405 protein-coding genes, 6 tRNA genes, 1 other RNA gene, 9 pseudogenes and 2 riboswitches (1 of these 423 cut by a window edge) are annotated in these 454733 nt (G+C 71.3%); of the genes and pseudogenes, 216 read left to right on the top strand and 205 right to left on the bottom strand.

The genetic code is table 11. From position 1 onward, the window contains the following. The first annotated feature begins 74 nt into the window (after positions 1 to 74). The 13 genes from mreC to obgE all read left to right on the top strand — a co-directional run bounded on the left by mreC (position 75) and on the right by obgE (position 19541). Positions 75 to 1094, top strand: coding sequence for a rod shape-determining protein MreC (gene mreC, locus ACTMTU_RS09340; RefSeq protein WP_441262999.1), 1020 nt, complete (start codon positions 75 to 77; stop codon positions 1092 to 1094). 13 nt (positions 1095 to 1107) lie between these two features. Next, the gene (mreD, locus tag ACTMTU_RS09335) at positions 1108 to 1779 is read left to right on the top strand and encodes a rod shape-determining protein MreD (RefSeq protein WP_441262998.1); all 672 of its coding nucleotides are present in this window, start codon (positions 1108 to 1110) and stop codon (positions 1777 to 1779) included. Positions 1780 to 1795: 16 nt separating this feature from the next. After that, complete coding sequence (mrdA, locus tag ACTMTU_RS09330; RefSeq protein ID WP_441262997.1) at positions 1796 to 3964, top strand: penicillin-binding protein 2; 2169 nt, start codon at positions 1796 to 1798, stop codon at positions 3962 to 3964. Positions 3965 to 3967: 3 nt separating this feature from the next. After that, the gene (rodA, locus tag ACTMTU_RS09325) at positions 3968 to 5170 is read left to right on the top strand and encodes a rod shape-determining protein RodA (protein WP_441262996.1); all 1203 of its coding nucleotides are present in this window, start codon (positions 3968 to 3970) and stop codon (positions 5168 to 5170) included. Positions 5171 to 6403: 1233 nt separating this feature from the next. Continuing rightward, positions 6404 to 7921 (top strand): CYTH and CHAD domain-containing protein, encoded by a 1518-nt coding sequence (locus ACTMTU_RS09320; protein WP_441262995.1) that lies wholly within the window; start codon positions 6404 to 6406, stop codon positions 7919 to 7921. A gap of 51 nt (positions 7922 to 7972) precedes the next feature. Beyond that, the gene (locus ACTMTU_RS09315) at positions 7973 to 9898 is read left to right on the top strand and encodes a TIGR03960 family B12-binding radical SAM protein (protein WP_441262994.1); all 1926 of its coding nucleotides are present in this window, start codon (positions 7973 to 7975) and stop codon (positions 9896 to 9898) included. Positions 9899 to 10053: 155 nt separating this feature from the next. Continuing rightward, positions 10054 to 10221 (top strand): hypothetical protein, encoded by a 168-nt coding sequence (locus ACTMTU_RS09310; protein ID WP_441262993.1) that lies wholly within the window; start codon positions 10054 to 10056, stop codon positions 10219 to 10221. Positions 10222 to 10242: 21 nt separating this feature from the next. Further along, on the top strand, positions 10243 to 11415 hold the full coding sequence (locus ACTMTU_RS09305) for a hypothetical protein (protein ID WP_441263170.1): 1173 nt from the start codon (positions 10243 to 10245) through the stop codon (positions 11413 to 11415). A 123-nt stretch (positions 11416 to 11538) separates the two neighbouring features. Beyond that, a complete protein-coding gene (locus ACTMTU_RS09300; protein WP_441262992.1) occupies positions 11539 to 12306 on the top strand; it encodes a TIGR03936 family radical SAM-associated protein in 768 nt (255 codons plus the stop codon). Between the two features lie 233 nt (positions 12307 to 12539). After that, on the top strand, positions 12540 to 16964 hold the full coding sequence (locus ACTMTU_RS09295; protein WP_441262991.1) for an Rne/Rng family ribonuclease: 4425 nt from the start codon (positions 12540 to 12542) through the stop codon (positions 16962 to 16964). 432 nt (positions 16965 to 17396) lie between these two features. Beyond that, the gene (gene rplU / locus ACTMTU_RS09290; protein WP_005317674.1) at positions 17397 to 17717 is read left to right on the top strand and encodes a 50S ribosomal protein L21; all 321 of its coding nucleotides are present in this window, start codon (positions 17397 to 17399) and stop codon (positions 17715 to 17717) included. A gap of 14 nt (positions 17718 to 17731) precedes the next feature. Then, entirely contained in the window at positions 17732 to 17986 is a 255-nt protein-coding gene (rpmA, locus tag ACTMTU_RS09285; RefSeq protein WP_005317677.1) for a 50S ribosomal protein L27, read from the top strand. A 118-nt stretch (positions 17987 to 18104) separates the two neighbouring features. Beyond that, positions 18105 to 19541 (top strand): GTPase ObgE, encoded by a 1437-nt coding sequence (gene obgE / locus ACTMTU_RS09280; protein WP_441262990.1) that lies wholly within the window; start codon positions 18105 to 18107, stop codon positions 19539 to 19541. Between the two features lie 295 nt (positions 19542 to 19836). Here obgE and ACTMTU_RS09275 read toward each other — a convergent pair whose 3' ends face one another. Continuing rightward, the gene (locus ACTMTU_RS09275; protein ID WP_441262989.1) at positions 19837 to 20157 is read right to left on the bottom strand and encodes a hypothetical protein; all 321 of its coding nucleotides are present in this window, start codon (positions 20155 to 20157) and stop codon (positions 19837 to 19839) included. Positions 20158 to 20960: 803 nt separating this feature from the next. Between ACTMTU_RS09275 and ACTMTU_RS09270 the strand changes: the two genes are divergently transcribed. Further along, positions 20961 to 22589: a glycosyltransferase family 2 protein gene (locus tag ACTMTU_RS09270; RefSeq protein WP_441262988.1), complete on the top strand. Its 1629-nt coding sequence runs from the start codon at positions 20961 to 20963 to the stop codon at positions 22587 to 22589. A gap of 70 nt (positions 22590 to 22659) precedes the next feature. Here the strand turns inward: ACTMTU_RS09270 and ACTMTU_RS09265 are convergent, their stop codons facing one another. Next, positions 22660 to 23826, bottom strand: coding sequence for a glycosyltransferase family 4 protein (locus ACTMTU_RS09265; RefSeq protein WP_441262987.1), 1167 nt, complete (start codon positions 23824 to 23826; stop codon positions 22660 to 22662). Further along, positions 23826 to 26678, bottom strand: a complete 2853-nt coding sequence (locus ACTMTU_RS09260; RefSeq protein ID WP_441262986.1) for a bifunctional glycosyltransferase/CDP-glycerol:glycerophosphate glycerophosphotransferase — start codon at positions 26676 to 26678, stop codon at positions 23826 to 23828. The genes ACTMTU_RS09265 and ACTMTU_RS09260 overlap by 1 nt, the downstream gene beginning before the upstream one ends. A gap of 409 nt (positions 26679 to 27087) precedes the next feature. On the opposite strand from ACTMTU_RS09260, the gene galE reads away from it, so the two are divergent. The 9 genes from galE to ACTMTU_RS09215 all read left to right on the top strand — a co-directional run bounded on the left by galE (position 27088) and on the right by ACTMTU_RS09215 (position 39529). Further along, entirely contained in the window at positions 27088 to 28068 is a 981-nt protein-coding gene (gene galE, locus ACTMTU_RS09255) for a UDP-glucose 4-epimerase GalE (protein WP_441262985.1), read from the top strand. Between the two features lie 229 nt (positions 28069 to 28297). Continuing rightward, positions 28298 to 30322: a glycosyltransferase family 4 protein gene (locus tag ACTMTU_RS09250; RefSeq protein ID WP_441262984.1), complete on the top strand. Its 2025-nt coding sequence runs from the start codon at positions 28298 to 28300 to the stop codon at positions 30320 to 30322. Positions 30323 to 30549: 227 nt separating this feature from the next. Then, the gene (locus ACTMTU_RS09245) at positions 30550 to 32043 is read left to right on the top strand and encodes an SDR family NAD(P)-dependent oxidoreductase (RefSeq protein ID WP_441262983.1); all 1494 of its coding nucleotides are present in this window, start codon (positions 30550 to 30552) and stop codon (positions 32041 to 32043) included. Between the two features lie 131 nt (positions 32044 to 32174). Then, positions 32175 to 34244: a hypothetical protein gene (locus ACTMTU_RS09240; protein ID WP_441262982.1), complete on the top strand. Its 2070-nt coding sequence runs from the start codon at positions 32175 to 32177 to the stop codon at positions 34242 to 34244. Positions 34245 to 34399: 155 nt separating this feature from the next. Further along, the gene (locus tag ACTMTU_RS09235; protein WP_441262981.1) at positions 34400 to 35653 is read left to right on the top strand and encodes a glycosyltransferase family 2 protein; all 1254 of its coding nucleotides are present in this window, start codon (positions 34400 to 34402) and stop codon (positions 35651 to 35653) included. Positions 35654 to 35713: 60 nt separating this feature from the next. Continuing rightward, positions 35714 to 36781, top strand: a complete 1068-nt coding sequence (locus ACTMTU_RS09230) for a glucose-1-phosphate thymidylyltransferase (protein WP_441262980.1) — start codon at positions 35714 to 35716, stop codon at positions 36779 to 36781. Next, the gene (gene rfbB / locus ACTMTU_RS09225) at positions 36778 to 37764 is read left to right on the top strand and encodes a dTDP-glucose 4,6-dehydratase (RefSeq protein WP_441262979.1); all 987 of its coding nucleotides are present in this window, start codon (positions 36778 to 36780) and stop codon (positions 37762 to 37764) included. Before ACTMTU_RS09230 ends, rfbB begins: the two co-directional genes overlap by 4 nt. Further along, positions 37761 to 38657, top strand: coding sequence for a dTDP-4-dehydrorhamnose reductase (gene rfbD / locus ACTMTU_RS09220; protein WP_441262978.1), 897 nt, complete (start codon positions 37761 to 37763; stop codon positions 38655 to 38657). The genes rfbB and rfbD overlap by 4 nt, the downstream gene beginning before the upstream one ends. A 77-nt stretch (positions 38658 to 38734) precedes the next feature. Then, positions 38735 to 39529: a class I SAM-dependent methyltransferase gene (locus tag ACTMTU_RS09215; protein ID WP_441262977.1), complete on the top strand. Its 795-nt coding sequence runs from the start codon at positions 38735 to 38737 to the stop codon at positions 39527 to 39529. A gap of 66 nt (positions 39530 to 39595) precedes the next feature. On the opposite strand, the gene rfbC is transcribed toward ACTMTU_RS09215, so the two are convergent. Then, positions 39596 to 40195 carry a dTDP-4-dehydrorhamnose 3,5-epimerase gene (gene rfbC / locus ACTMTU_RS09210; protein ID WP_441262976.1) on the bottom strand — a complete coding sequence of 200 codons (600 nt, stop codon included), beginning with the start codon at positions 40193 to 40195 and terminating at the stop codon, positions 39596 to 39598. Positions 40196 to 40259: 64 nt separating this feature from the next. Beyond that, complete coding sequence (locus tag ACTMTU_RS09205; protein WP_441262975.1) at positions 40260 to 42419, bottom strand: glycosyltransferase family 2 protein; 2160 nt, start codon at positions 42417 to 42419, stop codon at positions 40260 to 40262. Between the two features lie 408 nt (positions 42420 to 42827). On the opposite strand from ACTMTU_RS09205, the gene proB reads away from it, so the two are divergent. The 5 genes from proB (at position 42828) to ACTMTU_RS09180 (ending at position 48136) form a co-directional block, all read left to right on the top strand. Continuing rightward, positions 42828 to 43934 carry a glutamate 5-kinase gene (gene proB, locus ACTMTU_RS09200; protein ID WP_441262974.1) on the top strand — a complete coding sequence of 369 codons (1107 nt, stop codon included), beginning with the start codon at positions 42828 to 42830 and terminating at the stop codon, positions 43932 to 43934. 131 nt (positions 43935 to 44065) lie between these two features. Further along, positions 44066 to 44665 carry a hypothetical protein gene (locus ACTMTU_RS09195; RefSeq protein WP_441262973.1) on the top strand — a complete coding sequence of 200 codons (600 nt, stop codon included), beginning with the start codon at positions 44066 to 44068 and terminating at the stop codon, positions 44663 to 44665. 177 nt (positions 44666 to 44842) lie between these two features. Next, positions 44843 to 46135, top strand: a complete 1293-nt coding sequence (locus ACTMTU_RS09190) for a glutamate-5-semialdehyde dehydrogenase (RefSeq protein WP_441262972.1) — start codon at positions 44843 to 44845, stop codon at positions 46133 to 46135. A gap of 91 nt (positions 46136 to 46226) precedes the next feature. Then, positions 46227 to 46856 carry an SCO2584 family spore wall biosynthesis protein gene (locus ACTMTU_RS09185; protein WP_441262971.1) on the top strand — a complete coding sequence of 210 codons (630 nt, stop codon included), beginning with the start codon at positions 46227 to 46229 and terminating at the stop codon, positions 46854 to 46856. 203 nt (positions 46857 to 47059) lie between these two features. Continuing rightward, complete coding sequence (locus tag ACTMTU_RS09180) at positions 47060 to 48136, top strand: SCO2583 family membrane protein (RefSeq protein WP_441262970.1); 1077 nt, start codon at positions 47060 to 47062, stop codon at positions 48134 to 48136. On the opposite strand, the gene ACTMTU_RS09175 is transcribed toward ACTMTU_RS09180, so the two are convergent. Further along, a complete protein-coding gene (locus ACTMTU_RS09175; protein WP_441262969.1) occupies positions 48121 to 49245 on the bottom strand; it encodes a M48 family metallopeptidase in 1125 nt (374 codons plus the stop codon). The genes ACTMTU_RS09180 and ACTMTU_RS09175 overlap by 16 nt on opposite strands. Positions 49246 to 49417: 172 nt before the next feature. Here ACTMTU_RS09175 and ACTMTU_RS09170 point away from each other — a divergent pair, with 172 nt between their 5' ends. The 9 genes from ACTMTU_RS09170 (at position 49418) to ACTMTU_RS09130 (ending at position 54421) form a co-directional block, all read left to right on the top strand. Then, positions 49418 to 49630 carry a hypothetical protein gene (locus tag ACTMTU_RS09170; protein ID WP_005317744.1) on the top strand — a complete coding sequence of 71 codons (213 nt, stop codon included), beginning with the start codon at positions 49418 to 49420 and terminating at the stop codon, positions 49628 to 49630. Positions 49631 to 49668: 38 nt separating this feature from the next. After that, positions 49669 to 50304, top strand: a complete 636-nt coding sequence (gene nadD / locus ACTMTU_RS09165; RefSeq protein ID WP_441262968.1) for a nicotinate-nucleotide adenylyltransferase — start codon at positions 49669 to 49671, stop codon at positions 50302 to 50304. A 19-nt stretch (positions 50305 to 50323) separates the two neighbouring features. Continuing rightward, positions 50324 to 52171 (top strand): LCP family protein, encoded by a 1848-nt coding sequence (locus tag ACTMTU_RS09160; protein WP_441262967.1) that lies wholly within the window; start codon positions 50324 to 50326, stop codon positions 52169 to 52171. 95 nt (positions 52172 to 52266) lie between these two features. Beyond that, positions 52267 to 52701: a ribosome silencing factor gene (gene rsfS, locus ACTMTU_RS09155; protein ID WP_189467936.1), complete on the top strand. Its 435-nt coding sequence runs from the start codon at positions 52267 to 52269 to the stop codon at positions 52699 to 52701. Then, positions 52698 to 53381, top strand: a complete 684-nt coding sequence (locus ACTMTU_RS09150; protein ID WP_441263169.1) for a histidine phosphatase family protein — start codon at positions 52698 to 52700, stop codon at positions 53379 to 53381. Before rsfS ends, ACTMTU_RS09150 begins: the two co-directional genes overlap by 4 nt. A 115-nt stretch (positions 53382 to 53496) precedes the next feature. Further along, positions 53497 to 53569, top strand: a tRNA-Ala gene (locus ACTMTU_RS09145). Positions 53570 to 53742: 173 nt separating this feature from the next. Then, positions 53743 to 53916 (top strand): hypothetical protein, encoded by a 174-nt coding sequence (locus ACTMTU_RS09140; protein WP_441262966.1) that lies wholly within the window; start codon positions 53743 to 53745, stop codon positions 53914 to 53916. A 3-nt stretch (positions 53917 to 53919) separates the two neighbouring features. Beyond that, complete coding sequence (locus ACTMTU_RS09135; RefSeq protein ID WP_005317760.1) at positions 53920 to 54153, top strand: hypothetical protein; 234 nt, start codon at positions 53920 to 53922, stop codon at positions 54151 to 54153. Positions 54154 to 54348: 195 nt separating this feature from the next. Beyond that, positions 54349 to 54421, top strand: a tRNA-Ala gene (locus ACTMTU_RS09130). A gap of 64 nt (positions 54422 to 54485) precedes the next feature. On the opposite strand, the gene ACTMTU_RS09125 is transcribed toward ACTMTU_RS09130, so the two are convergent. Next, positions 54486 to 56081 carry a ferredoxin gene (locus ACTMTU_RS09125; RefSeq protein WP_441262965.1) on the bottom strand — a complete coding sequence of 532 codons (1596 nt, stop codon included), beginning with the start codon at positions 56079 to 56081 and terminating at the stop codon, positions 54486 to 54488. Then, the gene (locus tag ACTMTU_RS09120; protein ID WP_441262964.1) at positions 56078 to 57676 is read right to left on the bottom strand and encodes a hypothetical protein; all 1599 of its coding nucleotides are present in this window, start codon (positions 57674 to 57676) and stop codon (positions 56078 to 56080) included. The genes ACTMTU_RS09125 and ACTMTU_RS09120 overlap by 4 nt, the downstream gene beginning before the upstream one ends. 430 nt (positions 57677 to 58106) lie before the next feature. Between ACTMTU_RS09120 and leuS the strand changes: the two genes are divergently transcribed. From leuS to ACTMTU_RS09095, 5 genes and pseudogenes are all read left to right on the top strand, one after another. Beyond that, on the top strand, positions 58107 to 60959 hold the full coding sequence (leuS, locus tag ACTMTU_RS09115; RefSeq protein ID WP_441262963.1) for a leucine--tRNA ligase: 2853 nt from the start codon (positions 58107 to 58109) through the stop codon (positions 60957 to 60959). Positions 60960 to 61125: 166 nt separating this feature from the next. Beyond that, a complete protein-coding gene (locus tag ACTMTU_RS09110) occupies positions 61126 to 61887 on the top strand; it encodes a hypothetical protein (protein WP_441262962.1) in 762 nt (253 codons plus the stop codon). Between the two features lie 90 nt (positions 61888 to 61977). Then, entirely contained in the window at positions 61978 to 62823 is an 846-nt protein-coding gene (locus ACTMTU_RS09105; RefSeq protein ID WP_441262961.1) for a DegV family protein, read from the top strand. Between the two features lie 1107 nt (positions 62824 to 63930). Then, a complete protein-coding gene (locus tag ACTMTU_RS09100; protein WP_441262960.1) occupies positions 63931 to 64677 on the top strand; it encodes a helix-hairpin-helix domain-containing protein in 747 nt (248 codons plus the stop codon). A 404-nt stretch (positions 64678 to 65081) separates the two neighbouring features. Then, positions 65082 to 67316: pseudogene (locus ACTMTU_RS09095) on the top strand (ComEC/Rec2 family competence protein); the annotation flags it as partial. A gap of 38 nt (positions 67317 to 67354) precedes the next feature. Here the strand turns inward: ACTMTU_RS09095 and ACTMTU_RS09090 are convergent. Further along, positions 67355 to 67615 (bottom strand): GntR family transcriptional regulator, encoded by a 261-nt coding sequence (locus ACTMTU_RS09090; protein WP_441262959.1) that lies wholly within the window; start codon positions 67613 to 67615, stop codon positions 67355 to 67357. Between the two features lie 156 nt (positions 67616 to 67771). On the opposite strand from ACTMTU_RS09090, the gene ACTMTU_RS09085 reads away from it, so the two are divergent. Beyond that, complete coding sequence (locus ACTMTU_RS09085) at positions 67772 to 68107, top strand: hypothetical protein (protein ID WP_441262958.1); 336 nt, start codon at positions 67772 to 67774, stop codon at positions 68105 to 68107. 1186 nt (positions 68108 to 69293) lie between these two features. On the opposite strand, the gene ACTMTU_RS09080 is transcribed toward ACTMTU_RS09085, so the two are convergent. From ACTMTU_RS09080 to ACTMTU_RS09070, 3 genes are all read right to left on the bottom strand, one after another. Then, entirely contained in the window at positions 69294 to 69791 is a 498-nt protein-coding gene (locus tag ACTMTU_RS09080) for a phage terminase small subunit P27 family (RefSeq protein ID WP_441262957.1), read from the bottom strand. Positions 69792 to 69933: 142 nt separating this feature from the next. Beyond that, positions 69934 to 70380, bottom strand: coding sequence for a hypothetical protein (locus ACTMTU_RS09075; protein WP_441262956.1), 447 nt, complete (start codon positions 70378 to 70380; stop codon positions 69934 to 69936). Positions 70381 to 70757: 377 nt separating this feature from the next. Then, a complete protein-coding gene (locus tag ACTMTU_RS09070) occupies positions 70758 to 71600 on the bottom strand; it encodes a phage major capsid protein (protein ID WP_441262955.1) in 843 nt (280 codons plus the stop codon). A gap of 238 nt (positions 71601 to 71838) precedes the next feature. On the opposite strand from ACTMTU_RS09070, the gene ACTMTU_RS09065 reads away from it, so the two are divergent. Then, the gene (locus tag ACTMTU_RS09065) at positions 71839 to 72054 is read left to right on the top strand and encodes a hypothetical protein (protein ID WP_441262954.1); all 216 of its coding nucleotides are present in this window, start codon (positions 71839 to 71841) and stop codon (positions 72052 to 72054) included. Between the two features lie 663 nt (positions 72055 to 72717). Here ACTMTU_RS09065 and ACTMTU_RS09060 read toward each other — a convergent pair. The 4 genes from ACTMTU_RS09060 to ACTMTU_RS09045 form a co-directional block, all read right to left on the bottom strand. Further along, the gene (locus tag ACTMTU_RS09060) at positions 72718 to 73005 is read right to left on the bottom strand and encodes a hypothetical protein (RefSeq protein WP_441262953.1); all 288 of its coding nucleotides are present in this window, start codon (positions 73003 to 73005) and stop codon (positions 72718 to 72720) included. A gap of 1178 nt (positions 73006 to 74183) precedes the next feature. Continuing rightward, positions 74184 to 74537 carry a hypothetical protein gene (locus ACTMTU_RS09055; RefSeq protein ID WP_441262952.1) on the bottom strand — a complete coding sequence of 118 codons (354 nt, stop codon included), beginning with the start codon at positions 74535 to 74537 and terminating at the stop codon, positions 74184 to 74186. 136 nt (positions 74538 to 74673) lie between these two features. Next, positions 74674 to 76296, bottom strand: a complete 1623-nt coding sequence (locus ACTMTU_RS09050; RefSeq protein WP_441262951.1) for a recombinase family protein — start codon at positions 76294 to 76296, stop codon at positions 74674 to 74676. A gap of 429 nt (positions 76297 to 76725) precedes the next feature. Next, complete coding sequence (locus ACTMTU_RS09045) at positions 76726 to 77181, bottom strand: pyridoxamine 5'-phosphate oxidase family protein (protein WP_441262950.1); 456 nt, start codon at positions 77179 to 77181, stop codon at positions 76726 to 76728. A gap of 121 nt (positions 77182 to 77302) precedes the next feature. On the opposite strand from ACTMTU_RS09045, the gene ACTMTU_RS09040 reads away from it, so the two are divergent. The 3 genes from ACTMTU_RS09040 to holA all read left to right on the top strand — a co-directional run bounded on the left by ACTMTU_RS09040 (position 77303) and on the right by holA (position 79532). Then, positions 77303 to 78166, top strand: a complete 864-nt coding sequence (locus tag ACTMTU_RS09040) for an arylamine N-acetyltransferase family protein (protein ID WP_441262949.1) — start codon at positions 77303 to 77305, stop codon at positions 78164 to 78166. 91 nt (positions 78167 to 78257) lie between these two features. Next, positions 78258 to 78503 carry a hypothetical protein gene (locus ACTMTU_RS09035; protein WP_189467956.1) on the top strand — a complete coding sequence of 82 codons (246 nt, stop codon included), beginning with the start codon at positions 78258 to 78260 and terminating at the stop codon, positions 78501 to 78503. A 45-nt stretch (positions 78504 to 78548) separates the two neighbouring features. Continuing rightward, a complete protein-coding gene (holA, locus tag ACTMTU_RS09030) occupies positions 78549 to 79532 on the top strand; it encodes a DNA polymerase III subunit delta (protein ID WP_441262948.1) in 984 nt (327 codons plus the stop codon). A gap of 312 nt (positions 79533 to 79844) precedes the next feature. On the opposite strand, the gene rpsT is transcribed toward holA, so the two are convergent. Continuing rightward, the gene (gene rpsT / locus ACTMTU_RS09025) at positions 79845 to 80111 is read right to left on the bottom strand and encodes a 30S ribosomal protein S20 (protein WP_441262947.1); all 267 of its coding nucleotides are present in this window, start codon (positions 80109 to 80111) and stop codon (positions 79845 to 79847) included. A 253-nt stretch (positions 80112 to 80364) separates the two neighbouring features. Between rpsT and lepA the strand changes: the two genes are divergently transcribed. The 4 genes from lepA to hemW all read left to right on the top strand — a co-directional run bounded on the left by lepA (position 80365) and on the right by hemW (position 87923). Beyond that, entirely contained in the window at positions 80365 to 82227 is a 1863-nt protein-coding gene (gene lepA, locus ACTMTU_RS09020) for a translation elongation factor 4 (RefSeq protein ID WP_441262946.1), read from the top strand. A 269-nt stretch (positions 82228 to 82496) separates the two neighbouring features. Then, positions 82497 to 84386: an AMP-dependent synthetase/ligase gene (locus tag ACTMTU_RS09015; protein ID WP_441262945.1), complete on the top strand. Its 1890-nt coding sequence runs from the start codon at positions 82497 to 82499 to the stop codon at positions 84384 to 84386. 202 nt (positions 84387 to 84588) lie between these two features. Beyond that, complete coding sequence (locus tag ACTMTU_RS09010; RefSeq protein ID WP_441263168.1) at positions 84589 to 86676, top strand: SpoIIE family protein phosphatase; 2088 nt, start codon at positions 84589 to 84591, stop codon at positions 86674 to 86676. A 14-nt stretch (positions 86677 to 86690) separates the two neighbouring features. After that, positions 86691 to 87923 (top strand): radical SAM family heme chaperone HemW, encoded by a 1233-nt coding sequence (hemW, locus tag ACTMTU_RS09005; RefSeq protein WP_441262944.1) that lies wholly within the window; start codon positions 86691 to 86693, stop codon positions 87921 to 87923. A 100-nt stretch (positions 87924 to 88023) separates the two neighbouring features. On the opposite strand, the gene ACTMTU_RS09000 is transcribed toward hemW, so the two are convergent. Then, a complete protein-coding gene (locus ACTMTU_RS09000; RefSeq protein ID WP_441262943.1) occupies positions 88024 to 88836 on the bottom strand; it encodes a DUF3097 domain-containing protein in 813 nt (270 codons plus the stop codon). Between the two features lie 26 nt (positions 88837 to 88862). Next, on the bottom strand, positions 88863 to 89585 hold the full coding sequence (locus tag ACTMTU_RS08995; protein WP_441262942.1) for an MBL fold metallo-hydrolase: 723 nt from the start codon (positions 89583 to 89585) through the stop codon (positions 88863 to 88865). 186 nt (positions 89586 to 89771) lie between these two features. Here ACTMTU_RS08995 and hrcA point away from each other — a divergent pair, with 186 nt between their 5' ends. The 4 genes from hrcA to ACTMTU_RS08975 all read left to right on the top strand — a co-directional run bounded on the left by hrcA (position 89772) and on the right by ACTMTU_RS08975 (position 94190). Continuing rightward, the gene (gene hrcA, locus ACTMTU_RS08990; protein WP_307706371.1) at positions 89772 to 90797 is read left to right on the top strand and encodes a heat-inducible transcriptional repressor HrcA; all 1026 of its coding nucleotides are present in this window, start codon (positions 89772 to 89774) and stop codon (positions 90795 to 90797) included. Then, a complete protein-coding gene (dnaJ, locus tag ACTMTU_RS08985; RefSeq protein WP_441262941.1) occupies positions 90798 to 91934 on the top strand; it encodes a molecular chaperone DnaJ in 1137 nt (378 codons plus the stop codon). Positions 91935 to 92370: 436 nt separating this feature from the next. Then, on the top strand, positions 92371 to 93447 hold the full coding sequence (locus ACTMTU_RS08980) for a nitronate monooxygenase (protein WP_441262940.1): 1077 nt from the start codon (positions 92371 to 92373) through the stop codon (positions 93445 to 93447). Continuing rightward, entirely contained in the window at positions 93447 to 94190 is a 744-nt protein-coding gene (locus ACTMTU_RS08975; RefSeq protein ID WP_441262939.1) for a 16S rRNA (uracil(1498)-N(3))-methyltransferase, read from the top strand. Before ACTMTU_RS08980 ends, ACTMTU_RS08975 begins: the two co-directional genes overlap by 1 nt. Before the next feature lie 258 nt (positions 94191 to 94448). On the opposite strand, the gene ACTMTU_RS08970 is transcribed toward ACTMTU_RS08975, so the two are convergent. Beyond that, on the bottom strand, positions 94449 to 94841 hold the full coding sequence (locus ACTMTU_RS08970) for a hypothetical protein (RefSeq protein ID WP_441262938.1): 393 nt from the start codon (positions 94839 to 94841) through the stop codon (positions 94449 to 94451). Between the two features lie 74 nt (positions 94842 to 94915). Between ACTMTU_RS08970 and ACTMTU_RS08965 the strand changes: the two genes are divergently transcribed. The 4 genes from ACTMTU_RS08965 (at position 94916) to ACTMTU_RS08950 (ending at position 100109) form a co-directional block, all read left to right on the top strand. After that, a complete protein-coding gene (locus tag ACTMTU_RS08965) occupies positions 94916 to 95443 on the top strand; it encodes a hypothetical protein (protein WP_441262937.1) in 528 nt (175 codons plus the stop codon). A gap of 46 nt (positions 95444 to 95489) precedes the next feature. Next, positions 95490 to 98693, top strand: coding sequence for a S41 family peptidase (locus ACTMTU_RS08960; RefSeq protein WP_441262936.1), 3204 nt, complete (start codon positions 95490 to 95492; stop codon positions 98691 to 98693). Between the two features lie 131 nt (positions 98694 to 98824). Beyond that, positions 98825 to 99184 carry a histidine triad nucleotide-binding protein gene (locus ACTMTU_RS08955; protein WP_364600223.1) on the top strand — a complete coding sequence of 120 codons (360 nt, stop codon included), beginning with the start codon at positions 98825 to 98827 and terminating at the stop codon, positions 99182 to 99184. A 16-nt stretch (positions 99185 to 99200) separates the two neighbouring features. After that, a complete protein-coding gene (locus ACTMTU_RS08950; RefSeq protein ID WP_441262935.1) occupies positions 99201 to 100109 on the top strand; it encodes a ribonuclease Z in 909 nt (302 codons plus the stop codon). A gap of 57 nt (positions 100110 to 100166) precedes the next feature. Here ACTMTU_RS08950 and ACTMTU_RS08945 read toward each other — a convergent pair whose 3' ends face one another. Next, on the bottom strand, positions 100167 to 101465 hold the full coding sequence (locus ACTMTU_RS08945; RefSeq protein WP_441262934.1) for a YncE family protein: 1299 nt from the start codon (positions 101463 to 101465) through the stop codon (positions 100167 to 100169). 154 nt (positions 101466 to 101619) lie between these two features. On the opposite strand from ACTMTU_RS08945, the gene ACTMTU_RS08940 reads away from it, so the two are divergent. Then, positions 101620 to 102285 (top strand): TetR/AcrR family transcriptional regulator, encoded by a 666-nt coding sequence (locus ACTMTU_RS08940; protein WP_441262933.1) that lies wholly within the window; start codon positions 101620 to 101622, stop codon positions 102283 to 102285. A 102-nt stretch (positions 102286 to 102387) separates the two neighbouring features. Here the strand turns inward: ACTMTU_RS08940 and ACTMTU_RS08935 are convergent, their stop codons facing one another. Further along, positions 102388 to 103686: a glucarate dehydratase family protein gene (locus ACTMTU_RS08935; protein WP_441262932.1), complete on the bottom strand. Its 1299-nt coding sequence runs from the start codon at positions 103684 to 103686 to the stop codon at positions 102388 to 102390. A gap of 205 nt (positions 103687 to 103891) precedes the next feature. Here ACTMTU_RS08935 and ACTMTU_RS08930 point away from each other — a divergent pair, with 205 nt between their 5' ends. From ACTMTU_RS08930 to ACTMTU_RS08910, 5 genes are all read left to right on the top strand, one after another. Then, positions 103892 to 105025, top strand: coding sequence for a carbohydrate kinase family protein (locus ACTMTU_RS08930; RefSeq protein ID WP_441262931.1), 1134 nt, complete (start codon positions 103892 to 103894; stop codon positions 105023 to 105025). Between the two features lie 167 nt (positions 105026 to 105192). Next, positions 105193 to 106209 (top strand): PhoH family protein, encoded by a 1017-nt coding sequence (locus ACTMTU_RS08925; RefSeq protein ID WP_441262930.1) that lies wholly within the window; start codon positions 105193 to 105195, stop codon positions 106207 to 106209. 12 nt (positions 106210 to 106221) lie between these two features. Beyond that, entirely contained in the window at positions 106222 to 106719 is a 498-nt protein-coding gene (gene ybeY, locus ACTMTU_RS08920; RefSeq protein ID WP_360038459.1) for an rRNA maturation RNase YbeY, read from the top strand. Further along, complete coding sequence (locus tag ACTMTU_RS08915; RefSeq protein ID WP_441262929.1) at positions 106716 to 108020, top strand: hemolysin family protein; 1305 nt, start codon at positions 106716 to 106718, stop codon at positions 108018 to 108020. Before ybeY ends, ACTMTU_RS08915 begins: the two co-directional genes overlap by 4 nt. Next, the gene (locus ACTMTU_RS08910; protein WP_159692165.1) at positions 108017 to 108373 is read left to right on the top strand and encodes an MmcQ/YjbR family DNA-binding protein; all 357 of its coding nucleotides are present in this window, start codon (positions 108017 to 108019) and stop codon (positions 108371 to 108373) included. Before ACTMTU_RS08915 ends, ACTMTU_RS08910 begins: the two co-directional genes overlap by 4 nt. 190 nt (positions 108374 to 108563) lie before the next feature. Here ACTMTU_RS08910 and ACTMTU_RS08905 read toward each other — a convergent pair whose 3' ends face one another. Beyond that, the gene (locus ACTMTU_RS08905; RefSeq protein ID WP_441262928.1) at positions 108564 to 109967 is read right to left on the bottom strand and encodes an MFS transporter; all 1404 of its coding nucleotides are present in this window, start codon (positions 109965 to 109967) and stop codon (positions 108564 to 108566) included. Positions 109968 to 110057: 90 nt separating this feature from the next. Between ACTMTU_RS08905 and ACTMTU_RS08900 the strand changes: the two genes are divergently transcribed. From ACTMTU_RS08900 to era, 3 genes are all read left to right on the top strand, one after another. Beyond that, entirely contained in the window at positions 110058 to 110951 is an 894-nt protein-coding gene (locus ACTMTU_RS08900; protein WP_441262927.1) for a helix-turn-helix transcriptional regulator, read from the top strand. Positions 110952 to 111010: 59 nt separating this feature from the next. Next, positions 111011 to 111364: a cytidine deaminase gene (locus ACTMTU_RS08895; RefSeq protein WP_441262926.1), complete on the top strand. Its 354-nt coding sequence runs from the start codon at positions 111011 to 111013 to the stop codon at positions 111362 to 111364. 116 nt (positions 111365 to 111480) lie between these two features. After that, positions 111481 to 112422 carry a GTPase Era gene (gene era / locus ACTMTU_RS08890; protein ID WP_441262925.1) on the top strand — a complete coding sequence of 314 codons (942 nt, stop codon included), beginning with the start codon at positions 111481 to 111483 and terminating at the stop codon, positions 112420 to 112422. A gap of 45 nt (positions 112423 to 112467) precedes the next feature. Here the strand turns inward: era and ACTMTU_RS08885 are convergent, their stop codons facing one another. Both ACTMTU_RS08885 and ACTMTU_RS08880 read right to left on the bottom strand, forming a co-directional pair. Then, on the bottom strand, positions 112468 to 112734 hold the full coding sequence (locus ACTMTU_RS08885; RefSeq protein WP_005317886.1) for a protealysin inhibitor emfourin: 267 nt from the start codon (positions 112732 to 112734) through the stop codon (positions 112468 to 112470). A gap of 69 nt (positions 112735 to 112803) precedes the next feature. Next, complete coding sequence (locus tag ACTMTU_RS08880; RefSeq protein WP_441262924.1) at positions 112804 to 113859, bottom strand: M4 family metallopeptidase; 1056 nt, start codon at positions 113857 to 113859, stop codon at positions 112804 to 112806. A gap of 293 nt (positions 113860 to 114152) precedes the next feature. Between ACTMTU_RS08880 and leuA the strand changes: the two genes are divergently transcribed. From leuA to ACTMTU_RS08840, 8 genes are all read left to right on the top strand, one after another. Further along, complete coding sequence (gene leuA / locus ACTMTU_RS08875; protein WP_441262923.1) at positions 114153 to 115919, top strand: 2-isopropylmalate synthase; 1767 nt, start codon at positions 114153 to 114155, stop codon at positions 115917 to 115919. Positions 115920 to 116139: 220 nt separating this feature from the next. After that, positions 116140 to 116817 carry a TerB family tellurite resistance protein gene (locus ACTMTU_RS08870; protein ID WP_441263167.1) on the top strand — a complete coding sequence of 226 codons (678 nt, stop codon included), beginning with the start codon at positions 116140 to 116142 and terminating at the stop codon, positions 116815 to 116817. 298 nt (positions 116818 to 117115) lie between these two features. Then, on the top strand, positions 117116 to 119194 hold the full coding sequence (locus ACTMTU_RS08865) for an MMPL family transporter (RefSeq protein ID WP_441263166.1): 2079 nt from the start codon (positions 117116 to 117118) through the stop codon (positions 119192 to 119194). 109 nt (positions 119195 to 119303) lie between these two features. After that, entirely contained in the window at positions 119304 to 120509 is a 1206-nt protein-coding gene (locus tag ACTMTU_RS08860) for a sensor histidine kinase (protein ID WP_441262922.1), read from the top strand. Continuing rightward, positions 120506 to 121189 carry a response regulator transcription factor gene (locus ACTMTU_RS08855; protein ID WP_441262921.1) on the top strand — a complete coding sequence of 228 codons (684 nt, stop codon included), beginning with the start codon at positions 120506 to 120508 and terminating at the stop codon, positions 121187 to 121189. The genes ACTMTU_RS08860 and ACTMTU_RS08855 overlap by 4 nt, the downstream gene beginning before the upstream one ends. Before the next feature lie 184 nt (positions 121190 to 121373). Further along, positions 121374 to 122201, top strand: a complete 828-nt coding sequence (locus tag ACTMTU_RS08850; protein ID WP_441262920.1) for a S1 family peptidase — start codon at positions 121374 to 121376, stop codon at positions 122199 to 122201. A gap of 236 nt (positions 122202 to 122437) precedes the next feature. Next, positions 122438 to 122662, top strand: a complete 225-nt coding sequence (locus ACTMTU_RS08845; protein ID WP_441262919.1) for a hypothetical protein — start codon at positions 122438 to 122440, stop codon at positions 122660 to 122662. After that, the gene (locus tag ACTMTU_RS08840; protein ID WP_441262918.1) at positions 122659 to 122844 is read left to right on the top strand and encodes a hypothetical protein; all 186 of its coding nucleotides are present in this window, start codon (positions 122659 to 122661) and stop codon (positions 122842 to 122844) included. Before ACTMTU_RS08845 ends, ACTMTU_RS08840 begins: the two co-directional genes overlap by 4 nt. 69 nt (positions 122845 to 122913) lie before the next feature. Here the strand turns inward: ACTMTU_RS08840 and ACTMTU_RS08835 are convergent, their stop codons facing one another. After that, on the bottom strand, positions 122914 to 124281 hold the full coding sequence (locus ACTMTU_RS08835) for an FAD-dependent oxidoreductase (RefSeq protein ID WP_441262917.1): 1368 nt from the start codon (positions 124279 to 124281) through the stop codon (positions 122914 to 122916). Between the two features lie 786 nt (positions 124282 to 125067). On the opposite strand from ACTMTU_RS08835, the gene ACTMTU_RS08830 reads away from it, so the two are divergent. Continuing rightward, entirely contained in the window at positions 125068 to 125283 is a 216-nt protein-coding gene (locus ACTMTU_RS08830) for a hypothetical protein (protein ID WP_159692189.1), read from the top strand. A gap of 99 nt (positions 125284 to 125382) precedes the next feature. Here ACTMTU_RS08830 and ACTMTU_RS08825 read toward each other — a convergent pair whose 3' ends face one another. Next, positions 125383 to 125895, bottom strand: a complete 513-nt coding sequence (locus ACTMTU_RS08825) for a DinB family protein (protein ID WP_441262916.1) — start codon at positions 125893 to 125895, stop codon at positions 125383 to 125385. A gap of 127 nt (positions 125896 to 126022) precedes the next feature. On the opposite strand from ACTMTU_RS08825, the gene recO reads away from it, so the two are divergent. The 4 genes from recO (at position 126023) to ACTMTU_RS08805 (ending at position 128641) form a co-directional block, all read left to right on the top strand. Continuing rightward, positions 126023 to 126769: a DNA repair protein RecO gene (gene recO / locus ACTMTU_RS08820; RefSeq protein WP_159692193.1), complete on the top strand. Its 747-nt coding sequence runs from the start codon at positions 126023 to 126025 to the stop codon at positions 126767 to 126769. Between the two features lie 14 nt (positions 126770 to 126783). Beyond that, complete coding sequence (locus ACTMTU_RS08815) at positions 126784 to 127629, top strand: isoprenyl transferase (RefSeq protein WP_441262915.1); 846 nt, start codon at positions 126784 to 126786, stop codon at positions 127627 to 127629. A gap of 140 nt (positions 127630 to 127769) precedes the next feature. Then, a complete protein-coding gene (locus ACTMTU_RS08810; protein ID WP_441262914.1) occupies positions 127770 to 128309 on the top strand; it encodes a YcxB family protein in 540 nt (179 codons plus the stop codon). Then, entirely contained in the window at positions 128306 to 128641 is a 336-nt protein-coding gene (locus tag ACTMTU_RS08805) for a hypothetical protein (protein ID WP_441262913.1), read from the top strand. The genes ACTMTU_RS08810 and ACTMTU_RS08805 overlap by 4 nt, the downstream gene beginning before the upstream one ends. Before the next feature lie 64 nt (positions 128642 to 128705). Here ACTMTU_RS08805 and ACTMTU_RS08800 read toward each other — a convergent pair whose 3' ends face one another. The 4 genes from ACTMTU_RS08800 to ACTMTU_RS08785 all read right to left on the bottom strand — a co-directional run bounded on the left by ACTMTU_RS08800 (position 128706) and on the right by ACTMTU_RS08785 (position 131932). After that, a complete protein-coding gene (locus tag ACTMTU_RS08800; RefSeq protein ID WP_159692197.1) occupies positions 128706 to 129137 on the bottom strand; it encodes a Fur family transcriptional regulator in 432 nt (143 codons plus the stop codon). A gap of 82 nt (positions 129138 to 129219) precedes the next feature. Further along, positions 129220 to 130128: a metal ABC transporter permease gene (locus tag ACTMTU_RS08795; protein WP_441262912.1), complete on the bottom strand. Its 909-nt coding sequence runs from the start codon at positions 130126 to 130128 to the stop codon at positions 129220 to 129222. Then, positions 130125 to 130889 carry a metal ABC transporter ATP-binding protein gene (locus ACTMTU_RS08790; protein ID WP_441262911.1) on the bottom strand — a complete coding sequence of 255 codons (765 nt, stop codon included), beginning with the start codon at positions 130887 to 130889 and terminating at the stop codon, positions 130125 to 130127. Before ACTMTU_RS08790 ends, ACTMTU_RS08795 begins: the two co-directional genes overlap by 4 nt. Positions 130890 to 130918: 29 nt before the next feature. Then, entirely contained in the window at positions 130919 to 131932 is a 1014-nt protein-coding gene (locus ACTMTU_RS08785) for a metal ABC transporter substrate-binding protein (RefSeq protein WP_441262910.1), read from the bottom strand. A gap of 144 nt (positions 131933 to 132076) precedes the next feature. Here ACTMTU_RS08785 and ACTMTU_RS08780 point away from each other — a divergent pair, with 144 nt between their 5' ends. The 3 genes from ACTMTU_RS08780 (at position 132077) to ACTMTU_RS08770 (ending at position 134177) form a co-directional block, all read left to right on the top strand. Next, positions 132077 to 133459 (top strand): glycine--tRNA ligase, encoded by a 1383-nt coding sequence (locus ACTMTU_RS08780; RefSeq protein ID WP_441262909.1) that lies wholly within the window; start codon positions 132077 to 132079, stop codon positions 133457 to 133459. A 109-nt stretch (positions 133460 to 133568) separates the two neighbouring features. Continuing rightward, positions 133569 to 133781, top strand: coding sequence for a hypothetical protein (locus tag ACTMTU_RS08775; RefSeq protein ID WP_441262908.1), 213 nt, complete (start codon positions 133569 to 133571; stop codon positions 133779 to 133781). A gap of 177 nt (positions 133782 to 133958) precedes the next feature. Then, positions 133959 to 134177 carry a DUF6243 family protein gene (locus ACTMTU_RS08770; protein WP_441262907.1) on the top strand — a complete coding sequence of 73 codons (219 nt, stop codon included), beginning with the start codon at positions 133959 to 133961 and terminating at the stop codon, positions 134175 to 134177. Between the two features lie 77 nt (positions 134178 to 134254). Here ACTMTU_RS08770 and ACTMTU_RS08765 read toward each other — a convergent pair whose 3' ends face one another. Next, positions 134255 to 135727 carry an MFS transporter gene (locus ACTMTU_RS08765; RefSeq protein WP_441262906.1) on the bottom strand — a complete coding sequence of 491 codons (1473 nt, stop codon included), beginning with the start codon at positions 135725 to 135727 and terminating at the stop codon, positions 134255 to 134257. A gap of 53 nt (positions 135728 to 135780) precedes the next feature. Here ACTMTU_RS08765 and dusB point away from each other — a divergent pair, with 53 nt between their 5' ends. From dusB to ACTMTU_RS08750, 3 genes are all read left to right on the top strand, one after another. Next, positions 135781 to 136932, top strand: a complete 1152-nt coding sequence (gene dusB / locus ACTMTU_RS08760) for a tRNA dihydrouridine synthase DusB (RefSeq protein WP_441262905.1) — start codon at positions 135781 to 135783, stop codon at positions 136930 to 136932. Between the two features lie 394 nt (positions 136933 to 137326). Further along, positions 137327 to 140038: a pyruvate, phosphate dikinase gene (gene ppdK, locus ACTMTU_RS08755; RefSeq protein WP_441262904.1), complete on the top strand. Its 2712-nt coding sequence runs from the start codon at positions 137327 to 137329 to the stop codon at positions 140036 to 140038. A 578-nt stretch (positions 140039 to 140616) separates the two neighbouring features. Beyond that, positions 140617 to 141642, top strand: coding sequence for an ArsR/SmtB family transcription factor (locus ACTMTU_RS08750; protein ID WP_441262903.1), 1026 nt, complete (start codon positions 140617 to 140619; stop codon positions 141640 to 141642). Here ACTMTU_RS08750 and ACTMTU_RS08745 read toward each other — a convergent pair. Beyond that, a complete protein-coding gene (locus tag ACTMTU_RS08745; protein WP_441262902.1) occupies positions 141608 to 142765 on the bottom strand; it encodes an alkaline phosphatase PhoX in 1158 nt (385 codons plus the stop codon). The two genes, ACTMTU_RS08750 and ACTMTU_RS08745, sit on opposite strands and share 35 nt — an antisense overlap. Positions 142766 to 143036: 271 nt before the next feature. Between ACTMTU_RS08745 and ACTMTU_RS08740 the strand changes: the two genes are divergently transcribed. Next, a complete protein-coding gene (locus tag ACTMTU_RS08740) occupies positions 143037 to 143459 on the top strand; it encodes a VOC family protein (protein WP_441262901.1) in 423 nt (140 codons plus the stop codon). Between the two features lie 105 nt (positions 143460 to 143564). Here ACTMTU_RS08740 and nirD read toward each other — a convergent pair whose 3' ends face one another. From nirD to ACTMTU_RS08725, 3 genes are read right to left on the bottom strand one after another with little or no spacing between them, the layout of a single operon-like run. Beyond that, positions 143565 to 143924, bottom strand: a complete 360-nt coding sequence (nirD, locus tag ACTMTU_RS08735) for a nitrite reductase small subunit NirD (RefSeq protein ID WP_360038525.1) — start codon at positions 143922 to 143924, stop codon at positions 143565 to 143567. Further along, positions 143921 to 146536, bottom strand: a complete 2616-nt coding sequence (gene nirB, locus ACTMTU_RS08730) for a nitrite reductase large subunit NirB (protein ID WP_441263165.1) — start codon at positions 146534 to 146536, stop codon at positions 143921 to 143923. Before nirB ends, nirD begins: the two co-directional genes overlap by 4 nt. Next, positions 146523 to 147719, bottom strand: a complete 1197-nt coding sequence (locus tag ACTMTU_RS08725; protein ID WP_441262900.1) for an NAD(P)/FAD-dependent oxidoreductase — start codon at positions 147717 to 147719, stop codon at positions 146523 to 146525. The genes nirB and ACTMTU_RS08725 overlap by 14 nt, the downstream gene beginning before the upstream one ends. Positions 147720 to 148186: 467 nt before the next feature. On the opposite strand from ACTMTU_RS08725, the gene ACTMTU_RS08720 reads away from it, so the two are divergent. Further along, positions 148187 to 148972, top strand: coding sequence for a sulfite exporter TauE/SafE family protein (locus ACTMTU_RS08720; RefSeq protein WP_441262899.1), 786 nt, complete (start codon positions 148187 to 148189; stop codon positions 148970 to 148972). A 6-nt stretch (positions 148973 to 148978) separates the two neighbouring features. On the opposite strand, the gene ACTMTU_RS08715 is transcribed toward ACTMTU_RS08720, so the two are convergent. The 4 genes from ACTMTU_RS08715 to ACTMTU_RS08700 form a co-directional block, all read right to left on the bottom strand. Beyond that, entirely contained in the window at positions 148979 to 149449 is a 471-nt protein-coding gene (locus ACTMTU_RS08715) for a hypothetical protein (RefSeq protein WP_441262898.1), read from the bottom strand. 2 nt (positions 149450 to 149451) lie between these two features. Next, on the bottom strand, positions 149452 to 149949 hold the full coding sequence (locus ACTMTU_RS08710) for a MarR family winged helix-turn-helix transcriptional regulator (RefSeq protein ID WP_441262897.1): 498 nt from the start codon (positions 149947 to 149949) through the stop codon (positions 149452 to 149454). 34 nt (positions 149950 to 149983) lie between these two features. After that, a complete protein-coding gene (locus tag ACTMTU_RS08705; RefSeq protein WP_441262896.1) occupies positions 149984 to 150640 on the bottom strand; it encodes a class F sortase in 657 nt (218 codons plus the stop codon). A gap of 206 nt (positions 150641 to 150846) precedes the next feature. Beyond that, entirely contained in the window at positions 150847 to 151350 is a 504-nt protein-coding gene (locus ACTMTU_RS08700) for a hypothetical protein (protein WP_441262895.1), read from the bottom strand. 306 nt (positions 151351 to 151656) lie between these two features. On the opposite strand from ACTMTU_RS08700, the gene ACTMTU_RS08695 reads away from it, so the two are divergent. The 5 genes from ACTMTU_RS08695 (at position 151657) to ACTMTU_RS08675 (ending at position 156766) form a co-directional block, all read left to right on the top strand. Next, on the top strand, positions 151657 to 152271 hold the full coding sequence (locus ACTMTU_RS08695) for an NADPH-dependent FMN reductase (protein ID WP_441262894.1): 615 nt from the start codon (positions 151657 to 151659) through the stop codon (positions 152269 to 152271). Positions 152272 to 152280: 9 nt separating this feature from the next. Next, positions 152281 to 154014, top strand: coding sequence for an ABC transporter ATP-binding protein (locus ACTMTU_RS08690; RefSeq protein ID WP_441262893.1), 1734 nt, complete (start codon positions 152281 to 152283; stop codon positions 154012 to 154014). Beyond that, positions 154011 to 155876: an ABC transporter ATP-binding protein gene (locus tag ACTMTU_RS08685; RefSeq protein WP_441262892.1), complete on the top strand. Its 1866-nt coding sequence runs from the start codon at positions 154011 to 154013 to the stop codon at positions 155874 to 155876. Before ACTMTU_RS08690 ends, ACTMTU_RS08685 begins: the two co-directional genes overlap by 4 nt. A gap of 150 nt (positions 155877 to 156026) precedes the next feature. Continuing rightward, positions 156027 to 156329 (top strand): divalent-cation tolerance protein CutA, encoded by a 303-nt coding sequence (gene cutA, locus ACTMTU_RS08680; RefSeq protein ID WP_441263164.1) that lies wholly within the window; start codon positions 156027 to 156029, stop codon positions 156327 to 156329. Further along, positions 156326 to 156766 (top strand): gamma-glutamylcyclotransferase family protein, encoded by a 441-nt coding sequence (locus ACTMTU_RS08675; protein WP_441262891.1) that lies wholly within the window; start codon positions 156326 to 156328, stop codon positions 156764 to 156766. The genes cutA and ACTMTU_RS08675 overlap by 4 nt, the downstream gene beginning before the upstream one ends. Here ACTMTU_RS08675 and ACTMTU_RS08670 read toward each other — a convergent pair. From ACTMTU_RS08670 to ACTMTU_RS08660, 3 genes are all read right to left on the bottom strand, one after another. Further along, positions 156753 to 158879, bottom strand: a complete 2127-nt coding sequence (locus ACTMTU_RS08670) for a molybdopterin oxidoreductase family protein (RefSeq protein ID WP_441262890.1) — start codon at positions 158877 to 158879, stop codon at positions 156753 to 156755. The two genes, ACTMTU_RS08675 and ACTMTU_RS08670, sit on opposite strands and share 14 nt — an antisense overlap. Before the next feature lie 255 nt (positions 158880 to 159134). Beyond that, on the bottom strand, positions 159135 to 159716 hold the full coding sequence (locus ACTMTU_RS08665; protein ID WP_441262889.1) for a TIGR03086 family metal-binding protein: 582 nt from the start codon (positions 159714 to 159716) through the stop codon (positions 159135 to 159137). A 65-nt stretch (positions 159717 to 159781) separates the two neighbouring features. Beyond that, positions 159782 to 160441 (bottom strand): SanA/YdcF family protein, encoded by a 660-nt coding sequence (locus tag ACTMTU_RS08660; RefSeq protein WP_441263163.1) that lies wholly within the window; start codon positions 160439 to 160441, stop codon positions 159782 to 159784. An 83-nt stretch (positions 160442 to 160524) separates the two neighbouring features. Between ACTMTU_RS08660 and ACTMTU_RS08655 the strand changes: the two genes are divergently transcribed. The 5 genes from ACTMTU_RS08655 to dnaG all read left to right on the top strand — a co-directional run bounded on the left by ACTMTU_RS08655 (position 160525) and on the right by dnaG (position 167220). Further along, on the top strand, positions 160525 to 161226 hold the full coding sequence (locus ACTMTU_RS08655; protein WP_441262888.1) for a hypothetical protein: 702 nt from the start codon (positions 160525 to 160527) through the stop codon (positions 161224 to 161226). Positions 161227 to 161695: 469 nt separating this feature from the next. Further along, on the top strand, positions 161696 to 162448 hold the full coding sequence (locus tag ACTMTU_RS08650) for a sirohydrochlorin chelatase (RefSeq protein ID WP_441262887.1): 753 nt from the start codon (positions 161696 to 161698) through the stop codon (positions 162446 to 162448). A 56-nt stretch (positions 162449 to 162504) separates the two neighbouring features. Further along, positions 162505 to 163848 carry a deoxyguanosinetriphosphate triphosphohydrolase gene (locus ACTMTU_RS08645; protein ID WP_441262886.1) on the top strand — a complete coding sequence of 448 codons (1344 nt, stop codon included), beginning with the start codon at positions 162505 to 162507 and terminating at the stop codon, positions 163846 to 163848. 155 nt (positions 163849 to 164003) lie between these two features. Then, positions 164004 to 165275 carry an NAD(P)/FAD-dependent oxidoreductase gene (locus ACTMTU_RS08640; RefSeq protein ID WP_441262885.1) on the top strand — a complete coding sequence of 424 codons (1272 nt, stop codon included), beginning with the start codon at positions 164004 to 164006 and terminating at the stop codon, positions 165273 to 165275. A 34-nt stretch (positions 165276 to 165309) separates the two neighbouring features. Further along, positions 165310 to 167220, top strand: a complete 1911-nt coding sequence (gene dnaG / locus ACTMTU_RS08635; RefSeq protein WP_441262884.1) for a DNA primase — start codon at positions 165310 to 165312, stop codon at positions 167218 to 167220. Positions 167221 to 167267: 47 nt separating this feature from the next. Here the strand turns inward: dnaG and ACTMTU_RS08630 are convergent, their stop codons facing one another. After that, entirely contained in the window at positions 167268 to 168251 is a 984-nt protein-coding gene (locus tag ACTMTU_RS08630; RefSeq protein ID WP_441262883.1) for a nucleotidyl transferase AbiEii/AbiGii toxin family protein, read from the bottom strand. Beyond that, on the bottom strand, positions 168248 to 168862 hold the full coding sequence (locus tag ACTMTU_RS08625) for a hypothetical protein (RefSeq protein ID WP_441262882.1): 615 nt from the start codon (positions 168860 to 168862) through the stop codon (positions 168248 to 168250). The genes ACTMTU_RS08630 and ACTMTU_RS08625 overlap by 4 nt, the downstream gene beginning before the upstream one ends. Positions 168863 to 169049: 187 nt before the next feature. Here ACTMTU_RS08625 and ACTMTU_RS08620 point away from each other — a divergent pair, with 187 nt between their 5' ends. Beyond that, a complete protein-coding gene (locus ACTMTU_RS08620) occupies positions 169050 to 170150 on the top strand; it encodes an RNA polymerase sigma factor (RefSeq protein ID WP_441262881.1) in 1101 nt (366 codons plus the stop codon). Positions 170151 to 170234: 84 nt separating this feature from the next. Here ACTMTU_RS08620 and ACTMTU_RS08615 read toward each other — a convergent pair whose 3' ends face one another. The 4 genes from ACTMTU_RS08615 to ACTMTU_RS08600 form a co-directional block, all read right to left on the bottom strand. Next, positions 170235 to 172157, bottom strand: a complete 1923-nt coding sequence (locus tag ACTMTU_RS08615; RefSeq protein WP_441262880.1) for an ABC transporter ATP-binding protein — start codon at positions 172155 to 172157, stop codon at positions 170235 to 170237. Beyond that, positions 172154 to 173887, bottom strand: a complete 1734-nt coding sequence (locus tag ACTMTU_RS08610) for an ABC transporter ATP-binding protein (protein ID WP_441262879.1) — start codon at positions 173885 to 173887, stop codon at positions 172154 to 172156. Before ACTMTU_RS08610 ends, ACTMTU_RS08615 begins: the two co-directional genes overlap by 4 nt. Before the next feature lie 116 nt (positions 173888 to 174003). Continuing rightward, entirely contained in the window at positions 174004 to 175449 is a 1446-nt protein-coding gene (locus tag ACTMTU_RS08605) for an FGGY family carbohydrate kinase (protein WP_441262878.1), read from the bottom strand. Between the two features lie 67 nt (positions 175450 to 175516). Continuing rightward, positions 175517 to 175816, bottom strand: coding sequence for a YtxH domain-containing protein (locus ACTMTU_RS08600; RefSeq protein WP_364591292.1), 300 nt, complete (start codon positions 175814 to 175816; stop codon positions 175517 to 175519). A 173-nt stretch (positions 175817 to 175989) separates the two neighbouring features. Between ACTMTU_RS08600 and ACTMTU_RS08595 the strand changes: the two genes are divergently transcribed. The 3 genes from ACTMTU_RS08595 (at position 175990) to ACTMTU_RS08585 (ending at position 176425) form a co-directional block, all read left to right on the top strand. Continuing rightward, positions 175990 to 176062 (top strand) — tRNA-Asn (locus tag ACTMTU_RS08595). Positions 176063 to 176067: 5 nt separating this feature from the next. Next, positions 176068 to 176140: transfer RNA gene (locus ACTMTU_RS08590), tRNA-Asn, on the top strand. Positions 176141 to 176351: 211 nt separating this feature from the next. Continuing rightward, positions 176352 to 176425: transfer RNA gene (locus ACTMTU_RS08585), tRNA-Ile, on the top strand. A gap of 73 nt (positions 176426 to 176498) precedes the next feature. Here the strand turns inward: ACTMTU_RS08585 and ACTMTU_RS08580 are convergent. Both ACTMTU_RS08580 and ACTMTU_RS08575 read right to left on the bottom strand, forming a co-directional pair. Then, on the bottom strand, positions 176499 to 177173 hold the full coding sequence (locus ACTMTU_RS08580; RefSeq protein WP_441262877.1) for a histone deacetylase: 675 nt from the start codon (positions 177171 to 177173) through the stop codon (positions 176499 to 176501). 96 nt (positions 177174 to 177269) lie between these two features. Continuing rightward, complete coding sequence (locus ACTMTU_RS08575; RefSeq protein WP_441262876.1) at positions 177270 to 177686, bottom strand: VOC family protein; 417 nt, start codon at positions 177684 to 177686, stop codon at positions 177270 to 177272. Positions 177687 to 178604: 918 nt separating this feature from the next. Here ACTMTU_RS08575 and ACTMTU_RS08570 point away from each other — a divergent pair. Beyond that, positions 178605 to 180140 (top strand): ricin-type beta-trefoil lectin domain protein, encoded by a 1536-nt coding sequence (locus ACTMTU_RS08570; protein ID WP_441262875.1) that lies wholly within the window; start codon positions 178605 to 178607, stop codon positions 180138 to 180140. Here ACTMTU_RS08570 and ACTMTU_RS08565 read toward each other — a convergent pair. Next, the gene (locus ACTMTU_RS08565) at positions 180133 to 180921 is read right to left on the bottom strand and encodes a VOC family protein (RefSeq protein ID WP_441262874.1); all 789 of its coding nucleotides are present in this window, start codon (positions 180919 to 180921) and stop codon (positions 180133 to 180135) included. The genes ACTMTU_RS08570 and ACTMTU_RS08565 overlap by 8 nt on opposite strands. A 260-nt stretch (positions 180922 to 181181) precedes the next feature. On the opposite strand from ACTMTU_RS08565, the gene ACTMTU_RS08560 reads away from it, so the two are divergent. Then, positions 181182 to 184871, top strand: a complete 3690-nt coding sequence (locus ACTMTU_RS08560; RefSeq protein ID WP_441262873.1) for a S8 family serine peptidase — start codon at positions 181182 to 181184, stop codon at positions 184869 to 184871. A 51-nt stretch (positions 184872 to 184922) separates the two neighbouring features. Here the strand turns inward: ACTMTU_RS08560 and ACTMTU_RS08555 are convergent, their stop codons facing one another. The 5 genes from ACTMTU_RS08555 to ACTMTU_RS08535 all read right to left on the bottom strand — a co-directional run bounded on the left by ACTMTU_RS08555 (position 184923) and on the right by ACTMTU_RS08535 (position 191481). Further along, positions 184923 to 186269, bottom strand: coding sequence for a carboxyl transferase domain-containing protein (locus ACTMTU_RS08555; RefSeq protein WP_441262872.1), 1347 nt, complete (start codon positions 186267 to 186269; stop codon positions 184923 to 184925). Continuing rightward, complete coding sequence (locus ACTMTU_RS08550) at positions 186262 to 187707, bottom strand: acyl-CoA synthetase (RefSeq protein ID WP_441262871.1); 1446 nt, start codon at positions 187705 to 187707, stop codon at positions 186262 to 186264. Before ACTMTU_RS08550 ends, ACTMTU_RS08555 begins: the two co-directional genes overlap by 8 nt. Positions 187708 to 188175: 468 nt before the next feature. After that, positions 188176 to 189630, bottom strand: coding sequence for a GAF domain-containing protein (locus ACTMTU_RS08545; RefSeq protein ID WP_441263162.1), 1455 nt, complete (start codon positions 189628 to 189630; stop codon positions 188176 to 188178). A gap of 141 nt (positions 189631 to 189771) precedes the next feature. Then, the gene (locus tag ACTMTU_RS08540; protein WP_441262870.1) at positions 189772 to 190815 is read right to left on the bottom strand and encodes a rod shape-determining protein; all 1044 of its coding nucleotides are present in this window, start codon (positions 190813 to 190815) and stop codon (positions 189772 to 189774) included. A gap of 105 nt (positions 190816 to 190920) precedes the next feature. Next, positions 190921 to 191481, bottom strand: coding sequence for a hypothetical protein (locus tag ACTMTU_RS08535; protein WP_441262869.1), 561 nt, complete (start codon positions 191479 to 191481; stop codon positions 190921 to 190923). Between the two features lie 131 nt (positions 191482 to 191612). Here ACTMTU_RS08535 and ACTMTU_RS08530 point away from each other — a divergent pair, with 131 nt between their 5' ends. Continuing rightward, positions 191613 to 192356: an SCO2400 family protein gene (locus tag ACTMTU_RS08530; protein WP_441262868.1), complete on the top strand. Its 744-nt coding sequence runs from the start codon at positions 191613 to 191615 to the stop codon at positions 192354 to 192356. A gap of 77 nt (positions 192357 to 192433) precedes the next feature. On the opposite strand, the gene ACTMTU_RS08525 is transcribed toward ACTMTU_RS08530, so the two are convergent. Next, the gene (locus ACTMTU_RS08525; RefSeq protein WP_159692287.1) at positions 192434 to 192889 is read right to left on the bottom strand and encodes a MarR family winged helix-turn-helix transcriptional regulator; all 456 of its coding nucleotides are present in this window, start codon (positions 192887 to 192889) and stop codon (positions 192434 to 192436) included. 90 nt (positions 192890 to 192979) lie between these two features. Between ACTMTU_RS08525 and ACTMTU_RS08520 the strand changes: the two genes are divergently transcribed. Then, complete coding sequence (locus tag ACTMTU_RS08520; RefSeq protein WP_307706289.1) at positions 192980 to 193999, top strand: NADP-dependent oxidoreductase; 1020 nt, start codon at positions 192980 to 192982, stop codon at positions 193997 to 193999. 75 nt (positions 194000 to 194074) lie between these two features. Further along, the gene (locus ACTMTU_RS08515; protein ID WP_441262867.1) at positions 194075 to 194497 is read left to right on the top strand and encodes an organic hydroperoxide resistance protein; all 423 of its coding nucleotides are present in this window, start codon (positions 194075 to 194077) and stop codon (positions 194495 to 194497) included. Between the two features lie 68 nt (positions 194498 to 194565). Here ACTMTU_RS08515 and ACTMTU_RS08510 read toward each other — a convergent pair whose 3' ends face one another. Further along, complete coding sequence (locus ACTMTU_RS08510; protein WP_441262866.1) at positions 194566 to 197115, bottom strand: M14 family zinc carboxypeptidase; 2550 nt, start codon at positions 197113 to 197115, stop codon at positions 194566 to 194568. A gap of 105 nt (positions 197116 to 197220) precedes the next feature. On the opposite strand from ACTMTU_RS08510, the gene ACTMTU_RS08505 reads away from it, so the two are divergent. Next, the gene (locus tag ACTMTU_RS08505) at positions 197221 to 198015 is read left to right on the top strand and encodes an EI24 domain-containing protein (RefSeq protein WP_441262865.1); all 795 of its coding nucleotides are present in this window, start codon (positions 197221 to 197223) and stop codon (positions 198013 to 198015) included. On the opposite strand, the gene ACTMTU_RS08500 is transcribed toward ACTMTU_RS08505, so the two are convergent. From ACTMTU_RS08500 to ACTMTU_RS08490, 3 genes are read right to left on the bottom strand one after another with little or no spacing between them, the layout of a single operon-like run. Beyond that, complete coding sequence (locus tag ACTMTU_RS08500) at positions 198012 to 198779, bottom strand: carbon-nitrogen hydrolase family protein (RefSeq protein WP_441262864.1); 768 nt, start codon at positions 198777 to 198779, stop codon at positions 198012 to 198014. The two genes, ACTMTU_RS08505 and ACTMTU_RS08500, sit on opposite strands and share 4 nt — an antisense overlap. A 7-nt stretch (positions 198780 to 198786) precedes the next feature. After that, the gene (locus ACTMTU_RS08495) at positions 198787 to 200040 is read right to left on the bottom strand and encodes a pyroglutamyl peptidase (RefSeq protein ID WP_441262863.1); all 1254 of its coding nucleotides are present in this window, start codon (positions 200038 to 200040) and stop codon (positions 198787 to 198789) included. A gap of 60 nt (positions 200041 to 200100) precedes the next feature. Continuing rightward, on the bottom strand, positions 200101 to 201033 hold the full coding sequence (locus ACTMTU_RS08490) for a GDSL-type esterase/lipase family protein (protein WP_441263161.1): 933 nt from the start codon (positions 201031 to 201033) through the stop codon (positions 200101 to 200103). A 264-nt stretch (positions 201034 to 201297) separates the two neighbouring features. Between ACTMTU_RS08490 and ACTMTU_RS08485 the strand changes: the two genes are divergently transcribed. Continuing rightward, a complete protein-coding gene (locus ACTMTU_RS08485) occupies positions 201298 to 201792 on the top strand; it encodes a DUF3145 domain-containing protein (RefSeq protein WP_441262862.1) in 495 nt (164 codons plus the stop codon). 269 nt (positions 201793 to 202061) lie between these two features. Here ACTMTU_RS08485 and ACTMTU_RS08480 read toward each other — a convergent pair whose 3' ends face one another. Continuing rightward, complete coding sequence (locus ACTMTU_RS08480; protein ID WP_441262861.1) at positions 202062 to 202244, bottom strand: transposase family protein; 183 nt, start codon at positions 202242 to 202244, stop codon at positions 202062 to 202064. Between the two features lie 159 nt (positions 202245 to 202403). On the opposite strand from ACTMTU_RS08480, the gene ACTMTU_RS08475 reads away from it, so the two are divergent. Then, positions 202404 to 203417 (top strand): hypothetical protein, encoded by a 1014-nt coding sequence (locus ACTMTU_RS08475; RefSeq protein ID WP_441262860.1) that lies wholly within the window; start codon positions 202404 to 202406, stop codon positions 203415 to 203417. Between the two features lie 238 nt (positions 203418 to 203655). Here the strand turns inward: ACTMTU_RS08475 and ACTMTU_RS08470 are convergent, their stop codons facing one another. The 5 genes from ACTMTU_RS08470 to ACTMTU_RS08450 all read right to left on the bottom strand — a co-directional run bounded on the left by ACTMTU_RS08470 (position 203656) and on the right by ACTMTU_RS08450 (position 208548). After that, complete coding sequence (locus ACTMTU_RS08470; protein ID WP_441262859.1) at positions 203656 to 204918, bottom strand: beta-ketoacyl-[acyl-carrier-protein] synthase family protein; 1263 nt, start codon at positions 204916 to 204918, stop codon at positions 203656 to 203658. A gap of 79 nt (positions 204919 to 204997) precedes the next feature. Next, positions 204998 to 205246 (bottom strand): acyl carrier protein, encoded by a 249-nt coding sequence (locus tag ACTMTU_RS08465; protein WP_005318091.1) that lies wholly within the window; start codon positions 205244 to 205246, stop codon positions 204998 to 205000. A gap of 65 nt (positions 205247 to 205311) precedes the next feature. Next, the gene (locus ACTMTU_RS08460) at positions 205312 to 206343 is read right to left on the bottom strand and encodes a ketoacyl-ACP synthase III (protein ID WP_307706283.1); all 1032 of its coding nucleotides are present in this window, start codon (positions 206341 to 206343) and stop codon (positions 205312 to 205314) included. A 16-nt stretch (positions 206344 to 206359) separates the two neighbouring features. Next, complete coding sequence (locus ACTMTU_RS08455; protein WP_441263160.1) at positions 206360 to 207274, bottom strand: ACP S-malonyltransferase; 915 nt, start codon at positions 207272 to 207274, stop codon at positions 206360 to 206362. Between the two features lie 89 nt (positions 207275 to 207363). Next, positions 207364 to 208548 carry a PucR family transcriptional regulator gene (locus ACTMTU_RS08450; RefSeq protein WP_005318100.1) on the bottom strand — a complete coding sequence of 395 codons (1185 nt, stop codon included), beginning with the start codon at positions 208546 to 208548 and terminating at the stop codon, positions 207364 to 207366. 93 nt (positions 208549 to 208641) lie between these two features. Between ACTMTU_RS08450 and ACTMTU_RS08445 the strand changes: the two genes are divergently transcribed. Continuing rightward, positions 208642 to 209298, top strand: a complete 657-nt coding sequence (locus ACTMTU_RS08445; RefSeq protein WP_441262858.1) for a pirin family protein — start codon at positions 208642 to 208644, stop codon at positions 209296 to 209298. A gap of 16 nt (positions 209299 to 209314) precedes the next feature. On the opposite strand, the gene ACTMTU_RS08440 is transcribed toward ACTMTU_RS08445, so the two are convergent. Next, positions 209315 to 209695, bottom strand: coding sequence for a hypothetical protein (locus tag ACTMTU_RS08440; protein WP_441262857.1), 381 nt, complete (start codon positions 209693 to 209695; stop codon positions 209315 to 209317). A gap of 37 nt (positions 209696 to 209732) precedes the next feature. Between ACTMTU_RS08440 and ACTMTU_RS08435 the strand changes: the two genes are divergently transcribed. The 3 genes from ACTMTU_RS08435 (at position 209733) to ACTMTU_RS08425 (ending at position 212714) form a co-directional block, all read left to right on the top strand. Further along, a complete protein-coding gene (locus ACTMTU_RS08435) occupies positions 209733 to 210536 on the top strand; it encodes a hypothetical protein (protein WP_441262856.1) in 804 nt (267 codons plus the stop codon). 158 nt (positions 210537 to 210694) lie between these two features. After that, positions 210695 to 212050 carry a polymorphic toxin-type HINT domain-containing protein gene (locus tag ACTMTU_RS08430; protein ID WP_441262855.1) on the top strand — a complete coding sequence of 452 codons (1356 nt, stop codon included), beginning with the start codon at positions 210695 to 210697 and terminating at the stop codon, positions 212048 to 212050. A gap of 13 nt (positions 212051 to 212063) precedes the next feature. Then, positions 212064 to 212714, top strand: coding sequence for a hypothetical protein (locus tag ACTMTU_RS08425; RefSeq protein ID WP_441262854.1), 651 nt, complete (start codon positions 212064 to 212066; stop codon positions 212712 to 212714). Between the two features lie 197 nt (positions 212715 to 212911). Here ACTMTU_RS08425 and ACTMTU_RS08420 read toward each other — a convergent pair whose 3' ends face one another. Further along, positions 212912 to 213706 carry an NAD(P)H-dependent oxidoreductase gene (locus ACTMTU_RS08420; protein ID WP_441262853.1) on the bottom strand — a complete coding sequence of 265 codons (795 nt, stop codon included), beginning with the start codon at positions 213704 to 213706 and terminating at the stop codon, positions 212912 to 212914. A 98-nt stretch (positions 213707 to 213804) separates the two neighbouring features. On the opposite strand from ACTMTU_RS08420, the gene ACTMTU_RS08415 reads away from it, so the two are divergent. After that, the gene (locus ACTMTU_RS08415) at positions 213805 to 214692 is read left to right on the top strand and encodes a helix-turn-helix domain-containing protein (RefSeq protein WP_441262852.1); all 888 of its coding nucleotides are present in this window, start codon (positions 213805 to 213807) and stop codon (positions 214690 to 214692) included. On the opposite strand, the gene ACTMTU_RS08410 is transcribed toward ACTMTU_RS08415, so the two are convergent. Further along, positions 214677 to 215882: a hypothetical protein gene (locus ACTMTU_RS08410; protein WP_441262851.1), complete on the bottom strand. Its 1206-nt coding sequence runs from the start codon at positions 215880 to 215882 to the stop codon at positions 214677 to 214679. The genes ACTMTU_RS08415 and ACTMTU_RS08410 overlap by 16 nt on opposite strands. Before the next feature lie 96 nt (positions 215883 to 215978). Between ACTMTU_RS08410 and ACTMTU_RS08405 the strand changes: the two genes are divergently transcribed. The 3 genes from ACTMTU_RS08405 to ACTMTU_RS08395 all read left to right on the top strand — a co-directional run bounded on the left by ACTMTU_RS08405 (position 215979) and on the right by ACTMTU_RS08395 (position 219321). After that, positions 215979 to 218111 carry a hypothetical protein gene (locus ACTMTU_RS08405; RefSeq protein ID WP_441262850.1) on the top strand — a complete coding sequence of 711 codons (2133 nt, stop codon included), beginning with the start codon at positions 215979 to 215981 and terminating at the stop codon, positions 218109 to 218111. 273 nt (positions 218112 to 218384) lie between these two features. Continuing rightward, positions 218385 to 219125: a hyaluronoglucosaminidase gene (locus ACTMTU_RS08400; RefSeq protein ID WP_441262849.1), complete on the top strand. Its 741-nt coding sequence runs from the start codon at positions 218385 to 218387 to the stop codon at positions 219123 to 219125. Positions 219126 to 219156: 31 nt separating this feature from the next. Further along, entirely contained in the window at positions 219157 to 219321 is a 165-nt protein-coding gene (locus ACTMTU_RS08395; protein ID WP_441262848.1) for a hypothetical protein, read from the top strand. Positions 219322 to 219391: 70 nt separating this feature from the next. On the opposite strand, the gene ACTMTU_RS08390 is transcribed toward ACTMTU_RS08395, so the two are convergent. Then, a complete protein-coding gene (locus ACTMTU_RS08390) occupies positions 219392 to 220579 on the bottom strand; it encodes an Ig-like domain-containing protein (protein WP_441262847.1) in 1188 nt (395 codons plus the stop codon). Positions 220580 to 220769: 190 nt separating this feature from the next. Between ACTMTU_RS08390 and ACTMTU_RS08385 the strand changes: the two genes are divergently transcribed. The 5 genes from ACTMTU_RS08385 to ACTMTU_RS08365 are packed head-to-tail and all read left to right on the top strand — an operon-like array spanning position 220770 to position 226445. After that, the gene (locus ACTMTU_RS08385; protein ID WP_441262846.1) at positions 220770 to 221945 is read left to right on the top strand and encodes a lipid II:glycine glycyltransferase FemX; all 1176 of its coding nucleotides are present in this window, start codon (positions 220770 to 220772) and stop codon (positions 221943 to 221945) included. Then, positions 221942 to 223684 (top strand): murein biosynthesis integral membrane protein MurJ, encoded by a 1743-nt coding sequence (gene murJ / locus ACTMTU_RS08380; protein WP_441262845.1) that lies wholly within the window; start codon positions 221942 to 221944, stop codon positions 223682 to 223684. The genes ACTMTU_RS08385 and murJ overlap by 4 nt, the downstream gene beginning before the upstream one ends. Positions 223685 to 223705: 21 nt before the next feature. Continuing rightward, on the top strand, positions 223706 to 224386 hold the full coding sequence (locus tag ACTMTU_RS08375) for a response regulator transcription factor (protein WP_159692327.1): 681 nt from the start codon (positions 223706 to 223708) through the stop codon (positions 224384 to 224386). Continuing rightward, positions 224383 to 225864, top strand: coding sequence for an ATP-binding protein (locus tag ACTMTU_RS08370; protein ID WP_441262844.1), 1482 nt, complete (start codon positions 224383 to 224385; stop codon positions 225862 to 225864). Before ACTMTU_RS08375 ends, ACTMTU_RS08370 begins: the two co-directional genes overlap by 4 nt. After that, positions 225861 to 226445: a hypothetical protein gene (locus tag ACTMTU_RS08365; protein WP_441262843.1), complete on the top strand. Its 585-nt coding sequence runs from the start codon at positions 225861 to 225863 to the stop codon at positions 226443 to 226445. Before ACTMTU_RS08370 ends, ACTMTU_RS08365 begins: the two co-directional genes overlap by 4 nt. Before the next feature lie 29 nt (positions 226446 to 226474). Here ACTMTU_RS08365 and ACTMTU_RS08360 read toward each other — a convergent pair whose 3' ends face one another. Both ACTMTU_RS08360 and ACTMTU_RS08355 read right to left on the bottom strand, forming a co-directional pair. Next, positions 226475 to 227290, bottom strand: coding sequence for a serine hydrolase domain-containing protein (locus tag ACTMTU_RS08360; RefSeq protein WP_441262842.1), 816 nt, complete (start codon positions 227288 to 227290; stop codon positions 226475 to 226477). Between the two features lie 20 nt (positions 227291 to 227310). Continuing rightward, positions 227311 to 227775 (bottom strand): GNAT family N-acetyltransferase, encoded by a 465-nt coding sequence (locus tag ACTMTU_RS08355; protein ID WP_441262841.1) that lies wholly within the window; start codon positions 227773 to 227775, stop codon positions 227311 to 227313. A gap of 86 nt (positions 227776 to 227861) precedes the next feature. Here ACTMTU_RS08355 and ACTMTU_RS08350 point away from each other — a divergent pair, with 86 nt between their 5' ends. Beyond that, the gene (locus ACTMTU_RS08350) at positions 227862 to 228317 is read left to right on the top strand and encodes a MerR family transcriptional regulator (RefSeq protein WP_441262840.1); all 456 of its coding nucleotides are present in this window, start codon (positions 227862 to 227864) and stop codon (positions 228315 to 228317) included. Between the two features lie 4 nt (positions 228318 to 228321). After that, on the top strand, positions 228322 to 229335 hold the full coding sequence (locus ACTMTU_RS08345) for an aldo/keto reductase (protein WP_441262839.1): 1014 nt from the start codon (positions 228322 to 228324) through the stop codon (positions 229333 to 229335). A gap of 273 nt (positions 229336 to 229608) precedes the next feature. Here the strand turns inward: ACTMTU_RS08345 and ACTMTU_RS08340 are convergent, their stop codons facing one another. After that, positions 229609 to 230067, bottom strand: coding sequence for a carboxymuconolactone decarboxylase family protein (locus ACTMTU_RS08340; RefSeq protein WP_441262838.1), 459 nt, complete (start codon positions 230065 to 230067; stop codon positions 229609 to 229611). Positions 230068 to 230153: 86 nt separating this feature from the next. Between ACTMTU_RS08340 and ACTMTU_RS08335 the strand changes: the two genes are divergently transcribed. Continuing rightward, a complete protein-coding gene (locus tag ACTMTU_RS08335; protein ID WP_441262837.1) occupies positions 230154 to 231029 on the top strand; it encodes a sigma-70 family RNA polymerase sigma factor in 876 nt (291 codons plus the stop codon). 105 nt (positions 231030 to 231134) lie between these two features. On the opposite strand, the gene ACTMTU_RS08330 is transcribed toward ACTMTU_RS08335, so the two are convergent. From ACTMTU_RS08330 to ACTMTU_RS08300, 7 genes are all read right to left on the bottom strand, one after another. Continuing rightward, positions 231135 to 232331 (bottom strand): acyltransferase family protein, encoded by a 1197-nt coding sequence (locus tag ACTMTU_RS08330; protein ID WP_441262836.1) that lies wholly within the window; start codon positions 232329 to 232331, stop codon positions 231135 to 231137. Continuing rightward, positions 232328 to 233458: an alpha/beta hydrolase gene (locus ACTMTU_RS08325; protein ID WP_441262835.1), complete on the bottom strand. Its 1131-nt coding sequence runs from the start codon at positions 233456 to 233458 to the stop codon at positions 232328 to 232330. Before ACTMTU_RS08325 ends, ACTMTU_RS08330 begins: the two co-directional genes overlap by 4 nt. Positions 233459 to 233607: 149 nt before the next feature. Then, positions 233608 to 234291, bottom strand: coding sequence for a response regulator (locus tag ACTMTU_RS08320; protein WP_441262834.1), 684 nt, complete (start codon positions 234289 to 234291; stop codon positions 233608 to 233610). Then, a complete protein-coding gene (locus ACTMTU_RS08315; protein ID WP_441262833.1) occupies positions 234288 to 235670 on the bottom strand; it encodes a sensor histidine kinase in 1383 nt (460 codons plus the stop codon). Before ACTMTU_RS08315 ends, ACTMTU_RS08320 begins: the two co-directional genes overlap by 4 nt. A gap of 95 nt (positions 235671 to 235765) precedes the next feature. Then, positions 235766 to 236626 carry a DUF4429 domain-containing protein gene (locus ACTMTU_RS08310; protein WP_441262832.1) on the bottom strand — a complete coding sequence of 287 codons (861 nt, stop codon included), beginning with the start codon at positions 236624 to 236626 and terminating at the stop codon, positions 235766 to 235768. Positions 236627 to 236710: 84 nt separating this feature from the next. Further along, positions 236711 to 237913 (bottom strand): alpha/beta hydrolase, encoded by a 1203-nt coding sequence (locus tag ACTMTU_RS08305; protein ID WP_441262831.1) that lies wholly within the window; start codon positions 237911 to 237913, stop codon positions 236711 to 236713. 172 nt (positions 237914 to 238085) lie between these two features. Beyond that, positions 238086 to 238751, bottom strand: a complete 666-nt coding sequence (locus ACTMTU_RS08300; RefSeq protein WP_441262830.1) for a TetR/AcrR family transcriptional regulator — start codon at positions 238749 to 238751, stop codon at positions 238086 to 238088. A gap of 116 nt (positions 238752 to 238867) precedes the next feature. On the opposite strand from ACTMTU_RS08300, the gene ACTMTU_RS08295 reads away from it, so the two are divergent. Together ACTMTU_RS08295 and ACTMTU_RS08290 are read left to right on the top strand one after the other, a co-directional pair. Further along, complete coding sequence (locus ACTMTU_RS08295; RefSeq protein ID WP_441262829.1) at positions 238868 to 240478, top strand: MFS transporter; 1611 nt, start codon at positions 238868 to 238870, stop codon at positions 240476 to 240478. Between the two features lie 149 nt (positions 240479 to 240627). Continuing rightward, the gene (locus ACTMTU_RS08290; protein WP_189468186.1) at positions 240628 to 241005 is read left to right on the top strand and encodes a peptidase inhibitor family I36 protein; all 378 of its coding nucleotides are present in this window, start codon (positions 240628 to 240630) and stop codon (positions 241003 to 241005) included. Here the strand turns inward: ACTMTU_RS08290 and ACTMTU_RS08285 are convergent. Both ACTMTU_RS08285 and aceE read right to left on the bottom strand, forming a co-directional pair. Beyond that, on the bottom strand, positions 240986 to 241759 hold the full coding sequence (locus ACTMTU_RS08285; protein ID WP_441262828.1) for an ion channel: 774 nt from the start codon (positions 241757 to 241759) through the stop codon (positions 240986 to 240988). The two genes, ACTMTU_RS08290 and ACTMTU_RS08285, sit on opposite strands and share 20 nt — an antisense overlap. 70 nt (positions 241760 to 241829) lie before the next feature. Then, entirely contained in the window at positions 241830 to 244571 is a 2742-nt protein-coding gene (gene aceE / locus ACTMTU_RS08280) for a pyruvate dehydrogenase (acetyl-transferring), homodimeric type (RefSeq protein ID WP_441262827.1), read from the bottom strand. 440 nt (positions 244572 to 245011) lie between these two features. Here aceE and ACTMTU_RS08275 point away from each other — a divergent pair, with 440 nt between their 5' ends. From ACTMTU_RS08275 to ACTMTU_RS08250, 6 genes are all read left to right on the top strand, one after another. After that, positions 245012 to 245452 (top strand): DUF3052 domain-containing protein, encoded by a 441-nt coding sequence (locus tag ACTMTU_RS08275; RefSeq protein WP_037774769.1) that lies wholly within the window; start codon positions 245012 to 245014, stop codon positions 245450 to 245452. Between the two features lie 111 nt (positions 245453 to 245563). Continuing rightward, positions 245564 to 246022 carry a peroxiredoxin gene (locus ACTMTU_RS08270; RefSeq protein ID WP_441262826.1) on the top strand — a complete coding sequence of 153 codons (459 nt, stop codon included), beginning with the start codon at positions 245564 to 245566 and terminating at the stop codon, positions 246020 to 246022. Between the two features lie 169 nt (positions 246023 to 246191). Beyond that, positions 246192 to 246767 carry a TerD family protein gene (locus ACTMTU_RS08265; protein WP_159692361.1) on the top strand — a complete coding sequence of 192 codons (576 nt, stop codon included), beginning with the start codon at positions 246192 to 246194 and terminating at the stop codon, positions 246765 to 246767. A gap of 108 nt (positions 246768 to 246875) precedes the next feature. Next, complete coding sequence (locus ACTMTU_RS08260) at positions 246876 to 247451, top strand: TerD family protein (RefSeq protein ID WP_005318154.1); 576 nt, start codon at positions 246876 to 246878, stop codon at positions 247449 to 247451. A gap of 71 nt (positions 247452 to 247522) precedes the next feature. Beyond that, entirely contained in the window at positions 247523 to 248668 is a 1146-nt protein-coding gene (locus ACTMTU_RS08255) for a DUF475 domain-containing protein (RefSeq protein ID WP_441262825.1), read from the top strand. Positions 248669 to 248777: 109 nt separating this feature from the next. Then, positions 248778 to 249521 carry a TerD family protein gene (locus ACTMTU_RS08250; protein WP_441262824.1) on the top strand — a complete coding sequence of 248 codons (744 nt, stop codon included), beginning with the start codon at positions 248778 to 248780 and terminating at the stop codon, positions 249519 to 249521. 468 nt (positions 249522 to 249989) lie between these two features. Here the strand turns inward: ACTMTU_RS08250 and ACTMTU_RS08245 are convergent, their stop codons facing one another. Further along, on the bottom strand, positions 249990 to 250763 hold the full coding sequence (locus ACTMTU_RS08245) for a TerD family protein (protein WP_441262823.1): 774 nt from the start codon (positions 250761 to 250763) through the stop codon (positions 249990 to 249992). Between the two features lie 212 nt (positions 250764 to 250975). Between ACTMTU_RS08245 and ACTMTU_RS08240 the strand changes: the two genes are divergently transcribed. The 3 genes from ACTMTU_RS08240 to ACTMTU_RS08230 all read left to right on the top strand — a co-directional run bounded on the left by ACTMTU_RS08240 (position 250976) and on the right by ACTMTU_RS08230 (position 255647). Next, complete coding sequence (locus ACTMTU_RS08240; protein ID WP_441262822.1) at positions 250976 to 252139, top strand: HpcH/HpaI aldolase/citrate lyase family protein; 1164 nt, start codon at positions 250976 to 250978, stop codon at positions 252137 to 252139. A gap of 17 nt (positions 252140 to 252156) precedes the next feature. Then, positions 252157 to 254715: a phosphoribosyltransferase gene (locus ACTMTU_RS08235; RefSeq protein WP_441262821.1), complete on the top strand. Its 2559-nt coding sequence runs from the start codon at positions 252157 to 252159 to the stop codon at positions 254713 to 254715. A gap of 89 nt (positions 254716 to 254804) precedes the next feature. Further along, positions 254805 to 255647 (top strand): HAD family hydrolase, encoded by an 843-nt coding sequence (locus ACTMTU_RS08230; protein WP_441263159.1) that lies wholly within the window; start codon positions 254805 to 254807, stop codon positions 255645 to 255647. A gap of 105 nt (positions 255648 to 255752) precedes the next feature. Here ACTMTU_RS08230 and ACTMTU_RS08225 read toward each other — a convergent pair whose 3' ends face one another. Continuing rightward, positions 255753 to 256388: a DedA family protein gene (locus tag ACTMTU_RS08225; RefSeq protein WP_441262820.1), complete on the bottom strand. Its 636-nt coding sequence runs from the start codon at positions 256386 to 256388 to the stop codon at positions 255753 to 255755. Between the two features lie 110 nt (positions 256389 to 256498). Between ACTMTU_RS08225 and ACTMTU_RS08220 the strand changes: the two genes are divergently transcribed. Beyond that, the gene (locus ACTMTU_RS08220) at positions 256499 to 257641 is read left to right on the top strand and encodes a histidine kinase (protein WP_441262819.1); all 1143 of its coding nucleotides are present in this window, start codon (positions 256499 to 256501) and stop codon (positions 257639 to 257641) included. After that, a complete protein-coding gene (locus ACTMTU_RS08215; protein ID WP_441262818.1) occupies positions 257632 to 258276 on the top strand; it encodes a response regulator transcription factor in 645 nt (214 codons plus the stop codon). The genes ACTMTU_RS08220 and ACTMTU_RS08215 overlap by 10 nt, the downstream gene beginning before the upstream one ends. Positions 258277 to 258428: 152 nt before the next feature. Here ACTMTU_RS08215 and ACTMTU_RS08210 read toward each other — a convergent pair whose 3' ends face one another. From ACTMTU_RS08210 to ACTMTU_RS08195, 4 genes are all read right to left on the bottom strand, one after another. After that, on the bottom strand, positions 258429 to 258647 hold the full coding sequence (locus ACTMTU_RS08210; RefSeq protein ID WP_100106980.1) for an FmdB family zinc ribbon protein: 219 nt from the start codon (positions 258645 to 258647) through the stop codon (positions 258429 to 258431). Between the two features lie 10 nt (positions 258648 to 258657). Beyond that, positions 258658 to 259323 carry a DUF4383 domain-containing protein gene (locus tag ACTMTU_RS08205; RefSeq protein WP_441262817.1) on the bottom strand — a complete coding sequence of 222 codons (666 nt, stop codon included), beginning with the start codon at positions 259321 to 259323 and terminating at the stop codon, positions 258658 to 258660. Positions 259324 to 259695: 372 nt separating this feature from the next. Further along, positions 259696 to 261096, bottom strand: coding sequence for a hypothetical protein (locus ACTMTU_RS08200; RefSeq protein ID WP_441262816.1), 1401 nt, complete (start codon positions 261094 to 261096; stop codon positions 259696 to 259698). An 83-nt stretch (positions 261097 to 261179) separates the two neighbouring features. Continuing rightward, entirely contained in the window at positions 261180 to 261968 is a 789-nt protein-coding gene (locus tag ACTMTU_RS08195) for a DUF4097 family beta strand repeat-containing protein (protein WP_441262815.1), read from the bottom strand. A gap of 237 nt (positions 261969 to 262205) precedes the next feature. On the opposite strand from ACTMTU_RS08195, the gene ACTMTU_RS08190 reads away from it, so the two are divergent. Continuing rightward, positions 262206 to 262280 (top strand) — tRNA-Val (locus ACTMTU_RS08190). A gap of 134 nt (positions 262281 to 262414) precedes the next feature. On the opposite strand, the gene ACTMTU_RS08185 is transcribed toward ACTMTU_RS08190, so the two are convergent. The 11 genes from ACTMTU_RS08185 to ACTMTU_RS08135 all read right to left on the bottom strand — a co-directional run bounded on the left by ACTMTU_RS08185 (position 262415) and on the right by ACTMTU_RS08135 (position 269530). Beyond that, on the bottom strand, positions 262415 to 263533 hold the full coding sequence (locus ACTMTU_RS08185) for a tyrosine-type recombinase/integrase (RefSeq protein WP_441262814.1): 1119 nt from the start codon (positions 263531 to 263533) through the stop codon (positions 262415 to 262417). After that, positions 263533 to 263742, bottom strand: a complete 210-nt coding sequence (locus ACTMTU_RS08180; protein ID WP_441262813.1) for a helix-turn-helix domain-containing protein — start codon at positions 263740 to 263742, stop codon at positions 263533 to 263535. Before ACTMTU_RS08180 ends, ACTMTU_RS08185 begins: the two co-directional genes overlap by 1 nt. Beyond that, entirely contained in the window at positions 263739 to 265100 is a 1362-nt protein-coding gene (gene repSA, locus ACTMTU_RS08175; RefSeq protein WP_441262812.1) for a replication initiator protein RepSA, read from the bottom strand. Before repSA ends, ACTMTU_RS08180 begins: the two co-directional genes overlap by 4 nt. Beyond that, positions 265097 to 265291 carry a hypothetical protein gene (locus tag ACTMTU_RS08170; protein WP_441262811.1) on the bottom strand — a complete coding sequence of 65 codons (195 nt, stop codon included), beginning with the start codon at positions 265289 to 265291 and terminating at the stop codon, positions 265097 to 265099. The genes repSA and ACTMTU_RS08170 overlap by 4 nt, the downstream gene beginning before the upstream one ends. 91 nt (positions 265292 to 265382) lie before the next feature. Beyond that, positions 265383 to 265706, bottom strand: coding sequence for a SpdD-like protein (locus ACTMTU_RS08165; protein ID WP_441262810.1), 324 nt, complete (start codon positions 265704 to 265706; stop codon positions 265383 to 265385). A 17-nt stretch (positions 265707 to 265723) separates the two neighbouring features. Continuing rightward, positions 265724 to 265918: a hypothetical protein gene (locus ACTMTU_RS08160; RefSeq protein ID WP_356621020.1), complete on the bottom strand. Its 195-nt coding sequence runs from the start codon at positions 265916 to 265918 to the stop codon at positions 265724 to 265726. A gap of 14 nt (positions 265919 to 265932) precedes the next feature. Beyond that, the gene (locus ACTMTU_RS08155; protein WP_441262809.1) at positions 265933 to 266124 is read right to left on the bottom strand and encodes a mobile element transfer protein; all 192 of its coding nucleotides are present in this window, start codon (positions 266122 to 266124) and stop codon (positions 265933 to 265935) included. An 18-nt stretch (positions 266125 to 266142) separates the two neighbouring features. Next, on the bottom strand, positions 266143 to 266808 hold the full coding sequence (locus ACTMTU_RS08150; protein WP_441262808.1) for a DUF2637 domain-containing protein: 666 nt from the start codon (positions 266806 to 266808) through the stop codon (positions 266143 to 266145). Positions 266809 to 266895: 87 nt separating this feature from the next. Next, positions 266896 to 268254 (bottom strand): FtsK/SpoIIIE domain-containing protein, encoded by a 1359-nt coding sequence (locus ACTMTU_RS08145; RefSeq protein WP_441262807.1) that lies wholly within the window; start codon positions 268252 to 268254, stop codon positions 266896 to 266898. Between the two features lie 2 nt (positions 268255 to 268256). Next, positions 268257 to 268613, bottom strand: coding sequence for an SCO3933 family regulatory protein (locus tag ACTMTU_RS08140; protein ID WP_364596558.1), 357 nt, complete (start codon positions 268611 to 268613; stop codon positions 268257 to 268259). A 137-nt stretch (positions 268614 to 268750) separates the two neighbouring features. Further along, entirely contained in the window at positions 268751 to 269530 is a 780-nt protein-coding gene (locus ACTMTU_RS08135) for a GntR family transcriptional regulator (RefSeq protein WP_441263158.1), read from the bottom strand. Between the two features lie 18 nt (positions 269531 to 269548). Between ACTMTU_RS08135 and ACTMTU_RS08130 the strand changes: the two genes are divergently transcribed. Beyond that, positions 269549 to 270016, top strand: coding sequence for an NUDIX hydrolase (locus ACTMTU_RS08130; protein WP_441262806.1), 468 nt, complete (start codon positions 269549 to 269551; stop codon positions 270014 to 270016). Between the two features lie 10 nt (positions 270017 to 270026). Here the strand turns inward: ACTMTU_RS08130 and ACTMTU_RS08125 are convergent, their stop codons facing one another. From ACTMTU_RS08125 to ACTMTU_RS08095, 7 genes and pseudogenes are all read right to left on the bottom strand, one after another. After that, entirely contained in the window at positions 270027 to 270869 is an 843-nt protein-coding gene (locus ACTMTU_RS08125; RefSeq protein WP_441262805.1) for a nuclease-related domain-containing protein, read from the bottom strand. Between the two features lie 446 nt (positions 270870 to 271315). Continuing rightward, positions 271316 to 272491 carry a hypothetical protein gene (locus tag ACTMTU_RS08120; protein ID WP_441262804.1) on the bottom strand — a complete coding sequence of 392 codons (1176 nt, stop codon included), beginning with the start codon at positions 272489 to 272491 and terminating at the stop codon, positions 271316 to 271318. Further along, positions 272488 to 275124, bottom strand: a complete 2637-nt coding sequence (locus tag ACTMTU_RS08115; RefSeq protein WP_441262803.1) for an ATP-binding protein — start codon at positions 275122 to 275124, stop codon at positions 272488 to 272490. Before ACTMTU_RS08115 ends, ACTMTU_RS08120 begins: the two co-directional genes overlap by 4 nt. A 593-nt stretch (positions 275125 to 275717) precedes the next feature. Then, positions 275718 to 275867, bottom strand: a pseudogene (locus tag ACTMTU_RS08110) (site-specific integrase); the annotation flags it as partial. Next, positions 275867 to 276055, bottom strand: a complete 189-nt coding sequence (locus ACTMTU_RS08105; protein ID WP_189882858.1) for a helix-turn-helix domain-containing protein — start codon at positions 276053 to 276055, stop codon at positions 275867 to 275869. The gene ACTMTU_RS08105 and the pseudogene ACTMTU_RS08110, both read right to left, overlap by 1 nt. Next, a pseudogene (locus ACTMTU_RS08100) lies at positions 276052 to 276804 on the bottom strand (replication initiator); the annotation flags it as partial. The gene ACTMTU_RS08105 and the pseudogene ACTMTU_RS08100, both read right to left, overlap by 4 nt. Before the next feature lie 91 nt (positions 276805 to 276895). After that, complete coding sequence (locus tag ACTMTU_RS08095) at positions 276896 to 277438, bottom strand: DUF4262 domain-containing protein (protein WP_441262802.1); 543 nt, start codon at positions 277436 to 277438, stop codon at positions 276896 to 276898. 85 nt (positions 277439 to 277523) lie between these two features. Between ACTMTU_RS08095 and ACTMTU_RS08090 the strand changes: the two genes are divergently transcribed. Next, positions 277524 to 277772, top strand: a complete 249-nt coding sequence (locus ACTMTU_RS08090) for a hypothetical protein (protein WP_441262801.1) — start codon at positions 277524 to 277526, stop codon at positions 277770 to 277772. Between the two features lie 275 nt (positions 277773 to 278047). Continuing rightward, positions 278048 to 278485: a CPCC family cysteine-rich protein gene (locus ACTMTU_RS08085; RefSeq protein WP_441262800.1), complete on the top strand. Its 438-nt coding sequence runs from the start codon at positions 278048 to 278050 to the stop codon at positions 278483 to 278485. A gap of 593 nt (positions 278486 to 279078) precedes the next feature. Here the strand turns inward: ACTMTU_RS08085 and ACTMTU_RS08080 are convergent. Both ACTMTU_RS08080 and ACTMTU_RS08075 read right to left on the bottom strand, forming a co-directional pair. Beyond that, a complete protein-coding gene (locus ACTMTU_RS08080; RefSeq protein WP_441262799.1) occupies positions 279079 to 279414 on the bottom strand; it encodes a hypothetical protein in 336 nt (111 codons plus the stop codon). Positions 279415 to 279955: 541 nt separating this feature from the next. Beyond that, positions 279956 to 280252 (bottom strand): hypothetical protein, encoded by a 297-nt coding sequence (locus tag ACTMTU_RS08075; RefSeq protein ID WP_441262798.1) that lies wholly within the window; start codon positions 280250 to 280252, stop codon positions 279956 to 279958. A 119-nt stretch (positions 280253 to 280371) separates the two neighbouring features. On the opposite strand from ACTMTU_RS08075, the gene ACTMTU_RS08070 reads away from it, so the two are divergent. Next, on the top strand, positions 280372 to 280578 hold the full coding sequence (locus ACTMTU_RS08070) for an Imm32 family immunity protein (RefSeq protein WP_441262797.1): 207 nt from the start codon (positions 280372 to 280374) through the stop codon (positions 280576 to 280578). A gap of 765 nt (positions 280579 to 281343) precedes the next feature. Here the strand turns inward: ACTMTU_RS08070 and ACTMTU_RS08065 are convergent. After that, positions 281344 to 281940, bottom strand: a complete 597-nt coding sequence (locus tag ACTMTU_RS08065; RefSeq protein WP_441262796.1) for a hypothetical protein — start codon at positions 281938 to 281940, stop codon at positions 281344 to 281346. Positions 281941 to 281984: 44 nt separating this feature from the next. Then, complete coding sequence (locus tag ACTMTU_RS08060; RefSeq protein WP_441262795.1) at positions 281985 to 282557, bottom strand: dihydrofolate reductase family protein; 573 nt, start codon at positions 282555 to 282557, stop codon at positions 281985 to 281987. Between the two features lie 643 nt (positions 282558 to 283200). Between ACTMTU_RS08060 and ACTMTU_RS08055 the strand changes: the two genes are divergently transcribed. The 3 genes from ACTMTU_RS08055 (at position 283201) to ACTMTU_RS08045 (ending at position 286654) form a co-directional block, all read left to right on the top strand. After that, complete coding sequence (locus ACTMTU_RS08055; protein WP_441263157.1) at positions 283201 to 284613, top strand: phosphatase PAP2 family protein; 1413 nt, start codon at positions 283201 to 283203, stop codon at positions 284611 to 284613. Between the two features lie 246 nt (positions 284614 to 284859). Next, the gene (locus ACTMTU_RS08050) at positions 284860 to 285381 is read left to right on the top strand and encodes an ester cyclase (protein WP_441262794.1); all 522 of its coding nucleotides are present in this window, start codon (positions 284860 to 284862) and stop codon (positions 285379 to 285381) included. Between the two features lie 424 nt (positions 285382 to 285805). Next, positions 285806 to 286654 (top strand): SAM-dependent methyltransferase, encoded by an 849-nt coding sequence (locus ACTMTU_RS08045; RefSeq protein WP_441262793.1) that lies wholly within the window; start codon positions 285806 to 285808, stop codon positions 286652 to 286654. 293 nt (positions 286655 to 286947) lie between these two features. Here ACTMTU_RS08045 and ACTMTU_RS08040 read toward each other — a convergent pair whose 3' ends face one another. Genes ACTMTU_RS08040 through ACTMTU_RS08030 form a run of 3 tightly spaced genes read right to left on the bottom strand, consistent with a single transcriptional unit; the run spans position 286948 to position 288156 of the window. Continuing rightward, on the bottom strand, positions 286948 to 287598 hold the full coding sequence (locus tag ACTMTU_RS08040) for a maltokinase N-terminal cap-like domain-containing protein (RefSeq protein ID WP_441262792.1): 651 nt from the start codon (positions 287596 to 287598) through the stop codon (positions 286948 to 286950). Between the two features lie 52 nt (positions 287599 to 287650). After that, positions 287651 to 287950, bottom strand: a complete 300-nt coding sequence (locus ACTMTU_RS08035) for a hypothetical protein (protein ID WP_441262791.1) — start codon at positions 287948 to 287950, stop codon at positions 287651 to 287653. Between the two features lie 8 nt (positions 287951 to 287958). Next, positions 287959 to 288156 (bottom strand): hypothetical protein, encoded by a 198-nt coding sequence (locus ACTMTU_RS08030; RefSeq protein ID WP_441262790.1) that lies wholly within the window; start codon positions 288154 to 288156, stop codon positions 287959 to 287961. 68 nt (positions 288157 to 288224) lie between these two features. On the opposite strand from ACTMTU_RS08030, the gene ACTMTU_RS08025 reads away from it, so the two are divergent. The 3 genes from ACTMTU_RS08025 to ACTMTU_RS08015 all read left to right on the top strand — a co-directional run bounded on the left by ACTMTU_RS08025 (position 288225) and on the right by ACTMTU_RS08015 (position 290804). After that, on the top strand, positions 288225 to 288800 hold the full coding sequence (locus ACTMTU_RS08025; RefSeq protein WP_441262789.1) for a flavoprotein: 576 nt from the start codon (positions 288225 to 288227) through the stop codon (positions 288798 to 288800). A 202-nt stretch (positions 288801 to 289002) separates the two neighbouring features. Then, positions 289003 to 289800 carry a transglutaminase domain-containing protein gene (locus tag ACTMTU_RS08020; protein ID WP_441262788.1) on the top strand — a complete coding sequence of 266 codons (798 nt, stop codon included), beginning with the start codon at positions 289003 to 289005 and terminating at the stop codon, positions 289798 to 289800. A 194-nt stretch (positions 289801 to 289994) separates the two neighbouring features. After that, the gene (locus tag ACTMTU_RS08015; RefSeq protein ID WP_441262787.1) at positions 289995 to 290804 is read left to right on the top strand and encodes a maleylpyruvate isomerase family mycothiol-dependent enzyme; all 810 of its coding nucleotides are present in this window, start codon (positions 289995 to 289997) and stop codon (positions 290802 to 290804) included. 43 nt (positions 290805 to 290847) lie between these two features. On the opposite strand, the gene ACTMTU_RS08010 is transcribed toward ACTMTU_RS08015, so the two are convergent. Beyond that, positions 290848 to 291189: a hypothetical protein gene (locus tag ACTMTU_RS08010; protein WP_441262786.1), complete on the bottom strand. Its 342-nt coding sequence runs from the start codon at positions 291187 to 291189 to the stop codon at positions 290848 to 290850. Positions 291190 to 291337: 148 nt separating this feature from the next. Next, positions 291338 to 292117, bottom strand: coding sequence for a VOC family protein (locus tag ACTMTU_RS08005; RefSeq protein ID WP_441262785.1), 780 nt, complete (start codon positions 292115 to 292117; stop codon positions 291338 to 291340). A gap of 288 nt (positions 292118 to 292405) precedes the next feature. On the opposite strand from ACTMTU_RS08005, the gene ACTMTU_RS08000 reads away from it, so the two are divergent. Then, positions 292406 to 293143 (top strand): class I SAM-dependent methyltransferase, encoded by a 738-nt coding sequence (locus ACTMTU_RS08000; RefSeq protein WP_441262784.1) that lies wholly within the window; start codon positions 292406 to 292408, stop codon positions 293141 to 293143. 105 nt (positions 293144 to 293248) lie between these two features. Here ACTMTU_RS08000 and ACTMTU_RS07995 read toward each other — a convergent pair whose 3' ends face one another. The 3 genes from ACTMTU_RS07995 to ACTMTU_RS07985 all read right to left on the bottom strand — a co-directional run bounded on the left by ACTMTU_RS07995 (position 293249) and on the right by ACTMTU_RS07985 (position 295492). Then, positions 293249 to 294070 carry an SAM-dependent methyltransferase gene (locus tag ACTMTU_RS07995; RefSeq protein WP_441262783.1) on the bottom strand — a complete coding sequence of 274 codons (822 nt, stop codon included), beginning with the start codon at positions 294068 to 294070 and terminating at the stop codon, positions 293249 to 293251. Positions 294071 to 294298: 228 nt separating this feature from the next. After that, positions 294299 to 294709, bottom strand: a complete 411-nt coding sequence (locus tag ACTMTU_RS07990; protein ID WP_441263156.1) for a four-helix bundle copper-binding protein — start codon at positions 294707 to 294709, stop codon at positions 294299 to 294301. 147 nt (positions 294710 to 294856) lie between these two features. Further along, positions 294857 to 295492: an NADPH-dependent F420 reductase gene (locus ACTMTU_RS07985; protein ID WP_441262782.1), complete on the bottom strand. Its 636-nt coding sequence runs from the start codon at positions 295490 to 295492 to the stop codon at positions 294857 to 294859. 245 nt (positions 295493 to 295737) lie between these two features. On the opposite strand from ACTMTU_RS07985, the gene ACTMTU_RS07980 reads away from it, so the two are divergent. Then, a complete protein-coding gene (locus ACTMTU_RS07980; RefSeq protein ID WP_441262781.1) occupies positions 295738 to 296172 on the top strand; it encodes a VOC family protein in 435 nt (144 codons plus the stop codon). 34 nt (positions 296173 to 296206) lie between these two features. On the opposite strand, the gene ACTMTU_RS07975 is transcribed toward ACTMTU_RS07980, so the two are convergent. Then, on the bottom strand, positions 296207 to 297433 hold the full coding sequence (locus ACTMTU_RS07975) for an HNH endonuclease (protein ID WP_441262780.1): 1227 nt from the start codon (positions 297431 to 297433) through the stop codon (positions 296207 to 296209). A 226-nt stretch (positions 297434 to 297659) separates the two neighbouring features. Between ACTMTU_RS07975 and ACTMTU_RS07970 the strand changes: the two genes are divergently transcribed. Next, positions 297660 to 298397, top strand: coding sequence for a hypothetical protein (locus tag ACTMTU_RS07970; RefSeq protein WP_441262779.1), 738 nt, complete (start codon positions 297660 to 297662; stop codon positions 298395 to 298397). A gap of 53 nt (positions 298398 to 298450) precedes the next feature. On the opposite strand, the gene cobN is transcribed toward ACTMTU_RS07970, so the two are convergent. After that, complete coding sequence (cobN, locus tag ACTMTU_RS07965; protein WP_441262778.1) at positions 298451 to 302083, bottom strand: cobaltochelatase subunit CobN; 3633 nt, start codon at positions 302081 to 302083, stop codon at positions 298451 to 298453. 54 nt (positions 302084 to 302137) lie between these two features. Continuing rightward, a riboswitch (cobalamin riboswitch) is annotated at positions 302138 to 302230 on the bottom strand. A 124-nt stretch (positions 302231 to 302354) separates the two neighbouring features. Between cobN and cobG the strand changes: the two genes are divergently transcribed. From cobG to ACTMTU_RS07950, 3 genes are all read left to right on the top strand, one after another. Beyond that, complete coding sequence (gene cobG / locus ACTMTU_RS07960) at positions 302355 to 303734, top strand: precorrin-3B synthase (protein WP_441262777.1); 1380 nt, start codon at positions 302355 to 302357, stop codon at positions 303732 to 303734. Then, the gene (locus ACTMTU_RS07955; RefSeq protein WP_441262776.1) at positions 303731 to 304372 is read left to right on the top strand and encodes a precorrin-8X methylmutase; all 642 of its coding nucleotides are present in this window, start codon (positions 303731 to 303733) and stop codon (positions 304370 to 304372) included. Before cobG ends, ACTMTU_RS07955 begins: the two co-directional genes overlap by 4 nt. A gap of 71 nt (positions 304373 to 304443) precedes the next feature. Next, positions 304444 to 305916, top strand: coding sequence for a precorrin-2 C(20)-methyltransferase (locus ACTMTU_RS07950; protein ID WP_441263155.1), 1473 nt, complete (start codon positions 304444 to 304446; stop codon positions 305914 to 305916). Here the strand turns inward: ACTMTU_RS07950 and ACTMTU_RS07945 are convergent. Beyond that, entirely contained in the window at positions 305904 to 306644 is a 741-nt protein-coding gene (locus ACTMTU_RS07945; protein ID WP_441262775.1) for a cobalt-precorrin-6A reductase, read from the bottom strand. The two genes, ACTMTU_RS07950 and ACTMTU_RS07945, sit on opposite strands and share 13 nt — an antisense overlap. Positions 306645 to 306656: 12 nt before the next feature. Between ACTMTU_RS07945 and ACTMTU_RS07940 the strand changes: the two genes are divergently transcribed. After that, the gene (locus ACTMTU_RS07940; protein ID WP_441262774.1) at positions 306657 to 307766 is read left to right on the top strand and encodes a cobalt-precorrin-5B (C(1))-methyltransferase; all 1110 of its coding nucleotides are present in this window, start codon (positions 306657 to 306659) and stop codon (positions 307764 to 307766) included. 487 nt (positions 307767 to 308253) lie between these two features. On the opposite strand, the gene cobM is transcribed toward ACTMTU_RS07940, so the two are convergent. Then, positions 308254 to 309003: a precorrin-4 C(11)-methyltransferase gene (gene cobM, locus ACTMTU_RS07935; protein ID WP_364596653.1), complete on the bottom strand. Its 750-nt coding sequence runs from the start codon at positions 309001 to 309003 to the stop codon at positions 308254 to 308256. Next, a complete protein-coding gene (gene cbiE / locus ACTMTU_RS07930; protein WP_441262773.1) occupies positions 309000 to 310238 on the bottom strand; it encodes a precorrin-6y C5,15-methyltransferase (decarboxylating) subunit CbiE in 1239 nt (412 codons plus the stop codon). Before cbiE ends, cobM begins: the two co-directional genes overlap by 4 nt. Before the next feature lie 148 nt (positions 310239 to 310386). Between cbiE and ACTMTU_RS07925 the strand changes: the two genes are divergently transcribed. After that, the gene (locus tag ACTMTU_RS07925) at positions 310387 to 310644 is read left to right on the top strand and encodes a DUF2277 domain-containing protein (RefSeq protein ID WP_441262772.1); all 258 of its coding nucleotides are present in this window, start codon (positions 310387 to 310389) and stop codon (positions 310642 to 310644) included. On the opposite strand, the gene ACTMTU_RS07920 is transcribed toward ACTMTU_RS07925, so the two are convergent. From ACTMTU_RS07920 to ACTMTU_RS07905, 4 genes are all read right to left on the bottom strand, one after another. Then, positions 310610 to 311260: a DedA family protein gene (locus ACTMTU_RS07920; RefSeq protein WP_307706211.1), complete on the bottom strand. Its 651-nt coding sequence runs from the start codon at positions 311258 to 311260 to the stop codon at positions 310610 to 310612. The two genes, ACTMTU_RS07925 and ACTMTU_RS07920, sit on opposite strands and share 35 nt — an antisense overlap. Before the next feature lie 293 nt (positions 311261 to 311553). Then, the gene (locus ACTMTU_RS07915; RefSeq protein ID WP_441263154.1) at positions 311554 to 312006 is read right to left on the bottom strand and encodes a DoxX family protein; all 453 of its coding nucleotides are present in this window, start codon (positions 312004 to 312006) and stop codon (positions 311554 to 311556) included. A gap of 319 nt (positions 312007 to 312325) precedes the next feature. Then, positions 312326 to 314020 carry an alkaline phosphatase D family protein gene (locus ACTMTU_RS07910; RefSeq protein ID WP_441262771.1) on the bottom strand — a complete coding sequence of 565 codons (1695 nt, stop codon included), beginning with the start codon at positions 314018 to 314020 and terminating at the stop codon, positions 312326 to 312328. A gap of 106 nt (positions 314021 to 314126) precedes the next feature. Further along, positions 314127 to 314789, bottom strand: coding sequence for an HNH endonuclease family protein (locus tag ACTMTU_RS07905; RefSeq protein ID WP_441262770.1), 663 nt, complete (start codon positions 314787 to 314789; stop codon positions 314127 to 314129). Positions 314790 to 314955: 166 nt separating this feature from the next. On the opposite strand from ACTMTU_RS07905, the gene ACTMTU_RS07900 reads away from it, so the two are divergent. After that, positions 314956 to 315717 carry an ABC transporter permease gene (locus tag ACTMTU_RS07900; RefSeq protein WP_441262769.1) on the top strand — a complete coding sequence of 254 codons (762 nt, stop codon included), beginning with the start codon at positions 314956 to 314958 and terminating at the stop codon, positions 315715 to 315717. A gap of 315 nt (positions 315718 to 316032) precedes the next feature. Then, complete coding sequence (locus ACTMTU_RS07895; RefSeq protein ID WP_441262768.1) at positions 316033 to 316617, top strand: TMEM165/GDT1 family protein; 585 nt, start codon at positions 316033 to 316035, stop codon at positions 316615 to 316617. 8 nt (positions 316618 to 316625) lie between these two features. Here the strand turns inward: ACTMTU_RS07895 and ACTMTU_RS07890 are convergent, their stop codons facing one another. Further along, complete coding sequence (locus tag ACTMTU_RS07890; RefSeq protein ID WP_441262767.1) at positions 316626 to 317279, bottom strand: HAD-IA family hydrolase; 654 nt, start codon at positions 317277 to 317279, stop codon at positions 316626 to 316628. Positions 317280 to 317398: 119 nt separating this feature from the next. Next, positions 317399 to 318700: a peptidoglycan-binding domain-containing protein gene (locus ACTMTU_RS07885; protein ID WP_441262766.1), complete on the bottom strand. Its 1302-nt coding sequence runs from the start codon at positions 318698 to 318700 to the stop codon at positions 317399 to 317401. Between the two features lie 155 nt (positions 318701 to 318855). Between ACTMTU_RS07885 and ACTMTU_RS07880 the strand changes: the two genes are divergently transcribed. Then, positions 318856 to 320922, top strand: a complete 2067-nt coding sequence (locus tag ACTMTU_RS07880) for a DHA2 family efflux MFS transporter permease subunit (RefSeq protein WP_441262765.1) — start codon at positions 318856 to 318858, stop codon at positions 320920 to 320922. 110 nt (positions 320923 to 321032) lie between these two features. Here the strand turns inward: ACTMTU_RS07880 and ACTMTU_RS07875 are convergent, their stop codons facing one another. Next, positions 321033 to 321512, bottom strand: a complete 480-nt coding sequence (locus tag ACTMTU_RS07875; protein WP_441262764.1) for a GNAT family N-acetyltransferase — start codon at positions 321510 to 321512, stop codon at positions 321033 to 321035. A gap of 117 nt (positions 321513 to 321629) precedes the next feature. Between ACTMTU_RS07875 and ACTMTU_RS07870 the strand changes: the two genes are divergently transcribed. Continuing rightward, a complete protein-coding gene (locus tag ACTMTU_RS07870; RefSeq protein WP_441262763.1) occupies positions 321630 to 322271 on the top strand; it encodes a hypothetical protein in 642 nt (213 codons plus the stop codon). Beyond that, complete coding sequence (locus ACTMTU_RS07865) at positions 322271 to 322813, top strand: hypothetical protein (protein WP_441262762.1); 543 nt, start codon at positions 322271 to 322273, stop codon at positions 322811 to 322813. Before ACTMTU_RS07870 ends, ACTMTU_RS07865 begins: the two co-directional genes overlap by 1 nt. A gap of 39 nt (positions 322814 to 322852) precedes the next feature. On the opposite strand, the gene ACTMTU_RS07860 is transcribed toward ACTMTU_RS07865, so the two are convergent. From ACTMTU_RS07860 to ACTMTU_RS07850, 3 genes are all read right to left on the bottom strand, one after another. Then, positions 322853 to 323191, bottom strand: a complete 339-nt coding sequence (locus ACTMTU_RS07860) for an antibiotic biosynthesis monooxygenase family protein (protein WP_441262761.1) — start codon at positions 323189 to 323191, stop codon at positions 322853 to 322855. A 453-nt stretch (positions 323192 to 323644) separates the two neighbouring features. Continuing rightward, the gene (locus ACTMTU_RS07855) at positions 323645 to 324316 is read right to left on the bottom strand and encodes an O-methyltransferase (protein ID WP_441262760.1); all 672 of its coding nucleotides are present in this window, start codon (positions 324314 to 324316) and stop codon (positions 323645 to 323647) included. 16 nt (positions 324317 to 324332) lie between these two features. Further along, positions 324333 to 325448 (bottom strand): DUF2330 domain-containing protein, encoded by a 1116-nt coding sequence (locus ACTMTU_RS07850; protein ID WP_441262759.1) that lies wholly within the window; start codon positions 325446 to 325448, stop codon positions 324333 to 324335. Between the two features lie 305 nt (positions 325449 to 325753). Here ACTMTU_RS07850 and ACTMTU_RS07845 point away from each other — a divergent pair, with 305 nt between their 5' ends. Beyond that, positions 325754 to 327778: a bifunctional glycosyltransferase 87/phosphatase PAP2 family protein gene (locus ACTMTU_RS07845; protein WP_441262758.1), complete on the top strand. Its 2025-nt coding sequence runs from the start codon at positions 325754 to 325756 to the stop codon at positions 327776 to 327778. Between the two features lie 52 nt (positions 327779 to 327830). Here the strand turns inward: ACTMTU_RS07845 and ACTMTU_RS07840 are convergent, their stop codons facing one another. Then, entirely contained in the window at positions 327831 to 328250 is a 420-nt protein-coding gene (locus tag ACTMTU_RS07840; protein ID WP_441262757.1) for an ATP-binding protein, read from the bottom strand. A 100-nt stretch (positions 328251 to 328350) separates the two neighbouring features. Between ACTMTU_RS07840 and ACTMTU_RS07835 the strand changes: the two genes are divergently transcribed. The 3 genes from ACTMTU_RS07835 to bla are packed head-to-tail and all read left to right on the top strand — an operon-like array spanning position 328351 to position 330306. Then, a complete protein-coding gene (locus ACTMTU_RS07835) occupies positions 328351 to 329184 on the top strand; it encodes a helix-turn-helix domain-containing protein (RefSeq protein ID WP_441263153.1) in 834 nt (277 codons plus the stop codon). Continuing rightward, positions 329159 to 329356: a DUF397 domain-containing protein gene (locus ACTMTU_RS07830; protein WP_441262756.1), complete on the top strand. Its 198-nt coding sequence runs from the start codon at positions 329159 to 329161 to the stop codon at positions 329354 to 329356. The genes ACTMTU_RS07835 and ACTMTU_RS07830 overlap by 26 nt, the downstream gene beginning before the upstream one ends. After that, complete coding sequence (gene bla / locus ACTMTU_RS07825) at positions 329353 to 330306, top strand: class A beta-lactamase (protein ID WP_441262755.1); 954 nt, start codon at positions 329353 to 329355, stop codon at positions 330304 to 330306. Before ACTMTU_RS07830 ends, bla begins: the two co-directional genes overlap by 4 nt. An 82-nt stretch (positions 330307 to 330388) precedes the next feature. Here bla and ACTMTU_RS07820 read toward each other — a convergent pair whose 3' ends face one another. After that, positions 330389 to 333613 (bottom strand): FG-GAP-like repeat-containing protein, encoded by a 3225-nt coding sequence (locus tag ACTMTU_RS07820; RefSeq protein WP_441262754.1) that lies wholly within the window; start codon positions 333611 to 333613, stop codon positions 330389 to 330391. A gap of 304 nt (positions 333614 to 333917) precedes the next feature. Here ACTMTU_RS07820 and ACTMTU_RS07815 point away from each other — a divergent pair, with 304 nt between their 5' ends. Continuing rightward, a complete protein-coding gene (locus ACTMTU_RS07815; protein ID WP_441262753.1) occupies positions 333918 to 334496 on the top strand; it encodes a dihydrofolate reductase family protein in 579 nt (192 codons plus the stop codon). Positions 334497 to 334535: 39 nt separating this feature from the next. Here ACTMTU_RS07815 and ACTMTU_RS07810 read toward each other — a convergent pair whose 3' ends face one another. Continuing rightward, positions 334536 to 335810, bottom strand: coding sequence for a cytochrome P450 (locus ACTMTU_RS07810; protein WP_441262752.1), 1275 nt, complete (start codon positions 335808 to 335810; stop codon positions 334536 to 334538). Between the two features lie 338 nt (positions 335811 to 336148). Here ACTMTU_RS07810 and ACTMTU_RS07805 point away from each other — a divergent pair, with 338 nt between their 5' ends. Beyond that, complete coding sequence (locus ACTMTU_RS07805; RefSeq protein WP_441262751.1) at positions 336149 to 337318, top strand: steroid 3-ketoacyl-CoA thiolase; 1170 nt, start codon at positions 336149 to 336151, stop codon at positions 337316 to 337318. A 116-nt stretch (positions 337319 to 337434) separates the two neighbouring features. Here ACTMTU_RS07805 and ACTMTU_RS07800 read toward each other — a convergent pair whose 3' ends face one another. The 6 genes from ACTMTU_RS07800 to ACTMTU_RS07775 all read right to left on the bottom strand — a co-directional run bounded on the left by ACTMTU_RS07800 (position 337435) and on the right by ACTMTU_RS07775 (position 344921). Continuing rightward, positions 337435 to 338283: an ECF transporter S component gene (locus ACTMTU_RS07800; protein ID WP_441263152.1), complete on the bottom strand. Its 849-nt coding sequence runs from the start codon at positions 338281 to 338283 to the stop codon at positions 337435 to 337437. A gap of 17 nt (positions 338284 to 338300) precedes the next feature. Then, complete coding sequence (locus ACTMTU_RS07795) at positions 338301 to 340103, bottom strand: ABC transporter ATP-binding protein (RefSeq protein WP_441262750.1); 1803 nt, start codon at positions 340101 to 340103, stop codon at positions 338301 to 338303. Next, positions 340100 to 341224, bottom strand: coding sequence for an energy-coupling factor transporter transmembrane protein EcfT (locus ACTMTU_RS07790; RefSeq protein WP_441263151.1), 1125 nt, complete (start codon positions 341222 to 341224; stop codon positions 340100 to 340102). Before ACTMTU_RS07790 ends, ACTMTU_RS07795 begins: the two co-directional genes overlap by 4 nt. Positions 341225 to 341631: 407 nt before the next feature. After that, positions 341632 to 342294: an SCO2322 family protein gene (locus ACTMTU_RS07785; RefSeq protein WP_441262749.1), complete on the bottom strand. Its 663-nt coding sequence runs from the start codon at positions 342292 to 342294 to the stop codon at positions 341632 to 341634. Continuing rightward, positions 342294 to 343529: a prenyltransferase/squalene oxidase repeat-containing protein gene (locus ACTMTU_RS07780; RefSeq protein WP_441262748.1), complete on the bottom strand. Its 1236-nt coding sequence runs from the start codon at positions 343527 to 343529 to the stop codon at positions 342294 to 342296. The genes ACTMTU_RS07785 and ACTMTU_RS07780 overlap by 1 nt, the downstream gene beginning before the upstream one ends. Before the next feature lie 143 nt (positions 343530 to 343672). Then, positions 343673 to 343745: riboswitch (cobalamin riboswitch) on the bottom strand. A gap of 114 nt (positions 343746 to 343859) precedes the next feature. Next, positions 343860 to 344921: an MBL fold metallo-hydrolase gene (locus ACTMTU_RS07775; RefSeq protein ID WP_441262747.1), complete on the bottom strand. Its 1062-nt coding sequence runs from the start codon at positions 344919 to 344921 to the stop codon at positions 343860 to 343862. An 80-nt stretch (positions 344922 to 345001) separates the two neighbouring features. Between ACTMTU_RS07775 and ACTMTU_RS07770 the strand changes: the two genes are divergently transcribed. Both ACTMTU_RS07770 and ACTMTU_RS07765 read left to right on the top strand, forming a co-directional pair. Further along, complete coding sequence (locus ACTMTU_RS07770) at positions 345002 to 346462, top strand: aldehyde dehydrogenase (RefSeq protein ID WP_441262746.1); 1461 nt, start codon at positions 345002 to 345004, stop codon at positions 346460 to 346462. After that, positions 346462 to 346695, top strand: a complete 234-nt coding sequence (locus tag ACTMTU_RS07765) for a ferredoxin (RefSeq protein WP_005318281.1) — start codon at positions 346462 to 346464, stop codon at positions 346693 to 346695. The genes ACTMTU_RS07770 and ACTMTU_RS07765 overlap by 1 nt, the downstream gene beginning before the upstream one ends. Positions 346696 to 346722: 27 nt before the next feature. Here ACTMTU_RS07765 and ACTMTU_RS07760 read toward each other — a convergent pair whose 3' ends face one another. Continuing rightward, positions 346723 to 347379, bottom strand: a complete 657-nt coding sequence (locus tag ACTMTU_RS07760) for a TetR family transcriptional regulator (RefSeq protein ID WP_441262745.1) — start codon at positions 347377 to 347379, stop codon at positions 346723 to 346725. A 177-nt stretch (positions 347380 to 347556) separates the two neighbouring features. On the opposite strand from ACTMTU_RS07760, the gene ACTMTU_RS07755 reads away from it, so the two are divergent. Genes ACTMTU_RS07755 through ACTMTU_RS07745 form a run of 3 tightly spaced genes read left to right on the top strand, consistent with a single transcriptional unit; the run spans position 347557 to position 350746 of the window. Further along, on the top strand, positions 347557 to 348882 hold the full coding sequence (locus tag ACTMTU_RS07755; RefSeq protein WP_441262744.1) for a glycosyltransferase family 4 protein: 1326 nt from the start codon (positions 347557 to 347559) through the stop codon (positions 348880 to 348882). Positions 348883 to 348935: 53 nt separating this feature from the next. Continuing rightward, the gene (locus ACTMTU_RS07750) at positions 348936 to 349670 is read left to right on the top strand and encodes a class I SAM-dependent methyltransferase (RefSeq protein WP_307706178.1); all 735 of its coding nucleotides are present in this window, start codon (positions 348936 to 348938) and stop codon (positions 349668 to 349670) included. Further along, positions 349667 to 350746, top strand: coding sequence for a prenyltransferase (locus ACTMTU_RS07745; RefSeq protein WP_441262743.1), 1080 nt, complete (start codon positions 349667 to 349669; stop codon positions 350744 to 350746). Before ACTMTU_RS07750 ends, ACTMTU_RS07745 begins: the two co-directional genes overlap by 4 nt. Positions 350747 to 351000: 254 nt before the next feature. On the opposite strand, the gene ACTMTU_RS07740 is transcribed toward ACTMTU_RS07745, so the two are convergent. Beyond that, positions 351001 to 351291, bottom strand: coding sequence for a hypothetical protein (locus tag ACTMTU_RS07740; protein ID WP_441262742.1), 291 nt, complete (start codon positions 351289 to 351291; stop codon positions 351001 to 351003). A gap of 27 nt (positions 351292 to 351318) precedes the next feature. On the opposite strand from ACTMTU_RS07740, the gene ACTMTU_RS07735 reads away from it, so the two are divergent. Further along, positions 351319 to 351783 (top strand): hypothetical protein, encoded by a 465-nt coding sequence (locus tag ACTMTU_RS07735; protein WP_441262741.1) that lies wholly within the window; start codon positions 351319 to 351321, stop codon positions 351781 to 351783. Between the two features lie 8 nt (positions 351784 to 351791). Here the strand turns inward: ACTMTU_RS07735 and ACTMTU_RS07730 are convergent, their stop codons facing one another. The 4 genes from ACTMTU_RS07730 to ACTMTU_RS07715 all read right to left on the bottom strand — a co-directional run bounded on the left by ACTMTU_RS07730 (position 351792) and on the right by ACTMTU_RS07715 (position 355598). Next, positions 351792 to 352802 (bottom strand): LLM class F420-dependent oxidoreductase, encoded by a 1011-nt coding sequence (locus ACTMTU_RS07730; protein WP_441262740.1) that lies wholly within the window; start codon positions 352800 to 352802, stop codon positions 351792 to 351794. A 105-nt stretch (positions 352803 to 352907) separates the two neighbouring features. Beyond that, positions 352908 to 353738, bottom strand: coding sequence for a hypothetical protein (locus ACTMTU_RS07725; protein WP_441262739.1), 831 nt, complete (start codon positions 353736 to 353738; stop codon positions 352908 to 352910). 151 nt (positions 353739 to 353889) lie between these two features. Next, on the bottom strand, positions 353890 to 354840 hold the full coding sequence (locus ACTMTU_RS07720; RefSeq protein ID WP_441262738.1) for an N-acetylmuramoyl-L-alanine amidase: 951 nt from the start codon (positions 354838 to 354840) through the stop codon (positions 353890 to 353892). A gap of 104 nt (positions 354841 to 354944) precedes the next feature. Further along, positions 354945 to 355598: a class I SAM-dependent methyltransferase gene (locus ACTMTU_RS07715; RefSeq protein WP_441262737.1), complete on the bottom strand. Its 654-nt coding sequence runs from the start codon at positions 355596 to 355598 to the stop codon at positions 354945 to 354947. A gap of 154 nt (positions 355599 to 355752) precedes the next feature. On the opposite strand from ACTMTU_RS07715, the pseudogene ACTMTU_RS07710 reads away from it, so the two are divergent. The 3 genes and pseudogenes from ACTMTU_RS07710 to ACTMTU_RS07700 all read left to right on the top strand — a co-directional run. After that, positions 355753 to 356030: pseudogene (locus ACTMTU_RS07710) on the top strand (helix-turn-helix domain-containing protein); the annotation flags it as partial. A 165-nt stretch (positions 356031 to 356195) separates the two neighbouring features. Then, complete coding sequence (locus ACTMTU_RS07705) at positions 356196 to 356732, top strand: VOC family protein (protein WP_441262736.1); 537 nt, start codon at positions 356196 to 356198, stop codon at positions 356730 to 356732. Next, entirely contained in the window at positions 356725 to 357528 is an 804-nt protein-coding gene (locus tag ACTMTU_RS07700) for a MerR family transcriptional regulator (protein ID WP_441262735.1), read from the top strand. The genes ACTMTU_RS07705 and ACTMTU_RS07700 overlap by 8 nt, the downstream gene beginning before the upstream one ends. Before the next feature lie 115 nt (positions 357529 to 357643). Here the strand turns inward: ACTMTU_RS07700 and ACTMTU_RS07695 are convergent, their stop codons facing one another. Beyond that, positions 357644 to 358096 (bottom strand): DUF6069 family protein, encoded by a 453-nt coding sequence (locus tag ACTMTU_RS07695; RefSeq protein WP_441262734.1) that lies wholly within the window; start codon positions 358094 to 358096, stop codon positions 357644 to 357646. A 307-nt stretch (positions 358097 to 358403) separates the two neighbouring features. Here ACTMTU_RS07695 and ACTMTU_RS07690 point away from each other — a divergent pair, with 307 nt between their 5' ends. After that, positions 358404 to 359849 (top strand): MFS transporter, encoded by a 1446-nt coding sequence (locus tag ACTMTU_RS07690; RefSeq protein WP_441262733.1) that lies wholly within the window; start codon positions 358404 to 358406, stop codon positions 359847 to 359849. 28 nt (positions 359850 to 359877) lie between these two features. Here ACTMTU_RS07690 and ACTMTU_RS07685 read toward each other — a convergent pair whose 3' ends face one another. Then, positions 359878 to 360510, bottom strand: a complete 633-nt coding sequence (locus tag ACTMTU_RS07685; RefSeq protein WP_441263150.1) for a response regulator — start codon at positions 360508 to 360510, stop codon at positions 359878 to 359880. Between the two features lie 13 nt (positions 360511 to 360523). Continuing rightward, positions 360524 to 361660 carry a sensor histidine kinase gene (locus tag ACTMTU_RS07680; RefSeq protein WP_441262732.1) on the bottom strand — a complete coding sequence of 379 codons (1137 nt, stop codon included), beginning with the start codon at positions 361658 to 361660 and terminating at the stop codon, positions 360524 to 360526. Between the two features lie 270 nt (positions 361661 to 361930). Between ACTMTU_RS07680 and ACTMTU_RS07675 the strand changes: the two genes are divergently transcribed. From ACTMTU_RS07675 to ACTMTU_RS07665, 3 genes are read left to right on the top strand one after another with little or no spacing between them, the layout of a single operon-like run. Further along, positions 361931 to 362785, top strand: coding sequence for a MaoC/PaaZ C-terminal domain-containing protein (locus ACTMTU_RS07675; protein ID WP_441262731.1), 855 nt, complete (start codon positions 361931 to 361933; stop codon positions 362783 to 362785). A gap of 13 nt (positions 362786 to 362798) precedes the next feature. Beyond that, positions 362799 to 363875, top strand: coding sequence for a Zn-dependent alcohol dehydrogenase (locus ACTMTU_RS07670; RefSeq protein WP_441262730.1), 1077 nt, complete (start codon positions 362799 to 362801; stop codon positions 363873 to 363875). 12 nt (positions 363876 to 363887) lie between these two features. Beyond that, complete coding sequence (locus ACTMTU_RS07665; RefSeq protein ID WP_441262729.1) at positions 363888 to 364835, top strand: 3-oxoacyl-ACP reductase; 948 nt, start codon at positions 363888 to 363890, stop codon at positions 364833 to 364835. Positions 364836 to 365459: 624 nt separating this feature from the next. On the opposite strand, the gene ACTMTU_RS07660 is transcribed toward ACTMTU_RS07665, so the two are convergent. After that, a complete protein-coding gene (locus ACTMTU_RS07660; RefSeq protein WP_441262728.1) occupies positions 365460 to 366707 on the bottom strand; it encodes a hypothetical protein in 1248 nt (415 codons plus the stop codon). Between the two features lie 184 nt (positions 366708 to 366891). Between ACTMTU_RS07660 and ACTMTU_RS07655 the strand changes: the two genes are divergently transcribed. Genes ACTMTU_RS07655 through ACTMTU_RS07640 form a run of 4 tightly spaced genes read left to right on the top strand, consistent with a single transcriptional unit; the run spans position 366892 to position 370822 of the window. After that, positions 366892 to 367929 carry an ABC transporter substrate-binding protein gene (locus ACTMTU_RS07655; protein ID WP_441262727.1) on the top strand — a complete coding sequence of 346 codons (1038 nt, stop codon included), beginning with the start codon at positions 366892 to 366894 and terminating at the stop codon, positions 367927 to 367929. Positions 367930 to 367971: 42 nt separating this feature from the next. Beyond that, the gene (locus ACTMTU_RS07650; protein ID WP_441262726.1) at positions 367972 to 368811 is read left to right on the top strand and encodes a Nif3-like dinuclear metal center hexameric protein; all 840 of its coding nucleotides are present in this window, start codon (positions 367972 to 367974) and stop codon (positions 368809 to 368811) included. Then, positions 368808 to 369551, top strand: a complete 744-nt coding sequence (locus tag ACTMTU_RS07645; protein ID WP_159695239.1) for a zinc ribbon domain-containing protein — start codon at positions 368808 to 368810, stop codon at positions 369549 to 369551. The genes ACTMTU_RS07650 and ACTMTU_RS07645 overlap by 4 nt, the downstream gene beginning before the upstream one ends. Beyond that, positions 369551 to 370822, top strand: coding sequence for a bifunctional RNase H/acid phosphatase (locus tag ACTMTU_RS07640; protein ID WP_441262725.1), 1272 nt, complete (start codon positions 369551 to 369553; stop codon positions 370820 to 370822). Before ACTMTU_RS07645 ends, ACTMTU_RS07640 begins: the two co-directional genes overlap by 1 nt. A gap of 470 nt (positions 370823 to 371292) precedes the next feature. Here ACTMTU_RS07640 and ACTMTU_RS07635 read toward each other — a convergent pair whose 3' ends face one another. From ACTMTU_RS07635 to yaaA, 4 genes are all read right to left on the bottom strand, one after another. Then, a complete protein-coding gene (locus ACTMTU_RS07635) occupies positions 371293 to 371571 on the bottom strand; it encodes a hypothetical protein (RefSeq protein WP_441262724.1) in 279 nt (92 codons plus the stop codon). A gap of 10 nt (positions 371572 to 371581) precedes the next feature. Further along, entirely contained in the window at positions 371582 to 373336 is a 1755-nt protein-coding gene (locus ACTMTU_RS07630) for a S8 family serine peptidase (protein WP_441262723.1), read from the bottom strand. 285 nt (positions 373337 to 373621) lie between these two features. After that, complete coding sequence (gene eda / locus ACTMTU_RS07625; RefSeq protein ID WP_441262722.1) at positions 373622 to 374236, bottom strand: bifunctional 4-hydroxy-2-oxoglutarate aldolase/2-dehydro-3-deoxy-phosphogluconate aldolase; 615 nt, start codon at positions 374234 to 374236, stop codon at positions 373622 to 373624. A 60-nt stretch (positions 374237 to 374296) separates the two neighbouring features. Beyond that, positions 374297 to 375103, bottom strand: a complete 807-nt coding sequence (yaaA, locus tag ACTMTU_RS07620) for a peroxide stress protein YaaA (protein ID WP_441262721.1) — start codon at positions 375101 to 375103, stop codon at positions 374297 to 374299. A 113-nt stretch (positions 375104 to 375216) separates the two neighbouring features. Between yaaA and ACTMTU_RS07615 the strand changes: the two genes are divergently transcribed. After that, positions 375217 to 376656, top strand: coding sequence for an RNB domain-containing ribonuclease (locus tag ACTMTU_RS07615; protein WP_441262720.1), 1440 nt, complete (start codon positions 375217 to 375219; stop codon positions 376654 to 376656). Here the strand turns inward: ACTMTU_RS07615 and ACTMTU_RS07610 are convergent. After that, a complete protein-coding gene (locus ACTMTU_RS07610) occupies positions 376643 to 377473 on the bottom strand; it encodes a hypothetical protein (RefSeq protein ID WP_441262719.1) in 831 nt (276 codons plus the stop codon). The genes ACTMTU_RS07615 and ACTMTU_RS07610 overlap by 14 nt on opposite strands. Further along, the gene (locus ACTMTU_RS07605; protein ID WP_441262718.1) at positions 377470 to 378252 is read right to left on the bottom strand and encodes a MerR family transcriptional regulator; all 783 of its coding nucleotides are present in this window, start codon (positions 378250 to 378252) and stop codon (positions 377470 to 377472) included. Before ACTMTU_RS07605 ends, ACTMTU_RS07610 begins: the two co-directional genes overlap by 4 nt. Before the next feature lie 134 nt (positions 378253 to 378386). On the opposite strand from ACTMTU_RS07605, the gene ACTMTU_RS07600 reads away from it, so the two are divergent. Further along, the gene (locus tag ACTMTU_RS07600) at positions 378387 to 378962 is read left to right on the top strand and encodes a Uma2 family endonuclease (protein ID WP_441262717.1); all 576 of its coding nucleotides are present in this window, start codon (positions 378387 to 378389) and stop codon (positions 378960 to 378962) included. 30 nt (positions 378963 to 378992) lie between these two features. Further along, positions 378993 to 379395: RNase P RNA component class A (gene rnpB, locus ACTMTU_RS07595), an RNA gene on the top strand. 61 nt (positions 379396 to 379456) lie between these two features. Here rnpB and ACTMTU_RS07590 read toward each other — a convergent pair. The 4 genes from ACTMTU_RS07590 to ACTMTU_RS07575 all read right to left on the bottom strand — a co-directional run bounded on the left by ACTMTU_RS07590 (position 379457) and on the right by ACTMTU_RS07575 (position 381784). Continuing rightward, positions 379457 to 379873 (bottom strand): hypothetical protein, encoded by a 417-nt coding sequence (locus ACTMTU_RS07590; protein WP_441262716.1) that lies wholly within the window; start codon positions 379871 to 379873, stop codon positions 379457 to 379459. 127 nt (positions 379874 to 380000) lie between these two features. Next, a complete protein-coding gene (locus ACTMTU_RS07585; protein WP_441262715.1) occupies positions 380001 to 380468 on the bottom strand; it encodes a DUF6083 domain-containing protein in 468 nt (155 codons plus the stop codon). A gap of 101 nt (positions 380469 to 380569) precedes the next feature. Further along, a complete protein-coding gene (locus tag ACTMTU_RS07580; RefSeq protein ID WP_441262714.1) occupies positions 380570 to 380893 on the bottom strand; it encodes a MazG-like family protein in 324 nt (107 codons plus the stop codon). Positions 380894 to 380980: 87 nt separating this feature from the next. Continuing rightward, entirely contained in the window at positions 380981 to 381784 is an 804-nt protein-coding gene (locus tag ACTMTU_RS07575) for an SDR family oxidoreductase (protein ID WP_441262713.1), read from the bottom strand. A gap of 133 nt (positions 381785 to 381917) precedes the next feature. On the opposite strand from ACTMTU_RS07575, the gene ACTMTU_RS07570 reads away from it, so the two are divergent. Then, positions 381918 to 383546: an alkaline phosphatase D family protein gene (locus tag ACTMTU_RS07570; protein WP_441262712.1), complete on the top strand. Its 1629-nt coding sequence runs from the start codon at positions 381918 to 381920 to the stop codon at positions 383544 to 383546. A 114-nt stretch (positions 383547 to 383660) separates the two neighbouring features. On the opposite strand, the gene ACTMTU_RS07565 is transcribed toward ACTMTU_RS07570, so the two are convergent. Then, positions 383661 to 384659 carry a Gfo/Idh/MocA family protein gene (locus ACTMTU_RS07565; protein ID WP_441262711.1) on the bottom strand — a complete coding sequence of 333 codons (999 nt, stop codon included), beginning with the start codon at positions 384657 to 384659 and terminating at the stop codon, positions 383661 to 383663. A gap of 91 nt (positions 384660 to 384750) precedes the next feature. Between ACTMTU_RS07565 and ACTMTU_RS07560 the strand changes: the two genes are divergently transcribed. The 4 genes from ACTMTU_RS07560 (at position 384751) to ACTMTU_RS07545 (ending at position 389024) form a co-directional block, all read left to right on the top strand. Continuing rightward, positions 384751 to 386139 carry a Bcr/CflA family multidrug efflux MFS transporter gene (locus ACTMTU_RS07560; RefSeq protein ID WP_441262710.1) on the top strand — a complete coding sequence of 463 codons (1389 nt, stop codon included), beginning with the start codon at positions 384751 to 384753 and terminating at the stop codon, positions 386137 to 386139. Positions 386140 to 386474: 335 nt separating this feature from the next. Then, positions 386475 to 387485, top strand: a complete 1011-nt coding sequence (locus ACTMTU_RS07555) for a small ribosomal subunit Rsm22 family protein (RefSeq protein WP_441262709.1) — start codon at positions 386475 to 386477, stop codon at positions 387483 to 387485. Positions 387486 to 387524: 39 nt separating this feature from the next. Further along, entirely contained in the window at positions 387525 to 388142 is a 618-nt protein-coding gene (locus tag ACTMTU_RS07550) for a TetR/AcrR family transcriptional regulator (RefSeq protein ID WP_441262708.1), read from the top strand. Positions 388143 to 388265: 123 nt separating this feature from the next. Continuing rightward, the gene (locus ACTMTU_RS07545) at positions 388266 to 389024 is read left to right on the top strand and encodes a bifunctional DNA primase/polymerase (protein ID WP_441262707.1); all 759 of its coding nucleotides are present in this window, start codon (positions 388266 to 388268) and stop codon (positions 389022 to 389024) included. Positions 389025 to 389320: 296 nt separating this feature from the next. Here the strand turns inward: ACTMTU_RS07545 and ACTMTU_RS07540 are convergent, their stop codons facing one another. Then, positions 389321 to 390316 (bottom strand): hypothetical protein, encoded by a 996-nt coding sequence (locus tag ACTMTU_RS07540; protein ID WP_441262706.1) that lies wholly within the window; start codon positions 390314 to 390316, stop codon positions 389321 to 389323. A gap of 202 nt (positions 390317 to 390518) precedes the next feature. Between ACTMTU_RS07540 and ACTMTU_RS07535 the strand changes: the two are divergent. Continuing rightward, positions 390519 to 391190, top strand: a pseudogene (locus ACTMTU_RS07535) (PhzF family phenazine biosynthesis protein); the annotation flags it as partial. Positions 391191 to 391332: 142 nt separating this feature from the next. Here ACTMTU_RS07535 and ACTMTU_RS07530 read toward each other — a convergent pair. Further along, positions 391333 to 391995 carry a heme oxygenase (biliverdin-producing) gene (locus ACTMTU_RS07530; protein WP_441262705.1) on the bottom strand — a complete coding sequence of 221 codons (663 nt, stop codon included), beginning with the start codon at positions 391993 to 391995 and terminating at the stop codon, positions 391333 to 391335. Between the two features lie 133 nt (positions 391996 to 392128). Next, positions 392129 to 392986 (bottom strand): type I methionyl aminopeptidase, encoded by an 858-nt coding sequence (gene map / locus ACTMTU_RS07525; RefSeq protein WP_441262704.1) that lies wholly within the window; start codon positions 392984 to 392986, stop codon positions 392129 to 392131. A gap of 58 nt (positions 392987 to 393044) precedes the next feature. Here map and ACTMTU_RS07520 point away from each other — a divergent pair, with 58 nt between their 5' ends. Then, positions 393045 to 393272, top strand: coding sequence for a hypothetical protein (locus ACTMTU_RS07520; RefSeq protein WP_189473966.1), 228 nt, complete (start codon positions 393045 to 393047; stop codon positions 393270 to 393272). Positions 393273 to 393546: 274 nt separating this feature from the next. Here the strand turns inward: ACTMTU_RS07520 and ACTMTU_RS07515 are convergent, their stop codons facing one another. Together ACTMTU_RS07515 and ACTMTU_RS07510 are read right to left on the bottom strand one after the other, a co-directional pair. Continuing rightward, a complete protein-coding gene (locus ACTMTU_RS07515; protein WP_441262703.1) occupies positions 393547 to 394836 on the bottom strand; it encodes an MFS transporter in 1290 nt (429 codons plus the stop codon). A gap of 54 nt (positions 394837 to 394890) precedes the next feature. Beyond that, positions 394891 to 395511, bottom strand: a complete 621-nt coding sequence (locus tag ACTMTU_RS07510; protein ID WP_441262702.1) for a hypothetical protein — start codon at positions 395509 to 395511, stop codon at positions 394891 to 394893. Positions 395512 to 395605: 94 nt separating this feature from the next. On the opposite strand from ACTMTU_RS07510, the gene npdG reads away from it, so the two are divergent. Both npdG and ACTMTU_RS07500 read left to right on the top strand, forming a co-directional pair. Further along, on the top strand, positions 395606 to 396325 hold the full coding sequence (gene npdG / locus ACTMTU_RS07505) for an NADPH-dependent F420 reductase (protein ID WP_441262701.1): 720 nt from the start codon (positions 395606 to 395608) through the stop codon (positions 396323 to 396325). Positions 396326 to 396450: 125 nt separating this feature from the next. Further along, the gene (locus ACTMTU_RS07500; protein ID WP_441262700.1) at positions 396451 to 396639 is read left to right on the top strand and encodes a hypothetical protein; all 189 of its coding nucleotides are present in this window, start codon (positions 396451 to 396453) and stop codon (positions 396637 to 396639) included. A 4-nt stretch (positions 396640 to 396643) separates the two neighbouring features. Here the strand turns inward: ACTMTU_RS07500 and ACTMTU_RS07495 are convergent, their stop codons facing one another. Beyond that, entirely contained in the window at positions 396644 to 397444 is an 801-nt protein-coding gene (locus ACTMTU_RS07495) for a site-2 protease family protein (protein ID WP_441262699.1), read from the bottom strand. 596 nt (positions 397445 to 398040) lie between these two features. Here ACTMTU_RS07495 and ACTMTU_RS07490 point away from each other — a divergent pair. Continuing rightward, positions 398041 to 401340, top strand: coding sequence for a BTAD domain-containing putative transcriptional regulator (locus tag ACTMTU_RS07490; RefSeq protein WP_441262698.1), 3300 nt, complete (start codon positions 398041 to 398043; stop codon positions 401338 to 401340). A gap of 3 nt (positions 401341 to 401343) precedes the next feature. Here the strand turns inward: ACTMTU_RS07490 and ACTMTU_RS07485 are convergent, their stop codons facing one another. The 4 genes from ACTMTU_RS07485 to ACTMTU_RS07470 all read right to left on the bottom strand — a co-directional run bounded on the left by ACTMTU_RS07485 (position 401344) and on the right by ACTMTU_RS07470 (position 404253). Further along, positions 401344 to 402168 carry an ABC transporter permease gene (locus ACTMTU_RS07485; RefSeq protein WP_441262697.1) on the bottom strand — a complete coding sequence of 275 codons (825 nt, stop codon included), beginning with the start codon at positions 402166 to 402168 and terminating at the stop codon, positions 401344 to 401346. Continuing rightward, the gene (locus tag ACTMTU_RS07480) at positions 402165 to 403166 is read right to left on the bottom strand and encodes an ATP-binding cassette domain-containing protein (RefSeq protein WP_441262696.1); all 1002 of its coding nucleotides are present in this window, start codon (positions 403164 to 403166) and stop codon (positions 402165 to 402167) included. The genes ACTMTU_RS07485 and ACTMTU_RS07480 overlap by 4 nt, the downstream gene beginning before the upstream one ends. 98 nt (positions 403167 to 403264) lie before the next feature. Next, the gene (locus ACTMTU_RS07475; RefSeq protein WP_441262695.1) at positions 403265 to 403906 is read right to left on the bottom strand and encodes a hypothetical protein; all 642 of its coding nucleotides are present in this window, start codon (positions 403904 to 403906) and stop codon (positions 403265 to 403267) included. Next, entirely contained in the window at positions 403903 to 404253 is a 351-nt protein-coding gene (locus tag ACTMTU_RS07470) for a hypothetical protein (RefSeq protein ID WP_441262694.1), read from the bottom strand. Before ACTMTU_RS07470 ends, ACTMTU_RS07475 begins: the two co-directional genes overlap by 4 nt. Before the next feature lie 67 nt (positions 404254 to 404320). Here ACTMTU_RS07470 and ACTMTU_RS07465 point away from each other — a divergent pair, with 67 nt between their 5' ends. After that, positions 404321 to 407632 (top strand): CHAT domain-containing protein, encoded by a 3312-nt coding sequence (locus ACTMTU_RS07465; protein ID WP_441262693.1) that lies wholly within the window; start codon positions 404321 to 404323, stop codon positions 407630 to 407632. A gap of 61 nt (positions 407633 to 407693) precedes the next feature. On the opposite strand, the gene ACTMTU_RS07460 is transcribed toward ACTMTU_RS07465, so the two are convergent. Continuing rightward, complete coding sequence (locus ACTMTU_RS07460; RefSeq protein WP_441262692.1) at positions 407694 to 408056, bottom strand: cupin domain-containing protein; 363 nt, start codon at positions 408054 to 408056, stop codon at positions 407694 to 407696. Positions 408057 to 408190: 134 nt separating this feature from the next. Further along, complete coding sequence (gene panB, locus ACTMTU_RS07455; RefSeq protein WP_364597908.1) at positions 408191 to 409051, bottom strand: 3-methyl-2-oxobutanoate hydroxymethyltransferase; 861 nt, start codon at positions 409049 to 409051, stop codon at positions 408191 to 408193. Between the two features lie 346 nt (positions 409052 to 409397). Between panB and ACTMTU_RS07450 the strand changes: the two genes are divergently transcribed. Together ACTMTU_RS07450 and ACTMTU_RS07445 are read left to right on the top strand one after the other, a co-directional pair. Continuing rightward, positions 409398 to 410429: an endonuclease/exonuclease/phosphatase family protein gene (locus tag ACTMTU_RS07450; RefSeq protein ID WP_441262691.1), complete on the top strand. Its 1032-nt coding sequence runs from the start codon at positions 409398 to 409400 to the stop codon at positions 410427 to 410429. A 174-nt stretch (positions 410430 to 410603) separates the two neighbouring features. Then, the gene (locus ACTMTU_RS07445; RefSeq protein ID WP_441262690.1) at positions 410604 to 411833 is read left to right on the top strand and encodes an MFS transporter; all 1230 of its coding nucleotides are present in this window, start codon (positions 410604 to 410606) and stop codon (positions 411831 to 411833) included. On the opposite strand, the gene ACTMTU_RS07440 is transcribed toward ACTMTU_RS07445, so the two are convergent. The 8 genes from ACTMTU_RS07440 to ACTMTU_RS07405 form a co-directional block, all read right to left on the bottom strand. Further along, on the bottom strand, positions 411802 to 413559 hold the full coding sequence (locus ACTMTU_RS07440; RefSeq protein ID WP_441262689.1) for an NAD+ synthase: 1758 nt from the start codon (positions 413557 to 413559) through the stop codon (positions 411802 to 411804). The genes ACTMTU_RS07445 and ACTMTU_RS07440 overlap by 32 nt on opposite strands. Before the next feature lie 117 nt (positions 413560 to 413676). After that, positions 413677 to 414132, bottom strand: a complete 456-nt coding sequence (locus tag ACTMTU_RS07435) for a CBS domain-containing protein (protein WP_441262688.1) — start codon at positions 414130 to 414132, stop codon at positions 413677 to 413679. Between the two features lie 186 nt (positions 414133 to 414318). After that, positions 414319 to 414978, bottom strand: a complete 660-nt coding sequence (locus tag ACTMTU_RS07430) for a DUF305 domain-containing protein (RefSeq protein WP_441262687.1) — start codon at positions 414976 to 414978, stop codon at positions 414319 to 414321. Positions 414979 to 414983: 5 nt separating this feature from the next. Then, positions 414984 to 415631, bottom strand: coding sequence for a DUF3105 domain-containing protein (locus ACTMTU_RS07425; protein ID WP_441262686.1), 648 nt, complete (start codon positions 415629 to 415631; stop codon positions 414984 to 414986). A 71-nt stretch (positions 415632 to 415702) separates the two neighbouring features. Continuing rightward, positions 415703 to 416137: a hypothetical protein gene (locus ACTMTU_RS07420; RefSeq protein WP_441262685.1), complete on the bottom strand. Its 435-nt coding sequence runs from the start codon at positions 416135 to 416137 to the stop codon at positions 415703 to 415705. 138 nt (positions 416138 to 416275) lie between these two features. Continuing rightward, positions 416276 to 418390: an MMPL family transporter gene (locus ACTMTU_RS07415; protein WP_441262684.1), complete on the bottom strand. Its 2115-nt coding sequence runs from the start codon at positions 418388 to 418390 to the stop codon at positions 416276 to 416278. 169 nt (positions 418391 to 418559) lie between these two features. Further along, positions 418560 to 418814, bottom strand: coding sequence for a hypothetical protein (locus tag ACTMTU_RS07410; RefSeq protein ID WP_441262683.1), 255 nt, complete (start codon positions 418812 to 418814; stop codon positions 418560 to 418562). Beyond that, positions 418811 to 419203, bottom strand: a complete 393-nt coding sequence (locus ACTMTU_RS07405) for an ArsR/SmtB family transcription factor (RefSeq protein WP_441262682.1) — start codon at positions 419201 to 419203, stop codon at positions 418811 to 418813. Before ACTMTU_RS07405 ends, ACTMTU_RS07410 begins: the two co-directional genes overlap by 4 nt. A 224-nt stretch (positions 419204 to 419427) precedes the next feature. Here ACTMTU_RS07405 and ACTMTU_RS07400 point away from each other — a divergent pair, with 224 nt between their 5' ends. Then, positions 419428 to 420789: a glutamine synthetase family protein gene (locus ACTMTU_RS07400; protein WP_159692659.1), complete on the top strand. Its 1362-nt coding sequence runs from the start codon at positions 419428 to 419430 to the stop codon at positions 420787 to 420789. 75 nt (positions 420790 to 420864) lie between these two features. Here the strand turns inward: ACTMTU_RS07400 and ACTMTU_RS07395 are convergent. Continuing rightward, positions 420865 to 421356 (bottom strand): annotated as a pseudogene (locus ACTMTU_RS07395) (site-specific integrase); the annotation flags it as partial. Here ACTMTU_RS07395 and ACTMTU_RS07390 point away from each other — a divergent pair. Then, a pseudogene (locus ACTMTU_RS07390) lies at positions 421355 to 421558 on the top strand (transposase); the annotation flags it as partial. The pseudogenes ACTMTU_RS07395 and ACTMTU_RS07390 sit on opposite strands and share 2 nt — an antisense overlap. Here ACTMTU_RS07390 and ACTMTU_RS07385 read toward each other — a convergent pair. Then, on the bottom strand, positions 421555 to 422454 hold the full coding sequence (locus ACTMTU_RS07385; protein WP_441262681.1) for an aminoglycoside phosphotransferase family protein: 900 nt from the start codon (positions 422452 to 422454) through the stop codon (positions 421555 to 421557). The pseudogene ACTMTU_RS07390 and the gene ACTMTU_RS07385 overlap by 4 nt on opposite strands. A 210-nt stretch (positions 422455 to 422664) precedes the next feature. Here ACTMTU_RS07385 and ACTMTU_RS07380 point away from each other — a divergent pair, with 210 nt between their 5' ends. From ACTMTU_RS07380 to ACTMTU_RS07355, 6 genes and pseudogenes are all read left to right on the top strand, one after another. After that, on the top strand, positions 422665 to 422889 hold the full coding sequence (locus ACTMTU_RS07380; protein ID WP_441262680.1) for a cold-shock protein: 225 nt from the start codon (positions 422665 to 422667) through the stop codon (positions 422887 to 422889). 182 nt (positions 422890 to 423071) lie between these two features. Next, positions 423072 to 423896, top strand: a pseudogene (locus tag ACTMTU_RS07375) (IS5 family transposase). Between the two features lie 1215 nt (positions 423897 to 425111). After that, positions 425112 to 425198 (top strand): annotated as a pseudogene (locus tag ACTMTU_RS07370) (glutamine synthetase); the annotation flags it as partial. Between the two features lie 237 nt (positions 425199 to 425435). Then, positions 425436 to 425990 carry a hypothetical protein gene (locus ACTMTU_RS07365; protein ID WP_441262679.1) on the top strand — a complete coding sequence of 185 codons (555 nt, stop codon included), beginning with the start codon at positions 425436 to 425438 and terminating at the stop codon, positions 425988 to 425990. A gap of 42 nt (positions 425991 to 426032) precedes the next feature. Then, a complete protein-coding gene (locus ACTMTU_RS07360) occupies positions 426033 to 426533 on the top strand; it encodes a hypothetical protein (protein ID WP_441262678.1) in 501 nt (166 codons plus the stop codon). 106 nt (positions 426534 to 426639) lie between these two features. Further along, the gene (locus ACTMTU_RS07355) at positions 426640 to 426846 is read left to right on the top strand and encodes an antitoxin (protein WP_356619203.1); all 207 of its coding nucleotides are present in this window, start codon (positions 426640 to 426642) and stop codon (positions 426844 to 426846) included. Between the two features lie 68 nt (positions 426847 to 426914). Here the strand turns inward: ACTMTU_RS07355 and ACTMTU_RS07350 are convergent, their stop codons facing one another. From ACTMTU_RS07350 to ACTMTU_RS07340, 3 genes are all read right to left on the bottom strand, one after another. Next, entirely contained in the window at positions 426915 to 427583 is a 669-nt protein-coding gene (locus ACTMTU_RS07350; protein WP_441262677.1) for a class I SAM-dependent DNA methyltransferase, read from the bottom strand. Next, positions 427580 to 427711 carry a hypothetical protein gene (locus ACTMTU_RS07345; RefSeq protein WP_441262676.1) on the bottom strand — a complete coding sequence of 44 codons (132 nt, stop codon included), beginning with the start codon at positions 427709 to 427711 and terminating at the stop codon, positions 427580 to 427582. The genes ACTMTU_RS07350 and ACTMTU_RS07345 overlap by 4 nt, the downstream gene beginning before the upstream one ends. A gap of 119 nt (positions 427712 to 427830) precedes the next feature. Continuing rightward, positions 427831 to 428262, bottom strand: coding sequence for a VOC family protein (locus tag ACTMTU_RS07340; RefSeq protein ID WP_441262675.1), 432 nt, complete (start codon positions 428260 to 428262; stop codon positions 427831 to 427833). 408 nt (positions 428263 to 428670) lie between these two features. Between ACTMTU_RS07340 and ACTMTU_RS07335 the strand changes: the two genes are divergently transcribed. Beyond that, positions 428671 to 431658 (top strand): bifunctional [glutamine synthetase] adenylyltransferase/[glutamine synthetase]-adenylyl-L-tyrosine phosphorylase, encoded by a 2988-nt coding sequence (locus tag ACTMTU_RS07335; protein WP_441262674.1) that lies wholly within the window; start codon positions 428671 to 428673, stop codon positions 431656 to 431658. Between the two features lie 332 nt (positions 431659 to 431990). Here the strand turns inward: ACTMTU_RS07335 and ACTMTU_RS07330 are convergent, their stop codons facing one another. The 7 genes from ACTMTU_RS07330 to ACTMTU_RS07300 form a co-directional block, all read right to left on the bottom strand. Next, positions 431991 to 432884 carry a phosphatase PAP2 family protein gene (locus tag ACTMTU_RS07330; protein WP_441262673.1) on the bottom strand — a complete coding sequence of 298 codons (894 nt, stop codon included), beginning with the start codon at positions 432882 to 432884 and terminating at the stop codon, positions 431991 to 431993. Positions 432885 to 432958: 74 nt separating this feature from the next. Then, a complete protein-coding gene (locus ACTMTU_RS07325; RefSeq protein ID WP_441262672.1) occupies positions 432959 to 434014 on the bottom strand; it encodes a LacI family DNA-binding transcriptional regulator in 1056 nt (351 codons plus the stop codon). A gap of 78 nt (positions 434015 to 434092) precedes the next feature. Further along, a complete protein-coding gene (locus tag ACTMTU_RS07320; RefSeq protein ID WP_441262671.1) occupies positions 434093 to 434668 on the bottom strand; it encodes a GNAT family N-acetyltransferase in 576 nt (191 codons plus the stop codon). Positions 434669 to 434692: 24 nt separating this feature from the next. Next, positions 434693 to 435433, bottom strand: a complete 741-nt coding sequence (locus tag ACTMTU_RS07315; RefSeq protein WP_441262670.1) for a TetR/AcrR family transcriptional regulator — start codon at positions 435431 to 435433, stop codon at positions 434693 to 434695. Positions 435434 to 435618: 185 nt separating this feature from the next. Continuing rightward, on the bottom strand, positions 435619 to 437619 hold the full coding sequence (locus ACTMTU_RS07310; RefSeq protein ID WP_441262669.1) for a hypothetical protein: 2001 nt from the start codon (positions 437617 to 437619) through the stop codon (positions 435619 to 435621). A gap of 59 nt (positions 437620 to 437678) precedes the next feature. Then, on the bottom strand, positions 437679 to 438479 hold the full coding sequence (locus ACTMTU_RS07305) for a tyrosine-protein phosphatase (RefSeq protein WP_441262668.1): 801 nt from the start codon (positions 438477 to 438479) through the stop codon (positions 437679 to 437681). Beyond that, positions 438476 to 441643, bottom strand: coding sequence for an alpha-N-acetylglucosaminidase (locus tag ACTMTU_RS07300; protein WP_441262667.1), 3168 nt, complete (start codon positions 441641 to 441643; stop codon positions 438476 to 438478). The genes ACTMTU_RS07305 and ACTMTU_RS07300 overlap by 4 nt, the downstream gene beginning before the upstream one ends. A gap of 102 nt (positions 441644 to 441745) precedes the next feature. Here ACTMTU_RS07300 and ACTMTU_RS07295 point away from each other — a divergent pair, with 102 nt between their 5' ends. Next, a complete protein-coding gene (locus ACTMTU_RS07295) occupies positions 441746 to 442309 on the top strand; it encodes a hypothetical protein (RefSeq protein WP_441262666.1) in 564 nt (187 codons plus the stop codon). Between the two features lie 171 nt (positions 442310 to 442480). Here the strand turns inward: ACTMTU_RS07295 and ACTMTU_RS07290 are convergent, their stop codons facing one another. The 4 genes from ACTMTU_RS07290 to ACTMTU_RS07275 form a co-directional block, all read right to left on the bottom strand. Beyond that, on the bottom strand, positions 442481 to 444073 hold the full coding sequence (locus tag ACTMTU_RS07290) for a DUF1996 domain-containing protein (RefSeq protein ID WP_441262665.1): 1593 nt from the start codon (positions 444071 to 444073) through the stop codon (positions 442481 to 442483). A gap of 164 nt (positions 444074 to 444237) precedes the next feature. Further along, a complete protein-coding gene (locus tag ACTMTU_RS07285; RefSeq protein ID WP_441262664.1) occupies positions 444238 to 444900 on the bottom strand; it encodes a LuxR C-terminal-related transcriptional regulator in 663 nt (220 codons plus the stop codon). Then, positions 444885 to 446153, bottom strand: a complete 1269-nt coding sequence (locus ACTMTU_RS07280) for a sensor histidine kinase (protein WP_441262663.1) — start codon at positions 446151 to 446153, stop codon at positions 444885 to 444887. Before ACTMTU_RS07280 ends, ACTMTU_RS07285 begins: the two co-directional genes overlap by 16 nt. Before the next feature lie 798 nt (positions 446154 to 446951). Beyond that, on the bottom strand, positions 446952 to 447935 hold the full coding sequence (locus ACTMTU_RS07275) for an NAD-dependent epimerase/dehydratase family protein (protein ID WP_441262662.1): 984 nt from the start codon (positions 447933 to 447935) through the stop codon (positions 446952 to 446954). Between the two features lie 118 nt (positions 447936 to 448053). Between ACTMTU_RS07275 and ACTMTU_RS07270 the strand changes: the two genes are divergently transcribed. Both ACTMTU_RS07270 and ACTMTU_RS07265 read left to right on the top strand, forming a co-directional pair. Next, complete coding sequence (locus tag ACTMTU_RS07270; RefSeq protein ID WP_441262661.1) at positions 448054 to 448638, top strand: hypothetical protein; 585 nt, start codon at positions 448054 to 448056, stop codon at positions 448636 to 448638. Between the two features lie 58 nt (positions 448639 to 448696). Then, positions 448697 to 450127, top strand: coding sequence for a PepSY-associated TM helix domain-containing protein (locus ACTMTU_RS07265; RefSeq protein ID WP_441262660.1), 1431 nt, complete (start codon positions 448697 to 448699; stop codon positions 450125 to 450127). Here the strand turns inward: ACTMTU_RS07265 and ACTMTU_RS07260 are convergent. Both ACTMTU_RS07260 and glnII read right to left on the bottom strand, forming a co-directional pair. After that, the gene (locus tag ACTMTU_RS07260; RefSeq protein ID WP_441262659.1) at positions 450124 to 450660 is read right to left on the bottom strand and encodes a winged helix-turn-helix domain-containing protein; all 537 of its coding nucleotides are present in this window, start codon (positions 450658 to 450660) and stop codon (positions 450124 to 450126) included. The two genes, ACTMTU_RS07265 and ACTMTU_RS07260, sit on opposite strands and share 4 nt — an antisense overlap. Positions 450661 to 451036: 376 nt before the next feature. Beyond that, the gene (gene glnII, locus ACTMTU_RS07255; protein WP_441262658.1) at positions 451037 to 452056 is read right to left on the bottom strand and encodes a glutamine synthetase; all 1020 of its coding nucleotides are present in this window, start codon (positions 452054 to 452056) and stop codon (positions 451037 to 451039) included. Between the two features lie 498 nt (positions 452057 to 452554). Here glnII and ACTMTU_RS07250 point away from each other — a divergent pair, with 498 nt between their 5' ends. Further along, a complete protein-coding gene (locus ACTMTU_RS07250) occupies positions 452555 to 453475 on the top strand; it encodes a Gfo/Idh/MocA family protein (protein WP_441262657.1) in 921 nt (306 codons plus the stop codon). Positions 453476 to 453672: 197 nt separating this feature from the next. On the opposite strand, the gene ACTMTU_RS07245 is transcribed toward ACTMTU_RS07250, so the two are convergent. Continuing rightward, positions 453673 to 454368, bottom strand: a complete 696-nt coding sequence (locus ACTMTU_RS07245; RefSeq protein WP_441262656.1) for a hypothetical protein — start codon at positions 454366 to 454368, stop codon at positions 453673 to 453675. 245 nt (positions 454369 to 454613) lie between these two features. After that, positions 454614 to 454733, bottom strand: partial view of an arsenate reductase family protein gene (locus tag ACTMTU_RS07240; protein ID WP_441262655.1) — the end only. It continues 243 nt past the right edge of the window; the window shows 120 of its 363 coding nt (coding positions 244-363); its start codon lies off the right edge, out of view; the stop codon is at positions 454614 to 454616.

Raw genomic sequence — 454733 nt, 5'->3', positions numbered from 1 at the left:
CGCCCCTGACACGGGGGAAGGATCGTTGCTCTACCGACACGACCATTCCTACGAGGAAGGCACGGCCGCCGCACGTGAGGGACACAAAGGAGAGCCGGCTGCTCCTGGCATTGCTGATCGCCATCGCGTTCGCTCTGATCACGGTGGACATCCGCGGCGGTGAGGAGTCACCGGTCGACGGTGCACGGCAGGCCGCGGCGTCGGTCTTCGGGCCCGTGGAGAACGGCGTCGCGGCCGCCGTCGATCCCATCGGCAACGCGATCGGAGCGGTCCGGGAGTCCGGTGACCGTCACGACCGCATCAGGCAGCTCCAGTTGGAGAACGCCGAGCTGAAGCAGCGGCTCGGCAGCGACGAGCGCAACAACAGCCGGCTCCGCCAGCTCGACGGCATGATCCGAACGGCTGCCGCCGGCCAGTACGGCATCAAGGGCGCCGAGGTCATCGCCATAGGAGCGGCCCAGGGCTTCTCCTGGACGGTGACCATCGACATCGGCTCCGAGGACGGCATCACGCGCGACATGACCGTCATCAACAGCGAGGGACTCGTCGGCCGGGTCACGACCGTCGGCCCGCGCACCTCGACCGTGCTGCTCGCCAGCGACCCGGACTTCACCGTCGGCACCCGGATGGAGAAGACCGACGAGCTCGGCTTCGCCACCGGACAGGGCGACCGGCCGCTGCTGGTCCAGCTCCTCAACGGCAAGTCCAAGGTGAAGAAGGGCGACCGGCTGGTCACCTTCGGCTCCCAGGGCAGCAAGCCGTTCGTGCCCGGCGTGCCGGTCGGCGAGATCATCCGGGTGGACCCCGCCCGGGGCGACCTCACCCGCAACGTCTACGTGCGCCCCTATGTCGGCTTCAGCAGGCTCGACATCGTCGGCGTCGTCGTCCAGGCGCCGCGGACCGATCCCCGCGACACCGTGCTGCCCCCGAAGCCCGCCGGCCCCAGGCCGACGCCGACCGTCACGGTCACCGTCACTCCCGGCGCGACCCCGCCGGAGGGCGAGGCGCCGGTCCAGGACGACGGCCAGGTCCAGGGCGACGGGCCCGACCCCGGCGCATCCGGTGACGCCACAGGCCAGAACGACGACCAGTAGGAGCTGATCCGTCATGCGTGTCAACCGGATGCTGCTCTCCACGACGCTGGTCGTGGTCGCCCTCGTCATCCAGGTCTCCGTCCTCGCGCGGCTCCAGCTGCCCGGAGCGGTGCCCGACCTCGTACTGCTCGTCGTCCTCGGACTCGCCATGGTCTACGGCCACATGGCCGGGGCGTTCATCGGCTTCGGCGCCGGCCTGCTCGCGGACCTCGCCCCGCCCGCCGACCACGCGGCCGGCCGCTACGCGCTCGTCCTCTGCGTCATCGGCTACCTCGCCGGACTGGTCCGCCCGGAGAACGGCAAACCACTGCGGTCCGCCAGCGGGCCGATGGCCGTCGTCGTCGCGGCGGCGATCGGTTCGACGCTGCTGTACGCCCTCGTCGGCGCCCTCGTCGGCGACACCGCCGCCCGCCATGTCGGCCTGGGCAGCCTGCTGTTCACCGCCGCGGTGTACGACCTGCTCCTCGCGCCGTTCACCGTGCCGCTGATCATGTGGCTCGCCAGACGCAGCGAGAACGATCCGCTCGCCGAGAGCCAGAGCGCCGGCGGCGCCGACGTGGCCGCGGGCTGGCTCGCCTCCGGCACCGGACTGCGCATCGGCGACCAGCGCGGCGGACTGCGGCTCAAGGCGGCGAAGACCCGGGCCGCACGGGCCGGACGCATCAAGGGAGTCAAGCGACTGTGATCGAGGGGGCAGCAGCGTGAGCAACATTCCGGAGACCGGCCGGACCCCCCGGGTCCAGATCCGTCTCGTCATCATCCAGGTACTCGTCTTCTCCCTTCTCCTCACCCTCGGCGGCCGGCTCTGGTACCTCCAGATCCGCAACGGCGACGAATACGCCGACGAGGCCAGCGGCAACCACGTCCAGCGGGTCGTCACACCCGCCGTGCGCGGCTCGATCCTCGACGCCCGCGGTGTACCGCTCGCCGACAACGAGACCCGGCTCGTGGTCTCCGCGTCCCGCACCGATCTGCTGAAGATGAAGGACGACGGCGAGGCCGTCCTCACCCGGCTCGCCGGCGTCCTCGGCATGAAGCCGAAGGAGGTCATGGACAAGGTCCGCCTCTGCGACTCCAAGACACCGCAGCCCTGCTGGAACGGCTCCCCGTACCAGCCGATCCCGGTCACCGACGAAGCCACCACCCAGCAGGCGCTGCAGATCCGCGAACGCTCCGAGGACTTCCCCGGCATCACCGCCGAGCCCACCGCCGTACGCCGCTACACGGCCCCCGCCAAGGCCCGGACCGCGCAGGTGCTCGGCTATCTGTCGCCCGTCACCGACGAGGAGATCCAGAAGGCCAAGGACAGCGACTCGCCCTACCTGCGCTCCGACCAGGTCGGCCGATCCGGCCTCGAGCGCACCTACGACAAGGAACTGCGCGGCAAGGCCGGCGTCACGTCGTACGAGGTCGACAAGCTCGGCCGGGTCATGGGCGAGGCCGAGGCGGACCCGGGCGTGCCCGGCTCCCACCTCGTCACCAGCATCGACGCCCGCGTCCAGGCCGTCGCCGAGTACGAACTACACCAGGCTATGAAGACCGTCCGGGGAGAGACCGACAAGATCACCGGCCGCCCGTACGAGGCCGACGCGGGCGCCGTCGTGGTCATGGAGGCCAAGACCGGACGGGTCGTCGCCATGGCCTCCCAGCCCGACTACGACCCCAACGCCTGGGTCGGCGGCATCTCCGCCAAGGACTACGCCAAGCTCACCGGCAAGAACTCGAACTACCCGCTGCTCAACCGGGCCACCCAGGGCCAGGCACCCGCCGGCTCCGTCTTCAAGGTGGTCTCGGCGAGCGCGGCCGTGCGGGCCGGCTACGCCTTCGACGACCTCTACAACTGCAGCAGCTCCTACAGCATGGGCAACCGCAGCTTCGCCAACTTCGAGTCCCAGGGACACGGTCCCATCACCCTCGGAGACGCCCTCAAGTACTCCTGCAACACCGTCTTCTACCGGCTCGGCCACCAGGAATGGCAGCGCGACGGCGGCCTCAAGCCCAAGAAGGGCGCCCACGACTGGTTCTACCGGACCGCCCATGACTTCGGATTCGGGTCCGAGACCGGCATCGACCTCCCGAACGAGGTCAAGGGCCGCATCCCCGACCGCCACTGGAAGCAGGCCTTCTGGGCGGCCAACAAGGACTCCTGGTGCAAGCAGGGCAAGAAGGGCGGCTCCTACGTCGAGCAGATCGCCTATGAGAGCTGCCTCGAAGGCAACCAGCTGAAGGCCTTCGACAGCATCAACTTCGCCATCGGCCAGGGCGACGTACTCATCACCCCCGTCCAGTTGGCCACCGCCTACGCCGCCATCAGCAACGGCGGGACCCTCTACAACCCCACCGTCGGCAAGGCCGTCATCAGCCCCGACGGCAAGAAGATCGAAGAGATCAAGCCCAAGTCCCACGGCAAGCTGCCGGTGAACGCCGAAACCATCAAGGACCTCGACAAGGGCCTGCGCTCCGTCGTCGAGCCCGGCGGCACCGCCGCCTGGAGGTTCGGCGGCTGGCCCCAGGACAAGATCCCGATGAGGGCCAAGACCGGCACCGCGCAGGTCTACGGCAAGCAGACCACCTCGTGGTTCGCCACCTACACCGACGACTACACGATCGTCATGACGATCTCCCAGGGTGGTACGGGCTCCGGCGCTTCCGGTCCCGCCGTACGCAACATCTACGACGCGATGTACGGCCTGGACAAGGAAGGCAACCAGGACCTCAAGCGGGCCCTGCTGCCCAAGCCGCAGCAGACCCTGCCCAAGATCTCCCCGGACGGCTCGATCGACGCCCCCGAGGTCAAGCCCTACGTTCCTCCGAAGCCGCAGGACGCCCAACCAGTGCTCGCGGGAACACCCGCATCGCGGAGGGACTGAGACATGACAGGCGCAGGCGGCTTCTCCGTCCCGGGATACGGCCCGGAGCGCGGCGGGGTCTGGACCAGGCTCACCGCCCGTGACTCCGTGGTGCGCAGGCTCGACTGGCCGATGCTGCTCTCCGCGATCACGCTCTCGCTGGTCGGCGCGCTCCTCGTGTGGTCCGCCACGCGTGGGCGCACCGAACTCAACCAGGGCGACCCGTACTACTTCCTCGTCCGGCACCTGCTCAACACCGGCATCGGCTTCGTACTGATGGTCGGCACCATCTGGCTCGGCCACCGCACCCTGCGCGGCGCCGTCCCGTTCCTCTACGGGCTCTCCGTCGTGCTCGTGCTGCTCGTCCTCACCCCACTGGGCGCCACCATCAACGGCGCGCACGCCTGGATCCAGCTCGGCGGCGGCTTCTCCCTCCAGCCCTCCGAGTTCGTGAAGATCACGATCATCCTCGGGATGGCGATGATGCTCGCGGCCCGCGTCGACGCCGGGGACCAGGTGCACCCCGACCACCGCACCGTCGCCAAGTCGCTCGGACTCGCAGTCCTGCCGATGATCATCGTCATGCTGATGCCCGACCTAGGCTCGGTCATGGTCATGGTCGTCATCGTCCTCGGCGTGCTGCTCGCCTCCGGCGCGTCCAACCGCTGGGTCTTCGGCCTCATCGGCGCCGGAGCGGCAGGCGCGATCGCCGTCACGGCGCTCGGACTGCTCGACGAATACCAGATCAACCGCTTCGCCGCCTTCGCCAACCCCGAGCTCGACCCGGCCGGCGTCGGCTACAACACCAACCAGGCGCGCATCGCGATCGGTTCCGGCGGGCTGTACGGCGAAGGACTCTTCAACGGCCACCAGACCAGCGGCCAGTTCGTGCCCGAACAGCAGACCGACTTCATCTTCACCGTCGCCGGCGAGGAACTCGGCTTCCTCGGCGCCGGACTGATCCTCGTGCTGCTCGGCATCGTGCTGTGGCGCGCCTGCCGGATCGCCCGCGAGACGACCGAGCTCTACGGGACGATCGTGGCCGCCGGGATAATCGCCTGGTTCGCCTTCCAGTCCTTCGAGAACATCGGCATGGCGATGGGCATCATGCCGGTCGCCGGCCTGCCGCTGCCGTTCGTGTCGTACGGAGGCACGTCGATGTTCGCGGTGTGGATCGCGATCGGGCTGCTGCAGTCGATCAGGGTGCAACGCCCCATAAGCGCGTAGCCCTTGAGCGGGCGGCACACCCGACCCGGGGGCGCGGCGCCCCCGGGTCCCTGCGGGCCGTCCGGGGCCGGCTCGGTGCGGCCGGGCCAAGCTTTGTCAGGGTGCGCCCCGGCCCGGCGGGGGTGGCCGGTACGGGGCCGTGTCGCCCCTGCGGGGCGTCGCCGTCGGCCGGGTGGGTGGTGCGTTCGGGCGTGGCCCGACTTCGTTGCGCGTCGTCCTGCGGGAGGGCCTGGTCTCGTTGCGTTGCCCCTTGCGGGGCGGGGCGTTCGGGTGGTGGGTGCCGCCCTTGCGGGTGTGGCCCGGCTTCGTTGCGCGTCGCCCTGCGGGGCGTGGCCCCGGTGCGGTGCGTTGCCCCGTGCGGGGCGTGGCTGCGCGGGTGGGTGGTGCGGGTGTCGGGGCCTCCGGAGGGGAGTGTCCGGAATGGCTGTCCTCACCGCGCTTCGCGCTAGTTGCGACGCTTTACTTCCGGACACCCCCCTCCTCCGACCCCGCCCCCCTCACGTCCGGTGCCGCCCGTACCGGCCGGTGGTCGCTCCATGCGGGATGGTGGTCAGGCCTCTGGGCGGGGCGGCTCGGTGCGGGGGCTGCGGTCCCGCCTCGGGCGGCAGCTCCGGTCGGGTCGGGCGGCGAGTGGTTCGGGCCCCTGGGCCGGGCCGGTGTCCGGTCCGTCGGTGGGCGGCCGGGCGGCGGCAGCTCGGGTCGGGTCGGGCTTCGAGTGGTGCGGGCCCCGGGCCGGGCCGGTGCCCGGTGCGTCGGCGGGCGGCAGGGGCCGTAGCGCGGCGCGAAGCTGCCGCTCGGGGGTGTGGGGGGCGGCAGCCCAACAAAACCTTTTCCCCCTCCCTGGCAGAGGACTGGGGCGCCAGCCCCCACGGGGTCCGGGGCTTGCCCCGGTTTCGGGGAAGGGGCGGGGTGGGGAAAGGCTCCCGCGCAGCGGTATGGACGCCGCATGGGCTGTTCGAGGGCGCCGGGGCGGCAGACCCACACAAGCCCCCTCGGGGGAGGGGCGCCGGGGCGTCAGGCCCATGGGGTCCGGGGCTGGCCCCCGGTTCGGGAAGGGGCCGGGGGGGAGGGGCCGCGCAGCGGCGGCGGCCCGCGCACGGGTGCGGGGCATCAGATCCCCTCCGGGGGAGGGGCGGCCCCGGTCCGGGGCAGGGGGTCCGGGGGTCGAGCCCCGGGTCGCGGAAAGGCGCGTGGGCCTGCCCGACCGGCGGTCGCGCGACTAGATTCGATGGCATGGCGGACACCAAGCGCGAGATCGAGCGGAAGTACGAAGCCACCCCCGACACCCTGTTGCCCGACCTGACGGAAGTGGCCCGTGTGGCCGGCGTCGTGGGGAAGGGCGTGGCCGAGCTGGATGCCGTCTACTACGACACCGCCGATCTGAGGCTGGCCGCCTCGTTCGTCACCCTGCGGCGCAGAACCGGAGGCGCCGACGCGGGGTGGCATCTCAAGCTGCCCGTCGCGCCCGGAGTACGGGACGAGATCGCCGCGCCCCTCTCCGGCGGGGTGCCCGACGAGCTGGCCGGCCTCGTGCGGGCGTACGCGCGGGGCGGGGAGCTCGTCCCCGTGGTGCGGCTGCTGTCCTCGCGGGACGTACAGCACCTCGTGGACGCCGACGGCGCCCTCCTCGCCGAGCTCAGCCGCGACGCCGTCGTCGCGGAGCGGCTCCACGGGGGCGAGGGGACGGCTCAGTGGGACGAGATCGAGGTGGAGCTCGCCGACGGCGGAGACCCCGCGTTCCTGGACGCCGTGGACAAGAAGCTCAGGAAAGCCGGCGTCCGTACGGCCGTCGCGCCGTCCAAGCTGGCCAGGGCGCTGACGGAGACCGGGGCGGGTCCGGCAGAGCGTCAGGGGCGGGGAAAAGCACGGACGGCGGGCGATCACGTTCTCGCCTATCTGGAGAAGGAGGTCGCCGCGGTCGTCGCCCACGACCCCGGGGTGCGCCGCGACCTGCCGGACGCCGTGCATCAGATGCGGGTCGCCACCCGGCGGCTGCGCAGCGCCCTGAGGAGCTACCGGAAAGTCGTCGACCGCGATGTCACAGGGCCCCTGATCGACGAGCTCAAGTGGCTCGCCGGGGAGCTGGGCGTCGCCCGTGACCAGGAGGTGCTCGCGGAGCGGCTGGCCGAGCGGGTCGACGACGTGCCCGTGACGCTGCTCCTCGGCCCGGTGGACGCACGGCTGGCCGCGTGGGCCGTGGCCGGCGCCGCCGACGCGCGGAAGACGGTGACCGCCGCGCTCGACAGCGACCGCTATCTCGCCCTGCTCGACGCGCTGGACGCGCTGTGCGCCCGCCCGCCGCTGCTGAAGGCGGCCGCGGGAGCGCCGGAGGACGTACTCCCCAAGGCCGTACTGAAGGAGTACGACCGGCTGGCCGCCCGTATGGACAGGGCCCTGTCGCTGCCGGAGGGGGAGGAGCGGGACCACGCCATGCACGACGCACGCAAGGCGGCCAAACGCGCGCGGTACGCGGCCGAGGTCGCGAGGCCCGCGCTCGGGAAGCCCGCGAAGCGGTTCGGGAAGCGCATGAAGGCCGTGCAGACCGTGCTCGGCGACCACCAGGACAGCGTCGTCGCGCGGGAGGCGCTGCGCGAGCTCGCGGTCCGGGCGCACGCGGCAGGGGAGACAGCCTTCGTCTGGGGACTGCTGTACGGCCGGGAGGAGGCCCGCGCCGAGGCGCGGGAGGCCGAGCTGCCCGGGGTGTGGGAGGAGGCGTCGGCCCCCCGGATCCGGGCGGCGCTCGGCCGCTGAGCGTGCGGGTACGCTTGAGAGTCGCCCCCTTGCCAGCCCACGAAGGTTTCCATGTCTGCCGAGTCGGTCTTCCCACAGCTCGAAGCGCTGCTCCCGCATGTGCAGAAGCCCATCCAGTACGTCGGCGGTGAGCTGAACTCCACCGTCAAGCCCTGGGAGTCCTGCGACGTCCGCTGGGCGCTCATGTACCCGGACGCCTACGAGGTCGGTCTGCCCAACCAGGGCGTCATGATCCTCTACGAGGTGCTGAACGAGCGCGAGGGCGTGCTGGCCGAGCGCACGTACAGCGTCTGGCCGGACCTCGAGGAGCTGATGCGTGAGCACAAGGTCCCGCAGTTCACGGTGGACAGTCACCGGCCCGTCGGCGCGTTCGACGTCTTCGGGCTGAGCTTCTCCACGGAGCTCGGTTACACCAACATGCTCACGGCCCTGGACCTCGCGGGCATCCCGCTGGAGTCCAAGGACCGCACGGTCGACCACCCGATCGTGCTGGCCGGCGGGCACGCGGCGTTCAACCCCGAGCCGATCGCGGACTTCATCGACTGCGCGGTCATCGGCGACGGCGAGCAGGCCGTCCTCGACATGACGGAGATCATCCGCGCCTGGAAGGCCGAGGGCCGCCCGGGCGGGCGCGAGGAGGTCCTGTTCCGTCTCGCGAAGACCGGCAACGTGTACGTGCCGCGCTTCTACGACGTCGAGTACCTGCCGGACGCCCGCATCGGCCGTGTGGTCCCCAACAGGTCGGGTGTGCCGTGGCGGGTGTCCAAGCACACCGTCATGGACCTCGACGAGTGGCCCTACCCGAAGCAGCCGCTGGTCCCGCTCGCCGAGACCGTCCACGAGCGGATGTCCGTCGAGATCTTCCGCGGCTGCACCCGCGGCTGCCGCTTCTGCCAGGCCGGCATGATCACGCGCCCCGTGCGGGAGCGAAGCATCACCGGCATCGGCGACATGGTCGAGAAGGGTCTCAAGGCGACCGGCTTCGAAGAGGTCGGCCTGCTGTCGCTGTCCTCCGCGGACCACAGCGAGATCGGCGACATCGCCAAGGGCCTCGCGGACCGGTACGAAGAGGACAAGATCGGCCTCTCGCTGCCGTCGACCCGCGTCGACGCGTTCAACGTCGACCTCGCCAACGAGCTGACCAGGAACGGCCGCAGGTCCGGTCTGACCTTCGCCCCCGAGGGCGGCTCCGAGCGCATGCGCAAGGTCATCAACAAGATGGTCTCGGAGGAGGACCTGATCCGTACGGTCTCCACCGCGTACGGCAACGGCTGGCGTCAGGTGAAGCTGTACTTCATGTGCGGTCTGCCGACGGAGACCGACGAGGACGTGCTCCAGATCGGCGACATGGCGGTCAAGGTCATCGCCGAGGGCCGCAAGGTCTCCGGGCAGAACGACATCCGCTGCACGGTGTCCATCGGCGGATTCGTGCCCAAGCCGCACACGCCGTTCCAGTGGGCGCCGCAGCTGAGCGCGGAGGAGACCGACGCGCGTCTGGAGAAGCTCCGCGACAAGATCCGCGGCGACAAGAAGTACGGCCGCTCGATCGGCTTCCGCTACCACGACGGCAAGCCCGGCATCGTCGAGGGCCTGCTCTCGCGCGGTGACCGCCGTGTCGGCGCGGTCATCCGCGCCGTGTACGAGGACGGCGGCCGCTTCGACGGCTGGCGCGAGCACTTCTCGTACGACCGCTGGATGGCGTGCGCCGAGAAGACGCTGCCCGACTTCGGCGTCGACGTCGACTGGTACACCACCCGTGAGCGCACGTACGAGGAGGTCCTGCCCTGGGACCACCTCGACTCCGGTCTCGACAAGGACTGGCTCTGGGAGGACTGGCAGGACGCCCTCGACGAGACCGAGGTCGAGGACTGCCGCTGGACGCCGTGCTTCGACTGCGGAGTGTGCCCGCAGATGGACACGCACATCCAGATCGGTCCGACGGGCAAGAAGCTGCTCCCGCTGACCGTCGTCAAGTAACACAGCTCGGGGGACGGCCCGGCCGCGGGGAAACCCGTGGCCGGGCCTTCTTCCTTTTCACGACAGTGGGGCGATGCCGCAGCTCATCGCCCCGCGGGTGCGGGTCCACGCCTCGCTGCTCCCTGCGGCCCCGACGGCAGGGGCACGCCACCGCGATGCTGGGCGGGTCCCTGGCCCGGGAACGGCGGCTCGGACTCGATGCCGGGCTGCTCACCTGCGCCCACGACAACGTCGGTTCGCGCGAGGTCATCGATGCGAACGGCGGCCTGTTCGAGGACCGGCGGGGGGAAAAGCGCAGGTACTGGATCCGAACGGGCCCGTGATGCGTCATCTCTGACATGGACTTGGAAAAGCCGCCGCACACCACCGCGCCGCCGCGCCACGGCGCCCACCAGGCGCCGAAGGACTACGAGCCGGGCGACGGCTGCCTCGCCCAGGTCGTGCGGATACCGGTGCGTGTCGTCGTGGTGCTCGTCGTCGTCCCGGTGCGCATGGTGTGGGACGTCCTCGTGCTCTGCGGCCGGGCCGTCGAGCGGGTGCTGCTGAGGCCGCTCGGGCGGGCGCTGTCCTGGATCTTCGAGAAGGTGATCACCCCCGTGGCGCGCGCCCTGGGGTGGGTGGCCACCGTCATCCTCAAGGCGTTGTTCTACTGGCCGTGGGTGGCGCTGTGGCGGTACGTGGTCGTGCCGGTGGTGACGTACGGGCTGGTGGTGCCCGTGGTGTGGGTGTACCGCCAGCTGCTGACCCCGCTCGGCCACGGCATCGCCTGGCTCGTGGAGCACCTGCTCCTCGCCCCGGCGCGGTGGATGAACCGCACGCTCCTCACCCCGCTCGGCCGCGGGATCGCGGCCGTGGTGACCTGGCTCGGCAAGGCGTTGTTCTACTGGCCGTGGGTGGCGCTGTGGCGGTACGTGGTCGTGCCGGTGGTGACGTACGGGCTGGTGGTGCCCGTGGTGTGGGTGTACCGGCAGCTGCTGACCCCGCTCGGCCACGGCATCGCCTGGCTCCTGCGCGCCCTCGGCCGGGGCTTCGCATGGCTGGTGCGGACGCTGCTCGTCCTCCCCGTTGTGTGGCTGTACCGGTACGTCCTCGCCCCCGTCGGCCGTGAGATCGCGGCGGCGGTCGCCGTGGCCTGGCGGATCGCCGGCTACGTCTCGCGTGCGGTCGGCCGCGCACTGAAGTGGCTCGCGTGGAACCTCGTCGGCCGCCCTGCGAGCTGGTTCTACCGCGGCGTGTGCACGCCCGTCGGACACTTCGTGCGCGATGCCGTGTGGCGCCCGGCAGCAAGGGCCGCCGTGCATGCGGGCCGTGCGACCGGGGCGGCGCTCGCGTCGGCGCGCGAAACCGTACGTCAGGCACGGCGCGACGCCTGGCGTGCTTTGATCGGCACCCCCCGCGAGCCGCGGTCCGTGGTGGGTACGGCGGGTCAGGCGCGTAACCTGGGTGGCAGACAACAAACACAGACTGTTCCCGGCGTGGCGGCCGAACCCGAGATCTCCCTGCACAAGCAGGGGTGAACCGGTCGGCCCCCGGGGAGCACCCCGCACCTTGAGGGCGGCGCGCCACCCGCGCCCGCTCCACACCGAGGAGAAGAACCACTGGGCAAGCGACAGCCCGAAGGCCCGCCGCCCGCACCTGCGGTGCAGCGCATCCGACTGCGCTACACCAAGCGCGGCCGCCTCCGGTTCACCAGCCACCGTGACTTCCAGCGTGCGTTCGAGCGGGCACTGCGGCGTGCCGAGGTGCCCATGGCGTACTCGGCCGGCTTCACCCCGCACCCGAAGGTGTCGTACGCCAATGCCGCACCCACCGGCACGGGCAGCGAGGCCGAGTTCCTGGAGATCGCCCTCACCGACCACCGCGACCCGGACAAGCTGCGCGAGCTGCTGGACGAGTCGCTGCCGGACGGGCTGGACATCATCGACGCCGTCGAGGCCCGCACCTCGGGCCTCGCGGACCGGCTCACCGCCTCCGTGTGGGAGCTGCGCCTGGACGGAGTCGAGCCCCGGGACGCGGAAAGCGCCGTGGCCGCCTTCCTCGCCGCAGAGACCGTCGAGGTCCGGCGGAAGACGAAGAGCGGCATGCGCACCTTCGACGCCCGAGGCGCCGTCGCGGCACTCGAGGCGTCCGATAGGACCGGGGACACGCCCTGTGCGATACTGCGCCTGGTTGTTCGGCACGTGACACCTGCCGTGCGACCCGACGACGTCCTGTCCGGTCTCCGAGCTGTGGCCGACCTGGCGCCGCCGGTCCCCGCAGCGGTGACCAGGCTGGCGCAGGGGCTCTTCGACGAGGAGTCCGGCACGGTGACCGACCCGCTCGCGCCCGACCGCGAGGCAGCTCCGGCCGCTCCACCCATGGCCGCCGGGACCGCCTCTGCGACGGCGCCGGAAGGTCCCGCCGCGTAAGGACGGTCGTCGTAGCGCGGCTCTTGCACTCGGGAGCCACCTGGGTCGGGCCGCGCGCTGACACACAAGACTTTCGCCAGGCCGTACGTACATCGCGTACGGAACCGGCGAGCCAGACATCAGCTCCCGTGCGGCGCCCGCGCCCCGGACGGCGGCACCGCGCACATCACGCGGGCCGCGGCCGGACCGGATACAGGCGCGGCGCCCGGGAGCGTGACGGGAGAACCGCCCGCATGCTCGAGTCGAACGAAACCGGCACCGCCGGAAACAACGAGAACGAAGACAACAACAGCCCCAGCGACACGCTGCCGCCGCGCCGCAGGCGCCGCGCCGCGTCGCGTCCCGCGGGAGCCCCGAAGACGGGGGAGTCCGCCGCCGCACAGGCGCAGGCCGCCGAGGCCGTCGTCCCGGCCGTGGCCGCAGTGGGCGCCGTGGTGGAGGCATCCGGCGAAGCCGGTGAAGAGACGCCCGCCGACGCCGGTGCCGCAGAGGCCGCACAGGTCGCCAAGGCCGTGACCGACGAACCGCGGGCGCGCCGCCGTGCCACCCGCAAGGCGACGGCCCCGGCCGGTTCGCCGCAGACCGCGGAGCCCGCGGAGGCCGAGGCCGCCGCGAGTGGCGAGGCCGAGGAAGCCGCGCCGCGAGCCCGTCGCCGTGCCACCCGTAAGGCCACCGCGCCCGCCGGCGCCCCGCAGGCCGCAGAGGTCACCGAGCCGGAGACGGCCGTCGCCGGCGGGTCCGCCGAGGACGCCGCCGCCACGCGGCCCGCGCGCCGCCGTGCCACGCGCAAGGCGACCGCGCCCGCCGGTTCGCCGCAGGCCGCCGAGGCCGTGGAGCCCGAGGTCACCGTGGAAGCCGCGGAGCCGGTCGCCGACGAGGCCCCCGCGCCGCGCCGCACCCGCCGCCGCGCCTCCGCTCCGGCCGGTGCGCCGGCCGCCGTCGAAGCGGCACCGACCGCCGAGGCCGGCAGCGCCGCGCAGGCGGCTCCGGCGGAGGCGGCCGAGCAGACCGCGCAGGAGACCACGGAGCCCGCGCCGCGAGCCCGTCGCCGTGCCACCCGTAAGGCCACCGCGCCCGCCGGCGCCCCGCAGGCCGCCGAGCCGCTGACCGTCGGGACCGCGCAGCCGGAGCCCGCCGCAGAGGAGGCGCCGGCCGCCGAGGCGGAGTCCGTCGCTCCCCGGCGCACCCGCCGCCGTGCCTCCGCGCCCGCCGGCGCGCCGAAGGCCGTCGAGGCGCCGGCCGAGTCCGCCGTCCCGGTCACCGAGGCCGAGGAGGAGGAGACCACCGTGGCCGAGGAGCAGGAGGCCGCGGTCGAGGCCGCCGAGGAAGCGCCCGCCCCCCGGCGTACCCGCCGCCGCGCGTCCGCGCCCGCCGGCGCGCCGAGGACCGGGACCGTGGAAGAGGGCGAGCCGGCCGAGGAAGAGGCGGCCGCGCCGCGCAGCCGTCGCCGTGCCACCCGTAAGGCGACCGCCCCCGCGGGCGCGCCGCAGGCCGCCGGCGAGGAGATCACGGAGGCCGGCGAGAGCCTGCCCGAGAGCGCCGTCTCCCAGATCGCCGCCGGTGAGGCGGAGGTCGCGGCAGCCGAGAAGGCCGCCACCCGTGGCCGCTCGCGCCGCCGCGCGGTGTCGCCGCAGTTCACCTCGCAGCCTGCCGCCACGGCGGAGCAGGCCGCCGAGGAAGAGCCCGCTCGGGGCCGCCGTGCCCAGCGGCCGGCAGTACCGACCTTCCGGGCCCCGGTCTTCACCGAGCCGATGTTCCAGACCCCGGAGACCGCCGCAGCCGCGGCCGCCGCCGCGGCGACCGGCCCCGAGCCGGAAGAGGAAGAGGAGACCGCGGTGACGCCCGCGGCGGAGACGGCGGCCGCCGAGCCGGCCGGCCGCCGTCGCCGCCGCCGTCGTGGCGAGCCCGCGGAGCCCGCGGAGGCGCCCGTCGCCGAGCCCGTCGCCGCCGAGGCCGTACCGGCCGAGGACGAGGCGGAGCCCGAGGAGGCGGAAGCGGCCGAGGCCGAGGCCGAGGAGCAGGACGAGTACGAGGACCGCCCGTCGCGCCGCCGCCGTCGTGGTGGCCGCCGCCGTCGCCGTGGCGAGGCCCCCGACGCGGACGAGTCCGCGGAGGAGCGGGCCGAGGACGCGGACGCCGAGGCGGAGGAAGCCCAGGAAGAGGGCGACGAGGAGGACGAGACCGACACGGAGACTCCTTCCGCCGCCGGCACGAGCAGCAGCCGTCGCCGCCGCCGTCGTCGCCGTCGCAGCGGTGACGGTGCCGCGGAGGCCGAAGCGGTCACCGACGACCCGGAGCGCACGGTCGTCAAGGTCCGCGAGCCCCGCAAGAAGGAGGAGCCGAGCGACGAGGTCCAGTCCATCAAGGGCTCGACGCGTCTCGAGGCGAAGAAGCAGCGCCGCCGTGAGGGCCGTGAGCAGGGCCGTCGCCGGGTGCCGATCATCACCGAGGCGGAGTTCCTGGCCCGCCGCGAGGCCGTCGAGCGGGTGATGGTCGTCCGCCAGAGCGGCGAGCGCACCCAGATCGGCGTCCTCGAGGACAACGTGCTCGTCGAGCACTACGTCAACAAGGAGCAGGCCACCAGCTACGTCGGCAACGTCTACCTGGGCAAGGTCCAGAACGTGCTGCCGTCCATGGAGGCCGCCTTCGTCGACATCGGCAAGGGCCGCAACGCGGTCCTGTACGCCGGCGAGGTGAACTTCGAGTCCCTCGGCATGTCGGGCGGCCCCCGCCGTATCGAGGCCGCCCTCAAGTCCGGCCAGTCGGTCCTCGTCCAGGTGACCAAGGACCCGATCGGCCACAAGGGCGCCCGGCTCACCAGCCAGGTGTCCCTGCCGGGCCGTTACCTGGTCTACGTGCCCGAGGGCTCGATGACCGGCATCAGCCGCAAGCTGCCCGACACCGAGCGCGCGCGTCTGAAGACGATCCTCAAGAAGATCGTCCCCGAGGACGCGGGCGTGATTGTGCGCACCGCCGCCGAGGGCGCGAGCGAGGACGAGCTGCGCCGTGACGTCGAGCGTCTCCAGGCGCAGTGGGAGGACATCCAGAAGAAGGCGAAGAGCGGCAACGCGCCGACGCTGCTCTACGGCGAGCCGGACATGACCGTCCGGGTCGTCCGCGACATCTTCAACGAGGACTTCTCCAAGGTCGTCGTCAGCGGCGACGAGGCATGGGACACCATCCACGGCTACGTCTCGCACGTGGCGCCGGACCTGGTCGACCGGCTGCAGCGCTGGACCAGCGAGACCGACGTCTTCGCCGTCCACCGGATCGACGAGCAGCTCATGAAGGCGCTGGACCGCAAGGTCTGGCTGCCGAGCGGCGGCTCGCTGGTGATCGACAAGACCGAGGCCATGATCGTGGTCGACGTCAACACCGGGAAGTTCACCGGTCAGGGCGGCAACCTCGAGGAGACCGTCACCAGGAACAACCTGGAGGCGGCCGAGGAGATCGTGCGCCAGCTGCGGCTGCGCGACCTGGGCGGCATCGTCGTCGTCGACTTCATCGACATGGTGCTCGAGTCCAACCGCGACCTGGTCATGCGGCGGCTCCTGGAGTGCCTGGGCCGTGACAGGACCAAGCACCAGGTGGCCGAGGTGACGTCGCTGGGCCTGGTCCAGATGACCCGTAAGCGGGTCGGCCAGGGCCTGCTGGAGTCGTTCTCCGAGACCTGCGTCCACTGCAACGGCCGCGGCGTGATCGTGCACATGGAGCAGCCGACGTCCGTGGGCGGCGGCGGTGGCGGGAAGCGCTCGAAGAAGCGCGGCCGTGGTGCCGCGCAGGAGATCGAGGGCCGTCCGGAAGCGGTCGAGACCGAGGCCGAGCTCGAGACGGAGGCGGAGGTCGCCGCCGAGACCGCGGCACCCGTGGCGCTCGCGGAGCCCGAGTTCGTACCGGACGAGGAGCTGTACAGCAGCGCGGCGGAGGCCGAAGCGGCGGCGACGCGCGGCCGTGGCCGTCGTCGTGCGACCCGCAAGGTGTCGGCCCCGGCCGGCGCGCCGAGGGCGGCCGAGCCTGTCGCGGAGCCCGTGTCCGAGCCGGAGACCCCGGCGGCGCCCGCCGCCGCGGAGCCCGCGCAGGCCGTGGCGCCGGTGGAGGAGGCGGCTCCCGCGGGCCGTACCCGGCGCCGTGCCACGCGGAAGGCGTCCGCTCCGGCGGGCCCGCCCGTGACGTCGGAGCCGACCGTGGTGGAGACGACCGTTCCGGTCGCACCGGCTCCGGCCGAGCCGGAGGCGGTCCAGGCCGCTCCCGCCCCGGTCGTGGAAGAGGCGCCGTCCGCGGCTCCGCCGCGTGCCCGCCGCCGGGTGACCCGCAAGGTCACGGCTCCCGCGGGTTCGCCGTCGGGCGCCGAGGAGGCCGCGGTCGTCGTGGTCGCCGCGGAGCCCAAGGCGGCCGAGCCGGAGACGGTGGCCGAGACGGCGGCTGCCGAGCCCGAGCCGGCTCAGCCGGACGAGACCGGAGCCGAGGCGCCGGCGGCCAAGAAGGCGGCCCGCAAGACCGCCAAGAAGGCCACGGCGAAGAAGGCGGCGGCCAAGAAGACCACCACCGCCAAGAAGACGGCTGCGAAGAAGACGACGGCGAAGAAGGCCTCGAAGAAGACCGTCGCCGCCGAGCAGACGCCGGCTCCTGGCGTCTCGTCGGACACGACGGAGGCGTAGCCGGTCGCACGGCACCCGCGGTACGGCGGTGGGCCCTCTCCCGCGCGGAGGGGGCCCACCGCCGTCCGTGCGGCGTACGCCGCACGGACCGCGCAGGGTCCGGGAACGCCCCCTGGCACGCGGCACGGCCCGGCCGGTGCGTCGTCGGCGCGGGCTCCGCACACCCGCGTCGGGCGGCGGGACCGCAGGGACCTCGGGAGCCAGGTGGGGAGCTGCCGTTGGGCCCGGGAGTCGGAGGCGGGGGCCGGTTTGACCCTCCGAGCGGCGGCCCGTAACCTTGACCCTCGGCGTGTTTCCTTACACGTCCACTCCTGAGCACCTCCCTCCCGGCCCGCCGGGAGAGGCCGCTCGTCCATTCCGGACCGTCATGGGCCCCAGGCCCGTGCGAGCGGCTGGCATCAGGAGTTTCGTTCGAGCGAGAGAGAGATCCGCGTGTACGCCATCGTGCGCAGCGGTGGTCGCCAGCACAAGGTTGCTGTCGGCGACATCGTTGAGGTTGACAAGATTTCCACTGCCAATGTTGGCGACACGGTCGAGCTCTCGACCCTGCTCGTTGTCGACGGCGACGCCGTGACCAGCGACCCGTGGGTGCTGGCCGGTATCAAGGTCACGGCCGAGGTCGTGGACCACCACAAGGGCGCGAAGATCGACATCCTTCGCTACAAGAACAAGACCGGCTACCGCCGCCGCCAGGGTCACCGTCAGCAGTACACGGCGATCAAGGTCACCGGCATCCCCACGGCTGCGAAGTAAGGGACTGAGGAGAGATGGCACACAAGAAGGGCGCATCGTCCACCCGGAACGGTCGCGACTCCAATGCCCAGCGGCTCGGCGTGAAGCGCTTCGGCGGTCAGGTCGTGCTCGCCGGTGAGATCCTGGTCCGCCAGCGCGGCACCCACTTCCACCCCGGCGCCGGCGTCGGCCGCGGCGGCGACGACACGCTGTTCGCGCTGCAGCCGGGCGCGGTGGAGTTCGGTACCCACCGTGGCCGCAAGGTCGTGAACATCGTTCCGGTCGCCTGACCGGAATCCTTCGCGAGGGGCGGACCTCACTTCCCGTACGGGAAGCGGGTCCGCCTTTCGTGTGTTGAGAGACAGACATTACGTACGTACGTCACACGTCATTACTGGAGGCACATCCATGACCACCTTCGTGGACCGCGTCGAGCTGCACGTCGCCGCGGGTAACGGAGGCCACGGCTGCGCCTCCGTACACCGGGAGAAGTTCAAGCCCCTCGGCGGACCGGACGGCGGCAACGGCGGCCGTGGCGGGGACGTGATCCTGGTCGTCGACCAGTCCGTCACCACGCTGCTCGACTACCACCACAGCCCGCACCGCAAGGCCACCAACGGCAAGCCCGGTGAGGGCGGCAACCGTTCCGGCAAGGACGGCCAGGACCTGGTCCTGCCGGTCCCCGACGGCACCGTCGTCCTCGACAAGGAGGGCAACGTCCTCGCCGACCTGGTGGGCCAGGGCACGACCTTCGTGGCCGCCGAGGGCGGCCGGGGCGGCCTCGGCAACGCCGCTCTCGCGTCCGCGCGCCGCAAGGCGCCCGGCTTCGCGCTGCTGGGTGTCCCCGGTCAGACCGGGGACATCGTCCTGGAGCTCAAGACGGTCGCCGACGTCGCGCTCGTGGGCTACCCGAGCGCCGGAAAGTCGTCGCTGATCTCCGTGCTCAGCGCCGCCAAGCCGAAGATCGCGGACTACCCCTTCACCACCCTCGTGCCGAACCTGGGTGTCGTGACCGCGGGTTCGACCGTGTACACCGTCGCGGACGTCCCCGGACTGATCCCCGGCGCCAGCCAGGGCCGTGGCCTGGGCCTGGAGTTCCTGCGCCACGTCGAGCGCTGCTCGGTGCTCGTGCACGTCCTGGACACGGCGACGCTGGAGTCCGACCGTGACCCGGTCTCCGACCTCGACGTCATCGAGGAGGAGCTGCGGCAGTACGGCGGCCTCGACGACCGGCCGCGGATCGTCGTCCTCAACAAGGTCGACATCCCGGACGGCCAGGACCTCGCCGACATGATCCGCCCGGACCTCGAGGCGCGCGGCTACCGCGTGTTCGAGGTGTCGGCGGTGGCGCACAAGGGCCTCAAGGAGCTGTCCTTCGCGCTGGCCGAGATCATCGCGGAGGCGCGGGCCGCCAAGCCCGTGGAGGAGGCGACCCGGATCGTGATCCGCCCGAAGGCGGTCGACGACGCGGGCTTCACCGTCCGGCAGGAGGAGGACGGTCTCTTCCGGGTCCGCGGCGAGAAGCCGGAACGCTGGGTGCGCCAGACCGACTTCAACAACGACGAGGCCGTCGGCTACCTGGCCGACCGCCTCAACCGCCTCGGTGTCGAGGACCAGTTGATGAAGGCGGGTGCCCGCGCCGGTGACGGCGTGGCCATCGGCCCCGAGGACAACGCGGTCGTCTTCGACTGGGAGCCGACGATGATGGCGGGCGCGGAGATGCTCGGCCGCCGCGGCGAGGACCACCGCCTCGAGGCGCCCCGTCCCGCCGCGCAGCGGCGGCGGGACCGTGAGGCCGAGCGGGACGAGGCGCAGAAGGAGTTCGAGGGCTTCGACCCCTTCTAGGACGTGCCCCGCGTGTCACCCCGAACCGGCCCTGGAGCGGCGCTCCGGTGACGCACCACGGCGATCGGACCGGCGACGGCCCGGAGGATGCCGTGGTGCGGCTCGGCAGCGAACCGCGCGTACATCCGGGCCGGTTCGGCGGGCGTCCGGGTTCTCTCTCCCGTATCGGAAGCGGCTGCGCGAGAGCCCCGGCCCGCCGGAAGCGGCCGCAGGCGGTGGCATCGCCGGCGGCAGGTGGCCGGACGCCACCCTGTGTCACTGCTCCAAGGCATCAGCGTCGTGCAGGACGTGGTGGTCAGAACGCATCGAGGGCGTTCCCTTCGTGACTCGTGGCCGCCTTTCGGCGGCGCCTGACGAGCGTGAACACGCCCACGGTGAGAGCCAGGGCCACGGCGGCCGCGGCTCCGAGCAGTACGAGGCGGCCCCTGTCCTCCTGGTACCACTCGGCTTCGAGCACCTTGCCGTCGGAGCCGATGACCTCCAGCCGGACCGGCCGCGAGTTGTTCTCGGGCTCGGGGTCGTTCGCCGGCTCGGTGATCGAGACCCGGCCCTCCGCCCCTGGGACCCATTTGTCGATGCGGACGCGGAGCAGGATGGGGTCGTACTGACGCAGCAAGGAGCGTAGACCTGCGGGTGCTGGACGCGATCATCATCGTCGGCGGCGATCGGTCTGAATCCGAGCGCGCGCCCCGAGCCCCGCTGAAATGTGTCGCGGTAGTCCTCTGTGTGCCACCACGGGCGGTCGAGCGGTGCGAACCAGTAGCTGTACATGCCGTCCACCTCGCAGCAATCGCTGATCAGAGCACGGAACGAAGCATCGGTCTCGTACGAGCGTCCCGCCTCGGCAGTACCCTCCAACTCGCAGTAGGCATTGCGCCGATCGGAGTCGTAGAAACAGTTCGAAAACGTGGTGGGCAAGGTAAGGCGTTCCCAGCTCGATTGGACGCTGATTTTCATGAGGACACCGCTCACCGCCGACTTCCGGGTGTTGATGAAGGCCGGAGTGATGGGTGGCGGACGTCCCTTGTCGGACTTCGGCACCTCGATCCGGTCACGTGGGTAGAGACCGTCCAGCTCCGGAACGTCGTCGTTGGCCGTCGCCGTCGGGGCCAGGCCGAGGATCATCATCAAGACGGCGGCTATCAGCACAGCAGCTCTGCGTGGCATTCCCGCGTTCCCTTTTCCCCCGCACCTCTTTGCCGGGTGCGCTTGCTGAAGGTGTGACGTGCAGGAACGCCCGACAGTTGTACGCGGGCCAACGCATCCCTCCGTTGCTTCGACGCGGCCGGCGCCGCGTCCGCCGTGCAGGGTCGGGGGCTTCGCCGGTTCCGGGTGATGGCCGGCAAATTGTCCTGAAGCCGTTGCCACACAGGGGTCCGGGCGGTAAAGGGCCTCGGTCCGTTCCCGTAAAATCGTCGGGTGACCACTGGACACGGCGATCCCGACCGCATTGATCCCCCCTCCGCCGCGGAGGGGGTCTGTGTTGTGGTCATCGCGTACAACGACGCGGACCTTGTCGGTGAGGCGATCGGCTCGGCGCTCGGTCAGGGCCCCGAGGTCAGCGAAGTCATCGCCGTCAATGACAGGTCCGACGACGGGACCGCCCGTGTGCTCGATGAACTCGCCCGTCGCCACCCGCGGTTGCGAGTGATCCACCGCACGGAGAACAGCGGCGGATGCGGCACCCCTCGCAACGACGGGCTGGCCGCCGCAACTGCCCCGTACGTGATGTTCCTGGACAGCGACGACGTACTGCCCGAGGGAGCTGTCGGCGCGCTGCTGGCGGCTGCCGGGCGTCACCAGGCGCCGGTCGCGGTCGGCAACTGTGTCAGGCGTGAGCTGCCCCTGGGGCTGGACGTGACCTGGCAGCCGGGGCTGTACGAGGAGGCCGGTCCGGTCGAGTCCCCGGAGGACCGTCCGGAACTGCTCCACGACACCCTCTGCGTCAACAAGCTGTACTCCCGCGCCTTCCTCCAGGAGCACGGGATCCGCTTTCCGGACGGCCGCTTCGTCTACGAGGACTTCGTCTTCACCGCGCGTGTGATGGCGGCCAGGCCCCGAATCGCCGTGATACCCGACACGGTCTACGTCTGGCACGTACGCCGCAACGCCGCCCAGGTGTCGATCTCCCTCGACCGCGACGCGGTGAGCAACTGGCAGGCGCGGATCGAGGCCCACCGCACGGCCGTGGAGACGTTCCGCAAGGCCGATGCCAAGTCCCTCGCGGCGGCCTGCCGGGTGAAGTTCCTCGACTACGACCTGCGGATGTACGTACGGGAGCTGCGCCGCCGGGGCAACGAGTACCGCACGGCCTGGTGGGACGCCACCCGCGAGTATCTGGCCGGTTTCGACGCAGGCGAGATCGCCGCCGCGCAGGCGCCGGCGCGCTGGATCGCCCGTGTGGTCCAGGCTGCCGAAGCCCCACGTGACGTGGAGCGACTCGGGCAGCTGGCCAGTGACCCGGCGCGTCTGCTGCCCCCCTACGCCGTGGCCGGGGGCGTGCCGGTGTGGGCGGAGGACCTGCCGTCGGCCGAGCTGGACGGCGTGGCGACGCTGCCTGTGGCCGAGCTGCCGGTCCTGGCGGAGGCCCGCATGGTGCGCAGTTCGACCCGCGATCTGTTGATCACGGTGCACGACATGTACGGGCGGCTGAGTGCCGCCCGGCCGCACTCCGCCGAGATCGAGTTCCTCCTCCGAGGCGCCGAGCAGCCCGCGCTCACCCGTGACGCCGAGCTGCGCGAGGAGGACGGGGCCTGGTCGGTCCGCGCCGTCATAGGTCCCGATTCCCTGTCGCGCTCGGTCCCCCGGCAGGGCAGGAGAGGGATACAGAGCTGGGACATCCGGCTCCGGGTGCACCTCGCCGACGGTTCATCCCTCGTGACCTCGCTGAGGTCGCTCGACCGTATGCAGCGCAGGGTGGTGCCCAGTATTCGGCACGGCGTGCTGCTGTTGCAGTCGCATGCCAATGCGAGCGGATCGCTCGCCTTCCGGATGGCGCTGGGTATGCACGGTGCCCTTGTGGTCGCCCGGGCCAGGTCGCGTGGTTAGACCCTGCTGACGAACGAGGAGGGGCCACCGGCCGTGCCGGTGGCCCCTCCCACGTTTGTGCTGCCGACCCCTACCGCTGAAGGAAGGCGAAGAGGTCTTCCCAGCGGCTCACGATCTCGGTGGTGGAGTAGCGCTGGATCTCCCGCCTGGCCCGCTCACCCATCCGGTCACGCAGTTCCTTGTCGGTGATCAGCATGTCGAGCCTGCGGGCGAACTCGGCGGTGTTGCCGGGGGGCGCGAGGAAACCGTCCTCTCCGTCCGAGATGATCTCTCGCACGCCCGGCGCGACATCGAAGGCCACACAGGGCACGGCCGTTGCCATGGCCTCCATGAGCGCGAGAGGGAAGCCTTCGCCGCGGGAGGACAGCGCGAACAGGGAGCTCTCCCGCAGGGCACCGGGGACGTCGCTGGTGCGCCCCATCCACTCGACGGAGGTACTCAGCCCCAGCTGCGCGCTCTGCTTCTTCAGCGCTGCCTCTTCCTCGCCGGAACCGTAGATCCGCAGAGTCCAGTCCGGATGCAGCGGCGCGACCTCGGCCCAGGCGTCGAGCAGCAGGTCGACGCCCTTCTCCTCGTGCAGACGGCCGATGCTGACCACGGTCTTCGCACTGCGGTCCGAAGGGACCTCGGGGAAGAAGGGCAGCGGATTGGGCATGGATCCGATGTTGTCGAACTGCTGGCGGATCCAGAGATCGGCATCCTCACGGGTGAGCGTGAGCATCCGGTCGACGTCCTTGTACAGCCGCTTGACGCGCTGGAACCGGGACGACCTGCGGCACGTCTCGTACGACTCGTGGCTCATGCCGATCACGGTCAGACCGGCGGTGTCGGCGAGAGCGACCCATTCCATGGCCCAGACCTGGGTGACGATGACGACGGCTCCGGGCCGGGCGGCCCGGAACATCGAGGTGAGCTTGGCCGCCTGGGTGCGCATCGCGGAGTCGCGAAGGTGGCGGCGCCGGCGCTCGACGAGATTCAGCCTGCCCTTGAGGCCGCGCACGGACCTGACCGTGGGCGGGTGCTCGTCGTACAGCGTCGTCGTGAGGTAAGGCAGGTCGGACCCCAGATCGGCCCGGCGGCCGTCGGGCGCGGGGGTCACGCCGACGACATGCACGTTGTGGCCGCGCTCGCTGAAGAGACGGGCGATCTGGTGGGACCAGCTGGTGATGCCGCCCAGTTCGTCGACGCTGTTCGACACCAGGAAGATGTCACGCGGTTCCGTGGTGTGGTTGGTCATCAACGGCTCCAGTCGGCGAAGAACTGATCGACGATGCTCTGCGCGGCAGTACCCAGGTCGTACTCACCGAACTCCGCGACGAACCGGCGGCGGGCCTCGGCGTACTTGGGCTTCTGCTCGTCCAAGGAGCGGACGGCGTCGTGGAACTCCTCCTCGGTACGGAAGACGGGGCCCGGCGCGTGTTCGAGCAGGTCGAAGTAAGTACCTCGTCCCTCGTGCACGTAGGCGTCGTAGTCGTACGTGAAGAAGAGCATCGGCCGGTCGAGCACCGCGTAGTCGAACATCACAGAGGAGTAGTCCGTGACCAGCGCGTCGGCGAGCTCCATCAGCGGAGTCACGTCGTGGTGGGCGGACACGTCGATGACCTTGCCGCGCACCGTGGGCGGCAGCACTACATGGTTGAGGTAGTGCGCGCGCACGAGCAGTACATAGCGGTCGCCGAACTCCTCCGCGAAACGGTCCACGTCGAACGGCAGCTCGAAGCGGCTGTGCCGACCACGGCCCGCCGTGCGGAAAGTGGGCGCGTACAGCAGGACCGTCTTGTCGGCGGCAATGCCCAGCTGCTCCGCCAGCGGGCCACGCGAGCGGCTGCCGGCCGCGGCCTCGGCGTCGCGTGCCCGCACGAGGACGTCGTTACGGGGATATCCGACCCGCAGCAGCGTCTTCTCCTGAAGCCGGAACGCCTTGGCCAGAGTGCGGACGTCGTGCTCCGACCGCACGAGGAAGTGGTCGAAACGGTTGAGCGTCTGCTGCTGGGCCTCCTGCTCCCGACGCGGCAGCGCCTTCTGCGCGGGCTGGTCGAAGCCCATCTTCTTCAGCGCGGAGCCGTGCCAGGTCTGGATGTACGTCGTCTCGGGCCGCTTGGCGAGCTTGAGCGGGTAGCTCTGGTTGTCCACCCAGAACTCCGCCCGCGCCAGGGCCTTGAGGTATGGAAGCGACCAGCGCCGCACCAGGGTGGCGTCCTTGGGGAAGTCCTTCGGGCTGCCGGAGTAGGACCAGATCGCCTCGAAGTCCAGTCCTTGCCGGACCATCTCCTCGTAGATGGCGCGCGGGCTGTCGCTGTACTGCTTGCCCAGGTGGCTCTCGAAGACGACGGTGCGCTTCTTGACCGGCAGGCGGCTGTACACCTCGTGGTAGATCCGCAGCTTGTTCTGGTCGGACGTGAGGTCCTTGTGTAGCTGCTTCGCCTTGCGGTAGCCGGCCTTCGCCAGCTTGCCCGGCTTGCCCCGCACACCGCGGCGGATCAGCTCCTCGATCCGCTCGCTGTCGTGCCGCTCGGAGACGAGCCGGAACGCCAGGTGCCCCTTCGCCGTCGCATGCGCCTCGATGTGGTCGGCGACCAGTCGGGTCAGGCGGGGGCGGACCGGCAGTTGCCCACCGGTCAGGTCGGTGTCCCCGACAGTGAGCCGGGTGGTCGTGCGGGCCCCGTCCACGTTCAGGATCAGCCGCACGTCCCACACCGTGTCGATGATGCCGAGCGGCCTGAGCCGGGAGCTGATGTCGGCCTCCGCCTCCCAGCCGATCGTCTCGCCCTCGTGGCGCACCGCCCGTACGGGGAAGGAGAACGACTTCAGGCTGCGGCGCCTGGCCCTGAACTCCAGCTCGCCCTTGAGCGCAGCGTCAGGCCCGATCATTCCCAGCGGATTGGTGATCCGGCCCGCCATGTTGACCGTGCCGTCGGCCTCGGAGAAGGCGGTGAGGATGTTGCGGAGGTAGAGCTGGTTGATCGACTTCTGGTGGTAGCCCAGGTCCGTGACGTCCAGCACGCTGCGGGAGAACTCGTCTTCGAGGTGCTCGGCGCACCAGTAGATGCGGCCGTCCAGCTCCTTGAGCGGCGAGGAGACCTTGTCACGGTGGATCAGGGTGTCGACCGCCGGCAGCAGGTTCTGCCAGTCGTCCTGCTGCAGCAGGTGAGCGCATATCGCCTGGATCGGCAGGACCTTCCCGTAGGCCTCGTGGTTGAGGCTTGCGAGGTACTCCCGTGAGAGCTCGGCGAACTCCGCCCGGTACGACTCGTTGCGGAAGGGCAGGTCGCGCAGGTGCAGAACGAGGTCGTGCTTCAGGAACTTGACGTCCTTGGCGAGCTTGATCTCGTCCAGCCCGTGCTGCTCCAGCAGGGCGTCGATGCGCCGGTGGACCTCCAGCCGGTGGGAGTAATTGGTCATCTCGTGGCGGCGGTTGGTCACGGACTTGACCGCGGCCTGCTCGTGGACGTGCCAGAAGTAGACCTGGTTGGGGATCAGGGTGATGCGCTTCGCGGCGAGGTAGGCCTCGGCGATGAACATCAGGTCCTCGTAGAACATCCCCTTGGGGAAGCGGAGCTCGTTGTCGATGAGGAAGTCGCGGCGGTAGCACTTGTTCGTGGAGAGGGTGTCCCAGACGAACAGGTCCGGCAGCTCGGTGACCGAATTGAGCGTGCGGGTGGTCGAGTAGAGCCAGGCGTACCAGGCGTCGCGCTTCTTGTTGCGGCTGTCCTTGTGGAGACGCACGCAGAGCCCGGAGACCATGTCGGCCTGCGTCTCGTCGGCGGCCGAGACCATGTTGCGGCAGGCGTTGACCTCGAGGACGTCGTCACTGTCGAGGAACATGACGTATCGGCCACGGGCATGCCCGATACCGACATTGCGGGGTTCGCCGCCCGCGCCGCTGTTCTCGGGCAGCTGGTACGCCCGGATCCTGTCGGGGTGGGCGGCCGCCAGCTCTTGTGCGACCTCGAAGGTGCGGTCACTGCTGAAATCGTCGACGATCACGACTTCGACGCTCTGCAGGGTCTGGTCCAACACCGACCGAACGGCCGTCGGGAGACGCTCAGCGTCGTTGTAGGCGATGACGACCACGGAGACGTCAGGCACTGGCACCTCGATCCACTTGTCTTCCTTTAGGCACACCAAAGCTACCTCGTGTTCATGGCCGGTCCTGCCGTGGACCCCGGGGCCGCGGTGCTCGTCGTTCCACGATCGTTACGCGTGGGCGGGGCACGTGAGGACCGCCCGGAGGCGCCGGTGGCGATCGCCATGAGACGTGACCGGCTGGGCAAAACAACACATTGTGTCAGAGTCTTCACCGTCCGCCCTTCCGTGTTCAACCGGAGCGGGGCGTGATCTGAGGCATAGCCGCCGGACGGGCGCCGAGCCGCTTGCGAGAAGGACGACCGGTCGACCAGGCGAAATCGCGGTGGAGCAGTCGTCACCCGGGAGGTCGGCGCCGGCGGTGCCGCCCTGGCCTGCCGAGGCAGCTCGTGCCGTCTCCTAGACTGGCTGAATGACGTGGATGATCACAGGCGGTGCCGGCTACATCGGTTCTCACGTGGTGAAGGCCCTCACCGAGGGCGGGGAGCGCGTGGTCGTCCTCGACGACCTCAGCACCGGTGACCCGGCGAGGCTTCCGGCCGGTGTGCCGCTGGAGCGCGGTTCCGTACTGGACCGGCAGCTGGTCGACCGTCTCCTGCGGGAGCACGCGGTCGAGGGAATCGTCCACGTGGCGGCGAAGAAGCAGGTCGGGGAATCCGTCGAGCGTCCGCTCTTCTATTACCGCGAGAACGTCACGGGGCTCCAGACCCTGCTGGAGGCAGCCGCGGACGCGGGCGTCCGCCGCTTCCTCTTCTCCTCTTCCGCCGCCGTCTACGGGATGCCCGACGTCGACCTGGTGACGGAGCAGACGGAATGCGCTCCGATGAGTCCCTACGGTGAGACCAAGCTCGCCGGCGAGTGGCTGGTGCGCGGCGCGGGCCGGGCGCACGGCATGGCCACCGCCTCGCTCCGCTACTTCAACGTGGCCGGTGCCGCTTCTGCCGAGCTCGGTGACCCCGGCATCTTCAACCTCGTGCCCATGGTCTTCGAGCGACTGGACCAGGGCCGGTCGCCGCTGATCTTCGGGGACGACTACCCGACCCCGGACGGCACCTGCGTACGGGACTACATCCACGTCGAGGACATCGCCTCCGCGCATGTGGCCGCCGCACGCCGGCTGGTCGAGGACCCCTCCGCCGAACTGGTGCTGAACATCGGACGGGGCGAGGGTGTGTCCGTCGCCGAGATGGTGGACCTCATCCGCGAGGTCAGCGGCCGCACGGACACGGAGGCCGAGATCGCGGCCCGTCGCCCCGGAGACCCGGCCAGGGTGGTGGCCTCCGCCGAACTCATCCGCAAGGAGCTGGGCTGGAGCGCCCGGTACGACGTCCGGCAGATGGTCGAGTCGGCGTGGCAGGGCTGGCGCCTGCGGCACCCCGGCCAGGAGCGCTGAGCCCCCGGGGAACCTCCCGCGTCCCGCCGAGATCTCTCGGGCCCGGGCCGACGACCGCCTCGCGCGGCCGTCGGCCCGGGCCTCTTTCGTTCCGGAGACCGGCTGCCCTGCTCGCACGCCACCGCCCATGAGGTGACGGGTCGTCACCCGAGTGGGGGCAATTGTGGCTCGACGCCGTCATCCGGACATACCGTGGGCCGTCCCGGAGCGGGACCTGAACGGAGCGACGGTGAAGATCTCCTTCCTCATTCACACCATCTACGGCATCGGCGGGACCATCCGTACGACGCTGAACCTGGCCGAGGAGCTGGCCGGCCGGCACGAGGTCGAGATCGTTTCCGTGTTCCGGCACCGGGACCCGCCGGCGTTCCCGATCGACCCCCGGATCACCGTCGTTCCCATGGTCGACATCCGGCCGGCGAATCCCTTCAACGACCGGCGGGACCCGCTGTTCGCCGAACCGTCCCGTGCCTTCCCCCGCTCCGAGGCCCGGTACAAGGAGTACAACCGGCTCATCGACGACCGGGTCCAGGCCCACTACGCCGTCTCCGACGCGGACGTCGTCATCGGCACCCGGCCCGGGCTGGTGGCCTATGTCGCCCAGTTCGCGCCCGCCTCCGCGGTCCGTATCGGCCAGGAGCACATGACGCACAACCACCACAAGGCGGCGCTGCGCGAGGAGATGTACGAGCATCTCGACGCGATCGACGCCTTCGTCACGGTCTCCGAGGGAGACGCGAAGGCGTGGCGCGACAAGATGCCGCTGCGCAGCACGCGGGTGCTGTCCATCCCGAACAGCGTTCCCGAGCCCTCCGTCCGCCCCTCCGACGGCACGGGCCGGACGGTCGTGGCGGCCGGCCGGCTGGGGGCGGAGAAGCAGTTCGACGTACTGATCGACGCGTTCGCCCAGGTCGTCGCCGTACGGCCCGGCTGGACCCTGCGCATCTACGGGTCCGGCGACCAGCGGGACGCGCTGCTGGCGAGGATCCACAAGCTCGGCCTCTACAACGAGGTCCATCTGATGGGCCCCTGCTCGCCGATCGAGTCGGAGTGGGTCAAGGGGGCCGTCGCCGCTTCCGCGTCCCGGCACGAGTCGTTCGGCATGACCCTGGTGGAGGCGATGCGCTGCGGTGTGCCGGTGGTGAGTGCCGACTGCGACTACGGTCCGCGCGAGATCATCGAGGACGGTGTCGACGGGCTGCTCGTCCCGGTCGGCGACGCCGGTGCCATGGCCCGGGCGCTGCTGCGGCTCGTCGACGACGAGGATCTGCGCCGCGGCATGGCGGCCGCCGCGGTGCGCAACGCGCGCCGCTTCGACCCCGGGGCGGTGGCCGAGCGGTACGAGACCCTGTTCGAGGAGCTCGCCGCCGAGGTGGCGCAGCGCGCCCGTGTCCCCGCCACCGCGCCGCTCGCCGACTGCACCGTCGCCCCGGACGGTTCGCTTCATGTGCGTCCGGTGGCGCCCCTGCCGGCGGGCTGCGACAGCGGCGCCCGGCTGGTGTGCGTGCGTACAGGGTCGCGTGCCCAGGTGCGGACCTTCGACCTGGACGAGAAGGGGTCGGTGACGGTCCCGGCCGACGAGGTCTTCCCGGAGGGGGTGTGGGACGTCTTCCTCGAGCCGGCGGCCGGACCGGGGCAGCGGCTGGCGGCCCGCGTCGTCGACCAGCGCGGTGCCCTCGACGCGGCCGAGCGCGTGACGCCCGGCGAAGGGGTGCGCCATCTCCTTCCGTACGCGGACACGGCCAAGGGTGGCGTGCTCGCGCTGAGGGCCTGGCACCGGCCGGTCCACGCAGAGGCGGGGGACGTCCGGATCGACGGTGCCCGGGTGACCATCGAGGGCAGCATGCTCGGCACCGCCGTGGTCTCCCGGGCACCCGTGCTCGTATTGCGCCGCCGGGGAGGAGGGGCGGACGAGATCCAATTCCGCGGCAAAAAGGTCGGCAAGGACGGATTTCGGTTCCGTTTTTCCTCATCCGTACCGGCTGCCTCACAGGTCAGCGGAAACGATGTGTGGGACTTTTTCATTCGCTGTGACCCGGCTGTGAAGCCGGTGAGGATCGGCCGGCTGCTCGATGATCTGGTGATGAAGCAGCGGGTTTTCGTATACCCGGACACGGTGTTGGGGAAGCGCAGGCAGACGGGCCTGCCGCGGGCGGTGGCACGGCGTGTGCTGGGACGGCAACGAAAGAAGATCCGCGTGCACGTCTATTACACGCTGTCGAACGACCTCGCGCTCAATGTGGCGGATATGTAAGTGCCGCTTCTCCCGCTCTGTGATACTTCACTCCATCCGAACGTGTGGCGTCAGTCACCTGATCCAGAGGCACCGTTCGGTGTCGCATGCCCGCAACGCCAGGGTGAACAGCAGGTTTATTCGAATGTGCGCAAGGTGTCAGCCGTCTTGCGGGACGGTGAGCACGAATGTCAGCATCGGCCTTGTCCCCCGCCCCCGCAAGATTGGTCCCCTTGTCCGTGCACCACATGGCCAGATCCCGAACCACAGCTGTCCTGCTCGCCGGGGGTACCGGTCAGCGGGTGGGGCTCGCGATTCCCAAGCAGCTGGTGAAGATCGCGGGTAAGGCGGTCATAGAACACACGCTGGCGATTTTCGAGCAGGCCGACTCCGTCGATGACGTCGTCGTGATGATGGCACCCGGTTATGTCGCGGAAGTGGAGAAGATCGTCGCGAAGGCCGGGCTGACCAAGGTCACCAAGGTCCTCGAGGGCGGCGCGACCCGCAGCGAGACCACCGAGCGCGCCATCGCCGCCCTCGGTGAGGACCTCGCGGAGGGGGAGGACCTCAACGTCCTCTTCCACGACGCGGTCCGCCCGCTGCTCTCCGAGCGGGTCATCAAGGACTGTGTCGACGCGCTGGACCGCTACCAGGCCGTCGACGTGGCGATCCCCTCCGCGGACACGATCATCGTGACCCGGACGCACGGCGAGGACGGCGAGTTCATCACCGACGTCCCGGACCGCTCCCGGCTGCGCCGCGGGCAGACCCCGCAGGCGTTCAAGCTGTCGACGATCCGCAAGGCGTACGAGATCGCGGCCGGTGACCCCAACTTCCAGGCGACGGACGACTGCACGGTCGTGCTGAGGTATCTGCCGGACGTGCCCATCTACGTCGTCGCGGGCGACGAGTACAACATGAAGGTCACTCAGCCGGTCGACGTGTTCATCGCCGACAAGCTCTTCCAGCTCGCCTCGACCGCCCTCCCCGCCCCCGCCGACGAACGGGCCTACCGCGAGCAGCTCACCGGCAGGACGGTCGTCGTCTTCGGCGGCTCGTACGGCATCGGCGCCGACATCGCCTCGCTCGCCGAGTCCTACGGCGCCAAGGTGTACGCCCTGGGCCGCTCCACCACCGGCACGCACGTCGAGAACCCCGAACACGTCGACGAAGCCCTCTCCAAGGCGTACGCCGAGAGCGGCCGCATCGACTACGTGATCAACACCGCGGGCGTGCTGCGCATCGGCAAGCTGGCGGAGACGGACAACGCGGCCATCCAGGAAGCGCTGAACGTGAACTACCTGGCGCCGGTCCATATCGCCCGCGCCTCGCACAAGTATCTCGCCGAGACCCGGGGCCAGTTGCTGCTCTACACCTCCAGCAGCTACACCCGCGGCCGTGCCGAGTACAGCCTGTACTCGTCCACCAAGGCCGCCATGGTGAACCTCACCCAGGCCCTGTCGGACGAGTGGGCCGCCGACGGTATCCGGGTGAACTGCGTGAACCCCGAGCGCACCGCGACCCCGATGCGCACCAAGGCGTTCGGCGTCGAGCCTGCCGGGTCGCTGCTGTCGTCGGAGGCCGTCGCCCGTACCTCGCTCGACGTGCTGCTGTCCGAGCTGACCGGACACGTCATCGACGTGCGCCAGCAGGACCCGACCCGTGACGCCTCCGAGGCGACCGGGTTCGAGCAGGCCCTGGCGTCCGTCCTGGACCGCCATGAGGACGAGGAACACAGCTGATTGCTCACGCGCTGGGGCCTCTGCGGTCGCCGCAGGGGCCCTAGTCTGTTGAGCGGGGCTCAACGTCCTTCGCAGAAAACCGTCGGCACCACCTTGGAGCAGGTTTTTCCGTGATTACCAAAGCCATTCGCATGGCACGCGTGGGCAGCGGATCGGAGCTGGCAGCCGCGCTCCTGCTGATGCTGGGATTCCCCTGCGTCATGCTCGCGGCGATAATCCCCAGCATCTGGTTCTTCGCAGCGGCCGCCGCCGTGACGTACGCGGCGGACCAGTTCCTGCACCAGCGGTCGAGCTACCTGATCAACCGGCTCGCCAAGGTCCGGGCCGGTCTGTCGATCCGGTTCCTGGTGCGCCAACTGCTCCTCGTGCTGCTGCTGGCCCGGATGGGGTTCGCGGAGCAGCCCGTCTTCTATGTGACGGTCGCCTGCCTTCTCGGTTTCTACGGTCTCCAGGCGCCGCACGGCGCGATGGTCACGCTGATCCGGCTGCGCCGCAAACTGCCCGTGGTCACGCGCAACGTCGATCTCAGCCGGGTGCGCATCCCGGACGCCCCGCCGCGCCCGCTGCTGGATCGCTCGGCGGAGAAGATGCTGCACCTCGACATCTTCTCGTTCATCGGCGTGCTGCTCGCCGTCGGGACCGACCGCACCGTCTTCGCGTACGCCGGACTCGGGCTCACGCTCGTCCTCGCGGTCGTGTACCTGGCGCTGCTCGTCCCGCACCTGCGGCCGGGCCGCCTCGTGCCGCCGCCGGACAAGGTACTGGCCGGCGTGGACGCCTGGCTGCGCGACTACAAGCCGACGGTGATGCTCTACTTCTCCGGCTCAAGGGAGTCGGCGTACCAGGTCAACATGTGGCTCGACACGATGGCCAAGATCGACGGCCGGCCCCTGATCGTCCTGCGCGAGCGCAACATCGTGCCGCAGCTCGGCGCCACGTCCGTCCCGGTGATCTGCGTGCCCGGCGGCGTGCACCTGATGAACCTCGACCTGTCGACGGTCCGCGTCGCGCTGTACGCCGCCAACGTCGGCAAGAACATCCACATGCTGCGCGTACCGACCATGAAGCACGTCTTCATCGGCCACGGCGACAGCGACAAGCTCGCCAGCGTCAACCCGTACAGCAAGGTCTACGACGAGGTGTGGACCGCCGGCCGGGCCGGCCGCGACCGGTACGCCCTCGCCGACGTCGGTGTGCGCAGCGAGGACATCGTCGAGGTGGGCCGCCCCCAGCTCGCCCCCATCCGGGGATGGACGGGCGGGCCGCAGAAGCCGATCCCGACGGTTCTGTACGCCCCCACCTGGGAGGGCTGGGACGACAACCCCGGAAACACCTCCCTGTTGCTGGCCGGCGAGAACATCGTGGAGCGGCTGCTGAACGCGGAGCAGCCCATCCGGCTCATCTACAAGCCGCATCCGTTCACCGGCACCCGCAGCGCGGAGGCCAAGGCCGTCGACGCGCGGATCAGGGCGCTGGTCGAGGCCGCGGCCGCAGCCCGGGCGATCGACCCGCGGTGGACGGCGGAGGCGGCGGCGGACACCGAGGACCAGGCCGCCGCGCGCGTCGAGCTGGAACGCATCGAAGCACGTCTCGCGGAACTGTCGGGCGTCTCCAAGGCCGGCGGGGACGAGGCGGAGGAGGCTCGCGACTCGGTGGCCGACCCGGCGCGCGAGGCCGAGATCATGAAGCTCAAGGACGAGTGGAACGCGGCGTACTGGCGGTCCTTCGGCTGGTGGGAGCACCGCGTCATCGCCGGTCCCGAGCCGCGCCTGTACGACTGCTTCAACGAGTCGGACTGCATGGTCTCCGACATCTCCAGCGTGGTCTCCGATTACATCGCGAGCGGCAAGCCGTACGCGGTCACCGACTCGGCGGGCCTGGGAGAGGCGGAGTTCCGGCGGCAGAACACCGCGGTGCGCGCGGCCGTGATCCTCTCCAACAGCGCCACGGAGCTCGACGAGCTGCTCGCGGCCGTCGCCGACGCTGCGGCGGACACCCGTGCCGAGGCCCGGCGGGAGCTCAAGGAGTATCTGCTCGGCCCCGACGAGCCGACGTCCCTGCAGCAGTTCGACGCGGCGGTGCAGGCACTGGCCGCCAAGGCGGAGGCACGCAATCTGGCGCTGCAACAGCGCCTGGCGGGACCCGAGCAGGCGCCGGGGCTCGACGACTCGCCCGTGGGCGACACAGCCGTGGGCGGCTGACGCGACACATCCGCAGCGGCCCGGTGGCGTCCTCGACGGATGCCACCGGGCCGCTGTCGTTCTCATGGCCGGTGAGTGCGCAGGCGCGAATATGCACATTTGACCGGAGGGTCGTTCACCGCAACCTTTGCCCGGTTCGGGTTGTCTGTATGTCCATGAATGACAGTCTCGTGCCCGACGTCACGGTTGTCGTCGGCGCCTATGAAGCCATGCCGTACCTGATCCGCTGTCTGGAGTCGGTGGAGTCGCAGACCATGGGCGCCGACCGCATCGAGATCGTCGCGGTCGACGACGGTTCGACGGACGGCACGGGCGAGTACCTGGAGGAGTTCGCCGCTCGCAGCAAGGTGCGCACCACGCTGGTCCGGCAGGCCAACTCCGGCGGGCCGAGCGGCCCGCGCAACGTCGGTCTCTCCCTGGCGCGGGGCCGCTATGTCTTCTTCCTCGACGCCGACGACTTCCTCGGCGACGAGGCGCTGGAGCGGATGGTCGCCATGGCGGACCGTGCCGGGACGGACGTGGTGCTCGGCAGGATGGCCGGCCGGGGCCGCGGCGTTCCCGGCTCGATGTTCCACGAGACCGTCGAGCGCGCCGATGTGTACTCGTCACGCATCATCTACGCGCTCAGCGCGCAGAAGCTGTTCCGGCGGGAGATGCTGTGCCGCCTCGGCCTCACGTTCGACGAGAGCCTTCCGACGGGTGAGGACTCGCTGTTCACCATGGAGGCGTATCTCGCCGGCAACGGCGTCTCCGTGGTGGCCGACTACGACTGCTACTACCTGGTCGGCCGCGAGGACGGCAAGCACGCCACCCGGCGCGGTACCTACGGCGACCGCTTCGAGGCGCTGACCGGTCTGACCCGGGTGATCGCCCGCCTGGAGCCGCCGGGGCCGCGCCGCGATGTGCTGATGGTCAGGCCGTTCACCGTGGGGCTGCTCCAGCAGTTCGGTCCCGGTTTCCTGCGGCAGCCGGAGTCCGAGCAGCGCGACAAGCTGCGGCTGGCGGCCGCCATGACCGGGTACTGGAACGAAGGCGTCGCGAGCCGCGTGAGAGTGGGGGAGCGGCTGGTGCTGGAGTGCGTCGCAAGGGGCCGGCTCGACCTGCTGAAGGACATGGTGGAGTTCACCGCCGCCAAGTCGGTCCCCGAGGTGGTCCGTGAGCCCCGTACGGGACGCCGGGCCCGTGTGTATCTCGCCCATCCGCACTTCCGGGACCCCGCGGCGGGCCTGCCCGACCGGCTGTACGCCGTCAGCGTCCCCGACTGGGCCGGCAGCTGCCGGGTCCTGCCGCCGGAGGCGCAGGCCCTCACCGTCCGGCGGGTGGTGCGCGGGGTGCGCAGACGGGTCCGGCGGCTCGTCCGCACCGCCCGGAATCGGAACACAGGGTCTGTGCAGGGGAACCGTGGGTAAAGTCGAAAGAGCTGAGCGGTATCCGCTCGTGGAACATCACTCGACTCGAGGACATGAATCGTGAAGGCACTCGTTCTCTCCGGAGGGGCGGGCACCCGCCTGCGTCCCATCACGCACACCTCGGCCAAACAACTGGTTCCCGTCGCGAACAAACCGGTGCTCTTCTACGGCCTCGAGGCGATCGCGGAAGCGGGGATCACCGAGGTGGGTGTGATCGTCGGCGACACCGCCGACGAGATCAGGGAAGCCGTCGGGGACGGGTCCCGATTCGGTGTGAAAATCACATACATTCCGCAGGAGAAGCCGCTCGGCCTGGCGCACGCCGTCGCCATTTCGCGGGATTTCCTCGGCGAGGACGACTTCGTGATGTACCTCGGTGACAACTTCATCGTCGGCGGCATCACCGGCCTCGTCGACGAATTCCGTACGGAACGCCCGGACGCGCAGATCCTGCTGACCAAGGTGCCCGACCCGACGTCCTTCGGCGTCGCCGAACTCGACGGGGACGGCCGGGTCGTGGGCCTGGAGGAGAAGCCGAAGGAGCCCAAGAGCGACCTCGCCCTCGTCGGCGTCTACCTCTTCACCCCCGCCGTGCACGAGGCCGTGCGGTCCATCGAGCCTTCCTGGCGAGGCGAGTTGGAGATCACCCACGCCATCCAGTGGCTGATCGACCAGCGCCGCGACGTGCGCTCGACGACCATCGCCGGCTACTGGAAGGACACCGGCAACGTCACCGACATGCTCGAGGTCAACCGCTCCGTGCTGGAGACCGTGGAGCCGAGCAACGACGGCGAGGTCGACCCGAGCAGCGAGATCATCGGCCGGGTCCGGATCGAGAAGGGGGCACGGATCACCAACAGCCGCATCGTGGGCCCCGCGATCATCGGCGGTGACACGGTGATCAGCGACTCGTACGTCGGCCCCTTCACCTCGGTCTCGGAAGGGTGCCTGATCCAGGACAGCGAGATCGAGTACTCCATCGTCCTGCGCGGCGCCTCCATCACCGGTGTGCGGCGTGTGGAGGCCTCACTGATCGGCCGGGACGTCGAGGTCACGCCTTCTCCCCGTAACCCGTCCTCCCACCGACTCGTGCTCGGCGACCACAGCAAGGTACAGATCTCCTCATGAAAACGAAGATCCTGGTGACCGGTGGCGCCGGTTTCATCGGTTCCCACTACGTCCGCACACTGCTCGGCCCCGACGGGCCGGGCGACGTGGCGGTCACCGTGCTCGACAAGCTCACCTACGCGGGCAACCCGGCCAACCTCGACGAGGTCCGCGGCCACCCCGGCTTCGCCTTCGTGCAGGGTGACATCTGCGACGCCGAACTCGTCGGCAAACTCATGGCGGAGCACGACCAGGTGGTCCACTTCGCCGCCGAGTCGCACGTGGACCGCTCCATCGACGGCGGTGCGGAGTTCGTGCGCACCAACGTGCTCGGTACCCACACGCTGGTCGACGCCGCCCACCGGGCCGGCGTCGACCGGTTCGTCCACATCTCCACGGACGAGGTCTACGGTTCGATCGACGAGGGCTCCTGGCCGGAGACGCACCCGCTCGAGCCCAACTCGCCGTACTCGTCGGCCAAGGCGTCCAGCGACCTGATCGCGCTGTCGTACCACCGCACCCACGGTCTGGACGTCCGGGTGACCCGCTGCTCCAACAACTACGGGCATCACCACTTCCCCGAGAAGGTCATTCCGCTGTTCATCACCAACCTGCTGGACGGCGGGAAGGTCCCGCTCTACGGCGACGGCGGCAACGTCCGGGACTGGCTGCACATCGACGACCACGTCCAGGGCATCGAACTCGTCCGCACCAAGGGCCGCTCCGGCGAGGTCTACAACATCGGAGGCGGCACCGAACTGTCCAACAAGGAGCTCACCGGCCTGCTGCTGGAGGCCTGCGGCGCCGACTGGGACACCAGCGTCGAGTACGTCACCGACCGCAAGGGCCACGACCGCCGCTACTCGGTCGACTGCACCAAGATCCGCGCGGAACTCGGCTACGAGCCGCGCAAGGACTTCGCCACCGGGCTCGCGGAGACCGTCCAGTGGTACCGCGACAACCGCGCCTGGTGGGAGCCCCTGAAGGAGCGTGCGGCGCTGTGAGCTGGCTGGTCACCGGCGCCGGCGGCATGCTCGGCCGGGACGTCGTCGCCCGGCTGGCCGCGGAGGGCGTCCCCGCCGTCGCCGTCACCCGCGCGGACCTGGACATCACCGACCCCGACGCCGTGCGCTCCTGCCTGGCGGCCCACTGCCCCGCCGTCGTGGTGAACTGCGCCGCGTGGACGGACGTCGACGGCGCGGAGGAGCGGGAGGCCGCCGCCCTGGCCGTCAACGGCACCGGCGCGAGGAACGTGGCGGAGGCCTGCAAGGAGAGCGGCGCCGTCCTGCTGCACATCTCCACCGACTACGTCTTCGCGGGTGACGCCACCGTGCCCTACGCCGAGGGCGCCCCCACCGCGCCGCGCAGCGCCTACGGGCGCACCAAGCTGGCGGGGGAGCGGGCGGTGCTCGAGCTGCTGCCGGAGACCGGTCATGTGGTCCGTACGGCCTGGCTCTACGGCGCGGGCGGCCCCAACTTCGTCCGCACCATGATCCGGCTGGAGGCGGCCAGGGACACCCTCGACGTCGTCGACGACCAGCGCGGCCAGCCCACGTGGAGCGCCGACCTCGCCGGTCTGCTCGTGCGACTCGGGCAGGCGGCGGCGGCCGGGACCGTCCCCGCGGGCGTCCACCACGGCACCAGCCGGGGCGAGACCACCTGGTACGGCTTCACCAGGGAGATCTTCCGGCTGCTGGGCGCGGACCCGGACCGGGTACGGCCGACGGACAGCGCCGCCTTCGCGCGTCCGGCGCCCCGTCCCTCGTACAGCGTCCTCGGGCACGAAGGCTGGCGGGGAACCGGCATCGAACCTGTTCGCGACTGGCGCGGGGCGCTCGCAGAAGCGTTCCCCGCACTGGTGGACGCAGAGCGCGGAACGGGTGCTACTGGCCGGTAGACATTTACGTCCGGGCCGCGTACACGCTAACTTCGCTGGGAATCAATCAATTTGATTCCCAGCGAAGGGTTCGATCGGTGGATCGCCACGGTTTTCTGCGCCAACTGCACCGCACGTACAAACCCCGCAACTATCTCGAAATCGGGGTCAACGACGGACGTAGTCTGGCACTCTCCCGGGTCCCTTCCGTCGCGATCGACCCCGCGTTCCGTGTCGTGACGAGCATCAGTTGCGATGTCCACCTCGTCAGGGCCACCAGTGACGACTTCTTCGCGCGCAAGGACCCGTTGGTGCATCTGCGCAACGGCCGCAATCCCTTCCGCGCCCTGGCCCGCAAGGACCCGCTGAATGTGCTCGGCGGAGAGCCGAAACTCGAGCTTTCGTTCATCGACGGAATGCACCTCTTCGAGTACGCGCTCCGCGACTTCATGAACGTCGAGCGGCATTCTCGCTGGTCCAGCGTGATCGTGCTCGACGACATGCTCCCGAGGAACGTCGACGAGGCCGCGCGCGACCGGCACACCAAGTTCTGGGCCGGCGACGTCTACAAGGTCGCCCAGGTCCTGCGGAAGTACCGCCCCGACCTGGTCGTCGTCGAGGTCGACACCGCGCCCACCGGAGTCGTGGCGATCTTCGGGGCCGACCCGGAGAGCACCGTCCTCAAGAACGCGTACGACAAGATCATCGAAGAGTACGTCGTGCCCGACCCGCAGGACGTCCCCGAAGAGATCCTCGTCCGCAAGAACGCCGTCCAGCCGGAGGCGCTGCTCGGTGCCGACTTCTGGCCGTCCCTGATCAAGGCACGCACGCTGCGGCGGCCGCGCTCGGCCTTCGCGCCGGTGCGCAGGAGCATCGAGAGGCTCACGGGCTGAGCCCCGTTCCCCCTCACGCCCCGGGTCCGCCGGACCCGGGGCGCTCGCCTGCGTGCCCTGTGCGGCTCAGCCGCGGGCGGCCAGCTCGTCGTAGTAGGCGCGGCACTCCTCGTACCGTGGCAGCAGGCCCTGGCGCTCCGCCTCGGCCAGCGACGGTGCCGCGGCGTCCTTGTCGGAGAGCACCGGGGTGATGTCCCGCGGCCAGTCGATGCCCAGACCGGGGTCGAGGGGGTCGATGCCGTGCTCACGTTCGGGTGCGTAGCCCTCGGAGCAGAGGTAGACGACCGTGGCGTCGTCCGTCAGGGCCATGAACGCGTGCCCCAGGCCCTCCGAAAGATAGACGCTGCGGTGGTCGACGTCGTCGAGACGGACCGCCTCCCACTGCCCGAACGTCGGTGAGCCGACCCGGATGTCGACCACGACGTCCAGGACGGCGCCCCGCACGCACTTGACGTACTTCGCCTGGCTCGGCGGAACGTCGGCGAAGTGGACGCCGCGGAGCGTGCCGCGGCTGGAGACCGAGCAGTTGGCCTGGGCGAGCCGCAGACCGTGGCCGGCGGCCTTCGTGAAGTCGCCTTCCTTGAACCACTCGTGGAAGCTCCCGCGGCTGTCCGGGAAGATCTTCGGCTCGTGCACCCAGGCGCCGGTGATGGAGAGCTGCCGCATGTGATCCTGTCCTCGTTCCGGTGTTGCGGTCAGGTGGCCGATGCCGGGCCCGCGGGTCGGCCGGTCATCCCAGCAGCCGGGCCGCGATCCGGCGCACCTTCTTGCGCCCGGAGGACGGCAGCCGTCGCACGACGGGGCCGGCCACGGTGCGTACCGCCTCTCGCAATGCCGACCGGCGGCGCTGCACCGTCAGCTTCCGCAGCAGGGCGGGGTCCGGTGCGGGGAGACTGCCGTCCAGCCGGAGACGGCCGGCGGCATCGACGTCCACCGTACACAGCGCCAGCGCACGGCCCTTCTCGCCGTCGAGCCGCACCCCGAGCTGCCAGGTGCCCTCCGGCGCCCCCTCGATCCGGCGGGGCACCGGCAGATGGGCGCGACCGTGCACCGGGCGCAGTGTGGACGGGAACGCGTGGACGACCGCGGCGTCCGGTGCCTCAGAGGTCTCCCGCTCCTCCGTTCCCGTCTCCGCCGCCTCGGCGGTGACAGGGGCGGGCGTGGCCGGCGGCTTGCTCAGCACGAGCTGCACCGCCGAGTGAGCGGTCGAGGCCGTCGTGACCAGGTCGAGCCGCAGCTGCGGCGAACGCCCCGGCATGCAGAGCACGGGGCGGCCCTCCAGATAGGGGACCAGCTTCTTGCCGCGACGGGAGACATCGAGGGTGAGGTTGCCGTGCGGGTTGGTGAAGTACGGGATCACGGGGCGGGCGGGCGAGGACAGCAGTGCCGGGACGCACTGGTCGTCGACATGCTCCGCACGCTCGGCGCCCAGCCGCGTCTTGCGCACGAGACCGAGGCCGCGCACGCTCACCCAGGCGTCCCAGAAGCCCCGGGGCAGGTTGCCCCGGCCCTTGCGGCTGCCCTGGGGCGCCAGCACGCCGGTGCCCCGGAGCACGACCTCGCAGGTCCGGCCCGCTTTGTCGGGCCCGTCGACGGGCTCCGTGGTCTCGTCGTCCTCGTCGTCGAGCATCTCGACGCGGGTCTCCAGCGTGGTCGGGCACAGCCACTCCACCGCCTTCTCGCGGTCACGCAGCGACAGCTCGGCCTGGAAGCCGGCGAGATCGTCGGTGATGTCGAGGAGCGCGCCCTCGGGGAGGAACCCGGAGGTGATGTCGGGGTGCACATAGAGCCGGTCGTCACGGCTCAGAAGCTTCAGCGGCAGACGCTGCTCGCCGTGGACCAGCCGTCCGGCCATGGTCACGGTGATCCGGCCGTCGGTCTCCCACCGCACGTTCTCCAGCCGGGCGGAGCCCTTGACGGACGCACCGAGCCGGGCGAGCCGCACCAGCCCCTCCGCGTTGTTCTCGCGCAGCAGGGTGGAGCGCATCCGCAGCATCGGACCGAGGCCGTCGTGCACGGAGTCGTCCATGTACTCCAGTGCGAGCGGCCGTACCGCGTCGACCATCTCCCGCAGGTAGGCGTCGTCGTATTTGAGCACGGCCGGCTCGCTGAGGCGGCCCAGCATCTCCACCCGGTAGAAGCGGCGCAGCACCCGGTCCCGCAGCGGACCCGGCTCGGTGTTGGCGACGACGACGTCGAGGACCTCACGGAGGTTGCCGTAGTAGCCCTCGGGGACGAGCTTCGCCGACCCGGCGTTCTTGCCGTCGTCCCGCTTCGAGTAGTGGTAGCAGGTGTACGTGCCGAGGATCGAGACGACCTTGGCGGGGAAGTACGCCCGCATCATGTACAGCTGGTCCTCGAGGCGGCGCTTGCCCTCGGGGTAGGCGATGCCGTGCTCGCGCAGGAACGCGGTGCGGAACATCTTGTGCGGGGTGAGGCTGTCGAACAGCGGCGCGTCGCGCAGCGTGCACTTCTCGCGGTTCGTACGGAAGACGCCGTGCGGCACGCCGCGGAAGTTGCTGGCCACCTTGCCGATGACGATGTCGGAGCCGTTCCTGTGCCCCATGTCGTAGAGGCGGCGCAGCGCGTCCGTGCCCAGGTGGTCGTCCTGGTCGAGGAACTGGACGTATTCACCTCGCGCTTCGGCGACCCCGACGTTCCTCGGCTTGCCCGGCCAGCCGGAATTCGGAATGTGGATCACCCGGAAGTGGGGATGCTCGGCCGCCAGCTTGTCGAGCCGCTCCGGCGTGTCGTCGGTGGAGCCGTCGTCGACGAACAGGACCTCGAACTCCTCGGTCGACAGGGTCTGGCGGACCAGGGAATCGATGCACGGGTCGATGTACTTCCCCGGGTTGTACACCGGGATGACGACACTCACTTTGACCGACACAGCTGCGCCCCGTCTGTTGTGGGAACCGGAGTCGAAGGTGGCGGGCCGGAGACAGGCATGCGCCGGAACGGCGCGGGCCACCGCCCACCGGCCACCCTAGCGGTTGGCCGGATCGAACAACCATCGGCGCGGTCAACTCGCTCCGCCCGCCGGGCCGCTGCGGCGTGGCACCGCGCGACGCGGGTGAAGGGGACAGGTGCCCGCCGGCCGGATGCTGCTGTCCAGCGAGCGGAATGCCCGCGCACCCGACAGGGGCGCTGGCATACATTCGGCCTTGTGACAGAGGCGAGGCACGGCGTTAGCGGACAGAGCCCGGAACAGCGGACGGCAGGGCATGGGGCAGGGGTCCCCGCGGGGCAGCCACCGGCCTCCGCCGCACCGGCGGACACGGGCCGGGCGAGGGCGCATGTGACCGCCGCCCGCCGGGTCGTCGTCAAGGTCGGCTCCTCCTCCCTCACCACCGCCGCCGGCGGGCTCGACGCGGACCGGGTGGACGCCCTGGTGGACGTGCTCGCCAAGGTCCGCAGCGGCGGCGAGAAGGAGATAGTGCTCGTCTCCTCCGGCGCCATCGCCGCGGGTCTCGCGCCGCTCGGGCTCACCCGCCGGCCCAAGGACCTGGCCCGCCAGCAGGCCGCCGCGAGCGTCGGCCAGGGCCTGCTCGTCGCCCGCTACACCGCGTCCTTCGCCCGCTACGGCGTCCGCGTCGGCCAGGTACTCCTGACCAGCGACGACACCAGCCGCCGCGCCCACTACCGCAACGCCTACCGGACCCTGGACCAGCTCCTCGCCATGGGCGCGGTCCCGGTCGTCAACGAGAACGACACCGTCGCCACCGACGAGATCCGCTTCGGCGACAACGACCGGCTCGCCGCGCTCGTCGCCCACCTCGTACGGGCGGACCTGCTGGTCCTGCTCTCCGACGTCGACGGCCTGTACGACGGGGACCCGGCCCGTCCCGACACCAGCCGCATCGAGGAGGTGCACGGCCCCGAGGACATCGCCCACGTGCAGATCGGCAGCGCGGGCAAGGCGGGCGTCGGCACCGGCGGCATGGTCACGAAGGTCGAGGCGTCCCGGATCGCGGCGGCCGCCGGCGTGCCGGTGGTCCTCACCTCCGCGAGCCGCGCCGCCGACGCACTCGCGGGCCGTGACACCGGGACGTACTTCCACGCCACCGGACGCCGCTCCGCCGACCGGTTGCTGTGGTTGGCGCACGCCTCCACGCCGCAGGGCTCCCTCACCCTCGACGACGGTGCCGTACGGGCCGTCGTCGACAACAGGAAGTCGCTGCTGCCCGCCGGGATCGCCGCCGTGGACGGCGAGTTCAGCGCCGGGGACCCGGTGGAGCTGCGCGACGCCGCCGGCCGGCCGGTCGCACGGGGGCTGGTCAACTTCGACGCCAAGGAGATCCCCCGGATGGCCGGGCGCTCCACCAGGGAACTGGGGAAGGAGCTCGGTCCGGAGTACGAGCGGGAAGTCGTACACAGGGACGATCTGGTCGTCCTTCAGACGTGAAAAGGCGGAAAGTCCCGCCGTCTGGCAGAGACCTTTACCAAAACCGCCCCACGCCCCGCCGTGGGCTGGTCAACTTTGTTGCGGGGGAACGCGGGGTTCGGCACGACGACGCAGCAACAGGGAGGCCGCCGGTGAGACGAGCGCGCCCAGAGGATGCGCCCCGAGGGAACGGGAAGCTGCCGGGCGTCCGCCGGTCGGTCGGCGAGGAGCGGGCGCTGACCAGCGTCGGAGCGGGCGCGGACTTCGGCGACGGGCACGGTGACGCGCGCGGCGAAGCGCGGACCGACAAAGACGCCCGGAGGGACCGGCTGAAGATCCAGGACCAGGGGACCGGAACCGGCACCGTGGAGGCGGGAACACGGCCGGGTGCCGCCGACGAGGAGCGTGTGCTGTCCCGCCTGTGGCACATCACGCTCAGCGTCTCCGGCCGGGAGGCGCCGCTCAAGGAGGTCCGCCGCGGCCTCGAACAGCTGGCCCACGACCACCCCTTCCTGCTCACCAGCCGGTACGCCAACGACCACGCGGAGATCCGCTACTGGGAGGAGGCGCGCGACCTGCACGACGCGGCCGCGGTCGCCCTGCGGCTCTGGGGCGAGCACCGTTCCACGGCCAACCTGCCGCCGTGGGAGATCGTCGGCCTCGAGGTCATCGACCGGCAGACCTATCACCAGCGCGTCGCGGAGGGCTACGGTCCGCCGCCGGCCGCGCGGGTGGGCGTGCATCCCTTCTGAAGGCAGTGCGGGTGGGGGTGCGCCCCTCCGTGGGGCGCAGGGCGCGTGCGGGTGGGAGTGCGTCCCTCCTGGGGAAGGGCGGCGCGTGAGGCGGCCGAGGCACGCGGCGCGAGGCGGTCCGTCTCGGACTGCGGGATACGGGAGGGCCGCCCACGGGCGGCGCATTACGCTTCCTGTATGACGTCGCTCTCTTCGGTTTCGCCCTACGACAACATGTCCCCGGTCGCCCAGGTGGCCTACCGGGCCCGCGCAGCGGCCGCCGACCTCGCACCCCTGCCGCGATCGGCCAAGGACGACGCGCTGCTGGCGATGGCCGACGCCCTGGAGGTCCGTACGAGCGAGATCGTCGAGGCCAACGCCGAGGACGTCGCCCGCGCCCGTGAGGCGGGGACCAGCGAGACGGTCATCGACCGGCTCACGCTCACTCCCGAGCGTGTCCGTGCCATCGCCGCAGACGTGCGTGACGTGGCCGCTCTTCCCGACCCCGTCGGCGAGGTGGTGCGCGGCTCGACCCTGCCCAACGGCATCGACCTGCGCCAGGTGCGGGTGCCGCTCGGCGTCGTCGGCATCATCTACGAGGCCCGGCCGAACGTCACCGTGGACGCCGCCGCGCTGTGCCTGAAGTCGGGCAACGCGGTGCTGCTGCGCGGCTCGTCCTCCGCGTACTCCTCCAACACCGCCCTGGTGCGGGTGCTGCGGGACGCGGTCGGCGGTTCCGGTCTGCCGGCCGACGCCGTACAGCTCGTGCCCGGCGAGAGCCGGGACTCCGTACGCGAACTGATGCGGGCACGCGGCATGGTCGACGTGCTGATCCCCCGGGGCGGCGCCTCGCTGATCCGCACGGTCGTCGAAGAGTCCATCGTCCCCGTCATCGAGACGGGCACCGGGAACTGCCACGTGTACGTGGACGCCGAGACCGACATCGACATGGCCGTCGAGATCCTGATCAACTCCAAGGCGCAGCGGCCGAGCGTCTGCAACGCCGCGGAGACCCTCCTCGTCCACAAGGACATCGCGGCCGCCTTCCTGCCGCGCGCCCTGGACGCGCTCGCGGACGCGGGGGTGACCGTGCACGGCGACGAACGCGTCATCGAGTACGCGGACGCCACCAAGGCCACGATCGTGCCCGCGACGACGGAGGACTGGGAGACGGAGTACCTCTCCTACGACATCGCCGCCGCCGTCGTCGAGTCGCTGGAGTCGGCCGTCGCCCACATCCGTCTCTGGTCGTCCGGTCACACCGAGGCGATCGTCACCACCTCGCAGGCCGCGGCGCGGCGATTCACCCAGTTGGTGGACTCCACGACGGTCGCGGTGAACGCGTCCACCCGTTTCACCGACGGTGGTCAGTTCGGATTCGGCGCCGAGATCGGCATCTCGACGCAGAAGCTGCACGCGCGCGGTCCGATGGGGCTGCCCGAGCTGACCTCGACGAAGTACATCGTGACGGGCGACGGCCACACACGATGACCGTCAGCGGGGTGGTCCGTCGGATCACCCGGGCGGGGAGAGTTTGCGCTCTCCCTGCCCAAACCGGGCCCCCCGGTCTACTCTGAGAGACGTGCCGGACGACGTGGGGGGCAAGCCGTTTCAGGACGGCGAGGACCCTGAGGACTCTGTCGACCGCGGGGGCGCGGACGAGGACTTCGCCACCGTGGTGTTCGACGAGGACTTCGTACGGGCCGCCAAGATCCACGAACCGACCGCGGTGGAGCGGCTGCTGGCAGCCGCGGAGGCACGCGCAGAGGCGGACGGCGCCCGGTCCGGCCATCGAGGACACTCTCCCGACGACGACCTCTACGGCGGCACTCACGCACCCGGCCACCGGCGCCGCGGTCACGACCACGACGACGAGGACGACGAGGACACCGGCCCCGACGGTGACTGGGCCGGCCCCTACGGGCGTCACGGCGGTGCTCTGCGTCCCTATCGCGGCACCGCGCGCTGGCACCGGCCCGTGGCCTGGCTGCTGGCCCTGCTGATGGGCATCGGGATGGTCGCCCTCGCCTTCACCGCCGTGTACCGCGGAGCCTCGAACGGCAACCGGCAGGATCCGGTGCCGCAGCCCGTGCGGACGGGCGTGGACGCGCCCCCGACGGGAGCCACGGTCAGCGGGCGTGGCAACGGTCCCGTCGCGACGCCGCTCGAACGCTCCGGCCCGCGGGTCTCCACCGTGCCACCGGCCCACTGAGGTCCTCGCACTCCCTGAGGTCCTCGCGCTCCGTGAGGCACGCGCGTTTGCTGAGGCCCGCGCGCTCCCTGAGGCTCTCGAGCCGGCCGGGGAAACGCCGCGGATACTCCCCGGGCACACCGTGCGCAACTTGGTGAGAATGCGTCAGAACTTGGGGTGTACCAGGGCGTTTACCGCGTGCCCGCCAGACCTACCCTGAAAGTATGGCTGGGCGTGGAGACCCGCCCGAGGGGACTCCCGAGGGGCTCCCCGGCGGTGGAGATGACGAGTACGGATCGGTCGTCTTCGACGAATCGTTCATCCGTGCTGCCCGCGTCCAGGAATTCTCCGCGGTGGAGCGGATGGGCGGGGACGCTCCGGCCGTGCGCAGCCTCCCCACGTGGAACGCCGGACGGGTCCCAGGCCAGATCCTGCTGCTGGTCCTCCTCGTCGTCATCGCCTTCGGCACCGCGATCTACCTGGGTGTCCGGCACCCCTACCAGCCTCCCCAGGCCCGGGAGGCCGAGCCGTTGCGCGTCACCGTCGTCCCACTGGCCCCGCAGGGCCCGGTGCCGGGCGGCTCGCCCGCCGAGCTCTTCGCGAGCAGCCAGGCCGATCAGTTCCGCACCGGAGCCGCGGGCATCACCATGCCGCCCATGCGCCGGACCGAGCACTTCTCGGAGACGCAGGTGATGACCGCGCTGGCGACCGCCAAGGACTACCTGGTGACGTCGTCGCTCGACCCCGACGTGCTCACCGGTGACGCCGTCCAGCCCGTGCGTACCCTGCTCCACCCGGACCAGATGGCGCAGTTCGACCGGAGCGTCGCCTCACCGGCCGCCGACGGCCGGCACGCCACCACCGGCTGGCTGGTCCGCTTCGACCCCGCGAAGGTCGCGCTGGCAGATCCGGACGTGCGGGTGCGGGGCACGCTCACCGTCACGGAGGCGGGGAGCGGCGCCCTGGAGATCGTCTCCGACCACACCTTCGTCTACGCGCTGCGCCGGGCGGCCGTCAGCGGTCCGGGCATGGACGAGGCCTCGCTCTTCACGGTCCGCCGCGAGCTCCACTTCCGCTTCGACCGGGACGACCTCGCGCACCGTCGCCTGGAGGTGCGGGTCAGCAACCTCCAGGCCGGGCCGCAGGCCTGCTCGTCCGACGTGTCGGGAGCGCTGCATCCGCTGCTGTCCGGACAGCGGGCGGATTCCGACGGCCCGGCCGGCACCGACCCGTACGCGACGGGCCGGGCCACCGTGGCGCTCTGCGGGTCCCTCGCCCCGGAGGCTCAGCCGTCGCCCTGAGCGCTGCCGCCGCCCGCCGGACCGGTGCCGTTGCTGTCGCCGGCCGGACCGGTGCCGTTGCTGCCGCCGGCCGTCTCGCCGGCCGTGCCGCCGTTGCCCATGAACTTGTCCCGCAGCTTGCCGCCGAGGTCGCCCGCCCCGCCCGCTATGTCGCCGACCAGCTTCATCAGCGGGTCCTTGCTGGTGCGCACCGTGTCGGCGTAGTGCGAGGCGGACTCGCGGAAGGAGTCGGTGACCGAGGCGTCCTTGTCCTCGGTGCGGCGGGGGTAGTGGCCGTCCATGATCCGCTGGTAGTCGCGGCTCTCCGCCCACTTCTTCAGCTCGGCGGCGCGCACCGTGGTGAACGGGTGCGACCGGGGGAGCACATTGAGGATCTTGAGGACCGAGTCGCGCAGGTCGCCCGCGGACTCGTACTCCTCCGCCTGCTGCAGGAACGCGTCCACGTTCATCTCGTGCAGATGATTACCGCCGGCGATCTTCATCAGGCCGCGCATCGACGCCTGGAGGTCCTGGCCCACGAGCAGGCCCGCGCGGTCGGCCGACAGCTCCGACTTACGGAACCACTCGCGCAGCGCCGTGACTATCGCCATGATCGCCACATTGCCGAGCGGGATCCAGGCGACCTTCAGGGCCAGGCCGGTGAGGAAGAGGAGGACCGTGCGGTAGACGGAGTGCCCGGAGAGGGCGTGGCCGACCTCGTGGCCGACGACCGCCCGCATCTCCTCCTCGTCGAGCAGCTCCACGAGCCCGGTGGTCAGGACGATGATGGGCTCGTCCAGGCCGATGCACATGGCGTTGGGACGCGGGTCCTGCGTCACGTACATCGCGGGGACCTTCTTCAGGTCCAGGATGTAGCAGGCGTCGCGCAGCATGTCGTTGAGATGCGCGAACTGGGCGTCGCTCACCCGCACCGAGTCGGAGAGGAAGAGCAGCCTCAGACTGCGCTCGGGAAGGAGCGCGCTGAGCGCCTTGAAAACGGTGTCGAAGCCGCTGAGCTTGCGCAGCGCGACGAGCGCCGAGCGGTCCGCGGGGTGTTCGTACGCCCGTGAGGAGATCTCCGGGAAGCGCTTGCGCTGCCTGCTCGGTACCTGCTCGTGGCTGTTGGTCATGGTGCCCCCTGTTGGTGCGAGTCCTCGCTCGTCCCCCTGACGGACCTCAGCCTAGGGGCTGGGGCCGCGGCACGGCGGGGCCTGTGGACAACTCCCGGGAACCCCTGTGACGGCGTCTGCGGTGGGCACAACGACTGAGTCGGCGTGAGCGTGCCCGGGAGGCCCGCATACGATGTCCGCGAAGTCTCCGACTCCCACTCCCGATCGATTGGTCCTGTTGAAGATGAGCCTCACCGGCACCGCCGCCAACCTGGTCACGCTCGCCGAGGGCGCCGAGCACGGCGGCAACCACGAAAGCCTCAGCCCGTACGTGACCGGCATCGGCGCCTTCGTAGCCCTGATGCTGCTGCTGTGGATCACCACCCGCTTCAACCGCGACCGCTGATCCCTGGCCGGCGGCCGGTGCCAGTAGGCTCTGCACGCATGGGAGAGCAGATAGTGGCCGCGGGCTCCGGCGCCGGCTCCGGTCCGGGCAGACGCCGACTCGGCGTGATGGGCGGGACGTTCGACCCGATCCACCATGGACACCTGGTGGCCGCCAGCGAGGTGGCCGCCCTCTTCCACCTCGACGAGGTGGTGTTCGTGCCGACCGGGCAGCCGTGGCAGAAGAGCCACAAGAACGTGTCGCCGGCCGAGGACCGCTATCTGATGACGGTCATCGCCACGGCGTCCAACCCGCAGTTCTCGGTGAGCCGTATCGACATCGACCGCGGCGGCCCGACGTACACCATCGACACGCTGCGGGACCTGCGCTCCCTCAACGAGGACTCGGACCTGTTCTTCATCACGGGTGCCGACGCGCTCTCCCAGATCCTCGGCTGGCGGAACGCCGAGGAACTCTTCTCGCTCGCCCACTTCATCGGAGTGACCCGGCCGGGCCATGATCTGACCGACGACGGCCTGCCCGAGGGCGGAGTCTCCCTGGTGGAGGTTCCGGCGCTGGCCATCTCGTCGACCGACTGCAGGGAGAGAGTCGCCCAGGGGGACCCGGTCTGGTACCTGGTGCCGGACGGTGTGGTGCGCTACATCGACAAGCGCCAGTTGTACCGCGGCGAATGAGCCGCGGAGAGGGGCACCGTTGAACGACCAGCAGAATCCTTACGACCCGTACCACCAGCCGCAGATCATCGGCTACGACGAGTACGGACAGCCGGTCTATCAGCAGCCCCAGCAGTACGACCCCTACGCACAGCAGCAGGGCGGCCACTCTGGGCAGCAGGACGGGCAGAACCGCCCGGGCCCCGGGGCCTACGGTTCCACGCAGGACTACGGCTCGGCGCAGGGCTACGCCCCCGAGCAGGGATACGGCGGCGCAGGCGGCGGCTACGGCGGCACCGGCCAGGACTACGGCCGGCCCGGGACGTCCCAGGGCTACGGATACGACCCGTACGCCCCGCAGGCGCCGGCGGGGCAGGACCAGGGCTACGACCCTTACGCGTCCGGCCAGGACGGTTACCGCTACGACACCGGCACCCAGCCCGCCGTCGACACCACGGCGCAGTGGTTCCCGCAGCAGCAGACTCCACAGCAGCAGCAGGTCCCACGGCAGCAGGTCCCACAGCAGCAGGCCCCTCAGCATCAGGAGCAGCAGCGTCCCGCTCCCGTGGCCCGGGAATCGGCCGGGGTGCCGGAGCAGCGCCGTCCGGCGGACGGGGCGGAGCGTCCGTACCAGACCGAGCAGTTCTCGTTCATCGAGGAGCCCGACGAGGACTCCGAAGACGTCATCGACTGGCTGAAGTTCACCGAGAGCCGCTCGGAGCGGCGCGAGGAGGCCAAACGCCGGGGCCGCAACCGCGTCGTCGCGCTCCTGGTCACGCTGGCCCTCGTGCTCGTCGGCGGCGTCGGCTACCTCTGGTACGCGGGCAAGCTCCCCGGCCTGTCCGGCTCCGGCACGAAGAGCGAGGCGGCCGCCGGCCCGCAGAAGCGCGACGTCATCGTGGTGCACCTGCACAACACCAAGAAGAAGGGCACGTCCACCGCCCTCCTCGTCGACAACGCCACCACCGGTCAGGGCACCACCGTCCTGCTTCCCGACAACCTCTCCGTGGCGAACGACGACGGCACGGCCACCACCCTCGGCAAGTCCGTCGAGGACGACGGGGCCGCCGGTACCCGTGAGGCGATCGGCACCCTGCTGGGCGCCAAGGTCTCCGGCACCTGGCGCCTCGACACCCCGTACCTGGAGAACCTCGTCGAGCTGGTCGGCACGATCGACCTGACGACCGACACCGAGGTCCCCGGGGCGGCGAAGGGCGACGAGCCGCTGGTGAAGAAGGGCGAGAACCAGACACTCAACGGGCGGGCGGCCGTGGCGTACGCCACCCACGTGGGCCCCGGGGAGGCCGAGGAGAAGCAGCTGCTGCGCTTCGGCCAGGTCATGCAGGCGGTGCTCAAGAAGCTCCCGGACGACCCGAAGTCGGCCACGGTCATCGTGGAGACGCTGGCGCAGATCCTCGACCCGTCCCTCAACGAGCGGGACCTCGGGACGTCCCTCGCCAAGCTCGCCGAGCACGCGAAGGGCGGCGACTACAAGACCGCGCTGCTCCCCGTCCAGGAGGACGGCACGCTCAGCGACGAGGCCGCGAGCAGCGTCGTCAAGGACGTCCTCGGCGGCTCGGTCAGCGCTCCGGAGCCGGGCGACACCCTCCGTGTGGGGATCAAGAACGGCAGCGGGAAGGCCGATGCCACGGAGCAGGCCCGGGTCATCCTCATCAACGGCGGCTACAACGTCATCGACGGAGGCAAGGCGGACACGGTCGACGCGTCGCAGGTCACCTACGGCGACGACGCGCAGAAGGCGAAGGCGGAAGAGGTCGCCAAGACGCTCGGTCTGCCGGCCGGTGCGGTGAAGAAGGGCAAGACCGCCACCAACGCCGACGTCTCGGTCGTCCTCGGCCCCGATTTCTCGACCGAGGAGCCGGAGTGACAGGGGCGACGCGGGGGGCCTGAACATCGCTGCGTGGGGTGTCGGCGGTCCGTGAGACCCTTGAAGGGTTCCTGACCGCCGACGAAAGCCTGCCTGTGACCGCCACGGATCGCTCCATCGAGCTCGTCAACGCCGCCGCCCAGGCGGCGGCCGACCGGCTCGCGCACGACATCATCGCGTACGACGTCAGCGATGTGCTCTCCATCACCGATGCCTTCCTCCTCGCCTCCGCGCCCAACGACCGCCAGGTCAAGTCGATCGTCGACGAGATCGAGGAGCGGCTGAACAAGCAGCTCGGCGCCAAGCCGGTGCGCCGCGAGGGCGACCGCGACGCCCGCTGGATCCTGCTCGACTACGTCGACATCGTGGTGCACGTCCAGCACACCGAGGAGCGGGTCTTCTACGCCCTCGAGCGGCTCTGGAAGGACTGCCCCGAGCTCACGCTCCCGGAGGACGCCAGGAAGACTCGCGGCAAGGCCAAGGAGCACGCCGAGCTCACCGGCGGTGACACGGAAGGGGAGCAGCGCTGAACGGCAACAGCAGCAGCGGCGGCGGCGCCGGGAGCACCCGGCGGGCGCGCGGCCGGCGCATCGTCCTGTGGCGTCACGGCCAGACCGCGTGGAACCTGGAGCGCCGTTTCCAGGGCTCCACTGACATCGAGCTGACCGAGGCCGGCGTCGCCCAGGCGCGCCGTGCCGCCCGGCTGCTCGCGTCGCTGAACCCCGACGCGATCGTCGCCTCCGACCTGAAGCGGGCCGCGGCGACGGCGGGCGAGCTGGCCGGTGTCACCGGCATCGACATCTCCTACGACGCCGCCCTGCGCGAGACGTACGCGGGCGCCTGGCAGGGTCTGACCCACGAGGAGATCATCGAGCGCTACGGCGACCAGTACGCGGCCTGGAAGCGCGGCGAGCCCGTCCGGCGCGGCGGCGGGGAACTGGAGACCGAGGTGGCCGACCGGGCCGCTCCGGTGGTGCTCCACCACGCGGAGAAGCTCCCCGACGACGGCACGCTCGTCGTCGTCAGTCACGGCGGCACGATCCGCACGACCATCGGCCGGCTGCTCGGTCTCGAGTCCCAGCATTGGGAGAGCCTCGGCGGGCTCACGAACTGCTGCTGGTCGGTGCTGGGCGAAGGCGCGCGGGGCTGGCGCCTGCTCGAGCACAACGCCGGCACCCTGCCGGAGCCCGTCCTCGGCGACGACACCTGAGCGGGCCGGGTCCGGCGCGCACCGCCCGGCGGCGGTCCCGGACCCGGATTTCACTTTCCGGCAGGTCGCAGGCTAAAGTTCTTCTTGTTCGCAGCGCGGAGCGCGAAGAACACGCGGGGCTATAGCTCAGTTGGTAGAGCGCCTGCATGGCATGCAGGAGGTCAGGAGTTCAATTCTCCTTAGCTCCACAATCGGATCCCGTCCCCTTCCAGGGGGCGGGATTCTTCGTTCTTGTCCGGTCATGACCGCCTCCCCGCGGTGCGTGGCCGATCTCGTACGCGAACGCCGCTGACCACCGTGCGCGGCCGTGGCAGAATCGGACGGCCGGAGGGGACACCGGCGGTACGGGAGGGAGCGCACGATGTCCGCCAGCGGCGAGGAAGCCGGGGAGGCTGCCGATGACCTGCTTGCCACGGCGGAGGCCGGTGCTCGCCTCAGCTGTCCTTCCTGTGGTTCTGTCCATGTCGCCCAGGTCCTCGGGGACAACGGCGGCGTTTCCTTCGTGTGCACGGCCTGCGGCCACAGCTGGAGCTGAGTGATGGGTGCCCACAGGCGTAAATGCGACTGGTGCGGCAGCGGTACGCCGATCGTCAGGGACATGGATCCGGTCAATCCCGAGTTCCAGTACTGGTGCGAGGAGTGCGCGCGGGCGCTGATCATAAAAGGCGACCCGATCGAGACCTACCGCGAGCTCGAAGGTGAACCGATCTACGGTCGGCTCCTGGACGAGCACTGCACCCTCAAGCGTTTCTATTCGTTCGCGACGGCCTGACAGCCTCGGCGCCCGACAGCCCCAACGCCTGACAGGATGTCGGATCCGCCCCCTTTGTCGCTCCGCTCGTGAACGGGGCGAACCAGGGCATCACGGGCGGGGCCGGAAACGATTTGGAGATGCGGCGACGGGGGCGTTAATGTTCTCTACGTCGCCGCCGCGGGGGAAACCCGGGAGCGGGGCGGCACACAGCAAGGGGCTATAGCTCAGTTGGTAGAGCGCCTGCATGGCATGCAGGAGGTCAGGAGTTCAATTCTCCTTAGCTCCACAAGAGACAGTGAAGCGGGCCACCCGGATCGGGTGGCCCGCTTCACTGTTGTGCGTCGCTGTCGTCAACTGCGGCCGGTGCCCAGGGCCTTGCGGTTGCTGCTGGGGAGCGCCGGACGCGCGGGCGGCGGAGTCGGGCCCGAGGAAGGCACCTGCTCGATCCGCATGGCGAGGGCGGGGCAGCGGCGCACGGCCCGCTGAGCGCGGCCCCGCATGTGCATGGGGACCATCGCGTCGGCCACCGACGGGTATCCGTCGGGGTTGAGCCGGATCAGCTCCGGGATGATGTCGGCGCACAGTCCGTGGCCCTGACAGAGTGTCCAGTCGACGAAGATCTTCTCACCGCTGGGGATCGACTCCTCGGCCTCCTCGTAGCCCGGCAGGGGCAGGGGCAGCACACCCGTGGTGTCGCGCCCGCAGCCGCCGTGCAGGACGTGCGCCGCCAGGTCGTCCGTGAAGGCGGACAGCGTCGAGGCGAAGAACCGTGCCGAACCGTCGGGGTGCTTGCAGGCGCCGCGGCCCTTGACGGCCTGGGTGACCTCCCGCAGCGCCTCCAGCGCCGCCGGGCCACCGCCGTTCATCACATCGGCCAGACCGCCGGCAGCTGCGGGCAGCCCGAGCTTGCAGGGGCCGCACTGGCCGGCGGTCTCCGCGGCCAGCCAGTTGGCCACCCGCAGGGCCTCGCCCAGCGGGCAGGTCTCCGGACCGATCGGCAGGATCGCGCCCGCTCCGAGGGCGCCGCCCACGGACGCCAGCGACTCCTTGGACACGACGGCCTCGTGGACAGCGGCAGCGTCGATCCAGTTCCCGTGGTAGCCGCCCGTCAGCACGCCCTGAGGCTGCGGCGGGGCGCCCGCCAGCTGGAGCACGTACCGCAGAGGCACACCTGTCGGCACCTCGACGACCATCGGCCGGGCCACCGCTCCGGAGATCGTGAGCATGACCGTGCCCGGTTCGGAGTCGAGGCCGGTGTGGCTGTAGCGGCGGGCGCCGATCCGCGCGGCGACGGCGAGCTGCGCGAACGTCTCCGCGTTGGACAGCAGCGTGGGAGCGCCGCCGACGCCCGTCTCCGCGGCGCGCACGCGCCGGCCCGGCGGCAGAGCGGGGCCGCCGTTGACGGCCCGGATGACGGAGGACGCCTCACCGGAGACCATGCGCTCCGGGGTACGCACCACGCGGGCGCGCAGGGCCTGGCCGCGACGGTCGGAGAGGCCGCGTTCGGCGAGCGCGGCCCGCATGGAGATCTCGGTCGAGTTGCGGGTGACGGCGACGACGAGGGTCCGGGCGCCGAGCGCCTCCGCGGCGAGCAGCGCGCCGTCGAGGATGAGATGCGGCGCGCGGTTGAGCAGCACCGTGTCCTTGCGGCAGGCGGGCTCGCCCTCGCTGCCGTTGACGACGACCACCGGCCGTATGCCGCGCCGGATGGCGGACTTGGCGACGGCCCGCAGCTTCTTGCCGAAGGGGAAGCCCGCGCCGCCGCGACCGGTGAGGGATATGTCCTCCGCCAGCTGCGCGAGGCGCTCGCCGCTCACGGGCTCGAGCGGCCCGTGCACCTTCAGATGCATGGGCAGGTCGAGGCGGTCGACGAGGTCGAAACCCTGCGTCAGCTGGGGAAGGCCGACGACGCGGACCTCCGGGACGTCGGGGAGGGGCGCGTTCACGGTCGTTCTCCTGCTGGTGCGTGCCAGGGCTCTCCGGCCGGGGGCGGGAAGAGGGGGCCGGGCAGTGGCGCCGTCTCGTCGTACGCAGGGACGTTTCCGTTGTCGTACGCGGACCGGTCGCCGTACGGGGCTGCGGGTGCGGGATCGGTCAGGGGTGTGTCGTAGGAGGCCGGCGGCGGGTAGCCGCCGGTGGTGTCGTACGCGGCGGACGGCGCGTAGCCGCCCGCGGCGTTCTCGGCGGAGAAGCCGCCGGTGTCGTACGAGGGGACGCTGCCCGTGTCGTACGAGGTGGGCGCTTCGAAGGGGGCGGCAGCGACGTACGGCGTCGGCGGCGTGTCGTACGAGGGCGCGGCGTCGAAGAGCGGCGGGGGAGGGGTGTCGTAGAGGGGCTGGGCCGGGTCGGGCCGCACCGACTGCGCCGGGGGAGGCGGCGAGGGCGTCGGCCAGCTGCCCGTCCGCGGGCCCGTCTCCGACACCACGGGTATCTCCTCCGTCATCGGTACCCGCTCGGCGAGCGGGGCCGACGGCTCGCCCGCGAGCGAGACCGCGCGATAGGCGGCGGACATGCCGGTGCGGCGGCCGCCGGTGGGCCCGCCGCTGTCCGGCACGAACGCCGGCTCCTCCTCGTAAGGGCGTGGGGCCTCGTACAGCTGCGGCGACGGGGCGGCGAGCCTCGGAGGCTGGGCGCGCGCCTGGCCGAGGGGCGGCTGGAAGTCCTGTTCGTACGGGCGCTGCGACGGCACGCCGTTCATTGCGCCGGTCATGCGGTCCACGCGGTCCATGCGGTCCATGCCTGCGGGTACGGTCGGGCGGCCCGTCCCGTTCATCCCGCTCACGCCCGGAAGCGGCGCCGTGGTGAGATCACGCTGGGCCTGCTCGTCCGCGGCGGCCGGCCCGCCGGCTCCGGTCAGAGACATGATCTTGGCGGCGATCCGGCGCTGGACCGGCTGCGGCATCATGCGCACGGAGACCGCCGCGGCGACTCCCAGGAGGGCCAGGCAGTACATGGTCACGACCCACGTCGCGGCCGGCCGGCCGGCGTAGAGGCCGTGGACCAGGGCGAAGCACCAGGCCGGGTACGCCAGCATGTGCAGCGGCCGCCAGCGGCCGGCGACCTTGATGTTGCCGGCCAGCGCACTGCGGAGGGCGCCGGTCGTACCGGCCACCACCATCAGGAACCCGGCCAGCGAACCGAAGCCGATGAGCGCCTCCGTGCCGGTGACGCCCAGACCGAACGGGATCATCGCGCCGAGCAGCGACACATGTCCCAGCGACACCTTCACCGTGGCGTGCAGCAGCAGGAACCCGAGCGAGGCGATGGCGGTCGCCCGGTGGATGCCCTGCGCGAGCAGCCGGTGGCGGGGCGAGAGCAGTAGACGGTCGGTGGCGATGAGGCCCCAGGCGACGGAGGCGGTCAAGGACACCAGGGAGAGGACCCCGGTGGTGAAGTCGAGCGCGGCGCGGAAACTGTCGCTTCCTCCGACGGCGAGCAGGGGTAGGAGCACCAACGCGGCCGCGGAGATGCCGCCTTGCACCTGGCGGCTGAGTCCGCGGCCCGGACCGGGCGACAAACGCATCTTGAGACGAGGGTTCATGGGGCGACTCCGAATGGTGCGGGAAAGCTGTCCCGTTGACGCACTCTAGGTCGACCCATACCAACCAGTACGAGGTTTCAAGGTTTATCGAGGTGAAGTGAGCACAACTGACTCGGGGGTTGCCCTGGATAGGGTCGATACGCGGAGTAACCCGGACGCCTTGATCGCCGGAGTCGGCCGGAACCCGCCGTTCACTGCTCCCGGGGGCCCGGAACGGACACTCATGCGGGCGGTTCCCCTGCTGCGGTACCCTGACGCCATGCGTGCCGTACGCCTTCTGCTTAGCGAGCCGCGCTGATCAGTCCCGACGGATGAGAAATCCGGTCGGAATCGGCGCGGCGTCCCCTCCTGTGCGAGGGGATTTTTCATTTCCCCTGGTACGTGAATCGGCTGGCAGTCGGCAGAGACGATCGATGGAGCTTCAAGGATCATGAGCGAGATGAACTCGGCTGCGGAGACAGCAGCCCCGCATCGTTATACGGCTGCCATGGCGGCCGACATCGAGGCACGCTGGCAGGACTTCTGGGACGCGGAGGGCACCTATCAGGCGCCCAACCCGAGCGGGGACCTGGCGGGCGACCCCGCACAGGTGGCCAGGCCCAAGAAGTTCGTCATGGACATGTTCCCGTACCCGTCGGGTGCCGGGCTGCACGTCGGCCACCCCCTGGGGTACATCGCCACCGACGTCTACGCCCGCCACCAGCGCATGACCGGGCACAACGTCCTGCACACGCTGGGCTTCGACGCCTTCGGCCTGCCGGCGGAGCAGTACGCCGTGCAGACCGGCACGCACCCGCGCGTGTCGACCGAGGCGAACATGGAGAACATGAAGGCGCAGCTGCGCCGGCTGGGCCTGGGTCACGACAACCGCCGATCCTTCGCGACGATCGACCCGGACTACTACAAGTGGACCCAGTGGATCTTCGTCCAGATCTTCAACTCCTGGTACGACGAGAAGGCCGACAAGGCCCGCCCGATCGACGAGCTGGTGGCCCAGTTCGAGAGCGGCGCCCGTGAGGTGCCCGGAGGCCGGGCATGGAGCGAGCTGAGCTCCCTGGAGCGCGCCGATGTCCTGGGCGGCTACCGCCTGGCCTACGCCTCCGACGCGCCGGTCAACTGGTGCCCCGGCCTGGGCACCGTGCTGGCCAACGAGGAGGTCACCGCCGACGGCCGCTCCGAGCGCGGGAACTTCCCCGTCTTCAAGGCCAAGCTGCGCCAGTGGAACATGCGCATCACCGCCTACGCCGACCGGCTGCTGAACGACCTGGACGCGCTGGACTGGCCCGAGGCCATCAAGCTGCAGCAGCGCAACTGGATCGGCCGCTCCGAGGGCGCCCGCGTCGACTTCGCCGTCGACGGCCACGACGCTGCGCGGATCACCGTCTTCACCACCCGCCCCGACACCCTGTTCGGCGCCACCTACATGGTCCTGGCCCCCGAGCACGGCCTGATCGACTCCATCGTCCCGGCCGAGTGGCCGGAGGGCGTCAAGGAAGAGTGGACCGGCGGCGCCGCGACCCCTGCCGAGGCCGTCGCCGCGTACCGCAAGCAGGCCCAGACCAAGAGCGACGTCGAGCGCCAGACCGAGCACAAGGACAAGACCGGTGTGTTCACCGGCTCGTACGCCGTGAACCCGGTCACCGAAGAGCGGATCCCCGTCTTCGTCGCCGACTACGTCCTGATGGGCTACGGAACCGGCGCCATCATGGCCGTCCCCGGACAGGACGAGCGCGACTGGGAGTTCGCCGAGGCCTTCGGGCTGCCCATCGTCCGCACGGTGCAGCCGCCGGAGGGCTGGGAGGGCGAGGCGTTCACCGGAGCGGGCCCCGCCATCAACTCCGCCAACGACGAGATCTCCCTGAACGGCCTGGACGTCGCGGAGGCCAAGGCGAAGATCACGGCCTGGCTGACCGACAAGGGCATCGGCGAGGGCACGGTCAACTTCCGGCTGCGTGACTGGCTGTTCAGCCGGCAGCGCTACTGGGGCGAACCCTTCCCGATCGTCTACGACGAGGACGGCGTCGCGCACGCGCTGCCCGAGTCGATGCTGCCCCTGGAACTGCCGGAGGTCGACGACTACTCGCCGCGCACCTTCGACCCCGACGACGCGGACACCCAGCCCGAGACGCCGCTGTCCCGCAACGAGGACTGGGTCGACGTCGAGCTGGACCTGGGCGACGGACCCAAGCGCTACCGCCGCGAGACCAACACCATGCCCAACTGGGCGGGTTCGTGCTGGTACGAGCTGCGCTACCTGGACCCGCACAACAGTGAGCAGCTGGTCGCGCCCGACATCGAGCAGTACTGGATGGGGCCCCGCGAGGGACAGCCGCACGGCGGTGTCGACCTGTACGTCGGCGGCGCGGAGCACGCCGTGCTGCACCTGCTGTACGCGCGCTTCTGGTCCAAGGTGCTCTTCGACCTGGGGCACGTCTCCTCGGTCGAGCCGTTCCACAAGCTGTACAACCAGGGCATGATCCAGGCGTACGTCTACCGTGACGAGCGCGGCTTCCCGGTGACGGCCACCGAGGTCGAGGAGCGCGACGGGAAGTTCTTCCACGAGGGCCGGCCGGTCAAGCGCGAGCTGGGCAAGATGGGCAAGTCCCTGAAGAACGCCGTCACTCCGGACGAGATCTGCGCCGAGTACGGTGCCGACACGCTGCGCCTGTACGAAATGGCGATGGGCCCCCTGGACGTCTCCCGGCCGTGGGACACCCGCGCCGTCGTCGGACAGTACCGGCTGCTGCAGCGGCTGTGGCGCAACGTCGTCGACGAGGCGACCGGCGAGGTCACCGTCGTCGAGGGCGAGCCGGACGAGGCGACGCTGCGCGCCCTGCACAAGGCCGTCGACGGAGTCTCCCAGGACATGTCGGCGATGCGTTTCAACACCGCCATCGCCAAGATCACCGAGCTGAACAACCACCTGACGAAGACGGGCGGCCCGGTGTCGCGCTCGGTGGCGGAGCGCCTGGTGCTGCTGATCGCGCCGCTGGCACCGCACATCGCGGAGGAGCTGTGGCGCAGGCTGGGCCACACCGACTCGGTCGTCCACCAGGACTTCCCGGTCGCCGACCCGGCGTACGTCGTGGACGAGACGGTGACCTGCGTCGTGCAGATCAAGGGCAAGGTCAAGGCCCGCCTGGAGGTCTCCCCGTCCATCACGGACGAGGAGCTGGAGGCACTGGCCCTGGGCGACGCGGCGGTCGTCGGCGCCCTGGGCGGCGCAGGAATCCGCAAGGTGATCGTGCGGGCGCCGAAGCTGGTCAACATCGTGCCCGCGTGACGAGGGGCGGGTTCGTGCCCGCGTAACAGGGGCGGATCGCCCCTGGGCGACAGGTGACGGGCCGCCGGGGGTTTCCCCTACGGGCAGGTTGGGGGTTCCGAAGGAACCTACGGCCTGCCCGTTCCGTTTACCGTGGAAGGACCACAACCGACGCCGGAGGGCGCACATGGAAGCCGCGATCATGATCCTGGCGCTGCTCTTCTTCGCCTTCGTGGCACTTGGGGTGTACGTGGGTGTCAAAGCCGTGAAGGCCGCCAAGCGCGGTGTCGAGCGCACCGTCACCCAGGCACGGCGCACGGTCGAGGACACCGCGCTGCGCGCCAAGAGCTACGGGCAGACCGGCGTGACCGGCGAGCTGGCGCAGCTGCGGCTGAAGCTCCGCACCTCGATGAGGGCGACACAGGAGGCGCTGAACGCCGGCGCGGCCGAGGACGCCTCCCTGTCCGAGTCGCTGGCCCTCTTCCGGCGGCTCAGCGCACACGGTCACGAACTGGACGAGGAGCTCAGGCGTCTCGAGCGCGAGCCCGACCGTGCCACGGTCGCCGCACTGATGCCGGGCCTGCGCGAGCGTACGGAGCGGATCACCCACTCCGCCGACTCGCTGCGCTGGGCGGCGCGTGACCGCGCCCAGAAGTTCGCCGAGGACGATCTCGACGCGCTGAGCTCGCAGATCGACATGGAGGCGGGCGCGCTGCGGCACTGGTCCGCGACCGACGTCGGCGGGACCGCCGAGCCCGCGGCATGGCCGGAGGCGCCGGAGTCCGGACGTCCGGCGTCGGCACGGCCGGAGCCGGGGGCCCGCACACGGTCCGAGCGGTCCGAGCCGGAGGACGAGACGCCCGGCCGGCCACAGGCGATCACCGCGCCGGACCCGCGGCAGACCACCTACCCGTGGCAGAAGACCGCCCGCCCGGAAACCACGAACTGACGCCTGCCGCAGCGGCCCGACCACCCCTGCACACGGCGTGTGGACAGGTCGGGCTGCCGTACGGCGCCGCCTGCGGGTAACCTCCCGCTCATGTCCCGCCATGTCGCGATCGTCACCGATTCAACGGCCTACCTGCCGCCACCGGCGATGGAACGGCACGGCATCACGGCGGTGCCGCTGACCGTCGTGCTCGGCGACCAGGTGCTGGAAGAGGGCACCGAGATCTCGGCCCGCTCGCTCGCCACCGCCCTGCAGAAACGCCGTTCGGTCACGACGTCCCGGCCCAGCCCCGAAACGTTCGCGCAGGCCTACCGCGAGGCCGCGGCCGCCGGAGCGACGGGAATCGTCTCGTTGCACCTCTCCTCCGAACTGTCCGGCACCCACGACGCGGCGGTACTGGCAGCCAAGGACGCACCGGTTCCGGTCAGGGTCGTCGACACCGGGATGATCGCCATGGCGCTCGGATTCTGCGCCCTCGCGGCGGCGGAGGCGTCGGAGGCGGGGGGTTCGCTGGACGAAGTGGTGGCCGCGGCGGAGAAGCGGGCGGCGGACACCGCCGCGTATTTCTATGTCGACACACTCGACTACCTGCGCCGCGGTGGGCGGATCGGGGCGGCGCAGGCGCTGCTCGGCTCGGCGCTCGCCGTGAAACCGCTGCTCCAGCTGGTCGACGGCCGTATCGACATGCTGGAGCGGGTGCGGACGGCGTCGCGGGCGATCGCACGGCTTGAGGAAATCGCCGCCGAGCGGGCCGGAACGGCGCCGGTCGACATCGCGGTGCACCACTTGGCGGCGCCGGAGCGGGCCGCCACACTCGCGGACCGGCTGCGGAACCGGGTGCCGGGCCTGGCCGACCTGCATGTGAGCGAGGTCGGGGCGGTGATCGGGGCGCACACCGGGCCGGGACTGCTGGGCGTGGTGATCTCGCCGCGCTGAGGGGGCGGTGGTGGCGCACGCGGGGTAGTGGGGCGGTGTGGCCCCGGCGCAGGGGGCGGGTCGGTCGCCGCGCTGGGGGTTGGTCGCATGCTGGAAGATTGGGCACCGCTCCGGGGCGGTCGGTCGGTGTGCCGAGGGTCGGTCGCCGGTCCGGGGCCGTGGATTGACGTGTCGGGTGGTGGGTTCGATCACTCGTGAGGGTGGTCGAGTTATCCACAACGGGCAGCTTTTCCCCTGGAATTGGGTGTCGTCGGCGGGTTCGGACGAATGTGCCTACCGTCCTGTGACATGGCTCTTCGATCACGTTCCGCAACCAGTGGCCCGGGTCGCGGCCCGGCCTCCGACCGCCGCGCACGCTCCCATGGTCATGGCCACGGTCGCGGCCTCGGCAGACCGCCTGTCCTGACCGGGCACGGGTTCCGGTCAGCGCCTGCCCTGACCGGGCACGGTTTCCGACTAGAGGTGGCGCAGGCCGGCAGCGGAGGTGTGCCTGCTGGTGCTGATGCCGGTGCTGGTGCTGGTGCTGGGGGCGCCGGGGGCTTGGGGCCGTGGGGCCTACGGCCTTCTCGTCTGCGGGGCGGACGCGCTCCGACCGAAGAGGCCGCCGCCCTGCGGCAGCGCGCGGACGCCTTGTTCACGGCCACTGCCGTGCCCCGCGGCGCGGCCGCCGTGCTTCCGGGAGTTCCGCGCGGCAGTTTGCTCACGCGGCTGGCACCGCGCCCGCCCCGGCGTCGGGTGACGCACCTCGCGTCGCACTCGCCGCCGCATCTGCCGACGCCCGTGTCCTCGGGTCCGGTAACGCGTCAGCCCTCCCGACCGGTGCCGGGGAGACGGCGGGTCGGCGCGGGGACGGGCCCCGGACGCGGCGGCCACGGTGGGCGGGTGCGGTCGACAGGGCGGGCCGGGCAACCGGAGCCGGCCGCCTGGACGACGGCGCCGCGGGCCGGCGGCTACGGAGGGGCCGAGGCCGGAAGAGCGGCCCCGACCGGAGCCGCCCCGCCCGGAACCGACGGCGGCGCACCCGTCCCGGACATCCGGAGGGGCGACGCACGGGTGACGGGCGCCGGCGCGGACGTACCCGTTACCCGCGCCGACCGGGAAGCCTCTGTGACACGTACCGGCAGGCACGCGGCCGGGGCAGGTCCGTCCCGTTTCGGGCTCGCGATCCGGGACCGGCTGCCGGCCTGGGTGCAGGTGCGATGTGGGCTCGAGCCGAAGACCCTCGCGGCGCTCGCCGTGGTCCTGGTGGCGGCGGCCGTGTTCGCGGCGCAGCACTTCTGGGTGGGCCGGCCGCAGGCGGTACGGGCGCCGGAGCTCGTCCAGCAGGGCTCGGCCCAGCCGCAGTCCGGGGCCGGGTCCGCCGCAGGACCGGCGGACGAGCCGTCACCTTCGCCGGGCCTGCCGCCTGTCGACCCGCAGCAGGCGGCCCCGATCGTTGTCGACGTGAGCGGCAAGGTGCGGCGGCCCGGAGTGCTCGAACTGCCTGCGGGATCACGGGTGGCCGACGCGCTCGAGGCGGCAGGAGGCGTGAAGCCGGGCACCGATCTGACCGGGCTCAACCGGGCTCGGGTGCTGAGCGACGGCGAACAGGTCGTCGTGGGCGCACCCGCGCCGCCCGCCACGGGCAGTCCCGGTGCGGGCCCTGCCGCGGGAGCCGCCGCAGGCCCGATCAGCCTCAACTCGGCGACAACGGAACAGCTGGAGACGCTGCCGGGAGTGGGCCCCGTGCTCGCGCAGCACATCATCGACCACCGGATGCAGAACGGCGGCTTCAGGTCGGTCGACGAGCTGCGTGACGTCAACGGGATCGGCGACCGCCGGTTCGAGGACCTGCGGAACCTGGTGCGGCCATGACCGCCGTCCCGGTCCACGCCGACACGGGCCATCGGCCGGGCGCGTCCGGTTCTCCTCCGGAAGGACCGACCGATCTGCGGCTCGTCCCACCCGCGCTGGCGGCCTGGGCGGCGTCGGCTCTCGCGCTGGGGGCTCCGGGTCGGTGGACGGCGGTCGGCGTGGCCGCCTGCCTCACCGCCGCGGCACTGCTGCCGTTGTGGGCTGCGGTGTCACGGCGGAGGGGCCGCGGGGACTCGGCGTGTGGGGCGGCGCCACTGCCCAGAGGCCAGCAGGACACGACCTGGTTCCCGGTGTCCCCACGCGGGGGCAACCCGGAGCCGGCAGGGGGTGCCGTGCCACGGCGCGGGGCCGACGACACGGCAGGGGTCGCGGTGCCACCACACGGGCGCGGCGACACGGTCGCGCTGCCACCGTACGGTCGGGGCGACACGGCAGGGGGCGCTGCGTCGTGGCGCGGGGGCCGCCCGGACTCGGCGCCGGGTCCCGGCGGCAGGACGGCCGCACCAGCCCCTTCGGCCCGTTCGCCGCGGTGGCGGAGGGGCGGCACCGCCCTCGCCGGTGTGTTGCTGTGCGCGGCGGCGGGCGCGGCCTCCGCCGGGCTGCACGGCGCGGACCTCCGCCGTGGGCCGCTGCCCGGCCTGGCCGACCGGCAGGCGCGGGTCATGATCGAGTTGACCGTCACCTCCGATCCGCGTCCCACCCGTTCCAAGGCCGCCGGCGACCCTGCGGCCCCGGCGGCGCTGCTGCTGAACGCCGAGGCGACGCGGGTGACCGTGCCCGGCGGAGCCGTCACCGAGACCCGTACCCCTGTCCTGGTGATCGCGTCCCCCGGCGAAGCGCACACCGCCTGGCAGCGTCTCCTGCCCTCCACCCGGCTGAGGGTGAGCGGACGATTGGTGAAGCCGCTCCGCGATGACGATCCGTTCGCGGCCGTGTTACGGGCAGACGGCGGCCCTCCGCCGGTCATGCGCCCGCCGACCGGCCTGCAGCGCACAGCGGGTGGTCTGCGCGCCGGACTGCGCGAGGCCACGGACGGCTTGGCGCCTGACGCTCGTGCCCTGCTGCCGGGGTTGGTGGTCGGAGACACCTCCCGCATCCCCGCCGACCTCCACGACGCCTTCGAAGCGACGGACCTGACCCACTTGTTGGCCGTGTCCGGCAGCAATCTCACCATCGTGCTGATCCTGCTGATCGGTCCACCGGGTACGGCCCTGCTGGCCGAGCGGCGGGGCCTGGCACCCCGGCTGGGTATCACTCTGCGCGGCACGGCGCTGCTCGGAGGTGCGCTCACGCTCGCGTTCGTGGTCGTGTGCCGGCCGGAGCCGAGTGTGCTGCGGGCAGCGGCCTGCGGACTCGTCACCCTGCTCGCCATCGGGACCGGCAGGCGCAGGTCCCTCGTACCGGCACTGGCCGCCGCCGCTCTGCTGCTCGTGCTCTACGACCCCTGGCTGGCGCGGAGTTACGGCTTCCTGCTCTCCGTCCTCGCCACCGCCGCCCTCCTCACCATCGGCCCGCGCTGGAGCGAGGCGCTCCAACGGCGGCGGGTACCGGCCCGGCTCGCTGAGGCGCTCGCCGCGACGGCGGCGGCGCAGGCGGTGTGCGCACCGGTCGTGGCCGTGTTCGCGGCCAGAGTCAGCCTGGTCGCGATTCCCTGCAACCTCGTCGCCGAGCTCGCCGTCGCTCCCGCGACGATCCTGGGATTCGCCGCACTGGCCACTGCACCCGTGGCCGTACCGGTCGCCGAGCTGCTGGCGTGTGTGGCCGGCTGGCCGGCGGGCTGGATTGCGTCCGTGGCCCGCTCGGGAGCGGCTCTGCCCGGTGCCCAGACCGACTGGCCGGGCGGCTGGCGCGGCGGCCTGCTGCTCGCTGGGCTGACCGTGGTGCTGATCCTCGTGGCCCGCCGGCTGACACGACACCCCTGGGCGGTGGCGCTGTGCGCGCTCCTGCTCGTGCTCGCAGTGGTCCGCCCGGCCCCGCTGAGCGCGAAACTGACCGGCTGGCCCCCGCCAGGCTGGGCGTTGGTGATGTGCGACGTGGGGCAGGGGGATGCCATGGTGCTCGCGGCCGGTGACGGCGCCGCGGTGGTCGTGGACGCGGGACCCGACCCCGGTCTCACCGACCGCTGCCTGAGCGAGCTCGGCGTCACAGAGGTGCCGCTGGTGCTGGTGACCCATTTTCACGCCGACCACGTGGCCGGTCTCGAGGGAGTGCTCCGCGGCAGGACGGTGGGCGCGGTCCAGACGACGGCGTTCGAAGAACCGCGCCGGCAAGCGACGTTCGTCCGGCGTACGGCAGCGGCGGCCGGGGTGCCGGTGATCCACGCGATACCGGGGGAGCGGCGCAGGGCGGGGCGGCTCAGCTGGCAGGTCCTGTGGCCCGTCCTGTCCCGCGGCGCGGCACCGGAAGGCCCGAACGACGCCAGTGTGGCGCTGCTCGTCCGGGCCGCGGGCGGGCTTTCCATGCTGCTCCTCGGCGACCTCGAACCGCCGTCCCAGCAACGGTTGATACGGGCGCACCCGGCGCTTCCGGCTGTCGATGTACTCAAGGTCGCCCACCACGGCTCCGCGTATCAGGAGCCTGCTCTGCTGGCGGGAGCCCGGCCACGCCTGGCGCTCATCTCGTGCGGGAGGGACAACCCGAAGACTCGTGACTTCCAGTTCTAGCACGTCGTGCCTGGTCAGCGCAGGGGTTCGCCCCGCTCAGCCACGAAGGTCCCGCGCTGAGGCACGGTGAACAGCAGCCCTTCATCGACCAGCAAGGCAATGGACCGGCGAACCGTGGAGCGTGCCAGCCCGTATTGCTGCACTAGCTGAGTCTCAGAAGCAATCGCGCGCCCTGGTGCCCAGTCTCCGCGAGCAATGCGGGCCCGAAGGATCTCAGCGAGTTGCCGGTAAGGCGTCAGCGGTGCGCCGTGGTCAATCTCAGCGTCAGCGTCCATAGGGCCAGCCTGTGCGTTCACCCTCGACGCTGCACTTTGAGATACGTACAGACACGTAGCGATACAAGGCGATACGTTTGGAGCGACACACAGAAACGCCCCCAGGAACGCCGGGCATGGCATCCCTGGGGGCTTACCGACTGTATTGGAGTCGGCATGAACGAGCGTATCGGCATGGAGCCCCTGAGGCGGCTTCCGTGGAACAGCCCCGAAGACAAGCCCGCGTACGTGGCGCTGGGTGATGGCGTGATCAACCAGGTCGCTGACAGCGTCGAGACGGACACCCTTCGGGCAGCGCGTGCAGACGCCGGTTGCGCGCTGGCGCTGGCAGGCCAACCGGAAGCTTCACAAGCCGAGTTGCGCGCTGGTCTTCGCGCCCTGGCGAACGTGACCCTGGCTGCCGTGGCCGTGGCTGAGCTTCGCGGCGAACGGCTCGACGCACCGGCGGCAGTTGCCTTGAACGAAGCCCTGCGCGAAGCGTTCCGGCGATGAACGGCGAGCGTCCGTTGCTCACGATGCGGGTAAGTCGTGACAGCGGAAGAACCTTCGGGCCCCTGGTGGTCATCACAGCGAAGAAGGCGGCTGCCCCGCTGATGTCCTCGGTATGGCCACCTTGTGAATGTGCACGCTGTCTTCCGCGCTTCCCGATGCAGCGCTGATCTGACACGCCATCAGGAAACGCAAAGAGCCCCCTACCCCCGGCCAATTCGGCTGAGGATAGGGGGCTTGCTGCTGGGCACTTACGAAAACTGGTAGGTGGTGGCGAGACCGGGCCAGCGAGCATAAGGCAAGAGTCAGGTGGTGGTCAGGGATAGGTACCTACGTCCGGTCCGGTCGGACACGCCATAATGCGCTGCCAGATGAGCGCCGGTCACTGGCCGACCATGCTTGGCTTCTAGTACGGCAATGGCCGCGCGAATGTCCTCAGCGGTAGGTGGCGTGGTCACTGTGTCCGGCGCGCTGCCCTCGAAGTCAGACCACAAGTCATCTGTCGGCCAACTGTCCGTGCCCTTCTGCGGGGCTATCGTTGCCTGGCTGGCCTCAGGCTTCACAGGGACACCCGGCAAGGGCTCAGAGCGCCGCTCAGGGGCTTCCGTCCGGTGCATTCGCCAAACGGTCAGCGGGAATACCGCGTGCAATCCAGCGGACACCCAGGTTCCTACGGCGGACAGTGATTCGGCCGTAAGGACACCAGCCACATTCGCGGCCACGGCAACGGACACGCTTAGCGCAATGTCTCGACCTGACCGGACAGCCCAGACCATGAACAGATCAATGGCCACAGGGACAGCCGGCGCGACGGACTCAGGAACACCATGGGCCAGCGCAAGATCCCGCTGGGTGGCAAAGCTGATAACCATGGCCGCAGCAAGAGCGGCGTAGCGGACAAGCCCAGTAATTGAAATGCGCTTCATTCGGTATCAGCCCAATCGGTCACGCGCTGGTCATGGTCAGGAACCTGGTAATCGGCATCAGGCGAACGGCGGACATAGGTCCGGCGAGAACGGGCAGCGAGAAAGGCTGTGCGGTCAGCGGGTGCAATCTCCCATAGCGGACGGGCTAGCTCTTCTTCGCTGAGCGTCTTGTAATCCGGGGGCATGGTCACTCTCAGGGCATAGGAAAGCCCCGGCTACTAAGTAGCAACCGGGGCCTGGGTATTCAGCAGGTGCGCGTTGCGCTAGTCCCAAACTTCATCGTCGCTGGCATCAGGCTGCGGGGCAGTGATCGCAGTGCGGGCAGAAGGACTCAGCCCTAGCTCACGGATATAGCGGGCAAGCTGAGACCGGTACTGACCGGCAATCGTCGCCGCGCCGTTCTTCACAGTTCCGCGCTCAGCCGTGACCATGAGTCCGCGCTCCGATAGATCACGCTCGCACTGGTCGATACGCGCGACACAGACACAAAGATCCTTCACGGTCGAATGGTCCACTTCACCGATACCCGCCGAGACTTCGAGAATCGGAACGATGCGCCGCCATTCCTCGGAAGCAACTTCGCGGCAACGGGCATTCTCAGCTTCAACGCTCGCAGAAGTCGACGGCTGGAAGACTGCCGACCAATCAGGCTCGACCAGGACAGCGCGCGGAACAACGACGCCTTCTCGAATGACCTTCTTACTGGGATTACCTTCGCGGATCAGTTGCAATGTGGGCTTCGGGCGGTATCTGTCAGCCATGGTGGCGACTCCTCAAGTGATGAATGGAATTGCAGAAGGGTGTATGGGCTTCCAAGAACGCTCACAGCCCCGGCCCTAGGGTTTTCCCTCCCTGTCGACGGATCTCAGGAGGGGGAGGGGGTCACTCCCCAGGGGGTAGGGGTCAGCGAGTGTTGCCGTGGCTGTCAGTTCCGCGCTCACGCTGCCAGCGCTCGTATTCGATATCGGCGCGGCTACGTGTCTTGCGCTTAGGGTCGGCAAAACCGCCCTGTTGTGTCGCTGTGTACTTGCTGTGACAGCTCTTGCATAGAGCACGAAGGCGCGAAGCATCATCAATGTTCTTTGCGTCCATTGCCCAAAGCTCACGGCGCGACTTCGGATGATGGTCAGCAACCTTGGCTATCGCTGGACACAGCGCGCATGAATGAGCAGTGCGAAGAACCCGCGCACGCGTTAGCTTCCAGTGCTTTGTGTCGTAGTTGAAGTCAGCCAATTCATCGTAGGTAATTAGGCGGATCTGATAGCAGGTCAGACAATGGAAGCCCGGCTTATGCCGCTCAGCGCTGCAACCTGGTGTGCGGCATGTGGTGTGGTACAGGGTTACAGCCATGGGGGGCACCTTTCAGGGCAGGGGGCCCCGGGGGCATCTCAGCCGGCCCGGGGCCTTATGCGCTGAGGGGGAGGGGCTAGAAATTGGCGTTGAACCAGCGAGGGGAGAACCAGCGCCCCGACATGCGCCCGTCGTCCAATCGCTGTTTGTACGTGCGCACGCCAGCGCAAGGGGCGCAGACCAGCCGTGTATACGCCGGGGCCTGAGCAATGTAGGCAGAAGACCCACATTCAGCGCACAGAGCGTCTGCGCCTTGCTCGCTGAATAGTCGCTGTGTGGCTTCCCATTGTTCCGTCATGATGTCTCCATTCGGGGACGACAAAAGCCCCGGTCCCCGCACAGGCAGGGACCGGGGCTAGTCAGTGGCGCGCTAGAACTTAGGCAGCAGCGTTGGTGATACGGACGTGAGCCGCAGCAACCGGCATAGCGAAACCGATACGCATGGTGCCGCGAACACCAACACGGTCGGACGAGAAGTAAGCCGAATGGTCAACATCAAGGCGGGTGTCCTCACGCTCAACAACAAGGAAATCGTCCTTGCTGATGCCGTAAACAATGTCCGCCGGAATGTAAGGCGACACGACCACGGGACGGCCGAGGATTGTACGCCGACCCTCAAGGGATAGGTCCGGGTTAAGAAGACCACGGTTAGAACCGCTGGCATCCTTGAGCTTCGCAATCTCAAGGGCAGTTGCAGCGCCGGTAACCCAGTGAGTAATGCGACCCCCGGCAGCCTCGCTGAGCGAAACAGCCTCTTCGAACGGGTCAAGGTTGGTGTATGCCACAGGAGCACTGACAGCGGAGATACCGGTCAGCGAAGCGAAACCAGAAGGGTTCGGGGAAGCGAGTGCATTGAACAGCGCATTGTCGACGCTATTCGCGATCATCCGGGCAATGGAACGGCCGATCTGGTCAGCCGCAGATGGGTTGGAGTCGTCGGCAAGCTCACGAGAAACGATGGTGAGACCACCGAACTTCGCCGGGGTAACCACCAGCTCATTGAAGGTAGCGTCAGACGGGGTAATCTCCGCGCCCTCAGCAACAGCGCCAACGGTCACGTCAGACGCGAGAATCGGAACGTGGTAGCTGTGCGCGTTGGTGACGACTCGGGTACCCGTCAGATACGCGACGGAAAGAGCCTCAACCGGCTTAGTGACAAGCTGCCCGTACTCCGGGGGTAGAACAGACTGAGTACCGGCATTGGTGGTGAGCATAGACATGCGTGAAAATCCCTTGTTTGAGCGAATGCGCGGCGATTGCCTACGCCATAGCGGCCCGCTGTACCTGACAGCGTGGAAAAGCGGGCACCAGGCCCAAACGTGGGATCACTGACAGCGCCTGGCTTACATCAGTGATTCCTAGAAGCACCTACGAAAATTGGTAAGTGGTGGGTGTGGGATTAGCTATCAGCGCTGATGGCTAATCCCTTGCGAGCTAGCGACGCGGGAACTTGAGCGCTTGGAGCATCGTCGGCCCTGTATCGGTGGGTGCGGACTGGCGATAACCCCCGCCTACGTCGCCCCACGGGGCGGGGCCATTCCGCAGACCAGGGCGCTTCGTGAGAAGAGCCTCAACGGCAGCGTCAACCGTCTCCGTATCAACTTCGCCGTCTGGGGAGAGAAGATCAGCGACCGCAACCCCGCCTATGTCGAGAAGGTCAGAACCAACGGCTAGCTTGCCCCCGGCGTACTTCTCAATTTCCTTGCGCTGCATGTCAGATATGCGTTTCTCGGCAGCTTCTAGCTTTGCCTCTGCGTCTCGCAGCTTCGTACGGTATTTAGCTGCCTCACGGTTAGCCGAATTCCCTTCGGATGTCTCCGCCGGCTCAGAAGTCCCGGAAATTGAGTCAGAGGGTGCGGGCGTGTTCTCTGGCGTGTCGCTGGCGGGCGTAGCCTCAGACATTGACTCCGCCCCCCTCGCTGTAGATAAACGTAATGATGTGGGTAGCGGGGCAATTCGTCGCGTACGCAACTACCTCAGCGGCCGTCATATGGTCGCCGTAAAGGGCGTACATGTCGCCTTCATCAAGGAAGAGGACTTGTGCCAGCGCGGGTACGGGAAGCGGAGTTTCCGGCGCACTATGTGCGATAGCTGCAACAATCTGCGCTGAGGCAAATTGGCTGTCAGCAAGTTCCGTGAGAATGCAAGTCATAACGTGTCCTTTGCGCATTTCCCCGCCGCTCAACCAGGTGGAAAGGACAGAACACCGGGAGCGACGGGGAAGACTGAGTGATGAACTAGCCCCGGCCACTCTGTAAGAGGTGACCGGGGCCCTATTTCATGAAAGGTGGGGCCGTGGTTAGACCCCCATACCGCTGATGACCAGTCAGCGGAGTATTAGCGGCGCAGCGCCTCACGGATGCGCGCGTTTAGTTCACGGTCGCTCTGACCAGGCCGATAGGCGACGCCGTATGCAGTTCGGTTCTCAACCCGAATATCTAGGCTCTTGAGCGTGCGTGAATAGGTACCGAAGCGGACGCCGTTCTTGCCATTTGCGTTCAGCCAGCGCTGTACGTCGTAGTACAGATCATGGGTCTTGATCGAGCTTCCGCGCTCAGCGTGAATCAACGCCTCAAGGGCAGAGCAAATGTCGGGAACGTGCGGCAGATCCTCTTCATGAATCATGCGGCACCAGCCCCCTTCGCGTAGGCGCGCACTAGCCGATCACGGGTTGCCCGCTTAGCGCTGACCGACTGACGGCCGTAGCGGCTTCCCAGTCCCTTGTCCTGAGCGTCCATAAAAGCGTGTGCAGCCCTTGCGCTGGCTTCTCTGGCCTCAGCCTCAGCGGCACGACGTTCGGGGCTCACAGCGGCGTATGCGGCCTTCTTGAGCGGGGCTATGGCGTCGGCCAGTCCTTCGCGACCAACTCGCCGGTGGGCGTTGTCCATGAGCTTGTGACAGCTTCGGCACAGCGCAACGTAATTGCGGGAGTCCTCAGACCAAACCCGGTAAGTCCGACCGACACCGTGCCGCTCGTTCGGGTCGTTCCAGAGGTACGCCCATTGGCTAGCCGTCAAGAGACACCAGGCGCACGCGTGGTACTTCGCTGGCAGCTTCAACGCATCTAGCCGACGATGCATGGCGTAGTAATCAGATTCGGCAGACATGTGGGTCTTCTTTCGTTGGGGTGCGAAACGACTAAAGGCCCGATCCAGGGACTCAACACGACCAGGCACCCCTGCCAGTCATGCGAGTCAACCCGGATCGGGCCTCTAGTGATGTGCGGCTTAACCCCCGCACGGGCGTTCAATGTGGGACCTACAAAAGGGTGCGGTCCGATGGCGAAGGCGTAAAACTTGCCCTCACTAAGTATCTAGTGAGTGGATTGCCTGGGGCGGATGCCTAGGGAGTCGATTGCCTGGCCGGCTGTGTAGAAGTGCAGAAGTGATGGTCAGTCTCGTAATCGACTAGGAAGCTCTTATCGGTTATGAGATTGGGGTATGTTTCTACACTTCTACATTCTTGCTGGTCAGAGTGGGTTTTCTGATGGGGTGTCAGAAATGCTTCTACACTCCCTGCCCGCTGATAGCTCAAATGGCGGCGAGGCCAGGCGCAAGGAGCGCGATACCAGCAGGCGCTACCGCACGACTGGAAACACGCCTCGGTTCCCTGTCCGCCTGCCTGAGCGCTTCGCGACCCTGCCTCGCTGCCCCGTCGCCGGCGAAGCCCTGAGCGGCCCTGTGAGCGCCTGTCAGCGTCGCCCTGACCCTGGGGTGCCACCGGACCCCTGAAAGCCCCTCAGAGGCAGCAGAAAGCCCCCGCCGGTGTGTCCAAGCAGGGGCTCAACACCTCAGCGGTAGCGACTAGTTCGCCAGTGTGCCCGGCCAGCCCATCAGGGCCTTCTGTAGGGCCTCAAGACGGGCGACGCGCTGCCTGGTGAGCTGTGAGGCATCCCCGGCCTTCTGGGAGGCGTACAGGGCTTCGAGTTTGCGGCTCACGCGGCTGAACTCAAGCTCTGTGAACCAGGCGTGTTCGTCGGCTTCGCTCACGGCCAGCGAGGCAGCCCGGGTGGCGTGGCGGGCAAGGCCCTCTGCGCTGTCACCCTCGAAGCTGTCCAGCGATGCCCAGGCGGCTACGCGGGCGATTTGCGTTTCGAAGGTGCCGAGAAGTCCGGCGATTGCTTCCAGGTTACCGTTTTTCGCTGCTGCAATATCCATGCCGCTGAGAATAGGGCCGGAATTCCAATGTGTCCAATTTTGGTAGGTGGTCCACAATTTTTCGTAGGTGGTGCCACGGCAGCAAAACGCCCCCGGCATCCCATCAGGGAGCCAGGGGCGTTCTGTAACCGGCGAGTTATGCCATGGCTGTAATTTCGCTCGCTGCCTCCATGAAGAACGGATGCCGGACGTCGAAGCTGACCCGTCGCTCATCCAACTTGCGCCAGCCGCCACGCGTAGAGCGCTTCACGCTCAGGTAGGCCCCGGCTTCCTGCAACAGCTTTCGCTTGCCTGCTGTGTCGGCTTCTGTCCACAAGTCGTAGTAGGTCTTTCCGGTTCCGATTTCCTCGGTACGGGGCTCCACGCGCTCACGCGTTTCGAGTTCGGCCAGTCGCGCATCAAGTGAGTCCGCGCGCTTCTGCCATGCCGCCTTTGCGTGGTCCGATTTCTGCCGCCCTTGCTGTGCCTGGTGGTCTTCGAACTCAGCGAGCGTGGCGTCGATTTCGGGTTGTGGGTCATAGCCGGGAATGGTGCGAGTGTGCGTTACTTCGAGCGCTCCCACCATCCGCAGAAACTCGCGCTCTGCATACTCGTCGGCCCATTCGCGCTTAATGGTCGACGGGGCTTCACACCTGTGGCCCCTGATGTTCGCGCCGCACTTGTAGGTGTGGGTCCTGTTGGTGCTCTTGCTGGTGGGGGATGGCTGGTGAAGGTACATGCGCTGTCCGCACCCTTCACAGTGAATGACCCGAAGCAAGAGCGCCACGGTGTCTACACGGTCCGGCTTCTGGTTATCGACGGAACGCTCAGCGAGAACAGCGCCGATTGCGTCGAATTCCTCGCGGGTGAGAATCGGCTCAGCCGTGGCCATGACCGGCGCACCCTCGCTGTCCCGGACAGGATTGTTCGCCTGCGTCTTCCAGCCCAATAGGCGCTCAGAAGTTAGGAGTTCCTTAATCGCGCCATGTCGCCACGAGAAGCGTCCACGCACGACAGTCTCGCCGGCCCTGCCACCGGTCTTCCCGCCGGTTTCTCGCCCCTTCTTTAGGCTCCAATAGTCCCGGGATGACGGAATCCCGTCGGCGTTAAGGTCCCGTGCGATTGCAGCGAGGCTCTTCCCGGGCACGCCCTTACCGGGGTCACCCTTGAGTTCCCGGATGATGCGCTCTAGGACTGCCACGGCTTCCGGGTCCTGAACCAGGGTCCAGCCGCCACCTTCCAGCGGGGCAGGCATGTAGCCATAGGGTGGACGAGAACCACGCCAGCGAAGAGGCATGACCCGCATTGCCGCCTGAGCGCTGGTGACGCGTTCCCGGATGGCCTGAGCTTCCATTTGTGCCGCGAAGGCGAACAGCGTGACCAGAAGCTGTGTCATGGGGTTTAGCGGATTACGGAAGTCAAGGTCTAGACGTCCGCCCGGCCCTTCGGCGAAGACGATCATTTTCCGGTGTTCGCGTGCCCACTTCGCCAATTCGTGCATGTCTTCCATGGACCGAACGGCACGGTCGAAACGCCAGAAAACCAGCGCGTCAAAGTCATCCGGGCGACGAAGCCAGGCACCCAATTCCGGGCGCTCAAATGGCGTGGTTTTGCTGGCGCTTACTCCCAGGTCGACGGCTTCCCGGTCGCCCAGGTCGATTCCCAGCGAAGCGGCGGCAGCCTGGTTGGCGGCTCGCTGGCGTTCGGGACTGGTGGTCTCGTCGGTCAGGACGCTGAGGCGGAGCGCGGACACACCCCTGAGCGCGTTGGCGGTGTTCATGGAAACGTGTGAGCGAGTCGATTGCCCACCCGTGCTGACCTGCTGTTTTGTCGCCACGGTGTCTGACTCCCAGAACTACTAGTTGGGGAGTCTTCGGAAACAAGTACGGACACCCCGCGCCCCGCACGGTCGCGGCGTTGCGGTCACGGGGTGCGCTGGTGATGCGCACGGACCAGGACGGTGCGATCGCGGTGACGGGTGCCGGCGCGGACCTGAGGGCGGTGGCACGGGGCGCCGGATGAACCTGTCGGCCGAGCGCCTGCGGGCCGGCCTGCCGGGACGGCCCGTGGGCCGAGCGCCTGCCGGGACGGCCTGTAGGCGAGTGCCCGTCGGGCCCAGTCCGTCGGGCGAGGGCCGGCCCCACAGGCCAGGCCCGTCAGTCCCGTCGTCGGTCCGTCAGTCCGTCAGCCCGGCCGCCGGCACGACCCGTCAATCCAGCCAGCGTCCGTCGCTCATGATCAGCCGGTCCTTCAGTTCGTTCACCTCGCGCCATGCCTTCACCACACGGGGGGTGATCCGCAGATACACCCAGGAGGGCCGGTCCCGCGGGTCCCAGAGCAGCTTCGCGGCGAAGGCGTCGGCCGACCCGGTCGCCAGTTCCGAGCCCTCCATGACCTCGGCGGTCCCCTCGATGTGCACGACGTCGCGGGTGTGGCCGAGGGTCACGACGACCTCGCCCCGAGGCGCCAGGTTGCGGGCGGTGGGGTTGGTGCGCCGGGTGCACATCAGCAGGGTGGCGCCGTCCCATGCGAACGAGAGGGGCATCAGGCACGGCTGCCCGCCCGGGGACGCCGTCGCGACCCACGAGTCCTTGTCGTCCGCCAGCCGGGCGAGGGTGTCCCGCCGGCGTTCCTCCCGGCTGCGTGCCTGCTCCTGGGTCGTCATGGCGGCAAGCTATGCGGTGTCCGGGCCGCGCCGCGTCGGACTGCGGGAGGAGCCGTCTCCGCCTTCCGGACCAGGACCAGCGGCCCTGGCGGCGCGGCGGAGCGCGCAGCAGACTGCGTTCATGGACACGTTCCCGCCCACCCCGCCCGCCGCGACCCCGCCCGACCTCTCGTCACGGGACACCGACTCACGGGACACCGACTCGCGACACACCGACGCCTACCTCGCTCGCATCGGATGCGCACGGCCGGAGCGGGCCGACGCCGCAGCGCTGCGGGAACTCCAGCTGCGGCACTTGCTGTCCGTACCGTTCGAGAATCTGTCGATCCATCTCGGTGAGCCTCTCGTCCTGGCGGACGGCCCGCTCCTCGACAAGGTCGTCGGCGCTCGCCGCGGCGGTTTCTGCTACGAACTCAACGGCGCGTTCGCCGTGCTGCTGCGCAGCCTCGGCTTCGGCGTGACCCTTCTCCAGGCCCGGGTCTTCGGCGACGGTGGACGCCTCGGCATCCCCTACGACCACATGGCGCTGCGGGTGGAGACGGCGGACGGCAGCGGCCCCTGGCTGGCCGACGTCGGCTTCGGCGACCACAGCCATCACCCCCTGCTTCTCGCGGAGCGGGGTGAACAGGACGATCCGGCGGGGACGTTCCGTATCGCGGAAGCGGCCGACGGGGACCTCGATGTGATCCGGGACGGCAAGCGGCAGTTCCGTCTCGACACGAGGCCGCGTGAGCTGCCGGACTTCGAGGCGGGCGCCTGGTGGCACCGCACCTCACCCCTCTCCCACTTCACCAGGTCGCTGGTGTGCTCCCTCCTCACGGAGGACGGCCGGATCACGCTGAGCGGCCGCAAGCTCGTCACGACCGTGGCCGGTGAGCGGCACGAGCGGATGCTGGGCAGCGACGACGAGGTGCTCGGCGCCTACCGTGAACACTTCGGCTTGGAGCTCGACCGGGTTCCGGAGGTCCGGCCCGCGGCGTCCTGAGACCGGGCGCCGAAGTGGTTGGCGGACCGGTGGCCGGACCGGTCGCCGGGCACGGTGCCGACGTGGCCACGGGCCCCGGCACAATATGCCGGTGAGCGATGTGAGACATGTGCTGGTGCTGCCCGACCGCGACGCCGCGGAGGAGGTGGCGGAGACGATCGGCGAGAGCTTCCCCGTGACGGAGGAGCCCCAGCTCGTGCGGGACGCACTGGCGGGCGAGGACGACGCGGAGGACGCCCAGTGGCTGGTCGTCGTCGAGGACCCGGAGGGCGCGATGGACGCCGCCGCGCTCGACGCGTTCGTGGCCGCCTGGGACGGGTGGCGCGAGGCGCACTGACCGTTCGCCCGGGGCTGTCGGTGGGGCGTGGGATGCTGGAGCGCGATGGCCACCAAGAACTCGACCGACGATCCGCTCGCCCCCGTGACTCTCGCCGTGGGCCAGGAGGATCTGCTTCTCGACCGTGCCGTTCACCAGGTGGTGGCGGCGGCGCGGGCCGCCGACGCCGACACGGACGTACGGGACCTCACCGCCGACCAGCTCCTGCCCGGCACGCTCGCCGAGCTGACCAGCCCGTCGCTCTTCGCCGAGCGCAAGGTGGTGATCGTGCGCAACGCGCAGGATCTCTCCGCCGACACGGTGAAGGACGTCAAGGCGTATCTCGGCGCCCCCGCCGAGGAGATCACCCTGGTGCTGCTGCATCCCGGTGGGGCCAAGGGCAAGGGCCTGCTCGACGCGGCGCGTAAGGCCGGGGCGCGGGAGGTCGCCTGCCCCAAGACGACCAAGCCCGCCGAGCGGTTGAACTTCGTGCGGTCCGAGTTCCGTGCGCTGGGCAGGTCCGCCACCCCCGAGGCGTGCCAGGCCCTCGTCGACTCCATCGGGAGCGACCTGCGGGAGCTCGCCTCCGCGGTGTCGCAGCTGACTGCGGACGTCGAGGGCACCGTCGACGAGGCCGTCGTGGGCCGTTACTACACGGGCCGCGCCGAGGCGTCGAGCTTCAACGTCGCCGACCGGGCCGTGGAGGGCCGGGCGGCGGAGGCGCTGGAGGCGCTGCGCTGGTCGCTGTCGACGGGCGTCGCGCCGGTGCTGATCACGAGCGCGCTCGCGCAGGGCGTGCGGGCGATCGGCAAGCTGTCCTCCGCGCGCGGCGGCCGGCCGGCCGATCTGGCGCGTGAGCTGGGCATGCCGCCGTGGAAGATCGACCGTGTCCGCCAGCAGATGCGCGGCTGGACCCCCGACGGTGTGGCCATGGCCCTCCGCGCGGTGGCCGAGGCGGACGCCGGGGTCAAGGGCGGGGGCGACGACGCGGAGTACGCGTTGGAGAAGGCGGTCGTGACGATCGCGACGGCGGCGCGCTCACGCCGCTGAGCCGGTGCCGACGTCCTGGCGTGACGCCCGCCAGTAAAGGCGCCCGTCCCTGCAGGAGTCCCAGGCGTCCCTCTTGGGCGATGCGCTCCTGTCGGGCCAGGAGCCGAGCACGCCTGGATCACACCGGCCCGGATCACACCATGGCGAAGGCCCCGGTCCGCAGTCCTGGGGAAGGACAGCGGCCCGGGGCCTTCGTGTGAAGCTCGGTGCGCCGCACCCGCGTGGCGAACGCAGGCCGCGTGCGGCGCGGGGGTGCCGACCGGGAGCGGATGAGAGGGCCCGCTTGATCCCTGCCGGCGATCAGTCAGTAGCTCAGCCCTGGAGGGAGCCAACCTTGGCAGCCAGCGCCGACTTCTTGTTGGCGGCGGCGTTCTTGTGGATGACGCCCTTCGAGACGGCCTTGTCGAGCTGACGGGAGGCGGCACGGGTAGCTGCGGTCGCCGACTCGATGTCGCCGGTGGCGACAGCCTCACGGGCCTTGCGGATCGCGGTCTTGAGCGAGGACTTGACGGCCTTGTTGCGCAGGCGCGCCTTCTCGTTCGTCTTGTTCCGCTTGATCTGGGACTTGATGTTCGCCACGAAAGAGCCTTTTCAGGTTCGATGATCTCTGAGGTTGCGTCCCTCCTCCGTAACCCTGCGGGTACGGAGGGCGCCTCCGGAGAGGAAACGAGACACAGCTGCTCAGGCTACCAGTCGCCCCGCGGACGGCCCAAACCCGGCACAGTCGCCGACCCGTGGGACCATGGAGCCTACGTATCGATCCGACAAAGAGCCGAGCCGAGCCCGAGCCGAGCTCACCGACCCGGCGTCTGCCAAAGAATCAGGACCCTGCGTGCCCGCGACTCCTATCCACGTGCCCGAGCCGAGCCGTACCGACCCGGCTCTGATCCGCAACTTCTGCATCATCGCGCACATCGACCACGGCAAGTCGACCCTTGCCGACCGGATGCTCCAGCTGACGGGTGTGGTCGAGCAGCGGCAGATGCGCGCCCAGTACCTCGACCGGATGGACATCGAGCGCGAGCGCGGCATCACGATCAAGTCCCAGGCGGTCCGTCTGCCCTGGGCCCCCACCGAGGGAGAGGGGCAGGGGAAGACCCACATCCTCAACATGATCGACACCCCGGGTCACGTCGACTTCACGTACGAGGTGTCCCGGTCCCTGGCCGCGTGTGAGGGCACGGTCCTGCTCGTCGACGCGGCCCAGGGCATCGAGGCGCAGACCCTCGCCAACCTGTACCTGGCGATGGAGAACGACCTCGCGATCGTCCCGGTGCTCAACAAGATCGACCTGCCGGCGGCCCAGCCGGAGAAGTTCGCCGAGGAGCTGGCGAACCTGGTCGGCTGCGACCCGACCGACGTGCTCAGGGTCTCCGCCAAGACGGGTCTCGGTGTCGAGGCGCTGCTCGACCGGGTGGTCCGGGAGGTGCCGCCCCCGGTCGGTGTCGCCGACGCGCCCGCCCGCGCGATGATCTTCGACTCGGTCTACGACTCCTACCGCGGTGTCGTCACGTACGTCCGTGTCATCGACGGCCAGCTCAACAAGCGTGAGCGGATCCGGATGATGTCGACCGGCGCCACGCACGAGCTGCTGGAGATCGGCACCAACTCGCCGGAGATGCTGCCGGCCGACGGCCTCGGTGTCGGTGAGGTGGGTTACCTCATCACCGGTGTGAAGGACGTCCGCCAGTCCAAGGTCGGTGACACGATCACCACCCTGCACAAGGGAGCCACGGAGGCCCTCGGCGGCTACAAGGACCCGAAGCCGATGGTGTTCTCCGGCCTGTATCCGCTGGACGGCTCCGACTACCCCGAGCTGCGTGACGCCCTCGACAAGCTTCAGCTCAACGACGCCGCGCTGGTGTACGAGCCGGAGACGTCGGCGGCGCTGGGCTTCGGTTTCCGTGTGGGCTTCCTCGGCCTGCTGCACCTGGACGTGATCCGTGAGCGCCTCGAGCGCGAGTTCGGGCTCGACCTGATCGCCACCGCACCGAACGTGGTCTACCGCGTGACGATGGAGGACGGCACCGAGCACACGGTCACCAACCCGAGCGAGTTCCCCGAGGGGAAGATCGCCGACGTCCACGAGCCGGTCGTGCGGGCCACGATCCTCGCGCCCAGCGAGTTCATCGGCTCGATCATGGAGCTGTGCCAGACCCGCCGCGGCACCCTCCTCGGCATGGACTACCTCTCCGAGGACCGGGTCGAGATCCGCTACACCCTGCCGCTCGCGGAGATCGTCTTCGACTTCTTCGACCAGCTGAAGTCCAAGACCCGCGGCTACGCCTCCCTGGACTACGAGCCCACCGGCGAGCAGGCCTCCAGCCTGGTCAAGGTCGACATCCTGCTGCACGGCGACAAGGTGGACGCCTTCTCGGCGATCACCCACAAGGACGCGGCCTACGCGTACGGCGTGCGGCTCGTCGCCAAGCTGCGGGAGCTGATCCCCAGGCAGGCGTTCGAGGTGCCGATCCAGGCGGCCATCGGCTCCAGGGTCATCGCCCGTGAAACCATCCGCGCCATCCGCAAGGACGTCCTCGCCAAGTGCTACGGCGGTGACATCTCCCGTAAGCGGAAGCTGCTCGAGAAGCAGAAGGAGGGCAAGAAGCGGATGAAGATGGTCGGTTCCGTGGAGGTCCCGCAGGAGGCCTTCATCGCGGTGCTGTCCAGCGACGAGGGTGGCAAGAAGAAGTAGCTGTCGCGCGTCGCCCGGGTCAGCGAAAGCGCCCGTCCTGTTCGGGGACGGGCGCTTTCGGCCGTCCGGAACCGTCGCGGAATATAGGTGCCTTGTGCATCGATCCGTTCCGCCACCCGGTGGACCTGCGCTCCGTTCGTTATCAAGCGGCAGCCCGCAGGCACTTACGCGCCGGTCCTGCGGGCTTTACCCTGAGCACGGCTCGATGGTTACTCGCCAGTTAAACAACCAGCCAGTTGTGCAGTGTTGCCGCAGGCCCGGAGGACGTCGTGAGCGAAACCCAGACCCTGATCGAGAACCGGCCGCCTTCGGTGGCGACCCTCTTCACCGAGCGCGTGGCAGCCACGCCGGACGGCGAGGCATACCGGTATCCGGTGCCCCCCGCCGCGGGCTCGGGCCCCGACGACTGGAAGTCCCTGAGCTGGGGCCAGGCCGCCGAGCGGGTCTACGCCGTCGCGGCCGGACTGATCGACCTGGGCGTGAACGCGGAGGAGCGGGTCGCGCTCGCCTCCTCCACCCGGGTCGAGTGGATCCTCGCCGACCTCGGCGTGATGTGCGCGGGCGGCGCCACCACCACGATCTACCCGTCCACCAACGCCGAGGAGTCGGCGTACATCCTCGCCGACTCCTCCAGCCGGGTGCTGATCGCCGAGGACGCCGCCCAGCTGGCCAAGGCACGGGAGAAGCGCACCGAGCTGCCCGAGCTGAAGCACGTCGTCGTCATCGACCCGGCCGGCGTCGAGCCGGACAGCTCCGAGCCGGAGGGCTGGGTCCTCACCCTGGCCGACCTCGAGGCGCGCGGCGCGAAGTACCTCGCCAAGAACCCGGACGCGGTCAAGGAGCGGGTCGCGGCGATCACCGCCGACCAGCTGGCGACGCTCATCTACACCTCGGGCACCACGGGCCGCCCCAAGGGTGTGCGCCTGCCGCACGACAACTGGTCCTACATGGCGAAGGCCATCGCAGCGACCGGACTGGTCACCAAGGACGACGTGCAGTACCTCTGGCTGCCGCTCGCCCACGTCTTCGGCAAGGTGCTGACCTCGGGGCAGATCGAGGTCGGCCATGTCACGGCGGTCGACGGCCGCGTCGACAAGATCATCGAGAACCTTCCGGTCGTCCAGCCGACCTACATGGCGGCCGTTCCCCGCATCTTCGAGAAGGTCTACAACGGGGTCGCGGCCAAGGCGCGCGCCGGCGGCGGCGCCAAGTACAAGATCTTCCAGTGGGCCGCGGGAGTCGCCCGCGAGTACGCGAAGGTCACGCAGGACAACTTCCGCCGCACCGGTAACGCGACAGCCCCCTTCGGCCTGAACGCCAAGCACAAGGTCGCCGACGCGCTCGTCTACTCCAAGCTGCGCGAGGCGTTCGGCGGACGGCTGCGCGCCGCCGTCTCCGGTTCCGCCGCGCTCGCCCCCGACATCGGCTACTTCTTCGCCGGCGCCGGCATCCACATCCTCGAGGGCTACGGTCTGACGGAGTCGAGCGCCGCCTCCTTCGTCAACCCCGGCGAGGCCTACCGCACCGGCACGGTCGGCAAGCCGCTGCCCGGCTGCGAGGTGCGCATTGCCGACGACGGCGAGATCCTGCTCCGCGGCCCCGGGATCATGGAGGGCTACCACAACCTGCCCGAGAAGACCGCCGAGGTCCTCGAGGCCGACGGCTGGTTCCACACCGGCGACATCGGCGAGCTGTCCGCCGACGGCTACCTGCGGATCACGGACCGCAAGAAGGACCTGATCAAGACGTCCGGCGGCAAGTACATCGCGCCCGCCGAGGTCGAGGGCCAGTTCAAGGCGGTGTGCCCGTTCGTGTCCAACATCCTGGTGCACGGCGCGGACCGTAACTTCTGCACCGCGCTGATCGCCCTGGACGAGCCGACGATCCTCGGCTGGGCCGAGGAGAACGGCCTGGGCGGCAAGAGCTACGCCGAGGTCGTCGCCTCCCCGCAGGCCGAGCAGCTCATCGAGGGCTATGTGCGGCGCCTCAACGAGGGGCTCCAGCGCTGGCAGACCATCAAGAAGTTCCGGCTGCTCCCGCGCGACCTGGACATCGAGCACGGCGAACTGACGCCCAGCCTCAAGCTGAAGCGCCCGGTCGTGGAGCGCGAGTACAAGGACCTGATCGAGGACATGTACGCCGGTTCCCGCGAGGCGTGACCCCGCACGCACAGCGGCGGAACGGTGCCGGACCGACGGCCGTTCCGCCGCATGCGTGTGTGCTCTTTACGCCTTCCTGCCGGTTTCCTTCCCCCTAGTTCGGTGACTCGGTGCTTATGAGCCCCCTCGGTCTGTCACTCTGTCGGTGTCATAAGCGGCGCACGCCAGCACCGACCAGGAGCCGCAGGTGGGGTCCATTCCGATGCAGCGCGAGACCGGCAACTCTTCGACTCCCGTGTGGCCGGCACGGTTCGACCCCAGGCTGGTCGCGCACACCAGCCTGCCCGGCAACCTCCTGGCCCCGGCCGCGGCACGCCGTTTCGTGCGCGACGCCGTCGACGGGTGGACGGGTCTCGGTCTCCTGTCCGGCGGCTCCTGTGCCGACCGGCTGGCCGACGACGCTGCCGTCGTCGTCAGCGAGCTCGTCACCAACGCCGTCGTGCACGCCGGCACCGCGGCGGAACTGCTCTGCCGGTTCGAGGAGGCCACGCACGAGGAACCGGCCGCGCTGGTGGTCGAGGTCTCCGACCACCACCCCGCCAGCGCCGTCACCGGCGGGCCGCACAGCGCCGACGAAGCAGGGACCGCGGACTACGGCCGTGGCCTCCAGCTCGTCGCCTCGCTCGCGGAACGCTGGGGCATCACCTTCCACGCCGCGCTGAAGACCGTCTGGGCCCGCCTGCCGCTCGACGGCCGTGACGTCCGCCCGCCCGCCGCCGCGTACGCGGCACCGCCCGCCCGCCGGGGCCCGGACGGGACGGAGACGTCCGTGCCGGGACGCGGGCGTGACGACCTGGAGTGGGTGAGCCGCGGGGCGCCCGCCTTCCTCGCCGAGGCGTCCGACCTGCTCGCCGGGCAACTGGACGAGGACATGGTCGCCGCGCTGGCGGGCCAGCTGCTGGTGCCGCGGCTCGCCGACCGGTGCGCGATCTGGCTGGATGGCGGGACGAAGGCACACGGACACGGGACCGGGGGAGGAGGGGCCCGGGCGAGGCTCGTCGGGGTGTGGCACAGCGACGAGGCACGAGTCGGGCCGCTGCGGGAGGCCCTGGGCGAGGAGCCGCCCCTGCTCCCGCTCGCCTCGGACGGCGGACCGGTGCCGGTGGCCTGGCCGGACGGGACCCGCGGCGAGCACCCCGCGCCCCCGTACTGCGCCACGGCGCACGACGCCCCCCGCACGTGGGGGACGGCGGCCGGGGCGCCGCACCCTCCCACGCCCGGCGCCGCCACTCGCTTCCCGGGCGTGGCCGGGCCGCCCGCCGTCACCGGCACCCAGGAGCCGGCCGGGCCCCTTCCCGCCGACGAGGAACCGGCCACCGCCCTGGCCTACCGCCTCGGCGTCGGCGGCCACCGTCTCGGCGTGCTGCTCGTCGCGCAGAACGGCCCGGCGGGCGTCCCCGCCGAAGTGGCGGCCCTCATCGAGGACTTCGCCCGGCGGGTCGCCCTGGCCGTCAGCGCCGCCCGCCGGTACACCCGGCAGGCCACCATCAGCCGTGTACTCCAGCGCGGCCTGCTGCCCAGCAGGGTGGGACAGATCCCGGGCGTCGACACGTTCCTGGTCTACGAGCCCAGTGACGACGGTGTCGCCGGCGGCGACTTCTACGACGTCTTCCCCGCCGGGTCCGGCGGCCGCTGGTGCTTCATGCTCGGTGACGTCCAGGGCAGCGGGCCGGAGGCCGCCGTCGTCACCGGTCTCGCCAGGCCCTGGCTGCGGCTGCTCGCCCGCGAGGGTTACGAGGTCGGCCAGGTCCTCGACCGGCTCAACGGCCTCCTACTCGACGACGCCATGGAGGCGGCGGAGGCGGCGGCCCTGATCGTCACCGGCGGGCACGGGCCGGGCCTCCCGGACGGGCAGCACGCGCGCTTCCTGTCGCTGCTGTACGGCCAGGTCGTGCCGTCACCGTCCGGCGACGGCGGCGCCCGCTGCACCCTGGCGAGCGCCGGGCACCCGCTGCCCCTGCTGCTGCGGCCCGACGGCACCGTACGGGCCCTCGCCGAGCCGCAGGTGCTGCTCGGGGTCGTCGACGACGTCGCGTACCAGAGCCACACGTTCGACCTGGAGCCCGGTGACACGCTGCTGTGCGTCACCGACGGGGTGACCGAGCGGCGCTCGGGATCGCGGATGTTCGACGACGAGGACGGTCTCGCGGCCGTCCTGTCCGGATGCGCCGGGCTCACGGCGCAGGGCGTGGCCGAACGGATCAGGGCCGCGGTGCACGCGTTCGCGCCGACGCCGCCGGGGGACGATCTGGCGCTGCTGGTGCTCCAGGCGGGGCGACCTGCCGGGTGACGGACAATGGGGGCATGCCTTCCGTACTGCCTGACGGCGAGCCCATGCCCGAGGACGGCGCGCTGCCCGCGTCCGCCCTCCACGGCGCCGAAGCCCGGCCGCTGGCCTTCTACCTGCACGTGCCGTACTGCGCGACGCGCTGCGGCTACTGCGACTTCAACACCTACACGGCCACCGAGCTGCGCGGCTCGGGGGGAGTGCTCGCCTCCCGCGACAACTACGCAGAGACCCTGGCGGACGAGGTCCGCCTGGCCCGCAAGGTCCTCGGCGACGACCCGCGGCCGGTACGGACGGTGTTCGTCGGCGGGGGCACTCCGACCCTGCTGGCCGCCGATGATCTCGTACGGATGCTGGACGTGGTGCGTCAGGAGTTCGGTCTCGCCGATGACGCGGAGATCACGACGGAGGCGAACCCGGAATCCGTCGACCCCGCCTATCTGGCGGCCCTGCGGGAGGGCGGCTTCAACCGCGTCTCCTTCGGTATGCAGAGCGCACGGCAGCACGTGCTCAAGGTGCTCGACCGCACGCACACCCCCGGCCGGCCGGAGGCGTGCGTCGCGGAGGCGCGGGCCGCGGGCTTCGACCACGTGAACCTCGACCTGATCTACGGCACCCCCGGCGAGAGCGACGACGACTGGCGGGCCTCGCTGGAGGCTGCCGTTGGCGCGGGACCGGACCATGTGTCGGCGTACGCGCTGATCGTGGAGGAGGGCACACAGCTCGCGCGCCGCATCCGCCGCGGCGAGGTGCCCATGACCGACGACGACGTCCACGCCGACCGCTATCTGATCGCCGACGAGGTGCTCGGCGCGGCCGGCTACGACTGGTACGAGGTGTCCAACTGGGCCACCTCACCGGAAGGCCGCTGCCTGCACAACGAGCTGTACTGGCGCGGTGCCGACTGGTGGGGCGCGGGCCCGGGGGCGCACAGCCACGTCGGCGGCGTGCGCTGGTGGAACGTCAAGCACCCGGGCGCGTACGCGGCAGCCCTGGCGGAGGGCCGTTCGCCCGGCGCGGGCCGCGAACTCCTCCCCGAGGAGGACCGCCGCGTGGAGCGCATCCTGCTGGAACTGCGGCTGCGTGAGGGCGTGCCGCTGGACCTCCTGCGTGAGGCGGGCCTCGCGGCGGCCGCCCGATCCCTGGCCGACGGGCTGCTGGAGACCGGCCCGTTCGAGGACGGTCGCGCGGTGCTGACCCTGCGGGGACGGCTGCTGGCGGACGCGGTGGTGCGGGACCTGGTGGACTGATCACTCGCCGGAGTGAATCGAACGAAGTTCGGCGACTCCGTTCCGCTGGACATACTCGGTATCAAGTTGGACACCGGCGAATTCGGCACCCTCCCCGGAGTCAGGCCTCACCGCTGGCCGTGACGAAGTCGATCAGCTCCTCCACCCGCCCCAGCAGCGCAGGCTCCAGGTCCTTGTACGAGCGGACCTTGGAGAGGATGTGCTGCCAGGCGGCGCCCGTGTTCTCCGGCCAGCCGAGGGCGCGGCAGACGCCCGTCTTCCAGTCCTGTCCGCGCGGCACCGTGGGCCACGCCGGGATCCCCACGGAAGAGGGCTTCACCGCCTCCCACACGTCGATGTACGGGTGGCCCACCACCAGCACGTGCGGGTCCGTGACCGAGGCCGCGATACGGGACTCCTTGGAGCCCGCGACCAAGTGGTCCACCAGGACGCCGAGGCGGGCGTCCGGACCGGGGGAGAAGTCCGCCACGATCGACGGAAGGTCGTCGACGCCTTCCAAATACTCGACCACCACGCCCTCGATCCGCAGGTCGTCGCCCCACACCCGCTCCACGAGCTCCGCGTCGTGGCGGCCCTCCACGTAGATGCGGCCCGCGCGGGCGACCCGGGCCCGGGCACCGGGAACGGCGACAGAGCCGGAGGCCGTACGGGACGGACGGGACGGGCCCGCCGGGGCCGGACGGACCAGCGTGACGACCTTGCCCTCCAGCAGGAAGCCCCGCGGCTCGAGCGGGAACACGCGGTGCTTGCCGAAGCGGTCCTCCAGGGTGACCGTGCCCGCCTCGCAGCGGATCACCGCGCCGCAGAAGCCGGTCGACACCTCCTCCACCACCAGCTCGGGATCGGCCGGGACCTCCGGCACGGGCTTCGACCGCTTCCACGGCGGCGTGAGATCAGGGCTGTAGCTGCGCATTCGCACGACGATACGGCCGCACGCCGCTACGACACGCCGAAACGCGCCGCCAGTTCGTCGCGCTGGGCCCGTACGAACGCCGCGTCCACCACCGCGCCGTGCCCCGGGACGTACAAGGCGTCCTCGCCGCCGAGCGCCAGCAGCCTGTCGAGGGCGGCGGGCCACTGCGGCCCGACGGCGTCCGTGCCGGCCTGAGGCTCCCCGGACTCCTCCACCAGGTCGCCGCAGAACACCACCTCCCGCTCCGCGGGCACCAGCAGCGCCAGATCGTGGCCCGAGTGACCGGGGCCCACATTGGCCAACAGCACCTGGCGGCCTCCCAGGTCGAGCGTCCACTCCCCGGACACCGCATGCTGCGGCGCCACCACCATGTCCGCGGCCTCCGCCGCCTCTTCGGGAGCGACCCCGTGCCGGATCGCGGTGGCGCGGATCGCGTCCCGCTCCCGGCGCAGCAGCGTGTCCATGCCCACAGCCCCGTACACGTCCGCCCCGGCGAAGGCCGCCGTGCCCAGCACATGGTCGAAATGGGGATGGCTGAGTGCGATGTGCGTCACGCGGCGCCCGCCCGTCAGCGCCTGCGCCTGGGCGCGCAGCTCGGCGCCCTCACGGAGCGTGGAGCCCGTGTCGTACAGCAGCACCCCGTCCTCGCCGGCGACCAGGCCGACGGTCGCGTCCCATCCCGGCAGGCGGCGGCGGCCGACTCCCTCGGCCAGCCGTTCCCAGCCGAAGTCTTCCCAACTGACGTCCATACGGCGACGCTATCCGCATCACATCCGCATCGACCTGCGCGGGCCGCACGAGCGCGTGTCCGACCGCACGGTCGGCCACCCTTGCTACCCGCGTACCCCGCAGCCGTACACTGGCCGGGGGAATGCTGGCACTCGGGCGCACCGAGTGCCAGGACACACAGAGGAACCACAGCTGGAGGTGCGCGAATGCTCAGCGAACGCAGGCTCGAGGTGCTGCGCGCCATCGTCCAGGACTACGTCGGCACCGAGGAGCCTGTCGGCTCCAAGGCCCTCACCGAGCGTCACAACCTTGGCGTCTCCCCGGCCACCGTCCGCAACGACATGGCCGTGCTGGAGGAGGAGGGCTTCATCGCCCAGCCCCACACCAGCGCCGGACGGATCCCCACGGACAAGGGGTACCGGCTGTTCGTCGACCGGCTGGCCGGCGTCAAGCCGCTGTCGTCGCCGGAGCGTCGCGCCATCCAGAACTTCCTGGACGGGGCGGTCGACCTCGACGACGTCGTGGGACGTACGGTGCGGCTGCTGGCGCAGCTGACCCGGCAGGTCGCCGTCGTGCAGTACCCGTCGCTGACCCGGTCCACGGTCCGGCACGTGGAACTCCTCTCCCTCGCGCCCGCCCGCCTGATGCTCGTGCTGATCACGGACACGGGCCGGGTCGAGCAGCGCATGATCGACTGCCCCGCCCCCTTCGGCGACGCCTCGCTCGCGGACCTGCGGGCCCGGCTCAACAGCCGGGTCGTGGGACGCCGCTTCGCGGACGTGCCGCAGCTGGTGCAGGACCTTCCCGAATCCTTCGAGCACGAGGACCGCGGCACCGTCTCCACGGTGCTCTCCACACTGCTCGAGACCCTGGTCGAGGAGACCGAGGAGCGGCTCGTGATCGGCGGCACCGCCAATCTGACCCGCTTCGGACACGACTTCCCGCTGACCATCCGGCCCGTGCTGGAGGCGCTGGAGGAGCATGTGGTGCTCCTCAAGCTGCTCGGCGAGGCGAATGAGTCGGGCGGTATGGGCATGACCGTACGTATCGGTCACGAGAACGCCCATGAAGGCCTCAACTCCACGTCCGTGGTCTCGGTCGGCTACGGTTCGGGCGACGAGGCAGTAGCGAAACTCGGCGTGGTCGGACCGACCCGCATGGACTACCCCGGAACGATGGGAGCGGTACGCGCAGTGGCACGTTACGTCGGACAGATCCTGGCGGAGTCGTAAGTGGCCACGGACTATTACGCCGTACTCGGCGTACGCCGCGACGCATCGCAGGACGAGATCAAGAAGGCCTTCCGCCGCCTCGCGCGCGAACTCCACCCGGACGTGAATCCGGATCCGAAGACGCAGGAGCGCTTCAAGGAGATCAACGCCGCGTACGAGGTGCTCTCGGACCCGCAGAAGAAGCAGGTCTACGACCTCGGCGGTGACCCGCTGTCGCAGGCCGGAGGCGGCGGCGCCGGAGGCTTCGGCGCGGGCGGCTTCGGCAACTTCTCCGACATCATGGACGCGTTCTTCGGCACGGCGTCGCAGCGCGGACCGCGCTCGCGCACCCGCCGCGGCCAGGACGCGATGATCCGGCTGGAGATCGAGCTCAACGAGGCCGCCTTCGGCACCACGAAGGACATCCAGGTCGACACGGCCGTCGTCTGCACGACCTGCTCCGGCGAGGGCGCGGCGCCCGGCACATCGGCGCAGACCTGCGACATGTGCCGCGGGCGCGGCGAGGTCTCGCAGGTGACACGGTCCTTCCTGGGCCAGGTCATGACGTCGCGGCCCTGCCCGCAGTGCCAGGGCTTCGGCACGGTCGTGCCGACCCCGTGCCCGGAGTGCGCCGGCGACGGCCGCGTCCGGTCGCGGCGGACGCTGACCGTGAAGATCCCGGCCGGTGTCGACAACGGCACCCGGATCCAGCTCGCGGGTGAGGGCGAGGTCGGCCCCGGCGGCGGCCCCGCCGGTGACCTGTACGTCGAGATCCACGAGGTCGCCCACCCCGTATTCCAGCGGCGCGGCGACGACCTGCACTGCACGGTGACGATCCCCATGACCGCGGCGGCGCTGGGCACGAAGTGCCCGCTCGAGACGCTCGACGGCGTGGAGGAGGTCGACATCCGACCGGGCACGCAGTCCGGCCAGTCGATCCCGCTGCACGGCCGCGGCATCACGCACCTGCGCGGCGGCGGCCGGGGCGACCTGATCGTGCATGTCGAGGTGACGACGCCGACGAAGCTGGACCCGGAGCAGGAGCGACTGCTGAGGGACCTGGCGAAGCTGCGGGGCGAGGAGCGGCCGCTTGGCCAGTTCCAGCCGGGCCAGCAGGGGCTGTTCTCGCGGCTGAAGGACGCGTTCAACGGGCGTTAGCCGGGGGTGGGGCGACGGGTCCGCTGCGCGGGGCCGTTTCCCCTACCCGCCCCTTCCCGAACCGGGCTCCGTACCGCCCCTGCGGGCGGCGCACCGGGTTTCGCGCGGTGCCCTCGATCTCCCCCTACGGCCCGGCGGCCGTGGGAGGTGCCCCCAGGCGTTGGAAATGCCGCTGCGCGGCATCCAGCCACGCCGCCGACGGAGGCACTCCGACCCAGCCGGGCAACTTCAGCCCCGCCGGCGTTCGAGGCGCGGGGGTCCGGGGGGCGAGCCCCCGAAACACCGCAACGCAGCGCGGTGCCCGGCCGGGCGGAGGCCGGTTCGGGAGTGGGCCCCCACGGCGGCCAGGCCGTAGGGGGAGGGGAACACGTCCCGCAGGGGCGCTGCGCGGAATGGGGGATTCGGACCCGTCGCGGGGACGTGGCACGATGCCTGCATGTCGTCATCCGCGCTGGTCGGCCTCTGCCGTCATCCGATCGTGCAGGCACCCATGGCCGGCGGCGCTTCCTGTCCGCAGCTGGTCGCCGCCGTGTCGGAGACCGGTGGGCTGGGCTTCCTGGCCGCCGGATACAAGACGGCGGACGGGGTGTACGAAGAGGTCAAGCAGGTCCGCGGGCTGACCGCGCGGCCCTTCGGCGTCAACCTGTTCATGCCGCAGCCCGGCAACGCCGACCCCGCCGCCGTCGGCGTCTACCGGGACCAGCTCGCCGGTGAGTCCGCCTGGTACGAGACGCCGCTCGGTGATCCGGACAGGGGACGGGACGACGGCTACGACGCGAAGCTCGCGATCCTGCTCGACGACCCCGTCCCGGTCGTCTCGTTCACCTTCGGCTGTCCCTCGCGCAGCGTCATCGAGTCGTTCAGCAAGGCGGGCACCTTCACGATCGTGACCGTCACCACGCCTGAGGAGGCGCAGGCGGCCCAGTGGGCCGGTGCCGACGCGGTGTGCGTGCAGGGCGTCGAAGCCGGCGGCCATCAGGGCACGCACCGGGACGACCCCGCGACCGACGGGTCCGGTTACGGACTGCTCACGCTTCTTACACTGGTGAAGGAGACCGTACAGATGCCCGTCATCGCCGCCGGCGGACTGATGCGCGGCAGTCAGATCGCCGCGGTCCTGGCGGCCGGGGCGGACGCCGCCCAGCTCGGTACCGCGTTCCTGGTGTGCCCCGAGTCGGGGGCGCACCCGGTGCACAAGCAGGCCATGACCAACCCGCTGTTCGTACGCACCGAACTGACCCGGGCCTTCTCCGGGCGGCCCGCGCGGGGCCTCGTGAACAGGTTCATGCGGGAGCACGGTCCGTACGCGCCGGCCGCGTACCCCGAGGTGCACCACCTGACGAGCGGGCTGCGCAAGGCCGCCGCGAAGGCGGGCGACGCGCAGGGCATGTCGCTGTGGGCGGGCCAGGGGCACCGGCTGGCGCGTGAGATGCCCGCCGCCCAACTCGTGGGGGTGCTCGCCTCCGAGGCGGACTCCGCACGGGCCGCGCTGTCGCTCGGCGGTGGTGTGTGATGACCGCTCCCGTCTTCCTCGTCGAATCGCTCGCAGGCGTCGCGCCCGGCGCGGCCGTCGTCCTGGACGGCCCGGAAGGGCGGCACGCCGTCTCCGTGCGCCGGCTCCAGCCGGGCGAGGACATCGTCCTCACGGACGGCGGCGGCCGCGGAGCGTCGGGCACCGTCGTATCCACCGAGGGCAAGGACCGTCTGACGGTCGAGGTGCGCGAGTGTCCCGAGGAGCCGCAGCCGACGCCCCGCATCACCGTCGTGCAGGCGCTGCCCAAGGGTGACCGCGGCGAACTCGCCGTGGAGACCATGACCGAGACCGGTGTGGACGCGGTCGTGCCGTGGTCGGCGGCGCGCTGCATCACCCAGTGGAAGGGCGAACGCGGCGCGAAGTCGCTCGCCAAGTGGCGGGCGACGGCCCGTGAGGCGGGCAAGCAGTCGCGCAGGCTCCGCTTCCCGGAGGTCGCGGAGCCGGCAACGACCAAGCAGGTCGCGGCACTTCTGGCGGACGCGGACTTCGCCGCCGTGCTCCACGAGGAGGGCGCCATGCCGCTCGCCACGGCGGAACTCCCCACGGAGGGCTCGATCGTTCTCGTGGTCGGCCCCGAGGGCGGGGTGTCCCCGCAGGAGCTCGACCTGTTCGCCGAGGCGGGCGCCAGGCCGTACCGGCTGGGTCGCAGCGTGCTGCGTACATCCACGGCCGGCACGGCGGCGACGGCGCTCCTGCTGGGCCGCACCGGCCGCTGGTCCTGAACGGGCGCGGCCCGAGACCCAGCCGCGATGGGCGGTCCCGGGGCTCAGCCTGCCCGTAGGGGCTGCGTGTCGGCCCGACCGGCCGGAAGGGGCGGTCCGTCGACTCGGCCCGCCGGTAGGGGCGGTCCCGGGGCTCAGCCTGCCGGAAGACACGGTCCGGGGGCTCAACGAGCCGGCAGGGGCGGCGGTCCGGGGACTCAGCCCGCCCGTTGGGGCGGTCCGTCGGCCAACAGGCCTTGCAGGCGCGGGTCCGGGGACTCAGTCCGCCGGTTCCGCCGGGACGTCGGCGGACACCGCGTCGAACAGCGGCCACCCGTCGGTCTCGACCGTCCTCGGCGTGTCCGGCAGGAGGCCGCGGGCCGTCGCCGCGTCGAGGAACCGCCGTGCCACGCCCGGCTCGTAGAGATTCAGCCACGTCCCGCCGGAGACCACGGCACCCGCCTCGAAGTATCCGCCCGACACGACCCGGCCGGGACCTTCCCGGAAGACGACCGCCAGGCGCTGCTGCGTCCCCTCGCGCCGCAGCCACAGCGTCGTACGGCAGCCACGGGTTCCGGAGTCGTCCCGCGTGTGCCGGTGCCTCACCGACCACATGTACACGTTGTCCGCGTCCACGACGAGGCGGCGGGCGCGACGGAGCTTCCTGGCCATGGCCCGACCGTACGGGCCGAACCATGGCCGCAACCACTCTTTTACCGGCGGGGCGGTGCTGGCACTCTGGCGTCATGCCCGCCCGGACCGGAGCACGGCGCGCCTTGGCCGCAATCGCCGTCGCAGCAGCGGCAGTTCCCGCCCTCGTGGCCTGTGAGCCCACCGCAGGAGGGCTGAACACCGGTGCCGTGGCCGTCACCACCGACCTGACCGCGACCAGCACGCTCGAGCGGCTCGAGTTCGAGGTCGCCTGGCTCAGCTGCACGGCGAAGGCCGACATCCCTGCCACCGCCTCGCCGGGTTCCACGGCGTCGCCTGGTGCCGGTCCGGGACGTGCCACCGTGGACTGCCAGGGTGAGACCGGATCCGGTCAGGACATCACCGTCACCGGCAAGGTGACCGAGGAACGCGGCGGGAAGTGTGTCCGCGGCGATCTGACCGCCAGGATCGAGAAGAAGATCGTCTTTCAGGCGACCATGCTCGGCGACTGCAGCGCCGCACCGAGCAGTGCGCCGGCAGCTGAGCCTCCCGCTCCCGGGAGGCCGTACCCGACCGTCACGGTCACCGTCACCGAAACGGTGACCGCTCTTCCGGGCAAGTGATCCAAAAACCGCACCCTCGAGGCTCCCACCTGCCTAGGGTGACGGTGTGACGCACCCTGCCTACCTCCGGTATCCGCATCTGCACGGCGAGTTGATCGCCTTCACCGCCGAGGACGACGTCTGGGTCGCGCCGCTCGACGGCGGCCGGGCGTGGCGCGTGAGCGCCGACAACATGCCCGTGAACCACCCCAGGATTTCACCCGACGGCACCCGTATCGCCTGGTCCTCGTACCGCGACGGCACGCCGGAGGTCCACCTGGCGCCCGTTGACGGCGGCCCTTCCGACCGGCTCACCCACTGGGGCAGCGCCAGGACCTCCGTACGGGGCTGGACCCCCGACGGAAGGGTCCTGGCGCTCACCACGCACGGGCAGGCGTCGCTGCGCCGCACCTGGGCGCACGCGGTGCCGCTCGACGGCGGACCCGCCGGCGTCCTCCCGTACGGGCCCGTCGGCGGCGTCGCGTACGGCCCGCGCACCCTGCTGCTGTCGGCCACCATGGGGCGCGAGGCCGCGGCCTGGAAGCGCTATCGCGGCGGCACGGCGGGCAAGTTGTGGATCGAGGGGGAGACCGAGGGCGAGTTCGTACGCCTCCACGAGGACCTCGACGGGAACGTCGAGTACCCCCTGTGGGTGGGCGAGCGGGTCGCGTTCCTCTCCGACCACGAGGGCGTCGGCGCCCTCTACTCGTCCCTGCCCGACGGCTCGGACCTGCGCCGCCACACCGGCCTCGACGGCTTCTACGCCCGCCACGCGGCGACCGACGGCACCCGTGTCGCCTACGCCTGCGCCGGCGAACTGTGGCTGCTCGACGGCCTGGACGGCGAGCAGCCGCGCCGTCTGGACATCCGGCTCGGCGGCCAGCGCACCGATCTCCAGCCACGGCCGATCGACGCCGGCCACCACCTCGGCGCCGCGGACCCGGACCACACCGGCCGCGGCAGCGCCGTGGAGATCCGTGGCGGCATCCACTGGGTCACCCACCGCGGAGGGCCCGCGCGTTCGCTCGCCGTCGAACCGGGCGTACGGGCGAGGCTGCCGCGTACGTTCGGTGTCGACGGCGAGCAGTACGTCGTGTGGGTGACCGACGCGGAGGGCGACGACGCGCTCGAGTTCGCGCCCGCCACCGGTACCGCCCCCGGCGCCACTCCGCGCAGGCTCGCCGCGGGCCGGCTCGGCCGGGTGCTGTCACTCGCCGTGGCCCCCGACGGCAGCCGTGCCGCCGTCGCCTCGCACGACGGCCGGGTACTCCTCGTGGAGCGTGAGACGGGCGAGGTCCGCGAGGTGGACCGCAGCGAGCACGGCGACGCCGACGGCCTCGTCTTCTCGCCCGACTCGGCATGGCTCGCCTGGTCGCACCCCGGCCCGAGCCCGCTGCGGCAGATCAAACTCGCCAACACCGGTGATCTGAGCGTCTCCGAGGCGACACCGCTGCGGTTCGCCGACTTCCAGCCGGCGTTCACCCTCGACGGCAAGCACCTCGCGTTCCTCTCGGAGCGGGCCTTCGACCCCGTCTACGACGCGCACGTCTTCGACCTCGCCTTCGTCGGCGGCTGCCGGCCGCACCTGATCACGCTGGCGGCCACCACACCCTCCCCCTTCGGCCCGCAGCGGCACGGGCGGCCCTTCGAAGCGGACAAGGACGGCTCGTCGGAGACGGACGACGGCTCGGCGCCCGCCACCCGGATCGACCTCGACGGGCTCGCCGACCGCATCGTGCCGTTCCCGGTCGAGGCCGCCAGCTACTCCACCCTGCGCGCGGCCAAGGACGGACTGCTCTGGCTGCGCCACCCGCTGCGCGGCGTCCTCGGCGCAGGCCGCGCCACCGCCGACGACCCGGGGCCGCGGACCACCCTGGAGCGGTACGACCTCGGGCAGCAGCGGGTCGAGGAACTCGCCTCCGACGCCTCCTACTTCCGCGTCAGCGGCGACGGCAAGCGGCTGCTGCTGTACACCGGTGACAAGCTCAAGGTCGTTCCCAGCGACCGCGAGGCCTCGCACGACGACGGGGACAACGACAGCGCCGCGAGCATCACCGTCGACCTGTCCCGGGTACGCCGCACCGTCGAACCGGCCGCCGAATGGCGGCAGATGTACGACGAGGCCGGGCGGCTCATGCGGGACCACTTCTGGCGGCCCGACCTCGGCGGTGTCGACTGGGCGGGCGTCCTCGAGCGCTACCGGCCCGTCCTCGACCGCGTCGCGACCCACGACGACCTCGTCGACCTGCTGTGGGAGGTGCAGGGCGAGCTCGGCACGTCGCACGCGTACGTCGTCCCGCACGGCGACCACGGCGACGCGTCCACCCGGCAGGGCCTGCTCGGCGCGGACATCTCCCGCACGGAGGACGGCACTTGGCGCATCGACCGCATCCTGCCCTCCGAGTCCTCCGACCCCCACGCGCACTCGCCGCTGGCCGCGCCCGGCGTCGCCCTGCGCGCCGGTGACACGCTCCTCGCCGTGGACGGCCGGCCCGTCGACCCGGTCAGGGGCCCCGGGCCGCTGCTCGTCGGCGCGGCCGGCAAGGCCGTCGAACTGACCGTCTCACCGGCGGGCGGCGGCGACCCCCGGCACGCCGTGGTCGTCCCCCTCGCCGACGAGGAACCCCTGCGGTACCACGCGTGGGTCGCCGACCGGCGCGCCTACGTGCACGAGAAGTCCGGTGGCCGCCTGGGCTATCTGCACGTGCCCGACATGCAGGCCCCCGGCTGGGCCCAGATCCACCGCGACCTGCGGGTCGAGGTGGCGAAGGACGGCCTGATCGTGGACGTGCGGGAGAACCGCGGAGGGCACACCTCACAGCTCGTCGTCGAGAAGCTGGCCCGCCGCATCGTGGGATGGGACCTGCCACGCGGCATGCAGCCGTCCAGCTACCCGCTGGACGCGCCGCGGGGCCCGGTCGTCGCCGTCGCCAACGAGTTCTCCGGCTCCGACGGCGACATCGTCAACGCGGCGATCAAGGCGCTGGGCATCGGCCCCGTGGTCGGCACGCGCACCTGGGGCGGCGTCGTGGGCATCGACAGCCGCTACTCCCTCGTCGACGGCACGCTGGTCACCCAGCCGAAGTACGCCTTCTGGCTGGAGGGTTACGGCTGGGACGTGGAGAACCGCGGCGTCGACCCGGACGTCGAGGTCGTCCCCGCCCCGCAGGACCACGCGGCGGGACGCGACCCGCAACTGGACGAGGCGGTGCGTCTTGCGCTGGAGGCACTCGCGTCGACCCCTGCGAAGCAGCCGCCGTCCCTTCCGTAGCCGCTGCCGGCCCCCGGTCCGCCCTCCCGGCCCCTTGCCGGAGACGGGCGGGCCGCGCCCGGGCGGTGCCGGAGGCGGCCGGGCCGATAGCATGCCGACGGAAGTGGTGGAGCTCGAGGGAGGACCGGGGAATGGCCGGAGAACCGCAGGCGGACTGTCTGTTCTGCAAGATCGTCTCAGGGGAGGTGCCCGCCACGGTCGTCCGTGAGACGGAGACCACCCTCGCCTTCCGCGACATAAACCCGCAGGCTCCCACGCACGTCCTCGTCATCCCCAAGGCGCACTACGCGGACGCCGCTTCCCTCGCCGCCGGCGCGCCCCAGCTGGCCGCCGACGTGCTGCACGAGGCCGGGCAGGTCGCCGCCGACGAGAAGGCGGACCGGAGCGGCTACCGGATCGTCTTCAACACCGGGTCCGGCGCCGGGCAGACCGTCTTCCACGCCCACGCGCACGTCCTCGGAGGCCGCGGCCTCGAGTGGCCCCCCGGCTAGACCGGAGGACCGCTCAGTGTCCGTACGCGAACTCGTGGTGCTGGGCACCGCCAGCCAGGTCCCGACCCGGCACCGCAACCACAACGGCTATCTCCTGCGCTGGGACGGCGAGGGACTCCTCTTCGATCCCGGCGAGGGCACCCAGCGGCAGATGCTGCGCGCCGGGGTGTCCGCGCACGACATCAACCGGATCTGTGTCACGCACTTCCACGGTGACCACTCCCTCGGTGTCGCCGGTGTGATCCAGCGGATCAATCTCGACCAGGTGCCGCACCCGGTGTCCGCGCACTACCCGGCGAGCGGGCAGCGGTTCTTCGACCGGCTGCGGTACGCGACGGCGTACCGCGAGACGGTGGAGCTGAAGGAGGTCCCGGTCGCCGCCGACGGCGTCGTCGCGCGGACCGGTGGGTACACGCTCCACGCGCACCGGCTGTCGCACCCCGTCGAGTCGTACGGCTACCGGCTCGTCGAGCCGGACGGCCGCCGGATGCTGCCCGAGAAGTTGGCCGCGCACGGCATCAAGGGCCCGGACGTGGGCCGGCTCCAGCGGGACGGCGAGCTCGGCGGCGTCACGCTCGACGACGTGAGCGAGGTGCGCCGGGGCCAGCGGTTCGCGTTCGTGATGGACACCCGGCTCTGCGACGGCGTGCATGTGCTCGCAGAGGGCTGCGACATGCTCGTCATCGAGTCGACGTTCCTCGACGAGGACGGCCGGCTGGCCGCCGAGCACGGCCATCTGACCGCGGGTCAGGCAGGTGCCGTCGCGCACCGGGGCGGCGTACGCCACCTCGTGCTGACGCACTTCTCGCAGCGCTACACCGACGCCGCCGCCGAGTTCGAGCGGCAGGCCAGGGCGGCGGGTTTCGACGGCGAGGTGACCGTCGCCAGGGACCTGTGGCGCATTCCGGTGCCCAAGCGGTCCTGAGGCGACGGCCCGTCGCGGCCGTCCGAGGCGCGGTTCCCGTTCCCGCGCGGGGCCGGTTCAGCGGGTGGCGGGGCCTGTCCAGCCGGTCGGCACATGTGCGATGCGCACCCGCTGCGGGTGGTCCCCGACGGCGACGGATGCGATCTTCTTACCGGTGGCGAAGTCGATCGCGGTGACGGAGTCGGAGCCGCTCTCGGAGATGACGCAGGACCTGCCGTCGCCGCTGACGGTCGCCCAGTAGGGCTTGGAGGCGGGCACCGGCAGGCTCTCCTGCAAGGTCGCCCGGTCGACGACGGTGGCGTAGTCGTCCATGGTGCCCGCGATGCACAGTTTGTCACCCTTGGGGCTCATGGACATGCCGTGGTGGCGGGAGTCGTTGACCCAGGTCGTGCGGTCCTCGCTGGTCGCCGGGTTCTTCGGCAGGGTCTTGACCCTGGTCACGCGGTCCGTGGCCACGTCGTACTCCACGAAGCCGTTGAAGAACGAGACCTGGAAGTAGAGCGTGGACTCGTCGGGGGTGAGGGCGACGGGCCGGACGGAGTCGGAGAGGTCCTCGCGGCCGAAGGCGTCGAGCCGCTCCCGCATGTCGATGACCTTCACCTGCTGATAGGTCCGCGTGTCGACGACGGTGATGCGCCGGTCGCCCTTGGTCCAGTCGAGCCAGGGGGCGTCGAGCGCGGTGTTGACCTCGCCGATGGACATGTTCCAGAGGTACCTGCCGCCGTCGGTGAAGACGTTCTCGTGCGGCTTGTCGCCGGTCTTGAACGACCCGGTCTGCTCGCCGGTCACGATGTCGAGGACGTGCACGGTGTTGGACGTCGAGGCGGAGACGGCGACACGCGTGCCGTCGGGGGAGACGGCCATGTGGTCGGAGCGGAAGCCGGAGACGGGGAACCGCCAGTTGATCTTCCCGGTGGCGAGGTCGATCGAGACGACGTCGGCGAAGCTGGGGCGGGAGACGACCATGGCGGTCCCGTCCGGGGTGGAGTACATGTCGTCGACGAACTGGTCGTGACCCTCCCCGGGGCCCTGGCGGATGCCGAGGAAGAAGGCCAGCTTCAGCGGGTTGAGGTGGATCTCCCGCAGCCGCTCCTCCTTGTCGGGGATCACGTTGACGCGGCCGATCCTCCCGAAGTCGCCCCGGGCCTCGATGACATCGGCGGTGCCGTCCCAGTTGTTGCCGACGAACATCACCTCCCGCAGTCCCGCGGCCTGCTCGCCCGCCGGGCCGGCGACGCCCGCCGGTCCCGAAGTCACCGCCGTCGGAGCCGCGTTCGCAGTCACCGAACCGGTGGCGGCCAGGGCCAGGGCGGCGACGGCCGCACCCACGGCCCGCCTGGTGCTGGACAGAGACATCGTCGTTCCTTCCATGAAGGGCGGCCCCATGGCGCGGGCGCAGTCTGAAAACGCATCCGTTCAGATTGGGCTACTGGAAAGTAACGAGCCGGTGGCAGGCTTCACAAGACCCCGGACACGTGAAAATGGGTCCGCGACGACGAGGGAGGTGCCAGTGGCGGGCAGGGTCAGACAGCCCACCGGCCGTTACGGAGGCAGGTCGGCGGAGGAACGCCGGGCGGAGCGGCGCAGCCGGTTCCTCGACGCCGGCCTCCAGCTGTTCGGCGACACGCCCGGCTACCGCGGGACGACCGTGGCGGCGCTGAGCGACGCGGCGGGCCTGTCCACCCGTCAGTTCTACGAGGAGTTCCGCAGCCTCGAGGAGGTGCTCGCGGCGCTGCACCTCCAGGTCAACGACTGGGCGGAGGAGGCGGCGCTCGCGGCGCTCGCGGAGGCCGCCGACCTGCCGCTGGCGGAGCGGGCGACGGCCGTGTTCCGCGCGTACGCGGCGAACGTGACGGGCGATCCCCGGCGTATCCGGATCACGTTCCTCGAGATCGTCGGGGTCAGCCCGCAGATGGAGCGGCAGCGGCTGGCGCGCCGGTCCCGGTGGGTGGACTTCATCTGCGCGCAGGCCGCGACGGCCGTGGAACGCGGGGAGGCGGATCCGCGCGACTACCGGGTGGCGGCGGCCGCGTTCATCGGCAGCGTCAACGGGCTGCTGCACGACTGGACGGTCGGGTGGGTGGACGCGACGCTCGACGACCTCGTCGACGAACTGGTCCGGATGCTGCTGGGCATCCTGCGTCCGGCCGTGCCGTGGCGGGCGGGGGCTCCGTAGCGTTCCGGCGGCTCCGTGGCGTCCGGCCGTGGCGTGGCGCGGGTCCGTAGCGGCCCGCTGCCCGACGGCCGGCCCGCCACCTGGCAGCGGGCCGGCCCGGGTTCACCAGCGCGGCACCGGCGGTGCGGTCCACCCCGGCTCCGCCACCCGCATCGCCGCCGCGTCGTCCCGATCACGCATGGAGCCGTCGTCGTCCAGCCAGCGCCGGTGCAGCCGGGCCAGCCGCTCCTGGTCGAGCTCGACGCCCAGTCCGGGCAGGTCGCTCACGGCCAGGCGGCCGTCCCGGAAGGTGAGCCGCTCGGTGACGACGTCCTCGGTCTGCCACGGGTAGTGGCTGTCGCAGGCGTGGTCCAGGTTCGGCACGACCGCCGCGACATGCGTCATCGCGGCGAGGCTGATGCCGAGATGGGTGTTGGAGTGCATCGACAGCGCCACGCCGAACGTCCGGCAGACGGCGGCCAGTTCCCGGGTCGCCTGGAGCCCGCCCCAGTAGTGATGGTCGGAGAGGACCACCTGCACGGCGTCGCGGGCGAAGGCCTCGGGGATCTCGGCGAAGGTGGTCACGCACATGTTCGTCGCGAGGGGCACGTCCGTGCCGGCGGCCACCTCCGCCATCCGGGCCGTGCCGCTGGCCGGGTCCTCCAGATACTGCAGGACGCCACCGAGCTCCTTCGCGACCTTGAGCGACGTCTCCACCGACCAGGCGCCGTTGGGATCGAGCCGCAGATGCTGCCCCGGGAAGGCCTCCGCGAGCGCCCGGACCGCCGCGATCTCCTGCTCCGGTTCGAAGACGCCGCCCTTGAGCTTGAAGGACGTGAAACCGTGCTCGCGGGCGAAGCGCCGGGCCTGGGCGACGATGCCGGCAGGGTCGAGCGCGGCGCCCCAGTCGTCCGGCTCGCCCGCACCGTCCGGGTGCCGGGCCCAGCGGTAGAACAGGTAGGCGCTGTAGTCGACGGCGTCCCTGACCTTGCCGCCCAAGAGGGCGTGAACGGGCAGCCCGAGCGTCCTGCCGAGTGCGTCGAGGCACGCCACCTCGAAGCCGGACACCACCGACAGTCGCAGCTTGTCCGTGGTCTGTACGCCGCGCAGCCCGCCGACGTCCACGGCGTCCGCGCCTGTTGCCTCCGGCGAGTCGCCGCAGACGCGCTCCGCCAGCCGGTGCAGGGCGTTGACGTCGGAGACGGCGTGGCCGGGCAGCGCGTCGGCCAGCGGGGCGGCCAGGTCGAGGTACTTGGTGTCGCCATAGGTCTCGCCGACGCCAGTCACGCCGCCGGCCGTCACGACCTCGACGATCAGCCGCGGGGTGTACGGCTGGTGCACACCCTGGGTGTTCAGCAGTGGAGGGTCGGCGACCAGGATCGGGGTGAGCCGTACCTCGGTGATGGTCAGGTCCTGCCCCATGCTGTCTCCCCAGGGATCGCGTACACAGACATCACGTACATGTATGAGAACAGAGGTTAGGTACGCGAACGCCGGAGCGTCAATGGTGCGAAGCCCGCCGGTGAGCGGACCAAGCGCCCGCACGGCCGCGGCACTTCCTTCCGGCCGACTGTCGGTGCCGTCGGGCAGACTGGCTGGAACTGCACCACTTATGGGAGCGCGCACGGTGACCATTCGCAGCGGAGAGCAACTGCCCAGGACGACCTGCCGGAGCGATGTCGCGGGCACCTGCCTCGATCCCCTCGCGGGCCTTCGCGCGCCCGGCGACCCGGACTGCGACGTCTACCTCACCGGCAGCGTCTTCCTCGACATCATCTTCACCGGCCTCGACTCCGCCCCGGTACGCGGCACCGAGTCATGGGCCCGCGGGATGGGATCCAGCCCCGGCGGCGTCGCGAACATGGCCACCGCCCTCGCCCGCCTCGGACTGCGCACGTCCCTCGCCGCGGCCTTCGGTGACGACCACTACGGCGAGTACTGCTGGGACGCCCTCGAGCAGGGCGAGGGCATCGATCTGGGCCTCTCGCGCACCGTGCCCGGCTGGCACTCCCCGGTCACCGTCTCCATGGCCTACGAGGGCGAACGGACCATGGTGACCCACGGCCACGAGGCCCCGCCCTCCGAGTCGGCCCCCGACTGCCCGCCGCCCGCCCGCGCCGCGGTCGCCTCCCTCACGCCGGGCACCCGCGCGGAGTGGATCGCCCAGGCCGCCCGCAAGGGCACCCGCATCTTCGCCGACGTCGGCTGGGACGAGTCCGGCCGCTGGGACCCGGACGACCTCGCCGACCTGGAGCACTGCGAGGCGTTCCTGCCCAACGCGGCGGAAGCGATGCGCTACACCCGCACCGACTGCCCGCGCGCCGCCGCCCGCGCCCTCACCGACCGGGTACCGCTCGCGGTCGTCACCCTCGGCGCCGAAGGGGCGTACGCGGTCGACGGCGCCACCGGCGAGAGCGCCGAGGTCCCGGCCCTGAGCGTGGAGGCCCTGGACCCGACGGGCGCGGGCGACGTGTTCGTGGCCGGATTCGTCACCGGCACGCTGGCCGGCTGGCCCCTCGCCGACCGCCTCGCGTTCGCCGGCCTGACCGCCGCCCTGTCCGTGCAGGAGTTCGGCGGCTCCCTCTCCGCGCCCGGCTGGTCCGAGGTCGCCGCCTGGTGGCAGCAGGTGCAGGCCACGTCCGGCCAGGACCCGGCGGCCCTGAGCCGCTACGGCTTCCTGGAGCGGCTGCTGCCCGCCCCCGCCAGGCCCTGGCCGCTGCGCCGCGCGGTCCCGACGATCGGCTTCGGGCGCTCTGCCTGACGCGGAAAGGGCCCCCGCGGGCCCGCAGACGGCGGAGAGCGGCCCGGAGCGGGTCCTGTAAAAGCCTTCGGCCATGTCAGCGGCGCGTCGTACCCTTGGTGTTCCAGAGGTTGTCGAGCAGCGAGAACCCTGCAACGGGAGGTATGTGCAGGCCACAGAGCCGGCCCATGACTCAGACACCGACAGACCAGACCCCCGCGCCGGGCCAGGCGCGAGCCCACTTCACCGTCCCGGCCAAGCACCCGATGGTGACGGTCCTGGGCTCGGGTGACGCCCTGCTGCGCGTGATCGAGAAGGCCTTCCCGGCGGCCGACATCCATGTCCGGGGCAACCAGGTCAGCGCGGTCGGCGACGCGCGGGAAGTCGCTCTGATCCAGCGCCTGTTCGACGAGATGATGCTCGTGCTCCGCACCGGGCAGCCGATGACGGAGGACGCAGTGGAACGCTCGATCGCCATGCTCAGAGCGGCCGAAGAGGGCGTGGGCGGGACGGAGACCCCGGCAGAGGTCCTCACCCAGAACATCGTCTCGAGCCGCGGCCGCACCATCCGCCCGAAGACGCTGAACCAGAAGCACTACGTCGACGCGATCGACAAGCACACGATCGTGTTCGGCATCGGCCCCGCCGGTACCGGCAAGACGTATCTCGCCATGGCCAAGGCCGTCCAGGCGCTGCAGTCCAAGCAGGTCAACCGCATCATCCTGACCCGCCCCGCGGTCGAGGCCGGCGAGCGGCTCGGATTCCTCCCCGGCACGCTGTACGAGAAGATCGACCCGTACCTGCGGCCGCTGTACGACGCGCTGCACGACATGCTCGACCCCGACTCCATCCCCCGCCTGATGGCGGCGGGCACGATCGAGGTCGCGCCCCTGGCGTACATGCGCGGACGCACGCTCAACGACGCGTTCATCATCCTGGACGAGGCGCAGAACACGAACCCCGAGCAGATGAAGATGTTCCTCACCAGGCTCGGCTTCGACTCGAAGATCGTGATCACCGGCGACGTCACCCAGATCGACCTTCCCGGCGGGACGAAGAGCGGCCTGCGCCAGGTGCAGGACATCCTGGACGGCGTCCCGGACGTCCACTTCTCGCGGCTCACGTCGCAGGATGTCGTACGGCACAAGCTGGTCGGCCGTATCGTCGACGCGTACGAGAAGTACGACGGCCAAAACGGGAAGTAGTCAACGCGCACCATGTCGATCGACGTCAACAACGAGTCCGGAACCGAGGTCGACGAGCAGGCGATCCTCGACATCGCCCGCTACGCCCTCGCGCGGATGCGTATCCACCCGCTCTCCGAGCTCTCGGTGATCGTCGTGGACGCCGAAGCCATGGAGCAGTTGCACATCCAGTGGATGGACCTGCCGGGTCCGACCGATGTGATGTCCTTCCCGATGGACGAGCTCCGTCCGCCGTCCAAGGACGACGAGGAGCCCCCGCAGGGTCTCCTCGGCGACATCGTGCTCTGCCCCGAGGTGGCGAAGAAGCAGGGCGAAGAGGCGCCGACGCAGCACTCCATGGACGAGGAGCTCCAGCTCCTGACCGTCCACGGGGTGCTGCACCTGCTCGGCTACGACCACGAGGAGCCGGACGAGAAGGCCGAGATGTTCGGTCTCCAGGCCGCGATCGTCGACGGCTGGCGGACGGAGAAGGGCCACACCGGTCCTTCTCCTGCGCCGACCGTCTCATGAGCGGCCAACTGATCGCCGGCGCCGTCGCGCTGGTCGTCGTGGCCTGGCTGGCCGCATGCGCGGAGGCGGGCCTCGCCCGTGTCTCCAGCTTCCGCGCGGCCGAGGCCGTCCGGTCCGGCCGCCGCGGAGCGGACAAGCTCGAACAGGTCGCCGCGGACCCCACCCGCTATCTCAACGTCGCCCTGCTGGTGCGGGTGGCGTGCGAGATGGCGGCCGGGGTGCTCGTCACCTACGTGTGCCTCGAGGAGTTCGCGGAGACCTGGTCGGCACTGCTCGTCGCCATCGCCGTGATGGTGCTCGTGAGCTACGTCGCCGTCGGTGTCTCCCCGCGCACCATCGGTCGCCAGCATCCCCTCAACACGGCCACCGTCGCGGCGTACGTGCTGCTGCCGCTGGCCCGGGTGATGGGGCCCGTACCGCAGCTGCTGATCCTCATCGGCAATGCCCTGACCCCCGGAAAGGGCTTCCGCAAGGGGCCGTTCGCGTCCGAGGCCGAACTGCGGGCGCTGGTCGACCTGGCGGAGCAGGAGTCGCTGATCGAGGACGACGAGCGCCGCATGGTGCACTCCGTCTTCGAACTCGGCGACACCCTGGTGCGCGAGGTGATGGTGCCGCGCACCGACCTCGTCTCCATCGAGCGCTTCAAGACCGTCCGCCAGGCGCTGACGCTGGCGCTGCGTTCCGGCTTCTCCCGCATCCCCGTCACCGGGGAGAACGAGGACGACATCGTCGGTGTCGTGTACCTCAAGGACCTGGCCCGCAAGACCCACATCAACCGCGACGCGGAGGCGGACGTCGTCTCCACGACGATGCGGCCCGCGGTGTTCGTGCCGGACACCAAGAACGCCGGCGACCTGCTCCGCGAGATGCAGCAGAAGCGCAACCACGTCGCCGTCGTCATCGACGAGTACGGCGGCACGGCGGGCATCGTCACCATCGAGGACATCCTCGAGGAGATCGTCGGCGAGATCACCGACGAGTACGACCGCGAGCTGCCGCCCGTCGAGGAGCTCGGCGACGGCTGCTTCCGCGTCACCGCCCGCCTCGACATCGGCGACCTCGGCGAGCTGTACGGCCTCGGGGCCGACGAGCTCGACGACGAGGACGTGGAGACGGTCGGCGGCCTGCTGGCCAAGGCGCTCGGCCGGGTCCCGATCGCCGGTGCCAAGGCGGTCGTGGACCTGCCGGACGGCCGCGCCCTGCGGCTCACCGCGGAGTCCCCCGCCGGCCGCCGGAACAAGATCGTGACGGTGCTCTCCGAGCCGGTGGAACAGGTGACCGAGGAGCGGATGACCGGATGAAGGCACAGCAGCTGAGGGCGTTCTGCCTCGAGTTCAACGCCGCGGTGGAGGAGTTTCCCTTCGGGCCGGAGACCTCTGTCTTCAAGGTGCTGGGCAAGATGTTCGCCCTCAGCGCGCTGGACGCCGCACCGCTCACGGTCAACCTCAAGTGCGACCCGGACCTCGCGGTCCGGCTGCGCGCGGACCACCCGGGCGTGATCGTGCCGGGCTGGCACATGAACAAGCGCCACTGGAACACGGTGACGGTGGGCCGCCTGCCGGACCGGCTGGTCCGGGAGCTGGTGGAGGACTCGTACGACCTGGTGGTGGCGGGGCTGCCACGGGCGGAACGCTTGCGGCTGGACCGGGGATAGCGGGTCCGCTGCGCGGGGCCGTTTCCCCTCCCCGCCCCTTCCCGTAACCGGGCGCTCCGCCCCCGGACCCCCGCGCCTCAATCGCCGGCGGGGCTGATTTCGCGGAGCGCGGTACGGGTCCGGGCGGAGCCCGGTTTCGGGAAGGGGCGGGGAGGGGAGGAGCTCGCCGCAGACGCCACCCGCGGCCGTGTCACCCCCGCCGCACGCCCCGCAACGCCACCCCCACCACGACCGCCGTGCCGAGGACAACCACCGCGTCGATCGCCAGCACCACCCGGATGCCCTCGAACAGCGACTCCCGCGTCGTCGCCAGGACGCCCAGCAGCGGGATGCCCACCGTGATGCCCACCTGCTGCGTCGTCGTGACGAGGCCCGTCGCCAGGCCCTGCTCGCCGTCCGGGACGCCGGACGTCACGGTCAGGCCGTAGGAGATGATCGCCCCCAGGTGGCACATGCTCGCCAGCGAGACGCCCACCGTCGCGAGCAGCGCGCCCGACTGGGTGCCGAGGCCCAGCAGGGCGGCGACGAAGAGGCCCTGACCGGCGAGGGAGAACACCAGGACGTGTGGCGCGCCGAAGCGTCCGATGATCCTCGGGGCGAGCGTGCCTGCCGCCACGGACAGGACGCCCTGCACACCGAAGACCAGGCCGGTGACGTAGGCCGGGAGGCCCAGCGTCTCCTGGAGGTACAGCGTGAGGACGAACACGACCGTGCTCATCATCGAGAACGTGACGAGGCCACCGAGGTTGCCGAACGCCACCGTCCGCCGGCGCAGCATGGGCAGCGAAACCAGCGGGGCCGGGCTCCGGGTCTCCACGACCGCGAAGGCGGTCAGCAGCGCGACGCCCGCGACGAGCGTGACGATCACGTCCGCGCCGCCGAAGCCGCGGTCGGCGGCGGTGGACAGGGCGTAGATGACGGCGAGGAGACCACCGGTGACGGTGACCGCGCCGGGCACGTCGAGCCTCGGCCGCAGCGGCGTACGGGACTCGGTCAGCACGCGGGGCGCGAGCGGCAGCACGACCAGCGTGAACAGGGCCAGCAGGCCCATGGTCGAGCGCCATCCCAGGGTGTCCGTCATGACCCCGCCGAGGAGCATGCCGACGGTGAAGCCGAGCGACAGCAGCGTGCCGCTGATGCCCAGTGCCCGTTCGCGCTGCGGCCCTTCGGGGAACGTGGTCGTGATCAGCGACATGCCGGTGGGCACGATGACGGCCGCGCCGAGTCCCTGGAGCGCCCGGCCGGCGAGGAACGACGCGGGGTCCCAGGCGAACGTCGCGAGCAGCGACGCCGCGCCGAAGACGGCCAGCCCGGTGAGGAACAGCCTGCGCCGGCCGTAGAGGTCGGCGATGCGGCCGAAGAGCAGCAGGAAGCCGCCGGACGGCAGGGCGAACGCGGTGACCGCCCACTGGAGCGAGGACGGGCCGAGCCCGAGGTCCCGGCCCAGTTCGGGCAGGGCGACGTTCAGCACGGAGAAGTCGAGGGCGACCATGAACTGAGCGGCGCACAGCACGAACAGGACGAGCCGTGCCCGCCGGTCGAGCCGGGGAGGCGCCGTGCCCGCGGGGGACGGAAGTGTGGTGTCGGTAGCCATACACGGGACCCTCCGGCGGTCCGGCCGGCCGTGGGGAGCGGGAACTTATCCTGTTGGCCGCACCACCAGGCATACGGACAGGGGGAGTACGTGGCCACGTCGACGGGGCACGACGCGACGAAGGCGCACCGGCTGCGCGAGTTGCGGGAGTTCTTGATGAGCCGGCGCGCACGCATCACGCCGGCGGAGGCGGGCCTGCCGGACGGCGGCGCCCGCCGCCGTACGCCGGGTCTGCGCCGGGAGGAGGTCGCCGTCCTCGCGGGCGTAGGCGTCTCCTGGTACCAGTGGCTGGAGCAGGGGCGTGACATCACCGTCTCGCCGCAGGTCCTGGACGCGGTGGGCAGGGTGCTCCGGCTGAGCAGCGCCGAGCGCCGCCATCTGTACGTCCTCGCGGGGCTCAACCCGCCGGCGCCCGAGACCGATCCGGGCGACCGCGACATGTGTGCCGGGCTGCGGCGGCTGATCGACGCGTGGATGCCGTATCCGGCGCACATCATGGACGGTTACTGGAACACCGTGATGTACAACGACGCGGCGGCCGCGGTCCTCGGGATGCGGCCCGGCATCGTGCAGAACTGTCTGATCGCGTACTTCACGGACCCCGTCTACCGTGCCCGCAGCTCCGGTTGGGCACAGAACGCGCCGCAGGTCGTCGCGCAGTTCCGTGCCGCGTGCTCCGAGGGGCCGGACGACGAGGGGTTCCGCACGGTGGTCGCGGAGGCCAAGGCGGCGAGCCCCGAGTTCGCCGAGCTGTGGGAGCGGCGGGACGTGGCGCCCGGCGGGCAGATCCGCAAGGAGATGGAGCATCCGCTGGTGGGCCGACTGGTCGTGGAATCGACGCAGTTGAGGGTGCCGGCCCGGCCCGACCTGGTGATCGTGATGCACACTCCGGTGCCCGACGCGGCGACGGACACGGCGGCGAAGCTCCAGTGGCTGGCGAGCCCCGAGGGCCGTCGCGGCTCGATGTATCCCGTCGCGGGCTGACGCGTGGACTCCGTGCGTCCCGCGGCGGGCCGACTCCGGGGCCGATCTATGCTCTGGGCATGACGCAGAGCTCCGACCTCGGCCCCGAGGACCGCAAGATCATCACGCTGGCGCGCAGCGCCCGGGCCCGTAACGGTGTGCCCGAGGGCGCGGCCGTACGCGACGAGACCGGCCGTACCTACGTCGCCGGAACGGTGGCTCTCGACTCGCTGAAGCTGAGCGCGCTGCAGACCGCCGTGGCCATGGCCGTGGCCAGCGGCGCCAAGTCGCTGGAGGCCGCCGCGGTCGTCTCCGACGCCGACGCCGCCTCCGCCGAGGACCGGGCGGCGGTACGGGACCTGGGCGGCGCGGCGACGCCGGTGCTGCTGGCGGGCCCGGACGGCGAGCTGAAGGCCGCGGTCACCGCGGGCTGAAGTACCCCCGCCCGCGCCCCGTGAGGCGGCCTTGGCGGCCGACCGGGCGGGGCCGGGACGGCCGGGGCGCGGGCGTGCGTGACCGAGGGCCCGTGACATCAGGGACAATGGGCGCCATGAGCGCTCGTACCCAGTCTTCCGAAGCCCCCCATCGGGCCGGCTTCGCCTGCTTCGTCGGCCGCCCCAACGCGGGCAAGTCCACCCTCACGAACGCTCTCGTCGGCCAGAAGGTGGCGATCACCTCCACGCGGCCGCAGACGACCCGGCACACGGTGCGCGGCATCGTGCACCGTCCCGAGGCGCAGCTGATCCTGGTGGACACCCCGGGGCTGCACAAGCCGCGGACCCTGCTCGGTGAGCGGCTGAACGACATCGTGCGCACCACCTGGGCCGAGGTCGACGTGATCGGCTTCTGTCTGCCCGCCGACCAGAAGCTCGGCCCCGGTGACCGGTTCATCGCCAAGGAGCTGGCGGGGATCAAGAAGACCCCGAAGGTCGCCATCATCACCAAGACCGACCTCGTCGACTCCAAGACGCTGGCCGAGCAGCTCATCGCCGTCGACAAGCTCGGCAGGGAGCTCGGCATCGAGTGGGCCGAGATCGTGCCGGTCTCCGCGGTGGGCGACACCCAGGTGCAGCTGGTGGCGGACCTGCTGATCCCCCTGCTGCCGGAGAGCCCCCCGCTCTACCCGGAGGGCGACCTCACGGACGAGCCCGAGCAGGTCATGGTCGCGGAGCTGATCCGCGAGGCCGCACTCGAGGGCGTACGGGACGAGCTGCCGCACTCGATCGCGGTGGTCGTCGAGGAGATGCTGCCGCGCGAGGACCGTCCGGCGGACCGCCCGCTGCTGGACATCCACGCCAACGTCTACATCGAGCGCCCCAGCCAGAAGGGCATCATCATCGGCCCGAAGGGCAAGCGCCTGAAGGAGGTCGGCACGAAGTCCCGGAAGCACATCGAGGCGCTGCTCGGTACGCCGGTCTTCCTCGACCTCCACGTGAAGGTGGCGAAGGACTGGCAGCGCGACCCCAAGCAGCTGCGCAAGCTCGGCTTCTGATCGCGGGGCCGGGGCGGTGGCGAGAGGATCCGCCGGACGGCCCCGTCAGGAACCTTCCTTGAGCACCAGCGAGATCAGCTGCCGCTGAGCGTCGGTCAGCCGGGGGTCGGAGCAGTAGACCGTGCGCCCGTCGACCGTGAGCTGGTAGCTGAACCCGTCGGGGACGCCGATGGGCGGAGTGTCGCGGGCCTCGGACACCGCCTGTGCGGCGAGGGCATGCACGTCGCCGGCATCGGCCCGGTCCGAGGTGTCGACCTCGGCGAGGCGCTCGATCCCGGCGAAGCCTCCTGTACGCCTTACCTGGATACGCATGGTTCCCGTTGTAGTACGGAACGGGGCCGGGCGACAGTCGGGCCGCCCGGCCTCCGGTGATCCGGGCCGTCAGTCCGACGTCTTCACGCCGACCTGTGACCAGGCCTTGAGCACGGCCTCGTGCTCCTCGCCCTCGCCGTAGCGGGCCGCGGCCGCGGCCACCGTCAGGCGGGCGAAGCTGCCGAAGTCGGCGTCCACCGTCAGCTTGCCGCCGGTCAGCACGTCGAACCAGATCTGTCCGGCCCGCTCCCAGGCGCGCCCGCCGAGGCGGTTGGCCAGCAGGTAGAAGGCGTGGTTGGGGATGCCGGAGTTGATGTGGACGCCGCCGTTGTCACGACCGGTGCGGACGTAGCCCTCCATGGTCGCCGGCTGCGGGTCCTTGCCCAGCACGTCGTCGTCGTACGCCGTCCCCGGCGCCTTCATCGAACGCAGCGCGACGCCCTCGACGCGGGGCGCGAGCAGGCCGGCGCCGATCAGCCAGTCGGCCTCCTCCGCGCTCTGTCCGAGCGTGCGCTGCTTGACCAGGGACCCCAGCACGTCGGACACCGACTCGTTGAGGGCGCCGGGCTGGCCGAAGTAGCTGAGGTTGGCCGTGTACTGGGTCAGGCCGTGCGCCAGTTCGTGGGCGATGACGTCGACCGCGACGGTGAAGTCGAGGAAGATCTCGCCGTCACCGTCGCCGAAGACCATCTGTTCGCCGTTCCAGAAGGCGTTCCCGTACTTCTCGTCGTAGTGGACGGACGCATCCAGCGGCAGTCCGGCGCCGTCGATGGAGCTGCGTCCGTAGGCGGTGAGCAGTTCGAAGGTGGCGCCGAGGCCCGCGTACGCCCGGTTGACGGTGGCGTCCTTGACGGCCTCCTCACCCTCGCCGCGGGCCAGGACGCCGGGCAGGTCCGTGCCGCCCCGGGCGTCGTAGACGGTCCTGCGCGGCCCGTCGGAAGGGGCTGCGACCGCGCGCGGCGCGGCGCCCAGGACCGTGGTCAGCCGGCGGCCGGTGCGCTGCGCGGCGTCGGCCTGGAGGGTGCGCCGGGCCGGACCGGACACGGCGGGGTCGTCGGCCCGGGCGAGCTTGTCGAGGATGTGCGGCGGCACGATGCCGCAGAAGACCGGGGTGCGAATGTCCATGAGCGGCAATGTGGCATTGCGTATGCGGCATGTCACGGAAAGTGAGACCGGTTAGCGAAATGGAGTGATAGGTCATATTTGACCGTTACTGATCGGTCGTCCCGCATACTGGAACGGGCCCCACGCTCCCGCCGAGGCTCGGCTAGTCTGCTGTGCATCATGCGTTTCGGGCTGCTTCTCCTTAGCTGCCGCGGCGAGGGCCTGTAGTCGTAGGCCGACCCCCTCCCCGCGGAGTCTGGTGCTGCTTCGACTCAGTCGGCCCCCTTCCTGCAGGATCCGAGGAGCCCTACGCCATGTCACAGTCGCAGTGGATCGGCCGTCCTACCCCGATCACCAGCACGACGCACACGCAGCAGCCGTCCGGGATGCCGATCCACAAGTACCGCGGGTACGAGTCCGTCGACATCCCCGACCGCACCTGGCCCGAGCAGCGGATCACCAAGGCGCCGCGCTGGCTGTCCACCGATCTGCGCGACGGCAACCAGGCGCTGATCGACCCCATGAGCCCGGCCCGCAAGCGTGAGATGTTCGACCTGCTGGTACGCATGGGCTACAAGGAGATCGAGGTCGGCTTCCCGTCCTCCGGCGAGACCGACTTCAACTTCGTGCGCTCCATCATCGAGGACGGCGCGATCCCCGACGACGTCACCATCTCGGTGCTGACGCAGGCGCGTGAGGACCTGATCGAGCGGACCGTCGAGTCCCTGGTCGGCGCCAAGCGGGCCACGGTGCACCTGTACAACGCGACCGCGCCCACCTTCCGCCGCGTCGTCTTCCGCGGCTCCAAGGACGACATCAAGCAGATCGCCGTCGACGGCACCCGCCTGGTGATGGAGTACGCGGAGAAGCTGCTGGGCGACGAGACCGCCTTCGGCTACCAGTACAGCCCCGAGATCTTCACCGACACCGAGCTGGACTTCGCCCTGGAGGTCTGCGAAGCGGTGTGCGACGTGTGGCAGCCCGGCCCCGGCCGCGAGATCATCCTCAACCTGCCCGCCACGGTGGAGCGTTCGACCCCCTCCACGCACGCCGACCGCTTCGAGTGGATGTCGCGCAATCTGACCCGCCGCGAGTACGTCTGCCTGTCGGTCCACCCGCACAACGACCGCGGCACCGCCGTCGCCGCCGCCGAGCTGGCGATCATGGCGGGCGCGGACCGTATCGAGGGCTGCCTGTTCGGCCAGGGCGAGCGGACCGGCAACGTCGACCTGGTCACCCTGGGCATGAACCTGTTCTCGCAGGGCGTCGACCCGCAGATCGACTTCTCACAGATCGACGAGATCCGCCGCACCAGCGAGTACTGCAACCAGATGGAGATCCACCCGCGCCACCCGTACGCGGGCGACCTGGTCTACACCGCCTTCTCCGGCTCCCACCAGGACGCCATCAAGAAGGGCTTCGACGCGATGGAGGCCGACGCGGCCGCCGCCGGCAAGAGCGTCGACGACATCGAGTGGGCCGTCCCGTACCTGCCGATCGACCCGAAGGACGTCGGACGCTCGTACGAGGCCGTGATCCGGGTCAACTCGCAGTCCGGCAAGGGCGGTATCGCCTACGTGCTGAAGAACGACCACAAGCTGGACCTGCCGCGCCGGATGCAGATCGAGTTCTCGAAGATCATCCAGGCGAAGACGGACACCGAGGGCGGCGAGGTCACCCCGGCCGCGATCTGGTCCGTCTTCCAGGACGAGTACCTGCCGAACCCCGACAATCCGTGGGGGCGCATCCAGATCCGCTCCGGCCAGACCACCACCGACAAGGACGGCGTGGACACCCTGACCGTCGAGGCGGTCGTGGACGGCACGGAGACGGTGCTGAGCGGCACCGGCAACGGTCCGATCTCGGCGTTCTTCGCCGCGCTGAACGGCATCGGCGTCGACGTGCGCCTGCTGGACTACCAGGAGCACACGATGAGCGAGGGCGCGTCCGCGCAGGCCGCCTCCTACATCGAGTGCGCCATCGACGGTCAGGTGCTGTGGGGCATCGGCATCGACGCCAACACCACCCGCGCCTCCCTGAAGGCGGTCGTCTCGGCCGTCAACCGCGCAGCCCGCCGGTAAGCCGGCCCAAGCGTCCCGGTCGCCGGGCCTGCCCTGATCACGGGCGGGCCCGGCGATTTGCGTCGCTGTGCACGCAGTTGTGCCAGGGAGCGGAATCGGCCATGTCGATTCACGCTTCCTCCCGGGTGCTGACGCGACATCATCCATGTGGCTAACATCACGTCAACGCGGCAGCGCTGCCGCAGCTTCATGGAGGTGCGACGTGCTGCCAGCCCGGAGAATGCTCGTCCGAAAACTGCGGGTATGCGGCATTCACACGTCCTGGACCACCGTGGGGGACGGCGAGTTCTTCTGCCCCGAATGCGGAGGCGACCGCAACTACCGCCGCCGCACCGGCCGCCGCCGCTTCACCGTCCTCGGAGTGCCCCTGCTGCCCCGCGGCCTCGCCGGCCCCGTCGTCGAATGCGCCGCCTGCCACAGCCACTTCGGCATGGACGTCCTCGACCACCCCACCACGGGGCGCTTCTCCGCGATGCTCAGGGACGCGGTCCACACCGTCGCCCTCGCCGTCCTGGCCTCCGGCGGCACCTCCTCCCGCACCGTCCGCGAGACCGCCGTTCAGGCGGTGCGCGCGGCGGGACTCGACGACTGCACGGAGGACCAGCTCACCTCCCTGATCGAGGCCCTCGCCGCCGACACCGGCCGGTACGTCGCCGACGCCGGACCGTACGGCGCGGCGCTCGCCATCGAGCTCCACGAGGCGCTCGAGCCGCTCGCGCCCCACCTCGCCCCCGCCGGACGGGAGTCGATCCTGCTCCAGGGCGCGCGCATCGCCCTCGCGGACGGCCCCTACACCCCCGCCGAGCGCGAGGTCCTCACCACGGTCGGCGCGGCGCTCCAGTTCTGCGACGACGACACCGAGCAGCTCCTGGAGACGGCGGCGCACACCCCGTTCTGACCCTGCCGGAGCCGCGCCCGTGCGGTGCGGCCGCGGCTCCCGGGCCGTATGCCCCAGGTTCGTGCTCCCGCCCTGCTCCCGGTGCCGTACTCCCCGGGGAGTACGGCACCCCACGGGCCACCCTGGGCAGTAGCGCCCATCTCGCCCGCGCGTGCGACGAAACCGCCCCTGCCCGGCGGGAGTCTGGTGGTGCATCCAGCCACCGGACGCCCGTGACGAAGGGGAGACACCCATGGGGCCCGCCGCACCGACCGCGACCGCACCACCGCCCACAAGGCCGACCGCCCGCCGCAAGGCCATGCCCTGGGCGGTCCTCGTCCTGTGGATCGCAGTCGTCGCCCTCGCCGTCCCCTTCGCCGGGAAGCTCGGCGACGCGCAGCGCGACAACATCGTCGACTACCTCCCCGCGAGCGCCGACTCCACCCAGGTCGCCAAGATCGAACAGGCGCTGCCCGGCGGGGAGTCCACCGAGCTGGTCGTCGTCTACCACCGCGACGGCGGGCTCACCGCCGCGGACCGCGACCACGCGCGGCAGCAGGTGGAGGGGATCACCGGCGCCCACGAGTTCGACGGCGGCACGCCGCAGGGCATCCCGTCGAAGGACGGCACGACCCTGATGTACCCGCTGTCGACCACCGCACCCGGCACCGACAACGACGCCCGCATCGCGCTCGTCGACGACGTGCGGGAGCGGCTCGGCGCCGACCCGGTCGACGGGCTGGGCGCCGAACTCGGCGGTCCCGGCGCCCTGGCGACCGACATGGAGAAGGTCTTCGAGACCATCGACGGCACGCTCATGGCCGCGACCGTGCTCGTCGTCGCCGTGCTGCTCATCCTCACCTACCGCAGCCCGTTCCTGTGGCTCGTGCCGCTGACCGTCGTCGGCTTCGCGGCCGTCGCGTCCCAGGCCGTCGTCTACGGGCTCATCCAGGGCTTCGACCTCACCGTCACCAGCCAGAGCGCCGCCATCATGACCGTCCTCGTCTTCGGCGCGGGCACCGACTACGCGCTGCTGCTCGTCGCCCGCTACCGGGAGGAACTGCGTCGCGTCGAGCAGCCGTACGACGCGATGGTCGCCGCTCTGCGCGGCTGCGGTCCCGCCGTGCTCGCCTCCTCCGGCACCGTCGCCGCCGGGCTGCTGTGCCTGCTCGCCGCCGACCTCAACAGCGCCAGCGGACTCGGTCCGGTCGGCGCGGTCGGTGTCGTGTGCTCCCTCGCCGCGATGCTCACCCTGCTCCCCGCGGTCCTCGTGCTCCTCGGCCGCCGGGTGTTCTGGCCGCTGGTGCCCGCCTACGGTTCGGAGCCGAAGCAACGCCGTTCGCTGTTCGCCGCGATGGGCAGCTCCGCCGGCCGCCGGCCGGGCACGGTCCTCGTCTCCGGGGCGCTGCTGCTCGGCGCGCTGGCGCTCGGCGTGTTCAACCTGCCGGGCAACCTCGCACAGGAGGACACCTTCACCGAGCAGCCGGAGTCCGTGTCCGCGATGAAGGTCCTCGAGGAGGCGTACCCGGACCGGAGCAGCCAGCCGATCAGCATCGTCGCCCCCACCGACACGGCGGATCAGGCGCTGGCACAGGCCCGCCGCACCGAAGGCGTCGCCGCGGCGGAGGCCGGCCGTTCCGGAGGCGGCTGGACGGAGATCACCGTCTTCGCCAAGGACGCACCCGAGAGCGCGGGCGAGACCGCCACCATCGAGTCCCTGAGGGCGGGGCTCGACGGCAGCCACGTCGGCGGGCCCAGCGCCCAGCAGCTGGACCTGGCCGACACCAACGCACGCGACCAGAAGGTCGTCATCCCGCTCGTCCTCGGCGCGGTCCTGCTGATCCTCGTGGTCCTGCTCCGCAGCCTCGTCGCGCCCCTGATCCTCACCGCGGCCGTCGTCGCCGTATGGGGGGCGGTCATGGGCCTCGGCGGACTGCTCTTCGAGCCGGTCTTCGGGTTCGACGGGCTCGACCCGAGCATGCCGCTGCTGTCGTTCGTGTTCCTCGTCGCCCTCGGGGTCGACTACGGCATCTTCCTGATGCACCGGATGCGTGAGGAGTCACTGTCGGGCGCCGAGCCCGAGACGGCGGCACTCACCGCCCTCCGCACGACCGGCGGGGTGATCGCCTCCGCGGGCATCGTGCTCGCGGCGACGTTCACCGTCCTGATGAACCTCCCGCTGGTGCCGCTCTTCGAGATGGGCTTCCTGGTGGCGGTCGGCGTCCTGCTGGACACCTTCCTCGTCCGCACGTATCTGGTGACGTCGGCGAGCCTGCTGCTGGGACGGCGCGTGTGGTGGCCGGGACCGCTGAGCCGGCCGGAGCCGGCGGTCGAGCCGGCGCCTGAGCAGGCGAAGCGGGCGGCGCGCGAGCCGCAGCCTGCGGGCGACAACCGATAGCCCCGCGGGGCACGTTCCCCACCCCACCCCACCCCTCCCGTGAGCGGGGCCCCGGCCCCGGTCACGGCGCGGGGTGGGGAAAACGCAACTCCTGGACCAGGATGGACCCGTGCCGCACCCACCCCGCCCCCGCCTCGGCGAGCGTGTGCTGAACGCCGTCAGCCGCGACCCCCTCACCGTCCCCGACCGCACCCGCAACGACGCCTTCATCGCCGCGGCCATCGGCGTCCTGTCCCTCGCGCTCGCGCTCCTCGTCGACGACGGCCGCAGGCCGGACGCCCTGGGCTGGGCGCTCCTCGTGGGGAGTGTCGTGCCGCTCGTGTGGCGGCGGTCGCATCCCGGCCTCGTGCTGGCCGCCGTACTGCTGTGCGTCGGGCCGTACCACGCGCTGGACAACACCCATGCCGCGCCGGTACCCGCCTCCCTGATCGCCCTCTACACCGTGGCCGTCACCGGGCGGCCGCTGTACACCTTCTTCGTCGGCTGTCTGGTCCTCGGCATCAGCCTGTCCGTGATGTTCAACGTCGGCACGCACGAGGGTCTGGAGGCCCTGCGCACCTCGGGCTGGATCCTCGCCGTGCTCGTCCTGGGCGTCGACGTACGCACCTACCGCCACTACATCGCCTCCGTCGTGGGCCGCGCCGAACGGGCCGAGCGCACCCGCGAGGAGGAGGCCGCTCGCCGGGTCGCGGAGGAGCGGCTGCGGATCGCCCGCGATCTGCACGACCTGCTCGCGCACTCCATCACCCTCATCGGCGTGCAGACGTCCGTCGCCTCCCACGTCCTCAGCGTCGACCCGGACCGGCTGGACCGGGCCGCGATCGCCAAGGCGCTCGACGACATCGCAGAGACATGCCGGACCGCGCGCGGTGAACTGCGCACCACGCTGGAGGTCCTGCGCACCGACGGCCCCGACTGTGACGGCCCGCTGCCGGACCTGGCGGCGCTCCCGGACCTGGTGCGGACGGCGGGCGCCGAACTCACCTTGCGTACCGGGGAGTCGGCGATGCAGCCCGCCGTGGAGGCGGCCGCGTTCCGGATCGTGCAGGAGTCGCTGACGAACGCGGTGCGGCACGGCGGACCGGGGGTACGTATCGCGGTGACAGTGGTCCGGGACGAGGACGCCCTGCGGGTCCACGTCACCGACGACGGGACCGCGGAGCCTGCGGTGTCCGGCGCCGGCTTCGGCATCCTGGGGATGCGGGAGCGGGCCCGCAGCGTCGGCGGCACTCTGGCGGCCGGCCCGCGCGGCGAAGCAGCCGGTTTCGAGGTCGCCGCGATCCTGCCCCTTCAGCCCACGGAGGCCACCGCATGAGCCCGACGAACCCGATCCGCGTCCTGCTCGCCGACGACCAGACACTGGTGCGAGCGGCCTTCGCGATGCTCGTCGAGTCGGCCCGCGACATGGAGGTCGTCGCCCAGGCCGGCACGGGCGCGGAGGCGGTCGAACTGGCCCGCAGCGAACGGGCCGACCTCGTGGTCATGGACATCCGCATGCCCGAACTCGACGGCATCGAGGCCACCCGGCTGATCGCGGCGGACGACGATCTCGCGGGCGTCAAGGTGCTCGTCCTGACCACGTACGACACCGACGAGCACATCATGGAGGCGCTGCGCGCGGGCGCGTCGGGCTTCCTGGTGAAGGACACCAGGCCGGCGGATCTGCTGGCGGCGATCCGGACGGTCGCGGCCGGCGAGGCGCTGCTCTCCCCGGGGCCGACGTCCCGCCTGATCGCCCGTGTCCTGAGCGCCCCGAGGGTCCCCGCGCCGAACGGCGCGGGCGGCCCGGACGTACTCACGGACCGCGAGCGCCAGGTCCTGACCCTGGTGGCCCGGGGCCTGACCAACACGGAGATCGCCGAGGCGCTGGGCCTGAGCCCGCTGACGGCCAAGACCCATGTCAGCCGCATCATGAGCAAACTGTGCGCGCGTGACCGGGCCCAACTGGTGATCGTGGCCTACGAGTCGGGGCTGGTGACCCCGGGCGAGGGATGAGCGGACGCCGGTGGTTCAGGGCGCGATGCCGCCGGTAGCAGGGACGCACCCGGCCCTGGTCCTGCGACACTGCGACGCGTGGCCGGAATCAGTGCCTTGTCGGCCCAGGGCCGTCCCCCAACAATGCGCATGACAAGTCGGAGTTAGCTCCGGCATCACCCGTCGCATTGAGGGGACCCCCCACATGAACAAGCCTCTCGCCGGCGCGCTGCTCGCGTTCGCTCTCCTCGGAGCGGGCGCGGCACCCGCCGTCGCCGCCGAAGCGGACGTCTCCGCCAAGGCGGTGGACTTCGCCGGAACGGTCGCGCTCAGCAACTGCTCCGGTTCCGTGGTCCGCACGGCCGCCGCGCAGCCGAACGACCCCGCGCTCGTCATGTCCAACGGCCACTGCCTGGAGACCGGCTTCCCCGCCCCCGGCCAGGTCGTGGTCGACCGCGCGTCCTCCCGCAGCTTCGGTCTGCTCAACTCCGCCGGGACGCGCGTCGCCACCCTGCGGGCGAGCAAGATCGCCTACGGGACGATGACCGACACCGACGTCTCGCTGTACCAACTCACCAACACCTATGGCCAGATCGAGTCCCGCTACGGCATCAAGGCGCTGGAGCTGAGCGCCGCGCGTCCGGCGCAGGGCACGGACATCAAGGTCGTCTCCGGGTACTGGAAGCGGATCTACAGCTGCACCGTCGACGGATTCGCCCACCTTCTCAAGGAAGGCTCGTGGACCTGGAAGGACTCGGTCCGCTACACCTCGAGCTGCGACACCATCGGCGGCACCTCCGGCTCGCCCGTCGTCGACACCGCCACCGGCAAGGTCGTCGCCGTCAACAACACCGGCAACGAGAGCGGCGGCCGTTGCACGGACAACAATCCCTGCGAGGTCGACGAGAACGGCGGCGTCACCGTCCGGGAAGGCATCAACTACGCACAGCAGACCTACACCCTGGCCGCCTGCATAGGCCCCGGCAGCCGCGTCGACCTGAACCGCCCCGGCTGCACGGTGCCGAAGCCGTAGCGCCGCCCGGCGCATCACCGCCCGACCGCGCGTGCGCCTGCGCCTGGCCCGCGTATGCATCGTCTCCGAACTGCCCCTGGAGCATGTGGTTTTGAGTCAATGAAGGGCGTCAATCAGTCAACGTCGGCAGCGCGGTCGGGAACCTCCACCCTGGGGCCCGACCGCGTTGCGTTTGCTCTCCAGGGCCGTGAGCTGCACCAGTTGCCCGTCTTTCGCCGTTGCCGGGGTCGCCCAGCGTGACGGCCCCCTCCGACATCCTCAAGCACGAGGCCGTGCACTCGAAGCAGTGGGCGCGGTACGACAGCACCGCCGGGTACCTCCGCGACTACACCCGTGAGTCAGCCCCCTCGTGGTGGGACACTGACACGGCATCCGGCAGCAACAAGTTCGAGCAAGAGGCGAATCTGTGGTGGGGCGGATACTTGGAGTGGGGACCCCCGACGATCGGACCGGTGTCATGAGGCGCCGGCTGATCCAACTGGCCCGGGCGGCCTTCGTGGTGGCGGTGGCGGTGGGAGCGACGGCCTCCTGCTCCCCGGCCCCCGAAGAGGTCCTCGCCGTCGAGTCCGACGGCGGGGGCGGGGCCCGGCTTCTCACCATGACGTGCTCCGAGTACGAAGGCCGGTCATTCGGTGTCACCTGAAACGCCGAGACCGGTGGTGGAGCGGCCCTTCCGGGCCGGTCCACCGCCGGTCTCGGCGTCTGTGCGGTGTTACGCGCCGCTCGCCCTGAGCATGTCCTCACGCTCGACGATCTTCACGCGCTCGCGTCCCTGCGGCTCGCCCAGCGCCTTCTCCGCGGCGTCGAGCCTGTACCAGCCCTCCCACGTCGTCCAGCGGACGTCGCGGGAGGCGAGGAACGCCTCGACGGCCTCCGGCTCCGGCGACGCCGGGGTCTGGAGGCGGCCGTTCGCGTAGTCGTCCAGCAGGTTGGCGACCGTCTCGTTCGCGTCGCCCTTGGTGTGGCCGATGAGGCCGACCGGGCCGCGCCGGATCCAGCCCGTGACGTACGTCGAGTCCAGGTGCTCGCCGGACTCCTCGATCACCCGGCCGCCCTCGTCCGGGACCGTGCCCGACGCCACGTCCCAGGGGAGCTTCGGCAGCTCGTCGGAGAGGTAGCCCACGGCCCGGTAGACCGCCGTGACGTCCCAGTCCTTGAAATCGCCCGTGCCCTTCACGTTCCCCGTGCCGTCGAGCGCGGTGCGCTCGGTGCGCAGGCCCACGACCTTGCCGTCCTCGCCGAGGATCTCGGCAGGCGACTCGAAGAAGTGCAGGAACAGCTTGTGCGGCCGGTCGCCGGTGTCGCGGATCGCCCAGTTCTCCAGGGTCTTCGCGACCATGTCGGCCTGCTTGTTGCCGCGGCGGGTCTCGATCGAGCCGGCGTCGTAGTCGATGTCCTCGGGGTCGACGATGACCTCGATGTTGGGGGAATGGTCCAGCTCGCGGAGCTCCATCGGGCTGAACTTGGCCTGCGCCGGGCCGCGACGTCCGAAGACATGGACCTCGAGCGCCTTGTTGGCCTTGAGGCCCTCGTAGACGTTCGGCGGGATCTCGGTCGGCAGCAGCTCGTCCGCCGTCTTCGCCAGGATGCGCGCCACGTCGAGCGCGACATTGCCGACACCGAGCACGGCGACCTTCTCGGCCTCCAGCGACCAGGTGCGCGGCCAGTCCGGGTGCCCGTCGTACCAGGACACGAAGTCGGCGGCGCCGTAGGAGCCCTCCAGCTCGATCCCGGGTATGTCGAGCGCCCGGTCGGCGGTCGCGCCGGTGGAGAAGATCACCGCGTCGTAGTAGGTGCGGAGGTCGTCGAGGCTCAGGTCGTTGCCGTAGTCGACGTTGCCGAAGAGGCGGATCTGCGGCTTGTCGAGCACCTGGTGCAGGGCCGTGATGATGCCCTTGATCCGCGGGTGGTCGGGGGCGACGCCGTAACGGATCAGGCCGAAAGGCGCGGGCATACGCTCGAAGAGGTCGATGGACACGCCGGGGTCGGCGGCAGCCACCTCGGACTTCAGCAGCGCATCGGCGGCGTAGATCCCGGCGGGGCCGGCTCCGACGATGGCTACCCGCAGGGGGCGGGGCATGACAGGTTCCCTTCGAGCGGCGACAACTGGCTCGTCGGTAACCCTAAACAAAGGCAAGCCTAAGTCAGTACTCGGCCCTGACCTATGACCTCATAAGGTGGGCTTATGCCCACTCAAAGGCCGCCTTGATGTCGGGGTGGGGTGGTGGTGGGTGGCGCCCGCGGACTGCCGTCCGCGCTCGTGCGTCGCCCGCGTTCCGCCACGGCGGGAGGATTACCCTGCGATCGGCGGTGTCGCGTCGTTCCGTCGCGCCGGATCCAACGGGGGGTCGGCGCGCCGCCTGTTCGAATGGGCCGGTGTATCCGCCGAATGCGAACATGCGCCCGCCCGACTCCTCCGGGGTGCGTTTCCCCCGCTTTCCGCCGCACTTCCGGTTACGGGCCGGTGAATTCCTGTGTGCGCTTGCCGTGGGGCTTTGGCCATGGGTCAACACCCGTGCCGAGCTGCCCAGTTGTAGCGGACACACTCTTGATCAGAGTACTCGCGGAGCGTCACCTTCGTAATGCGATTCGTGAAGCCCACCATGGAAGGGAAATCATGTCGGGCAGCGACTCGAGACGAAAAGGGCCGGCGTCACCATGTGGCGTGCGGGGCAGAGGCGGAGGATGCCGTGAACACATTGCGCGTGGCTCTGAAACGGTCCGGGACCACACTCCCCTCATCACGCACCTCATGGCGTACGGCGCCCGTCCCCGACGTCCGGGACGTTCCCCGGCCGCTCGCGGACCGCAGCGGCACGCTCCGACCGGTCGGCGCCGCGCTGCCCAGGGACGGGGGCCATACGCCATGACCGTGCCCATCGGTACGTACCTCGTCGACACCAGGACCGGCCGCGTGGGCCGGTTCATGGGCGAGGCGGGCCCGTGGCTGAGCCTCAGACCGGTCGGCGGCGGCCGCGAGTGGGAGTGTTCACCGGACCATGTGCGCCCCGCGACGGCCGCCGAACGGATCAGCGCGACGACGGCGTACGTGAACGCCCGCAGCCGCGGCGAGGTGACCTGAGAGGGCCGCCGCCCGGCGGGACCCGAGAGCGCCGCGGCGAGGTGACCCCAGAACGGGCGGCCGCCGGCTGTCACGGAGGCGGCGGCCGCCCGCTGAGGATCAGTAGTAGCCCTTCTCGCCGTCCAGCAGCTCGCGGATCGTGTCGAGATGACCGGCGTGGCGTGCCGTCTCCTCCACCATGTGGATCAGCATCCAGCGGAGCGACGCCGCGGCGGAGCGGAAGTCCGGATGCCGGCCCGTCTCGTCGAAGTCGTGGGCCGCGATGATCTCGTCGGAGATCGCGCACTGCTGGGTGTACTCGTCCAGCAGCTGCGCGAGGGGAACGCCCTCGACCCGCATGTCGGCGTCCTCGGGGTCCTCCGAGAACTGGGGACCATCGGCCGGGCGGCCGAGGAACAGGACCTCGAACCAGGTCTGCTCGGTCCACCGCAGATGGGAGACGATGCCTGCCACGGTCATGAGCGGAGAGGCCGGGAGGACCGTCCGGTGGGCGTCCTCCTCCGAGAGGCCCTCGCACTTGTAGTGGATGATCGCGCGCTGCATCTGGAACCAGCCGGTCAGCTGCGTCCGCTCGTCCGCGCTGAAAGGGGGCCGGGTACGGGAAGTCGCCATGGCCGTGGACGCTAGCGCGGCGGCGCGGCCCGCCGCACCGGCATTTCGGCCGCCACGGCGCGGGAAGCACGTCCCGGATCGGTGAACCAGTGACCGGGCCCCGCCGCCGGTACGGGAGAATGGGGGCATGAGCCTGTTCCGTGATGACGGTGTCGTCCTGCGCACCCAGAAGCTGGGTGAGGCCGACCGCATCATCACCCTGCTCACGCGCGGTCACGGCCGGGTACGCGCGGTCGCCCGCGGGGTGCGGCGTACCAAGTCCAAGTTCGGAGCGAGGCTCGAGCCGTTCTCCCACGTCGACGTGCAGTTCTTCGCCCGCGGCAGCGAGCTGGTGGGGCGCGGGCTGCCGCTGTGCACCCAGTCGGAGACCATCGCCCCCTACGGCGGGGGCATCGTCACCGACTACGCCCGGTACACCGCCGGCACCGCCATGCTGGAGACCGCCGAACGCTTCACCGACCACGAGGGCGAGCCGGCGGTCCAGCAGTATCTGCTGCTGGTCGGCGGACTGCGCAGCCTCTCCCGGGGCGAGCACGCGCCGCACCTGGTGCTCGACGCGTTCCTGCTGCGGTCACTCGCCGTCAATGGCTACGCGCCCAGCTTCGACGACTGCGCGCGCTGCGGGCTGCCGGGCCCCAACCGGTTCTTCTCCGTCGCGGCGGGCGGCGTCATATGCGGCGACTGCCGGGTGCCCGGCAGCGTCGTACCCTCTGCGGAGGCCATCGGGCTGCTCAGCGCGCTGCTGACCGGCGACTGGCCGGCCGCGGAGGCGTGCGAGGCGCGCCATGTCAGGGAGGGCAGCGGACTGGTGTCCGCCTATCTGCACTGGCACCTGGAGCGCGGCCTGCGCTCCCTGAGGTACGTAGAGAAATAGGAGATGTGAGCCGCATGGCACGACGCGGAATCCTGGGCCGGTCCCGCCGCGAGTACAAGGTCCCCGAGCCGCACCCGTCCGGCGCCCGCCCGCCCAAGATCCCGGCGGAGCTGGTGCCGAACCATGTGGCGTGCGTCATGGACGGCAACGGCCGCTGGGCCAAGGAGCGCGGCCTGCCCCGCACCGAGGGGCACAAGGTCGGCGAGGGCGTCGTGCTCGATGTGCTCAAGGGCTGCCTGGAGATGGGCGTCAAGAACCTCTCCCTGTACGCCTTCTCCACGGAGAACTGGAAGCGTTCGCCCGACGAGGTGCGCTTCCTGATGAACTTCAACCGGGACGTCATCCGCCGCCGCCGCGACGAGATGGACGAGCTCGGCATCCGCATCCGCTGGGTCGGCCGGATGCCGAAGATGTGGAAGTCCGTCGTCCAGGAGCTCCAGGTCGCCCAGGAGCAGACCGTCGGCAACGACGCGATGACGCTGTACTTCTGCGTCAACTACGGCGGCCGGGCCGAGGTGGCCGACGCGGCGCAGGCCATCGCGCGCGACGTCGCGGCGGGCAGGCTCGACCCGGGCAAGGTCAACGAGAAGACGTTCGCGAAGTACCTGTACTACCCGGACATGCCGGACGTCGATCTGTTCCTGCGCCCCAGCGGCGAGCAGCGCATCTCGAACTACCTGATCTGGCAGTCGAGTTACGCCGAGATGGTGTTCCAGGACGTGCTGTGGCCGGACTTCGACCGCCGTGATCTGTGGCGCGCCTGCCTCGAGTACGCGCAGCGCGACCGCCGCTTCGGTGGCGCGATCCCGAACGAGGAGCTCGAGGCGATGCGGGGACGCCCCGACAGCCCGGCTTCCTGATCCGAGGGGCTCCACGGCACGGTGCGGCCGGGGCCTTCGTACGCCGGCCGCTACGGGTTGGGCGTACGCACCCGGCCCCGCGCTGCCGTGTCCGGCCCGGCCGCTACGATCACAGCTCGTCGCCGGACCGGGGAGGGGCCATGGCCGAGGTGGAGCGACCGTACGCGGGACAGACGGTGGAACTGGTCTACGAGCCGGTCGTCCGTGACATGGTCTCCGCCCTGCGGGCCCGGACGCGAGCCACGCCCGCCGGCCGCCGCGTCCGGCGTCTGCTGCTCTTCGCCGGCGTGCTGTGCGTCGTCTGCTTCGGGTTCCTCGTGCTGGTGAACGCGATGACCTGGCGGCTTTGGCTCATGCTGGGCGCGGGCGTTCTCGCGTTCGCCTGCCTGTACCTGCTGCCGTGGATGCAGGGACGCCAGCTGCACCGGATGGCGGCCCGGCAGGGCGAGTTCCGGGCCGTCGTCGACGACAGCGGCATCCGGCTGACCACCCGCGACGCCGACGCCACCACCAACTGGGCGGTGTACTCGCGTTACGCGGAGACCGACGACGTGTTCGTCCTCCTCACCGGCGACAAGCACGGCGTCGGAGTCATGGTGCTGCCCAAGCGGGGCGCGACCGAACCGGCCGGCACGGAGCGGCTGAGGGCGCTGCTCGACAGGCACCTGGAGAAGGCATGACCGTGCGCGGCTGCGCCAGCGCCTCGCTCTTCGCGTTCGCCGCGCTCCTGGCCTGGTTCAGCTTCGGCGTCACGGTCGAGATGGAGACCTTCGCGGGGCTGCGTCCCAACGACGCGGGCGTCGCCCTCTTCTTCGCCGTGCTCGCGGCCGGAGCGGCCCTGGGGGGCCTCGGCCTCGCGGGACGCCGCTCCGTGCTCGCTCTCGCGGCCACCGTGTGCCTGGCCGCGGCGCTCCTGTGGCGGCTCCACACGATCACGCCGGCCCTCCACTGCTGGGACCACAACACCGTCGGCCGCAACGACGACGGGTCCTACGACTGCTTCGACCTCTGACCCGACGCACGACGGTGGCCCGCACCCCCGGACGAACCGGGCGTGCGGGCCACCGTGACAGGGTTCAGACGGCCTTCGCCGCGCATTCCGCGCAGGTGCCGAAGATCTCCACCGTGTGCGCCACGTTCACAAAGCCGTGCTGGGCGGCGATCGCCTCCGCCCACTGCTCCACCGCCGGACCCTCGACCTCCACGGCCTTGCCGCACATACGGCACACCAGGTGGTGATGGTGGTCGTCGGTCGAGCAGCGCCGGTAGACCGACTCGCCCTCACTGGTACGCAGCACATCGACCTCGCCGGCGTCGGCGAGCGACTGCAGCGTGCGGTAGACCGTCGTCAGGCCCACCGAGTCGCCGCGGTGCTTGAGCATGTCGTGCAGCTCCTGCGCGCTGCGGAACTCGTCGACCTCGTCGAGCGCCGCCGCCACCGCGGCCCGCTGCCGGGTCGACCGGCCTCGCACCGGGGCGGTGTTCCCGCCGGTTGGCGCCGTGGTCACAGGTGCCTCCTCGCTTCGCCCGCACACATGTCGGGCCATTCTGCCAGGCCCGCGGTCAAGCTGGTGCGGGCCCGTTCCGTGCTCAGACCTTGACGTCGTCGCCCGGACGCCGGCCGGCCGGCATCGGGGCCGTGCAGGCCTCCTCGTTCGCTCCGCCGTTCTCCAGTGCCTTCGCCCGCCGCCGCGCCAGGGGCGCGGCCAGGGCGGTCAGCACCACGAACACGGCGATGGCGAGCATCACAATCGTCGCGCCGGGGGGCACCTCGTGGAAGTAGGAGGTGGTGGTTCCGGCCAGGGCGACCACCACACCGATGGCGACCGCCAGCGCGTACGTCGTCCTGAAGGACCGCGAGATCTGCTGGGCGGCCGCCACCGGCACCACCATCAGCGCGCTGACCAGCAGCAGGCCGACCACGCGCATGGCGACGCTGACGGTGACCGCCGCGGTCACGGCGATCAGCAGGTTCAGTGCCCGCACCGGAAGACCGGTGACCCGGGCGAACTCCTCGTCCTGGCTGACCGCGAACAACTGCCGGCGCAGTCCCAGTGACACCAGCACCACGAAGGCCGCGAGCAGCAGGATCGCCATGACGTCCGAGTCGGAGACCGTGGAGAGCGAGCCGAAGAGATACGAGGTCAGATTGGCCGTGGAACCGCTGTCGGACAGCTCGATCAGCAGGACACCGCCCGCCATGCCGCCGTAGAAGAGCATCGCCAGCGCGATGTCGCCCCGGGTGCGGCCGTAGATGCGGATGAGCTCCATCAGGACGGCACCGAGGACGGAGACCAGCGTCGCCATCCAGATGGGGTTGGCCGACATCAGGAAGCCCAGGCCGACGCCGGTCATCGCGACATGGCCGATTCCGTCACCCATCAGGGCCTGTCGGCGCTGCACCAGATAGATGCCGACGGCCGGGGCGGTGATGCCCACCAGCAGCGCCGCGAGCAGTGCCCGCTGCATGAACGGGGATTGCAGCATTTCCAGGATCATGTCAGCAGTCCAGTGCGGAGCGGCTCGTCGGCCGCGTGCGGATGTACGTGGTCGTGGCCGGGCAGGGCGTGCTGCCCGACGGCCTCCGGCGGCGGCCCGTCGTGGACGACGCAGCCGTCGCGCAGCACCACGGCGCGGTCGATCAGCGGCTCCAGCGGACCGAGCTCGTGCAGCACCAGCAGCACCGTCGTACCGGCGGCGACCTGCTCGCGGAGCGTGGCCGCCAGCACTTCCTGGCTGGCCAGGTCCACGCCCGCCATCGGCTCGTCCATGATCAGCAGCTCGGGCTCGGCCGAGAGCGCCCGCGCGATCAGCACCCGCTGGTGCTGGCCGCCGGACAGCGCGCTCACGGAGTCCTTGGCCCGGTCGGCCAGTCCGACGAGCTCGATGGCGTGCTGCACGGCCGCCTTGTCGGCGCGCGAGGGCAGGCCGAAGCGGGCGCGCGACAGCCGGCCGGAGGCGACGACCTCGCGAACGGTGGCGGGCACCCCGCTCGCGGCGGTGGTGCGCTGGGGCACGTAGCCCACCCGAGACCACTGCCGGAAGCGGCGCAGCTCGGTGCCGAACAGGTCTATCCGGCCGTCGGTGAGCGGCACCTGACCGATCACGGAACGCACGGCGGTCGACTTCCCGGAGCCGTTGGCGCCGAGCAGGGCGACGACCTCACCGGAGCGCACCGTGAGATCGATGCCGCGCAGCACGGGCCTGGAGCCGAGCGTCGCCCGGGCTCCGTGGACGGAAATGACCGGCTCGCTGCTCATGGGGGGCCGCCTCTCCTGGTGGGATCGCGTCACTTCGCGCCGAGGGCCTTCTGCAGCGCGGCGAGGTTGGAGCGCATGACCTCGATGTAGTCATCGCCCTTGGACCTGTCGGTGATTCCCTCGAGCGGATCGAGGACGTCCGTCCTGAGTCCGGTGTCGGAGGCGAGGGTCTTGGCCGTCCTGTCGCTGGCGAGCGTCTCGAAGAAGACGGTGGTGACCTTGTCCTTCTTCGCGATGCCCTGGAGCTCCTTGATCCGGGCGGGGCTGGGCTCGGACTCCGGGTCGACGCCCGCGATGCCCTCCTGCTCCAGGCCGTAGCGCTCGGCGAGGTACCCGAAGGCGGAGTGGGTGGTGATGAACGTCTTGGTGGACGAGTTCTTCAGACCCTGCTCGAAGTCGGTGTGCAGGGCGGTGAGCTTCGCGACCAGCGCGTCCGTGTTCTTCCGGTAGTCCGCTGCGTGGTCGGGGTCGGCCTTCTCCATCTGGGCGCCGACACCCTTGGCGACCTCGGCGTACTTCACCGGGTCGAGCCAGATGTGCGGATCGCCGCCGGCCTCGTCCTGGTGCTCCTCGTGGCCGCCCTCTGCCGCGTGCTCCTCGTGCTCCGCCTCGGTCTCGCCCTCGTGGCCTTCCTCGTGACCGTGGTCATGGCCGCCGGCGGTGTCGAAGTGCTCGAGCTGCGTGAGCGTCGCGGCGTCCACCTTGTACTTCACGCCGGACTGCTCGATGGCCTTGTCGACGGCGGGCTGGACGCCCTTGAGGTAGAGGATCAGACCCGAGTCGTTCAGCTCGGCGGTCTGGCGGGGCTTGAGCTCGAGGTCGTGCGGCTCGACACCCGGCTTGGTGAGCGGGGTGACGGAGACGTTGGCGCCACCGATCTGCTCGGCGAGATACTGCATGGGATAGAACGACGCGGACACCTTCAGCCGCCCGTCGCCGTCGACGCCCGCCGCGTCGGACGTGGAGCAGGCGGACAGGGCCAGGAGGCCGAGCGTTACTGCTCCGGCGGTGGCGGCGGTGGGTATGAGGCGTCGTACGTTCATGACACTCATTTTCAACAAAATCGGAAACGATTGTCAATAAACCCTGGGGTTGCCTCCGTCACCGCACCGATTTGATCCGGGGGGTGCGGCCGCCGGTAACCTGAGTCATTCTCCGTTCGTCGTCGTCGTAATGAAGAGAGCACCGTGGCCGCCGACAAGATCGATACGATCGTCAACCTGAGCAAGCGCCGTGGCTTTGTCTACCCCTGCAGCGAGATCTACGGCGGTCAGAAGGCCGCCTGGGACTACGGACCGCTGGGTGTCGAGCTCAAGGAGAACATCAAGCGCCAGTGGTGGCGCTACATGGTCACCTCGCGCGAGGACGTCGTCGGCATCGACTCGTCGGTGATCCTGGCCACCGAGGTCTGGGAGGCCTCCGGTCACGTCGCCACCTTCACCGACCCGCTCACCGAGTGCACCTCCTGCCACAAGCGTTACCGCGCGGACCACCTGGAGGAGGCGTACGAGGAGAAGCACGGCCGCCTCCCCGAGAACGGCCTCGCCGACCTCAACTGTCCCAACTGCGGCAACAAGGGCACCTTCACCGAGCCGAAGCAGTTCTCCGGCCTGCTCTCCACGCACCTCGGCCCGACCCAGGACAGCGGCTCCATCGCGTACCTGCGTCCCGAGACCGCCCAGGGCATCTTCACCAACTTCGGCCAGGTGCTGCAGACCTCGCGCAAGAAGCCGCCGTTCGGCATCGCACAGATGGGCAAGTCCTTCCGGAACGAGATCACTCCGGGCAACTTCATCTTCCGCACCCGCGAGTTCGAGCAGATGGAGATGGAGTTCTTCGTCAAGCCGGGCGAGGACGAGACGTGGCACGAGTACTGGATGGAGCAGCGCTGGAACTGGTACCGCGACCTGGGCCTGCGTGAGGAGAACATGCGCTGGTTCGAGCACCCGCAGGAGAAGCTCTCCCACTACTCCAAGCGCACCGCCGACATCGAGTACCGCTTCCAGTTCGGCGGCAGCGAGTGGGGCGAGCTCGAGGGTGTCGCCAACCGCACCGACTACGACCTGAAGGCGCACTCCAAGGCGTCCGGCAACGACCTGCTCTACTTCGACCAGGACGCGCAGGAGCGCTGGACCCCGTATGTCATCGAGCCCGCCGCGGGTGTCGGCCGCGCCATGCTCGCCTTCCTCCTCGACGCCTACAACGAGGACGAGGCCCCCAACGCCAAGGGCGTCATGGAGAAGCGCACCGTGATGCGCCTCGACCACCGCCTCGCGCCGGTCAAGGTCGCCGTGCTGCCGCTGTCCCGCAACGCGCAGCTCTCCCCGAAGGCCAAGGGCCTCGCGGCGGACCTGCGGCAGAACTGGAACATCGAGTTCGACGACGCCGGCGCCATCGGCCGCCGCTACCGCCGTCAGGACGAGATCGGCACCCCGTTCTGCGTCACCGTCGACTTCGACACCCTCGACGACAACGCCGTGACCGTGCGCGAGCGCGACACGATGAAGCAGGAGCGTGTCTCCCTCGACCAGATCCAGGGCTACCTGGGCAGCCGACTGCTGGGCTGCTGACCGCCCGACGCGTTCGAAGCCCCCGGTTCCGGGTAACGGAACCGGGGGCTTCGTGCACACTGGGCCCCACGCGTACCCGGAAGCGGGCCAGGCACAGGAGGCGCACCACATGCCGTCCATGACCACCAGCAAGGTCCGGAGATGGGACCAGCACGGACGCGTACACGTCGTACGGGTCGAAAAGGCGGGCATCCAGCGGCAGTTGATCTGTGGCACCTGCGACTGGCGCAAGAACGCGCAGTTCCTGCCGTGGCTCAAGGCCGAGGAACATCTCGCGGAGGCCCATCAGGCGACCGTCGACCCGTCCGCGACCGGCGGCTGAGACGGGCGGCGCTTTTTCGTGTGATGTGCCCGAAAACCGGATGACCTCGCCCCGCGCGGCAGGGTACCGTCATCGGCATGTCTTCGTTCTTCCAGATCTACGAGTGAGAGGGCGGCGGTCGTACCGCCTCCGTCCGACGTTTCCCGAGTCACTTCTCACCATGAATGGGAGAACCCCATGGCCAAGAGCCGCAACAACCTTCTCGGCGTAGGCGGACAGCGCAAGAAGCTGTCCCGCGCCGACCAGCAGGCGGGCGGCCCCGCCCGCAACGCCGACCGCAAGGCCGCCGAGGACCACAAGCAGGAGCTGGTGCGCAAGATGCGTGAGCGCGCCCAGGCCGCACAGGCGGACGGCGAGCCGCAGACGGACGCGGCCCCGCAGGAGGAGCAGGCCTGACCGACGGAGGGGCCCGGACCGCACCACGCGGTCCGGGCCCTTTCTCATGTCCGCCCGCGGCCCACGGCAGGAGCGGTTCACCCCGTGTGCCGGCTCCGGCCGTCCACGAGGGCGGGGATCCGGTCGATCTCCGGTTCGCCGAGCCGTTCCGCCGTCCGCCGGGCCGACTCCCGCGCCCGCCGGCCGCTGGTGAGCGCGCCGACGACGAGCACGCACAGACCGCAGCCGGCGATGATCCACCAGACGGGCCGGCTCGCGGCGACGAAGCCCTCGGTGTGCGAGGAGGCGGAGACCCCGGCGGCGAGCACCGCGCCGATGACGGCGACACCGAGTGTCTGGCCGACCTGCCGGCTCGTCGAGGCGATCGCAGCCGCCACTCCGGCCTGCGCGCGGGGCATCCCGGAGACGGCCGTGTTGGTGATCGGGGCGTTGACGAGGCCGAAGCCGAGGCCGAAGAGGAGGTAGCCGGTGACCAGCAGCGCGGTGGAGGTCTCCGTCTCGAACGCGGCGAACAGCACACCGCTGGCCGTCATCGCGGTGCCGGCGGCGAGCAGCGGCGGACGGGGGCCGTACGCGGCCACCAGGCGCCCCGACAGCGGCGCGCAGACGAGAGTGAGTCCTGCCATGGGCAGCATGTAGAGGCCGGCGTGCAGGGCGGAGAAACCGAGGACGTCCTGGAGGTACAGCGTGTTGACGAACAGGAAGCCGCCGAAGGCGGCGAACGTGCACACCGCGATGACGGTGGCCCCGCTGAACGGCAGGCTGTGGAAGAAGCGAAGATCGATGAGGGGTTCGGCGCGACGCGGTTCGTAGCGCAGCAGCGCGGCCAGGGCGAGTGCGGCGACGACGGCGAAGCTGAGGATCAGCGGCGAGGTCCAGCCCGCCACCGGAGCTTCGATGATCGCGTACGTCAGCGAGCCGAGGAGCACGACGACCAGCAGCTGGCCCACGGGGTCGAAGCGGCGGGCCCTCGGGGCGCGGGACTCGGGCACGTACCGCCAGGTGAGCAGCAGGGCGGCGAGGCCGACGGGCAGGTTGACCCAGAAGATGGACCGCCAGCCGACACCGTCCACGAGCAGGCCGCCGAGCAGGGGGCCCGCGGCCATGGAGATCCCGACGACGCCGCCCCAGACGCCGATGGCGCGGGCGCGCTCGCGGGGCTCGGTGAAGGTGTTGGTGATGATCGACATGGCGACCGGGTTGAGCATGCAGCCGCCCACCGCCTGCACCATGCGGAACCCGACGAGGGCCTCGAGGCTCTGGGCGAGGGAGCACATCAGCGAGCCCAGGGTGAAGAGCACCAGCCCGATCATGAAGACCTTGCGCCGGCCGACCCGGTCGGCGAGCGAGCCGGCGAGCATCAGCAGCGAGGCAAGCACGAGGGTGTAGGCGTCGATCACCCACTGCATCCCGGCGACCGAGGCGTCCATCTCAAGGCGCAGGGAGGGCAGGGCGACGTTCAGGATCGTGCTGTCGAGGCTGACGATCAGCAGACTCATGCAGCAGATCGACAGGACCAGAATCCGGTGCCGGTGGCTGAGCTCGGGCATGCCATGAATCGTATGGCTGACCGACCGTCCCGGCAGTGCGGGACAATGGGCGAATGACCACGCTCGCCCCCGCTTCCTCGAACATGCTCCGGATCGGCCCGCACGCCGTGCAGCCGCCGGTCGTCCTCGCTCCCATGGCCGGCATCACGAACGCGCCCTTCCGGACGTTGTGCCGGGAGTTCAGCGGAGGGAAGGGCCTGTTCGTCAGCGAGATGATCACGACGCGGGCCCTCGTCGAGCGCAACGAGAAGACGATGCAGCTCATCCACTTCGACGCGACCGAGACACCGCGCTCGATCCAGCTGTACGGGGTGGATCCCGTCACCGTCGGCAAGGCCGTTCGGATGATCGTGGACGAGGACCTGGCCGACCACATCGACCTGAACTTCGGCTGCCCCGTCCCCAAGGTCACCCGCAAGGGCGGCGGCTCCGCCCTCCCGTTCAAGCGGCCCCTGCTGCGCGCGATCCTGCACGAGGCGGTCTCCAACGCGGGCGGCCTGCCGGTCACCATGAAGATGCGCAAGGGCATCGACGACGACCACATCACCTACCTCGACGCGGGCCGGATCGCGGTCGAGGAGGGCGTCACGGCCATCGCCCTGCACGGGCGCACGGCGGCACAGCACTACGGCGGCACGGCGGACTGGGACGCGATCGCCCGCCTCAAGGAACACGTCCCCGAGATCCCGGTGCTCGGCAACGGCGACATCTGGTCCGCGGACGACGCCCTGCGGATGGTGCGCGAGACCGGCTGCGACGGCGTGGTCGTGGGCCGCGGGTGCCTGGGCCGGCCGTGGCTGTTCGCGGACCTGGTGGCGGCCTTCGAGGGCCGCGACGACTACGCGCGGCCCACGCTGCGCCAGGTCGCCGACGTGATGCTGCGGCACGCGACGCTGCTGGGGGAGTGGATCGGGGACGAGTCGCGCGGGGTGGTCGACTTCCGTAAGCACGTGGCCTGGTACCTGAAGGGTTTCGCCGTCGGCTCCGAGATGCGCAAGAAGCTCGCGATCACCTCGTCGCTGGACGAGCTGGGCGCTCAGTTGAGCGAGCTGGATCTGGACCAGCCGTGGCCGGCGGGCGCGGACGGCCCCCGCGGGCGCACGTCGGGCAACAACCGGGTGGTTCTGCCGGACGGCTGGCTGAAGGATCCGTACGACTGCGCGGGCGTCGGCGCGGACGCCGAGCTGGACACTTCCGGTGGCTGACCGGCGGCGGAGGTGGTCCGGATGATGGAATTCCGGCGCCTCGGAGGGCGTGATTCTCGCCACCCCTGATAGGGGGTGCGCTCAGATGAGCGAAATCGGGGCGGCTGCACCTCTCAAAGGGTGGCACTGAGTGCCACCCTTTTGGCTTTTGAGGCATGGAGTGACTTGTGACTCTGTGTAGCCATTCGGCGTTCGAGTGAACGCGTGAAGTGATCATTCCTTCAGGAGTTGAAGTGAAGGGTCTACACCTCCCTCGCCGCGAAGCACTTTCGATCTGCTGGCGGACGAGTGGTTAAGGCCGTATGACGGGCAAGTGGACGTACCCAGACGCCTTCGATCTGGGTATGTTCCTCGCCGTCAGGGCAGCCACCGAGTCCTCGAGGAGTCGAGACCCGTGTCGGAAAACAAAGATCAGAAGTTCGTCTACGACTTCACCGAGGGCAACAAAGAGCTCAAGGACCTCCTCGGCGGAAAAGGTGCGAACCTCGCCGAGATGACCAACCTCGGTCTGCCGGTCCCTCCGGGCTTCACCATCACCACCGAGGCCTGCAAGGTGTACCTCGAGAGCGGCGACGAGCCGGCCGAGCTGCGCGACGAGGTGAGTGCGCACCTCGACGCCCTTGAGCAGAAGATGGGCAAGAAGCTCGGTCAGGCCGACAACCCCCTTCTGGTCTCCGTACGTTCGGGCGCCAAGTTCTCCATGCCGGGCATGATGGACACCGTCCTCAACATCGGCCTCTCCGACGAGTCGGTCGCGGGCCTCGCCCAGCAGGCCGGCGACGAGCGCTTCGCGTGGGACTCCTACCGCCGCCTCATCCAGATGTTCGGCAAGACCGTGCTGGGCGTCGACGGCGAACTCTTCGAGGACGCCCTCGAAGAGGCCAAGGCCGCCAAGAAGGTCACCGTCGACACCGACCTCGACGCCGCCGACCTGAAGAAGCTCGTCAAGCAGTTCAAGAAGATCGTCAAGACCGAGGCCGGCCGCGACTTCCCGCAGGACCCGCGCGAGCAGATGGACCTCGCGATCTGCTCGGTCTTCGAGTCCTGGAACACCGACCGGGCCAAGCTCTACCGCCGCCAGGAGCGCATCCCCGGCGACCTCGGCACGGCCGTCAACATCTGCTCCATGGTCTTCGGCAACCTCGGCCCCGACTCCGGCACCGGCGTCGCCTTCACCCGCGACCCCGCCTCCGGCCACCAGGGCGTCTACGGCGACTACCTGCAGAACGCCCAGGGCGAGGACGTCGTCGCCGGTATCCGCAACACCGTGCCGCTGGCCGACCTCGAGTCGATCGACAAGAAGTCGTACGACCAGCTGATGCAGATCATGGAGACGCTGGAGAACCACTACAAGGATCTCTGCGACATCGAGTTCACCATCGAGCGCGGCCAGCTGTGGATGCTCCAGACCCGGGTCGGCAAGCGGACCGCCGGCGCCGCCTTCCGCATCGCCACCCAGCTCGTCGACCAGGGCCTCATCGACGAGGCCGAGGCGCTCCAGCGCGTCAACGGCGCACAGCTCGCCCAGCTGATGTTCCCGCGCTTCGACGACCAGGCGAAGACCGAGCTGCTCGGGCGCGGCATCGCCGCCTCCCCGGGCGCGGCCGTCGGCAAGGCCGTCTTCGACTCCTACACCGCGGTCAAGTGGTCGCGCTCCGGCGAGAAGGTCATCCTGATCCGCCGCGAGACCAACCCGGACGACCTGGACGGCATGATCGCCGCCCAGGGCATCCTGACCTCCCGCGGCGGCAAGACCTCGCACGCCGCCGTCGTCGCCCGCGGCATGGGCAAGACCTGTGTCTGCGGCGCCGAGGAGCTCGAGGTCGACACCAAGCGCCGCCGGATGACGGTGAACGGCACCGTCATCGAGGAGGGCGACGTCGTCTCCATCGACGGCTCGACCGGCAAGGTCTACAAGGGTGAGGTGCCCGTCGTGCCCTCCCCGGTCGTCGAGTACTTCGAGGGCCGCATGCACGCCGGCGCCGACGACGCCGACGAACTGGTCCAGGCCGTCCACCGGATCATGGCCTACGCGGACCGGGTACGCCGGCTGCGCGTACGGGCCAACGCCGACAACGCCGAGGACGCCCTGCGCGCCCGCCGCTTCGGCGCCCAGGGCATCGGCCTGTGCCGCACCGAGCACATGTTCCTCGGCGAGCGCCGCGAGATGGTCGAGAAGCTGATCCTCGCGGACACCGACGACGAGCGCGAGGAGGCCCTCCGGGCGCTGCTGCCGCAGCAGAAGCAGGACTTCGTCGAGCTGTTCGAGGCGATGGACGGCCTGCCGGTGACGGTGCGTCTGCTCGACCCGCCGCTGCACGAGTTCCTGCCGGACATCACCGAGCTGTCGGTGCGCGTCGCCCTCGCCGAGGCCCGCAAGGACCACAACGAGAACGACCTGCGCCTGCTCCAGGCAGTGCACCGGCTGCACGAGCAGAACCCGATGCTGGGTCTGCGCGGCGTACGCCTCGGGCTCGTCATCCCCGGCCTGTTCACCATGCAGGTGCGGGCGATCGCCGAGGCCGCGGCTCAGCGCATCGAGGCCAAGGGCGACCCGCGCGCCGAGATCATGATCCCGCTCGTCGGCACCGTCCAGGAGCTGGAGATCGTCCGCGAGGAGGCCGAGCAGGTCATCGCCGAGGTGCGGCAGCAGACCGGTATCGACCTGAAGCTGGCGCTCGGCACGATGATCGAGCTGCCGCGCGCCGCGCTGACGGCCGGGCAGATCGCGGAGGCCGCCGAGTTCTTCTCCTTCGGCACCAACGACCTCACCCAGACCGTGTGGGGCTTCTCCCGCGACGACGTGGAGGCCAGCTTCTTCACCGCGTACCTGGAGAAGGGCATCTTCGGGGTCTCCCCGTTCGAGACCATCGACAAGGACGGCGTCGGCTCGCTCGTCCGTAACGCGGTGGAGGCCGGCCGGGCCACCCGTCCCGACCTCAAGCTCGGCGTCTGCGGTGAGCACGGCGGCGACCCCGAGTCGGTGCACTTCTTCCACGAGGTGGGCCTGGACTACGTGTCCTGCTCGCCGTTCCGCATCCCGGTGGCGCGTCTGGAGGCGGGCCGCGCCGCGGCGGTCCGTACGACGGGCAGCGACTCCCGCTAGGGACCACGCTCCCGCCAGGGAGCAACAGACTCCGGGGTCGTCACCGGGGCCGGGGCACGAACCCCGGAGCCCGGTACCCCGACCCTCACCGGCTACCCGGTGACGGCTCCGGATCCACAGAGAAGGGGCGGGCGCCTGTGCGGGGCGCCCGCCCCTCCTGCATGCCCGGGGGGCACGTGCCGAACGAAAGCGCTCCGCCCTTGTTGAACCGGAAGTCAGTTGAATCGCGGATCAGTCAACCTTCGCTGATTGACATCCAAACAAATTTCTTCTCTTTCGCGCCGGATACAACGGACGGAGCGCGGCCGGCGGATCCCCACCCGCCGACCGCGCTCCATTACCCGTGCCGGACACGGAGCCGCAACCTCCATCACCGCCGCCGGACGCGCAAAGCCCCCCACGGTCCTCGCTGCGTCACATCGGTGAAGTAGGTTTCATGCCCGACGTCGTACAGCTTTTCGGTTGCCCCCCAGGACCCGCGAGGCGTTTCAACTGTGGCTGAAACACCGTGGTAACAACCTGTGATTGCATGCATACTCAGTGATGGGGGCGATTGCGGTTGCAACAGTGGGGGTTCGGTGCTTCGTATTCATTTCAATGCGGACGATCTGGCGCGCGTGCGGATGGCCGCCAGGCCCGACGCGTTGTGGGAATCGATTCTCAGTTTTCACCGATTGCGGGACCGAAGGGGCGCTCTGGTCTTCGGGGAATGGCGTTCCCAAGCACGAACGCGGTTGAAAGGTGAAACACGACTGCTCTCCGCGCTCGTTCCGCAGCGGGGCTATTTCCCGGATTTCCTCACCCCCGCGGAGGGCAGTGAAGGGCTCGACACGGGCCTCGAGGCGCTGCGGGCCACATCCCCGGCGCGGCTGCACACCGAGGTGGCTCTCGCCGCCGCCCACCGCTCGCCGCTGCGCTCCCTGCCCGGCCGGCTGGCGTCCCTCGCGGAAGGCCGGGCCGAGTCCGTCGCCCGGCTCGTCGCCGCCCTGCGGGCGTACTACCACGCGGCCGTGGAGCCCTACTGGACCCATATCCAGGGCCGGGTGGAGGCCGACCGCGCCGTGCGCGGCCGCGCGCTCCTCGACGGCGGCGCGGGCGAGCTCCTCGCCTCCCTGCCGCCGGTGCTGCGCTGGCGCTCACCGGTCCTCGAGGCCGACTATCCCGTCGACCGTGAACTGCGCCTGGACGGGCGCGGACTGCTGCTCCAGCCGTCGTTCTTCTGCCGGGGGACACCGGTGGTCCTGCGGGACACGTCACTGCCGCCGGTGCTCGTCTACCCGGTCTCGCACAGCTGCGAGCAGGCCGCGGGAGACGTGACGGGCGCCTCGCTCGGGCGGCTCGTGGGGCATACGCGCTCCGCGATCCTCCAAGCCGTCCGCGGCGGCTGCACGACCAGCGAACTGGCCCGCAGGGCCGGCGTGTCGCTGGCCTCCGCGAGCCAGCACGCCGCCGTACTGCGGGAGGCCGGCCTGGTCGTGACCCTGCGCCACGGCAACGCGGTACTGCATACGCTCACCCCGCTGGGCGCCGCCCTGCTGCGCGGCGGCGCCACACCGGAGCCCGAGCTCGCTATGCGCGGAACGGCCCCTTCACCTCGTAGGTGATGCCGCCCGACGAACTGCCGGTGGTGCCGCGCTGGCTGGAGAAGTACAGGCGGGTGCCGTCGGGGGAGAAGGCCGGGCCGCAGATCTCCGAGGAGGACTGGCCGTTCACCCGGAGGAAGGGCGCGACGACGTCGGCCGGAGTGATCACACAGATTTCCATGTTGCCGCCGTCCTCCGCGACGAACAGGTCGCCGGAAGTGGTGCCGGTGACGTTGTCGACGCCCGTGAGCGGCGCGGTGCCGGTGACGAGCGAGTCGTCGTAGGCGAGCTCGTAGGTGTTCGTCAGGAGGTTCAGCTGCCAGAGGCGGTTGTCGCCCTTGGTGGTGAACCACACGGTGTCGTTGGCGTAGTGGCAGCCCTCGCCGCCGTTGAACCTCTTCGCGCCCGAGACCTGGTCACGGGTGAGGGTGGGAGAGCCGTCGGGGTCCGGCACATTGGCCCAGGTGAAGCTGCCGGAGGTGGCGGTGCCGGCCCTCAGCACCTGGAGGGTGCCGGAGGACAGGTTGCCCCAGGTGGTGGGGACGAACCGGTACAGGCAGCCGTTGGACTCGTCCTCGGTCAGGTAGATCACCTTGCGCACCGGGTCGGCCGCCGCCGCCTCGTGCTTGAAGCGGCCCATGGCCGGGCGCTGCACCGACGCGTTGACGCCGTAGGGGTCGGCCTCGTAGACGAAGCCGAGGCTGACCTCCTCGCAGGACAGCCAGGTGTTCCAGGGCGTCTTGCCGCCCGCGCAGTTCTGCCGTGTGTTCGACAGGATCCGATAGGCGCCGGTGATCGCGCCCGTCGAGGAGAAGCGCACCGCGCTCGCCCCGCCGGAGGGGTTGATCTCCGAGTTCGACACGTAGATCCAGCCCGTGCCGTCGCTGTAGCAGGCCCCGCCGTCAGGGGCGTTGTGCCAGGTGTACGAGGTGGTGCCGACCCGCTGGCCGGATCGGGCGATCACTCGGCTGGTGAAGCCGGCAGGCAGCTGGATGCCGTTCGCGTCCGCCGGGCCGAGCGCCCCGTAGGGGCCGGGGCCGGGCTGGGCGGGGGCCGCGGAGGCGGCGCCCTGCCACAGCGTGAAGCCGAAGGCCGCCGCCGATGTACCGACGACGGCTCCGCGCAGGAAGCTGCGACGTTCCACTTGTCACTCCAGGGTGGGATGACTGCCCCGCGGCACCGGCCGGCGCCACGGGGTCGCGCGGTGAAGGAACCTAGGGCGGGTGGGTGACGCCCGGTGCAACGCGGGATGGCCGCGGCGGTCGTGCTCCAAGAAAAATTCCCCTGCCCCGGACCGATGAGTCACGGCCGGCCCGTCCGTCTACCCCTTCGAACACACCGGACAGCACCTCGAACGCACCGGACAGCACCGCACCGCGCAGCGCCGCGGGGCACCGAATGGGAAAGAGACAGTCATGGCTCAGATGATCTTCGTGAACCTGCCCGTGAAGGACCTCGAGGCCAGCAAGGCCTTCTGGGGCAAGCTGGGCTACTCCTTCAACCCGCAGTTCACCGACGAGAGCGCGGCCTGCCTGGTCTTCAGCGACACCGTCTTCGCGATGCTGCTGACCGAGGCGCGCTTCAAGGACTTCACCAAGAAGGACATCGCCGACGCCGCCACCAGCACGGAGGTCATCCTCGCGCTGAGCGCCGACAGCCGTGAGAAGGTCGACGAGCTGGTGGACGCCGCCCTCGCCGCCGGCGGCTCGCCGTCCAACGACCCCCAGGACTACGGCTTCATGTACGGGCGTTCCTTCCAGGACCCCGACCACCACCTGTGGGAGGTCGTCTGGATGGACGTCGAGGCGATGCAGGAGGCGACGGCGGAGGGCGAGTGACGCCGCGTCCGCCGTCGCCGGGGAGTCCGGCCGCTCACGCGTCGCGAAGGTCAGGGCAGTGACAGACGACGCGTGAGCGGAGTCGGGTGGAGTGGTACGGGAGGCTCAGGCCACCCGTACCTCGTAGGCCGCCACCGCCACCGACTCGTCGTCCAGGCAGCGCCCGGTCGACAGATCGAAGCGCTGCTTGAGCAGCGGCGAGGCGACGAACGGCCGTCCGGCCGCGGAGCCGACCAGACCGCGCGCGAGGACCTGCGCGCCGGTGAACGGGTCACGGTTGTCGATCGCGTACGGGACGCCGTCGCGGTCCAGGAACAGCGCGACCTGGCGGCCGTCCGGCAGCAGGGCGGCCACTCCGCGACCCGGGGTGAGCCGGGACAGGGGGCACACAGCGAGCCACTCGTCGGCGGGCCGGAGCTGGATCAGGACCTCCGTCGTGGCGGGGGCGAGGGTCGTCGCGGTCATCGGGCGGCACCTTCCAGGGTCTCTTCGAGCGAACGGATGGACAGCAGCGGCAGATCGGGCTTGACCTGGTCCCGCTCGGGCACGAACTTCACCGTCGGGTCCGGGGTGTCGGGCGCGTTGACGAACGACACGAAACGCAGCAGCCGCTCGGGGTCGTTCAGCGTCTCGGCCCACTCGTCGCGGTAGCCGGCCACGTGGTCGGCCATCAGCGACTCCAGCTCGGCGCAGATCCCGAGGGAGTCGTGCACGACCACGTCCCGTACGTGGTCCAGGCCGCCCTCGATGCGCTCCAGCCAGGTCGAGGTGCGCTCCAGCCGGTCGGCGGTGCGGATGTAGAACATCAGGAACCGGTCGATCAGACGCACCAGTTCGGCGTCGGACAGGTCCTGGGCGAGCAGGTCCGCGTGGCGCGGGGTCGCGCCGCCGTTGCCGCCCACGTACAGGTTCCAGCCGTTGGCCGTGGCGATCACGCCGAAGTCCTTGGACTGGGCCTCCGCGCACTCGCGCTGGCAGCCGGAGACCGCCGACTTCAGCTTGTGCGGCGAGCGCAGTCCCCGGTAGCGCAGCTCCAGGTCGATCGCCATCCGCACCGAGTCCTGGACGCCGTAGCGGCACCACGTCTGTCCCACGCAGGACTTCACGGTCCGCAGCGCCTTGCCGTACGCGTGGCCGGACTCGAAGCCCGCGTCCACCAGCCGGGCCCAGATCTGCGGCAGTTGGTCCACCCGCGCACCGAACAGGTCGATCCGCTGACCACCGGTGATCTTCGTGTAGAGGCCGAAGTCGCGGGCCACCTCGCCGATGACGATCAGCTTCTCCGGGGTGATCTCCCCGCCGGGGATGCGCGGCACGATCGAGTACGAGCCGTTCTTCTGCAGATTGGCGAGGAAGTGGTCGTTGGTGTCCTGGAGCGCCGCCTGCTCGCCCTCCAGCACATAGCCGCTCGCTCCGATCGTGGGCGCCAGTGAGGCGATGATCGAACCGACGGTCGGCTTGCAGATCTCGCAGCCGTTGCCGCCGCGGGCCGCCTCCCGGCCGTGCGAGTCCAGCAGCTGCTGGTACGAGGTGACGCGCAGGGCGCGGACGATCTCGTACAGCTCCTGGCGGGTCTGCCCGAAGCAGCCGCACAGCCCCTTGTCCACCTCGACGCCGGACGCCTCCAGCTCGGCGTTGACGAGCTGGCCGAGCACCTTGACGCAACTGCCGCAGCCGGTACCGGCCTTGGTGCACTTCTTGACCTCCGGCACGGTCGTGCAGGAGTGCTCGGTCACCGCACCGCGGATCGTGCCCTTGGTGACGTTGTGGCAGGAGCAGATCACGGCCTCGTCGGGCAGCGACGCCGGCCCCAGCGCGGCCGGCGCGCCGGCCCCGGCGGGCAGCACCAGCTGCTCCGGGGAGACGGGCGGCACACTGCCGGTCAGCGCCCGCAGGGTGCCGTACGACTCGGCGTCACCGACGAGGATGCCGCCGAGCAGCGTGCCCTCCCCGTCGACGACCAGCTTCTTGTAGACGCCGGCGCGCGAGTCCGAGTACACGACGTCCAGGCATCCGTCGGCCGCGCCGTGCGCGTCGCCGAACGAGGCCACGTCCACGCCGAGCAGCTTCAGCTTCGTCGAGGTGTCGGCGCCGGTGAAGGACCGCGTGCCGCCGTCGATCACGTCCGCCACCGCCTCGGCCATCTCGTAGCCGGGGGCCACCAGGCCGTACACCCGTCCGTCCGAGGCCAGCGCGCACTCGCCGATCGCGAAGACCGCCGGGTCGGAGGTGCGGCACTGCTCGTCCACGATGATGCCGCCGCGCTCGCCGACCGCGAGCCCGGCCTCACGGGCGAGCTGGTCCCGGGGCCGTACGCCCGCCGAGAAGACCACCAGGTCGGTGGCGAGCGTCGAACCGTCGGACAGCGCCATGCCGTTGACGGCGCCGGTCTCGCCGGCGAGGACCTCCTGGGTACCGACGCCGGTGTGCACCGAGAGGCCCATGTTCTCGATCGTGCGCAGCAGCGCCGCGCCGCCGCCCTCGTCGACCTGCACCGGCATCAGCCGCGGCGCGAACTCGACGACGTGCGTCTCCAGACCGAGGCCCTTGAGCGCGCCCGCCGCCTCCAGACCGAGCAGACCGCCACCGACGACCGCGCCTACGCGTGCCGTCTTCGCGTACTCCTCGATCGCGAGGAGGTCCTCGATGGTGCGGTAGACGAAGCACCCCTCCGCGTCCTTGCCCGGCACCGGCGGCACGAACGGGTACGAGCCGGTGGCCATCACCAGCGTGTCGTACGTCAGACGGAGGCCGGCACGCGAGGTGACGGTGCGCGTGGTCGTGTCGATGGTCTCCGCGGGATCGTCCAGGTGGAGCTCGATGCCGTGCTCCGCCATGAAACCGTCCTCGACCATCGACAGGTCGTCCGGCGTGTTCCCGGAGAAGTACGAGGTCAGACGCACCCGGTCATAGGCGGGACGGGGCTCCTCGCACAGCACCACGACGCGTGCCCGCTCGGTGACGCCGCGCTCGGCGAGGGCCTCCAGGAACCGCTGGCCGACCATTCCGTGGCCGACGACCACGATCGTGGGAGTGGTCGCGGGAGTGGACTTCGCAGCCATGTCAGAGGCCTCCATCATCGGTGAGCAGGTGGAGCAGGGGGAGGGAGTCCGGCAGGGCCTCGTCGCCCTCCCAGGCCCGGGCGAGCGCGCCGACGGAGGCGAGATCCCCGAGCAGTACGCCGCCGACGAGCCGGTCCCCGCGGACGACGACCTTGCGGTACGCGCCCCGGGTGGCGTCGGCGAGCTGGACGACGTCGTCCCCCGGGCGGGGGGTCGGGTCGCCGAAAGCGGCCAGGTCGAACGGACTCGTCGTGGAGGCGAGCGTGAGCCGGGTCAGTGCCCGGGTGCCGGTGTAGCGGGCGCCCTCGGCGCGGAGCACCCCGGCCAGCACATCGGCCTGCTCCAGCGCCGGGCCCGCCAGCCCGTGCACGACGCCGTCGTGCTCGGCGCAGTCGCCGATGGCGTGGATGTACGGGTCGGACGTGCGCAGTTCGTCGTCGACGACGATGCCGCGGCGCACCTCGAGCCCGGCGTCGACCGCCAGACCGACACGGGGACGCACCCCGCAGGCCAGCACCACGATCTCGGCGTCCAGCGCGAAGCCGTCGGCCAGGACCACGGCGCCGACGGCCCCGTCGGCGGTGGTCCGCAGACCGCGCACCCGGCACTCGGTGTGCACCTCGACGCCGAGGAGCTCCAGGTGCGCCCGCAGCAGCGCGGAGGCGGAGGTGTCCAGCTGACGCTCCATGAGGTGCTCGCCCTGCTGGGCCAGCACCACCTTCGCGCCCCGGGTGGCCAGCGCGCGGGCCGCGGAGACCCCCAGCAGCCCGCCGCCGACGACCACCGCCCGCGTCCCCGGTCCGACCGCGGCGGACAGCGCCGCGCAGTCGTCGAGGGTGCGGAAGGGGTGGACGCCGTCGGGGAGTCCGGGACCGAGTCCGCGCAGCGGAGGCAGCACCGGGTTGGAACCGGTCGCCAGCACCAGGCGGTCGTATGCCACGGACGTGCCGTCCGCGCAGTGCACGATCCGCCGGTCCCGGTCGACGGCGGTCGCCCGCACACTGCGGCGCACCGGCACCTCGGGCAGCGCGATCACCTCGGGGCCATAGCGCCCCGCGAGCACCTCCGCGAGCAGCACCCGGTTGTAGGGCGCGTGCGTCTCCTCGCCGAGGACCGTGACGCGGGCGCCCGCGCCGAGCTGACGCGCGAGCCGCGCGCCTGCCGTCCCGCCGCCGATCACCACGATCTCCGAAGTCATGCAAGCAGCGTGCGTCGGCGGTGTTACCCGGCAGGTTCCCTTCTGTTTCCCGTGGGGAACGCTGCGCTCAGCGCCGCCGTGGGGTGCCTGTGAGGCGCCGGGTCCGGGCGGGTTGCGCCTGCGGCGGGCTGTTCCCCACCCCGCCCCTTCCCGAAACCGGGGGCTCTGCCCCCGGACCCCCGCGCCTCAATCGCCGGCGGGGCTGATTTTCGCGGAGCGAAATCCAGCCCGCCTGGGGGCACCTCCCACGGCCGCCACGCCGTAGGGGGAGCTTGAGGGCACCGCGCGAAGCGCGGTACGGGTCCGGGCGGAGCCCCCACGCGGCGGAGCCGCACATCGATACAGCGGGAAGGGGCGGGGTGGGGAAACGGCCCCGCGCAGCGGCAACCCCCCGCCCAACCTCATGTCACGCTCAAGACTTCGTTGATCGTTGGACTGACACCGCACCCCCTCCATAGGCTCACGCCGTGCCCGACATATCCCTGACCACGCTCGTCCTCCTCTGTCTCGCCGCCGCCGCAGCCGGCTGGATCGATGCCGTCGTGGGCGGCGGCGGTCTGCTGCTGCTGCCGGCGTTGCTGCTCGGCCTGCCGCAGGTGCCCGCCGCCCATGTCCTCGGAACGAACAAGGCGGTCGCCATCGTCGGCACGTCGGGTGCCGCGATCACCTATGTGCGCAAGGCGCCGGTACAGGTGAAGACCGCGGTGCGGATCGGGCTCGCCGCGCTCGCGGGATCGATGGGCGGCGCCTTCTTCGCGGCGGGCATCAGCAGCGACGTGCTCCGCCCGGTGATCATGGTCGTGCTGCTCGGCGTGGCCGCGTTCGTGATGCTGCGCCCGTCGTTCGGCGCGGCGGCCGGCGCGGACAAGCGCCGCGTCACCCGTACCCGTACCGTCGTGGCGATCGTGCTCGTCGGCGGCGGTATCGGCTTCTACGACGGTCTCTTCGGGCCCGGCACCGGCACGTTCCTGGTGCTGGCGCTCACTGCGGTGCTTCATCTGGACCTGGTGACCGCGTCCGCCACGGCGAAGATCGTGAACGTGTGCACCAACGGCGGCGCGCTGGCGATGTTCGCCTACCAGGGCACCGTGCTGTGGCAGCTGGCCGCGCTGATGGCCGTCTTCAATCTGGCGGGCGGCATGTTCGGGGCCCGGATGGCGCTCCGCAAGGGCAGTGAGTTCGTCCGCGGGGTGCTGCTCGTCGTCGTCTTCTCGCTGGTCGCGAAGCTCGGCTTCGACCAGTGGACGGCGTGACGCGGGTCAGTACCGGTCGGCGGTCCGCTCGTACGCGGCGTTCGCCCGTGCGATGACCTCGGTCAGCACCCGGCCCGCGACGGCCAGGTCCGCTTCCGGGATCCCGCCGTACACCAGCGGTCCGAACTCCGTGGCGACCGCGGCCAGCCGGCTCTGCTCGGCGCGGCCGGCCTCGGTCAGCGCGACCCGCGGGCCATGACCCGGCAGCGGCTCCAGCGGCTCGAGCAGCTCGGTGGCCAGCAGCTCGGCCACGGTGTCGCCGGCCGTGGTCCCGTCGATCTTCAGGGTGGCCGTCAGCAGTTCCACGATCCGGCTCGTTTCGGCGGTGCCGCCCTCGGCGGCGGTCGCGTTCAGCGCCATCGACTGGTGGAAGGTGGTGCCGGTGCGGTTCAGCTCACGGTCGAGCAGGGCGCGGGCCGCGTAGTGGGCGCGGCCGATGAGCTGACTGTTGAGCAGGATCGGCGTGGTGGACGACATGGTCACTCCTCGGGTGTCGTGGACGTGTCCTCGATGGCGTCGGCGGGTGCGTCGAGCGGTGTGTCGAGCAGCAGCCGCAGCTCCCGCGTCAGCGCCTGCGTGCGGGGTGCGTCGAGCCCGCCGAGCGGGGCCAGCAGCCGGTCGAGCAGGGTATGGACCTCCGCGACGGCGCGGCGGGCCTTCTCCTCCCCCGCGGGGGTGAGCGAGAGCTGTACGGCCCTGGTGTCGGCGGGGTCGGGTGTGCGTTGTACGAGTCCCGACGACTCGAGGGCGCGGGCCAGCTTGGAGACGTAGAGCGGTTCCAGGCCTGTGTGGTCGGCGAGTTGCCGCTGGCTGGGTCGGTCCCCGGACCGCCGCATGCCGTGCAGCGAGGCGATCAGGGTGTACTGCGCGTGAGTCAGTCCCAGGGGAGCGACCGCGCGATCGACCGCGACGCGCCACTTCGTGGAAAGACGCCAGACCAGGTAGCCGGGCGTGGGGCCCTTGGGTGCTGTGCTCATGGAGAGATACAGTACATAGCTACTATGTCCATGGCTACTGTCTTCGGGCGTCGCTGTCCCGGACGCCGATGAGGTGCCCGTAGGCGACCACGTTGCCCCGGTAGCCGGTCTTCTCCGAGAAGCCGCCGCCGCAGGTGATCACCCGGAGCTCGGCCCGGTCGGCGGGCGCGTAGACCTGCTTGTCCGGGAAGGCGTCGGCCTTGTGCACCTCGATCGCGTCGATCGTGAAGACCGCGGTACGGCCGTCCGCGCGGAGCACCTCGATCCGGTGGCCCTTCTTCAGGGCGCCGAGGCTGTAGAGGACGGCGGGCCCCTGTGCGTTGTCGACATGGCCGGCCACGATCGCCGTGCCCTTGGCGCCCGGGGTGGTCCCGCCCTCGTACCACCCGGCCAGGTTGCGGTCGGTGGCCGGCGGGACGTCGAGGCTGCCGTCGCGGGCGAGGCCGAGGCCCATGACGGGGGCGTCGACTTCGATCTGCGGAATGCGCAGCCGGACCGGCTCCGAGGGCGGCAGCGGGTCGGCGGCGGCGTCCGTGTGCTGGTTCGGGCCGGCGGCGAAGGCCTGCGCGGCGGAGGGGACGGGCGGGGTGGTGTCGCTCATGCCGTTGTGGACCAGCCACAGCCCGGCGCAGACGGCGGCGGCCACGGCCCAGCCCTTGGCCCTGAGCACGGTGCTGTCCTGAGCGCTCATCGGTCCTCCGGCTTCGCTCGCCACGGGTGCGGCCGGATGCGGGCCGGGCGGCGCCCGGGCCGGCCGTCCGTACGGGACATGGGGGTTCGGTCGTGGGCGGCCGGACGCGACCGGCAGCCCCGGAACGTCGCCCCGCCCCCGTCGGCTCGAGGCCTGACGGGAGCGGGGGATCCGGCGGGACGAGGAACGGTGGGGGTACCGGTCCGTCAGCCTCTCTGCGCGCCGCTCGCCCGGCGGCGCAGAAGGAGCGTTCCGCCCACAGCGGCCGCGGTGAGTACCACCGCGCCCGCCGCGATCTGGGTGGTGTCGGGGCCCACGCTGCCGCCGACGCCTGTTCTGACATGCCCGCTCGGCTCGCGGTGACGCACCTCGAGGTCGCCGGTGGCCTTCTTGCCGTTCTTGCAGCGCACCTCGATGCCGTACGCGCCCGGCCTGGTGTCCTCGGGGACCGTGAACCGGCCCACCGTGACCTCCTTGTGCGTGCCGGGCCACAGCTTGAACTCGCCGGCGCCCAGCGACCTGGCGTCGCCGACTCCGTGGCCGTCCTTGCCGCAGGCCGTGGTGTTCACGGTGATCTTCGTGCCGGGGGTGGCGGGCGACGGGTGCACCTCGAGCTCTCCGAAGTCTCCGGCGTACGCCCCATGGGCGGCGAACCCGGTCGTGGCGAGCCCCATCGCTATGCCGGTCAGCAGGCGGGCGGTGGTGCGCATGGGTCCTCCGGAAGCGCGGGGTGGTGCGTGTCTCGTCTTCTCCGAGGTAAGAGGCACCCGGCCCGCCACGCCTGCTGATGGTTAATCAGTTTCCCTCGGCCGAAACCGCGTGTCGCTCTGGACAGGCCGCATCGCCGCAGGTCGCGGCCAGTGGAGCGGCGCCTGGGGGAGTGGTCGGGCGCGTCGTGCCGAACGGGTGACAAGGCCGCCGGTCCTCATTCGGTCCGGTGTCCCGCGGGCCGTCCGCACGATTGATCGCCGGAGCTGCTTGACCTCAACCAAACTTGAGGTAGCAGGCTGCTCCGCATGGACATCAACACGCCTGACACCTCGTCCGACCGTCCCTCCCCGCTGAAGCTCGCCGTCATCATCGGCAGCAACCGCGACGGCCGCTTCGGACCCACCGTCGCCAACTGGTTCCTCTCCCGTGCCGCTCGGCGCGAGGACTTCACCGTCGACGTCGTCGACCTCGCCGACGCCGACCTCCCCACCGCCCTCTCCTACTCGCCCTCGCCCGAAGTGCGGGCCGAGCTGGTCAAACTCACCCCGAAGCTGGCCGCGGCCGACGCCTTCGTCGTCATCACCCCCGAGTACAACCACTCCTTCCCCGCCGGCCTCAAGAACGTCATCGACCGGCACTTCGGCGAATGGCAGGCCAAGCCCGTCGGCTTCGTCTCCTACGGCGGCATCTCCGGCGGCCTGCGCGCGGTCGAGCAGCTGCGCCAGGTCTTCGCCGAGCTGCACGCCGTCACCGTCCGCGACACGGTGTCCTTCCACAACGCGGGCGCCCACTTCGACGACGAGGGCAACCACCGCGACCCCGCCGCCCCCGACGCCGCCGCCAAGACCATGCTCGACCAGCTCTCCTGGTGGGCCGAGGCGCTGCGGTCCGCCAAGTCCGTCCGCCCCTACGCGAGCTGAGGGCCGGCCGTGCTGCTGAGCCTGCTGACCGCCCGCCTGGGCCCCTACCGCCGGCTGATCGCGCTGGTCGTCCTCCTCCAGCTGATCCAGTCCGTGGCCACCCTCTACCTGCCCACTCTCAACGCCGACATCATCAACAACGGTGTGCTGCGCGGCGACACCGGACACGTCATCGGCACCGGCGCCGTGATGCTGGCCGTCACGGTCCTCCAGGTGGCCGCCGCCGGCGCCGCCGTGTACTGCGCCGCCCGGATCGCGATGGGCATCGGCCGCGACCTGCGCTCCACCGTCTTCGGCCATGTCCAGGACCTGTCCGTGCGCGACATCGGGCGCTTCGGCGCCTCGTCCCTGATCACCCGCACCACCAACGACGTGCAGCAGGTGCAGACGTTCTCGCTGCTGATCCTGACCATGCTGGTCGCCTCGCCCCTGATGTGCGTGGGCGGTATCGCCATGGCCCTGTCCCAGGACGTGCCGCTCGCGATGCTCCTGCTGCTGTTCGTCCCGGTGCTCGCGCTGTCCGTCGGACTGATCGTGCGCCGCCTGCCGCCGGTCTTCCGCTCCATGCAGGAACGGATCGACGTGGTCAACCGGGTGATGCGGGAACAGATCACCGGCATCCGTGTCATCCGCGCCTTCGTACGGGACCGGCACGAGCAGCGGCGGTTCGCCGAGGCCAACGACGCCCTCCTGGAGACCGGGCTGCGGGCCGGCCGGCTGCAGACCCTGATGTTCCCGACCGTTCTGATCGTCTGGGAGATCGCCACCGTCGCCGTCATCTGGACCGGCGGCCACCGGCTCGACTCGGGCTCCCTCCAGGCCGGCTCGATCGTCGCCTTCCTCGGCTATCTGACGCAGATCCTGATGTCCGTGATGATGGGCCTGTTCCTCATGATGCATCTGCCGCGCGCCGAGGTCAGCGCGGAACGCATCAAGGAGATCCTCGGCACACGGCCGAGCGTCCTGCCGCCCGTCGCCCCCGTGCACCGGCTGCGTGGAAGGGGCGAACTGCGGCTGCGCGGCGTCGACTTCAGCTACCCGGGCGCCGAGGAGCCCGTCCTCAGATCCGTGGACCTCACCGCCCGCCCCGGCCGGGTCACCGCCGTCATCGGCTCCACCGGCAGCGGCAAGACGACCCTGCTCGGCCTCGCCGCGCGGCTGTTCGACGCGACCGGCGGCGACGTCCGGGTCGGGGAGGTGGACGTACGGGACCTCGACCCGGCGCTGCTGTCCCGCACCGTCGGACTCGTCGCCCAGAAGCCGTACCTCTTCTCCGGGACCGTCGCCTCCAACCTGCGGTACGGGAAGCCGGACGCGACGGAGGAGGAGCTCTGGCACGCCCTCGAGGTCGCCCAGGCCGCGGACTTCGTGCGCCGGCTCGGCGACGGCCTCGACGCCCCCGTCTCACAGGGCGGCGCCAACCTGTCGGGAGGACAGCGCCAGCGCCTCGCCATCGCCCGGGTCCTGGTGGCCAGGCCCGACGTCTACCTCTTCGACGACTCCTTCTCCGCCCTCGACAACGCCACCGACGCGGCACTGCGCCGGGCCCTGGCCGAGGAGACCGCCGACGCCGCCGTCGTCATGGTCGCCCAGCGCGTGTCCACCGTCCGCGGCGCCGACCGGATCGTCGTCCTGGAGAAGGGCCGGGTCGCCGGCACCGGCACCCACGACGAACTCATGCGGGACAACCCCACCTACCGGGAGATCGTGCTCTCCCAGCTCACCGAGGAGGAAGCCGCATGAGCGGCACCACACCGGAGCGCCGCGGCCCGGCAGGGCAGCAGCGCGGCCCCGGACGCATCGGCTCCCCCTCGCTGGAACGCTCCCTCCACTTCCGGGACTCCGGACTGCGGCTACTGCGCATGACCGCACCGGAACGCCCCCTGGTCGTCGGCGTCCTCGCCGCCGGCGCGGCCGCCGTCGCCCTCTCCGTACTCGCCCCCAAACTCCTCGGCCACGCCACCGACCTCGTCGTCGACGGCGCGGCCGGCCCGGACGGGGTCGACTTCGGGGCCGTCGCGGAGGTGCTGGCCCTCGTGCTCGCCCTGGTCGCCGTCTCCTCCGCCACGACGCTGCTCCAGATGCGGCTGGCGATGACCGTCGTGCAGCGCGTCGGCCACCGGCTGCGCGAGGAGGCGGGCACGAAGCTGTCGCGGCTGCCCCTGTCGTACTTCGACAAGCAGCCCCGCGGGGAGGTGCTCAGCCGCACCACCAACGACATCGACAACATCACGCAGACCATGCAGCAGGCCTTCAGCCAGATGGTGCGGGCGGTGCTCACCATCGCCGGCGTCCTGGCGATGATGTTCTGGATCTCGCCGCTGCTGGCCCTGGTCGCCCTCGCGACGGTGCCGCTGTCCGTGTACGTGGCGACCCTCATCGGCAGGCGGGCCCAGCCGCAGTTCGTCCGGCAGTGGTCGGTGACGGGCCGGCTGAACGCCCACGTCGAGGAGATGTTCACCGGCCACGCGGAGGTCCGCTCCTTCGGCCGCGGGAAGCAGGCCGTGGAGACCTTCGACGAGCTGGGCGAGCAGCTGTACGCGTCGAGCCTGCGCGCCCAGGTGATGTCCGGCCTCATCCAGCCCGCGCTCGGATTCGTCGGCAACCTCAACTATGTGCTGATCGCCGTCGCCGGCGGGCTGCGGGTGGCCTCCGGGTCGCTGTCGATCGGCGACGTACAGGCCTTCGTGCAGTACTCCTACGAGTTCAACGGCCCCATCAACCAGGTCGCCGCGATGGCCAACCTCCTCCAGTCGGGCGTCGCCTCCGCCGAGCGGGTCTTCGACCTGCTGGACGCGGAGGAGGAGTCTCCGGCGCCGGCCGGACCGGGGCCGGCCCGGCCGGAGGCGGGACGGCCCGCCGGCCATGTGTCCTTCGAGAAGGCGGCCTTCCGCTACCACCCCGCGGAGCCGCTGATCGAGGACCTGTCGCTCGACGTCGAGCCGGGCCGGACCGTCGCCATCGTCGGCCCGACCGGCGCGGGCAAGACCACACTGGTCAACCTGCTCATGCGGTTCTACGAGGTCACCGGCGGCCGCATCCTGCTCGACGGGGTCGACATCAGGGAAATTTCCCGCGACGAACTGCGTTCCGGTATCGGGATGGTGCTCCAGGACACCTGGCTGTTCGGGGGCACGATCGCCGACAACATCGCCTACGGCGTGCCCGGGAAGGTGTCCCGCGAGCAGATCGTCGCCGCGGCGACGGCCACCCACGCCGACCGGTTCATCCGCACCCTGCCCGACGGCTACGACACCGTCGTCGACGAGGAGGGCGCGGGCCTGAGCGCGGGCGAGAAGCAACTCCTCACCATCGCCCGCGCCTTCCTCACCGAACCGTCGATCCTCGTGCTCGACGAGGCCACCAGTTCCGTCGACACCCGCACCGAGGTGCTCATCCAGCGCGCCATGTCCTCGCTGCGCCGGGGCCGTACCAGCTTCGTCATCGCGCACCGGCTCTCCACCGTCCGGGACGCCGACGTGATCCTGGTGATGGACGCCGGCAGGATCGTCGAGCAGGGCACGCACGACGAACTGCTGGGCCGCGGCGGCGCGTACGCCCGGCTCCACGCGGCGCAGTTCGCCGCGGCCGGGTCCCCCGTGTGAGGCCCCGGTGCGTAACGTGAAGGGCGGGGGCCACGACGGTCCCCGCCCTCCGTCCGCGGCCGCCGGCCGCCCCGCGGACACGTGGCCGCACACCGAGAAGGAGCTCCCGCCGTGGAACCCACCCCCGCCGCGCCGTCGCTGCTCACCGTGATGACCACGACCGACAGCGCGGAGAAGGCCCGACGGCTCGCCGAAGGAGCCGTGGAGGCCCGGCTCGCGGCCTGCGCGCAGATCTCCGCGCCGGTGACGTCGGTCTACCGCTGGCAGAACCGGATCGAGACCGCCGAGGAGTGGCAGGTCCTCCTCAAGACCACCCCGGCCTGCTACGACGCCCTCGAAGCCCATCTGATCGCCGCCCACGACTACGACACCCCGGAGATCATCGCCACCCCGGTGGTACGCGCCGGCGCGGCCTATGCGGCCTGGGTGCGGGCGGAGACCGTGGCGCCGTGACCGGCTCGCGGCGGCTTCCGTTCTTCGTCTACGGCACCCTGCGGCCGGGCGAACGCAACCACGACCTTCTCCTGCGGGGCCGCACCTCCGAGGAGCGTCCCGCCCTGCTTTCCGGCGCGGTGCTCTACGAGGGCCCCGGCTACCCGTACGCCGTCGACACCGACGACCCGGCGGCGACGGTCACCGGCGAGGCGGTGACCGCGAAGCCGGAGGAGTACGAGCGGCTGCTCGCCGTCCTCGACCGGCTGGAGGAGTACGGCGGACCGGGCCACGCGGCCAACCTGTACGAGCGGGTGGCCCGGGAGGTCCTCCTCGAGGACGGCACGCCGGTACAGGCGTGGGTCTACGTCGCCGCCGAGCCGGTGGCCCGCGGACTGCGGGCCGGCGGCAGGCCCGTGGACGGCGGCGACTGGCACGAGGCGGTCAGCCGCCGGTGACCCGCTCCGGCTCCAGCCGGACGGCGCACACCTTGAACTCGGGCATACGGGACGTCGGGTCGAGCGCCGGGTTCGTCACCGAGTTCACCCGGCCCTCGCCCGGCCAGTGGAACGGCATGAAGACGGTGTCCGGCCTGATCCCCGTGGTGATCCGGGCGGGCCCCACCGCCCGCCCCCGCCGCGACACCACGGCCAGGGGATCGCCCTCCGCGACGCCGAGACGCTCCGCCAGCTGCGGATGCAGCTCGACGAACGGGCCCGGGGCGGCGGCGTTCAGCTCGTCGACCCGCCTGGTCTGCGCGCCCGACTGGTACTGGGCGACGACCCGCCCGGTCGTCAGCAGCACCGGGTAGTCGGCGTCGGGCTCCTCCGCGGCGGGCCGGTGCCCGACCGCGACGAACCTGGCCAGCCCGTCGGGCGTTGCGAACCGGTCCAGGAACAGCCGGGGCGTGCCGGGGTGCGCGATCGGCTCGTCCTGGTCGCCCGGCTCAGGGCACGGCCAGAACACACCGTCCTCCTCGGCGATCCTGCGGTACGTGATGCCCGAGTAGTCCGCCGGGCCGCCCGCCGATGCCCGCCGCAGCTCCTCGAAGACCTCCTCCGGGTCGGCGGGGAAGCCCTTCTCGTGCCCGAGCAGCGCCGCCAGCGCGCTCAGCACCTCCAGGTCGCTGCGTACCCCGGCCGGCGCGTCGACCGCCTTGCGGCGCAGCAGCACCCGGCCCTCCAGGTTGGTCGTCGTGCCGGTCTCCTCCGCCCACTGCGTCACGGGGAGGACCACGTCCGCGAGCGCGGCCGTCTCCGAGAGCACCACGTCCGCCACGGCGAGGAAGTCCAGGGACTTCAGCCGCCCCTCGATGTGCGCGGCGCGCGGCGCGGACACCACCGGGTTCGACCCCATCAACAGCAGCGACTTCACGTCCCCGCCCAGCGCGTCCAGCAGTTCGTAGGCACTGCGCCCCGGCCCCGGCAGGGACTCGGGGGGCACGCCCCACACCCCCGCGACATGGGCCCGGGCCGCCGGATCGTCCAGCTTGCGGTAGCCAGGCAACTGGTCGGCCTTCTGGCCGTGCTCACGGCCGCCCTGCCCGTTGCCCTGCCCGGTCAGGCATCCGTAGCCGGACAGGGGCCGCCCGGCCCGGCCGGTCGCCAGGCAGAGGTTGATCCAGGCGCTCACCGTGTCCGTGCCCTTGGACTGCTGCTCGGGCCCGCGGGCGGTGAGCACCATCGCGGACGGCGCGTCGCAGAACAGCCGCACCGCCTCACGCAGCTGCGGCACTCCCACGCCGGTGATCCGCTCGACGAGCTCGGGCCAGTGCGCCATGGCGGCGGCCCTGGCATCCGCCCAGCCGCTCGTGCGGGCGGCGATGAACTCCTCGTCGGTACGCCCCTCGGCCACCACCTCGTGCAGCAGGCCCAGGGCGAGCGCCAGGTCGGTGCCGGGACGGGGCGCGAGATGCAGATCGGCCTGCTCCGCCGTCCTCGTCCGCCGCGGGTCGACGACGATCAGCTTGCCGCCGTTCTCCTTCAGCTCCGTCAGGTAGCGCAGCGCCGGCGGCATGGTCTCCGCGATGTTGGAGCCCACGAGGATGACACAGCCGGTCCTCGGGATGTCCTCCAGCGGGAACGGCAGCCCGCGGTCGAGTCCGAACGCCTTGTTGTGCGCGGCCGCGGCCGACGACATGCAGAAGCGGCCGTTGTAGTCGATCTGCGAGGTGCCGAGCACGACCCGGGCGAACTTCCCGAGGGTGTACGCCTTCTCGTTGGTCAGCCCGCCGCCGCCGAAGACGCCCACGGCGTCGGCGCCGTGCAGGTCCTTCGTACGCCGCAGCCCGTCGGCGATCGTACGCAGTGCCTCCTCCCAGGTGGCCGGTTCGAGCCGGCCTGTGGCGTGGCTTCTGATGAGCGGCCCGGTCAGGCGCACCCGGGAGGAGAGAAGGGAGGTCGACGTGCGGCCCTTGCCGCACAGGGCGCCCCGGTTGACGGGGAAGTCGGGACGCTCCACCACCTCGACGGCCGTCCCGTCGGCGGTGTCCGGCCGGGGGACACCGCGCAGATTCATGCCGCACTGCAGGGCGCAGTAGGGACAGTGGGTCGGGATGGTCTCGTCGCGCATGACGCCCAGCGTGGAACATCCGTGTTACGCGGGCGGACGCGCCGCATTACGGACGGGGTACGCCTGGCTCAGCCGCGAGCTCACGGCGGCGTGAGGACCGACCGTGAGCCGCGGGCCCGTCCCGGGAGCCCGGCCGCCGTGCACGGACGCGTCGGGGCGGGACGTCCCGCGGGGTCCGGCTGTCCTGACCGGGCGCGTTCGGGGCGGGCCGTCCCGCGGGTCCCGGTCGTTCCGTCCGGGCGCGGCCCCGGGGCCTCAGGCGCGGCGGCCGAGCATCGCCAGCAACCGGGTCTGCGGGTCGTCGCCCGGCGGCGGCTCGATCGGCGCGGCGAAGAGGCCCGACTTCGACAGCTCCGACGCGTACGGCGAGACCTCCTCCAGAGTGAAGGCCACCAGCGCCTCCGGAAGCCGCTCCTCCGCGCCGATCGCCCGCGACAGGTCCCAGGAGTGCACCACCGCGTCGCTGATCATCTGCGAGCAGTAGGCGGTCGCCGGGGTCTCCCCGTACGACAGATGGACCGTCCGCTCCAGCGCCCCCTCGTCGGAGAACGCCTTGCGCGCGGCCCGGGCCGCCGAGTCCCAGGCCCGGCGCGGCCGGTCGCCGAGGACGTCCCCGTCGTACGCGTCGCCGATGTCCTCGATCGTCGCCCCGTCCGTCACCAGGTCCGGCACCCACAGCTGCTCGGCGGTTAGGTGGTTGACGAGATCGCGCACCGACCACTCCGTGCACGGCGTCGGATCGTCCCACTGGTCGTCCCGTACGGCGTGCACCCGGTCGGTGAACAGGGCCAGCGCCTCGGTGTGCCGGGTCAGCAGCGTTGCCACGTCATTTGTCATGCGGCTCACTTTTCCCTGCCGGGGACCTCGATGCGAGCGTGCGCGGCCGTGTGCCTCCCGGCGTGTCAGCCCGCCGCCGCCAGTGCGTCCCGCACACCGGGCTCGCGTTCGCCCAGGAACCGGGGGTCCGGCCGGAACACGGCGTCCAGCGACGCCTTGCCCGCCGCGAACATCTCCCGCACGCCGCCGTAGTACCAGGTCGCGTCGTGCGGTTCCGCCACACCGACGCCGTACGCCTCGACCCCGGCGGACCGGCACAGCGCGACCGCCCGTCGGATGTGGAAGCCCTGGCTGACCAGCAGCGCCCGCTCCACCCCGAAGATCTCCTTCGCCCGCACGCACGAGTCCCAGGTGTCGAACCCGGCGTAGTCGCTGACGATCCGGTCGTCGGGCACACCGCGCCCCGTCAGATACGTGCGCATGGCGTCCGGCTCGTCGTACTCGACCCGGCTGTTGTCACCGGTGACCAGCACGACCTTGACCTTGCCGGTCCGGTACAGCTCGGCGGCGGTGTCCAGCCGGTGCGCCAGATAGGGGGAGGGCCGGCCCCGCCAGAGACCGGCGCCGAAGACGACGGCGACGTCCCGCGCGGGGGCCTCGGCGACCGTACGGACGCGGCTGTCGGCGACGGCGTGCGTCCAGGTCGCGGGCGCCAGACCGAGCACGCACCCCAGCATGACGGCCTGCGCGACGAGGCGTCGCCTTCTTGTTCCTCTCACGAACAGTCAGACGCGGGCGGAGCGGAAATGGTTGGCCTCCGGAGCGGAAATGGCTGGCCGGACCGCGTACGTGTTGACACGATCATCCGATGATCGACAAGAGAGTCGCCTCCGCCGCCCGCAACAACGCCGAGTGGTGCGAGGCCATGTGCCGCGCACACGGCCTCTCCGGCGCCTTCGGAGCCCGCGCCTGGACCAGCGCGAGCCGCACACCCGTGCTGTATCCCGACGCGGTGACACTCACCGAGGACGCGACGGCGGACGACGTCCTGGACGCCGTCTCCACCGACCCCGGCTGCTCCGTCAAGGACAGCTTCGCGACCCTGGACCTGTCCGGCGCCGGATTCGACGTCCTCTTCGAGGCCCGGTGGATTTACCGCGAGCCCGGCCTGCCCGCGCCGGCGGCTCCCGACGGCGTCGCGTGGTCCCGACTGGAGACCCCCGGTGAGCTGGCGGAATGGGCGGCAGCCTGGGACGGCGGCGACGGTCTGGCGCACCTCTTCCGCCCGGAACTGCTGTCCGACCCGTCGGTCGCGTTCCTCGCGGGGCGCGCCGAGGGCCGGCTGACCGCCGGCGCGGTGGTGAGCCGGGGCGGGGACGCGGCAGGCGTCTCCAACCTGTTCGCCGTCGACGACGACCTCGACGCGGCGTGGGCGGGCTGCCTGTCGGCGGTGTCCGACGCGTGGCCCGGCGTGCCGGTCGTCGGCTACGAACAGGGCGACGACCTGGCGGCGGCGGTGCGGCAGGGGTGCGTACCGGTGGGCCCCCTACGGGTCTGGCTGGCGCGGTAGCCGCGGAGCGCTTCCCTTCCCCTGCGGCCTTGGCGGCCGCGGGGGAGGCCCACCTCCCGAGCTGGGCCGGGCCCTGGGACCGGGCCCGGCCGGCCCCTTGGACCGGCCCGCGGGGGTCTGCCGGGGCCCTTCCCGTGCGCCCCGCGGTGGGGGGAGACCGCCAGGCCCCGCGCATCGGACGCCGGCGAGGCCGGCGCCGGCCGCGCCGCCTTGCCCGGCCACGCCCGTGAGGCCCGCGAAAACACCCGTCACCCTCACGCAACACCCCCGCAACCTGCGCCCGCCACCATCGGTGCATGACGGAGCCGGAACACCTTCGTGAGTCCCCGCCCCCGCCCTTCCCGAGCGCAGCCGACAGCGCAGTCGACACCGCCGCGCAGCTCGACACCACCGTCGGTCTGCTCACGCGTATCACCGCTCAGCTCGGCACCCAGCTGAGTCACGTCCGACTGAACGGAACCCGCACCACATGCCCCCGACCGATCGGCCCACCCTCGTCGCCGTCGCCCACGGCAGCCGCGACCCCCGCGCGCTGAGCACCGTCACCGCTCTCCTCGACCGGGTGCGTGAGCTGCGCCCCGGCCTGGACGTACGGCTCGGCCACGTCGAGCTGAACGAGCCGCTCCTCGACGACACCCTCCGGTCGCTCGGCAGCGCGCCCACCGTGATCGTGCCGCTGCTGCTCAGCCGCGGCCATCACGTCAAGCACGACCTGCCGCGGGCCGCGGCCGCGATACCCGCCGGCGACATCCGTATCGCCCGCCCGCTCGGGCCGCACCCGCTCCTCGCGGAGGCACTCGCCGCCCGGCTCGCGGAGGCGGGCTGGCGGCCGGAGGACGGCTCGAGCCGTAGTGCCGGGGTAGTCCTGGCGTCCGCAGGCTCCCGCGATCCCGAGTCCGCGGCGGACACCCGGCGCATGGCGGCCATGCTGGGGGAGCGGCTCGGCGGCGTGCCGGTCGTGCCCGCGTACGCCTCCGCGCTCGCGCCCACCGTGCCCGCGGCCGTCAAAGCCCTGACGGCCCGCGGCCGTCACCGGATCGCCGTGGCGTCCTACTTCGCCGCGCCCGGTCTGTTCGCCACCCGCAGCGCCGCCGCCGCACCCTGGATCGCGGCGGAGCCGCTCGGTACGCATCCCGCTCTGGCCCGGCTGCTGCTGCACCGTTACGACCAGGCGCGAGCGCTTTCCCGCCCCGTGCGGCGGCTGGAACTGACCGCCGCGTAGGGCATGGTGAGGCCGGACGGGGCCCGGCTGTCGGCCGCTCCGGTTACCTTCGGTGCATGGACGGCACCACCAGCACCACAGGCACAGGCACGCCCCCGGGCCACGGCACGGGCAACGGCACCGCCCCCGACGGCTACGACGCCGCGGCCGTCGAACGCTGGGCCGCCGAGCCCGACAAGCGCCCCGGCCGTACCGCCTTCCAGCGCGACCGCGCCCGGGTGCTGCACTCCTCCGCGCTGCGCCGCCTCGCCGGGAAGACGCAGGTCGTCACCCCCGGCACCCGCAGCCTGGCCTGGGACGCCAGCCCCCGCACCCGGCTGACGCACTCGCTGGAGTGCGCGCAGGTCGGGCGTGAGCTGGGCGCCGCGCTCGGCTGCGACCCCGATCTCGTCGAAGCGGCGTGCCTCGCCCACGACATGGGCCATCCGCCGTTCGGCCACAACGGCGAGCAGGCGCTCAACGAGTTCGCGGAGGACTGCGGCGGCTTCGAGGGCAACGCCCAGTCCCTCCGCCTGCTGACCCGGATCGAGCCCAAGCGTTTCGTGCACGCGCCGGAGACCGGCGAGCCGGTCAGCGTCGGCCTGAATCTCACCCGGGCCACCCTCGACGCGGCCACCAAGTACCCCTGGCCGCGCGGCGGCCATCCGACCGAGCCCGGCTCGGGCAAGTTCGGGGTGTACGAGGACGACCTGCCGGTCTTCGAGTGGGCCCGCCTCGGCGCCCCCGCGTTCCGCAAGTGCCTCGAGGCGCAGGTGATGGACTGGTCCGACGACGTCGCGTACTCGGTGCACGACTTCGAGGACGGCCTGCACGCCGGCCACATCGACCCCAATTGCCTCATGTCGGAGACCGAGCGAGCGGGCATCTGGTCGGTGGCGATCGGGCGGTACGTGCCGCACGACACCGAACCGCAGGAACTGTCGGAAGCACTCGACCGGCTGGTCGACCAGGTGTGGTGGCCGCACCACTACGACGGTTCCGCGGTCGCCCAGGCCCGGCTGAAGGACGCCACCAGCCAGCTCATCGGCCGGTTCGCGCTCGCCGCCGAGGGCGCCACCCGGCAGGCGTACGGCGGTGGCATGCTCACGCGGTACGGGGCCGAGCTCGTCGTCCCGCGCGCCACGCGCAACGAGTGTGCCGTGCTGAAGGCGGTGGCCGACCGCTATGTGATGCAGCGCGCCGAGCAGGAGGCGCTCCGCGCCGACCAGCGCGTGGTGCTCGCCGAGCTGGCGCAGGCGCTCACCGCCCGCGCGCCGGAAGGGCTGGAACCGCAGTTCCGTGCCATGTTCGAGGCGGCTGCGGACGACCGGGCGCGCAAGCGGGTGATCGTCGACCAGATCGCGAACCTCACGGACGCCTCCGCCCGCACCCTCCACGCCCGCCTCACCGCCCGTCGCTGACCAAAGGGAGAAACTCCCTCGGGAGCACCCGTGCCACGCACCGAGTGATTCGTCCGTTTTTGACACGCCGGAGAGCACTCCCTCTTCCGCCATATCGCTCCGTGCGGGACGCTCGCTGAAGGCTGCGCTGCGGAGAAGCAACGAGGAGGCATCACGTGGTCGACGCACATCGGACATTCGTCATCGTCGGCGGTGGGCTGGCGGGGGCCAAGGCCGCCGAGACCCTCCGTGCCGAAGGATTCACCGGGCGAGTGATCCTCATCGGCGACGAACGTGACCACCCCTACGAACGTCCGCCGCTGTCCAAGGCGTATCTGACCGGCAAGGACGAACGCGACAGCGTCTTCGTCCATGAGCCCGCCTGGTACGCCCGGGCCGACATCGAGCTGCACCTGGGCCAGACCGTCGTGTCCATCGACCGCGAGTCCCGCTCCGTACGCCTCGGCGACGGAACCGTCGTCCACTACGACAAGCTGCTGCTCGTCACCGGCGCGGAGCCCCGCCGTCTGGAGATCCCGGGCACCGGCCTGGCCGGCGTCCACCATCTGCGCCGCCTCGCCCACGCCGACCGGCTGCGCCATGTGCTCGCCGCACTCGGCCGCGACAACGGCCATCTGATCATCGCCGGCGCCGGCTGGATCGGCCTCGAGGTCGCCGCCGCGGCCCGCGGCTACGGTGCGGAGGTGACCGTCGTGGAGCCCGCGGCGACCCCGCTGTACCAGGTCGTCGGCCCCGAGCTCGGCCAGGTCTTCGCCGAACTTCACCGCGAGCGCGGCGTCCGTTTCCACTTCGGTGTCCGGCTCACCGAGATCATCGGGCAGGACGGCATGGTCCTCGCGGCCCGTACGGACGACGGCGAGGAGCACCCGGCGCACGAGATCCTCGCCGCCATCGGGGCCGCCCCGCGCACCGCGCTCGCCGACGCGGCGGGCCTCGACCTCGCCGACCGGGCGGAGGGCGGCGGCATCGCCGTCGACGAGAGCCTGCGCACCTCCGATCCCGACATCTACGCCGCGGGCGACGTCGCCGCCGCCCGGCACCCGCTGCTCGGGACCCGGCTGCGCGTCGAGCACTGGGCGAACGCCCTGAACGGCGGCCCGGCCGCCGCCCGCGCCATGCTCGGCCAGGACGTGAGCTACGACCGGGTCCCCTATTTCTTCTCGGACCAGTACGACCTCGGCATGGAGTACTCGGGCTGGGCCCCGCCCGGCTCGTACGACCAGGTCGTGCTCCGCGGCGACGTCGCACGGCGGGAGTTCATCGCCTTCTGGCTCAAGGACCGCAGGTTGCTCGCCGGGATGAACGTCAATGTGTGGGACGTCACCGCACCCATCCAGCAGCTGATCCGGACCCGGGCGGAGGTGGACCCGCAGACGCTCGGCGATCCGGGGGTGGCACTCACCGACCTCGTGGACCTCTCCGGCTGACGGGAATGTCGCCGCGTCACCGTAGAATTCACGCGTGGCAGGCAGGATCAACGATGACGACGTGAAGGCGGTCCGGGACGCGGTCCCGATCGACGCCGTCGTTTCCGAGTACCTCCAGCTGCGCAACGCCGGCGGGGGGAACCTGAAGGGCCTGTGCCCCTTCCACGACGAGAAGTCTCCTTCCTTCCAGGTCAGCCCGAGCAAGGGTCTCTTCCACTGCTTCGGCTGTCAGGAAGGCGGCGACACGATCGCCTTCGTGATGAAGATCGACCATCTCTCGTTCTCCGAGACGGTCGAGCGTCTCGCCGCCCAGGCGGGCATCACCCTGCGCTACGAGGAGGGCGGGTACAACCCCACCCATCAGCGGGGCGAGCGGATCCGGCTGGTCGAGGCCCACAAGATCGCCGCGCAGTTCTACGTGGAGCAGCTGGACGGGCCGGAGGCCGAGATCGGCCGGAAGTTCCTCGCGGAGCGCGGCTTCGACCAGGCCGCCGCCCAGCACTTCGGCGTCGGTTACAGTCCGGCCGGCTGGGACCACCTCACCCGCTATCTGCGCGGCAAGGGGTTCAGCGACAAGGAGCTCACCCTCTCCGGCCTTTCGCAGGAGGGCAGGCGCGGCCCCATCGACCGGTTCCGCGGCCGGCTGATGTGGCCGATCCGGGACATCACCGGGGAGGTCGTCGGCTTCGGCGCCCGTAAGCTCCGCGACGACGACAACGGCCCGAAGTACCTGAACACGCCCGAGACCGCGATCTACAAGAAGTCGCAGGTGCTGTACGGCATCGACCTCGCCAAGAAGGAGATCGCCCGCACCAGCACGGCCGTCGTCGTCGAGGGCTACACCGACGTCATGGCCTGCCACCTCGCCGGTGTCACCACCGCCATCGCCACCTGCGGCACGTCGTTCGGCGGCGACCACATCAAGATCCTCCGGCGGCTGCTGATGGACAACGCCACCGCCGAGGTGATCTTCACCTTCGACGGCGACGCGGCCGGCCAGAAGGCGGCGCTGCGCGCCTTCGAGGACGACCAGAAGTTCGCGGCTGAGACGTCGATCGCGATCACGCCCGGCGGCATGGACCCCTGCGAACTGCGGCTCGCGGAGGGCGACGAGTCGGTGCAGAAGCTCGTCGAGACGCGCACGCCGCTCTTCGAGTTCGCGATCCGCCAGATGGTGACCCGCCACAACCTGGAGACGCCCGCCGGCCGCGCGGCGGCCCTCGACGAGGCCGCCCCGATCGTGGCCGGCATCAAGAACGTCGCCATCCAGCACGAGTCGGCCGTGCAACTGGCCGGCATCCTCGGCATCCTCGACACCCAGTTCGTCGTCAAGCGGGTCGCCCAGCTCGCCCGCTGGGCCCGCGACCGCGGCGGAGACCGTGGCGACCGCAGGGGCGGCCCCTCCAGGGCACCGCACCCCGCGCCCGGCGCGCCGGCCCAGGCCGCGCCGTCGGGCCCGGCACTCAATCTGCGCAGCCCCGCCCACCGCACCGAGCGGGAACTGCTCAAGCTGGCCCTCCAGCACCCCGAACTGGTCTCACCGGCCTTCGACGCGTACGGCGTCGACGAGTTCACGGCCCCGCCCTACGCCGCGGTCCGCCGGACCATCGAGGAGGCCGGCGGCGCCGAGCAGGGCACCCAGGACGCCTCCGGCTATCTGGCCCGCGTCCGTGACGCCGCCCCCGACGACACCGTGCGCGCCCTGGTCACCGAACTCGCCGTGGAAGCGGTGCACGCCCGCGCGGTCGACGAGGTGTACGCGGGCATGCAGCTCGTGCAGGTCCGTCTGCGCGCCGTCGACCGCCGCATCCGCGAGGTCCAGGGCACGATGGCCCGCCTGGGCGCAGGCGGCGACCCGGAGCGGTACGCGGCCGTGGCGAACGAACTGTGGGTGCTCCAGCAGTACGCGCAGTCGCTGCGCAACCAGGGCGCGGCCGCGCTCTAGCGGTCGGCACCCCCGGTGCCCGCGGCCCGGGCGACGCTCCCGGACGCCTATGCGGCGAACGTGGGCGCCAGCGCGGTCAGCAGCCGCCGGACGTACTCGTCCCTGCCGTCGGCGAACTGCGGATAGTCCAGGACGAAGTGGTTCCAGTCCAGGTACCGCAGGGAGTCCCGGAGGTCCTCCAGGCGGAGCTCCTCCTGCCCACCGGTGGGCCACTCGTTCCCCGACAGCCGGAACACCTCCTGAAGGAGCGCGCTCCCGAGCGGGCCCCGTTCCGCCAGCAGCACCGCGTCGTACAGGTCCTTGCCCTGCGGATACAGGTCATCGATCAGCCACACCACCTTCCAGGCGAGCGACAGTTCGAGGGTCGCCGTCAGCAGCGGCACACCGCACACCTTCTCGGAGCCGGGCGCCACGGGCAGCTTCTCGTTGAACACGAAGTCGAGCTGGACCTGCCCGGCGGGCAGCCCGGGCGCCTGCCACGGCAGCACCATGCGGCGGCCCGGCACCCGCTCGTACGTCCAGATGTACTCGGACTCGGCGCCGGCCGCATCGATGACCGGGCCGCCCGGCTGCTCCTCGGTGGCGCGCTGCGCCGCCGACGCGATGTCGTCGAGCATCGTCGTGGTGCGCTCCTCCTCGATGCGCCAGTCCGCGGGGACGACGACGAAGTCGAGGTCCTTCGGCTCCCGCGCGGCGTCCCCGAACCGGTCGGCGAGCAGCATGCTGCCGCGCAGCACCAGCGAACCGGCCCACCCAGAACGGGAGACCGCGGTGACGACGCTCTCCAGCGCGCGTCGTCGCGCCGCCCCCCAGGCGGGGCGCAGCTCTTCGGGCACCACGGAGTCGGCGGGCCGGTACGCGCTGTCGAAGTGCTTCAGGGCAGGGTCGAACAGCCGGTGCCTGGACGCGCCGGGCCCCACGCCCGCGTGCAACGTGCGCGGCAACTCCGTCCGGCGCCGCCGGCGCTCCTCACTCGGCTCCGCCGGGTCGTCAGGACCGCCCGGAATCGTCGGCTCCCAGTTCGCGTTCATCGTTCCGCCCCCTCGTCGATCCAACCGTCGTCCACCGACAGGTCGCTGTCGTACAGCACGAACTCCCGCTCCTCGCCGAGGATGTCGAACCCCTCGGCGGTCAACTCGCCGATCAGCGCGTCACATGCCGCGCCCGCCTCCTCGGCGGCAACGCCGCGGCGGCGCTGGGTCACGAACCGTTCGTGCCGGCCCCCCGACGCCACCCTGCGCGCGTTCCACGACAGATGCGCACCGTGACGCACCGCCAGGGCCGTCAGCGCCTCGCGGTCGAAGTCCTCCTCGAGCAGCAGCTTCAAATGGTGCTCGAAGTAGCCGCCGTCCGTGGTGCGGACCTCCGGTGACCACGGCGTGGTCTCGATCTTCACCCGCACCGGGTCGAAACCGCTCGCGCGCAACCGCGCCACCAGCCGGTCGGCCGCCGCCCGTTGAGAGGGGAGGTCCTCCGTGCCCCGCAGGGTCAGCATCGGCTGGGACACCATCCGGCCCCGGGCGAGCACGATGTGCGTCACCTTCAGACCCGCCGCGTCCGCCCACGAGTCCAGCCCGGCGCGCGCCGCGTCGTCCGTACAGCGCACCGTCACATGGGTCTCGTATTCGCACAGCCTGTTCACCGGCGCAGTCTCCCAAAGGGACGGACGTCCGGCATCCGAGTAACCGGCCGGTCACGCACGGGTCTCAAAAAGTCGCCGCACGCCCCTCGTGGCGGTGATGTGTCGTACCCCACACTGGGTGGCGATGCCTGAGCCCTCGGAGCTGCCCCCGCCCCCCGACCGGCAGCGATCACCCTGGAGGTCGCCCGTGCAGACCCAGACCCTGACCGAGACCCATACCGACGCCGTCGCGGCAGTCCTCGCGACCGCGGTCGAGCAGGTGCCCGCGCAGGGCCTGCCCGCCGGGCACCCCGACGCCCTGCCGGGCAGTCTGGTCGAGGAGGCCGTCGAGCCTCCGGAGCCCCCTCGGCGCACCGGGCGCGGCGCTGACACCGGCGGCCCGTCCTCCGACCTGTTCCGCCAGTACCTGCGGGAGATAGGCCGCATCCCGCTGCTGACCGCCGCGGAGGAGGTCGAGCTCGCCCGCCGGGTCGAGGCCGGTCTCTTCGCGGAGGAGAAGCTGGCGAACACCCCGGACCCGGACTCGCAGCTGGCCGTCGACCTCGACCGGCTCGTCGTCATGGGCCGGATGGCCAAACGGCGTCTCATCGAGGCGAACCTCCGCCTCGTCGTCTCCGTCGCCAAACGGTACGTCGGCCGCGGCCTGACCATGCTCGACCTCGTCCAGGAGGGGAATCTCGGCCTGATCAGGGCGGTGGAGAAGTTCGACTACGCCCGCGGCTACAAGTTCTCCACGTACGCGACCTGGTGGATCCGCCAGGCCATGTCCCGCGCCCTCGCCGACCAGGCCCGCACCATCCGGGTGCCCGTCCATGTCGTCGAACTGATCAACCGGGTGGTGCGGGTCCAGCGCCGGATGCTCCAGGAACGCGGCTACGAGCCCACACCGGAAGAGGTCGCCACGCACCTCGAACTGACCTCGGAGCGGGTCAGCGAGGTCCTGCGGCTGGCCCAGGAGCCGGTGTCCCTGCACGCCCCGGTGGGCGAGGAGGACGACGTCGCCCTCGGCGACCTCATCGAGGACGGCGACGCGGCGTCCCCGGTCGAGTCCGCCGCGTTCCTGCTGCTGCGCGAACACCTGGACGCGGTGCTGTCCACGCTGGGCGAGCGTGAACGCAAGGTGGTCCAGCTGCGCTACGGCCTGGACGACGGCCGCCCCCGCACTCTCGAGGAGATCGGCCGCCTGTTCGGCGTGACCCGCGAACGCATCCGCCAGATCGAGTCGAAGACCCTCAACAAGCTCCGCGACCACGCGTTCGCGGACCAGCTCCGCGGCTACCTCGACTGATCGGGGTCTTCGCCCCGGACCCGTGCCGACTTCGGCGGTGTCTTCGCGCCGGGGTTCCGGGGGCCGGGCCCCCGGAACCGCCCGTCACTCGACCTCCACCACCGCCTGCGCGAACTGCGCCGAATACAGGCGCGCGTACGCCCCTTCCGCCGCCAGCAGCTCCTCGTGCGTGCCCTGTTCGACGATCGACCCGTCCTCCATCACCAGGATCACGTCCGCGTCCCGGATGGTCGAGAGCCGGTGCGCGATCACGAAGCTCGTCCGTCCGTGCGCGAGCCGCGCCATCGCCTTCTGGATCAGCACCTCCGTGCGGGTGTCCACGGAGCTCGTCGCCTCGTCCAGCACCAGGATCACCGGATCGGACAGGAACGCCCGCGCGATGGTGATCAGCTGCTTCTCACCCGCGCTGACGCCCGAACCCTCGTCGTCGATGACGGTGTCGTAGCCGTCGGGCAGAGTGCGGACGAACCGGTCGGCGTGCGCGGCCCGCGCCGCCTCCTCGATCTCCTCGCGAGTGACCTCACGGGAGGCTCCGTAGGCGATGTTCTCCGCGATCGTGCCCCCGAACAGCCAGGTGTCCTGGAGCACCATGCCTATCCCGGAACGCAGGTCCTCGCGGGACATCTTGGCGATGTCGACGCCGTCGAGCGCGATCCGTCCGCCGGTCACCTCGTAGAACCGCATCAGCAGATTGACCAGCGTGGTCTTGCCCGCACCGGTCGGGCCCACGATCGCGACGGTGTGACCCGGTTCGACGGCGAGCGACAGATCCTCGATGAGGGGCTTGTCGGGCTCGTAGCGGAACGACACCTTCTCCAGCGACACCTGGCCGCGGGGGCGCTCGAGCCGCTCCGCGGACGGGGCGTCCGTCTCCTGCTCCTCGGCGTCCAGCAGCTCGAAGATGCGCTCGGCGGACGCGACGCCCGACTGGACCAGGTTCGCCATCGAGGCGACCTGGGTCAGCGGCATCGAGAACTGCCGCGAGTACTGGATGAACGCCTGCACATCACCGATCGACAGCGAACCGGACGCGACCCGCAGACCGCCGACGACCGCCACCAGCACATAGTTCAGGTTGGAGATGAAGAACATCAGCGGCTGCATCATGCCGCTGTTGAACTGCGCCTTGAACCCGGCCTCGTACAACGCCTCGTTCTGCTCGGCGAAGTCCCGCGCCGACTCCTCCTGGCGACCGAAGACCTTCACCAGCGAGTGGCCGGTGTACATCTCCTCGATGTGGGCGTTCAGCGCGCCCGTCGACTTCCACTGCGCCACGAACTGCGGCTGCGACCGCTTGCCGACCTTCGCCGCCACGAAGACCGACACGGGCACCGTCACCAGCGCGACCAGCGCCAGCAGCGGCGAGATCCAGAACATCATCGCCAGCACACCGACGATGGTCAGCAGCGAGTTGATCATCTGACCCATCGTCTGCTGCAAGGTCTGGGAGATGTTGTCGATGTCGTTGGTGGCCCGGCTGAGCACCTCGCCGCGCTTGGCCTTGTCGAAGTACGACAGCGGCAGCCGCGACAGCTTCGCCTGCACGTCCTCGCGCATCCGGTACACGGTGCGGTTGATGACCGTGATCGACAGTCGCGTCGCCACCAGCATCGTCAGTCCCGCGGCCACGAACACCCCCAGCGCCAGCAGCAGGACCTCGCCGACGGCGTTGAAGTCGATGCCCTCGCCGGGGACGAAGTCCACACCGGAGAGCATGTCCGCGAGACCGTCGTCGCCGCTGCGCCGCATGCCCTCCAGGGCCTGTTCCTTGGAGGTGCCCTCCGGCATCTGCCGGCCGACCATCCCGGCGAAGATGAGGTCGGTCGCCCGGCCGAGGATCTTCGGCCCGACCACCGCGAAGGCGACGCTCAGCACACCGGCCGCGAGCATCACCCACAGCGTCGCCCGCTCGGGAGCGAGCTGTCGCAGCAGTCGCTTGCCCGAGCCCTTGAAGTCCATCGATCGCTCGACGGGACCCGTCATCATGCGTCCACCCGGCCCGCTCATGCGGCCTCAGCCTCCGTCAGCTGCGAGAGCACGATCTCTCGGTACGTCTCATTGCTCTCCATCAGTTCGTGATGGCTTCCGGTCCCCACGACCCTGCCCTCATCGAGGACCACGATCCGGTCCGCGTCGCGGATCGTCGACACCCGCTGGGCGACGATCACGACCGTCGCGCCCGACGTCTCGCGGGCGAGCGCCTCACGCAGCGCCGCGTCCGTGGCATAGTCGAGCGCCGAGAACGAATCGTCGAAAAGATAGATCTCCGGCCGCTGGACGAGCGTCCTCGCGATCGCGAGCCGCTGCCGCTGTCCGCCGGACACGTTCGTGCCGCCCTGGGCGATGGGGGCGTTGAGCCCGCCCTCCAGCCCGCGTACGAAGTCGGCCGCCTGCGCTGTCTCGAGCGCCTGCCACAGTTCCTCTTCGCTCGCGTCGGGCTTGCCGTAGCGCAGGTTGGTCGCCACGGTCCCGGAGAAGAGGTACGGCTTCTGCGGCACGAGACCCACGGTCCTCGCCATCAGCGCCGGCTCGAGCTCCCGCACGTCGACCCCGTCGACGAGCACCTCGCCGCCCGTCACGTCGAACAGCCGCGGCACCAGGCCGAGCAGTGTCGACTTGCCGCTGCCCGTGGAGCCGATGATCGCGGTCGTCTCGCCCGGGTGCGCCACCAGGTCGACGCCCCGCAGGACCGACTCCTCGGCCCCCGGGTAGCGGAAGTCGACGCCCCGGACCTCCAGCCGGCCGCGGCCGCGCAGCTCCGTCACGGGAGCGAGCGGCGGCACCACGCTCGAGTCGGTGTCCAGCACCTCCTGGATGCGCTCCGCGCACACCTCGGCGCGCGGCACCATCATGAACATGAAGGTGGCCATCATCACGGCCATCACGATCTGCATCAGATAGGCGAGGAACGCGGTCAGCGCGCCGATCTGTATGGCGCCGCTGTCGATGCGCTGCGCGCCGAACCAGACGACGGCGACCGAGGAGACGTTCACGACCGTCATCACCGTCGGGAACATCAGTGCCATCAGCCGGCCGGTGGACATCGAAACGTCGGTCAGGTCCTTGTTCGCCTCGCGGAAGCGCCCCTTTTCGTACTCGTCCCGTACGAAGGCCCGGATCACGCGGTTGCCGGTGATCTGCTCGCGCAGCACCCGGTTCACGGTGTCGAGCCGCTCCTGCATGGTGCGGAACAGCGGCCGCATCTTCTTCACGATCAGCGAGACGCAGATGCCGAGCACCGGTACGACCGCGAGCAGCACCGCCGACAGCGGCACGTCCTGGCCGAGCGCCATCACGATGCCGCCGACGCACATGATCGGCGCCGACACCATCAGCGTGAACGCCATCAGCACCAGCATCTGGACCTGCTGGACGTCGTTGGTGGTGCGGGTGATGAGCGATGGCGCCCCGAAGTGGCCGACCTCACGGGCCGAGAAGCTCTGCACCCGGCCGAAGATGTCGGCACGGACGTCACGGCCGAGCGCGGCCGCCGTCCGCGCCCCGTAGAACACGGCCCCGATGTTGCAGAGCACCTGGACGACGCTGACGCCGATCATCAAGGCGCCGAGGGCCAGGATGTAGCCGGTGTCGCCCTTGACGACACCGTTGTCAATGATGTCCGCGTTCAGGGTGGGCAGATAGAGGGTGGCGCTGGTCTGCAGCAGTTGCAGCGCCACCAGGAAGCCAATGGGTCTCTTGTACGGACGGAGATAGGTCCGCAGCAGTCGTATCAGCACGCGCTGTCTCTCGGGCTCGGCAAGATCGGGGGTCACCCCATCTTCCGACACCGGGTCGGCAAAACCCCAAGAGTTTTCCCCAAGCGCCGGTCAAGAACAACTGATACGACCGCGCGTCACGACATGGCGTCGAAGGCCCCGGGGTGGATCTGGTCCCGCGTCGCGCCGTACTGCTGACGCACCGCCTGTCCGACCGCCAGTTCCTCGCCCGGCTCGAGCACCTGCGCCGCGGCACCCTGCCAGGCCGGCGGAGCCTGCGGGGACAGCGTCCCCTGTGCGGCGCCCAGCGCCCACGCGGCCTGCCGGGCCGCGCCCAGGGCCGCGTAGTCGGCCGGCTGCGGCACGACGACCTGCGCGCCGAAGATCGCCGGTGCGAGCGCCTGCACGGCGGGCAGCTCGGCGGCCGCCCCCAGCAGGAACACCCGGCGCACCTCCACGCCCCGCCGGCGCAGCACGTCCATCGCGTCCGCCAGCGAGCAGAGCATGCCCTCGAACGAGGCACGCGCCAGGTGCTCCGGCTTCATCGACTCGCGCCGCAGACCGGTCAGCGTTCCCGCGGTGTGCGGCAGCTGCGGTGTCCGCTCGCCCTCCAGATACGGCAGCAGCACCAGCCCGGACGAGCCGGGCGTCGACTTCAGAGCCAGCGCCGAGAGCTCGGAAAGGTCGGCGACGCCCAGCAGTTCGGCGCTGCCGCGCAGGGCCCGCACGGCGTTGAGGGTGTGCACGACCGGCAGGTGCATCCCGGTCGCGTCGGCGAACGAGGTGATCGTCCCGCTCGGGTCGGGCAGCGCCTCGTGGTGCACGGCCATCACGGAACCGGACGCCCCCAGCGACACCACAGCGTCCCCGACGGCCACTCCGAGACCGAAGGCCGCCGCCATCGTCTCGCCGGTGCCCGCCGAGATCAGCAGCCCTTCCGGTGTGGTGCCAGCGGCCTCGGCGGGGCCGAGCACCTCGGGAAGGGCGCATTGCCGCCCGAGCGCCAGCTCGACGAGATCGGAGCGGTACGCCCCCGTGCCGGCCGACCAGTAGCCGGTGCCGGACGCGCCGCCGCGGTCCGTGGTCCTGCGGGCCGGCCGGCCCAGCAGCTGCCACACCAGCCAGTCGTGCGGCTGCATCACGGCGGCGACGCGACGTGCCGCGTCCGGCTCCGCGCGGGCGAGCCAGCGGAGCTTCGCCACCGGCTGCCCGGCCTGCGGCACCGAACCGACCGCTTCCGCCCAGGCCTGCCGGCCGCCGAGGGCGTCGATGAGGTCGGCCGCGGCGGCCTGCGCCCGCTTGTCGTTGCCGAGCAGGGCGGGGCGCACCGGAGCGCCCTGGGCGTCCAGGGTGATCAGGCCGTGCTGCTGCGCGGAGACCCCGATGGCCTGGACGCCCTCGAGCAGACCGCCGGTGGCCGCCTCGCCGAGCGAGAGCAGCCACGCCTGCGGATCTATGTCGGTGGCCTTGGGTTCCACGGGGTGCGGCGCACACCCCTGACGCAGCACGGCTCCCGTGTCCGCGTCGCAGACGACGATGCGCGTGAACCCAGACGAACTGTCCAACCCGGCGACTATCCCCATGTCCGGAATTCTGCCGTACGCGGGCGGTGTCCGGCGTCACGCCCGCCGGGCACCGGGACCGGCCGCCTCAGGTGTTGGTCGTTCCCCAGTCGTCCTCGGCGCCGCCACCCCGCTCCCGGAGCGCCCGTACCCGGTCCGCCACCGAGTCGGGGACCCGGTCGCCGACCTTGTCGCTGACCGCGTGGAAGGCTTTGCCCGCCGCCTCGCGGCCGTTGTGGGCGGCGGACTCGGCGGCGTTGCGGACCGCCGGGTTCTGCGAGATCTGTCGCGCGGACTTCTTGAGCTGCTCGTAGCGCTCGCGCCCGGCCCGTGTCCCGAGCACGAAGCCGATGGCCAGTCCCGCGACGAACGTGAGCTTGTACCGCATGGGTGACACCCTTCCGTTGCGTCGGTGCTGCCCGCCTACCCGTCGGGACCTGTGATCACCCGGCGCCATACCGATTGGCGGAGCACCCCCCTGGTTGCGCTAATGTATGTGTCGCAGCGAGCGCACGCCCCCTGGGACGCCCCGGGTAGGTACGTTCGGTGCACACGCAGCAATCCCCTGTAGCTCAATTGGCAGAGCAGCCGGCTGTTAACCGGCAGGTTACTGGTTCGAGTCCAGTCGGGGGAGCGCGATCCCCTGTAGCTCAATTGGCAGAGCATTCGGCTGTTAACCGGAGGGTTGCTGGTTCGAGTCCAGCCGGGGGAGCAGATGGGAAGAGGGCCCCTCGGGGCCCTTTTTCATGTGCGCGTACGGGAGCCCGGACAGTCCCTTCGGTGTGTTCCCGGCTACATCCGGAACCGCGTGGGCCGCAGCGAAGTCCTCATGGTCGAGCGTTGTCGACCATGCGAGGCAGGAGATCGTATGACCGGCTATGCTGCGGCAGACGGCGCGCACAAATGTGCGCGACGCGCCGTTAGGGGCGGTAGCTCAGCCGGTTAGAGCAGCGGACTCATAATCCGTCGGCCGTGGGTTCGAGTCCCACCCGCCCCACCCAAGGAAGGTAAGGGGAAACGTCTCCGCTCCCCGTGAGGCGCGCGACATCCCTTCCGGATCCCCCGCGAGTTCACTCTCCCGGCCCCTCGATCAGCGTGGTGAGCTCGGTCGGCGTCCAGGCCTTCGCCGCTCCCGGGCACAGGGACAGATAGCGGGCCACGGCCGACGGCTCCCAGGTGCCGTCGGCGCACAGTCCGTGGCCCAGGTGCAGCAGATACGGGGCCGAGGGTTTGTTCCAGGTCACTTCCGTCAGGCGCCACGGTGCGGTGAAGGTGAGTACCGGGATGTCCTCGAGGTGGCCGAGGAGGACCAGCGTCTCGTACCGGCCGGGGCCGAGGGCGGCCATGCCGTCGGTGAGCACCGCCGCAAGGTCGAGGTCCTTGCCGGGGACTTCGTACATCTCCTGCGCGGCGATGTCGGAGAACTGCTGCACGGTGACGAGGTGGGCGCGGCCCCAGACGGTGCCGTCGGCGGCGGGGTCGTAGAAGGCCCGGCCGCCTTGCCATACGGGCGACTCGGTCGCGAAGTACAGCGTCCCCGGGAACTCGACCGGTGCGGAGCGCACGGGTGGGCGCCGGTCGCGGCAGCCCGGGTAGGTCCGTGCCGCGCCGGGGGGCCGGCCGCCGGTGAGGTAGTACCGCAGCCGGCCGGTGTCCATGTTCGAGCCGTACGACGCGTACCAGATGTGCTCCGCGGCGCGCGTCGCTGCTGCCGGTGCGGTGGCGAGGCGGTGGACGATGGTCACGGACGGCTCCGCTGACGGAAGTCTGGGCGGTTCCAGGCTACGGGGTGGTGTGCGGCCGGGGCGGCCGCACACACTCGCCAGGCAAGGAACCGCAGGTCAGCCCTGGCTCTCGTTGATGTTGACCATCCAGGAAATGCCGAACCGGTCGACGCACATGCCGAACGTGTCGCCCCACATCTGCTTCTCGAGGGGGACGTTCACCGTGCCGTCGGCGGAGAGCTTCTCCCAGTAGCCGCGGAGTTCGCCGGCGTCCTCGCCGCTCAGGCTGATCGAGAAGTTGTTGCCGGGCTTGTGCTCCATGCCGGGCGGGGTGTCGGCTCCCATCAGCGTGAAGCCGCGGTCGGTCTCGAGCGTGGCGTGCATGATCTTGTCGGCGTCGTCGGGCGAGGTCTCGCCGCCGAAGTCGGCGTAGGTGTTCAGCCGCAGGTTTCCGCCGAGGACGCTTTTGTAGAACTCCATGGCCTCGCGCGCGTTGCCGGCGAAGCTGATGTACGGGTTGAGGCGAGATGCCACTGGACGCTCCTTTTGTGGGGCAGGTCGGTTCTCGCAGGGTAATTGCCCCGCTCCCGCTTTTTGCCGCCACACGCGGTCGGGGAACCGCGGGGGGTGAGCGGTTGATCCGCCCGCCCGGGTCGGCGTTGGCGGGGCGGTGGTCGTGGCCGCCGCTGGACGTGATTGCCGCTTCCGTCAACCACGGCCGTCGGAATGCTTCTCCATTGTTGTACTTACTCGAGTTCCAGAAAGCGGTGTCCCTGCCCGAAAGTTGTCTTGACCGGCACGTTGTGAATGGTCGGGGTTCCGGAACTCTTGTTACTGGCAGGCGAGTTGTGTAAGGGTGAGCCCTCCCGTACCCGAACAGCACTGCTCAGATCAACCGTTCGAATTCCATTGCGGTGGCCAACTCCAAAAGAGCGTCGAGCCGCCCCGCTCGAAGGTATGTACCAATCGGTGCACTTCTTTCGGTCCTACACAGCAACCCCCCACCGCATTGCCATGGATGGAAAGACGTCAATGCAACATCCCCGCACGCCCGGAACCGCCCCTTCTTCGCAGCCCGGCCGCGCCCCGGGGGTCTCGGACGAGGAGCTCGCCGCCGCACTGCAGACCGGTGGAGGAGGCCTCGAAGTCCAGCCGATGGCCACACTGCTCGCCCGGCACTGGCAGCCCGTGTTCGATTACGCCTCAATTTGTGCGACCTCGAACAAAACCGCTTCGATGCTGACCACCGCGGCTTTCACGCAGCTCATGGAAAGTCTGGCTCGCAACGCGGCCGCGGGTGCGCTTCGGCCCCATCTTCTGGTGACCGTCCGTCATATCGCCAAGGCGTGGGCCGATGACCCGACGGTGGCGTCGGTACTGACCGGACTCATGAATCCGGAAGGCCCCGGGGAAAACAGGCAGTTGGTCTCCCGGGCTTTCCATGTAATGCCGATGACCGCTCAGGTTCTCCTCTGGCATGCCGAGGTCGAGGCCGAGGGCATATCCATACCGGCGGGTTTGTCGGGGCTTGATCCACGTGTCGCCTCCGCCCAGCTGGAGCAGGCCCGCGAACAGTTCAGGCAGGCCTGTGTGCGGGTCCATCGGGAGTACGCGCCGACCGCCGAGTGCCGCCACTACAACCGCCTGCTCGACATCTCGCTGCGCCGGGGCGGGGTCCTGATCCCCGACATCCAGGTGCATCTGTCCGAATGCTCGTACTGCCGGTTCGCCGCCGACCAGCTCCGGCAGTCCGGCGGGCGGCTGGGCGTGCTGCTCGGGGAGGCGCTGCTCGGCGGCGCGGCCGGGCCGTATCTCGACTCGCGGCCGGGGAGGCGGCGCAGGGCCAGGACGGCGCAGGACGCGGCCGGCGCCGGGCCCCGCGGCCCGCGGGGGAGCGGCCGGCACTCACGCGGCGGTGGGTCCCGCGCGCTGCGGAGCCTCGCCCTGAAAGGCCGGCGCATCGCGGCGGCCGGCACCGCGCCCGGAGCGCTGACCGTCGGGGCCGCGGCGGCCGTGACGGGGCTGCTCGTCATCACCCTGGCGTCGGCCCTCTGGCAGGACGACGACAGCCAGGCCGGCCCGTCCGTCCCCAGCGGCGCCGTCACCGGCACCGCCCCGCCAGCACCCGGCACCGCCCCGCCAGCACCCGGGGCGGGCACACCCGCGCCCACCACCCCCACGCCCGACCCGACGGCCACGTCGGCCAACCATCCGGCGGCCCCGCTGACCACCCGGCTGCGCAACGCGGAGGCCGGACTGTGCCTCGACATCACCGCCCCCGCGCCGCAGGCCGGGACGGAGGTGACCATGGCGGCCTGCTCCTCCGCGGCCACCCAGAGGTGGGTGTACGAGAGCGACGGCCGGCTCCGCAGCTCCGCCGCCCCCGCGCTGTGCCTCAACTCCCACGGGCTCGATGGCATCGTTGTCCTGGACGGCTGCACCAGCAGGACCGCCCCCGACGCGGTGGACGTCCGCTACGACCTGACCATCCAGGGCCAGGTGATCCCGCGGTGGAACGACCGGCTGGCCATGGTGCCCGCGTCGACGGAGCCGGGGGCGAACGTGGCGGTCAAGATCCGCGACGAATCGCCCGCCCAGGTCTGGCAGACCGACGCCTCGCCCATGGGCACGCGGCAGCAGTCCGGCACGGGGCAGACCGCCCCGTACGCGGAGGAGGTCAACGGTCCGCCGGCGGCGGACCAGGGGTGCGAGCCGTGCCCCGCACCGCCCGCCGGCCGCGGCGCCGTGCCCGGCGACCCGGGGGGCCGCTCAGGGGCCGGCCACGGCGTCGCCCCCGAGGGCGCGCGGGACGCGGTGCGGGGAGGCGAGGCGGAGGCACCGGCGGAGGGCGGTCTGCGCCGGGTCAACGACCCGCCGCCGGACCAGGGCATGCAGCAGAGCCCTGCGCCTCCGGTGACCGCCGTGGTGAGCCGGAGCGTGACGCTCCCGCCCCCAGTGCCCGCCGGCTCCGGACCCGGGGTCAGGTGAACCGGGGCATCTCGCCTGCGGTCGTGGTGACGTCGATGACGGAGAACGCGGCGCCCTGCGGGTCACGGACAGAGGCGTACCGTCCGTAGGGGCTGTCCAGCGGCCCGCGCTGGAGCGTGCCGCCCAGCCTGGTGACCGTGTCGATCGCCGCGTCGCAGTCCTCGACGCCGAAGTACACGTTGACGTACGGGTGGAGGTCGGGCGGGAAGTCGTCCGTCATCCGCAGCCGGCCCGCGACGGGTTCACCGCCGAGGTGCCACAGGGTGAAGTCGACCGAATCCTCCTGCATCCGCTTCGCCTCGTAAGGGAAGAGGGAGCAGAAGAAGTGGTCGGCCCGCTCCACGTCCCTGGTGGTGACCTCCGCCCAGCAGTACGAGCCGGGCTCGCCGGTCTTCCCGAACCCCGTGTGGGCGCCCGGTTGCCAGAGGCTGAAGAACACACCGCTGGGCTCCTCCGCCGTGACCATCGTGCCGAAGGAGCCGACCGGCATCGGATCCATCAGCAGCGCGCCGCCGTTGTCCCGGATCCTCTCGGCTGCGGACGCCACGTCGGATGTGGCGAAGTAGAGGTTCCAGGCCGGCGGCCCGCCCGTTCCCGGCATCCGGGGAACGACGGCCGCGACGGCCTTGTCGTCGGAGAACGCCTGCGTGTAGCCGCCGAACTCGGGCGAGCCCTCGTCGAAGGTCCAGCCCAGCAGCTCGCCGTAGAAGCCCTTCGCGGCCTCCACGTCGGGGAACATCGCGTCGGCCCAGCAGGGCGTGCCTTCGGGGTGCGCTGCCATCGTCTCCAAGCCTTCCTGCCCGTCGGTCTCTCCCGTCGCACGCTATGCGCCCCCGTGCCGGGCCGCCCGTCGGACGCGCCGGGCGCCCGCTGACCCGGCGGCGCAGCGGCTCCTGCCCGGCTCCGGAGGGACGTCTGGCGGGTCGCCGCCATGGCACGTACCCGCCAGCGGAGTCCGTTCGCAACCGCCCGGATCACGCCGAGACTCTTCGCAGCGCCCGGAGCCACCCCTTCCACCGGGCGTTCCGAGGAGAGTCGTTCATGACCAGAGCACCCGCGAGACGCAGGGCCCGGCTGATCGCCGCCGGCGTGTCCCTCGTCCTGCTCCCGGCCGGGCAGGCCGTCGCCGCCGACCGTGGACCGGCCCCCGCCACGGCGGGAACCGCCGCGAGGACCGCCCAGGCGGCGCACACCGTCACGCTGGTCACCGGCGACAAGGTGACCGTCACCGACCTCGGCAGCGGCCGGAAGTCGGTGGCCGTACAGCGGCCCGAGGGCGCCGTGGGCGCCGTGCGCAGCGAGATCTCAGACGGGCGCGTCACCGTCGTGCCCGACGAGGCGCGTCCCTACCTGGCCGCCGGCGTGCTCGACGAGAGGCTCTTCGACGTCACGGGGCTCATCGAGCAGGGGCTCGGGGGGCAGGACGGCCTGCCGCTCATCGTGAGCTACGCGAAGGGCGCGCCGCGGACGCAGGCCCGTGGCGCGGAGACCGTCCGGGCGCTGCCGAGCGTCAACGGCGCTGCCGTCGAGGCGGCGGCCTCCGGCGAGTTCTGGCGTGCCGTCACCTCCGCGAAGTCCCGGTCGGCGTTCGGCGCGGGCGTCGCCAAGGTCTGGCTCGACGGCCGGGTCGAGGCCGACATGGCCGAGTCGAACGCGCAGATAGGCACCCCCAAGGCTTGGGAGGCCGGGCTCACCGGCAAGGGCGTCAAGGTCGCCGTCCTCGATACCGGCGTCGACGCCGGGCATCCCGACCTCGAGGACCGCGTCACGGAGTCCAGGAGCTTCATCGAGGGCGAGGAGGTCGCCGACCGCAACGGTCACGGCACCCATGTGTCGTCCACCGTCGGCGGCAGCGGCGCCGCGTCCGGCGGCCTGGAGAAGGGGGTCGCCCCGGGCGCGGACCTCGCCGTCGGCAAGGTGCTCAGCGACGAGGGCAGCGGCAGCGAGTCGCAGATCATCGCCGGTATGGAATGGGCCGCCAAGGACATCGACGCCAAGATCGTGTCCATGAGCCTCGGTTCGCAGCAGGGCAGCGACGGCACGGACCCGATGGCGCAGGCCCTCAACACGCTCTCCGAGGAGACCGGCGCGCTGTTCGTCGTCGCCGCGGGCAACAGCGGCACCCCCGGCTCCATCGGATCGCCCGGCGCCGCCGACGCCGCACTCACCATCGGCGCCGTCGACGCGGCGGACGAGGCCGCCTACTTCACCAGCCAGGGCCCGCGCTTCGGCGACAACGCGCTCAAGCCCGATCTGTCCGCGCCCGGCGTGGACATCCTCGCCGCGCGCTCGCAGCTCACCGCCGGCGAAGGCCCGTACACCGCCATGAGCGGCACCTCCATGGCCACCCCGCATGTCGCGGGCGTCGCCGCCCTGCTCGCGGAGAAGCACCCCGACTGGAGCGGGCAGCAGCTCAAGGACGCACTGATGAGCACGTCCGAGCAGCTCGACGCGTCCGCCTACGCGCTCGGCGCCGGCCGGCTCGACGTCCCGGACGCGGTCGGCGCGACGGTCACCGCGACCGGCAGCGCGGGCCTCGGCTTCTTCCGCTGGCCGTACGAGGAGAACGAGCCCGTCACGAAGACGGTCACCTACACCAACCACTCCGACGCGCCCGTCACCCTGGACCTCGCCGTGGAGAACGCCCCGGCCGGGGTGTTCTCCCTCGCCGACACCACGCTCACCGTGCCCGCGCACGGCACGGCGCAGACGTCGGTGACCGGCGACGGCACCGGCGCGCCCGTCGGCAACACCTCCGCCCGCATCGTCGCGAAGGACGGGGAGCGCACCGTCGCCCACACCGCCGTCGGGCTGGTGAAGGAGGAGGAGCGCTACACGCTCACCGTCCGCGTCCTCGACCGGGACGGCGCCGCGACCGCGGCCCACCTCGGTGTGCAGAAGCTGGAGAAGGGCAACGACCCGTTCCCCGCGACGGTCGGCGAGTCCGGCACCCTCGAACTGCGGCTGCCCCCGGGCACGTACACCGTCTCCTCGTTCCTCGACGTACGCGGCAGCAACGGCAAGGACTCCCTCGGTCTCGGATTCCTCACGGACCCGGAGATCACCCTCGACCGGGACCGCGAGATCACCCTCGACGGGCGGACGCTGCGGGAGGTGGGGGCCGACGTCGGCAGGCGGACGGAGACCCGCCAGCTGCTGATGGAGTTCGACCGCGACGCGAACGGCGTCTCCTACGGCGGCGCGGTGCAGGTCCCGCCCATGTACGACAGCATCTTCGCGGCGCCCACCGACGAGCCCGCGACCGGCTCGTTCGAGTACCGGACCGTCTGGCGCCTCGGCAAGCCCATGCTCGACGTCACCGCCGGCGGCAGGCTGCTCGGCGGAGCCCGGCTCCAGGCCGGCACGGCCGTCCTCGACGGGAAGCAACGGCTCGACGTCGTCGACGCGGGCGCGGGAACCACGGCCGACTACGCGGGCACGGACGTCCGCGGCAAGGCGGTCGTCGTCCACCACACGGGCGCGGTCGGCCCCGCGCAGCTCGCCCAGAACGCCCAGGACGCGGGGGCGAAGGTTCTGTTCGTCACCGACGACGCGCCCGGCCGGCTGATGGCGTGGTTCGGCACGGAGAGCTACGAGGACCGGCCGCTTCACGTCGCCACCGTCGACGCGGCGGACGGCGCCCGTCTGCGGGAGGCGGCCCGCCGCCACGAGCGCCTCGAACTGACCGGCACGCAGTACACGCCGTACGTGTACGACCTCTCGGAGGGCCACCCCGGCGCCGTACCGGACCGCGACCTCCTTTACCGGCCCGGCAAGGGTGAGCTGGCCGTGCTCGACAGCAGGTTCCACGCGGCGAAGCCCGCGGACGGCGGCGAGTTCCGCTACTCGATCACCGACACCTTCCCCGTCGGCTTCGGCTTCGCCGAGAAGATCGCCTTCCCCGTCGAGCGCACCGACTACGTCAGCACCGGTCCCGGCCAGCGCTGGCACGAGTCCGTCACCAACGGCCCCGGCGCCCTCGAGCAGCGCAGCGGCACCCCCGTCTACCAGGGCGGCAGCCGCTCCGAGCTCAACTGGTTCAAGCCGGTGCTGCACCCGTGGCTGGGCACCGGACTCGGCTGGGGACAGACCCGGACGGGCAACAACCTCGAGTTCAACACGCCCGGCTGGGGCGACTCCGGCCCCGACCACACCGGCTTCGGCGACGTGTGGAGCGATGCGTCGATGACGCAGTTCACCGAGGTGTACGCGGACGGCGAGCTGGTGGACCGCAAGATGAGCTCGGGCGCCTACGCCTGGGGTGCCGACCCGGCGGAGAAGACGTACAGGGTGGTCACCGACACCACCCTGGACGCCGAACGGTGGCGGCTGGCGACGAAGGGCCACACCGAGTGGACCGTCCGCTCCGCCGAGACGCCGGCCGACCGGCGGACCGTGCTGCCGATGCTCAACCTCGGCTTCGACGTCGACACCGACCTGCGCGGTGACGTCCGGGCCGGCAAGCGCCTCGGTCTCGGGATCTTCGCCGAGTACGTCGAGGGCGCGGCGGACACCGGCCGGATCGGCGGCGGGTCGCTGGAGGTGTCGTTCGACGACGGGAAGACCTGGACGGCCGTGGAACTCGACGGCGCCCGGGGCAGGTCCGCGGCCTGGGAGGGCACGGTCCGGGTCCCGGCGGACGCGCAGTACATCTCGGTCCGGGCCTCCGCGAAGGACGACAAGGGCGGCTCGGTGCAGCAGGAAATCATCCGTGCGGTGGGTGTGAAGTAGCCCGCCGGCAAAGGGAGGCCCGGTACGTGCTCCGTACCGGGCCTCCCGCCGTCACGCGGGCCCCACGATGCCCCGCACCACGCCCAGCTCGACCAGGTCCTCGGGGCGCAGCCGAAGCTGGTCCGCGAGGTGCGGCACCTGGTCGGGGGAGCGCTTGAGGATCGCGGCGGCGAGCTCCGGGGCGATGACGGAGAAATAACTCGCCGGCGTGGCCCACGTGTTGCCCGGCGCGGCCAGCGCCAGCGCGCCCCCGGAGCCGCCCTCGCCGATGAGCAGGCCGGTCAGCGGTGTGCGCGCGGCGGCGACAGCCGTGAACAGCTCGGCGATGGCCGCGCCGGCGCCGGAGCGTTCCGCCTCCGCGTCGTTGGCGGCCCCCGGGGTGTCGATCAGCGTCAGCACCGGCAGTCCCAGCCGGTCGGCGAGCCTCACGACCCGGGCGGCGGTGCGGTAACCGGCCGGCCTGGTCGCGGTTCCGCCCTGGGCGACGTACGCGACAGGCCGCCCGTCCCGCAGCCCCACCCCGCAGAGCATGCCGGGGTCCTCACCGCCGCACCGGTCGCCGCGCAGCGGCTCGCGGCGCGTGAAGTAGTCGTCGAGGTACGCCTCGGCCCGTGGCCTGTCCGCACCGCGCGCCTGCCGTACGGCGTCCCATCCGGTACGCGCAGGCTCCCCGCCGGCGCCCAGCGCCCGCGGCGGGTCCACGGGTTCCCGTTCCCCGGCCGGGTTCGCAGGGGCGAGCGCCTTCACCCAGAACGCGAGCGTGTCGCGCAGGGAGCCGGGAGCGACGACGGCGTCGACCTGACCCGCCGCGAGCTGTCCCTCCGCCGTGTACGCGGCCGGGTCCGCGTCCGCCGGACGCACGCGCGAGCCGGCGAAGCCGACCTGAGCGCCGGGCAGCGCCAGGATGACGTCGGCGCCCGCGCCGAGCGTGGCCCAGCCGCCGCCGGTCGTCGGATCGCGGAGCACGGCGATGTGCGCCACGCCCGCCTCCCGCAGCAGCACCGACGCACGGGCGACCCGCTGGAGCTGGCCGAGCGCGATCATCCCCTCCTGCATCCGGCTGCCGCCGGTCGCGATCAGCGAGACGAGCGGCAGCCGGCGCTCACGGGCCAGTCCGTACGCGGCCTCCAGCCGGTCCCCGGCCCGCTCGCTCAGTGAACCGCCGAGGAAGCCGAACTCGAAGGAGATCAGCACGCATTCGGCGCCGCCGAGCACCGCCGTGCCGTAGACGACGGACTCGGCCGAACCGGTCCGGCGTGAGGCGCGGTCCCGCTGTGCGCCGTAGCCCTCCCAGCCGAGCGGGCCGTCGCCCGCGTCGGGCAGGTCGGCGAGCTCCTGCTCGGTGAAGCCTTCGCTGACCAGGGCGATCGCCTCGCGGGCGGACACACGCTCAGCCATGGAGCGCCCGCTTCATGATCTTGCCCATGTCGTTGCGCGGCAGGACGTCGAGGAACCGGACCGTCCGTGGCCGCTTGTGCGGGGCGAGTTGGGAGGCGACGTGGGCGGTCAGCTCCTCCGCCGACGGCGGGTCCGCGGGGTCGGCGGCGACGATCCAGGCGACCACCCGCTCGCCCAGGTCCGCGTCGGGCTCGCCGGTCACCGCGGCCTCGCGGACGGCCGGATGGTCGAGCAGCACGTTCTCGATCTCGCCCGCCCCGATCTTGTAGCCGCCGCTTTTGATCAGGTCGGTGCTCTTCCTGCCGACGATGCGCACGTAGCCGTCCGGCTCGCGCACGGCCATGTCGCCGGTGCGGAACCAGTCCCCGTCGAAGGCGGCGGCCGTGGCGTCGGGGCGGTTCAGGTACTCGGTGAACAGATTGTCGCCGCGCACCTGGATCTCGCCGATCGTCTCGCCGTCGCGTGCGGCGATCTCCGTGCCGTCCTCGTCCACCAGCCGCAGCTCCACGCCGCGCAGCGGCACGCCGACGGTGCCCGGACGGGCCTCGCCGTCGACGCGGACGCTGGTGTTCATCAGGGTCTCCGTCATCCCGTACCGCTCGATCACCCGGCGCCCCGTCGCCTCCGCGATGCGGGCGTGGTCGGGCAGCGGCAGGGCGGCCGAACCGGAGACCAGCAGCCGCGCGCCGGACAGCGCCTTCGTCAGCTCGGCGTCGCCGTCGAGCGCCTCCGCCAGCCGGTGGTACATCGTGGGCACGCCGAAGAGCATCGTGCCGCCCGAGCCCAGCTCACGTGCCACGCCCTCCGGACTGAAGCGGCCCAGATGACGCACTTCGCCGCCGCGGCGCAGCGGTCCGAGGACGCCGAGGATCAGCCCGTGCACATGGAACAGCGGCAGGGCGTGCACCAGGACGTCGTCGGAGCCCCACTGCCAGGCGTCCTGCAAGGCGTCGAGCGAGGCGGCTACCGCCCGCCGGGGCAGCACCGCGCCCTTGGGCGGGCCGGTGGTGCCGGAGGTGTAGACGATCAGCGCGGGGGATTCGGCCGCCGGCTCCGGGGGCAGCTCGCCCGCCGCGCCCGTCACCGTGATGTCGACCCGCCTCAACGGGTGCAGGGGCGCGGGCAGTTGATCTTCCGGGGCGGCGAGCACCGCGGTGGGCCCGCTGTCCGCCACGATGTGCGCCAGTTCCCGGTCACCGGTCCGCGGGTTCAACGGCACGACCGGTACGCCTGCCAGCAGCGCGGCCACCACACCGACCGCGGTCTCGAGGGTGGGGCCGGCCCACAGCGCGACCCGCTCCGCCCCGCCGATCCGTTGCGCCAGGGCTCCCGCCGCGCCGCGCAACTGCCCGTAGGTCAGCGACCGTTCGCCGAACCGGAGGGCTGTCCGGTCGGTGCCGGTGGCGGTCGTCGCCAGCGCTGGGAAGAGGGAACTCACTCGTCGGCCTCCTGGTGTCGTCCTATGCCGCACCCGGCGGGTTTCCCGGGACGGCCATTGTCTCCCCCACGCGGAGGAGCCGCCGGGCGGGCGGCTCCCTCCAGGGAACGATGCGCCGGATCCCTCGAGTCCGGCAGGATCGGCGACGGCCGACGGGGGAACACCGCCGCCCGGCCGGCGTCCACGGGGGAGGCCGGCCGGCCGGGCGGTGACGGCCTCTGCCGCCCGCCGACGCTTCCGGGCCGGGCCCGGACCGGGGCGGCGTGGCTTCCCCGGCCCGGGGCCGCTCCGGGGCGAGGACGGTGAGGCTTCCGGTATCCGGGACCTGTGGGCCGAGGCCGGCGCTGCTTCCGCGCCCGGACCCCGGCCCGCTCCGGGGCGTGCGGGCCGGGACGGCGCTGCCTCCGTGCCCGGGTCCGGCCCACTCCCGGCCGGCCCCGCACCACAGCGCCCGGCTCGGGGCGCGTACTACAGCGGGCTGTGCCAGGTCAGCGTCGTACCCCTGGTGCCCTCGTCGTCCAGGCCGTCGTCCGTCACCGTCAGCCGGACCCCCTGGCGTCCGTCCGGCAGCCGAACCGTCGCGTCGACGTGCACATCGACCGACGAGACGTCGCTCCTGCGGTGCGCGGCGGCCAGAGCACCGCGCAGGGCCGCCAGCAGCTCGCGGTCCACCGGGTCCTGGAGCAGGGTGTCGACGGCGCCGCTGAAGTGCACCGACGGCAGCACACCGAGCGGCACGGCCGCCCCGCGGGTCTCGCGCAGCACCTGGCCCCTGAAGGTCGCCGGCGCGTCGGCGGGCGGCTGCTGGAGGGCGAAGATCGTGGTCCGCACCTCCTGGATGGTCGAGTCGAGCTCGTCGACGGCCTGGCTCAGCAACCGGTCCGTCGACCCGGCCTCGGCCCGCCGGCGCGTCGACTCGAGCATCATCTCGGTGGCGAACAGCCGCTGGACGACGAGGTCGTGGAGATCCCGGGCGATCCGGTCCCGGTCCTCGTACACGGCGAGCTGCTCGCGGTTGTGCCGGGCGTCCGCGAGCACCAGCGCCAGGGCGGCCTGGGAGGCGAACTGGGTGGCCAGCAGCCGTTCCAGCCCGGTGTACGGGCGGCCGCCCCGCCGCCGCGGCAGTGCCAGCGTGCCGATCAGTCGCCCGCCGCTCTGCAGCGGCAGCATCATGCTCGGCCCGAAACGGCTGCGGACAGGGGTGGTCATCCGGGGGTCGGTGGCGGAGTCTTCGATGAACACCGCTTCCCCGCTGAGGAGTTGGGCGAGCACCGGCGAACCGGGCCGGATGGTCGTGCCGACGATGTCCCGCGGGTCGTCGAGGGTGGAGGCCGTGACGATCTCCATGCCGCCCTCTTCGGTGGGCTGGAGCACCACGCCGGCGGCGGCATCGGCGAGGTCGCGTGCCTGCTCGGCCACGGTCATCAGCGCGTCGTCGGCGCTTTCGCCGGTGAGCAGCGCGTTGGTGACGGCCGCCGCGCCCTCGATCCACCGCTCGCGCTGCCGGGCGGTCTCGTGCAGCCGTGCGTTACCGATGGCGATACCGGCCTGCGCCGCGAGTACCTGCAGCAGTGCCAGGTCCTCCTCGGTGAACGCGTCGCCGTCCCGTGGGGTCAGGCGCAGGTCGCCGAACATCTCGGTGTCCACCCTGATCGGGATGCGCAGCGGCTCGGGGCCTGCCGTGGGTGCGTCCGCCGGGGAGGGAGGGCCGCCTGCCGGCCGGGGGCCGTGCCCCGCGCCGGCATCCGTGGCCGTGAACCGTTCGGCGACGCCGCCCCGCTCGGGGTCGGCCACGCCCAGGGATGCGCCGTGCGCACCGGTCAGTACGGCGGCGGTGTCCACGATCTGCTGGAGGGTGGTGCGCAGATCGAGGTCCGTGCCGATGCCGGTCACCGCCTCGAGGAGCGCCGCCAGCCGCGGCACCCCGGCAGCCCGCTGCCCCGGACGGCCCGGGGTGTCCGGTTCGCTCGCGTGGGGTCCGTCGGGGCCGTCCGGGCCGCCTGTGCCCGGGCCGGCCCCGGGGTCCTCGGGACCGGTGGTCACCGTCCCGTCTCCAGTGCCGTGTCAGTCGGCCATGGCGAGCGATTCGAAGTCCAAGGGCTGGATCCGGCCCTCGAGCATCGCGCCGAGCCCCTGCACCGTGCAGGTGTCGGGCCGTTCCGCGATGGTGACCGTCATCCCGGTGGCGTTGTGCAACATCTGGTCCAGGCCCGGCAGCAGAGCGCTGCCGCCGACCATCATGATGCCGCGGTCGACGAGGTCGGCGACGAGGTCCGGCGGGCAGTCCCGGAGCACCTTGCCGATCCCGTCGAGCACCGAGGTGAGCGGGGTGTGGATCGCCTCCCGCACGGCCGCCGTGTCGACGCGGACGGAGCGGGCGAGGCCCGTGGCGACGTCCCGGCCGTGGATCTCCGTCACTTCCGGACCCTGCGAAGTGAGGCCGTTGCCGTGCAGGGCGACCTGGAGCGGCCGTACGGACTGACTGGGAAGCATCAGCTCGTGCCGGTGGCGCAGGTGCTGGATCACCGCGTGTTCGATGGCGTTGCCGCCGATGGGGATGCGGGTGGCGGTGACGATCGAGCCGAGGGACAGGACGGCGATCTGGGTGGTCGCGGCGCCGCACACCATGATCATCGTCGCGCTCGGCTGCTCCACCGGGAGGCCGCAGCCGACGGCCGCCGCGATCAGGGTGTCCACCAGCTCGACCCGACGGGCGCCGAGGCCGACCAGGGTCTCGACGGTGGCGCGCTGGGCGAGCGGGTCGCTGTCGTGCGGGGTGCTGGCGGCCGCGCGGAGCCGGGGCTTGCGGCGCAGCTGCCGGCGGAGCTTCTCGCCGAGCAGATGACGCAGCATCCGCTGGGCCATGTCGATGTCGACGACCGTGCCGCCGGAGACGGGGCGCGCGACGCGGATGTAGTCGGGAGTGCGGCCGGTCATCTTCTCGGCGAGCTCGCCGACCGCGATCAGCGCCCCCGTCCGGGTGTTCACGGCGGCGACGCTCGGTTCGTCGACGACAAGGCCGACGCCCTTGACGAAGACGCGGGTCCTGGCGGCGCCCAGATCGACTGCCACATGGCAACGGCGCAACTGCTCAAGGCTGACGGTCACGGCGGTCCTCCCGACTGCGGTACGTGTTCGCATCGTGCGATCGCCGCGGGCGGGGCGCGCGCTGGGCTGCGCCGGTCGGGGGTACGTACCTGACGGGCCGACAGATCAGTCCACGAGGCGTTGCAGCAGGCCCCAGGTGAACTCGGCGACGCACATCTCGCCACCGGGCAGGGTGAACGAGAGCCGCCATCTGGTCGGTGCGGAGCCCTCCATGGGACGGGCCGGCGGGAAGGCCTTCGCCACCTCGTCGACGGTGCACGACCAGGGCACCAGGTCGTCCGCGGTGCGCAGTTCGGGGCCGGCGGCTCCCGGTGCGCGCACCAGCCATTCGTTCCACACGGCACCGTTGCCGGCGGCCAGTACTTCGAAGCGCAGGTCCGGCCAGAGGGGCAGTCGCCACAGCAGGGCGTCGCACTCCAGGTCGCCGATCCGCCGCCGGACGACCTGTTCGGGTTCGCCGAGCACCGAGCGGTAACGCGACAGCGCGCCGCGCGATCCGCGTGCACGCAGCATCGCCTGCCAGCGCCGATTGGCCTCGCGCTGCTCCGCGAGTGACGCGCCCAGGGCGTGCCGCGCGTCCTCCGCGAGACCCGGCTGGAAGTCGGCCATCCGGCGCAGCAGCACCAGTTGGAAATCGAGCGGTCCGAAGCGGGCGTCAGGGGTCATGGCCGACATCCTGCCCGGTCGGCGGCGTCAACCGCGGCGAGTCGGCTCGCCGCGGAATCGAGCTTTCCACACAGGATCTGCACAGGCTGACCCACCGCAGGTGCCCGGTCGCCGAATAATCTGCGGGCGCCATGGATTACTGCCACCCGTGCGGACGGCACCTCAACGGCGCCCTGGCCTGTGCCGGGTGCGGCACACCGGTCGAGGAGCTCCGCCACCACAGCCCCCGTGCTCCCGAGCCCGACCACGTCTACGAACTGGACGTGGTGAGCGAGCCCGCGGACAGCACCGGGCCGCGCCGTTCGCGCCGTCAGGCCCCGTCGCGGCGCAAGCCCGCAGGCCGCCGTGCCCGTAAGCGGCGCGGTCGCAAGGTGATGCTCGGGACGCTCGGCCTCGTGCTGGCGGCCGGGGCGCTGAGCCTGGCGGAGCTGGCCATGGAGGACTCCGGCGACGACGGCGCGGCGACGGCGGTCAAGGAGGATCCGGTCGTCGAGTCGGAGATGCCGGACCCGACGGCCTCAGAAGAGTCGCCGGACGCCCCCGGCCATGTGAAGGAGCCGGCCGTCACGAAGTCGTCCTCGCCGCGGCCGGGGAAGTCCCGGGCGGGCGGTGGTGGCGAGGGCGACGGTGGCGACGGCTCGGGCCGTACGGGCCCGGGCGCCGGGAGCGGCGAGCCGTCGGAGGCCGGGCCGAGCGGCGACGCATCCCCTTCCGCGTCGTCCTCCGGCGACCCCGGGAGCAGCGAGGGGCCCGGGAGCACGGGCGGGACCTCGTCCGGCCCGGCCGATCCCGAGGAGCCGGGCCAGCAGGACCCGCCGCCTCCGGAGCCGACGCCGAGCGAGACGTGCAGCCGCTTTCTGTTCTGGTGCGTCTAGGGTCGGGACGGACCTGACCTCCGCACCCGCGCCGTGTCCGTCCGGGCGCCTCCCGGGTGCCCGGCGGCCCGGGGGCTTCAGGAACCGGCGGCGGGCGGCTCCGGCACGTCCTCGCCCAGCATCCGTCTGAGCAGGTCCCGCAGCACCGAACGCTCGACCGCCGTCAGCTGCGCCAGGGGCTCGCGCGCGAAGTCCAGCGAATCCCGCAGCCGGCGTGCCGTGCTGCGGCCCTCCTGGGTGGCAGCGGCGATCTTCACCCTGCGGTCGGCCGGGTCGGGGCGGCGCTCGACCAGGCCACGTGCCTCGAGCCGGTCCACGATCCCCGTCACGTTCGACGGCTCGCACCTCAGCTTCTGGGCGATACGGCGCATGGGAGTGGGCTCCATGGAGAGCAGCCCCAGCACACGGGCCTGCGCCCCCGTGAGGGAGTGCTCGGCCGCGGCCTGCTCGTACTCCTCGTGGTAACGCGCCACGACGGTGCCGATGAGCTCGACGACCTCGAGGGTCAGGGGATCTGTTCGCTGGGCGGCCATGCGCATCAGGATAACCCGATACTTGACAACCTGAAATATTCAGGCGCATGGTTGTTTCAGGTAATGAAGCTTTTCTAGGAGGAACGCAGCATGTCCGCACTTCCCGCGTCCGGCCGTGAATGGCACCTTGTCGCCCGCCCGCACGGCTGGCCCAAGGCCGAGGACTTCGCGCTGCGCGACGCGCCCGTCACCGAGCCCGGGGAGGGCCGCATCCTCGTGCGGAACCTCCACTTCTCCGTCGATCCCTACATGCGCGGCCGGATGAACGACGTGAAGTCGTACGTCCCGCCCTTCCAGCTCGACCGGCCCATGGACGGCGGCGCGGTCGGCGAGGTCGTCGCTTCGAACGCGGAGGGCTTCGCCGTCGGCGACCACGTGCTGCACGGCCTCGGCTGGCGGGAGTACGCGGAGGTGCCGGCCAAGCACGCCACCAAGGTCGACGCCTCGCTCGCACCGCTCTCCGCCTACCTCGGAGTGCTCGGCATGACCGGCCTCACCGCCTACGCGGGCCTGTTCGATGTCGCGTCCTTCAAGGAGGGCGACGCCGTGTTCGTCTCCGGCGCCGCGGGTGCCGTCGGCGGCCAGGTCGGCCAGATGGCCCGGATCAAGGGCGCCTCGCGCGTCATCGGCTCGGCCGGCTCGGACGAGAAGGTCAAGCTCCTCGTCGAGGAGTACGGCTTCGACGCGGCCTTCAACTACAAGAACGGCCCCGTGGCCGCGCAGCTGAAGGAGGCCGCCCCCGACGGCATCGACGTCTACTTCGACAACGTCGGCGGCGAGCACCTCGAGGCGGCGATCTCGTCGTTCAACGTCGGCGGCCGGGCGACCATCTGCGGAATGATCGCCCAGTACAACGACACCGAGCCGACCCCCGGCCCGCGCAACCTCGCGCTCGTCATCGGCAAGCGGCTGCGCCTCCAGGGCATGCTGGTGAACGACCACACCGCGCTTCAGCCGCAGTTCGTGCAGGACGTGGCGGGCTGGATCGCCTCCGGTGAGCTCAAGTACAACGAGACCGTCGTCGAGGGCATCGAGAACGGCTACGAGGCCTTCGTCGGACTGCTCCGCGGAGAGAACACCGGCAAGATGATCGTTTCTCTCGCCGGCTGATTCACCCGTTAGGCTCTTGCCCAGCCGTCGCGATCGTGGGCGCGAGTCGCGGCGAACCAGCAGGAGGAAGACTTCATGTCCATCCAGCAGTCCGACGTGCTCTACACCGCGGTGGCCACGGCGGAGAACGGCCGGGACGGCCGTGTCGCCACGCACGACGGCCAACTCGACGTCGTGGTCAACCCGCCCAAGGAGATGGGCGGCAGCGGTGCCGGCACCAACCCGGAGCAGCTCTTCGCCGCCGGGTACAGCGCCTGCTTCCAAGGTGCCCTCGGTGTCGTCGCCCGCCAGGAGAAGGCGGACATCTCCGGCTCGACGGTCACCGCCGAGGTCGGCATCGGGAAGAACGACGACGGCTTCGGCATCATCGTCAAGATCTCCGCGACCATCCCGAACGTGGACGCCGCCACCGCCAAGGACCTTCTCGAGAAGGCCCACCAGGTCTGCCCGTACTCCAAGGCGACCCGTGGCAACATCACGGTCGACCTCGCGGTCTGACCGGCGGCGCCGAGCGTGACGCAGGGCCGCACCCCGGCGGGGTGCGGCCCTGCGGCCTGTGAGGGGGATCAGCGGGTCAGCAGCGCCCGGCCGATCTGCGCGAAGACACCCTTCGGGTGCGCCCGGAACATCGGCTCCGTGCCGAACAGCGCCACCGGCGTGCCGGCCGACGACGTCCCGGAGACCACAGCGGCGTGGCCCGCGGCGTCGCCCGGCCCGCCCGTGCCCTGCTCAGTGTCGCGCCAGTGGCCGGACACCAGCGGGTTGCCCGTGGCGTACGACTGGTCGACGCGCACACCGGCGCCCGCCCCGGTGAACCACATCGGCGAGTAGACGAAGGTGTGCGCCGGAGCGCCGCCCGTGATGGGGCCGCCCGTGTTCCGCACCCGCACCACACCGTTGGCGTCGCCGTTGCCCGCCACTGCCGTGACGTCGAGGAGTGACGCCGCCTCGTTGAACGCCGCGCCCTGCTCACCGAGCCCGACCACACCGACGCCGCTCGCCTCGAACGCGACGCGGGCGGCGGGGGTCAGCTTCGCGTGGTCCAGCCCGGACGACACGTACAGCACATCGGCCGTCGACCAGTCGAAGCCCGCGTTCAGCACCGCCGTGGAGACCGGCACCACGTCGAAGCCCATCTCGCGCAGCGCGAACAGCTCGCCCGCCGTGACGGCCGCGGCGACCCTGGTCCGCTCCAGCGCTGTCGTGCCCTTCTCCCGCGTGGCGTGGAACGTCACGCCCAGCCGGTCCGCGAGCACCGCCGCCCGGCCACGCGCCGAGCCCGGCACGATCGCCGAGCCGTCGGTGGCGCGCCGGACCTCGACGCCCTGCTTCAGCAGGGAGTTGAGAGCGGCCAGCTCCTTGGGGTCGTCCAGGCGCAGCCGGAGGTCGCCGCTCGGAGCGACGTGTCCGGTGGGTGCCGCGGCGTGGACCGTACGGGTGCGGACCCGCAGGTCGCCGGAGGCGGCGGCGTCCACGTCCGCGCCCCACAGCAGGCCGAGGCTCCAGCCCGAGATGTCGTACATGGCTCCGACGTCCGCGCTGATGTCGCGGCCGTCGGCGAGGATCACATTGGCGATGCCCCGCTTGGGCTGGTGCATGTCGACGATGTACGACCCGGCGGGGTACGTGCGGCCCGCGAGCCGGAACGCGGTGAGCGCCCGCTCCACCCCGACGTCGTTGGCGACAAGGTGGTCGACCAGCCGGGCCGCCGCGGTCGCCGACCGCTGCGAACGCCCGGCGGGAACGACGTACGCCCTCGGGAATTTCGTGGTGTAGACGTCCTCGGGGCCGATGCCCGGCACACCCGGGACGGTCTCCTCGGAGACGGGCCGCTGCGGCTCGCCGGCAGCGCCCCTGCGGAACGTCTCGATCTGGTCGGCCAGCACCGAGGTGCGGTGCGCGTGGGTGTGGTCGAGCGTCGCGCGCATGGCCGCGCCCGCGATGTCGGTGTTGATCGCGGCCCTGCGGCGCAGTTCCTCGACCGGCAGCGTGTTGTACGCGTTGTTGTTGACGGCCATCGGGAACTCGATGGTGTGCGAGGCGACAGCGCCCTGGAATGGCATGTACTGCGGGGTGAAGATGGGCGGCCAGTCGTCCCAGCCCTCCTCCTGGTCCCGGAAGGGGATCACGGCAGGACGCACACCGTCCTTCTCAGCCGTGTAGCCGAGGCCGTTGACGGCCTTCTCCATCCCGAGCGCGTTCGCGTAGGAGTTCTTCAGGAACAGGTCGTACTCGTAGTTCTCACCGTGCGGTGGGGTGGTCGGCTCGATCAGTGTGCCGTTGACGTATCCGTGCAGGTCGAGCATCACGGCAGGTTGTTTGTCGATCGCGATCTGCCGGATCGCCCGTGTCTCGGGCTGCGTGGCGGTGATGAAGTCGCGGTTGAGGTCGAAGCCGCCGGCGTTGGCGCGGGTTCCGGCGATCCTGCCGTCCGGGTTGGCCGTGACGTTCAGGTAGACGCGGTTCTTGGCGAGCAGGTCGGCGGTCTTCGCGTCCTTGGCCGTCGCCAGTTCCTCGATGAGCTTCAGGGCGGCGTCCGTGCCCTCCCACTCGTTGCCGTGGATGTTGTTGTTGATGAACACCGGCGTCTTGTAGCGCGACTTGATGTTCCGGTCCTCGGCCGCGGCGGCGGGCGAGTTCTCGATGCGCTCCCGCATCCGCTCCTGGTCGCGCGCCTGGGCGGCGCTCTCCGGCGCGGTGACGGTGACCAGGTACAGCTCGCGACCGCCTGCGGAGTGGCCGGCGACCTCGACGCTGACCCGGTTGCTCAGTTCTTGGAGGGCGTTGAGCCGCGGGGCGAGGGAGTGATAGGGAGCGAGGCCCAGTTTTATCGACTTGTCGGCCGGGTTCTCCGGCGGGACCTCGAGTGCGGTCCTTCGCGGGTATCCGCCCTCCCCGGTGAGGTCGCGGGTCTCGTCGGTGAGCGCGCCGGCGGTCGCGGAGAGCGGCGCCCTGGCCGCCGTCGTGGGCGCGTCGCGGCTCCCTTCTCTCACGGGGTGCGGCTGGGGCCGGTCCTCCGCGGGAGCGGCCACGGCGCCCGGCAACGGCGCGAGCAGAGCGCCGGCGAGTGCCGCGGCGAGGGTGGCGGTGATCAGTACGGGGCGGGGTGAGCCCATGCGGTTCGAGCCTCCGTGGGTCGGAAGGAATCGTCACAAGATCAGTACGCACGGTCTACCGGTTCGGCTGCCGAACAACAAGAGGCACCCCGATAAGGTGTGCGCATGCGTGATCTCGGGGTGGGTTTCGGGTACTTGATGAAGGGCCAGCGCTGGGTCGCCGGCCACGGCCGGTGGTTCGGTTTCGGCCTGCTGCCCGGACTCGTGACCCTGGTGCTCTACACGGCCGCGCTCGTCGGACTCGTCCTCGGCGCTGACGACGTGACCGCCTGGGCGACCCCCTTCGCCGACGACTGGTCCTCGCCCTGGCTCGGTATCTTCCGCGGCACGCTCACCGCACTGCTGTTCGCTTTCGGGCTGTTCGTGGCCGTCATCACCTTCACGGCCGTGACGCTCCTGGTCGGCCAGCCCTTCTACGAGAACCTCTCCGAGCAGGTCGACCGCTCCGAGGGCGGCGACGTGCCCCACTCCGGGCTGCCGCTCTGGCGTGAACTGTGGATCTCCGCCAGGGACTCGCTACGGGTCGTGCTGCGCGTGGTCTGCTACGGCGTGCTGCTCTTCGCCTGCGGTTTCATCCCGGTCGTCGGGCAGACGGTGGTTCCGGTGATCGGCTTCTGCGTCTCCGGCTTCTTCCTCGCGGAGGAGCTGACGGCGGTGGCCCTCCAGCGGCGCGGCATCGAACTCAAGGACCGCCTCGCCCTTCTGAGGGGCCGCCGGATGCGCACGCTGGGCTTCGGCGTGCCGCTGACGCTGGCGTTCCTCGTCCCGTTCGTCGCGGTCTTCCTGATGCCGGGCGCGGTGGCGGGCGCGACGCTGATGGCCCGGGACCTCGTGCCGGACCCGGCAGCCGATCCGGAGCCGGCGCAGCCGGGCCCCCACACCTTCCGCAAGGCGGACTAGCGCTCCAGGCGCTCCGGGCCGGCGTGGTCCGGCCCGGCGGCGGACCGGGCGGCCGGGATCCGCGCCACCGCGAGGGCGGGGGCTTCGGTCCCTGCCGTGGCGAGCAGCGCGCCGTCAGGACCCCATAGGGCGCTGCCGCCCAGGCAGTCACCGACGCCGGACGGCCCCACCGCGTTGGCGAGCAGCACCGGCAGGGCGTTGTCCCTGGCCCGGACGGGATAGACCCGCTCGAACGAGTCGTTGTGCTCGTCGAGCACCGAACTGGCCACGTACACCTGGCAGCCGTCGGCCTTCGCGCGCTCCGCCACGTCGGGGAAGCGGTTGTCGTAGCAGACCGCCACCGCGAACCGGACGCCGTCGAGGGTGAAACGGCCGTCCCGCGTACCGGCCGTGAAGACGTCGTTCTCCTCGCCGTACAGGTGCGTCTTGTCGTAGCGGGCGAGCAGCTCGCCGTCCGGGCCGATCACCAGCGCCGTGATCGTGGGGCGGGGCCCGGACGTGCGGGCCGCGCAGCCGACGAGCGCCGCGGTCGACGTCGTCCGGCACGCCTCCCGCAGCGGTTCCAGCCGGGGATCGTCCTTCGACAGCCACAGCTCGGGACGTCCGGCGATCAGCTCCAGGTCGTAGCCGGTGACCGCCAGCTCGCAGAAGGCGACCAGGGCGGCCCCCTGCCCGGCCGCCGCCCGCACCAGCCCCCGCATGCTGTCGACGTTCGCCCCGATGTCGCCCGGTACCGAGGTGAACTGCCCCGCCGCGATCTTCATGTGTCCGTCATCCCGTCCCGTTGTTCTCTGCAGCCACCCGGATGATCTCGCGGACCTGGGCGATGATGTCCAGCCGGTTGCGGACGAACTCAGGGTCGGTTGTCTCCGTCGTGTTGTCCGCCGCGAATTGGAGCACCGGGGTGTGCACATGACCGCCGGGGATGTCCAGGCCGAGCCGGTCGCGCAGCAGGGTCGCGCGGTAGGCGATCTCGTTGGACAGGTAGTCGCCGCCGCCTCCGGCCCGTGCGGTCGAGCCCGGGGTCGGGCCGTCAGGCCGGGTCACGGGGGCGGTCTGACCGGCCGGTATCTCGGTCACGGAGGTGTTGTCGTACACCGGGAAGCGGCCCGTGTCCGCGGCGGTGATCGCCTTGTACGGGAGCGAGGTCGGCGTCCACTGGGGCTGCGAGGCGGGATCGGACACCGGCACGGTCTCCCGGCGCGAGACGTTGTCGTTGTCCGGGAAGCCGCCCCGCCAGGCCCCGTTGAAACGCTCGATGTCGATACGGCCCACCCGACCCTGGCTGACCGTCGTGAACAGGTCCGCCTCCGGGAGCCGGGCCTCGAGGGTCCGTTCGACCGTGCCGTCGGTGAAGTCCTGCCAGCGCACCGGGAAGACGGCCGTCTCGATCCTCGCCGGCCCGTCCGCCGTGCGGATCCACGTGCCGTCGAGGGCGAGCGCGGTCGCACCGGAAGGGTTGCTGATACGGATGTCCCGGTCGAGCGTGAACGGGTCGAAGCCCGTCATCACGATCCGCTTGACGCCCTTGCCGTGCGGGAAGTCCATCGAGTCCTGCCCGCGCGAGGACCGTTCCAGACCGTCCAGCAGGCGCGCCCGCTGCGCCGCGGTCATGTCGAACGCGGGCTGCCACTGCCGCAGGCCGGCGGTCATCCCGAGCCGCGCCCAGTACAGGGGGCGGTCGTCGTCCCGGCTCAGGTCGCCCCGTACCGCGCCTCGGCCCTGCGCCCGGTCCACGGCCCGCTCCCACAGCGCCGACCCGTGGCGAAGGACGGCACGCTCGGCCTGGCGGTACGACGTCGCGCCCTCCAGCGCCCGGACGAAGTCCGGTGCCGTGGAGTCGAATCCGCTGCGCCGCAGGATCTCCTGCGGCACGGCCCGTCCGAGCCGCTGCTCCTCGACCGTGAGCGGGACGGCGGCGGGGGAGGGGGCGGCGGAAACGAGCGGGGACGCCGTGAGCGTGAGCGCGGCGGAGGCGAGCAGGGCGACACCAAGTACGTCCAGACGGGCGCGTATCCGGGGCACGGGATTCCTTTCGTCGGGTGGCGGAAGTATCGCCGTCCGGCCGCGGTGGCGAAAGGCGGCCTACGACCCGGCCCCTGGCGCCTGCGCGGCCGTGATGTTGCGGTAGGCGATCTCCGCCAGCCGCTGCTGGCCGTCCCTGCTGGGGTGGAACCAGTCCCAGCGGCTCAACTGCTCACCCGTGAAGCGGTAGTCGAAGACCTCGCCACCGTCGTACCGGCAGCGGTCGTCCTCCGCGCACACGTCCTCCAGCACGCCGTTGTACGCGACGACCCGCTGCTGGACGGTGTCCCGGCGCTGCTGCGCCTGCACGCTCAGGTCCTGCGCGTCACCGAGCATCGAGGCGCAGATGCCCAGTTCCCATATCCGGCTGCCCAGCGCGTCGCCGCGGCCGGCCGACCACAGCCGCTTGAGGTCCGGCACGCTGGAGACGTAGACCTGAGCCTTCGGGGCGTCCTTGCGCAGCGCGGCCATGGCGGCCTCCAGGGAGGCCCGGAAGTCCTCGACGGGGGTCATGCGGTCCACGGTGTCCGCGCAGGCGTCGTTCGCGCCGACCATCACCGTGACCAGTTCCGGCTTGTGGGCCGCGGCCCGTGCCATCTGCTCCGGCAGGTCGGAGGCGTCGGCGCCGGAACGGGCCAGGTTCCAGCTGCGCTCCGCCACGGCGGACGGGCCGAGCAGGCGCAGGGCGAGGCTGTTCACCGTGGTGTCCGTACCGGTCGCCCACGAAACCTCGGGGCAGTCGGCGAGGATCATGCACGCGTCGAACCCGCGCGTGATGGAGTCGCCGACCGCGGCCAGCGAGCGTGGACTGGTGTCCCACACGCGGGTCGGGCTCGGGCTCGGGGAGGGACGCGCGGACGTCGCCGACGGATCCTGGCCGGATGATCCTGACGACGAGTCACATGCCGCCAGCACGCCCGCCGCCAGCGCGGCGGTGGCGAGCGCGGCCGCCACGCCGGTGCGTGCCCGGAACGTCCGGCTCCGCTGTCGCAAGGTCACTTTCCCCTCCACAAACCCGGCATCCGACCTCCTGCCGGGTGAAAGCTTGGTGCGTACGGGCCCCAGGACCGACATTACGTCACCCCTCGGCGCGTTCTGCACGGTAACTTTTGCCACGTCGACCCAGAGGCCCACCTCGCCCATCGGCGCCGGTAAATTACATCTCGTCACATGCCGTCCCTTTTGCGGAGACTTGTTCCCGATGCTGTTTACTGAGGCCGCTGGGAAGGCGATCCTCGTCCCACACTGGAGGTCCCGGTGACGACACGTGGCGTTCTGTACGTTCACTCCGCACCGCGCGCGCTGTGCCCCCACGTCGAATGGGCGGTCGCGGGCGTGCTCGGCGTACGGGTCCAGCTGGACTGGATCCGCCAGCCCGCATCGCCCGGCACCTGGAGAGCCGAATTCTCCTGGCGCGGGGAAGTGGGCACCGCCTCCAAGCTGGCGTCCGCGCTGCGCGGTTGGCACCTGCTGCGCTTCGAGGTGACGGCGGAGCCGTGCGCGACCGCCGAGGGCGAGCGCTACAGCGCCACGCCGGACCTCGGGATCTTCCACGCGGTGACCGGCATGCACGGTGACATCCTCGTGCCCGAGGACCGTCTGCGGGCGGCTCTGGCGAGGTCCACGCAGGGCGAGACGGACCTCGAGGCGGAGATCGCGAAGCTGCTGGGTAAGCCGTGGGACGACGAACTGGAGCCGTTCCGGTACGCGGGGGAGGGTGCGCCGGTGCGGTGGCTCCACCAGGTGGTGTGAGCACCCCCGCGCCTCCATCGCCGGCGGGGCCGAAGACGCCCCCGCGCCTGAAGCGCCTGCCGGGCCAAGAAGTCATCTCGTCCGGCGAGTCGGCGGTATCGAAGTAGGGCGCGGCCGACCGGGCGCCGGGGCATCCTGTCACGGCCAGTGCGAGCCTCTCCAGCGTCCGGCGCATCGGCGTGCGACGCGCACACATCTCGGTCAGCCCGTCCACCTGCTCGACGAACGTCCGGCGACGACACTCCGCGACCCGGACACGAACCGCTGGATCAGCGACTCGACACGACCTCCCGGCCCGGCACTGCCAGGTCGGCCGGACGTCGTCGGTACCGCCCATGGACACGGCTGGAGGCGGTACCGCACCCAGGACAGACGGCCTCCCGGCATATGGTCGGCCAGCCCGGCGGTCGACCGTCTGCAGCAACCCGGACCACTGAGCGGTTGCCTCCCATCACCACATGTCACCAAATGGATCTCGACTGTCACTCCGCCCAGCGCGGGCCGCGACGAGTACGCCCGCGCACCCCGACACCTGAGGTGGTTACATGCATCCGTTTCGGACGAGAAGTCGGCGAGGACCGAAACTCTCCGCGCCGGCCGGGCCGCTCGTCTTGCTGACCGCCCTGGAAGCGATCCGGCGGATCGCCTCGTACCAACGCCGGAGTGCGTTCCGGAGGTGGCTGCTCCGGCTCGGCGCCGTGGTGCTGGGCGGGGCGACGCTGCTGGCGGCCGCACCGGCGTCAGCGACCACCGGCGGTACCGAGAAGGTGTCAAGCACCTGTCGGTCCAGCGCCGATCGGACATCAACCGAACCCGCCACCACGTCAGGTGTCCAGGTTCTTCACAACTACCGGATGTCGTTCGCGACCGAGATGGCCAACGCCATTCGCGTCAGCAAGGCCAAGCTCGTTCCGCTCCTCCCGGAGGGATACGAACCCGTGCCCGCCTCGGAAGTCGGAGTAGGGGGCGAAGACGACGGTGTATTTGTGATCGTCAACGTCTGCAATGAGAACTTCAGCGTCGACGGCACGGTGTCACAGCCCACCTCTACGGTGAACATTCCGAGCGTCCTGGTGCGGGAACCGCCTGACGCCGCCGCTGCCGGTTTGAACATTCCGGGCGCGTTCCACATCTACCCCCTGGCCATTTACATCAATGACCGGGCTTACGCCGACAGTCTCCGGTCCGGGGGCATGCCGGTCCAGTTCATTCCGCATATCACTCACGATCGTCGCCTCAACGACGCAGGAGTGGGCGAACTGACGGTACGGGTGCCGGCCAGGAAGAATCCCTTCTACTCGTTCAACCAAGGATTGGGGTTCAGCTCCACTGGAAGAGTTGACGTCGTCGTGTGGTACGAAGGTGACAAAGGCACTGCGGCACTGAACTTCCGGTTCGACCTCGCGCAGGAAGGTCTCGCTCAGAGCGTGGTGTTCACCAAACCGGGAACCAAGCTGAATCGCCTCCTCACCGGAGGCGGGCTCGGAGCCGGTCCCACAGATCCCAAGACCGGGTTCGAAAGCATCAGGACTCCCTCGGTCAGCTTCCAGTACCCGCAGGGCGGCAGCGGAAGCCTCATCCTGATCAAGAAGCCGTGCGACTACGGATCGAAGTGCATCAAGTAGTGACGCGGGCGACCATCGCAAACGGCGCTGCCCCCAGGGCGCAGCGCCGTTTGTTCGGCCGGGTCGGACGCCCCGTATCCGCCGGTGGGCACGGCCGTCGGGCCGTAGGGGGAGTCCGAGGGCACGGCCGAAGGGCGTACGGGGCCGGGGCTTGGCCCCGGTCTTGGGGGGAGGGGGGAGCGCAGAGGCCCGCGCCCCCAGGGGCACGGGCCTCGCACGTGAAGCGGGGTCAGGCAGGTCAGACGGTGCGGAACGCCAGCACCACGTTGTGGCCGCCGAAGCCGAACGAGTTGTTGATCGCCGCGATCGTGCCCTCGGGCAGCGCGCGGGGCTCGCCGCGCACGATGTCCGCGTCCACCGTCTCGTCGAGCTCGTCGACGTTGATCGTCGGCGGGGCCGTGCGGTGGTGCAGCGCGAGCACCGTCGCCACCGTCTCGATGCCGCCCGCGCCGCCGAGCAGATGACCCGTCATGGACTTGGTCGCGGAGACCGCGACGTGGTCCAGGTCGTCGCCCAGCACGCTGCGCAGCGCCTTGATCTCGGCGACGTCACCCTGCGGCGTCGACGTCGCGTGCGCGTTGAGGTGCACGACCTCGGACGGCTTGAGGTCCGTGGTCTCGAGCAGGTTCCGCAGCGCCGCCGCGATACCGCGGCCGGTCGGCTCCGGCTGCGCGATGTGGTGGCTGTCCGCGGACAGGCCCTGGCCCAGCACCTCGCAGTAGACCTTCGCGCCGCGTGCGGCGGCGTGCTCGGCCGACTCCAGGATCACGACGCCCGCGCCCTCGCCGAGGACGAAGCCGTCGCGGGCCGTGTCGTAGGGGCGCGAGGCCTTCGTCGGCTCGTCGTTGTTCTTGGACATCGCCATCATGTTGGCGAAGGCCGCGATCGGCAGCGGGTGGATCGCCGCCTCGGTGCCGCCGGCGACGACCACGTCGGCACGGCCGGTGCGGATCATCTCGACGGCGTAGCCGATCGCCTCGGCGCCCGACGCGCACGCCGAGACCGGGGTGTGCACGCCCGCCTGGGCGTTCACCTCGAGGCCGACGTTGGCGGAGGGGCCGTTGGGCATCAGCATGGGGACGGTGTGCGGGGAGACGCGGCGTACGCCCTTCTCCTTGAGCACGTCGTACTGGTCGAGCAGAGTCGTCACGCCGCCGATGCCGGAGGCGATGACGGTGCCGAGACGGGCCGGGGCGATCGCCCCGTCCTCGCCGGCGGGGGCGGTGTAGCCGGCGTCGGCCCACGCCTCGCGGGCCGCGATCAGCGCGAACTGCGCGGAGCGGTCCAGCCGTCGGGCCAGCGGGCGCGGCAGGACCTCGCCCGGGTCGACCGCGGCGGTCGCCGCGATCTTCACCGGCAGGTCGGCGAAGCGCTCCCCCTCGAGCAGCTTCACACCGGAACGCCCGGCGATGAGACCTTCCCAGGTCGATGCGCTGTCGCCACCCAACGGTGTGGTTGCGCCGATACCGGTGACGACCACGGTGCGATTGGTCGAGTTCACAGGAATTCTTTCTCCACGTGTAGAGGGTGCTGAATTTTCACGGCGCCACCGGAGAGTGGCGACAAACGCGACGTGAGACTCAGGCCTGGTGCTTTGCGATGTAGTCCGCGGCGTCGCCGACGGTCTTCAGGTTCTTGACGTCCTCGTCGGGGATCTTGACGTCGAAGCGCTCTTCGGCGGCGACGACGACCTCGACCATGGACAGCGAGTCGACGTCGAGGTCGTCGGTGAAGGACTTGTCCAGCTGGACGTCCTCGGTCGGGATACCGGCGATCTCGTTGACGATCTCGGCGAGACCCTTGACGATCTCTTCCTGCGTGGCGGCCATGGTGGCGCTCCTTCGGTGTGTATCAGAGGGTGTGGCAACAGCCGTCCGGAAGATCCGTACGGTGCCTAGGGGAGGGTAACGACCGTCGCGGCGTAGACGAGACCCGCCCCGAAGCCGATGACGAGCGCTGTGTCGCCGCTCTTCGCCTGTCCGGTCGCCAGGAGCCGCTCCATAGCGAGCGGGATCGAGGCGGCCGAGGTGTTGCCGGTGGTTTCCACGTCGCGGGCGACCGTGACGTGCTCCGGCAGCTTCAGGGTCTTCACCATCGAGTCGATGATCCGCATATTGGCCTGGTGCGGGATGAAGACGTCCAGGTCGGCCGCGCTGATGCCGGCGGCGTCGAGCGCCTGCTGCGCGACCTTCGCCATCTCGAAGACGGCCCAGCGGAACACCGCCTGGCCCTCCTGCGTGATGGCGGGGAACTTGATCTCGCCGCGCTCGTTGAGCGGCAGGCGGGAGACGTCGCCGAGGTGGAAGTCGTTCCACGGCACGGTCTGCTTGATCGTCTCGGACTTGTCGCCCTCCGAGCCCCAGACCGTGGGGCCGATGTGCGGCTCGTCGGACGGGCCGACGACGACCGCGCCCGCGCCGTCGCCGAACAGGAAGGCCGTCGCGCGGTCCTCCAGGTCGGTCAGGTCGCTGAGCCGCTCGACGCCGATGACGAGCACGTACTCCGCGGAGCCCTCGACGATCATGCCCTTGGCGAGGGTGAGGCCGTAGCCGAAGCCCGCGCAGCCGGCGGAGATGTCGAACGCGGCGGGCTTGCCCGCGCCGACCTTGTCGGCGATCTCGGTGGCAACGGCCGGGGTCTGCTTGAAGTGCGAGACGGTGGAGACGACGACGGCGCCGATCTGGTCGGCGGTGATCCCGGCGTCCGCGATCGCCTTGCCCGACGCCTCGACCGACATCGCGGTCACGGTCTCCTCGGGGGAGGCCCAGTGGCGGGTGGCGATACCCGAGCGGGAGCGGATCCACTCGTCGGAGGAGTCGATCTTCTCGAGGATCACCTCGTTGGGCACGACCCGGGTCGGACGGTAGCCGCCGACACCAAGGATGCGCGCGTACGGGGCGCCCTTGCTGGGCTTGATCTTCGACATGCTCTACGGCTCCTTGTCAGGCTGAAAGCTCGGCGACGAGCGCGCGGGCCGCGTCGAGATCGTCGGGGGTCTTCAGCGCCGACGTCCGCACGCCCGGCAGGGCGCGCTTGGCGAGGCCGGTGAGCGTGCCGCCGGGGCAGACCTCGATCAGGGCGGTGACGCCCTGCTCCTTGAAGGTCTCCATGCACAGGTCCCAGCGGACCGGGTTGGCGACCTGACCCACGAGACGGGAGATGACGTCGGCGCCGTCGGCGACGATCTGCCCGTCCTTGTTCGAGACGTACGGGACCGCCGGCGCGGAGACCGTGAGGGCCTTCGCGGCCTCCTCGAGCTTCGCGACGGCGGGTGCCATGTGATGAGTGTGGAACGCGCCGGCCACCTTGAGCGGCAGGACACGGCGGACGCCTTCCGGCTTGTCCTCGGCGAGCGCGGCGAGCTGCTCGGCGGTGCCGGCGGCGACGATCTGCCCGGCGCCGTTCACGTTGGCCGGGGTGAGGCCGAGCTTCTCGAGGTGTGCCACGACCGTGTCGGGCTCACCGCCGAGGATGGCCGACATGCCGGTCTCCGTGATCGCGGCGGCCTCTGCCATCGCCAGGCCGCGGGCCCGTACGAGCTTCAGCGCGGAGGTGTCGTCGATGACACCGGCGAACGCGGCGGCGGTGATCTCACCGACGCTGTGTCCGGCGACCGCGCCGGGAGCCACCTCACCGAGCGCCGAAGCGGACAGCAGTCCGGCGGCGACGAGCAGGGGCTGCGCAACGGCGGTGTCGCGGATCTCGTCCGCGTCGGCCTTGGTGCCGTAGTGGGCAAGGTCGAGCCCGATGGCGTCCGACCAGGCCGCGATGCGGTCGGCGGCGCCGGGGAGGTCGAGCCAGGGAGTCAGGAAGCCGGGCGTCTGAGCGCCTTGGCCGGGAGCGACGAGTACGAGCACCCTCACACTCTCTCTTGTGGACGGCCTCTCCCGCCCGTGGGGACAGGGACGAAGAACCGTCAGGGGAATTGTCGGTGTTCAACAAAAGTCTAGGGCTGGGCATCCCCGTCGGCCAGACGCCCCAGGATCAGCGCGATTCGCAGAGTGAACGCCGAACGCACGTCGGAGGGTGACCAGCCGGTGACGTCTGTCACACGTCGGAGCCGGTAGCGCACGGTGTTGGGGTGGACGAAGAGCATTCTGGCGGCGCCTTCGAGGCTGCTCGCCTGCTCCAGATAGACACTCAGAGTTTCCAGGAGGGCCGAGCCGGCTTCCTCCAGCGGTCTGTAGATCTCCTCCACCAACTGCTCACGCGCAGAAGGGTCGGAGGCGATGGCGCGCTCCGGCAGCAGATCGTCCGCGAGAACCGGCCGCGGGGCGTCCTGCCAGGCAGAGCACGCCTTGAGACCGGCGGCGGCGGCCTGCGCGGAGCGGGTCGCCGCCAGCAGGTCGGGCACGATCGGGCCGGCGACGACGGGACCCGCCGCGTACGGGCCGATCAGCGCCTTGGCGACGTGCAGCGGGTTGTCGCTGCCGCCGGCGATGACGACGAGCCGGTCGCCGAGCACGCCCGTCAGCACCTGGAGCTTGGCGTGCCGGGCGGCGCGGCGGATGGCCTCGACGGTCAGTTCGCTGTCCCCGTCGGGTGCGGTGCCGAGGATCACACACACATGCTCGGGCGAGTTCCAGCCGAGCGCCGCGGCGCGGGAGACCGCGCCCTCGTCGGCCTCGCCGGACAGCACCGCGTTGACGACGAGCGATTCGAGGCGGGCGTCCCACGCGCCGCGGGCCTCGGCGGCCTGGGCGTAGACCTGGGCGGTGGCGAAGGCGATCTCCCGTGCGTATACGAGCAGCGCCTCACGCAGGACGGACTCGTCGCCGGGGGCGGCGACCTCCTCGATCGCCGCCTCCATGACCTCGATGGTGGTGCGCACCATCTCCACGGTCTGGCGCAGGGTGATCGCCCGGGTCAGCTCGCGCGGGGCGGTGCCGAAGACGTCGGTCGAGATGGCCTGCGGGGTCTCCGGGTGCCGGAACCATTCGGTGAAAGCCGCGATACCGGCCTGGGCGACGAGCCCGATCCACGACCGGTTCTCCGGCGGCATGGCCCGGTACCAGGGCAGCGACTGATCCATGCGGGCGATCGCGTTCGCGGCGAGCCGGCCGGATGACTGCTCGAGGCGGCGCAGGGTCGCGGAGTGCGGGTGGGAGGAGTTCGCTGCAGGTTCGGGCACGGGACAAGAGTGCCTTATCAGGACGCGAGCCCCGGGGGGCGGGGTTCTTGTTCATCCCGTCGTCGCCCGATGGTTCCCGGCTACCGTGGTGGCGTGATATCCGTTCGGCGCGCCGGTGAGCGCTACAGAGGCGGCGACCCCGCGGCCGGCATCGAGTCCCTGCACGCCTTCTCCTTCGGGCGGCACTACGACCCCGGCAATCTCCGCTTCGGCGCGATCCTGGCCTGCAACGAGGAGCGGCTCGCCCCCGGCGCCGGCTTCGACGAGCATCCGCACAGCCACACGGAGATCGTCACCTGGGTCGTCGAGGGCGAGCTCACCCACCGCGACACCGCCGGGCACGCCACCGTCGTCCGCCCCGGCGATGTGCAGCGGCTCGGCTCGGCGGGCGGGGTGCGGCACGTGGAGCGCAACGACGGCGATGTGCCGCTGGTGTTCGTGCAGATGTGGCTGGCGCCGCTCCGGCCCGGCGGCGAGCCGTCGTACGAGATCGTGCGCGGTATCGCCGACTCGACGCCGTACGCCCTGCCCGAGGCGGGCGCGATGCTGCACGCGCGCCGGCTGGCGGCGGGGGCGCGGACGGCGGTGCCGGACGCGCCGTACGTGTACGCGCACGTGGTGCGGGGCCGCGTGCGGCTCGCCGCCGACGAGTTGGGGCCGGGGGACGCGGCGCGGATCACGGACGCGGAAGGGCTGGAGCTCACCGCGGAGGGGGCGGCGGAGGTGCTGCTGTGGGAGATGGGCCGGTGAGGCATCGGACGTCAGGTCAGCCCTGCCAGTAGAACAGCAGCGTGCCGACGCTCAGAGGCTTCCGGTCGCCGAAGTAGTAGACGCACAGGTCGGTGACCGTGATGTCGCTGGTCGCCTCGTCGATCCAGCGGAAGCCGGCGGATTCGAGCGCTTCGCGGGCTTCGCCGGACGAGCCGCCGCGGTCGCCGGTGGCAAACGGGCCCAGGGTGCTGATCAGGACCGCGTCGTCGTCCTCGCCGTAGTTGACGTAGTGGTACGTGCCGTCGCCCTGCTGGTAGTGGTCACCGCACGAGACCGGAGACTCGGGGACAGGCCGGCCGCCGTCAGGGCGGATGCCGCCCGGCGCACCTGATCGTCCACATCGGGACCGGCGGCGGCTCGGTGCCCCGCGGCGCATCGGCCGGTTACCGACGCGTACGCGACTTCCGGTCAATTTGTGGCAGAGAACTGTCGTTACCTGCACGCCGTCCGAGCACGCCTCCGCCGAGGCCAAGACCGCGGTCAAGCTGGCGGAGGAGGCGGAGAAGCTGGCCAAGGAGGCCAAGTCCCACGCGGACGAGGCGAGCAAGGAGGTCGTCAAGGCTCTGGCCGCGTCGGGGAAGGCCGCGGGCTTCGCCCACGTCACGGCGCAGGCCGCCGTCGACGCGGGCACCGCCGCCGCACAGGTCGCCAAGCCCGCCAACGACGCCATCCAGCTCGGCTCCCCGTATGTCACCACCGACTCGGCCGCGAGCCTGGTCGTGCTGACCGGGCAGGCATCGAAGTCGATCGCCGAACAGCAGAAGGCTGTCGCCGACGCCCACGCCAAGAACGCACAGGCCGAGGCCGCAGCCGCGAAGAACCTCGCCGACCAGGCATCGGGCGACGCGAAGATCGCCTACCAACACGCGGCCAACGCCGCCGGCCACGCGGCAACCGCCCGCACCTACTCCAAGGAGGCTCTGGGCCACGCGGCCGGCGCCGCGGCAGCCGCCGCCAAGGCATCGGCGTCACTGGCCCGCACGATCGAGTACGACCGTCAGGCCACAGCCGACGCCGCAGCCGCCGACAAGGCCGCAGGCCGCGCCGAGGGCTATGCCAAGGACGCCCGGGAATCCGCCGACCAGGCCGCCCTCGACGCCCAGGCCGCACGCGACGCCGCAACCGCGGCCGGCAGTCCGCCAAGGAGGCACGTGCAGCCGCCGACCGCGCCGCCACCGCCGCCACCGAGGCCGAACAGGCCGCCAAGGACGCACTGAAGTACGCGAAGGAGGCGCAGAAGGCAGCGGAGGAAGCGGCACGCAACGCCGCGAACAAGCAGGTCTCCACCGGTGCGGGCACCGGGATCGGCGGCACGTGGTACGTCGTCGACGAGGACACCATCGAGATCACCGACGCCAAGCAGCATGAGCCCTGCGTGATCACCGTCGGTTTCGAAGGCTGCACCACCACGTTCACGGTCACCTTCAGCGCGGTGGTCGACTTCTTCCTCTGCACCAACCCCGACACGACGGCCGGTGCCGGCACCTGCCCGCCGCAGGACACGCTTCTCATCGAGAGCAAGCGCATCCCGGGTCTGAAGAAGGACGTCACCCGGTACTTCTCCAAGCTGGAGCTGATCCAGCAGACCCTCACCTACAAACTCATCAAGGCCGTCCTGGTCCAGGACTTCGTCGACTGCTGGCACGGCAGCGCCGGCGGCTGCGCCTGGGCGCTGAGCAACTTCATCCCCGGCAAGGCGTTCGGCAAGGTCTTCGAGGGAATCCGCGCCCTGGACGCCGCCATGAAGACCGGCGTCGGCGTCCGTGACGCGTTCAAGGCGCTCAAGGCCCTCGACCTGGATCCCGCGACCCTCGCCATGCTCGAACGCTCGGTGAACGTCTACGAGGACGCGTTCACGGCCTGCACGCGCAACAGCTTCCCCGCCGCGACCCCGGTGCTGATGGCGGACGGCTCACACCGGCCCATCAGCCAGGTGCGCGTGGGTGACCTCGTCCAGGCCACGGACCCGGCATCCGGCAAGCTGCGGGCCCGGCAGGTCACCGACACCTTCCAGCACGACACCGAGCGGCTGGTCGACCTCACCATCGCCGGCGGCGGCACGCTGACCAGCACGGCGGGTCACAAGTTCTACGTCGTGGGCCGTGGCTGGACGCTGGTCTCCGACCTGAGCGTCGGTGACCGCCTGCGCACCCCGGACGGCTCCGTCCGCGCGCTGACGGCCCTTCGTGACCGCTCGGGCCTGGCGCCGCGCACGGTCTACGACCTCACCGTCGACGACCTGCACACCTTCTTCGTGCGCACGAAGGGTCAGCGGCCGGACGACGTGCTCGTCCACAACTGCCTGAACCTGACGCTGCACGAGGGAGACCGGGGTGCCCACACGATCAGGGACCATGTGACCATCAGCCCGCAGGACGCGGTTCAGAAGGCCATCGACGACCTGGCGAGGAACCCCAGGCACCGCGGTGTGACCGGTGTCTGGACGGACCTCGCAACGGCCCAGGCCTCCGTGGACGCGGCCTTCGCGAAGTGGTACTCCACCCACCGGTCCGAGCTGGAAACGTGGATGAAGAACACTCCCAAGGATTCGGAGAACGCCCTGCACCTCAAGTCGTTCAGAATCCAGCTGGACACCCCGGGTTCGCTGGGAACCCTCTACCCGACCACCGGCGTCGCGCACGCACGTCCGGCCGGGAACTGGGTCTCCATCACCCTGAAGAGGTCCAAGCACAAGCCTGGGTACATGGTCTACACGTCGCACCCGGAGTGAGAGTGACCTGGTAATGGAGCGCAAGGACATCTGGATCGATTTCGGCTTCAGCGGCCTCACCAAGTGGTTCGGCAGCCCCTGGGCCGGCGAACACACCCCGCTGGAGATCGTCGTGCTGGCCGCCGACTGGGGCGAGGGTGCTTACGCACCCACCCTCCTCGAGGACGCCGCCGGGCTGTTGGACTCACCGCTGCCCACCAGGGTGATCGACATCCTGTGGTGTGCGGCCGTCGGCATGGAATTCGTCCCGGATGCGCGATGGGTGGACGGACGCGACTGGCTCCGCCGGATCGTGGACGTCTGCGAGGAACGCATCCGCAGGGACGAACCGCGATCCGTTGCCCACCCGCAGGTGTCCGAGTGGGATCCGGAGCTGAAGGACGCGGTCCTCGCCGAGGTGCGAGCTCTCGCACCGGAGTTGGACCGCGCCACCGCCGGTCACCCCTACTACGGGGTGCCGGAAGTGGTCCCGTCGCTGGAACGGGTAGTCACCGAGGTCGACCCCGACCTCGGGTTCAGGCTGTTCCTGCGGGTCCTCAAGGCGTACTTGGTTCCGATCAGTGAGTCGCAGCACCGCCGGTACCGCGAGCTGGGCGCGAGATTCGGGTACAACGAGTCCGTTGTCGATGACGGCACTCTCCAGTTCATGCCGCGTGCGAACTGACCGCTGAGCACGATCGCCGAGGGCGGTGTCCCGGTCTTCCAGGGGTACTGTCCTCGGCCGTCGAAGGAGTCGCTCCGAGGAGCGCCCGGTAGGCGGCGAAGCCGCTGCCGAAGGAGCCGCCGGAATTCCCGCACCGCGCACGGTCCGGGACCCTCCCGCCGGTGACCTTGACAGGCTTCGAACCCGTGGCATCCGCCTCAGACGCGCGGGCGGACGTGGAGGTCGAGGCCGGTGGTGCCGGGCCGCTCCACCGCCGGCAACAACCGCATGTCGCGGTCGTAGTCGCCGCCGGCCAGGGTCCGGTAGGGAATCGGCCCGTCGGTGAACAGGCCGTCGAGGCGCTGTCCATACTCACGCTCCACCGCCGCGTACCCCTCCGCGGAGAGGCTGTGCGCGTCGTGGACGGTGAACGGCTCGAGCGGTGCGATGCCGGCGAACCAGAACAGGCCGTGCTGCAACGGGTGGAGGAGATCCGACAGGCGCCCGTGGATGCCGCGATCGGTGAGCGACGGCTCGCTCGCACCGATCGTCACCGACAGCAGCGCGCGCCGTCCGCCCAGCGCGCCCTCGCTGTACGGCGGAGGAAGGTCGGGGCCGTGAGCGAAGCCGGGGGTGAACACCCGGTCGAGCCAGCCTTTCATGATGGCCGGCACGGAGAACCACCACAGGGGGAACTGCAGCACGACCGCGTCCGACCAGCGCAGTTTGTCCTGCTCGGCCGCGACGTCGGGCGACATCCGGCCGGACACCGTGGCCCGTTCCTGGGCGGCCAGCACGTCCAGCCGCCGGTCCGCGGGACGGTCGGGGAAGTCGTCCGCGTCCACGGCCGCCTTCCACTTCATGGCGTAGAGGTCGGACACCCTGACCTCGTGGCCCGCGGAGCGCAGGCGCTCGACGGCGAAGGCGGTCAGGGCGGCGGTGAGTGAAAGGGGCTCGGGGTGGGCGGTGACGACGAGGATCTTCTTGCGCCGCTGCGGGGCTGCTTGAGTCATGCCGCCACGTTCTCCCGGGCGCGCGGGGGCAGCCAGCACCCTGTCCAACCGCAGGAACGGCGGTCCTGGTACCGCGAGGGCCACCCATACTTGAACGCATGGACGGCGTGGACCACATCGAGCGCACTGATACGGACGGAGCCGGCGGCGGGAACGGCGACCCGCGGCGGGCCCTCGGCGGCTTCCTGCGCGCCCGCCGCTCGCGGGTCGCCCCGGAGCACGTGGGGCTCGCGGTCGGCGGCCGGCGGCGGGTGCGCGGCCTGCGGCGCGAGGAACTCGCCCAACTCGCCGGGATCAGCGTGGACTACTACGTGCGTCTCGAGCAGGGCCGCGCGACGCAGCCCTCGCCCGAGGTCCTCGACGCGCTCGCGAGGGCGCTCGGCCTCGAGGCGGCGGAACGCAAACACCTGGCCACGCTGACCGCCGCCCGGCGGGGGCCCGTGCCCGCGACCCGCGTCAGCCCTCTGCTCCGTCGGCTGCTGGACGCTGCGGAGGGGTTCCCGGCGTTCGTGACGAACCCGCGCGCCGACGTCGTCGCCTGGAACGCTCTCGGCGCCGAACTGCTGGGCGGCCTCGGTGACCCGGGCCGCCGCGACCGAAACAACGCCCGCTACCTCTTCCTCGACCCCGCCTCCTGGAGCGTCTTCCCCGACTGGGAGGACAGGGCACTGGAGGCCGTCGGACAGTTGCGTGTCTCCCAGGGGCACTATCCCGACGACTCGGAACTGGCCGGGCTCCTCGCCGAACTGACCTCCCACAGCGACGACTTCCGGCGGATCTGGGACACGGGTGAGGTCCTGATGTGCACGGCGGGCCGCAGACGGCTGTGCCACCCGGTGGCCGGGCTGCTCACCCTCGACTACGAGACCCTGCACGTACCGGCCGCGCCCGGCGAAACGGGCCTGGTGGTGCACGTGTACACCGCGGAGGAGGGCAGCGAGGACGCCGCCGCGCTCGCGCGGCTGGGACGTCAGTCCTGCCAGTAGAAGAGCAGGGTGCCGACGTCGAGCGGGGCGCGGCCGCCGAAATAGTAGACGCACAGGTCGGTGACGGTGATCGAGCCGGTCTCTTCGTCGATCCAGCGGAAGTCCGCCGCTTCGAGGGCGGACCTGGCGGCGGGGTCGGGGTCGTGGGCGGTGGTGAAGGGGCCCAGGGTGCTGACGCAGAGGTGCTTGCCGTTGTGCGGGATCACGTAATACGTGCCGTCGCCCTGCTGGTTGTGCTCGCCGATGGGGACCGGGGCTCCCGGCGTCAGGCCCGCCGCGGCCAGCGCGGCCGTCGCCCGGCGGAGCCGGTCGTCCATGTCGGCGGCCGTGGGCGGATCCGTGGCGAGGGCCTCCACGCGCCAGCGCGGGTCGCTCTGCCGCCGGCAGCCGGGCGCGTACTCGTGCACGATCGCCGCCCGCAGGTCCTCGTCCAGACCGGGGACCTCCACCCGGGGGCGCCCGAGGCTCTCGTAGATCTCCCGGGTCTCGCCGCCGTCCTCGGTGAGGCGGTGCAGCGCGTACGCGGCCCACAGCTTCGCCTCCGTCGTCGGGGCCCCGGCCAGGTAGGCGCGCAGCCGGTCCGGGTCGTCGGCGAGGGACTGGGCGAGGTGGGCCACCGCGCGGTCGGGGTCCGCGAGTGCGTCGGTGACGTCCTCGTCGTTGCGGGCGCGCATCCGGATGCGGAACATCCGGTCCTCGGGGCGTGCGTCACCGAGCCCGGCCAGCACCGCGTCGGGCCCGTGGCGGGCGACGAGGGCGTCCAGTCCGGCCCGGCCCGCGTCCTGTTCCCGGGACCAGGGGGAGGCCGCGAGCGTCGCCAGTTCCCCGGTGGCGGAGAGGTCACCGAGCCGGCCGCGCGCCTTGAGGATCGCCTCTGCCATGCCGTACCGCTTCTCCTCCCGCCGTTCCTCGTGCAGGAGCCACGGCAGCAGTTCCGTACGGTCGCCGAGGACGTCCAGCAGCGCGACGCGGACCTCGGCCGTCTCCCCGGTGTCGCGTACGCGCGCGATCAGCTCGGGCACGCGCGGCTCCGGCACCCGCCCGTCCAGCGCCTGTACGCAATGCCGGCGACGCCACCACGCGTTGGCCGGGTCCGCCACGTACCGGGCGAGCGCGTCCGCGCCGAACTCCCGCAGGGCGACGGTGTTTTTCCCCCGGCCGAGCGGGAGCAGCGTGTCGATGTCGTGCATCCGGCGGATGCTACGGGGCGGGGGACGACGAAGGCGCACTGTTTTCGCCGGCCTCAGCAGGGCGGCACTGTCGGACCCTCCTGCCATGATCCGCGTATGGATCTCGCACGCGCACTCGACGGTCTGGACGCGCACCCCTGGGCCGGCACCACGCATGCCTACGGCAGTGCCGAGGACGTCCCCGACGTGCTGCGGGCGCTCACCGGGGACGACGAGGAAGCCGCGGACGAAGCGGTGTCGGAGCTCTACGGCAGTGTCCTGCACCAGGGGACCGTCTACGCGGCCAGTGCCGAGGTGGCGCCCTTCCTCGCTCGTACAGCGGCAGCCGGCCACAAGTCCGCCGATCTGCTGAGACTGCTCGGCGACATGGCCGGGAGCGACGACGAGTACGGGGTGGAGCCGGGCACCGTGCGCAGGGCCGTCGCCGGACAACTGCCGCTGATGACGCCCTCGTTGGCAGACCCGGATTCCGCGGTGCGTCAGGCCGCCGTGTGGGCCGTTGCGCAGACGCGCGCTGCGGACACGGTGCTGCCCGAGCTGCTGGGCCGGTGGGACACGGAGGGGGAGCCTCTCGTACGGGCCGAACTCCTCGGCGCCGTCGCCGGGTTGGACCCGGCGGCCGGTGCCGCCCTGGCGCAGTCGGCCCTCGGACCGGAACAGCCCGCCCATCTGCGGCTCGCCGCCGTGTTCGCCCGCCTGGACGCGGGCGGGGAGTGGGACGCCGCACACCACCGGGCGATGCTGTCGGCACTGCCCGCGGGCCCGCTCGGCCGCGAGCGGCTCGACCTCGACCGGGCCGAGCCGTTGTGCGCCGTCGTCGAGGAGCTGCTGCGGAGGGGGACCGAGGCGGACACCGCGGCGGCCGTGGACCTGCTCGACGCCGCCCTGCGGGACGAACGCGCCGATGTGCGGGCGGAAGCCGTGTGGGCCGCCGACAGGGCCTGCCAGATGTCCCGCAGCACCCCGCGGCGGCTGCTGCCCGCACTGCTCCCGCTGGTCACGGCGGGCGACGCGCTCGGCGTGCTGTCCCTGCTCGGGAAGCTGGGTCCGATCGCGGCGCAGGCCGCACCCGCCCTGGCCGGACTCGCGGAAACCGGCGACGACGACCTCGCGGACCGCGCGCTCGGCGTGCTGGCCCTGATGGCGCCGGACCGGGCCGCTCCGCTGCTCGCCCGCGACCTGGGGAAGCGGCCCTGGGGCCTGGATGCCGCCGCCGGGTTCCGCGCACCGGAGGACGTGCCGTTCCCGTTCCACCCCGAGCTGTTGACCGCGGTCGTGGCCAGGCTGGCGGAGGACGACCTCACCGGGAACGAGCCCATCCGACTGATGCGCCTGCTGCGGCAGTGGGGCGGCCGGGCCGCCGGCGCGCTGCCCGCGCTGTACGAGCTGCTCGCCCGGTTCCCGCTGCCCGCCGCCCCGGCCGTCGCCGCGATCGCCGCCGAGTGCACGCCCGGCGAGCGTCGCCGCGCGGCCCAGCTGTTGCGGGCGCAGGCCCCCGACGGGCCGCTCCCGGTGGCGGAGGCCCACTGCGAACTGACCGGTGAGACGGACGTTCTCCTTGCGCGGCTCGCCAGGGAGCTCTCGGCCGCGTCCGGCGACGCGGCCCGGGCGGCCGAGGTGGCGGGCCGACTGGGTGCGGCGGCAACGGAGTTGACGGACGCACTGCGCGGCGCCCTCAGCGGCGCGGACGCCCGGCTCGTCTCGCCCGTGCTCGACGCGGACGTGGCGCTGGCCGAGGCCCTGTGGCACATCACCGGCGACGCCCGCACGGTCGTACCCGTGCTGGACTCGGTCTTCGCACGGGCCGCCGACGAGCGCTGGTTCCGGTGGAGCGCGATACGGGCGGCCCGCGTGGCCGCGGCACTCGGCCCGGCCGGCCGGCCGCTGGTGCCCAGGCTGGAAGCACTCCTGAAGGACCCGGAGCAGGTACCGGCGGCGGTGCTCGCCCTCCTGGCCGTGGCGGAGGAGGGAGCGCTCGACCGTCGATCGCTCGCGGACCTCGTCCTCGCCGCGGCGGAACAGGAGGCGAACGCGCTGGAAGCCTGCGACGCCCTGGAGGTCCTCGGGACGGACGCTCTGACCGCCGACCATCTGCGCAGGCTGGACGACCTGGCCGAGGGCGACCGGCGGGTGATCCGCTCGGGCGTGGAGAACCGGATCATCCAGGCCGACGAGCTCCTGCGGGCGCGCGTCCGGGCGGTGGTCGCCAGCTCACGGCAGGCGCCCTGACCGGCGTATCGGCGTACGCCGTCCAAGAACGCCCGCCACGCCCGCACCGACGACCACGACCGGGCCGTCCGGGTTCCTGCTGTCACGGACCGGGACGGCGGCGGTCTGGCAACCGTCGGCGCTCGCCACATTGCCGAGTAGTCGCGTCGGCGCGACCTCGTGCCGCGAATCACGTAACCGGCAGCCGCGCCCTACAACCAAACGGGCTCCATCACGGTCCCTTCCCTCGGTGCGCCGCAGGCGGCGCGAGATACATGGGAGAAAGGCGTACAGATGGCCGTGTCACGGAGGTTGTTCCTTGGAGGGTTCACCGCGGGGGCGGTGACGGTGGCCGCGGCCGGCGCCGCTTCACCGGCCGCGGCGGCCGAAGCGGAAGGCCCCACCACGACGTTCGACGGGCCGGTGGCGGCCGAGGGGTTCAGAACGGACTCCACCATCAACTCCGGCTTCTTCAAGACGACTTCCACGACCGATCATGCCGTCACGGTCTGGCAGGCGGGCACCGCCGGCAGCGGCGTGGCCTTGAACATCGTCTCGGACAACCCGGATGACTCGGCCGTGTACCTGAGGGGCACGGAGAAGGCGCACGGCACGCTGAAGATCTCGCACACGGGGCACGCGGACGGATCCGACCAGAAGGCTTCCGCGCTGTCCATCGATCTGCTGACGGCGGGGACCGCGGCCCAGGGCATCTTCGTCAAGGCGGGCAACGGACCCACCACCGGCAACCTGATATGCCTGCGCAACAACGGGCGGGACGACTTCGTCGTGAAGGGCAGCGGACGGGTCGGCATCGGCATGAGCGTGGGCGCCAATCCTTGGTCGCAGCTCCATGTCGTGCAGCAGCAGGGCACCGACTCGGCGCTGATGGTCGAGGGCACGGTACGGATCGTCGACGTCGCCTCCGTGCCCACGGGCGTCGACTCGAAGGGCGGCGGCGTGCTGTACGCGAAGGACGGGGAGCTGTGGTGGCGCGGACCCGGCACCACGCCCACCCGTATCGCGCCCGCCTGAGCACCACATACGTAACCCCGGAGGAAACGACATGGAACTGACCCCGGACGAACTGGTCGCGGAGTTCCGCGACGCGGTCATGGAGCTGTACTTCGCGCGTAAGCGCATCGCGATCCTGGAGGCGGAGAACGCCGCGCTGCGGGCCCGCCTCGCGGCAGCGACGGCCGCGGACGAGCCGGCGGGCGCCACCGCCTGAGCAGGCAGGTGTCGCACGAAGGGCGGGCGGTCGCCGGACCGGTGACCGCCCGCCCGCACCCCCGCTCGGCTCAGCGCAGCGCGCTGCGCGCCTGCCACTCGGTCCACGGCACGTTCCACGCGCCGAAGCCGTTGCCGGGGGCGGGGACGCCCTTGGTGTCCTTGCCCTTGATCTCGAAGGGGTCGCCCGGGCGGACCTGGGCGTAGAACCAGGCGGCGTTCGCGTCGCTCATGCCGATGCAGCCGGAGCTCTTGTTGGCCTTGCCCATCCACCTGTCGTTCCAGGGCGCCGCGTGCGCGTACATCCCCGACCAGGTGAGCCGCATCGAGAAGTCGACCATCTTGTCGTAGGCGTCGGCGAGGCCGACCGTCTCGGAGTTCATGTTGATCGTGCCCTCCTTGGCCATCAGGACCGTCGTCCCGCGCCAGGAACGCTTGTCGCCGCCGGGAGTGCCGCCGGAGACCGGGATCGTACGGACCGCCTTCCCGTCCCGCTCCAGGGTGAGCTGCTTGCGGTCGAGGTCGACCTTGACGACCTGGCTCGCGCCGATCGTGAACGTGGTCGCGTAGTCGCGGACGAACCAGCCGCCGTCGCCGGAGTCGGTGCCGTTCAGCTCGGCCCGGAGGGTGACCCTGGTGCCGGGCTTCCAGTACTCCTTGGGCCGCCAGTCGATCCGGTCACGGCCGGAGTAGTCCTCCATCCAGCCCCAGGAGCCCTCCGTGCCGCCGGAGGTGGTGATCTTCAGCTGCTTCTCGACGGCGGCCTTGTCCGTGACCGGGTTGTCGAAGACCAGGGAGACGGGCTGGGCGATGCCGACCGTCGTGTCGGCGCCCGGCCGCCAGTCGACCTTGTTGACCTTGTCGGCCGACGCCGTGGTGAACGTGGACGTGGCCGTGTTCCTCGTGCCGGCCTTGGTGGCCGTCACGGCGGTGACCTTGTACGAGGCGCCGGGGACGGCCTTGCGTCGCGAGCTCCAACTCGCCTTGTCCGTAGAGAGCTTGCCCGCGAGGGAGTGGCCCTCGGCGTCGGTGACGGTGACCGAGGTGAGCGTGCCGCCGGTCGCGGTGACCGTCACCGGCACGCCGGCCCGCACGGCCTTGCCCTGCGGAGAAACGGTCACCGTCGCCGGGCGGTCCTCGGCCGCCGTCGAGGCTCCGGCCTTGCCGTCCGCGGCGGGCGTGCCCGATCCGGACGAGCAGGCGGCGAGCGGGGCCAGCAGCACCGCGGCCGCCGCGATGCGCACACGTATGTGGCTCAACGGAGCCTCCGTCAGTGGTCGATGGGTGGGTTCGTGGCGACTCTAGAGCGGCAGAAGCGCAGGTGAGAGGCGCTGCGGCGATGTGACAGCGACTGCAGACGAACGGTCATCGTCCGGTCACATCCGCCGCGCGGAGCGGTCACGGACGGCTGTGAGCATCCTCGTCGTCACCCAGAGAGAGGCTCACACCGTGTCAGCGCTGCTCGTGCCGGCCGCCGCCCGCGGCCAGGAAACACCGCTGGGTTCCGTCGACGCCGCGACGTACCGCGCGTTCCTCGCGTCCCGCACCGGTTCGGACCTCGGCGCCGGGTTCCTCCAGTGCCCGTCCTGGGCGCAGGTCAAGGAGGGCTGGCAGGCCCGGCTCGTCGGCTGGGGGCCCGATCCGTCCTCCGGCGCGCTGTCCGGTGCCGCGCTCGTCCTGCTGCGCCAACTGCCGCGCACGCGCAAGTTCTTCGCCTACCTGCCGGAGGGGCCCGTCGCCGACTGGGCGGACCCCGGAATCGACGCCTGGCTCGACCCGCTGCTGCGGCATCTGCGGGCGGCGGGCGCCTTCGCCGTACGGATCGGGCCGTCGCCCGCGTACCGCAGCTGGAGCGCGGCCGGGCTGAAGGCGGCGACGGGGCCGGGGCGCCGGCTGTCCGACGTCCTCGCGACCGAGGTGGATCCGCTGGGCACGGCGGTCGCGGAGCGGCTGCGGGCACGGGGCTGGCAGCGGTGCGGCGGCGAGGACGACGGTGACGCGCAGCCGCGTCACGTCTTCCGCGTCCCGCTCGCCGGGCGCACCCAGGAGGACCTGTGGTCCGGGCTGAACCAGGAGTGGCGGCGCAACGTCCGGCGCGCGCAGAAGTCCGGCGTGGAGGTGGTGGTCGGCAGCGCGGCCGACCTGCCCGAGTTCTACCGGCTGCTGCGCATCACGGAGGAACGCGACGGCTTCCGGCTCGGCCGGTCGCTCGCGTACTACGAGCGCCAGTACGCGGCCCTCAACGCGGAGGAGCCCGGCCGGATGAAGCTGTACCTCGCCCGCCACGGCGGCGAGATACTCGCCGCGCACACCATGATCCATGTGGGGCGCCGCGTCTGGTACCAGACCGGCGCCTCCGCCGACCACCGCCGTGAGGTCCGCCCCTCCAACCTGCTGCAATGGCGGATGCTCCTGGACGCCAAGGCACTCGGGGCCGACGTCTACGACATGCGCGGGGTACCCTCCACCCTCGACCCCGACGACCGTCCGTACGGGCTGCTGCGCTGGAAGCTCGGCACCGGCGGCGAGGTCGTCGAGACGCTGGGGGAATGGGAGAGACCGTTGGACGGCACCGCCAACCACGCGCTGTACCGCGCGTTCCAGGCCTATCTGGCCCGCCGGTGAGCCGCCTCGCCGACACCGCGCCGACGGCCGCCGGCGCCCCGGACGTCGGCCCCGCTGCCGCCCAGGAGGAACAAGGCCGGGAGCAGAGTGGGGAGGGGGCCCTCGACGGCGGGTCCGTCGCGCGGAGCGGTCTCCTCATGGCGGCCGGTTCCGTCGTGTCACGGGCCACCGGCTTCGTACGGTCCGCCGTGGTGGCCTCGGCGCTGGGCGTCGGTCTGGTCGCCGACGGGTACGCCGTCGCCAACGCGGTCCCCACCATCGTCTACATGCTCCTCCTCGGCGGCGCGCTCAACGCCGTCTTCGTGCCCGAGCTCGTCAAGGCGGCCAAGGAGCACGCCGACGGCGGGGCCGCCTACACCGACCGGCTGCTCACGCTCTGCGTCCTCGCCCTGCTGGTGCTCACCGGCGCCGCCGTGTGGGCCGCCCCCGCGATGATCGGCGCGTACACCGACTACGACGGCGAACAGGCCGCCATGACGGTCGCCTTCGCCCGCTACTGCCTGCCGCAGATCTTCTTCCTCGGACTGTTCACCCTGCTGGGGCAGGTGCTCAACGCCCGTGGCCGGTTCGGCGCCATGATGTGGACACCCGTCCTCAACAACGTCGTCGTCATCGCCGTGTTCGGCCTGTACCTGGCGACCGGCGGCAGCGGCGGACTCTCCCCGTCCGAGACCGCGCTCCTCGGCTGGGGCACCACCGCCGGCATCGCCGTGCAGGCGCTCGCGCTGCTGCCCGCCCTTCGGGCGGCGCGCTTCCGCTTCCGGCCCCGCCTCGACTGGCGCGGCGCCGGACTGACCCGGCCGATGCGCTCCGCGGGCTGGCTGGTGCTGCTGGTGCTGACCAACCAGGCCGCGTTCTGGGTGACGACCCGGCTGGCCACGACCGCCGGGCTCCAGGCGCAGGCAGTCGGCATCGAGGGCGCCGGTTTCAGCGCCTACAACAACGCCTACATCCTGTGGGCCGTGCCGCACGGCATCGTCACCGTCTCCCTCATGACCGCCCTGCTGCCCCGGATGAGCGCCGCCGCGGCCGACGGCGACACGGGCGGACTGCGCCGGGACATCGCGTACGCCCAGCGCAAGAGCGCCGCCCTCGTGGTGCCCGCCGCCTGCGTCCTGCTCGCCCTCGCCCAGCCGGTTTTGGCCCTCGTCTTCCAGTACGGGCGCACCGGTGCCGACGACATCGCCGTCATGGCGGGCACGCTCATGGCCTTCGCGCCCGGACTCGTCGCGTTCTCGGGGCAGTACGTGCTGTCCCGGTCGTTCTACGCCCTGTCCGACACCCGTACGCCGTTTCTTCTGAACCTCCTGATAGCGGGCCTCAACGCGGGCCTGTCCCTGGCCGCCTACCTGCTGCTGCCCGCCCGCTGGGCCGTCACCGGGATCGCCGGCGCCTATTCGCTGGCCCTGTTCGCGGGCTGGCTGCTGACCGCCACCGTCCTGCGCCGCCGCATCGCACCGGCGGTGCCCGGGGCGGCGCGCCCCGCCGGACTGCGGCGCTCCGCAACCGTCGCCGCCCAGGCCCGGTTGCTCACCGCCGCCGTCCCCGCCACGGCACTCGGCCTCCTGGTGGCACGCTGGGCGGCGCCGGCCGGGCCCGCCGCCCAGGCCGCGGCCGGCATGCTCGCCATCGCCGCGGTGTTCGCCGCGCTCGCCCGGCCGCTGCGGCTCACCGAACTCGACGCGCTGCTCTCCGGCGCCGCCGCCCGGCTGCGCCGCGCCCTGCCCACCCGCCGCTGATCACGACCTGGAGCCCCACCGATGCCCCGCGTCCTCCTCATCGAAGACGACCCCTCCGTACGCGAAGGCGTCGAGCTCGGGCTGCGCCGCCGCGGTCACGAGGTGCGGACCGCGGCCACCGGCGAGTCCGGGCTCGCCGCGCTCGCCGAGTTCCGTCCCGACCTGCTGCTGCTGGACCTGATGCTGCCCGGCATGAACGGCGTACAGGTCTGCCGCCGGGTACGGGAGGACAGCCAGCTGCCGATCATCATGCTCACCGCCCGCGGCGACGACTTCGACGTCGTCATCGGCCTCGAGGCGGGCGCCGACGACTACATCGTCAAACCCGCCCGCACCGAGGTCATCGAGGCCCGTATCCGTGCCGTGCTGCGCAGGATGGAGGCGCCGGGCGGCCGTCCGTCCGTCGAGTTCCACGGCGAACTCGCGATCGACCGCGCAGGGCTCACCGTCGCCAAGAACGGCGAACGCCTCGCCCTGGCGCCCTCCGAGATGAAGCTGCTCCTGCACCTGACCGCCGCGCCGGAGCAGGTGTTCAGCCGCCAGCAGTTGCTGGAACACGTCTGGGAGCACAGCTACCACGGTGACGCGCGGCTCGTCGACGCGTGCGTACGGCGGCTGCGCAACAAGATCGAGGACACACCGGGCAGTCCGCGCTACATACAGACCCTGCGGGGCTTCGGCTACCGCTTCGGACCGCTGTGACCCGCCGCCGCACGGGCGCCGCGGCCCGTGACCGCCGGATCGCCCCCTTCGGGCTGCGCACCCGCCTCGTCCTCGCGTTCCTGCTGGTCGCCGCGGTCAGCGCGGGGACCACCGCCACCCTCACCTACCGCGAGGCGCGCAGCGCCGTCCTGGCCAGCGCCCAGGACACCGCGGTCGCCTCGTTCCGCGAGCAGGTCGAGACCCTGGCCCCGGAGCTGCCGATCGACCCGGCGATGCTCCGGGAGTACCTCTTCGCGATCGCGAGCAAGTCCAAGCCGCACCCCTGGGTCGTCTTCGCCGAGTACGGTTCGCTGCGCGTGTCCTCCGGCACCAACCCCGCATCGACCGTCATCACGCCGGATCTGCGACGCATGACCCTCGCCCGCTCCCGGGGCAGCTTCCAACGGGTCGTCAGCAATGGCGTTCCGTACCTGACCATCGGGGTGCCCGTCCTGGTGCGCACCGGCCCCGGCAGCAGCATGCCCAGCGGACTCGTGCTGTTCGCCGTGATGCGGATGACCGACGAGGAGGCGAACGTCGACGCCCTCGTCACCGCCGCCCGCAAGGGGGCACTGCCCGGACTCGCCGTCGCTCTGATACCCGCGCTGATCGCGGCGCGCGGTGTGCTGCGCCCGGTGCGCCAACTCCGGCGCGCCGCCCGCTCGATGGGCAACGGTCGGCTGGACACCCGTATCCCGGTCCGGGGCAGCGACGAACTCGCCGACCTGGCCCGCACGTTCAACGAGTCCGCGGGCCAGCTCGAACGGTCCGTGGACGAGCTGCAGCAGGCGGAGGCGAGGGCCCGGCGCTTCGCCTCCGACGTCTCGCACGAGCTGCGCACCCCGCTGGCCGGGATGCTCGCCGTCACCGAGGTGCTCGACGAGGACGCCGACGGCCTGGACCCGGACACCGCGCGGGCCGTGCGGCTGATCAGCGCCGAGACAGGCAAACTCGCCGTGCTCGTCGAGGACCTGATGGAGATCTCCCGGTTCGACGCCCGCGCGGCGGAACTGAACACCGACGAGGTCGACGTCGGCGAGACCGTCCGCAAGACCCTGGACCACCGCCGCTGGGGCGAGCGGGTCCGCACCGACCTCCCCGACGGCATCCGGGCGCGCCTCGATCCGCGGCGCTTCGACGTCGTCGTCGCGAACCTGGTCGGCAACGCGCTGCGGCACGGCTCGGAACCCGTCACCGTACGGCTGTCGGTCCAGGGCGAACTGCTGGTCGTCGAAGTGGCCGACAGCGGACCCGGCATCCGGCCCGAGGTGCTGCCGCACATCTTCGAACGGTTCTACAAGGCCGACGCGGCCCGTACCCGCTCGGCCGGAAGCGGGCTCGGACTGGCCATCACCCAGGAGAACGTCCGCCTGCACGGCGGGACGATCCGGGCCGCGAACGGACCGGACGGCGGGGCCGTCCTCACCGTCGAGATCCCGCTGCACGGGCCGCACGGCAGCCAGGAGGCGACGGCATGAGACGGCGCGTCCGCGCGGCGACGGCCCTGGCGGCGCTGCTCGTGCTCACCGGCTGCGGCATTCAGAAGACGGACGTCATCGAGGCGGGCGGTCCGGCGACGCTCGACGTCCTGCCGGCCCGCGAGCACCGCATGATGGCGTTCTTCCTCTCCCCGGACGGCCTGCTGGTGCCGTCGCCGAGATCGGTCGACACGAGGGTCTGGGACGGAGCCGTCGGCCCGGAGTCGATTACCGCCACGGAGCCGCCGTCGACCGCCAAGACGGTCGCGGCCCTGCTGGCCGGCCCGAACACGGCCGAGAAACGGGCCGGGCTGAGCAACGCACCGTCGCTGCCCGATCCGTCGACCGTGGCGGGGACCGAGATGTCCGGGGGCACAGCGAGGCTCACTCTGGACACGTCGCTGGCCCCGCTGACCAGGGTCGCCCGGCAGCAGCTCGTGTGCACCGTCGCTTACGCGGAGAGCGACAACGGCGGTGTGCCGGTGGTCCTGGTGGGCACGGACGGCCCACAGCCCGCCGCGACCTGCGACAACGGGGCCCGCCGTCCGGCGTCGACCGTGACCCCTTCCGAGACGGGCTGATCCCCCATACCTGTCGGCGGGACGCCCCGTCAGCCGCGCAGCTCCGCCAGCACCGCGTCCGTGAACGCGGGCCACGCCTCGATCGCCCACGGCCCGAAGGCCCGGTCGGTGAGCGCCACGCACGCCGCCCGCGCGTCCGGGTCGATCCACAGGAAGGTGCCGGACTGGCCGAAGTGGCCGAAGGCGCGCGGCGAGGACGAAGCACCCGTCCAGTGCGGGGATTTGGAGTCGCGGATCTCGAAGCCCAGACCCCAGTCGTTGGGCTTCTGGTTCCCGTAACCGGGCAGCACACCGGACAGGCCGGGGTGGACGACCGTCATGGCCTCGAGCACCGTCCGCGCGTCGAGCAGCCGCGGCGCCTGCACCTCGGCCGCGAACCGCGCCAGGTCGTCGACGGTCGACACACCGTCCTTGGCGGGGGAGCCGTCCAGTGTGGTGGACGTCATGCCGAGCGGCTCCAGCACGGCCTGGTGGAGATAGTCGGCGAACGGGATGTCGGTGGCCTTGGCGATGTGGTCGCCGAGCACTTCGAAGCCGGCGTTCGAGTACAGCCGGCGGGTGCCGGGCGCGGCCATGGCCCGGTGCTCGTCGAAGGCCAGCCCCGACGTGTGCGCGAGCAGGTGCCGGACGGTGGCCCCCTCCGGGCCGGCGGGCTCGTCGAGCTCGATCGCGCCCTCCTCGTACGCGACGAGCGCCGCGTAGGCGGCGAGCGGCTTCGTCACGGAGGCGAGGGGGAAGCGCCGGTCCGTCGGGCCGTGCGAACCGGCGACCGAGCCGTCCGCTCGTACGACGGCGGCCGCCGCGGTCGGTACCGGCCAGTTCTCGATCATCGCCAGGCTCTGCATGGCTACGAGCCTAAACGGTGCTACAGACTCAGCCGCATCGCCGGGTCAGGGGTGCGGACGAAGCCCAGGGAGGCGTACAGCGGCTCGCCGTCCTCGGAGGCGCGCAGATCGATCTTGCGGACGCCGCGCTCACGGAACCAGCCGAGCAGCCCCTCCACGCAGGCACGTGAGTAGCCGCGGCGGCGCATGTCCTCGTCCGTGGCGACACTGAAGACATAGCCGCAGGTGCCCTCCGGGTTGCCCGGGCTGCCGAGCCGGTGCTCGATGGTGCCGACCGCGCACGCGGCGAGCCCGCCGCCCGGACGCTCGACGACGAACGCCGTGAGGGTGCCGTCCGGGTCCGCGAGCCGGTCGCGCAGCGTCGCCACGGCCGCGGGCTGCCAGCTGACATCGGGGCTCGGCCCGGCGACGGAGTCCGTCATGACCTTGCGGAGACGCACCAGCTCTTCGGCATCGGCGGGGGTGGCGCGGCGGGAGAGGCTCATGATCAGCAGGCTAATTCCGGCCGCGCCGGAAATGCCAGCGGATTGAGCTTGCTTCGAGTGCACTCCAACGTTTTAGCGTGGAGGGCATGACGGTGATCGAGAGCACCCCCGCCAGGACCGATCTCTGCAAGGCCGCCCCCCGCGCGCACCCGCGCCCCGAAGGGCAGGACCGCTATACCATCAGCGAGGTCGTCGCCTTCACCGGACTCACCGCGCACACCCTGCGCTGGTACGAGCGGATCGGCCTGATGCCGCACGTCGACCGTTCCCACACGGGCCAGCGGCGGTTCACCAACCGCGACCTGGACTGGCTGGCCTTCGTCGGCAAACTGCGGCTGACGGGGATGCCCGTCGCCGACATGGTCACGTACGCCGAGATGGTCCGGGAGGGCGAGTCGACCTTCGAGGCACGCGCGGAACTGCTCCAGCGCACCCGGCGCGACGTGCTCGCCCGGATCGCCGAACTCCACGACACCCTCGCCGTCCTGGACCACAAGATCGAGTTCTACGCGGACGCCCGGCGGGCTCCGGAGAGGTCCTGACCTGATGAACGACAGCAAGATCGCACAGGTGCGCCTCGGCACTGAAGGACCCCTCGTCGGCGTCCAGGGCCTCGGCTGCATGGGCATGAGCGAGTTCTACGGCGACACCGACGAGGCGGCGGCGAGGGAGACCCTCGAGGTGGCGCTCGCCGAGGGCGTGACATTCTTCGACACGGCCGACGTGTACGGGCGGGGCGCCAACGAGGAGTTCCTCGCGCCGTTCGTCGCCGCGCACCGGGACGAGATCACGCTCGCCACCAAGTTCGCCATCGTACGGAACGACGACCCCCACTACCGGGCCGTGCGCAACGACCCCGCGTACATCCGGCACTCCGTCGAAGGCAGTCTGCGGCGGCTCGGCGTCGACGTCATCGACCTCTACTACATGCACCGGCGCGACCCGGCCGTGCCGCTCGAGGAGTCCGTCGGCGCGATGGCGGAACTCGTCGAACGGGGCCTCGTCAAGCACCTCGGCCTCAGCGAGGTGACCGGCGCCGAACTGCGCGAGGCGCACGCCGTGCACCCCATCGCGGCCCTCCAGTCGGAATGGTCCCTCTTCAGCCGCGACGTGGAGCGCAGTGCGGCCGGCGCGGCCGCCGAACTCGGTGTCACGCTCGTGCCGTACTCGCCCCTCGGCCGGGGCTTTCTCACCGGCGCGTTCACCGACGCCGGCAAGGACCTGTCCGAGGACGACTTCCGCCGCCACCAGCCCCGCTTCACGGGGGGCAACGCGCAGCGGAACGCCGCGCTCCTGGAGCCCGTCCACAAGATCGCGGCGGCGCGCGGGGCGAGCGCGGCTCAGGTGGCGCTGGCATGGGTCCACCAGCGTGCCGACGCCCACGGCCTGACGGTCGTCCCCATCCCGGGCACGCGCAGGCCCACGCGCCTGCGGGAGAACCTGGCGGCGACGCGGCTGGTCCTGACGGAGGCGGAGCTGGCGTCGCTGGAACCGGTGGCGGGGCAGGTGGCGGGCGACCGGTACCCGGACATGTCGTCGACGTCGACGGCGCGGGAGTAGCACCTGCGGGGCGTTTCCCTCACCCCTCCCTACGGCCTGACGGCCGTGGGGGGATCCCCATTTCCCGTGACCGTCCACCGCCCGGACCCGTCCACCGCCCGGACCCGTCCACCTGCTCCGCACCGTCCGCGTCCCACAGCCGTGAGTTCGGCCCTTGGCCCTCGTGCCTGATGACCGGGTGGTGGCACCGGCGCTACATGGCCCCCGGTCACCGTCGCACCGGCCGCAGCTCGGTTGCCACTGAGCGGTCAGTGGGTGAGTGCCACGCCGGGCTCAGCCCCAGGTCCGGCCGGCCGGTTCCTTGACGGTGCGGTTGAGCCGGTTGAAGAAGTTGGTCAGCGCGATCTCCAGGTTGATCGCGCCGATCTGCTCCTCGGTGAAATGGGCGTTGACCTCTTCCCAGACCTCGTCGGTCACGCCCTCCGCACCGTCCTGCAACCGCGTCGCGGCCTCGGCCAGCGCCAGTGCCGCCCGCTCCGCAGCGGTGTAGAACGGCGCCTCGCGCCATGCCACCACGTTGTGCAGCCGCTCGTCGGTCTCACCGGCCTTCTTCCCCCCGGCGACACTGGCGTGGACGCACGCCGAGCAGCTGTTGATCTGGCTGACGCGCAGGTGGACCAGCACAAGCAGCTTCGGGTCGACGCCCCCGGCGGCTATCGCCTTGTGGAGGTGCTGGATCGCGGTCCACAAGTCGGGGTTGTTCGTGCTCTTGTTCTTGAGTCGGTTCTCCATACGAGCGTGCTCTCCTTCATCGGGTTACGTTGCGGGGCTTGTGCCCGTCACCCCTATGACGGAGCGCCTTCCACGGAGGTAACGCCATGCCCGGTACCCGGTCCACGGATCCGATCGCCGATGCCTTCGAGTCCCATCGCGACCGGCTACGAGCCGTCGCCCACCGCGTGCTCGGATCACACGCCGACGCGGAGGACGTGGTCCAGGAGGCGTGGCTGCGTCTCTCCCGCCAGGACACCGACACCATCCACAACCTCGGCGGCTGGCTGACCACCGTGGTCGGCCGCATCAGCCTCGATGTCCTGCGGTCGGGCCGGACCCGCCCGGAAGTCTCCTTGGACGACCGGCCGGCCGAGTACACCGTGACGCTCGACGACGGTCCTGCTCCGGAAGACCTCGTGGAACTCGGGGACTCCGTCGGCCTCGCGCTCCTTACGGTTCTCGACTCGCTGCGCCCGGACGAACGACTGGCGTTCGTGCTGCACGACGTGTTCGCCGTGCCCCACGGAGAGATCGGCACCATCCTCGGCAAGTCCGCAGACGCCACGAAGATGCTCACCAGCCGCGCCCGCAGAAAAGTACGGGCCTCCCCGCGGCCGGAGAGCGCAGGACGTCAGCAACGCGAGGTGGTGCAGGCCTTTCTGGCGGCGGCCGGCGACGGTCGGTTCGAGCAACTGCTGCAGGTTCTCCACCCCGAAGTGAAGTTCACCGTCCACACCCCCACCGGCCGGTTCGTCACGCTCGGAGCCACCGAAGTCGCCACCCGCGCACGAGTGGCCGGCAGTGCGGCACGCGGACACGCGGCAATCGTCAACGGCCGCCCCGGCGTCATCTCCTGGAACGAGGACGGCACCCCCCTCGCAGTCCTGGCCTTCACCGTCGCCGACGGCCGCATCACCGAGATCACCGCGGTGGTCGACCCGGCCGAACTCGCACTCATGGGCCTGCCGGACCCGGTGTGACTCCGTACCGGCGATGGCCGCTCGTCCTGATGTGCTCCTCCCACGGCCGCCGGGCCGTGGGAGGAGGGGAGGCGAACACGCCCCGCGCAGCGGCCACGCCCACCGTCACGCCCATCCGAACGCGAACACCGCGAACCCCACCGCCAGCGCCCCCGCCACCGCACGCGCACTCCGCGCGCCCTGCGGCCACGGCGTCTCGAAGACCCGCGCCCGGCGGGCGATCAGCGCCAGCAGGCACGCGAACACCGGCAGCCACGCCACCCTCGCCAGGATCCAGCCGACCGAGTCCGGCGGCGTGGTCAGGCCGGGGATCTCCCCGAGGAGGGACGCCGGTACGGCCGCCGCCAGCATCGCCGTCTGGTGCCAGCACAGGATCGTCATCGCCGACAGGTTGACGACGACCACCGGCGCCCACAGCGCGGGCCGGCTCAGCAGCCGGCCGAGCCGGCCGTGCAGCAGGATCGCCGCCCCGCTCTGCGCCGCGGCCAGCGCGAGGACCAGCAGCGACGGCGGATGCGAGTTGGTGCGGGCCTCGCCGGGCACGCCGACCATCGACGCCGGGTAGTCGAAGACGAGCAGCAGCAGCGCGAACAGCGCCACGCCGCCGATCAGGAGCCCCCGCGCATGGCGGCGCCCGACGCGGCCCTCGCCCCAGCTCACTCCGAGCTGGTAGGCGAACAGCCAGCCGGGGAGGATGTTGACGAGTCCGAGCCACCCCGGCACCGCGCCGGCGTCGGCGTACGGCCCGTACCGCAGCAGGTCGACCACCGCGACGGTGAGCAGCAGTGGCGCCGCCGCCCACGCGCCCATGCGGCGGGCGGCGCGTACGCAGTACGGGGTGAGGGCGGTGATCACTGTGTACACGCCCACGAACCACAGGGGTTGCACCACCAGCGTCGACCCGGTCCGCAACGTGTCGCCGGGTACCCCGAGCCACCACAGCACCGGGATCAGCACGGCCCACACGGCGGTGACGCCGAGGACCGGCCGGCCGAGGCGGGCGACGCGCTGCCGCAGCCACGCACCGGTGCTGCCGCTGCGGCGGTGGTAGGAGAGGACGGACGCGTGACCGCCGACGAGGAAGAAGACGCCCAGCATCTGAAGCACCCAGCTGACCGGTGCGAAGAAGCCGAACGCCGTGAGCGGGCTGGCGTTGTGCAGCGCGCCGTCCGTGTCGAGGGTGAAGCCGCCGAGCAGCCAGTGGCCGGTCGGTACGGCGAGCAGGGCGAGCGCCCGCAGCCCGTCGATGGCGCGGTCACGGTGGGCGGGCGTCCGGGCCTCGATCTTCTCGACGAGCCTCATCGCGCCACTCCTTCCAGGCTTCCGCCCGCGACGGCGGCCCGGTCCCCGACGGCGGTCGGGTCCGCGACGCCGGCCCCGGCCGGGTCGGCGGCCCCGGCCGGGTCGGCGGCCCCGTTCGCGATCGCGGCGAACGCGCGCAGCGAGTCGGTGCCCGGCACGAAGTAGCCGGTGTGGCCCTCGGCCAGTTCCGCGGGGATCCGGCGGGCACCGAAGGACGGGTCGGTGGGGTCGTTGCCGTGGCCGAGGTCGAGGAGCTGCACGCCGGGGACCTTGGAGATCCAGTCGGAGTCGTCCTTGGCGGCCCACACCCGCGCGTCCGTGCGCAGCTCGCGCACGTGGTCGGCGCGCATCCCGGGAGAGGCCAGCACCACGATGTCGCGGGCGTTCACCTCGTCGGCGGCGAGCCCGCAGACGACGGAGCCGTAGCTGTGGCAGAACAGCACGGGCTTCGGCGCGCCGGTCGCGGCGAGGCCCTCGGTGAACCGGGCCAGCCGCGCCGCGCCCGCCTCCGCGAGCTTCCCGGTAGCGGCGTCGAGACCGACCCCGACGGGCGTGGTGTAGCCGGTCCAGGCGACGACGGCGGTGCCCCCGCCGGCCGCTGCCCGCAGGGCGGTCGCCATGCCGGCGGGTGTGCCGTACGGGTCGCTCGCCCGGTCGAAGGTCCCGGCGTCGATGTCGGAGCCGGGGACGACCACGGACACCTGGCGGGCCCGCTCGAGGTCCCCGTGGACCTCGGCGACCTGACCACGGCCGCGCGGGTCGAAGGCGAGGATCTGCCGCCCTGCGAGCCGCTCGTACGCGGTGCCCCGCAGGGCAAGGGCGTTGGCCCGGTAGCGCAGCCGGACGGGCACGCCGTCGAGGTTGCCGACGACGAGCGGATGGCGGTGGACCAGCCACTGCCGCTCGTCGTCGCTCAACGACCCGAAGAACGCGGCGACTTCCGCGGGCGCCGCCGATGCCGGGTCGGGCAGGGCCCGGCCCAGCGAGGTGTCCGCCGTCCACGCGGCGCTGCCCGGCGGCGGCCCCGTCACCGGGTGCTGTGCGTTGCCCGAGGCCCATCCGGTGGTTCCCGCGGCCACCGTCGTCGCGAACGCGACGGCGACCAGGGTCCTCTTGTAGCGGCGCATCGGCCCGCCTCCTTCTTCCCGACTCCGTTGCTGTGGCGGGAGGAAGGTAGGAAGGGGACGGGTGACGGCACGTCACACCGGGGAGCCAACTCCGGTGTCGTACCGGAGTATCACCGGGTGGAGAAGGGTCGGAGCGGCCGGTCCGGGCCTCAGCCCGCGGCCTCGCCGGGCCGGACCAGGCCCGACTCGTAGGCGAAGATCACGGCCTGGGCCCGGTCGCGCAGGTCGAGCTTGGCCAGCACGCGGCCGATGTGTGTCTTCACGGTCTGCTCGGCCAGCACCAGATGCCCGGCGATCTCCTGGTTGGACAGGCCCCGCGCGATCAGCTCGAGGACCTCCGTCTCACGCGGCGTCAGCCCGTTCAGCCGCAGCGAAGGGTCCCGGCGCGGGGCGGGCCGCTGTGCGGCGAAGTCCGCGATCAGCCGGCGGGTCACAGACGGCGCGAGGAGCGCCTCCCCGGCGGCGACGATCCGTACGGCGGCGATCAGGTCGGCGGGCGGCGCGTCCTTCAGCAGGAAGCCGGACGCGCCGGCGCGCAGCGCCTCGTACACGTAGTCGTCCACGTCGAACGTCGTCAGCATCAGCACCTTGGGCCGGTGCACGACGGCGGTCGGCGGGTTCAGCAGCTCACGTGCGGCGGCGAGCCCGTCCATCTCCGGCATCCGTACGTCCATCAGGACCACGTCGGGGTGCGTGGTGCGGCTGACCTCCACGCCCTTGCGGCCGTCCGGAGCCTCGCCCACCACATCGATGTCGCTCTGCGCCGCGAGCAGCGCGGCGAACCCGGCGCGCACCATGGCCTGGTCGTCGACGATGATCACGCGAATGGTCAACTGGCGTCCTCGGTCCGCTGGGTGTGCGTGCTGTTCCCGGTCCTGCCCGCGTTCTCAGCGGATGTCCCGGCGGTGTCGTCGGCGGTCAGGGGAAGACGTGCCGCGACCCGGAAACCGCCGTCCGGCAGCGGACCGGTGTCGAGACTGCCGCCGGTCAACCGTACGCGCTCCCGCATCCCGACGAGCCCGTGCCCCGTCCCCGTCGTCTCCAGGGGCGAAGTGGGCGCCGGGGCGGGGCCGTTGACGACCAGCACGGTCAGGTCGGACCCGTCGGACGTCACCGACACCCGCGTCGGCGCGCCGGGCGCGTGCCGTACGACATTGGCCAGCGCCTCCTGCACGATCCGGTACCCCGACAGGTCCACGGCCTGCGGTACGGAGCCGAGGTCCGCGGCGAGCGACAACTCCGCCGGCACCCCGGCCCGTACCGTCGCCTCCACCAACTGCTGCACCCTGTCCAGACCGGGCTGCGGGGCCCGTTCGCCCTGCGCGTCCTCGCTGCGCAGCACGGACAGCAGCCGCCGCATCTCGGTCAGCGACTCACGCGCGCTCGCCGCGATCGACGTGAACTCCTCACGCGCGGCGTCGGGGAGGGCCTCGATCCGGTACGGTGCCGAGTCCGCCTGCACGGTGATCACCGACATGTGGTGCGCCACGACGTCGTGCAGTTCACGGGCGATACGGGCGCGCTCCTCGAGCAGCGTGCGCTGGGCCCGCTCCGCCTCGCTGATGGTCTCCTGCACGATCAGTCTGCGCTGGGCGTCACCGCGTTCGCGCAGCGCGCCGGTGACGACGAGGACGACGCCGCTGAGCACGAACAGCAGCAGATGCACGCCGTCGCTGAGTTCCTGCGAGACCAGTTCGAGCGCGAAGCCCGCCGCGCCGGTCGCCAGCCACACGGCAAGGAGCGTGCGGCGCGGCTCGCGCAACCCCAGGAAGGCCATCAGCAGCAGATGGCCGACAACGGCCATCGGGGTCCACGGCCAGGTCCTGTCGCCGGTGCCGTCCGCGCCGAGCAGCGCCAGCGCGCCGACCACGTCGGCGCCGAGGACGATCCACCATGCCTGCAGCGGGCGGGTCACGGCGAGCAGCAGCGGCGCGGTCTGCGCAGTGGCGAGCGCGCCGGCGACGGCGCCGCCGAGCTTGTAGTCCTGGGTCAGCACGGTGGTGGTGACGGGCAGCAGCGTGGCGACGAAGGCGAGGGCGACGCCGTACGGGAGCAGCCGGAGCCAGCGGCTCCCGGCGCCCCCGAGGAGGGGAGCGGTGGAGGCGGACGGCGTACCGAGGTCGGCGGCGAGCCGTCGTCCGGCACGCCGCGCGACGGCGCGGGCTCGGGCGCGGATACGTGTGCCGGCGCCGGGGCGGGTGGTTTCTGGCATGACGGGGTCAGCGTAGGCGGGGCGGGGTGGCCGGGGCGTCGTACTCCGGTCGTGGGTGGCGGGTCATACCGTGGTCCGATCCCCGTGAAGCCCCGTCACAGCTCCGCCAGGAGCTCCGCCTTCTTGCGGCTGAATTCCTCGTCCGTCACGAGCCCCGCCAGATGGAGGTCCCCCAGGTGACGTATGCGGTCCGCGATGTCCGCCGGGTCGCGGCGGGCGGCGGGCACGGTCAGGGCCGGGGTCTGGTTCTGGCGGCGGACGGATTCGAGGACCGCCGCGGCGAACGGCAGCGACTCGTGCACCGGCCCGTAGCCGAGCCCGAAGACGACCGCCGCCGGGTCCTGGTCCGCCGGCCCCGCGTCCTGCGTGCCGTCCGCGCCGCGGCGCAGCAGCCGCAGGTAGCCGTCGAAGACCTCCGGTGAGCGCCATTCGACGCCGCACAGTTCGGAGACGGCGAAACTCTGGTCGCCGGCCTTCCACTTCGCGGAGGAAGCCCCCGTCCAGAACCACCGGAACGCCACGTGCGAGCCGTCGAAGGACGCCTTCCCGTCGTAGGCCTTGAAGCCGAGCGGCGCCTCGGGCGCGGAGACGAGGTACTGGTCCGCGGGCCGGCCGGCGTCGGGGCCGAGGACGGCGCGCAGTTCGTCGGCGTAGTACTCGGCCAGCGTCTCCCGCTCGGCCGGCAGCACCAGGCGGTAGGGGTCGCACACGTCCTTGAGCTGCCCGGCGGCCGCCTCCATCAGCGGATCCGCGCCCGGTCTGGGCACAGCGTGCAGCACCACCGTGCCGCGCTTGCCCGGGGTGAGCGTCACCGATGCCAACGCCTCGTGCGGGATGCGGCGTTCGCGCAGCGAGGAGAGGAGCTTCGGTGTGCGGATCCCCCGTTCGAAGCGGATGAGCACGGAGTCGGTCTCGAACTCCCAGGTGGCTTGAATTCCGGCCAGCACATCACCCATGTGCCTCATCGTATGCGGCTCACGCCTGCGCGTCTTCCCTCGGCGGCCACCCCTTTTGGGCGGGCTCTACGCGCGTCAGCCCGCTCAGGCACCGGAAATACCACTGCGGCATGTGTCGGTGCCCGATGCGCAGCTCACGTCGGCGTAGGCGCCGACACCCAGGCCGGCGAAATTGCGGACGCTCTCGGTTCCCGGCTCGAAATAGCCGGTATGGCCGACGGCGCCCTCCGCGGAGAGCACCCGCGCCCCGAACTCCGGGAGGACCGGGTCCTCACCGTGGCCGAGCCCGCCGACCTCCAGGTGCGGTACGCCCTCGATCCAGTCGTCGGCGTCGCGCATCGCCCAGATCCGGGCCTTCGTGTGCAGGCCGGCGACGTTCTCCGCCCGCATGCCGGGGCTGCCGGCGACGGCCACGTCGCCGACCCGGGCGGGCAGTTGCCGTGCGGCGACCCCGCAGACCACGGAGCCGTAGCTGTGGCAGAACAGTGAGACGGGGGAGCGTCCCGGAAGCGCCTCGGTGAGCTCGACGAGCCGGACGGCGCCGTTCTCCGCGAGCCGTCCGATGGCCGACTCCATGCCGACCCCGACCGGGCTCGTGTAGTCGCCCCATGCGATGACGGCCGTACGCATGCCGGGTGCGGCCGCCCGCTGGGCGGCGTACAGGGACCGGGCCATGCCGACCGGCGCGCTGTACTTGCGGGCGGTCCGCTGGAAGGTGAGCAGGTTGGTGTCGACGCCGGGCACGACCACCGAGATGCGCTGGGCCCTGTCCAGGTCCCCGAAGACCTCGGCCACCCGGCCGGCACCGGACGGGTCGAAGGAGAGGATCTGCCGGTCGGGGTTCATCAGCGCCTGGAACCGGTGCATCCGCCGTACGGCCTGCTGGTGTCCGGCGGCCGTGAGCCCGGGATCGCCCACCCGCTTGCGCTCGCGGGCGAGTGAGTCCGAGAGGGCCCTGCGGTTGGCCAGGTACCGGAGGGTGACCGGCGCCCCGTTCAGATTCCCCACGATGCGCGGGTAGTCCTTGGCGAGTTGCCTGCTCCGCTCGCCGCCGATCGACATGAAGAAGGCGGCGAACCGCTGCGGCCCGCTGTCCAGACCGGGCAGTTCACGGGCGCCTATACGTCCCTTGCTCCAGCCCGCCAGTTCGGCCTCGAGAGCGTCACGGGCGCCCGGCTGCTGCCGTACGGCGGTCCAGCCGGTGGTCGCCAGCATCACGAACACCACCGCGAGGGCGAGCAGGGTCCGCCACGCGGTCAGGGAGGGGGAGGAGTCGAAGGAAGTCACTGCGGGACACCCTAGGAGAAGGGTGCGGGCCTACGCGAAGAGCGTGAGGTACATCACGTGTCGGAAGGGGGATTGATGGGGAGGAGGGTGACGTTCCGTGAGGCCCGGCGCTCGGCAGGGCGCATTTCCCCTGCGCACGGCGGTCGTTGGGCACGAGGAGGCGTCCTGCGCCTCAAGGGCCGGACGGTGAGGGCCGCTCGCGGGTGCGCCAGTTCTCGGCGAGTGCGGGACCGAGGTGGTCGAGGAACGTCTCCGTTAGCGAACGGATCGCGTCGACGCTGGGATCCTCGCCCTGCCCCCACAGCCGCCCTGTGGCCCGCATCACGCCGCTGAACGCGGCCACGGCCACCCGGGGCCTGGGGTCGGCGTTCACATCGAGCCCCTCCCGTTCGGCGATGAGCCTGGCCAGCGCCTCCTCCGTCTCGGTGGAGCGGCGCATGTGCGCGGCGAGCAGCGCCGGGGTCGACTCGATCATCTGGAAGCTGCGCATGTACAGATCGAGCGGAACGATCTCCTCGACCGCTTCCCCGATGGCGTCCCAGGAGGCGAACACGGCATTGCGCAGGGCCTCGAAGGGGCCTTCCTCCGCGGGACGTCCGCGCAGCACCACGGCGTAGTGGGCCTCCAGGATCTCCTGGACGGCGAAGGCGACCTCTTCCTTGGACGCGAAGTAGCGGAAGAAGGTGCGCTGGGACACCTCGACGGCCTCCGCGATCTCGTCGACGGTCGTCCGCTCGTATCCCTGGGTGGTGAACAGCTCGAGGGCGACACGTACCAGTGCGTCTCGGGTGCGCTGTTTCTTGCGGGCGCGCAGCCCGGTCGGCTCGGCCGTGGTCACTTCATGTTCCTCATTTCGCTGCTTCCACCTGCGTCCATTGTCCGCTGAGTCACGTGACAGTTACCGACTAGTGAACTTGTTTGTCAACTGTCAGTCGCTGTCATTAGTCTTCTCGCATGACTAGTCAGACCACCGTCGAAAAGGCGCCGAGGGATCCCCAGGACTCCGCTCCGGCACCGGTCAAGGGGCTTCGCGGCCACCCCTGGCTGACCCTGTTCTCCGTGGCCATCGGCGTGATGATGGTCGCGCTGGACGGCACGATCGTCGCGATTGCCAATCCCGCGATCCAGAAGGACCTCGGCGCCTCGCTCGCCGACGTCCAGTGGATCACCAACGGCTATCTGCTCGCACTTGCCGTGGCACTGATCACAGCCGGCAAGCTCGGTGACCGCTTCGGCCACCGGCAGACCTTCCTCATAGGCATCGCCGGCTTCGCCGCCGCCTCCGCGGCCATCGGCCTGTCCGACTCGATCCTCCTCGTCATCGTCTTCCGGGTGCTGCAGGGCCTCTTCGGCGCCCTGCTGATGCCGGCGGCGCTCGGCCTGCTGCGCGCCACGTTCCCCGCCGAGAAGCTGAACATGGCGATCGGCATCTGGGGCATGGTCATCGGCGCCTCGACGGCCGGCGGCCCGATCGTCGGCGGCCTGCTCGTCGAGCACGTCAGCTGGCAGTCGGTGTTCTTCATCAACGTGCCCGTCGGCATCCTCGCCGTGGTCCTCGGCCTGGTCATCCTGAAGGACCACCGCGCGGAGAACGCCCCGAAGTCGTTCGACATCCTCGGCATCCTGCTGCTGTCGGGCGCGATGTTCAGCCTCATCTGGCCGCTGATCAAGGCCGGCGAGTGGGGCTGGGGCTCCGCCGCCACCCTCGGCTGGCTGGCCGGCGCCGTGGTTCTGTTCGGCCTGTTCGCCTTCTGGGAGAGCAAGGTCGACGAGCCGCTCGTGCCGCTCGCCATGTTCCGGTCCGTCCCGCTCAGCGCCGGCGTGGTGCTGATGGTGCTGATGGCGTTCGCCTTCATGGGCGGCCTGTTCTTCGTGACGTTCTTCCTCCAGGGCGTCCAGGAGATGAGCCCGGTCGACAGCGGTCTGCGGCTGCTGCCGCTCACCGGAATGATGATCGTCTCCTCGCCGCTGGCGGGGGCGCTGATCACCAAGTTCGGCCCGCGTGTCCCGCTGGTCGGCGGCATGGTCTGCACCGCCGTCGCCATGTTCGGCATGACCACCCTCTCCGAGGGGACGGGCACCTTCGCGATGTCCCTCTGGTTCGCGCTCCTCGGCCTCGGCCTCGCGCCGGTCATGGTCGGCGCCACCGAGGTCATCGTCGGCAACGCCCCGATGGAGCTCTCCGGCGTCGCCGGCGGTCTCCAGCAGGCCGCCATGCAGGTCGGCGGCGCGCTCGGCACGGCCGTCCTCGGCGCGGTGATGTCCGCCAAGGTCAGCGCCGAGTTCGCGGCCAACTGGAAGGAGGCGGGCATCCCCGCCCCGGCGGACCCGCGGCTGGAGCAGGCCGCCGAGTTCGGCACCGTCCCCGGCGAACTGGCCCAGGCCCCCGGCATGACGCCGGACCTCGTCACCAGGATCGGTGACGTCATCCACGACACGTTCATGTCAGGCATGGGCCTGGCGTTCACGGTCGCCGGCATCGTCGCGGTCGTCGCGGCCCTGGTGGCCGTGCTCACCAAGCGTGGCGAGAACGCCGAGGCGGGTGCGGGCGCCGCCCACATCTGACGTCAACCGCGTACATCGACAGCCCCGCCGGGCACCCCCCGGCGGGGCTGTCGCCTATCCGGATGATTTCCCCCGCGGCCCCTTCCGCGCTCACGTCACCGCAGGTCAGGGTCGGCCCACCGATTCGTCCGACCACACGGGGGTTCCTCATGCGCAAGACCGTCACCGCCGCCGCCCTGGCCGCCGCCGCACTGCTGCCGCTGCTGCTGCAGCCACCGCAGACCGCGTCCGCCGCGCCACCGCGTCTCGGCGCGTGCGCGGCCGGCGAGCTGTGCCTGTGGGCCGAGAACGACTTCCGCGGCGCTCGCAGCACCCATGAGCTCGCCGGCACCGATATCGAGAGCTGCGTACCGCTGCCGCCGGGCACGTCCGCCAAGGCCCTCGCCAACCGGACCGGCCGGCCCGTCACCACGTACCAGTCCGAGGAGTGCGCGGAGACCGGCGAGTTCGAGACCTACCCCGGCGGCGGCACCTGGCTCCCCAGGTCGCCGTACCGGGTCAGGGCGTTCAAGATCTGGGAGAACTAGGCCCGGGCACCTCGGGCGCGCCGGTCTCCGGGGCGCCCGAGAGCCGCGCCACCTCGGCCCGCAGACCGCGGACCTCCACCGTCAGCGCCTCCAGCAGCGCCGTCTGCCGCCGCTCCTCGGCGTCGTCCCGCTCGAAGCGGGAGATGAACCAGGCGGCGATGTTGGCCGTCACCACACCGAGCAGGGCGATACCGGAGATCATCAGCCCGACCGCCAGCAGCCGCCCGAGGCCCGTCGTCGGCGAGTGGTCGCCGTAGCCGACGGTCGTCATCGTCGTGAACGACCACCAGACCGCGTCACCCAGCGTCTTGATGTTCCCGCCGGGCGCGTCCCGCTCCACCTGGAGCACCGCCAGGGAGCCGAACATCATCAGCCCCACGACCGCGCCGCCCACGTACGTGGTGAGCGTGATCTGCGGGGCCATCCTGGCCCGTCGGCCCACCAGCAGCAGCGTGGAGACCAGCCGCAGCAGCCGCAGCGGCTGCACCAGGGGCAGCAGCACCGCCAGCAGGTCCAGCGGATGGCTGCGCAGGAACAGCCACTTGCCCGGCGCCAGCGTCAGCCGTACGAGGTAGTCCACCGCGAAGGTGCCCCACACCACCCACTCGGCCACCTGGCAGGACCGGTGGACCCAGGACGGGGCTCCGGGGGCGATGATCGGGACCGTGTAGGCGACCGCGAAGACGAGGGCGAGCGCCAGCAGGGGCGTCTGCATGCGCTTTTCCCAGCGGATCTGGGCGGTCTGCTGCTTCATGACAGGAATCGTAAGGACACGCCAGGGGCGGCGGACCACCGGTCCGCCGCCCCTGACGTGCTGATCTTCGCTACGCGTCGCCGCCCGCGGCGCCCGGGTCGGCCGCGGCCACGTCCAGCAGCTGGTAGCGGTCCACCGCCTGCTTGAGCGCGCCGCGGTCGACCTTGCCCTCGCGGGCCAGCTCGGTCAGCACCGCCAGCACGATCGACTGCGCGTCGATGTGGAAGAAGCGGCGGGCCGCGCCACGGGTGTCCGCGAAGCCGAAACCGTCCGCGCCGAGCGACTGGTACGTGCCCGGCACCCAGCGGGAGATCTGGTCGGGGACCGAGCGCATCCAGTCGGAGACCGCGACGAACGGGCCCTCCGAGCCGGACAGCTTCCGCGTCACGTACGGGACGCGCTGCTCCTCCTCGGGGTGCAGCAGGTTGTGCCGCTCCACGTCGACCGCCTCACGGCGCAGCTCGTTCCAGGAGGTCGCCGACCACACATCGGCGCGCACGTTCCACTCCTCCGCGAGGATCCGCTGGGCCTCGAGCGCCCACGGGACGGCCACACCGGACGCCATGATCTGGGCCGGGATGGCACCCTGCTCGCCCTGCTTGAAGCGGTGGATGCCCTTCAGGATGCCCTCGACGTCCACATCGGCCGGCTCCGCGGGGTGCTGGATCGGCTCGTTGTAGACGGTGAGGTAGTAGAAGATGTCCTCGTTCTCCTCGGGGGTCCCGCCGTACATCCTGCGCAGACCGTCCTGAACGATGTGCGCGATCTCGAAGCCGAACGCCGGGTCGTAGGCGACGCAGGCCGGGTTGGTCGAGGCGAGAAGCTGCGAGTGGCCGTCCGCGTGCTGGAGTCCCTCGCCCGTCAGCGTCGTACGGCCGGCGGTGGCTCCCAGGACGAAGCCCCGCGCCAGCTGGTCGGACATCTGCCAGAACTGGTCGCCGGTGCGCTGGAAGCCGAACATCGAGTAGAAGACGTACACCGGGATCAGCGGCTCGCCGTGTGTCGCGTACGCGGAACCCGCGGCGATCAGGGACGCGGTGCAGCCGGCCTCCGAGATGCCGTCGTGCAGCATCTGACCGGTCGGCGACTCCTTGTACGCGAGCAGCAGCTCGCGGTCCACGGCCTCGTACTGCTGACCGAGCGGGTTGTAGATCTTCGCACTCGGGAAGAAGGAGTCCATGCCGAAGGTCCGGTACTCGTCGGGCGCGATCAGCACGAACCGCTTGCCGATCTCCTTGTCCCGCATGAGGTCCTTCAGCAGCCGGACGAACGCCATGGTGGTGGCGATCGACTGCTGACCGGAGCCCTTCTTCACAGCCGCGTACGTCTTGTCCTCGGGCAGCTGGAGCGGCTTCGCGCGTACGATCCGGGTCGGCACATAGCCACCACAGGCCTTGCGGTGGTCGTGCATGTACTGGATCTCCTCCGAGTCGCGACCCGGGTGGTAGTACGGCGGGGGCCCGCTCTCGAGCTGCTGGTCCGTGATCGGGAGGTGCAGCCGGTCACGGAAGCGCTTCAGGTCGTCGACCGTCAGCTTCTTCATCTGGTGCGTGGCGTTGCGGCCCTCGAAGTTCGGTCCCAGCGTCCAGCCCTTGATGGTCTGTGCCAGGATCACCGTCGGCTGGCCCTTGTGGGCCTTGGCCGCCGTGTAGGCGGCGAAGACCTTGCGGTGGTCGTGACCGCCGCGGCCGAGGTGCAGGATCTGCTCGTCGGTCATGTTCTCGACCATGGCGCGCAGCCGCTGGTCGCCGCCGAAGAAGTGCTCGCGGATGTAGGCGCCCGTCTCGGTCGCGTACGTCTGGAACTGGCCGTCCGGCGTGGTGTTCAGCTTGTTGACGAGGATGCCGTCGCGGTCCTGGGCGAGCAGCGGGTCCCAGGAGCGGTCCCAGACCAGCTTGATGACGTTCCAGCCGGCGCCGCGGAACTGCGACTCCAGCTCCTGGATGATCTTGCCGTTGCCGCGGACCGGGCCGTCGAGGCGCTGGAGGTTGCAGTTGACCACGAAGGTCAGGTTGTCCAGGCCCTCGCGGGCGGCGATGGACAGCTGGCCGAGCGACTCCGGCTCGTCCATCTCGCCGTCGCCGAGGAACGCCCACACGTGCGAGTCGGAGGTGTCCGCGATGCCGCGGGCCTCCATGTAGCGGTTCATGCGCGCCTGGTAGATGGCGCCGAGGGGGCCGAGGCCCATGGAGACCGTGGGGAACTCCCAGAAGTCCGGCATCAGCCGCGGGTGCGGATAGCTGGACAGCCCGTACGGCTCCTTGGACTTCTCCTGCCGGAAGGCGTCCAGCTGCTGTTCGCTGAGCCGGTCCAGCAGGAAGGCGCGGGCGTAGATACCGGGGGACGCGTGCCCCTGGAAGAAGATCTGGTCGCCGCCCTTGCCGTCGTCCTTGCCCCGGAAGAAGTGGTTGAAGCCCACGTCGTACAGGGAGGCGGAGGAGGCGAAGGTGGCGATGTGGCCGCCGACGCCGATACCGGGGCGCTGCGCGCGGGAGACCATCACCGCGGCGTTCCACCGGGTCGCGTTGAGGATCTTGCGCTCGATCTCCTCGTTGCCGGGGAAGAACGGCTCGTCCTTGGTCGCGATGGTGTTGACGTAGTCCGTGCTGCGCATCTCGGGCACGGCGACGCGCTTCTCGCGCGCCCGCTCGATCAGGCGGAGCATCAGATAGCGGGCCCGCTCACGGCCCCGCTCGTCGACGGCGGCGTCGAGGGAGTCCAGCCACTCCTGGGTCTCTTCAGGATCGAAGTCCGGGACCTGGCTGGGAAGGCCGCCAATGATGATCGGGTTGCGATCTGATCCGGAAGCCACGCTGTTCCTTCGCTGTTCGGAGGTACTGGGTCGGCAAAGCTGTCGCACCGCCTCCCATCGTGTACCGCTGGGAGCCTCGCGTCATCTCTACCGGGAGGTAACCCTCGATCTCGGCGACATCCGGCCCCGGACCGGCGGGCGGACGGGGCCGGATCGTACCTTTACGCCCGACCCGTCCACGCGTTTCGTTCGGTCGTTCGGTTCCTATTGAGATGTGAAAGGGTAGGAATGCCGCGTACGCGGCCGAAGGGTGTGGTCACGATCGTGGCGGGGACCCGTCGCTTGCCTGGAGTTGCGCCGAGACGGCCGCAAACGTCACCGTTTCGGCGGTCTGGACGGCCGGGTACTTGCGCGATCCGCCCCGCCCGTGTGGACTACGGCCAATGCTGCGCGTACGCGCGTGGCCGAAGCATTTGTCGAAAACGATCAGGAGGCAAGCCGTGAGCGCGACCGCGGACCACGCGGAGGAGCGGACCAACCCGGCAGCAAGGCTGGGGTTCGAGCCCGGACAAGTGGTCCAGGAGATCGGCTACGACGACGACGTCGAGCAGGAGCTCCGTGAGGGCATCGAGGCCGCTACCGGCCAGGAACTCGTCGACGAGGACTACGACGACGTCGCTGACGTCGTCGTGCTGTGGTTCCGCGACGAGGACGGGGACCTCACCGACGCACTGGTGGACGCCATCGGTCTGATCGACGAGGGCGGGGTCGTCTGGCTGATGACTCCCAAGACCGGCCGTGACGGCTATGTCGAGCCCAGCGACATCAACGAGGCCGCACAGACGGCGGGTCTCTCCCAGACGAAGAGCATCAACGCCGGCAAGGACTGGAGTGGCAGCCGGCTGGTCACCCCCAAGGGGGCGAAGTCGGGGAAGCGCTGAGCCGCCGAGCGGCGAAGGACAGACAACAGGCCCCCACCGGCACCGCCGGTGGGGGCCTTCTGCGTAGGCTGGCCCTCTACCGGACGGGCACACAGAAGGGAAGCTTTCTCCATGGCGATCGAGGTCGGCGACAAGGCGCCGGAGTTCGAGCTCAAGGACAACCACGGCCGCACCGTCGCGCTCTCGGACTTCCGGGGCGAGAAGAACGTCGTACTGCTCTTCTACCCCTTCGCCTTCACCGGCGTGTGCACCGGCGAGCTGTGCGCCCTGCGCGACGAGCTGCCGAAGTTCGTCAACGAGGACACCCAGCTGCTGGCCGTCTCCAACGACTCCATCCACACCCTGCGCGTCTTCGGCGAGCAGGAGGGCCTCGAGTACCCGCTGCTCTCCGACTTCTGGCCGCACGGCGAGACCTCCCGCGCCTACGGCGTCTTCGACGAGGAGAAGGGCTGCGCGGTGCGCGGCACCTTCATCATCGACAAGGAGGGCGTGGTGCGCTGGACGGTCGTCAACGGCCTGCCGGACGCCCGCGACCTGAACGACTACGTCGCGGCGCTGGACGCCCTCTGAGCCGCGGCGTTCGCCGCACGTGCGTCGTCCCGGTCCCGTCCGGGCACGTTCGCGCGAACCGGCGCGCGAAAGCCTGTTTTGCGCGGGAACCGGTCACTAGGATCCTTTCGTTGATCCGATAGCCATGCACGACGGGGGCGCTGCCCCTGAAACAACAATGGAGGGACTCGTGGGAGTCAGCCTCAGCAAGGGCGGCAACGTCTCGCTGACCAAGGCCGCGCCGAACCTGACCGCGGTCACCGTGGGCCTGGGCTGGGATGTCCGGACCACCACCGGCACCGACTTCGACCTCGACGCCAGCGCCCTGCTGACCAACGCCGAGGGCAAGGTCACCAACGACGGCAACTTCGTCTTCTTCAACAACCTCAAGAGCTCCGACGGCTCCGTCGAGCACACCGGTGACAACCTCACCGGTGAGGGCGAGGGCGACGACGAGCAGATCAAGGTCAACCTGGCCGCGGTCCCCGCCGACGTCGACAAGATCGTCTTCCCGGTCTCGATCTACGAGGCCGAGAGCCGCCAGCAGTCCTTCGGCCAGGTGCGCAACGCGTTCATCCGCGTCGTCAACCAGGCCGACAACAACGAGCTCGCGCGCTACGACCTGAGCGAGGACGCCTCGACCGAGACCGCGATGGTCTTCGGCGAGCTGTACCGCAACGGCCCCGAGTGGAAGTTCCGTGCCATCGGCCAGGGTTACGCCTCGGGCCTGCGCGGCATCGCGCAGGACTTCGGTGTGAACGTCTGAGTCAGGCACAGCAGTTTCCACGTCCGGCGCCGCACACAGTGCGGCGCCGGACGCGCCTGGGGCCGAACAGGCCCCGCAGCAAAGCCATCCAGGGGAGGACTCACCAACATGGGCGTCACACTCGCCAAGGGAGGCAATGTCTCCCTCTCCAAGGCCGCACCCAATCTCACCCAGGTGCTCGTAGGGCTCGGCTGGGACGCGCGCTCCACCACCGGCGCACCCTTCGACCTCGACGCCAGCGCGCTGCTCTGCCAGAGCGGACGGGTCCTCGGCGACGAGTGGTTCGTCTTCTACAACCAGCTCAAGAGCCCGGACGGCTCCGTCGAGCACACCGGTGACAACCTCACCGGTGAGGGGGACGGTGACGACGAGTCCCTCCTGGTGGACCTCGCCAAGGTGCCGGCCAACGTGGACAAGATCATCTTTCCGGTCTCCATCCATGACGCCGACAACCGCGGCCAGACCTTCGGCCAGGTCAGCAACGCCTTCATCCGCGTCGTCAATCAGGCCGACGGGCAGGAGCTGGCCCGCTACGACCTCAGCGAGGACGCCTCCACCGAGACCGCGATGATCTTCGGTGAGCTCTACCGTTACGGCGGCGAGTGGAAGTTCCGGGCCGTGGGGCAGGGGTACGCGTCGGGGCTGCGGGGCATCGCTCTAGACTTCGGGGTCAACGTTTCGTAAAGCCGCGTGCGGCGCGGGGGAGAACCTCCCCCAGGCTTCACCCGGGGGACAATTACACGATTGGGTAGCCAGTGGTTCTGAAAACCTTCGGCTGGTCGTTCGCCGTCACGGCGCTCGGCCTCGCATTCGCCGCCTGGCAGTGGGGCTGGGAGGCGTTCGGGATCGTACTGATCCTGTCGATCCTCGAGATCTCGCTGTCGTTCGACAACGCGGTTGTCAACGCCGGAATCCTCAAGAAGATGAACGCCTTCTGGCAGAAGATCTTCCTGACGATCGGCATTCTTATCGCGGTCTTCGGCATGCGGCTGGTCTTCCCCGTCGTCATCGTCGCCATCAGTGCCAAGGTCGGGCCGATCGAAGCGGTCCAGCTGGCCATGGACCAGCCCGACAGGTACGAGGACCTGGTCACCGACGCACACGCGGCGATCGCCTCGTTCGGTGGCATGTTCCTGCTGATGATCTTCCTCGACTTCGTCTTCGAGGAGCGCGAGCACAAGTGGCTGGCCTGGCTCGAGCGGCCCCTGGCCAAGCTCGGCAAGGTCGACATGCTGTCGGTCTGCATCGCGCTGATCGTTCTGCTGGTCACCGCCATCACCTTCGCCACCAACGCGCACACCAGCACCGGTCACGCCGACAAGTCGGCCACCGTGCTCCTCTCCGGCGTCGCCGGTCTGATCACGTACCTCGTCGTCGGCGGTCTCTCCGGCTACTTCGAGGACAAGCTCGAGGAAGAGGAGGAACGTGAGCACGAGGAGGAGGAGAAGGCCAAGCGGGAGGGCAAGCAGGTCTCCGCGGTCGGCCTCGCCGGCAAGGCGGCGTTCTTCCTCTTCCTGTACCTCGAAGTCCTCGACGCGTCGTTCTCCTTCGACGGCGTGATCGGCGCGTTCGCCATCACCAACCACATCTTCTGGATGGCGCTCGGCCTCGGTATCGGCGCGATGTACGTCCGGTCCCTCACGGTCTACCTGGTCCGCCAGGGCACCCTCGACGACTACGTCTACCTGGAGCACGGCGCCCACTACGCGATCGGCGCGCTGGCGGTCATCCTGCTCATCACCATCCAGCACGAGATCAGCGAGATCATCACCGGCCTCATCGGCGTGGTGCTGATCGCGGCCTCCTTCTGGTCCTCGCTGCGCCGGAACAAGGCGCTGGAGAACGGCGAGGGAAAAGCCGGCGGTCCGGAGGAGAAGGCTGAGGTCTCCTCCGGGGTGTGACGCCCACACCATTGAGGAACGCTTCCTTGCGGGGCGGCCGGGTGCTCCCGGCCGCCCCGTCGCGTTATCCGCGGAACACCGGACGACCAGTGACAACTAGGGGTGGGGCATGGCCATCTGGGACAACCTGTGGCGGGGCAGGGCTGCGCAGTTCGACTCGGGCAGCGCCGCCTCCAACTCCATCGAGCTGACCAGGCGGAATCCGTCCGTATCGCTCAGCAAGCAGGGCGCCGCGAGCGGCAACCTGCGGGTCAACCTCTCCTGGCGGATGCGTTCCTCCGACATCGAGGGCCGCTCCCGGCAGAGCGGCAGACTGCTGCGCAACCCCCTGAAGCTCTTCCAGCCGGACGTCGTCCAGGCGCACACCCAGGGTGTGGTCAACGTCGACCTCGACCTGGGCTGCCTGTACGAACTGACCGACGGCAGCAAGGGCGTGGTCCAGCCGCTCGGCAGCTTCTTCGGCGACCTGAACGGCCCGCCGTTCGTGAAGCTCAGCGGCGACGACCGGTTCGGCGCGCCCTCGGGGGAGACGATCTTCGTCAATCTCGACCACCGGGAATCGATCAAGCGGCTGCTGTTCTTCGTCTACATCTACGACCAGACCCCGGCCTTCGACCGCACACACGCCCACGTCACGCTCTATCCGAGCAACGGCCCGCGCGTCGAGATAGAACTCGACGAGCGCGCCCCGCAGGCGCGTTCCTGTGCGGTGTTCTCCGTGGAGAACACGAAGGGCGACCTGACGGTGCGCCGCGAGGTGAAGTTCGTCTACGGCTTCCAGGCGGAACTGGACCGCCTGTACGGCTGGGGCCTCCAATGGGGCCGCGGCTACAAGTCCCAGTCCCGCGCGTAGCCCTCACCGGGCGGGCCTGACTCTCGCTCGGTGGGCCTCGCGAAGGTGAGCTCGACCTTCGCCGGGGGCTGGGGGGCATTTTCAGCCTCGCCGGCGATTGAGGCGCGGGGTCCGGGGCGGAGCCCCGCAACCGGGCCGCGACGCGGGTCGGTCGGCCGGGCTTGCTCGCCGCGGAGGACCGGCACCCGCCGGGGCGGGCCTGGTCGGCCGGGGGCTTGCTGTCCGCGGAGGACCGGCAGCCGCCGGGCGGCTTTGCCCTCGGCAGGCGAGCTCGACGTTCGCCGGGGCGTTGGGCAACCCCGTGCTGGCCCTCGGAGGGGTGCGTCCCTGGGGCGAGGGGGCATTTTCAGCCTCGCCGGCGATTGAGACGCGGGGTCCGGGGCGGAGCCCCGCAATCCGGCCCGGTCGCGGGGGCTCGTGCCGGACCGGGCTACGTGCGTGGGAACTGCGGCGGCCCGGCCAACGGGGCTACGGGCGCTGGAACTGCGGCCCCATCGGCGGCAGCCGGAAGCTCGGGTCGGGGGCGTACGCCGCCGCCGCAGCCGGCTGCGGATAGCCGTACGCGGGCTGCGGCGCCGCCGGCACGTACGCGGGCGCGGGCTGCGTCACGTCCGACGGCGGATAGCCGTACGACGGCGCGGCCTGCGCAGCAGGCGTAGAAGGCTCGGCAGGCGCCACAGGCGTCTCCGGCGCCTCCGCCTCCTCCACCGAGATCCCGAACGCCGTCGCGAGCCCCACCAGCCCCGTCGGGTAGCCCTGCGCCACCGCGCGGAACTTCCAGCCGTCGCCGCGCCGGTACAGCTCACCGCAGATGATCGCCGTCTCCTCGCCGGTCTCCGGCTTCACGTCGAAGACGGCCAGCGGCTCCCCACCGGCCGGCGCGGCGGCGTCGTGGAGAAGTATCCGCAGGTCATGTACGTGCTCGAAGGTGCCGCCGTCCGACGACGCCGCGATCACCACCTGGTCCACCGACGGGTCCAGCGCGGCCAGGTCGGCCTCGACCGTGTCGGTCAGATGGTCGCCGACGTGCTTCTTCGGCAGCCGCCGCACCAGCCCGGACGGATGCCGTGGCTGGTTGTAGAAGACGAAGTCCTCGTCGGAGCGCACGCGGCCGTCACCGCCGAGCAGCAGGGCCGAAGCGTCGACGTCGGGGACCGCCGTGCCCGGCGTCCAGCGCAGCACGGCCCGTACGGCCGTGGCATCAAGAGGGACGTTCGAGCCCTTCAGCATCGCGTGCGTCATACCGGTCATCCTGCCTGGCCGAGGGGCCCCGGGACAACGCGGGGCCCAGTTCCCGCACGTGCCGCACCCGGCGCGGACACCTTCACGGCAGGGGCGAGAAGCGGACGAGTTACCCGGAGTTCATGCACTTGGGGAACTCTGGACACCTGTGCTTACGTACTATTACCGGCCACATGTTGTCAGGCCCGAAGCGGCAGTACGGGGGATCTCTTATGCGTCATTTCGGGCACATCCCGCCCGCGGAAAGGGCGAGGCTGTTCCACCAGGAGCCGTGCGACTTCGACGCGGACTCGCCGACCCGGACGCTGGCGGCAGCCCTGGGCGCGACTCTCTACAGCCCGGCCACCCGGCCGAAGCTGGCCGACGACGTGCTCAAGCAGGCGGCGCGCGGGGTCGTCTCCATGGTGCTGTGCCTGGAGGATTCCATCGACGACGCCGACGTCGTCGACGGCGAGGCGAACCTCGTCCGGCAGTTCGCCGACCTCGACGCGCGGGGCGTCGAAGTGCCGCTGCTGTTCATCCGGGTCCGCACCCCCGACCAGATCCCGGACCTCGTGAGACGCCTGGGGCCGTCGGGACGGCTGCTGTCCGGATTCGTGCTGCCGAAGTTCACCGACGAACGCGGCGCCCCGTTCCTCGAGGCCCTCGTCACCGCCGAGGCCGCCGGTGGGCGGCGGCTGTTCGCGATGCCCGTCCTGGAATCGCCCGAGCTGCTGCACCTGGAGACCAGGACGGAGGCGCTCACCGGCATCGCGCGCACCGTCGACAAGTACCGTGACCGGGTCCTCGCCCTGCGGCTCGGCGTCACCGACTTCTGCTCCGCGTACGGGCTGCGCCGCTCGCCCGACATGACCGCCTACGACGTACGGATCGTGACGTCCGTGATCGCCGACGTGGTCAACGTGCTCGGCCGCTCCGACGGCACGGGCTTCACCATCACCGGGCCGGTCTGGGAGTACTTCAGGTCCCAGGAGCGCATGTTCAAGCCGCAGCTGCGCCGCAGCCCGTTCCTCGAAGGGCGGGCCGAGGAGCTGCGCAACGCGCTCATCGAGCACGACCTCGACGGACTGCTCCGCGAGATCGAGCTGGACCGGGCCAACGGCCTGATGGGCAAGACCTGCATCCACCCCTCCCACGTCCTGCCCGTGCACGCGCTGTCCGTGGTCAGCCACGAGGAGTTCAGCGACGCGCAGGACATCCTGCGCCCGGAGCGCGGCGGCGGCGGGGTGCTGCGCTCGGCGTACACGAACAAGATGAACGAGGTGAAGCCGCACCGCGCCTGGGCCGAGCGGACCCGCCTGCGCGCCGAGGTCTTCGGTGTCGCCAAGGAGGACATCGGCTTCGTGGAACTGCTCGCGGCCGGGCTCACCGACTGATGACGCCGAAGGGACCGATGACGACGAGGGGCGAAGAGAACGTGGTGTGGTCGGGAAGCTGGGTCGCGGAGCGGCTGGGAGTCTCCCTCGTCGGCGACGAGGGACTCCAGGAGCTGCTGGGCCTCGCCCTGCGCCGCAACCCGAAGCGGGCGCACCTGCTCGTGTCGAACGTGCTGGGCAAGCATGTGCCCCAGCAGCCGCTGGTGGTCTGGCGCGCGGGGCACGACCTCGGCGTGCGGGTCCGCGACCTGCTCGGCACGGACGAGTGCCGGCGCGCGGTCGTCCTCGGCTACGCGGAGACCGCGACCGGGCTGGGCCACGCCGTCGCGGACGGCATCGGCCTCGCACCCTATCTGCACTCCACGCGCCGCCCCGTCGAGGGCGTGGCGACCGCGGGCGGCTTCGAGGAGTCCCACTCGCACGCCACCTCCCACCTGCTGCTGCCCGAGGACCCGGGGCTGCTGGGCCGGCCCGGCCCGCTGGTCCTCGTCGACGACGAGTTCTCCACGGGCAACACCGTCCTCAACACCATCCGCGACCTGCACGCCCGCTACCCGCGTGAGCGGTACGTGGTCGTGGCTCTGGTCGACATGCGTTCCGCGTCCGACCTGGGCCGGCTGGACGCGTTCGCCGACGAGATCGGCGCCCGCGTCGACCTGGTGTCCATGGCCTCGGGCACGATCCGCCTCCCGGACGGCGTCCTGGAGAAGGGCCGGGCCCTGGTCGCGGCGCACGAGCGGGCACCGGCGGACGCCGCTGCCACGCCGGTCCCCGCGGGCGCCGGCGCGGCCCGGCACACGCGGGTCGAGCTCGAGTGGCCCGCCGGCGTCCCCGACGGCGGCCGGCACGGCTTCACGCCCGAGCACCGCACGGCCCTGGAGGCCGCCCTGCCCGGCATGGCGGCCCGGATGGCGGAGGCCCTCGGCACCGCGCCGGCCGCCCCGGACACGGGCGGAACCCGCCGGGTCCTGGTCCTCGGCAACGAGGAGCTCATGTACGTGCCGCTGCGGCTGGCCGTGGCCCTCCAGCAGAACGGCCACGCCGGGACGGCCCCGGAGACCGTGGCGCGGAGCGCTGCCGCACAGGCGGCCCGTACCGAGGTGTACTACTCCACCACCACCCGCTCGCCCGTCCTCGCCGTCGACGACCCCGGGTACGCGATACGCACCCGGCTCGTCTTCCCCGCCCACGACGACCCGGTCGACGGCCCCGGCGAGCGCTATGCGTACAACGTGGCCGGTGCCGGCTTCGACGCCGTCGTCGCCGTCGTCGACTCGACGGCCGACACCGACCGGCTGCACGCACCCGACGGCCTGCTGGCCCAGCTCGCCGCCCACACCGGGCACGTCGTGCTCGCCGTCGTCCCCAGCTACGTACCGGGAGTCCCCGGCCACGTACCGGACCATCACGCGCCCGAAGGACCTGAAAGGCCCTCCATGCTGCCCCAGCCGCTCCGCGGACCCGCCTTCTCCTCCTACGCGCCGGAGGAGGTCGGCTGGCTGCTCCAGGACCTCTCGGAGGTGGAGCTCGAGGCACCCACGGAGGAGCGCGAGGAAGCCATCCAGAGCGGCGGCGCGCACTACGCCGAGTCGCTGCCCGTCGAGTACCAGCCCGACGAGCAGTACCAGCGACTGTTCGAGACGGCGCTCACCGCCTCCGCCGCACGCATCGCCCGCGCCGTCGGAACCGTCACCGACACCGTCCTCGCCGAGCGGACGCCGCGCCCCGTGCTCGTCTCGCTGGCCCGCGCCGGCACACCCGTCGGCGTGCTGATGCGCCGCTGGGCCCAGCACCGGCACGGCCTGGACCTGCCGCACTACGCCGTGTCCATCGTGCGCGGCCGCGGCATCGACGCCAACGCCCTGCGCTGGCTCGCCGAGCACCACGACCCGGCCGACGTCGTCTTCGTCGACGGCTGGACCGGCAAGGGAGCGATCACCCGCGAACTGGCAGAGGCCCTGCGGGACTTCCCCGGCTTCGACCCCGAGATCGCGGTCCTCGCCGACCCCGGCGGCTGCGTGCGCACCTACGGCACCCGCGAGGACTTCCTCATCCCCTCCGCCTGCCTGAACTCCACGGTCTCCGGCCTGATATCGCGCACGGTCCTGCGGGCCGACCTGATCGGTCCCGACGACTTCCACGGCGCGAAGTTCTACCGCGAACTCGCCGGTTCCGACGTCTCCGGCCACTTCCTCGACACCGTCGCCGCCCGCTTCGACGAGGTCATGTCCGCCGTCGACGCCGACGTGAAGGAACTCCTTTCCGCGGACCGCACCCCCACCTGGGAGGGCTGGGGAGCCGTGGAGCGGATCAGCGAGGAGTACGGCATCCACGACGTCAACCTCGTCAAGCCGGGCGTCGGTGAGACCACCCGCGTCCTGCTGCGCCGCGTCCCCTGGAAGATCCTCGCGAGCCGCGGCGCCGGCGCCGACCTCGACCACGTACGGCTGCTGGCGGAGCAGCGCGGCGTACCGGTCGAGGAGGTCGACGAACTTCCCTACAGCTGCGTCGGGTTGATCCACCCCAAGTACACCCGCGGCGCCACGGGCGCCGACGGCAGGGCGGTGACGAAGTGACTGCCCACCCGTCTCCCACCACCGCCCTTTCACAGAGGCGCTCCGCGCCGCCCCTCTGCCTCGTCGCCAGCGACCTCGACCGCACCCTCATCTACTCGAACGCGGCGCTCGGCCTCGGCATGCCCGACGCGGTCGCACCCCGGCTGCTCTGCGTCGAGGTGCACGAGCACAAGCCCCTGTCGTACATGACGGAGCGGGCGGCGGGGCTGCTCACCAAGCTCGCGCAGGACACCGTCTTCGTACCGACGACGACCCGCACCCGCAAGCAGTACCAGCGCATCAGCCTGCCCGGCCTGCCGCCCAAGTACGCGATCTGCGCCAACGGCGGGCATCTGCTGGTCGACGGCGTCAGCGACCGCGACTGGCGCGAGGCGGTCGCCGCCCGGCTCGCCGCGGAGTGCGCACCCCTCGACGAGATCCGGGCCCATCTGAACAGGACCGCCGACCCGGCCTGGCTGCGCAAGGAACGCGTCGCGGAGGACCTCTTCGCATATCTCGTCGTCGAGCGGCAACTGCTGCCGGACGAGTGGGTCAGGGAACTCGGCGTGTGGGCGGAGGCCCGCGGCTGGACCGTCTCCCTCCAAGGCCGCAAGATCTACGCCGTCCCCAAGCCGCTCACCAAGAGCGCCGCCGTGCGCGAGGTCGCCCGCCGCACCGGGGCCGGGCTGACGCTCGCCGCGGGTGACTCCCTCCTCGACGCCGACCTGCTGCTCGCCGCCGACCTGGCCTGGCGGCCCGGACACGGTGAACTCGCCGAGGCAGGCTGGGGGGCCGAACACGTCGTCGCGCTGCCGCAGATGGGCGTCGCGGCGGGCGAGGAGATCCTGCGGCTGCTGCGGCAGGAGGCACGCCGGTTCCGCCGCGAACGGCAGGGCATCGACTCCGTCGTCATCCCGCCTCCGGTGGGAGGCGTGGGCTCGGCCCCGGCGTGATCCCGCGCGGGGCGGGAGGTGCCGGATCGGCCGGGGCGCGACCCTGCCCCGGTCGGCGGTGTCGGCTCGACGCCGTCGTGGTCCCGCGCCCGCGGGAGGGACGGCTCAGCCCCGGCGTGATCCCGCGCCGGGCCTGAGCAGCCGCACGGCCGCGAACAGCAGGACGGCCACCACGGCGGCAGCGACCACCGCCTTCGAGTAGGCGGAGACGTAACCGGTCACGTCCTCCCACCTCTCGCCGAGCGTGTGACCGGCGAGGACGAAGACCGTGTTCCAGATCGCGCTGCCGAGCGTGGTGAGCGTCAGGAACAGGGGCAGCGACATCCGCTCCACCCCGGCCGGCACGGAGATGAGAGAGCGGAAGATCGGGATCATCCGCCCGAAGAACACCGCCTTCGCCCCGTGCCGGGCGAACCACGCCTCCGTACGCTCGATGTCCGCGACCTTCAGCAGGGGCAGCCGGGCCGCGATCGCCACCGTACGGTCCCGCCCCAGCAGCGCCCCGATCCCGTACAGCGCCAGAGCGCCGGTCACGGACCCTGCCGTCGTCCACAGCAGTACGGCGACGAGCCCCATCTGCCCGCTGCTCGCGGCGAAACCCGCCAGCGGCAGGATCACCTCGCTGGGCAGGGGAGGGAACAGGTTCTCCAAGGCGATGGCGATCCCCGCCCCCGGTGCGCCGAGGGTTTCCATCAGGCTGTTGATCCAGCCCGGTGCGCTGCTTTCGATGCCGCTGCTCATGCCCCGAACGCTAGGCAGGCGAAGCTGAAGAGACGCTGAAGGCGACCGCACACCTTCCTGCGGTTTTCCGCAGTGTGCCCGGCCCGCCCCACCGGTTAGCGTGACGGATCATGAAGGCACTGGCGATGCAGGGCACCCGGTACGCGGTGGGACTTCTCCTCGGCACGCTGACCGCCGTGGTGGAGCTGCTCTTCGCGTTGCTCGGCGGACTCGTCCTGCTGCTGGTACTCGCCTGGCCGCGCGGCCGGCGCGCCGTGCAGCGGCCGCTGGGGGACATCGCCGCCCGTCTCGCCCACCTCGAGCGGCGCAGGCTCGCCCGTTTCCTCGGTGCGCGCATCTCCTCCTCGTACGGCAGCGGACACGCCGCGCGGTACGTCGTCGCCCGCTGGCCGCTGGGGCTGCTCGGAGGGCTCGTGATCTTCTGCGTGCTGCTCGGCCTGCTCTACGCGGGATACGCCGCGCTCGGCTGGACCGTCGACGACATCGACTACCCATGGGCGGTCGCTGGGACCGGTCTGGTCGGACTGTTCCTCGTCTTCCTCGCCGCCCAGAGCGTCTTCGGACTCGCCCTGCTCGAAGGCCATCTGGCCCGCCGGCTCCTCGGCCCGAGCCACCACGACGAACTGGAACGGCGCATCGCCCAACTCGCCACCACCCGCGCCGGGATGATGGACGCCGTCGACGGCGAACGCCGCCGTATCGAACGCGACCTCCACGACGGCGTCCAGCAGCGGCTCGTCGCCCTCGGCATGCTCCTCGGCCGTGCCCGCCGCAGCCGCGACCCCGACCGCGCCGCCCAACTCCTCCTCCAGGCCCACGAGGAGAGCCGCCGCGCCCTCGCCGAACTGCGCGACGTCGCGTGGCGCATCTACCCGACCGTGCTGGACGAGGCCGGGCTGCGCGCCGCCCTGGAGACCGTCGCGGAACGCACCCCGCTGCCCGTGCACCTCACGTACGAGGTCCCGGAGCCGCCCGGATCCCGGCAGGTCGAGACCGTCGCGTACTTCGTCGTCTGCGAATCCGTCACCAACGTCGTGAAACACGCGGGCGCCACCCGCATCGCCGTCACCCTGCGCCGCGACGGCCCGAAGCTCGCGCTGCGCGTCGAGGACGACGGGGTGGGCGGCGCGGACCTCGCCGGCGGCGGACTGACCGGCCTGGCGAGCCGGGTCGCCGCACTCGACGGCCGCTTCCGGGTCGACAGCCCGGCCGGCGGCCCCACCACCGTCACCGCGGAGCTGCCGTGCGTCTGATCCTTGCCGAGGACTCCACCCTGCTGCGGGAGGGACTGGTGCGGCTGCTCGCGGAGGAGGGCCACGAGGTGCTGGCCGCCGTCGGCGACGCCACCGCGCTGCTGGCGGCCGTGGAGGCGTCACCGCCGGACGTCGTGATCGCCGACGTACGCATGCCGCCCACGCACACCGACGAAGGGCTGCGCGCCGCCCTCGAGATCCGGCGGAGCAGACCGCAGGTCGGGGTGCTGGTGCTGTCCCAGTACGTCGAGAAGCGGTACGCGACCGAGCTCCTCACCGCCGACGACGGGGGAGTGGGCTATCTGCTGAAGGACCGCGTCGTCCAGGTCGACGAGTTCCTCGACGCGCTGGACAGGGTCGGCCGGGGACAGGCGGCGTTCGACCCCGAGGTCGTACGGCAGCTCCTGGCGCGCAGCACCCGCAGCGACCCCCTGTCACGGCTGACCGCACGGGAACGGGACGTCCTGGCCGAGATGGCGGAGGGCCACACCAACGCCGCCATCGCCGGCCGCCTCCACGTCTCGCAGAGCGCGGTCGAGAAACACATCAACGCGATCTTCGAGAAGCTGGAACTGACGGGAACGACCGGCTACTCGCGGCGGGTACTGGCGGTACTGCGCTACCTCGGGTCTTGAGGCGCCGCCCGCCACTGGGTCGTGGCCCGCATGGGGCGTGACGCAGGGGCGGGCGTGAGTGCGCGCTGCCGTCGCCTCGTCGCCTTGCAGTCGCTGGGCGGGTCGGGTCGGGTCGGGTCGGGGCGCGTCGGGGCGGCGGCGCTCGGCCCCGGTCAGCCGCAGCAGCCGCCTCCGCAACAGCCGCCGCCGCCACCTCCGCCGCTCGGTGCGGGTGCGGCGGACTTCGTGCCGCCGACGGCGACCGCGGAGAGCAGCTTCACGGTGTCGTCGTGGCCCTCGGGGCAGTTCGCGGGGGCGGAGGACTCGGCCATGGGGCGGTTCACTTCGAACGTGTCGCCGCAGGTCCGGCAGCGGAATTCATAACGAGGCATGCCCGTAAGGCTAGCGGCGTGCGAGCGGCCTACGGGAGAACAGGCGGCGACCGATCGTCGGGCGGTCGCCCGGGGCGGTACCGGCGGCGGGCGGCCGGGGCGCCAAGGGCTGCATGGCCGCGAGCTCCGCCCGGCGGCGGCTCGCGCGCTGCTCACGCTCGGCCTGGTCCGGGTGGCGGGCCCGCCAGTACGGATTGTCGTGCGGCAACCTCCCGCTGACCCGCCCGTACATGCCGAAGAACATCAGCAGGATGCCGACCACGAAGCTGAACAGCACGTTCTGGATGCGGAACGCGAGGGGGTTGAAACTCCGGTCGAGCAGGGCGAGGTTCACGAAGCCGCTGAGGATGAACAGAATGCCGAGGACCATGTTCACCGTCGAGGCGAAGTTGCCGCCGATCACCATGCTGACGAAGAGCAGCAGCCCGACGGCGATCGACAGGACGCTCAGCGCGCCGTTGGTGTTCAGGCCGGCGACGGTGTCGCCGCGGGTGTCGAAGAAGCCGATCCGGTCGATGAGCCCGAGGATCCCGAACGCGACCAGGACCAGGCCCATCAGCCCCGCCCCCACCCGGTAGAAGCGGCTGAGGTGATGATCGACAGGCAGATGCTCGTCCAGTGCGATGCGGCGCCTGCCCCGGCCCACGCTCCTCGAGCGCAGTACGTGTGCGGCCATCCCGGCCTCCATTCGTACGTACCCGGACACCGACTCCACCAGGATCCGCTGCGGGACGAAGGGGGACAAGCTGTGCGGATCGGCGGGCGGCGGGCGGGCAACGCCGCGCGGGGCTTGCCGTGCGGGGGCGGCTTGCGGGCGGTTGCGGTGCCGGCGTTGCCGCGCCGGGGCGGGTATTGGCGGGGCAGGCGCGCGGCGGCGGGGGCAGGCGTGCGGTGGCGGGGCGGGTGGACGCCGGGTAGGGCGCCGGCAGCGCTGACCATCGCCACTGTGCCCGCGTCCGCCGCCCGCCTCCCGTCCCGCCGCTCGTCTCCCGCTCCCGGCGGCCTGTCTCCTGGCCCCGACCCCTCCCGCGGCCGTGACCGTGGCCGGTCACGCGGCTCCGGCGCCGCGCTCCTCCCGGATCTGGTCGACCACGCGTGCCACGGTGCGCCGTACCGCTTCCGTCTCGGTCAGGAAGTGCCAGTAGTCGGGGTGTCTGCCCTCGAGCCCGGCGACGGCGCGCTCCAGCCGGGCGACGGAATCGTCCAAGGGGCGTGCGTGGCGCGGGTCGGGGGTGCTGCGGCCCGTCATCGCGAGGCGCTGGGCGTCACGGATCGCGAACCGGGTCCGCTCGATCTCCTCCTGCGGGTCCTTGGCCACGGCGTTGAGACGCCGGAGCCGGTCACCGGCGGCCGAAACGGCCTCGTCCGTCGAATTCAGCAGCGCCCGTACGGTGCCGAGCAGGGCCGTGGCATCCGGCCAGCGCTGCTCCTCGCGCGCCTTGCCGGCCTCCCTCAGTTTCTCCTCGGCCTGGCGGACGGCGGCGGCCGCCTGCTCGGGCACCGGCTGGAGGTCCTGCCAGCAGGCCGCGGTGAACCGGCGGCGCAGCTCACTGAGCACGGGCTCGACCTGGGCGGAGCGGGTGGTGAGCGCCTGGGCGCGGGTGCGCAGCGACACCAGGCGCTTGTCGATCTCGGCCGCGCGCTCGGGGAGCCGCTCCGCCTCCGTACGTACGGCCTCGGCGTCGCGCAGCACACGGTCGGCGCGCTGCAGTGTCTCGGGGACGCCGTGCCGCCCGGCGCCTTCGTTGAGCTTCGTCAGTTCAGGGGCCAGGCGGGCGAGGCGCGCCGCGAGATCATCCGCCCTCAATCCGGAGCCGCGTACCGCATCGAGAGCATTGCTCGCAGAAAGGAGCGCCTGTCGCGCCCGCTCGACTGCGGGAGCCAGCCGGGCAAGCTGCGTCTCCGCCTTGTCGAGCAACGGTCCGAGGCCCTGCTCGAACCGGTCGAGATCCCCCTTGACCCGTACCAGCTCGTCCCTGGCCCGGGTCAGCTGCGTACGCGCCTGCGCGGCCACGGACACTTCCAGGTCGTCCCGGTCCAGATCGTGCGCGTCCACGGCCGTGATGTACGCGTGGCTCACCTCGTCGATGCGCCGCCCGAGCGCGGCGAACCCCTCCACGGCGCGGCGCGCCTCGGGCGAGCTGTCCACCGCCGTGATCGTCTCGATGGAGATCCGCAGATCCCGTTGCGCCGTGTCCAGCTCGTAGAACGCCGCTGCCGCGGCGTCCTTGGCGGCCTGCGCGTCCGCGCGCTGGCTCTCTCCCCGGCCGCCGAACCAGCGGCGGGTCCCCCCGCTCCCCGCGAAGGCGACGGGCAGCACGGCCGCGACGGCGGCGAGCAGCGGAAGCGGGACGAGTACCAGCGCCAGAACGCCCCGGACCTCACCCCGCACACCCCTGACGGCGGTCGCTCGTGCCTTGTCGTGCGGCCGTGCGTCTCTCGCCGTCACATCCCTCTCCCGTGCTGTGTCCGCCCTGCCCGGTCCCGGTCCGCTTAATTCTCCCACCAGGTAAGGACGAACACACGGGCCTGTCAGTTCGCGCTGCGCACCACGACTTCGCCGTTGTCGCTGCGGGCCTTGACGATGTGAGTGCTGTTGTCGTCGGTCGGCACGGCCACGTCGACGTCCCCGTTGTCGCTCTTGGCGTCCACCGCGTACGGCGCGCCGGCGCCGGGCAGCCTGATCTCGACCCGCCCGTTGTCGCTGTGGGTCTCCACCCGGTCGGGCACCGCGGCCATCTCGAGCCGCACGGACCCGTTGTCGGACCGGGCCACAACACTCTTCCCGGTCACCCGCTCCGCGACGACGCTGCCGTTCTCGCTGTCCAGCTCGAGGGCCCCACTGGAGTCGGTGACCTTCACGCTCCCGTTGTCCGAGCGGAGCTTCAACGCCGTGTCGAACCCGCTCGCCGTCACGCTCCCGTTGTCGTCGTCCACGGTCACGGCGGTGCCGCGCGGCACCTTCACGGTGTGGCGGGCCACGCAGTCGCTGGCGATGGCGTCGCACTTCACCTTGAGAGTGAGTGTCCCGTCCGCCATCTTCCAGGTGGCGTCCGGCCCGTTCCCGAGGAACACCCACCCGTCGACCTGCCGGGTCACCTCCACCTCTTCGACGTCGGCCGGTACGAGCTCGATGTCGGTGTTGTCGGAAGCGATGGTCAGCGCCGTCCCGGTGAGCGCGAACGACTTCTTCTCGACGGGCGCCTCACTGGCGTCGGCGCTCCCGCACCCGGAGAGCGCGACCGCGAGCAGCGCGACCGCGGAGGCGACGATGCCGCCCCGGACAACGCGGCGATGATGACGACGGAGTCCGCTTGTCATGGCGATCTTTCCCCCAGGTAGCTGTGCGGTTAGCTGCGCGGATAGCTCTGCGTGATGTTCCTTCACCCTACGAGCGCGCCGGGGCCGCGATCGATCCGGCCGCCCACCGTCTCCCTGGTGGGGCTATCCCCCGTACGCCCGCCGGCGGCGTGGGGGCGAGCCGACCTGGGGCGATCGGGGCCCGACGGCGGTTTGGAGCTGCGGGGGATGCGCCATGTAGGCTGTGGCCTCATCCACGGGTGCGTAGCTCAGGGGTAGAGCGCTGCTCTTACAAAGCAGATGTCGGCGGTTCGAAACCGTCCGCGCCCACCAGCAGGTAGCACGACGAAGGCCCAGGTCACCGGTAGCGAACCGGGAGCCTGGGCCTTGTTCGTTCCTTGGCCGCGAGGGCGGGGGAGTGGCGTCGTGCCAGTTCCGTGCCAGATGGAGGCCACATCGAGGCCACATCATCCGTCCCGATCTTGAAACTTCCTGATCTGCTCGTCGACGTGCGCGGCGATGGCATGGTCACGGCCGTTCACCAGGTGCTGATAGATCAGCGCGGCCCGCACCGAGGAGTGCCCCATCCGCTGCATCAGCTCACGCGTTGTGGCACCGCCGGTCGCGGCGAGGGTGTTCCCGGTGTGGCGCAGATCGTGGAAGTGCACGTCTCCGAGGCCGGTCGTCTCCAGGGCTCGCAGCCACAGGCGGCGGAAGTTGTTCCGGCGGAGCTGCCCACCCCGTGCCCCGGTGAACACCAGCCCGGTGCGGCCCGGCTCGGCGTACGCGTCGAGATGAGCGGCCAGGTCCGCCGTCAGCGAGGCGGGGAAGGCGACGGTGCGCACACCGGCCGCGCTCTTGGGCGTCTTCAGCAGGATGCCGTCCGTGCGGGTCTCCGCCAGCGCACGCCGCACGGCTACGGTTCGCCGCTCCAGGTCGACGTCATGACGCTGGAGCGCGGCCAGCTCCCCGAAGCGAAGTCCGGTGAAGGCCGCCAGGAGGATGAACACCCGGAAGCGGGACGGCACGGCGTCGGCGAGCTGAAAGACCTCGGAGACCTCGAGGAACGGCCGTTCCGCAGTCTTGGCCGCGCCCGCGCCCTTGATCCGGCAGGGGTTGCGCTGGATCACCTCGTCGTCAACCGCGGTGTTCATGATGGCTCGGAGAATCTGATACGCCTTGGCGACCGTCGGCTCCCCGACACCGGACTCCAGGAGGCCGGCACGCCAGCGGCGGATCTGGGGCGTCGTGATCTCGCTCAGGACCACGTCCGCGAAGGTCGGCAGGATGTGGAGGCGCAGCGCACTGCCGTTGCGTTCGCGGGTGGTCGCCGCGTAGTCGCGCTCCTTGAACCAGGCGTCGGCGTACGCCCCGAAGAGAACCTTGTCGTCCGGGTTCTTCCACCGGCCGTCGAGGATCTCCGCTTCCTTGCGGACGAGCCACCGGTCAGCATCGGTCTGCGACGGGAACGTCTCGGGCGCCGATCGCAGCAGTCCGTCCGGTCCCTGATAGCGAGCCTGGAACCTCCCCGACGGCAGCTTGCGCACCGCACCGAAGCGGCGCCGCTTGCCCTTGGTGTTCGCCATCAGGCCACCGCCCCGAGCCGGGAGCGAGTGATGATCGGCTGGACCGTGTTGTTTGAGATGAACTCGACCAACGCGCTCTCAGGGATGCGGACATGCCGTCCCACCTTGACGAAGACGATGCGGCGTTCTGCGATGAGCCGACGAGGAAACCGCTCACTCGTACCCAGGACTTCGGCAGCTTGGGCCACGGTCATAAGACGGTCGTTCACAGCTTGCTCCCTTCCAGGGCTTCGCGGGCGGTTTCGCGGTTGAGTTGGATGTCGCGGGCGATGGTGGCGGCGAGGGCGGATTCGCCGGGGGTGTGGCCGTGTCCGGCGTACTCCCAGGAGGCGAGGACGAGGACGGTGTCCGGGTCGCCGAGGGCGTCGTGGTCCTGGGTGGCGCGGTAGTCGGCGCGGATCTGGCGCAGCGCGCCGAGGGTGGTGGAGTAGCGGCGGGATTTGGTGGAGAAGTGGCCGCGGAAGCCGAGCATGTGCGCCCAGGCGCCCAGCTTCCGATCCGGGTAGAGCGGGGCCAGGTCGAGGCATGCCTCGATGAGACGGCGCGGATGGTCGGGCACGTCCAGGAGGTCGAGCACTTCCCGGTTCCCGATACGTCGGTCGAGGCTGCCGGTCGACTCGGCCGCTTTGGTGGCGTACTTGGCGACGTAGGAGGCGACGGCCTGCTCGGTGATGTCGGAACCGTCGCCGAACGCCTTCACGGGTCGGATGTCGAGCTGGCGGCCCCAGCGGAAAGGCCGGCACGGTTGGTCCCCAGCGGCCGGGACGGTGATCGAGGTGTACGAGTGGGCGACGGCGGCCCGGATCGAGTCCTCGAGCAGCTGCACGCTCGCCCACGACGGGGGCGGCGAGTTGGGGCCGTCCGGTCCGTCGAGGCGGATCACGGCATGGAAGTGGATCGCGCCCCGCTTCTGGAACTCCGCGACCTTGCCGTAAGAGAGGCGCAGCACGTCCTTGAGTTCGCGTTGGGTGAGTCCGGCGCGGGCGGCGATCTCACGGCGGAGCCGGGTGGTGAAGCGCTGCCACAGCTGCCCGGCGTGGTTGTTGAACAGGACCGTGCCCGCGTAGTCGTAGGTGGCCGGGTCGAGGGCGGTGCCCAGGGCGGGGTCGTCCTCGAGGTGGCGGGTGCCGCAGCGGCAGACGCCACGGTCGGGCCGGTTGTGCACGCGTCCGAACGAGGGGGCGGTGAGGGTGGCGAAGACGCGCGGGTGGTCGCGGACCGTGACGGGGATGTCCTTGGACTCGTCTCCGGCCAGGCCCGCGCGGATCAGGTGGTAGGTGTCTCCGGCGTAGGTGTAAGCGCAGGTGGGGCAACGGGAGGCACGGCGGTTGCCGCAGGCAACGCGGAGCCGTCCGTCCGGCTCGGTGTCGGTGGAGTAGCGGCGCAGCGTCTCGCCGGTCGTGCGGTCCTTGGCGAGGGTCCAGCCGGTCAGGTGGATGGGGTCGGAGCAGCCGCCGGTGCGGTGCACCTGGTCTTTCCAGCGGTCGAAGCCGGGGGACCCGGCCACCCGGAGGACATCGTCCAGGGTGGCCGCGTCCAGGCCCGCCGCAGTGGCGGTGTTCGTCACGCGGCCACCCCGATGCGGGCGGGGATCGGCCGGCGGGCGGGGCGGGTGCCGGTGCCGTGGCAGGCCGGGCAGTGGACGGTGATGGTGCGCAGGTTGCCGTGCCGGTCGCGGCCGCCGAGGGTGACGCGGACGGTGGGGAAGCCGTCGCAGTTCGAGCAGACCCGAGCGGGCGTGGTGGTGGGCTGGGCCATGATGGGTGTCCCTTCTTGTCCTTTGCGATGGGTTGGGGCACGGCTCCCGGGGCGGGCAAGACTTGGCGGTTGAGACCGCCCCGGGGGCCGGTCAGCGGCGCTTGTGCTCGGAGGTGATCAGCGAGCGAACGACGAGCGCGCACACGGCGACCGAAGCCGCGGTGACGGCGACCGCCAGGAGCATCGAGACCAGCACCGCGCCGACGACCAGGACGACGGCGGTGCCGCCACCGATGAGGGCGAGCACGGTGCCGGGCGTGAGCTGGACCGTGGGCCGGGCCGGTGCCGCCGGCGCGACGGCAGCGGGGGCCGGGGCCTGGGCTGGGGTGTGCTGGATGATCGCGGTCGGCTCGACGGCGGTCGGGGTGACGATGCCGGTCGGGGTCGGCATGGTCGGGATCTTCGGGCGGAGCATGGCGGTTCTCCGTTCGGTCACTTGGTGGTGTTGTTCACGGCGTCGACGCCGGTGCGGGTGCCGGACTCGATGGCGGGGGCCAGGAAGGTGTCGGCGAGGAGGAAGCCGCCGAGGAGGAGCACCACGATCAGCCAGGTCGGCGGGCGGAAGAGTCGGATACCGAAGTAGCCGAAGACGGCGATGACGAGGATGAGCGGGAGTTCGACGTTCATCGGACGGTCTCCTGTCAGGCGATGCGGCAGCGGTGAGTGCGGGCGGCGAGCTGGGCCGCGGAGGAGCTGGAGTAGTCGGCGGACCAGCCGCAGCGGTCGGCGGTGCAGACGGCGGCGTGCTTGGTGCGCCCGTGCCGGTCGCGGTGGGTGCCGACCTGGATCGGTCCGATCCGCATCACGGAGTGGAAGTGGTCTCGGGCGGGCATCGCGGTTGTCCCTTCTGGTCAGGCGAGCTGGGCCGCGATGGCTTCGGCCATCGGGGCCGGGACGCCGAGGCGGGCGCGCAGGGTGTCGGTGTCGATCCGTGTGCCAGTGGCGGCGCGGTGCGCGTCAGCGACCTTGCGGGCGTGGTCGACTAGCGCGGCCGGGACTGGCGGAGCCGGGCCGGGCTCCGGCTCGGGCGCTGCGGGCAGGGCCGGAGCAGGCTCCGGCTCGGCGACGGAAACCGGCTCAGGTGCGGACTCCGGCTCGGCCGGCACCACCTCGACCGGCTCCGGGTCCGTGTCCGGTTCGGCGTCGAGGTCGGTCGCGGCGGGTGAGTGGGCGAGGAGGGTGCCGCCGAGGAAGGCGAGGGCGGGCCATCCGGCGATGCCGAAGCGCAGCCAGGCGGGCGGGTCGGCGAGGTCGAGGAATCCGGCGGTGGCGACGTTCGCGCCGAGGGATGCGACCAGGGCGATGAGGAACCAGCACCAGGCCAGCCGGGACGGGCCGTCGTTGCGCAGTCGACGCCAGGCGGCGACCAGGAGCAGGTCGACGGAGACCGGGTAGGCCCACGCCTTCCAGCCGGTTTGTCCGGCAGCGGCGGCGAGGTCGTGCAGGTGGGCGAAGGACAGGGCCCCGGCGATCACGGCTTGCACCAGGACGGCGTCGACGCGGAGCGAGCGGGTCATGTCTTCACCTCCTTATGCAGTGCGTTTGGGCATGGCGGGGTAGGGAGCTGGCGCGAGGCGGTCGCGCCGACCGGGGTGCGGGGTGTGTCAGGCGGAGGCGGGTGCCTCGGTCGGGGCCGGGATCTTGACGGGCGGGACCGTGGGCGGCAGTTCGGGCCGGAAGGCGGCGAGGCTGGGCAGCTCGGGGGTGCGGTGGGCGTGCCGGTTGCAGGCGTTGACGGCCTGGCGCATCGAGGTGTTTGGGGTGCGGATGCGGGCCCAGCCGCCGGACGAGTCGCCGGTGACGGCGAGGCCGGGGGTGTCGGTCGGGATGGAGATGGCGGCCAGGACGGCGTCGGGGGCGATGTCGCCGAAGGCCATGTTGGCGCTGGTTTCGTCGTTGACTCGGTGGGCGGTGCGGGCGGTGAGCTGGGCGCGGAGCATGGTGATGCCCTTGCCGAGTTCGGAGCCGAAGCGCTGCCCGCAGATCTCGAGGTAGATGCCGGCGGCGCGGCCGAGCTGGGCCAGGCGGACGAGGGCGGTGATGATGCGGTCCCGACGCGGTTCGTCCGCCTTGGTCGGGGACAGGGCGAGTTCTGCCACCTCGTCCACGAGGACCACGATCGGGACAGGCCGCAGATGGGCCGGGAGGTCCCAGATGTCGGCGGCGATCTCCGCGTCGGGGATGTCGGAGGTGATGCGCTGGTCGGCGCGAACCAGTTGGTAGACGCCCTCCATGTGCGTGACGAGCGCGTCGAGGAGGTCGGCGGCGGTGTCGGGGTTGTCGGCCAGCGCGGAGAACCGGCGGGCCAGCGGGAACAGCTCCACCCCCTGTTTGCAGTCGACGCCGACCAAGGCCACGTCCTGTGCGGCGAGTTCGGCGACCAGATGGCGCTGGTAGACGGACTTGCCGGAGCCCACGGCCCCGATCGTCAGTGCGTGTGGTGAGGTCCGGTAGTCGCGGTAGTGCACGGCACCGTCCTCCCGCAGCGCGACCGGGACCCGCATCGGCATGCGGTCGAGCTTGGCGGGCATCTGCACCCGGGCTAGGACGTCGTAGCCGGTCATCCGCAGCTCGACCACACCGGAGCGGATCTCGCGCGAGGTGACGCCTTGCATGGTGAACGAGTGCCGCAGCCGGTCCGTGGAGGCGGCGAAGTCGAAGGCGTCTTGACCGGGCCGAAGCCCGAGCCTCAGCACCAGCCCGGTACGGGTCGGGCGCAGGCTCAGGATGCGCGGCGGCCGGGGGTTCGGGACCGGCCGGCGGGCGATTCGAGCCCAGGCCAGCCGCCACCGGGACGGCGGGACAGTGAGCCCGCAGGCGTCCATGACCGAGGCGTACCGGACCAGGACCCGCAGGGCCGCGAGGCCGATGCCGAAGGCGAGCCAGTACCAGGCGGGGCGGCGCCACTTGAGCAGCAGCGCCAGCCCGACGACGGCCAGCAGGCCGATCGCTGTCCCGGTCACGATCACGCCGCCTTCGGCTTGCTGGCGTCGGCCGCCAGGGAGGTGACGGCGATCGCGCGGAAGCTGATGCCGTGCCGCTTCTGGCCGTTGAATTCGTTCTCCCACGGGCGGGCCACGACGCCGGTGAGACCGACCGGGGTGCCGGTGGTGAGTTCGCCGGTGAACCCGGTCTCCGGAACGGTCAGGCTCAGGATCTCGGCGTTGCCGTTCATCACGAACATGACGTCGATCGTCATCAGCGGTGCACCGGTGTCCCGGTCGGTGGCGACCTCTCCGGTCTGACGGTTGGCGATCTTCGGCTGCGGGGGCTGGGCCACCATCACGACAGCGCCGGTGGTGTCGACGGGGATCTGACGCACAACGATCACTCCTCTAGAAGTGCTGGACTCCGTCACTCATGTACATGAGTGCCATGAAGAAGAGTGCACGACTCCTATACATGAGTCAACCCGCCAGAGGAAGAAGTCCCGGCGGGTTGAGGGAAGTTGAGTGAGCGTCAGTCCGATGCGGGGATGCGGTACTCGAAAACGAACTGGTCAGCCGCCATGAGCGTGTCGCAGACCTCGACCACGCGGCCCTGTTCAGTGACCGCGTTCCGGAGCAGGTGAACGACCGGCGCCCCAGGGCTCAGGGCCAGTTCGGATGCTTCAGCCTTGGCGGCCGGGCGCGCTGTCAGCGTCTCGACGAACTCGGCGAAGGTGTGGCCGTCATCCTCCAGGCGGGCGTAGATGCCGCCGGGGCCGGGGTTCTCGGAGAACAGCTGGGGGATGTCCTTCACCACATCCCACGGCAGGTACGACGTGGCGGTCTCGACCGGGACGCCGTTGCGGAAGTAGAGGCGTCGCCGGGCGAGGACCTGAGTGCCGGCGCGAACGTCGAGCCGTTCGGCGATCTCCTCGGGAGCTTCCATCGGGCCGATGAAGAGGACGCTGACCTTGGCCGTGGCGCCGGACTGGGCCGACTCGGCGAGGTAGGCGGCCTTGCCGCCGCGGCGGTGCGAGGCGCGGAACCGGTCCGAGGAACGCAGCCGCACCGGCGGCCGGTCCTTCACGATCGAGCCCTTGCCATGGCGGGTGTCCACCAGGCCACTGGCCCTGACCTCCACCATGGCTTTGCGGATGGTGCCGCCGGAAACGCCGTAGCGCTCCACCAGCTCGGATTCGCTGGGCACCAGGTCACCAGGCTTGAGGACGCCTGCCCGGATCTGCTGAATGATCTCGTCGGCGATCTGAACGTACCGAGGTACGGACCTGCCACCTCCTACGGGAGTTCCCACAGTCCTTCTCACTCTCCTATGCTCCTGTACATGAGTAACAGCGCCAGCGAGACCCAGTCAACGCCACTGCACTCCGTGTCCGTGGCGGGAGCAGTGGTGCGCGAGGACGGGCGACTCCTGGCTATCCGTCGAGCAGACAACGGAACCTGGGAGCTGCCGGGCGGGGTCCTCGAACTCACCGAGGCCCCCGAGGAGGGCGTAGCCCGCGAGGTCTGGGAAGAGACTGGCATCCGGGTCGAGGTCGTCGAGCTGACCGGGGTCTACAAGAACACCACGCGTGGCATCGTGGCCCTGGTGTTCCGTTGCAAGCCCGCTGGCGGGGTAGAGCGAACCTCAGTCGAATCGACGGCGGTTGATTGGCTCACCCCGGAAGAGGTCGCCGAGCGCATGTCCGAGGTCTACGCGGTTCGCCTGCTGGATGCGTTGGACGGTAGCGGCCCGCATGTGCGCAGTCACGACGGCAAGCGTCTCCTGAGGGCCGGCTAAGGCGATCGGATCAGGCGTCGAGCCAGGCACGGCGATCCCGGGCGACACCGTACACATGCTGCACCTGCGATTGATCAAGAACGCCGGACAGGGGCCCGAGAGCGGAGACCTCACGCTCGCGGTAGACACGGACGGCCAACTGCGTAGCTACAACGTTCAGCTCCGAGACGCCGACGAAGACCAGGACCGGCTGTACCGGGACCGCAAAGCCTGAGTACGTTTCGAGCACTCGTTGAACTCGCTTCGCCTCAGCTCGACTCTTGATCGCGTACGGCTGCGGCTTGCCCCGGTTGACCCTGATCATGTCGTCCCCGACCCAGATGGCCTTGCCCTGATGGTTTTTGGTGTTGATGCTGAACACCCCGCCAGGGCCGATGAGTAGGTGATCAACGTCGACGTCACGAGGTAGCGGGACAGCGTGAAGGACGTGCCAGCCCTGCCGCGTGAGACGGTTCAGCTCGGAACCCACTCTCTTCTCACCGGCCAGCCCAGTTCGCCATGACTGCATTGGGCTTGGCCGGCGCATTAGCCAAGCCAAGGTCCGCTCTGCCAGCGTTGGGCCGGACTTGTTCAGCCGGTCTCGAAGTGCGGTGCCAGGCGCGTTGGACGCTAAGTCGAACTCAGGGGACAGCGGCGGCAGCTGCGGTGCCGCGGGCAAACCAGGCTTGGTCGTTGACGGCCCATGCATGTGCGGCGCGAGCGCATCCAGAGCAGCTTGTCGATACTTCGGTTCCACAATGGTGACCTCACCGGACCGGCGGTCGAGCCACGCGACAGCGGTGCCGTCAGCCAGATTCGCGTAGAGCCGATCATGCCCGAACCGCTTCCACGACGTGATGCGCAGCTCTTCCACTGAACCCCCAGCGCTCGTAACGACGTTGTCGCTATCGCAGCAGCGGGACCCATGGAGCCACAAGAGCGCCCATGCGGTAAGAGTTTCTCTACTTCATCAAGGCGGCTCGCTCCGCTCGCCGCGCGCGGCCCCGGCTCCAGCGCCGGGCCCCGACGCTCCTGTCTCCGCCCCGCTCCGGGCCCCGGCTCCGCCGGCCGCGCGGCTGAAGCGAGCACACCTGATGCTGTGGACGGTAGCCCGCTGTGGCTGGGGCCGGTCGGCTCCACGGCTTTAGACAGCCACCATGGGGCGAGCCTCGAAGATCATGGCCCCAACGTCGTGCTTTAACGGGCAGGTCCACAGACTGCCCGACTCGCCGGAAGCTTACGGGGCCATGATCTCTCGCCCCATGGCAGCTCCCGCCCAAAGCCGCTCCACCGACCTCAGCGACGGCCACCGCTTCCTGGTCACTTACGTTCAAAAGTCAGAATCACCTCTTCCTTCATCCTCTTACCCAGCGCACCATCTGCGTTCCGGGGAGGCGGGAGATAGCGCCGACTGGCCGGAAGCTCCCGTGAGACTCGGGACCGATCAAGAAGACCATTCCGCCGCCCCAACCTCAAGAGAATCTCCTCTATCGAGATTTCGACCCCATTCATCCGTGCGTCAGCCATTACGAAGGAAACAGGGCCTCCCGGCTTTACGACCCTCGCGATCTCCGCCATAACTTCATCCATGTCTCGCACATAGCGACCGATGACGCGCTGGCTGCGCTCCGGCAGTGATCCCGTAAAAGATGACTTCGCAACAACTTCAAGATCCGACTCGACGATCAACCCCGCCTCCGAACCAATGTTGCCCGAGCGGAGCGATCGCAGATATGAAATTGAATAACCCATCCATACAAGACTCATTCTATGGCCACGGAGATAGTCAATGGCGATCAGATAGGGAGGGCTAGTCATCACTGCATCAACACTCGCTCGCCCGAAGGGAAGTTTTCGAGCGTCAGCGCGGAGAATATTGAGTGAAGCTAGCGAAGCAACGCCTGCCTCCACCTCACGATAAGTGAGTACGCGGCTAGCCACTGACTTCGCTGAGGATGTGTATTTTGCCAACGGATCAAAGGAGGCGACTTCACGAACCCTGTGCGGACGGGAATGCGAAACATCCCTCGCCTTGGAAGCGCCGGCATCTTTGGCGATGATCAAGCGAGAAAACGCACACCACAACGGAGGGAGGAGGTAAGTCGGCGCTTCAGCAATCGCCAGGGCCAGCGCAGAGAGTCGCGATCGCGCCTGAGGGTCAAACCAAAAATCAATGAACTTAGACGTCTCGGTATCCACCTCCACATCTACGCCTAGCAAATCATCCGCTCTCTTCACAACTGTCGCTGCCGCTTCGAGATATTCGTCTAGCGCGTAGTCCGCGGCCAGAGTATTGGCAATTACAAGAGCAAGCGGATCCGTATCGCACCCGAAGGCTTGGTGGCCCGATCGAGCGGCGGCCAGCGGAAATGTACCCGACCCCATCATAGGATCAAGGACGACGGCATCAGGGGCGAGACTCAGCACCTTAGCCGCCGCCAGCTCAGGAGCCATACGAGCGGGGAACGGGTGAACGGCAGCACGGGCAGTAATCATTGATCCTCTTCTACGCGCTGCCTGGGTACAGGCACGGCAACCTTGTACGTATCAGCGAGCCTATTGGGATACTCGCCAAAGGTCTGACGGAGCTCCCCAAGTAGCCCCTGCGGTGAAGCATTAAGAGCAACCAGTTGGCCATCGAAGTACATCGTTGCCGGCGCAAGCGCAGCTAGACCTCTTACAATAGCCGCTACTTCATCGTGATCGAGGTCAAGCCCCCGCCGCTCGTAGACCGCAGTAACAATCGTGTCCACCGTGACCGGTGTCCGACGCTCGGAGTACTGCACTAGGAGCTCGATGACCTCAGCGACGGGCGGTGCTGCCGGCGGTTCCTGTGCTTCGATTCCGTCAACGAAGGCACGCGCTCCAGCAGGTGTATGGATGGAGAAGAGCTCCAAGAGCTTCAACGGCGACAGCCTGCGCAATGGAAAGAGCTCCACAAGTCGAGCTAAATCCTCCACCGTGATCGGCGTAATTCCATCATTGCGGCAGATGTCACCGATGAGGGCCTTATCGTCGCCATCTCCCTGGAATCCAGGAGCAACGAGCAAGGTAAACTTAGGCGCCACGTCGAGTTTGAACTGCTCGGCCGCGCGCTCGCGGTGAACGCGGAGAACCGAAGTCCGCGCGGTGCCGGCTTGGATGCGCGGCGTCTTTGCTGTCTTCTTCTCTGGATCCAGCATTCGACGCGCCTCAGATCCGCTCGATTTCGCGTCGTAGGTGAGCGCGTAACTTTCGCTTCCACCCGCACCACGCCGACCAAGCCTCACAGTTGCAATACCGTCTGGCGTGCCCTTACCGCCGACGCGTTGCACGGCATACCCCATAACGGCAAGAGCGTCTGCGACTGCGTCCTCGAGCGCCTTCTCATCATTGCTCGAATCACGCAAGCTCTTGGCGATCACGGGAGCTGATCGCGGGTGGTAGCTAACCAAGTCGCGCAAGAATGCATCACGCCGCTTCATGATGCGATTGACGGTTACTGCATCGATATTCTCGTCGAGCATATACGCCTGGGTGAGCAGCTCTGTGAGCCCGAGCAGTTGCAGTGCCTCTTGCGTTCCATCACGATCAATGTAATTGCTGATGAATGGGTGTGACTGATTCAGGATGGCCGCACGGCGTTGGGGATCATAGGAGATGAGCCGCGAATCTTCACTCGCAGGCTCCACGAGCACCTGCTCAAGGATCTCGTCCCCGCCTTGCACGAGTGTATCCGGAATGATGGACACATCGGGCTTGATTCCCAAAGACTCCCGTACTGCCTCATCTCCCTGGGATGCTCTCCGGAGCATCCTTCGAAGCGGCCCTTGCGTAAGCCCAGGGGGCGGGTTCGAGATTCGCCCCTGCTGGGTAAGCAGAGGCATATTGTCCTTTTCGTCAATTTGAGTCAAAGCGGAACGAGCCTTATTGAAGACTGCGAGCATATATTCTTTCAGTTCGCGCACCTCAGGGGAATCCATTAGGCTTTCGCGCGGGCTCGCTACCAGGCCATCCAACTCGTCTGCATTGATCACCATATTGAAACGAGAGAGCGTGCCATGATGCAGATCAGGGCCCACGTTAAACTGTGCATCGTCGAGGTTGATGAGCCGATTACGCACTCTGACAAAGAATCCGTGGCTGCGCCCCAGCTTCCCACTGTTTCCTCGTTGTAGGGAGTCCTCAAAAAGCTGGGCCTGCCCCCAGATTGCTCCAGCCAGCGGAAGTCGATAGGCAGGGGTCTCCTCGCCGTCAACTTTGACCTTTGTGGCGGACCCTACCCTTGCTCCAGGAGGCAACACATCTTCGGATCGCCCAATAGTGAAGCGCCACAGCTCGTCACCTTGAGCCTTGGATGCTTCAACGGCATCACCGTTGTAGAAAAGGTTGAATGACGGGTTCAGGGGAATTGCGCTAGAAAGCACCCATCGCAGCCGACCCTGCTGAATTCCCTGCGCCGGCTTCTTCAATCGAGTCATTACGGCAGCTGTCCAGTGCTTTGGCCCCTCCCCGTTGTCCACGAAGAGGAAATCCATCACAGACTTCATCCGTACGCCATAATCGCGAAGATTCGAAAGCAGTGCCTCACGAGCCTCTTCACGCGTGAGTTCAGCAACCTCCAAGTTCAAGGTGTGAGGGTCGCTCATGTCACCCTGAACCATTTGATAATCCATAGTGACTGCCCGATATACACCATCCTTCAAAGCGATGTATGTGAGTTCTTCGGCAAGCACATAGGTAGCAAGTTTCCCGATTCCAAACTTACCAATGGGGTAGCGGCGGCCGCGCGACTCGTCCTCCCGTTTACGCGATTTTCCAATTCGCCAGAGATCTTGCAACCCTTGAACATCCATGGACTCGCCGTCATCAACAACTAAGATGGAAGCCTGAGGAGATGCAAGATCGCCTGGCATGTATACCCAGACATGCTCCGCACCGGCGTCATACGAGTTTGAGACAAGCTCTTCGAATGTCTTGTTGGGAGAGCTGTAGAGCCCCTCAGAGAATCTTTCAATGATGGCGAGCGAAATTCGTACAGGCACCAGGTCTGTCGTGCCTTGCGCCGCCACAACGAAGCGGGCGGGACTAATAGTGACGCTCTCCTCGCCGAACGCCAACTGCTGCGACTCATCGCTTGCAGAACCCACTATCGCCCCTCCTTCTGCTCAGGCTGGCAACGGCCCGAGCCGCCTGTACGACAGTCAGTGATTGTCCACGCTTCACCCCTTGCAGTCTACGAGGCGCGGTCCGCTAGAGGTCCCGCAAGCAGGTTGCTGCCCAGGTAAGTTGACGGCTCGAAGGCTCAGCCTCTGCGGGCTGCGGGGCCAAGGTTCCCTGTGCCTTGTCGCCCAGCGTGATGCGCGAGTGGTGCCCATCACTGCTTAGGCGGAAGGGGCCGTGCCAGATCCGTGCCAGATGGAGTGGTCAACCACGGTCACTCGAAGCAGCGTGCGGCGCAAACACCCTCGACCAGGTCTGATGCCGTCGCGCGCAGGGTGACCTGCGAGGACGCGTTCGAGTGCGGTGCGAGGCTTACAAAGCAGATGTCGGCGGTTCGAAACCGTCCGCGCCCACCAGCACAAAGGCCCCCAGCCGATCATGGCTGGGGGCCTTTGACATCCACATCTGACATCAACGGGGGCGGTCACTCACGGCCGGGCCGCCTCTTGAGCATCCGGTCCATGTGGCTGACAGCCTCGCGCTGCGTGTCCTGGACGACGTGCGTGTAGACGTTCATCGTGTCGCACTCGGCCCAGGTCTTGCCATAGGCGAACTTGCGGGCGCGGGTGCCGTCCGGCTGGAGGACGTAGACGGCAGCCTGATAGCGGCCGTCCTTGCGCTTGGTGATGGTGCCCGCGCCGTTGGGGTTGCGCTTGCGCTGGGAGGCCATCACGCAGCCTCCTCGATCTCGCGGGTGATGAAGTCCCGTACGGCGTCGGCCGGTACGCGCCGTGCTCGTCCGATGGTGATGGAGGTCAAGCGGCGCGATCGGATGAGGTCGTAGACCGTGGAGCGTCCTAGCTTGAGCCGTGCCATGACCTCGGGCACGGTCAGCAGTTCGGCGGTGGCGGTGGTCATGCTGCGGCTCCTTCCAGGGCGAGTTGGTCTTGCAGTGCTTCGCGGGCGGTTTCGCGGTTGAGTTGGATGTCGCGGGCGATCGAGGCGGCGAGGGCGGACTCACCGGGGGTGTGGCCGTGTCCGGCGTACTCCCAGGAGGCGAGGACGAGGACGGTGTCCGGGTCGCCGAGGGCGTCGTGGTCCTGGGTGGCGCGGTAGTCGGCGCGGATCTGGCGCAGCGCGCCGAGGGTGGTGGAGTAGCGGCGGGATTTGGTGGAGAAGTGGCCGCGGAAGCCGAGCATGTGCGACCAGGCGGCGAGCTTGCGGTCGGGGTAGAGCGGGGCGAGGTCGAGGCAGGCTTCGATGAGGCGGCGGGGGTGGTCGGGCACGTCCAGGAGGTCGAGGACTTCCCGGTTCCCGATCCGGCGGTCAAGGCTGCCGGTCGACTCGGCCGCCTTGGTGGCGTACTTGGCCACGTAGGACGCGACGGCCTGTTCGGTGATGTCAGAGCCGTCGTCGAAGGCTTTGACCGGTCGGATGTCGAGCTGGGTGCCCCAGCGGAAAGGCCGGCAGGGCTGGTCCCCGGCGGCCGGGACGGTGATCGAGGTGTACGAGTGGGCGACGGCAGCCCGGATGGAGTCGTCGAGCAGCTGCACGCTGGCCCAGGACGGCGGGGCCGTGTCGGGGCCGTCCGGTCCGTCGAGGCGGATCACGGCATGGAAGTGGATGGCGCCGCGCTTCTGGAACTCGGCGACCTTGCCGTACGAGACAAGGTCCACAGACTGCCCGACTCGCCGGAAGCTTACGGGGCCATGATCTCTCGCCCCATGGCAGCTCCCGCCCAAAGCCGCTACACCGACCTCAGCTGGTCTCCGCCCACGGGCCGGTGGTCTCGTCTTTGGGCACCCAGAGCAGTGGTTGGCTCACACGGCAGTGCTCGTTCACTCCCTCGTCCCAGGGGAACCGCCCGGCCTTGTCCGGCCAGAACAGCTGAGTGATCGGCAGTGGCGGGGTCTGGTAGAAGTCGATGCCCGCGCCGAAGAAGGCGTGGTACCAGCTGGGATGCACGGGCCGGACCACCACGTCGTGGCCATTGAGGACGTCCCCCCGGCGCTGGTCGGGCTCGAGTGGGTTCCCGTCCCGGATCGCTGCCCCAGCGGCGTTCGCCACGTTCATCGCGGTCTGCGAGGGCAGGCCGAACACGCTGACCTCTGGACTGCGCAGTGTGTGCCAGAGGCCGATTGAGTAGCCCCAGTCGCCAGGGGCGTCACCGCCGGCCACACCCATGACGTGCCAACCGTAGTCCGCGACGTTCTTCGCGATGTGACGATCGCGTTCCTCCGACACGGGGCCGCCCCATTCGGTCGGGGCACAGAGCAGGCAGAAGCAAGGGGACTCGTCCATCCGAGGAGACTAAAGCGTTGCGGCACACAGGGCCGTCGCCTGCCTGTCCGGGGCCGCCTTGCTCACCCGGCGGTACAGTCCGGCCATGGACCCGACGAGTGCCGATCGCCCGCAGCGGCCCCGCACGTTCACCACCGTCCTGCGCCATATCGTCCGACGCCCCTTGCTGATCGCCCGGCTTGTTGCTCTTGGCGTTCTCGCGGGCGTAGCTCAGTCCAAGGTCCCGCAGCCGTGGTCAAGCCTGATCTATATCTCGATCATGGCCGTGGTAGTGATCTCAATCACTCGCAGCCTCGATCGAGCGGAGGAAGCCGAGGGCCCCACCGAGAGCTAGTCACGTGCCCCCTGCGTGCCCGACCAGAGGGGAACGAGGGGGGAGTCACGGGGAGTAAGGGCGAGTCGGCGACGTCCCCGCAGGTCACCGACGCCGCAGGTCAGCACCGATCCGCATACGGCGTCTTCCAAGTAAGTGCATCAGGACCCGACGCCGGCACTGAGCTACGCCGTGCGGACTCCACCGACCTTGGTCATGCTTCTGCTCTGGCATAGCGGCGATGGCTGAGGAGCCGCCCTACTATCAGCACGTGCCGGAGACTTGGATAGGCCTTGATGCTGCAGGGCGGCGTCGTAACTGGTGGTGGACAGCAGCCCTCGATCAGTGATTCACAGGCTCATGGCTCTGCTGACTGGGCAGCTCGTACCTATTGGCTCGCGATCGGCGGCGACGCCAGGCAGGATGCCGTGATGGTCACTCCGTTCGTCAACATCCAAGGGGAGGCCGAGGACGGTCCGCACCCTTGTCCCTGCTGTGGCTTCCTGACGCTCGGCGAGCGCAGTAACTTCGAGATCTGTCCGGTGTGCTTCTGGGAGGACGACGGGCAGGACGACCACGATGCTGGCCGAGTTCGAGGCGGCCCCAACGGCTGGCTGAGCCTTACGGAAGCACGAAAGAACTTCCACGCTATGGGTGCATGCGACGAGCGATGTACCCAGTTCGTACGCGCCCCACTTCCGAACGAACACCCACGATCTGACATCACCAGCTGACATCAACGTCGCCAGACGACAACGGATCCCAGCGACTGGAGCTGGACCATGGACCACCACGCGGGCACGCGTCCGAGCCAGCCGCACGGATGAGGGATCGAACTTACAAAGCAGATGTCGGCGGTTCGAAACCGTCCGCGCCCACCAGTGCGAAGGCCCCCAGCCGATCATGGCTGGGGGCCTTTGACGTCCGCTGGGCCGGATGACGCGGAGGCCGGCGGTCTCGGCGATGCGGGTGAACGAGCGGTACAGGTCCGCGGCTCGACGGGCCGACCGGGTGCGTGTCGTGAAGACGTAGCCCGTCTCCTCCGCTGGCGGGGAGTGGACTGCAGAACGGCCCTTGACCGAAATACACGGTCAGGGGCCGTTTCACCTGGCGGTGGGTGTGGGATTTGAACCCACGGTGACTCGCGCCACGACGGTTTTCAAGACCTCTGCCTGACGGTCGGCTATCGGCCGCCCACGGTGTCTGCATCGCCTGAGCACCGATAGGCCAACGCTGCGACTCAGCGTGTAAGCGTCTGATGCGGGACCAGTCCGTTGCCAGGAGGCCATAGACGACCTCATCGCGGCAATGGGATCGTTGGCGCTGTTCATCGATCGCAGGGAATCTCAGCCAACCATTCCGGGGTGTAGCACTCAGCGAACGACCACTTCTGGTCCGAGTTGTGGTCGTCCGTGCTGTCGGTGTACACCTCAAGCCTGCCTTGCGGCGTCAAGCGGTAGTATTCGCGAATCGGGTCACCCTCCACGGTGGGATGGGTCACTTTCAGTTCTGCGTTCTCGCCGCTCTTGAGGGCTCGCCGGAGACAGACGATTTCCCGTACCGCCTGCTTCTGCATCTCCTCACCCTGATCCAGGCGCACCTCGCCGCAACTTGAAAACTCGGTTCTGGAATCCCAGCGTTCCTTGACCGGATCATTCAGCATGCCGCATCCTGCAGCCAGCAAGGACGTGGCCGCTACCGCGACGAGCCGCGCACGAACCGAAACAGCCGCCACACAGCGACGACGGGCCCTGCTCTCGCGTATCACGCAGCACCCCCCTTCCTGGCCGTTGGACGTGGCTCCGAAGATACGGTTCCGTGCGCGCGCGTGCCAGATCCGTGCCGGATCGAGCGGTCAACCACGGCTAATCGGGATGTATGGCGGCGCAGGGGCCGTTGGCAGACCCGGCTCCCCGTATGGCAGTTGAACCGCAAGGACTGTCCCGCGAGCGGCGCCGGGCTTGCAAAGCAGATGTCGGCGGTTCGAAACGTCCGCGCCCACCAGCAGGAAGCACGACGAAGGCCCAGGCCACCGGCCCCGAACCGGGACCCTGGGCCTTGTTCGTTTCTAGGCCGCGGAGGCGGGGGAGGGCGTTTCGCTGATCTACCACCAGGCTCCGGGCCCCGGCTGCGTAGGCCGCGCGGCTGGAGCGCACACCTGGGCAGCCACGGCGGTCCAACGGCGAGGATTCATCTGGTTCGCATCAGCTCACCGATGCGCCCGGCGCCAACGACAAGCCAGAGGCCGCGAGGAAGGCTTCAAGGCTGATGCCCCCGCGGCCGGTGCCGTCGTCCCACACGGTCAGAAGCTCTGAGAGGCCCTCATTCCAGGAGCCCTGTGTGTCGAGGTCAAGGTCGGGATGACGCTCGACGCAGCCTTCACCGTGCCGGTACCGGAGGTACAAGTACTGGCCCTCCGATGTCCAGGCATCCCACTGCGACGGGTAGGCGGAACACGTCTGCACAACCCGCACCAGCACCGGACCCTCAACTTCATTCATCTGGTGATGGTCGCGTGCCAACGGAACTCGGGCAATCGAAACCGGTGCTCCCGACGAGGGCCGGCCACGCTTCACGCCGGCATCGAGAATCCGCCGACCTCGCTGTGTAGCGTGCCGCCATGGATGAACCTCGGATCAAGGTGTACGGATCAGCTACCGAAATCACCATCGGGGCCAACGCGGCCGGGCTGCGGGATCTGGCTGAGCGACTGAACGGTCTGGCTGAATCCGAGCTCAGGGACGGGTATCACGAGCATCTTGAGGGTGGCATCAACCTCGAGGACGGCTCGATCAGTCTGATCCTGGAACGGGACGACAAGCTGTAGCACCAGCGGGTAGAGCCGTGCTCAGCACCGGTGGCGCGGCGCGGTGTCGTCGGCCGGGAACGGGGCGCCGTGGCGGGCCACGATCAGATCCGCGGCGGGAAGTACCCGGAGTCTGGACGCCGGCAGCGTCTCGCGACCGGGCACCGGGTCGTCCGGCGTGACGACTACGATCGGTTCATGACGTCACATCAGGCGGATGCCGCGTAGACCCCCACGCGGGGTGAGGGCCACCGTGCCGCATGGGCCAAGCGCCGGTACGGTGAGCGCGCTGCTCATCAGCGCGTGTCCTGGGCCGCCGGCGTGTGCTGCCGTTCACACGTACCTCTTTGTCGACGGCCTCGACGTGATCGCGCGCAGCGACAGCAGAATGGCCGGCCTGGCTCCGGCGCAACTGCTCCGCCCGGGCGGACCGCTCTACCCGACGGATATGCCGTGTCAGGTGGATGTGGCAACCCAGGAGCAGCCAGAGCCAGGGCCGGACAGGTTGACGATCCGAGTCAGGCTCCGGGGCGAGAGGGTCGTCTGGTCCGGCCTGATGTACCCGGGCCCCGATGGCAGGCCCGTGGAGGAAGTTCGCTTCAGCCTGGCGCAGTATGTGGGCGAGGTCGAGCGGGCATACGCGGCGCTGAGAGATCGGACCTGATCGTCAACGAGCTGTCCTTGCTCATATCGGTGGGGGCCGCCGGCCGAGGGGGCCCAGCAGGCAACTGCCGTGACAGCACCGGACCTTGGCGGCAGGTCCGCGAGAAAGGTGGGCCTCCGACCTCACAGAGCACGTGTCTGCCGGCGCCCGAGGGCGGCGCTTCGGTTGTGCATCGCCAGATCCCGTCGGGCCGCGAGGTGGAGCACGTTGAGTGCTTCAATGACGAAATTGCTCAACTCCCGCTGGCGGGCGCCCATTTCAGGGCCAGGGCCAGGGCGACGCGCCCGCTCCAGAAGGTTCCACGTTCTCTCGTTGACCGCTCTGGCGGCATCGGCAGCAGTATCGTCGCTCAGCAGAATGAGGCCTTCGAAGAGCACGGAGCGCTTGGCTTCTGCCGCCTCCATCTCGGCGAGCGCTTCGGTGTTGTCGTCGCCTCGTTCGCAAGCCTCCACAGCCTGTCGAGCGGTCCGAACTTCCTCCTTCACGCACGATGTGTACTGGATGCAGGCATCCAGCTTGCGTTCGTCCCGGCGCGTGGCGAGGGTCTGCCGGAACTTGGTCCGTTCGGCCCAGTGTGTGACGACGAAGGACAGGAGGGCACCCGAGAGGACGCCCACCAGCGTGATGATCTGGCTCGTCATGCCGACCAAGTCAGCTTCCCCGACAGGTACTTCCTCCGGGCCGGATGTCTGCCGGATCACGGGGACAACGACGGTCATCGGGGCCGACTCACTCAGCCAGGGCCCAAGCCGGTGAGCGGGCGTCAAGGCTTCGGGACTCCGTAACGCAGGTGGGTCACGGACCCCGCGACGGGCTGCCCCTGGGGGATCAGTTCGGCCCGCTCCCCGGCGAACAGCGGTGTGCCCTCTCCCATCAGCAGAGGGACGAGGTGGATGCGTACCTCGTCCAGCAGGCCCGCCCTGAGCAGCTGCCGGGCGACGGCGGCACCCAGCACGAGGACGTCCTTGTCACCCGCGGCTTCCTTGGCGCGCCGGGCCGCGGCGTGCAGCCCGTCGAAGGCGAACGTTCCGCCGTTGTCGCCGAGGAGGTCTTCCCTGGTCCGGTGGGTGACCACGAAGCTGGGGATACCAGGCCACGGCGTGCCGCCCCACGGGCCCAGGCCGAGGTCGAAGGTGCGTCGTCCGATGACGGTGGCCCCCACCGACGCATCCAATTCCTGGCGGATGCGGATGTCGACCCCGCCGTCAGGTCCCTTCCCGGCCATCCACTCGTGCAGCTGCTCGCCGCCCTCGCCCATGGGTTCCTCCTCCCGGACGTTCGGTCCGGCCGTGAACCCGTCCAGGGACATCGACACGTCCACTACCACCTTGCTCATGGCGAGTCTCCTTCGCTCTGTCGGCGCCGCCGTCCGGCGCCGGTGCTCCTCTGTGCGGCCGACTCCGGCCGGGGGCCCGGGAGAGGGCGACGCGCATCTCCAGCACCGGTCCCACGTCCCTCAACGGCTTCCCGGCCGGAGGCGGCCGTCCCCTCCGATGCGCCAATGTCACTCCGACGATCCGGTGTCGGCGACGGACGAACCACGCCGACGGCGGGCTCGCGACAGTCCCGCTCCCGAGACAGCCCGCCGTACGCCGGTGCAAGCCACCGGCGCCGGGAGTGTTCAGAGGTCCTGGGCAAGCAGAGGCGACGCCGGCCTGTGCGCACAGGCGAGCCGGCGTCCGGTATCGGTGTCGGAGAGCAGGCGCGTCTGCTTCGACCAGGCTCAGGCCGGACGGGCCCCGCACGCTCCCGCGAAGTCCCCGCCCGGGCCCTTCCGTCCACGGACGCGTCCACGGAGCCGCCGACCCCCCCCTCGATCACCGGACGCGCGGCGCTATTGGTCGCCATGGTCGGGCTGCGGGCGAAGGGCGAGCCGATTGCTGGATTTGACCTACCCGTGATGAGCGAAACCCGCTTTTTCCGCTAGCATGTTCGAGCTCATAACGATCATGTCAAAATATCACAAATCGGTTGAAAAATTGATATCCACACCAACGCGAGGGTCTTCGCGGCGAGGCGGTAGCCCTCGGTTCGATGCGTGGCGTCAGCCACGCGTCCTGCTGTGGGTCGCAGTGAGTGCGGTGGGCCTCGGATTCCTCATCGCACTGGAGATCGCCGCGCGTCGGTACGGTGAGCGAGGGCCGATCACCGACCAGGCGCGCGAGGTGATATTCGCCCCCAAATCGGGGACGGTGCTGTACGTCAGCATGGCATTGATGATGGTGGTGCTCACCTGGCGGCAGCGGTTCATCGCGCTCGGCGCCGCGATCGGCGTCGACGCCGTCTTCTGGCTTGTGCGGTGGGCTGTCGACGCCAAGATGATGGTCGGCAACGGCGCGTTGTGGGTGACTTTGGCCTGTGCCGTCATCGCCGTCACGCGCCGTACCGGCCGTGACCGCGCCCTGCTGCTGAAAGGCGTCGGACTGGCCCTGCTGCTCGTGGCCGGCCGCAAGACCGGCTACACCTGGCTGCTGATCACGTCGGAGACGCGCCCTACGGTGCTCGACCAGTACGTGGCGACCGCCGATCGCGCGTTGGGCGATCCGTCGTGGGTGGTCGGCCGGATCGTCGAGGCCACCGGTCCGGTCGGCGCCCATGTCCTCGACTGGGTCTACATTCAGCTCGCGGTGGCCGCGGTCGTCGTCGCGCTGTACCAGCTGCGCAACGTGGCGGCCGAGCGCCGCTTCCCGGGCCATCATCTGGTGCGCACGTTTCTGGCCATCGGCCTGCTCGGGCCGGGCATCTACATGATCTTCCCGGTGGTCGGACCGATCTTCGTCTACGGTGCCGACGGGGGGCAGTGGGCGGTCGCCGATCTGTGGCCGCACACGCCGCCGCCGGTCGGTGACCCGCAGCCGATGCTCTTCGACGGAACTCCGCCGCGGAATTGCATGCCCAGTCTGCACACGGCGTGGGCCACCGCGATCTTCATCCACTCCCTCAAGGGTCCCTGGGCCCTGCGATGCCTGGGCGCCTTCTGGCTGATCGCCACGCTCGGCGCGACGCTCGGCTTCGGCTACCACTACGGCGCGGACATCATCGCCGGTGTGGTCTTCACGCTCACGATCGAGACGGCTCTGCGCGCGCTCGACCGCGGCTGGGACCGGCCGGGTGTCCAGATGGTCGCCTACGGCACCGCGGTCTTCGCCGCGCTCTTGGTGTCGTACCGCTATCTGTCGGTGCAGATGGCCGAGCAACCGTGGGTGTTCGGGCCACTGCTGATGCTGGCGACGAGCTCAGTGGTCTACGGCTACGTGCGGACCACCAGAGTGTGGGAGCGGAAGGCCGCGTCGGTGCGCCTGCCGTCGCCGCGACGCGGACCGAAGCCGGAACTGGTCGAGCCGGGTGCGGCCGCTGCGGTCGCCGCCACCGACCGGGCCGGCCAGAGCTGAGGATCGACGAAACGGCGGATGCCGACGGTGCAGAACCGTCCGACGCCCGCCGGCGCGCAAAGGCCCCTCGCCGCTCACGGCGAGGGGCCTTCGGCATCTGCCCCGGAGGGCTTGCACGTCTCCCCGCATGTGACTGCGCAGAGCAAGTTCGTCTGCCGCTGCGGCGGCAGGCGTTCGGCGTCGTCCGGGACCCAGGGAAGTGCACGCCGGGCACCGTGCGCCGGCCGACCGGTCGGCGGAGGCGTGATGTCAGGCGCCACCCAGGTCACCGCCATAGGCTGGAAGAAGACCTCAAGGACGGAGCGCAGCATGGACCGCGATGCGATGCTCCGCCTTTTCGAGGCTCACCGAGAGGCCGAAGCCGCCCGGGACTATGACGCCATCCTCGCCACGTTCGCCGAAGACTGTTTCCTCGAGACGGTGCCGCTCGGGTTGCGGAGTGAGGGCAGGGAAGCGGCCCGAGCCGCTTACGTGGGATACTTCACCGCATTTCCCGATCTCAGCCCCGACGACCAGGGCATCGCTTTCGGGGACGACGTTCTCGTCGTCTGGGGCACGTTGCGCGGGACGAGCGGTGGCGCCTGGCTGGGCGTACCTCCGAGCGGTGGGTCTTTTGCCGTGCAATTCGCCAACGTCGTCCCGTTCAAAGGCGATCTCATGGCCGGCGAGAAGATCTATTTCGACCTTGCGACGCTCACAGAACAGGCCGGGTTGAATACCGAGCAGATTCGGACGGCCGCCAAGGCCCGCGCTGCGGGCGGCCCGTAGTACCACGAAGCAGCAGAGTCGCCCCTGGAGTGGACCTCGGGCCGTGGCCGGTCCACCTGCCACCACAGCCCCGGGCATCCGCCTGCGCGTCGCGCTGCCTCTGAGGGCGCACCTGCGGCCGCGGCGCGCGCCGCGCACAACTGTTTTGCCCTGGGACGAACGCAGTGCCTATGGTCTCTCTCATGCGCCCGTAAGTCTGACGTTCCCGTGCCCCGGCAGCCCGCCGGCCCCTGCGTGCCCCATACGGCACATTCCGGCCCCGGGCTGCTTCATCCGGCATGCCGTGACCAGCAGGCGCCCCTGCGCCGTCCTCGGCGCAGGCCCTTCGGCGAACACCCGGCACTCCGGCGCAGGAGTCGCCCCCTCCTGTGCGCGCTGGATGCCGTTCTTCTGCAGCATCACACGAATCACGGAAGTGGCCCCCATGTTCGAAGAACTCTCGGCTGTCATCGCCCGCCCCGCCGTCTACGGACAGGTGACGACACCGGAGCTGTGGACCGACCCTCACATTTCGGAGCGGATGCTCGCCGCTCACCTCGATCCGCACGTCGATCTCTCCACCTACCGGGCGGAGTACCTGGAACAGGTCGTGGCCTGGATCACCGACCGCTTCGATGTCGGCGCAGGTCGGCGCATCGCCGACTTCGGATGTGGCCCCGGCCTCTACACCACGCGCCTCGCTCGCACGGGTGCGTCCGTCACCGGCCTGGACATCTCCGCCCGCTCGCTCGGCCACGCCGACTCACTGGCACGCACCGAGGGGCTGTCCGTCCGCCATCTGCGCCAGAACTACCTCACCTACCGGGACGACGCTCGATACGACCTGATCCTGCTGGTCATGCGCGACTACTGTGCGCTGCCTCCGGACGGACGGAAGGCGCTTCTGCGTACGGTTCGTGAGCATCTCGAGACCGGTGGTTCCTTCGTCTTCGATGTCGACTCCGCATCCGCGTTCGCCGACGTGCGGGAGCGGTCGACCTACGCGCCGTCGCTCATGGACGGATTCTGGTCCGACCGGCCCTACTTCGGATTCCACAACACCTACCGGTACGAGCGCGAGTACGTATCGCTGGACAAGTACGAGATCTTCGAGGCCGGGCGGACGAGGGCCTTCTTCAACTGGGTTCGCTACTTCACCCTGGAGGACCTGACCGGAGAGCTGAACGAAGCCGGCTTCACCGATGTCCATGTCCTCGGTGATCTCACCGGATCGTCCTACGACCCTGAGGCGTCCCGGTTCGCCGCCATCGCGACGAAGGCCGCGGCCTGTTGATCGCCGTGCCGCGGGGCAGCGAGTGACCGACGGGCCGTGGCCCTTCTGTCGCCTCGACCCGGTGATCCACGCCCTCTCCCGGCTTCAGATCGTCTCCCTGCCGGCCGAGGCGACCGATGCGGAGTTCGGCTGTCGGCAAGCGCCCCCGCACACATCGTCGGTCGCCCCCTGGCCGACCACCCACCGAACTCCTGAGGTTCCGTTGAGGGACGGCGCGGAGTCCGGGGAGACGTCACGTTCCGGGGTGCGCCGGCCGTGAAGGCGGCGGAGGCGACCGGCGTTTGCCCGTTGCGTCAGGGTGTCGCGTCACCGAGGACGGCGAACCGGGAGCGGTTCTCGGTGCCGTCCGGGGTGTGCCAGCTCGCGGTGACGTGGGCCCTCGCATCCGGCATCGGAGCGGCGGGGTCCAGGCGGCGGGTCACGTGGAGGACCAGGCCGGGGGACACCGCGAGGTGCGTCCCGTGCTCGTCGTCGGTGACCGGCGCCGGCGTGACCGTGGGCGGGAGCGGGGCTCCGGCGAGGTGCGCGGTGACCGAGGGGTCGGGTGTGTCGCTCACGCTCTGCGCCTGCGGCTCGGCGTTGCCCTCGACAAGAGCGAGCAACTGTTCGACGAGGACCGGGTCATGAGTCCCGTCGTACACCCAGCGCGTGCCGAGGACGCCGTGCTCGGACGTGCCGATGAGAGCGGCCGCGTCGGCTCCCTCGAGCGGCGCCCCACGGTAGCTGAGAGGTACGTGGTACGAGCGCGGCCGGTCGCCGGAGGTGTCGGTGACCACCATGAACTCGATGCCCACCTCCCCCTTGGGGTCGTCGAGGCGGAAGCCGCCGGCCTTGGACAGTTCAGGCCGGCTCGCCGTGCCCTCGTACCAGGGCCGCGAGGGCAGCCAGGCGGCGAGGAGTTCCAGCTTGCCGGGGGTCATGGTGGTGCGGTGGATGACAGCCATGCTGCCTGAACGATCAGATGACGGCGGCGGATTCCCGTTCCCGGCAAACGCCCTACTCGGAGTGGGACTTCTGTGACGGCCACATGCCGTCGTCCGTGAACTGCGAACCCCAGTAGTACGGGTTGACGTCCCGGAGCGTACGGACGCACCATCCCGTCGCCGAGCCGGCGTCCGGGACCGCGACCTGGACCTCTGGGCCCCACATGGCGAGGCGTTCCTGGCAGATGCCGCACGGCGGCAGGATCAGTACCTGGTCCCGTTCCGGGTCCCGGTAGACGCAGACCGACGCCGTGACCCGCCGGTTCAGCGTGTACGCCTGGCAGATCGCGCCGGTCTCGTGGCAGAGGGACACCCCGCCGTTCAGGTGTCGAGGCCGACGCTGGTGAGTATCCCGCCGTCGTCCAGACGGAGCGCGGCGGCCCCGCCCGGCTCGTCGGCAGGCCACCGGCGGTTCAACTGCGCGAGCGCCGCGTCGACGAGCCTCTGATCCAGTCCCAGGTCCAGGTCCATGCCGCGCATCCTGGCATGCCGGCCGGGGCATGAGGTGGTGAAGATCATGAAGCGATCCAGGGGGCGTACGGGATTGCGCTCCTGGACGTGCGGAGGCGTGTGATCGGATGGAGCGCATGACGAGGACGACACTGCATCTTTTCTGCTCCGCCGCGCCTCCCGTGTTCGACGTCGCCCAGGTGATCGAGCAGGCGCAGGCCGGCGGGTGGGACGTATGTCTCGGCCTGACGCCCGACGCGGCACGCTGGCTGGAGCCCAGCCTCGACGGGCTGGCGGTGCTCACCGGCCACCCGGTCCGTTTCACCTACGACCGGCCCGGAGAGCCGGAGATCTGGCCGTCGGCCGACGCTGTCCTGTTCGCGCCGGTGACGTTCAACAGCCTCAACGCATGGGCCCTGGGCCTCACTTCGTCGTTCGTGGTGGGAGCCGCGGCGGAAGCGATCGGCAGGGGCGTCCCGACGGTGGCGGTGCCCTGCGTGAACGCCGCGTTCGCCCGGCACCCGCAGTTCGAAAGATCCGTGGAGACGCTCCGCTCGGCCGGCGTATCGGTCCTGTACGGCTACGGCGAGAACGGCCTCGCCCCGCACGAGCCGGGCCAGGCCCAGGGGCAGGGTCAGGAACAGGCGGGCGCGTACCCGTGGGGAGCGGCTCTGGACGTGGTGGGCGCGCAGGTCGCCGCCGGGCGGTCGTAACAGGCCCGGGGCGGGAGGCCGCCGGCCCGGTCGCCGGCGGCCCGCTCGTGCCACGCCCGCAGGCGGCCCGGGCGGTGGGGCGGCCGGTGACCGGGCAGCCGAGCGGGTCGGCCGACGACATAGTTGAGCGCGTTCAAAAACTCTGCCACGATGTCCCCGGCCGGCCGTGTACACCCGGCGCTGGACGAAAGGACGTCGTCGGATGACGAGCTCGCTTCTCCGGCCGCGAGGCCGTGTCCGTGCGCGTACGGCCCCCATGGGAATCGCCGAGGGCAGCACGGAGCCGACACGGATCCTCGACTGGCGGCACCCCGGGGTTGCCGAGCTCGTCAGCGGCCTCGGCACGACGACCGCGTCGGCTCCCGAAAACGCCGCCGAGGACCAGGTGCAGGCCCTGCGGAGGGCGCATCGGTGGATCGCCGAAGCCGTACGACCGGTGTACTCGGTGCAGGACGAGCGGCCCGTGTCGGACGTCCTGCGCCGCGGCCGGGGTTCCTGCAGCCAGCGCCTGGCCGTCCTGGAGTCCGTCGCGCGGGCGTCCGGGGTCGCCACGCGGGTACGCGGACTCGTGGTCGACGGAACGTTCTGGTATCCGCGCTTTCCCCGCCTGCACCAGATCGTCCCCGACCAGGTCCTCCTCGCATGGCCGGAATTCCGGATCGACGGCCTCTCGCCGGAAGGGCACCCCGCAGCGCCATGGCTGACGGTCTCCGAACTCTTCGGGGACCTCGGGGAGTTGAGTGGCGCTCCCGGTGGCGGCTTCACCAACGCCGGCGCGGAGACGCTCTTCGAGGCGCTGTCCCGGACGGCGATCGACTGGGACGGGTCGACGGCCTGCCCGTCCACCGGCGCGCCCTGCGACCTCTCGGCCCACGTCCTCGGGGACCTCGGGCACTTCGACTCGCGCGACGAGCTCTTCGCCCGGCACGGCCAGACGCTCTGCGGAATGGCCAGACTGCTGGCCGAGCCCGTCCTCGGCCGACGCGCGGCCGGCGCATAGCGGTGCCGCGGCCCGTACAGGCCGATGGAGCGGCAGGCCTCCGTCGCATGCAGGGCGGGACATGCCCAGGGGAACGGCAGCAGGACGGTGCAGCGGTACGTGGCCCTGCGTGAGCGGCGCGGCGGTGCGGGCGGGCCGGGTCGAGGGTACGGGGCCCGGCGTAGCCTGAGAGCGGGGGCTTGAGGAGGTGCACGATGGCCACGCCGACTGTCTCCGCGCGGGAGATCCCCCGGACCTCCGCCGCGCGGGCACGCGAGGTGAACGAGGCGGAAATACGTGCCTCGCTCGCGACGATGCGCGCGCTCGGCGACGAGCCCCAGGCATGGTCCCGGCCCACGGCCTGCGCGGGCTGGACGGTCCGCGACATGGTCGCCCACGAGGTCGGGCAGTACGAGGAGTTGCCCAAGCCGTGGCTCATGATCAGCCGGATGCGGCGCGGCCGGCAGGAACACCCCGGTCTCGGCCCGCTCGACGGTCACAACGCCCGCCAGGTCGAGGAACGCGGCGACGTGCCGGGTCCGGAACTGGCCGCCGAGTTCGCCCGCGTCGCCCCTCGGGGCGCCCGCTCCCTGCGCCGCATGCCCGCCCCGGTCCGGAAGCGGATGCGGCTCAGCATGATCTTTCCCGAGGGGAAGGCGCTCCCCGAGGACTCGATGGACTACCTGAACAGCGTCCTGGTCGCCCGGGACACGTGGATGCACCGCGTGGACATCAGCGACGCCACAGGGGTCGAGCTGGTCCTCGACGACCATGACCGCGAGATCGTGAACCAGATCGTGCTGGACCTGGCGCTCGGCTGGACCGGGCCGCCGTGCCTGCTCGAACTGTCGGGCCCGGCCGGCGGCCGTCATCGGCTGGGCAGCGGCCCGCCCGACGTCGTCCTGCGGGCGGACGCGATCGCCTTCGCCCGGCACGTGTCGGGGCGACCCGCGCGCGGCGAGCTGGTGTACGAGGGGGACAAGGACGCCGCTGCGGCCCTCGACGCGGCCCGGGTCCTCTTCTGAGCTCTTTCCGAGCGTCACGTGCCGGGCCGTCGACGGGCCGCGGCTAGTGGACGAAGCTGTAGCTCAGCCAAGGGCCCGCGCCCGGCGCCGCGACGTCGGACGTCATCGACGGAATGTAGATCGACTCGCCGCCGGAGCAGTCGTCCGTCGGGTAGACGATGGCGTCGGTCTCCGTCTCGTTCTCGACCGCGACGGCGCCGGGGTGCTCGAAGTGGTGGCAGCCGATGACCTCGGGGCTGGTGACCGTCGTGTGGTGTGCGTGGCCGGTCTCGTACGTGAGCGTGCCCACGGCGGTGCGGTCGAGGCCGGAGCAGCCCGCGGCGGTGAGGGCGAGGAGCACGGTCGCGGCAACGACGGCGGCATGCCGGTAAGGGGTCACGGACACGAGCGCTCCTCGTCCGGTCGGGGAAGGTCCTGGCGAAGGCCACCTTGCCGTCTCCCCAGGCCGGAGGCATCCGGGGAGCGGCCGGCCGGGGTACGGTCCCCTTGCCGGTGCCGCGCCCGTCCCGGCCGACGGAAGCCGGCCGGGACGGTCAGGACCGGAGCTCGGCGAGACGTGCGAGGGCGTCGCGGGCGGAGGCGCGCTCGTCCGCGCCGAGCTCGAGCCCGGCGGCCCGTGCCAGCATGCGCTCAGCCGTCTCCTCGTCGCCGAGCCGGTGCGCGACATCCGCGCGCAGCACCAGCAGGCGCAGCAGCTGCGGGGGATCGGGCTGCTCGCCGTCGAGTCGCAGGGCGCGGTCGATGATCTTCGCTGCGCCCGGCAGGTCCTGCTTGGAATCGACGAAGAGGTCGGCTGTGCGCAGCGCCCGCGCGAACCGCCCGGGGACCGGCCGTCTGTGGCCGCCGCCCGGTTCCGCGCCCTCCTTTCCGGGGTCGTTCCCCTTCCGACGCGCGTCGTGGTCCCCGTCCTGTTCCTGGATGCCGGCTTCCCCGATCTCCTGGCCGACGCGGATGCTGTTGCCGCCGGGATCGGTCATCAGGAACTGCCGCATCCCGTAGGACATGTCCTTCAGCGGCCCCATCCGCGGCAGTCCGCGGCCGGGGATCTTCCCGTAGGCGGCCTTGAGGCCGCCGCGGAAGGCGGCGTAGAGCCCTTCGACGTCGTCCGTGACGATGTAGCAGCCGGAGTAGGACTCCGCGGGGTCGAACCCCTTCATGGCGAAGAACTGCAGCTGGACCGGGCCGCGTTCCACGACCGCGTACGGATAGGGGCTCTTCTGGAAGAAGGTCGTCCCGAAGCCCAGCGCTGTGTAGAAGTCGACCACCGGCTGGATGGCGTGGCAGGGGAGCAGGGGGATGGTCTTCTCGGTCACGCGGAGAAGAGTAGTCAAAGTTGACTAGCGGCGCCACACGGAGCAGCGGAATCTCCGCCGTGACGCCCGGAAAACCCGCTCCGGCGTCCGCCGTTCTGCCGTCCTCAGCGCCTTCGGCGGGGGCGCCCGACGACGTGTGCGCGCGGCGCGGGGCAGGGCTCGACCGGCTGGCCGACAGCCCGCAGGGCGCCCGTCCAGAGGCTTTCCGAAGAACGCTCGCACCGGCCCTGAGCTGGGCTTCTGTGCCGTTCGGCCGTAGCGTTCGATCATCGTTGAAAGGGGGTCCCGATGGATCGGGGCATACGTACGGTCGACGACGTCATGAAGCTTCTGGACGGGCTGTTCGCGCCGGAGGCCGACCGCTGGACCGAGGGTGCGGCCGACTGGTGGGACGGCTTCTACAGCGACCGCTCCAAGTCCGTGCCGTTCTTCGTGGCGAAGCCGGACGAGAACCTGGTCTCGTACCTCGACAGGGGCCTGATCACCCCGGGCCGGGCGCTCGATCTGGGCTGCGGCCCCGGCCGCAACGCCCTGCACCTCGCCGCACTGGGCTTCCAGGTGGACGCCGTCGACCTGTCGCCGGTGGCGATCTCCTGGGCCGAGGAACGCGCACGCGAGACCGGGGCCGGGAGCGCGGTCCGGTTCCACCGCGGTGACGCCTTCGCTCTCGACCCGGTCGAATTCGGCGGCCCGTACGACCTGGTCTACGACTCGGGCTGCTTCCACCATCTGCCGCCGCACCGGCGCGTCAGCTACCGCCGGCTCCTCGACCGGGTCCTCGCTCCCGGCGGTCGCTTCGCCCTCACCTGTTTCGCGTCGGGCGCGATGGGATCCGAACTGCCCGACGCCGACTTCTACGGTCAGTCCCGGCTGCACGGCGGCCTCGCCTACACGCCCGAGTCGCTGCGGTGGATCTTCTCCGACCTGGAGGAGGTCGAGCTGCGTCGTATGCGCGACGAACCGGACGGGTCCCCGTGCTTCGGCGAGGCCTTCCTTTGGTCGGCGCTGTTCCGCCGGCCTTCCTGAGGAAGGTCGTCCCAGGGCAGCCCTTCCCTGAACGGCCGTCCGCCCAAGGGCAGTAGCAGCGCCGCCGTCCCCGGGAGCCGGGGACGGCGGCGTCGTTCCGCTCCGCTACGGCTTGCGGCCCACCGCGCCGTACGCGTCCACGGCCTTCGCGTCGGCCGTGTCGTCGGACTCCGGGCGCCACTGCGTCACCTGGACGACTCCGGGCTCCTCCACCTCCAGGCCGTCGAAGAACGCGGCGATCTCGTCGACGCTCCGCACGTAATACGGCACCGCGCCACTGGCGTTGTACGCCTCGGACGCGGCGATCATGCCCGGGCTGGTGGCGGTGCTGTCGCTGATCACGAGGTAACTGCCCGACGGGAGACCCGCCATCAGCCGGTTCACCAGGTCCCGCGCCCGGTCGTGGTCGGCGACGTGGCCGAGCGTGTTGAGGATCATCAGCGCGACCGGCCGGGACAGGTCAAGCGTGCCCTCGGCGGCCTTGAGGATTTCCTCGGGGGCGTAGAGATCGGCGTCCAGATACGCCGTCCTGCCCTCGGGCGTGCTCGTGAGCAGGGCCCGGGCGTGCGCCAGCACGAGCGGGTCGCTGTCGACGTACACGATCCGCGCGTCGGGGGCGACGCGCTGCGCGACCTCGTGGGTGTTGTCGGCGGTGGGCAGGCCGGTGCCGATGTCGAGGAACTGGCGGATGCCCTGCTCGCCCGCGAGATGGCGGACCGCGCGTCCCAGGAACTGGCGGCTCGTGCGCGCCACGTCGACGAGGCCCGGGAAGATGTCCTTGATGTGGTCGCCGGTCTCGCGGTCGATCTCGTAGTGGTCCTTGCCGCCGACGAAGTAGTTCCAGAAACGGGCGGAATGGGGCTTGCTCGTGTCGATCCGGGCGCGTATGTCTGCGGCGGCGGCGAGCTGGGGGTCGTGTTCTGACACGAGTGGGCCTCCTGGGCGCGAAACGATTCCTCGACCAGGTCCCAACCTAGACCAATCAGCCGGGGGACGGCTCGTTCCCCGGTGACCCGCCTCGCGTTCAACTCGCCTGACACGCAGGGCGTTTACGGGCGGGAGCGGAACGGACGGCCGGGTCGGCGCTCACGCCGTCCCGTGCCCGTCCGCCTGTCCGCCGGGTCCGCAACGCCTTGGCGCGGCGGCGGAGTTGTCTCATCCGAGGGTGGCGAGCAGTTCGTTGCACGCCTGTTCGCAGGTCCGGCACGCCTCGGCGCAGAGACGGCAGTGCTCGTGCATGTCGGCGTGCTTCGCGCACTCGTCCGCGCAGGCCTTGCAGGCGATCGCACAAGCCTGCACGATCGCGCGGGTGATGTTCGCGTCGTAACCGGTGTGGCGCGACAGGACGGCCGCGGTGGCGGTGCAGATGTCGGCGCAGTCCATGTCGGTGCGGATGCACTTCGTCAGGTCGCCGACCATGCCCTCGGAGAGGCAGGCGTCGGCGCAGGCCGTACACGCCTGTGCGCAGGCGGCGCACGCCTCGATGCAGCGGCTCATGGCGTCCGGGTCGACGCCGCCGAGGTCGGCGGGATAGGTGTTCAGCATGTCCTTCGCGGACGCGGTCATGGCCATCGTCATCTCCTCGTCGTGTGCGGCGGCGCCCGGGCGGCGCGCGCAGGACGGGTAGCACGGCGCGGGACTCCCAAACGGGGGCGGTGCCGGGCCGCGGGGCAGGCAGATCGGGCAGCGGACCCCGGGCAGCGGACCCCGGGCTCAGGTCGCGGCGCCCGCCCTGAGGAGGTCGTTCGCCTCCTCCGCGCTCAGCTCGGCGCCGTAGAGGCGGGCCCCCGGCTGATGACTGCGGCCGCCCCGCCCGATGTCGCCGGCGTCGACGGGGTCGAAGCCGATGTCCCGGATCAGCCCGGCGACCACGGCCTTGGCCTCCGTGTCGGTCCCGGAGATGGGGATCGCCAGCCGGCCGGGGTCCCCCTTGGGCCGGCCGCGGTCACGGAGGTTCTCCCAGTGGATCGCGTTGAACGCCTTCACCACGTTGGCGTTCGTATGGGCGCGGATCTTCTCGCTGGAGGTCGTGCGGTCGTCGTCGAGCTCGGCGTCGTGGCCGTCGCGCTGCGCGTAGTAGTTGCAGGTGTCGATCACGACCTTGTCCTTGAGGGCGTCCTTCGGCAGCTCCTTGTACCGGCCGTACGGAATGCTGACCACGACGACCTGCCCGAACGTCGCGGCCTGCTCGACCCTGACCGCCCGCAGGGTGCCGCCGATCTCGTCGACGAGCCCGGCGAGGGTCTCCGGGCCCCTGGAGTTGCTGATGACCACGTCATGGCCGATGCGTACGAAATGGCGGGCCAGGGTCGAGCCGACGCGGCCCGCGCCGATGATGCCGATCTTCATGGGAATCTCCTCAGGGTCTCCTCGTCACAATGTTCCGCCGCGCGCGGCGTCGGGGCGGGGGGCGCCGGGGGCGGTCGGGCACAGGTGTCCCCGCGGAGACTCGACGTGGTCTTCCCGTCCGTGTCCTGGTCCATCGGCGGCCGGGTGCCCCTGCCGCAGGTCGTGAAACGGCCCGGGTCCGGGGCCGCCGGGGGCGCTGTGGAACGCCGGGGGCGTTGTCGTAGGCGGCCGTTACCGTCGCCCGCATGACAGTCACCTTCGACCTGACCCTCGACTGCGCCGACGCGCAGCTCCTCGCCGCGTTCTGGAAGACGGCCCTCGGGTACATCGACGAGCCGCCGCCCGCCCCGTACAGGACCCGGGAGGAGTGGCTCGCCCAGTTCGACCTGCCGGAGGACGACTCGGCCGACGACGGGGCATGGCTGTGCGCCCCGGACGGCACCGGCCCCCGCCTGTCGATCCTCAAGGTCCCGGAGCCGAAGACGGCGAAGAACCGCCTCCACCTCGACGTCCGCGTGCCGGGCGACGGCACTCCGGAGGAGCGCTGGGCCCGCGTCCGGGCGACGTCACAGCGGCTGGTCGAGGCGGGCGGCAGCGTCATCGAGACGTTCGACGGGCACCACATCGTGATGGCGGACCCGGAGGGCAACGAATTCTGCGTCGCCGCGGCGTCCGCGTAGGAAGTCGACCGCGGGGCTGCGGGGCGCGGACCTTTCAGCCGTCGGCCGAGCGCTTCAGCCGCAGGTGGGCGGCGAGCGCGACTTCCAGCAGGGTGGCACGCAGGGCTTCCCGGGACCGCCCTCTGGTCTTGACCGCATGGCAGTTGGGGCACAGAGCGGCCATCACGCTCGGATGATCCGGGCCGCCCTTGGCGATCTCCATGATGTGGTCGACCTCGAGGATCGGCGCGCCCGCGTCGGTCACATCGGCGGGCTGGCCGTCGCAGGCCGGGTTCTCGCACACCCCCCGGCTCCGTGCGAGCACGGCCCGCCGGGCAACGCCCGACCGTACGGGACCGTTTCGCAGGCTCGCTCTCCGCCGGACGCCTCCGGCTTCCCCTCGGCCGTCGAGAAGGCGGCACCACTTCTCGTACTGCGCCGCCGCCGTCACGGCCGTGTCCACGACCGGCTCCCGAAGCTGCGCGTCGTCCGCGACACCTTCGTCGTACAGGCCGGTGTCCTCGAGCAGCGGAACAGGGTCGAGACCCTCGAAATACTTGGCGAGGACGGCCTCGATCACCGATATCCGGGCATGGCCCGAGCGGCGCACGATGTCGTGGAACGGCTCGGCCAGCCCGCCACTCGGCCGTTGCTCGGCGAACCAGCTCCTGAGCTCGGAGTCGCCGTGTGCGGCGGGCACCTCACCGACGTGGCCCTCGAGTGTCCACAATCCCGCGCCGTGGAGAGCGAGAACGGGGTAGTCCGGGCGCGGACGCTCCCCTCGCGCCCCGTGACGTTTCAGCAGCGCACCGATCGCCTCGTCGGTCTCGGCCCACGCGAGGCTGCGGGTCTCCCCCCGGCGCGCCCGGCCGATCGCCCACAGCAGAGCGATCGGCTGGTAGAGGCGCGGTCCTTTCGCAGCGCGGGCCGCCCTCAGGCCCTGCACGCGTCGGAGGAATTCCTCGTGAGCGGGGGCGGTCCCGATGGCGGCTCCGGAGACCTGGGAGGCGTCCGAAACCTCGAAGCCGAGGGCGCGGAGCAGCTTGACCGTGTGCTCCTTGCCCCCGGAGAAGGCGTCACGGCGCAGCGGCTGCAGACCGGGGAGAAAACCGTGAGCGGCCCCCAGGACGGCCTTGGAGTCGTAGCGCTTTCCGTCGACGACGAGGAAGTAGTCGCGTGCCCGGCCGAAGCCGTACCGCTTCAGGAACGTGTTCTGACCGATCGCGTCGAATTCCGCGACGGCCTGAAGGACTTGGAGCCGTCCTATGTCTGTGAGCGCCATGCGGGAACGGTAGTCGAGCACACCGACACCGACGGCGGGCACCGGCCCGTGGCCGTTGTGACGACGGGGAGTGAGCGGGTCACGTTACGTGCATGCGCCGGGGCGGGAGCGGCCGGGTCGGGCCGGGCGCCATGGGGGTTCGAGTTGCGGGGGGCGGTGGGCGGCGGATCGTGGAGGTGGGGTCGGCGGTTGCTGGGGCGCCGGCGGGCAAGGGAAGGAGTCGGGCATGGCGGACCGGCACGGACCGTGGGAGCCTGCGTCGGCCCGGGGCGCGCGTGGGTGGGTGGTTCTCGCCCGGGCCCTGGTCGCCCTGATCGTCATGGTCGGTGTGGTCATGGCCGCAGGCGGCGCCGGTCACGCGCCGTCCGCTGTCGCGGCCGGGCGGAGCGTGGCGCAGCCGACGCCGTCCGTTCCGCCGCCGATCGAGCTCAGCGGCACGGGGGACCAGGTGACGAAGCCCTTCGCGCTGACCGGTGGTCTGGCCGTCCTGCGGGCGGAGTGCCCGTCCTGCAAGGGGAACTTCATCGTCGAGCTGCTCGACGACAAGCAACAGGTCAGGGATGTCGTCGCCAACCGGGTCGGCCCTTACAGCGGGTCCAGGGCCGCCGGTGTGCAGGCCGGCGACCACGCTCTCCTGGTCGACGCGGACGCTCCGTGGAGCGTCGAGATCACACAGCCCCGCGACCGGCCGGCGGCGGAACTGCCCCAGAGCTCCACGGGGAGCGGGGATCACGTCATAGGACCCTTCGCGGCGGACAAGACCGTTGCCGTGCGGGCGACCCACAGCGCGGGGAACGACTTCGCCGTCACGGTGCTGGACGCGAAGGGCAGGGCGCAGGATCTCGTCTTCAACGAGACAGGGGACTTCGACGGCGCCGCCGTCGCCCAGATGGCCAGCGCCGGGCCGTACTACGTCAATGTGACCGCCGACGGCGACTGGACCCTGGAGCTGTCCGAGCCGTAGACGTGCGGGCCGGCCGCGGGCGCCGGACGCGCCCGCGGACCGGCCGCCGGCCGTCAGGCGTCGTCGTCCTCCAGGTTGCCCTCGGTCTCCAGGAAGACCTGGCGCAGCTGTTCCAGCACCGCGGGGTCCGGCTTGGCCCACATGCCGCGGGACTCCGCCTCGAGGAGCCGTTCGGCGATGCCGTGGAGGGCCCACGGGTTGGCCTGCTGGAGGAAGGCGCGGTTCTCGGGGTCGAGGACGTACGTCTCCGTGAGCTTGTCGTACATCCAGTCCGCCACGACGCCCGTCGTCGCGTCGTAGCCGAAGAGGTAGTCGACCGTGGCGGCCAGTTCGAAGGCGCCCTTGTAGCCGTGGCGGCGCATCGCCGCGATCCAGCGGGGGTTGACGACACGGGCGCGGAAGACGCGGGACGTCTCCTCGACGAGGGTGCGGGTGCGGATCGTCTCCGGTCGGGTGGAGTCGCCGATGTACGCCTCGGGGGCCGTGCCGCGCAGGGCGCGGACCGTGGCGACCATGCCGCCGTGGTATTGGAAGTAGTCGTCGGAGTCGGCGATGTCGTGCTCGCGCGTGTCCGTGTTCTTCGCGGCGACGGTGATCCGCTTGTACGCGGTCTCCATCTCGGCGCGGGCCGGGCGGCCCTCCAGGCCGCGGCCGTAGGCGTAGCCGCCCCACACCGTGTACACCTCGGCGAGGTCGGCGTCCGTGCGCCAGTCGCGGGAGTCGATCAGCTGGAGCAGGCCGGCGCCGTAGGTGCCCGGCCGGGAGCCGAAGATCCGCGTCGTGGCACGGCGTTCGTCGCCGTGCTCGGCCAGGTCGGCCCGCGCGTGGGCCCGGATGTAGTTGGACCCGTCCGGCTCGTCGAGGGAGGCGGCGAGGCGGACGGCGTCGTCCAGCAGGCCGATGGTGTGCGGGAACGCGTCGCGGAAGAAGCCGGAGATGCGCAGGGTGACGTCGATCCGGGGACGGCCGAGTTCTGTCAGCGGGACCGGCTCGAGGCCGGTGACCCGGCGGGACGCGTCGTCCCACACGGGCCGTATGCCGAGCAGGGCCAGCGCCTCGGCCACGTCGTCGCCGGCGGTGCGCATGGCGCTGGTGCCCCACAGGGACAGGCCGACGGAGGCCGGGTACTCGCCGTTGTCGGTGCGGTAGCGCTCGATCAGCGAGTCCGCGAGCGCCTGGCCGGTCTCCCACGCCAGACGAGACGGCACGGCCTTCGGGTCGACGGAGTAGAAGTTGCGGCCGGTCGGCAGTACGTTGACCAGCCCGCGCAGCGGCGAACCGGACGGCCCCGCGGGAACGAAACCGCCGGCCAGCGCGTGGACGGCGTGGTCCAGCTCGTCGGTCGTACGGGCCAGGCGCGGTACGACCTCGACGGCGGCGAAACGCAGGATCGCCTCGACGTCCTTGCCGAGGTCCGCCGGCACCGCGACCGGGTCCCAGCCGGCGGCCTCCATCGCCTCGACGAGCGCACGGGCGGTGGCCTCCGCCTCGTCGGCGGTGGTACGCGTCGCCGCGGACTCGTCCAGCCCGAGGGCCTCGCGCAGACCGGGCAGGGACTGCGAACCGCCCCAGATCTGACGGGCACGGAGGATGGACAGGACGAGGTTCACCCGCTCGGGGCCGGTCGGGGCGCCGCCCAGCACATGCAGACCGTCGCGGATCTGCGCGTCCTTGACCTCGCACAGCCAGCCGTCGACGTGCAGCAGGAAGTCGTCGAAGCCGTCGTCGTCCGGGCGGTCGTCCAGGCCGAGGTCGTGGTCGAGCCGCGCGGCCTGGATCAGGGTCCAGATCTGGGCGCGGATCGCGGGCAGCTTGGACGGGTCCATGGACGAGATCTGCGCGTACTCGTCCAGCAGTTGCTCCAGGCGCGCGATGTCGCCGTACGACTCGGCCCGCGCCATCGGCGGCACCAGGTGGTCGACCAGCGTCGCGTGCGCCCGGCGCTTGGCCTGCGTGCCCTCGCCGGGGTCGTTCACGAGGAACGGGTAGACGAGCGGCAGGTCGCCGAGGGCGGCATCGGGGCCGCACGCCGCGGACAGGCCCGCGTTCTTGCCCGGCAGCCACTCCAGGTTGCCGTGCTTGCCCAGGTGGATCATCGCGTCGGCGCCGAAGCCTCCGTCGTCCGTGGACGCCGCGATCCAGCGGTAGGCCGCCAAGTAGTGGTGCGAGGGCGGCAGATCGGGGTCGTGGTAGATCGCGATCGGGTTCTCGCCGAAGCCGCGCGGCGGCTGGATGAGGATCAGCAGGTTCCCGCGGCGCAGCGCGGCGAGCACGATGTCGCCCTCGGGGTTGCGGGACCGGTCGAGGAACATCTCACCGGGCGGCGGCCCCCAGTGCTCCTCCACGGACGCGCGCAGCTCGGCGGGCAGCGCCCGGTACCAGCGCTTGTAGTCCGCCGCCGGGATGCGCACGGGGTTGCGGGCGAGCTGCTCCTCGGTCAGCCACTCCTGGTCGTGACCGCCGGCATCGATGAGCGCGTAGATCAGCTCGTCGCCGTCGCCGGACTCCAGGCCGGGCACCGCCTCGTCACCGAAGTCGTAACCCTCCGCGCGCAGCCGGCGCAGCAGGGAGACGGCGGAGGCGGGGGTGTCCAGGCCGACCGCGTTGCCGATACGGGAGTGCTTGGTCGGGTACGCGGACAGCACCAGCGCGAGGCGCTTGTCGGCGTTCGGGATGTGGCGCAGGCGGGCGTGGCGGACGGCGATGCCGGCCACGCGGGCGGCGCGCTCCTCGTCGGCGACGTACGACGGCAGCCCGTCCTCGTCGATCTCCTTGAAGGAGAACGGGACGGTGATGAGCCGCCCGTCGAACTCGGGGACGGCGACCTGGCCGGCCGCGTCCAGCGGGGACAGGCCCTCGTCGCTCTCCTCCCACGCGGCGCGGGACCCGGTCAGGCAGAGCGCCTGAAGGATCGGCACGTCGAGCGCGGCGAGGGCGCCCGCGTCCCAGGACTCGTCGTCGCCGCCCGCGGACGCGTCCGCGGGGCGGGTGCCGCCGGCCGCGAGGACCGTGGTCACCAGGGCGTCGGCGGCGGCCAGTTGCTCGAGCAGTTCCGGTTCCGGGGCCCGCAAGGAGGCCACGTACAGCGGCAGCGCGCGGCCGCCCGCGTCCTCGATCGCGCCGCACAGGACGTCCACGAAGGCGGTGTTGCCGCTCATGTGGTGGGCCCGGTAGTAGAGCACCGCGATCAGCGGGCCGCCGGTGACCTCGCGGCGCGGGGTCCGGGCGAGGCGGCCCCAGGTCGGGGCAGCGGCCGGAGGCTCGAAGCCGTGACCGGTCAGCAGCACGGTGTCCGACAGGAACCGGGCGAGCTGCTCCAGGTTGGCCGGGCCGCCGTGCGCCAGGTAGGCGTGGGCCTCCGCCGCGATGCCGATCGGGACGGTGGACGCCTCCATCAGCTGGGCGTCGGGCGCCTGTTCACCGGTGAGGACCACGACGGGCCGCTCCTGCGCGAGGAGCAGGTCGATGCCGTCCTGCCAGGCACGCAGGCCGCCGAGGAGACGTACGACGACGAGGCCCGTGCCCTCCAGCAGGGCGGGCAGCTCCTCGAGCGCGAGGCGCGACGGGTTCGCGAAGCGGTACGGGACCGGGCCGGCCGCCGCCCGTGCGCTCAGCAGGTCGGTGTCGGACGTCGACAGGAGCAGGATGCTCGGGTGCGCGGGGCGTCCTTCGGACGAATGCAGCATGCGGCGTCTGGCCTTCCTCGGGGTTTCCGCGCCCCGGGCGGTGGAAGACGGCGGGAGTTCCTGGCTCACCCGGCCGCGTGCGCGTGTGCTGCGCTGCTGCCGGGCTCACAGTGGCGGGACCGCGCCGGAATCTCACCGGGCTTCCTCCCCTGACGCCGTCTTCGGCGGTGGTGGGCCGTTTGGCCCGCCGAGCAGCATAGTAGGGGCCCTCCCGTCCCCGGTAGGGCGCTCGGAGCAGGCACCTTGTGTGATGGTCGGTATGCTCGCCGCCATGCCTCCGGCCCCGTCGAACCGCCCGAACAGGGACGAAACTCTCGTAACTCCCGTCCGGGACCGCGGTGATGCCTGCCCCGGCGCGCTGCGTCTGCACACCGCGGACGACGGCGCGCTGGCGCGCGTCCGCGTCCCGGCGGGCGTCGTGAGCGCCGCCCAGGCGTACGCGCTCGCCGACGCGGCGGAGCGGCTCGGCGACGACGCGCTGGACATCACCTCACGCGGCAACCTCCAGCTGCGGGGCCTCGGACCGGGCTGCGGTGGGGAGTTGGCGGAGCTGCTGGACACGGCCGGGCTGCTGCCCGCGCCCGGTCACGAACGCGTCCGCAACATCGTGGCGTCCCCGCTGTCCGGGCTCGACGGGCGGGGGCACCTGGACGTCCAGCCGCTGGTACGGGAACTGGACGCGCTGCTGTGCGCGAGCGAGCGTGCGCCGGAGCTGTCGGGGCGCTTCCTGTTCGCGCTGGACGACGGCCGCGGGGACATGGCGGAGCTCGCCGCCGATGTGATGTTGCTCGCAGAACCGGGCGGCGCGGAGGTGCGCGTGACGGTCGGCGCGGCGTCGGCGCGGGTCCGCGCGGAGGACGGCCCGCGCGCGATGCTGCTCGCCGCGGAGGCGTTCCTCGACGCGGCGTCCGCGACGGGCACGAGGGCGTGGCGGGTACGGGAACTCCCGGGCGGCGGCTCCGAGTTGGCGGACGCGGCGGTGTGGCGGGGGCGCCTTTCCCGTCCGGTCGGTTCCGTGGACCCGGTCGGCTCCGACGCCCCCGAGCGCGCGGCGGCCTCCCGGCGAGGGCCCGGCCCCCGGACCCCCGCGCCTCCGGGACCGGAAAGGTCCGGGCCCCGGCCCGGGCCCGTGGCGGGCGAAGGGCGGGGCGTCGGCGGGGTGAGTGTCGGGGTGCCGTTCGGGCGGCTGTCCGTGGGTGCCTGGCGGGCGCTCGCCCGGGTCGCCCAGGCGCATGGCACCGGCGAGTTGCGCGTCACTCCGTGGCGTGGGGTCGTCGTGCCGGGCGCCGGGCCCGAGCAGTTGGACGTGCTGGCCGGCGCCGGGCTCGTCACCGGTCCCGACTCGCCCTGGCTCGGCGTCGGCGCGTGCACCGGGCGGCCCGGCTGCGCCAAGTCGCTCGCGGACGTGCGGGCCGACGCCACCGCCCACCTGGCCGCCGGCGCGGGCGGGCTGCCCGTGTACTGGTCGGGCTGCGAACGCCGCTGCGGTCACCCCCGCGGCACCTGGGTCGACGTCGTCGCGACCGGCGACGGACGCTACGACCTGGCCGTACGCGGCACCGGCACCGACGAACTCCCCGACCGTCAGGCCCTTCCAGAACTCGCCGACGCCCTCGCGGCGGCGCGCACCATCACCACCCCGACGAAGTGAGCGAGAGCACCGTGTTCGAGTACGAGAAGGACGGCGCGGAGATCTACCGCCAGTCCTTTGCCACGATCCGCGCGGAGGCGGACCTCGCCGGGCTGCCGGCCGAGGTCTCCCAGGTCGCGGTCCGCATGATCCACGCCTGCGGGATGGTCGATCTCGTCACCGACCTCGTCCACAGCCCCGACGTCGTCGTGCGCGCCCGCGAGGCACTGCGGGCCGGCGCGCCGATCCTGTGCGACGCGCAGATGGTCGCCAGCGGCGTGACCCGTAAGCGGCTGCCCGCCGACAATGACGTGGTCTGCACGCTGTCCGACCCGTCCGTGCCGGAACTGGCCGCGAAGCTCGGCACCACCCGCTCCGCCGCTGCCCTGGAGCTGTGGCGGGACCGCCTCGAGGGCTCCGTCGTCGCCGTCGGCAACGCGCCCACCGCGCTGTTCCGGCTGCTGGAGATGATCGAGGAGGGCGCGCCGCGTCCTGCGGCCGTCATCGGTGTGCCGGTCGGTTTCATCGGCGCCGCGGAGTCCAAGGAGGCGCTCGCCGCGCACCCGCTGGGCCTCGAGCACCTCGTGGTGCGCGGCCGCCGTGGTGGCAGCGCGATGGCCGCCGCCGCAGTCAACGCGATCGCGAGCGAGGCGGAGTAGTGGGCGACAACCAGAACGGCGACCAGCAGAACGGCGAGCGCCAGAACGGCGAGGCCCCGAGCACCGGCCGGCTGTACGGCGTCGGGCTCGGCCCCGGCGACCCGGAGCTGATGACCCTTCGCGCCGCCCGCGTCATCGCGGAGGCCGACGTGATCGCGTACCACTGCGCCCGGCACGGACGTTCCATCGCCCGGTCGATCGCGGCCCCGCATCTGCGCCCCGAGCACGTCGAGGAGCGCCTGATGTACCCGATCACCGTCGAGACCACCGACCATCCCGGCGGTTACCGGGGCGCGCTCGACGACTTCTACGAGCAGGCCGCGGCCCGGCTCGCCGCGCATCTCGACGCCGGCCGCACGGTGGCCGTCCTCGCCGAGGGCGACCCGTTCTTCTACGGCTCGTACCAGCACATGCACAAGCGGCTCGCGCACCGCTATCCCACCGAGGTCATCCCCGGCGTCACCTCCATCAGCGCCGCGGCGGCGCGGCTGGGGACACCGCTGTGCGAGGCGGAGGAGGTGCTCACCGTCATCCCCGGCACGCTGCCGGAGGAGGAGCTGACCGCCCGGCTCGCGGCGACCGACTCGGCCGTCGTGATGAAGCTCGGCCGGACCTTCCCCGCCGTGCGGAGCGCGATGGAGTCCTCCGGCCGGCTGGCGGAGGCCCGTTACGTCGAGCGGGCCACGATGAGCGGCGAACGCACCGGTCAACTGGCCGACATCGACCCCGAGTCGGTGCCGTACTTCTCCGTGGCCGTCGTGCCGAGCCGTATCGCGAACCCGCGCCCCGCGCCAGGCAGGGGCGAGGTCGTGGTCGTCGGCACCGGGCCGGCCGGGCCGCTGTGGCTCACGCCCGAGACGAAGCGCGCCCTCGCCGACGCCGACGAACTCGTCGGCTACACCACATACGTGGACCGGGTGCCGCGGCGGCCGGGGCAGATCCGGCACGGCTCCGACAACAAGGTCGAGTCGGAGCGCGCCGAGTTCGCGCTCGACCTGGCCCGGCGCGGGCGGCGGGTCGCCGTCGTCTCCGGCGGCGACCCGGGCGTCTTCGCCATGGCGACCGCCGTGCTGGAGGTGGCGTCCCAGGACGCGTACAAGGACGTTCCGGTACGGGTCCTCCCGGGCGTCACCGCCGCCAACGCCGCCGCGGCCAAGGCCGGTGCGCCCCTCGGCCACGACTACGCCGTGCTGTCCCTGTCCGACCGGCTCAAGCCGTGGGAGGTCATCGCGGAGCGCCTCGCCGCCGCGGCAGCCGCCGACCTGGTGCTCGCGCTGTACAACCCGGGGTCCCGCAGCCGCACCTGGCAGGTGGGCAAGGCGCGCGAGGTGCTGCTCGGGCACCGGGCGCCCGACACGCCCGTCGTGCTCGGCCGGGACATCGGCGGGCCGGAGGAGAGCGTCCGGATCGTGCGGCTCGGTGAACTCGACCCGGCGCAGGTCGACATGCGCACGATCCTGCTGATCGGGTCGTCGCAGACGCAGGTGGTCCGGCGCGGCGACGGCCACGAGATCGTGTGGACCCCGAGGCGCTATCCGGAGTAGGCCCGCAGCCAGTCGGCCGCCTCCTCGGGGCCGGCCACGACCGGGACCCCGTCGGGGACGGGCGGGCGGCGCACGATCACCACGGGCACGCCCGCCTCCCGCGCGGCCGTCAGCTTCGGTGCCGTCGCCGCTCCGCCACTGTCCTTGGTGACGAGCACGTCGATGCGGTGGCGCCGCAGGAGGTCGCGTTCGCCGTCGAGGGTGAACGGCCCCCGGTCGAGCAGCACGTCCATCCGGGGCGGGCACGCCCCCTCGGGGGCGTCGACGGACCGTACGAGGAACCACGCGTCACGGATGTGCGCGAAGGAGGCAAGACCCATGCGGCCGGTCGTCAGGAACACCCGGCGGCCGAGCGCGGCGGCGCGGTCCGCGGCCTCGGCCAGGGAGCCGACCGGATGCCAGTCGTCGCCGTCGGCCGGGGCCCAGCCGGGGCGGCGCAGCGCCAGCAGGGGAACATGGGCCTCCGCGGCGGCCAGCGCCGCGTTGAAACTGATCGTTCCGGCGAAGGGATGGGTGGCGTCGATGACCGCGCCGACCTCGTGCTCGCGCAGCCACCGGGCCAGGCCCTCCGCGCCGCCGAAGCCGCCGACCCGGACCTCGCCGGGGGGCATCCTGGGAGTGGCGACCCGGCCGGCGAGGCTGCTGGTGACACGGGCCGTGCCGTCGGCGTGCAGTCTCTCGGCGAGACGCCGGCCCTCGGTCGTCCCACCGAGGATCAGTACATGCATCGGAGTCCATCCATGAGCGCGGCAACGGGCGGCGGGCGTGAGGCCCAACTCAAGCACACCGGTCTGCGGCCGGGCTGGACGACCGGGGCCTGTGCGACGGCCGCGACGACCGCCGCGTACACGGCGCTGCTGACCGGCGAGTTCCCCGACCCGGTGACGATCACGCTGCCCAAGGGGCAGACGCCGGCCTTCGCGCTGGCCGCGGAGTCCCTGTCCGGCGACTGCGCCATGGCGGGGATCGTCAAGGACGCCGGTGACGACCCGGACGTCACCCACGGCGCGCTGGTGAGGGCCACGGTGCGGCTGCTGCCGGCCGGGTCCGGGGTCGTCTTCCGCGCGGGTCCCGGCGTGGGGACGGTCACCCGTCCGGGGCTGCCGCTCGACGTCGGCGAGCCCGCGATCAATCCGGTGCCGCGGCAGATGATGCGCGACCACGTGGGCGTGGTCGCCGCGCGGCACGGCGGCGGCGGGGACCTGGAGATCACCGTTTCCGTCGACCACGGCGAGGAGATCGCCCGCTCCACATGGAACCCCAGGCTCGGCATCCTGGGCGGTCTGTCGATCCTCGGCACGACCGGGATCGTGGTGCCGTACTCCTGTTCGGCGTGGATCGACTCCATCCGGCGCGGCGTGGACGTGGCCCGGGCCGCGGGCCGCACCCATGTAGCCGGATGCACGGGCTCCACCTCGGAGAAGACCGTGGTGGCGCTGTACGGGCTGCCGGAGGAGGCGCTGCTCGACATGGGCGACTTCGCGGGAGCGGTACTGAAGTACGTGCGGCGTCATCCGGTCGATCGGCTCACTCTGTGCGGCGGGTTCGCCAAGCTCTCCAAGCTCGCGGCGGGCCATCTGGACCTGCACTCGGGCCGCTCCCAGGTCGACAAGGCGTTCCTGGCGGAGCTGGCCCGGCGGGGCGGCGCGGACGAGGCCCTGGCGGCGGAGGTCGCCGTGGCGAACACGGGCCTGGCGGCGCTCCAGATGTGCATGGCGCAGGGCGTTCCGCTGGGCGACCTGGTGGCGGCGGCCGCGCGCGACCAGGCGCTCGGCGTGCTGCGGGGCGCGCCGGTGGCGGTGGACGTGGTGTGCATCGACCGCGCGGGCACGGTCGTGGGCCGCGCGTAGCCCTCGGTCAGGCGGCGCACCGGGCCACCCGGCCGGCACCGGGGCGCCGAGCGCGCCTCCGACCGGGTCGGCCGCAGGCGGCTCCAACCCGTCCCGGGCCCACGGTCAGCAGGCCGAAAGGTGAGTTCGCGGGGTCCAGGAAGGCGGTACGGGGCAAGCGCGGTCGGGGCACCCGGCTCGTGCCGGGGCGGCGACCGCGCCCCCTTCCGACCGTGTGGGCCGCCGGCGGCTCCAGCCCGTCAGCGGGGATCCCCGGCCGGGACGCCCCGAGAAGGCGGTACGGTCCGGCGCGGCCCGGGTCGGGAAGTGGGCCGCTACGGCCGTCAGGCCGTGAAGGAGGCGAAACGCCCCGCGCGGCGGCACGTCACGTCGCGCCCCCGCATCCGGCCGGTCCACCACCCTCACCGCCTCGTCCGGCGCGGCGCGTGTCCCGAACGGGCCCGCTCCCGGCCTGGCACGCCCGCAGGGGCGCACCGCCGCGCCGGGGTCAGCAGACGTGGCGGTCGCGCTCGGCGGAGTACAGGTGGCTGTCGCGGAAGCCGGACGCGGCCAGGACACGGCCGACCAGGATCACCGCGGTGCGGGTCACGCCCGCCTCCTTCACCTGCGCGGCGATGTCCTCCAGCGTCCCGCGCAGCACCAGCTCGTCCGGGCGGCTCGCCATCGCCACCACGGCGGCAGGGCAGTCGGCGCCGTAGTGGGGGAGGAGCTCGGAGACGATCCGGTCGACGTGGCGGGCGCCCAGATGGAGGACGAGCAGCGCCCCGCTGCGGCCGAGGGTCGCCAGGTCCTCACCGTCCGGCATGGGGGTGGCCTGCTGGGCGACGCGGGTGAGGATCACCGTCTGGCCGACGGTCGGGACCGTCAGCTCCCGCTTCAGCGCAGCGGCCGCCGCGGCGAACGCGGGGACGCCCGGCACGACCTCGTACGGCACACCCGCCGCGTCCAGGCGCCGCATCTGCTCCGCTACGGCGCTGAAGACCGACGGGTCGCCCGAGTGGAGCCGGGCCACGTCGTGGCCCTCCTCGTGGGCGCGGACCAGCTCCGCGGTGATGGCGTCCAGGTCGAGCTGCGCCGTGTCGATCAGGCGGGCGTCCGGCGGGCAGTCGGCGAGGAGTTCGCGCGGGACGAGCGAGCCGGCGTAGAGGCAGACACCGCACGACGCCAGGGTGCGCGCCCCGCGCACGGTGATCAGGTCGGCGGCGCCGGGGCCCGCACCGATGAAGTAGACGGTCATGTCGGATCTCCTGCTTTGGTGACGGACCATTGGGTGACGGGCATGGCCTGGCGCCAGCCGGTGAAGCCGCCGACGGGCACGGCGTGGGAGACGGCGAGGCGGACGAGTTCGCCGCCGTGGCGCGCGTAGCGCTCGGCCAGCAGCGCCTCCGATTCGAGGGTGACCGTGTTGGCGACCAGCCGGCCGCCCAGCGGCAGCGCGTCCCAGCAGGCGTCCAGGAGGCCGGGTGCCGTGAGCCCGCCGCCGATGAACACCGCTGCGGGGACGGGGAGTCCGGCCAGCGCGTCCGGTGCGGCGCCGGTGACGACACGCAGGGTCGGCACGCCGAGGCTGTCCGCGTTACGGGCGATGCGCGCGGCCCGGACCGGGTCGCGCTCGACGGTGACGGCCCGGCAGGAGGGGTGCGTGCGCATCCACTCGATCGCGACGGAGCCGGAACCGCCGCCGATGTCCCACAGCAGTTCGCCCGGCGCGGGGGCGAGAGCGGCGACGGTCGCGGCGCGTATGTGACGTTTGGTGAGCTGCCCGTCGTGCTCGTACGCCTCGTCCGGCAGGCCCGGCGCGGCGGACAGCCGCAACGCGCCCTCGTCGAGGCGGCATTCGAGGGCGATGACGTTCAGTGGGTCGCCGGGCGGCTCGGCCCAGTTCCCGGCGTGGCCGTCCACGCAGCGCTCGCCCGCAGCGCCGAGCTGCTCGAGCACCCGTATCCGGGTTCCGCCGAAGCCCCGGTCGCGCAGCAGCGCGGCGACCTCGGCGGGCGTGTCCGGTCCGGCGCTGAGCACCAGCAGCCGGCGGCCGTCGTGCAGCGCGGCGGACAACTGCCCGGCGGGACGGCCGACGAGGGTGACGACGGCGGTGTCCTCGACGGGCCAGCCCAGGCGGGCGCAGGCGTACGAGACGGACGAGGCGTGCGGGACGACGTGCAGCGCGTCCGGCCCCAGCTCCTCGGCCAGCGCGCGGCCGATGCCGTAGAACATGGGGTCTCCGCTGGCCAGGACGGCGAGCCTGCGGCCCCGGTGGGCGGCGAGCAGCCCGGCGACGGCGGGCCGCAGGGGGCTCGGCCAGGTGACGCGCTCGGCCGCGCAGTCGGCGGGCAGCAGCTCCAACTGCCGTGCGCCGCCGATGACGACCTGCGCCTCCCGCAGCGCGTCCTGAGCCGTCCCGGGGAGTCCTGGCCAGCCGTCGGCGCCGATCCCGACGACGGTTACTGCTGGTGAGCGTGGTGCGGGGGTCACTGAGCGGTACCTCGTCGGTGGAACGGCAGGGGCGCAGCCGCACTCTACTGGCCGCCTGCGGCGGCGTCGGCGGGCCCCCGGGTTACCCGCGGTGCACGGCGTGGGCGAAGGTCCGCCCGCTGTCGGTGGTGCGCGGCACACTGGAGGCATGTGCCGCAGCATCAAGACTCTCCGTCCGCCCGTCCTTCCCGAAGAGGCCACAGAGGAGGACATCCACGCCGCCGCCCTGCAGTACGTGCGCAAGGTCTCCGGCTTCCGCGCCCCGGCCGCGCACAACCGCGAGGTGTTCGACGAGGCCGTCGAGGAGATCGCGGAAGCGACCCGCAGACTTCTCGAGGGGCTCGAGATCCGGGGCTCCGGCGGTCTCGCCGCTAAGCGGCAGGCTCAGGAGCCGGACGCCGCATGAAGTAGGCGGCGAGCGAGCCCGCGCCGAACAGCGCGAGCACGGACACCGCCGCGCCGATCCAGCTCGCGCCGAGCCACTGGCCACCGAACCAGCCGAGCCCGACGGCGTAGCCGGCCCAGGCGATCCCGGCCAGGGCCGACCAGGGCAGGAACTCCTTCACCTTGCGGTGCGCCGCGCCCGCGCCCAGCGAGACCACGGAGCGGCCGGCCGGCGCGAACCGGGCGATGACGACGAGCGCGCCTCCGCCGCGTCCGAGCGCCACGCCGAGACGTTCCTGCGCCCTGGTCAGGCGGCGTGAGCGGGCGATGGCCCGGTCCAGCCGGTCCCCGCCGCGCCACGCGAGCCGGTAGGCGACCAGATCACCCAGTACGGACGCGGTCGCCGCGCACAGCACCAGGACCAGCAGCGAGGGGACCTCACGCGGTACCTGGCCCGCCGCGCCGGCTACGGCCGCGGCGCCGGGAGCGGCCGTGGAACCGGCGGCCGCGGCGGTGGCGGCCGTGATCACCAGCACTCCGCTGGGCAGCACGGGCAGGAACACGTCGAGAAGGACGGACAGGGCCACGACGGCGTAGATCCATGGGCTGCCGGTCAGCGACCCAATGCTCTCGAGCACCTTGACTCTCCCCGTTCCTGGCAGGGCCACGGTGTCGCGGGGGAGCGGCAGGCGGCCAGACAGCTGTACAGCGTACGCCTGGAGTGCCGAGGACATCGACAAGGGGCGTTCCCCCGCCGGACACCGGGACGAAACCGCCCGTACGGGGCCCGTACCGACCGGGGGTCTCCACCGGGGGAACGCCCGCCGCCCGTACGGCGCTTGAGGCGGCATCGAGGCACCAGGGGGAGGGGACCAGGACGCCCGGCCCTTCCCGAAGGAAGGACCGGGCGATGCGTGCGCCTGCGGCAGGGTCAGGCGGCGGCGGTGGCCCGTTCCTCGCGCTGCTCCGCCGGGCGGGCGGCGCGGCGCGTCGCGAACAGCCGGTCCAGCGCCAGGGCGCCGGGGCCGGTGAAGACCAGCAGCAGGAACGCCCAGCAGAACATCGCCGACGCCTCACCGCCGTTCTGCAGCGGGAACAGCGACTCGGGCTGATGGACCTTGAAGTACGCGTACGCCATCGAGCCGGAGGCGATGAGGGCGGCGCTGCGGGTGCCGAGGCCGAGCAGGACCAGAGATCCGGCGACCAGCTGGATCACCGCCGCGTACCAGCCGGGCCAGGTGCCGGCCGGGACGGTGCCGCCGCCCGCCGCGCCGCCGAGGACGCCGAACAGTGAGGCGGCGCCGTGGCAGAGGAACAGCAGACCCACGACGGCACGGAACAGGCCGAGCGCATAGGGCTGTGCCTGTTCCAGGCGTGCGGGCAGGGGGGAGGTGCTCATGTGGGGGCTCCTTCGGTTTCGGGGACAGAACCGATGAGGGGGCCCCAGGTTAGGCAGGCCTAATGATTACTTGCAAGTTCAACATTTTCGGGCAGGCTGCTTTTGGCCGAAGCTTCCCGCTCGGTGACGACCGGCGGCGGTGGGCCCCAAGGGCGTCCGGACCTGGCCTCCCTGGTGGCAGGCAGCGCCGTCCTCCGGTTTCGTGACACGGCAGGCTGAATACCGGGCGCTCGGCCGAGGGTGTCCTCGGCCGAGCGCCCGGTGGTTTGGCGGGAAAGCGGCGCTCCCCGGGCGGCGGGCCCCGTCAGGAGCCGTCCGTCAGCGGGCGGTCGAACACGGTCGCCAGCCGCCCGCGGCCGTCGGCGCCCTCCGCACCCGCCCGGTCCAGCCGCAGCGATGCCCTCCGCCCCCGCAGGGTCAGGGTCATCAGCTGATTGCCGAACCACGGGCCGCCCCCGCGCCCCCAGCGGACGACAGGTTCGCCGGTACGGCCGTGCCGGGCGAAGAGCCGGCCCAGCCGCCGTCCCGCTCGGCTCCAGCCGAACCGGAAGCCGATCCTCACCGCTTTGGGGACGGAGTTGTGCACGGGCGAACACGTCAGCTGGAGCACCCGCGCGTCCGGGGCGGCGACGGCGCCCGCGGCACCGGGACCGGCCGCCGGATCGCCGGGCCGTTCCGGCTCCGCCACGTACGCGTGATGGACGTCCCCCGAGAGCACGCACACCGTCGCCGGCGCGTCCGGGCCGCTGCCCACCTCGATGATCAGCCGCGTCAGTTCCTCGAACGAGGAAGGGAAGGCCGACCAGTGTTCCAGGTCCGCGTGGCGGCGCACCTTCTCCCCGAAGCGCGCCCACCACGCCCCCCGCTCGCCGCGGCACAGTGCCGCGTTCCAGGTCTCCGCGTCGTGGATCAGCGGCGGCAGCAGCCAGGGCAGCGAGGTGCCGAGGAGGAGGTGGTCGTACGAGCCGTGTCCCTCCAGGGCCTGTTCGCGCAGCCAGGCGGCCTCGTCCGCGTCGAGCATGGACCTGTTCTGCTCGTCCAGGACACGGGCGGCACGGGTGTCGATCATCAGCAGCCGGGTCCGGCCGAAGTCCCGCCGGTAGCTCCAGCGCGCGACGGACGCGTCCCGGTCGGCCGCCTCCGCGAACTGCCGCAGCGCCTGTGTGCCGTCGGGTGCCGACCGCACCGCCTTGTAGAGCGGGTCGGCGGCCAGCTCGGCGGGGGAGAGATTGCCCAGGTGCTGGTACACCCAGTACGACATCAGCGCGCTGAGGATCCGATCCCGCCACCACGGCGTCGCCCGCATCTCGGTCAGCCATGCCGTGCTGGTGTTCCAGTCGTCGATGACGTCGTGGTCGTCGAAGATCATGCAGCTGGGCACGGTGGAGAGCAGCCAGCGGACGTCGGGGTCACGCCACGATTCGTCGTACAGCCAGGTGTACTCCTCGTAGTCCGCCACCCCGGAGCCCGGCGGCACCTCGCGGTCGCGGCCGGCCGACAGCCGGGCGCTGGTGGCCTCGGAGACCTCGTCCGCGTACACCTGGTCGCCGAGCAGCAGCAGGACGTCGGGGCGCTCCTCCTCGGGGGCCGAGGCCAGCTTGGCGGCGAGGGTGTCCAGGGCGTCGGGACCCACCGGGTCGCGGCCGCGGGCGGGGCGGGCGGCCCAGCGGCAGGAGCCGAAGGTGACCCGCACCGAGTCCGCGGCGACCTCCGGGGTGCGGATGGTGCTGGGCGGGTGGGGCGAGTCGGCGAGCGGCCAGACGCGCTCACCGTCGAGGAACACCTCGTAGGCGGTCGACGAGCCCGGTGTCAGGCCGGTCACGGTGACGAGGGCGTAGTGGTGCCCCGCGACCGTGAACGTGCGGGAAGAGCCGCCGCCGCCCTGCTCGCAGCGGACCTCCGCCGTGCACGGGCGGCCGGTCTCGACCCAGACGGTCGCGGCGGTGCCCGTGTCCCAGTCGACGTGCCGCAGCAGCGGCCCAAGGCGAAGCCCGGTCATGTGATGCCCCTTCCGTCGCCCCGTACGGTACGGAACGACGGAGAGGGGCGGGCCGGTTCCGCGAACCCGTGGTGTGTCCTCGGCGCGGCCCTGTGCGGCGCCCGGGTCAGCAGCCGTTCAGGATGCTCTGCAGCGCGCTCTTCTCCGCCGAGTCGACCTTGAGGTTCCAGTAGTACTTCGTGTGCACCCACATCCGGGCGTACATGCAGCGGTACGACGTGACCGGCGGCAGCCACTCGGCCGGGTCCTGGTCGCCCTTGGACTGGTTGACGTTGTCCGTGACGGCGATGAGCTGCGGGCGGGTCAGGTCGTTGGCGAACTGCTGGCGCTTGGACGTGGTCCAGCTGTTCGCGCCGGAACGCCACGCCTCCGCCAGCGGGACTATGTGGTCGATGTCGACGTCGGAGGCCGCGGACCAGGTGGCGCCGTCGTAGGGGGAGAACCAACGGCCGCTCGTCGCCGCGCAGCTGGAGTCCTGCACCACGTTCGTGCCGTCCCGCTCGAGCACGACCTCGCGGGTGTTGCAGGCGCCCGACTGGGTGATCCAGTGCGGGAACAGATCACGGCTGTACCCGGTGGAGGAGCCCTCCGCGGACACGGTCAGCTGGCTGAGGTAGCTGCGGGCGGTGGTGGCGCTGACCGGGGTGGGCGGGGCGGCCTGCGCGGTGGGAGAGGTGGCCAGCAGGCCGGCCATGGCGAGGGCGGACGTGACGGCGAGCACGGCTGCGCGGCGGACGCCGCGGCTGCGACGCGCGTAGACACCTGACATGCGAACTCCTTCGAGGTGGGGGGAACTTGGCCGTTCGGGCGTGGCCATGTTCGCGGCGCCAGGTTTCTCGGGGATGGGCGCCAGGTAACAGGGTGGCGACATGGGCACGTCACATCAAGGGTTCTGACGCGCCGACATGATCCTTGCGGCGTCGTAATGTTGCGGCGTGCTGCTGCCGGTCAACCTCACCCTCGGGGCCGTACTGGCCGTCCTGCTGGTCGCCGCGGCGACCGTCGCGGCCGTCGCCCACCTCGGGCGTTCCCGCGACATCGCCGTCGCGGGCGTGCGGGCGGCGGTCCAACTCGCCGTCGTGTCACTGGCGATCGGCTGGGTCGTCCGCTCCGTCCCGCTGCTGCTCGCCTTCCTCGTGCTGATGTACGCGGTCGCCGTCCGTACCGCCGGCCGGCGCATCACCGCCAACGGCACCTGGTGGTGGGCCGGTCTGCCGATTGCCGCGGGAGTGCTCCCCGTCGTGGCCGCGCTGCTCCTCACCGGACTGGTGCCGGTGAAGGGCATCACGCTGATCCCCGTGACCGGCATCCTCATCGGCGGCGCCCTGAGCGTGACGGCGGTCGGCGGCCGGCGGGCGCTGGACGAGCTCGAGCAGCGCCGCGGTGAGGTCGAGGCCGGACTCGCCCTCGGCCTGGCCGACCGCGACGCCCGCCTCGAGGTCGCCCGCGAGCCCGCGTCCGACGCGCTGCTCCCAGGCCTCGACCAGACCAGGACCGTGGGCCTCGTCACACTGCCCGGTGCCTTCGTCGGCATGCTGCTGGGCGGCGCCTCCCCCGTGGAGGCGGGCGCGGTGCAGCTCTTCGTACTGGTCGCCCTGATGGCGGTCCAGGCGGTCGCGGTGGCCCTGGTGGTGGAACTGGTGGCGAGGGGGCGCCTGCACCGGGACAGCACACGGGGCCCGGACGCCCGGCCCTGACCCGGACCCGCCCGGGGAGCTTCCGGAGCGGCCCGGCCGCGGGCCCGCACGGCGGCGCTTGGCGTTCGTCCGGGGTCCTCGCGTACTCTGTTCAGCGCAGAAGGGGAGTAGCTCTTCGCCGGACCGTCGACATACTGCTGGGCCTCGTGCCCGGCCGGCGCCCGGAGGCGGCCCGTCATCGGCGGTCGCCAGCGAGACCTTCGGCCGCAGTGCCCATGTATCCGTCCATGGTGCTGCCGTGCCGAAGCGACCCCTGAAACGCCTCAGGTCACTCTCGGCAGGGCCGCGCCGCGCCTACCGATTGAGGATTCATCCGTGATCAGCTTCACCGTCATGGCGATCACGTTCGGCGTCGTCTTCCTCGCCGAACTGCCCGACAAGACCGCCCTGGCCGGTCTCATGCTGGGCACCCGTTACCGCGCCTCGTACGTCTTCGCCGGTGTCGCGGCGGCCTTCGCCGTCCATGTCGCGCTCGCCATCGCCGCGGGCAGCGTGCTGACCCTGCTGCCGCACCGGCTGGTGCAGGCGGTGGTGGGCGTCCTCTTCCTCGCGGGCGCGCTGATGCTGCTGCTGAAGAAGGGCGACGACGAGGGGGAGACCGTCAAGGCGCCCGCCGACCAGTCGTTCTGGAAGGTCTCGGGCGCGGGCTTCATGCTCATCCTCGTCGCCGAGTTCGGGGACCTCACCCAGATCATGACGGCCAACCTCGCCGCCCGTTACGACAACCCCGTCTCGGTCGGCATCGGCGCCGTGCTGGCGCTGTGGGCCGTCGCCGCCATCGGCATCCTGGGCGGCCGGACGCTGATGCGCTACGTGCCGCTGAAGCTGATCACCAAGGTCGCCGCGTGCCTGATGCTGGCCCTCGCCGGCTTCAGCCTCTTCGAGGCGATCACCGGCTGAGCCGCGGATCAGGCGGCGCGCAGCCCGATCGTGCCGTCGTCGTGCGCGGTGACCGTGAGGCGGGTGAGGTCCGGCACGTGGATGTCGGGCTTCATCGCCGCGGCGCGGGGACCCACACCGACGACCCGCATGCCCGCGGCGCGGGCCGCCGTGATGCCGGCCTCCGAGTCCTCGAACGCCACGCAGTCCTCAGGGGCGAAGCCCAGCTCGGCCGCGCCCTTCAGGAAGCCCTCCGGGTCCGGCTTGCTGGCGCCGACGCACTCGGCCGTCACACGGACCTGCGGCATCGGCAGCCCGGCCGCCTTCATCCGGGCCGTGGCCAGCGCGAGGTCGGCCGAGGTGACCAGGGCGTGCGGCAGGGCGGCGACTGCGGCCATGAAGGCCGGCGCGCCGGCGACCGGGACGACGCCGTCGGTGTCGGCGGTCTCCTGGGCGAGCAGCACGCGGTTGTCGGCGTGGTTCTGCTCCATGGGGCGGTCGGGCAGCAGGACGGCCATCGTGGCGTAGCCCTGGCGCCCGTGGACGGTCTTCAGCGCCTCCTCGGCGTCCAGCCCGTGCTCGATCGCCCAGGCCCGCCAGACCCGCTCCACCACCGCGTCCGAATTGACGATGGTGCCGTCCATGTCCAGCAGGAGGGCGCGGGCGGTCAGGACGGTCGTCATACGGACTCCAGAGCGCGGCGGAAGGAAAACAAGCGGCCTCGCCCGCCGGTCAGGGAATACGGGCGAAGCCACTTTGTTCCTTCACGATACAAAACGGGGCCGGGTAAAGCCAATCCGTTTCACGACGACCGTGTCTCGGCCTCCAGTGCCCGACGCGTGTGCGGGCCGTAGACGCCCAGCGGGTCGCCCTGGATGCCGCGGTCCCACTGGTAGACCTTCACGGCCTGCTCCACGTCCTCGTCGAAGCGGCCGTCCGCGTCGTCGTACGGGTACAGCCACAGCTGCCTCAGCCGCTTCTGGAGGTCGACCACCGCCGCACCGCTGTCGCCGCGGCGCAGCGTCCCGCCGGCCGGCTTTCCGGACGGCTCCTCCGACACCGTGCCCGTCTCCTTGGCCGTCGACGCCGGGGCGGACGGACTGGCCGGCCTGTCACCGGCGCTCGGGCTCGTACGGGGCGCGGACCTCGACGGCGACGGCGACGCGGACGCCGAGTCGGACGGCGAGGCGGAGGCCGACGGGGAGGCCGAGGCGGAGGCCGACGCGCTCGCGGAGGCCGACTCCGAAGGCGCTTCCGACACCGCGCTGGCGGTCGGAGCGCTGGTGCTGGTGTCCGGCGGCAGCGCACGGTCCTGCTCCTCGCCGCCGGAGAACAGCCCTCCGGCGAACGCTGCCGTCCCCGCGACGGCGACGGCCGCCGCGCCCACAGCGAGTCCGGCGAACACCCGCCGGCGCCGCCGCGGCCCGTCACCCCCCTGACCGTGACCGCTCCCGGCGGGGCCATCGCCGACGGGCGCCAGTACGACGGTGTCGTCACCCCCACGGCGCGCGCCGCCGCCGTCCGGCGAGAACTCCTCCGGCGTGACCTCCTCGGGCGGCAGCGCCCCGCCGTACGCGGCGGCGCCGTCGTGCGCCGCCCGCCCCTGGCCGTCCCCCTCCGGACGGGCGGTGCCGTCCGGACCGTCCTGGTCCGGGCCGTACTCCTGACCGCCGACGCCGGCAGGTGCCGCAGTCGGCTCCTGCATGGGCCGCGGCAGCCCCGCCGCCCCCAGGCCGGCCACGGCCCCGCCCTGGGCGAAGCCGTCGTGCGCGGGCGACGCGTGGGCCTCCCCGCCCTGAGCGAAGCCCTCGTGCGCGACGCCTTCTTGCCCGCCTGCCGCGTGGCCCCCGTGCCCTGCCGGGGCCGTAAGAGCGGCGGTGTCCGGGTCGGGCGGGCCGGACGGGGCACGGTGCGGCGTACCAAGGCCCTCCAGCGTCACGTACGGCCTGATCCGCAGCGGATCGAAGTCCTCCGCCGCCGCGATGTCCGCCTCCCGTTCCGCGCGCAGAGCGGCCCCCGCCCGCTCGGCGCAGTCGCAGCCGGGTCCGGCGCTGCCGTCCGGGTTCCGCGGTCTGTCGCACTCCGGACATCTGTTTCCGGTCATTGCCGGTTCCCCTCCCCTTTGAATGCCGCCGATTATGCAACCGTCCCGTGCGACACCCAACGCCCCACCTGTCTCACCGCCCCTCTCGGGAGGCCATAACCGGACAGACACACCACGATGGGATGGAACAGCGCCACGGAACCGAGGAGATCGGCATGGCTCAGGAAGTGAGCAGCGCCCAGGTGGGGCCTGCCCCCGGGGAGGGGCACGACCGGCGAACCGTGCTCGTCGCCATCGGCGCGCTGCTCCTGGGCATGCTCCTGGCCGCCCTCGACCAGACGATCGTGGCCACCGCGCTGCCGACCATCGTCAGCGAACTGGGCGGCATGGACCACCTCTCCTGGGTGGTCACCGCCTACATGCTGGCCGCCACCGCCGCGACTCCCCTGTGGGGCAAGCTCGGTGACCAGTACGGGCGCAAGAAGCTCTTCCAGACCGCCATCGTCATCTTCCTCGTAGGCTCCGCCCTCTGCGGCATCTCCCAGAACATGCCGCAGCTCATCGCCTTCCGCGCGGTCCAGGGCCTCGGCGGCGGCGGGCTGATGGTGCTGTCGATGGCGATCGTCGGCGACCTCGTGTCACCGCGTGAACGGGGCAAGTACCAGGGCCTCTTCGGCGCGGTCTTCGGCGCGACGAGCGTCCTCGGGCCGCTGCTCGGCGGCTTCTTCACCGAACACCTCACCTGGCGCTGGGTCTTCTACATCAACCTGCCCATCGGCGTCGTCGCGCTCCTCGTCATCGCGGCCGTGCTGCACATCCCGGTGCGGCAGACCCGGCACACCATCGACTACCTGGGCACGTTCCTCATTGCCTCCGTCGCCACCTGTCTCGTCCTCGTCGCCTCCCTCGGCGGCACGACCTGGGCGTGGGGCTCGGCGCGGATCATCGGCCTCGCCGTCCTCGGGGCCGTGCTCCTCGTCGCGTTCGTCGCCGTCGAACGCAAGGCGGCGGAACCCGTTCTGCCGCTGAAGCTGTTCCGCATCCGGACGTTCACCCTCGTCGCGGTCATCAGCTTCATCATCGGTTTCGCGATGTTCGGCGCGATGACGTACCTGCCGACGTTCCTCCAGGTCGTCCAGGGCATCTCACCGACCATGTCCGGTGTCCACATGTTGCCGATGGTGTTCGGCCTGCTGCTCACGTCCACGGTGTCGGGGCAGATCGTCAGCCGCACCGGCCGCTGGAAGGTCTTCCCGATCGTCGGCAGCGCCGTGACGGCGCTGGGCCTCCTGCTCCTCCACCAACTCGAGCAGACCAGCTCCACCTGGCAGATGAGTCTGTTCTTCTTCGTCTTCGGAGCCGGACTCGGCCTCGTCATGCAGGTCCTCGTCCTCGTCGTCCAGAACGCCGTGGGCTACGAGGACCTCGGTGTCGCGACGTCAGGTGCGACGTTCTTCCGTTCCATCGGCGCCTCGTTCGGCGTCGCGATCTTCGGCACGATCTTCACCAACCGGCTGGAGCACAAGCTCACCGACGCCCTCGCGGGGCAGCAGGTGCCGCCGGGCGCCGGGCCCGCCGAGCTCGCCGCCGACCCGCGTGCCATCGCGGAACTCCCCTCCGACCTGCGCCCGTCGCTGCTCGACGCGTACTCGACGGCCATCACGGACGTCTTCCTCTACGCCCTGCCGGTCGTCGCGCTCGCCTTCCTCGTCGCCTGGTTCCTCAAGGAGGACAAGCTCCGCGCCTCGGTCACCGCTCCGGACCACAGCGAGACGCTGGCCTCGAACCCCGTCGAGCGGTCCTCGTACGACGAGGTCGCACGGGCCCTGTCGGTGCTCGGTTCCCGCGAAGGCAGGCGGCACATCTACGAGAAGATCACTGCGCGGGCCGGCTACGACCTGCTGCCCGCCTCGAGCTGGCTGCTGCTGCGCATCAAGCGCCACGGGGTCGTCGAACCGGCCAGGCTCGCCGAGACCACGCCCGTCCCGCTGCGCGCGATCACGGAGGCGGCGCGCGAGGTGGAGGGACGCGGCCTCGCCCGCCGCGAGGGACTCGACCTGATGCTCACGGACAGCGGCGTGGAGGCCGCCGTACAACTGGCGCAGGCGCGCGAGGAGTCGCTCGCCGAGCTGCTCGGCGACTGGTGGGGACCCGAACGGCCGACCGACCTCGTCCAGCTGGTGCACGATCTGAACGCGGAGCTGTGCGGCTCCGACGCCGAGCGGCCGCACAGCCCCGAGCCGCACCGCGACCACGAGTACCCGAGGGGCCACCCCGTCTGACGTCCCGCCGGGACCGCCCCGTCCGACCTCCCGCCGGTACCGCACCCCGTGTCCGTCCCGCGGGCCGCCGGTCAGAGGCCCTTGCCGCGCCACTCTCCACGGAGAGGCGTTCAGAGGTCCTTGCCGTACCAGATCTCCATGTACGGGCCGCTGCAGTACGCCGGTATCTCCGCGTAGCCGTGCCGCGTGTACAGCGCGCGGGCCTCCACCAGGTCGAGGCGGGTGTTGAGGACCATCCGGAGGGCGCCGAGCGCGCGGGCCTCGTGCTCCAGCGACTCCATCAGCAGCGAAGCGCCCTTGCGGCCCCGGAAGCCGTGCCGCAGGAAGACCCGCGTGAGCTCCGCCCGCTCCTGGTCCAGCATCAGCACCCCGCCGCAGGCCGCCGCCTCGCCGCCGTACCGGCCGACGAGGAACTGGCCCGTCGGCGGCGTCAGCAGCTCGACGCCGTCGCCGGTGAGCCCTTCGTCGACCTCCTCCACGGTCGCCGGCCGGCCCCAGTAGCGGCTCGCCACATCGTGGTAGTACGCGCGCCGCAGCGCGGTCGCGTCGGGGGAGTCGAACGGCTCCGGGGTCAGTGTCCACATGGTCATGGACGTTTCGTAGTCCGTTCGGTGGTTGTTTGGCCAATCGATTCCCGGTTACTCGGAGCTATGAAAGCTCGCGAACAGCGAGCGTCCGCCCACGGGTCCCGACCCGGAAGGTGAGTCATGTCGACCCTGACCACAGTTCTGATCGTCGCCGCGGTGATCGTGGTCCTTCTGATCATCGCCGGCTCCCTCTACGCACGCCGCGGCGGGCACGCCGGCGGACGGCGGGCACTGCGAAGGCGGTTCGGCCCCGAGTACGAGAGGGTCGTCGCCCGCCACGACGGCGACACCAAGGCGGCCGACCGTGATCTGCACGACCGCGTCCAGCGCTACGGAGACCTCACGCCGCAGCCCCTCGCGCCCGGCGTGCGGGAGCAGTACGACACCGCATGGGCCGCCGTGCAGGAACGCTTCGTCGACGACCCGCGCGGTGCCGTCGCCGACGCCGACCAGCTCCTGGGCCGGATCGCGGGCGACCGCGGCTTCCCGGCCTCCGGCCGCTACGAGGAGCAGCTCTCGGCGCTCTCGGTCCACCACCCGCGACACGTAGAGGGCTACCGCAGGCTCCACCGCGCCGCCCGCAGCGGCACGGAGACGACCACGGAACAACTGCGCGAGGCGATGGTCGACGCCCGTGAGCTCTTCGCCGACCTGGTCGCCGACCGGGCCGTGGACCACGGCCGCCACCGGCCCGGCGCCCCAGACCGGTCCCACAGCCGTGGCCGCAGCCACATGCTGCGCCCGAAGGGGAGTGGCGTGTGATGCCGCACCCGAACCATCAGGAATCCCCCCGGACTGCCGTCCCGCCCGGTACCGCCGGCGACGCGGGAGACATAGAAGCCCCCGCCGCGCCGGTCGGGCGGGACGGCAAGGACGACGTACGCGCCTCGGGCCTGCGGGCCGAGCGCGGCGCCGCCCACGGGCCCCGCCCCGGACCGGTGGACGAGCCGCTGAAACCGGTCATCGACCCCGGCAGGGCCACCACCGGTGCCGGCACCCCGCTCACCGCGCCCGGGGCGGGCGACGCGGAGCCGCGAGCGGCCCGGCTCCTGCCCCAGGACGAATGCGAGCGGCTCGAACACCGCCTGCACCAGGCGCTCACCGGCTTCGTCGACTCCCCGCGCCGCGCGGTCGAGGAGGCGGCCGACGTCCTCGAGGACGCCGGCGACCGGATCACCGCGTCCCTGGCGGAGCACCGCCGGACACTGCGGCACTCCGCGGACGCCGGAGCGGACGACACGGAGCAACTGCGCCGTGCGCTCCAGGCGTACCGGGAGGTGACGGAACGGCTGTTGCGCATCTAGGCCCTGTCCGGGCGCGGCACGGATCCGACAGGGCGTCGGCTAGGACTGCGTCTTGGGCGCGGCCTGCTGCACGACCTCGAACGACCACACGGTGGACCCGGTGGCGGCGGGCTTGGGACGCTCGCCGCCACCGCCTTGCGCGCCGCCACCTTGGTGGGCGGCCTTCATCGGTCCCTCCATCCAGGCCTGGAACGAGGCCTCGTCACGCCACCGGGTGTAGACCAGGTACTGGTCGGTCCCCTCCACGGGCCGCAGCAGCTCGAACCACTCGAACCCGTCCGAACTCTCGACGGCGCCGGCACGGGAGGCGAACCGCTTCTCGAGGACGTCGCGCTGCTCGTCGGGGACGGTGAGGACGTTGATCTTCACGATGCTCATGCGGCCATCCTGCCGCACGGGGCGGTTTCCCCCACCCCGCCCCTTCCCGAACCGGGGCAAGCCCCGGCCCCCGCACCGCCCTCCGCGCGGTGTTTCGGGGGCTCCGCCCCCGGGCCCCCGCGCCTCAAACTCCCCCTATGGCCTGGCGGCCGTGGGAGATGCCCCCAGCGAGGCTGAAGTTGCCAGGCAACTTCAGCCCGCCCGGCGATTGAGGGCACCGCCGAAGGCGGTACGGGGTCCGGGGCTTGCCCCGGTTCGGGAAGGGGCGGGTAGGGGACAGCCCCGCGCAGCGGCCCCGCCCGTCCTGGGGCAGCGACGCAGCGGCCGTCGCGCGCAGCGGCCTCCGCGCCGCGGTCACGGCACCGCGCGTCCCGCGTACCGTCACGCGATCACCGGCCCCGCAGAGGCCTCCCCGCTGCGGTCACGCTCGCCCCGCGCAGCGGCCCCCCACCGTCACGCGACCACCCGCGCCACCAGCAGCCCGTCGTACCCCTTCACTCCCACCGTCTGGAGCGCCGTCGCGTCCAGCCTCGGCTCGCGGGCGACCAGGTCGAACATCTCGCGCGTGCCGAGGATCGACGGGTCCTCGCTCTTCGTGTCGACGACGCCGCCGCCGCGCACCACGTTGTCCACGATGATCAGGCTGCCCGGGCGGGTCAGGCGCAGTGCCCACTCCACGTAGCGGGCGTTGTTGCGCTTGTCCGCGTCGATGAAGACCAGGTCGAAGGGGCCCGCGCCCGGTTCCGCCGCGATGCGCGGCAGGGTGTCGAGGGCCGCGCCCGTGCGGACCTCCGCGATCTTCGCCAGGCCCGCGCGGGCGATGTTCGCGCGAGCGACCTCCGCATGGGCCGGGTCGTACTCGAGCGAGATCAGCCTGCCGTCCTCGGGCAGCGCCCGCGCCAGCCAGATCGTGCTGTAGCCGCCCAGCGTGCCGATCTCCAGCGCTGTGCGCGCGCCCTGTGTCTGCGCCAGCAGATGGAGCAGTTTGCCTTGGTTGGGGGCGACGTTGATCGCGGGGAGCCCTGCCGCCCCGCTCGCCGCGAGGGCCTCGGTAAGGGCCTCGTCCTCCGTCACGAGGAGATCACTGATGTAGCCGTCCACGGCCTGCCATTGATCCTGAGTCATACCGTTCAACCTACTTTCACGCGGCCGTTCCCGGCGTCGGCGTGCGGCGGGTCGCCCGTACGCGCAGCAGCGACAGGGCCGCCACGGCGACGACAGCGGCCCCGCCGCCGACGGTCAGGAACCACACCGGCACACCGGCGACCGTCAGCAGGTCGTCGTCCCAGATCACCCGCCGAAAGGGTGTGTCCTGCGCGGTGGCCACGAGTTCGTGGTCGCCGTTGATCCGGCCGGGCTCGGGAAAGTGCTGGTCGAGTGCGGTGAGGAAGCGTTCCTTCCCGCCGGTGAGGCGGCCCACCGCGCCGCGCGGCTCGACCTTGCCCGCGTACGTGACCTCGGGTTCGGAGCCGCCGATGGTGTCGCGCGGTTCCATGCGGTGCGGCGCGAGTACGAACAGGCCGAGCGACTGGGCCGTCGTCGCGCGCCGCGACAGCCGCATCGGGTAGACGAGCTTCTCGCTGGCGAAGCTCAGCCGCAGCGGGTCGAGCGTACCGTCGAGCGTCGTGCCCTTGGTGCTCGGCGCCAGCCGTACGGCCACGTACTCCCAGCCCGCGTCGACATACGGTTCGAGGTCCTTGTCGAGGCCCTGGGGCAGTTCGAAGCCGTTGTCGGCGAGCCAGTCGCCGAGCGCGTCCGGGTCGGTCGCCGTCAGCCGGGCCACGTCGAAGTCGCCGAGACGTTCCCGGCCGACGACGCCGACCTCTGGGGCGGCGGCGCCCGGCTGCGGTGCGCCCGCGCCCGCGCCGTCCGTGTCGTCGAAGGGCCAGTCGCCGCCCCGTGGCCAGAAGTAGTGGCGCGTACGGTGCACGGGCGCGGCGATCTCGACCAGTTCGTCGAAGAGGGCGCTGTCCGCGAGTTCGACGTCCGCCCGGCTCGGGACGGGCATGATCCACGCCGCTTCCGGCGCGTCCGAGTCGACCGTGAAGCGCATGACGATCTGCTCCGTACGGCCGTCCCAGTCGATCACCGACGACTCCCGGGCGACGGAGAACTCCGCGTTCCGGTCCACCACCATCGCGCCGCAGCCACAGGCGTAGGCCGGGCTGATGAGCGATCCCAGTTGCAGTGCGAGTACCGCCAGCAGCACCGTGACCAGGCGCGCGCGTACCCCGAATTCTTGTATGTTCCCCCGCATACCGTCTGTGACGGCACCATGAACATCATCGGTTCCGGCCTGGACGACTCTGTTCCGCAACGGTCCGGCGGCGGTCCGGTGCCGGTCCACCGGCCGGCGGTCCGGCAGAGGTCGGCGGGCCGGCGGCGATTGGGCGTCGAGCGCTCGGTCGCCGAGAGGAATTCGGCCATAACGGGGTGACAGCCAGGCGAACAGGCGGTTGCGTAGGTCTTCTTCACGGGGCGGTGCGACGCTCTACGGACGCTCCGTGGACACCAGAACAGCACACACCAGACCGACAGAACGGTGGGGAGGCTCGGCGCGACGTGGCGAACGCGGAACGCAGCGTGCGCGGGAGTGCGACGGCGGATTCGAGGATCGGCGCGGCCCGGGCCGCGTTGTGGCTCTTCGCGGCCGTGCTCGCCGTACGGCAGACAGCGGCCGTCCTGACCAGCCCGCCCGGTGAGCGGCTCACCGACCTGGGGACGTGGATCGGCGAGAACGGCGTACTGCACGTCCCCGGCTCCCTCTACGACGAGGGCCGGTTCACCGGCACCCCGTTCGCCGGGCTGGTGCTCAAGCCGCTCGCCAGATCGGCGGAGCAGAGCCTCGGTGTCGCCTGGACGTTCGGCACGCTGCTGCTCGTGGTGCTCCTCGGCCTCGTCGCGGCGCGCGCCCTGCCGATCCCCGTCTCCCGCCGCAGCACCCTGCTGGCCGCGCCGGTCGCCATCAGCCTGCTGATGCTGTCGCTCCCGGTTCGCAACAGCTTCCACCTCGGCCAGACCAGCATCATCCCGGTGCTGCTCGTCCTCCTCGGCTGCCTCGCGGTGCGCGGCGAGAGACCCGCGGGCCTTCTCATCGGCGTCGGCGCCGCCCTCCAGCCGACCGTCCTGCTCTTCGTACCCCTGCTGTGGTTCACCGGCCGCCGCCGGGCCGCGGTGGCCTCCGCCGGCACCTTCGCCGCCCTGTCCGCCCTCGCCTGGGCGGCGATGCCCGGCGACTCGTGGGCGTACTGGGTGCACCACGTCGCGGGCGCCGGTCTCGGCGAGAGCCCCGACAGTCTCGCCAACCAGTCCCTCCACGGTGCTCTGCTCCGCTTCGGCCTGGAGGGTCCGCTCGAGATCGCCGTGTATCTGCTCCTCGCGGCGGCGGTCGTCGTCTTCGGTCTGCGGCGTGCCGTCCGCTACGCCCACGACGGCCAGTTGCTGCTCGCCGTCGCCCTCACCGGCTGCGTCGCCGTCGCCGTCTCGCCGACCGCCTGGCAGCACCAGGTCGTGTGGGTGCTGCTCGCCGTCGTCGGCCGTGTCGGCCGGCGGGCCTCCGACCGGATGCTGTGGCCGGTGCTCGTCGTCCTCGCGGTCACACTGCCCGGCAACATGCTGCTGCCCAACATCACGGTGCTCCACCCGGTACGGGACAACGCGCTCCTCGTCGCGGCGCTGGCCGCGGCGTGCGCCGTGCCGTTCCTGAGGCTCGACTCGCCGTACTTCCGCCGCCCCGTCCCCACCGAGTACGCCGCACCCGCCCCGGCCCGGTGGGCCCGCGTACCGCTGCTGCCGTTCTGGCGGCGGGTGCTCAGCCGACCGAACCTGCTGCTGGAACTGCTCGTCATCCGCGTCGGCTACTCGGTCTACTCGCACATCCGCGCCGCCGCGACCGGCAGCGTGGGCGCGGCGGAGGAACACGCCCGGCAGATCCTTGCCGCGGAGGGCGCGCTCGGCATCGACATCGAGCACTGGGTCAACCAGGCGGTGGTGCGGACCGAGTGGCTCGAATCCTTCTTCAACTTCTATTACACGTCGTTCCACTTCACGGTCCCGCTCGCGATCCTCGGCGTGCTCTACGTCCGCCGGCCCTCCGACTACCGCTGGGCCCGCGCCTCGCTCGCCTTCGCGACGGTGCTCGCGCTCCTCGGCTTCTGGCTCTACCCGCTGGCCCCGCCGCGGCTGATGCCCGGCATGGGTTTCATCGACACCGTCCACGGCCCGCAGGACCTCGCCAACCCGGACTACGGTGCGATGACCGCCGTCACCAACCAGTACGCGGCGATGCCGTCGCTGCACTTCGGCTGGTCGCTGTGGTGCGGACTGGTCGTGCTGGTATTCGCGCCCAGGCTGTGGATGAAGCTGCTCGGGCTGCTGCACCCGCTGTTCACGGTCTGCGCGATCGTCGCCACCGCCAACCACTGGGTCCTCGACGCCGCGGGCGGCGCGGCGGTGGTCGGAGCGGGCTTCGGCCTGACGTACGTACTCGCGGGCCGCAGGGAGCTGCTGATCCCGGCGAAGTCCGTGCCATCGGCGAGGGCGGCCGACGACGCCGACGACAAGGAGACCGCCGCCGCACGCGTGTGAACCCCGGGGGTACCGGCCTCGGCCCGTACCCCCGGGGTATGGATCGCCGCGTTCAGCCATCGTCCGCCAGGTCGGCGCGTTCCGCCACTTGGGCGACCTCGAACCAGACCGTCTTGCCGGTTCCGCCCCGGCTGTCGACGCCCCATTTGTCGACGACGGCCTCCAGCAGCGCGAGCCCCCGCCCGGACTCGTCCTCCGCCCCGGCCTGCTGAGGCACGGGCAACCGGCCGCAGCCGTCCGACACTTCCACGCGTACGCCCTGCGGATGCCGCAGGATGAGCAACCCGCAACGCCCGCCCGGCACATGGCGCACGACATTGGCCAACAGCTCGGTCACCGCGAGCTCGACGGATTCGGTCAGCTCGCGCAGCTTCCAGAGGATCAGATAGCAGCGGACGATCCGCCGGACGTGCCGGGCGGAGTGGGCGCCGGCGGTGAAGCGCATACCGTACTGGGGAATCTCTTCGTTCACGGCACGAGCGTGGCCTGCGGTGACTACGCTGGGCCACCGAACGTACGCAACGTGCTCTGCCGTTGCGGCAGTTGAGCAAGGGGGTCCCGTCATGGCCGGCATCCGCCACCTCAACGCCCTCGACCCGGGCGCGTCGCCGCTCGACTACTACGGCTACGAGCTGCGCAGACACCGCGAGACGGCGGGCCTGACGCAGAAGCAGCTCGGCGCGATCGTGAGCTACACGGGCTCGCTGGTGGGCCAGATCGAGACGGCGCGGAAGCTGCCGACGGCGGAGTTCACTGAGCGGGTCGATGCCGCACTCGGCGCCGAAGGCGCGTTGATCCGACTGTTGCCGCTCGTGCTGAGGTACCAACTCCCCGTGTGGTACCGGAAATACGCTGAACTTGAGGAGACGGCGCGGCAGATCTATGCGTTCCAGCCTCAACTGGTACATGGGCTGCTGCAGACCGAGGCGTACGCCAGGGCCGTGTTCAGTGTCATGAGCTGTGCCGACGTCGAGGAGAAGACAAGCGCCAGGGTGGCGCGCCAGCAGCTCTTGGTGCGAGCGCGGCCACCGATGGTGTGGATCGTGATGAGTGAGGCGGTGCTGCACCAGCGTCTCGGCGGAACCGATGTCATGCGGGGCCAACTGGCACATCTGTTGACCTGTCACCAGGATGCGCGGGCGAACGTCCAGATCCTGCCGTTCGACGCGGGCGGTCACGCGGGCTTCTCCGGCGCGTTCACGGTTTTCCGTTTCGAGCGTGAGCCGGACATGGCCTACACCGAGGACTACCGTTCCGGTCATTCCACCATCAACCAACCCGAGGTCCAGGAACTGTCGCTCCGCTACGCTCATCTGCAGGCTGCGGCGCTGTCCGTCGAAGACTCGGCGAGGCTGATTCGGCGCGTGATGGAGGATCGCTATGGGGAGCACCACGCAGTGGCGTAAGTCGAGCTACAGCGACGACAAGGGCGGCGAGTGCGTCGAGTGCGCCGACGTCTCCCACGGCGTCGCCGTGCGGGACTCCAAGGACGTCCACCGCCCCGCGCTCCACGTTTCGCGAAACGCCTTCGCCGCCTTCGTGGGGGCGGCGTCCAGGGGGGACCTCCGGGCGCCATGACGTCATCGGGCCCGGCCGTCACTCGCCGCGCGCTGCTCGGAGCGGCGGCACTCTTACCGCTGGCCGCATGCGCCAAGAGCACGCCGGCTCCCGCTGATCCGTCCGCGGCCGCCGCATCCTCCGCTCCCTCCTCTCCCTCACCTGCGCCGTCGGCGGAACGCCACGAGCGGCTGGCAGAACTGGAGCGCACGTACGACGCTCGTCTGGGCGTGTACGCACTCGACACCGGCACCGGCGCGGTCATCGCCCACCGGGCCGATGAACGGTTCGCGTTCTGTTCCACGTTCAAGGGCCTCGCGGCGGCGGCGGTGCTTGCCCGGAACCCGCTGTCGCACCTGGACACGCTCGTCCGGTACACCGAGGCGGACCTCCTGGAGAACGCGTCCGTCACGCCGCGCCACGTCTCCACCGGTATGACGATCCGCCGACTCTGCGACGCGGCGGTCCGCTACAGCGACGGCACAGCGGGCAACCTGCTGCTCCGCGACCTCGGCGGGCCGGCCGAGCTGACTGCCTACGCACGCGGCCTGGGCGACACGGTCACCCGCATGGACCGGATCGAGCCGCTGATCACGGAGGCCACGCCGGGCGATCCCCGCGACACCACGTCCCCCCGGGCGTTCGGCTCCGACTACCGGAAGATCGTGCTGGGTGACGCCCTGCCGCCCGCGAAACGCGCCTTCCTCCGCGACCTGCTGGAGCGCAACGCCACCGGCGCCGGCGCCGCGCGGGTCCGGGCGGGCGTGCCGAAGGGCTGGACCGTGGCCGACAAGACGGGGACGGGCTCCTACGGCACGCTCAACGACATCGCCGTCGTGTGGCCCCCGAAGTCGGCGCCGCTCGTCATCTCGATCATGTCCAGCAAGACCACGGAGGACGCCGCCTACGACCAGGCCCTCATCGCCGAGGCGGCGGCGTACGCGGTGGCCACGCTGGCTCCGAAGGGGTAGAGCCCGCGGGTGGGGACCTACGCGTCGGGGTCCGCCGTCGGCGCAGCGACCGCGCCGACGGCGAACCCCCCTCACTCCTGCGTCAGAACAGGCCCTTGAATCCGTTCCAGCCACCGGTGCCGATCAGCACCCGGCCGCCGTACGTACCTGCCCCGGTGGAGGCGTACCGCCACAGCTTCCCGGCGGTGTCCCGCGCCAGCAGATCGGCGCGTCCGTCACCGGACAGGTCACCGGTCCCGACGAGAGCGGAGTAGACGCCCCACCCGCCGCCGACGCGCACCCGCGGGGTCACGCCACCGGTGGAGGTCCCGTAGTACCGCCACAGCACACCGGCGGAGTCGACCCCGAGGAGATCGCCACGCCCGTCCCCGTTCAGGTCCCCGGCGCCGGCGATCCGCTTGTAAAGCTTCCAGTTGGTCCCGATCCGCACCCGTGACTTCAGCCGGTGATCGGCCGTACCGGCGTAGAAGTACATGTCACCGGTGGACGCCTGCCGGGCAATCAGATCCACGAGCCCGTCGCCGTTGACATCGCCGGACGACGTCAGCTGGTCGTACTGCCCCCAGCCGGACCCGATCAGCGTGTAGGGCGACGAAGCGGTGACGATCTTCCCGCACCCGGGCCGGTACGCCCGCAGCTGGTCCCCGACCCGCGCGAGCACGTCCCCGCACCGGTCGCCGTTCACGTCCCCGAAGGGCACCAGCACGGAGTTGGCGGCGAACGTGTCACCGGATCCGGCGACACGGGGGGACAGCCCGCCCGTACCCGTCCCCCGGTACAGCGACACGGCCCCGACGGAGTCGGTCACCAGCAGGTCACCGAACCCGTCGTCCCCGGCCATGTCCCGCCACACGGGGGCGGCACCACTCACGGCCACGGTCCCGGACGCCGCGAGATCCGCCCCCTGCCCGTCGGCCGGCTTGACGGACAGGCTCCACGTGTAGGCCCCGTTGACCACGAGCTTCCCGCTCGCGTCCTTCCAGTCCCACGACAGCGCGACCAGACCACGGGCCTCGCCCCCGGTCAGGGTCCGCACGACCTTCCCGGTCGCCTTGTGCTTCAGCACCAGCGACCACGAGGCCCCCGGCTTCGACAGCCACCACCGCGGCTTCCAGGCCCCGGCCTTGAGGTCGGCGGCCGGGGTGTCGGCGTCGATGACGGCGATCCGGGAGGCGGGGACGCCCGACGGGACGATCCGCACCCGCCGGTCCTCGCCCGTGTAGGCGACGTGGCCGCCGAAGCGGTCGACGGTCCACCCGGACCGGCGTCCGATCCGGTCCCCGAGCTCCGCGGCGGTGGCGATCACCCGCTGGGGCAGGTCCGCCTCCTTGCCGCCGGCCGGGAGGCCGTTGTGCAGGTCGACGAGGGTGAGGCCGGCCGTGTCCGAGCGGCGGACGAGGTAGCCGTCACCGAGGAGCGTCGAATCGGCGCCCAGCCTCAGGGAGCTTTTCGTCTGGCGGTCGTAGACGCCGGCGCCCTTGAAGTCGTGCCAGTAGTTGCTGCACCGCCAGTACACCCAACGGCCCACGGCCTGAAGTCCGCTGGGGACGCACCCCGGGTCGAAGGACTCGCCGGCGGCACCCGTCGACAGGTTCTTCGCAGCCACCAGAGTCGGCACGCCCGAGCTGGTGTCGTCCCACCGGCCGAGGGCGCTCCACAGCGTGTTGCCCCAGACAGAAGCCGCAACCGGCTCCCGCTTCAGGAGCACGCTCCCGGTGTCGGCGTCCTTGAAGTGCAGGACCGCCTGCTGACCGCCCGACGCCTGGTTCACGACACCGAACCGGCCTGAGAGATCGACGAGTTGTGGGCTGCTGAGCCCGGAGGTCACCCTCGGACCCCAAGGAGCGGCGCCGTTCCGGTAGAGCATGGTGATGTCCTGCTCGGTTCCGGCTCTTCGGCCGTGGTGTCCGTCACCACTCGCGAACATGGTCACGCAGTAGCCGTTCTCGGCGTCGCCGCAGTCGCTGTCGTTGCCCGCCACGAGGCCGTCGACGGTCGAGTTCAGCTCCTCAGGACGGCCGGAGGTCTTCAGCCAGGTGCTCCGGTAGCCGCCGACGTAGGTGTGCGGCATGAAGAGCTTCGAGTCGTCGGCCGTGGTGAGAATGCCGCTGCCCAGCGAGATGCCGGCCGGCTCGGCCTCCCGGTCCTCGATGTCCGCGACGCGCTTGCGGGCGACGGTGCCGTCCGCGGCGGGCGTGAAGAGGTAGTACCCCCAGTCGAGGGCGCCGTAAGCGGTGCGCTCCTCTGCGCCTGCCACCAGGAGCGAGCCGTCGGGCGTGCGGTGCACCGAGGGCGATGCGACGGCCAGCAGGGACTTCCTGCTCCCCGTGGCGTCGCGCAGGAAGAGATGGTTGCCCCGGTACTCGTTGTTGCCGGGATTGGGCGGGTTCACGGTGACGAAGGCCTCGCCGAGGGGCCGGACGACGTCGTCGTAGGAGGCCACGTCCCGCAGGTCGAGGGTGGTCGGTTCCGCGTCCAGGTCGTCGCGGCGGTACACCTGGGCGGCTTCGCCGGACGGGGCGCCGAGGTGGAAGACGGTGTCCCGGTCGAAGGAGACGCTCTCGCCCCGCGTGGAGAGTGCCTTGACGCTCCCGGTGGCGAGGTCGACGACCCACCACCCCTGGGACATCGTGGTGTCTTCCCACTTGATGGCTCGGACGGCGACGGACCGGGCGTCACCCTCGCTGATGGTGAGGTTCCACCCCTCCGGCAGGCCCTCCAGCTTCTGGTCCCGCACCTCGCCGTTCTCCACGCGCAGCAGGTGCAGGCTCGTCTCGGCGTTCTCCGCACCGGTCCGGGTGATGACGGTGTCGCCGTAGGTCGCGACGTACGACTGGCCCTCCGGGATCGGGACCGTGACCGACGGCCCGCCGCCGGCCCGCTGCTGGAGCGTCACGTGCGGGGCCGGGGACTGCCCGTAGAGGGCCACGGTGTCGGAGCCGTGGCCGAAGTCCGCCGGATACTTGGCGAAGCGGAAGTCGTCCACGTCGTAGGCGAGCGGCTCGGGCAGCCGATGGTCGAGGACGGTCGTCGCACCGGTGGCGTAGTCGATCCAGCGGAGACGGTCGTCGCCCTCCTGGGCGGTGAGGAAGCCGGTCTCGCCGGCGTTCAGGACGATGGTGGCGCGGGGCACGAAGCGTGCGCCCGGGCTGATGACGACGGGATCGGCGGACGCGCCGGGGATCTCGGCGACGGCCGTCCCCGCAGTGGCGCCGACCCCGGCGGTGACGGCGAGTGCGACGGTGAGAGCGGTACGGCCGAGCGCGCGCCGACGGCGCCCGGCCCGCTTGTTCAGCGGACGAATCACGAAAGAAGTCCCTCCCCAGGGCGCTCGGCGCAGGAGGGGCGTTCACGGAGTCGCCGCTCGTCCCTGCCCGAGCAGGGCGACAGTAGCAGGCGGGATCACCGCCCGACAGCTGTTTTCGAACCTGTTCAAGAGGCGGGCACGGTCCACGTCGGGCCTCCGGCCGGAGCGTGTTCTGAAAGATCGCCGTCCTTCGTGATGATCTCCGCATGGGGCGGGGAGATCTGAGGGGATTCCGCGATTCGCGATGAGTCCTGCGGCGTCCGGCGGTCGTAGTTTCGAATCCCGTTACGGAGGAGGACTTCTGATGCGCAGCGTGACCTATTCGATGAACGTCTCACTTGACGGCTACATCGTCGGGCCGGACGGCGACTTCGACTGGACGGGGCCCGACGAAGAGGTCTTCCGCTTCTGGATCGACGAGATTCGAGAGGTCGGCGTCCACCTGCTGGGACGACGGCTGTACGAGACGATGCTGTACTGGGAGACCGCCGCCCAGGATCCGTCGCTCGGCGACTCGGAGCTCGAGTGGACCGCGCTCTGGAATCCGCTCCCGAAGGTGGTGTTCTCCAGAACGCTGTCAGAGGTGCGGGGCAACGCCCGCCTGGCGTCCGGCGGCCTGGCGGAGGAGATCGAGCGGTTGCGGGCCGAGCCGGGGGAGGGCGACATCGCGATCGGCGGCGCGACTCTCGCTGCCGAGGCGGCCGCGTCGGGTCTCATCGACGAGTACCGGGCCATGGTCTACCCGGTACTGGTCGGCGGTGGCACTCCGTTCTTTCCCCGAAGCGAGCGCCGGGTGGATCTCGAATTCGTCGAGACCCGCACCTTCGGCTCAGGAGTTGTCTACCTCCGCCACCGCGTGGCGCGCCAGGCCTCGCTTCAGTAGGTGCTGATGGGGGCATGAGGCGGGACACGGGCGCCGGTTCTAGAACACGGCCCGGTCGTGCGGGTCGGCGGTGCCCGTCGTGACCTGGAGTTCCTTGATGCCGTTCAGCCACGCCGAGCGCAGCCGGCGGGGGGCGCCCGCCAGGCGGAGGTCCGGGAGGGTGTCGGCTATCGCGTCGAAGATCAGGTTGATCTCCATGACGGCCAGGGACTTGCCGAGGCAGAAGTGCGGACCGCCGCCGCCGAAGCCCAGGTGGGGGTTGGGGTCGCGGGTGATGTCGAAGCGTTCCGGGTGGTCGAAGACCGCGGGGTCGTTGTTGGCGGAGGAGTAGAAGAGGCCGACGCGGTCGCCCTTCTTGATGCGGGCGCCGCCCAGGACGACGTCCTGGGTCGCGGTGCGCTGGAACGAGACGACGGGCGTCGCCCAGCGCACGATCTCCTCCGCCGTCGTGTCGGGACGCAGCCGCTTGTAGAGCTCCCACTGCTCCGGGTGGGTCAGGAAGGCGTGCATCCCGTGGCTGATCGCGTTGCGGGTGGTCTCGTTCCCGGCCACCGCCAGCAGGATGACGAAGAAGCCGAACTCGTCGGAGGACAGGTTGCCTTCGCCCTCCGCGGCGACGAGCCGGCTGACGATGTCCTCGGCCGGGCACTCCTTCCGCGCCGCCGCCAGGTTCATCGCGTACGAGACGATCTCCATCGCCGCCTCCGTGCCGACCTCCTCCGTGATGGCGTACTCGGGGTCGTCGTACGCGGCCATCTTGTTGGACCAGTCGAAGATCTTGGACCGGTCCTCCTGGGGCACGCCGATGAGCTCGGCGATGGCCTGGAGGGGGAGCTCCACGGCGATGTTCGTGACGAAGTCGAAGCTGCCGTCCGGCTTCGCGCCGCTCCGGGCCGTCTCGACGATCGAACGCGCCCGGCGGCGCAGCGCTGCCTCCAGGGAGCGCACGGCGCGCGGGGTGAAACCGCGCTGGACGATCTGGCGGACCCGAGTGTGCTCGGGCGGGTCCATGTTCAGCATGATCAGCTTCTGGACCTCTATCTGGTCACGGCTGATGGACTCGTTGAAGCGGATGACGGCCGTGTTGGTCCAGGAGGAGAAGAGCTCCGGATGCGTGGAGACGTGCCGGACGTCCGCGTGCCGGGTGACGACCCAGTAGCCCTCGTCGTCGAAGCCGGAGATGCCGGCGGGCTGTTCGCACCACCAGACCGGCGCGGTGCGCCGCATCTCGGCGAACTCGGGGTGGGGGACACGGGCCTGGAGGAGGTCGGGGTCGGTGAAGTCGAATCCTGGGGGCAGGTGGGGGCAGGACATCGGCAGCTCCCGCTTCAGCTTCGGGTCGCGGTCTGACGGTCTGATGGGCCATCAGGAAGTGGCCGAAAGGTAGTAACGAGTTCTACAAGTAGCAAGGCTCACGGTCGGAACTGTTGCCTGCGGGGGTCGCAGTAAGAGGCGTGCAAGACCCTTGCGTACCGGCGGTAGCACTCATAAGACTTCTTGCAGAACTAGAACGCGTACCAGTTCACCGTGTTCGCCGGTCCACCGGTTCGCGAGTTCGCGAAGTTCGAGAGTCCGGAGAGTTCCACAGTTTCGAGAGTTCGGCCCTGAAGGGCGCCGGGACGCCCGGACGGCCGCGAGGAGAGGACGAGCTCATGGCCGCGGAACCCGTCATCGTCGAAGCCGTACGCACGCCCATCGGCAAGCGGGGAGGACTCCTCGCCAACCTCCATCCCGCCTACCTGCTGGGCGAGACCTACCGGGAACTCCTCGCGCGCACCGGCATCCACGCCGACTGCGTCGAGCAGATCGTCGGCGGCACGGTCACCCACGCCGGCGAGCAGTCCATGAACCCCGCGCGCACCGCCTGGCTCACCGTCGGCCTGCCCTACGAGACGGCGGCCACCACCGTCGACTGCCAGTGCGGCTCCTCGCAGCAGGCGAGCCACATGGTCGCCAACATGATCTCGGCCGGGGTCATCGACATCGGCATCAGCTGCGGCGTCGAGGCGATGTCGCGGGTGCCGCTCGGCAGCGGCTCCAAGCACGGCCCCGGCAAACCGTTCCCCGACGAGTGGAACGTCGACCTCCCGAACCAGTTCGAGGCAGCCGAGCGCATCGCCCGCCGCCGCGGACTGACGAGGGAGGACGTGGACCGCCTCGGACTGCTGTCCCAGCAGCGTGCCGCGACCGCGTGGAGCGAGGAGCGCTTCAAACGCGAGACGTACGCCGTGCAGGTGCCGACCACGGAGGAGGAACAGGCCGCGGGACAAGGGATGTGGCGGCTCGTCGACCGGGACGAAGGGCTGCGCGACACGTCGGCGGAGGCGCTCGCGGGTCTGAAACCGGTCATGCCGACCGCCGTGCACACGGCCGGGAACTCGTCACAGATCTCCGACGGCGCGGCCGCCCTCATGTGGGCGTCCAAGCGCATGGCGCGGGCGCTCAAGCTGAAGCCCCGGGCCCGTATCGTCGCGCAGGCACTCGTCGGCGCCGACCCGCACTACCACCTCGACGGACCGATCGACGCGACGCGGGCGGTGCTGGGCAGGGCCGGCATGTCGCTCAAGGACATCGACGTCGTCGAGATCAACGAGGCGTTCGCATCCGTGGTGCTCAGCTGGGCGCAGGTATTCGAGCAGGACCTCGACAAGGTCAACGTCAACGGCGGTGGCATAGCCCTCGGGCACCCGGTCGGCGCGACGGGCGCCCGGCTCATCACCACGGCGCTCCACGAACTGGAACGCCAGGACAAGGAGTTCGCGCTGATCGCCATGTGCGCGGGCGGCGCGCAGGCGACCGGCACGATCATCCAGCGGATCTGAGGACGGGTTCGCGGCGCGGGTCGCGCCGGGGGCCGGGGACGTCGGGCTGCGGTACGGCCCCGGGGCCGGGTTGCGGGGCCGGGCCCCGGGCCGTACCGGCGGTGCTCAGGGGCGGCTCACGGGCGCGGGTCGCCGCCCGGCGCCTCGAACGTGGCCCGCGCCTCGAACGCCGCCCGCCGTGTCGCCCGCCGCAGCGCCTTCAGCAGCGTCGCGCCGAGGGTGAACGTCAGCACCACCGTGAGCAGCGCACGGCCGAGGTCCCAGCCGAGGGACGTGGCCGCGCAGTAGGCGAGGAAGCGGACCAGGTTCTCGTGCACCGGATCACCGGCGTGGAACGAGATGCCGGACGACATGCCGCTGATGATCGTCCAGCCGTACAGGTTCATGACCGTGCCGTACGCGAACGCCGCGAGCGCCCCGTACGCGGCGAGCATCAGCAGCTCCGCCCGCCCCCGCAGCCGCTCCGGGCCCGGCAGCAGGCCCGCGCCCATCGTGAACCAGCCCATGGACAGCATCTGGAACGGCATCCACGGCCCTACGCCGCCCGTCAGCAGCGCGGACGCGAACATGGTGACGGCGCCGAGCACGAACCCGAAACCGGGACCGAGGACCCGGCCGCTCAGCACCATCAGGAAGAACATCGGCTCCAGCCCGGCCGTCCCCGCACCGAGCGGTCTCAGCGCCGCCCCGACCGCGGCCAGCACCCCGAGCATCGCCACGGCCTTCGCGTCCATGCCGCTGTCGGCGATCGTCGCGACGACGACGGCGACGAGGAGCGGAAGCAGCGCACCGAACAGCCACGGCGCGTCGCCGGAGTGCGCCGCGAGCCCCGAGTTCTCCCCGGCGAGCAGCGGCCAGCCGAAGAAGACCACGCCGATCGCGCTGATCAGGACGAGCGCGGCGATCGAACGGGGGCCGAGGCGGACGGGACGGGTGCCCCTTGGCGTGGGCGGGACATCCGCCATGGGCGGGACGGGGGTGCTCACGGGGATCCCTCCAGGGCCGCCCTGACCTGGGAGACGGTCAGCCACGGCTGCGGCGCGAGGATCTTGGCGACCTGCGGCGCGAAGGCGGGCGAGGAGACCACGACTTCCGCCGTCGGCCCGTCCGCGACCACCTCGCCGCCCGCCAGGATCACCACCCGGTGCGCCAGTTCGGCGGCCAGCTCCACGTCATGGGTCGCCAGGACGATCGCGTGCCCGTCCTCGGCGAGACCCTTCAGCACGGCCACCAGCCGGGCCTTCGCCGCGTAGTCCAGACCACGGGTCGGCTCGTCGAGGAGCAGCAGCGGAGGGCGGCCGGTGAGCACGATCGCCAGCGCGAGCGCCAGACGCTGCCCCTCCGACAGGTCACGGGGGTGCGTCGCGTCGGGCACGCCCGGCAGCAGCTCGGTGACCAGTGCCCGGCAGGTGCCGGGGGCCGCGTCCGCGTCCGAGTCGGCGGCCGCGCATTCGGCGGCCACCGTGTCCGCGTAGAGCAGGTCGCGGGGCTCCTGCGGTACGAGCCCGACCTGCCGGATCAGCTCGCGCGGGTCCGTGCGGTGGGGGGTGCGGCCGCCGACCGTGACCGTCCCCGCCGTCGGCTCGACCATGCCGACGAGGGCGTTGAGCAGGGTCGACTTGCCGGCGCCGTTGCGCCCCATCAGGGCGACGGTCTCGCCGGGGGCGACGGCCAGGTCGACCCGCCGGAGCGCCTCGACGCGGGCGCGGCGGACGGCGAGGGCGGTGGTGGTGGCAACGAGGTGGGTGGCCTCCGGTGTCGAGGCCGCGGGGGGTGGGGTGCGGCGGAGGCGGGCGAGGAGGCGGTGTGCAGGACCGCTGCGCGGGGCCTGTTCCCCTACCCTCCCCCTATGGCCTGGCGGCCGTGGGAGGTGCCCCCACTTCCCGGAACCGGGGCAAGCCCCGGACCCCGTACGGCCTTCGGCCGTGCCCTCGATCGCCGGGCGGGCCGGATTTCGCAGCGTACCCGTACCCGCCAGGCGGTCGCGCAGCGCGCCCGCGCGGCGGCGGGCGTCGCGGACCGACAGGGGGACGGGGGACCAGCCCGCCAGGCGGGCCAGCGTCACCACCGGGGGGCGGACCGGCGAGTCGGCCATCACCGTGGCCGGATCGCCGACGACCGGCGCGGCCCCGGGTGCCGGCAGGAGCACCACCCGGTCCGCGTACTGGACGACCCGTTCCAAGCGGTGTTCCGCCATCAGCACCGTCGTGCCCAGGTCGTGGACGAGGCGTTGCAGCACCGCGAGGACCTCTTCGGCCGCCGCCGGGTCCAGCGCCGACGTCGGCTCGTCGAGCACGAGGACCTTCGGGTGCGTGGTCAGCACCGAGCCGATCGCCACACGCTGCTGCTGGCCGCCGGACAGCGTCGCGATGGGCCGATCGCGCAACTCCACCAGACCCAGCAGGTCGAGCGTCTCCTCGACCCGCCGCCGCATCACGCCGGGGGCGAGGCCCAACGACTCCATGCCGTACGCGAGTTCGTCCTCGACCGTGTCCGTGACGAAATGGGCGAGCGGGTCCTGGCCCACCGTGCCGACCACGTCCGCGAGTTCGCGCGGCTTGTGGGTGCGGGTGTCCCTGCCACAGACCGTGACCCGGCCGCGCAGCGTCCCGCCCGTGAAGTGCGGGACGAGCCCGGACACCGCGCCGAGCAGGGTCGACTTGCCCACGCCGGACGGGCCGACGAGCAGGACCAGTTCACCTTCCGGGACGGTGAGGTCGATGTTCTCCAGCGTCGGCGCGGCAGCGCCCTCGTACGTCACGGAGACGTTCTCGAAGCGGATCACCGGGACGACTCCTTGACTCCTACGGGGACCGGCGCGACGAACGCCGGAAGCAGACCGATCAGCACGGACAGCGCGGGCCACAGCGGCAGTTCTGGTGCCGTCAGCGGTACGACGCCGGGGTGCAGCGCCTCGCTCCCCGGTACGGTCGCCGCCCGGATCATCAGCGCGGCGACGGCCGCGCCGGAACCGGCCACCAGCCAGGACCGCGCACCCCACCGGTCAGGGCGGTAGCGGCTTCGGACCGAACGCCGGCCGCCCAGCCACAGGCCAACGGCCGCCGCGGCGAGCCCGGCGGCCAGCAGCGGTACGCCGTAGCGTGCGCCCTCCGCGGCGAGCAGCCCGTACGATCCGGCGCACACCCCGAGCAGCCCGCCGAGGGTGAGCGCCGTCGTGGTGTGCCGCACGGCGGGCGGCACCTGGGCGGTGCGGCCGTACCCGCGGGCGTCCATGGACGCGGCGACCGCGACGGACCGCTCCAGCGCGCCCTCCAGGACCGGCAGCCCGATCTGAGCGACGGCCCGCACCCCGCCGGTCGGGCGGCCCCGCAGGCGGCGGGCGGTGCGCAGCCTCAGGACGTCCGCGACCATGTTCGGCGCGAACGTCATCGCGACGACGACCGCGACGCCGGCCTCGTACAGCGCGCCCGGCAGCGACTTGAGAAGCCGTGCGGGGTTGGCGAGGGCGTTGGCGGCGCCGACGCAGATGAGCAGGGTCGCCAGTTTCGCGCCGTCGTACAGCGCGAACACGATCTGCTCGGCGAACACCCGCCCGCCGATCCGCACGCCGTCCGCCCAGCCGGGCATCGGCACCTCGGGGAGCGTGAACAGCACGTGCGTGCCGGCGATGGGGGAGCCGAGGGCGACGGAGAAGAGGACGCGTACGCCGATGACGAGCAGCCCGAGCTTGACGAAGGCGCCGTAGGAGCGGGCCCACGGCGCGTCGGTACGGCGGGCGGCCACGACGTAGCCGGCGACGCCGACGAGCAGCCCGAGGAGGAGGGGGTTCGTCGTCCGCGAGGCGGCGACGGCCAGCCCGAGCGCCCACAGCCACCAGGCGCCGGCATGCAGGGCGTTGCTCCGGCTCGCGACGGGGGCGCGGAGCGCGCGGAGCGCGTTGACCAGGGGGTGCGTTCCGTGGCCGGGACCGTGTGGTGCGGCGGCCCCGTGCGCTGCGGTCCGGGCCGGGGCGTGACCGGGCGCGAGGGGTGCGGCGGTCCCGTGCGGTGCGCCGGGGCGCTGCCCGGGGCCCCGCGCCTCAATCGCCGGCGGGGCTGGGTGTGCCGGGTCGTTTGCTTCGGCGTGCGGCGTGGGAGCCGTGGGCGTGGCGGGGCCGTGCGGTGCGGCGGTCCCGTGCGGTATGCCGGGGCGCTGGCCCGGGCCCCGGGCCTCAATCGGCGGCGGGGCTGGGTGTGCCCCGGTGTCTGCATCGGCGCGACGCGTCGGCGGGGCTGGATCTGCCGGTCCCTGCCCCGGGGGATCGTCCGCGTGCGCACGCCCCCGGGACGGAAGGGCCCCGTCGGGGCGGGCGGTCATCGGTTGGTGCGGCGGGAGCGCCACACCGCCGCTCCGGCCAGGGCCAGGACCGCCGCGATGCCCGCGTACACACCCACCGACGGGCCGTCGTCCCCGGCCGGTTCCTTCGTCGTCACCACGGCCGTGCTCGAGCCCGTGCCGGGCGCCGGCGGGTCGGCCGGCAGGGCCCGGTCGCCGCAGTCCGAGGCCGGGTAGCCCGAGATCCCGCACAGCAGCGCCTCGCTGTTGTAGCGCAGCGGCTTCGCCACCTGCGCCAGTGCCTCCGCCGTCGTCGCCGCCGTGGCGACCCGCGCGCACGCCGTGCGCTGCCCGGGCGGCGTCTCGCCCTGCGGGGCGTCCGACGCCGTGCCGAAGTCGATGACGAGGGCGACCCGCTTCGTGCCGTCCTTCGCGGGTGTTCCCGCGCAGATCGTGGCGAAGTCGGGCGCCGTGCGCGGGGTCGCCGCGTCCCCGCTGTCCTCACTGACGGAGAACCGGAAGCCGTGCACGGACCCGTCGGCCGGCCGGGCGGTCGCCGGGCCCTCCGTGGCGTACGTCCACTCGCCGCCGCTGCTCTTCCAGAACGACCAGTAGCGGTAGCCCGCGGCCTGTGCGGGAGCCGCGACGGCCACCGTGAGCAGGGCGCACAGGCCGAGAAGGGCGAGGAAGCGGGCGCGCATCAGCTCTGGTTCTTCCTGCGGCCGCTGAACAGGAATCCGACACCGACGGCCGCGACGAAGAACACGCCCACGATCCACCAGGTCGAGGAGGACGGGTCGGAGGAGTCGGAGGAGTCCTCGCTCTTCGCGGAGGCGGACGGCGAGGCGGCCGCCTGCGGGGCGGGACCGGTCGCGTTCAGGGCCGCGACCAGGTCCTGGCCGCCGAAGGACTTCGGGTCGGCGCCGGCCGCGCGGGCGGCGAAGATCAGCTGGGCGTAGGCGGCGGGGCCGTTCTGCTTCGCCCAGGCCGCCGAGTTCTGCTGAAGCCACGACAGCGGCTTCTTCGCCTGCTCGGCCATGCCCTGCGCGGACAGCGCGACGATCGCGTCGGCGGTGTTGCCGAAGTCCGGCGCGGGCGAGGAGTCGTCGGCTCCGGGCATCGGCGGGGTGTCGAAGTGGCCCTTCTTCGCCAGCCCGTTCGCGAGGTACGCCGCGCCGTTGTGCGCCGCGCCCTTGATGTCGGTGGCCTTCTCGCAGGCCGTGCCCTTGGCGTCCTCGGTGCCGGCGCCGGTCGCCGCCAGGCCCTTGCCGTGGGCTGCGAGCACGGCCGCCGCGGTGGAGTCGGCGACGATGCCGGGGGACGCGACCTGGTAGACGAACGAGCCGCCGTCCTCGCCGCCGCAGGGCTTCGCGAACGTCAGCAGCGCGTCGTAAGGGGTCTTGCCGCCCTTGGACTTCGCGGCGGCGGGCTGCTCGCCGGCCGCGGCGAGCGCGCCGATGACGACGGACGTCGAGTTGGCGTCGCTCGCGCCGCCCGGGTTGTAGCCCCAGCCACCGTCCTCGTTCTGTACGGACTGCAGCCAGCCGACGGTCTTGTCGACCACGGCGTCCTGCCCGCCGAGCGCGGCGAGCGCCTGCACGGCCGCCGCACTGGCGTTGGTGTCGAGCGGCAGCTTCGCGTCGCAGTCCTTCGCGGTGTCGGCGCGGTACGAGGGGAAGCCGCCGCCCGCGCACTGCTGCCCGGTCAGGAAGGCGACCGCCGCCTCCGCGGGCCTCACGCCGGTGGTGTCCTGGGCGAGGAGGGCGAGCGACTGCCGCCACACACCGTCGTAGGTCGGGTCGCCCTTGCCGTAGAGCCCGGCGGGCAGTTCCGCGGACGGGGTGGGGGAGGGGGCCGCGAAGGCGGCGGGTGCGGCGGACAGGCCGAGCACGGCGGAGGCGACGAGCGCGGCTGCGCCGCGGCGAACGGTGGTCATGGCGGGCGGTGCCTCTCCTGCGGTACTCCCGGCGGGATCCGGGCACGGGCACGCTCAGGCACCTGGGCTCCGGCTCCGTATGCCTCGACGGTGCCGGTCACCGGCGGGCTGCCGGTGACACGAGCCGGTCACGACCTCGTACGGGGCATTCCGACTTGCCACCTCGGACGGCGGCTCACGGTTGCGGGTCAGCGCCGGATTTCCACCGGCTTCCCCCCGTACGGGCAATGATGACGACGGCGCCACTCTACCGGCCGGTCGCGTACCCGGACGTGGGGCGCCCGTCACACCGCTGTCCACCGGGCCGGCTCCCCGGACGTGCAGCGCCCGTCACACCGCCACGTACCGGGCCGGCTCCCCGCCCGCCGCGACCTCCGCGCGGCCGAGCTTCACCAGTCGCCGCAGATGCGCCTCCGCCTCGGACACGGCGATGTTGCGGGAGCCGTACGGGATCTGCCCCCAGGGCCTGTTCCACTCCATCCGCTCGGCGACCTGCCAAGCCGTGAGCGGCGTGGCCAGCAGCGTCAGCAGTCCGGTGAGCCGCTGCTCGTGGTGGACGAGCAGTTCCCGTACCCGGTCCTGGGCGCCGGTGAAGGCGTGCTGGTGGGCGGGGAGCACTTCGGCGGGGGTGAGCCGGCCGACGCGTTCCAGGGAGTCGAGGTAGTCGCCGAGGGGGTCGGTGACGGTGGCGTCGTCGGGGTCCTCGTAGAGGCCGATGTGCGGGGTGATGCCGGGCAGGAGGTGGTCGCCGGAGAAGAGGCGGCCGTTGCCGGGACGGCCCGCCGGGTGGGCCTCCTCGAGGTGGAGGCAGACATGGCCGGGGGTGTGGCCGGGCGTCCATACGGCCCGCAGTCTGCGGCCCGCCAGGTCGAGCAGTTCGCCGGGGACGATCTCCCGGTCCGGCAGCGCCGGGCGCAGGCCGGGCAGCCCGCCCCCGCCGCCGGCGGCCCGCGCGGCTCTCAGGGGTGCGATGTGCGCCTCGGGCGCCCCGGCGCGGGCGAGTTTGCCGGCGAGGTAGTCGAGCCACAGCCCCGGTTCGGCCTCCCGGGTGCGGCGCACGACGGTGGCGTCGGCGGCGTGCATCGCGATCCACGCCCCGGACGCCTCGCGGACGCGGCCGGACAGCCCGTGGTGGTCGGGGTGGTGGTGGGTGACGACGACGCCGTGGATCTCGGCGGGCGAGGTGCCGCAGGCGGCCAGCCCCGCCGAGAGCGTGTCCCAGGCCGTCGGGTCGTCCCAGCCGGTGTCGACGAGGACCGGCCCACGGTCGGTGTCGAGGAGGTGGACCAGGGTGTGGCCGAGCGGGTTGTCCGGGATGGGGACACGCAGCGAGCGGACGCCGCCGCCGTGGTCGGTCACATGCCCAGCCGCTGCCCCGTCCGTCGACGCCATGCCCATTGCCCCCTGTAACTGGAACTGATATCAGTTCTGAAACTGTGTCAGATAGTGCGCCCCGGCGGGAGGCAGCAGTCATGACCGAGCTCGTGGAACACGGAGAACTGTTCATCGGCGGCGAGTTGACGGCCCCGCTCGGCACGGAAGTGATCGAGGTGATCTCCCCGCACACCGAACAGGTCCTCGGCCGCGTCCCGCACGCCTCACGCGCCGATGTGGACAGGGCGGTGGCCGCCGCGCGACGGGCCTTCGACGAAGGACCCTGGCCGCGCACCACGCTCGCGGAGCGGATCGAGGTCGTCGGCCGGATCAAGGACGCCGTCGCCGTACGGCACGAGGAGATCGCCCGGTCCATCAGCGCGCAGAACGGCTCCCCCTACTCGTGGAGCGTCCTCGCCCAGGCGCTCGGAGCGATGATGGTGTGGGACTCGGCGATCTCCGTCGCCCGGGACTTCACGCACGAGGAGCGGCGCAGCGGCGTCCTCGGCCCGATCCTGGTGCGGCGCGAGCCGGTGGGTGTCGTCGCGGCCGTCGTGCCATGGAACGTCCCGCAGTTCACCGCCGCCGCCAAGCTCGCCCCCGCGCTGCTCGCGGGCTGCACCGTCGTCCTCAAGCCGTCGCCGGAGACGCCCCTCGACTCGTACATCCTCGGCGAGATCGCGCGGGAGGCCGGACTGCCGGAGGGAGTCCTGTCGATCCTGCCCGCGGGCCGTGAGGTCAGCGAGTACCTGGTCGGGCACAAGGGCGTCGACAAGGTCTCCTTCACCGGTTCCGTCGAGGCCGGCCGCCGGGTGATGGAGGTCGCCTCGCGCAACCTCACCCGCGTCACCCTCGAACTCGGCGGCAAGTCGGCGGCCGTGATCCTGCCCGACGCCGACCTCGCCACCGCGGTCGCCGGGATCGTCCCGGCCGCCTGGATGAACAACGGCCAGGCCTGCGTGGCCCAGACCCGCATCCTCGCGCCGCGCAGCCGCTACGACGAGATCGCGGAGGCCTTCGCCGCCGCGGCCTCCGCACTCGTCGTCGGCGACCCCCTCGACCCGGCCACCCAGGTCGGCCCGCTGGTCGCCGAGCGCCAGCAGCGGCGTTCCCTGGACTACATACGCCTCGGGCAGGAGGAGGGCGCCAAGATCCTGTGCGGGGGCGGCCGTCCGGCCGGACGGGACCGCGGCTGGTACGTGGAGCCGACCCTCTTCGGCGGCGTCGACAACTCCATGCGGATCGCCCGCGAGGAGATCTTCGGCCCGGTGATCTGCCTGCTGCCGTACGGCGACGAGGACGAGGCCACCGCGATCGCGAACGACTCCGACTACGGCCTCAGCGGCAGCGTGTGGACGGCCGACGTCGACCACGGCATCGACTTCGCACGGCGGGTACGGACCGGCACCTACAACGTCAACACCTTCAGTCTCGACATGCTCGGACCCTTCGGCGGCTACAAGAACAGCGGCCTGGGCCGTGAGTTCGGCCCCGAGGGCTACGGCGAGTTCCTCGAGCACAAGATGATCCACCTGCCCGCCGGACACGGGAGCCACTGATGGGGGACCGCTGGCGCGTCGAGGTGGACCGCACCCTGTGCATCGGCTCCGGCATGTGCGTCGGCCACGCCCCGGACAGCTTCGACCTCGACGCGGCACGCCAGTCGCACGCGCGGGCCACCACGGCCGACGCCGACGAGAAGCTCCTCGCCGCCGCCGAGAACTGCCCGGTGGAAGCCATCACGCTCACCGCGGCGGACAGCGGCGAGCCCGTCTTCCCGCCGGAGGAGTAGCCGCTGCGCCCGGAGTTCCGCAGGACCCTAGTCCGTGCCGCGCCGGGCCTTCGGCGCCGCACGGCTCGGCGCCGCGTCGGGAGACGTCAGGTCGATCAGCCGGCAGACCGTCTCGATGTCGATCTTCACCTGGGCGATCGAGGCGCGTCCCGACAGCCAGGTGATCAGCGCCGAGTGCCAGGTGTGCTCGATGACACGGACGGCGGAGAGCTGCTCCGGCGTCGGGTGCTCGATCCCCATCGCGTCCAGGATGATCGCCGTCGTCTGCCGCGAGACGGTGTCCACCTCGGGGCTCACACTGCGGTCGGCGAAGGTCAGCGCCCGCACCATCGCGTCCGCGAGGTGCGGCTCGCGCTGGAGCGCCCGGAAGGCCCGCATCAGCGTCTCCGCGACCCGCTCGGAGGGGCTGTCCCCGCCCGGCGGGCGTTTGCGCAGCGTCGTGTGCATCTGCTGGAGCTGGTCCTGCATGGTCGCGACCAGCAGGTGGATCTTGGAGGGGAAGTAGCGGTACAGCGTGCCGAGCGCGACGCTCGAGGAGTCGGCGACCTCCCGCATCTGCACCGCGTCGAACCCGCCACGGCTCGCGAGCCGGGCGCTCGCATGCAGGATGCGGCGGCGACGCGCCTCCTGCCGTTCGGTGAGGGGCGGCGTCGCGGGCATCGTCGGCCTTCCTTGCGCTGTCATCGGTCCCCGTGTCCGTCCTTCGCCCGCCCGCCGTGGCGGGAATCACCTGATCCGCCGGTCACACCTGCGCTACCGCCCGGTAGATTCGAAGTCCCTTGAACCATCAACTCTGAAACTTGTTCTAGATTAGCGCGACCGATTAGGCTCCGCCGAAACGCAGTGAGAAGGGGGCCCCGGGTGACCGCAGAGGCCATAGAGGCCGGCCCCCGAGCGGGCACGTCAGGCACGTCCGGCAGCGATGACAGCCCGCTGCGCATCGCCCTCCTGACGTACAAGGGGAACCCGTTCTGCGGCGGCCAGGGCGTCTACGTACGCCACCTGTCGCGTGAACTCGCCCGTCTCGGCCACCGCGTCGAAGTGATCGGCGCCCAGCCCTACCCGGTCCTCGACGAGGGCGTGCCGCTCACGGAGCTGCCCAGCCTCGACCTGTACCGCAGCCCGGACCCGTTCCGCACGCCGGGCCGCGGCGAGTACCGGGACTGGATCGACGCACTCGAGGTCGCCACCATGTGGACCGGCGGCTTCCCGGAGCCGCTGACGTTCTCGCTCCGCGCCCGCCGCCACCTGCTGGCCCGGCGCGGCGACTTCGACGTCGTCCACGACAACCAGACCCTCGGCTACGGCCTCCTCGGCGACATCGGCGCCCCGCTGGTCACGACGATCCACCATCCGATCACCGTCGACCGGCAGCTGGACCTCGACGCCGCGGAGAGCTGGAAGCGCCGCGCGTCCGTGCGCCGCTGGTACGGCTTCACCCGCATGCAGAAGCGCGTCGCCCGCCGGCTGCCCTCCGTGCTCACCGTCTCCGGCTCCTCGCAGCAGGAGATCGTCGACCACCTCGGCGTACGGCGCGACCGCGTCCACGTCGTCCACATCGGCGCCGACACCGACCTCTTCTCGCCGGACCCCTCCGTCGCCGAGGTCCCCGGCCGGATCGTCACCACCTCCAGCGCCGACGTCCCCCTCAAGGGGCTCGTCCACCTCGTCGAGGCGCTCGCCAAGCTCCGCACCGAGAACCCGGACGCCCACCTCGTCGTCGTCGGCAAGCGCGCCGAGGACGGCCCGGTGGCGCAGCTCATCGAGCGCTACGGCCTCGACGACGCCGTCCGGTTCGTCAAGGGCATCACCGACGCCGAACTGGTCGACCTGGTGCGCAGCGCCCAGATCGCCTGCGTGCCGTCGCTGTACGAGGGCTTCTCCCTGCCCGCCGCGGAGGCCATGGCCACCGGCACACCGCTCGTCGCCACCACCGGCGGCGCGATCCCCGAGGTCGCCGGCCCCGACGGCGAGACCTGCCTTGCCGTGCCGCCCGGCGACGCGGAAGCCCTGGCCGCCGCCCTGCGCCGGCTCCTCGGCGATCCGGACCTGCGGGCCCGGCTCGGCGACGCCGGACGGGCCAGGGTGCTGGCCCGCTTCACCTGGAAGCAGGCCGCGATCGGCACCGCGGAACGCTACCGCGAGGCGATCGCCGTATCGTCCGCCGCTTCCGTACGCACCCACTGACCCCAGCTCCACCAGGAAGACCCGAGCTCCGCCCCCAGGAAGGCAGACCCCCCGTGCTGACCGTCGACTTCTCCCGCTTTCCGCTCGCCCCGGGCGACCGCGTGCTCGATCTGGGCTGCGGTGCAGGCCGGCACGCGTTCGAGTGCTATCGGCGTGGAGCGCAGGTCGTTGCCCTCGACCAGAACGGCGAGGAGATCCGCGAGGTCGCCAAGTGGTTCGCCGCGATGAAGGAGGCCGGAGAGGCCCCCGCCGGCGCGACGGCCACCGCCATGGAGGGCGACGCCCTCAACCTGCCCTTCCCCGACGAGTCGTTCGACGTCGTCATCATCTCCGAGGTGATGGAGCACATCCCCGACGACAAGGGAGTGCTCGCCGAGATGGTCCGCGTCCTGCGACCCGGCGGCCGCATCGCGGTCACCGTGCCGCGCTACGGCCCCGAGAAGGTCTGCTGGGCGCTCAGCGACGCCTACCACGAGGTCGAGGGCGGCCACATCCGCATCTACAAGGCCGACGAGCTGCTCGCCAAGATGAAGCAGGCGGGCCTGCGGCCGTACGGCACCCACCACGCCCACGCGCTGCACTCGCCGTACTGGTGGCTCAAGTGCGCCTTCGGCGTCGACAACGACAAGGCGCTGCCGGTGAAGGCGTACCACAAGCTCCTCGTCTGGGACATCATGAAGAAGCCGCTGGCCACCCGCGTCGCAGAGCAGGCGCTGAACCCGCTCATCGGCAAGAGCTTCGTGGCGTACGCGACCAAGCCGCACCTTCCCGTGGACGCCGCCAAGTGACGTTGCCAGGACGTACCGAACACCTTGTCCTGCCCGGGGTCCTGAGCGCGGAGGAGGCCGTGGAGACCGTCGCGGGGATCCTCGCCGTGCAGCGCCCCGACGGCGCGATCCCCTGGTTCCGCGGCCACCACCTCGACCCGTGGGACCACACGGAGGCCGCCATGGCGCTCGACGCGGCGGGCGAGCACGACGCCGCCGCCCGCGCGTACGAGTGGCTCGCCCGGCACCAGAACGACGACGGCTCCTGGTACGCCGCCTACCACGACGGCGACCCGGCCGCCGTCACGGACCACGGCCGCGAGAGCAACTTCTGCGCCTACATCGCGGTCGGAGTGTGGCACCACTACCTCGCCACCGGCGACGAGGCCTTCCTCGACCGGATGTGGCCGGTGGTGTACGCGGCCGTCGAGTTCGTCCTCGGGCTCCAGCAGCCCGGCGGCCAGATCGGCTGGAAGCGCGAGCCGGACGGGACGGCGGTCAACGACGCCCTCCTGACCGGCAGTTCCTCCATCCACCACGCGCTGCGCTGCGCGCTCGCCGTCGCGGAGGAACGCGAGGAACCGCAGCCCGACTGGGAACTCGCGGCCGGCGCGCTCGCCCACGCCGTCCGCCACCACCCCGAGCGGTTCCTCGACAAGGACCGCTACTCGATGGACTGGTACTACCCCGTCCTCGGCGGCGCGGTGACCGGCGACGAGGCCAAGGCCCGCATCGAGTCCCGGTGGGACGACTTCGTCGTGCCCGGCCTCGGCGTGCGGTGCGTCCTGCCGAACCCGTGGGTCACCGGCGGAGAAAGCTGCGAACTGGCGCTCGCGCTGTGGGCGGTGGGCGAGTCCGACCGCGCCCTGGAGATCCTCCAGTCCATCCAGCACCTCCGCGCGGAGGGCGGCCTGTACTGGACCGGCTACGTCTTCGAGGGCGAGCGCGCGATATGGCCCGAGGAACAGACGACATGGACCGCGGGCTCGCTGCTGCTCGCCGTGGCGGCGCTCGGTGGTGACGAGGCGACGACGGCGGTGTTCGGCGGGGAGCGCCTGCCGGTGGGGCTGGCGCCGGACTGCTGCGAGGTGGGCTGAGCGGGGGCGTGGCCGCTGCGCGGGGCGTTTTCCCCTCCCCGCCCCTTCCCGAAACCGGGGGCTCCGCCCCTGGACCCCCGCGCCTCAATCGCCGGCGAGGCTCAAGTTGCCAGGCAACATGAGCCCGCCCGGGGGCACCTCCCACGGCCGCCAGGCCGTAGGGGGAGATTGAGGGCACGGCCGAAGGCCGTACGGGGTCCGGGGCTTGCCCCGGTTTCGGGAAGGGGGTAGGGGAACAAGCCCGCCGCAGGCGGTCAGCGGCGCCGCAGCGCACCCGCCGCCGCGTGGCCGATGAACAGGTAGACGATCGCCGCCAGCCCGTAGCCCGCGACCACCCGCGCCCATTCCTTGTCGAAGGTGAACAGGTCGTGGGACCAGCCGGCCAGCCAGCGGGCCGACTCGCGGACGAACTCCACAAGGTCATTGGCCCTGTTGGCGTCCAGCAGGTACATCAGGATCCACAGGCCGATGACGAAGGCCATGACGTCCGCTACGACGGCGACGACTCTCGCCACTGTGGTGGTACTGCTCGTGCGTGTTGTCATGCTCAGCGTGTTGCCGCTTGTGCGTGTGTGAAACCCGTTCGGGCTCGCCCAAGTGGCGGTACGGGGCCGCCGAGTGACGCTCGGGGCAGTCTGCCTGGAGGTTCCCGTGTCCGTTCCCGTATCCGGATCGTCCGCCGGCCGCAGCCGCGGCCGCCTGCGTCGTGCCCTCGTCGCTTCGGATTCAAGAAGGGCGCCGACGGACGGACGTTCGCCCTGGTGAAGGCCGGGCTCGCGGGGGCCTTCACCTACAACAGGCTCAAGGCGGCCGTGCAGAACGCCAAGGGCGACCCGCTGCTCTCGAAGGCGGTCGCGCCGCTCGGCAAGGGCATCGAGAAGCTGAAGAACATGGGCACCAAGCTGCGCGACGGCACCATCGACGAGAAGGACGTCAACAGCTTCGAGTCCGTCATCACCGATGTGAAGGACGCCGGCAGGAGCGCGGGCGCGCCCGTCAAGGACAAGGTGCCCTCCACGTCGGAACTCGGCGGCTGAGGCCGCCGTTACGCGTTCAGCTCGGCCAGCACCCGCAGCGTGTGCGGGTCCGGCGCCGTGACCAGCAGGTCCGTGACCGGGCCGGTCCGCCACAGCTCCAGCCGCTCCGCGATGCGTTCACGCGGTCCGACGAGCGAGATCTCGTCCGCGAAGTCGTCGGGCACGGCGAGCACCGCCTCCTGTCTGCGGCCCGCCAGGAAGAGTTCCTGGATCCGGCGGGCCTCCGCCGCGAACCCCATCCGCGCCATCAGCCCGGCGTGGAAGTTGCGGGTCGCGTGCCCCATGCCGCCGATGTAGAAGCCGAGCATCGCCTTCACGGGCAGCAGACCCTCGGCGACGTCGTCGCAGACCCGCGCCCGGGCCATCGGGGCGACCATGAAGCCCGCCGGGAGGTCGGCGAGGGACGCCGCGTAGACGTCCGTCCGCAGCGGCGACCAGTACAGGGGCAGCCACCCGTCCGCGATACGGGTCGTCTGCGCGATGTTCTTCGGCCCCTCCGCCCCCAGCAGTACGGGCAGATCCGCGCGCAGCGGATGGGTGATGGGCCGTAGTGGCCTGCCCGTTCCGGTGCCGTCGTCGCCCGTGTACGGGTGGCGGTGGAAGCGCCCGTCCAGCTCCACCGGCCCCTCCCGGGCAAGGACTTGGCGAATCACGTCGACGTATTCGCGTGTCGCGGTGAGCGGGCTGCCGGGGAACGGGCGGCCGTACCACCCCTCCACCACCTGCGGTCCCGACAGGCCCAGCCCCAGCATCATCCGGCCGCCGGACAGGTGATCGAGGGTCAGCGCGTGCATCGCGGTCGCCGTCGGGGTGCGTGCGGCCATCTGCGCCACGGCGGTGCCCAGCCGGATGCGGGACGTGTGGGCCGCGATCCACGTGAGCGGGGTGAACGCGTCCGACCCCCATGCCTCCGCCGTCCACACGGAGTCGTAGCCGAGCCGTTCGGCCTCGCGGGCCAGTTCGAGCTGTCCGGGGTCTGGGCCGCGGCCCCAGTAGCCGAGGGCGAGTCCGAGTCGCATGCCGGTCCGTCCTTCCCCCGCCCGGAGGTCTTCTGACGGGGCGTCAGGGTACGGCAACGGCCCCCCGCCCGGAAGGGCGAGGGGCCGCGCTGTGTGCGAGAGGAATCAGCCGCGCTGGATGCCCGAGGTGTCCTGGAGAACACCACGACGGCCGTCCTGCGTCTGGGCCACGAGACCCGGACCGCGCTGCTCCACCGCCAGGTACCAGGTGCCGGGCGCCAGTTCGGCGATCGGCGTCGGCGAACCGTCCTCGCCGTACAGCGGACGGGCCACCGGCACGGCGAACCAGAACGGGGTGAAGTCCGACGGGGCGCCGCCCTGGGAGGTGTCGGCCGGGCCCGCGGCGGCGGGCTGGGCGGCGGCCTGCGGCTGCCCGCCCTGCGCGCCGTAGGGCTGCGGCTGACCCGGCTGGCCACCGTACGACGGCTGACCGGCACCGGCGCCCGGGTAGCCGTAACCACCCTGCGGCTGGGGCTGCATGCCGTACGGCGGCTGGACGGCGGCCGGACGCGGGGCGCCGACGAGCGGGGCCTTGAGGGCCGGCACCAGCGGAGTGGCGATGGCGCCGCCGGCCAGGGCGATGGTGCCCAGCAGGCCGAGGATGGCGCCGGCGCCCGCGCTGTTCATGTCGATGATCGTCCAGAACATCGTCCAGAGCGCGAAGATGGTGAGGGCCACGCCGAACTGGCCGAGGTCCAGACCTGCGACCTTGCGGCCCGGCATGCCGCGGCTGAGGATCAGCAGCGCGGCGCCGATGATGCCGCCGATGTAGATGGACATCACCGTGCTCAAGGAGTCCCAGGCGTTGAAAGTGGGGCCACAGTCGCCACCGCCGGGGCATTCGTAGCTGGTGAAGCTGAGGAACGAGGCGATGAACAGCACCACCGCTGCTCCGATCACCACGCCGTCGCCTCGAGTGAGGGAGCGGATGTTCACGTAAAAATCCTTCGTCGTCGTCTCATCATCGGGGCGGTCTTCGCTGCCGCCTGTGCGGGCGGTGTGCGCTGACGCGGAGCTCGGGGGTGACTCCCCATCGTAGAGGTGAATCTATCGTCTGCCGGTTCCGGACGTCCGCCCGGTATCGCACTCACCGTTGTAGGTAGCTGCTGATGCCGTCCGCCATTCCCTGGGCCGCCTTCTGCCGCCAACTCGGGCTGGTGAGCAGAGCGACGTCCTCAGGATCCCGCATATTGCCGCATTCGATGAAGACTTTGGGCACGGTCGAAAGGTTCAGTCCGCCCAGATCTTTGCGCACGTCGAGGCCGGTTCCGTCGCCCACGTAATTGGACGGGGAGCTTCCGGTGGCGCGCAGGAACCGGCCGGCGATGCGTTCGCCGAGTTCGCGCGAGGGGCCCACGATCTTCGAGGTGTCGGCGGCGCCCGCCTTGACCCGATCGGGGAGGATCACGTGGAATCCGCGGTTGCCGACGGCCGACCCGTCCGCATGGACCGAGATGACCGCATCGGCCCGCGCTTCGTTGCCGAATCGTGCCCGTTCGTCGATGCACGGACCGAACGGACGATCGCCGTCCTGGGTGAATTCGACCTGTGCGCCCTGCTCTTCGAGGAGTGTGCGGAGACGTCGTGAAACATCGAGGGTGAAATCGGCCTCACGGTAACCGGCGGAGGTCGCCGTGCCTGTCGTGTCGCATTCCTTGCGGTTGGTTCCGATGTCCACCTGGCGGTTGATCTCGCGGGTGTGCGAGAAGTTCCCGGGATTGTGTCCCGGGTCCACCACGACGACCTTCCCCGCGAGCGGACCGGCCTTCTTGGAAGGGGAGGGCGCGGGGGACGAGGGGGGCGGCGCGACGCTCTTCGAACCGGACGGGGCCGGAGACGGGGCCTTGGAGCCGCCGGGCTTGTCCGCGGAGGTCGCGGACCCGGCCGGGGCGCTGCCGCCCCCGGAACCGTCGGCCTGCCACACCAGCCACCCGCCCGCACCGCCCACCACGAGCGCCGCGCCCGCGACGACGGCGACGAGGCCGCGCCGGGAGGGGCGCGGCCGGAGATCACGGTGCTGGTTCTCGTCGTACGACACGGTCGCGATGCTAGCGGGCGGCGGGTCCGGTGGTCGGACTGTCGACGGTGTCGCACCCGACCGGACCCCCGTACGGCGTGCGGCCCCGGTCCCGGGGGCGTCTGTCAGATGCCCGGGCCGGTGCGGCGCAGGACGCGCAGCGAGTCCGTGGCCGAGACCTCGGTGAACGCGCCGGACGCCAGGGCGCGGAGGTAGATGCGGTACGGGGCCTGGCCGGTCCACTCGTCCACCGGGTCGGGGAAGACGTCGTGGATCACCAGCAGCCCGCCCTCCGCGACATGCGGGGCCCAGCCCTCGTAGTCGTTCGTCGCGTGCTCGTCCGTGTGGCCGCCGTCGATGAAGACGAGCCCGGCCTTCCCGCCCCACACCTTCGCCACCTGCGGCGACCGTCCGACGACCGCGACGACATGCTCCTCGAGACCGGCCTTGTGCAGCGTGCGGCGGAACGTGGGCAGCGTGTCCATGAGACCGACCTCGGGGTCCACCGTCTCCGGGTCGTGGTAGTCCCAGCCGGGCTGCTGCTCCTCGCTGCCCCGGTGGTGGTCCACGGTCACGGCGACCGTGCCGGCCTCCCGCGCCGCGTCCGCCAGCAGGATCGTCGAGCGCCCGCAGTACGTCCCCACCTCCAGCAGCGGCAGCCCGAGCGCCCCGGCCTCGGCGGCGGCCGCGTACAGGGCGAGGCCCTCACCCACGGGCATGAAGCCCTTGGCGGCCTCGAAGGCGGCAAGGATCTCCGGCTTGGGAGCGACGGGCGCCATGGGGTCCTCCTGGACGGGGTCGTACGGATCAGGCCATCGTGCCCTACGCGCCGGTAGGTCCCTCGTTCGAGGTGTCCTGCGTGATTCACCTCACGCGGATGCGCCGGGGTGCTGACGGTCGGCCGGAAGCCACAGCGAACGGGGGGCCGACGCGATGGTCCACATGCGCAACCTCGACCCCGGCGCATCGCGCTGGACCACTACTGCGCGGAACTGCGCAGCCGCAGGGAAGCAACGGGCATGACCCAGGCCCGGTTGGGCTCGTGCATCTTCGTCACCGGCGCGCTGGTCGGCCGGATCGAGACGGCGAAGAAGGTCCCCACCCGGGACTTCAGTGAACGGGTGGACGCGGCGCTGGGCACGGACGGCATGTTCTCGCGGCTGGTCGGGCCGGTGCTACGGAGCCAACTGCCGCACTGGTTGCAGGCGTACGGGGCGCCTTTGACGGCCCCTTCCCACCCGGATCGTGAGGCAGACGCGGACGGTCCGGTGCCGTCCCGCCGTAGCGACCGGACCGTTCGTGCCGCGTCCAGCCGCACCGTCGCGCTCGGCGACGGGCTTGACCCTCACGTCGCGTGAGGCTGAAGGGTGGGCCCCATGAGCGACTACTACAACGCGTTCGAGATCAGTCCCGTGCCCACTCCCGGCCCGGACGCGGTTCCGCCGGAGCCGTTCCGTGGCATCTACGGAATGCCGGCGTTCGTGACGATCCCCACGAGTGATCTGGCGGAGTCGGTGGACTTCTGGGTCCGGGGCCTCGGGTTCTTCGAGCTGTTCAGCATCCCCGGCAGGCTCGTGCATCTGCGCCGGTGGGCGTTCCAGGACGTACTCCTCGTCCCGGCGGAGAGCGTGCCGGAGGAGACGCCGGCGATGAGCGTCAGTTTCTCGTGCGTGCTCAGCCAGGTCGATTCCCTGGTCGAGGCCTGTCGTGCGCTGCGCCCGGACTCGGTCGACGGTCCACGGGACACTCCCTGGAACACCCGAGATGTGGCGGTGACCACCCCCGAGAACGCACGGATCGTCTTCACCGCGGCGAAGCCCTTCGATCCGGACAGTCAGGAGGCCCGGAACCTGGCAGCCGTCGGGATCACTCCACCGGACGTCGCTCGAGGCGACAATGAGGACCATGTCTGATGCCACTGACGCCGAGGGCCTGACAGTCGGTCAGGCCTCGGCGCGTCTCGGCGTGACGGTCCGCGCCCTGCACCACTGGGACGACATCGGTCTGGCACGACCGTCGCTGCGCACGGCCGCCGGATACCGGCTCTACACCGCCGGTGATCTGGAACGCCTGCACCGCATCGTCGTCTACCGTGAGCTCGGTCTCGGCCTGGACAGGATTCGGGCCGTCCTGGACGACTCGACCGCGGACGTGCCCGACGCATTGCGCGGGCAGCGCAAACAGGTCACCGAACGGATCGACCGCCTCCAGCAGCTCGGCGCCGGACTGGATCGGATGATCGACGCCCACGAGCGCGGCCTGCTGCTGACCGCCGAGCAGCAGTCCGCGATCCTCGGCCCCCGGTGGAACCCGGACTGGCCCGTCGAAGCCCGTCAGCGCTACGGAGCCACGACGCAATGGCAGCAGTACGCCGAACGCTCGGCCGCTCGCGGTCCGGAAGAGTGGCAGACCGTCGCCGACGCCGTTGCCGACCTCGACCGCGCCCTCGGGGATGCGATGGACGCCGGCGTCGAACCCGGTAGCCCGGAAGCGAATCAACTCGTCGAGCGGCACCGCGAAGTCTTTGCTTCGTACTTTCCCCTCACCAGGCAGATGCAGGTCTGTCTCGGCCGCATGTATGAGGCCGATCCGGGATTCGCCGCCCACTACGACGGCATCCGCGCCGGCCTGGCCACGTGGTTCCGTCGCATCGTCGACGCCGCCGCGCGCGCCCACGGCATCGACCCCGACACCGCGACCTGGCAGTAGAGGCCGGGTCCGGAACCCTGCCGCTTCCGGCACCGCCTCATGCACGCTGTCCTGGCGGCTGTTCCTGCCCGAGCGCCCCGGCGGGACCGGCCCCGAAGTGCGACGCTCCCTCCGGTCACGAGGACCGTCGGCCACGGCTCCCGGCGGCGGCGTGCCGGTCGTCCCTGCGGCGACCGAGCCCGGGGATCAGCACGGCTCCCACGACGACATGCATCAGGCCGAGCCACAGGCGGGTGGAGGTGCTGATGGCGGGGTCCGTCAGCGGCAGGCACGACAGCGCCAGCACCAGCACGGCCGCCACGACCCAGATCGTCCGGCCCCGCCGCAGTGCGAACCGGTCCAGGAGACCGCGCAGACCCCAGCCCGCCAGTGCGGACAGGACGCCGGCGATCAGGATCTGCGGGGCGCCGAGCTCCACCGCGCCCCGCGGCGTGATCACCTCCAGCCGCGCGCCGAGCAGCGGGTCGGCCACCAGCCATACCAGCAGTGGAGCCATGGCCGCGGCCACCACGACAGGGACCGCCGCCGACCGTTCACGCCGGACGGAAACCTCAGGAGCGATGGTCATCGCACTTCCTCCTCCTCATTGGGCAGTAGCGTCACGTGCAACAGCACTTCCACGAGACGACGGGGATCAATCGGCCCACCGCGGCCGCCGCCCGTGTGCCGGTGCCCGGTGACCTGCACAGCACCCACCACGGCACCCGTCCGGCCGAGGTCGGCCGTGACCACCCGCGCGCCGGCGCACACGCGCCCCGGAAATGCCGTCACCGCCACCACGGGCACAAAGCCCTACTAGGTCCCTGGTCCTGGTCCCATGCCACGTGAGCCGTACATCGAAATCAGGATGTACGGACCGCCCTGTCGCTGCGACCATGACAGGCATGCCCCAAGCTCCCTCGAACGCGCAGCAGTCGCTCGCCTCCGCGCCCACCACGCCCTCGCCCCGTACCTGGGCGGTGGTCCTCGCCGCGTGCGCCGGCGCGTTCCTCGTCGTGCTGGACGTGTCCGTGGTGAACGTGGCGCTGCCGTCGATGCGTGCCGACCTGGGACTGTCCGCGACGGGGCTGCAATGGGTGCTCAACGCCTACTCGATCGCGTTCGCCGGGTTCATGCTCCTCGGCGGGCGGGCGGCGGACATATACGGCCGCAAGCGGATGTTCATCGTCGGACTGAGCCTGTTCACCGCCGCGTCCGTCGCGGGCGGACTCGCCCAGGAGGGCTGGCAGTTGCTCGCCGCACGCGCGGTGCAGGGGCTCGGCGCGGCCGTCCTCGCGCCGGCGACTTTGACCATCATCACCTCCGCCGTGCCGCCGGGCCCGGCACGGACCCGCGCGATCGCCACCTGGGCGGCCGTCGGAGCCGCGGGCGGCGCGGCGGGCGGGTTCGTCGGCGGGGTACTGACCGACCTGCTGTCCTGGCGTTGGGTGCTGCTCATCAACGTCCCCGTCGGCGTGGTGGTGCTGGCCGCCGCCGTCCTGTGGCTGACGGAGAGCCGCACCGGCGGCAGCCGCCGGCTCGATCTGCCCGGCGCGGTCCTGGTGACGGGCGGCCTGGCCGCCGTCGCGTACGGCATCGTGCAGACGGAGGAGTCCGGCTGGGGGGCCGGGGTGACGCTGCTGCCGCTCCTCGGCGGGCTCGCGCTGCTCGGCCTGTTCCTGGCGGTGGAGGCCAGGGCGAAGGCGCCGCTCATGCCACTGAAGCTGTTCCGCTCGCGAGCCGTGTCGGCCGCCAACGTGGCCATGCTGGTGACCGGTTCCGCGTCCTTCGCGATGTGGTTCTTCATGACGGTGTACGCCCAGAACGTCCTCGGCTACACCCCGCTGGAGGCCGGCCTCGCCCTCGTCCCCAGCTCCGTCAGCGTCATCGTCGGCTCGAAACTGGCGCCGTCGCTGATGGCCAGAGGCGGCGCGCGCAACGTCGCCGTCGTCGGCACCCTGATCGCCGCGACCGGATTCGGCTGGCAGTCCACGATGACCGCCGACGGCACGTACCTCACGGCGATCGCCGGCCCGGGCATCCTGATGATGGCGGGCATCGGCCTGGCCGCCACACCCCTCGCCGCCCTCGCCACCTCCGGCGCGGACCCCGACGACGCGGGCCTCGTCTCCGGCCTCATCAACACCTCCCGCACGATGGGCGGCGCGCTCGGCCTGTCGATCCTGTCCACCGTCGCCGCCGCACGCTCCGGCGGCGCCACCGGACCGGAGGACCTGACGGCCGGTTACGCGCTGGCCTTCCGTACAGGGACGGGTGTGCTCCTCGCGGGCGCGGTGCTCATGCTGCTGTGGCTGCCGCGGCCCGCGGCGGACCGGGCGTGACCACGGTGGGGCGGGCCGGGTGCGGTCCTCAGAGCCAGCCCTGCTGCCGGGCCGCCCGCACGGCCTCCATGCGGTTGCGGGTGCCCGTCTTGCCGATCGCCGACGACAGGTAGTTCCGTACGGTCGACTCGGACAGGTGCAGCTCGACCGCGATGTCGGCGACGGTCGCCCCGTCCACCGACGCGGCGAGAGTGTCCCGTTCCCTGGCCGTCAGCGGGTTCGGCCCGGCGCCGAGCGCCGCCGCGGCCAGCGCCGGATCGACGACCGTCTCGCCGGTCAGTACCCGCCGGATCGCCTGGGCCAGCTCCTCCACGGGCCCGTCCTTGACGAGGAACCCGGCCGCCCCTGCCTCCATGGCCCGCCGCAGATAGCCCGGCCTGCCGAACGTGGTGAGGATCAGCACCCGGCAGTCCGGCACCTCCCGCGCCAGGTCGGCGGCGGCGTCCAGGCCACTGCGCCCCGGGAGTTCGATGTCCAGCAGCGCCACGTCCGGCCGGGACGTGAGCGCCGCGTCCACGATCTGATCACCGCGCCCCACCTGCGCCACCACGTCGATGTCGGCCTCCAGGCCGAGCAGCAGGGCGAGTGCGCCCCGCATCATGCCCTGGTCCTCCGCGAGAAGGACACGCACGGACTTCGCCGGTCTGTGGTCCCGCGGCATCTCGTTCACGGACTCAGGCTACGACCGCGACCGGCACCTCGGCGGTCACGCGGAAGCCGCCCCGCGGGGCGGGGCCCGACTCCAGTGTGCCGCCCGCCGCGGCGAGCCGTTCCGAGAGTCCCCGCAGGCCGCTGCCGGGCGAGCCCGGGGGTGCTGTCGAGGGGCGGGGGCCGCGGCCGTCGTCCGTGACCGTGAGGCGGGCGTGGTCGGCGGCACCCGTGAGGGCGATCTCGCAGCGCGACGCCCCTGAGTGGCGTACGACGTTGGTCACCGACTCCCGCACCACCCAGCCGAGCAGGGTCTCCGCCTCCGGTTCCAGCAGCGGGCCCGACAGCCGCACGAGGGGGGCGATGCCGGCGGTGGTCAGGGTGTCGCGGGCGCGGGCGAGTTCCGCGGTGAGGCTGCCTTCGCGGTAGCCGGTGACCGCCTCGCGGATCTCGGTGAGGGCCTGGCGCCCCACCGCCTCGATGTCGGTCATCTGGGTCAGCGCCGCCCGCATGTCCCGTTCTCCGAGACGGCGGGCGGCCTCCGCCTTGACCACGATCACCGAGAGGGTGTGGCCCAGCAGGTCGTGCAGGTCACGCGAGAAGCGCAGCCGTTCCTGCTCGACGGCGCTCCGGGCCAGCTCCTCGCGGGCGGCGCGTAGTTCGGCGACCGTCCCGGAGAGCTTGAGGACGACGGCGGTCACCATCGACGAGAGGAACGTGCCGTACACGACGCTGATCGCGACCCAGCCGTCCCGCCAGACGGCGACGGCGCCCGCGGCCACGCAGAGCGGCACGACGACCCGCATCAGCAGCCGGCCCCGCACCACCGCGCCCACGGCCAGACCGAGGAGCGGGAAGAAGAGCAGCCAGTCACCGCCGTAGCCGGCGGCGAGGCAGAAGGTGAGCACGGCCAGAGCCACCAGCGCGCCCCGGGTCACCGCGGAGTCGCGCTTGGCGTCGTGGAAGGCGCGGAAGACGACGGCGAGGTAGAGGGTGTTGAAGGCGAGCACCCCGAGGGCGCCGATCCAGGGGTTCGGGGTCTCGCCCTTGACGAGATTGGCGACGGCGCCGAGCCCCATCAGCAGCCAGGGCAGCATCGCGAATCCGCCTGGCGGACCGGCTGCCACGGGCCCACCGCACCGACGTGTTCCGAAACTGTTCATGGCCCCGACGCTACGGACCGGCCGGCCCGCCCGGCAGAGCCGTATGTACGGACCCGCCGGTGACAAATGTCCTGGGTGTGCGGCCGCCCGAACGGAACTGACGTTGTGTCAGCAGTCTTCACAACCTCCCGAGGCCGCGCTATACATAGGGCCATCGGCCTAGAACGCGTTCTAGAACGGCTCGCCTGGCCGGTCCCGTACGACCTCGGTGCGGCCGACGGTGCGGACGGCCGTGCCGAGGTCTTCCCCTCACCGAGGAGCAGCAGCCCCATGCCCATCGACGCAGCCAGGGCCGTCGCCGCGGAGCCCCGCTCCACCACCGTCACCTGGGACCACAAGGACATCCAGCTGTACCACCTCGGCGTGGGCGCCGGCCGCCCCGCCACCGACCCCGACGAACTGCGCTACACCCTCGAGTCCCGGCTCCACGTGCTGCCGAGCTTCGCCACCGTCGCGGGCGCGGGCAAGGGCGTCGTCGGCGGCCTCGATCTCCCCGGGCTCGACATCCGGCTCGCGTCCGTGCTCCACGGCGGTCAGCGCGTCGAGCTGCACCGCCCGATCCCCGTCACCGGCACGGCCACCTCCACCTCACGCATCGCCGCCGTGTACGACAAGGGGAAGGCCGCGGTCCTGGTCCTGCGCACCGAGGCGGCCGACGACGACGGGCCGCTGTGGACCAGCGACGCCCAGCTCTTCGTGCGCGGCGAGGGCGGCTTCGGCGGGGAACGCGGGCCGTCCGAGCGCCTCGACCTTCCCGACCGGGCCCCCGACCGGACCGTGGAGCGGCACATCCGCGAGGACCAGGCCCTGCTCTACCGGCTCTCCGGCGACCTCAACCCCCTGCACGCCGACCCCGACTTCGCCAAGCTCGCCGGCTTCGACCGGCCGATCCTGCACGGCCTGTGCACATACGGCACCACCCTGAAGGCCGTCGTCGACACCCTGCTCGACGGGGACGTCACCCGCGTCCGCTCGTACCGCACCCGCTTCGCGGGCGTCGTCTTCCCCGGCGAGACCCTCCGCATCCGGATGTGGGACCTGCCCGGCCGCGTCCAGGTCGCGGTGACCGCCGCCGACCGGGACAACGCCCCCGTCCTCGCCGACACCCTCGTAGAAACCGTGTGAAGGGAGCCGCACCATGCGCGCAGCCGTAGTGCACGAGATCGGCCAGGACAAACTCGAAGTCCTCGACGACGTCGAGGCGGTGGGCTTCGGCCCCGGCAAGGTACGGATCCGGATCAGGGCCACCGGCCTGTGCCACTCCGACATCTCCGCCATGAACGGTGTGCTGCCGCAGCCCGCCCCCTTCGTGCCCGGCCACGAGGGCGCCGGCGAGATCCTCGACGTCGGCGACGGGGTCGGCGGACTCGGCGCCGGCGACCGGGTCCTCATGTGCTGGCTGCCCGCCTGCGGAGCCTGTCCCTCGTGCAAGCGGGGTCAGAGCCATCTGTGCCTCGCCGGGTTCATGAACGCCGGCACCCCCAACTTCCGCCGTCCCGGCGGCGACGTCTTCGGCTTCGCCGGCACCGGAACCTTCACCGAGGAGGTCGTCGTCGACGCGGGCTGCGCGGTGCCGATACCCGACGACGTGCCCTTCGACATCGCCGCTCTCATCGGCTGCGGCGTCACCACCGGACTCGGCGCGGCCATCAACACGGCAAAGGTGGAAACCGGTTCCTCCGTCGCCGTCATCGGCTGCGGCGGCGTCGGCATCTCCGCCATCCAGGGCGCGAAACTGCGGGGCGCCGCACAGATCGTCGCCGTCGATCCCGTCGCGTCCAGGCGTGAGGCGGCCCTGCGGTTCGGTGCGACGGAAGCGGTGGAGCCGGAGGCGCTCGGCGACGCCAAACAGCGGATCACCGCGGGGGAGGGCTTCGACTACGTCTTCGAGGTCGTCGGGAAGTCGGCGACGGCCCGCACGGCCTACGAGACGACCCGGCGCGGCGGGACGCTGTGCATCGTCGGCGCCGGCGCGATGGACGACCATCTGCGGTTCAACATGTTCGAGTTGTTCTTCGACGAGAAGCGCATCCTCCCGTCCATGTACGGCGGCGGTGACGTGCTCCGCTCCTACGAACGGGCCATCGAGCTCTGGCGGGCCGGCCGGATCGACCTGGCGGGCCTCATCACCCACCGGGTGCCGCTCGCCGGCATCAACGACGCGGTGGCGCAGATGCGCAGCGGCGAGGCCCTGCGCACGTGCATCGAGATCTGAGGGACGGGACGCATGTCACTCCCCCTCGAAGGTCTGAGCGCGATCGTCACCGGCGCGGGCCGCGGCCTCGGACGAGCAGAGGCGCTGGAACTGGGGCGGCTGGGCGCGGCTGTCGTCGTCAACGACTACGGGCCGCCGGGACGGGACGAGTCGGTCGCCGGATCGGTCGCCGAGTCGGTCGCCGACGAGATCCGGGCGGCGGGCGGCCGGGCCGTGGCCCACTTGGGCGACATCGCCGACTTCCGCACGGCCCGCGCCCTGGTCGATCTCGCCGTCCGTGAGTACGGAAAGCTGGACATCCTCGTCAACAACGCGGGCATCCTGCGCGACCGGATGGTCTTCTCGATGAGCGAGGACGAATGGGACGCGGTCATCCGGGTCCACCTCAAGGGCCACTTCAACACCACGCGATTCGCGGCAGCGCACTGGAGAGAACGAGCCAAGGCGGCGGCGGACGGCCGGGTGTACGGACGCATCGTCAACACCTCCTCCGAGGCGTTCCTCGCCGGCTCGGCGGGCCAGCCCAACTACGCGGCCGCCAAAGGCGGCATCGTCGGCCTGACGACCTCGACGGCGCACGCCCTCGCGAAGTACGGCGTCACGGCGAACGTCATCTGCCCCCGGGCGAGGACCCGTATGACCGAGGACGTCTTCGCGGGCTTCGCGGAGGCGGAACCGGGCGGCTTCGACGCCCTGTCGCCGGAGCATGTCGCACCGCTGGTCGGCTATCTGTCCTCGCCCGCGGCGGCCGTCGTCAACGGCCAACTGCTCGTCGTGCACGGCGGGATGGTGGCGGTGGTGGAACGCCCCCGGGTGGCGGCCAAGTTCGACGCGTCGCTGTCGAAGGGCCCGACGTTCAGCTTCGAGGAACTGGACGGCGTCCTGACGCCGTACTTCGGGGCGAGGCCCCGGGGGGAGACCTTCGCGGCGGGGGAGGTGCTGGGGCTGAGGCGGGGGTGACGGTGGGGGCCGCTGCGTCGCGGGGCCTTTCCCCTACCCTCCCCTTCCCGAAACCGGGATCCGCCCGGGCCCGTACCGCGCTCCGCGCGGTGTTTACGGGGCTCCGCCCCCGCACCCGCGCCTCAAACGCCGGCGAGGCTGATTTCGCGCAGCGAAATCCAGCCCGCCCGGGGGCACCTCCCACGGCCGCCAGGCCGTAGGGGGAGCTTGAGGCCACCGCGCGAAGCGCGGTACGCCGCCCGCAGGGCGGTACGGGGTCCGGGGCTTGCCCCGGTTTCGGGAAGGGGCGGGTAGGGGACAAGCCCGCCGCAGGCGCCAGCCGCGCCACCCGTGCCGCCCTTACGCTCCGTCGCCCCCCGACGGCCTCCGATGCCGCCCCCGTCCCGGCGCCGACGACTCGTCCTTCGCCGCTGCACCGCCCCGGTGCCTACCGGCACCCGTACCCGGACTGCCGCCGCCGGCTTCGCCCCGTCCCGTCGCCGCGGTCTGCGGGCGCGTCTGGGTCGTGTCGGTTCGGGCTTCTGACATGTGGGAAGTCACCCCGTAGAAAATCGCTGCTTACACGTGTCGCAGGCTCCCCGGCCGCCGGCCGGAACCGTGGCCCGGTCGCCCCGGCCCGTGAGTCTAACCACGGGCGGCGCGCCCGGTGAGCGGCGCCTGCTGCAACGGAACGGGCCTGCACACAACAGGACCGTCGGAGCCCTCGCATGGTTCCCCACCTGCGGCTTCCGCTTGTGCCGGTTCTGTGGGCGCCATGTGACCGAAGGTTTCTGCAGAGACGCCGAGGGCTTCCGGAACCTCCGTACGGATCACCCCGCACGGCATCGACTCCGTCGCGCACGGCAGTTGCAGCACGCCGTCCCGGCTCCAGGTGCCGGCGCCCGCCAACCAGCCCTCCGGAGCGGCGAGTTGAATCATTCCGCTGGCCGAGGGGCGCCACAGGCCCACCCAGCTGCCGGCCGCGCCGTCGATCCGCAGGGCCACCGCGCAGCTCTCCGGCATCAGGACCTGCCCGGGCTGCACCGCGAATGGTGTCACCAGCGCGTCCGGCAGCCGCAGGCTCCGAGGGAAACGCACCGGCCGGGTGCTGCCCAGCACGCCCCAGCCGAGCCGGTCCTGCCCGGGCCCCGGCGCGTTCGAACGGATCAGCAGGAGACCGCTGTCGGCGTCCGCGAGGAGCAGCCGGTCGTCGCTCTCGTCCGTGATCTGGAGCAGCGGCGTGACCTCGCCCCCGCGCGCCAGGTCGACCACGACCGTCTTGACGGGGCCGCCGTCCCCCCGCCTGCGGTCCAGCGCGAGCAGCCGTCCCGCGCGGTCCAGCCAGGCGCCGCCCGAGCAGTGCCCCGCCACTTCCGCGACGCGCTCGGGGCCGCGGGCGCCGCCCGTCACCAGCCAGATGCCGGTGGAGTGCGCGTACGGCACAAGGGCGTACGCGAGGACCCCGTCCGGGGACGGCGGCAGCAGTGTCGACTCCTCGGCGGGGACGGCCCCGAGGGGCAGTTCGCCCGTCGCCGGACCGGTCGGGTACAGCAGGGAGAAGGTGTGCCGCTCCGCGACCCGGCGGCTGATCAGCACCCGGCCGTCGGAGAGCGGCAGCACCTGTGCGTCGCGCTCCTCCGGCTGGTCGAGCGGCAGCGGAACGGCGTACGGCTCAAGGCCGTCGAGGGTCCAGCGCTCGGGGAACAGCGCCTCTCCCGTCCCCGCCAGGCGGGCTCCGTACGTGCCGTCCGCGGTGATCGTGATCGCCGGGGCCGCCGTACCGCGAGGGACCTCCGCGTCGCTCGTGGTCCGCGCGCCGTCCGAACCGTCCGTACCGTCCGTACTCGCCACCGCCCCGTCTGCCGCGGCGGTCTCGATGGCACAGGCTGTCATCGATGCCTCACCTCCGGACTCCGAAGCTAGGTTTCGCACTTCCTGCCGAACAGCACGAGAGAGGTCTCTTCACACATAAGGGTGGCCATGCCCTGATTCGCCTGAGATTGAGGGGGCGGTTGTGCTCCCGGGCCAGGCCGTGCTTAAGGTAAGGCCCACCTAAGTACCGGATCAGGAGCACGTCATGTCCCTACGCCGCCGTGGCACAGCCGCCGCAGTCTCCCTCGCAGCCGCTCTCTCCCTCGCCGCCTGCGGCGCCGACGGCGGTGCGGACAAGGACGCGGGCGCCAAGGCGGACGACGGCGGCAAGAAGGCCGTGGCCCAGGGCGGCAAGGACTTCGGCGACGCAGCCGCCAAGACAGCGGCGATGGGCACGGACGCCGAGGCCGGCGAGTTCCCCCGCACCATCACCCACGCCCTCGGCAAGACCGAGATCAAGGCCGCGCCCAAGCGGGTCGTCGTCCTCGACGTCGGCGAGCTGGACAACGTCGCCTCCCTCGGCATCCAGCCCGTCGGCTACGCGCCCACCGAGGGTGACGACGGCATCCCCGGCTACCTGAAGAAGGCGGCCGGCAGCCCCAGGAGCGTCGGCACCATCAACAGCCTCAACCTCGAGGCCATCGCCGCGCTCAAGCCGGACCTGATCCTCGGCAGCCAGCTGCGCGCCGGTGACAAATACAAGGAGCTGTCGCAGATCGCGCCGACGGTCTTCTCCATCCGCCCGGGCTTCACCTGGAAGGAGAACTACCTCCTCAACGCGGCGGCGCTCGACAGGACCGCGGAGGCGAAGGGCAAGCTCGGCGAGTACGAGAAGAAGGCGAAGCAGCTCGGCACCGACCTCGGCGAGAACAAGCCGACGGTCACCATGCTCCGTTACATGCCGGGCAAGATCCGCCTCTACGCGAAGGCGTCCTTCATCGGCACGATCCTCGACGACGCCGGCGTCCCGCGGCCGAAGAACCAGCAGATCAACGACCTCGCCGCCGAGATCAGCCCGGAGAAGATGGACGAGGCCGACGCCGACTGGATCTTCACCGGCGTCTACGGCGACCCGTCGAAGACCAAGCGCGACACCGCCGAGTCCAACCCGCTGTGGAAGGACCTGAAGGCCGTGAAGGCCGGGCAGGCCAAGGACGTTCCCGACGAGACCTGGTACCTGGGTCTCGGCGTCACCGCCGCCGGCGAGGTCCTCGACGACCTGCGCGGCTTCCTCGTCAAGTAGGGCACGGCCGCGGAGGCGGGCGGGGCAGGTAGCCTTTGCTGCGTGCCCCGTCTGTCTGAAGTCATCTCCGCGCTCGACGCCCTCTGGCCCCCGGAGCGGGCCGAACAATGGGACGCCGTCGGCACCGTCTGCGGAGACCCCGACGCCGAGGTCCTCCGGGTGCTGTTCGCCGTCGACCCCGTCCAGGACGTCGTCGAAGAGGCGCTGCGGCTCGGCGCCGACCTGCTCGTCACGCACCACCCGCTCTATCTGCGCGGCACGACGACGGTCGCGGCCGGCCACTTCAAGGGCCGGGTCGTGCACACGCTGATCAAGAACGACATCGCCCTGCACGTCGCGCACACCAATGCCGACACCGCCGACCCCGGCGTCTCCGACGCCCTCGCCGGCGCGCTGGACCTGCGCGTCGTACGGCCCCTGGTGCCCGACGCCTCCGACCCGAACGGCCGTCGCGGCCTCGGCCGGGTGTGCGAGCTGGACCATCCGGAGACGCTGCGGGAGTTCGCGGCACGCGCCGCGAAGCGCCTGCCGGCCACCGCGCAGGGCATCCGCCTCGCCGGTGACCCCGACGCGACGGTCCGCACCGTCGCGGTGAGCGGCGGCTCCGGCGACAGCCTCTTCGACCACGTGCGCGCCGCCGGCGTGGACGCCTTCCTCACCGCCGACCTGCGCCACCACCCGGCGTCCGAGGCCACCCAGCACTCGCCGCTCGGCCTGGTCGACGCCGCGCACTGGGCGACCGAATGGCCCTGGTGCGAACAGGCCGCCGCGCAGCTCGACGCGATTTCCGACCGGAACGGCTGGGACCTGCGGGTCCACGTCTCCACGACGGTCACCGACCCATGGTCCTCCCACCACGATTCCTCTGGAGCCCCCAACTGAACGCCGCGCCCGCCGACCAGATCCGACTTCTCGACGTCCAGTCCCTCGACCGGCGCCTGTCGCAGCTCGAGCACAAGCGCCGGTCGCTGCCCGAGCACGCCGAGATCGAGTCGCTCACCAAGGACCTCACGCAGCTGCGTGACCTGCTCGTCGCCGCGCAGACCGAGGAGAGCGACACCGCCCGCGAGCAGACCAAGGCGGAGCAGGACGTCGACCAGGTGCGCCAGCGCGCCACGCGCGACCAGCAGCGGCTCGACTCCGGCGCCATCACCTCGCCCAAGGACCTTGAGAACCTGCAGCGGGAGATCGTCTCCCTCGCCAAGCGCCAGGGCGACCTGGAGGACATCGTCCTCGAGGTCATGGAGCGCCGTGAGTCCGTGCAGGAGCGCGTCGCCGAACTGACCGAGCGGGTCTCCTCCGTGCAGGCCAAGGCCGACGCCGCCACCGCCCGCAGGGACGCCGCCGAGCAGGAACTCGACAGCGAGGCCGCCTCCGTCACCAAGGAGCGCGAGGTCGTCGCCGGCTCCGTCCCCGCCGACCTGATGAAGCTGTACGAGAAGCTCCGTGCCCAGCAGGGCGGCGTGGGCGCGGCCCGGCTGTTCCAGCGCCGCTGCGAGGGCTGCCAGCTCGAGCTGAACATCACCGAACTGAACGAGGTCCGCGCCGCCGCGCCCGACACGGTCCTGCGCTGCGAGAACTGCCGCCGCATCCTCGTCCGCACGTCCGAATCGGGGCTGTAGTGCCCGTACCGCGCGAGTTCGTCGTCGAGGCGGACGGCGGCTCACGAGGCAACCCCGGCCCCGCCGGCTACGGCGCGGTCGTCCTCGACCCGGTCTCCGGCGAGACGCTCGCCGAGGCCGCGGAATACATCGGCGTGGCGACCAACAACGTGGCCGAGTACAAGGGCCTCGTCGCCGGTCTCAAGGCGGCCCACGCCCTGGACCCGGAGGCGCTCGTCCGTGTACGGATGGACTCCAAGCTGGTCGTCGAGCAGATGTCGGGCCGCTGGAAGATCAAGCACCCCGACATGAAGCCGCTGGCCGCGGAGGCCGCACGCGTCTTCCCGCCCGCGCAGGTCACCTACGAGTGGATCCCGCGCGAGCGCAACAAGCACGCCGACCGGCTCGCCAACGAGGCGATGGACGCGGGCCGGCAGGGCAAGCAGTGGGAGCCGTCGCGCTCCACCGCGGCCCTCGACGCACGCGACGCGGAAGCGGCGCGCGTGGTGGGCGACGCGGCGGCCGGCGCGGCCAAGGCCCGGGCGGCGCTCGTCCGCACCGGGGGCGCGGCCGCTGCCGCCGCTCCCGCCGTCTCCGACGCGGTCGCGGGGGCGGAGCTCCTGGCGACGCCGGCCGCCCCGTCCGCCGGGTGGGGCGCCCCGGACATGGGCCTGCCCGCCACGTTCGTCCTGCTCCGCCACGGCGAGACGGTGCTCACCCCCGAGAAGCGCTTCTCCGGCAGCGGTGGCAGCGACCCGGTGCTCTCCGCCGTCGGCCGCCGCCAGGCGGAAGCCGTCGCCGCGGCGCTCGCCGGGCGCGGCACGATCCAGGCGATCGTCAGCTCCCCGCTGCGGCGCTGCCGTGAGACGGCCGACGCCGTCGCGGCGAAGCTGGGCCTCGGCGTGAGCATCGAGGAAGGCCTGCGCGAGACCGACTTCGCGGCGTGGGAGGGCCTGACCTACGCGGAAGTGCGGGAGCGCTACCCCGACGACCTCGAAGCGTGGCTCGCCTCCCCGAAGGCGGCGCCGACGGGCGGCGGCGAAAGCTTCGCGACGGTGGCGAGGCGGGTGGCCGCGACGCGCGACAAGCTCCTCGCCGTGCACCAGGGCCGCACCATCCTCCTCGTCACGCACGTGACCCCGGTCAAGACCCTGGTCCGCCTGGCCCTCGGCGCCCCGCCGGAGTCGCTGTTCCGGATGGAACTGTCGGCGGCGTCGCTGTCGGCGGTGGCGTACTACGCGGACGGCAACGCGTCGCTGCGGCTGCTGAACGACACGTCGCACTTGCGGTGACGGCGGGGGCGTAGCCGCTGCGCGGGGTCGTTCCCCCACCCCGCGTTTTCCCGAACCGGGGCATGCCCCGGGCCCCGTGCCGCCCTGCGGGCGGCGTACCGCGCTTCGCGCGGTGTCCTCAATCTCCTCCTACGGCCTGGCGGCCGTGGGAGGTGTCCCCGGGCGGGCTGGAAATGCCGCTGCGCGGCACTCCGGCCCGTGCCCTGGCGGCGGAGCTTTCGCTGCGCGAAATCAGCTCGCCGGCGGCGGAGGCCACTCCAGCCTCGCCGGCGTTTGAGGCGCGGGGGTGCGGGGGCGGGGCCCCCGAAACACCGCGCGGAGCGCGGTGCCGGGTCCGGGCGGAGCCCCCACGCGGCGGGCCCGCACATCGGTACAGCGGGAAGGGGCGGGGTGGGGAAACGGCCCCGCGCAGCGGCCACCCCGCCCCCCTTGAGAGACGCGCGGCCAGGGCCGTACGGCCCCGGTCGCGGCTACCCGTCGGACAAGGGGCGCCGTCTGCCCGACAGGGACAGCGACATCACAAAGGGCTCCTCGGACAGCTCGTCCACATCCCGGGGCGAGAGCACCCCCGTCAGCACCGTGGCCGCCGACGGGCGTGCTTCCACGCCTGCCTCGCGGAGCCGGGCGATCTCCCGGTCCGAGGGAGTTCCCGTGAGGCGAAGGACCACGACGAGACTCCGGCTCTCCGGGGCGCGGGCGGCCTCCTCGACCGCGGAGGCCAGGCGGGCGTCGAGCTTTCCGTAGTCCACTCGCCGATTCTCACAGTCCCTTGGCGTTGACGAGTCCGTGTCCCCACTTCGGGTCGAACACTCCCGGCGTCCCGCCGATGACCGTGGCGTCGGCACGCAGCATGTCCTTCAGCCCGGCCGGGCCGAGCTCGGGGTCGCGCTGCAGCAGCAGAGCCGTGATGCCCGTGACGAACGGTGCGGCCATGCTGGTGCCCTGCATCGCCACATGCTTCGTGTCGGTCATGAATTCACGGCGGACACCGACGGCGTCCCGGGACAGGGCGGCGACCAGCATGGCTCCGGGAGCGGCGATGTCAGGTTTGGGTTCGCCGTCCCGGCGCGGCCCTTCGCTGCTGAAGCTCGCGATGTCGTCGGCTGCGAGCCAGCTCGCCTCGCGGGTGATGCCGTCGATGTCGTCCCACTCCGTGCGCGATGTGAAGGCCGCGACCGTGACGGCCGAGGATGCCGTGCCCGGCGAGCCGATCTTGAGCGCGTCGTGCACGGCGCGGCCGCTGAACTGCGACTGCGGTCTGGCGTCCGCGTTGCCGAGCATCCATACGTCCACCACGCCGCTGGTCACTTCCCGGGCCCGCACCACGAGCCGCCATCCGCCCGGCGCGGTGGCGGGACCGTGGCCGGTCGGTTCGACCCCTACGAAGAAGTTGTGGTCACCGTTGGCGCGGTCCGGTCCCGGGGTGACGAGTTCGACCGTGCCTTCCGGCAGTTGGTGACGGGAGACCGGCGACCCCGAGGGCCGGACGGCCTGGAACGGGGTCGACGCACCGGACGGCGAGACCATGGCGATGTCGAACCGGTCGCTCCCGGAGTACCAGCCGTTGAGGGCGAAGACGTCGGGGGCGCCGTCGAGGATGCCCGGATGGCAGGGGACGGTACGCGTCGTCCCGTCCGGCACGGTGATCCTCGCGTGGATGTCGTCGTCGCCTTCGTTCCCGGCCGCGCAGCACACGATCCTGCCCGGCCCCGACGCCTCCTCGATCGCCTGGGACATCAGGTCGGTACCGTCGGGCGGGTCGAAGTGGCCGCCGAGACTGAGGTTGACCACCGCGGGCAGTCCCAGCTCGTCCGCGACGCGGAAGACGTACTGGATGCCGTCGATGATGTGGGCATCCATGAAGTCGGTCTTGACCACCACGAGGCGGGCATCCGGCGCGACGCCCTCCTCTCCGGCGGCGATGCCGGCGACGTGGGTGCCGTGGCCCTCTGTGTCCCGCGAGAGTGAGGTCGTGGTCAGGTCGGCGCCGGTGAACTCCGTGCCGTAGCCCCCTTCCGCGACACCGGTCCCGGGCATCGTCTGGTCCCAGATCCGCTCGATCCGGCCGGCGAAGGCGGGATGCCGGGGATCGATGCCGGTGTCGACCACCCCGACGACCACGTCGCGGCCGGTGAGGCCGGAGTCCGTCCGGAAGTCTGCCGTACCCGTTCTGGCCTGTGCCGCGTGCAGGCAGGGACGCAGTTGCGTGGCGGGTGCGATGCGCTTGACGGCAGGGTTGCCGGCCAAGCGGTCCAGCGCGTCCAGCGCGACGATGGCGGTCCGTACCTCATGGCCGCCGTGGTTGAGTTCGATCCCCTCGCCCCAGCTGACGTCGGGCGGGACGTCCGGATCGCACTGCAGGGACACCACGACGCGAACGGGCTTGGCGCGCTCGCGAACCGAAACGAGCCCCAGCATCCGGGTCTGCCGGACGAGCGGAGCTCTCGTCCTTCCTTCCTGCACGTATCGCTCGTACGCCGCCGCGAGTGGTGACGCCAACTTGTCGAAGTCCACTGCCGTTGCTCCTCCCTGGACCCGCGGCGCAGCCGTCCGGGGCGACCAGGACGAGAGTCTCCCGCAGGCGCCGGGAGGCAACTGCCGCGTAATCGGGCCGTGTGCGTCCTGTCACCGCCGACCCTCCGGCCGTCGGGCCTCCTGTGCTCACGGGAGGGGACAGGGGTGAGCCTGCCACCGGGTCGTCCGGGGCCGGGGTGTCCCTCCCGTGCGAAACGCGGTGATCACACGTCCGGCGGAGGCCGGTCGCCGCCGGACGCGGGGGGAACGGCGGTGCGCGACGGGTTATCCCAGCCCCGCCGCCTCCCGCGCCAGGGACTCGACCCGGCCCCAGTCCCCGGACGCCACCGCGTCCGGCGGGAGCATCCATGTGCCGCCGACGCACGCCACATTGGGAAGTGCGAGGTACGACGGGGCCGAAGTGAGCGACACCCCGCCCGTGGGGCAGAAGCGGGCCTGGGGGAGCGGGCCGGCGAGGGACTTGAGGTAGGGCGTGCCGCCCGCCGCCTCCGCGGGGAAGAACTTCATGTCCGTCACTCCGCGTTCCAGCAGCGCCACGACCTCCGACGTCGTGGACACACCGGGCAGGTACGGCACGCCGGACGCCTTCATCGCGTCCAGCAGGGTGTCCGTCCAGCCGGGGCTTACGAGGAAGCGCGCTCCGGCCGCCACCGCGGAGGAGACGCCGGCCGGTGAGATCACCGTGCCCGCGCCGACGACGGCGTCGGGCACCTCCGCAGCGATCGCGCGGATCGATTCGAGCGCGGCCGGTGTCCGCAGTGTCACCTCGATCGCCGGCAGGCCGCCCGCGACGAGGGCACGCGCGAGCGGTACGGCAGTGGCGGCGTCGTCGACGACGACGACAGGGATCACGGGGGCGAGGCCGAGCACGGAGGTCATGCGCCCCATCCTGCCCAGCCCGAGCATCACGCGCAACGAGCGTTGCGCATCATGCAACGCCTAGTGGATCTCGGAGACCACCACGTCCAGCGCCCACGCCTTCCCGGCCTTCGCGGGAGGCTCCGCCTCGACCACGTGTCCGAGGTCCCGCAGCGCCTCCACCAGCGCGGCCGGTGACCTGGGGGCCGCCCCGGCCTCCAGCAGGCTGCGGACGATCCGGCCCTTCGTCGCCTTGTTGAAGTGGCTGACCACGGACCGCGTCTCCACCCCGGTCGATTCGTCGACCCGGGAGTGCAGCACCCGTACCGTCGCCGTACGGCTCGCGACCTCGCCCTTCGGCTTCCACGCCGCCGCGTACGCCGACGACCGCAGATCGAGCACCAGCCCGCCGCCGGCCTCCTCGGGGAGTACGGACTCCATCGGGCCGCGCCAGTACGCCCCGAGCGCCCCGAGGCCCGGCAGCTTCACGCCCATCGAGCAGCGGTACGGCGGGATGCGGTCGCCGATCCGGACCGCGCCCCACAGCCCGGAGAACACCAGCAGCGACTGCCGGGCCCGTCGGCGCGCGGACGCGCCGAGCGTGGCGAGGTCCAGCGCGTCATACAGGACGCCGGTGTAGATCTCACCGGCCGGCCGGGTCCCCGCCGTCCGCAGTTCCACGTTCTTCGCGATCTCGCCGCGCAGCCCTTCGCTCAGGCCGAGGACCTCCTGCGCCTTCGTACCGTCGGCGACACACAGCTCGACCAACTCGTCGAGCACCGCCGCCCGTGCCTCCGCGAGCCCCGGCAGGGACAGCGACTCCGGCTTCAGCGGAGCCCCGCGGCCGGAATCGGCCTTGCCCTCCGACGGCGGCAACAGCACAAGCACGGCAGGTCTCCTTCGTACGGACACGGGGTGGGGGTGCGGCCCCGCGCCAGAGTACAAAGGCCGCCCCGCCCCGCCGAAATGCCACCACCCCTGCCGCGACCTACGCTCGGTCCATGCCCCGCCGCCACATGAAAGCGACCGGCGCAGCCGAGGCCCCGCTGCGCGCCGCCCTGCGTGAGCTGCGCACGACGCTCGACGTGCCGGGGGACTTTCCGGAGGCGGTCCTCGCCGAGGCCGCGACCGCCGTCACGACCCCGCGGCTGCCCGCGGAGGACGCCACGGACATCCCCTTGTTCACCATCGACCCGCCCGGATCCGTCGACCTCGACCAGGCGATGCACCTCGCCCGCCGCGACGGGGGCTATCGCGTCCACTACGCGATCGCCGACGTCGCCGCCTTCGTCACGCCTGGCTCGGCGCTGGACGCGGAGGCCCACCGGAGGGTGCAGACGCTGTACTTCCCCGACGGGAAGGTCCCCCTCCATCCGCCCGGTCTCTCCGAGGGGGCCGCCAGCCTGCTGCCCGGCCAGAGCACCCCCGCGCTGCTGTGGCGGATCGACCTCGACGCGGAGGGGCGCACGGTCGGCACCGACGTGCGCCGGGCGCTCGTGCGCAGCCGGGCCAGGCTGGACTACGAAGGAGCGCAGCGGCAGATCGACACCGGCACGGCGGAGGAACCGCTGGCCCTGCTCAAGGACATCGGCACCCTGCGCGAGGCGCTCGAGGTCGAACGCGGCGGGATCTCCCTGAACGTCCCCGAGCAGGAGGTCACCGAGCGGGACGGCGGGTACGTCCTCGAGTACCGCGCACCGCGCCCCGCCGACGGCTGGAACGCGCAGATCTCCCTGCTCACCGGCATGGCAGCCGCCGGCCTCATGACCGCGTCGGGCACCGGCATCCTGCGCACCCTGCCGACCGCCCCCGACGGGGCCGTGGCGCGGCTGCGCCGCTCGGCGAAGGCGCTGCGCGTCGACTGGCCCCACCACGTCTCGTACGCCGAACTCGTCCGCTCCCTCGACCCTCGCGAGCCCCGCAACGCCGCCTTCCTCCAGGAGTGCACGACGCTGCTGCGCGGCGCCGGGTACACGGCGTTCACCGGCGGGGTGCTCCCGGTGCCGGCCGTCCACGCGGCGGTCGCCGCCGAGTACACGCACTGCACCGCGCCGCTGCGACGGCTCGTCGACCGCTACGCGGGCGAGCTGTGCCTGGCCGCCGTCGCGGGGCGGGAGCCGCCGGAGTGGGTGACCGCCGCCCTGGAGACCCTCCCCAAGGAGATGGCCGAGGGCGGCCGGCGCGGCAACACCGTCGAACGCGAGTGCCTCGACATCGTTGAAGCGATCGTGCTGCGGGACCGGATCGGCGACGTCTTCGACGCGGTCGTCGTCGACGTGAAGGAGAACGACCCGGCGGCCGGCACCGTCCACCTCGAGGACCCGGCCGTGGTGGCGCGCGTCGAAGGCGGCGGCGACGCGCTGCCGCTGGGGGAGCGGCTGAGGGTGCGGCTCATCGAGGCCGACCCGGGGCGGGCGAAGGTGCGGTTCACGCCGGCGTGACCGGCGCCGTCGCCGGGCGCTCCCCGCCCACCGCCTCCCGCAGGGCCTTCGCGAACGCCCGGGCGTCGTCGGCGTGGACGCGGACCGTCCGGACGGGCCGCTCCCGCCCCAGCAGTCCGGTGTACGTCACCGGCTCGGACAGTTCCAGCGTCACCGACGTCTGCCCGGCGATCTTCAGGTCGAGGACCTCGCCCTGCTTCTCGTGCGTGAAGATCAGCTCATACCGTACGGAACCGATCCGCTCCAGCGGTATCCGCAGATCCACATGGCCGGCCTGACGGAGCCGCAGCGTGTCCGCCGACAGGACGTGCGGGCGGGTGACGGCAGCGGCCTGGATGCCCAGCATGAACACGACGGTGTAGACGTCCACGACGAGCAGCACCGCGTGCACGGCGGGCCAGTTCCGGAACAGCACCGCCATGACGACCGTCTCGACGGCGCAGACGAAGGTGAAGCCGTACATCAGCGCGGCCTGGTCCCGGGCATGCCCGTAAGCGCGGTCGTCCGGGCCGACGCCGTCACGGCGGCGCGCGACCCACAGGACCAGGCTGTACATCAGCCGCAGTTCATGGCCGACGAGACGCAGCACGGGCAGCGGCACGAGTTCGGCCAGCGCCTCCCGCCGGGTCAGGCCGCCCCTGCGCAGCCGCAGATAGGCGAACACCTCCGCGGCGAGCAGCAGCACGACGGCCACCTCCGCGACGGCGACGACGAGGGCGGGGATCCGCACACCGCCCACCAGGCACATGGCCACCAGCAGCTCTGCGGGCAGCACCGCGTAGGCCATGCCCCGCAGGGCGCTGAGCAGCCGGTTCACCGGACACGCTCCATGGCCAGCCGCAGGGCACGCTCCACGACGGCGGCCTGCGCGGGCGAGAAGTCCGCGAGAAACGCGTCCAGGAAGCCCTCCGGGGGCGGGCCGTCCGGGCCGGGCCGCGGCACCATCTCGTCGGGCAGCATGTCGGCGAGGTCCTGGGCCGTCCGCTCCACCCGCGGGTCGGCCGGGTCGGCGTCCGCGAGCGCGTCGAGCTCCGCGTACAGCGCGTACGCCCGCTCCATGGCGCCCGGCGCCCCGGTCATCCGGCGCATAGCCCCCATCAGCCGCTCCTGCTCCTCGGTGGGCGCCATCGTGTCCAGCAGCGCCAGCAGCTCACGGTCCTTGGCCGCGGACGCCGGCTCGGGCCCTGGCAGCGCCGCGGACGCGCGTGCCATGTCGTCGAACAGCTCCGCCAGCAGCGGGGACACCGGTCCCTCGGCGGGCAGCCGCCCCTCCCGCGCCTGCTCGAGCAGCGGGGCCAGCCGCGCCCGCCGCTCATGGACCAGCGCCTCCTGCCGCCCGAGGTCGGCGTCCAGTTCCTCCAGCACCTCGACGAGGTCCCGGCCCGCGTCCTCCGCGAGCACGTCACGCACCTCGTCGAGCCCGAGCCCCAGCTCGGTGAGCCGCCGGATCCGCGCGAGCAGCACGGCGTCGCGGACGGTGTACTCCCGGTACCCGTTGGGCAGCCGGACGGGCTCGGGCAGCAGCCCCAGATGGTGGTAGTGCCGGACGGCCCGCGTGGTCACACCGACCATCGCGGCGATCTCTCCGATTCGCATGGCTTCAGTAGAAACGTTGACGCCGCGACAAGGTCAAGCGCCGACCGGTCGGCGGAGCGGGACCCTGTGCCACGATCGAGGGAACGACCGCGATCTCACGGACGGCGGGTGCCTCGATGTCCGACGCTGACGACATGACTGTGATGCCGCACGAACTCACGCAGGCGGAGTTCCTGCTGAAGGGCTTCCTGGCGCTGGTCACGCCGGAGGGCTTCCGGGCGGAGCTGATCGAGGGGGAAATTGTTGTGACACCGCCGCCGGACGGGGACCACGAGGACTGCATCGGGCAGATCGTCGCCCAGGTCATCCGGAGATCGCGGACGGATATGCAGTTCTCCGGGAACAAGGGGCTGACGCTGAAGGAGCTCCCGGGCAGCCCGAGGGACCACGTCATCCCGGACGGTACGTTCGCACCCGAGGCACTGCGGCTGTTCCGCGGTGCGGCCTCCTGGATGCCCTGTGACGGGGTGTCCATGGTGCTGGAGGTCACCTCGTCCCGCCCAAGCATCGACCGCGAGACCAAGCGCCGCGGCTACGCTCGCGGTCGTATCCCGCTCTACCTGCTCGTGGATCGGGATGCCTCCACCGTGACCCTCTTCAGCGACCCGGAGGACGGCGACTACCGACTGCACCACCTGGCCCCGTTCGGCAAGCCCCTCCCCCTCCCCGAGCCGTTCGGCTTCGACCTGGAGACCGCCGACTTCCTCTGAAACGGCAGGTAGCATGGTCACCACGGCAGACGAGCCGGGCGGACGGCCGCGTGGGGATCAGCAGTGATCCTCCCGAGGAACGTCCGGGCTCCATAGGGCAGGGTGGTGGCTAACGGCCACCCGGGGTGACCCGCGGGACAGTGCCACAGAAAACAGACCGCCGGGGACCTCGGTCCTCGGTAAGGGTGAAACGGTGGTGTAAGAGACCACCAGCGCCTGAGGTGACTCAGGCGGCTAGGTAAACCCCACCTGGAGCAAGGTCAAGAGGGACCGCCGGAAGGTGGTCCTGCGCGGACGTTCGAGGGCTGCCCGCCCGAGTCCGCGGGTAGACCGCACGAGGCCGACGGCAACGCCGGTCCTAGATGGATGGCCGTCGCCCCGACGACCGCGAGGTCCCGGGGCACAGAACCCGGCGTACAGCCCGACTCGTCTGCCCCTGCCTGCGTGTTGTACCTGAAAGGGCCTCCGACCACCGTCGGAGGCCCCGCCCGCGATCAGGCCTTGGTCGATGCGCTGCACAGCCAGTCGCCGTAGCGCACGCCGTCCTTGCTGCGGACGATGCAGACCCGCACCGTGTCGTTCTCGGTCAGGTCGTAGTTGCACGTCGTGATGCCGGTGCCGGGCTGGCCGATGCTGGTCGTGTCGTAGCAGCCGGTCCGGTGGTCGCGCCAGCCCCAAGCGTCGATGTTGATCTTCTGCCAGCGCTCGATCTTGGCCTGCACCGAGTAGCCGTCCGCGGACGTGTCGGTCACATAGAGCCAGTCACCGTCGGGGTAGAACGTCGCCGTGCCCCAGGACCTGCTGACACTCACGTTGAGGCCGCTCGCGGAGGCGGAACCTGCCATGCCGACGACGAGGGCACCGCTCGCGAGGAGGGCCATGCCGGCTGTTGCCGCCTTGCTGCGCGTCATGAAGTGTTCCCTTTCCGAAGACATTTGTTCGATGAGCGTCCAGATCAAACCGCTGTCGACGAACAGATGTCAACCAGGTTTATGGCAAGGTGAGTTGACGGACGGGCGAGGGCCGTCAGGGCATCTGTCACACGCCCTGCCGGGCGTTCCGCCGCCACACCGCGTGCAACGCCGGTGAGTGCGCCGGCGCCGGGCGGGCCGGGCAGACGTCGACGTGGCTGACCCGGCAGGTGTCGGACGGGGCGGCCGATCGAAGGTGGACTGCTGTGCCGTCACCCGCGATGCGCCAGCGGTGCCCGACGGGGACCGTGGTGACCGCGAGGGCGCCGGGTTCGATGAGTATCCAGCGGCCGTGCACGGTACGGTGCCGCTCCGCGCTGCTGCCGCACTCGCGGCAGGCCACGGAGCCCGGCGCGGCGGCGGCCGTGCGGGTCGCGAACGTCAGCGCGTCGCCCGTGGCCGTCAGGATGTCGCCCAGCCGGACCGGATCGCGGCCGGACCGCGTGGGGTGTTCGCACCGTGTGCACAACGCGGTGCGGCGGCCGGCGTCCCAGCGGGCGCCCGGGCCGTCACAGGCAGCGCATCGAAAGTCCAACTCCGGCCCCCCGCAGCTCCGTTACAGCGCGATTTCCTTCCCCAACAGGGAGTCTTCCGAGAGTGACGGCTCCGAAACCATGTGTACGGGCGCGGTGCCGCTCAGGTCTCCCGGGACCGGGACGCCACGCGGTCGAGGTGTGACGCGAAGACCTCCCCCGCGTCCGGGGTGAGCGTGCGCAGGGCCACCATGGCCGTGATGATCACGTCACACAGCTCCGCCTCGACGTCCTGCCAGCTGTGCGTCGTGCCCTTGCGCGGGTTCTGGCCCTTCGCGCCGATGACCGCCTGCGCGACCTCGCCCACCTCCTCGGAGAGCTTCAGTACGCGCAGCAGGATCTCCTGCTCCGGCGGGTACTTGGCGTGCGCGTGCAGCCAGTCGTGCAGGCGGCCGATGGTCTCCCAGCCTGTGTCCGTGTGCTCCATGACCGCAGAGTGCCACGGTGCGGCGGCCGGCGGAGGGGAACGCGGAGGCGCCGGGCCCCCGACGTTCTCGCGGCGCCGGCCGTCTGGTCAGCCCCGTCCGATGAACGGCATGTTCGTCGCCATCACCGTCACGAACTGCACGTTCGCCTCCAGCGGCAGCTCCGCCATGTGCCGCACGGTCCGGGCCACGTCTGCCGCGTCCATCACCGGCTCCGGCGCCAGTTCGCCGTTGGCCTGGCGGACGCCCGTCTGCATGGCGCCGGTCATCTCGGTCGCCGCGTTGCCGATGTCGATCTGGCCGCAGGCGATCGAGTACGGACGGCCGTCCAGTGAAAGGGACTTCGTCAGGCCGGTCAGCGCGTGCTTGGTCGCGGTGTACGGCGCCGAGTCGGGGCGCGGCGCGTGCGCGGAGACGGAGCCGTTGTTGATGATCCGGCCGCCCTGCGGGTCCTGTTCCTTCATCTGCCGGAACGCCGCCTGCGCGCACAGGAAAGCGCCGTTCAGGTTCGTGTCGACGACCTTGCGCCAGGCGGAGAACTCCAGGTCCTCGAAGCGGACGCCGCCCGGCCCGAACGTGCCCGCGTTGTTGAAGAGCAGGTCGAGCCGCCCGTAGCGTTCACGGACCGTGGCGAAGAGGGCCGCCACCGCGTCGGGTTCGGTCACGTCCGTCGGCACGCAGAGCACGTCCGCGTCCGGCCGGACGTCACGGATCAGTGCCGCGGTCTCCTCCAGCGACTCGCTACGCCGACCGGCGAGCGCCAGTGCCCACTTCGGGCGAACGGTCGAACTGGCGGCCGTGTCCTGTCCTGCCCGTGCCAGTTCCAGTGCCACGCTCCGGCCGATGCCGGAGCCCGCACCTGTCACCACCGCGATTCTCGCTACAGCGTTCATGCTTGCGCAGCGTACGCGCATGTGTCGTACACGGATCTCATCCGACCGCCATGCGGATGTTGTGTCCCCGACAACGCGGATTCTTCGGCTCCGGCTGCAATGCGACTGACAACAGCCGTAAGGGGAGGGCCACATGACACCCGCGCACACGACCCACTCGTCCGAACTCAGAGCCGCTGCCCGGCACTTCGGGCGACGCACCTTCCTCACCGCCACGTCCGCCGCCGCCGCGCTCGCCTTCGCGGTGAACCTGCCCGGCACCGCGCACGCCAGTACGGTCAACGGCCGGAAGATCACCGAGAACCCCTTCACGCTCGGCGTGGCGTCCGGCGACCCCCAGCCCGCGTCCGTCGTGCTGTGGACCCGTCTCGCGCCCAGGCCGTACGAGCCGGGCAGCGGCATGCCCGACGCCAGGGTCCAGGTCCAGTGGGAGGTCGCCCACGACGCCGCGTTCGCCCGGATCGCCAAGCGGGGCAGCGTCACCGCCTTCCCCGAGTTCAACCACAGCGTCCACGTCGAGGCCGCCGGCCTGGAGGCGGACCGGGTCTACCACTACCGCTTCCGCACGGGCACGTGGATCAGCCCTGCCGGCCGCACCCGCACCGCCCCCGCTCCCGGCGCCGTCCTCGGCCGGCTGAAGCTCGCGGCCGTGTCCTGCCAGGCATACCACGACGGCTACTTCACCGCGTACCGGCACCTCGCGGACGAGGACCTCGATGTCGTCTTCCACCTCGGCGACTACCTCTACGAGTACGCCGTGAACTCGGCGGGCGGCGCCCGCAACTACACCGACCGCGTCCTGCCGGCCCACTTCAACCGCGAGACGGTCACCCTGGAGGACTACCGGTTGCGGTACGGGCTCTACAAGTCCGACCCCGACCTTCAGGCCGCCCACGCCGCGCACCCCTTCGTCGTCACCTGGGACGACCACGAGACGGAGAACAACTACGCCGACGAGACGCCCGAGAACGGCGTACCGCCGGAGGAGTTCCTGCTGCGCCGGGCCTCCGCCTACCGGGCGTACTGGGAGAACCAGCCGCTGCGCGCGCCGCAGCAGCCGGCCGGACCGGACATGCAGCTCTACCGCCGGCTGCACTTCGGGCAGCTGGCCCAGTTCGACGTGCTGGACACCCGCCAGTACCGCTCGGACCAGGCGTACGGCGACCGGGCGCACGTCTCGGGACCCGAGTCGGAGGACCCGTCGCGCACCATGACCGGCGCGCAGCAGGAGCGTTGGCTGATCGACGGCTGGCGTGCGTCCACCGCCGTCTGGAACGTCGTGCCCCAGCAGGTCAACTTCTCCCGGCGCAGCCTGGACCTGACCGACGACCCCAAGCTCAGCATGGACGCGTGGGACGGCTACCCCGCCTCCCGCGACCGGGTCCTGGACGGCGCGAAGTCCGCCGGCGTGGAGAACCTGATGGTCCTCACCGGCGACGTGCACGTCGCCTACGCCTACGACATCAAGCGCGACTACGAGACACCCGGCGCGGAGATCGTCGGCACCGAGATCGTGGCCACGTCCATCTCCAGCGGCAAGGACGGCGCCGACAAGCCGGCCACCTGGGAGACGTACACCACGGCGAACCCGCACATGAAGCTCTACAACGGGCGCCGCGGCTACGTGACGGTCACCCTCGAGGAGCAGCGGGCGCGTGCCGACTTCCGCACGGTGGCCGCCGTGACGACGCCCGGCGCGCCCGTCACCACGACCGCGTCGTTCGTGACGCAGGCGGGGAACCCGGGGCTCCAGCAGGTCTGACCTGGCGTCGGGCACCTTGCGGCCGGCCGTCCGGCACGTCGTTCGACGTGCCGGACGGCCGGGCCGGTCCCCGCTGTCCCGGTCCTCGCCGGAGTCAGGCCGTGGTGTGTGCCGTCATCCGCCGTGGCGTTCGCCCGGGAAGCGGACGCCGATGCGCTCACGCACCGCGTCGAGCGTCCGCATCACGGCGAGCGTGCCTTCGAGCGGGACGAGGGGCGACTCCTTCTCGCCCGCCCGCACGGCACGCATCACCTCGGCCGCCTCGTGCTGCAGCGAGTCCCGGCGGCCGTCGAAGAGGAACTCCTCCGGCTCCTTGCCGTCGCGGTGCAGGACGAAGCGCTCGGGGAAGAAGAACCCGTCCGGGACGTCGATCCGGCCGGCCGTCCCGGTCACGGACGCCGTGACCGGGGTGCCGGCCGTGATCGAGCAGGAGAGCAGAGCCGTCGCGCCCTTGTCCGGCCAGCCGAGCAGCATCCCGGTGTTGAGGTCCACACCCTCCGGGGACAGCAGCGCGTCCGCCTGCACCCGCTCCGGCTCGCCGAGCAGCAGCAGCGCGAACGCGACCGGGTAGACGCCGAGATCGAGCAGCGCGCCGCCGCCGAGCGCGGGATCCCGCAGCCGGTGGTCCGGGGGGAACGGGCCCGCGATCCCGAAGTCGGCCTGCACGGTACGGACGTCACCGATCGCGCCCTCGCGGACCAGCTCGGCGATGCGACGGACGGCCGGGTGGCAGTACATCCACATGGCCTCCATGAGGAACGTGCCGTGGAGGCGGGCGAGTTCGACGAGTTCCGCCGCCTCGGCCGCGTTCAGGGTGAACGGCTTCTCGCACAGAACCGGCTTCCCGGCCGCCAGACAGAGCCCGGCGGCGGCCCGGTGCGCGGAGTGCGGCGTCGCGACGTACACCACATCGACGTCCTCGTCGGCGGCGAGCGAGGCCCAGTCCCCGTACGCCCGCGGGATGCCGAAACGGTCGGCGAAGGTCTTGGCGGACGCCTCGGTGCGGGACGCCACCGCCACGACCTCGGCGTCGGGCATGGCCGCCAGATCCTCCACGAACCTCGCGGCCATGCCGCCGGTCGCCAGTACGCCCCACCGCACGGTGTTGCTCATCACTCGTCCACCCCTGTTCACGCCGAAAACGTCTCGGTCAGCCCGGACGAGCTGAGAGCATAGATGTTGAAAATAGGATTAGGAGCTGTAGATGCCGGAGAGCGGCCAGAGCAAACAAGGACGAACCACTCATCCCGGACCGGCATCCGCGCCCCCGGTCTCCGCCGCGGTCCCCGCGCCGCGGGACGCCGCAACGGCCGCTGCCGCGGCCCCGGTCACCGAAGCTGTCACAGGCTCCGTCACCGGTCCGTCCGCCGCCGGTGTCGCCGCCGCCCGCCGGGCAGGGCTCCTTGTCACACTGGTCCTCGGCGGCCTCACCGCGCTGCCGCCGCTGTCCATGGACATGTACCTCCCGGCGCTGCCCGCGGTCACCGACTCGCTGCACGCCCCCGCGGCGACCGTCCAGCTCACCCTCACCGCCTGCCTCGCCGGCATGGCCCTCGGCCAGCTCGTCGTCGGCCCCATGAGCGACAAGTGGGGACGCCGCCGCCCGCTGCTCGTCGGCATGCTCGTCTACGTGATCGCCACCGCGATGTGCGCCTTCGCGCCGACCGCCGAACTGCTCATCGGCTTCCGGCTGTTGCAGGGCCTCGCGGGCGCGGCCGGCATCGTCATCGCCCGCGCGGTGGTGCGCGACCTCTACGACGGCGTGGAGATGGCCCGGTTCTTCTCCACCCTGATGCTCATATCCGGCGTCGCACCCATCATCGCGCCGCTCATCGGCGGCCAGGTGCTGCAGGTCACCGACTGGCGCGGCATCTTCGTCGTCCTCACCGTCGTCGGCGTCCTGCTCACGCTCGTGGTCGTCAAATGGCTCGACGAGACGCTGCCGGTGGAGAAGCGGCACAGCGGCGGAGTGGGCCAGGCGCTGCGCACCATGCGCGGGCTGCTCGCCGACCGGATCTTCACCGGCTACATGCTCACCGGCGGGCTCGCCTTCGCCGCGCTCTTCGCGTACATCGCGGCTTCGCCGTTCGTGGTGCAGGAGATCTACGGCGCTTCGCCGCAGACGTTCAGCCTGCTCTTCGGCCTCAACTCGATCGGCCTGATCGCCGTCGGCCAGATCAACGGCCGGCTCCTCGTCGGCCGGGTCAGCCTCGACAAGGCCCTCGGCTTCGGTCTGGCCGTGATCACGCTCGCGGCGGCCGCGCTGCTGCTGATGACGTCCGGCGTCTTCGGCGAGGTGGGACTGTTCCCGATCGCGGCGGGCCTGTTCGTCCTGATGTCCGCGATGGGGCTGGCGTTGCCCAACACCAACGCGCTGGCACTGCTGCGCACCCCGCACGCGGCGGGCTCGGCGTCGGCACTGATCGGTACGGCGTCCTTCCTCGTCGGCGCGGTCGCCTCACCGCTGGTCGGCATCGCGGGCGAGTCGACGGCGGTGCCGATGGCGGTCGTGCAGATGGTGTGCGGGGTGGGATCGATGCTGTGCTTCCTGCTGCTGTGCAGGCCGTGGAGGGGGAAAGCGGGGGTGGTCTGAGGGGAGCGGCGCGGTGTGGCCTGCGGGTGCGTGGCGCCTGCGGCGGGCCTGTTCCCCTACCCGCCCCTTCCCGAAACCGGGGCTCTCCCCCCGGACCCCCGCGCCTCAATCGCCGGCGGGGCTGATTTCGCGGAGCGAAATCCAGCCCGCCGGCGATTGAGGCACCGCGCGGAGCGCGGTACGGGTCCGGGCGGAGCCCGGTTTCGGGAAGGGGCGGGATGGGGAGACGGCCCCGCGCAGCGGCCCCGCCCGCCAGGGCCCGGCGGTCCCGCAGGCAAGGCGGCCCCCGCCCGCCAGGGCGTCCGGCGTGGCTCACGCCCGCGTAGACTCTTCCGGTGAACGCCGCCCCCGCTCCCACCGCCGAGACCCTGCGCAGCGCCCTCGCCGGGCTGCTGGACGGGCTGCCGCCCACGCAGGCCGCGCAGGCCGTCGAGCGGCTGATCGCGAACTATCGGGGGGACACCCCCACCGGTTCGCCCATCCTGCGGGACCGGAGCGACGTCGTCGCCTACGCCGCGTACCGGATGCCCGCCACCTTCGAGGCGGTGCGGGCCGCGCTCGACGCGCTGCGGGCCGCGGCGCCCGGCTGGGTGCCGGGCACGCACACCGACATCGGCGGCGGGACCGGCGCCGCGAGCTGGGCGGTCGCCGACGCGTGGGAGGAGGCGGCGCCGAGCACGACGGTCCTTGACTGGGCCGAGCCCGCGCTCGCGCTCGGCCGGGAGCTGGCCCGCGCCTCGCAGGTGCCCTCCCTCCAGGCCGCCCACTGGCAGCGTTCGCGGATCAGTTCGGCGCTCCGTATCGAGAGCACTGATCTCGTCACGGTGTCGTACGTCCTCAACGAGCTCGACCCCGCCGCCCGTGCCGCCGTCGTCGCTGAGTCCGCGCGCGCGGCCGGCGCAGGCGCCGTCGTCATCGTCGAGCCAGGCACCCCCGACGGTTACGAGCGGATCATCGAGGCCCGCGACACCCTGATCGCCGCCGGGATGCACATCGCCGCCCCCTGCCCCCACAGCGCCGCCTGCCCCATAGAGCCGGGCTCCGACTGGTGCCACTTCGCCGCCCGCGTCTCCCGTTCGTCGCTGCACCGCCGGGTGAAGGGCGGTTCGCTGGCGTACGAGGACGAGAAGTTCAGCTACGTGGCCGCCACCCGCTTCCCCGTGGAGCCGGCGACCGCCCGGGTCACCCGCAAGCCGCAGATCCGCAAGGGCATGGTGCTGCTCGACCTCTGCACCAAGGACGACGGGCTGCGCCGAGACACTGTGACCAAGCGCCACGGCGCGCTCTACAAGGACGCCAGGGACGCCGAATGGGGCGACGCCTGGCCGCCCCGCACGCCAGAGTGAGACGATACGTCTCGGTTCATTGTTGCTAGATTGGCTGCCATGAGCGAGATGAAGGCACCCGACTCCGCCCGCCGCAGCGAACGCTCCCGGCGCGCGATCTACGACGCGGCCCTCGCCCTCGTCGGTGAGATCGGCTACCCGAAGACCACCATCGAAGGCATCGCCGCCCGCGCAGGCGTCGGCAAGCAGACGATCTACCGCTGGTGGCCCTCGAAGGCGGCCGTGCTCCTCGAGGCGTTCCTCGACATGGCGGACCGGGCGGCGGAGGCGGCCGGGCCCGGCGGCTATGAGATTCCCGACACCGGGGACCTCGAGGCAGACCTCCGCACGGTCCTGCGCGCCACCGTCGACGAGATGAACACCCCCGTCTACGACGCACCCGCCCGCGCTCTCACCGCAGAGGGCGTGGTCAACGCGGAGGTCGGCGCCCAGTTCGTCGAAAGGCTGCTCGAGCCGCAGCTCCAGCTCTACGTCACACGGCTGCGCGCCGCGCAGGAGGCGGGCCAGGTGCGGTCCGGGATCGATCTGCGTGTCGCCCTCGAACTCTTCACCGGGCCGCTCGCCCACCGCTGGCTGCTGCGCACCCTGCCCCTCACGCACGAGTACGCCGACCAGATCGTGGACTGTGCCGTGAACGGTCTCGCGCCCCGCGACTGATCCCGTGCGCCCCCGGGATGACGACGTGCCCCACCCCGGTTGAGGACTGTGGCCACCCGGGGAGCAGGATGGTGGGACCATGGCAGGGTCCGCGTGGGGCGAGCGTGAGGTGTGAGGGGATAGATGGGCGACGGTATCGGCCGCTACCGCGGCACGGAGGGCAGGCCTTCCCGGGAGAACAGGCTGGCGCAGTGGCTGCGCCGCCGCAGCGGGAACACCGACGCGGAGGACTCGCAGCGCGAGGACCTGCTGCTGGCCGCCGCCGCCGCCGGACTGCCGCTCGCGCCCGCCGCCCACCCGATCGGCTACCGCTGCTCCTGTGAGCGCATCGGCTGTCCGACACCGGCCACCCATCCGGTCTCGTTCGCCTGGCAGACCCAGTCCACGACCGACAAGGCACAGATCCAGCGCTGGGCGCATGGTCAGCCGGAGGCGAACTTCATCACCGCCACCGGCATGGTGCACGACGTGCTCGACGTCCCCCTGGAGGCCGGCCGGGGCGCGCTCGCCCGGCTGCTCGAGCGGGGCATCGACGTCGGCCCGGTCGCCGAGGTCGGCGAGGACCGGATGCTGTTCTTCACCGCCACCCGGGGCACCCCGGAGGACGAGGACGAGTGGTGGCCCTGCGCGCTGGACTGCCACCCGGAGACGATGGACGAGCACCCCGGCCTGCGCTGGCACTGCCGCGGCAGCTACGTCCTCGTACCGCCCGCCCGTCTCCCCGGCGACGGTGACCTCGCGGTCGCCTGGGTCCGCGGCCCGGAGCATCCGCTGCCGGACCCGCTGACCCTGCTGGAGACGCTGACGGACGCCTGCGCGAAATACGCGGGCGAGAACGAGGACATCGACCACCACGCGGCAGCCTGGCCCCTCGGCCGCTGAGCCCCGTCCGCGGTTTCGCGCTCAGGTCGCGGCCCGTCGTGCCGCGCCGCACGTCGGACCCGTCCGCGAGACGGCCATCGGCATACGGACCGGTACGCCCGGCGCGAGCCCCTGTCACCGTCTCGCGTGAGCGGTAGGCCCGGTCGCCCCCGGCCACCCTCCGGCGTGAGCGGCACGCCCGCGAGCCGGCAGGCACTGAGTTCCGGCGCACCCGCCGTTGAACGGCGAGTCCCGGCGGCCACCCGCTGTTGAACGGCGAGTCCCGGCGGCCACCCGCCGTTGAACGGCGAGTCCCGTTACGAGCCCTTCGCCGCGGTCAGCCCCGTCAGACGGCCCACGACGTCCACCGCCCGGCCGGGCTCGCCACCGTTGCCCGGCGGGACGAGGACCACCTGGCTGGAGACCCGCTCCTTGGTGATCGTGGTTTTCACCTCGCCGGTCAGCAGTGCCTTGACGTCCGGCACCACCTTCAGCCGCACGCCCTTCGCGGCCGTCTGGCGTTCGAAGTTGCGCACCGAGAAGAAGACGAAGGCGTCGCCGTCGCGCGTCATCAGCCCCAGGGGCCCGAAGGCGCCGGTGTCCAGCGGCTGGTCGAGGTACTGGGTGTTCACGCCCGGCACGTTCGCGTTCTTCTTCCGGTCCTCGCGCCAGGCGGAGGTGTGGGGGCCGGGCTTGAAGTGGTCCGGCTTCCCGTTCTGCATGTACGAGGCGTACTCCTCGCTCAGGTTGCGGGGCGCGACCGCCGTCGCCGCGCTGTCCGGGGCGACGGGCTCCGCGTAACCGTCCTTGTCCGTCCGGAAGGCCGGGATCTGCTGGGGGAGCATGATCGTCAGGTAGGCGGCCTTCCATCCTTCGTCCGCGCCCGCGCGCACGAAGACCAGGACCCAGCGGTTGTCCGCCGCGCTGTCGTCCCGGTCGCGGTTGGAGTCGGTGTCCGCGACGAACCAGCGCGGCCAGCCGGCCTTCTTGGGGATGGTGAACTTCGCGTCGGTCAGCTCCAGCGGCACATGATTCGGGTTGCCGCCCGGGAAGTTGGCCTGACGGGCCTTGAGGCCGGCCTGGTTGATCGCGCCGAGCGCACCGGTGACATGAGCCGCGTCCAACGCCGGGTCATAGGCCTTGTCGGCCTTGTTGTACGCCTCCGTGAACGCCGCGAGAGCCTTCGCCGCCTCGTCCTTCGTCGCCGAAGGGACGACTTCCAGTTCCCCGTGCACCGTCACGCACGCGCTCGCCGTCAGGGACAGTACCGCCGTCGCCGCGAGACCCGTCGCCGCCCGACCCAGCCTTCTCATCGGTTGCCTTCTGCTCCTCGACCCCCATGGACCGTCCGAACCCTACCGGGGCCCGTGACAGGCCGGACGCCGGGACCGGATACAGCGCCCACACCGTGACCTCGCCGACGGCCGGGCCGGCCGGAGGCCGAACACGCCCCGGTCCTCGCCGTCCGCCGCCGTGGGACCGCCCGTTGGCGAACGGGGATGCTTGAATGCCTGCGTGAACGAACTCGACGCGCTCGGCGTACCCGAGGTTCTCGACGTCCTCCACGTCTTCTGTGGCGGTGACGGGCGGCACGGAAACGCCCTCGGCGTGGTGCGTGACGCCCGTCGCCACCCGGACCGCGGGTCCCGGCAGGCGCTCGCCGCCCAACTGGGCTTCAGCGAGACGGTGTTCGTGGACGACCCGGAGCGCGGCGCCGTCGACATCTACACGCCCACGCAGCGCCTGGCCTTCGCCGGGCACCCCCTCGTCGGCGTCGCCTGGCTGCTGGACCTCCAGGCCGTACGCCCGCCGGCGGGCGAGGTATGGGTGCGCGACGACGGCGAGTTCACCTGGATCACGGCCCGTGCTGAATGGGCGCCGCCGCGACGGCTCGAGCAGTACGCGTCACCCGCCGAGGTCGACGCGCTGCCCGTGCCGCCGCCCGGCGAGGGCAGGCTGTACGCGTGGGCCTGGGAGGACGAGGCGGCGGGCCGGGTGAGGGCGCGCGCGTTCGGGCCGCGCGGCGACCTCGCCGTGGAGGACGAGGCCACGGGCGCGGCGGCGCTGCTGCTGACCGACCGGCTCGGCCGGGCGCTGAACATCACTCAGGGCCGGGGATCACAGATCCTGACCGCCCCCGGCCCTGACGGCATCGTGGAGATCGGCGGACGCGTACGTCTCGCGGCACCCGCTCCGCTGTCCGCGCCCACCGCCGGCCCCGCGCCCACGCCCCTGCCCGCCGAGGGGCGCCCGACCGCTCCCGCCACGCGGATGACCCTTCAGCGCAGCGAACGGGCCCGGCTGCCGCACGCGGTGACGATGCCGGAGGTCACGCGCTGAGCGGGAACTCCCGCTCGAGGTCACGGAGGATGGCCACGTTGTGGTCGAACGCGACGCGGCACTCCTCGATCATGCGCTGCTTCTCCAGGTCGTCGGCCCGGACCGCGTCCAGCAGTTCGCGGTAACCGCGCTTGAACGCGGCCGGGTTGGCGATCTGCTCGAAGACGTAGAACCGGACGCCGTCGCCCTTCCGGTCGAAGCCCCAGGTCTTCTCCGCCACGTCGCGCAGCACTTGGCCGCCGGAGAGGTCGCCGAGATAACGGGTGTAGTGGTGCGCCACATAACCCGCGGGCCAGGTCCGCGCGCACTCCTCGATCCGGGCCGCGTAGGCGGCCGTCGACGCCAGCGGTACGAGCTCCTCCGGCCGGACGTCCGCGCCCCGCAGATGCCCCAGGTCGCGCTCCAGCTCCGCGGTGCGCATCAGCTCGGGCCGGATGAAGGGGCCCGCGACCGGGTCGTCCTTCAACGTCTCGGCCGCGCCTTCCAGTGCCCGGTAGACGAACCACAGCTCCTCGGTGTACCGCGCGTACGCCTCGACACTCAGCCGGCCGCCGAGCAGGTCGTCCATGAAGGACGACATCTGCACGGTCGTGTGGCGCTCGTGCGAAGCGAGACGGATCTGCGTCGAGAAGGGCGTGCCGGTTGCTTCCAAGGCGGGCCTCCAGGGACCGAAGAGGTCGGGAACGAGCGCCAGCGGCTGTTGCCACCACCGATCCTGCTACTTAGGTTTACCTAAGTCAACGTTCCCGACGACCTGTCGGTAAAGACGTTACCCACCTCGGGCGTCAGGGCAACGTAAGAATTTCCGCCCCGGTGTCCGTCACCACCAGCGTGTGCTCGAACTGCGCGGTGCGCTTGCGGTCCTTCGTCACGACCGTCCAGCCGTCGTCCCACATGTCGTACTCGTACGTCCCCAGCGTGAGCATCGGCTCGATGGTGAACGTCATGCCCGGCTGGATCACGGTGGTCGCGTGCGCCGCGTCGTAGTGCGGGATGATCAGCCCGGAGTGGAACGACGAGTTGATGCCGTGCCCCGTGAAGTCGCGGACGACGCCGTAACCGAAGCGCTTGGCGTACGACTCGATCACCCGGCCGATGACATTGACCTGGCGGCCCGGCCGGACCGCCTTGATCGCGCGGTTCAGCGACTCCCGGGTGCGCTCGACGAGCAGCCGCGACTCCTCGTCGACGTCACCGCAGAGGTAGGTGGCGTTGTTGTCGCCGTGCACACCGTTGATGTACGCCGTGACGTCCAGGTTCACGATGTCGCCGTCCCGCAGCACCGTGGAGTCCGGGATGCCGTGGCAGATGACCTCGTTGATCGAGGCGCACAGCGACTTCGGGAAGCCGCGGTAGCCGAGCGTCGACGGGTAGGCGCCGTGGTCGCACATGTACTCGTGCGCCACCCGGTCCAGTTCGTCGGTGGTCACCCCCGGGGCGATGTGCTTGGCGGCCTCCTCCATCGCCTGCGCGGCGATGCGGCCCGCGATACGCATCCGCTCGATGGTGTCCGCGTCCTGGACCTCCGGCCCGGAGTACGGGGTCGGCGCGGGTTTCCCGACATACTCGGGACGCCGGATGTTGCCGGGTACGGATCGGGTGGGAGAGAGCTCCCCTGGTACGAGCAGCGACTGGCCAGACATGGCAGCGAGTCTAACCAGGCCCGCTGGGGCAGCATGGCCTCAGAGGAAGGAGCCGACGATGGCCCTGTTCAAGAAGCGCACGGTGGGCAAGCCGGGCGAGTGGTACTACTGCCTCCAGCACAAGAAGGTCGAGGAAGGCCCCGAGTGCCCCGCGAAGGACCGCTTCGGCCCGTACGCCTCCCGCGTGGAGGCGACGCAGGCGATGGAGACGGCGCGGGAACGGAATCTCGAATGGGAGAACGACCCCCGCTGGCACGACGGGGCGGCGCGGCCGTCCGACGACTAGGGCGGTGGCCGCTGCGCGGGGCTGTTCCCCACCCCGCCCCTTCCCGCTGTATCGATGTGCGGCTCCGCCGCGTGGGGGCTCCGCCCGGACCCGTACCGCGCTTCGCGCGGTGCCCTCAAACGCCGGGCGGGCTGATTTCGCTCCGCGAAATCAGCCCCGCTGGGGGCACCTCCCACGGCCGCCAGGCCGTAGGGGGAGTCTGAGGCGCGGGGGTCCGGGGGCGGAGCCCCCGGTTACGGGAAGGGGCGGGGAGGGGAAACGCCCGCCGCAGGCGTCACGCACCCGCACCCGCACCCGCCGCCGCCCGTCGCGCCACCGCGTCCTCGTCCGTCTCCGCGTCGTACGTGACCAACTTCGGCAGCACCGCCGCCAGCACCCCCACCGACACCAGACACACCACTCCGCCGCTCCAGATCGCCGGACGCGTGCCCGTCCAGCCCGCCATCGCGCCGGCGCGGACCTGGCCGAGCTGCGGGCCGACGCTGTACGAGAGGACCTCGATGCCCGCCAGGCGGCCCCGGAGGGACTCGGGGATCGTCTGGTTCCAGATCGTCGAGCGGCCGAGGCCGCTCAGCATGTCGCCGGCGCCCGCGAAGGCCAGGCACAGCAGCACCAGCCACACGTTCGAGAACCATCCCGCCGCGGCGACCGCCAGCCCCCACCCGGCCGCGCCGAAGACCACGAAGAGGCCGTGCCGGCGTACCCGTGACGTCCAGCCGCTGGTGAGGCTGAGCAGCACGGAGCCGACCGAGCCCGCCGCGTACATGAGGCCGAGGGCCCACTCGGCGTCCAGGTCGTCCGCCAGGAACGGGAAGATCGTGTTCGGGAAGGCGAACACCATCGCGGCCAGGTCGATGGCGTACGTCCCCAGCAGCACCGGCCGTGACCACGCGTACCGCGCGCCCTCCGCGATGCCCCGCAAGGAAGGCTTTTGCGCGTCGTGCGCCGGCGGTGCCGGGTCCAGGCGCAGGCACAGCAGCACGGAGACGGCGAAGCCGACGACGGTGAGCCCGTACGCCGTCGCGTGACCGGCGTAGGCGACGACGACGCCCGCCACCGCCGGACCGGCGATCGCGCCCGCCTGCCAGCGGACGGCGTTGAGCGCCGCGGCCGCCGTGAGCTGGTCGTGCGGCACGATACGGGCGATCAGCGAGTCCAGGGCCGGGCGCTGCAGCCCGGCACAGGCGGAGACGCCCGCCGCCACCAGGTACAGGGGCCAGAGCATCGGCTCGGGAAGCGCGGCGTTCACGAGCAGGATCAGCGCCAGGAGGCCGAGACCGGCCTCGGTGCCGAGGATCATCCTGCGCCGGTCGACGGCGTCCGCCAGGGCACCGCCGTAGAGACCGAAGACGATGAGCGGGACCAGTTCGACCGCGCCCATCGCGCCCACGGCGAGCGGGGAGCCGGTCAGGTCCTTGATCTGCAGCGGCAGCGCGATCATCGCCATGAAGCTCGCGAAGTAGGTGACCAGCCCTTGTATCCACAGAAGCCGGAACCCGCGGGACGACCGCAACGGGGAGAGGTCTGGCAGCACGGCGGCGAGCTTGGAGGGCTTGGAGGTCACGGGTGGCCATGTTCGGTCCGCTGATGGCCCCGGGCAACCGAATTTCCCCCGGTGTCACCAGCGGGGCGGCGGCGGTGCCGTCAGTTGGTCCGCGAGACGCGACAGCCGGTCCCTGAAGCGCGACCGGCCGCGCGGCGCCGGCACGCAGTTCTCGCCGGCCGCCGCGCTCACCAGGTGCTGCACCGTGTCGATGTCGATCTCGGCCGCCCCGTCCGCGTGGTCCGGGCCCGGAACCGTCAGCGCCTCGTGCGCCAGGCCCCGCACCTCGTGGTCGCCGCCGTCGAGGGCCAGGACCGTCGCCCCGGCCCGACGCGCGTCGTGGACCCGTTCCAGCACGCCCGGGTCGGGCGCGGCGGGGGCCACCAGCAGCAGGGTCTCGCCGCGCCGGGCCGCCTCGAGCCTGCCCAGCCCGACGGCCAGATGCGCCGGGTCCCCGGCGCCCACCCGGTGCCGCACGAGCGTCGGGGCGAGCTCCGGCTGTCCCGACCATGCCGCCTCGTCGACGAGGTGGGCGGCCATGTGCCACGGCTCGTACTGCCGCGTCCCCACCAGCAGCAGACCGCCGCCGCGCGGCACCACGGAGGAGCGCAGCGCCCCGGCGAACCGGCGGGCCGCCGCGGGCCATTGGGTCCCGGCGAGGACTTCGCGCAGCAGCGCGACGCGTACGGCATCCATGGACCGGCATCCTGCACCGCGCCCCCGCCCGGCGCGGCCCGGTCGGGCACGGCTCACTCGATAGGGAGGCCGTACCGCGAAGTAAGGTCGGGCCATGACTACTAGTGGTACTGAAAGTCCGGGCTCCGCGGCCAAGGCGCCCGCCAAGGACCCCTGGGACCTTCCCGACGTCTCCGGCCTCGTCGTCGGCGTACTCGGCGGCACCGGCGACCAGGGCCGGGGACTGGCCTACCGGCTGGCCAGGGCCGGCCAGAAGGTGATCATCGGTTCCCGTTCCGTGGAGCGCGCCGAGGCCGCCGCCCAGGAACTGGGCCTCGGCATCGAGGGCGCCGACAACGCGGAGTGCGCGCGGCGCAGCGACGTGGTGATCGTGGCCGTGCCGTGGGACGGGCACGCCAAGACGCTGGAGACGCTGCAGAAGGAGCTCGCCGGCAAGCTCGTCGTCGACTGCGTCAACCCGCTCGGCTTCGACAAGAAGGGCGCGTACGCGCTCAAGCCGGAGGAGGGCAGCGCCGCCGAGCAGGCGGCCGTCCTGCTGCCCGACTCGCGGGTGACGGCGGCGTTCCACCATCTGTCCGCCGTGCTGCTTCAGGACGAGTCGATCGAGGAGATCGACACCGATGTGATGGTGCTGGGCGAGGTCCGTGCCGACACCGACATTGTGCAGGCGCTGGCCGCCCGTATCCCTGGTATGCGGGGCGTCTTCGCCGGCCGCCTGCGCAACGCCCATCAGGTCGAGTCGCTGGTCGCCAACCTGATCTCGGTCAACCGCCGTTACAAGGCACACGCGGGGCTGCGCGTCACCGACGTGTAGGGCCGTCCCCGGCGGCGCGTTCTCGCGGGGCGGGGGCGCGCACGGGGGAGACGGGCGGGCAGGGGGACACATGGGGGACACTGGAGGGCCGAACCGCCCGCAGGACCCGACAGGAGCCGTACCCCATGCCCCGCCTCGCTCTCTACTCCCTCGCCGTCTGCGCCCTCGCCGTCGTCGCGGCGGTGATCTCCTTCGTGCAGGGCATGTGGCTCGGGGTCGTGTGGGTGCTGCTCGCGGGCCTCGCGTCGAACATGGCCTGGTACTACCTGCGCCGGGCGAAGGCGGAGCGGGCCGCCGGGGCCGGCTCCGCCTGACGCGTCAGGCGCGGACGGCGCAGAACTCGTCCTGGCCCTTCCAGAACTCGAACAGGTCCCGGCCGCAGTGGACGCCGAGCTCGTCCACCCCGAGGGCCTGCATGATCCCGTAGACGGCGTCGAAGAACATGCCGTTGACCTCGGGGATGAAGAGGACGACGAAGACGATGATCAGCCCGAACGGGGCGATCGGCTCGACCTGCCGGCGCACCTTGTACGACAGCCAGGGCTCGATCACGCCGTAGCCGTCCAGGCCCGGGACCGGCAGGAAGTTCAGCAGCGCGGCCGTGACCTGGAGCATCGCGAGGAACGCCAGAGCGAAGCGGAACGCGACCGGGACGCCGTCCAGGGCGCCGAGCCAGAACGGGGCGGTGCACACGGCGGCGAACAGCACGTTCGTCAGCGGTCCCGCGGCCGAGATCAGGCTGTGCTTCCAGCGGCCGCTGATGCGGTTCCGCTCGATGAAGACCGCGCCGCCGGGCAGACCGATACCGCCCATGATCACGAAGATGACGGGCAGCACGATGCTCAGCAGGGCGTGCGTGTACTTCAGCGGGTTCAGCGTCAGATAGCCCTTGGCGCCGATGGAGATGTCGCCGCCGTGGAGCGCGGTACGGGCGTGCGCGTACTCGTGCAGGCACAGCGAGACGATCCAGGCGGAGACCACGAAGAGGAAGACGGCCAGCCCCGGGCTGGCCGCGAAGTCCGTCCACACCGCCCAGCCGGTGACCGCCATCACCGCGGCGATCCCGAGGAACACGGGACTGATGGCGCTGTCGCTGCGGCGCCTGGCGGCGGTGGTCATGAACGCGGCTCCTGGGTTGCGGCGGGGGTGCGGGGCGGGTGTGCGGAGTAGACCGCACCGGCGCCACGGGGTCAAACGTCCCGGGGCCGTTCCCGGTTCCTGCTCCTGCCCAAGGGGGCGGCGGCGACACCGGTAGGCGGGTGACGCCACCGGTGTCGCCGACCGGTACGCGGTCGCGCCAGCGGCACGGCGGCGGGTACGACACCGGTACCGGCACGTCGGCGGGTACGCGGCGGTCGTGGCGCGGGTGGCACGGGCCCGGCGGGCGGCACGCGCTCAGGGCCGGCCCGACCGCCGGCACTCGGTCGCCGATCGCCGGATTCGGCACACCGGAGGCATCGACCCGGTGGGGCGGGTACGCGGTCGGCCTCGGACCGGAGGCCGTGCGCAGGCGGCCTGCGGTATGGCGGGCGGGAGGCGGCGGCCCCGGCCCGGCGGCAGGTGCGTGGTATCGGTCCAGGGACCGGACACGGCCGTACGCGGGCGGCGCGACCGGCACGGCGGCGACACCGGCACGTCGCCGGGTGCGCGGCGGTCGCGGCGCGGGCGGCACAGGCGCCGGCACCGGGCGCGGGTGGTGCGGGGACAATGGGCCGGTGCGCTATCTCCTGCTCGGCACCACACAGGCCGTCCGCGACGACGGCACGCCCGTCCCGCCCGGCGGCGTCCGGCTGCGTGCCCTGCTGACGGCGCTCGCCCTCCGGGCCGGGCGGACGGTCCCCGCGAACGTGCTGGTCGACGAGGTGTGGGACGGCGATCCGCCCGCGGATCCGGCCGGCGCGCTGCAGGCGCTCGTCGGCCGGCTGCGCCGCGCCCTCGGGCCCGGGGCCGTCACCCTGGCCGACGGCGGATACCGGCTGTGCGCCGCCCCCGACGACGTGGATCTCCACCGGTTCGACCGGCTCACCGGCGAGGGCACCCGGGCGCTGGAGGACGGCGACGCGGCCACGGCGGCGGCCCTCCTCGACGACGCCCTCGCGCTGTGGCGGGGACCGGTGCTGGCCGACCTGCCGGACCGTACCGCGGCCGAGGCGCGGTGGGAGGCCCGCAGGCTGGACGCCCGCCGCGCGCGGATCGCCGCGGCGCTCGGCCTCGGCGGCGCCGGGGCCGCGGTCCCGGAGCTGCTGGCCCTGTGCGAGGCGCATCCGCTCGACGAACGGCTCCAGGCCCTGCGGATCCGGGCGCTGCGCGACACCGGCCGGCCCGCCGAGGCCCTCGCGGCGTACGAGGAGGTACGCAGCGGGCTGGCCGAACGGCTCGGCACCGACCCGGGCCCGGAACTGGCCGCACTGCACGCCGAGTTGCTGAACCCGCCGGCGCCGGCCGCCCCCGTGGGCAACCTCCGCGCCCGGCTCACCAGCTTCGTCGGACGCGAACCCGAACTGCGCGAGATCGGCGAGGACCTGTCCCGGGCCCGGCTGGTGACCCTCCTCGGGCCCGGCGGCGCCGGCAAGACACGGCTGTCGCAGGAGGCCGCGGAACGGGCGGCCGCACAGCCGGGCAGCCGTTGGCCGGACGGCGTCTGGCTGGCCGAACTCGCTCCCGTCACCGACCCGTCGGCCGTTCCCGAGGCGGTTCTCACGGCGCTCGGCGCGCGGGAGACGGTGCTGCGCGGCGCGGGCGCGGAGGAGCTGCGTGCCGCCGACCCGCACGGCGCCGACCCGCTCGTGCGTCTCGCCGAGCACTGCGCCCGGCGCCGCATGCTGGTGCTGCTCGACAACTGCGAACACGTCGTCGAGGCGGCGGCGCTGCTGGCGGAGCGCCTGCTGGGCAGCTGTCCCGGTCTGACGATCCTGGCCACCAGCCGCGAACCGCTGGGTGTCCCGGGCGAGCAGGTCCGCCCGGTGGGTCCGCTGCCGGACGCGACGGCGCTGCGGCTGCTGGCCGACCGGGGCGCGTCCGCGCGGCCGGGCTTCCGTGTCGACGCGGACGAGGAGACCGCCGCCGCGGCCGTCGAGATCTGCCGTCGCCTCGACGGACTGCCGCTCGCCGTCGAACTGGCCGCGGCGCGGCTGCGGATGCTCACCCCGCGCCAGATCGCCGACCGTCTCGACGACCGCTTCCGTCTCCTGACGAACGGCGCCCGTACGGTCCTGCCCCGTCAGCAGACGCTCCGCGCGGTCGTCGACTGGTCCTGGGACCTGCTCACCCACGAGGAACGGGCGGTCCTGCGCCGTCTGTCGGTCTTCGCCGGCGGCTGCGACCTGCCGGCTGCCGAAGCGGTCTGCCCCGCACCGGGCCCCGCCGGGAGTGCCGCCGACACCGGGGACGTGGGTGACGTCGCGGGAGTGGTCGGCGCCCTTGTCGACAAGTCGCTCGTCGTCGCCGAGCCCACCGCCGACGGGCGGATGCGGTACCGGCTGCTCGAGACCGTCGCCGAGTACGCCGCCGAACGGCTCGACGAGGCCGGGGAGCGGGCCGGGGCCGAGCGGCGGCACCTGGTGCACTACCGGGAGCTCGCCCGTACCACCGACCCCCGGCTCCGCGGTCACGGCCAGCACGACGCCCTCGCCCTGCTGCGGCGCGAGTACGAGAACCTGCGCACCGCCCTGCGGCGGGCGGTCGCCGCCCGCGACGAGCACGAGGCGCTGTGCCTCGTGCTCTCCCTGGCCTGGTTCTGGCACATGCAGGACCTGCGCACCGACGCCCGCCAGTGGACCGATGCCGTGTCCGCCCTCCACCACGACCCCTTCGGGCCGCCCGCGCGCCCTGCGCCGCCACTCAGCGAGCGGTGCACGGACTCGCCCCCGCCGCTCACGCCCGAACTGCTCGCCGAGGCCCGGCGGCAGGCCGCGCTGATCCGGATGGTCAACATGGACCACGGCACCGAGAAGTGGACGACTCCGGAGAAGCTCGCCTGGCTGCGCCGCGTCGTCGACGTCTACGACGCGGGCCAGCCGCAGAGCTGCCGCTTTCCCGCCTCCCTGTGGTTCTACGCCGTACTGGTCACGGGCGACGGAGACCAACTGCGCCGCGTCCTCGACCGGACGGTGCGGGTCGCGGAGGAGTACGGCCCGGAGTGGGAGCTGGCCAACGCCCTTCAGTGGCGGGCCAACATCCTGGCCAACCGCGGCATGTGGGCCGGCGACGCACACCGCGACGCGGACCGCAGTCTGCGGATCTTCGAGCGCCTCGGGGACGCCTGGGGTATGGCAGAGGCGCTCTCGTCCCGCGGCGAGGCCCATGAGCAGCGGGGCGCGTACGAGGAGGCCGCCGCCGACTACCGCGCGGCCGTCGAGTACGCCGCCGTGCTCGGCGCCAGGGGCCAGGCGCTCCTGCTGCGGGCCCGCCTGGCGAACATCCTGTTGGAGACCGGCCGGGGGGAGGAGGCGGAGATCATCCTGCGCGAGGTGGTCTCCGCCGGACACGACACCGGGTACGAGGCGAGGTCACTGGCCAGGGCGCTGCTCGCGACATGGCTCGGCCGCTCCGGCCGCACCGGCGAGGCACGCAGGGAGCTGGAGACGCTGCGCCGGGAGCTCAGGAGCGACACCCTCGCCATCTTCGAGGGCATCGTCATCGGCTCCCTGGCCTGGCTGGACACGGTCGACGGCCGTTATGCGGAGGCTCGCGAAGGAGTCCGTACGGCACTCACCTACGCCATGGAGCCGTTGTCCATGGTGGTCGCTCCCCAGATTCCGTCGGTGCACATCCTGACGGCGGCCCGTGCGATCGCCGGCGAGGGTGACGCCCTGCTCGCGGCCCGGCTGCTCGGCGCGCACGAAGTGCTGCTTCCACCGCGGCACTTCATGGCCTCGATGGAGCGGGAGAACCGCCGCATCGCCGAGGACGCCGCCCGCGCCGTCCTCGGGGACGCCGCCTTCGAGGACGCGTACGCGGAGGGCGGCAGCCTCACGTTGGAGGAGGCCGCCGCCCTGGTGCGCGGGTCGGAGTGAACGTCACGTCTTCTTACGGAACCTGGCGATCGCGAGCGGTGCCGTCACCACCGTGATGGCGGCGGCCCACCCCAGCGTCATCCACACCGAGTGCGCCACCGGCCCGCCGTTGATGAGCGCGCGGGCCGCGTCCGCGAGGTTGGAGAGCGGGTTGTACTCGGTGAACGACTCCAGCCAGCCGGGCATGGTCGACGGCGGTGTGAAGATCGACGACCCGAACTGCAGCGGCATCAGCACCAGCATCGCCATCCCCTGGACGGCCTGTGCCGTCTTCATCGTCAGCCCCAGCAGGATGAAGATCCAGGTCAGCGACGCGCCGAAGACCAGCGAGAGCCCGACGGCGGCGAGGAGTCCGAGCACGGAGGTCTTGATCTCCAGCCCGAGCAGGAAGCCCACGCCGAGCAGGATCGCGATGGCGACCAGCATCCGGCCCACTTCGACGACGATCTTCGCGACGAGGACCGACGACCGGGCGATGGGCATCGTCCGGAACCGGTCCATGACGCCCTTCCTGAAGTCGTCGTTGATGCCTGTCCCGACGGCCATGGCGATGCTCAGGCCCATCATCGCCATCAGCCCGGGGACCACGTAGTTGACGTACACGTCCTGGTTCCCCTTGCCGGAGATCGCGCCGCCGAAGACGTACACGAACAGCAGGGTGAAGACGATCGGCATCAGCAGGACGTCGAACATCGACTCCGGGTCCTGCTTGATCTGCATGATGTTGCGGCGCACCAGGGCGCCGATGTGCCGCAGGTTGGCCTGCAGGCCGATCCTCCCCTCCGTGCGGGGAACGGCGGCGGGGGCGGTGACGGTTGCCGCGTTCATGCCGCGACCTCCTCGGGGATCGTGGTGCCGACGGGTGCGGGCGGGGTCTTGCCGCCGGTGATGGCGAGGAACACCTCGTCCAGGCTGGGCAGGTGGGTGCCGATGTGCGCGATCCGGAAGCCGTGAGTGCTCAGCACGCCGATGACCGCGGTCAGTTGCTCGTCGCTGAGGATCGGTACGTACAGCTGTCCTTCGTCCGGCACCGCCGACACGCCTCCGATGCCGTCGAGCCCGGCCTCGGCCACCGCCCCTGCCATGGCGGCGAGTTGTGCCGGGTCGCTCGGCCGGATCTGCAGGGTGCGCCCGCCGACCTTGGCCTTCAGCTCGTCCACGGCTCCGCCCGCGATGACCCTGCCCCGGTCGATGACGGTCAGCTCGCTCGCGAGCTGTTCGGCCTCCTCCATGTACTGGGTGGTGAGCAGCACGGTCGCGCCCTCCGCGACCATGCGCCGCACCTCGTCCCAGACCTCGTTGCGGGTGCGGGGATCGAGCCCGGTCGTCGGCTCGTCGAGGTACAGCACGGCCGGTCGGCCGATCATCGAGGCGGCCAGGTCGAGCCGGCGCCGCATACCGCCCGAGTACTGCCCCGCGGGCCGCTTCGCGGCCTCGGCGAGCGAGAAGCGCTCCAGCAGCTCCTCCGCGCGGCGGCGGGCGTCCTTGCGGGACAGGTCGAGCAGCCGCCCGATCATGTACAGGTTCTCCCGTCCGGACAGCTTCTCGTCCACCGAGGCGTACTGGCCGGTGAGCCCGATGGTGCGGCGCAGCTGACGGGGCTGCCGGACCACGTCGTAGCCGGCGACGGTGGCGTGGCCGGCGTCGGGGACGATCAGCGTGGAGAGGCAGCGTACGAGGGTGGTCTTGCCGGCGCCGTTGGGGCCGAGGACCCCGAGGACCGTGCCTTCGCGGACGTCGAGGTCCACCCCGTCGAGCGCCTTGGTCTCCCCGAAGTGCTTGACGAGGCCCCGTACCTCGACGGCGTTCTTGTCGATTCGCGTCATGGGGACCACGGTGTCCGCCCGCGCCGACAGACGGCCGACAGATCACCGACAGGCCGCCGACGGACACCGGCAGGCGGGCGGGACCTCGTGGGCGGGGCCTAGGGGCAGGCGCCGGTCACGGCCATGTTGTCGACCGACCCGAGCGGGATCTCGACCGGGCCCGCCCGCCCGGCCACGGAGAGGCGGACCTTGCCGCCGTCCGCCGACAACAGAACGCCGCAGGTGGTCCCCGAGCCGTGCGTCACCTTCAGGAAGGCGGGCCGGGCCGCGGGCGCCCACCAGGTGAGCGCGGTGCCGGCGAACAGCAGGGCGAGGGCCACGGCGACCGCACGGCGGGCACGGGTGAGCCGCCGGGCGGCCCGTATCGCCGTCGCCACCTCGAAACCGTCCACCGACCCGTGATCGCGGTGGATGTCGGCCAGGGTGACGGCGAGCGGCCGGTTTCCCGCCTGCGCGGCGAGGGCGTGCCACAGACCCACCACGGCCAGGGCCAGTCCACCGCCGACGAGCACGGTGACGGCGACCCTCCAGCCGAAGGGCAGCTCGGCGGTGGTGCCCCGCCCCTTGATCACGATCGCCGCGCCGATCAGGGTGATGAAGGCCGCCAGGCCGTTCCGCCACGCCTCCGCGCTCGCACGCACCGCGGGCAGCGACTCGCGCACCAGTTCCCGGAACCGGTCCCGCTCCGCCAGGTCGGTCGCAGTGGGCGGACCGGCCGGCCTGCGAGGACGCAGGTTCACACGATGTCCAGTTCGAGGCGGAAGCTGGCACCGCACCCCGTCAGGCCCTCCGGGGCGTCCAGGTGGGTGCTGCCGCAGCCGCAGGAGATGTCCAGCACCACGCTCTCCACCGGGCCGGCGCCCGCAGAACGGCCCACCCCGCCGGTGCCGGTGAGCGCGACCGAGACCTGCCGGTCGACGATCCGGTGGTCGCAGCGGGGACACGGACCGGCCACGACGAAGCCGTACACGTCGCCAGAGCCGTGCGGGGAGACCGTGATCTGCCCGGCCTCGAGCAAGTCGTAGGCGCGGTCGGTCAGTTCCCGGTCGGTGGTGGCGAGATAGGCAGGGGCCGCTGCGTCGGACATGGCCACACTGTAATGAGCGCCGGTTTACCTTGAGTGCTGTTTCGACCACTCGTGGCAAGGGGGGCTCATGGCGGTGGGCAGCGGTGAGGGCAAGGTCGGGGGCGACGGGGCGGTGGCGGGCCGTGGGCGGCAACTGCTGCTGCGCGGGGTGGAGTTGGACCGCCACGGTCGTACCGAGGAGGCGGAGAAGCTCTTCAGGGAGGCCGCAGAGGAGTACGGCGACTTCAACGGGATGTACAACCTGGCGCTGCTGGCGGAGCGCACCGGCCGGATCCGCATGGCCCGTCTCTGGTACACCGAGGCGTTCCGCCACGGGCATCCGGAAGCCGCCAACAACCTTGGGGTGCTGCTGCACAACCAGGAGGACCCGGACGCGGCCCTGTGGTTCCGGATCGCGGCCTCCATGGGCCACCCCCAGGCCGCCGCCAACCTCCGGCGGCTTCAGGCCGCCCGCACCGGTCCTCCGGTGGACCCGGAGGTGGCGCCGGTGGTCAAGTACCTGAAGGCGGAGGCCGCGTTCAAGCAGTTCGAGGAGACGGGCGACGACGCGGCCCTCGTAGCGGCCGTCAACATCACCCGGGACGGGGTGCGCCTGGCCCCCGAGGGACATCCGGCACGGGCGGCGCTGCTGGGGGCCTTACGGGGAGTCCTGCGCCACCGGTACGACCTGCGGGGACACACCGCCGACCTGCGCGAGGCCGTCACCGTGGCGCAGGCGGAGCTGTCGGCCCGTCCCCCGGACGATCCGGGGCGCATGGACGCCGCACGGGCTGCCGTCGCGCTGCTCCGCGACCTGTCCCAGGTCCTCGGCGACGAGGATCCGGTGCGGCAGGCCCTGGACATCGGCAGGCAGGCACTGACGCGGCCGGGCGGCGACGAGGGATCACGGGCCCACCTGGAGGCGAGCCTCTGCGGCGCCCTGACGTCGCTGGCCGTCCAGCACGCGGACGCCGGTGCCGGGCCGGCAGCGGGCACCGACGGTGCGGACGCGGCGGACGCGATCGACAGCTACCTGGACGAGGCCGTCGCGCTGGGGCGCGCGGCCGTCGGGCGCCTGCCGTCGGACGACGCGGTCTCGCGCACCAATCTCGGGGCGGCGCTGGCCGTGCGGGGCTCGCGCAGAGGTTCGCCGGACGATCTGGACGACGCCGTCGACCTGCTGCGCGCCGCGGCACGCACCGCGGACACCCCGAGGCAACGGGCGGACGCCGCCACCAACCTCGCGTCGGCGCTGCGCAGCCGGGCCTCCCTCACCCGCCGGTCGCAGGACCGGCGCGAGGCCGAGGCGGTGGCGGAAGAGGCGCGGACCGTCCTGCGGGAGGCGCCCGCGGACCATCCGCGGACGCTGACGCACGCCCTGTTCGCGGCCGGTCGCGCCGCGACCTCGGACGAGGCCCGCCGCGCGCTGGCGGCCGTGCCCCGCTCACACGCCCTGCGACCGAAGCTGCTGGTCCTGCTGGCCACGGCACTCGACGAGGAGGGCGACCGGGACGCCGCGGTCGTCGCGGCCCGGGAGGCGGCGGCCACCGCGGTGAGCAGGGAGAACACGGTCGAGTCGCAGCGGCTCCTCGGCTCACTGCTGCTGCGTTCGCGCGACGGGGCAGGGCCTGGCCGTGCCGAGGTGGAAGAGGCCGTGGGGGCCTTCACCGCGGCGGTCGCCGCATGTGAGGCGACGGACGTGGACCGCGCCGAAGTGCTGATCGGTCTGACCGTGGCGCTGGTGAACCGCTTCCGGTACGCACCGGACGGCCCCGACCGCGACGCCGCGCTGACGGCGCTCCGGGAGGCGGCCCGCGCCGTCGGCTCCTCGCCCGAGGACCGTCTGTCCGCCACGCGGATGTGGGCGGGCCTCGCCCACGAGGCCGGCGACACCGCAGACGCCCTGGTGGGGGCGCGCGTCGCGGTCTCCCTGCTGCGGGACCTCGGCTGGACCGGTCTGGAGCGTGCCGACCAGGAACAGGGCCTGCGCAGCGGCGCCGCGATGCCGCGGGACGCGGCGGCCCTCGCGATCAGCGAGGGCCGGCCGGAGCTGGCGGTGGAACTCCTGGAGCAGGGGCGTTCGGTGCTGTGGCGTTCGACGCTGCACCTGCGCGGCGACCTGGACGCCCTCGCGGCGCGGGAGCCGTCCCTCGCGGCGGAGTCGGAGGAGATCCGCTCCGCACTGGACGGTGCCGGCAGGGTCGACCCGGAGACCCGGATGCGGCTGGCCCGCCGCTGGACACGACTGCGCGACCGGGTCAGGAGCCTGCCGGGCTTCGAGCGCTTCCTGGCCCCGCCCGCGTTCGGCGAACTCGCTCCCGCGGCGGCGGAGGGCCCCGTGGTCATCGTCAACATCAGCGCCGTGCGCTGCGACGCGCTCCTCGTGCTGCCGGGCGGGCAGGTCGACGTCGTACCGCTGCCCGACGTCGACTTCCGCGCCATGGACCGGGTCTGCAACACCTACCTCGAGCACCTGGGCGACGCGCTGGCACCCGGTGCCACGGGCCGGGTCCGGCAACGGGCGCGGCACACCGTCCACGACACCCTGGAATGGCTGTGGGAGAGGATCGCCCGGCCCGTGCTGGACCGGCTGGACCTTCCGTACAGGTCAGAGGCGCCGCCGCGGATCTGGTGGTGTCCCACGGCCTCCCTGGTGTCGCTGCCGCTGCACGCGGCGGGGCGTTACCCGCGCACCGGTGCCGACCGGACCGAGCCGGTCGGGCTGCCGTTCGCGGTGGTGTCGTCCTACACCTCGACCCTTGCCGCACTCGTCGACGCAAGGCGGCGGCCGGCGGCCGGCGATCCCCGGCTGCTGGCCGTGGCACTGTCCGACACCGAGCGAGGTCACGCGCCCCTGCCGGGAGTTCCCGAGGAACTCCGAGGGCTGCGGGAGGTGTTCGGCCAGGGGCGGCTGAGCACCCTGGCCGACGGCGCGGCCACCGTCGCGGCGGTACGGGAGCAGCTGCCCGGACACCCGTGGGCGCACTTCGCCTGCCACGGCAGGCTGGACATGAACGCACCCGCCACGTCGGGCCTGTGCCTGCGTGACGGTGACATGAACGTGCTCGACTTCGCGGAGCTCCGACTGGACGGTGCGGACCTGGCGTTCCTCTCCGCCTGCCACACCCGGCTGGGCGGCGGGCAGTTGCCGGACGAGGCCATCCACACCGCTGCCGCGCTGCGCATGGCGGGGTTCCGCCATGTCGTCTCCACCCTGTGGTCCGTCCAGGACCGGGTCGCGCCCGCCGTCGCCGCCGCGTTCTACCGGAACCTCGGCGCATCGGACCGGCTTTGTTCGGCCGGCGCCGCCGTGGCCCTGCACCGTGCCGTCGCCGAGCTGCGCGACGCCGACCTCACGAATCCGATGCTCTGGGCCCCCTTCACGCACGACGGCCCGTAGCTCGGCGGCCCCGCACCGGCAGGCCGCCGGCGGCCTGTGGTGGTCGCGGAGACGGGAGGGGTCAGGACTTCGCGTAGTCGCCGAAGCCGACCCAGTCGAGCACCACGCACGGCTCGTCGCCGACGACCCAGGCGTCGTGCCCCGGTGCGATGGACATGAAGTCGCCGGGGCCGAACTCGCCGGTCTCGCCGCCGTCCATGACGACCTTCATACGCCCGCTGACCGTGTAACCGACATGCGCGGCCTGACAGCTGTCCGTGCCCGCGATCGGCTTGATGTGGGTGGACCAGCGCCAGCCCGGCTCGAACACGGCACGGCCGACCGGCCCGTGCTCCGTGTTGATGACGTCCAGCTTGCCCTTCCCGTCCTTGAACTCACGGGTCTCGTCGGCGGAGTCGAAGTTCCTGCTCATGATCGCGGCCATGATCTCCCGCCTCCTGGCGGTGCGTGCGGTCCCCCGAGGCCATCTATCACACTACGCCGACAGCCCGCCGACGGGGGAAGATCGGCGGGCTGTCGTCTGTGCCGGGAGTGGCTCTTCGCGGCGGCGGGCGTGGCTCAGTGGAAGCTGTGCTCCTCCGCGGGGAACGCGCCGCCCGCGACGTCGTCGGCGAACGCCTTCGCCGCGTCGCCGAGGGTCTGACGGAGGTTGGCGTACTGCTTGGTGAAGCGCGGCACCTTGCCGCCCGTCAGGCCGGCCATGTCGGTCCACACCAGGACCTGGGCGTCGGTGTCGGGGCCGGCGCCGATGCCGATGGTGGGGATGTGCAGGGAGCGGGTGACCTCGGCGGCGAGCTCGGCCGGGACCAGCTCGAGCACCACCGCGAACGCGCCCGCGTCCTGGGCGGCCTTGGCGTCACGGATCAGCTTGTGGGCGGCCTCGTCGCTGCGGCCCTGCACCCGATAGCCCATGGTGTTCACGGACTGCGGGGTGAGCCCCAGGTGCGACATGACCGGGATGCCGGACTGGACGATCAGCTCGGTCTGGGCCAGCGAACGCTCGCCGCCCTCCAGCTTGACCGCGCCGACGCCTGCCTCCTTGACCAGCCGGGTCGCGTTGCGGAGGGCCTGTACCGGCCCTTCCTGGTACGCGCCGAAGGGCAGGTCACCGACGACGAGGGCGCGCTTGGTGCCCCGTACGACGGCGGCGGACAGGAGGGTCATCTCGTCCATCGTGACGGGCACGGTGGTCTCGTAACCGAGGTGGCAGTTGCCCATCGAGTCGCCCACGAGGACCACGGGGATCCCTGCCTCGTCGAAGACGGACGCCGTCATGGCGTCGTAGGCGGTGAGCATGGGCCACTTCTCGCCGCGCTCCTTGGCGGCGGCGATGTCATGCACGGTGATGCGGCGCGACTGCTTGCCGCCGTACAGCGCCTTGCTGCTGTCGGTGGCCTTCTGGGCAGGCTGAAGCGTCATGAGTATTCGGCTCCTTCGTCATCTCGAGGCGCCCTGACGGCGTCCCCGGATCGCCTCCCATGGTGGCACTTCATGCCACCCGGGGAAAGAGGACCCCCTCACACGCCGCGTCGCCGCCTTCGGGGGCACCGACACGCCCACCGCGGTGTGATCCCCGACGCACCGAGTGTGCCCGTTCTGTCACAGCCTCCGCGCCAAGCCCGGCGGCAGGAACCCGGCGTGCGCCCACGTCGTCATCGAGGCAGAACAGCCGTCCCCGGACGGCGGGACGACCACCGGTCATCGCCTAGGGTCCTAAGGACGGCGGCGAGGCCGGGCGTGACAGCAAGGCAGTGAGGACAGCTCTATGGCGCAGGCGTACACGGCGGACACGGGGAACGGCACGGCCCGGACGCGGCCCACCGGGTCCTTTGCCGGCAGACTCCGGGGGGTGCCCGAGCGGTGGCGCGGCGACCGCGGGATCTGGCGGCGCGGCGTCGTCCTCGCCGTCTGCGCCGTGCTGGTCGCCCTGCTGATGATCCTGCACGCCCACATCCCCAACCGGATCGGCAACCTCGGCAGCCTGACGGAGACGTTCCTGCCGTGGTTCGGCGTGTTCGTCCCGTTGATCGCAGTCGCGGCGGTGCTGCGACGCTCCGCCACCGCGCTGATCGCCGTGCTGCTGCCGGCGGTCGTGTGGCTCAACCTCTTCGGCGGGCTGCTGGGCAAGTCCGCGGCCACCGGCGGCGATCTGACGATCGCCACGCACAACGTGAACGCGGACAACCCGGACCCCGTGGGCACCGCGGAGGACGTCGCCGCGTCCGGGGCCGACGTCCTCGCACTGCAGGAGCTTCCGACGGGGCAGGTGACGGCGTACGAGAAGGCCCTGTCCGCCACGTATCCGCACCACGCCGTCGAGGGCACGGTGGGGGTGTGGAGCAAGTACCCCCTGACCGGCGTCTCGCCCGTCGACATCAGGATGGGCTGGACCCGCGCGATGCGCGCCACGGTGGCGGCGCCCGGCGGTGAGGTCGCGGTGTACGTCGCGCACATGCCGTCCGTCCGCGTGAAGCTCCACGCGGGCTTCACCGCCAACCAGCGGGACGACAGCGCCGACGCGCTGGGCGAGGCCATCGCCCGCGAGCGGCTGGACCGAGTCGTGCTGCTCGGCGACCTCAACGGCACGATGAACGACCGCTCGCTGAACGCCGTCACGTCCCAGATGCGCTCCACGCAGGGCGCGGCGGGCGACGGCTTCGGCTTCAGCTGGCCGGCGGCGTTCCCGATGGCGCGGATCGACCAGATCATGGTGCGCGGCGTGGAGCCGGTGTCGTCGTGGACGCTGCCGCGGACGAACAGCGACCACCTGCCGATCGCGGCCCGCGTGGACCTGTGACCTTGGTCCCACCGCGGCCCTCCCTGTGACCGCGCCCGGCCCGCGAGGGCCGGGCGCGGCCGTCTGTCCGGGGGGCGGGGGAACGCCGGCGCAACCCGCTGTTCACCGCGAGGAACAAAACGTCTGAGAGCATTTGTTCCGAGAACGAACTTACTCGGAAAGGCTCTCCCTCCCATGCCCCTGGCGCTCCTCGCCCTCGCCGTGTCCGCCTTCGGCATCGGAACGACCGAATTCGTGATGATGGGCCTGCTGCCCAACGTCGCGGAGGACCTGGGCACCTCCGTGCCAACCGCGGGCCATCTCGTCTCTGCCTACGCCATCGGCGTCGTCATAGGAGCCCCGCTGCTCACCGGCCTCGGCTCCCGCGTCCCGCGCAAGCGGATGCTGCTGCTCCTGATGGCGCTGTTCACCGTCGGCAACCTGGCCTCCGCCCTCGCACCCGGCTTCGGCACCCTGCTCGCGGGGCGCGTGCTCGCCGGACTGCCGCACGGCGCGTTCTTCGGTGTCGGCGCCGTCGTCGCGGCGCGCCTCGTACGGGAGCACCGGCAGGCGCGTGCCGTCGCGACCATGTTCCTCGGGCTCACCGTGGCCAACATCGTCGGCGTCCCCGCCGCGACCGCGCTCGGCCAGCAGCTCGGCTGGCGCGCGACGTTCCTCGTCGTGACCGCCATCGGTCTCGTCGCCATGGCCGCCCTCGCCCGTCTCGTGCCGAGCATGCCGCTCGACGCCCACCAGGGCATCGGCCGCGAACTGCGCGCCCTCGGCGACCGGCAGGTGCTGCTCGGCCTGCTGACCGCCGTCTTCGGCTTCGCCGGAGTGTTCGCCGTGTACTCCTACCTCGCCTCGATGACGACCGGGGCGATCGGTCTGGGGGAGTCGTCCGTCACCCTCGTCCTCGCCCTGTTCGGCATCGGCATGACGCTCGGCGCGCTCGCGGCCGGCCCTCTCACCGACCGTGCGCTGCGGCCTACGCTCTACGGCTCCCTGACCGCGCTCGCGCTGGTCCTGGCCGCCTTCCCGTTCACCGTCCACGTCCCGTGGCTCGCCCTGACGACCGTCGTCGTCCTCGGCGCGGTCGGCTTCCTGACGACCACACCGCTGCAGATGCTGGTGATGCGCAAGGCCAAGGACGCCCCGACGCTCGCCTCCGCCTCCAACCACTCCGCGTTCAACCTCGCCAACGCGGGCGGCGCCTGGCTCGGCGGCGCGGCCATCGCGGCGGGCTGGGGCTGGACGTCTCCGGCGTTCGTCGGCGCGGTCCTCGCCGTCGTGGGTCTCGCGATCGCCGCCGTGGCCGGGGTGCTCGACCGGGACGGCGACGGAAAGAGGGCCTCCCGCGTGATCGCGGGAAGCCCTCTCGCACCGGAGCCGGTCAGTTCGTCGTCTCCCGCCAGCGGTTCGTGATCGGCAGCCGCCGGTCCTTGCCGAAGCCCTTCGCGGAGATCTTTGTGCCCGGCGGGTACTGGCGCCGCTTGTACTCCGCCGTGTCCACCATCCGCAGGGTCTTCGTCACCAGCGCCTCGTCGAAGCCGGCCGCCACGATCGCGTCCTTGCCCTGGTCGCGGTCCACGTACAGCTCGAGGAGCCGGTCCAGCACGTCGTAGTCCGGCAGCGAGTCGGTGTCCACCTGCCCCGGGCGCAGTTCGGCGCTCGGCGGCTTGGTGATCGACGCCTCCGGGATCGGCGGGGTCTGGCCGCGCTCCGCCGCGGCCCGGTTGCGCCACTTGGCGAGCCGGAACACGGTCGTCTTGTAGACGTCCTTGATCGGCCCGTACGCGCCGACCGAGTCGCCGTAGAGCGTCGAATACCCCACCGCCAGCTCGGACTTGTTGCCCGGCGCGAGGACGATGTGGCCCTCCTGGTTGGAGATCGCCATCAGCATCGTGCCGCGCAGCCGCGACTGGAGGTTCTCCTCCGCGAGCCCGGTCAGCCCCAGCGAACCCATGTAGGCGTCGAACATCGGCTCGATCGGTACGGTGCGGAAGTTCAGCCCCGTCCGCCGCGCCAGTTCGGCCGCGTCGCCCTTGGAGTGGTCCGAGCTGTACTTCGACGGCATGGAGACGCCGTACACGTTCTGCGCGCCGAGCGCGTCGCAGGCGATCGCGGCGACGAGGGCGGAGTCGATGCCCCCGGACAGGCCGATCAGCACGGACCTGAACCCGTTCTTGGCGGCGTACGCGCGCAGGCCGACCACCAGCGCCGAGTACACCTCCTCGTCGTCGTCGAGCCGGTCGGCGTAACCGCCCGTCAGCTCGGCCTCGTACGCGGGCAGCGGCTCCTCGGACAGCACGACGCGGTCGATGCGCAGCCCGTCGTCCACGACGCCCTCGGGCGCGTCGGCGGCCGCGGCGGGCAGCTCGAGATCCAGTACGACGCTGCCCTCCGCGAACTGCGGTGCCCGGGCCACGACTTCGCCGTCCGGGCCGACGACGATCGAGTCGCCGTCGAAGACCAGCTCGTCCTGCCCGCCGATCATCGCCAGGTACGCCGTCGTGCAGCCGGCCTCCTGGGCGCGCTTGCGCACCAGCTCCAGGCGGGTGTCGTCCTTCTCACGCTCGTACGGCGAGGCGTTGACCGAGATCAGCAGCCCGGCCTTCGCGCTGCGGGCGGCGGGCACCCGGCCGCCGTCCTGCCAGAGGTCCTCGCAGATCGCGAGTGCCACGTCGATGCCGTGGACCCGGATCACGGGCATGGTGTCGCCCGGCACGAAGTAGCGGAACTCGTCGAAGACGCCGTAGTTGGGCAGGTGGTGCTTGGCGAAGCTGAGCGCCACCTCACCGCGGTGCAGCACCGCGGCGGCGTTGCGCGGCGACCCGGCGGGCTGACCGTACCGGGGCCGGCCCGTCTCCGAACGGTCCAGGTAACCGACGATCACCGGGAGTTCGCCGAACCCCTCGGAGTCCAGGCGGGCGGCGAGCGCGCGCAGCGTGGCACGGGAGGCTTCGACGAAGGACGAGCGCAGCGCGAGGTCCTCGACGGGATAGCCGGTCAGCACCATCTCGGGGAAGGCGACGAGATGCGCCCCCTGCTCGGCGGCGTGCCGGGTCCAGTGCACGATCGCCTCGGCGTTGCCGGCGAGGTCACCGACGGTCGAGTCGATCTGATTCAGAGCGAGGCGTAGTTGAGGCACGGGCCCAGTGTAATCGTCTTTCTGACGCGATGTCCTTCAGGGTGATGCGCGGCACATCGCCCCACGACACGGCCGAAGGGGGGCGGGCCGTGCCGGTCCCGCCCCCCGGCAGGGCCGTCAGGTCATGGAGCCCGCGCTCTTCAGACGCTCCGTGCCGCTCTCCGCGTAGACACGCTCCGCCCAGCCGGCGATCTGGTCCTCGCTCAGGTGCTGCGCCAGGTCCGCCTCGCTGATCATCCCGACCAGCCGCTTGTTCTCGATCACCGGCAGCCGCCGGATCTGGTGGCCCTGCATCTCCCGCAGCACCGCCGACACGTCCGCGCCGGCGTCGATCCAGCGCGGGGTGCCCTTGGCCATCTCACCCGCCGTGACCTTGGACGGGTCGTGGCCCATCGCGACGCAGCCGACCACGATGTCACGGTCGGTGAGGATGCCGCACAGCCGCTCGTCGGCGTCGGCGATCGGCAGCGCGCCGACGTTCAGCTCCCGCATCAGCTGCGCCGCCCGGTCGAGCGTCTCGTGCGAGGGGATCCACCGGGCCCCCGGGTGCATGATGTCCTTCGCAGTGGTCATGGGTCGTGCCTCCTGGATGCCGTAAGGCCCCGAGCCACCTCATTCTCGTGGCGCCGTACGGCGTACGCGACCGCAGCCGCCCGCGCCTGCGCGGCACCGGCCGCCCGCACCCCGCGAGCACCGGAACGCGCACGGCCCCGTCCCGGAGAGGTCCGGGACGGGGCCGTGGGCGAACCGCGACGCGTGTCAGGTGCGCGGCTCCGCGCCGCGGCGGTGCAGCAGATCGACCATCAGCTCGACCTCGGACGCCTGCGCGTCCACCATGCCCTGCGCCAGATCGCGCTCCACCTCGACCGTGCACTGCTCGACGCAGCCCTTGGCCATGGCGATCCCGCCGTTGTGGTGGATGATCATCAGCTGGAGGTAGAGGACCTCCGCCTCCTTGCCGCTGAGCCGCCCCAGCCGCTCGAGGTCGGCCCTGCTCGCCATGCCGGCCATCAGCGAACCGTCCTCGGCCCCGTGTCCGCCACTGTGGGCGCCGTGGCCGGAGCCTCCCGAGGCCATCCATCCCATCGGCTCGGCGTCCGCGTCCACCTTCGGCAGACCCCACAGGTCCAGCCAGCCCAGCATCATGCCGCGCTGGTTGGCCTGCGTGTTGGCGATGTCGTACGCGAGCCTGCGCACTTCCTCGTCCTTCGTCCGGTCACGGACGATGAACGACATCTCCACCGCCTGCTGGTGGTGGACGGACATGTCACGGGCGAAACCGGCGTCCGCGGACGCCCCCGCCGGCGTACGGTCCGCGGCAGCGGATCCGCTGCTCCCCGCGGAGGCCACCGTGGCCGCCCCCGCGAAGAGCAGCGCGAGCACCACCGCGGTGACGGCGGCCCAGTGCGTACGCGTCATGCCCCTCACTTGCCGCTCAGTCCGCCCGTGCAGGCCGCGCCCGGCTCGGGCGTCTGCGGGCCCTGCACGTACTTGGTGAAGAACTGGCTGACCCGCTTGTCGTCGGCCGAGTCGACGGTCACCTGCTTGCCCCAGGCGCTCAGCATGATCGCGCCCTGCTGGTCCTTGTACGGGCTCATCAGCGTGTACGGCGTCTTCTTGACCTTCTCGGCCAGCTTGTCCACGTCACCCTTGGCGGCCTTGTCGGTGTACGTCACCCACACCGCGCCGTGCTCCAGCGAGTGGACGGCGTTCACCTCGGGGATCGCCTCCTTGTAGACGTCGCCGTTGCAGTTCATCCACACCTGGCTGTGGTCGCCGCCGACCGGCGGCTTCATCTCGTAGGAGACGGCCGTCTCGACGTGGTTGCGGCCGAGCTTCTTCGCGTCCCAGGACTTCTCGTCCTTGACCGGGGCCTTCGCCTCGGCCACGCGCTGCTCCTTCTCCTCGGACTCCTTGTTGAGGACGAAGACACCGAAGCCGACGAGGCCGGCGACGACGACGGCGCTGATGCCGACGGTGAGGATGCGGTTGCGGCGCTCACGGGACTGCTCGGCCCGGCGCATCTGCTCTATCCGGGCCCGGCGGTCGTTGGTGGTGTTACGGGAAGCCATGGTGGCGGTGTCCTTCGTGAAGTCTGCGGAATGGGGGGTTCAGCGATGCGTGCGAGGTCGTGCGGGCGGTGTCACGTCCGCAGCACCTGAAGGACGTGCAGGTCCGGGGCGCGCGCGAGCACTCCGGAACGGCCTCGGCCGCCGGAGTCGGCGGCGGGCCCGGGATGGGGGAGCGGGGTGCCCGCCTCCAGCGGACCGTCGGGCTGCGGAGGCGGCACGGTGAGCACCGCGGGGCTGAGCACCGGCAGCAGCCCGCAGCCGCCGTCGTCGTACGGGCAGCTGTACGCGGTCGCCGTGTGGGCCGCCGTCCGCTCCTGCGCCGCGGGCGTCCTCGCCTCCGCCGCATCCGTCGCCCCGGGGCCATGGGCCCGGGGAGAGGGCCTGCCGTGGTGGGCACCGGCCGGGCCGAGGCAGATGAAGAGCGCGCCGAGGAGCGTCGCCACGGCGCTCAGCAGAGCCGTGGGACGCGCGGTGCGCGAGAGGCGGTCGGTCCGCGAACCCCCCATGGCCGCAGATCGTAGTGTGCGGACGCCACAGGCACCGCAGACGGGCGGCAATTAAGGGCCGCCCGGCGACGGCGCGGGGCCCCGCCGCGATGCGACGGGCCCCGCGAGGGCCGTGTGCCCCGGACTGTATTGGGGGCGTCAGACCCGTTCCGGCGCGCGCCCGGCCGGCGCCGGCCGCTCCGCGGCGGCCTCCGCCCGTGCCCCGGCCCTGAACAGCCGGCCCGGCCACCAGAACCAGCGGCCCAGGTCGAGGGCGAGCGCGGGCACCAGCACCGTACGGACCAGGAACGTGTCCAGGAGGACGCCGATGCCGACGAGGGTGCCCATCTGCGCCATCGTCACCAGCGGCAGTCCGGCGAACACCGCGAACGTCGCGGCGAGCACGACGCCCGCGCTGGTGATGACCCCGCCGGTGGTCGTCAGGCCCTCCAGCACCCCGCGTGCCAGGCCGAGCCGCTCCGACTCCTCCCTGACGCGGTGCATCAGGAAGATGTTGTAGTCGATGCCGAGGGCGACGAGGAACACGAAGCCCATCAGCGGCAGCGACCAGTCGACACCGGCGAAGCCGAGCACATGCTCGAACAGAAGATTCGAGGCGCCGAGCGCCGCGAAGTACGACAGCACGACCGTCGCCAGCAGCAGCACGGGGGCGACGATCGCCCGCAGCAGCCACACCAGTACGAGCAGGACCACCAGCAGCACCACCGGGATCACGGTCCGCAGGTCACGGTCGGCGGCACGCTGGGTGTCCAGGGTCTGCGCGGTCGTGCCGCCGACCAGGGCGCCGGCCCCCTCCACGTCGCCGACGGCGGAGCGCAGCGCGTCGACGGTGTCCTTGGCCGCGTCGCTGTCCGGAGCGTCCTCCAGGACGACGGACAGCGTGGCGAGTTCGCCGTCGGGCGTGCGGTCACCCGCGTCGACCCGGGCGACGCCCGGCACCTTCGTGGCGGCGGCCTCGACAGCGCCGGCCTGCGCCGCGTTCGTGACGATCTTCGCGGGGTCGGAGGCGCCCGACGGGAAGTGGGCCGAGATCCGCTCCTGGGCGACGACCGACTCGGGCTTGTCCTGGAACATCTCCGACTGGGTGAGCCCCATGTTGATGCCGAACGCGCTGAGCGCCAGCACACCCGTGACGCCGACCGACATCAGCCACGACCAGCGCGGACGCCGCGCGACGGCCGCACCGGTACGGGACCAGACGGTGACCGCCTTCCGTGCGGGCGTGCCGTGGCGCGGCACGAAGGGCCAGAACACCCAGCGGCCCGCGATCACCAGCAGCGCCGGCAGCACGGAGACCATCGCCAGGAAGCCGCAGACGACGCCGATCGCGCCGACCAGCCCCAGCGAGCGGGAGGAGTTGATGTCGGCCAGCGACAGGCAGGCCAGTCCGACGGCGATGGTGCCGGCGGAGGCGAGGACCGCCGGCCCCGAACGCCGCAGCGCGAGCCTCATCGCCACGTGCCGGTCCTCGTGGCGGTGCAGCTCCTCCCGGTAGCGGGCGATCAGCAGCAGCGCGTAGTCGGTGCCCACGCCGAAGACGAGGACCATCAGGATGCCGGCGCTCTGCGGATCGACGGGCAGCCCCGCGTACTTCGCCAGCAGATAGGTGCCGACCTGGGTCAGTACGGCGGCGAAGCCGACCGACAGCAGCGGGAACAGCCACAGCACCGGGCTGCGGTAGGTGATCAGCAGCAGCACGGCCACCACCAGACCGGTGGCGATCATCAGGGTGGCGTCGAGCGTGTCGAACACCGCGACCTGGTCCATCAGCGAGCCGGCCGGCCCGCCGACCGCTACGTCCAGACCGGGCGGGGCGTTCGCGCCGGCGATGTCGCGGATCTCCTCGACCCGGTCGCCGAGCTCGTCGGACAACGGTACGACCACCATCAGGGCCCTGCCGTCGTCGGACGGCAGCACGGGCGACAACTGCCGGCCCTCGGCGACATGCGGGGCGAAGGCGCGGCGGTCCGACTCGGCCGCGGCGCGGTCACCGGCGGCGAGCGGCCGGTCGGCGCTGTATACGACGACGACGGGCATCACCTCGTCGGTGCGGAACTTTTCCAGCTCCGTGTTGACCGCGGCCGATTCGGCCCCCCGCGGCAGGAAGGCATTCGGTCCGGTGTCCTCGACCTCGCCGAGTTTTCCGGCGAGCGGGCCGAGGGCCACGACGACGACGATCCAGCCGAGCAGGACGAGCCATTTGGTGCGTCGGCCGCCGGGCGCCGAGGCCAGGCGCTTGAGCAGCGCTTTCATGAGTAGTCTCCTGAGTGTGGAGTGCGGGACGCACGGAGCCCGCGCCGCGGCGTGACGGGTTTGCAGACCTGCCGTGGCGTGGGGGAAGTGCCTGGGACTTGTGCTTCACGGGTACGGCCGGGAGTTGCAGCTCCTGGCCGTACCGCCTTCGCGATACGTGCTCGCGGCCCTACTCGATCTCGCGCATCATCTTCTCCATCGAGGAGAGCGACACGCGGGTCTGCGTCAGCTCGTCGAGCGTGCGCCGGTGCAGTTCGGTGCTGTCCTCGAGCAACTGCGCGTACTTCTGCGCGAGTTTGCGGTACTCGGTGTCCCGGGTCGCCAGTACGCGGGCCCGCCAGGTCGCGGCGACCTGCCAGACGATGACGATGCACAGCAGGAACACCCCGGCGGCACCGACCGCTCCCACGATGTCGCCGCTCATTTCGCCGTCTCCTTCATCGTGTCCTTCTCCGTGTCCTTGCCCTTGTCGTCCTTGGCGTCGTCAGTGAGCGTGCGCGCGGCTCTCGCGACGACCTCAGGGGTCAGCGCGTAGCAGAACGGCGTCAGCTCGAAGAACTTCATCGCCTTGCCTCCCTCGGACAGCTCGAGCTCGCCACGGACCAGTCCCGCCGCCTCCAGCCGCTGCAGATGCATGTGCAGCAGGGGGCGACCGATGGCCAGCTCACGGGCGAGCCGGCTCACGTAGTCGCGGCCGTCGAAGAGGGCGGCGACGATGCGCATCCGGTGCGGATTGCCCAGGGCGGTGAGGATCTTCAGCAACGCGTCGCCCGTGAGCTCCGGTCCCGGTGCCGGGGCCGGGTTCTCGCTCATCGCGCCCCCTTGGCTCGTATGTGTCAGTTCAAACTGACACGCCCGCCAGTACGTGTCAAAGAAACCTGACACATGTCCGGGAGGAGTGAGGGGGGGCCTCAGGGTCGTCTCGGGGTGGGCCCTGACCCACAATGGGCACAGCCGCGTGCGCAACCTCCCCGAAACCCGCGGATGGGATGCTCCAGGGAGCAGGCACGCGCCGTGACGGGCAAGGATGGGTGGAAATGGACAAGCAGCAGGAATTCGTGCTCCGCACGCTCGAGGAGCGCGACATCCGCTTCGTACGCCTGTGGTTCACCGACGTGCTCGGCTTCCTGAAGTCGGTCGCCGTGGCACCGGCCGAGCTGGAACAGGCCTTTGACGAGGGGATCGGCTTCGACGGCTCCGCGATCGAGGGCTTCGCCCGGGTGTACGAGTCCGACATGATCGCGAAGCCGGACCCCGGGACCTTCCAGATCCTGCCCTGGCGCGCGGAGGCGCCGGGCACGGCCCGGATGTTCTGCGACATCCTGATGCCCGACGGCTCACCGTCCTTCGCGGACCCCCGCTTCGTGCTCAAGCGGATCCTCGCCAAGACCTCGGACCTGGGCTTCACCTTCTACACCCACCCCGAGATCGAGTTCTTCCTGCTCAAGGACAAGCCCGTCGACGGCAGCCGCCCCACGCCCGCCGACAGCTCCGGCTACTTCGACCACACCCCGCAGAACGTGGGCATGGACTTCCGCCGACAGGCGATCACCATGCTGGAGTCCATGGGCATCTCGGTGGAGTTCAGCCACCACGAGGGCGCGCCCGGGCAGCAGGAGATCGACCTGCGCTACGCGGACGCGCTGTCCACGGCGGACAACATCATGACGTTCCGCCTGGTCATGAAGCAGGTGGCGCTCGAGCAGGGCGTGCAGGCCACGTTCATGCCCAAGCCGTTCTCGGAGTACCCGGGCTCCGGCATGCACACCCACCTGTCGCTCTTCGAGGGCGACCGCAACGCCTTCTACGAGTCCGGCGCCGAGTACCAGCTCTCCAAGGTGGGCCGCTCCTTCATCGCCGGCCTGCTGCGGCACGCCGCCGAGATCTCGGCCGTCACCAACCAGTGGGTCAACTCCTACAAGCGGATCTGGGGCGGCTCCGCCCGCAGCGCCGGCGCGGGCGGCGAGGCCCCCTCGTACATCTGCTGGGGCCACAACAACCGCTCGGCCCTGATCCGCGTCCCGATGTACAAGCCGGGCAAGACCGGCTCCGCCCGCATCGAGGTCCGCTCCCTGGACTCCGGCGCGAACCCGTACCTCTCGTACGCCGTCCTGCTCGCCGCCGGCCTCAAGGGCATCGAGGAGGGCTACGAGCTCCCCGCGGGCGCGGACGACGACGTCTGGGCCCTCTCCGACGCGGAACGCCGCGCCATGGGCATCGCCCCGCTCCCGCAGAACCTGGGCGAGGCGATCGACCTCATGGAACGCAGCGAGCTGGTGGCGGAGACGCTGGGCGAGCACGTCTTCGACTTCTTCCTGCGCAACAAGAAGCAGGAGTGGGAGGAGTACCGCAGCGAGGTGACGGCCTTCGAGCTGCGCAAGTCGCTGCCGGTGCTGTAACCGCAGGTCAGCGCTGGTACCGCCTGTCCAAAGCACTCCGGGCCGACGGTCTCGTACCGTCGGCCCGGAAGCGTCCTACTCGCCCTGGGCCGTCTCTGGGCCGTCCGGTGTCGAAACGATTCCCTCGTACATGCTGTCCACGGCCCTGCGCGTGCGCCCGTCGCTGCTCGGCATCAGGTGTGTGTACACCCGCAGCGTGAACCCCGGGTCGCTGTGTCCGAGGTACTGACTCAGCGCCTTGATGTTCTCGCCGGCATCCAGCAGGACGGAGACGTAGAAGTGCCGGAGCGCGTGCATGCCGTGCTCGCGCGCGGCCTGGTGCCGCTCGCCCGTCTTCGGCTCGGGGATGACGCCGGCCGCCACAAGGGCGGGCTTCCACACCCTCGTATTGAAGTCGGTACGGCGGACGGCTCCGCCGCCGTCGATACGCGTGAAGAGCAGCCGCTTGGTGACCAGGGGGCCGTCGGGCCGCAGCCAGGGCAGCGTGACGGCGACAGGCGGGAATTCCTCTCTGTGCTGCTTGCGAGCGTGCGCCACGCGATCCGGCAAGGGGACGTCGCGCTCCCTGATCGCCCGCCGCGGCACACCACACGGCACCGGCCTGGGCACCTACCGCTGGGTGATCGAGCGGAGCTTCGCGTGGCTGCACGGCTTTCGACGTCTGCGGATCCGCTGGGAACGGCGGGCCGACATCCACGAAGCGTTTCTCAAACTTGCTTGCTGCCTGATCACCCACCGGCAGCTCCGTTCATGGTGTTGCCGTTGTTAGCCGACGAGGGCTTGGGTGATCTGCCTGGTCGTCTGCGCGGCGACCCGGGGGTTGACGGCGGCGTAGGAAGTGTAGGCGTTCAGGCCGGTAGCCAGGACCCAACCGCGCCCCCGCATCCAGGTGGCATCGTCCACGCCGAGCGCATCGCGGAAGGCGGCTCGGCTGTTTGCCGACATCAAGGTGAAGGCGATCACCAGGTCGCAGGCCGGGTCGCCTATGCCGAGCCCGCCGAAGTCAATGACGGCGCTGAGGCAGCCGTTGGAGGTCAGCAGGTTGCCGGTGTGGAAGTCGCCGTGAAACCACACCGGAGAGCGGTCCCATCCGGGTGCGCTCAGTGCCGCGTTCCACAGTTCCGTCATCGCTGTTTTGTCGAACACGCCGTCTACCTCGTCGATGGCGACCCGCGTCGCGCGGTCCCGGTCGGACAACGGACGGCCGGTGAGGGCTTCCCTGGTGTCCCCGGCGGGGATGTCCTTGAGTGGGAACCGCTGCAAGGCGGCCAGGAACTGAGCCAGTTCAATTGCCGCCTTGGAGGAGTCGCCCAGTGCGTCAACGGTCGCCACCTCGCCGTCCAGCCAGCGGGACACCGCCCATGGCCACGGATAACCGAAGCCGGGGCCGCCCACTCCCACTGGTACCGGGATGGCCAGGGGAAGGTGCGGGGCGAGTCGGGGCAGCCACTGGAATTCCTTCCTGGCCTGCCCGATAGCTCCGGGATGGCGCGGAAGCCGGACGGACAGCTCCTCGCCCAACCGGTAGATCACATGATCGGAGCCAGCGGGGTTGAGCAGCTTCAGGGCCAGCCCCGCCCACTGCGGGAACTGAGTGTCGACCAGGCGCCTGACCAGCGCCTCATCGATCTGAGGGCGTGTGTCCGCAGTTCTCGCAGCTACCAAGAACAACTCCCGTGGCCGGCCCGCTCCGTGCGACGGGCAGTCGCAGCCATCACAGTGGTTCACGGCTGCGTCTGTCGACCGATTTTGCGGCGCACGGCAACCGTGTCGAGGCGTGGCCTGCATGCCGGCATCACAGACACTGAGAGGTGATCCACCTCATTGAGTCAACTGCTGTAAGTCGGCGCAGACCGAACCCGTAAAGTTCCCCGCATGGTGACTGCGACTGTCCGCGAGTGGCACGACGAGGAAGGGTGGGGCGTGCTCGACTCCCCGGAGACACCAGGCGGTTGTTGGGGCCACTACTCCCATATCCAGATGGAAGGGTTCCGCATGCTGTCGCCGGGACAGCGGGTAGATCTCCACTGGGAAGCCCCTGGCTTCAAGCAAGACGGGTACGACTACCGGGCGGTGGACATCGTGCCTCGGCCAGCCTGACAGCCATGCTTGACTCAACGACGGCAGACAGCAGCAGCTACAAGTGGTCCATGACGACCTTGCCTCCCAGGCATCCGGAGCTCGTGAAGCCGCGTTGATCGAACTCCCTAAGCTAAGAACTCCTAACGAATGATCTTCGAAGTGGCTGGATCACTCCGGGACTGCTGATCCGGAGGTGTGCGGTGGCGCGGCCGAAGCCGTGGGAAGTCGATGACGAGTTGTGGGCTGTGGTCGAGCCGCTGTTACCCAGGGTGGAACGTCGGGCCCGGCATCCGGGACGCATGCGGCATCCGGACCGGCTGGTGTTCCAGGGCATCCTGTTCGTGCTGCACACCGGCATCGCCTGGGAACATCTGCCGCAGGAGCTCGGCTTCGGCTCGGGCATGACCTGCTGGCGCCGGCTGGCGGAGTGGACCGAGGCCGGAGTGTGGCCCCGGCTGCACGAGGTCCTCCTGGCCGAACTCCGCGGCGCGAACGCTCTGGATTTCTCCCGGGCGGCGGTCGACGGCTCCCACATCCGCGCGTTAAAAGGGGACCCAAGACAGTACGAAGCCCCGTTGACCGGGGCAGGGCGGGCAGCAAACACCACCTGATAACCGATGCCACCGGCATCCCGCTTGCCGCCACCCTGACCGGCGGCAATCGCAACGACGTCACCCAGCTCATCCCGCTGCTGCAGGCCGTGCCACCGGTGCGGGGCAAACGCGTCCGGCCCCGGCGTCGCCCGGACGTGGTGCTCGGTGACCGCGGTTACGACCACGACAAGTACCGCCGCCTGGTCTGGGACCTCGAGGTGAAGCCAGTGATCGCTCGCCGTGGTACCGAGCACGGCTCCGGCCTGGGCACCCAGCGCTGGATCGTAGAGCGCACGTTCGCCCACCTGCACTGGTTCCGCCGTCTACGCATCCGCTGGGAGATACGCGACGACATCCACGAAGCCTTCCTCAGACTCGCGTTGCGCTTTGATCTGCTGGAGGCGGCTCAGGTCGTTGCGTGGGCAACCCTAGAAGGGGGGCCAGCAGGAACCGGGGGGAGGCGTGGGATTAACACGATTCCCGCGACGCATTTCCAACGGCCAGCGCTGGTCAATCACGGCCGCGGCCTCCTTGCAGGCGCCACACGCGTTGCTCCGATCCGGCATCCACCAGTACGGAGAGACCGAGAGGCCCTCGTGTTCTATGCCGCACAGGGTCGCGCCGGAACCTGTGTAGGCGTAGGCCGTGTCGTAGGCATGAGCCACGTTCTCAGGGAGGCTCGGTGATTCTGCCCGCTCCCAGCGCCCGTACATGGGCTGGTACTGCGGCCGTGAAACCTCACGGGGATCATGTCCCAGCTCGGTCCACGCGTAGCACCAGGAGCAGAACCACCGCTCCTTCACCGGCAAGTCCCACGCCGCTCGAGGTTCCGCTACCGGCGCCTGCCGCATCTCGTGTCCACACACATCACACGTCACAGCCGGATCCTGCCATGGCAACTCCACACCTACCCCTGGCAGCAGGGCCCTCGGCCGAACCGCATTCCGATAGGGGTTCTTGAGCCATCTGCGCACCGCCCGCCCATCCCAACGCCGCTGGCTGCGCCGCCACCACCCGGACATCACCGAAGCAGAGGTCCACCGCGCACTGGAATGCCTGCGCACATACGCTCTAGTCACCCAGGACACCGCCACCGCCCCCATACGTATCCACGCTCTAACGGCCGCGCGGCACGGGAAACGATCCCGCAGGGCACGCTGGCGACCATCGCCCGTACGGCGGCTGATGCGATCACGAGTTTGTGGCCGGTCCACGATCACGAGGAACGGGAACTGTCTGCCCTTTACGCGCCAACACGGTCCACCTCGACCGGCTCACTCGCCCGGCCCTGTGGAAGCCGGAAGCCCGCCCGTCCATCTTTCAAGTCAGCCAAAGCCTCACTGACGCCGGGCTGATCCAGCAGGCCCTTGCGTACGACGAGACGGTCGTTCTCCACAGCAGCGAGATCCTGGGCGCCGACCACCCCGACACCCTCACCGCCCGCCACAACCTCCAGTGCGGGGCCTCACGCATTCGGGGCGGTGTGGACGGGGCTGGTCGGCCAGCGGAAACACCCATCCTCTGGGCCGTCTGTGGGCCGTCTGAGGGTGGCCTGCGATGACCAACGACGACCAGTGACGGCCGTTGCGCTTGTGGTCACCAAGGGGGCTGGGCGCGGTGTCGGAGGCCGACCGTCCAGGCAGCAACTTCCTGCGCAACAAGAAGCAGGAGTGGGAGAAGTACCGCAGCGAGGTGACGGCCTTCGAGCTGCGCAACTCGCTGCCGGTGCTGTAACCGCGGGCGGGAGCGCAGTTCGAGCCCTGCCGCATCGCCGGGCCGGCGGTCGTGGACCGTCGGCCCGACGGCGTGTCCGGCCGGGCGCCTGCGGATGCGGCCCACGCGGCCCCCGGAGGCCCCTCCAATCGCGGGTGGAAAACGGACCGACCGTAAAGAGCCTCTGTGTCCGTTTATGTCCCCATTTCAGGGGGAGTTCCTAGTTGTACGATCCGATGCCTCGCCGGGGGTGAGCGGATGTCCACAGGAACCCTTCTCGCGATCATCATCCCGGTTGTCGTGGTCGTGGCCGCGCTGGCCGCACTCGGCTGGTACACCGTGCGTCGGCGCCGTCTCCGGGACCGGTTCGGTCCCGAGTACGAGCGGACCGTCGAGGACGCGGGCAGCCGGAGCGCCGCCGACCGCGAACTGAGTGCCCGGGAGAAGCGGCACGACGCCCTGGACATCAGGCCGCTGTCTTCTTCCGCCCGTGACCGCTATGCCCACGACTGGCAGAAGGTCCAGGGCGAATTCGTGGATCACCCCGAGGACGCCGTCCAGGAGGCCGACCTCCTCGTGACCTCGCTCATGCGTGAACGCGGCTACCCCACCGACAACCTCACGCAGAAACTGCAGGATCTGTCCGTCGAGCACGGCAGAACCGTGGAGCACTACCGGGCCGCCCACGACGTCAACGAACGGAGCCGCCGGCACACGGCGAGCACCGAACAACTGCGTGGCGCGATGGTGCACTACCGCGCCCTGTTCGACGAACTGCTCTCGGACGGCGGGCCGCGCCACGCCCGCACCTGAGCGCCTTGCGCATCTGACTCTTCGACCAAGGACGGAGGAGAGATGGAACGCGAACAGACACCGGCCCCGCCGGAGAGGGGACTGTCCACAGAAGACCTCGCGGCACCGCCGGAGAGGGACGTGGGCCGCCCGCCCGAGACGGAGCCGCCGAGCTTCCCGGGCGAAGCCTCCGAGGTGCCACCGGAGGCCGACGCCATGCCGACGGCGGCATCGGCCGTCCCGGAGGAGACGGAACCCGCGCCGGACACCGCGGCCGCGTCCACACAGGAAGAGGTTCCGCGGCTGCTGACGTCGGAGGAGGAGGAAGGATTCCGCACACGCTGGCAGGAGATTCAGAACCGATTCGTCGACGACCCGCGTGAGGCCGTCCACGACGCCGACGGCCTGGTGGCGGATGTCATGCAGACCATGGCCGCCACCTTCTCCCGGCACAAGCAGGACCTGGAGGGGCAGTGGAGCCAGGGCGAGGAGGCCGACACGGAGGACCTGCGCATGGCCCTGCGGAAATACCGTTCGTTCTTCAACCGCCTGCTGTCGAGCTGACCACCCGTGGCCCCGGCTTCTTCGAGACCACCCGTGCGGATGCGAAACGCGCCCGGTGCGGTGACCCTGGAGTCACGGGGGACCCTGCGTCGAGGAGGAAAACCCCATGTCCATGATGGACAAGCTCAAGAACATGCTCAAAGGTCATCCGGAACAGACGGACCGGGGCATCGAGAAGACCGGCGACTACGTGGACGGCAGGACCCAGGGCAAGCACAGCCGCCACGTCGACACGGCACAGGACAAACTGAGGGACCAGTACGGGTCCGGCGGCGCCGGTGGAACGGAACGCCCCGACGAACCGCCCCGGTGACCTCATCCGCGTGAACGTACCGGCCCGGGCCGATGGGGCAGCGCCCACCGGCCCGGGCCGCCCCACGTCTACGCACCGACGGGCTTGCGGGCCAGCAGATGCGCCTGAGGCGTCTTCTCGTCCGGCTCCGCCTCCCGCACCATGGTCGCCCGCAGCTCGAAGCCCACCTCCCGCAACTGCTCCGTCACCAGATCCGGCCGCATCCGGCGGAAGGCGAGCGACACACTGTGACCGAAGGCCTCCGTGTAGCGCGAGACGTCCTCCCCGACCTGGAACGCCAGCGCCAGGTGCCCGCCGGGCGCCAGCAGCCGGTAGAACTCCGCGAGCACGCCCGGCACCTCGGCGGGCGGTATGTGGATCAGCGAGTACCAGGCGACGACGCCGCACAGCGACCCGTCGGCGAAGCCGCCGAGGTCCGTCATCGAGCCTTCGTCGAACCGCAGTCCGGGAAACGTGCGCCGAGCGAGCGCGACCATGGAGGGCGACAGGTCGACGCCCCTGATGTCCGTCCCCAGCCGGTCGAGGTACGCCGTCACCCGCCCCGGCCCGGACCCGAACTCCACGACTGGGCCGCCCCCGTCCTTCGCCACGGTCCCGGCGAAGGCGGTCAGCATGGCCAGGGTGAGGGGCTTGCCCTCCGGCTCGCCCTTGAACGTCTTCGCGTAGTCGGCGGCGATCGCGTTGTACGAGTCGCGGGTGTCCCGCAGGAACGAAGGTTCTTCGTGTGGCGTCGTCATGCGGCATCGAACCACGGCTCGGCGGCGGCCCGGTGCGCGACCCGGCCGACGAGGCCGGATTGCGACGTGCGGCCGAACTCCGCGCGCAGCGCGCGGAGATCGGCGGGAATCGCGTGATCGGTATCCATGCCGGCCATGGATACCGGACACGTCCGACAACGACGTCCGCTCGGCGCTCGGCGGCGTACGTGACGAAGGCGCCCCCGGCGGCGGTCCGGTCCGGGACCCGTCCGCCGCCAAGGGGTCGTCAGCGCTGCGACAGCGGTGCCGGGGCCTCCTGGACGCACCAGCTGTTGCCGTCCGGGTCCTTGAAGAACATGAACGAGTTCCACTCCTCGCCCGTGCCCTCCTCCCAGCCCGTCGCGCCCACGTGCTGGATCGACGTCACCGGCACCCCGCGTGACATCAGCTCGGAGTGGGCCTTCGCGATGTCCGTGACGCACAACTGGAGGCCGTGGAGCGTGCCGGGGGTCATCGTGGGCTGGTCGGGATGCGGGGGCATGCCGCTCAGCAGGGCGATGGAGCAGCGCGACCCCGGCGGGGTCAGCTGGACGATCCGCATGCCGGGGGCGACCTCGGAATCGAGGTCGACCTTGAAGCCGCAGGCCTCTGCGTAGAAGGTCTTCGAGCGGTCCAGGTCCGTGACCGGGACGGGGACGACTTCCAGGGTCATTTCCACGGGTGGAATCCTTTCAACGGGCCACATCGGTGGTGAATCGCCAGCGGTCTGTCCGAACAAGGCGCCCTTCGCCGAGCCGAAGGCCCCGCGGGGCGCAACCCCGGAATACCAGTGCTTCGCCCGCTCCGTGCGCGAACACGCCGTCGCCGGCCGGAACGCCCGGTCCGGGCCGTACCTTTCCACATGGAGCGCCGCCGGCGCGCCCGATGCCGGGCTTCCGGGAACCCGGACCCCCTCGCCCCGGACCGTGCCCGGTGTCGCCTGCTCGTCGGACCGGCGGCGCCGATGCCCGACCGCCGCCCCGGCGGACCGGCCGGGACGCGGGAACCGCGTGGTCCGCCGGGCCCCCCGCGCGCCCCTGCGGTTACGCTCGAGCGCACACGGCGGCACGGCAGGACGGAGACCGGGATGACGGTTCCGGGGCGCAGGAGCAGCACTTTCACCCGGCTGCTGAGGCACGGCTTCACCGACCCCTCCGCGGCCGCACGCCTCCTCGAGCTCCCCGACATGGCGTCGGTACGCAGCGACTCCATGCTCCTCGACGCCCTCGGCGCCACCGCAGACCCCGATCTGGCGCTGCGCTCCCTCGTCCGCCTCGCCGAAGCGCACGAACCGGACGAGCGGCGCCGGTTCCTCGACAACCTGATCACCGCGAAGCCGCTGCGTGACCGGCTGCTCGGCGTCCTCGGGGCGTCCGAGGCGCTCGGTGACCACCTGGCCCGCCACCCCCGCGACTGGCACGCCCTCGCCACCTACGAGTCCGCCGATCTGCATCCCGGAGTCGCCGACTTCGAACGCGGACTCGCCGACGCCACCGACCCCGTGTCCCTGCGTGTCTCCTACCGCCGCTGCCTGCTGGCCATAGCCGCCCGCGACGTGTGCGGCACCACCGACGTGGCAGAGGCCGCCGCCGAACTCGCCGACCTCGCCACCGCCACCCTGCGCGCCGCCCTCGGCATCGCCCGCGCGGCCGCGCCCGAGGACGCGGCCGCCTGCCGGCTCGCCGTCATCGCCATGGGCAAGTGCGGGGGCCACGAGCTCAACTACGTCTCCGACGTCGACGTCATCTTCGTCGCCGAACCCACCAACGGCACGGAAGAGGCCAAGGCGCTCCAGGCCGCGACCCGGCTCGCCTCCCACCTCATGCGGATCTGCTCGGAGACCACCGTCGAAGGCACCATCTGGCCCGTCGACGCCAACCTGCGGCCCGAGGGACGCAACGGCCCCCTGGTCCGCACCCTCTCCAGCCACGTCGCCTACTACCAGCGCTGGGCCAAGACCTGGGAGTTCCAGGCGCTCCTCAAGGCCCGGGCGGTCGCCGGCGACCCGGCGCTGGGCGAGGCGTACACAGAAGCGGTCGCCCCGCTGGTCTGGCAGGCGGCCGAACGCGAGAACTTCGTCGCCGACGTCCAGAAGATGCGCCGCCGCGTCGTCGACAACATCCCCGCCGCCGAGATCGAGCGCGAACTCAAACTCGGCCCGGGCGGCCTGCGCGACGTCGAGTTCGCCGTACAGCTCCTGCAACTCGTCCACGGCCGCAGCGACGCCACCCTGCACAGCGGCACCACGCTCGAAGCCCTCCAGGCCCTCGCCGCCGGCGGCTACGTCGGCCGGGCCGACGCCGCCCAGCTCGACGAGGCGTACCGCTTCCTGCGCGCCATGGAACACCGCATCCAGCTCCACAAGCTGCGGCGCACCCACCTCGTGCCCGAGCAGGAGGCCGACCTGCGGCGCCTCGCCCGCTCCCTCGGCCTGCGCACCGACCCCGTGACCACCCTCAACCGCGAGTGGAAACGCCATGCGTCCGTCGTACGCCGGCTGCACGAGAAGATCTTCTACCGGCCGCTGCTCGACGCCGTCGCCCAGCTCACCCCCGGCGAGACCCGCCTCAGCCCCAAGGCCGCCGGCCAGCGCCTCGAAGCCCTCGGATACGCCGACCCCGCCGCCGCGATGCGCCACCTCGAGGCCCTCGCCTCCGGAGTGAGCCGCAAGGCCGCCATCCAGCGCACCCTGCTGCCCGTGCTGCTCGGCTGGTTCGCCGACTCCGCCGACCCGGACGCCGGGCTGCTCGGCTTCCGCAAGGTCTCCGACGCGCTCGGCAAGACCCCCTGGTACCTGCGGCTGCTGCGCGACGAGGGTGCCGCCGCGGAGAACCTGGCCCGCGTCCTGTCCGCCGGCCGCCTCGCGCCCGACCTGCTGCTGCGGGCACCGGAGGCCGTGGCCATCCTCGGCGACCCCGAAGGTCTGCGGCCACGCGGCCGGGACCACCTCGAACAGGAGATCCTCGCCGCCGTCGGCCGCGCCGACACCGCGGAGGCGGCGGTCACCGCGGCCCGCGGGGTGCGGCGCCGCGAACTGTTCCGTACCGCCGCGGCCGACATCATCGGCTCCTACGGCACCGAGGAGAACCCCGCGGAGGCCGACGCCGGCACGCTCGTCGACCAGGTCGGCGACGCGATCACCGAACTGACCGCCGCCACCGTCGCGGGCGCCCTGCGCGCCGCTGTAGGCGGTACGTGGGGCGACACCCTGCCCACCCGTTTCGCCGTCATCGGAGTCGGCCGCTTCGGCGGCCACGAGCTCGGCTACGGCTCCGACGCGGATGTGCTCTTCGTCCACCAGCCCCGCGACGGCGTCGACGAACAGGAAGCCGCACGGGCCGCCAACAGCGTCGTCTCCGAGATGCGCCGGCTGCTGCAACTGCCGACAGCGGACCCGCCGCTGCTGATCGACGCCGACCTGCGGCCCGAGGGCAAGAGCGGACCCCTCGTGCGCACGCTCGGCTCCTACGGGGCCTACTACCGCCGCTGGTCCCTCGTCTGGGAGAGCCAGGCCCTGCTGCGGGCCCGGCCCATGGCCGGCGACACCGAGCTCGCCGGGGCGTTCATCGAACTCGTCGACCCGCTGCGCTATCCCCGCCAAGGACTCGACGACGAAGCGGTCCGCGAGATCCGCCGGCTCAAGGCGCGCATGGAGTCCGAACGCCTGCCGAGGGGCGCCGATCCGACCCTGCACACCAAGCTCGGCAGGGGGGGTCTGAGCGACGTCGAATGGACGGTCCAGCTGCTGCAGATGCGGCACGGCCGGGAGGTGCCGGGCCTGCGCACCACCCGCACCCGCGAGGCCCTGCGGGCGGCCTGCGACGCCGGCCTCGTCTCCGCGGACGACGCCCGCACCCTGGACGAGGCCTGGGTCCTCGCGACCCGCGTCCGCAACGGCGTCATGCTCGTCCGCGGCCGCGCGGGCGACACGTTCCCGTCCGACGCGCGCGAGCTGGCGGCGGTGGGGCGGTACCTGGGGTACGGGCCGGGGCACGTGGGAGACATGCTGGACGACTACCGGCGGGTGACGCGGAGGGCGCGGGGCGTGATGGAGGCGGCGTTCTACGGGGCGTAGCCCTGGGGCGGGCGGCGGGTGCGGGGCCGCTGCGCGGGGCCGTTTCCCCACCCCGCCCCTTCCCGAAACCGGGGCAGGCCCCGGACCCCGTACCGCGCTCCGCGCGGTGTCCTCAAACGCCGGACGGGCTGAAGTTGCCTGGCAACTCCAGCCTCGCCGGCGTTTGAGGCGCGGGGGTGCGGGGGCAGAGCCCCCGAAACACCGCGCGGAGCGCGGTGGCGGGTCCGGGCGGAGCCCGGTTTCGGGAAGTGGGGGCACCTCCCAACGGCCGCCAGGCCGTAGGGGGAGGGTAGGGGAACAGCCCGCCGCAGGCGGGGGCGACGGCCGCTGGGTCAGGTGCGGGCCGCGGGGAGGAAGCGGCGGACGCCGCTCTCGCCCGGGTCGCGGGGCCGCTCGACCACCAGCTGCGGAAGCCGATGCGGCAGCGCCCGGTACCACGCGTACGACACCGCGAAGCCGAACATCAGGCACAGCACGCCGCCCACCGCGTCCAGCCAGAAGTGGTTCGCCGTGGCGACGATGACGACCAGCGTCAGGGTCGGGTACAGCACGCCGAGGATCTTCGCCCACGGCGTCGTCGCCAGCGCGAAGATGATGACGCCGGACCACACCGACCAGCCGATGTGCATGGACGGCATCGCCGCGTACTGGTTCGACATGTTCTTGAGGTTGCCGGAGGCCATCGAGCCCCAGGTGTCGTGGACCAGCACGGTGTCGATGAAGTTCTGGCCGTTCATCAACCGGGGCGGTGCGAGCGGGTACAGGTAGTAACCGACCAGAGCCACACCTGTGGTGGCGAAAAGGACGAGCCGTGCGGCAGCGTAACGGCCCGGATGCACACGGTAGAGCCAGACGAGCACACTGATGGTGACGACGAAATGCAGGGTGGCGTAGTAGTAATTCATCGACACGATGAGCCATGTCACCGAGTTCACCGCGTGGTTGACGGACTGCTCGACCGCTATGCCGAGGGTCTGTTCCAGCTGCCAGATCCAGTCCGCGTTCCGCATGGCCTGGCTCTTCTGCTCGGGCACTGCGTTGCGGATCAGTGAGTACGTCCAGTAACTCACCGCGATCAGCATGACTTCGAACCAGATGCTGGGGCGCACGGGTGTGCGCGGCGGCCGTGGGCGGGCACGGGCAGACGACTCGGCGGCCTCGTCCTCCACGATGGGCGACGGGGTCGCCGCCCGGCCTTCCAGAGTCTTCACGGTCGCTTCACCCATGAGAGAGGAGTCTGCCAGATGCACGCCGCTCTCCGATCATCCCTCCGACGGGTTCGTGACGCATACTGTCCGACTCACGGACGAGGGGTTTCTCCGGGTCGTCCTCCGGGTCCCGAGGCCGTTGAACCGCGAACCACCAGCTCGGGCATGAAGACGAACTCGCTGTGCACCGGAGCCCTGGGCCGGTCGGGCGCGGAAGCCGAGTGACTGTCGCCGGTCTCCTCGAGGAGAGCCCGCACCGAGGCCTGCCCCATCGCCTGCACCGGCTTGCGGACGGTGGTCAGCGGCGGGTCGGTGAAAGCGATCAAGGGGGAGTCGTCGAATCCCACCACGGAGATGTCGTCGGGCACTTCGAGGCCCCGGTGCCGGGCGGCCCGTATCGCGCCGAGCGCCATCATGTCGCTGGCGCAGACGACGGCCGTGCAGCCCCGGTCCATGAGCGTGGCGGCAGCGGCCTGGCCGCCCTCCAGTGTGTACAGGGAGTGCTCGATCAGTTCCGCCGACGATTCGGGCGGGATGCCCAGTTGCTCCTGGAGCGCGAGCCGGAATCCCTCGATCTTGCGGAGCACGGGTACGAACCGCCGGGGGCCGACCGCGAGTCCGATCCTGGTGTGGCCGAGCGAGGCGAGGTGGGTCACGGCGAGCTGCATCGCGCCCCGGTCGTCGGCCGAGATGAACGGCGCGCGCACGCCGGGCGCGAACCCGTCGACGAGGACGAAGGGGACGCCCTTGGCGCGGAGCCGGTCGTAGCGGTCCATGTCGGCGGTGGTGTCGGCGTGCAGCCCGGAGACGAAGATGATCCCGGAGACGCCGCGCTCGACCAGCATCTCGGTGAGTTCGTCCTCCGTCGAGCCGCCCGGCGTCTGGGTGGCGAGCACCGGCGTGTAGCCCTGCCGGGTCAGGGCCTGGCCGACGACCTGGGCGAGGGCGGGGAAGATCGGGTTGTCGAGGCCGGGCGTGATCAGCCCCACCAGGCCGGCGCTGCGCAGACGCAGGCGTACGGGCCGCTCGTAACCGAGCACGTCGAGGGCGGCGAGCACCGACTGGCGGGTGGTCGCGGCGACGCCGGGCCTTCCGTCGCTGACCCCCGCCTGGGTCGCGATGTCGGCCAGGCGTGCGGGTGCGGTCACGGACCGGACTTTACCGTCCGGATCTGGGGTTTCCCACCGGGCCTCGGCCCCGCGGGTCCCGCGTCCGACGGCTCCGGCTCAGTGGACCTCTTCCCACCGGGCCTCGGTCGCACCGGAGTTGGCGGCCGGTGGTACCGGGCCGAGCTGCTTCTCCAGCAGCAGGACGCCGTAAGTGCTGCCGTCGGCGGCCCGCTTGGCCGGCTCCTCGCCCACCACCCGGTAGCCGGCGGCCTCGTAGTACGTCCGCAGACGTGGATTGCGGCTCAGGCAGTCCAGCCGGGCCAGCTGCCGGCCGGCCGCGGTGATGCGGCGCTCGGCGTGGGCGAGCATCGCCCGTCCCGAGCCGGCCGGTGCGTGCGTGCGGTCGGTCATCAGGCGGTGCACGTACCCGGCGACGGGCGGCCGGACTCCCCAGGCCGGCACGTCGTCCCACCACAGCTCGTAGGCTCCGGCGGTCCGGCCGCCGGCCTTCAGCAGCCACACCTCGCCCTCGGCGATCCGGTGACGGAAGTGGCCCGCGTCCTTGTCGCCGGGCTTCCACTGGTCGATGCCGTGGCGCAGCATCCAGTGCGCGGCGTCGTCGTAGAGGGCGACGAGAGCGGTCGTGTCGGAGACGGTGGCGGGCCGGAAGGCGTAATCGGTGGTCACAGGCATCGATGATGCCGGACGCCGGTTGTCCTACCGCAGTCGCTGGGCGGGTACTTGGGCGGCCGGCGCGGTGCGCGTGATCGCGGGGAGCAGGGCCGCGAGCCGGCCCATGAGGTCGCCGAACGGGCCGTCCATCGGCTCGTCCGCGAGGATGCGGACGAGCAGGGCGGCCATCTCCTCGTCGTAGGCGGCGCTCACCGCGGCCAGCGCAGCGAAGTCGTGGACCAGTTGCAGTTCGAGCTCGGCGCGCGGGACGCGCCGCCCGTCGAGCCAGATCAGCGCCGTGGACTCGGCGAGCGACACCCAGGAGCGCACGACCAGCTCGAGGCGCGCGGACGGGCTGTCGATCCCGAGATGCTTGAGGATCTGGTCGTGCGCGGCCTGCCGCACCTCGTCGATCACCGCGTTGGCCGTGGACGAGCCGACGGCGGGCCCGCCGCGCATCAACGCGGAGAAACCGGGGCCGTGTTCGTCGACGAAGTCGAAGAAGCGGCCCATGACGCGCAGCAGCCGCGCGCCGAGCGGCCCCTCCCGCGGTTCCAGGAAGCGGGCGGCGAGCTCGTCGGCGGCCCGGCGCAACGCCGCCTCGTACAGGCTCTGTTTGCCGGGGAAGTAGTGGTACACGAGCGGCCGGGAGATGCCCGCGGCCGCCGCGATCTCGTCGATCGAGACATCGTCGGGCGAGCGGTGGCTGAACAGCTCCAGCGCCACACCGATCAGCTGCTGTCTGCGCTCCTCGACGCCCATCCTGCGCCGCACCCCGGTCGTCATGCGGACACCCTACCCACTGGGGTGCGGCCGCCGGGGCGAGGACCGCCCGCCGAGGACACCGGCGGGACGCCGGTGACCAGCGCGTCCACGGAGGTTCCGGGGGTGCCGCCGGGCCGTGCCGGGCGGGTGGGGGCGGGAGGCCGTGGCCCTCGCCGCGGGCGTCCGGAAGGAGCACCGGCGCGGGTTCAGCGCAGCGGTCGCACCCGAGTGCCGTCCGCCAGACGGCCGTTCAGTTCCGGCCGTGCACCCTCGCGGGAACGGACCGCCACCACATGCCCGGTGGCGCCGCCCTCCACACCGCCGCCCGCGACGGTGACGGAGGCGAGCTGCCGGCTGCCCGCCGCCAGCACGTACCACTGACCGGCCCGCGACTGCCACAGCACACCGGCCAGCACCCGCGGTTCGCGCATCCCGCACGCCGGCGAGTCCTCCGCCCGCGCCACCACCGTCCCCGCCGCGCCCGGATGCTCGGCGGGCGCCTGGAACTGGGCCATGACCCTGCTGCCCGTGCCCCGCCAGGTCTCCGCCCGCGTACACACCCACCCCGCCGTGCCGTTCGCCTCCGGCAGTCGCTGCCGGGCGTACTGCCAGGAGTTGACGCTGCGCACGCCGTGCGTACGCACGCCGGGCAACAGGCAGGCCGTACGCGCCCACGACGCGCGCGCCGCCGTGCCCGTCACGTCCTCCGGTGCGCCGGGCGCGCCGTACGTGAGCCGCGCGGGGGTCAGTTCGCCGAGGTCCGTCACCACCGTGAGGGCGCTGCCGTCGGTCAGTTCCAGGCCCTGCCACGCCCGGCACGCCCGTTGCTGCACGGGACTCGGCAGCCGCTCGGTGAGACCGTCCGCGTCCCGCCGCACCGGACGCGGGCGCCCGGCGGGGTCCAGCAGGTCCCGCGCCGACACGTCCCGTACCCAAGGCGCCGTGAGGTAGCGGACGTTGTCCCGCGAACGCCCGGCGACCAGCGCAGCGGAGCCGGCGGCGTCGGCCCCGTCCGTACGGGCGAAGTCCAGCGACGCGTCCCCGGCCGCGCCCGGCGCCCCGGTCGCCTCGGAGTAGCGGACGACGCGCAGCCCGTCGTGGAGGACGACGACACGGGCCGCGCCGACCTCGCCCGCGAACAGCAGCTGCGGCGGTCCCACCGGCGGCCCGGACGGTGTCCCGGGCGTCGACGTGACCCGGACCGCCGCTCCGGGGCCGGCCCAGGCGGTGAGCGCCCGGCGCAGCAGCGCACGGTCCGCGGAGAGGGACCCGCGGGCCGGCCACACGGAGAAGTCCCTGCGGGACGACTCCCGCCAGGCCGTGGGCGCGACCCGCACCAGCCGGTCCGGGTCCAGTGCCGCCTCCACGGCGGGGTGACGGGTGTGTGGCACGTCGTCGGCGCCGTCGCCGCCCGGAAGCAGGAGCAGCGTCCCGCACACCGCGAGCGCGGCGGCGGCCACCACGGCCGCCCTGGTGTGCCTGCGGCGGCGCATCAGGTCGGTGGGCCGCACCTGGAGCGAGCAGGCGTCGAACTCGGCCGAGCGGAGCAGTTCCGCGCCGCGTGTGCCGTCCGCCACCCCCTCCGCCTGCGCGAGAGCGGAGTCCGGGTCGGCCGCCCCCGCCGCCGTCAGCACCTGGCGCAGGTCGTGGTCGGGCAGCTTCTCCAGATGGCGCAGCACGTACGCGGCCCTGCCCGGCCCGGACAGCGCGGAGAGGCGCTGGTCCAGGGCGAGTTCGTCGGCGCCCCCCGAGCGGGGGAAGACCCGCAGACCCCACACGTGCGGCAGCAGCGGCGGGAACTGGGCGCGCCGGGGCAGTGCCCGCCGCCGCAGCGGCTGCGACGCGTCCAGCGCCTGGCGCAGCACCCGCTCCCGCACGTACCGGTACCCCGGGTCGCCGGCGCCTTCCGGACGGCGGGCCCGTGGCACAGCCGCGGCGGGCAGCGCGGCGGCGGTGTCGCCGCGGGGGAGTGAACGCTGCACGACGGCATGGGCGGTCAGCACGCGGCGGCCCTGGCCGAGGGACGGCGGCAGCACCAGGTAGGCGATCCGCACCAGGCGGGGATAGTGCTCGACGACGGCCGCCTCCGCCTGCCCGAGACCCACCCCCGGCCGGATCCCTGAGCCGTCCTCCGTCCCGGTCGCGGCGTCGGCGGTGACGGGGACTGCGAGGGGGTCCGGGGAGGGAACGAGGTCGTGTGGGCGCACGTTCAGCAGAACGAGCGAATCGTCGTATGGTCACCGGGCGCGACGCGGGCGCGAGCGCGTCAGGCCGGGACGACCAGTCGCCCGCGGATGCGTTCCAGCGCCGCCTGCGTGACGCCGAGTCCCTCCCGCACGTACTTCTCCATGGAGCCGTAGCGCGCGTCGACCTCGTCCAGGGCGGCCGCCAGGTAGTCGGGGACGACGCCGATGACCGACAGCGCCGTCTCCGGCTGCCCGCCCTGAAGGGTGTATCCCTCGACGAGCGGGGCGAACGCCTCACGCACCGCCATGTTGACGGACATGTACTCGGCCTCCACCGTCTCCGGCGTCGCGCCGAGCAGCGTGAGCACGATCGTCGCCGCCCAGCCCGTGCGGTCCTTGCCGGCCGTGCAGTGGAACAGCAGCGGGCCCGCATCGGGGTCCGCGACCTCGTTCAGGAACGCCCGGTACGACGAACGTGCCGAATCGGTCGTCACGAACCCCCGGTAGATGTCGCTGTACAGCTCCCGGCCCCGGCCGCCGCCGAGTTCCCGCTCGGCGACGGCCGGATCGCTGAGCAGCCGCCGCAGCCGGGCCGCCGCCGGCGTCCGGCCGGCGGCCACCTGGTCGGCCAGGACGTCGGCGAGCAGCAGCCGCCCGCCCTCCGGGAGCCGGTCGGGCCGGGCCTCACGCTCCGCCCGGGTGCGGAAGTCGACGACGGTACGGATGCCGAGGGCGGCGACGGCCGGGTCGGACGCGGCGTCCATCCGGTCCAGCTGCCCGGAGCGGAACAGCAGACCGCTGCGCACCGACCGGCCGCCGGGCAGAGGCGTGCCGCCCAGATCGCGGAGGTTCGCGACGGTGGTGGAGGGGATCGCGTTCATGCTGCGGAATGTAGGCCCACCGGACGTCGGCCGCCGGTCGCGACACCGCCGCCCGTCAAGGACCAGCCGCTGAACCGCACCGTCCCGCGCGCACCGCTCCCGCCGTTCGTGGCGCTCATGAAGAACCCGGCGTCCTGCGCCGCCGCCGTGCCCGGCACCGACACGGTGGCGACCGGGCGCCAGGTGGTGCCGCCGTCGGTGGAGCACGCGCCGGTGAACGACGTCCCGGCGTTCTTCGTGAGCCGGAGCAGCACCGGCGCCCTGACCCCGGCGATCCGGCCGTAGGCGTCGAGCGTGCCGTCGCCGTTCGTGTCGTACGACAGCACGACGCCCTGCCCCGGGGTCACCGCCAGGTTCAGGAAGCCCACCTCGCCGGGGGTCGCCAGCGAGTTGCGGACCATGATCCCGGCGCGTGCCCAGGGGCCGGTGTCGTCCTGCGCGTCCACCCGCAGCACGATGCTCGCGCCCTCGGTGAACGCCCCGGGCAGGTAGGCGGTGCCGAACTGGGCGGTGCCGCGCCACAGGTCGTTGCCTGCCCCGTTGATCGCGAACCGGCCGCCGAGCCGGCCGAAGACGGCGCCGTTGGAGGTGAAGGTGCGCCATGCCGGGTCCAGCGGCGCGGCGATGTACACGCTGCCCGGCTGCGTAGTGGTGACCCGGTCCTCGTCAAGCGGCCCGTACTGCGCGGTGAGCTCGTACGGCATGGGCGTCAGCGGCTCCGTCAGCGGATCAGCGGGCGCCGTCACCCGCCAGGAGACCTCGCCGCTCCCTCCGGCCGGGACGCCCTCCAGAGCCGTCGGGCCCTCGGGGGAGGCGTCGAGCCCTGCGAGCGCGAAGTCGATCCTGCCGGTGCCGCTGAGCCCGTTGACGTTGCGGAAGACCGCCGTCACGGTGCCCGTGCTCCCGAGGGTGAACGCCGGCGGCTCCACCTCCACCGTCACGACGCCCTGGTAGGGCGCGCGGGCCAGCGTGTCGAACACGCGGAGGGCCGTGCGGTACGCGTCCCCGGTCGGCCGCACCGGGTAGGTGCGGCGTTCCAGGGTCCACGCCTCCTCCTGGGGATACCAGTCGAAGGGCTTCGGCGCCCTGCCCGCGGCCATCGCGTCGGCCTGCTCCGTCAGGAACGCCTCCCACTGCGGCACATGGACGTCGGCCATCAGCCCCTGCCAGTCCCGGTTGGCGTAGTTGCTGAGGGTGTTCGCGGTCGGACGGTCCGCCCAGGTGGTGATCAGGGCGCGCGCGGTGCGCTCCAGGCGCACCGCCTCCTCCGGACCGGTCGCCAGCCGCTTCGCGTCCTCCAGCCACGGTCCCAGCAGGAACCGGCGGTGGCAGCCGGCCATCGTGTCGCTGAGCCGCATCAGCTTCAGCCACAGGGCCGACACGGCGCGGAAGGTGGCCACGTCCTTGTTCCGGTGCGCGGCCCGCAGCGCCGGCTGGAGCGTGCGGGAGCGGTTGGCCAGCGCCTGACGGGCCACATCCGTCAGATCGTGGCGGTACGTGTCGGAGTCACGCAGTGACGGCCGTACGGCGAGCAGCGCGGCGAACGCCCGGTCGAAGCCCGCCGGGTCGAAGGCGGTGCCGATCGACGTCGTCAGCGACGGCCGGCGCGAGAACAGCGAGTCGTACGGCCGGCCGTCCGTGCTCGTCAGCTGGTACGCGGTCGCCGCGAGCGCGGCGAACGCCTCCCGCGCCGAGCGGTCGACGCCGCCGTACCGGATCTGCGCGTACTCGGCGAACCATGCCTCCCGGTCGATCCGCTCCTCGCGCCAGGCCAGTTCGCTGAACAGTTCCAGCGCCGCCGGGTCCCGCTCCGCCGCCTCCGGCATGTACGCGGTGCCCACCAGCGCACTGCCCGGCTTGTCGCGCCAGGCCGTGAATTTCTCCGTCCACCGGTCGGTGTTCGCGCCGATCGTCGTACGGCCGCCGAAGTTGGGGATCGTGCCGAAGGCGTACGGAGCCCCGCCCCAGTCCGCCTCCCGGTCGGTGACCGTGTCCAGGTCGGAGAGGCCGTCGACGACGAGGACGCGGGAGGTGTCGATCGAGTCGAGCAGCGCCCGGCGCGGGTTGGCCTGCCAGCCGAGGATCACCCACGTGGCATCGGGCCGGGCCGTTCGAAGGGAGGTCTCCACCGCGCGTGCGGCGTCCGGGACCGGCACGTCGCCCGCGGTGCCGCCCTCGTGCAGCAGGTCCATCTTGAAGAGCGACACGTCGCCGAACAGGTCGCCCTGATGCCGGTAGAAGGCCGCGGCGACGTCGGAGAACGCCTGCGTCCGCGGGTCCAGCCAGTCGGGCCGGCGCATCCCGCCGCCCCAGGTGCCCTGCGGGATCACCCGCGCGTCACTGGCGGGGTTGTGGCCGGGGAAGTCGTCGGGCACGGTGCCGAAATAGCCCGGCACCACCGGATGCATGCCCAGCTCCCGCAGCCGGTCGGCGATCCGCCGGCCCAGCCCGGCCCGGCGCTCGATGAGGGCCGCCGACATCGGGCCGCCGTACTCGCTCATGTTCTGGAGCAGCCACCACGGCTGGTGCGAGGGCGCCGGCAGCCAGGTCCTGGCCTCCTCGTCCGAGTAACCGAAGTCCGTCAGCAGCCGGTGGTAGACGGCCTCCTGTCCGGGCGTCACCAGGACCTCGTTGCAGCCGTGCAGGGCCAGGACGTCGATCAGCCGCTCCCAGCGGGGCCAGTCGGCGTAGGGGGCGGTGTAGCCGTCGTGCGTGTCGTTGTACGCGAACCGGTGCGGGACCGTGGCCCTCCGCTCGAGCGGGCGACGGGGCGCGGGCAGCCGTCGGGGCAGGTCCAGCCGGGACCCGGACCACGAGATGTGCGCCCGGCAGACGTACTTGAGATACCAGTGCACCCCGGTCAGCAGGACCGCCGGACCGGTGCCGGCCACCTCGATGCGGCCGGTCGAGCCGGTGACCCGGAACCGCTCGGGACCGGTCAGCGCCGTCAGCCGCAACTGGTCGGCATGGTCGGGCAGCAGGCGGTGCAGCGCGGCGACGGCGGGGCCGGTGCCGAACGCGTCCCCGGCGCCCGCGCCCGGTGCCGGGGGCGGGGAGGCGGGACGGGGCAGGGCGGCGGCCGCGGGAGTGTGCGCGGCGAGCACCGCACCGGCTCCCACAGCTCCCGCAGTGCCCAGCAGCGTACGTCTCGACAACTCGTTCACGAGCGCTCCTCCGCGTTGCTGACGCGACAACAGGTGCGTGCGGAGCGCAGGTTACCTGCGGTTCTGCCGCGCGAAGGGAGAGCGGGAAGGCACCATGGCCGGATGCGGACGAGTACGAGCACCAGCACACGGCGGGCGGCCCGGACAGGACTGGCAGTTGTCGTCCTGGCCCTGGCGACGGCCTGCGGTTCCGGCGACGGCGACGACGGGCGTGTCGGACCCGACAAGGGCGCGAAGGCGCCGAAGACGGCGACCGGCAGCCTGGAGGACCTCGCACGCCAGGCCGAATGCGAACCGAACATCCAGACGGACGCGGACGAATTGCGCCAGGCCAACTGCAGGACGGCCGACGGCAAGTACATCCTCGCGACCTTCGCCACCGACCGCGGTCAGCGGGAGTGGATCAACGAGGCCAACGACTACGGCGGCACCTATCTGGTCGGGCGCAAGTGGGTCGCGGTCGGCGACGAGAAGGTCGTGGCGGCCCTGCGGGACCGGCTCGGCGGCACGGTCGAGACCGGGGCGCAGCACGGCTCCGAACACGGCGGCGACGGCGGTGGGGACAGCGGCGGCGAGGTCGGTGGCCACGACGGTCACGAGGGTCACGACGGCGGCGAGAGCGGCGGGAGTGCCGGGGAGGGGCACGAAGAGCACCAGGGGAACTGACCGGCCCCTTCGGCTCGGGCCGGTCCGGGTACTGCTGCCCGGACCGGCCCGGGAGAGGCCGTGCCGTGCCGTCCGCAGACGGAAAGAGGCCGGGCCGGTCCGGGAATCTCCCGGACCGGCCCGGCCTTTGAGGCACCGGTGGGTCACCGTCCCTCCGCCGTGCCCGATGGATCACTGACAACGGCGGCCGTCGTTGATGCAGTCCACCATCTCGTCCATCAGGTCCTCGTCGAAGACGTTGATGAAGTCACCGTGGTCGGTGATCGGCTTGTGCAGCTGCTCGGGGAACGAGTCCACCGCGAAGACCGACGCGTTGTCGCCGTCGAAGACCGGCGGCGGCACGTCGTAGACGATCCGCTGCACCAGTTGCGGAATCGGCTGGAACCCGTCCTGGCAGTTGCCGTCCTCGTCGGCGAAGGCCACATGGGTGCGGTGGTTCGCGCTGTCGGTGTTCTGACCGTCCCAGCAGCTCTGGAACTTGAAGCTGCGCACCACCTGGCTGCCCTCGGGGCAGATGGGGTATTTGTCCTTCAGCTGGCGGTCCTCGAATCCGGTGCAGCTCCACGAGGCATTGGCATTCGCGTCGCCGTTGGTGAACGACTTGGCGTCACCGGTGATGATCCGGAGGAATTTCGGCATCGCGGTGACCTTGCTCCGCGGATTGCCCTCGAACGTCAGCGTGACCTCCGACGGTGTCTGGATCTCACCGACGTTCTGGTCGTTGCCGCCGCCGTCCTCGCCGGCGTCGAACTCGTTCTGGCCGTTCTGCAGACGCAGCACGGGCCAGTAATAGGTCGACTTGTCGCCCTGGTTGTTGCAGGTGGTGTCTCCGTTGGCGAAATCGTCGTCGCTGGCGAAAGCGTCATTGGCCTGGTTGCCCACATAGTCGTGCATGTGGTGCGCGCCGTTGCTGACACCGGGGGCGGCGATCACGTTGTCGGAATTGAACTTGCCGTTCTCGTTCACACCGCAGTCGGTGGTGAAAGTGCCCCGGGAGGCACCGCGGCGCTGCTGCGGCTCCTGGACGTTCGGCTCGACGGACTGGATGTCGACGAAGTCGCCCTCCTCCGGGCCGTTGCCGGCCTGGCCGCCGTTGTCGCCGCCGTCCCCGTCGTTGTCCCCGTTGTCGCCGTCGTTGTTCCCGTCGTTGTTGTCGCCGTCACCGTTGTCCTGGTCGCCGCCGTCCTGGCCGCCGTCCTGGTTCTGGTCCTGGCCGCCGTCGCCGTCCTGGCCGTCGTTCTGGCCGTCCTGTCCGTCGTTCTGCCCGTCGTTCTGGTCACCGTCGTTGTTGTCGTCGCCGCGGAGGGTGCACGGAGCGGTCGACTCCAGGCCCTCGGGGCGTTCGGCGGAGCGGTCGATCAGGGCGACGATGCGCTGGATGATCACCAGTCGCTCGTTCTTCAGCGGCGTCAGAATCTCGTTCTGCGCGAAGGTGCGGTCGCTCTGGACCCGCTCCTTGTTGTCGGCGAACCGCTGGTAGTAGTTGGTGATCTGGGTGTCCAGCGTGGCGAGTTCCCGGTCGACCGCGAACCGCTGGTCGTCAGGGACCTCCTCGATGGAATTCACGACCTCCGGACAGTCGATCGTGGAGACCGCCTGCCCGGCGCTCTGCGTTCTGGGCCCGGTCCGGTCATCGCCCCAGCCCTCGTGGGCGGAAGCGTAGAAATTGGCCGCGACGAGCCCGCCCCCACCCAGAATGAGGGCAGCCGTGGCGGCGATCGCCCGGTTTGCCAGCGTTGAGCGTTTTCTCGATGTGCGTCCCATGGAACTCCAATCCCGGGGGAGGGAAGTAGCGTCGTTCCATACGGAGACCACCGACGGGGTGTTCAGTCCTGTGTGGAAATCGTAGAAGCCTCCAGCGCCAAATCGTTTGGACGTAGCCGAAAAGGGGCATTGCCAGGTCTGCGCCCCCGAGCCGGCCTCACTTCTCAACTTCCGGTCGTACGCCCGTGATCCAGATACGCCAGTACCGCCAGGACCCGGCGGTTGTCGTCGTCCGACACCGGCAGACCCAGCTTGGCGAAGATGTTCGACGTGTGCTTGGCCACCGCCCGTTCGGTCACCACCAACTGCGACGCGATCGCCGCGTTCGAACGGCCCTGCGCCACCAGCTCCATGACCTCCCGCTCACGCGGCGTCAGACCCTCCATCGGCCGGTCCCGCGAACGCCGCGACAGCAACTGCGAGATGACCTGCGGATCCATCGCCGTACCGCCCGCCGCCACCCGGCGCACGGCGTCGACGAACTGCTCGGCGTCGAACACCCGGTCCTTCAGCAGATACCCCACCCCGCCGTTGCCGTCCGCCAGCAACTCCCGCGCGTACAACTGCTCCACATGCTGCGAGAGCACCAGCACCGGCAGCCCCGGCCTCGCCCGCCGCGCCGCCAGCGCGCACTGGAGCCCCTCGTCCGTGTGCGACGGGGGGAGCCGGACGTCGACGACCGCGACATCCGGCTCCAACTCCGCAAGCGCATTGGCGAGTTCCGGACCGGTCTCCACCGCGGCCAGGATCTCGAAGTCGAACGCCTCGAGCATCCGGACCAGGCCGTCCCGCAGCAGGAACAGGTCTTCCGCTAGAACAACTCGCAAGGGATCTCCATGGTGACCATGGTGGGACCGCCCGCGGGGCTGCTGACGGCCAGGACTCCGTCGAATGTACCCAGCCGCCGCTCGACACCGCTCAGACCCGAGCCCGCCCCGACCACCGCACCACCCTTGCCGTTGTCCGTCACCGAGACCCGCAGCGCCCCGTCCGCGTACGTGATGTCCACCCAGACGCGGTCCGCCCCCGCGTGCTTGACCGCGTTGGTGAGAGCCTCGCTCACCGCGAAGTACGCCGCGGACTCGACGGGCGCGTCCGGGCGGCCGGACAGCTCCACAGTCACCTCGGCCGGCACCGGCAGCCGCAGCGCCAGGGCCCTCACCGCGTCCCCCAGCCCCCGCTCGGCCAGCACCGGCGGATGGATGCCGCGCACCAGGTCACGCAGCTCGGTCAACGCCTCCGCGGACGACTCCCGCGCCTTGGAGATCAACTCCTTCGCCTGCGCCGGATCCTTCTCGATCAGCGCCTCGATCGTGCCGAGGTTCATCCCCATCGCGACCAGGCGCGCCTGCGCGCCGTCGTGCAGATCACGCTCGATCCGGCGCAGCTCGGCCGCCGACGTGTCGAGCGCGTCGTGACGGGTCTCGGTCAGCCGGTCGATGCGCTGCTCCAGCTCCTCCTCGCGGCCGGGCGTCAGCACGGCCCCCGCGAGCCTGAAGTGCGCCCGTACGAGACGCGGGTTGACGTGCAGCGCCACGATCATCCACACCAGGCCGAGCAGCGCCGCCAGCCTGGCCGAGTCACCGCTGTCGACCGGCAGGAACGTGTACCAGTACGTGCCGCCCGCCTCCACGATCGGCTTCCACAGCCCCGCCGCGAGCAGCAGCCCGAACACGCCCTCCAGGACCAGCGCCGGCGCGAGGATCGCGACGACCGCGCCGCCTGTCATGTCGGCGAGCAGCCACCGTATGTCCCGCCACGTCGCCGGGTCCTTCAGCATCAGCGAACACCGCTCGACCTGACCGGCGACGCCCTTCCGCACGTTCTTCGGGAAGGGCCGGTAACGGACCGGGATACGCACCCTGGACCACTGCGCCGCGAGCAGCCGACGGCGGTTCACATGGGCCCTCAGCAGGGCCAGCACCGGAGGCGTGGTGAACACGCCCAGCCCGATGGGGATCAGCGCGATCGACAGCGCCGTGAAAGCGAAGAGGACGACGGACCCGATCAACGCCGTCAGCGCGAGCACCATCCCTTGCACACCGGCGGCGAGCGCGCCGCGTGCCTTCTTGATCGCCATGAATCCCCCTGCTTGGGCGTGTGTTCGTCGGTCCGTCCCCTGCCGATCACCAGTGTGGCGGCCACGGATGTGCCGGCGCACGGGTGGAGGACACCGGGCGGGGGGTGTACCTGACGACACCATGAGGCCCGGCGTGGCCGTGGCCCGGTCCGGTGGCGTTGCGCCCCTGGCGGGGCGTGGCCGTGGTCCGGTTGGGGTGCGTGTCGCCCCTGCAGGGTGTGGCCCCGGGTGCGTTGCGCCCCTGCGGGGCGGGGCTGCGCCGGTGGTGGGTGCCGGGTGCCGGGGCCTCCGGAGGGGGGTGCCCGGAATGGCTGTCCTCACCGCGCTTCGCGCGAGTTGCGACGCTTTACTTCCGGACACCCCCCTCCTACGACCCCGCCCCCCTCCGACCCCGCCCCCCTCCCGCCCGTGCCGCCCCTTCCGGCCGGTAGTCCCTCCATGGGGGCTGCGGTACCGCCTTGGGGCGGCAGCTCGGGTCGGGGCCCTGCGGGCCGGTGTCCGGTCCGTCGGCGGGCGGCCGCGGCTCTGTCGCGGCGCGCAGCTGCCGCTCGGGGGGTGTGGGGGCCGGCCCCCATGGGGTCCGGGGTCTGCCCCGGTTTCGGGAAAGGGCGGGGTGGGGGCAGGCTCCGCGCAGCGGCACCGGGCCGCACCGCAGCGCGCGGGCTGTGGGGAGGCGTGGGGGCGGCAGCCCTCACAGAGCCCCTTCCCCCTCCCCGGGAGGGGAAGGGGACGTCAGCCCCAAGGGGTCCGGGGTCTGCCCCGGTTTCGGGAAGGGGCGGGGTGGGGGCCGCGCAGCGGTCAGTCCGCCAGCACCCGCCGCTCCAGCTCCGGCGACAGACCCACCCGCGGACGGTCCGCACGGTGCGGCGCCGTGCCGCCCACGGACGCGAGCCACGTCCACGTGTCGCGGACCGTGTCCGCGACCGGCCGGCACCGCAGGCCCGCCGCCGTCGCCCGGCCCACGCCCACGCCGTGCACCGCCCCGTACGCCTCCTGCGTCGGAGGGATCCAGACGGGCAGGTCCGTCCATGGTTCGATGCCCGCCGCGAGGATCGTCTGCGGGTCCGTCCACCGCAGCCGTGCCGTCGACCCCGTCATCGTGACGCAGGTGTCGAGGAGTTCGCCCATCGTCGTGTGGCCCGGTTCGCTCGTCAGGTTGTACGGTCCCCGACGTCCGGCGGCCGCCGCGTCGAGTGTCCATTCGGCGAGGTCGCGGACGTCGATGTACTGGAGCGGGGTCTCCCGCGGCCCGGGCGCGAGCACGTCGCCGCCTCGTGCGATGCGGCCGAGCCACCAGGGGAGCCGGCCGATGTTCTCCCACGGCCCGAGGATCAGCCCGCAGCGCACCAGCAGGGAGTCCTCGTCGCCGAAGGCGTCGAGGACCGCCAGTTCGCCGCCCCGCTTGGCCTCGGCGTACGGCACGTCGACCGCGTCGGGGGAGCTGTCGACCAGGGGCGCCGTCTCGTCGTACCCGGCCGGCTGGGGCCAGACGTACACCGAGCAGCTGGAGATGTAGACGTAGCGCCCCACGCGCCCGGCGAGCAGTCGGGCCGTGCGGCGGACCGCCGCCGGTGAGCTCGACCAGGTGTCGACGACGGCGTCCCATGTGCCGTGGGCGAGCACGTCGAGGTCGCCGAGCCGGTCGCCCAGGAGCACGGCCGCGCCCTTCGGCGCCGGATGCCTGCCTCGGTGGAAGACGGTGACGTCCCATCCGCGGGCCAGCGCCGCCTCCGTGACCGCACGCCCCGCGAACTCCGTACCGCCCAGAATCAGAAGCCTCATGATCACGACTGTGCCTCGGGAGACCCCGCGGAGGACAGTGGTTCTGCTGCGGGAAGAACACGTTCGTACCCGCGGTCACTCTCCCGGACCCGCCGCCGTGGTGGCAGCATGTCGGACGATGACGGACACCCGGTCGCCGATGCGCGCCCTGCGGGCCGCGCTCTTCGCGGCGGTGGCCGTCGTTCTCGCCGCCATGGGGCATTCGTCCCTGTCTGCGCATGACATCCCGCCGTCCGCTCTGCTGGTCGCACTGGGTGTGACCGCGGCCGCGGGTTGGTTCGCGGCCGGACGCCGCCGCGGGACCCGTGCCATCGGCGCCGGTCTGCTCGCCGTGCAGGGCGCCCTGCACCTGATCTTCGCGGACACCGGACGGCCGGCCGGGCACCACCACGGGCATCAGGCGGAGACGGCCATGGGCCTCGCCGACGGGGCGGTCATGCTCGCCGTGCACCTGGTCGCGGCCGCCGGCTGTGCGCTCTGGCTCGCCCACGGTGAGGCCGCGTTCTTCCGGTTCGCGGGCGCCGTGATCGCGTTCGCCTTCACCCCGCTGCGACTGCTCCTCGGCGTCGTACGGATTCCGGAACCACCGCGTCCCGTCGTTCGCCCGGCCGTCCGCGCCCGTCACCACGGTGTGGTCCTGGCGCACACCGTCGTCCGCCGCGGCCCGCCGACGCCGGCAGTCCCCCGCGCCACGGCCCCCTGAGCCGCTGTCCGACCTGGGGGCCGCTTCCCCATGTCGACATCGAATCCTTAGGACCGCCATGTCTGTTGACGCCCCCGACCAGGGCGCAGCACCTCAGGCCGGCACCGGCCGGACCGAATCCACCTCCACCTGGGGCGCGCTGCGACCGCTCGTGCTCCGGCTCCACTTCTACGCGGGGCTGCTGATCGCCCCGCTGCTTCTCGTCGCCGCTGTCAGCGGCCTGCTGTACTCCCTGTCCTTCCAGGCGGAGAAGTTCGTCTACCGCGACGAGCTCACCGCTCCCGTCTCGGGCCCGTACCTGCCGCTCGGCACCCAGCTCGACGCGGCCCGCGAGGCCCGTCCCGACGCCACCGTCACCGCCGTGTGGCCCTCGTACGAGGAGGGAGCGACGACCAGGGTGCTGATGGACGCTCCCGGCGTCGCGGAGGGCAGGTCCCTCGCCGTCTTCGTCGACCCGTACACCGCCGACATACGGGGCGAGCTCCCCTCGTACGGCAGTTCCGGCGCGCTCCCGCTCCGGACGTGGCTCGACGAACTCCACCGCGACCTGCATCTCGGTGATTTCGGCCGCCACTACAGCGAGCTCGCCGCGAGCTGGCTCTGGGTCGTCGCCCTCGGCGGGCTGCTGCTCTGGCTGGGCCGCCGGCGCCGTGACAAGCGGGCCCTGATCCTGCCCGAGCGGGGCGCGAAGGGGCGCCGCAGGACGCTGTCCTGGCACGGCTCCGTAGGACTGTGGGCCGTGACCGGACTGGTGCTGCTCTCGGCCACCGGCCTCACCTGGTCCCGTTACGCGGGCGAGAACATCGGCGCACTGCAGGACCGGCTGGGCGGTGCCACTCCAACCGTCTCGGCCGTGATCGGCGAGGGCGGGGCGGCCGGCGGCGACGGGCACGAGGGCCACGGCGCCGGCGGACACGGATCGCAGCACCAAGGCGCGGACGTCGGCATCGACGACGCCGTGGCCGCCGCCCGCGAGGCCGGCGTCGACGGCAAGGTCGCCGTGACCCTGCCGGCCGACGGCACCGGCTATGTCGTCAAGGAGACCGACACCCAGTACCCGGTCCACCTCGACTCGGTGGCGATCGACCCGGCCGACGGCCGTGTCATCGACGAACTGCGCTTCGACGACTACCCGTTGCTCGCCAAACTGACCCGCTTCGGCATCGACGGCCACATGGGCGTGCTCTTCGGCCTGGCCAACCAACTCGTGCTGGCCGCACTGATGGGCGCCCTCATCCTGCTCATCGTGTGGGGCTACCGCATGTGGTGGCTGCGCCGGCCCACGAAGGAACGTGCGCTGGGTGCGGGCCGGCCGGCGCCGCGCGGAGCGTGGCGGAAGCTGCCGGTGACCGTGCTGCTGCCGCTGGCCGCGGCGACGGCCGCGGCGGGCTGGTTCGTGCCGATGCTCGGTATCAGCCTGCTGGTGTTCCTGGCCGTCGACATCGCACTGGGAGCCGCCGCGAGGAACCGGGCAGGCACCGGGGACTAGGGAGCGTATTTGTAGCCGACCCGCCGCACGGTCTGGATCGTGCGGCGGTGTTCGGCGCCCAGCTTGCGCCGCAGCCGCGCCACATGGACGTCGACGGTGCGGCCGTCGCCCACGTGCCCGTAGCCCCACACCGTGGTGACCAGCTGGTCACGGGTGTGCACCCGCTGCGGATGCGCCACCAGATGGGCCAGCAGCTCGAACTCGAGGTACGTCAGGTCCAGTGCCCGCCCGTCCACATGGGCGGTGCGCCGGACCGGGTCGATCAGCACGGGCCCGCCGTCCGTGCCGTTCTGCGGCGTGGCTGACGGGTGCGGCTGCCCGTCGGCCGGCACGAGCACCAGGTAGCCGATCATCGGGGGCCGTCCCGGCAGCTCGGGCAGGGTGTGCGGCGGGGCGGGCAGCCACGTGGCGCCCGGCGGAAGGAGGCCGGCGACGTCGACCACCTCGTCGCGGTCGACGGCACGCAGCCGGTGCCGGTCGGAGGGACGCTGGGCGGGCCGGGCGACGGCGGAGAAGGAACGGGTGTTCGCCATGGGAGGTCAGCTCTTTCGCGCGGAGGGAGACGGACGTACGTACGTCGTGCGCGCCGGCCGGGAACCGGGATGACGGCTTCAGAGGGCCTGCGCGCTCACGCGCGGCAACACACCCGGTCGAAGTCGTGATGCTGCCGGGAGGGCCAGAACGGCTCGAGGTCGGTGCGACCTGTCGCGATGCTCCGGTGGATGCTGGCCATGACCCCATTCAAGCAGACACGAGGCGTCCGCAGCAGGCCCCTCTCACACGTTGATACGCGTTCGCCGTGCGGGTGTTGACCCGAGCGCCCGTACGGCCCGCTGTCCCAGGCCCCCAGGCACCGGGAAAGGGGCCCCGCCGGAATCGGCGGGGCCCCTTTCGAGGAGTTGTTTGCGCTCAGACCTGGCCGGCCTTCTCCAGCGCCGCGCAGCAGGTGTCCACCAGGAGGCGGGTCACCACGTACGGGTCGACGTTGGCGTTCGGGCGGCGGTCCTCGATGTAGCCCTTGCCGTCCTGCTCGACCTGCCACGGGATACGGACCGAGGCACCACGGTCGGAGACGCCGTAGCTGTACTCGTTCCACGGGGCGGTCTCGTGCAGACCGGTGAGACGGTCGTCGATGCCGGCGCCGTAGTTCTTGACGTGGTCGAGGGGCTTGGAGCCCTCGCCCAGCGACTCGCACGCGGTGAGGATGGCGTCGTAGCCCTCACGCATCGCCTTGGTCGAGAAGTTGGTGTGCGCGCCCGCGCCGTTCCAGTCGCCCTTCACCGGCTTGGGGTCCAGCGTCGCGGAGACCTTGAAGTCCTCGGCGGTGCGGTAGAGCAGCCAACGGGCCACCCACAGCTGGTCGGCGACCTCGAGCGGGGCGAGCGGGCCGACCTGGAACTCCCACTGGCCGGGCATGACCTCGGCGTTGATGCCGGAGATGCCGAGCCCCGCCTTGAGGCAGTTCTCCAGGTGCGCCTCGACGACGTCACGGCCGAAGATCTCGTCGGCGCCGACACCGCAGTAGTAGCCGCCCTGCGGGGCGGGGAAGCCGCCGGCCGGGAAGCCGAGCGGACGCTCACCGTCGAAGAAGGTGTACTCCTGCTCGATGCCGAAGATCGGCTCCTGAGCGGCGAAGCGCTCGTAGACCTCGGCGAGCGCGGCGCGGGTGTTGGACTCGTGCGGGGTCATGTCCGTGTTGAGGACCTCGCACAGCACCAGGACGTCGTCGCCGCCGCGGATCGGGTCCGGGCAGGTGAAGACCGGCTTCAGCACGCGGTCGGAGGCGTGGCCCTTGGCCTGGTTGGTGCTGGACCCGTCGAAGCCCCAGATGGGCAGCTCAGCGCCATCGTTCAGGATCTTCGTCTTCGAGCGAAGCTTGGCGGTCGGCTCGGTGCCGTCGATCCAGATGTACTCAGCCTTGAAGGTCACGGGGCCTCATCCTTTGCGGGTGCAGCGGTATGCCGCGCAGCTTGGCAATACGCGATTTCCCGGCCGTTGCCCGTTTGTGAACCCCACGTTACGCAGCGGGCCGGACGGTCGGGACGGGTCGGGGAGGCGCCTCTCCCGCCGCGGTCGGAGCAGGGGCGGCGGCACCTCGGACCGGGGTCGCGAACGCGCGTGGCGGGTCGCGTTGTTGCTGGTCAGAGGTGCTTCGCGGGGGCCGGGGGTGTTCCCCGGACGCGTCAGGGGAGATGTCGCGGGAACCGTCCCCGGCAACGTTTCCGGGAATGTTCTGAGACACGCGACACATCCCCGCCGGTCCGTGATCGTCCCGGCCGCCGCGAGCCGGGGCGTGAGAGGCGGGACGTGGCCCGGGCGCCCGGGAAACGGGCCGGCGGCGGCACGTCGTATACAGGGGTCTCCACGGGTGCGCGCACGCCGGACCGCGCGGATGGGCGGCTCTTGTGACCGTGCACACTGGTGCGCATGACGAAGCAGACACAGCCGCTGCGCATAGGCCTCATCGGTGCCGGGCCATGGGCGGGGATGACGCAGGCGCCGGCGCTGGCCGGGCATCCGGATGTCGTGTTCAGCGGCGTGTGGGGGAGGCGGCCGGAGGCGGCCGCGGCACTGGCCGACGCGCATGGCACGGCGGCGTTCACCGGCGACGAGGGCATCGAGGCCCTGCTCGCGGTCAGCGACGCCGTCGCGTTCGCCGTGCCGCCGGACGTCCAGGCCCCGCTCGCCGCCAGGGCGGCCGCGGCGGGCCGCCACCTGCTGCTGGACAAGCCGGTCGCGACCAACGTGGCCGCGGCGCACGCGGCGGCCCGTGCCGCAAAGGACGCCCAGGTGGCCTCCGTGGTCTTCTGCACGCTGCGGTTCGCCGCCGACACAGCGCCCTGGGTGGCCGAACAGGCCGCCTCGGACGGGTGGTTCACGGCACACGCCCAGTGGCTCGGTTCGCTGTACTCGGACGGCTCCGACAGCCCGTTCGCGGCCTCGCCCTGGCGGCGTGAGAAGGGCGGCCTGTGGGACGTCGGCCCGCACGCCCTCTCCGCGCTGATCCCGGTGCTCGGCGATGTGACAACGCTGTCGGCGGCCCGTGGCCCGGCCGACACCGTCCACCTGGCGCTGCGGCACGCCTCCGGGGCCTCCAGCACGGTGACCCTCGGCCTGAGCGCGCCGGGCAAGGCGGCCGGCACGAGTCTCGTCCTGCTGGGCGAGCGGGGGAGGGCGGAGCTTCCCGAGGGCTGGGGCGATCCGGTCGACTCGTTCCGCAGGGCGGTCGACGCGTTGCTCGAGTCCGCGCGAACGGGGCAGGCGCACGACTGCGACATCCGCTTCGGCGTGCGGCTCACGGAGATCCTCGCGGAAGCCGAGGAACTGCTGGCGGGGACTGCGCCGTAGCCGGCAGGAAGGCCGCAGCCGCAGGGCCGGCGGGGGCGTTACCGGGGCCTGCGGCTACGGCGGCGCCACGGCCGCGCGGTGCGGACGGCGCCGTGGCCGCCGCCGGGTGTGCGGCCCGGCGGCCACGGCTCCCCTGGGACAGTGGAAGGGGGAGCCGCCACGGCGTGCGTCCTCGGATCCGGCGCGACCGGTACGGGTCAGCCGACGCGCTCGATACGCGCGTTGCGGATGAGGAACTTGCCCGCCTCGCGCACCTGCTCGAAGGCGGCGTTGTTCAGCAGCGCGCAGCTGCCGGAGACTGAGGTGACCTCGACGGTCGTGGACTTGTCGTTGTCCAGGTTGGTCACCTTGAGCCGCGTCCCGACGGGGAACTCGCTGCTGGAGGCGGCGGGTGCGCCGCCCTCACCGGAGAGCGTCACGGTGGAGCCGGCGCAGACCACCTCGCCCGCGGCGCCGCCGCCGGCCCCCTCGCCCGCCTGGTCGTCCTGACCCGCGCCCTGCTCTTCACCTGCGCCCTGGTCCTGACCGGCGTCCTGGCCCTCGCCCGCGCCCTCCTCTGCGGGCGGCGCCTCGGCGGGCGGCTGTTCGGCCGGGGGAGCCGCCGCCTGGCCGCCGCCCTCTCCGGCGTCGCAGCCGGCGGCCTCCTGCTGGACCCTGATCTGCGCGATCACCGCCTCGCGGTTGGCGATCCGTGCCTCCGACTGGGCGTCGGGATTCGCCCGTTGCCCGGCGATGAAGTTCTCGTTGTTGCGGACCGCCTGGGCCAGCCCGTCGCAGGCAACGGACGCCTGGCTTGTCCCGGTCATGACAATCGCAGTGCCGCCGACCATGGCCGCCGCGCCGACGAGGAGGGCGAGCTTCTTCTTGCCGCTGAGGGTCTTCTTGCGTGACACGTAAGGGCTCCTGTCCCCGGCCGCGGGGGCGGCCGGATGGTTCCTTGTGCCCTTACGTACGAGTAGCCGCGGCGGGCTGCTCACCGGCCTCGCCCGGCACTTCCTTAACTTTCCTTAAGGCAACGGAAGTTCGCACGAGGCGCGGCGCGACACCGCACCCTCACGCGCCTGCCGTGGTGAGCAGGGCGCGCATCTCCTGTACGGGCAGCCCCGGGTGCGCAGTCGCGCCTCGTCGTGCTCTCCGCTCAGCCGCGGCCCAGCGCGTCCCGTACCGCTTCCTCCGAGCGGCCCACCACCGCGGACCCGTCGTCCGCCGTGATGATGGGGCGCTGGATGAGCTTCGGGTGCTGCGAGAGCGCCGCGAC

Source organism: Streptomyces sp. OZ13 (assembly GCF_052068155.1).
Taxonomy (GTDB): domain Bacteria; phylum Actinomycetota; class Actinomycetes; order Streptomycetales; family Streptomycetaceae; genus Streptomyces.
Note: the sequence above shows the minus strand (reverse complement) of the source record. Positions and strands in the feature narration are given on the sequence as shown.

Bases quoted from the DNA above. Each gene is read 5' to 3' on its own strand.
- ACTMTU_RS07600 (WP_441262717.1), top strand. From the start codon at position 378,387: ATGACTGTGATGCCGCACGAACTCACGCAGGCGGAGTTCCTGCTGAAG.
- ACTMTU_RS07430 (WP_441262687.1), bottom strand. From the start codon at position 414,978: ATGACGCGTACGCACTGGGCCGCCGTCACCGCGGTGGTGCTCGCGCTG.
- hrcA (WP_307706371.1), top strand. From the start codon at position 89,772: ATGCTCAGCGAACGCAGGCTCGAGGTGCTGCGCGCCATCGTCCAGGAC.
- ACTMTU_RS09055 (WP_441262952.1), bottom strand. From the start codon at position 74,537: ATGGATATTGCAGCAGCGAAAAACGGTAACCTGGAAGCAATCGCCGGA.
- ACTMTU_RS08120 (WP_441262804.1), bottom strand. From the start codon at position 272,491: ATGATTACTGCCCGTGCTGCCGTTCACCCGTTCCCCGCTCGTATGGCT.
- ACTMTU_RS09265 (WP_441262987.1), bottom strand. From the start codon at position 23,826: ATGACCAACCACACCACGGAACCGCGTGACATCTTCCTGGTGTCGAAC.
- ACTMTU_RS07575 (WP_441262713.1), bottom strand. From the start codon at position 381,784: ATGAACGCTGTAGCGAGAATCGCGGTGGTGACAGGTGCGGGCTCCGGC.
- ACTMTU_RS07335 (WP_441262674.1), top strand. From the start codon at position 428,671: ATGACGGTTCCGGGGCGCAGGAGCAGCACTTTCACCCGGCTGCTGAGG.
- nadD (WP_441262968.1), top strand. From the start codon at position 49,669: ATGGGAGAGCAGATAGTGGCCGCGGGCTCCGGCGCCGGCTCCGGTCCG.
- ACTMTU_RS09040 (WP_441262949.1), top strand. From the start codon at position 77,303: ATGGACACGTTCCCGCCCACCCCGCCCGCCGCGACCCCGCCCGACCTC.
- ACTMTU_RS07590 (WP_441262716.1), bottom strand. From the start codon at position 379,873: ATGACGCGCAGCAAGGCGGCAACAGCCGGCATGGCCCTCCTCGCGAGC.
- ACTMTU_RS07260 (WP_441262659.1), bottom strand. From the start codon at position 450,660: ATGGCGAACACCCGTTCCTTCTCCGCCGTCGCCCGGCCCGCCCAGCGT.
- galE (WP_441262985.1), top strand. From the start codon at position 27,088: ATGACGTGGATGATCACAGGCGGTGCCGGCTACATCGGTTCTCACGTG.
- ACTMTU_RS07315 (WP_441262670.1), bottom strand. From the start codon at position 435,433: ATGACGACCGGGGTGCGGCGCAGGATGGGCGTCGAGGAGCGCAGACAG.
- ACTMTU_RS08410 (WP_441262851.1), bottom strand. From the start codon at position 215,882: ATGCACGACATCGACACGCTGCTCCCGCTCGGCCGGGGGAAAAACACC.
- ACTMTU_RS08425 (WP_441262854.1), top strand. From the start codon at position 212,064: ATGGAGCGCAAGGACATCTGGATCGATTTCGGCTTCAGCGGCCTCACC.
- ACTMTU_RS08090 (WP_441262801.1), top strand. From the start codon at position 277,524: ATGGACCCGACGAGTGCCGATCGCCCGCAGCGGCCCCGCACGTTCACC.
- ACTMTU_RS07925 (WP_441262772.1), top strand. From the start codon at position 310,387: ATGTGCCGCAGCATCAAGACTCTCCGTCCGCCCGTCCTTCCCGAAGAG.
- ACTMTU_RS07760 (WP_441262745.1), bottom strand. From the start codon at position 347,379: ATGACAGCGCAAGGAAGGCCGACGATGCCCGCGACGCCGCCCCTCACC.
- ACTMTU_RS08770 (WP_441262907.1), top strand. From the start codon at position 133,959: ATGGCCAAGAGCCGCAACAACCTTCTCGGCGTAGGCGGACAGCGCAAG.
- ACTMTU_RS08365 (WP_441262843.1), top strand. From the start codon at position 225,861: ATGAGACGGCGCGTCCGCGCGGCGACGGCCCTGGCGGCGCTGCTCGTG.
- ACTMTU_RS09110 (WP_441262962.1), top strand. From the start codon at position 61,126: ATGGAAGCCGCGATCATGATCCTGGCGCTGCTCTTCTTCGCCTTCGTG.
- ACTMTU_RS09000 (WP_441262943.1), bottom strand. From the start codon at position 88,836: ATGCGCAGCTACAGCCCTGATCTCACGCCGCCGTGGAAGCGGTCGAAG.
- ACTMTU_RS08830 (WP_159692189.1), top strand. From the start codon at position 125,068: ATGACCGTGCCCATCGGTACGTACCTCGTCGACACCAGGACCGGCCGC.
- cutA (WP_441263164.1), top strand. From the start codon at position 156,027: ATGACCACGACCGACAGCGCGGAGAAGGCCCGACGGCTCGCCGAAGGA.
- ACTMTU_RS09170 (WP_005317744.1), top strand. From the start codon at position 49,418: ATGTCCGCGAAGTCTCCGACTCCCACTCCCGATCGATTGGTCCTGTTG.
- ACTMTU_RS08270 (WP_441262826.1), top strand. From the start codon at position 245,564: ATGGCGATCGAGGTCGGCGACAAGGCGCCGGAGTTCGAGCTCAAGGAC.
- ACTMTU_RS07250 (WP_441262657.1), top strand. From the start codon at position 452,555: ATGACGAAGCAGACACAGCCGCTGCGCATAGGCCTCATCGGTGCCGGG.
- ACTMTU_RS08085 (WP_441262800.1), top strand. From the start codon at position 278,048: ATGCTGCAGGGCGGCGTCGTAACTGGTGGTGGACAGCAGCCCTCGATC.
- ACTMTU_RS09120 (WP_441262964.1), bottom strand. From the start codon at position 57,676: ATGAACCCTCGTCTCAAGATGCGTTTGTCGCCCGGTCCGGGCCGCGGA.
- ACTMTU_RS08225 (WP_441262820.1), bottom strand. From the start codon at position 256,388: ATGAGCAGCGGCATCGAAAGCAGCGCACCGGGCTGGATCAACAGCCTG.
- ACTMTU_RS07860 (WP_441262761.1), bottom strand. From the start codon at position 323,191: ATGAGCATCGTGAAGATCAACGTCCTCACCGTCCCCGACGAGCAGCGC.
- ACTMTU_RS07700 (WP_441262735.1), top strand. From the start codon at position 356,725: ATGTCTGATGCCACTGACGCCGAGGGCCTGACAGTCGGTCAGGCCTCG.
- ACTMTU_RS07805 (WP_441262751.1), top strand. From the start codon at position 336,149: ATGGCCGCGGAACCCGTCATCGTCGAAGCCGTACGCACGCCCATCGGC.
- ACTMTU_RS08505 (WP_441262865.1), top strand. From the start codon at position 197,221: ATGCGTGATCTCGGGGTGGGTTTCGGGTACTTGATGAAGGGCCAGCGC.
- leuA (WP_441262923.1), top strand. From the start codon at position 114,153: ATGTCACAGTCGCAGTGGATCGGCCGTCCTACCCCGATCACCAGCACG.
- ACTMTU_RS08520 (WP_307706289.1), top strand. From the start codon at position 192,980: ATGTCCGCACTTCCCGCGTCCGGCCGTGAATGGCACCTTGTCGCCCGC.
- ACTMTU_RS08395 (WP_441262848.1), top strand. From the start codon at position 219,157: ATGGAACTGACCCCGGACGAACTGGTCGCGGAGTTCCGCGACGCGGTC.
- ACTMTU_RS07740 (WP_441262742.1), bottom strand. From the start codon at position 351,291: ATGACAACACGCACGAGCAGTACCACCACAGTGGCGAGAGTCGTCGCC.
- ACTMTU_RS09180 (WP_441262970.1), top strand. From the start codon at position 47,060: ATGGCTGGGCGTGGAGACCCGCCCGAGGGGACTCCCGAGGGGCTCCCC.
- ACTMTU_RS08850 (WP_441262920.1), top strand. From the start codon at position 121,374: ATGAACAAGCCTCTCGCCGGCGCGCTGCTCGCGTTCGCTCTCCTCGGA.
- ACTMTU_RS07945 (WP_441262775.1), bottom strand. From the start codon at position 306,644: ATGCATGTACTGATCCTCGGTGGGACGACCGAGGGCCGGCGTCTCGCC.
- rodA (WP_441262996.1), top strand. From the start codon at position 3,968: ATGACAGGCGCAGGCGGCTTCTCCGTCCCGGGATACGGCCCGGAGCGC.
- ACTMTU_RS07850 (WP_441262759.1), bottom strand. From the start codon at position 325,448: ATGCGGGGGAACATACAAGAATTCGGGGTACGCGCGCGCCTGGTCACG.
- ACTMTU_RS09060 (WP_441262953.1), bottom strand. From the start codon at position 73,005: ATGATTCATGAAGAGGATCTGCCGCACGTTCCCGACATTTGCTCTGCC.
- ACTMTU_RS08670 (WP_441262890.1), bottom strand. From the start codon at position 158,879: ATGCGCGACGAGACCATCCCGACCCACTGTCCCTACTGCGCCCTGCAG.
- ACTMTU_RS08400 (WP_441262849.1), top strand. From the start codon at position 218,385: ATGGCCGTGTCACGGAGGTTGTTCCTTGGAGGGTTCACCGCGGGGGCG.
- ACTMTU_RS08155 (WP_441262809.1), bottom strand. From the start codon at position 266,124: ATGCCCGCCCGAGACCACTTCCACTCCGTGATGCGGATCGGACCGATC.
- ACTMTU_RS08915 (WP_441262929.1), top strand. From the start codon at position 106,716: ATGAGCGGCCAACTGATCGCCGGCGCCGTCGCGCTGGTCGTCGTGGCC.
- ACTMTU_RS08345 (WP_441262839.1), top strand. From the start codon at position 228,322: ATGAACGACAGCAAGATCGCACAGGTGCGCCTCGGCACTGAAGGACCC.
- ACTMTU_RS08615 (WP_441262880.1), bottom strand. From the start codon at position 172,157: ATGAGCGGGCCGGGTGGACGCATGATGACGGGTCCCGTCGAGCGATCG.
- ACTMTU_RS08975 (WP_441262939.1), top strand. From the start codon at position 93,447: ATGACCGCTCCCGTCTTCCTCGTCGAATCGCTCGCAGGCGTCGCGCCC.
- ACTMTU_RS08910 (WP_159692165.1), top strand. From the start codon at position 108,017: ATGAAGGCACAGCAGCTGAGGGCGTTCTGCCTCGAGTTCAACGCCGCG.
- ACTMTU_RS07345 (WP_441262676.1), bottom strand. From the start codon at position 427,711: ATGGATACCGATCACGCGATTCCCGCCGATCTCCGCGCGCTGCGCGCG.
- ACTMTU_RS08500 (WP_441262864.1), bottom strand. From the start codon at position 198,779: ATGAAGATCGCGGCGGGGCAGTTCACCTCGGTACCGGGCGACATCGGG.
- ACTMTU_RS07865 (WP_441262762.1), top strand. From the start codon at position 322,271: ATGCCGCACCCGAACCATCAGGAATCCCCCCGGACTGCCGTCCCGCCC.
- ACTMTU_RS08510 (WP_441262866.1), bottom strand. From the start codon at position 197,115: ATGGGCTCACCCCGCCCCGTACTGATCACCGCCACCCTCGCCGCGGCA.
- ACTMTU_RS07570 (WP_441262712.1), top strand. From the start codon at position 381,918: ATGACACCCGCGCACACGACCCACTCGTCCGAACTCAGAGCCGCTGCC.
- ACTMTU_RS09235 (WP_441262981.1), top strand. From the start codon at position 34,400: ATGAATGACAGTCTCGTGCCCGACGTCACGGTTGTCGTCGGCGCCTAT.
- ACTMTU_RS08715 (WP_441262898.1), bottom strand. From the start codon at position 149,449: ATGTCGTCCACCACGCCGATCCTGCTCAACAGTCAGCTCATCGGCCGC.
- ACTMTU_RS08630 (WP_441262883.1), bottom strand. From the start codon at position 168,251: ATGAACGCGAACTGGGAGCCGACGATTCCGGGCGGTCCTGACGACCCG.
- cobN (WP_441262778.1), bottom strand. From the start codon at position 302,083: ATGCTGCATTCGTCCGAAGGACGCCCCGCGCACCCGAGCATCCTGCTC.
- nirD (WP_360038525.1), bottom strand. From the start codon at position 143,924: ATGACCGCGACGACCCTCGCCCCCGCCACGACGGAGGTCCTGATCCAG.
- ACTMTU_RS08330 (WP_441262836.1), bottom strand. From the start codon at position 232,331: ATGAGGCTCGTCGAGAAGATCGAGGCCCGGACGCCCGCCCACCGTGAC.
- ACTMTU_RS08560 (WP_441262873.1), top strand. From the start codon at position 181,182: ATGACCAGAGCACCCGCGAGACGCAGGGCCCGGCTGATCGCCGCCGGC.
- ACTMTU_RS08260 (WP_005318154.1), top strand. From the start codon at position 246,876: ATGGGCGTCACACTCGCCAAGGGAGGCAATGTCTCCCTCTCCAAGGCC.
- ACTMTU_RS07415 (WP_441262684.1), bottom strand. From the start codon at position 418,390: ATGAAAGCGCTGCTCAAGCGCCTGGCCTCGGCGCCCGGCGGCCGACGC.
- panB (WP_364597908.1), bottom strand. From the start codon at position 409,051: ATGACGCTTCAGCCTGCCCAGAAGGCCACCGACAGCAGCAAGGCGCTG.
- ACTMTU_RS07500 (WP_441262700.1), top strand. From the start codon at position 396,451: ATGCCCCGCCTCGCTCTCTACTCCCTCGCCGTCTGCGCCCTCGCCGTC.
- ACTMTU_RS07420 (WP_441262685.1), bottom strand. From the start codon at position 416,137: ATGGGGGGTTCGCGGACCGACCGCCTCTCGCGCACCGCGCGTCCCACG.
- bla (WP_441262755.1), top strand. From the start codon at position 329,353: ATGACGTCATCGGGCCCGGCCGTCACTCGCCGCGCGCTGCTCGGAGCG.
- ACTMTU_RS08965 (WP_441262937.1), top strand. From the start codon at position 94,916: ATGCCCGCCCGGACCGGAGCACGGCGCGCCTTGGCCGCAATCGCCGTC.
- ACTMTU_RS07715 (WP_441262737.1), bottom strand. From the start codon at position 355,598: ATGGCGCCCGTCGCTCCCAAGCCGGAGATCCTTGCCGCCTTCGAGGCC.
- ACTMTU_RS07910 (WP_441262771.1), bottom strand. From the start codon at position 314,020: ATGACCGGGCTTCGCCTTGGGCCGCTGCTGCGGCACGTCGACTGGGAC.
- recO (WP_159692193.1), top strand. From the start codon at position 126,023: ATGAGCCTGTTCCGTGATGACGGTGTCGTCCTGCGCACCCAGAAGCTG.
- ACTMTU_RS09085 (WP_441262958.1), top strand. From the start codon at position 67,772: ATGAACGAGCGTATCGGCATGGAGCCCCTGAGGCGGCTTCCGTGGAAC.
- ACTMTU_RS08325 (WP_441262835.1), bottom strand. From the start codon at position 233,458: ATGCGCCGCTACAAGAGGACCCTGGTCGCCGTCGCGTTCGCGACGACG.
- ACTMTU_RS07810 (WP_441262752.1), bottom strand. From the start codon at position 335,810: ATGTCCTGCCCCCACCTGCCCCCAGGATTCGACTTCACCGACCCCGAC.
- leuS (WP_441262963.1), top strand. From the start codon at position 58,107: ATGAGCGAGATGAACTCGGCTGCGGAGACAGCAGCCCCGCATCGTTAT.
- ACTMTU_RS08825 (WP_441262916.1), bottom strand. From the start codon at position 125,895: ATGGCGACTTCCCGTACCCGGCCCCCTTTCAGCGCGGACGAGCGGACG.
- ACTMTU_RS07470 (WP_441262694.1), bottom strand. From the start codon at position 404,253: ATGTCCGACGCAGCGGCCCCTGCCTATCTCGCCACCACCGACCGGGAA.
- ACTMTU_RS07770 (WP_441262746.1), top strand. From the start codon at position 345,002: ATGACCGAGCTCGTGGAACACGGAGAACTGTTCATCGGCGGCGAGTTG.
- ACTMTU_RS09080 (WP_441262957.1), bottom strand. From the start codon at position 69,791: ATGGCTGACAGATACCGCCCGAAGCCCACATTGCAACTGATCCGCGAA.
- ACTMTU_RS08250 (WP_441262824.1), top strand. From the start codon at position 248,778: ATGGCCATCTGGGACAACCTGTGGCGGGGCAGGGCTGCGCAGTTCGAC.
- ACTMTU_RS08170 (WP_441262811.1), bottom strand. From the start codon at position 265,291: ATGGCCCAGCCCACCACCACGCCCGCTCGGGTCTGCTCGAACTGCGAC.
- ACTMTU_RS09050 (WP_441262951.1), bottom strand. From the start codon at position 76,296: ATGAACACCGCCAACGCGCTCAGGGGTGTGTCCGCGCTCCGCCTCAGC.
- ACTMTU_RS08665 (WP_441262889.1), bottom strand. From the start codon at position 159,716: ATGACAAATGACGTGGCAACGCTGCTGACCCGGCACACCGAGGCGCTG.
- ACTMTU_RS07330 (WP_441262673.1), bottom strand. From the start codon at position 432,884: ATGGGTGAAGCGACCGTGAAGACTCTGGAAGGCCGGGCGGCGACCCCG.
- ACTMTU_RS07695 (WP_441262734.1), bottom strand. From the start codon at position 358,096: ATGACCATCGCTCCTGAGGTTTCCGTCCGGCGTGAACGGTCGGCGGCG.
- ACTMTU_RS08130 (WP_441262806.1), top strand. From the start codon at position 269,549: ATGCTCCTGTACATGAGTAACAGCGCCAGCGAGACCCAGTCAACGCCA.
- ACTMTU_RS07875 (WP_441262764.1), bottom strand. From the start codon at position 321,512: ATGACCATGTGGACACTGACCCCGGAGCCGTTCGACTCCCCCGACGCG.
- ACTMTU_RS08245 (WP_441262823.1), bottom strand. From the start codon at position 250,763: ATGACGCACGCGATGCTGAAGGGCTCGAACGTCCCTCTTGATGCCACG.
- ACTMTU_RS08695 (WP_441262894.1), top strand. From the start codon at position 151,657: ATGGACATCAACACGCCTGACACCTCGTCCGACCGTCCCTCCCCGCTG.
- ACTMTU_RS07465 (WP_441262693.1), top strand. From the start codon at position 404,321: ATGGCGGTGGGCAGCGGTGAGGGCAAGGTCGGGGGCGACGGGGCGGTG.
- ACTMTU_RS07615 (WP_441262720.1), top strand. From the start codon at position 375,217: ATGCCCCGCCGCCACATGAAAGCGACCGGCGCAGCCGAGGCCCCGCTG.
- ACTMTU_RS08020 (WP_441262788.1), top strand. From the start codon at position 289,003: ATGACGAGCTCGCTTCTCCGGCCGCGAGGCCGTGTCCGTGCGCGTACG.
- ACTMTU_RS07985 (WP_441262782.1), bottom strand. From the start codon at position 295,492: ATGAAGATCGGCATCATCGGCGCGGGCCGCGTCGGCTCGACCCTGGCC.
- ACTMTU_RS08460 (WP_307706283.1), bottom strand. From the start codon at position 206,343: ATGTCGAAGATCAAGCCCAGCAAGGGCGCCCCGTACGCGCGCATCCTT.
- ACTMTU_RS08815 (WP_441262915.1), top strand. From the start codon at position 126,784: ATGGCACGACGCGGAATCCTGGGCCGGTCCCGCCGCGAGTACAAGGTC.
- ACTMTU_RS08440 (WP_441262857.1), bottom strand. From the start codon at position 209,695: ATGCGCCGCGGGGCACCGAGCCGCCGCCGGTCCCGATGTGGACGATCA.
- ACTMTU_RS07690 (WP_441262733.1), top strand. From the start codon at position 358,404: ATGACAGGCATGCCCCAAGCTCCCTCGAACGCGCAGCAGTCGCTCGCC.
- ACTMTU_RS08075 (WP_441262798.1), bottom strand. From the start codon at position 280,252: ATGAATGAAGTTGAGGGTCCGGTGCTGGTGCGGGTTGTGCAGACGTGT.
- ACTMTU_RS08855 (WP_441262921.1), top strand. From the start codon at position 120,506: ATGAGCCCGACGAACCCGATCCGCGTCCTGCTCGCCGACGACCAGACA.
- ACTMTU_RS07800 (WP_441263152.1), bottom strand. From the start codon at position 338,283: ATGGCGGATGTCCCGCCCACGCCAAGGGGCACCCGTCCCGTCCGCCTC.
- ACTMTU_RS08185 (WP_441262814.1), bottom strand. From the start codon at position 263,533: ATGGCGAACACCAAGGGCAAGCGGCGCCGCTTCGGTGCGGTGCGCAAG.
- ACTMTU_RS08150 (WP_441262808.1), bottom strand. From the start codon at position 266,808: ATGACCCGCTCGCTCCGCGTCGACGCCGTCCTGGTGCAAGCCGTGATC.
- ACTMTU_RS08995 (WP_441262942.1), bottom strand. From the start codon at position 89,585: ATGGACGTCAGTTGGGAAGACTTCGGCTGGGAACGGCTGGCCGAGGGA.
- ACTMTU_RS08605 (WP_441262878.1), bottom strand. From the start codon at position 175,449: ATGGGGATAGTCGCCGGGTTGGACAGTTCGTCTGGGTTCACGCGCATC.
- ACTMTU_RS09310 (WP_441262993.1), top strand. From the start codon at position 10,054: ATGCTGGGCGGGTCCCTGGCCCGGGAACGGCGGCTCGGACTCGATGCC.
- ACTMTU_RS07855 (WP_441262760.1), bottom strand. From the start codon at position 324,316: ATGACTCAGGATCAATGGCAGGCCGTGGACGGCTACATCAGTGATCTC.
- ACTMTU_RS08220 (WP_441262819.1), top strand. From the start codon at position 256,499: ATGAAGGCACTGGCGATGCAGGGCACCCGGTACGCGGTGGGACTTCTC.
- ACTMTU_RS07550 (WP_441262708.1), top strand. From the start codon at position 387,525: ATGAGCGAGATGAAGGCACCCGACTCCGCCCGCCGCAGCGAACGCTCC.
- holA (WP_441262948.1), top strand. From the start codon at position 78,549: ATGGCCACCAAGAACTCGACCGACGATCCGCTCGCCCCCGTGACTCTC.
- ACTMTU_RS09190 (WP_441262972.1), top strand. From the start codon at position 44,843: ATGACGTCGCTCTCTTCGGTTTCGCCCTACGACAACATGTCCCCGGTC.
- ACTMTU_RS07775 (WP_441262747.1), bottom strand. From the start codon at position 344,921: ATGGCGTCGACGGACGGGGCAGCGGCTGGGCATGTGACCGACCACGGC.
- ACTMTU_RS09315 (WP_441262994.1), top strand. From the start codon at position 7,973: ATGTCTGCCGAGTCGGTCTTCCCACAGCTCGAAGCGCTGCTCCCGCAT.
- ACTMTU_RS08570 (WP_441262875.1), top strand. From the start codon at position 178,605: ATGACCGCTCAGGTTCTCCTCTGGCATGCCGAGGTCGAGGCCGAGGGC.
- rfbB (WP_441262979.1), top strand. From the start codon at position 36,778: ATGAAAACGAAGATCCTGGTGACCGGTGGCGCCGGTTTCATCGGTTCC.
- ACTMTU_RS07665 (WP_441262729.1), top strand. From the start codon at position 363,888: ATGTCACTCCCCCTCGAAGGTCTGAGCGCGATCGTCACCGGCGCGGGC.
- ACTMTU_RS08195 (WP_441262815.1), bottom strand. From the start codon at position 261,968: ATGACAAGCGGACTCCGTCGTCATCATCGCCGCGTTGTCCGGGGCGGC.
- ACTMTU_RS08080 (WP_441262799.1), bottom strand. From the start codon at position 279,414: ATGCTGAATGATCCGGTCAAGGAACGCTGGGATTCCAGAACCGAGTTT.
- ACTMTU_RS08405 (WP_441262850.1), top strand. From the start codon at position 215,979: ATGGATCTCGCACGCGCACTCGACGGTCTGGACGCGCACCCCTGGGCC.
- ACTMTU_RS08980 (WP_441262940.1), top strand. From the start codon at position 92,371: ATGTCGTCATCCGCGCTGGTCGGCCTCTGCCGTCATCCGATCGTGCAG.
- ACTMTU_RS08525 (WP_159692287.1), bottom strand. From the start codon at position 192,889: ATGGCCGCCCAGCGAACAGATCCCCTGACCCTCGAGGTCGTCGAGCTC.
- ACTMTU_RS07520 (WP_189473966.1), top strand. From the start codon at position 393,045: ATGGCCCTGTTCAAGAAGCGCACGGTGGGCAAGCCGGGCGAGTGGTAC.
- ACTMTU_RS08515 (WP_441262867.1), top strand. From the start codon at position 194,075: ATGTCCATCCAGCAGTCCGACGTGCTCTACACCGCGGTGGCCACGGCG.
- eda (WP_441262722.1), bottom strand. From the start codon at position 374,236: ATGACCTCCGTGCTCGGCCTCGCCCCCGTGATCCCTGTCGTCGTCGTC.
- ACTMTU_RS08350 (WP_441262840.1), top strand. From the start codon at position 227,862: ATGACGGTGATCGAGAGCACCCCCGCCAGGACCGATCTCTGCAAGGCC.
- ACTMTU_RS08045 (WP_441262793.1), top strand. From the start codon at position 285,806: ATGTTCGAAGAACTCTCGGCTGTCATCGCCCGCCCCGCCGTCTACGGA.
- ACTMTU_RS08705 (WP_441262896.1), bottom strand. From the start codon at position 150,640: ATGAGCGCTCAGGACAGCACCGTGCTCAGGGCCAAGGGCTGGGCCGTG.
- ACTMTU_RS07890 (WP_441262767.1), bottom strand. From the start codon at position 317,279: ATGACGACCGTCCTGACCGCCCGCGCCCTCCTGCTGGACATGGACGGC.
- ACTMTU_RS07885 (WP_441262766.1), bottom strand. From the start codon at position 318,700: ATGACCGGAAACAGATGTCCGGAGTGCGACAGACCGCGGAACCCGGAC.
- ACTMTU_RS08895 (WP_441262926.1), top strand. From the start codon at position 111,011: ATGACGCAGAGCTCCGACCTCGGCCCCGAGGACCGCAAGATCATCACG.
- ACTMTU_RS07510 (WP_441262702.1), bottom strand. From the start codon at position 395,511: ATGGATGCCGTACGCGTCGCGCTGCTGCGCGAAGTCCTCGCCGGGACC.
- ACTMTU_RS07605 (WP_441262718.1), bottom strand. From the start codon at position 378,252: ATGCGAATCGGAGAGATCGCCGCGATGGTCGGTGTGACCACGCGGGCC.
- ACTMTU_RS09135 (WP_005317760.1), top strand. From the start codon at position 53,920: ATGGGTGCCCACAGGCGTAAATGCGACTGGTGCGGCAGCGGTACGCCG.
- ACTMTU_RS08725 (WP_441262900.1), bottom strand. From the start codon at position 147,719: ATGACTTCGGAGATCGTGGTGATCGGCGGCGGGACGGCAGGCGCGCGG.
- ACTMTU_RS07780 (WP_441262748.1), bottom strand. From the start codon at position 343,529: ATGACCACCGTTCGCCGCGGCGCAGCCGCGCTCGTCGCCTCCGCCGTG.
- ACTMTU_RS08870 (WP_441263167.1), top strand. From the start codon at position 116,140: ATGCTCGTCCGAAAACTGCGGGTATGCGGCATTCACACGTCCTGGACC.
- ACTMTU_RS07480 (WP_441262696.1), bottom strand. From the start codon at position 403,166: ATGACGCGAATCGACAAGAACGCCGTCGAGGTACGGGGCCTCGTCAAG.
- ACTMTU_RS08050 (WP_441262794.1), top strand. From the start codon at position 284,860: ATGTCAGGCGCCACCCAGGTCACCGCCATAGGCTGGAAGAAGACCTCA.
- ACTMTU_RS09070 (WP_441262955.1), bottom strand. From the start codon at position 71,600: ATGTCTATGCTCACCACCAATGCCGGTACTCAGTCTGTTCTACCCCCG.
- ACTMTU_RS07680 (WP_441262732.1), bottom strand. From the start codon at position 361,660: ATGAACAGTTTCGGAACACGTCGGTGCGGTGGGCCCGTGGCAGCCGGT.
- ACTMTU_RS08205 (WP_441262817.1), bottom strand. From the start codon at position 259,323: ATGGCCGCACACGTACTGCGCTCGAGGAGCGTGGGCCGGGGCAGGCGC.
- ACTMTU_RS07970 (WP_441262779.1), top strand. From the start codon at position 297,660: ATGGCGGACCGGCACGGACCGTGGGAGCCTGCGTCGGCCCGGGGCGCG.
- ACTMTU_RS07540 (WP_441262706.1), bottom strand. From the start codon at position 390,316: ATGAGAAGGCTGGGTCGGGCGGCGACGGGTCTCGCGGCGACGGCGGTA.
- ACTMTU_RS08865 (WP_441263166.1), top strand. From the start codon at position 117,116: ATGCCCTGGGCGGTCCTCGTCCTGTGGATCGCAGTCGTCGCCCTCGCC.
- ACTMTU_RS09075 (WP_441262956.1), bottom strand. From the start codon at position 70,380: ATGGCTGTAACCCTGTACCACACCACATGCCGCACACCAGGTTGCAGC.
- ACTMTU_RS07425 (WP_441262686.1), bottom strand. From the start codon at position 415,631: ATGGCTTCCCGTAACACCACCAACGACCGCCGGGCCCGGATAGAGCAG.
- ACTMTU_RS08060 (WP_441262795.1), bottom strand. From the start codon at position 282,557: ATGAGCAAGGTGGTAGTGGACGTGTCGATGTCCCTGGACGGGTTCACG.
- ACTMTU_RS07305 (WP_441262668.1), bottom strand. From the start codon at position 438,479: ATGAACGCGATCCCCTCCACCACCGTCGCGAACCTCCGCGATCTGGGC.
- ACTMTU_RS07670 (WP_441262730.1), top strand. From the start codon at position 362,799: ATGCGCGCAGCCGTAGTGCACGAGATCGGCCAGGACAAACTCGAAGTC.
- ACTMTU_RS07265 (WP_441262660.1), top strand. From the start codon at position 448,697: ATGTCTGTTGACGCCCCCGACCAGGGCGCAGCACCTCAGGCCGGCACC.
- ACTMTU_RS07405 (WP_441262682.1), bottom strand. From the start codon at position 419,203: ATGAGCGAGAACCCGGCCCCGGCACCGGGACCGGAGCTCACGGGCGAC.
- npdG (WP_441262701.1), top strand. From the start codon at position 395,606: ATGACTACTAGTGGTACTGAAAGTCCGGGCTCCGCGGCCAAGGCGCCC.
- ACTMTU_RS07495 (WP_441262699.1), bottom strand. From the start codon at position 397,444: ATGACCACCGCCGCCAGGCGCCGCAGCGACAGCGCCATCAGTCCCGTG.
- ACTMTU_RS08740 (WP_441262901.1), top strand. From the start codon at position 143,037: ATGGCTCAGATGATCTTCGTGAACCTGCCCGTGAAGGACCTCGAGGCC.
- ACTMTU_RS09010 (WP_441263168.1), top strand. From the start codon at position 84,589: ATGCAGCGCGAGACCGGCAACTCTTCGACTCCCGTGTGGCCGGCACGG.
- ACTMTU_RS08160 (WP_356621020.1), bottom strand. From the start codon at position 265,918: ATGAACGTCGAACTCCCGCTCATCCTCGTCATCGCCGTCTTCGGCTAC.
- ACTMTU_RS09090 (WP_441262959.1), bottom strand. From the start codon at position 67,615: ATGGACGCTGACGCTGAGATTGACCACGGCGCACCGCTGACGCCTTAC.
- ACTMTU_RS08315 (WP_441262833.1), bottom strand. From the start codon at position 235,670: ATGCCAGAAACCACCCGCCCCGGCGCCGGCACACGTATCCGCGCCCGA.
- ACTMTU_RS08600 (WP_364591292.1), bottom strand. From the start codon at position 175,816: ATGCGGTACAAGCTCACGTTCGTCGCGGGACTGGCCATCGGCTTCGTG.
- ACTMTU_RS07565 (WP_441262711.1), bottom strand. From the start codon at position 384,659: ATGAGCAACACCGTGCGGTGGGGCGTACTGGCGACCGGCGGCATGGCC.
- ACTMTU_RS07450 (WP_441262691.1), top strand. From the start codon at position 409,398: ATGGCGCAGGCGTACACGGCGGACACGGGGAACGGCACGGCCCGGACG.
- ACTMTU_RS08835 (WP_441262917.1), bottom strand. From the start codon at position 124,281: ATGCCCCGCCCCCTGCGGGTAGCCATCGTCGGAGCCGGCCCCGCCGGG.
- ACTMTU_RS07280 (WP_441262663.1), bottom strand. From the start codon at position 446,153: ATGGCGATCAAGAAGGCACGCGGCGCGCTCGCCGCCGGTGTGCAAGGG.
- ACTMTU_RS08790 (WP_441262911.1), bottom strand. From the start codon at position 130,889: ATGAGCAGCGAGCCGGTCATTTCCGTCCACGGAGCCCGGGCGACGCTC.
- ACTMTU_RS07660 (WP_441262728.1), bottom strand. From the start codon at position 366,707: ATGACAGCCTGTGCCATCGAGACCGCCGCGGCAGACGGGGCGGTGGCG.
- ACTMTU_RS08000 (WP_441262784.1), top strand. From the start codon at position 292,406: ATGGATCGGGGCATACGTACGGTCGACGACGTCATGAAGCTTCTGGAC.
- ACTMTU_RS08065 (WP_441262796.1), bottom strand. From the start codon at position 281,940: ATGACCGTCGTTGTCCCCGTGATCCGGCAGACATCCGGCCCGGAGGAA.
- ACTMTU_RS07940 (WP_441262774.1), top strand. From the start codon at position 306,657: ATGAGCGCGGCAACGGGCGGCGGGCGTGAGGCCCAACTCAAGCACACC.
- ACTMTU_RS08535 (WP_441262869.1), bottom strand. From the start codon at position 191,481: ATGACCCCTGACGCCCGCTTCGGACCGCTCGATTTCCAACTGGTGCTG.
- ACTMTU_RS08165 (WP_441262810.1), bottom strand. From the start codon at position 265,706: ATGCTCCGCCCGAAGATCCCGACCATGCCGACCCCGACCGGCATCGTC.
- ACTMTU_RS07685 (WP_441263150.1), bottom strand. From the start codon at position 360,510: ATGCCGCGGGACCACAGACCGGCGAAGTCCGTGCGTGTCCTTCTCGCG.
- ACTMTU_RS07815 (WP_441262753.1), top strand. From the start codon at position 333,918: ATGCGCAGCGTGACCTATTCGATGAACGTCTCACTTGACGGCTACATC.
- ACTMTU_RS08880 (WP_441262924.1), bottom strand. From the start codon at position 113,859: ATGGACATTCGCACCCCGGTCTTCTGCGGCATCGTGCCGCCGCACATC.
- ACTMTU_RS07655 (WP_441262727.1), top strand. From the start codon at position 366,892: ATGTCCCTACGCCGCCGTGGCACAGCCGCCGCAGTCTCCCTCGCAGCC.
- ACTMTU_RS08795 (WP_441262912.1), bottom strand. From the start codon at position 130,128: ATGATCCTGGAAATGCTGCAATCCCCGTTCATGCAGCGGGCACTGCTC.
- ACTMTU_RS08970 (WP_441262938.1), bottom strand. From the start codon at position 94,841: ATGGCCAGGAAGCTCCGTCGCGCCCGCCGCCTCGTCGTGGACGCGGAC.
- mreD (WP_441262998.1), top strand. From the start codon at position 1,108: ATGCGTGTCAACCGGATGCTGCTCTCCACGACGCTGGTCGTGGTCGCC.
- ACTMTU_RS09295 (WP_441262991.1), top strand. From the start codon at position 12,540: ATGCTCGAGTCGAACGAAACCGGCACCGCCGGAAACAACGAGAACGAA.
- ACTMTU_RS08655 (WP_441262888.1), top strand. From the start codon at position 160,525: ATGATCGACAAGAGAGTCGCCTCCGCCGCCCGCAACAACGCCGAGTGG.
- ACTMTU_RS08285 (WP_441262828.1), bottom strand. From the start codon at position 241,759: ATGAAGCAGCAGACCGCCCAGATCCGCTGGGAAAAGCGCATGCAGACG.
- hemW (WP_441262944.1), top strand. From the start codon at position 86,691: ATGCCTTCCGTACTGCCTGACGGCGAGCCCATGCCCGAGGACGGCGCG.
- ACTMTU_RS07785 (WP_441262749.1), bottom strand. From the start codon at position 342,294: ATGCGCGCCCGCTTCCTCGCCCTTCTCGGCCTGTGCGCCCTGCTCACG.
- ACTMTU_RS07435 (WP_441262688.1), bottom strand. From the start codon at position 414,132: ATGACCACTGCGAAGGACATCATGCACCCGGGGGCCCGGTGGATCCCC.
- ACTMTU_RS07905 (WP_441262770.1), bottom strand. From the start codon at position 314,789: ATGTCAGGTGTCTACGCGCGTCGCAGCCGCGGCGTCCGCCGCGCAGCC.
- ACTMTU_RS07360 (WP_441262678.1), top strand. From the start codon at position 426,033: ATGGAACGCGAACAGACACCGGCCCCGCCGGAGAGGGGACTGTCCACA.
- nirB (WP_441263165.1), bottom strand. From the start codon at position 146,536: ATGGAGGCCTCTGACATGGCTGCGAAGTCCACTCCCGCGACCACTCCC.
- ACTMTU_RS08070 (WP_441262797.1), top strand. From the start codon at position 280,372: ATGGATGAACCTCGGATCAAGGTGTACGGATCAGCTACCGAAATCACC.
- ACTMTU_RS08765 (WP_441262906.1), bottom strand. From the start codon at position 135,727: ATGCCCGAGCTCAGCCACCGGCACCGGATTCTGGTCCTGTCGATCTGC.
- ACTMTU_RS07830 (WP_441262756.1), top strand. From the start codon at position 329,159: ATGGGGAGCACCACGCAGTGGCGTAAGTCGAGCTACAGCGACGACAAG.
- ACTMTU_RS08530 (WP_441262868.1), top strand. From the start codon at position 191,613: ATGGATTACTGCCACCCGTGCGGACGGCACCTCAACGGCGCCCTGGCC.
- ACTMTU_RS07445 (WP_441262690.1), top strand. From the start codon at position 410,604: ATGCCCCTGGCGCTCCTCGCCCTCGCCGTGTCCGCCTTCGGCATCGGA.
- ACTMTU_RS07990 (WP_441263156.1), bottom strand. From the start codon at position 294,709: ATGACCGCGTCCGCGAAGGACATGCTGAACACCTATCCCGCCGACCTC.
- ACTMTU_RS08095 (WP_441262802.1), bottom strand. From the start codon at position 277,438: ATGGACGAGTCCCCTTGCTTCTGCCTGCTCTGTGCCCCGACCGAATGG.
- ACTMTU_RS09140 (WP_441262966.1), top strand. From the start codon at position 53,743: ATGTCCGCCAGCGGCGAGGAAGCCGGGGAGGCTGCCGATGACCTGCTT.
- ACTMTU_RS08030 (WP_441262790.1), bottom strand. From the start codon at position 288,156: ATGATCTTCACCACCTCATGCCCCGGCCGGCATGCCAGGATGCGCGGC.
- ACTMTU_RS08415 (WP_441262852.1), top strand. From the start codon at position 213,805: ATGGACGGCGTGGACCACATCGAGCGCACTGATACGGACGGAGCCGGC.
- ACTMTU_RS07320 (WP_441262671.1), bottom strand. From the start codon at position 434,668: ATGCCTGTGACCACCGATTACGCCTTCCGGCCCGCCACCGTCTCCGAC.
- map (WP_441262704.1), bottom strand. From the start codon at position 392,986: ATGTCTGGCCAGTCGCTGCTCGTACCAGGGGAGCTCTCTCCCACCCGA.
- ACTMTU_RS08335 (WP_441262837.1), top strand. From the start codon at position 230,154: ATGCCCGGTACCCGGTCCACGGATCCGATCGCCGATGCCTTCGAGTCC.
- obgE (WP_441262990.1), top strand. From the start codon at position 18,105: ATGACCACCTTCGTGGACCGCGTCGAGCTGCACGTCGCCGCGGGTAAC.
- ACTMTU_RS08710 (WP_441262897.1), bottom strand. From the start codon at position 149,949: ATGAGCACAGCACCCAAGGGCCCCACGCCCGGCTACCTGGTCTGGCGT.
- ACTMTU_RS09245 (WP_441262983.1), top strand. From the start codon at position 30,550: ATGGCCAGATCCCGAACCACAGCTGTCCTGCTCGCCGGGGGTACCGGT.
- ACTMTU_RS08785 (WP_441262910.1), bottom strand. From the start codon at position 131,932: ATGAACGTACGACGCCTCATACCCACCGCCGCCACCGCCGGAGCAGTA.
- ACTMTU_RS07290 (WP_441262665.1), bottom strand. From the start codon at position 444,073: ATGGGACGCACATCGAGAAAACGCTCAACGCTGGCAAACCGGGCGATC.
- ACTMTU_RS08480 (WP_441262861.1), bottom strand. From the start codon at position 202,244: ATGGGAGGCAACCGCTCAGTGGTCCGGGTTGCTGCAGACGGTCGACCG.
- ACTMTU_RS07275 (WP_441262662.1), bottom strand. From the start codon at position 447,935: ATGAGGCTTCTGATTCTGGGCGGTACGGAGTTCGCGGGGCGTGCGGTC.
- ACTMTU_RS08945 (WP_441262934.1), bottom strand. From the start codon at position 101,465: ATGTCTCTGTCCAGCACCAGGCGGGCCGTGGGTGCGGCCGTCGCCGCC.
- ACTMTU_RS07675 (WP_441262731.1), top strand. From the start codon at position 361,931: ATGCCCATCGACGCAGCCAGGGCCGTCGCCGCGGAGCCCCGCTCCACC.
- ACTMTU_RS07880 (WP_441262765.1), top strand. From the start codon at position 318,856: ATGGCTCAGGAAGTGAGCAGCGCCCAGGTGGGGCCTGCCCCCGGGGAG.
- ACTMTU_RS07870 (WP_441262763.1), top strand. From the start codon at position 321,630: ATGTCGACCCTGACCACAGTTCTGATCGTCGCCGCGGTGATCGTGGTC.
- ACTMTU_RS08925 (WP_441262930.1), top strand. From the start codon at position 105,193: ATGACTCAGACACCGACAGACCAGACCCCCGCGCCGGGCCAGGCGCGA.
- ACTMTU_RS08295 (WP_441262829.1), top strand. From the start codon at position 238,868: ATGACTAGTCAGACCACCGTCGAAAAGGCGCCGAGGGATCCCCAGGAC.
- ACTMTU_RS08360 (WP_441262842.1), bottom strand. From the start codon at position 227,290: ATGCAGAGCCTGGCGATGATCGAGAACTGGCCGGTACCGACCGCGGCG.
- ACTMTU_RS07355 (WP_356619203.1), top strand. From the start codon at position 426,640: ATGTCCATGATGGACAAGCTCAAGAACATGCTCAAAGGTCATCCGGAA.
- ACTMTU_RS07485 (WP_441262697.1), bottom strand. From the start codon at position 402,168: ATGAACGCGGCAACCGTCACCGCCCCCGCCGCCGTTCCCCGCACGGAG.
- ACTMTU_RS09175 (WP_441262969.1), bottom strand. From the start codon at position 49,245: ATGACCAACAGCCACGAGCAGGTACCGAGCAGGCAGCGCAAGCGCTTC.
- ACTMTU_RS08650 (WP_441262887.1), top strand. From the start codon at position 161,696: ATGCCCCCGACCGATCGGCCCACCCTCGTCGCCGTCGCCCACGGCAGC.
- ACTMTU_RS08040 (WP_441262792.1), bottom strand. From the start codon at position 287,598: ATGGCTGTCATCCACCGCACCACCATGACCCCCGGCAAGCTGGAACTC.
- ACTMTU_RS08935 (WP_441262932.1), bottom strand. From the start codon at position 103,686: ATGGGGCAGGACCTGACCATCACCGAGGTACGGCTCACCCCGATCCTG.
- ACTMTU_RS08775 (WP_441262908.1), top strand. From the start codon at position 133,569: ATGCCGTCCATGACCACCAGCAAGGTCCGGAGATGGGACCAGCACGGA.
- ACTMTU_RS07580 (WP_441262714.1), bottom strand. From the start codon at position 380,893: ATGGAGCACACGGACACAGGCTGGGAGACCATCGGCCGCCTGCACGAC.
- ACTMTU_RS08685 (WP_441262892.1), top strand. From the start codon at position 154,011: ATGAGCGGCACCACACCGGAGCGCCGCGGCCCGGCAGGGCAGCAGCGC.
- ACTMTU_RS09045 (WP_441262950.1), bottom strand. From the start codon at position 77,181: ATGACGACCCAGGAGCAGGCACGCAGCCGGGAGGAACGCCGGCGGGAC.
- ACTMTU_RS08290 (WP_189468186.1), top strand. From the start codon at position 240,628: ATGCGCAAGACCGTCACCGCCGCCGCCCTGGCCGCCGCCGCACTGCTG.
- ACTMTU_RS08700 (WP_441262895.1), bottom strand. From the start codon at position 151,350: ATGCGCACCACCGCCCGCCTGCTGACCGGCATAGCGATGGGGCTCGCC.
- ACTMTU_RS08810 (WP_441262914.1), top strand. From the start codon at position 127,770: ATGGCCGAGGTGGAGCGACCGTACGCGGGACAGACGGTGGAACTGGTC.
- ACTMTU_RS08340 (WP_441262838.1), bottom strand. From the start codon at position 230,067: ATGGAGAACCGACTCAAGAACAAGAGCACGAACAACCCCGACTTGTGG.
- ACTMTU_RS07365 (WP_441262679.1), top strand. From the start codon at position 425,436: ATGTCCACAGGAACCCTTCTCGCGATCATCATCCCGGTTGTCGTGGTC.
- ACTMTU_RS09105 (WP_441262961.1), top strand. From the start codon at position 61,978: ATGTCCCGCCATGTCGCGATCGTCACCGATTCAACGGCCTACCTGCCG.
- cobM (WP_364596653.1), bottom strand. From the start codon at position 309,003: ATGACCGTCTACTTCATCGGTGCGGGCCCCGGCGCCGCCGACCTGATC.
- rpmA (WP_005317677.1), top strand. From the start codon at position 17,732: ATGGCACACAAGAAGGGCGCATCGTCCACCCGGAACGGTCGCGACTCC.
- era (WP_441262925.1), top strand. From the start codon at position 111,481: ATGAGCGCTCGTACCCAGTCTTCCGAAGCCCCCCATCGGGCCGGCTTC.
- ACTMTU_RS07975 (WP_441262780.1), bottom strand. From the start codon at position 297,433: ATGGCGCTCACAGACATAGGACGGCTCCAAGTCCTTCAGGCCGTCGCG.
- ACTMTU_RS07730 (WP_441262740.1), bottom strand. From the start codon at position 352,802: ATGCGACTCGGACTCGCCCTCGGCTACTGGGGCCGCGGCCCAGACCCC.
- ACTMTU_RS07545 (WP_441262707.1), top strand. From the start codon at position 388,266: ATGGGCGACGGTATCGGCCGCTACCGCGGCACGGAGGGCAGGCCTTCC.
- ACTMTU_RS08885 (WP_005317886.1), bottom strand. From the start codon at position 112,734: ATGCGTATCCAGGTAAGGCGTACAGGAGGCTTCGCCGGGATCGAGCGC.
- ACTMTU_RS08805 (WP_441262913.1), top strand. From the start codon at position 128,306: ATGACCGTGCGCGGCTGCGCCAGCGCCTCGCTCTTCGCGTTCGCCGCG.
- ACTMTU_RS08375 (WP_159692327.1), top strand. From the start codon at position 223,706: ATGCCCCGCGTCCTCCTCATCGAAGACGACCCCTCCGTACGCGAAGGC.
- ACTMTU_RS08565 (WP_441262874.1), bottom strand. From the start codon at position 180,921: ATGGCAGCGCACCCCGAAGGCACGCCCTGCTGGGCCGACGCGATGTTC.
- ACTMTU_RS07350 (WP_441262677.1), bottom strand. From the start codon at position 427,583: ATGACGACGCCACACGAAGAACCTTCGTTCCTGCGGGACACCCGCGAC.
- dusB (WP_441262905.1), top strand. From the start codon at position 135,781: ATGACCACGCTCGCCCCCGCTTCCTCGAACATGCTCCGGATCGGCCCG.
- ACTMTU_RS08645 (WP_441262886.1), top strand. From the start codon at position 162,505: ATGGACGGCACCACCAGCACCACAGGCACAGGCACGCCCCCGGGCCAC.
- ACTMTU_RS08310 (WP_441262832.1), bottom strand. From the start codon at position 236,626: ATGGGTGATGTGCTGGCCGGAATTCAAGCCACCTGGGAGTTCGAGACC.
- ybeY (WP_360038459.1), top strand. From the start codon at position 106,222: ATGTCGATCGACGTCAACAACGAGTCCGGAACCGAGGTCGACGAGCAG.
- ACTMTU_RS07270 (WP_441262661.1), top strand. From the start codon at position 448,054: ATGACGGACACCCGGTCGCCGATGCGCGCCCTGCGGGCCGCGCTCTTC.
- ACTMTU_RS08420 (WP_441262853.1), bottom strand. From the start codon at position 213,706: ATGACTCAAGCAGCCCCGCAGCGGCGCAAGAAGATCCTCGTCGTCACC.
- ACTMTU_RS07295 (WP_441262666.1), top strand. From the start codon at position 441,746: ATGCGGACGAGTACGAGCACCAGCACACGGCGGGCGGCCCGGACAGGA.
- cobG (WP_441262777.1), top strand. From the start codon at position 302,355: ATGCCTCCGGCCCCGTCGAACCGCCCGAACAGGGACGAAACTCTCGTA.
- ACTMTU_RS08555 (WP_441262872.1), bottom strand. From the start codon at position 186,269: ATGGCTGAGCGTGTGTCCGCCCGCGAGGCGATCGCCCTGGTCAGCGAA.
- ACTMTU_RS08905 (WP_441262928.1), bottom strand. From the start codon at position 109,967: ATGGCTACCGACACCACACTTCCGTCCCCCGCGGGCACGGCGCCTCCC.
- ACTMTU_RS07400 (WP_159692659.1), top strand. From the start codon at position 419,428: ATGGACAAGCAGCAGGAATTCGTGCTCCGCACGCTCGAGGAGCGCGAC.
- ACTMTU_RS08210 (WP_100106980.1), bottom strand. From the start codon at position 258,647: ATGCCTCGTTATGAATTCCGCTGCCGGACCTGCGGCGACACGTTCGAA.
- ACTMTU_RS08015 (WP_441262787.1), top strand. From the start codon at position 289,995: ATGGCCACGCCGACTGTCTCCGCGCGGGAGATCCCCCGGACCTCCGCC.
- ACTMTU_RS07705 (WP_441262736.1), top strand. From the start codon at position 356,196: ATGAGCGACTACTACAACGCGTTCGAGATCAGTCCCGTGCCCACTCCC.
- ACTMTU_RS07560 (WP_441262710.1), top strand. From the start codon at position 384,751: ATGCCGGAGAGCGGCCAGAGCAAACAAGGACGAACCACTCATCCCGGA.
- ACTMTU_RS07460 (WP_441262692.1), bottom strand. From the start codon at position 408,056: ATGGCCGCGATCATGAGCAGGAACTTCGACTCCGCCGACGAGACCCGT.
- ACTMTU_RS08840 (WP_441262918.1), top strand. From the start codon at position 122,659: ATGAGGCGCCGGCTGATCCAACTGGCCCGGGCGGCCTTCGTGGTGGCG.
- ACTMTU_RS08105 (WP_189882858.1), bottom strand. From the start codon at position 276,055: ATGACCACCGCCACCGCCGAACTGCTGACCGTGCCCGAGGTCATGGCA.
- ACTMTU_RS08465 (WP_005318091.1), bottom strand. From the start codon at position 205,246: ATGGCCGCCACGCAGGAAGAGATCGTCAAGGGTCTCGCCGAGATCGTC.
- ACTMTU_RS08025 (WP_441262789.1), top strand. From the start codon at position 288,225: ATGACGAGGACGACACTGCATCTTTTCTGCTCCGCCGCGCCTCCCGTG.
- ACTMTU_RS09320 (WP_441262995.1), top strand. From the start codon at position 6,404: ATGGCGGACACCAAGCGCGAGATCGAGCGGAAGTACGAAGCCACCCCC.
- ACTMTU_RS08355 (WP_441262841.1), bottom strand. From the start codon at position 227,775: ATGAGCCTCTCCCGCCGCGCCACCCCCGCCGATGCCGAAGAGCTGGTG.
- rfbC (WP_441262976.1), bottom strand. From the start codon at position 40,195: ATGCGGCAGCTCTCCATCACCGGCGCCTGGGTGCACGAGCCGAAGATC.
- ACTMTU_RS07410 (WP_441262683.1), bottom strand. From the start codon at position 418,814: ATGAGCGGCGACATCGTGGGAGCGGTCGGTGCCGCCGGGGTGTTCCTG.
- ACTMTU_RS07765 (WP_005318281.1), top strand. From the start codon at position 346,462: ATGGGGGACCGCTGGCGCGTCGAGGTGGACCGCACCCTGTGCATCGGC.
- ACTMTU_RS07380 (WP_441262680.1), top strand. From the start codon at position 422,665: ATGGTGACTGCGACTGTCCGCGAGTGGCACGACGAGGAAGGGTGGGGC.
- ACTMTU_RS08240 (WP_441262822.1), top strand. From the start codon at position 250,976: ATGCGTCATTTCGGGCACATCCCGCCCGCGGAAAGGGCGAGGCTGTTC.
- ACTMTU_RS07980 (WP_441262781.1), top strand. From the start codon at position 295,738: ATGACAGTCACCTTCGACCTGACCCTCGACTGCGCCGACGCGCAGCTC.
- ACTMTU_RS08955 (WP_364600223.1), top strand. From the start codon at position 98,825: ATGGCCGGAGAACCGCAGGCGGACTGTCTGTTCTGCAAGATCGTCTCA.
- ACTMTU_RS08235 (WP_441262821.1), top strand. From the start codon at position 252,157: ATGACGACGAGGGGCGAAGAGAACGTGGTGTGGTCGGGAAGCTGGGTC.
- ACTMTU_RS09240 (WP_441262982.1), top strand. From the start codon at position 32,175: ATGGCACGCGTGGGCAGCGGATCGGAGCTGGCAGCCGCGCTCCTGCTG.